The organism is Streptomyces sp. NPDC086519 (genome assembly GCF_040686075.1).
Taxonomy (GTDB): domain Bacteria; phylum Actinomycetota; class Actinomycetes; order Streptomycetales; family Streptomycetaceae; genus Streptomyces; species Streptomyces shenzhenensis.
In genome coordinates, this window is record NZ_JBFBJL010000001.1 from 113,379 (window position 1) to 489,020 (window position 375,642).

Consider the following 375,642-nt stretch of genomic DNA (forward strand, 5'->3'; position numbering starts at 1 on the left):
CGTCACCCGACGGACTCAACAACGCCGTCTGGGGCAACGTGGTGCGCTTCTACATCCGGGATGACCTCTACGTGGACGGCCGGATCGACTTCGGCGCCATCGCACCGGTGGGGCGACTCGCCGCCGAATACACCCTGGTGAACAACGCGTTCGAGACGCCGCTCGACCCCGAGGTGCTCAAGGAGCACTCAGGACACCGGATGGAGCGCCTGGACCGGAAGGACACGTACTACTCGCCGATCGACACGCCCCACTGGTCGCCGTCCGGCTCCACCACCACCCTCGACTGACAGTGGGGGTGGGACGCGGTGCCCCTGCCCGCGGGGACCGGCTCGCCGATTGACCGACGTCTCGTGATCACCGTGGGGTCGGGCTTCGGCGGTCCCGTCACCACCCTTCGGCTCGCCGAAAGGGGCTACCGAGTCGGCGTGATGGAGGCGGGCCGCCGTTTCACGCCCGGCTCGCTGCCCAAGAACTTCTGGGACATCAAGAACTACTCCGGCACCCAGCCTCGGCATGTACGGCATCCAGCACATCCATTCGCTGGCAACGTCGTGGTGCTGGCCGGAGCGGGCGTGGGCGGCGCCGTTCGCAGCGCGCGGTGGACGCCGGGATGGTGATGACGCTCCAGCGACAGCAAACGCGGCATCCCGTCACATGAGGACCTCTCACGTGGCCCATGACAACATGCACAGGCTTGTAAAGGGCCGCCCACCCACCTGCGGGTGTGCCTTCTTGGCGGCCCTTCCACCGACCTCCCGCCGACCTCTCGCCGGCGCGCGATCATGCCAGATCCCGCAACGCTGTCCAGGGCGCAAGCCCTGGCAGGCTGGGCGCGCCGGCAGTCTCCGCAGCACGTCGCGCCCAGGGGCGTGCGCATCACGAGGTGCAGCGCTCGACCTGCCCGTACAGGCACCGGCTCCAGCCCAGGCCCGCCCCCAGACGACAGCACGACAACACGGCGACGCGGCACAGCGTCGCCGTGACCCGACACCCGAACTCGTACCGCGATCTCAACAAGACCGCCCCGTGCGTCGTGGAATCGGAACAGACACTGCTCAGCCGATCAGACGGCGACGACGACTTCCTCTGCGCCCGCGATGCCGAACCACGGCACCGCCTGTCTCCGGGACGACCCGATGCCCTCACCCATGCCCTCCCACGCCCATTGGCTCACCGGCGGTTCCTGGATCACGGTGCGCGGCCGCGCGGGCCGACACCGCCTGTTCGTCCGGCAGGACGGCCCCGAAGACGGCCGGCCCGTCACGCTCATACACGGCTTCCCCACCTCCTCACACGACTGGTCGCTCATCCTGCCCCACCTCACCGACCTGGGACTCCGCGTCACGACCTTCGACCTGCTCGGGTTCGGCGCGAGCGACAAGCCGCCCCGCCACACCTACTCGGTGATGGAGCAGGCCGACCTGACCGAAGGCGTATGGACCCACCTCGACATCGGCGACACCGCCATGGTCGCTCACGACTACGGCGTCACCGTGGCCCAAGAGCTCCTGGCCCGAAACTCCCGCCGCGTCACCCGCATGGTGTGGCTCAACGGCGGCCTTTACCCCGATCTGCACCGCCCACTGCGCATTCAGCGTCTCCTGCACGGCCCCTTCGGCCCCCTGCTCAGCCACGGCATCAACCAAAAGACATTCGCCAGATCGATGCGCCGTCTCATGGCACGTCCCGCTTCCGACCAGAACCTGCACGAGATGTGGAATGGCATCGCCCTGCACCAGGGACACCTGCTGGCGCCACGTCTGCTGCGCTACATCGACGAACGCCGCGCCCACGAAACACGATGGGTCACGGCCCTCGAGGACTTCAACGCCCCGACCCTCTTCGTCTGGGGACCCCGTGACCCCATCAGCGGTGCCCACGTCGCCCGGAGAATCCGTCAGCGCTTCCCTCACGCACACCTACAGGAACTCAACGACCCCTTCCCAGTCGGCCACTACCCACAGATCGAGGCCCCTGACGAAGTCGGTTCTCTGACCGGGAAATTCCTCAGCTCGCCTCCCGGGCTCGCGCGTGACTAGCCTGCCGGCTGGACCTGGCCACCCGTGAGGTGTTCGGTCACGCGACGTCCGACCACCAGCGCGTGCGTCTGGTCGTCGGCGCGCTGAAGACGGCCCACGGCCGCGGCCGGTCCGCAACCCGGCCGCCTCGCGCATGGGGAGCGCTGAAGCGAGCACACATCCGCTGAATTCCCGGATGAAATAGTCGAGTTGGATTCGGCACTCCCGCCGCCTTGCACAGCGCGTCGACGCCGATACCGACGCCGTCTCGGTAGGTGAGCCTGGCCGCCGCCTCCAGCAGGCGCTCTCTGGAACTTGGCTTCGCTTCGGTGGTCATATCGCGAGGTCGACTCGAATCGGACGTGCTGAAACCCGATCGGTTTCCAGGGTGTTGGGAGCCGATCGGCGCCGCCCGCTGCGCTGAAGTCCGCTCAGAGGCTCGGCGACGGTCTCGGGGGAGAAAGACCGTCGCCGAGCCCTGCTGGGTGCACGCCCCTCGTCCCCACGGGGGCGGCACACACGGGGCCACTCCGCACAACGGCCCCGTCCTGGGGATGCGGAAAGAGTTCCGCTACACCGGGGTGGCGTTCTTCTCGGGCTCCGTCTCGACCGGGATGCGGTGCAGCCCCTTGCGGTCGTACCACCCCAGCACGCCGAAGCCGAACAGCACGGCCACCACGAGGCCGACGGCCATCATGACCCAGCCCCGGGTCAGACCCGCGTCGCCCTGCGCGTCGTAGTAGAGGATCGAGCGGACACCGCCCGCGATCTGCCGCAGGGGCTCGAACTCCGCAAGGAATCGGTAGAAGCCGGGCAGCGCCTGGATCGGCGTGGTGGCGTTGGCCGTCGGCACCGCCATCCCGATGAAGACCAGCGTGGCCACCAGCATGCCGGGCGTGCCGAACACCGCGAGGAGGGCGAGCGCGCCGATCCCGGACACCGCGACGGCGCACACCGAGAACAGCCACAGCAGCGGCAGGTGAGAGGCGTCCATGCCCATGATGCCGATCGCGCCCACCATGACCAGCGTGCCCATCAGGAGGGACAGTACGGCCATGACGGTGCTGCTGATGGCGAGGGTCTGCACCCGGGTCGCCCGAATCAGGGGACGGTGCAGGCGCAGCGGGCCCATGTCGTTATGGGTGTAGCCGAGGGCGTGGTCGACCTGGCCGCTGATGACGTTGGCGGAGAGCATGCCGCAGACCACGAGGGCGAGTGCGTAGTAGAACGCGGTGAGGCCCAGGCCGCTGTGCGAGTCGAGCGGATGGCCGTCCTCGACCGTGACGGCGGCCGGGTCGGCGAGCAGGACGCGCGCCGCGGCGGGCAGCTTCGCCTGCCGGGCGCCGGTCCGTGCGGTCAGTTCCTTGCCTATGTGGAGCGAGGCGCTCTCGGCCGCCCGCGTCGTCGCGACCCGCGCCAGACTGGAGCCCAAGCTGCCGGCGGACTGGTTCGTCAGCACTGTCAGCGCCGGTCGGACCGGGGTTTCGGCGGTCGCAGTGCCGGTCAGGGCGGCGACCGAGGACGTGAAGTCGGCGGGCACGACGAGCGCACCGTACAGCTTGCCCTTGCCGAGCTCTTCCTTCACCTCCCTCTCGCTCATCACCTTCCAGTCGATCTTGTCCCCTCCCGCGGTGGACTTCCTGATCGAGTCGGTGATCTGGGCTCCCATGTTGACCTGCTTGCCGCCGACGGCGGCTCCCTTGTCTGCGTTGACCAGACCGACGGGCAGCTTCTTCATGTGGCCGGCCGGGTCGATGTTGGCGCCGACGTACAGCACGGCGAACAGCAGCGCGAGAACGCCGGTGATGACGCCGCCTGCGATCCACAGGGGTTTCGCGCGCAGCACGCGGAAGGGGTGCATTCCATTCATGACTTACTCCGGCCTGGACAACACAGCTACATCGGGAGAGGACCGGACGGCACCGTCGCCGGACCGGGAACTTGGTGACTCAAAATCCTTCAGCACGGCTCGCGGCGACCGTTGAGGGTGAGCCCTCCCGACGCCCCGACCGCCGTCGGCGAAGCGGCGACGGCACCCGTGAATCACGGCCCGACCGCCCATCAAAAGGAAACCGGTCGGTTTCACAACCATGGTAAACCGATCGGTTTTTGGATCCAAATCGCTCGGGCTCCGTCGCGGCCGCGTGGAGCACCGCCGCCGTCCCCAGGAAGGCCCCATCGCGGTGGCGGGCTGTCGGCGCCGAGGTGGTCCCGAGGACCGAGGCTGACGGTTCGGCCGTCAGGCGGTTGAGGTGATCGTTCATGCCACGCCGACCCGAACCGGGCTCAGGGTGTTCTGGTGGTCCTGACGGTCGGCTCGCGGTCGCGTCGCACGGTCACTCGCGCCGATCGCCCCCGGCCGGTGCCCTTCGGTGTCGTGGTGGATCGGTGTGACCGAGTCGCTCAGGGGCAGGCCTGTTCCGCCGTGGCGTGCGGCGACGATCTCGGCCGCGATGGACAGGGCCGTCTCCTCGGGCGTGCGGGCACCGAGATCGAGGCCGATCGGTGAGTGCAGGCGGGTCAGTTCGGCTTCGGTGAGGCCGATTTCGCGGAGTCTGCGGTCGCGGTCCTCGTGGGTGCGGCGGGAGCCCATCGCGCCGATGTAGGCGGCCGGCAGCCGCAGGGCCGTCTCCAGGAGGGGTACATCGAACTTGGCGTCGTGGGTGAGGACGCACACCACCGTGCGGTCGTCGGTCCGGGTACGGCGTAGGTAGCGGTGCGGCCAGTCGACCACGATGTCGTCGGCCTCGGGAAAGCGTGATCGGGTGGCGAAGACGGGTCGGGCGTCGCACACAGTGACGTGGTAGCCGAGGAACTTGCCCATGCGCACCAGCGCCGCGGCGAAGTCGATGGCGCCGAAGACGAGCATGCGGGGCGGCGGCACGCTCGACTCGACCAACACGGTCAGGTCCGGCTCGCAGCGGGATCCGTCCTCCGCCACGTCGAAGGTGCCGGTGCGGCCGGCGTTCAGCAGAGAGCGGGTTTCGTTGACGACGGCGCGGTCCAGGTCTGGCTGTCCGCCGAGTCCACCTTCGCAGGATCCGTCGGGACGGACCGCCAGCGCCCGTCCGAGGAGCTCTGCCGGGCCGCGGACCACGCGGGCGAGTGCCACCGGCTCGCCCCGGGCGGCGGCCGACAGCGCCCTCTGGAATGTCTCCCTGCCGGGCGCGTCGGCCGGCAGGGGCGTGACCAGGATGTCGAGGACACCACCGCAGGTCAGCCCGACGGCGAAGGCGTCCTCGTCGCTGTAGCCGAACCGCTCGCGCACCGCCTCGCCGTCGGCGAGCGCCTGAGTGCACAGGTCGTAGACCGCGCCCTCCACACAGCCGCCGGAGACCGAGCCGACGGCCGCTCCGTCGGCGTCCACGGCAAGTGCGGCGCCCGGCCCGCGCGGGGCGCTGCCGCTGACGGCCACGACGGTGGCGACGGCGAAGTCCCGGCCTTCCGCAAGCCACCGCTCCAGCTCGTCCGCGATGTCCAGCATGGGTGTTTCTCTCTTGTCGTGGTGCGCAGATCGGGCCGTCGTCTCAGAGCAGTCTGTCCAGCGTGATCGGCAGGTCCCGGATTCGCTTGCCGGTCGCGTGATGGACGGCGTTCGCGATCGCGGCCGCCACGCCGGTCATGCCGACCTCGCCCAGGCCGATGATGCCCAGGGGCATCGTCTTGTCCGGTTCGTCGAGCCAGGCGACGTCGATCGGGGGGATGTCGGCGTGCACGGGCACGTAGTAGGAGTCGAGCCCGGCGCTCATGGTGCGGCCGTTGCGGGGATCGACCAGACTCTGCTCCGACAGCGCCATGCCGATACCCATGACCACGGCCCCGCGCAGCTGGCTCGCCGCGGTCTTGGGGTTGATGACGCGGCCGACGTCGAACATGCCGAGCCAGCGCGCGATCCGCAGTTCGCCGGTGTCGGCGTTCACCCGCACCTCGCAGAACTGCGCGCCGCGGGCGGCCTTGGACCAGCGCTGGTCCTTCAGGAAGGTGGACAGGAAGCGGCCCTGACTGCCCAGCGCACCCCACCGGGTGGCCGACCCGACCGACGCCTCGACGAACGGGCGCCGCGCCGCGCGCAGGGCGGCCGCCGGTTCCTGGCCGGCCGTGCCCGTACGCCGGGCCAGGGCATTCACCTTCCGGGTCAGCTCGGCGCATGCGGCGAGGACGCTGGTGGCCACCGTCGCCGTCTGGTTCGAGTTGCCGGCCATCGGTCCGGACGGCAGGGCCGAATCGCCGTACTCGACCCGGACCTTCTCGTAGGCGATGCCGAGCGCGTCCGCGGCGATCTGTGCCTGTACGGTCGCGGCGCCCATGCCCATCTCGTGGAAACCGCACTGCACGAGCGCGCTGCCGTCGTCGCTCAGCCGTACCTTGACGTCGGCGACCAGGCGCACGGTCGGGTGGTAGGCGGCGGCCGTGCCCATCCCGACGAGCCACTCGCCGTCCCGCATGGAGCGAGGTTCGGGGTTGCGGTCCGCCCAGCCGAAGCGTTCGGCGCCGGTCTCGAAGGCTTCACGCTGCATCCGCTGGGAGAACTTCTTGCCACCCGTCGGATCCGTTGCGGGCTCGTTGCGCAGCCGCAGGGCGATCGGGTCCATGGACAGCTCATAGGCGAGTTCGTCCATCGCCGATTCCAGCACGAAGCTGCCGATCGCCTCGCCGGGGGCGCGCAGCCAGGTGTTGGGCATCAGATCCATCGCGACGAGGTGCTGACGGGTCAGCATGTTCTGGGCGCCGTAGAGGTGCCGGGCCGGCGAGCTGGTCGCCTCGAGCAGGCCCCCGACCGAGCCGGTGCGGGTGATGCTGTCCTGGATCAGCGAGGTGAGCCAGCCGTCGCGGGTCGCACCGAGCGCGATCCGGTTGGTCGAGGCGGTACGCCCACCGGTGGCGCGGCTGACGGCCCTGCGGCTCAGCGCCAGGCGCACGGGCCGTCCGGCAGCCTTGGCCGCCATCGCCGCGATGACCGTGCCGGGCCAGACGGCGAACTTCGCGCCGAAGGCGCCCCCCACGAACTCGGCGTGGACGCGGACGTGGGACGCCGGCACACCGAACCGCCAGGCCAGGTAGCGGCCGGTCTGGTTGATGGCCTGGGCGGTGTCGTGCACGGTGAGGTGGTCACCGTCCCAGACGGCGACCGTCGCGTGCGGCTCGATCGCGTTGTGCTGCAGGCCGGGCGTGGTGTAGCGCAGGTCGACCGAAACGTCCGCAGCGGCCAGCGCCGCCTCGGCGTCCCCCTTCTTCGTCTGGCCGGCGAAGGTGAGGTCGCCCTTTGCCGGGGTGGCGTTTTTCTGCTCGGCGGCGAAGTCCACCCGTGCGGGCAGCAGGTCGTAGGTCACTTCGACGAGCGGGGCGGCCTCGTTCGCCGCGGCCGAGGTCTCCGCTACCACGACGGCGATCGGCTGACCGTCCCAGAAGACCTGATCGGTGTTGAGGTAGTCGAGGCTGGTCCCCGACACGCTCGGTCCCAGGTCCCGCACGATGTTGGCTTTGCGTACCGGGCGGATCCTCGGTGCGTTGAGGTGGGTGAGGACGGCCACGACGCCGGGCACCGCGGCCGCCGCGGCCGTGTCGATGCCGGTGATCGTGCCACGGGCGACGGTGGCATGTACCAGCGTCGCGTACGTGAGGTTCGGGTAGTGATGCTCGGCGGAGAACCGCACCGCCCCGGTCACCTTCGCGTGGCCGTCCCTGCGGTCGACCGGCCGGCCGACCGCGCCCCCGAGGGGCACGGAAGCGTCCGCGCCGGGCTCGGAGCCTGTTCTGGTGTGTGTGGTCACGATGCGCTCCGCTCAGCGTTGAGTTTCCGCAGCACGGCCACGACCGTCCGCTGGGCCAGGTCGGTCTTGAAGGCGTTGTCGGGCAGGGGCAGGGCGGGGGCGAGTTCGGCGGCGGCGGCCCCGGCGAAGCTCTCGTCGGTGGCTTCGGCGCCGAGCAGCAGCTCTTCCGCGATGTGTGCCCGCCACGGCTTGGTCGCGACGCCGCCGAGTGCGAGGCGGACCTCGGCGATGCGGCCGTCGTCGGCGACCTTGAGTGCCGCGGCGACCGAGACCAGGGCAAAGGCGTACGAGGCACGGTCGCGGACCTTGCGGTAGCGCGAGTGCACCGCCACCGGCACCGGCGGCAACTCGACGGCTGTGATCAGTTCGTCGGCGGCCAGCACCGTCTCGATGTGGGGCGTGTCGCCGGGCAGCCGGTGGAACTCGGCGACCGGGACACGCCGCAGGCCGCGCACGCTCTCCACCTCGACGACCGCATCGAGCATCACCAGCGCCACCGCCATGTCCGAGGGATGCGTCGCGACGCAGTGCTCGCTCGCCCCCAGCACCGCACTGCCGCGGGAGAACCCGCCGATCGCGTCACAGCCGCTGCCGGGTGCGCGTTTGTTGCACGCGGAGGCCTCGTCGTAGAAATACATGCAGCGGGTGCGCTGCAACAGGTTCCCGCCCACGGTCGCCATGTTCCGCAGCTGGGCGGAGGCCCCCAGCAGGATCGCCTGCGCCAGCACCGGATAGCGGGTCCTGATGAGGGGGTCCGCCGCGAGCCGGCTGTTGCTCACCAGTGCGCCGACGCGGATGGTGCCGTCCGGCAGTTCCTCGATCCCGGTCAGCGGCAGGCGGGTGATGTCCACGACCGTCGCCGGGTGCTCGATGCCCTCGCGCATGAGGTCGACGAGGTTCGTCCCGCCCGCGAGGAACTTCACGTCACCACTGTCCGCGATCGTGCGCAGCGCCGTGCCCACGTCCGGTGCGCTGAGGTAGGAGAACGACTTCACTTCGCGACCTCCTTGATCGCCGAGACGATGCCGTTGTAGGCGCCGCAGCGGCACAGGTTGCCGCTCATCCGCTCCCGGATCTCCGTCTCGTCCAGCTCCCCACCGGTGTCGGCGAGATGCTCGGTCGCCGCACTGGGCGCGCCTTCCTTGTGCTCGGCGAGCATCCCGATCGCCGAACAGATCTGCCCCGGCGTGCAGTAGCCGCACTGGAATCCGTCCGTACGGACGAACGCCGCCTGCAACGGGTGGTCGACCCCCTCGATGGTCGTGATCTCACGGCCCTGGTACTGCACCGCCAGCGCGAGGCACGCGTTGATCCGCCGCCCGTCGGCCAGCACCGTGCAGGCGCCGCACGCGCCCTGATCGCATCCCTTCTTGGTGCCGGTCAGGCCCAGGTACTCGCGCAATGCGTCGAGCAGGCTCACCTGTGGCGAGACGGTCAGCCTCTGGGCGGACCCGTTGATCCGCAGCTCGATCTCCACCGTGTCATTCCTCCGGTTCGCCCGTGGGCTCGTTCTCATGGGGGCCATCAGGCACATAGGCCAGGACCAGAGGGACTCCGCTCCGCGGACTTGAGACACCGCCGGCCGGGAACCGAATCATGAGAGTAGGTCCATGATCTAAAACAACAACGTAGCAGTTCGACCAATTACTCGCATCACCATTGTCGCAACTTTACATTCCCACGCAACAGCAATGATGCAAATCGGCACAAACCCGCAGGCCAGGCGTATGGTCTTCGATGCATTACGAATCAACAACGGGAGTGGATAAGTCATGGGTCGACCCCTGCGGGCCGATGTCGCGCGCACTATGCGCGCGATCCTGGACGCGGCCGAGCAGGTGCTGGCCGAAGACCCCGGCGCCTCCATGGAGCAGATCGCCGAGCAGGCGGGCGTGGCCAGGACGACGGTGCACCGGCGGTTCGCCAACCGCCAGGCCCTCATCGAAGCCCTCGCCGCCTCGGCGAAGCGGCAGCTCATGGAGGCCGTAGAGGACGCCCACATGGACACCGCCCCACCGCTCGTGGCACTGCACCGCGTCACGGCGAACATCCTGCGGATCAAGAGCGTCTGGCGGTTCACCCTCGGCCACCCCCTCGCCGACACCCCCCTCACCGCGGTGATCTGGTCCGAGATCAACGCCGGCGCCCTCGAGTTTTTCGCCCGGGCCCAGCACGAAGGGCTGCTCGCCCCGGACACGGACCTCATGTGGGCGCGGCGGGTCTACTACGCCCTCGTCGACGAGGCCCAGCACGGAGGCGGCGCGGATCTCGACCCGGACCAGGTCCGGCAGAACGCGGACGCACTGGCCACGCTCGTCGTCGACACGTTTCTGCGCGGCACGGGACCCCACGGCTGAACCGTCGTGAGCCGGAATACACCGAGCTGTTCGTCGCACTCCCGCGTGAACCCAGGACACATGCCTGGGCCGTGGACGTCTTCCCGCTCAAGGACGCGCACGGCCGGGTGCACGCGGTGGGCCTGGTGGCCAACGACTACTCCGAGCAGCACCACGGCCGCGAACGCATGGCCCTGCTCAGCGAGGCCAGGACTCGCATCGGCGCGAGCCTGGACGTGGCGGGAACCGCCCAGGAACTCGTCGACGTGACCGTGACGGTCGCCCGCTTCGCCTACTTCGTCAGCGTCGATCTGCTGGAGGACGTCTTCCGTGGCGCGCTGCCCGGCCCCGGTGCCCGTACGGGCCCCCTCTCGCTGCGACGGGCGGCGCAGGGCGGCACTCGTCCCCTCCCGCCCGACGCCGCCCCTGGCGTCGGCCAGACAGGGGCCAACTGGAATGAGAATTGGTCACTCACTTTGAGAACCTACGTTCTCTCCGCCGTCAGCCGGTCCGGCGGATCAGTGCCAGATACATCGCGTCGGTGCCGTGCAGATGCGGCCACAACTGCACATCCGGCCCCTCCCCCAGCTCCGGCATCCCGGGCAGCAACGGACGCGCGTCCACGAGCTCCGTCTCCGGCCGCTGCTTCAACACGTCCTGGACCACCGCCCGCGTCTCCGCCAGATGCGGGGAACAGGTCGCGTAACCGACCACCCCGCCCACCCGCACCGAGTCGATGGCGGTACGCAGCAGCGCACGCTGCAACGGACCGAAGTTGTCGAGATCCTCGGGCCGACGCCGCCACCGCGCCTCCGGCCGGCGCCGCAGCGCGCCCAGGCCCGTGCACGGGACGTCCATCAGAACCCGGTCGAAGCTGCCGGGACGCCACGGCGGCCGGGTGCCGTCGGCGGCGATCACCTGGTACGGCCCCGGGTTGCCGTGCAGCGCCTTCGCGACCAGCCCGGCCCGGTGCGGCTGCTTCTCGGAGGCGAGCAGCACCGCCCCCCGCTCGGCGGCGAGCGCGGCGAGCAGCGCGGCCTTGCCGCCGGGTCCGGCACAGCCGTCCAGCCACTTCTGGTCGGGGCCCTCGACCGGCACGCCCGCGAGCGCGAGGGCGACCAGCTGGCTGCCCTCGTCCTGCACACCCGCCCGGCCCTCCTGCACGGCCGTGATGGCGCCGGGCTCCCCGCCCTCGGCGAGCCGCACGGCGTACGGCGACCAGCGCCCGGGTACGGCAGCCTCCTCACGGAGGAGTTCCTCGGTGGTGGACCGCCCCGGCCGGGCGACCAGCGTCACCTCGGGCCGCTCGTTGTCGGCGGCCAGCAGTTCCTCGATCCCCGCACGGCCGCCGCCCAGAGAGTCCCAGAGCGCGGAGACGACCCACCGCGGATGCGAGTGCACCACGGCCAGATGGTCCTCGGGGTCCTCTTCGTAGGGCGGCGCGACCTTGGCGATCCAACCGTCGAGATCGTCCTGCGCGATCTTGCGGAGCACGGCGTTGACGAACTTGGCCCGCCCGTCGCCCAGTACCACCCGGGCCAGTTCGACGGAGGCGGAGACGGCGGCGTGGCTGGGAATGCGGGTCCCGAGCAATTGATGCGCACCCAGGCTCAGCACGTCCAGGACCGGCGGGTCCACCTCGCGCAGCGGCCGGTCGACGCACTCGGCGATGATCGCGTCGTACGTCCCCTGCCGGCGCAGCGTCCCGTACACCAGCTCGGTCGCGAGCGCGGCGTCCCGCCCGTCGAAGTCGCCGTTCTCGCGGGCCTTGCGCAGCAGCGGCGGCAGCACGAGGTTGGCGTACGCGTCCCGCTCGTCCACGGCGCGCAGCGCCTCGAAGGCGAGGATGCGGACGGGGTCCTTCTGGGGACGGCGGTAGGGCTTGGCGGGCCTGCGCGGCCGCCGGGACTGCTCGCTCACGAAAAAGGTGCTCCGGTCATGGGAATGAGGCGACTCCCAGCGTACGCCGGGTACGCCGCGAAGCCGCTGCTGGGGAAGGGGGCTCAGCCGCCGAGCGTCTCCCCGGCTGCGATGCGCACACCGCGCGCCCAGTCGGCGGCCCGCATCGGCTTCTTGCCCTGGGCCTGCACCCAGAGCAGTTCCACGGCGTACGACCCCGTCCCCACGTGCACGCTGTTCTTCCCGACGGCGACCTGCGCCGGGGCGAGATCGGTCCGCTCGGGCACCGGCGTGACCTGGATGAGTTTGAGTCGCTCACCGCGGAAGGTGGTCCAGGCACCGGGGGCCGGAGTGCAGCCGCGCACCACCCGGTCCACCCGCAGCGCCGGCGCCGCCCAGTCGACCCTCGCGTCCTCGACGGTGATCTTCGGCGCGAGGGTGATGCCCTCGCCCGGCTGCGGTACGGCCTTGAGCGTGCCGTCCTCGATACCGTCCATGGTCGCGGCGAGCAGCCCGGCCCCGGCGAAGGCAAGCCGGGTCAGCAGGTCACCGCTGGTGTCGGTGGGCCGGATCTCCTCGGTGACGGTCCCGTAGACGGGCCCGGAGTCGAGGCCCTCCTCGATGAGGAAGGTGGAGGCCCCGGTGATCTCGTCCCCCGCCATGAGGGAGTGCTGCACGGGAGCCGCCCCGCGCCAGGCGGGCAGCAGCGAGAAGTGCAGGTTGACCCACCCGTGGGCCGGCACGTCGAGTGCGACCCGCGGCAGCAGCGCGCCGTACGCCACCACCGGACAGCAGTCCGGCCCGATCTCCGTCAGCCGCTCCAGGAACTCCGGATCGCGGGGCTTGACCGGCCTCAGCACCTCGATCCCGGCCTCCATCGCCCGCTCGGCCACAGGCGAAGCGACCAGCCTGCGCCCCCGCCCGGCCGGCGCATCGGGCCGCGTGACGACGGCGACCACCTCGTGCCGTCCGGAGGAGACAAGAGCGTCCAGAGCAGGAACAGCGACTTCGGGAGTACCGGCGAAGACAAGCTTCATGGGCGACTGCGACCCTCTCCAACGACATCAGCACGGGCAGCAAACAAGTCTATGCCGCACCCATCAACACCCCTTACAGCCCACGACCGCTGACAGGTGACATGCACAGGATCTCCGAGGGGTGCGATGGGCCCTGGCGGTCCTGCGAGTGTGCCCTCGGGAATGGTTTGCTCGCATGGTGAGGTGTCGTGTGTACGTAGCTGGCGTTGACAGCCCTATGACGCTCAGTGAGCCGTCAGCAGCGGTCGATCGCGGTGGGATGATCGCGCGGTGAGTGATGCGAGCGTGTTGGCCGCGGAGGCCGTTGAGTCGCATGTCCGGGCGTTCTTCGAAGGGCACTCAGTGGAGGTCGTCGACTACGACCTCGGGCCGGAACGGCGAGAGGTGGCGCCCGATCTGCGAGTTCTCGTTGTGGGGCCCGGTCCCCGCAGCGACAGCTGGGCCTATGTGACCGCCGGGTGCTGGGCCGCGACGGAGAAGGACGGTCACGGCCTTGAGTTCGTCCTGACCGCCCACGTCCGCGACCAGCGGTTCATCGAGCTCATGGCGATGATCGCCTATTACCACTGCGGAGGACATCAGCTCGACCTGGAGCACAGCATGCCGATCGGTGAACCGTGGGTGCCGGGGTCAGCCTGCGATCACCTGCTGATCAGCCTGCCCTATCTCCACGGACCAGACCTTGAACACTGTCCCGTTCCCGAGGGCCACGCCCGCATCCTGTGGACCCTGCCCGTGACGACAGCCGAGATCGAGTTCCGCAGGCGTCACGGACACGAGGCGTTGGAGCAGCTCTTCGACGAGGTAGAGATCATCCCCACCGATCCTTTCAGGGCGTCGGTTGCCTGAGCTTCCGTCCTCTGGCGGTCAGCGATGGTGGTCGCCAGGGGCGTATCGCGGCCAAGCGCCGTCCGCCTGCGGCCCGGTCGGTGCGCGACGCTGAGCCGAGGTCCGCACCACCGTGCCCGGCAAGGGCGGCCGACGCGCGGGCGACCTGGTCAACCGCGACTTCCATGCGGCGGGTCCGGGCCCGGCCGTGGGTGACGGACTTCACCTGTGTGCTCTGCTGGGCCGGCACCATCCGCGCCGCGTCCTGCGTCGATGGGGCATTCAGTGTCAGGACGCTGCGGGACCAAGGGCGAGGAGGGCCCGCAGCGGCCGGGTGGGCTGCGGGGTGCCCCGCCAGATCAGTGCCTTGCGGTAAGCGAGGGAGGGACTGACCGGGACGGCACTGACTCGGGGGTTACCAACGAGAGCGCGGTCGGTACTCACCGTCAGGGAGACGCCGACACCCCCCTCCACCAGAGCGACGTGGAGGGCCCCGTCGTTGGTCGCGTACCGGGTACTGAAGTCGATGCCGGCGGCATCGAACGCGGACTTCAGCCATGGCCTCAGTCCGCTGTTCTGGCCGTAACTGATCAGGGTCTTTCCGGACAGCAGCTCGATGGGGATTGCCTTCCGACCTGCCAGCGGGGAGTCCGCCGGGACGACGGCCACGATCTCGTCTTCGAGCATGACCACACTGCGCATGCCCTGGGGCAGGGAATGCTCTGGCAGGGCCACCACGGCCGCGTCCAACTCGCCGTTCCCGACGCGCGAGATGAGCTCGGCGCTGCGCCCCTCGACGAGTTGCACGGCGACGCCCGGGTACTGGCGGTGGAAGGCGCCCAGGAGCGCGGGCAGACGGGTGTGTTCGACCCCGTCCACGGCGCCCAGGAGGAGCGTGCCGGTGACCAGAGCGGTGCGGGAGGCGAACTCGGCGATCACCCTGTCCGCGTCGGCGAGAGTCCGGCCGGCCATGGGCAGCAGCACCCGGCCGGCCTCGGTCAGCCGGACACTGCGTGCGTTGCGTTCGAAGAGCGCTTCGCCGAGTTCCTTCTCCAGGGAGCGGATCTGGTGACTGACGGCGGGCTGTGCGACCGACAGCCGCTCGGCGGCGCGGGTGAAGCTCTGTTCCTCAGCCACGGCGACGAAGAACCGCAAGGTTCTCAATTCCACGATCATTCACCTCATTTATTACTGGAATCAAAAATTGGTCTTTGACCTCTGTGCGACTTATCTTCAATGTTGAGGCATGGCAGAAGCGATACAGGCGTCGAAGCGCGACGTGAATGGCGGTCGCGGCCGGAGCGAGCGTCGCCATGGTCTTCACAGCAGACTCGTGACCTGCAACTTCGGATGCGCGGCGCTCAATGCGCTGTGGGTACATCGGCGGTGCACTGACGGGCATGCGCTCCGGCCCACCGGTTTTTAGGGTGATGGCATCCGAAGAAGGCGAGCAGGTGCCGTGTCCGACGCCGTGGCGCCGGTGATCCCGGTGCTGGAACCCGCGGCGGCGGCCGTCCCGTACCACCTCCTCGCCCTGCCCCCCGTCGAAGGCCACAAGGCGGTCGACGGATTAACCGAGGGCGGTCGAACCGGCAGTGTCCGGTGGGCCTTCCCCTGCACAAGCCGGCCCGGCTCCAGCCGTGGCCCTCGCTGAAGGAAGCAAGCAATGAGTGATCCGAAGAAGGTCCTGTCCGATCTGGTCCTGTCCACCTCGACGGAACACGCCCCGCTCGACGCGCCCTGGGACGCGATCGACATCGCCGACTGGCTGCTGAACCTCCCGGACAAGGAATACCAGCGCTGCGCTCCGCCCGACCACAAGGCGGCCGGCTACACCACGACCGACGACGGCCGGCCGATGTCGATCAACGTGGAGATGATCGGCACCGGGCTGGTGATCCAGCACTACGTCGCCGAGATCGCCGAGAAGCACCACTGTCACATGGTGTCCCTCTCCGACGTGTTCACCCCGCACGGCTGGACGACGGTCCAGGTGATCTGGGACCTGTCGGCCAAGGACAACGGCGACGGCACCGTCACCTACACCAACCAGGTCACCAGCCACCCCACCCAGGAATTCATGGAGTTCAACGAGAAGAACGGCGGCACCTTCGAGGAGGCCGCGGCCGCACGGCAGGCCGCCTCCGGTGATCACAACCGGCGGGAAACGCCACTGTTCGCCGCGAGCATCGCGCGCCACGCCCTGGCACGGAGCTCACGATGACCACGCAGGCCGACCCGCGTTCCACGCCTCCGTCGCCCCGCGAAATGGCCCGTGCCTTCACCCCGGCCCTCACCGAGTTGGTGGAGGACCCCCTGTACAGCCAGGTGTGGGCAGATCCCGCCCTCAGTCCCCGGGACCGCAGCATCGCCACCGTCGCCGCGGTCGTGGCGCTCTACCGCCCCGAAGAACTGCCTGCGCAACTGCGGCGCGCCGTCGACAACGGTGTGACACAGGCCGAACTCGGAGCGATCATCACGCACATCGCGTTCTACGCGGGCTTTCCCGCAGCCATCAGCGCCTCGGCCGTCGCGGCCCGCACGCTCCTGGACTGAGAACGCGTACCCCGCGTCCCACGGGCCGCCGCCCGTTCCCGTCCTTCCACGTACGTCGAGGGCCGCATCCGCGCGTCCCGCGCAGCAGGAGTCCCGATGACGACAGAGGAGGGCCGGGCGGTTGGCCCGTGGTCCCGGCGGCTGGCTCCCTGGCAGGCGTTCTGCCTCCAAGCCTCGGTGGTGGTCTTCTTCCTCGCCGGGGCAAGCGCGCCCACTCCGCTCTACGCCACCTACCAGCGGGAGTGGCACTTCTCGCCGATCACCACCACGGTGATCTTCGGCGTGTACGCGGTGGCCGTCCTGCTCGCCCTGCTCATCGTCGGCTCCCTCTCCGACCATGTCGGACGCCGACCGGTGATCTTCGGCTCCATCGTGGTCCAGGCGGCAGCGGTCGTCGTCTTCGCCGGCGCCGACGGAGTGCCCACGCTGCTCTGCGGCAGGGTTCTCCAGGGCCTCGCGACCGGCACCGTGGTGGGTGCGGTGGGCGCCGGCATGATCGACGTCAACCGCTCGGCGGGAACGCTCGCCAACGCGGTGGCACCGGCCGCGGGTACCGCCGTGGGCGCCTTGGGATCCGGGCTCCTGGTGACCTACGCGCCGCAGCCCACGCACCTCGTCTACTACGTCCTTCTGGTCATCTATGTACTACAGGCCGTCGGCGTGCTCTTGATGGCCGAGACCGCTGCCCGCACCCCAGGTGCGCTGCGCTCACTGCGTGTGAGCTGGACCGTGCCCGCCCAGGCGCACGGTCCGCTGGTGAGGGCCGCCGCGGTGGTGCTGGCCGTCTGGGCGCTGGCCGGATTCTACGGCTCCCTGGGCCCAGCGCTGGTCCGTCGTGTCGTCCCCGGTCAAGGCGCGCTGCTGGGCGGACTCGCCCTGTTCACCCTGACGGCTTGCGGTGCCCTGACGGTCCTCGTGCTACGGAACACCGCTCCCGGCACCACCATGCAGGTGGGAGCCCTGGCTCTCATCGGGGGTGTGGCCGTCACCTTGGTGTCTGTCGCGCTCGGCTCCGCCGGGCTGTTCTTCGTGGGCACGGCGATGGCCGGTGTCGGGTTCGGAGCCGGTTTCCAGGGCGGCGTCCGCACGGTCGTACCGCTCGCCGAACCACATCAGCGGTCGGGGTTGCTGTCAGTCATGTACCTGATTTCCTATCTCGGTTTCGGTCTGCCGACGATCGTCGCCGGAGTGATCGTCGTGTACAGCGGCGTGGCAAGGGCCGCCTGCGAGTACGGCACAGCAGTGATGCTGCTCGCCGCACTGGCTTTCGCCGGCACGCTCAGACGCCCAACCGCCCGGATCCCGGCCACCCCCGCGGCGCCCGCTTCCAGCCTGGGCGGCCCCGCGGTAGACGTGTGCGCCGACGCGTGCCGCACCGGTGCCGCGTCCGGGCACCCTTCCTCCTCGCACGGCAGCGTTCTGGCGCACAAGGGAGACGAACACCGATGAACCAGCCGACACCAGGCACGGCCCCGCGGATCGTCGTGGGTGTCGACGGCTCCCCGTCCTCCAAGCGGGCCCTGGCCTGGGGCAGTTACATGGCCTCGGCGATGGAAGGGGTGCTGGAGGTGGTGACAGCGTGGCAGAGCCCCCCTTCCTGGACCGGCGTGGCGGATGACTGGGACCCCGCCACCGAGGCCGGCACCATGCTGTCCAACTGCTGCGACGAGGTGTTCGGCGCTGCCCCGCCCAAGGACCTGCGGACCATAGTTCGTGCGGGCGCCGCCACGGCCGTCCTGCTCACCGAGAGCGTCGGGGCCCGGATGCTCGTGCTCGGCAGCAGGGGGCACGGCGGTTTCACGGGTCTCCTGCTGGGATCGGTCAGCGCCGCATGCGCCGAGCACGCCCTGTGTCCCACTTTGATCATCCACGGCGATGACCTTCCCCCGGCTGTCGAGCCCGATGCGGGCCGGAACTCCCGTGCACTGTTGACGGAGGGAACACGATGACCGCAGACGGAGAAGCCCGGAGCGGGAGGAAGGCTCCGGAGTCCAGCCCCTACCGGCATCCCGCAGCCGGATGGGGCGCGGCGAAGAGTGTCGGACAGTTCCTCGCGCGGGAGCGCAGCCTGGTGTCCGGCACACGCGCCATCCAGCGCATGAACCATGAGGACGGCGGGTTCGACTGCCCGGGATGTGCCTGGCCCGACGACCGCAAGGGTCTGCACCTCGACATCTGCGAGAACGGCATCAAACACGTCACCTGGGAGATGACGCGCAAGCGGGTCGACCGCGACTTCTTCGCGGCGCACACCGTGACGGAGCTCGAGGAGTGGTCCGACTTCGACCTTGAGAACCAGGGTCGGCTCACCGAGCCGATGGTCTACGACCAGGCGAGCGACAGGTACGTCCCCATCGCGTGGGACGACGCCTTCGCCGTCGTCGGGCAGGCGCTGCGCTCGCTGGACGACCCCGATCAGGCATCCTTCTACACCTCGGGACGACTGAGCAACGAGGGCACGTTCCTCTACCAGTTGCTGGCCCGGGAGCTGGGCACCAACAACCTGCCGGACTGCTCCAACATGTGTCACGAGGCCAGCGGCAGGGCGCTTCAGGCGTCCATCGGGACCGGTAAGGGCACCGTGGACATCAACGACTGGCAGGCGACCGACGCCCTGTTCGTCTTCGGGGTGAACGCAGCCTCCAACGCTCCGCGCATGTTGACCGCCCTGGCCGAGGCGTACCGGCGCGGAACACAGATCGTGCACGTCAATCCGATGGTCGAGGCCGCAGCCCGCGACACCATCGTTCCGCACGAGTTCGTCGAGATGGCCCGCTTCCACGCCACCCCGACCAGCACGTTGAACCTGCAGCCACGTATCGGCGGGGACATGGCTCTGCTGCGCGGCATGGCGAAGGCCCTGCTGGAAGCCTCACGGACGGACCCTGAGGCCCTGGACAGCGACTTCATAGAGCGGTACACGCACGGCGGTGCGGCCTACCGTGCGCTGTGCGAGGAGACCTCCTGGGAGACGATCGAACAGCAGTCAGGCGTGGCGCAGCAGGACATCCTCAAGGCGGCCGGCATCTACCGGGCGGCGGACCGCTGCATCATCAGCTGGTGTCTCGGCCTCACCCAGCACGAACACGGTGTGGACACTGTTCGGGAGATCGTCAACCTGCTCCTGCTCCGCGGGAACATCGGCCGCGAGGGTGCCGGCCCGTCCCCGGTGCGCGGGCACAGCAATGTGCAGGGCAACCGCACCTGCGGCATCGACCACCGCCCCGCTCCCGCCTTCCTCGACCGTCTGGAGGAAGTGTGCAACTTCGCTCCGCCTCGTGCCCACGGGCTGGACACCGTGGGCACGATCGAAGCCATGAACAGCGGGCGGGTGAAGGTCTTCGTCGGGATGGGCGGCAACTTCGCCCTGGCCGCTCCCGATACTCCGTACACCTACGCCGGACTGCGCAACTGCGACCTGACGGTCCAGGTGAGCACCAAACTCAATCGCAGCCACCTTGTCCACGGGCGACAGGCGCTCATCCTGCCCTGTCTCGGACGTACCGAGAAGGATCACCAGCGCGGCGGTCTGCAGTCCGTGTCCGTCGAGGACGCCATGAGCATGGTGCACCTTTCCGTGGGCATGAAGCGGCCCGCCTCACCCGAGTTGAAGTCCGAACCCGCGATCATCGCTGGCATGGCCCAGGCGGCGCTCCCGGACAGTGCCACCCCCTGGGGGGCCTACGTGGACGACTACGACCGTATCCGGGACACCATGGCACAGGTCCTGGACGGCTTTGATGACTTCAATCGCCGGGTGCGCCGACCACTGGGGTTCCGCATCCACCAGCCCGCCCGGGAGCGGATATTCCTCACCCGGTCGGGCCGGGCCGAGTTCTCCCACGCCGGGTTGCCCGACGTCCTCAACGTCAACGGCACACTGACCCTCGCCACGATCCGGTCGCACGACCAGTGGAACACCACCATCTACTCCGACAACGATCGTTACCGAGGCATCAAGAACCTGCGCACTCTCGTCTTCATGAACGCCGAGGACATGCGGGAGCGTGGCATCGGGAAGTTCGATCCGGTCGACATCGTCAGCACCGCGAAGGACGGCAGCAACCGCCGCCTGGACGGCTTCCTGGCGGTTCCCTACGACATTCCACGGGGCTGCGCGGCCGGTTACATGCCGGAGATGAACGTGCTGTGCGCGATCAGCGACTACAGCACGCAGAGTGATCAGCCTCTTATGAAGCACGTGAAGGTGACCGTGGCACCGGCCTCGCCGGCACTGTGATCACCACTCGGCCCGCCGGACGTGTCATGCAGCGGCCCCTCGGGAGGAGGCCGTGAACCGGGTGGGCGGCGGCTTCGGCTTCGCGACTGCCGTCCTCGCCTGCTGCATCTCGTCCGCAGGCCTGATCACCGACAACACCCGGGGCCTGTGCCGGTCACCTCGTCCACCGGCGCATGCGGGACACAGGACGAACGCGCCGTGTGAACGGTCATCGGTCAGCAAGCAAATCAGTGAGGTGAGGGAAATGAACCGGATGATGAAGGCCGTGGTGGTGCGCACCCCGGGGCCTCCGGACGTTCTGGAGTGGGTCACCGTCGAGGCGCCGCAACCCGGACCCGGCGAGGTCGTCGTCGACGTCAGGGCCAGCGGCGTCAACAACGCCGATCTCCTACAGCGCCAAGGGATGTACCCGGTACCGGCGGACGACTCACCGCTCCTGGGACTGGAATGCTCGGGCTCCGTCAGCGCGGTCGGTGAGGGCGTCGGCGACTGGGCCGTGGGGGATGAGGTCTGCGCCCTGCTCAACGGCGGAGGCTACGCACAGGCCGTTGCCGTCCCTGCGGCCCAGGTGCTGCCCAAACCGGCGAACCTCTCCTTCGAGGAGGCCGCGTCCCTTCCCGAAGCGGCCTGTACGGTCTACTCGAACATCGCCATGCTGGCCCGACTGAAGCCGGGTGAGACGTTTCTCGTCCACGGCGGCACCAGCGGCATCGGCAGTCTGGCCATCCAGTGGGCCAAGGCACTGGGTGCCCGGGTTCTGGTCACGGCCGGAACACCACACAAAGTGGCCAGAAGCGTCGAACTCGGAGCCGACGTCGCGATCAATTACCGCGAGGAGGACTTCGCCACCGCGGTCTGGGAGGGCACGCACGGGCACGGCGCGGACGTCATTCTCGACATCGTCGGAGCGCCCTACCTCACCCGCAACGTCCGCGCCCTGGCTCCCGACGGACGCCTCGTGATGATCGGGGGCGATGTCTCCCCCACGCCCCTCGGCATCGGCGAACTGATGGCGAAGCGCGGGTCCGTGGCGGCCACGACCCTTCGGTCACGCAGTCACCGCCAGAAAGCGGAGATCGTCGACGCGGTCCGCGCGAACCTGTGGCCCATGGTGGCCGACGGCCGCGTCCGGCCGGTCGTGGACAGCGTCGTCCCCATGGACAGCGCGGCACGGGCCCATCAACTCCTGGCGGACGGCAAGGTGGTCGGCAAGGTGGTGCTGACCGTATGAGTCTCCTGAGGGGCTTCGCGTTCTTCGCCGCGATGGCGGAGACCGAGCGGGAGAACATCCGCCAGTCGACGCTCGAAGGGCTCGGCACCGCGGCCCCCACGGCCCCCACGGCAAGCCGGCGACGGCGAGCACCCCCGCCGGTCGCTCAACCTCTCTGCCGACTGGGACTGGTGGTGCGCGGGTGGGTGAACTCCCGGGTGGTGCAACCCGCGCCGCACGGCGTACGAATATGCCCACACGCCCCCACACCGTGACCAGCGGAGCGCCCACGCGTTGTCAAGGAAGAGTTGACCACAACGGGCCGCTTACGCGGCCCATTCCTTTCAACGCCGGTTCGAGAGGCTTGTTCATGGCCGACCACGCAACCCACGACGCCCAGGCCCGGGCCAGCCTGCACTTGCTGGTGCGGGACATCGAGCGGGTCCGCCGCCAGGTGGACGCACTACGCACGCTCACCGCCCAGTTGGGCAACGTCTACCGCCCGCGCCGCTCCGGCCCGTCCACGGGCTTCGTCGTCTACGGACGCGCCCCCGCCCCGACGGTCCGTCTCGCCCAGGAACTCCGGGACAGTGTCGAAACCCTGGTCACGGCCGCCGTCGACTTCGACCGTTCACTCGGCTTCTCGTGGGACGCGGTGGGCTCCGCGCTGGGAGTCACCAAGCAGGCGGTGCACCGCCGTTACGGCGCCCGTCGCGCCGCGGCCCAGACGGCGGCCACGGCCGAGCCCGACCGGTCCGCGGAACAGTCGGGCACCCGCACGATCAACGTGGGCGGCGGCCTCCCCACCGTGCCGACGGTCCCGGCCGCCCGCTCCATGCCGACCCAGCCGACCGCCGGCAGCCCCACCCTCCGCGACGAGGCCAGGCCAACCGCCTTCCCCGGCCCCCGCAACGGCTGACGTCCCGAACAGCCGGCGTCCCCGCGTCCCTGAAAGCTGACGTCCTGACGGCTGACGTCCTGGCAGCTGACGCACGCCACGGCTGACCTACGACGGCCGACGCACAGCACGGCTGACCCACGACGGCCGACGCACGCCACGGCCGACTCACGCCACGGCTGACCGCAAGGGCTGCCCCGTCCGCCCCTGCCCTCCCGGCAAGCATCCGGGAGGGCAGCCGCCGGCCAGGTCACCCGATGTCCGGCGGGTCGATCCGCACCCGGACCGCCTCCCCGCCGCCACCCGCGCCGCCGCTCCCACTCCCCCGCGCCATCCGCGCGGCCTGAGCCGACTTCAGCGCGGCGGCGAGCGCCGCCCCACTCCCCGGCGGCACCCGTACCAGCGCCCGCTCCCAGTGCTCCCCCGGCGGCGGCGCCCCCGCCCGCCGAGGCGCCCCGGCCCGCACCACGGGGACCGGCACCGGCCCCAACACCTCCGCGTCCGGAGGAAGTTCGGCCGTACCGAGGAACTCGGCGAGCGCCTCCGCCGTCCCCGAGACCGCCGCCATCCGCGACACCGGCGGAAACCCGAGCTCCGCCCGCTCGGCCAGCTCCCGCACCGCGTGCCCGACGGGGTCCCACCGAACCAGCGCCTGCACGGGCCGCAGGGTGGGCTCCGCGACGACGACCACGGTCCCGCCGTCCGCCTGCGGCCGCACCAGCGCCCCGGCCGCGATCCACCGGCGCAGCGCGTCCTCACCGGCCCGCAGATCCGGCCGCCCGAGCATGGCCCACCCGTCCAGCAGCAGGGCCGCCGCGTACCCCCCCTCGGCAACCGGCTCCGCACCCGGTGTACTCACGACCAGCGCGGGCGTCCCCGGCACGGTGTCCAGCACCTGCTCACGACCCGAGGTCCGAACGGGTACGGCGGGAAACGCCCGCCCCAGCTCCTCGGCGGTCCGCCGGGCCCCGACCACCTGGGCGCGCAGCCGGAAGCCACCGCACTCGGGGCAGCGCCAGTCGCCCTCCTCGCGCCCGCACCACCCGCACCCCAGCGCCCCGGCGCCCCGCGCCTCCAGGGGACCGGCGCAGTGCCGGCAACGCGCCGGCGCCCGGCACTGGGCGCAGGCCATCCGGGGCACATACCCCCGCCGAGGCACCTGCACCAGCACGGGCCCGTGCCGGAGTCCGTCCCGGACCGCCTGCCAGGCGAGCGTCGGCAGCCGCGCGGCCCGCGCCGCCTCGTCCCGCGCCAGGTCTCCGTCTCCCACCGTCCGCACCAGGGGCGCGGCCCGCCGCACCTCTTCCCGACCCGCCGCCAACGGCCGTGCCCAGCCGTTCGCCACGAGCTGCGCGGCCTCCACCGTGCAGCTCCAACTCCCCAGCAGAAAACCGCACTTGTCCAGCGCGGCGCGCAACAGCAGCACGTCCCGCGCATGCGGCTGCGGCGCGTGCTGCTCGCTGTGGCTGTCGTCGCCGTCGTCCCAGATCGCGACGAGCCCGAGATCCCGCACGGGCGCGAACATGGCCGCCCGGGTCCCCACCACCGCCCGCACCGAACCGCGGCTGACGGCGAGCCACTGCGCGTACCGCTTCTCGGGCCCGGCGTCGGCCGTGAGCAGCGCATGCCGTCCTTCGCCCAGCACCTCGGTCAGCGCGGCATCGACCCGCGCGGCGGCCCGCCCGTCCGGTACGACGACGAGCGCGCCGCGTCCCGAGGCGAGCGTGGCGGCGACGGCCCGGGCGATCTCCTCGCTCCACCCGGGGCCGGGCAGGGCGTTCCACACCGCACGCGGCGCGCCGCCGGAGGCCAGCGCCTCGACGAAGGCGGCCCCGTGCTCGTACCGCGACCAGCTTCCGGCGCCCGGGACGGGCGGGGGCGGCAGCGGCTCGGGAGACGGCCGTTTCTCGGCCCGCGCGCTGCGCGGCGGCACGGCCAGCTGCAACACATCCGCGAGGCTCCCCGCGTACCGGTCGGCGACCGCCCGTGCGAGCCGCAGCAGCTCCTCGCTCAGCACCGGCTCGGGCGACACGACCTGGGCCAGCGCGGCCAGCGGCCCCGAGTAGTCGGACTCGGCGAGCCGCTCGATGAGGAACCCGTCGATGAGCCCCCCGCCCTCCCGGCGCCCGTCCCGCACCCGGTGCCGGCCGGCCCCGAACCGCACCCGCACCCGCACCCCCGGCTGCGCGTCGGCGTCCAGCTCGGCGGGGACCGCGTAGTCGAAATAGCGGTCGAGATGGAGCACGCCCTTGTCCACGAGCACCCGCGCGACCGGCAACCGCTCGGCCAGCGCGGCCCCCCGCCAGGTCCGCGGCTTGGCACGGGGCACCTTGGCCCCCCGCACGCTCTCCCGAATGAGCGCGAGCTGCTCCGGCGGCGCCCCTCCGGCGCCCCCGCCCCCCTGCCCGTTCTCGCTGCTCACCCTTGCATTCTTACCAAACGCCTCTGACAACCGGCGCCGCCCGAGTTCACTCCGGCACGGAACACCGCACGGCGTTCTTCTGCCTCGGCCACTCGGCCATACCGGTCCTGCACACCGGACGGCACCGATCATCCGCAGCCACCGCACCGGGAGGCCCCACGGCAGCGATCACCCCCTCCGGCGGCCGACCGATTCCCGCGGGCCCGGGACGCGACCAGGGCCCGGCTCCCCCGCGGGGAGACCGGGCCCTGGTCGAGGTGGCTTCGGGGTTACAGGCCCGCGGCCGTGCGCAGCGCGTCCACGCGGTCCGTGCGCTCCCAGGTGAAGTCGGGCAGCTCGCGGCCGAAGTGGCCGTACGCGGCGGTCTGGGCGTAGATCGGGCGGAGCAGGTCGAGGTCGCGGATGATGGCGGCCGGGCGCAGGTCGAAGACCTCGTCGATGGCCTTCTCGATCTTCTCGTGGTCGATCTTGGCGGTGCCGAAGGTCTCGACGAAGAGGCCGACGGGCTCGGCCTTGCCGATCGCGTAGGCGACCTGGACCTCGCAGCGGGCGGCCAGGCCGGCCGCGACGACGTTCTTGGCGACCCAGCGCATGGCGTAGGCGGCCGAGCGGTCGACCTTGGACGGGTCCTTGCCGGAGAAGGCACCGCCGCCGTGGCGGGCCATGCCGCCGTAGGTGTCGATGATGATCTTGCGGCCGGTCAGGCCGGCGTCGCCCATCGGGCCGCCGATCTCGAAACGGCCGGTCGGGTTGACCAGGAGGCGGTAGTTCTCGGTGTCCAGCTTGATGCCGTCGTCCAGGAGGGCCTTCAGCTCGGGCTCCACGACGAACTCGCGGATGTCGGGGGCGAGCAGCGACTCCAGGTCGATGTCGGAGGCGTGCTGGCTGGAGACCACGACCGTGTCGAGGCGGACGGCCTTGTCGCCGTCGTACTCGATGGTGACCTGCGTCTTGCCGTCGGGGCGCAGGTAGGGGATGGTGCCGTTCTTGCGGACCTCGGAGAGGCGCTTGGAGAGGCGGTGCGCCAGGAAGATCGGGAGCGGCATCAGCGTCGGCGTCTCGTCCGTCGCGTAGCCGAACATCAGGCCCTGGTCGCCGGCGCCCTGCTTGTCGAGCTCGTCGGATTCCCCACCCGCGGCGCCCTCGACCCGCTTCTCGTACGCCGTGTCCACGCCCTGGGCGATGTCCGGGGACTGCGCGCCGATCGACACCGAGACGCCGCAGGAGGCGCCGTCGAAGCCCTTCTTCGAGGAGTCGTAGCCGATCTCAAGGATCTTGTTGCGGACCAGCGTCGCGATGTCCGCGTACGTCTTGGTCGTGACCTCGCCGGCCACGTGCACCAGGCCGGTGGTGATCAGCGTCTCGACAGCGACCCGGGAGGTCGGGTCCTCACGCAGAAGCGCGTCGAGAATGGTGTCGCTGATCTGGTCAGCGATCTTGTCGGGGTGGCCCTCGGTCACGGACTCCGAGGTGAACAGGCGACGGGACACAACGCTCCCTGGGGTTGCAGCGGCTGCTGGCTGATCATTGGCGGACGACACGGTGGCTGCACCCGGGCATCGTCCGAGGACAGTTTATCGGTCGCACTCGGCCGCCGGCCCACGTGTCTCGACACTCGGGAGTGCTGTGACCTGCGGCACGGGCATTCTGCCCAATGGCCGGCGGCCTTGACCAGAGTCACCGCACCGGAATGTCGCACCCGGGAGAGTTGACATATGGCTGAAACGAGTCAACCCAAACGGGCTGTCACAAGATCCCACACGGTGTCGGCGAGAGCCTCCTTCGGCCCGTGCGGCACCGGTGTCTCGCTGCCGTCGGCGCCGAGCACCACGGCCTCGTTCTCCTCGGAGCCGAAGGTCTTGCGCTCTCCCACCTCGTTCACCACGAGCAGGTCGCAGCCCTTGCGGGCCAGCTTGGTCCGGCCGTTGGCGAGGACGTCGTCGGTCTCGGCGGCGAAGCCGACGATCACCTGTCCGGACCGCGCCCGGTCGGCCGAGATCTCCGCGAGGATGTCCGGATTTCGCACCAGGACGATCGGCTCCGGGTCCTGCCCGTCCTTCTTCTTGATCTTCCCGGCCGCGTAGACGGCGGGACGGAAGTCGGCGACGGCGGCGGCCATCACCACGGCGTCGGCGTCGGCGGCCGCCTTCAGCACCGCCTCGCGCAGCTGTACGGCCGTACCGACCGGGACGACGTCCACACCGGCCGGGTCCGGCAGGCCTGCGGTGTTCGCTGCGACCAGCGTCACCCGGGCGCCCCGGGCGGCGGCCGTGCGGGCGAGGGCGTAGCCCTGCTTGCCGGAGGAGCGGTTGCCCAGGAAGCGGACGGGGTCGAGGGGCTCGCGGGTGCCGCCGGCGGAGACGACGACATGGCGGCCGGCCAGGTCGGGCTCCCGCACTCCCCGGGCGAGGACGCGGCGGCAGGCCTCGAAGATCTCCGCGGGGTCGGGCAGCCGGCCCTTGCCGGTGTCGACGCCGGTGAGGCGGCCGACCGCCGGTTCGATCACGACGGCGCCGCGGCGGCGCAGCGTGGCCACGTTCTCCTGGGTGGCCGGGTGCTCCCACATCTCGGTGTGCATCGCGGGGGCGAAGACGACCGGGCAGCGGGCCGTGAGGAGGGTGTTGGTGAGCAGGTCGTCGGCGAGGCCGTGGGCCGCCTTGGCGAGCATGTCGGCAGTGGCGGGGGCGACGACGACCAGGTCGGCGTGCTGTCCGATCCGGACGTGCGGGACCTCTTCGACGTGGTCCCAGACCTCGGTGGAGACGGGGTTGCCGGAGAGGGCGGACCAGGTCGCGGCGCCGACGAAGTGCAGCGCGGAGGCGGTGGGGACCACCCGGACGTCATGGCCCGACTCCGTGAACCTTCTCAGCAGCTCACAGGCCTTGTACGCGGCGATGCCGCCGCTGACCCCCAGTACGACCTTCGGCTTGTCCACCGGGCCTCCACTCGTCGATTCCATGACGCCATCACACACCACAGGCCCGACAGTCGGCTGCCGGGCCTGTGGATAAGTCAACTGCAGTGCGAAAGTACTACTGCGCCGGGCCTTCGACGGCCTCGGAGGTCAGCAGACCCGCGTTGATCTCGCGCAGGGCGATGGAGAGCGGCTTCTCGTGGACATGGGTGTCGACGAGCGGACCGACGTACTCAAGGAGGCCCTCGCCGAGCTGCGAGTAGTACGCGTTGATCTGGCGGGCTCGCTTGGCCGCGTAGATCACCAGGCTGTACTTCGAGTCGGTGGCTTCGAGGAGCTCGTCGATCGGCGGGTTGATGATGCCCTCGGGCGTGGTGATGGAAGAGGACACGCTCTACCTTCCGATGGATGGGAAAGATTCAGTGTGCATGGTCATTGACGATCACACAACGTCCATCAAGGCTAGCAGCTCCCGCGCCACGTCCTCGACAGAGGTGTTGACCAGCGTCTCGTCGAACTCCGGCTCCGCCGCGAGTTCGATCTTGGCCGCGTCCAGTCGGCGCTCGATGACCTCGGGCGCCTCGGTGCCGCGTCCGGTGAGCCTGCGCACCAGTTCCTCCCAGGAGGGCGGGGCCAGGAACACCAGCCGGCCCTCCGGCATGGTCTCGCGGACCTGCCGGGCTCCCTGGAGGTCGATCTCCAGGAGGACCGGCACGCCGCCTTCGAGGTGCTCCAGCACCGCGGCGCGCGGGGTGCCGTAGCGGTTGCCGGCGAATTCGGCCCACTCCAGGAGCTCACCGTTGGCGATCAGCTTGTCCATCTCCTCGTCGGAGACGAAGAAGTAGTGCACTCCGTGCTTCTCGCCCGGGCGGGGCCTGCGGGTGGTCGCCGACACCGAGAGCCAGACCTCGGGGTGCTCCTTGCGCATATGGGCGACGACCGTGCTCTTGCCGACCCCGGAGGGGCCGGAGAGCACGGTCAGCCGCGGACGTGCGTCCGGGGGCTCGGGGGTCGTCCCCCGGAATGTTGCAGCCATGCAGCGATTATTCCAGCAATCGCGGGCTGCCCGGGACGGGTGTCCCGGGCAGCCCGGCGATCAGGAGCCGGTGCTGCCGAACTCGCGCTCCAGGGAGGCGATCTGGTTGGACCCGAGGCCACGCACGCGGCGGCTCTCGGAGATCCCGAGTCGCTCCATGATCTGCTTGGCGCGGACCTTGCCCACGCCCGGCAGGGACTCGAGCAGGGCGGAGACCTTCATCTTGCCGATGACGTCGTTTTCCTGGCCCTGCTTGATGACCTCGTGAAGAGAGGCGCCGGAGTGCTTGAGTCGATTCTTGACCTCGGCCCGCTCCCGGCGAGCCGCGGCGGCCTTTTCGAGCGCGGCTGCGCGCTGTTCAGGGGTAAGGGGCGGAAGAGCCACGCCTACGTCACCTCGGATGTCGAACTGTCGGATACGGACCGGTGAGGAACCTAGTCGCCCCACACCTGGGGAGCTACGAGCAACACGCTTGCCCGTTGACTCTGCTCGGAGACTAGCGGGCAAGTCCGCCGGAGTCAGCGAGAACAGCGGAAAAGTCCTGGTCAGCCTCCGTCAGGCCGGACATTTCAGACATACTGCCCCGGATTTGAGGATGTATTCACACTCGGGCCGCCGCCGAAGTGCTCCTCGCAGCAGCCGTCAAGGTCTCGTCGGAGCCCTCACCGACCTGCGACGACATCCCGGATCTCGCCCGCGAACCGCTCCGCGGCCGCCCGCAGGGCCGTCACATCCGGACCGTGACGCAAAACACCTCGGCTCACGTTTGGAACCACGTTGCGCACCGCGGACCCGAAGACCGTGGGGAGGTCGGCCGCCGTCGCCCCCTGCGCGCCCACGCCCGGCGCGAGGAGCGGGCCGTTGATGGCGAGGTCGTACGACGACAGGTCGCCGACCGTGGCGCCGACGACGGCGCCGAAGGAACCCAGCGGCTCCTCCCCCGCGTTCTCCGCGGCCAGGTGGGCCAGCATGGTGGCGCCGACCGTACGGCCGTCGGCGCGCACCGCGTGCTGCACCTCGGGGCCCTCCGGGTTGGAGGTCAGCGCCAGCACGAACAGGCCGGCCCCGCTCTCCCGGGCCAGCGCGACGGCCGGGCTGAGCGAGCCGTAGCCCAGGTACGGGGAGACGGTCAGGGCGTCCGAGAACAGCGGGGCGTCCTTGTGCAGATAGGCCTCCGCGTACCCGGCCATGGTCGAGCCGATGTCACCGCGCTTGGCGTCCATCACGACCAGCGTCCCGGCCGCCCGCGCCTCCCGCACCACCCGCTCGAGGACGGCGACCCCGCGCGAGCCGAACCGCTCGAAGAACGCGCTCTGCGGCTTCATCACGGCGACCCGGTCGGCCACCGCCTCGACAACGCCACGGCTGAACCGCTCCAGGCCCGCCACGTCGTCGTTCAGACCCCACTCGGAGAGCAGCGAGGCGTGCGGGTCGATACCGACGCACAGCGGGCCGCGCTCGTCCATCGCGCGGCGCAGCCGCGCGCCGAAGGGCTCCAAGGGGCTCATGCGCTGGCTCATACGGGCTTCCTCACATCGGCGCCGACCGCGTCGGCGAGGGTGGAGTACGGGCTGGTGCGCAGGCGCGCCGCGAGGCCCTTGTGGACGGCGCGGCCCCAGAAGGGCCCCTCGTAGACGAAGGCGCTGTAGCCCTGGACCAGCGTGGCACCGGCCAGGATGCGCTGCCAGGCGTCCTCGGCGTTCTCGACGCCCCCGACGCCCACCAGGGTGATCCGGTCGCCCACGCGCGCGTACAGCCGCCGCAGCACCTCGAGGGAGCGCGCCTTGAGCGGCGCCCCGGACAGCCCGCCGGCCTCCTTCACCAGCGCGGGGTCCGACCGCAGCCCGAGCCCGTCGCGCGCGATGGTGGTGTTGGTCGCGATGATCCCGTCGAGACCGAGTTCGACGGCCAGATCCGCGACGGCGTCCACGTCCTCGTCGGCGAGGTCCGGCGCGATCTTCACCAGCAGCGGCACCCGGCGGTTCGCCGCCACGCGGTCGGCGGCCTCGCGCACGGCGGTCAGGAGCGGGCGCAGCTGGTCGACGGCCTGGAGACTGCGCAGCCCCGGGGTGTTCGGGGACGACACGTTGACGACCAGGTAGTCGGCGTACGGGGCGAGCCGCTCCGCGGACTTCACGTAGTCGGCGACGGCCTCGGCCTCCGGTACGGCCTTGGTCTTGCCGATGTTGACGCCCACGACCGTCCGGAACACGGGCTCACGGGTCGCGAGCCGGGCGGCGACGGTGAGCGAGCCGTCGTTGTTGAAACCCATGCGGTTGATCAGCGCACGGTCGGCGACCAGCCGGAACAGCCGCTTCTTGGGGTTGCCGGGCTGTGCCTCCCCGGTCACGGTCCCGATCTCGACGTGATCGAACCCGAGCATCGACATCCCGTCGATCGCCACCGCGTTCTTGTCGAACCCGGCGGCGAGCCCGAAGGGCCCGTGCATCCGCAGCCCGAAGGCCTCGGTGCGCAGTTCCCTGTAGCGGGGGGCGAGCGCGGCGGCGACGAACGTGCGCAGCACGGGAATCCGGGCGGCGAGCCGGATCCAGCGGAAGGCGAGGTGGTGGGCCCGCTCCGGATCCATCCGCTTGAAAACGAGGTTGAAGAAGATCTTGTACATCGTGTCCTCATGAAGAGGGGGACACCGTTTTCCGGTGCCCCCTCATAGACGGCTGGGCAACGCGCCTCGTCAGGGGCGCGGGGCAGTTGTCAAGGTGCGGCTCCGCCGCGTGGGCGCGACCAGCCACGGCCGGCCCGCGGCCGAAGTACGGCCTGTCAGTCCCGCAAGGCCGTCAACCGCTCCGCATGCTCCTGGAGCGACCGCACCCCCACGTCCCCGTGGTTCAGCGCGTCGATCCCCTGCACGGCCGCCGCCAGCGCCTGCACGGTCGTCAGACACGGCACCGACCGCGCCACCGCGGCCGTCCGGATCTCGTACCCGTCCAGACGACCCCCGGTCCCGTACGGCGTGTTGACGATGAGGTCCACCTCGCCGTCGTGGACGAGCTGCACGATCGTCTTCTCGCCGTTGGGGCCGGTCCCCTCCGACTGCTTGCGCACCACGGTCGCGTTGATGCCGTTGCGCTTGAGCACCTCGGCCGTGCCGGAGGTGGCCAGCAGCTCGAAGCCGTGGGCGACCAGCTCGCGCGCCGGGAAGATCATCGAGCGCTTGTCGCGGTTGGCGACGGAGATGAACGCGCGTCCCTTGGTGGGCAGCGGCCCGTACGCCCCGGCCTGCGACTTGGCGTACGCCGTGCCGAAGACGGAGTCGATGCCCATGACCTCGCCGGTGGAGCGCATCTCCGGGCCGAGGACCGTGTCCACGCCGCGGCCCTGGATGTCACGGAACCGCGACCACGGCATGACCGCTTCCTTGACGGAGATCGGCGCGTCGAACGGCAGCTCGCCGCCGTCGCCGTGGGCCGGCAGCAGCCCTTCGGCGCGCAGTTCGGCGACGGTCGCGCCCAACGAGATCCGGGCGGCGGCCTTGGCCAGCGGCACCGCGGTCGCCTTCGAGGTGAAGGGAACCGTGCGGGACGCGCGCGGGTTGGCCTCGAGGACGTACAGGATGTCCCCGGCCATCGCGAACTGGATGTTGATCAGACCGCGTACGCCGACCCCGCGCGCGATGGCCTCGGTGGAGGCGCGCAGCCGCTTGATGTCGAAGCCGCCGAGCGTGATCGGGGGCAGGGCGCACGCCGAGTCGCCGGAGTGGATGCCGGCCTCCTCGATGTGCTCCATGACGCCGCCGAGGTACAGCTCCTCGCCGTCGTAGAGGGCGTCGACGTCGATCTCGATGGCGTCGTCCAGGAACCGGTCGACCAGGACCGGCCGGGAGGGGCTGATCTCGGTGGACTCGGCGATGTAGGTGGCGAGGCGGGTCTCGTCGTAGACGATCTCCATGCCGCGGCCGCCGAGGACGTACGAGGGCCGCACGAGCACCGGGTAGCCGATCTCGTCGGCGATGGCCTTGGCCTCGGCGAAGGTGGTCGCCGTGCCGTGCTTGGGGGCCGGCAGGCCCGCCTCGGCCAGCACGCGCCCGAAGGCGCCCCGGTCCTCGGCCGCGTGGATGGCCTCCGGGGAGGTGCCGACGATCGGCACGCCGTTGTCCTTCAGCGCCTGCGACAGGCCCAGCGGGGTCTGGCCGCCCAGCTGGACCACCACACCGGCGACCGGACCCGCCTGCCGCTCGGCGTGCACGATCTCCAGCACGTCCTCCAGCGTCAGCGGCTCGAAGTAGAGCCGGTCGGAGGTGTCGTAGTCGGTGGAGACGGTCTCCGGGTTGCAGTTGACCATCACCGTCTCGTAGCCCGCGTCGCTCAGCGCGAAGGACGCGTGCACGCACGAGTAGTCGAACTCGATGCCCTGGCCGATGCGGTTGGGACCGGAGCCCAGGATGATGACGGCCGGCTTCTCGCGCGGCGCGACCTCGGTCTCCTCGTCGTAGGAGGAGTAGAAGTACGGCGTCCTGGCGGCGAACTCGGCGGCGCAGGTGTCGACCGTCTTGTAGACCGGGCGCACGCCCAGCGCGTGCCGGACCTCGCGCACCACGTCCTCGCGCAGCCCGCGGATCTCGCCGATCTGCTGGTCGGAGAAACCGTGCCGCTTGGCGTCGGCGAGCAGGCCGGCAGTCAGCTCCGGCGCCTCGGCCAGCTCGTCGGCGATCTCCTTGATCAGGAAGAGCTGGTCCACGAACCACGGGTCGATCTTCGTGAACTCGAAGACCTCCTCGGGGGTGGCGCCCGCGCGGATGGCCTGCATGACGGTGTTGATCCGGCCGTCGGTGGGCCGTACCGCCTCGTGCAGCAGCGCCTGCTTGTCGCCGGGCTCGCCGACGAAGGTGAACTGGCTGCCCTTCTTCTCCAGCGAGCGCAGCGCCTTCTGGAAGGCCTCGGGGAAGTTGCGGCCGATGGCCATCGCCTCGCCGACCGACTTCATGGTGGTGGTCAGCGTGGAGTCGGCCTGCGGGAACTTCTCGAACGCGAAACGCGGAGCCTTGACGACCACGTAGTCGAGCGTGGGCTCGAAGGAGGCCGGGGTCTCCTGCGTGATGTCGTTGGGGATTTCGTCGAGGGTGTAGCCGACGGCCAGCTTCGCCGCGATCTTCGCGATCGGGAAGCCGGTCGCCTTGGAGGCGAGCGCCGAGGACCGCGACACGCGCGGGTTCATCTCGATGACGATGACCCGGCCGTCCTCGGGGTTGACCGCGAACTGGATGTTGCAGCCGCCGGTGTCCACGCCCACCTCGCGGATGACGGCGATGCCGATGTCGCGCAGGATCTGGTACTCGCGGTCGGTCAGCGTCATCGCGGGCGCGACGGTGATCGAGTCGCCGGTGTGCACGCCCATGGGGTCGAAGTTCTCGATGGAGCAGACGACCACGACGTTGTCGTGCTTGTCGCGCATCAGCTCCAGCTCGTACTCCTTCCAGCCGAGGATGGACTCCTCCAGGAGCACCTCGGTGGTCGGGGAGAGGGTCAGGCCCTGGCCGGCGATGCGGCGCAGCTCCGCCTCGTCGTGGGCGAAACCGGAGCCGGCGCCGCCCATGGTGAAGGAGGGGCGGACGACGACCGGGTAGCCGCCGAGCTCCTCCACACCGGCGAGGACCTCGTCCATGGAGTGGCAGATGACCGAGCGGGCGGACTCGCCGTACCCGATCTTCTTGCGGACCTCTTCCACGACCCCCTTGAAGAGGTCGCGGTCCTCGCCCTTGTTGATGGCTTCGACGTTGGCGCCGATCAGCTCGACGCCGTACTTGGCCAGGACACCGTTCTCGTCGAGCGAGATCGCGGTGTTCAGGGCCGTCTGGCCGCCCAGGGTGGGCAGCAGGGCGTCGGGGCGCTCCTTGGCGATGATCTTCTCGACGAACTCCGGGGTGATCGGCTCGACGTAGGTCGCGTCGGCGATCTCCGGGTCGGTCATGATCGTCGCCGGGTTGGAGTTGACCAGGACGACCCTGAGGCCCTCGGCGCGCAGCACGCGGCAGGCCTGGGTGCCGGAGTAGTCGAACTCGGCGGCCTGGCCGATGACGATCGGGCCGGAGCCGATGACCAGGACGGACTGGATATCGGTGCGCTTAGGCACGCTGGCCCTCCATCAGGGAAACGAAGCGGTCGAACAGGTAGGCGGCGTCGTGCGGGCCGGCTGCCGCTTCGGGGTGGTACTGGACGGAGAAGGCCGGCTGGTCGAGCAGGTGCAGCCCCTCCACGACGTCGTCGTTCAGGCAGACGTGCGAGACCTCGGCGCGGCCGAACCTCGTCTCGCTGACCTTGTCGAGCGGCGCGTCCACGGCGAAGCCGTGGTTGTGGGCGGTGACCTCGACCTTGCCGGTCGTACGGTCCTGCACCGGCTGGTTGATGCCCCGGTGGCCGTACTTCAGCTTGTAGGTGCCGAAGCCGAGCGCGCGGCCGAGGATCTGGTTGCCGAAGCAGATGCCGAAGAGCGGGGTCTTCCGCTCCAGGACGGCGCTCATCAGGGCCACCGGGCCGTCGGCCGTGGCCGGGTCGCCGGGGCCGTTGGAGAAGAACACACCGTCCGGGGAGACGGCGTACACGTCGTCCTCGGTGGCGGTCGCGGGCAGCACGTGCACCTCGATGCCGCGCTCGGCCATCCGCTGCGGGGTCATGCCCTTGATGCCGAGGTCGACGGCGGCGACGGTGAACCGCTTCACGCCGACCGCGGGGACGACGTAGGCCTCCTTGGTGGCGACCTCCTCGTACAGCGAGGCGCCCTTCATGTGCGGCTGGGCCTGCACGCGCGCGAGGAGCTCGGGGTCGGAGGCGATCGCCTCGCCCGAGAAGACGCCTGCGCGCATGGAGCCGCGCTCGCGCAGGTGGCGGGTGAGGGCGCGGGTGTCGATCCCGGAGATGCCGACCACGCCCTGCGCGACCAGTTCCTCGTCCAGCGAACGCTTGGCGCGCCAGTTGGAGGGCACGCGCGCGGGGTCGCGCACCACGTAGCCGGAGACCCAGATGCGGCTGGACTCGTCGTCCTCGTCGTTCCACCCCGTGTTGCCGATCTGCGGGGCGGTGGCGACCACGATCTGGCGGTCGTAGGACGGGTCGGTGAGGGTCTCCTGGTAGCCGGTCATGCCGGTGGAGAACACGGCCTCGCCGAAGGTCTCCCCCACGGCCCCGTAGGCGCGGCCGCGGAAGACCCGGCCGTCCTCCAGGACGAGTACCGCGGGAACCTTGCCGGCTCCCCTTGTGGAGGTCGTCATCGTTCGGCGCCTTCCGTGCTGGGTGTCTTGATCATGGAGTTGATGGCGTCGACCCACTCGGTGTGCTCGGCCGCGTGGTCCGAGCGGAAACCGGAGTCGATCAGTTTGCCGCCGTGCGCCCAGGTCACCACGAGGAGTCCGCCCTCGGTGAGGACCTTGCCCGCGATGCCCTTGCCGAGCAGGGCCTCGCGGAGCGCGTCGGCGGGGATGAAGAAGTCGGTCGCGCCGGGGCGTACGACCTGCAGTCCCGCGTCGGTCAGCGTGAGCTCGGCCCGGCTGCGGGAGCCGAGGCCGCGGGCCACGATGCGGTCCAGCCACTGCCCGGCGGTGGTGGAGCCGTGGTAGCGGCCGCTCATCGTCAGTCTCACGGCACCGGGGTCGTCCGGCGCGCTGGGCAGCTCCGGGAGGTCGCCCTGGAGGGTGCCGCGCCACTTCCAGCCCTCGCGCATCAGCCAGTAGACGAGCGCGACGAAGAGGGCGAGGCCCACGAGCCAGCCGATGCGGGCGGACCAGTCGGTGACCGCGGCCGACTTCTTCTCGTCGGCCAGCAGGATCAGAGGTGTCACGTCAGCTTCCCGTCCACGAGCGTCGCCTTGCCCCGCAGCCACGTGTGGGTGACACGGCCCGGCAGCTCGCGTCCCTCGTACGGGGTGTTGCGGCTGCGCGAGGCGAAGCCCGCGGGGTCCACCAGGCCACGGTATTCCGTGTCGACGAGGGTGAGGTTGGCGGGCTCACCAGCCGAGACGGGACGGCCGTGACCGGCGGCCTGTCCGATCCGCGCGGGCTTGAAGGACATGCGGTCGGCGACGCCGGCCCAGGTCAGCAGGCCCGTGTCCACCATGGTCTCCTGGACCACCGACAACGCGGTCTCCAGGCCCACCATCCCCATCGCGGCGGCGGCCCACTCGCAGTCCTTGTCCTCGTGCGGGTGCGGGGCGTGGTCGGTGGCGACGATGTCGATCGTGCCGTCCGCGAGGGCCTCGCGCAGGGCGAGGACGTCCCGCTCGGTGCGCAGCGGCGGGTTGACCTTGTAGACCGGGTTGTACGACCGCACCAGTTCGTCGGTGAGGAGCAGGTGGTGCGGGGTGACCTCGGCGGTGACGTCGATGCCCCGGGACTTGGCCCAGCGGACGATCTCGACGGAGCCGGCGGTGGAGAGGTGGCAGATGTGGACCCGGGAGCCGACGTGCTCGGCGAGCAGGACGTCCCGGGCGATGATCGATTCCTCGGCCACCGCGGGCCAGCCCCCGAGCCCCAGCTCGGCGGAGACCACGCCCTCGTTCATCTGGGCGCCCTCGGTCAGCCGGGGCTCCTGCGCGTGCTGGGCGACGACCCCGCCGAAGGCCTTCACGTACTCCAGGGCACGGCGCATGATCACGGCGTCGTCCACGCACTTGCCGTCGTCGGAGAAGACGGTGACCCCGGCGGCCGACTCGTGCATCGCGCCCAGCTCGGCGAGCTTCTTGCCCTCCAGGCCGACGGTGACGGCGCCGATCGGCTGGACGTCGCAGTAGCCGTGCTCCTGGCCGAGCCGGTAGACCTGCTCGACGACGCCGGCGGTGTCGGCGACCGGGAAGGTGTTGGCCATGGCGAACACGGCCGTGTAGCCGCCGCCGGCCGCCGCGCGGGTGCCGGTGAGGACCGTCTCGGAGTCCTCGCGGCCGGGTTCGCGCAGGTGGGTGTGCAGGTCGACCAGGCCCGGCAGCAGCACCTTGCCGGCGGCCTCGACGACGTCCGCGCCCTCCGCGGACAGCCCGGAGCCGACCGCCTCGATCGTCTCGCCGTCGATCAGGACGTCCTGCGGCTCACCGCCGAGCACCTTCGCACCACGGATAAGGATCTTGCTCATGGGTCTTACTTCTCCTCGGTGGTGCGGGCGTGGCTGACGGCGGGTTCGTTGCCGCCGAGCAGGAGGTACAGAACGGCCATCCGGATGGAGACTCCGTTCGCCACCTGCTCGACTACGGTGCAGCGCTCGGAGTCGGCGACCTCGGCGGTGATCTCCATGCCGCGGACCATCGGGCCGGGGTGCATCACGATGGCGTGCTCGGGCGTCTTCGCCATGCGCTCGCCGTCGAGGCCGTAGCGGCGCGAGTACTCGCGCTCGGTCGGGAAGAACGCGGCGTTCATGCGCTCGCGCTGGACGCGGAGCATCATCACGGCGTCGGACTTGGGGAGGACCGCGTCGAGGTCGTACGACACCTCGCAGGGCCAGTTCTCGACGCCGACCGGCACCAGGGTGGGCGGGGCGACCAGGGTGACCTCGGCGCCGAGGGTGTGCAGCAGGTCGACGTTGGAGCGGGCGACGCGGCTGTGCAGGACGTCGCCGACGATGGTGATGCGCTTGCCGGCCAGGTCCTGCCCTATCCCGGCGTCCCGGCCGACCAGGCGGCGGCGCATGGTGAAGGCGTCCAGGAGGGCCTGGGTGGGGTGCTGGTGGGTGCCGTCGCCGGCGTTGATGACGGCCGCGTCGATCCAGCCGGAGTTGGCGAGCCGGTAGGGCGCTCCGGAGGCGCCGTGCCGGATGACGACGGCGTCGACGCCCATCGCCTCCAGGGTCTGGGCGGTGTCCTTCAGGGACTCGCCCTTGGAGACGCTGGACCCCTTGGCGGTGAAGTTGATGACGTCGGCGGAGAGGCGCTTCTCGGCGGCCTCGAAGGAGATCCGGGTCCGGGTCGAGTCCTCGAAGAAGAGGTTGACGACGGTGCGGCCGCGCAGGGTCGGCAGCTTCTTGATCGGCCGGTCGGCGACCCGGGCCATCTCCTCGGCGGTGTCGAGGATCAGGACGGCGTCGTCGCGGGTGAGGTCGGCGGCCGAGATGAGATGACGCTGCATCTGTCAGGCTCCGTAAGGCAGTTCACATATGGGGAGATTGCGGGCAGGCGTGGGCGCACCGCGGCGGCGCGGCCCCTCGGCCGGCTAGGAGGTCTGCTTCGCGCCGAGCAGCACGGTGTCGCGACCGTCCTCCTCGGCGAGCAGGACCTTGACCGTCTCCCGCAGCGACGTGGGGAGGTTCTTGCCGACGTAGTCGGCGCGGATGGGCAGTTCGCGGTGGCCGCGGTCGACGAGGACCGCGAGCTGGACCGCGCGGGGGCGCCCGATGTCGTTCAGGGCGTCGAGGGCGGCGCGGATGGTGCGGCCGGAGAAGAGCACGTCGTCGACGAGGATCACCAGTCTGCCGTCGATGCCGTCACCGGGGATCTCGGTGCGGGCCAGCGCACGCGGCGGGTGCATGCGCAGGTCGTCGCGGTACATGGTGATGTCGAGCGAACCGACGGGCATCTTGCGGTCGGTGATCTGCTCCAGCTTGGCCGCGAGCCGCTGGGCGAGGAAGACGCCCCGGGTCGGGATCCCGAGGAGGACCACGTCGTCGGCGCCCTTGGCGCGCTCGACGATCTCGTGGGCGATGCGGGTCAGCACCCGCACGATGTCGGGGCCTTCGAGAACGGGCCGCGCATCGGAAGCCTGCGCCGCGGCGTCGGGCTGTTCCCGCTGATCGAACTTTTCCTGCTTGTCCATACGAAACGGACCCCCTTCTCCGCCTCACGGGACGGACTTTAAAGGACGTCGGATTTGCGCCATCCACGGTAGCAGGTGACCGAGAGGCCCTATTCACCCCCCTGGAGTAATCGGTCATCGCCGGTACGGAAGAGTCGGTGCGGACCATTCGGCTTGACGCAGCAGTGTAACGCTGCGTAACCTCACAGTGAGTTACCAGCCGCGCGGCGGGAACCAAGGCCGGCCGCGTCGACACAGTGTCCGGGGAGCCATATGTCCAGCGAATACGCCAAACAGCTCGGGGCCAAGCTCCGGGCCATCCGCACCCAGCAGGGCCTTTCCCTCCACGGTGTCGAGGAGAAGTCACAGGGCCGCTGGAAGGCCGTGGTGGTCGGTTCGTACGAGCGCGGCGACCGTGCCGTGACCGTGCAGCGCCTTGCAGAGTTGGCGGATTTCTACGGGGTCCCGGTGCAGGAGCTGCTGCCTGGCACCACCCCCGGCGGTGCCGCCGAGCCGCCGCCGAAGCTGGTCCTCGACCTGGAGCGGCTGGCCACCGTGCCGGCCGAGAAGGCGGGCCCGCTGCAGCGCTACGCGGCGACGATCCAGTCCCAGCGCGGTGACTACAACGGCAAGGTGCTGTCGATCCGCCAGGACGACCTGCGCACACTGGCCGTCATCTACGACCAGTCCCCCTCGGTCCTCACCGAGCAGCTGATCAGCTGGGGCGTCCTGGACGCCGACGCCCGCCGCGCGGTGGCCACCCACGAAGAGGCCTGACCCGCACACCGACTGAGCAGAAACGTGCCGCCGGGGTGGCTGGAACTTGACGGTTCCGGCCACCCCGGCGGCTTTTCAGCGCTCCGCAGGGGCGCGGGGCTGTATTGATGTGCGGCTCCGCCGCGTGGGCGCGACAAGCCCTGCGCGGCCCGCGACCGCGCCGCCCCGCACCACCTGCCCCCCTTGGGCACACGAACGCCGGAGGGCCCGCAGCAAGGCACGCTGCAAGCCCTCCGGCGTTCGTGTCGTCGTCGCCTCACACCTCGCGGCGCAGCGACGGCTTCAGCTCCTTCAGACGCCCCAGAAGCCCGTTCACGAACGCGGGCGACTCGTCCGTCGAGAACTCCTTGGCGAGTTGCACCATCTCGTCGAGGACGACGGCGTCCGGCGTCTCGTCCACCCAGATCAGCTCGTAGGCGCCGAGGCGCAGAAGGTTCCGGTCGACGACCGGCATCCGGTCCAGCGTCCAGCCGACCGCGTACTGGGCGATCAGCTCGTCGATACGCTTGGTGTGCCCGGCGTACCCCTCGACCAGCTGCATGGTGTACTCGCTCACCGGGGGCTGCCGGGTGTCGTCCCTGGACAGCCGGATCCAGTCCGCGAGGACGGTCAGGACATCGGCCCCGCGCTGGTCGCCCTCGAAGAGGATCTGGAAGGCGCGCTTGCGGGCCGTGTTGCGGGCAGCCACGGTTAGCTGTTCACCCGGCCGAGGTAGTCGCTCGTGCGGGTGTCGACCTTGATCTTCTCACCGGTGGTGATGAAGAGCGGGACCTGGATCTGGTGGCCGGTCTCCAGGGTGGCCGGCTTGGTGCCGCCGGTGGAGCGGTCGCCCTGGACGCCCGGCTCGGTCTCCTGGATGGTCAGCTCGACGGCGGCCGGGAGCTCGACGAAGAGCACCTCGCCCTCATGCTGGGCGACGACGGCCGTGAAGCCCTCGATCAGGAAGTTCGCGGCGTCGCCGACGGTCTTCCGGTCGATGTGCAGCTGGTCGTACGTGTCCATGTCCATGAACACGAAGTACTCGCCGTCCATGTACGAGAACTGCATGTCGCGCTTGTCGACAGTGGCCGTCTCGACCTTGACGCCGGCGTTGAAGGTCTTGTCGACGACCTTGCCGGACAGCACGTTCTTGAGCTTGGTGCGCACGAAAGCGGGGCCCTTGCCGGGCTTGACGTGCTGGAACTCGACGACGGACCAGAGCTGGCCGCCTTCGAGCTTGAGCACCAGGCCGTTCTTGAGGTCGTTCGTGGAAGCCACGGTTGCGGAATCTCCTGGACTGACGTGGACGACCCTGGGGCACGCACCTTGCCTAGAGTGCGAGCAGCTCCTTGGTCGTGATGGTGAGTAGCTCGGGTCCGCCGTCCGCCTCGGGGCGCACGACGAGCGTGTCATCGATCCGGACGCCGCCCCGGCCCGGGAGGTGGACCCCCGGTTCGACGGTGACCGGCACGCAAGCGTCCAGTTTACCCATGGCCGCGGGGGCGAGCTGCGGGTCCTCGTCGATTTCGAGTCCGACGCCGTGTCCGGTGAGGGGCTGCAGGCCCGAGGCGTAGCCCGCGGAGTCCAGGACCTGGCGGGCGGCGCGGTCGACGTCGCGGCAGGCGGCGCCGGGCACGAGGCTCTCCCGGCCGGCTCGCTGGGCGCCGAAGACGAGGTCGTAGAGCTCGATCTGCCAGTCGGCGGGCGTGGTGCCGATGACGAAGGTACGGCCGATCTCGCAGCGGTAGCCGCGGTAGGTGGCGCCGAGACAGACCGTCAGGAAGTCGCCCTCCTCGACCCGCCGGTCGGTGGGGCGGTGGCCGCGGCGGCCGGAGTTCGGACCGGTGGCCACGGAGGTGGGGAAGGCCGCGCCGTCGGCGCCGTGGTCGACCAGGCGGCGCTCCAGTTCCAGGGCGAGGTGCCGTTCGGTACGGCCGACGAGGATCGACTCCAGGAGCTCGCCGAGGGCCTGGTCGGCGATCTCGGCGCCGACGCGGAGGCAGGAGATCTCCTCCTCGTCCTTGACGACCCTGAGCTGCTCGACGGCGCTGCCCAGGTCGGTCAGGCGCAGGCGGGGCGCGACCGAGGCGAGGGCGCGGTGCCGGGCCACGGTGAGGTGGTGCTCCTCGACGGCGAGGGCGTCGGTGTCCTGGGCGGCGGCGAGGTCGGCGGCGGCGACGGCGGGGTCGCCGCCGGGAGCTGCCAGGAGGTGGGGCCGCAGGGACTCGTCGGGGCGGGCCTCGGCGGCGCGGTCGTCCAGCGGGCCGGGGCAGACGAGGACGTCCTCGCGCTCGCCGAGGAGCAGGACGGAGCCGTGGGGTGCGGCGCCGGCGAGGTATCTCACGTTGGCCGGGTGTGAGATGACGGCGGACTGGCTGCCGACCGCGTGGCAGCGTTCCCTCAGCCTGGTTCGGCGGGCCGCGTACACGTCTGACATGAGTCGAGCGTAGGAGGGTTGGGCGTTTTGTGCCGGTTGAGGGGGCCGAGTGGGGTGGTGGGGCGCCGTTGCGGGGTGCGGGTCCGTGGATGTGTGCGCAGTTCCCCGCGCCCCTGACACCGCGAGCCGTCCCCCGGCTGCGGGCCGGTGGGGGTACTCGCGCAGTTCCCCGCGCCCCCGATACCGCGAGCCGTCCCCCGGCTGCGGGCCGGTGGGGGTACTCGCGCAGTTTCCCCCCGCCCCTGACAACGCAGGCGGGTGCGGTCTCCCCCGTCTACCAGCTCGGCGGGCTCGCTATCGCCCGTGCCAGGACCTCGTCCAGGACCCTCGCCGTTCCCGGCACATCCAGCTGCGAATTGTCGATGATGGGGAGACCGGAGCCGTACCAGCCCGCCATGCGGCCGTGGATGCGGGCCACCTCCTCGTCGGTGAGGCGACGGTTGCCGGTGCGTTCCGCGTTGCGCTCCAGGACTATGTCGAGGCCGGGCAGGAGAACGACCGGCAGCAGGCCGGGGCCGACGTGCCGCTTCCAGCCGCCGAGGCCGACGACCGGGCGGTCCGGGAAGACCGCGTCGTCGAGGATGCACGAGATGCCGTTGGCCAGGAAGTTGCGCGCGGCGAAGCCGCAGGTGCGGCGGGCGAGGCGGTACTGGGCCTCGGAGTGGTCGTTCCACCCGGACTGGGGGTCGGCGAAGCCGGAGCGGACCCATTCGCGGACGTCGTCGAGGCTGATGTGGGCGGTGGGGACCCGGCGGTGGTCGGCCCAGTACTTGGCCACGCTGGTCTTGCCCGCACCGGCCGGCCCGATCAGGAGGACGGCCAGCGTGGTGGTCGTCGGATCGGGGACCGTCACGGCGGGAGGCGGACTCGGCATGCCCACCGGTGCGCCCGCCGGCAGCGGGACGTGGCCCGTGGTGTCGGGCGGCGGTGGAACCGAGGGAAGCGGGGGGAGCGGAGGCTGCGGAGGCGCGGGCGGCGGGGGCGGCACGGGCGCGGGGCCCTGCGGCGGTCCCGGGTGGTGTGCGGCCGGCTGCCAGCCGGTCGGTCCCTGCCCCGGCTGATGGGGCGGCGGCAGCGGAGATCCCACTGCGTGCTGCATCCGGTGCCACTCCGTCTCGTCATGTTCGGCCACGCTCGTTACCGAACGGTACCGCCCCCGGTCGTCGTTTGGTGAAACGGCCGGGGGCGGTCCGAAGTGCCCGTCCCGCAGGGTGAATCGGGCGGAAGGAACAGCGTCGGACTTACTGCCCGACCTCGCCGTAAGCGGCGAGGAGGACGGCCGGGTCGGGGCCCTCCAGAACGGTCGGCTTGGCGAGACCGTCGAGGACGATGAAGCGGAGCAGGTTGCCGCGGGACTTCTTGTCGACCTTCATCGTCTCGACCAGCTTGGGCCACTGGTCGTAGCGGTAGTGCAGCGGGAGGCCGACGGACTCCAGGACCGTGCGGTGGCGGTCGGCCGTCGCGTCGTCCAGGCGTCCGGCCAGCCGGCCCAGCTCGGCGGCGAAGTGCATGCCGACGGCGACCGCGGCGCCGTGCCGCCACTTGTAGCGCTCGTTCTTCTCGATGGCGTGGCCGAGGGTGTGGCCGTAGTTCAGGATCTCACGCAGGCCCGATTCCTTGAGATCGGAGGAGACGACCTCGGCCTTGACCCGGATGGAGCGCTCGATCAGCTCGGCGGTGTGCGGGCCTGCCGGGGTGCGCGCGGCCTCGGGGTCGGACTCGATGAGCTCCAGGATCACCGGGTCGGCGATGAAGCCCGCCTTGACGATCTCGGCGAGCCCGGAGACGTAGTCGTTGACGGGCAGCGAGTCCAGGGCGGCGAGGTCGCAGAGGACACCCGCCGGGGGGTGGAAGGCGCCCACCAGGTTCTTGCCCTCGGCCGTGTTGATGCCGGTCTTTCCGCCCACCGCCGCGTCGACCATGGCCAGCACCGTCGTGGGAACGGCGATCCAGCGCACCCCGCGCAGCCAGGTGGCGGCCACGAAACCGGCCAGGTCCGTGGTGGAGCCGCCGCCCACGCCGACGACGGCGTCGGAGCGGGTGAAGCCGGACTGGCCGAGCGCCTTCCAGCAGTAGGCGGCGACCTCGGCGGTCTTGGCCTCCTCCGCGTTCGGCACCTGGATGGCGACGGCCTCGTAGCCCTGTCCGGCCAGGTCGGCGCGGAGCGCGTCCCCGGTCTCGGCGAGCGCCTCGGGGTGGATCACGGCGACCCGCTGGGCCTTGTCCCCGATCAGTCCGCCCAGCTCACCGAGGAGCTGACGGCCCACCAGGACCTCGTACGGCTCGGTGCCCGCCGTGCCGCCGACCTGGATCCGGGTGACTGCCTCGCTCATGCTTCCTTCAACTCCAGTGCGTCCAGGGCTGCTTGGGTGACCTCTTCGGGCGTACGGCCGTCGGTCGCGACGACGGCGGTGGCGACCTCCTCGTACAGGTGCCGCCGGGCTTCCATCAGCTCGCGCCACTGCTTGCGCGGGTTGATGGCGAGCAGCGGCCGGGCCGCGTTCAGGCCGGTGCGCCTGACGGCCTCCTCGACGTCCATCGAGAGGTAGACCACCCGGCGCCCGGCGAGCAGGCCGCGGGTCTCCGCGTCGAGGATCGCGCCGCCGCCGAGCGCGAGGACACCCTCGTGCTCGGCCAGCGCCGCCCGCACGGCCCGCTTCTCGATCTCCCGGAACACCGGCTCGCCCTCGGCCACGAAGATGTCGGCGACGGTGCGGCCCTCGGCGGCCACGATGTCCTCGTCGGTGTCCCGGTAGCCGACGCCGAGCCGCTCGGCGAGCAGCTGCCCGACCGTGGACTTGCCGACACCCATCGGCCCGACCAGCACCACTCTCGGCGTGCCGGTCACCGGATGGCCAGGTGGTCGAGGTAGGACCGCACGTTGCGCCGGGTCTCGGTCACCGAGTCGCCGCCGAACTTCTCGGCGACGGCGTCCGCGAGGACGAGCGCGACCATGGCCTCGGCGACGATGCCGGCGGCCGGCACGGCGGAGACGTCGGAGCGCTGGTGGTGGGCCTGGGTGGCCTCGCCGGTCGTCACGTCGACGGTCCGCAGGGCGCGCGGCACGGTCGCGATGGGCTTCATCGCGGCCCGGACCCGGAGCAGCTCACCGGTGGACAGGCCGCCCTCGGTACCGCCGGCCCGGCCGGAGACGCGGCGGATGCCCTCCGGGGTGCCGACGATCTCGTCGTGGGCCTTGGAGCCGGGCACCCGGGCCAGCTCGAAGCCGTCACCGATCTCGACGCCCTTGATCGCCTGGATGCCCATGAGGGCACCGGCGAGGCGGGCGTCCAGTTTGCGGTCCCAGTGGACGTGCGAGCCGAGGCCGACGGGGACGCCGTAGGCCAGCACCTCGACCACACCGCCGAGGGTGTCGCCGTCCTTGTGGGCCTGGTCGACCTCCGCGACCATCGCCTTCGACGTGTCGGCGTCCAGGCAGCGCAGCGGGTCGGCGTCCAGCTTCTCGACGTCGGCCGGGGTGGGGTAGACGCCGCCCGGGGCCTTCACCGAGCACAGTTCGACGACGTGCGAGACGATCTCGATGCCGGCCGTCTCCTTCAGGTACGACCGGGCGACGGCGCCGAGCGCCACGCGGGCCGCGGTCTCCCGGGCGGAAGCGCGCTCCAGGACCGGACGGGCCTCGTCGAAGCCGTACTTCTGCATGCCGGCGAGGTCGGCGTGGCCGGGACGGGGCCGGGTCAGCGGGGCGTTGCGGGCGAGTCCGGCGAGGATCTCCGGGTCGACCGGGTCGGCCGCCATGACCTGCTCCCACTTGGGCCACTCGCTGTTGCCCACCATGATCGCGACCGGTGAGCCGAGGGTCAGGCCGTGCCGGACACCGCCGAGGAAGGTGACGTCGTCACGCTCGAACTTCATCCGCGCACCGCGGCCATAGCCGAGCCGCCGTCGCGCCAGGTGGTCGGCGACCATCTCGGTCGTGATCGGCACGCCGGCGGGAAGGCCCTCCAGCGTCGCGACAAGGGCGGGACCGTGGGACTCCCCCGCGGTCAGCCAACGCAGCCTGCTCAACGATGCTCCTCAGTGCTCGCGCCCTGGTACTGCCCTGCGTACGCGTGTCCTCGCGTACGGCGACGGCCGACCGGGTGCGCGGGCCCTGGTCCGCCACCTCCGATCCTCCCACGTCCGGGCGCCCGACCCGGCTGCCGGTCCAGCAGTCGGACGCGGATCTGCCGAGTCCGCGCCCGGGCGGGCGCGACCAGCCATGAGGGCGCCGCGGGCGAACGGGGCCCGCGCCGCACCCTCAGCGGAATCCTCAGCTCTCGGCGAGCGCCTTCTCCCCGGCCAGGCGCATGGCGTCCAATGGCGCGGGGGTGCGGCCGGTCATCTGCTCGACCTGGAGCACGGCCTGGTGCACCAGCAGGTCGAGGCCGCTGACCACGGCGCCCCCGAACATGGACCAGCGGGCGGCCAGGGCGGTGGGCCAGGGGTGGTAGAGGACGTCGAAGAGGGTGGTGGGGCGTTCGGGTACGGCGGCGGCGAGGGCGTCGGTGGCGCCGACGGGGGTGGTGGCGATCACCAGGGGGGCGCGCAGGGCCTGTTCGGCGTCGGCCCAGTCGGCGATGCGGACCTCGACGTCGAGCCGTTCACCCCAGTGCCTCATCTCGGCGGCGCGCTCCGCGCTGCGGACGTGGACGACGACCTCGCCGGTGCAGATCCGGGCCAGCGCGGCCAGTGCCGAGGAGGCGGTGGCCCCGGCGCCGAGGATCGCGGCGGAGTCGACCTGTTCGATGCCGTGCTCGCGGAGCGCGGCAACCATGCCCGGGATGTCGGTGTTGTCCCCGAGCCGACGGCCGTCCTCGGTGAAGACGACGGTGTTGACCGCGTCGACGGAGGCGGCCGTCTCGCTGATCTCGTCGACCAGCGGGATGACCGCCCGCTTCAGCGGCATGGTCAGCGACAGCCCCGCCCACTCCGGCCCCAGCTCCTCGAAGAAGCCGGGCAGTGCGGCCTCGTCGATCTCGAAGCGCTCGTACGACCAGTCGGTGAGTCCGAGTGCGTCGTACGCGGCCCGGTGCAGCACCGGAGAGAGGGAGTGGGCGATGGGCTTACCGAGCACAGCGGCCCGGCGGGCATCAGTTGCCCGAGTTGGCATTGAACTTTTCCTTGAGCTTCTCGAATTCGGCGTTGGTCTTGGCGAATTCGGTGTTGTTCACGCCGTCGGTCGCCACGAAATACATCCAGCCGTCGTCGGTCGGATTCAGTGCCGCCTTCAGCGCGTCCTCGCCGGGGTTGCCGATCGGACCGGGCGGAAGCCCCTTTTGGGTGTAGGTGTTGTACGGGTCCCTGTTGCTGTTGATCTCCGACTCGCTGATGTGGATGTTGCTGGTGCCCTTCAAGTAGTTGAAGGTCGAGTCGAATTGCAGCAACTGGTTGGTCTCGGTGTTCGTGGACTTGAGACGGTTGTAGACCACCTCCGCCATCTTGCGGAAGTCGTCGTGCGTCTTGCCTTCGGCCTGGACGAGGCTCGCGACCGTGATGACCTGCAGCGGGTTGTCCAGGTTGTACTTCTTGGCCTCCGCCGCGAGGTCGTAGGTGGCGTACTCCTCCTTGGCCGCGGCGACCATCTGTTTCAGGATCGCGTCGGGCTTCATGCCCTTGGCCGCGGGATAGGTGCCCGGGTAGAGGAAGCCCTCCAGCGGGTCCATGATCTTGCTGTTGGTGTTCGCGTAACTCGGCAGACCGAGGTTCTTGTATTCGGCCCTGGCGACCTTCTTGGAGGTACCGGCGGAAAGGCCGAGTTTCTTGTCGAGGGCCACATAGACTCGCGCGGCACGCTCACCCGGGGTGACCACCACATTGGCCTGGCTCTTCGGGTCGAGCATCAGCAGCACGCAACTGGCGGCGGACATCTCCTTCTTGAGGGTGTAGGCACCCGCCTGGATCGTGTTGCCCTTCGGATTCTGCGTCTGCGCGTGGACGAACGCGTCGACGCTCTTGACGACGCCGGCCTCCTTCAGCCGACGGCCGATCTCGTATCCGCCCGCGCCCTTGGGAATCTGGACGGTCACGGTCTCGGAGCTGCCGCTGCCCGCGTAGTCCGGGGCCGCGCCGAAACGATTTTGGTAGAAGTGCCAGCCGAAGTAGGCGACGGTGGCCGCGCCGCCGCCGAAGACCAGGCAGACCACCAGGCAGGCGCAGCCGCTGCGGCGCTTCTTGGCGCCCTTGCCGCCTTTGGCGTCCTTGCCGCGGCCACCACCGCGGCGTCCTTTCGAGTCGTCGTCGCCGTCGTCGTCATCGCCGTCGTCGTCGTCGGCGCCCGTGAAGAAGGGGTGCTGCCCTTCCTCCTCCTCGACGGCGGGCTCCGGTTCCGGCTCGGGGCGCCGGCGGCCGGGCGGCTCGGGGGGCGGGTAGGCGTCCTCGGTGCCGTAGAAGTCGGGCTGCTCGCTGCCGTAGGCCACGGGCTGCTGGCCGTAGGGGTCGCCGGGGTCGGCGGCGTAAGGAACGTGGCCATGGGTGCCGGTCGCGTCCCAGGTGCCCTGGTGGTACTGCTGCGGAGCATGTCCGACGTACTGCTGGTCGTACTGCTGGTCGTACTGCTGCTGCCCGTTCCCGTCGGTGTACTGGAGCTGGCCCTGTTCGTCGTAGTACGCGTACTGCTGCTGGTCGTACCCGCCCTGCGGGTGCTGGCTCCAGTCGCCGTACTGCTGCTGCGGCTGCTGCGGGTAGTACTGCGGCTGGCCGCCGTAGGGGGACTGCTGGCCCACGTGGGCCTGCTGTCCCCATCCGTCGTCCCCGTACAACGGGTCCTCCGGATGCCACGGTTCGGAGCCTGGGCCCCGGCCATACTCAGTCATCGATCCCCTAGAGCCGCGAGGCGGCGCGTCACGCGGCTGGTGGGCCGCCTGACCGTTCCGCCTCTTGCTGTGCGGTGGCTGTTCGAAAACCATCGCATCGCGCGGAACGTTACCGTATCGCGATCAGATGACCACTTCGACGCCCTCGCCGGGTGGTTTACCTGACACCCGTTCGGATTCCAGCGCCTGCTGGAGGATGATCACTGCGGCGGCCTGGTCGATGACCGAGCGGCCCTTCTTGGACTTCACCCCTGAGGCGCGCAGGCCCTGACTGGCCGTCACGGTCGTCATCCGCTCGTCGACCAGCCGGACCGGCACCGGCTTGATGCCCTTGGCCAGCTCCTGGGCGAAGGCCCGCACCTTGACGGCGGCCGGGCCCTCGCCCCCCTTGAGGGAGCGCGGGAGTCCGACGACGACCTCGATCGGCTCGTACTCCTCGACCAGTTGCCGCAGCCTGCGGTGGGCCGCCGGGACGTCCCGGCCGGGAACCGTCTCGACCGGGGTGGCGAGGATCCCGTCGGGGTCGCACGAGGCGACCCCGATCCGGGCGTCCCCGACGTCGATCGCGAGTCGACGTCCTCTGCGCATTTCCGACCGTTTCCTTACTTGGCGGTCTCGTCGACGAGGCGCTCGACGGCGTCGATGGCCTCGCCGACCGCGGCCGGGTTCTGACCGCCGCCCTGGGCGACGTCCGGCTTGCCGCCACCGCCGCCGCCGAGGGTCTTGGCGGCGGCGCGGACCAGGTCACCGGCCTTGAGGCCGCGGTCACGGGCGGCGTCGTTGGTGGCGATGACCGTGAGCGGCTTGCCGTTGTTGACCGTGAAGAGGGCGACCACGGCGGCGCGCCCGCCCTGGATGCGGCCGCGCACGTCGAGGACCAGCTTGCGCAGGTCGTCCGGGGTGGTGCCGTCCGGTACCTGCCCGGTGACGACGGCGATCCCGCGCACGTCCCTGGCGGACTCGACGAGACCGGCGGCGGCCTGCAGCACCTTCTCCGCGCGGAACTTCTCGATCTCCTTCTCGGCGTCCTTCAGCTTGCCGAGCATGACGGAGACCTTCTCCGGCAGTTCCTCCGGGCGCCCCTTGATCAGCTCCTGGAGCTGGGCGACGACCGTGTGCTCACGGGCCAGGAAGTTGTAGGCGTCGACACCGACGAGGGCCTCGATACGGCGCACGCCCGAGCCGATCGACGACTCGCCGAGCAGCTTGACCAGGCCCAGCTGGGAGGTGTTGTGGACGTGGGTGCCGCCGCACAGCTCCTTGGAGAAGTCGCCGATGGTCACCACGCGGACCCGCTCGCCGTACTTCTCGCCGAACTCGGCGATGGCGCCCTGCTTCTTGGCCTCGTCGATGCCCATGATGTCGGCGCGCACGTCGAGGTCGCGGGCGAGCACCTCGTTGATCTTCTGCTCGACGTCGGTCATCACGGCCGTCGGCACGGCGGACGGCGAGCCGAAGTCGAAGCGGAAGCGGCCGGGCTGGTTCTCGGAACCGGCCTGGGCGGCCGTCGGGCCGAGGGCGTCGCGCAGCGCCTGGTGGGTGAGGTGGGTGGCCGAGTGGGCGCGGGCGATGGCGGTCCGGCGGCGGGAGTCGATCGAGGCATGGGCCTTGGCGCCGACCGTGACCTCGCCGACCTGGACGACGCCCTTGTGGACGTAGACGCCCGGGACCGGCTTCTGGGTGTCGCGGACCTCGATCACGGCACCGGTGTCGACCTTGATCCGGCCGGTGTCGCCGATCTGGCCGCCGCCCTCGGCGTAGAAGGGGGTGCGGTCCAGGACGATCTCGACCTCGTCGCCCTCGGTGGCGGCCGGCGAGGAGACGCCGTCGACGAGGATGCCGACGATCGTGGTCTCGCCCTCGGTGTCGGAGTAGCCGATGAAGTCGGTCGCACCGGTCTTGTCGGCGATCTCGCGGTAGGCGCCGGCGCCGGCGTGCCCGGTCTTCTTGGCCTGGGCGTCGGCCTTGGCGCGCTCCCGCTGCTCCTTCATCAGGCGGCGGAAGCCCTCCTCGTCCACGGAAAGGCCCTGTTCGGCGGCCATTTCGAGGGTGAGGTCGATCGGGAAGCCCCAGGTGTCGTGGAGCAGGAACGCCTTGTCACCGGCGAGGACCTTGCCGCCGGCCTCCTTGGTCTCGGTGACGGCGGTGTCGAGGATGTTGGTGCCGGCCTTCAGAGTCTTGAGGAAGGCGTTCTCCTCGGCGACGGCGACCTTCTCGATGCGCTCGCGGTCGGTGACCAGCTCCGGGTACTGCTGGCCCATCATCGCGATCACGGTGTCGATGAGGTCGAGGACGACCGGGCCGGTGGCACCGAGCAGGCGCATGTTGCGGATGGCGCGGCGCATGATGCGGCGCAGGACGTAACCGCGGCCCTCGTTGCCGGGGGTGACACCGTCGCCGATGAGCATCACCGACGTGCGCATGTGGTCGGTGACCACGCGCAGCGAGACGTCCGAGGCGTGGGCGTCGCCGTAGTGGACGCCGGTCAGCTCGGTGGCCTTCTTGATGACGGCCATGGAGGTGTCGATCTCGTACATGTTCTGCACGCCCTGCAGAATCATGGCGAGACGCTCCAGGCCGAGGCCCGTGTCGATGTTCTTGCTGGGCAGCTCGCCGAGGATCTCGAAGTTGTCCTTGCCGATGCCCTCGCCGCGCTCGTACTGCATGAAGACCAGGTTCCAGATCTCCACGTACCGCTCGTCGTTGACGGCGGGGCCGCCCTCGACGCCGAACTCGGGGCCGCGGTCGTAGTTGATCTCGGAGCACGGGCCGCAGGGGCCGGGGACGCCCATGGACCAGTAGTTGTCCTTCATGCCGAGGCGCTGGATGCGCTCCTTCGGCACGCCGACGACGTCGTGCCAGATGCGCTCGGCCTCGTCGTCGTCCTTGTAGACGGTGATCCACAGCCGGTCGGGCTCCAGGCCGTAACCGCCCTTGTCCTGGGGGCTGGTGAGCAGCTCCCAGGCGTACTTGATGGCGCCTTCCTTGAAGTAGTCGCCGAAGGAGAAGTTGCCGCACATCTGGAAGAAGGTGCCGTGCCGGGTGGTCTTGCCGACCTCTTCGATGTCCGGGGTGCGCACGCACTTCTGCACGCTGGTGGCGCGGTCGAAGGGCGGCTTGACCTCACCCAGGAAGTAGGGCTTGAAGGGCACCATGCCGGCCGGGACGAGGAGCAGAGTCGGGTCGTCCGCGATGAGCGACGCCGAAGGGACGACGGTGTGCCCGCGCTCCTCGAAGAAGCTCAGCCAGCGGCGGCGAATCTCAGCCGACTCCATCAGTGGTCCTCATTCCGGTTGTACGAGTACGTCGTCCTGTCATCGGCGTACTTCGGGTTGCTGCGGTTCTCGATGGCGGCGAGCCGCCGGGGCGCCGGGAGTTCGGGGTTCGCGTTGATGCCCAGCGCCTCGCCCAGCTCGTCCTCCCGCTGGGCCATGTTCTCGCGGACGTCGAGTGCGAAGCCGACGGCCCGCTCCTTGATCCGGTGGCCCGTCTCCAGCGCCTTGTTCGCGGCGGTCGCGGCGAGACTCTCGGGAGTCAGCTGCTTCAGCTTGCGGTTGACCTTGGTGGTGGCCCACACTCCGGCGGCGACACCGGTGGTGAACCAGAACGTACGGCGGAACATATGGCCTGGCTCCTACTTTCCCCGGTTCTTCCGCCGTGCGGCGGGGACGGTCCGGCCCACGATCACCGTACGCCTGGGCTCCTTCACGGGCACGTCCGCCTTGCGGCCGGCCAGCGCCCGGCGCACGCCGTATCCGAAGGCCGCGACCTTGACCAGCGGGCCGCCGAAGGTGGAGGCGACGGTGGTGGAGAGCGCCGAGGCGTTGGACGTGACCTCCTGGACGTCGGAGGCGATCGCGTCGACCCGGTCGATCTGCGTCTGCGCGGAGCGTACGGCCGCGGAGGCGTCGGCGAGCAGCGGGACGGCCTGGTCGGTCACGTCCGCCACGAGCTTGGTGGTCGCCTTGAGCGTCTGGGCCAGCCTCACGAGTGCCACCGCGAGGAAGGAGACCAGGATCGCCCAGAAGACGGCCACCAGCATCCCGGCCACCTCTCCACCGGACACCGCGTGCACCCGCTCCCTGTCTCGTGCCTGGACCACGTGGATCAACTACAACGTGGATCACTACAACGTGGATCAACATCGAAAAGTCTGCACCCGAGCCTATCGCGCCGGGGATGCGACTCCGTACCGGATTACCGCGCGCGGAAGCCGGAGTTACGGGAGGCGGTCGCACGGACCGGAGGCGCTCGCGTACGTTCCGTGTCCAGCGGGGGCCATGCAAAAGCCCGCCGCCTCGTCCGCCCGGAAGGGCGGGGAGACGACGGGCTGACGCTGAGGTGCTACACCCGGCTGATGATCAGCGGGCGTAGTACTCGACGACGAGCTGCTCGTCGCAGATGACCGGAACTTCCTTGCGGTTCGGCTCGCGGTCCAGGCGGAAGGCCAGGGCGCGGAGGTTCACCTGCAGGTAGCGGGGGGTCTCGCCGTCGGGGGCGAAGCCGCCCTCACGGGCGATCTGGAAGAGCGTCTTGTCCTTCGAGCGGTCGCGGACCTGGATGACGTCGTCCGGACGCACGCGGTAGGACGGCTTGTCGACCTTCTGGCCGTTGACCTGGATGTGGCCGTGGACGACCATCTGGCGGGCCTGGTAGATCGTGCGGGCGATGCCCGAACGCAGGACCAGCGCGTCGAGGCGGCGCTCCAGCTCGACGATCAGGGCCTCACCGGTCTTGCCCTGCACCTTGGAGGCACGCTCGTAGGCGCGGACCAGCTGACGCTCGGAGATGTCGTACTGCGCGCGCAGACGCTGCTTCTCCAGCAGACGGACCTTGTAGTCCGAGTTCTGCTTGCGGCCGCGGCCGTGCTCACCCGGCGGGTAGGGGCGGGCCTCGAAGTACTTGACGGCCTTCGGGGTCAGCGCGATGCCGAGGGCACGCGACTTCTTGACCTTGGGGCGGGACTGGTTCGCCACTGTCTCTTTCTTCCTTCTGGGTTTTCGGCTTGTCAGGGTTGAGGGAGGTCGCAATCCGCAGCCGGGGAAACCCGCCGGGCCCCGTTGCCGGGTCTGGTGGGCAGCCGCTCCCCTGGTCTGGGCACATACGTGCAGCACGCGAGTGGCCCACCGACCGGTCCCGCCGTGCGGCGGATGGTGGTGGGCTGCCCGCGACACCGTTCGACGGTGCGCGACGCTCCTGGATCCCCCTTGCGGGGGTTCCGGCTGACTGTCCCGCTCTGACAGCGCGGGACTCAGCGCTTCGAGGCAGTCTACAGGCTGCTCAGGACCGCCTGCGACCGAGGTGCTTCCTGGTCCACTCGACCGCGTCGGCGTACCGCGCCTCCGCGCCGTGCCGGGTCGGGGTGTAGTACTCGCGGTCCTTGACGGTGTCCGGGGCGTACTGCTGCTCGGCGATGCCCTCGGGCAGGTCGTGCGGGTAGACGTAGCCCTGCGCGTGGCCGAGCTTGGCGGCGCCCTTGTAGTGCCCGTCGCGCAGGTGCGGGGGCACCTGGCCGGCCAGGCCCTTGCGGACGTCCTCCAGGGCGGCGCCGATCGCGGTGGTCGCGGAGTTGGACTTGGGGGCGAGGGCGAGGGCGATGGTGGCGTGGCTGAGGGTGAGGGCGGCCTCGGGGAAGCCGATCATGGCGACGGCCTGGGCGGCGGCCACGGCTATGGGCAGGGCGCTCGGATCCGCGAGTCCGATGTCCTCGCTCGCCGAGATCATCAGGCGGCGGGCGATGAAACGGGGGTCCTCGCCGGCCTCGATCATGCGGGCCAGGTAGTGCAGGGCCGCGTCGACGTCCGAGCCCCTGATGGACTTGATGAGGGCGCTGGCGACGTCGTAGTGCTGGTCGCCGTCGCGGTCGTACTTGACCGCGGCGCGGTCGACGACCTCTTCCAGGGTGCCGAGGCCGATCTCCGTCTCGTCCTTGTCGAGGGCGGCGCCGGCGGCTGCCTCCAGGGCGGTCAGGGCGCGGCGGGCGTCGCCGCCGGCGATGCGCAGCAGGTGCTGCTCGGTGTCCTCGGGAAGGGCGACGGCGTTCTTGAGGCCGCGCTCGTCGCTGAGGGCCCGGCGCAGCAGCCCGCGGACGTCGTCGTCGGTGAGCGGTTCGAGGGTGAGCAGGAGGGAGCGGGAGAGGAGCGGGGAGATCACCGAGAAGTACGGGTTCTCGGTGGTCGCGGCGATCAGGGTGACCCAGCGGTTCTCGACGGCCGGGAGCAGCGAGTCCTGCTGGGCCTTGCTGAAGCGGTGGATCTCGTCGAGGAAGAGGACGGTCTCCTTGCCGTAGCCCCCGGTGGCGCGGCGGGCGCCGTCGATGACCGCGCGGACCTCCTTGACGCCGGCGGTGATGGCGGAGAGTTCCACGAACCGCTTGTCGGTCGCTTTGGAGACGACGTACGCGAGGGTCGTCTTGCCGGTGCCGGGCGGCCCCCAGAGGATCACGGACGACGGTCCGGCCGGGCCGCCGGAACCCTCGCCGACCAGTCTGCGCAGCGGGGACCCCGGCTTCAGCAGGTGCTGCTGGCCCACCACCTCGTCGAGGGTGCGCGGGCGCATCCGTACCGCCAGGGGGCTGCCGGTCGGGTCCTTCTCCTGGCGTTCTTCTGCGGCGGCGGTGAACAGGTCGGGTTCCACGTTGAAACCCTAAGTCACACCACTGACAATCCCCGCCGGACGGGTCGCCGGGCCGTCAGCTGGTCCAGAAGTCCCACCACCGGGTCAGGATCAGCATGCCGATGATGCCGACGTGCAGGACCGGCAGCACCCAGGTGAACTCGCCGAAGAACGACTTCAGCCAGTTCGGGGCCGGCAGGAAACCCTTGCGGATGTTGAACGAGGTCACGTACCAGAACATGGTGATCGTGGCGACCCAGGCCAGCGAGCACCACAGGCACAGCGCGTTGATCCGGTACAGGGACTGGAACTGCAGCCAGGTGCAGAAGCCCACGCCGAACAGCGTGCCGAAGTTGAAGGTCAGCCAGTACCAGCGCGGGAAGCGGACGCGGGTCAGCAGGCTCACGCCGACGCAGATGACGATGCCGTAGCAGACCAGGCCGAGCATCGGGTTCGGGAAGCCGAAGGCGGCGGCCTGCTTGGACTCCATGACGCTGCCGCAGGAGACGACCGGGTTGAGGCTGCACCCGGGGGTGAACGTCTTGCCCTCGACCTTGGCCTCGAGCAGCTTGAACTTGTCGATCGTGATGACCCACGCGGCCAGCAGGCCGGCGGCGCCCGTGATGATCAGCAGCAGCGCGAAGGCCCGGCTGCCGCCCTCCGTACGGGATGCCGCGGAGGTGTGCTCGGGCTCGGGCTCGGTGGAGACGTCCTTGACTGTCGTCTTGCTCATCACGCCGATTCCGTCTGTTGGAGAGTGGGAACTTCTTCGGGCAGGGGCCATCAGGGGCCATTGTGCCGCACGAGGCGCCCCGTCCACCGTTCGGCGGACATAAGGAAGTACGCACGGTCGTCTCGGAGCGCTCGGTTCCGGCCGATACCCGGGGCCATGACAGCACAGGGGTACGAACTCGCGGCGGACGTCCGCGGGCCGCGCAAGCGATACGGCGGCGTGACCGCGGTGGACGGCGTCGGTCTGGGCATCCGGCGGGCGAGGTGTTCGGCCTGCTCGGACCCGACGGGGCGGGCAGGACCACGACGGTGGAGATCCTCCAGGGCCACCGCGCCCGGGACGCGGGCGCGGTCTCGGTCCTGGGCGCGGACCCGGCGGCGGGTACGCGCGCGTGGAGATCCCGTGCGGGCATCGTCCGGCAGGATGAATCGGCGCCCGCCGAGTTGACGGTCCGGGGGACGGTACGGGCAGGAGCGGCGGGGGCGTGGAACACCCCGGCGCCGCCCCCGACCGTCAGCCCAGCCTCGACTCCAGTTCGGCCACGATCTCGTTGACCCCGATCGCCGACTGCTCGCCGGACTCCATGTCCTTGAGCTGGACGACGCCCTCGGCGAGGTCCCGCTCGCCGGCGACGATCGTGTAGCGGGCGCCGCTGCGGTTGGCGTTCTTCATGGCGCCCTTGAGCCCCTTGGCGCCGTAGGAGAAGTCCGCCGCGATGCCGACCCGGCGCAGCTCCGTGACCTTCGCGAAGAGCACGCGGCGCGCCTCCTCGCCGAGCGGCACCGCGAAGACGCTGGTCGCGGACGGGATGTCGAGCTCGACGCCCTCCGCCTCCAGCGCCAGCACCGTGCGGTCGACGCCCAGCGCCCAGCCGACGGACGGGAGCGCGGGGCCGCCGATCATCTCGGACAGCCCGTCGTAGCGGCCGCCGCCGCCCACCGCGGACTGGGAGCCCAGGCCGTCGTGGACGAACTCGAAGGTGGTGCGGGTGTAGTAGTCGAGGCCGCGGACCAGCTTCGGGTCGTCCTCGAAGGAGACGCCCGCGGCCGTGATCAGATCACGGACCTCCTCGTGGTACGCCTTGCAGGCGTCACAGAGGTAGTCGCGCAGGAGAGGCGCGTCGCCCAGTTGCTTCTGGACCGACTCGCGCTTGTCGTCCAGGACGCGGAGGGGGTTGATCTCGGCCCGGCGCAGGGTGTCCTCGTCCAGGTCCAGGCCGCGCAGGAAGTCCTGGAGCGCCGCGCGGTACACCGGGCGGCACTCCTTGTCGCCCAGGCTGTTGAGCAGGATGCGGAAGTCGCTAAGGCCCAGCGAGCGGTACGCCTGGTCGGCCAGGATGATCAGCTCGGCGTCCAGGGCCGGGTCCTCGGCGCCGATCGCCTCCGCACCGACCTGCGAGAAGTGGCGGTAACGGCCCTTCTGCGGGCGCTCGTAGCGGTAGTACGAGCCGGAGTACCAGAGCTTGACGGGGAGGTTCCCGGCCTTGTGGAGGTTGGCTTCCAGGGCCGCGCGCAGGACGGAGGCGGTGCCCTCGGGGCGCAGCGCCAGCCGGTCGCCGCCCTTGGTCTCGAAGGCGTACATCTCCTTGGTGACGATGTCGGTGGACTCGCCGACACCACGCGCGAAGAGCTCGACGTTCTCGAAGCCCGGGGTCTCGATGTAGCCGTACCCGGAGTTGCGCAGCGGCGCGGCGATCGCCTCGCGGACGGCAAGGTACTTGGCGCTGTCCGGCGGGATCAGGTCGTACGTGCCCTTGGGGGCCTTGAAGGTGCTCACGGAAGTTCTCGTCACATTCCTCGTCGGGGAGCGTCGGCGTGCGCTCCCGGGCCGGCGGCCACCTGCCGCAGATAGGGGTTGGTGGCGCGCTCCTGGCCGATGGTCGTCTGGGGGCCGTGGCCGGACAGCACCACGGTGGAGTCGTCGAGCGGCAGGCAGACACGGGCCAGCGAGGCCAGCATGTCGTCCATGGAGCCGCCCGGCAGGTCCGTGCGTCCGATGGAGCCGGCGAAGAGCAGATCACCCGAGAAGAAGACCGAGGGGATCTCGGTCGTCTCCGGCATCCGGAACGTCACCGACCCCCTGGTATGGCCCGGCGCGTGCGCGACGGAGAATTCGAGTCCGGCCAGCTCCAGCCGCACGCCTTCGGCCAGTTCGAAGACGTCGTCCGGCTCCCCCACGGTCAGCTCGCCGAGCAGCGGCATGCCGATGGACCGGCCGATGCCCTTTGCGGGGTCGCTCAGCATGTACCGGTCCTCGGGGTGGATCCAGGCCGGTACGTCGTGCGCTCCGCAGACGGGAACGACCGAGGCCACATGGTCGATGTGGCCATGGGTGAGGACGACGGCGACGGGCTTGAGCCGATGCTTCTTCAGTGCTTCCTCGACGCCTTCGGCGGCCTGATGGCCGGGGTCGATGATCACGCACTCCTCACCGGCGGCGGGGGCGACGAGATAACAGTTCGTCCCCCAGGCCCCGGCGGGGAACCCGGCAATGAGCACGATCGTCCTTCGTTGTGTCGGTTCGGGTGGCTACAAGCTGTGGTCCAGAGCCTACCGGCGCTGCCTTTTCCTCAGCGAACCCATATACGGTACGGGGCTACACGCAGCAGTCGGCTCACACAGCGCACAGGACGCACGCGTACCGGTCGACACACGACACGCATGAGGAGAGAACCCGGTGGTCAGCCAGGAGCAGCGGCGGCGTCAGCTCGCCCGGGAGAAGTTCTTGCGGCAGCAGCAGCGGCGTACCAGCGCGCGGCGCAAGGCACGCATGCGCAACTCCGTGATCGCGTCCGTGCTCGGCGTGATCGTGATCGGCAGTGTCGCGCTGTACACGACCGGCGTGCTGAAGAACAACGACGACAAGGCGAACGCCAGCTCGGAGACGACCCCCAGCGCCTCCGCCACCAGCAAGGCGCCCGATCCGTGCGAGAAGGCCGCCGCCGGCTCGGTGAAGAAGATGAGCTGGAAGAAGGAGCCGGCGATGACGATCGACACGTCGGCGAAGTACACGATGACGCTGTCGACGACCTGCGGCGACATCGGCGTCGCGCTCAAGACGTCGGCGGCCCCGCACACCGTGAACTCGTTCAACTTCCTCGCGTCGAAGGGCTACTTCGACCACAGCAAGTGCCACCGGCTCACCACCAACGGCATCTACGTGCTGCAGTGCGGCGACCCGACGGGTACCGGAAGCGGCGGTCCGGGGTACACGATCCCTGACGAGAACCTGAAGGACAAAAGCCTGAAGGGCGGTGTGTACCCGGCGGGTACGGTCGCGATGGCCAACACGGGCCAGAAGCACACCGGCGGCAGCCAGTTCTTCCTGGTCTACCAGGGCAGTCAGTTGCCGGCCAGCTACACCCCGTTCGGCACGGTCGACGCGGCCGGACTGAAGATCCTGAAGAAGATCGCCGCCGCGGGTGAGAGCACCGGCCAGGGTGACGGAGCCCCCAACGCGACGGTTGTGATCAACAAGGCCACGGTCACGAAATCCTGACCACCAACTGCGTAACTTCGGTCGCGCGGGATGCGGACAGGCAACCCGCCGGTCGCCTATGTTGGCCGTGACGAAACTGTGGACGATGCCCGGGGGCGCTGAGGCCCCTCGCAGGCATCATGTGGAGGAGGCGCTGTGAGCAGCGACCCGTGGGGCCGCGTCGACGAGACGGGGACCGTGTACGTGCGTACGGCCGACGGCGAGCAGGTCGTCGGTTCCTGGCAGGCCGGCTCCCCTGAGGAGGCGCTGGCCTACTTCGAGCGCAAGTACGAGGGCCTGGTTGTCGAGATCGGCCTCCTCGAAAAGCGAGTAAAGACCACCGACCTCTCCGCGAAGGACGCTCAGGCCGCCATCGACCACCTGCGCGAACAGGTGGAGGCGCACCACGCGGTCGGTGATCTGGAGGCCCTGCGCACCCGGCTCGGCGATCTGGTGAAGACCGTGGAGTCGCGCCGCGAGGAGCGCCGGGCGCAGCGTGCCAAGCAGTCCGACGAGGCCCGTCAGGCCAAGGAGGACCTGGTCGTCGAGGCGGAGCAGCTGGCCCAGTCCGACCAGTGGCGGGCGGCCGGTGAGCGGCTGCGGTCCCTGGTGGACACCTGGAAGGGCCTGCCGCGCCTCGACCGCAAGTCGGACGACGAGCTGTGGCACCGCTTCTCGCACGCCCGGTCGGCGTTCTCCAAGCGCCGCAAGGCGCACTTCGCGCAGCTCGACGCCCAGCGCGAGGACGCCCGCAAGGCCAAGGAGAAGCTGGTCGCCGAGGCCGAGTCGCTGTCGGACTCGACGGACTGGGGTCCGACGGCCGCGCGCTACCGCGAGCTGATGGCCGAGTGGAAGGCCGCCGGCCGTGCCCAGCGCGAGCACGAGGACGACCTGTGGAACCGCTTCCGCGGCGCCCAGGACGTGTTCTTCGCGGCGCGTGGTTCGGCCTTCGCCGAGCGGGACGCGGAGCAGACGGAGAACCTGAAGCTGAAGGAGGAGCTGGCCGCCGAGGCCGAGAAGCTCCTGCCGATCACGGACCTGAAGGCCGCGCGGTCCGCCTTCCGCTCGATCAACGAGCGGTGGGAGGCCATCGGCCATGTGCCGCGCGACGCACGTCCGAAGGTCGAGGGCCGGATGCACACGGTCGACCGGGCCATCCAGGAGGCCGAGGAGGCCGAGTGGCGCCGGACCAACCCGGAGGCACGCGCGCGTGCCGCGGGTCTGACCGGCCAGCTGCAGGCCGCCGTGGACAAGCTGAAGACGCAGATCGAGCAGGCCCGCGCCCAGGGCAACACGTCGAAGGCGGAGAAGCTGGAGCGTGAGCTGGAGGGCCGCCAGGCGCTGCTGGACCAGGCTCTGAAGGGCCTGCAGGAGTTCGGCGGCTGAGGTTCGCGCGCAGTTCCGCCAGGAACACCGGGAGGGGCCCCGTAAACGGCGTACGGGGCCCCTCTCGTCGTGTCTCGCCGCCTCTGCGGTCTCGCGCCGCCTCCGCGGTCTCGCTTGCCCCGCTGCCTCGCTACGAGCGGCTGCGCGCCGAGGTGACCCGGTAGACGTCGTACACGCCCTCCACGCCGCGTACGGCCTTCAGGACGTGGCCCAGGTGCTTGGGGTCGCCCATCTCGAAGGTGAAGCGGGAGGTGGCCACCCGGTCGCGGGAGGTCTGGACGGCCGCGGAGAGGATGTTGACGTGCTGGTCGGACAGGACGCGGGTGACGTCCGAGAGCAGCCGGGACCGGTCCAGGGCCTCGACCTGGATGGCGACCAGGAAGACCGAGGACTGGGTGGGCGCCCACTCGACGTCGAGGATGCGCTCGGGTTCCCGGGACAGTGACTCGACGTTGACGCAGTCGCTGCGGTGCACCGATACACCGCTGCCACGCGTGACGAAGCCGATGATCGGGTCGCCGGGGACGGGTGTGCAGCAGCGGGCCAGCTTGACCCAGACGTCGTCGACGCCCTTCACGACCACGCCGGGGTCCTGGCTGCTGCGCCGCTTGCTGCGGCGGCCGCGGCTCGGCGGGACCGCCTCGTCGATCTCCTCGGTGGCCGCCTCCTCGCCGCCGAGCGCCTGCACCAGCTTCTGCACGACGTTCTGCGCGGCCACATGGCCCTCGCCGATCGCCGCGTACAGCGAGGAGATGTCCGGGTAGCGCATCTCGTGGGCGAGGGTGACCAGCGAGTCGCCGGTGAGGATGCGCTGGATGGGCAGGTTCTGCTTGCGCATCGCGCGGACGATGGCGTCCTTGCCCTGCTCGATCGCCTCTTCCCGGCGCTCCTTGGAGAACCAGCCCCGGATCTTGTTGCGGGCGCGCGGGGACTTGACGAAGCCGAGCCAGTCGCGGGACGGTCCGGCGCCGGTCGCCTTGGAGGTGAAGACCTCGACGAGGTCGCCGTTGTCCAGGGTCGATTCGAGCGGGACGAGACGGCCGTTGACCCGGGCTCCTATCGTCCGGTGACCGACCTCGGTGTGGACCGCGTACGCGAAGTCGACAGGGGTGGCTCCGGCCGGGAGCGCTATGACGTCGCCCTTGGGTGTGAAGACGAAGACCTCGTTGCGGGAGAGATCGAAGCGCAGGGACTCCAGGAACTCGCTGGGGTCCTCGGTCTCCTTCTGCCAGTCCAGCAACTGCCGCAGCCACGCCATGTCGTTGAGGTGGTCGTCCTTGCCCTTGCCGGACGACTTCGGCACGTCGGTGCGGACCTTGGAGGCGCCGGCGACGGCCTCCTGCTTGTACTTCCAGTGCGCGGCGATGCCGTACTCGGCGCGGCGGTGCATGTCGAACGTGCGGATCTGGAGTTCGACCGGCTTGCCGTTGGGGCCGATGACCGTCGTGTGCAGCGACTGGTACATGTTGAACTTGGGCATCGCGATGTAGTCCTTGAACCGCCCCGGAACCGGGTTCCAGCGGGCGTGCACGGTGCCCAGGGCCGCGTAGCAGTCCCGGACGGTGTCCACCAGGACGCGGATGCCCACCAGGTCGTAGATCTCCGCAAAGTCCCGGCCGCGGACGATCATCTTCTGGTAGACGCTGTAGTAGTGCTTCGGGCGGCCGGTGACGGTCGCCTTGATGCGGGCGGCGCGCAGGTCGGACTGGACCTCGTCGGTCACTATGGCCAGGTACTCGTCGCGTTTGGGGGCGCGCTCGGCGACGAGCCGGACGATTTCGTCGTACATCTTGGGGTAGAGGATCGCGAAGGCGAGGTCCTCCAGCTCCCACTTGATGGTGTTCATGCCCAGCCGGTGGGCGAGCGGCGCGTAGATCTCGAGCGTCTCGCGCGCCTTCTTCTCCTGCTTCTCGCGCTTGAGGTAGCGCATGGTGCGCATGTTGTGCAGGCGGTCGGCGAGCTTGATGACCAGGACGCGTGGGTCCTTGGCCATGGCGACGACCATCTTGCGCACGGTCTCGGCCTGGGCGGCCTCGCCGAACTTGACCTTGTCCAGCTTGGTCACGCCGTCGACGAGCAGCGCGACGACGTCACCGAAGTCGCGGCGCAGGTCCTCCAGGCCGTACTCGGTGTCCTCGACCGTGTCGTGCAGCAGGCCGGCCATCAGGGTCGCCGGGTCCATGCCCAGCTCGGCGAGGATCGTGGTCACCGCGAGCGGGTGCGTGATGTACGGGTCGCCGCTCTTGCGCTTCTGGCCGCGGTGCCAGCGCTCGGCGACCTGGTAGGCGCGCTCGATCTGGCGCAGGGTGGCGTTCTCGATCTTGGGGTCGTTGCTGCGGACTATGCGCAGCAGCGGCTCCAGGACCGGGTTGTACGGGTTGGCGCGCTGCACGCCGAGGCGGGCGAGGCGGGCACGGACGCGGTTGGAGGAGCCCGAGCGGGCGGGCTGGCCGGCGTTGGGGCGGACCCCGGGGGCCGTCTTGGCTCGCTCGGGCGGGGCCGGCTTGGGACGCGACTGCTCGGCCGACTTGTCGACAGGCGCGGACTGGGCGTGCTCGACCGGCCCGCGGGCGTCGTTCTTCGCGTGCGGCGCGCTGGGCGCGGGCTTGGCCGCGGCCGCCGAGGCGGGCTCGGGCTTGGCGGCGGTCAGGTGCTGGGCCTCGTCTGGCAAGAGGACTCCTCGTGCGCGATCCGGGTCCCCCAGTCAGGCCCCGGACAACCATGGTAGCGATCCAGCCGCCGCCGAACGTGCGGAGCCCGTCCGAACGGCCGCCCGGACGGAAATCCACGGAACCCGACCCACCGCATGTGAAATTCTCTCCCCCGAGTGCGCGATACCGCGCACTCGGGGCTTCGCTGTTCTCGAAACTCTGGTCAGACTACGAGCAGAGCCTCCAAGGGCGCGCCCTTGAGGGCCGGTTCCAGGCGAGCGCGGCCGCCCAGGAAGCCCAGTTCCATGAGGACGGCGAGACCCGCGGCCTCGGCGCCCGCCCGGCGGATGAGCTGGAGGGAGGCCTCCGCGGTGCCGCCGGTGGCGAGGACGTCGTCGACGACCAGGACGCGGTCGCCCGCGGACAGGTCCTCGGCGTGCACCTCGATCTCGGCGGAGCCGTACTCCAGCTCGTAGGCCTGGCGGAGGGTGGCTCCGGGGAGCTTGCCCGCCTTGCGGACCGGGATGAAGCCGAGGCCGGCGCGGACGGCGACCGGGGCGCCCAGGATGAAGCCCCGGGCCTCCAGGCCGACCACCTTGGTCGCGCCGGTGCCGACGGCGATCTCCGCGAGAGCGTCGGTGAGCGCGGCGAACGCGACCGGGTCCGCCAGGAGCGGCGTGATGTCCTTGAACATCACGCCCTGCTCCGGATAGTCCTCGACGTCCCGTATACGGCTGAGCAGCAGTTCCTTGATGTCGGTCACCGGCGCTTCCCCGACGGCCGGCCGCGGCCGCCCCGGTTACGGGGCGCGGGCTGGTTGCGCGGGCCGACGACGGCCGGAGCGGCGTCCTCGGATCCCTCGGGCCCGCCGACCCGGGCCTCGGCCATCCCCTCCTCGGCGGCGGCCTGGGCGCGCTTGGCGAGGACGCGCTTGCGCAGCGCCTTCATCTGCGGCTCGGCTTCCTTGAGGTCGGCGACGAGCGGCGTGGCGATGAAGATCGAGGAGTAGGCGCCGGCGGCGAGACCGACGAACAGCGACAGCGAGATGTCGTTGAGCGTGCCCGCGCCGAGGAAGCCGCCACCGATGAACAGCAGGCCCGCGACCGGCAGCAGCGCGACGATCGTGGTGTTGATCGAACGGACCAGAGTGCCGTTGATCGAGTGGTTGGCGATGTCGCTGTAGGTGAAGCGGGTCTGCTTGGTGATGTCCTTCGTCTGCTCCTTGAGGCTGTCGAAGACGACGACCGTGTCATAGAGCGAGTAACCGAGGATCGTCAGCAGACCGATGACCGTGCCGGGCGTGACCTCGAAGCCGACCAGGGCGTAGATACCGGTCGTGATGGTGATGTCGTGGATCAGCGCGACCAGGGCCGCGAGCGCCATCCGCCACTCGAAGGCGATCGCCAGGTAGATCACCACGAGGACCATGAAGATGCCGAGGCCCTCCCAGGCCTTGTTGGCGATCTCGTCACCCCAGCTCGGGCCGACCAGGTCGGAGTTGATGGACTCGGGGTCCACCTTCATGTCCGTGGCCAGCTTGGCCTTGGTCGCGTCCGACTTCGCGGTGTCCATGCCGGCGATCTGGATGCGCAGACCGCCCGTGCCGAGCTTCTGCACGACCGCTTCGTGGCCGGAGGCCTCCTTCGCGTAGGTCTCCGCCTGGGCCACCGAGACACTGGTCTTCGAGGTGGTGAAGACGGCGCCGCCCTGGAAGTCGATGCCCATGTTCAGGCCGCGCACCGCCAGGCCGACGATGGCCGTGATGGTGATCAGGATGGAGACGCCGTACCAGATCTTGCGCTTGCCGACGAAGTCGTAGCTGATCTCGCCGCGGTGGAGTCGGGCGCCGAGGTTGCCGAGTTTCGACATCGCTCACGCTTCCTTCGGGTCGACAGGGCCGGCGGCAGGGCCGGCGGGACGGCGGGTGCGGCGCAGCGGGGCCTTGGCGCCCAGGCCCTTCGGGTCGAGCCCGGACCACTTGTGGCCGCTCGCGAAGAACTTACGCCGGGCGAGGACCGTCATCAGCGGCTTGGTGAAGAAGAAGACGACGACCACGTCGAGCACGGTGGTCAGACCGAGGGTGAACGCGAAGCCCTGGACCTTGCCGACGGTCACGATGAACAGCACGGCGGCGGCCAGGAACGACACGAAGTCGGAGACCAGGATGGTGCGCCGGGCGCGCGGCCAGGCCCGCTCGACGGCGGGGCGCAGCGTGCGGCCCTCGCGGATCTCGTCCCTGATGCGTTCGAAGAACACGATGAACGAGTCCGCCGTGATGCCGATCGCGACGATCGCACCGCAGACGGCCGGCAGGTTCAGCGCGAAGTGGATCGTGGGGCCGAGCAGCGACATGATCGCGTAGGTGAGGACCGCGGACACCAGCAGCGAGGGGATCGCGACGAGCGACAGACCGCGGTAGAAGGCGACCAGGTAGATGATGACGAGCGCGAGGCCGATGGCACCGGCCAGCAGGCCGGCGTGCAGCTGCTCGCCGCCGAGGGCTGCGGTGACGGTGGTGACGCTCTCCGTCCTGAAGGAGAGCGGGAGCGCGCCGTAGGACAGCACGTTGGCGAGGCTCTGGGCCTCCTCCTGGGTGAAGCTGCCGGAGATCTCCGCCTGGCCGCCGGTGATCGACTGGCTCACGGTCGGGCTGGAGACGACCTCGCCGTCGAGGACGATGCCGAACTCGTTCGTCGGCTGGGAGGTGTTCTTGGCGAGCTCGGCGGTGACGTCCGCGAACTTCTTGGCCCCGCTGCCGGTGAAGGTCATCTGGACCTGCCAGCCCGCGGCGCTCTGCGTGTCGTAGACGGCCTGGGCCTTCTTGACATCGGTGCCGTCGACCCGGGCCGGGCCGAGCACGTACTTGTACCAGGCGCCGCCGATCTTGCCGCAGGCCACGGTGGTGTCGCTCGGCTTGGCGGTCTTGCCGGCCTTGGCGCGCTGCGTGGCCTTGGAGCAGTCCAGCGCGGTGTACTCGGCCTCCAGCTTCGAGGCCGCGGCGGAGGCGCTCGCGTCGGCCGAGGAGGTGGCGGAGGGGCTCGCCGACGAGGAGGCGGACGCCGAGGACGACGGCGTGGAACCGGCCTTCAGGGCGTCGGTGACGGCGCGGCCCTGCGAGGTGGCCGAGGACGACGGCGAGGCGGAGGACGAGCCGGTCGCCTTCTGGGACGCCGACGCGCTGCTCGACGGGGAGGTGCTCGGTGAAGCGCTGGAGCTGCCGCCTGCGGACGCGCTCGGGGAGGCGCTCGGGGTGGCGCCGACGCTGGCCTGCTGGGCCAGGACCGGGCGGAAGTACAGCTTCGCGGTGGTGCCGACCTGCTGGCGGGCCTCTGCGGAGTTGGTGCCCTTGGGGATGTTGACGATGATGTTGCTGGTGCCCTGGGTCTGAACCTCCGCTTCGGAAACGCCCAGACCGTTGACACGGCGGTTCATGATCTCGACCGCGGTGTTCATGTTGGTCTTGTTGATCGCGTTGGGCTGGCCCGGCTCGTTGTGCGCCTGCAGCGTGATGCTCGTACCACCGGCCAGGTCGATACCGAGACGCGGAGTGGTGTTTCCGGAGGCGAACATTCCGCCGGTGAGCGCCACGATGGCGATCAGGATGAGGGCCAGCGAGCGCCCTGGCTTGCTCTGGGCGCTCGCGCTCCGGCCCCTCTTAGGTGCTGCCACCTTCTTGTACTCCCTCTCGGGCCGCCGTGCCCCTGGTCGGCGCGGTCGGCCATGACATGGTGTCGGGATCCCGTGCGGGAAACAGACGCGCCCGGGGTGCGAGGTGCGCGTGTCATGCGCGCACCGCCTCCCGGGGCACGGCTACTTCGTGTCGGAGTCGCCGTCGGTCTTCTTCGGCTCTTCGTCAGCCTTCGCCTCGGCGGTCGCGGACTCGGCCGGCCCGTCGGTCGTGTTCTCCGCTTCCTCGGCATCCTCCTCGGCTGCGTCCTTCTTCCCGAGGTCGACGGCCTTGTCGTCGGAGGCGGCGGCAGCGTCGGCGGACTCGTCGTCGGTCTCGGTGAGAGAGGAGGCGTCGTCCGGGACGACGTCGGCGTCGGACTTCAGGTCGTGCTCGATGCCGTGCACGATGCGGTTGTACTCGTCGTCCGTGAGGATGGCGCCGATCGAGTTCTTCGCGAAGAGGAGCTCGACGCCCGGGCCGGCGTCGAGGAGGACCGTGTCCTCGTTGACTTCCTTGACCGTCGCGTACATGCCCCCGATGGTGCGGACACCGTTGCCGGGCTGGATCTCGTTCCGCATCTGCGTGGCCTGCTGCTGGCGCTTTTTGGTGGAGCGCGTCATCAGGACCATGGCCGCGATGAGGACGATGAACACGAGAAGAGGCAAGCTATTCACGGGACGGAATTTCCTTCGCGCAGCCGCGGCGGTGAGCGGCCTGGATGATGGGGGTGTGGTCGGCGCCGCCCGCAAAGGCGGCATCGGCGGAGTCTAAGCGAGTCCGCGCGCATGGAACAACGTTCAGCATGGCACCTGGGTTCCTGGGGCCGCCAATGCCCCGCCGTCACGAAGCGATCACGTCTACGGCCGAAGCCTGGCTCAGCGGGCGCCGGCCGTCCGTGCCGGGGGCGAGGACGCGTCCACGCCCGCTCCCGGCGCACGGCGGCCCGTCGCGTTCTCACCGGCAACGGCTCGGACACCGGACGCGCAGGGATTCCAGGGGGCCGCCGCTGCGAGGCGGGAGGGAACGGCCCGTTCGCCCACCGGACCGGGGCCGCTCGGCACGGGACGGGCGCGGCGGTGCACCCGTCGGCCTGGACCCCGTGGCCGGTCGGGCGCGGTGCCACCGGGGCGTCGGCGGCCCGGGGTCAGGTGCCGAAGAGGTCCTGCTGGCCGGCTCCGCCCGCCGTGCCGCGCGGAGCGCTCAGGCCCAGGTGGGCCCAGGCGGCGGGGGTGGCGACGCGGCCGCGCGGGGTGCGGGCCAGCAGACCCTCGCGGACCAGGAAGGGCTCGGCGACCTCCTCGACCGTCTCGCGCTCCTCCCCCACCGCGACGGCGAGGGTGGACAGGCCGACCGGCCCGCCGCCGAAGAGTTTGAGCAGCGCCTCCAGGACGGCGCGGTCCAGCCGGTCCAGGCCGCGTTCGTCCACCTCGTAGACGGCGAGCGCCGCGTGCGCGATCTCGCGCGTGATCAGCCCGTCCGCCTTGACCTGCGCGTAGTCACGGACCCGGCGCAGCAGCCGGTTGGCGATACGGGGCGTGCCGCGCGACCGGCCGGCGATCTCGGCCGCGCCGGCCGGCTCGATCGCGACGTCCAGCAGATGCGCCGAGCGGTGCACGACCCGCTCCAGCTCGCGCGGCTCGTAGAACTCCATGTGCGCGGTGAAGCCGAAGCGGTCGCGCAGCGGGGGCGGCAGCAGGCCCGCGCGGGTGGTGGCGCCGACCAGCGTGAACGGCGGCAGTTCGAGGGGGATGGCGGTGGCACCCGGACCCTTGCCGACGATGACGTCGACCCGGAAGTCCTCCATCGCCATGTACAGCATCTCCTCGGCGGGCCGCGACATGCGGTGGATCTCGTCGAGGAAGAGGACCTCGCCCTCCTGGAGAGAGGAGAGGATCGCGGCCAGGTCGCCGGCGTGCTGGATGGCGGGGCCCGAGGTGATGCGGATCGGGGCCTCCATCTCGGCCGCGATGATCATCGAGAGGGTCGTCTTGCCCAGGCCGGGGGCACCGGAGAGCAGCACGTGGTCGGCGGTCGCGCCCCGCGCGCGTGCGGCGCGCAGCACCAGGTCGAGCTGCTCGCGGACCTTCTCCTGGCCGATGAACTCGCCCAGGTCCTTGGGGCGCAGCGCGGCCTCGACGGCCTGGTCCTCACGGTCGGCGACGGCGCCCACCAGCCGCTCCGCGTCGGCCCCGGTGTCGGTCGTGTCGTCCCAGTTCATAAGTGATGTGCCTCAGCGGTGGTGGGGTCAGCGGGCGCGGTTGAGGGTTTGCAGGGCCGCCTTGAGCAGCTGGCCGACCTGGGGCGTGCCCCCGGCGGCCTCGGCCTGCGGGGCGACGGCGGTGACGGCCTCGTCGGCCTCCCGGGTCGCGTACCCGAGGCCGATCAGGGCGGCGTGCAGCTGGTCGCGCCAGCCCTGGCTGACCGGGGCGCCGATCACGGGAGCGCCGACGGGGGCGCCGAGGCGGTCCTTCAGCTCCAGCAGCAGTTTCTGCGCGCCCTTCTTGCCGATGCCGGGGACGGCGATCAGCGCCTTCTCGTCACCGGTGGCGACCGCGCGGCGCAGCGCGTCGGGGCTGTGCACGGCGAGCATCGCCTGGGCGAGCCGCGGGCCGACACCGCTCGCCGTCTGCAGCAGCTCGAAGACCTGGCGCTCGTCGTCGTCCACGAAACCGTACAAGGTGAGCGAGTCCTCCCTCACGACCAGCGACGTGGCGAGCCTGGCCGGCTGGCCCATGCGCAGTCCGGAGAGGGTGTTGGGGGTGCACTGGACGGCGATGCCGATCCCGCCCACCTCGACGACCGCGGAGTCCGGGGCGAGGGCGGCGACCGGGCCGCTGACGAAGGCGATCATGCCGTACGGCCTTTCGTTGCGTTGGCTGCGTGCAGGGCGACGGCCTGCTGGAGTCGGTTCTGCGCGGGGGCGCGCCAGATGTGGCAGATGGCGAGCGCGAGGGCGTCGGCGGCGTCGGCGGGCTTGGGCGGGGCGTTGAGTCTGAGCAGCCGGGTGATCATGGCGCCGACCTGGGCCTTGTCGGCGCGTCCGGAGCCGGTGACGGCGGCCTTGACCTCGCTCGGGGTGTGCAGGGCGACGGGGATGCCCCGGCGGGCGGCGCACAGCATGGCGACGGCGCTGGCCTGGGCGGTGCCCATCACGGTCCGTACGTTGTGCTGGCTGAACACCCGCTCCACGGCGACGAATTCGGGCCGGTGCTCGTCCAGCCACTGCTCGATGCCCTGCTCGATGGCGACCAGGCGACGGCCGAGTTCAGCGTCCGCGGGCGTGCGGACGACTCCCACGCCGACCATGGTGAGCGGCCGCCCGGCGACGCCCTCGACGACACCGACACCGCACCGGGTCAGCCCGGGGTCCACCCCCAGTACGCGCACCGCGCCCCCTCCCCTCTTCGCGGCTGAACCGCCGCCGCTCTCGCGGACCTGGCTGAGCACCGCCGTGGTTCCTCGATTGATGGTTGCGGCCCGTGGACGGCCATCTGCGGATGGCGCCAGGCTAGCCGCTACCACTGACAACGGCGGCGGGCTGGTGGGACGTGTCCCACCAGCCCGCCGAATCCGCTCAGCTCGCGGCGTGCCTTACGCGTCGACCTTCTCCATGACCTCGTCGCTGACGTCGAAGTTGGCGAAGACGTTCTGCACGTCGTCGCTGTCCTCAAGGGCGTCGATCAGCTTGAAGATCTTCTTGGCGCCCTCCTCGTCCAGCTCGACCTGCATGGTCGGGACGAAGTTGGCCTCGGCGGAGTCGTAGTCGATCCCGGCGTCCTGGAGGGCGGTGCGGACGGCGACCAGGTCGGTGGCCTCGCTGAGCACCTCGAAGGACTCGCCGAGGTCGTTGACCTCCTCGGCGCCCGCGTCCAGGACCGCGCCGAGCACGTCGTCCTCGGTCAGCTCGCCCTTGGGGACGATCACGACGCCCTTGCGGTTGAAGAGGTACGACACCGAGCCGGGGTCGGCCATCGAACCGCCGTTGCGGGTCATGGCGACGCGGACGTCGGAGGCCGCGCGGTTGCGGTTGTCGGTGAGGCACTCGATGAGCACCGCGACGCCGTTCGGGCCGTAGCCCTCGTACATGATCGTCTCGTAGTCGGCGCCACCGGCCTCAAGGCCACCGCCGCGCTTGACCGCGGAGTCGATGTTCTTGTTCGGGACCGACTGCTTCTTCGCCTTCTGGATGGCGTCGTAGAGAGTCGGGTTGCCCTCGATGTCGACCCCGCCCATGCGGGCCGCGACCTCGATGTTCTTGATCAGCTTCGCGAAGAGCTTGCCGCGTTTGGCGTCGATCACGGCCTTCTTGTGCTTCGTCGTAGCCCATTTAGAGTGGCCGGACATCTGCCTGTCTCCTTCGCGTAACCCATCCACACAACGAACGCCAGAGATCCTACTAGGACTGGGCCGCCCGGTTCGCGTGCACCATGTCGACGAACAGGGCGTGCACGCGGTGGTCGCCGGTCAGTTCCGGGTGGAACGACGTGGCGAGCGCGTTGCCCTGGCGGACCGCGACGATGTGGCCGCCGTGCTCGGCGAGCACCTCGGCCCCGGCGCCGACCGACTCGACCCAGGGGGCGCGGATGAACACGCCCTCCACAGGATCGCCGTCGATCCCGCGTACGTCGACCGCCGCCTCGAACGACTCGTTCTGCCGCCCGAAGGCGTTGCGGCGCACGATCATGTCGATGCCGCCGACGGTCTCCTGGCCCGAGCGCGGGTCGAGGATCTTGTCGGCGAGCATGATCATGCCCGCGCAGGTGCCGTAGACGGGCATTCCGTCGCGCACGCGCGCACGCAGCGGCTCCATCACGCCGAACAGGACGGCCAGCTTGGAGATGGTGGTGGACTCGCCGCCCGGGATGACGAGGCCGTCCACCTCGGCGAGTTCCTCGGGGCGCCTGACCGGCCTGGCCACGGCGTCGGCCGCGGCCAGGGCGATGAGGTGCTCCCGTACGTCGCCCTGGAGAGCCAGGACGCCTATGACAGGTGCGTCGGTCATGTGTGCGAAACCCTCTGGCCTTACCAGCCGCGGTTGGCGTAGCGCTCGGTCTCGGGGAGGGTGTCGCAGTTGATGCCGACCATGGCCTCGCCGAGGTTGCGGGACGCGTCCGCGATGATCTTCGGGTCGTCGTAGAAGGTGGTCGCCTTGACGATGGCGGCGGCGCGCTTGGCCGGGTCGCCGGACTTGAAGATGCCGGAGCCGACGAAGACGCCCTCGGCGCCGAGCTGGCGCATCAGCGCCGCGTCGGCCGGGGTGGCGACGCCACCGGCGGAGAACAGCACCACCGGGAGCTTGCCGAGCTCGGCGACCTCCTTGACCAGCTCGTAGGGGGCGCGCAGCTCCTTGGCGGCGGCGTACAGCTCGTTGTTGTCGCAGCCGCGCAGCTTGGCGATCTCACCCTTGATCTGGCGCAGGTGGCGCACGGCCTCGACGACGTTGCCGGTGCCGGCCTCGCCCTTGGAGCGGATCATGGCCGCGCCCTCGGCGATCCGGCGCAGGGCCTCACCGAGGTTGGTGGCACCGCAGACGAAGGGGGTGGTGAAGGCCCACTTGTCGGAGTGGTTGACCTCGTCGGCCGGGGTGAGGACCTCGGACTCGTCGATGTAGTCGACGCCGAGTGACTGCAGGACCTGGGCCTCGACGAAGTGGCCGATACGGGACTTGGCCATCACCGGGATCGAGACCGCCTCGATGATGCCCTCGATCATGTCCGGGTCGGACATCCGGGCCACCCCGCCGTCCTTGCGGATGTCGGCCGGGACGCGCTCCAGGGCCATGACGGCGACGGCGCCCGCGTCTTCGGCGATCTTCGCCTGCTCCGGCGTGACGACGTCCATGATCACGCCGCCCTTGAGCTGCTCGGCCATGCCGCGCTTCACACGGGCGGTGCCGGTCTCGGGGGTCTGGTTCTCACTGGTGGACACGGGTGACCTCACTCGCTGAAAAAGGGTTTCTGCGAACACCGAGCAAACGCGAGTGGACCAGTCCACAGCAAGGGCCAATGGGAAGCCGGTGGATCCTTTTGCGGTCAGGCCGGGCGCTCGACCAGCGCGGGGGGCGGCTCGTCGTCCATCTCGAAGGCCAGCGGGAAGGGGGCGTGTCCGGCCAGCCGGAACCAGCGGACCTTGCGGTGTTCGCGCAGCCGGCGGGCCGCGCCGACGGCGTCGTTGTGGAAGCGGCGGGCCATCGGGACCCTGCGCACCGCCTCGGCCAGCTCCCGCGCGGCCGCCTCGCCGCCGGGGGCCTCCCGGACCTCCTCGACCTGCTGCGGGTGCTCGAAGACGGCACGCAGGGCCTGGCTCAGCTCGCTCTCCGCGACCTCCCGCTGCTCCTCCTCGGCCTGCCGGGCGGCGTGCGCGGCCTCGTACAGCACGATCGACGAGGCGGGGTCCAGCACGCCCGAGGTCGCCAGTTCCTGGGCCACGGAGGCGCGCCGCAGCAACTGGGCGTCGAGGGCGGCACGGGCGGCGTCGATGCGCGAGTGCAGCCGGTCGAGACGGCCTGCGGTCCAGCTCAGGTACAGGCCGATCACCGCGAGGGCGGCGAGAATCGAGAGCGTCCAGACGAGCGTTGCGGTCACGGGCGGAACGCTATCGGACGCACCGCATGCCCGGTCACCGTCACCGTAGGACGCCTCGCATCAGCGCCCGGTGGGGGCGCGGGGCCGTATCCGACACGCGGCCACCGCCGCGTGGGCACGACCAGCCACAACAGCGCCGCACACGCCAGACGGCACACGGCACACGGCACACGGCACACGGCAGATCGCGGCGCCCCCGGCGGAGCGCCTAGTCCCGCGCCAGCCCGAACCGCGCCCGCAGTCCCGAGCGCTCGTCGGTCGCCACCGCTGCCGCGCCCGCCGTCACCGTCTCGTAGACGGACATGATGTCCGCGCCCACGGTGGACCAGTCGAAGCGCCGAACGTGCACGCTGCCGCGGGCGCTCAGCTCGGCCCGGCGCTCCGGGTCCTTCAGGAGCCGCACCGCCGCTTCCGCCAGCGCGTCCGCGTCCTCGTTGGCGAAGAGCTCGCCCGCCGTGCCCTGGTCCAGGACCTGGGTGAAGGCGTCGAGATCGGAGGCGAGGACCGGGGCACCCGCGGACAGGGCTTCCACCAGGATTATCCCGAAGCTCTCGCCGCCCGTGTTGGGTGCGATGTACAGGTCGAGGCTGCGCAGGAAACGGGCCTTGTCCTCGTCGCTGATCATGCCCAGGAACTCCACCCGGGAGCGCAGCTCGGCGGGGAGGGACTCGACCGCGGCCTCCTCGTCGCCCCGGCCGGCCACCAGGAGCCGGGTCTGCGGGCACTCGGCGATGATCCTGGGCAGGGCCTTCATCAGCACCGGGAGACCCTTGCGGGGTTCGTCGATGCGGCCGATGAACCCGATCGTCCCGCCCGCCCTTGCGTCGCCGCCCTCGACCGGGCTTCGCACCCCTCCCGACTGCCACTCGGGGCGCGGCTCCGCCTTGGCGAAGAAGTCGACGTCGACGCCGTTGGGGATCACGACCGCGTCCCCGCCGAGGTGCTCGACCAGCGTGCGGCGGGCGTACTCGCTCACCGCGATCCGGGCGCTGATCTTCTCCAGGGCGGCCTGGAGGATCGAGTACGCAGCGATCATCGCTCGGGAGCGGGGGTTGGAGGTGTGGAAGGTCGCCACCATCGGGCCCTGCGCCGCCCAGCAGGTCAGCAGGCCGAGGGAGGGCGAGGCCGGCTCGTGGACGTGGACCACGTCGAACGCGCCGTCGTGCAGCCAGCGGCGCACCCGCGCGGCGGACAGGAAGCCGAAGTTGAGCCGGGCCACCGAGCCGTTGTACGGCACCGGGACCGCGCGGCCCGCCGAGACGACGTAGGGCGGCAGCGGGGTGTCGTCGTCGGCGGGGGCGAGGACGGAGACGTCGTGGCCGAGACCGATGAAGTACTGGGCGAGGTCGCGGATGTGGAACTGGACGCCGCCTGGGACGTCCCAGGAGTAGGGGCAGACGATGCCGATCCTCACGACGGTCCCTTCGCGGGGTCGAGGTCGGCGAGCCACAAGCGCTGGAGCATGTGCCAGTCCTCCGGATGGTCGGCGATCCCGGTGGCGAAGGCGTCGGCCAGCGCCTGTGTCATGACAGACGTCTTCGCGGCCTTGTCACCTGTCTCGGGTACCTCGATCGGGGCGTGCACCCGGCCCTTCATGACGGGGGTGTCGTCGTACCAGAGCGTCACGGGGAGCAGATGGGCGCCGGTCTGCTGGGCCAGCAGGGCCGGACCGGCGGGCATCCGCGCGGTGTCGCCGAAGAAGCCGACCTCGATGCCGGAGGCGGACAGGTCGCGGTCGGCGACCAGGCAGACCAGGCCGCCGTCGCGCAGCCTGCGGGCCAGGGTGCCGAAGGCGGTGCCGCCGCTGTGCGGCAGGACCTCCATGCCGAGGCCCTCGCGGTAGGCGACGAAACGGTCGTAGAGGGTCTCGGGCTTGAGCCGCTCGGCGACCGTGGTGAACGGGGTCCGCAGCTCGGTGGTGACCCAGGCGCCGGCCAGGTCCCAGTTGGCCAGGTGCGGCAGCGCGAGGATCACCCCGCGCCCGGAGGCGAGGCCGTCGGTCAGGTGGTGGACGTCCTTGACCTCGAAACCGGTCCGGATCCGCTCCTCGCTCCAGGACGGCAGCCGGAAGGACTCCATCCAGTAGCGCAGGTACGAGCGCATGCCCGCGCGGGAGAGCTCGCGCAGCCGCTCCGGACTCGCGTCGGGCAGCACGCGCGCGTAGTTGGATTCGAGCCGCTGGACACCCTTGCCGCGCTGCCTCCAGGCGAGGTCCGCGATGGAGGTGCCGAGGCGCGCGGCGACCGGCTCGGGGAGCTTCTTGACGGTGCTCCAGCCGAGACCGTACAGAGCGTCGGTGAGTCGGTCGGCGGCGGTCACTGCGCGGCCTCGCTCCCGTGGGAGGCCTTCTCGCGCTCGGCCGCGGCCTCCGCCTCGGCGGACTCCCGGCGGACCGTGACGACCCGCTGGACGAGGGTGACCAGGCTGCCCACGGCGACGACCCACAGGGCGATCGGCAGCAGGATCTGGATGCCCGGGACACCGAACTTGTGGAAGCCGGCCAGACCCGCGGCCACCAGCGAGATCACCAGGCGCTCGGCGCGCTCCACCAGACCGTTGACGGCCACCGGCAGCCCGATCGACTCGCCGCGCGCCTTGGTGTACGACACCACCTGGCCGCTGGCCAGGCAGAAGATGGAGACCGCGCACAGGACATCGTTGTTCCCGTTGCCCGCGTACCAGAGGGCGAAGCCGCCGAAGACGGCGCCGTCGGCGACCCGGTCCAGGGTGGAGTCCAGGAAGGCACCCCAGCGGCTGGTGCGGCCCAGCTGGCGGGCCATGTTGCCGTCCACCAGGTCCGAGAACACGAACAGCGTGATCACGATCGTGCCCCAGAAGAACTCGCCCCGGGGGAAGAAGACCAGCGCGCCCGCGACCACTCCGGCCGTGCCGAGGAGCGTGACCGTGTCCGGGCTCACGCCCCGGCGGATGAGAAACGCGGCGAACGGTGTGAGGACACGCGTGAAGAATGCACGCGCGTACTTGTTCAGCATGGCCTTCCCGACGGTCGTTGCGCCGTGCGGCCCCTGCTGGCCACCCCGGCTGGCCCATCGTAGCCACGCGCGTGTGTGTGCGACGGGCGGGCGCTCACAGTCGGGACCGGCGGCCGGGCCGGAAGCGTCCCGCGGGCGCGATCGCGTCCTTCGTATGGACGCGCCGTGACGGGAGTGGAAAGCTCGAATAACCGCGGGCGTCATCGGAGCCGCCACCGCACGCGGCCCGCCATGCTCGCCCGCGCCCACAGAGACCTCACCGTGCACGGGAGGCAGGACCATGGGCGACAAGGTCAAGGAACACCCCGGAGCCGCCGGCAGGGCAAGGGCGGCCGACCACCCCGCGTCCGTACGGAATGTGGTGCTGGTCGGCCACTCCGGATCGGGCAAGACCACCTTGGTGGAAGCTCTCGCGCTGACCGCGGGAGCGGTGAACCGGGCGGGCCGGGTGGAGGACGGCGGAACCGTCTCGGACTACGACGACATCGAGCACCGGCAGCAGCGCTCCGTACAGCTGTCGCTGGTACCGGTCGACTGGAACGGAATCAAGATCAACATCCTGGACACCCCGGGATACGCCGACTTCGTCGGAGAGCTCAGGGCCGGTCTGCGCGCCGCGGACGCGGCCCTCTTCGTCGTCTCGGCCTCGGACGGGGTGGACGGCTCGACCCGTATGGTCTGGGAGGAGTGCGCGGCGGTCGGGATGCCGCGGGCGATCGTCGTCACGCACCTGGAGGCCGCCCGCGCGGACTTCCAGGAGATGACCCGGGTGTGCGCCGAGGCGTTCGGCGCCGACGACCCCGACGCCGTACTCCCCCTCTACCTGCCGCTGCACGGCCCGCAGGGTCCGGACGGGCACGCGCCCGTGACCGGGCTGGTCGGCCTGCTGACGCGGAAACTGTTCGACTACTCGACGGGGGAGCGCAAGGAGTCCGAGCCGGGACCCGACCAGCTGCCGGACATCGAGGAGGCCCGCAACCGGCTCATCGAGGGGATCATCTCGGAGAGCGAGGACGAGACGCTCATGGACCGCTATCTGGGCGGCGAGCAGATCGACCTCAAGACGCTGATCGAGGACCTGGAGCGGGCCGTGGCACGCGGAGCCTTCTTCCCGGTCCTGGCGGCCGCCCCGGCCGCCGACGGCGCCCGCCAGGGCCTTGGCACGGTCGAGCTCCTGGAGCTGGTCACCGGCGGCTTCCCGACTCCCTTCGAGCACCCCACGCCCGGGGTCACCACCATCGACGGCACACCGCGCGACATCAAGCCGTGCGACACCGGCGGCCCGCTGGTGGCCGAGGTGGTCAAGACCGCCTCCGACCCGTACGTCGGCCGGGTCTCGCTGGTCCGGGTCTTCTCCGGCACCCTGCGCCCCGACGAGACGGTCCATGTCTCCGGGCACGGCCTCGCCGACCGCGGCCACGAGGACCACGACGTCGACGAGAAGATCGGCGCCCTGTCCACACCGTTCGGCAAACAGCAGCGCCCGGTCACCCATGTCATCGCCGGCGACCTGGCCTGCGTGGCCAAGCTCGGCCGGGCGGAGACCGGCGACACCCTCTCCGGCAAGGACGACCCGCTGCTCATGGAGCCGTGGGAGATGCCCGACCCGCTGCTGCCGCTCGCCATCGAGGCGCACAGCAAGGCCGACGAGGACAAGCTCTCGCAGGGCCTCGCCCGGCTGGTCGCCGAAGACCCCACCATGCGGCTCGAACAGAACCAGGACACCCACCAGGTGGTGCTGTGGTGCCTCGGCGAGGCGCACGCGGACGTCGCCCTGGAGCGGCTGCGCAGCCGCTACGGCGTCCAGGTCGACGTCGTACCGCACAAGGTGTCCCTCCGGGAGACGTTCGCCGAGAAGTCCGCCGGACGCGGCCGGCACGTCAAACAGTCCGGCGGGCACGGGCAGTTCGCGATCTGCGAGATCGAGGTGGAACCCCTGCCGGGCGGCTCCGGCATCGAGTTCGTCGACAAGGTGGTCGGCGGCGCGGTGCCCCGGCAGTTCATCCCGTCGGTCGAGAAGGGCATCCGGGCCCAGGCCGTCAGGGGGGTCGCCGCCGGCTACCAGCTGGTCGACGTGCGGGTCACGCTGCTCGACGGCAAGGCGCACTCGGTGGACTCCTCCGACGCCGCCTTCCAGACGGCCGGCGCGCTGGCGCTGCGGGAGGCCGCGGCGGACGCGAAGATCCATCTCCTCGAACCGGTGGCCGAGGTGTCCGTGCTGGTCGGCGACGACTACGTGGGCGCCGTGATGAGCGACCTGTCCGGGCGGCGCGGCCGGGTGCTGGGCACCGAACAGACCAGCGGCGGACGCACCCTCGTCAGGGCCGAGGTACCGGAGTTCGAGATCGGCCGGTACGCGGTCGACCTGCGCTCCCTCTCGCACGGCACCGCGCGGTTCAGCCGCTCGTACGCGCGGCACGAACCGATGCCGCCGCAGATCGCCGAGAAGATTCGCGAACAGGCCAAAGAGGCCTCCTAGTTGGTCCGGCAGTGGACAGCGGTGCGGATCAGGGGGGCGCCGACAGCCGGCAACGGGGGCGTTCGGCGGGCGGCTTCGGCCGTCCGTCGAACGCCTGTCGGTGGCTGGGGATACTCTGACTACTTGATCAACAGGTGTGCGGAGTACGGAAGTCGGGAAGGCCGCAGAAGCGGGACGGCGGCAAGTGGGGGCGGAAATGAGCTTCGAGGACTTCTTCGGGCCACAGGTGCCCAGGCCGGGCGGCGAGGCGCAGGCACCGACCTACGCCCTGGCGTCGGCGGCCTACCGGGACACGCCGATGGAGGAGATCAAGAAAGCCGACAACGAGTGGCACCAGTCCACGGTCACCGAGGGCCGCAAGTGGGCGAAGATATTCCGGCCCAACTTCGGTGAGGCGTACTCCCAGGCGGTCATCGACCGCATGCTGGGGGTCGGCCGCAAACCCCTGATCCAGTCCTTCGGCAGCGAACCCCAGGTGGTCGTCGAGCACTGCCTCGCGGCCAACCGCATCCGCCGGGAACGCGATCTGCGGCTCACCGCCGTCATGCTCCTGTGCGGCGTGCTGTTCCTGCCCGGTCTGCTGGTCTGGCTGGGGGTCTTCCAGCTCCGGGCCACCATGCTGAAGGCCGACAACAAGCGGGTCTCCGGGCTCGGCAGCGCCCTGCTGGCCGCCGTCGGCGTCCTCGCGGTCATCTTCCTGATCCGGATGCCGCTCACCGGCTTCTGGGGGTGGTACGCGCGCGGCTGCATCGTGCTCCCGGTCGTCGGCTGGTACCTGGCCAAGCGGCTGTGCGAGCGCACCGCGAGGGACCTGCGCGCGGCCTGGGACGGCCTGCTCTCCGGCGGCAGCGTCGGCGCCAAGGTCCCGGAGGCGGTGCCGACCAGCCCCGACCAGGCCGCGGCCGAGCAACTGCGCCAGTCCCTGGCCCGGCTCAGCGCCGAGCAGCAGTCCAACTCGGTCTTCTACGCCGGTCCCAAGGGCATACTCGGCATGGGCACCCGGTGGGGCTCCTGGCACCTCGCCGAGGAACTGGTCCCGCTCGATCCGGTCAAGGGCGTCCACGAGTTCCGTGCCTGGACCGTCGTCCGGGAGATCGAGAAGGAGCTGAGCGTGCTGCACCGGCAGCACCTGAAGACCGGCGGCTTCCCGCCACCGCAGGTCAAGCACTGGATCGTCACCCATGTCGGAGAGGGCGCCAAGGCGGTGCCCAGGCCCGAGGGGGCCGACTACCAGGTGGGGCCCTCCGACGTGGAGCGGATCTGCAACAACAACCACTTCGACAAGGGCGAACGGCACTACCTGGGCGTGCAGTGGCCGCACCTGTGGAACGGCGACCTGATCATCACGATGATGACCACCGTCACCGTGCTGAAGGAGACCTTGCGGATCGAGGTCACCGGACACGCCCTCGGTCCGGTCAACGGCCTGTTCAGCGGCAAGCCCGAGGCCCCCACCAAGACAGTCGCCAAGACCGTGAGGTTCTGGGAGACCCGGACCGTCAAGCTGCCCCTGGTCACCCCGGACGAGGTGGTCCGGCTGGGCGCGCGGGCGGTGATCAGCTGGTATCCGCCGCTGCTGAAGTGGCTGGGCGGTTCCATAGGCCTGCCCGAGCCGTTCGGCCTCCGGCACGCCTGGGCGGACCAGCCCTGGAAGCACCGTTTCATGGCCGACGACGCGCTGCGCGCGGCCACGCCGGTGCTCCGGGCGGTGCACCGGGCCGCGTTCACCGTGCTCAAGGAGCACGACGTCAACATGGACAAGTTCAACGCGCGGGCGGGAGCGCTCAGCGGGTCGGTCCAGGACGTGGCACCGAAGAAGGCCGACACCTACGACGCGTGAGAGCGGCGGTTCCCCTCCCCGTGTTCCGGGGAGGGGAACCGGGGGACCTACACCGCCGGCCAGGCCTCGGCCAGCATCTTGCGGGTGTCCGCCAGCAGCTGCGGCAGCACCCGCGTGTGGCCCACCACCGGCATGAAGTTGGTGTCGCCGCCCCAGCGCGGGACGATGTGCTGGTGCAGGTGGGCCGCGATACCGGCACCCGCCACCGAGCCCTGGTTCATGCCGATGTTGAAGCCGTGGGCACCCGAGGCCGTGCGCAGCGCGGTCATCGCCTGCTTGGTCAGCTCGGCCAGTTCGACCGTCTCCGGGCCGGTCAGGTCCGTGTAGTCGGCGACATGGCGGTAGGGGACGGTCATCAGGTGGCCGCCGTTGTAGGGGTAGAGGTTGAGCACGGCGTAGACGTGCTCGCCGCGCCTGACGACGAGCCCGTCCTCGTCGGACTTGGCCGGGATCGAGCAGAAGGGGCAGCCGTCGTCGGCCCCCGGACCGGTCGGCTTGTTCTCACCCTGGATGTAGGCCATCCGGTGGGGTGTCCACAGGCGCTGGAACGCGTCCTGCGTCCCCACTCCGATCTGCTGCTCCGGCTCACTCGTCATGCTGAGCAGCATATGGCTTCGCCCGTTCGCGGCGTGTCGCCGGGGCCGGGGCAAAGCGGTCGGCGGCGAAGCTGGGCGGATGGACGACGACAGCCGGCTGACTCGCTGGGAGCGAGCGGCCGACATCCCGCTCGGCACCGCGTCACTCGTCTTCCTGGGCGCGTACGCGGTGCACGTACTGGTGCCCGGCCTGTCGCAGGCTGTTCACGCCCTCCTCCTGTCACTGACCTACACCGCGTGGGCGCTGTTCGCCCTCGACTTCGCGGTGCGCTGGCGGCTGAGCCATGAAGGACCGGGGTTCGTACGACGGCACTGGCTGGACGCCGTCGTCCTGCTGCTGCCCCTGCTGCGGCCGTTGCAGATCGTGCGGACCTACGAGGCGCTGCAGCGCCGGAAGAGCACCGAGCCCCGGCTCGCGCTGCACGCGCGCGTGGCGCTCTACTCGGGGTTGTCGATCGCACTGCTGGGATTCGCGGGCGCGCTCGTCGTCTACCAGGCCGAACACGCGGCCCCCCACGCCACGATCCGCACCTTCGGCGAATCCGTCTGGTGGACCTGCGAAACCCTCGCCACCGTCGGTTACGGCGACTTCGTCCCGGTGACCACCGAGGGCCGTATCGTCGCCGTGGGGCTGATGGCCTGCAGTCTGGCACTGCTGGGGACGGTCACAGGGTCGTTCTCGAGCCTGCTGCTACAGCGGTTCGCACTGGGCGAGGACGAGAGGAAGCCCCCGGAGAAGTGACAGTGATCTCCGAGGGCTCCTTCGAAGCCGGCGGGGTCAGACCTGGGCCCGCTCCTCGACCACCTTCACGATCTTGGCGATGGCCTCGTCGAACGGGATGCCGTTCTCCTGCGAGCCGTCGCGGTAGCGGAAGGAGACCGAGCCGGCCGTCATGTCCTCGTCGCCCGCGATGACCATGAAGGGCACCTTCTGCTTCTGGGCGTTGCGGATCTTCTTCTGCATGCGGTCGGAGGACGCGTCCACCTCGACCCGCAGGCCCTTCTTCTTCGCCTCGGCGGCGAACTTCCGCAGGTACTCGACGTGCCCGTCACCGATCGGGATGCCCACCGCCTGGACCGGGGCCAGCCAGGCCGGGAAGGCACCCGCGTAGTGCTCCAGGAGCACCGCGAAGAACCGCTCGATGGAGCCGAACAGGGCGCGGTGGATCATCACCGGGCGCTGCTTGGAGCCGTCGGCGGCGGTGTACTCCAGGTCGAAGCGCTCGGGCAGGTTGAAGTCGAGCTGGACGGTCGACATCTGCCAGGTGCGGCCGATGGCGTCCTTGGTCTGCACGGAGATCTTCGGGCCGTAGAAGGCGGCGCCGCCCGGGTCGGGGACCAGCGGGAGGCCCTGCTTCTCGGCGACCGCGCGAAGGGTGTCGGTCGCCTCCTCCCAGACCTCGTCGGAGCCGACGAATTTCTCCGGGTCCTTGGTGGACAGCTCCAGGTAGAAGTCGGTGAGGCCGTAGTCGCGCAGCAGGTTCAGGACGAAGGTGAGCGTCTTGTCGAGCTCGTCCGCCATCTGCTCCTTGGTGCAGTAGATGTGCGCGTCGTCCTGGGTGAAGCCGCGGGCCCGGGTGAGGCCGTGCACGACGCCCGACTTCTCGTACCGGTACACGGTCCCGAACTCGAAGAGCCGCAGCGGCAGTTCACGGTAGGAGCGGCCGCGCGCGTCGAAGATCAGGTTGTGCATCGGGCAGTTCATGGGCTTGAGGTAGTAGTCCACGCCCTCGTCGAGCTGCATGGGCGGGTACATGCCGTCGGCGTACCAGTCCAGGTGGCCGGACGTCTCGAAGAGCTTCCCCTTCGTGGCGTGCGGGGTGTAGACGAACTCGTAGCCCTCCTCCTCGTGCCGGCGGCGCGAGTAGTCCTCCATCACGCGGCGGACGATGCCGCCCTTGGGGTGGAAGACGGCGAGGCCGGAGCCGATCTGCTCCGGGATGGAGAACAGGTCCAGCTCGCTGCCCAGCTTGCGGTGGTCGCGCTTCTCGGCCTCGGCGAGGAAGTCCAGGTACTCCTTCAGCTCGTCCTTGGACGGCCAGGCGGTGCCGTAGATGCGCTGGAGCATCGGGTTCTTCTCGCTGCCGCGCCAGTAGGCGGCCGCGTTGCGCATCAGCTTGAACGCCGGGATGAGACGGGTCGACGGCAGGTGGGGACCGCGGCAGAGGTCCTTCCAGCACAGCTCGCCGGTCTTGGCGTCCAGGTTGTCGTAGATCGTCAGCTCACCGGCGCCGACCTCGACGTCCGCGCCGTCGTCGCTCGACGCCGAGCCCTTGAGGCCGATCAGCTCCAGCTTGTACGGCTCGGAGGCCAGCTCCTCGCGGGCCGCGTCGTCGGTCACCACGCGGCGCGAGAACCGCTGGCCGCGCTTCTGGATCTCCTGCATCTTCTTCTCGATGGCCCTGAGATCCTCGGGCGTGAACGGCTTCGCCACGTCGAAGTCGTAGTAGAAGCCGTCCTTGACCGGCGGGCCGATGCCCAGCTTGGCCTCGGGGAAGATCTCCTGGACGGCCTGGGCCATGACGTGCGCGGTGGAGTGGCGCAGGATGTTGAGGCCGTCCTGCGAGGAGATCTCGACGCCCTCGACGGTCTCGCCGTCCTTCACCTCGTACGCGAGGTCCTTGAGCTCACCGGCCACCCGGGCGGCGATGATCGAGCGCTCGCCGGCGAAGAGCTCGGCGGCCGTAGTGCCCGTCGTCACCACGCGCTCTTCCCGCTCGGAATCGCGTTGGATGATCACACGGACGTCTGACACCGGTCTCTCCTGACTGAAGGTGGATGCGGCGCCATACCAGGAGCGCGCGCAATACCGGATCGTACCGACCCGGCCCCACCGACCGCGAAACGGTTACCGACAGTGGCCCGTCAGTCGCAGTCGTCCCCTCCGCACGCCTCCTCGAAGAAGTCGAGGTTCTCCTGGAGGGACTTCAGCAGCCGGTCCCGGTCGGACTCGTCCACCTGCACCGGTACGACCCCGGAGGCGCCGGACAGCCGCCGGAAGCCGCCCCGGCTCTCCAGCCGCCCGTGCACCCGCACCGGGAGCCCCACGAGGTGGGCCTGCCCGGCGATCCGGTAGTCCTCCTCGTCGAGCGTGACCCGGAGGTACGGCACCTCGGCGCCGGCGATCACCCGCAGCCGTACCGCGCCCTCGCCGCGCGGCTCCGAGCGGCGCATCCGCACCACGGCGCCGGTGACCCGGACCGCGACCGAGGGTTCGTCGCGCAGATAACGGGCGCCTGCCTCGCGCAGCACGGGCAGGTCCCCGGGTGAGAACTCGACGGGCTCGCTGGTGGCCGCGCAGTCGTCGGGGGCGCCGGCGCCCGGCGCCCACTCGACGGAGATCCGGGCGCCTTCGGTGCCGCGCACGAGCATGACGAGGGCGTCGGTCAGTTCCCGGCTGACGCCCGCCTCGACGGCTCCGTCGAAGGCGTCCATGCCGCCGGTGGCCCGCTGGTAGTCGATGGCCTCGCGGGCGGCGTACAGGGCCTGGTGGAGGCGTATGGCCAGGGGCCGGCCGGTGCCGACGGGCACGAAGGCGGTCAGACCGCGCCCGCCCTCCGCGGAGCCGACGAGGACGGACTCCAGCAGGGCGGCGGCCGCGCGCTTGTGCCGGGCGCCGTAGTAACCCGCACGCGCGCGGGTGGCGAGCGCGCCCGCCAGCAGGGTCCCGCGGGCGGCGGCGCGCAGCTGCTCCTCGGCCGTCCAGGACGCGGCGTCCGCCGGCCCGCTGGGCACGTCCCGCCACCAGCGGATCTCGTCACTGGGCACGGCGAGCCCCACCAGCACCGCGCGCGCGGCGGGCGTACCGCTGCGTACGAGAGCCGTCAGCGCCTCCCCGAGCAGATCGTCACTGTCCGGGAAGGCGCGGCTCTCGGGTACCAGCAGGCTGGTGCCGGTGCTGCCCGGCCCGGGTGGGGTCCAGCGGCCGTAGCGTCCCGGGGCTCCCCCGCGCCGCTGCCAGCCGTGCCGGCGCAGCAGTGCGCCGAGCACGACGGGGTCCACGTCGGCGGGCTCGGGCGGACGGCTCCAGTGCGGGTCGTCGGGATGCGGCCGGACCTCCCGCAGCTGCTCCTCGTACGGACGGTGCCTCATGGTCTGCCTCCCGTCCCGACCCGCGTCATGATCTCGCACAGCGCCCGGTCGTCGAAGATGCGCGAGGTCGGCACCCGCACGGTGGTCCGGTGCCGGCCGGTGACCGGATGCCCTGCCAGGTTGACCCAGTAGCAGCAGTGGCGCAGATCGAGCCGGTCGTGGCTGGCGCGCAGCCAGTCGTCCTGGGAGCGCGGTACCAGCATCACCACCAGGATCTTGTGCACCGACACCGGCGAGCGGGCGAGCTTGCGCAGGTGGTCGTTGTCCAGCGTGAAGGAGAAGAAACGTCCCGGCGGGTTCGGTGCGATCTGGTAGGTGCACTTGAGCTGCACCTTTATCGTCACCTCGTCGTCGACGGTGTGACCGGGCGAGCCGTGGCTGACGTGCCAGTCGATGCCGTTGTCCGGGAACGGCTGCGACAGCGAGCAGCCGGCCGCCGCCGCGACGGCGTGCAGATAGCCCACCTGCAGTGTCTCCATGCAGGCGGTGGTGGCGAGTGTGCCGCGATGGGGGCCCGTGCGTTCGGGCAGCAGCCCGCCCCGCTCGGGCTGCGCTATCGCCATGACCAACAGCCTTCCCAGCCAGGAGTTTCCCCGTGGCGGGCCGCTGAACTGCAAAGACCCGCACTCCTGTTGTGTCCTTCCGGCGTACGCCGCAAACGGCCCGGGTATCACCAAACAGGCAGAAGACGGAACGTCACCTGCCGTGGGTGAACAAGGAGTTGTATTGGCATGACGTGCTGGTACGAGGGGCCCTTGGCGGCCTTCGACACGGAGACCACGGGCGTGGACGTGGAGACCGACCGCATCGTGTCCGCCGCGGTCGTCGTCCAGGACGCCCCGGGCACCCGGCCCCGGGTGACCCGCTGGCTGGTCAACCCGGGCGTGCCGGTGCCGGAAGCGGCGACGGCGGTGCACGGGCTGACGGAAGAACACCTGCAGCGCAACGGCCGCTGGCCGGCGCCGGTGATGTACGAGATAGCCGAGGAACTGGCCGAGCACGCGGCGCTGTACCGCCCGCTGGTGGTGATGAACGCGCCGTTCGATCTGACCCTGCTGGACCGCGAGTTGCGCCGACATCGGGCGTCCTCGCTGGACCGCTGGTTCGAGGCGAGCCCCCTGCTCGTCCTCGATCCCCGGGTCCTGGACAAGCATCTGGACCGCTACCGCAAGGGCCGCCGCACCCTGACCGACCTGTGCGCGCACTACGAGGTCACTCTCGACGGCGCGCACGACGCGGGCGCGGACGCGCTCGCCTCCCTGGAGGTGGTACGGGCGCTGGGCCGCCGTTTCGCGCCCCGCCTGGAGCGCCTGACCCCGGCCGAGCTGCACAGCCTGCAGACGACCTGGCACGCGGCACAGGCGCGTGGCCTCCAGGCGTGGTTCACCCGCAGCGGCACAGCGGAGACGGTGAACACGTACTGGCCGCTGCGGCCGGAACTGCCGACGGCGGCGTGAGGGGCGGGGCGCCGACACCGGTGCCCCGCCTGTCACTTCACCAGGAACCGCCGCCTCCGCCACCGGCGCCGCCCCCGACACCGCCGAAGGAGGAACCGCCGCCGGAACCGCCCGACCTTCCGGAACCGCCTGAGCTGGAGGGCGGACTGGAGCTGGAGACGATCATGGCGGCGAGCAGCAGGTCGGCGCGGTCGAGGGGGCGCGGCGCGGTGCGCCGGCCCGGTGCCGCCGCCGAGGCGCCGACGGCCTCCTCCCAGGCGGACTCGACGCCGAGGGCCACGGCCCAGGCCGTGTACAGGTCCGCCTGCCGTCCGGTGGGCAGTTCGCCGGGGACGGTGCCGGGATCGGCCAGATAGCGCCGGAAGGCCTCCACTCGAAGCCACAGAGCGGTGCCGCGCGCGGTGCGCCGGTCCAGTTCCCATCCGCAGGCGGCGAGCGTGAGGCCGATGCCCGAGACGACGGCCGCCGCCACCACGACGGGCCACCCGGCGGCGATGCGGCGGCCGGTGAGGACGCCACCGGTGATCACGAGCACGAAGCCGGCCAGCGCCGAGAACGCACCGGCTTTCCCCGCCGTCTCCGCACGGCACGCGGCGTCGAAGTCCCACAGGTCGCTGCCCGTACACCAGTTGTGCAGCCGGGTCGCCAGGCTCTGCCAGCCCGACCTGAACAGGGCGTCCCGCATGCCGAGGGTGAGGCTGTCGCGGCCGCCGAACATCGTGCCGAGGATGTCCTTGACCTCCCGGTCGACCGGCTCTCCCGCGCGCTCGCGCCGTCTCAGGACCGGGCGCCTGTGGTCGCCCCCGATGCTCAGATGGCCGTCCGCCGCGGCGGTGAGCAGCCACGCCACCCGGTGCCGGTCCTCGACGGTCTCGGTGAGCAGGATGCCGCCCTGCGCCGGGGTCAGCTCGTCGGGCGGGGCGGCGGACGGGGCGACCGTGCGGCGGAGCCGCTCGACCGCGACGCCGCGCTCCCGGCCGCCGTCCTCCGCCAGCCGGTCCCGCCCGAGGAACCGCAGGACGAGGACGGTCAGCGCGACGGCGGCGAGCGCGGCGGCGAGGAAGAGTCCGCCGGTGCGCATCGGGTGCGGGAGGGTCGTGCCGACGGCCGGGCCGGAGGGCGCCGCGGGCAGGACCGGCTTGCCGGCCGCCTTGGTCTTCCCCGCGGTGGCGTACAGGGTGACGCCCTCGTGGCCGGTCAGCCTGTCGAGCCTGATGACGAGGTGCCCCGGTTCGCTCTGGCCGGCCGTGCAGGGCTTCCCGGCGTCCCAGCTGCCGTGCTCGCAGCGCACGCCGGTGAACCCGTACGCGTCCACGACGTGGATCTCCACGTCGGCCCGGTCGACTTTCCACCCGGTGCCGACGGCGTCCCAGGCGAGCTTGTGGCCCTTCACCACGTCGGGGAGCGTGTACTGGATCAGGTACCGGTGGATGCCGCCGACCGTGTGGCCGGGGTCGCCCACCTTGAGGCGCTCGGCGTAGGAGGACCTGCCGCTCTCGTCGCGGTAGGCGTCGCCGATGCCGCTCTCGTAGGGGACCTTGTGGCCGTCCATGGTGGCGCGGACGTTGTCGTAGAAGTCCGCGTCCGGCACGTCGCGGTAGATGCCGTGGGTGTCTCCCGAGTGCCCGAAGTCGTAGTCGACGACCTCGGTGATCCGGGCGCTCCCGTCCGCCCGGATCACGGCGCCCACCCACATCGAGGTGACGCGCTCCTTGTTCGCCAGAGCCTGGGTACCGGCGGCGATCCCGCCGAGCACCACCAGCACACCGACGACGACGCCGAGCGCCCACACCCTGCGCCGGCTCACGGAAGCCCTTCTCCGCCGCCGTGGCCTGTCCTTCTCCTTGCTCACTGAGCCCCCCTCAGACGCAAAGAAGCCGGTCTGCACAGGCAGACCGGCCTTCCCGGTGGTGGGCGATACTGGGTTCGAACCAGTGACCTCTTCGGTGTGAACGAAGCGCTCTCCCACTGAGCTAATCGCCCGGGAACGCAGAGAACGATACAGGTACCGGCGGGTCTCGTTCAAACCGCTCGGAGGTGCCTGAGCAGTCCGCGCCGCCCCGCCCGCATCATCAGCCGGTGATTGACACGGAAGAACGGCCGTCCGGGGACGGCGAGTCGGCGCAGCAGCGGTTTGTGCACGTCGACGACCTGGTCGTAGCGGGCGAGGGTGCCGGTGCCGGTGGTGGTGACCGTCCAGCGGGACCAGCCCTCGATGTCACCGGTCATCGCGACCTCCAGGACCCCCGCGTCCGGGTCGCGTCGTGTCTCACGCGCGGTGAACGTGAGGTCGTACGGCAGGGCCGAGCGGATGGTGAGGACGCCGGTGGTGTCGCTCAGCCGGCTCACCGAGCGCACCTGCGGCCACCAGCGCGGATAGTCCTCGACCCGCTCCAGCGCGGCGTAGACGACGGTGCGGGGCACCGGCAGGGGCCACAGGCTGCGGAAACGGTAGTGGGTCCAGTCCATGGGCGGAGTCTTCCCGGGCGGGCGGTCTGAGTACGCGTACTCATGGCCGCCGCACGTGACCTGGACCACACTCGACGGTACGAGCGCCGCCGCCCGTGTGACGGCGCTCCCCCGGTTTTCCGTCAGGGCATCTTGTCGCCGAGCAGCGCCAGGTTCTCGATGGCCGCGAGCCCGTACAGCGCGGTGTCGTTGGAGGACACCCAGCTCGCCTCGCTGCCCGCGACCAGCGTGACCGGGCCGGAGAGCGGCTCGGTCTTCCACGGTGAGGACTCCGTGTAGCCGTCGGAGCCGTAGAACTTCGTCCACGCGCGCTGGGCGAGCGTCGCGTCGCCGGTCTGCACGGCGGCGTACGCGTCGAGGCGCGAGTGGCCCTGGAAGAGCAGCAGGGTGCCGAAGTTCGAGCCGTAGCGGGCCGCCTGCTCCGCCTTGGTGGCGTTGAAGTAGCGGCAGTAGTCGAAGTACGCCTCGTTGAACTTCGGCATGTCGATCAGGTAGATGAGTTCGGCGCAGAGTTCGTTGAGGCCGAAGACCGCCGAGAGGTGGGAGACGGAGACCACCGCGGTGGTGGCGGTCGCGAACCTGCCGGTGTCGAGGTCGTAGAGGCCGCTGCCCTGGACGAAGCCGTTGGGCTGGGCGGCGATGCCCTCCATGGTCGACAGGACGCGGGCCTTGGCCTTCTCCCACTTCGGGCCCTTGCGCTCCCACTCGGTCAGCCAGGCCGAGACCAGGCCGCTCCAGTCGGTGCCGAAGCCGATGGAGAGGGCGTGCCGGTCAGGGGTGTAGGGATCGGTGCGGACCTTGCGCTGCGGGTCCAGGACGAGGAAGGTCTCGTCGGAGTCGACGTTGGCGGCCATGAGGTCGCCGACGCGTTCGTCGGCGGTGAGGAAGTAGTAGAAGCGCCGGTAGGTGGTGTTGGAGATGCGCTGTTGTTTGGCGCTGTCCGCGTAGTGCTGGACGCCGTGCCGGGTGCCTAGGCCGGCCCACTGGCCGAGGTGGTAGACGTCGACCTCGCCGGTGTGCCGGGTGAGCGCCTCGGCGAACCGGAAGATGTCCGCGCGGCCGCTTCTCAGGTACGCGTACCAGAGCCACAGGTCGGGCGAGAGCTCGGAGTTGTCCCAGGCGTAGCCGCCGATGTCGTACCGCCACTGGTGGCGCACGGCGTCATAGGTGTGCATGAAGTCGCCGTAGTCCCAGAAGCCGTACCAACGGCGTTGCTCCACCTGGTCCTTGTAGTAGGTGAAGAGGAAGTCGAGGTGGTCCTCGATCTTCGCCTTGGCGGCGGTGGAGCGGTCGGGCTCGGAGTAGAGGCCGGGGCCGAAGACCTTGGCCTTGATGAGCTGTCCGGGCGGGGCGGTGAGCTGCGGCAGCGTCCGTACGGCCGCGACCTGTTCGGCCAGCGCCTGAGCCGAAGGGGTCGACTCGTTGGCCCAGAAGAGGAGTTCGGAGGTACGGGCGATGCCGTACGGCGTGCCGAACTCGGGCTCGTAGTCCTCGTAGGTGATGTTGAGGCCTTCGAGCTGCTCGGCGTAGGTGTCCTGGCCCATGCCGTCGTGGTAGAAGCGCAGGTCCATCGGCTGGGCCTCGGGCGACCAGAGCCAGAGGGTGACCTCGGCCGCGTCGGTGTGGGCGTCGCGGATGTCGAGCTGTGCCGGGAACTTCTCCCAGAAGTCGCGCAGGCCGAAGGAGAATCCGCCGCTCGCCCCGCCGACGTAACCGAACCCGGAGGCCCGCTTGCCGCCGCCGGCCGCGATCCAGCCGTACCCCTTCTTGGTGCGCTTGCGCAGGGTGAAGCCGTCGGCGGAGAGCTGGGCGAGGGTGTAGTCGCCCCAGTGCGGGATGTACTGGAGGCGGGTGGTGACGCGCTGGTCCCAGGTGGCGGGGTCGGGGAGCTTCTGCCCCGCGTACTGGGCCGCCTGGACGGCCGCGCCCGGGTCGCGGCGCAGGCCCGTGATGCCCTGAACGGCCTCTCGCAGCAGGCCCGTTCCCTCGCCGCCGATCCGCACATGCCGGTCGTACGCCTCGTCGCGCATCGGCACGGTGAAGCGCACGCCCAGCCCGCGGACGAAGTCGCCGCTCGCCTTGCCCGGTTCCTGGGTGCCGTCGTAGGTGATGGTGTGGACCATCCGGAAGGAGTCGGCGCCCGCGTAGAAGTAGAGGCGGATCGAGAACGGCAGCCAACTTCGGCTGCCCCTGCGGTGCTTGCCGTCGACGCGGACGACGGCCCGGACGGGGCCGTCCTGCTCCACGGTGACGGAGTCGATCGCGCCGTCGAAGCACTCGGTCCTGACCGTGCCCTGGTCCTCGTCCTCGATCTCGGGCTGGCGGACGAGGACCAGCCGCCCGTTCCTGGCGATCTCGGTGGAGCCCCGGGTGACGGACCTGACGATCGTCGAGCCGTTCTTGCCGATCCTCACGGTGATCACACCGGTGGACACGTCGATCGTGCCGCCGCTCCTGTCGACGGTGACCTGCTGAGCGGGGGCGGCCGGTTCGCCTGCCGCGAGGGTGAGCTTGCCGTTGCCGGAACTGACCGCGTGGGCGGTCCACTTGAGGGAGCCGTCGGGCCAGTAGGCGATCGGCCAGGACTGGACGGCCACGGCCTTGCCGTCCGCGTCGGTCAGCGCGAAGGGCTGGTCCTCCTGGAACGCGCCCATCGGCCAGGGCACGCCGACGGTCGAGCCGGGCGCGGCGCCCAGGCCGCCGTCCTCCAGCCAGTCCAGGGTCACCGGGTCCGCGTCGGCGGCCTCGGCCCCGGGCGCGGCCTGCGCGTCCTTGGCGCCCAGCGCCCAGCTGAACTGGGCGGCGGCGCCGGCGGCGGCGGCCGCCTTGAGGAGGGACCTGCGGGGAATGGGAGACATGTCCGCCTTTCCTTTCCGTGCGAGTGCGGGGACGGTCATGGACGGGATAGTCAGGGGCATGACAGAGAGAGGCGCGGCGCCGGGGCGCCGACCCTGATGCCGGGCCGGTCAGCCGTGGCGGCGCCGGTGACGCTCCTCCACGGCGACGGCCGCCGCCGCGAGGGCGCCCAGCACGGGCACCGCCAGCGGCGCGATGAGCAGAGCGGAACAGACGACGAGAACCGCTCCCCCGACCAGCAGGAAGGATCCACCGGGGTCGAGGACGGTACGCCGGCCGGCCGCCGCGAGCAGGGTGCGCCAGCGGTCGCCGGGCGCCCAGACGGCCGCCGCCCGCAGTCCCGCGACCGCGAGACCGATCACCGCGAACAGCCCCACGGCCCCGACGAACGGTCCCCCGGGCAGCCCGGCCCGCACGGCCTGGACGTCCACCCAGGCGGCGGCGACCGCGCCCCAGCCGGCGAGCCCGACGGCCCACCCGCCGGGCAGAGCGGCCCAGAAGTCGCTCACGAACTCCCGCCAGCCGCCGCCCACCTGACCGGTACGGCGGCGCAGGTGCCGGGCGCCGGCGGCGAAGGCGGCCGGACAGGTGACGACTCCCAGGGAGGCGACGGCGATCCACACGCCGGTGAGCAGACACTCGGCGAAGACGCCGAACCTCTCGGAGAAGACGGAAGGCTTTGCGCGCAGGTCGGCCACGACGTCATCAGCCCTTCAGTCCGGAGGTCGCCATTCCGTCGATCAGATAGCGCTGGAAGGCGAGGAAGAACAGCAGCACGGGCAGCAGCGCGACCAGCGACATGGCGATCATCCCGCCGTAGTTGGCCGCCACGCCGTCGGAGTCACGGAACATCATCAGGCCCAGCGAGACCGTGTACTTGCCGGGCTCGTTGAGGTAGATCAGCGGGCCCATGAAGTCGTTCCAGGCGTTGATGAAGGTGAAGATCGCGCTGGTGATCAGGGCCGGCCGGCACAGCGGCAGCACGATCGACCAGTAGATGCGGAAGTGCCCGCAGCCGTCGAGCCGGGCCGCCTCGTCGAGCTCCCGGGGCAGGTTCCGCATGAACTGCACCATCAGGAAGACGAAGAACGCCTCGGTGGCGAGGTACTTCCCGATCAGCAGCGGGGTGTAGGTGTTGATCCAGCCCAGCTTCTGGAACATCACGTACTGCGGGATCAGCAGCACGTGGTAGGGCAGCAGCAGGGTGCCGATCATCAGGGAGAAGAGCAGGTTGCGGCCGGCGAACCGGATGCGGGCGAAGGCGTAGGCGGTGAGCGAACAGGAGATCAGCACGCCGACGACGGCGCCGACGGCGTAGAAGAGGGAGTTCTGGAAGAACGTCCAGATGCTGATGTCCGCTATGCCGTCGGCGAGGCCCTTGAAGTTGGAAAGGATCGGGTGGGACGGCAACAGCTGGAGGCTGTTGATGATGTCCTTGCTGGGCTTGAACGAGGCGCCGATCACCCAGACCACCGGGTAGAGGATGACCGCGAGGATCAGCAGGGCGCCCAGATGCCAGCCGAGGGATCCGGTCCGGCGGCGGCTCAGCAAGGGCTGCTCGGCCCTGGTCGCGGGCGTCGGCTCGGTGGTGGTCGCGCTCATCGGGCGTCCTCCTCGTAGTGCACCCACTTCTTCTGGGACCAGAAGAGGACGGCCGTCACCAGGGCCACGGCCAGCAGCAGCATCCAGGCCATCGCGGCGGCGAAGCCCATCTGGGCGTTCTTGAAGCCCTGCTCGTACAGGTAGCAGGTGTAGACGAGGGTGGCGTCGGCCGGTCCGCAGGTGCTGTTGGAGACGACGTAGGCCGAGCCGAAGATCTGGAAGGAGTGGATGGTCTCCAGCAGCACGTTGAAGAACAGCACCGGGGAGATCATCGGCAGGGTGATGTTCCAGAACCTGCGCAGCGGCCCGGCGCCGTCCATCTCGGCCGCCTCGTAGAGCTCCCTCGGCACCTGCTTCAATCCCGCCAGGAAGATGACCATGGGCGCGCCGAACTGCCAGACGGTCAGTGCGACCAGGCAGTACAGCACCCAGTCGGCGTTGCCGACCCAGCCGCCGACGTGCCAGCCGAAGAGGGTCTGGGTGCGGTCCACGATCGCGCCGTCGGAGAACAGCGACCGCCAGACGAAGCCGACCGAGACGCTCGCACCGATGAGCGAGGGGGCGTAGAAGGCGGCCCGGTAGAAGGCCTGGCCACGCCGGCTCTGGGCGAGGAGCATCGCCACCCCGAGGGCGAGCAGCAGCTTCAGCGGAGTGCCGATGACCACGTACTTCGCGGTCACCTCCACCGACTTCTGCCAGCGGGGGTCGTCGAACATCTTGGTGAAGTTGTCGAACCCGACCCACCTCGGGGTGTTGAAGAGGTTGTAGTCGGTGAACGCGAAGTAGAGCGAGGCGGCCATCGGGCCCGCGGTCAGCAGCAGGAAGCCCGCGATCCACGGGGACATGAAGAGGTAGCCGGCGAGGTTCTCGCGCCGGCGGCCCGGCCGCCGCCCCGTGGTGGCGGAGGCGGCCGAGCGCGGCTTGCGGGCAGCGGGCGGGGAGTCCTTGACGAGCGTCACGGCGGGTCCCATCAGGCCTGGAAGGCGGCCTCGGACTCGGTGAAGAACTGCTTCACCGCGTCCGCGACCTTGGTCTTGCCCTGGCCGAGGTCGCCGCCGATGCGCAGGAAGGCGGCCTCGATGGTGTCGGCACCGGAGGGGTGCGGGGTGATCGTGCCCAGGACACCGGCCTTGGCGGTGTCGTCCTCGTACTGCGCGATCTCCTTGTTCACCGCGTCCGTCGGCTGGTACGCCGAGTACTGCTCGGTGCTCGCGAGGATGCCCCGGTCGTAGCCCATGATCTTGCCGACCTCGGGGTCGTGGACCATGAAGTCGATGAACTGGGCGACTTCCTTGGGGTGGGCGGTGCGGGCGGAGGCGCTCAGCATCAGGGAGGCGAGGTACTGCCCGGTGTGCTTGCCGTCCATGGTCGGGATCGGGGCGAGTCCGTAGGTGCTGTTGCCCTCGGCGGAGTAGCGGACGGTGAAGTTGTCCCAGGTGAACTCCGAGGCGCCGTGGCCCGCGGAGAGGGAGGACTTGGGGAAGTCCTGGGCCACGACCTTCGGGTCGGTGACGATGCCGGCCTTGACCCGGTTGTAGCCGTCGGCCCACCACTCCGTCAGGTCGGCCTTGTCGAAACCGAGTCCGTCGTCGGTGTAGAACGCCTTGCCGTTCTGGCGGAGGTAGAGGTCGTACAGGTACATGATGCTGAAGTAGCCGGTGTCCCCGGCGACCTTCGTCCTGTCGTGGATGGTCTTCAGGGCCTTGAAGTAGTCGTCCCAGGTCCAGCCCGCGTGCGGCTCGACGCCGGCTTTCTCGAAGACCTTCTTGTCGATGACCAGCGCCATGGTGTTGGAGCCGACGGGGATTCCCAGCTGCTTCCCGTCGACCTGGCCGACCTTCGTCACCCCGGCCCGGAAGTGATCCAGGCTCAGATTTCCCGCCTGAACCTGAGACGTGAGGTCGAGGAGAATTCCTCGCTTGTCGTACTTCCGGAGAAAGGTGACGGCGTTTTGGAAAACGTCCGGGGGATTTCCGCCGGCGGCCTGCGTCTGGAACTTCTCCCAGAAGGACGCATACGTCTGAAAGTCGGTCTTGACCTTGATCTTCGGGTACTTCTTCTCGAAGAGCGCGATGGTCTTGTTGATCTTCTGCGCGCGTTCCTCCGCACCCCACCACGAGTAACGGATCGTCACCGTTCCGTCCCCGGAACCACTGCCGCCGCCGCACCCGGCCGTCGCGGCGAGCCCGAGCGCGGCCGCCGATGCGCCGGCCGCCTTCAGGATGGTGCGCCTCTCCACATTCCTGCCGGTTCCCACAGTCAGGCCCCTCCCCGCAGCGTCGCCGACGCCTGCATGAATCGTTTCAAGTAAGCGCTTGCTGGCACAAGTTACGGAGGGGCCGGTGGGGCGTCAATGATTCGGACAGGAATTTCTTGTGGGCGAGGCGGGCGGGGCAGGGCGGGGCGGTGAGGGTGCGGAGGCACGGGGTGGGCGACGCCGCAGGTGAGGGGCGCGCGGTCGGGGGGTCGAACGTGAAGTGGCTTGCGGGAGGCGGGTGTTACGGGTTGGCTTCGACGAGTCGGCGGGGCGGGCGGGGCACTGGGCGCTGGGCGCTTCGAGTGAGCGCTCCGGCCGACGGAGGGAGGAGAGCGGTCGGGGGCCGTCCGAGGTGCGGCCGCCGCGACTCCCCGGGGCGCGGAGCGTGAGGCTCGCGGGGGTGCAGAGCCGTGGGGCTCGCGGGGTGCAGAGCCGTGGGCTCGCAGGGTGCAGAGCCGTGGGCTCGCGGGGCATACCTCCGACCACTGCGGCGGGGTGCTGCCCGGCGAGCGAGGCCGGTTCCGGGGCACGGTTCCCGGTCCGGAAACGTCCGTCTCCGGGGAACACCGCAGGCCGTGCCACCTGCCGGCCGAAGGTGATCACGCGTCTGCGGGCCCCGCGCCCGTCGCGTTCAGGTACCGGCGCCCCCGCCAAGGAGCCGCGTCGCCGCCTTGCCTCCGCCTGGCCGCCCCCTCCGGCCCTCCACGCAACCGCAGCGCCGCGCGAGGGGGCCGTGGTCGCCGTGGCTCCGCCCAAGGGCCGGGAACGACCACGGCCCACCTGCTCTCTCGCAGGTGGGCCGTGGTTCCGGGTGGGCGATACTGGGTTCGAACCAGTGACCTCTTCGGTGTGAACGAAGCGCTCTCCCACTGAGCTAATCGCCCGGGCACAGGAAGAACATTACCCCATGTCAGGGGGTGCCCCCGACCAGTCGCCGGGGGCCTGTGACCGGCGGCCGGATCACTCCTCGATCTTCCAGGGCATCACGATCCCGAACCTGGAGAGGTAGATCCCGGCCCCGGCACCCACGACCACCAGGCCGATCGTCGTGAGCGCGACGTTACGGCGGCGCACCTCGGGGTCGAGCGCCTTCTGGGCCGCCTCCGTGACCTTGCGCTTCGTCCAGCGCAGCACCAGCTGGGCCCAGACGAACTCGGTCGCCCAGACCGCCATGCCGGCGAAGATGATCACCCAGCCCGGTCCGGGCAACGGCAGCAGGACGATGCCCACGGCCACGATCGCCAGACCGATCGCGAAAACCCCGGCCTGCCAGCTCAGGTGCAGCATCCGGCGTGCCTTGATGAACTCGGGCGCCCGTGATCCGAGCCCCCGCTCGTCACGTGCCCGGTCCGTCGTCGTCCCGTCCACCTCGCTCCCGTCCGAGGCCACGGCGACCTCGCCCGGTTCGTTACTCCCCGTATTCATACGACCAAACCCTACCTGAGCGATTCCGGTCACCGGAATGGTCGTAGATCGCGTCCAGGTTCTCCGCCGGAAGAGTTACGTAAACACACGCAAAACACTCAGAGGGGTTTACAACGGCACCGTAGGTGGCATGTCGATTTCGCCGACGTGCGAATCCCCGAGCGCACACTGAGCGAAAGGCCCTGGCGCTTATGAACACCACGGTCAGCTGCGAGCTGCACCTGCGCCTCGTTGTGTCGAGCGAGTCCTCCCTGCCTGTCCCCGCAGGCCTGCGGTACGACACGGCCGACCCCTACGCCGTGCACGCCACCTTCCACACCGGAGCCGAGGAGACCGTCGAGTGGGTGTTCGCCCGCGACCTACTCGCCGAGGGGCTGCACCGCCCCACGGGCACCGGCGACGTCCGCGTCTGGCCGTCCCGCAGTCACGGTCAGGGCGTCGTGTGCATCGCCCTGAGCTCTCCGGAAGGGGAAGCCCTGCTCGAAGCCCCCGCGCGGGCCCTGGAATCCTTCCTGAAGCGCACAGACGCCGCCGTGCCGCCCGGCACGGAACACCGGCACTTCGATCTCGATCAGGAGCTCTCCCACATTCTGGCGGAGAGCTAGGGCGCAGCCCCTGAAAGCCGCCCGGCGCCGTCCACTCGGGGAGACGGCTCGGGCCAAGACAACCGCATACGGCAGCACCGGCGCCGCCACCGTGTTCGGTCACGGGGCGGCACCGCTGTGTCCGCGCGCCCGGGGAACCGCCGGGGGGCGGTGAGCGTTCTACCGGACAGTCCCGAGTGGGACAGGGGACGGTGCGGGGCCGCCGTATGTCGCTACCATCGGCCACCATCGGCGGGCGCCCGCCCGACCCTCAGGCCAGGGAGCGAAACGTGCTGATCACCCACGACACCCGGTGTTCTCTCGACGCCGTGGTGGATCTGGTGAACACCGCACCGGAGGACGACACGGCGGCGGACGGGCTGGCCGATGTCGCGGCTCTCCAGGATTTCGTACGAAACCACGACATCAGCGATGTGGGTGTGCTGTCGGAGTTCGATCTTTCGGCGGTGCGCAAGATCCGCGGACGGTTCGCGGGGATCTTCGCCGCTCCCGACGCCCGGACCGCGGCCGGGATGATCAACGAGCTGGTCGCCGCGGCGGGCACCACGCCCCGGCTCACGGATCACGACGGCTACGACTGGCATGTGCACTACTTCGCGCCCGGCGCCTCGGTGGCCGACCATCTCGCCGCCGACTGCGGGATGGCGCTCGCGTTCTTCGTCGTCGCCGGGGAGCAGGAGCGACTGCGGCGCTGCGAGGCGCCGGACTGCCGGCGCGCCTTCGTCGACCTCTCCCGTAACCGTTCGCGTCGGTACTGTGACAGCAGGACCTGCGGAAACCGCCTGCATGTCGCCGCGTACCGGGCGCGCCGCAAGGAGGCGGCGGGCTGATCCCGGGAGTACCGGGGCGTCGATGCCGACGCCGGTCCCGGCGGGTGGCGCCGGGACTGGCGGGTACGGCTCACAGCCACAGCAGGTCGTGCAGCGCAGCCATGAGGAGCAGACACCCGATCACCGCTAGGAAGATCATCAGCGGTGGCTGGGAAAGGGCGAAGAGGCACCCGCGGGGCTCGTCCTTCGGCGGCGCGGCCTCGCTCTGTTTCGTGTCCAGCATCTCGCGGCGATGATGTCCCAGCAGACACCCGCCGCGCGATCAACACGCCCGGAATGGGCGGGAGTTCGCCGAATTCCGTGATGTCCGTTTCGCTTCCGCTCACCCCTTGAACACTTCGGCGCACGCCACGGACGCACTGTGTCGTTTCAATGCCTCATGTGACTGTCATATGCATGCGGTCGCGACTCGGCTGAGCAGCGCCGCCCCCACCGCCGGCGAGTGTCATATCCCGTGCTTCTTGAGGATGGCCTCGATGTCACTGAAGTCGTCGCCCGAGCCGGTGCTCCTGGGGGCCCCCGCGGGCCCGGCCGCCGGGCGGGTGGCGGGGCTCAGGGACGGTGCCGAGGCGGCGGGGGCGACGGCGTCGCGCTGTGCGCCCCGGGCGGCCGCCTTACGCTCGGCCCGGGTGCCACGGGTGCCGCCGCGCCGACGCTCCACGGCGCGGGTGGCCGAGAAGAGGGCCCAGGCCGCACCGAGCACGCCGAAGCCCGCCCAGGCGGTGGGGCTGAGGGCGGTGTCGGCGAGCCAGCCGACCACGCCCGTCATGACCAGGCCGATGGGGACGAGAGAGTAGGCGGCGATCCGGACCGCCGCCAGGTACCGCTTGCGATAGGCGGTGACCACGGCGATGCCCAGGCCTGCCGCGGACACGGCGGAGCAGACTGTCTCGGCGATCATCCGGTCCTCCTGCGGGCTGGGTCGGGCGGGCGGGGCGAGGGCGGGTGCGCACGCTGCTCCGCCCTTCCATCCTGCACCGCCCAGCCCGTGCGATCCATGCCCAGGTCCGACAATCAGGGGCATCTCGGGGTCCTCTCCGGGTCACCTCCACCCCAGGTACGAGCTACGACCGCACCCGCCTCGACTCGGCCGGTGCCGGCTGCCGGCCACCACCCTCCCCATCAGCCGGGCACCGGCCGTGTCCGGTGCCGTCCGTCGGCCGTCGTCGGTCGGCCGTCGTCGGTCGGACGTCGCCGGTCGGCCGACGACGGTCGGACGTCGGCTCGATTGGGTTGACACAGCGTGGGCTGGAAGACTGGGCGGCATGAACGACTCCTCCGTGCGCACCGGCGCCCTGGTTCTCGACGTCTGGTGTGAACTGCAGTGTCCTGACTGCCGCAGTGCGCTGGACGATCTCCGTGCCCTGCGTGCCCGGTACGGCGACCGGCTGGAGCTGCGGCTGCGGCACTTCCCGCTGGAGAAGCACAAGCACGCGTTCGCCGCCGCGCAGGCCGCCGAGGAGGCCCTGGAGCAGGGGAAGGGCTGGGAGTACGTCGAAGCGGTCCTCGGGCGGGTCGAGGAGCTGGACCGCGGGGGCGAGCCGTTCCTGGTCGAGGTGGCCGGTGAACTGGGCCTGGACGCCGAAGAGTTCGACACCGCGCTGATCGACGGCCGGCACATCCTGATCGTGGACGCCGACCAGGCCGAGGGCAAGGCCATCGGCGTGACCGGCACCCCGACCTATGTCATCGGCGGCGAGCGCCTCGACGGCGGCAAGAGCCAGGAGGGCCTGCGCGAACGCGTGGCGGAGATCGCCGACCGGTTGCTGGCCGAGCAGGAGTGACCGGGCGGGAGTGACCGGAGTTCAGATCAAGTTCTTGTAGAGGACGTACGACACGGTGACGTACCCCAGCGACTCGTAGAGCCGTTCCGCCGGGCTGGTGCCGGCGAACACGTTGAGGCCGAGGACGCGCCGGCCGACGGCGATCGTCTGGTCCTCCGCCAGCAGCATGAGGCCACGGCCGTGCCCCTGGCCGCGGTGGGCGGCGTCGACCTCGACGTCGTACACCCAGGCGCCGTCCTCCCGGAAGGCCACCCACAGGGTGCCGACGCGGGCCCCTTCGTGTTCGAGGACGCTCAACCGCATGTCCTCCGTGGCGAGCCCGCGCGGCAGCAGCCGCTCGTGGTCGCGCCGTGACTTCTCGTGCGCCTCGGTTTCGGGCACGCCCCGCTCGGTCCACCTGCGCGCGTACGCCTCGGACTCGTGCGCGAGCCACTCCGGGTACTCGGCCTCGGTCATGGCACGGCCGCGGCTGCCCGGCGGCAGGGCGGGCGCGGTGTCGCCGAGCCGTTTCTCCATGCCCCGGTTGCGCGGAACGTAGCCGAGCGCCTTGACGAGCCGCAGCGCCGGCTCCGCGGTGGCCGGGACACCCAGCTCGATCTGCCGGCAGCCCCAGCCGCGCGCCACCTCCTCCGCGGCGAGCGCGGCCACCGTGCCCCGGCCCCGGCGGCGGTCGGGCTCCTCGATGTGCAGGTCGACGATCCGGGCCACCCGGGGACCGAGGTTCTGCGAGGTGCCGAGGTGGAGGGTGCCGACGGGTCTGCTGTTCACGCACACCTGGAAGCGGCGGGACAGCGCTCCGTCGGCGCCGTGCTGGAGCGGCTCGGTCGGCCGCAGGGTCGTGGTCATCAGGGGTGTTCTACCCGCCCGAGACCACGGCGTCAGCCCGATAAAGCCCGGATGTCAGCCCACTGAGGCCCGGACGTCGGGCGAACAAGGCCGGACGTCAGCCCGACGAAGCCGGACGAAGCCGGACGTGGCGAAGCCGGACGACAACCCGACCAAGGCCCCGGCCAAGGCCCCGGCCAGGGCCCGGCCGATGCAGCCGGCCGGGCAGGGCTCTCAGGGGTCCAGGTCCTCGCCCGAGCGCTCGTCGAAGATGCGCATGGCCTTGGCGGTCACCGGGCCGGGAGCGCCGGGGAGTTCACGGTCGTCGACGCGGTGCACGGCCTGGATGTCGCGCAGGGTGGAGGTGAGAAAGATCTCGTCGGCCCGCTCCAGGACGTCCAGGGGCAGGTCGGACTCCCGGGCGCCGGTCCACTCGACGGTCAGGGCGCGGGTGATGCCGGCCAGGCAGCCGGAGGCGACCGGCGGGGTGTGGATCTCGCCGTCGAGGACGACGAAGACGTTGGAACCGGTGCCCTCGCAGAGCTGCCCGACGGTGTTGGCGAACAGGGCCTCGGAGGCGCCGTGTTGGTGGGCGCGCGCCAGGGCGACGACGTTCTCGGCGTACGAGGTGGTCTTCAGGCCGGTGAGCGCGCCGCGCTCGTTGCGGGTCCAGGGGACCGTGATCACGGCCGTGGAGTCGGCGCGGCGGCTGGTCTCGCCCAGGGCGACCACGAGGGTGGGGCCGCGGTCTCCGCGGTCCGAGCCGAGGGGGCCGTGGCCGCCGGTGTAGGTGATGCGCAGCCGGCCGAGCGGCATCGGGTTGGCCGCGAGGACCGCCCCACAGGCCCGGCGGACCTCGTCGTGGTCGGGGTCGGGCAGGCCGAGGCCCCGGGCCGAACGGGTCAACCGGTCGAGGTGGCGGGTGAGCGCGAAGGGCCGGCCCTCGGTCGCCTTCACCGTCTCGAAAATGCCGTCCCCCACGGTCAGCCCGTGGTCGAAGACGGAGACACGCGCGGACTCCACGTCCTGCAGTCCGCCGTCCAGCCAGATCTTCAACTCAGACCCCTCCGTTCACGTCGTACCCACCCGACGCTACCGCGAGCAGCCGGGCGGCCTTCAGCTCGGTCTCCCGCCATTCGCCCTCGGGGTCGGAACCCCAGGTGATCCCGGCCCCGGTACCGAACCGGAGCGCACCCGCGTCCCGGTCGATCCAGAAGGTACGGATGCCCACGGCCAGCTCGCCGGTCCCCCGGTCCGCGTCCACCCAGCCGATGCCGCCGCAGTAGGGGCCGCGCGGCACGGGCTCCAGTGCCTCGATGATCCGCAGGGCGCTGGACTTCGGCGCACCGGTGACGGAACCGGGCGGGAAGGCCGCGGCGAGCAGTTCGGGCCAGCCGGCGTCCGCACCCAGCTCACCGCGGACCGTGGAGACGAGATGGACCAGCCCCGGGTGCTTCTCCACGGCGCACAGGTCGGGGACGGTCACGGTGCCGGTGGCGCAGACCCGCCCGATGTCGTTGCGGACCAGGTCCACGATCATCACGTTCTCGGCGTAGTCCTTCTCCAGGAGGTCCGCCTCGGTGCGGCCGGTGCCCTTGATGGGCCCGCTCTCGACGGTCCGCCCGGTCCGGCGCAGGAACAGTTCGGGCGAGGCGGTGGCTATCTCCACCCTGTGCTCCGGCAGGCGAATCGTTCCGGCGTACGGCGCCGGGTTGCCGCGGGCCAGCAGGGCGGTCAGGGCGTCCACGTCGGCGTCCGGGGCGACCGGCGCGGACAGCACCCGGCAGAGGTTGGCCTGGTAGACCTCACCGGCCGCGATGTGCGTGCGGATCCGCCGCACCGCCGACGTGTACGCGGCGCGGTCGAGGGACGACTTCCAGTCAGCGGCCGCCGGCCCGCGCCACTGCCCCGGCACCGGCGCGGGCACCGGCTCCTCCCTTACGTCACCGAAGCGGGCGCAGGTCAGCCGGCCCTCGAAATCCGCGCAGACGGCCCAGAAACCGGAGGAGTCGAGGGCCGCCGGATCGCTGGTGACGTCGAGCAGGCCGGTGGCGACGCGGCCGCCGAACCGGGCGAGAGGAGGGTGATGGAGCACGTCGTCGAGTCTATGGCTGGTGTCCTGGGGGTGACCCGGGCATGTCGTCAAGGGTGCCCTGACCACGTCATCCGCCGGGTCCGGCGCAGCACGCTGCGCAAACGCGTTTTTGTGCTGGCCCGGGAATCCGCTAGAGTTCAACACGTCGCCGGGACGCGAGAGCGGACCGAAACGACAGGCGGACGTAGCTCAGTTGGTAGAGCGCAACCTTGCCAAGGTTGAGGTCGCGAGTTCGAGCCTCGTCGTCCGCTCGAAGGAACCTAGGGGTCGTCCCGATCCCCTACACTCCTGGTGGAGTGGCCGAGAGGCGAGGCAACGGCCTGCAAAGCCGTCTACACGGGTTCAAATCCCGTCTCCACCTCCAAGGACGATTAGCTCAGCGGGAGAGCGCTTCCCTGACACGGAAGAGGTCACTGGTTCAATCCCAGTATCGTCCACTGGATCTTGGTCAGCAGACCGGAGATCTGCCCCGCGCGATTAGCTCAGCGGGAGAGCGCTTCCCTGACACGGAAGAGGTCACTGGTTCAATCCCAGTATCGCGCACGCAGTGCCCGTGATCCGCGGATCCCGGTCCCGAGGACGATTAGCTCAGCGGGAGAGCGCTTCCCTGACACGGAAGAGGTCACTGGTTCAATCCCAGTATCGTCCACACAGCAAAGAGCCCCGGCCGTTCCGTACGGCCGGGGTTTCTTCGTGCGGTCAGCTGGAGAAGAGCATGTGCGCCCAGCTCTTGTGGCCGTGGCCATGACCGTGGCCGCCATAGTGCCCACCGTGGCCCCCGCCGTGCTGACCGCCACCATGCGGGGCGCCCCAGGCCGGCGCGGGCGGGGCCGGGTACGCCTGCGGAGCCGGCGGCGGGACGGGCTTGGACCACTGCGCCTCCAGCTGGGTCAGCGCCTCCAGCTCGCCGTAGTCGAGGAAGATGCCCCGGCAGCCGCTGCACTGCTCGATCTGGACGCCGTTGCGGTTGTAGGTGTGCATCGGCGCATGACACTTCGGACACTGCATGGTCGGCTCAACTCCTCGCCGGTAAAAACTGCTTCGCGTTTCCCCAGGACAGACTCCGTCCGTTCCCGGTCGGTTGCACCTTACTTCGGGAAATCGTGGGTCAACCGCCCGGGGACCAATGTCGTTCGGGAGCGGCGCGGGAATCATTCCGGGTTCGATGCCGCTTGGGCTCCGCGCTTGGGCTCCGCGCTTGGTCCGGGATCAGTCCTGGATCATTCCGGAGCCATCCGGGCACACGCGTCGATCAGGGACTGCTCGACCTCGTCCAGCGGGCGGTCCGCCGCGATCGCCTTCGCGAGGTAGCGGGCGCCGGTCTGGACGGTGAGGGCACGAGCCGGGACGTCCAGGGCGGACCACGGGTCGCCGTCCTCCGGCACGGCCGGACCGCCGGCCGCCCGGTAGGCGGTGAGGAAACGGGTCCACGCGTCGGGCGGGAGCAGGCCGCAGGCATACCAGGACGCGGGGCGGGCCAGGTCCCAGGCAGGGGCGCCGACGCCGAGATCGTCGACGTCGATGAGCCGCCAGGGGCCGTCCGGCGCCGGGTGCCGGACCAGCTGGCCGAGGTGCAGGTCGCCGTGGCAGAGGGTGCCGGGGTGGTGGCCTGGCACGGGTGCCTCGGCGCGGGCCCAGGCGGGCAGGGCGGACCAGGCACGGAAGACGGGCGGCGCGGCGGGGTGGAAGCCCGCGCCGGTCAGGGCTTTCCGGAGGCGGGCCATCGCGTGCGCCGCCTTGGCGGGGCCGCGCATCGGGGGTGTGGCCGCGGCGGGTGGGGTCCGGTGGAGCCGGGCGAGGAGGGTGGCGGCGGCTTCCCAGGGGGCGGCGTCCGGGGCGTCGGGGTCCACGGGGGCGCCGTACGGCCAGAGGGTGACCGGGCGGTCGTCGACGAAGGCGGCGGGGGCCGGGGCGAGGGGCGGGAGGAAGACGTCGGGGAGGCGGGCGGCGGTGGCCAGGCGGAGGGTGAGGGCGGCGGGGTCGGTGTCGGGGGCGTGGACCTTGGCGACGGTCTCCGCGTGCCGGAGGACCGCGGTGTCGGGACGGTGGGCAAGGGTGGTGGTGGCGCAGGCGCAGGGGGCCGCGTCGGAGTGTGCGGCGGCTCTGATCTTGGCGGTCAGCTGGGGTATCAGGTCTGCGGTCATGGGGTCCCCCGGAAGGTGCGGCTGTGCTGCGGTGAGGGTACGGGGGTGGGGTGGGCCGGGGTGCACAGCGGGTGGGGGGTGGGGGGGTGGGAGCCTGGGTACCGGGGTGTCGCTCGCCCGCGCTCGCCGGGTGTCTCCCCAGAGGGGGTACCCCCTGCGCCCACGCTCGGCTTCGCTCGCACGGGGCCCCAGCTCCCCAGCGTCACGACTGCCCGCAGCTGAGTAGCCGACACGACTGCCGACCGCTGAGGAGTGCCCGTAAAGGGGCGCGGGGCTGAGTCGATGCGCGGCTCCGCCGCGTGGGCGCGACCAGCCCCAGCGGGCCGCGGCCGAACAGCGAACGCAGCGGGCCCACGGAAAAAGCAATGCCGGCGCAGCTCCCCAGCTGCGCCGGCATTTTGCCGTCCGCCGCACCCCCGTCCCCACGGGGTTTCATGGGTGGATGTCCCCGCCCGGACCGCTCTTCCGGGCCTGGGGTCGCCGCTCAGCGCCCCAGCATCACTCCCACGGACGACGCCTGTGTGGCCACCGTCTCCCAGCCGTCGAAGACGAGGAGGAGCAGGGCCGCCAGGGGAAGGGCCATCAGCGTCGCCACCAGCGGGTGGCGACGGCCCTGTCGGCGGGGGCGGGTGGTGTGTGTCCGCTGTGCCGTAAGGGCCATGGTCCCTCTCCTGACCGTTCTCAGTTGTCGTTGGCAGCGGCGGGTGTCTGACCTCGGGGGACGAGTGCTGCACCCGCCGCTTGACCTCAAATCTAGGCGCGTGGCGTCTTGCGGACGTCATGCCCTCGTATCGAATCGCGGGCCTCCGAGAGGATGAGCCGTGACCTGCGGTCTACTCCTCTGGGTGGAGACCGGGTACCGCGTCTCGTCCTACCCCTCGGGGTCTTCCCGGAGGGGGTGCCCGGTCCTTCCCGGTATTTCCGAGCTGTCCTCGCGGAGCACCGGTTGCTCGACGAGAGCCAGGACCCTGGTCGCCATGAAGCGGGCGGTCCTGACGACCGCTCCGTTTCGCGTGACTTCGCTCACTTCCACCACCCCCCGCCGCACCGCTGTCTCCACCCTGCGGCCCGCCCTGGTGGCCACCACCTCGTATGTGCGGGTCGTGTCGCCGGCGTCCACGACTATCTCCACGCGGTCACCCTTCACAGCATCAATCCCCCTTCTGTGACGGCTTGTTGGAGCAGACGGGTGCACAAAGGAGCCGATAACGGCGCCTTCCTGACCACTCCTCAAGTCTCGCACCCGACACTGACAATCCATCGGGCCGAGAGGGCGCGGCCTCTGCGCACGGGCGGCCCGGTAAACGTAAGCTGTGCCACGTCAAACGGACCGGGCAGCGGGGATGAACATGGCGATGATGCGCCTGAGGCGCGAGGACCCGCGCGTCGTCGGCTCGTTCAGGCTTCACAGAAGGCTCGGCGCCGGCGGCATGGGCGTGGTCTACCTCGGTTCCGACAAGAAGGGGCAGCGGGTCGCGCTGAAGGTGATCCGGCCCGATCTGGCCGAGGACCAGGAGTTCCGCTCCCGTTTCGCCCGTGAGGTCTCGGCGGCCCGGCGGATCAGGGGCGGTTGCACGGCACGGCTGGTCGCGGCGGATCTCGACGCCGAGCGGCCCTGGTTCGCCACCCAGTACGTGCCCGGCCCCTCGCTGCACGACAAGGTGGCCGACGACGGCCCGCTGGGCGCGGCGGACGCGGCGGCGGTCGGCGCCGCGCTCTCCGAGGGCCTGGTCGCCGTGCACGAGGCCGGGGTCGTGCACCGGGATCTCAAGCCGTCCAACATCCTGCTGTCCCCGAAGGGGCCGCGGATCATCGACTTCGGCATCGCCTGGGCCACCGGCGCCTCCACCCTCACCCACGTCGGTACGGCGGTCGGCTCCCCCGGGTTCCTCGCGCCCGAGCAGGTGCGCGGAGCGGCCGTCACCCCCGCCACGGACGTCTTCTCGCTCGGCGCGACCCTCGCCTACGCCTCGACCGGTGACTCGCCCTTCGGGCACGGCAGTTCCGAGGTGATGCTCTACCGGGTCGTCCACGAGGAGCCGCAGCTGCACGGGGTGCCGGACGCGCTCGCGCCACTGGTGCGGGCCTGCCTGGCCAAGCACCCGGAGGAGCGGCCGAGCACGTTGCAGCTGTCGCTCCGGCTGAAGGAGATCGCCGCGCGCGAGGCGCAGGGGCTGGCCGACGCACGCCCGCCCGCGCCGCGTGCCGCCGAGGCGGACCGGCCCACCGGGCCGCTCAGCGACACCTACCCGGATCCGCAGCGCACCCAGCGCCGTCCGCGGTCCTCGTCGGGCGCGGCGGGCGCGCCGATGCGGGGCAACGCCCCCTCGCGCGGCGGCGGTCCGCGCCCGACCGGGGGGCTGCCGTCACGGCCGAACGGCTCGCGCCCCACACCCGCCCCGCGCGGCAACGGCACCCGGCCGGGGAACGGAACCGGGAGCCGGCCCGCGTCGCGCGGCGGCGCCGGGCGTCCGGCGCCGCGTCCCACGGGTACCGGACGGCGGCCGGCCAATCCGCGGTTGCTCCGCCAGCGGCTCTTCGTGTTCGTCGTGGTGACCCTGCTGGTGGCGCTCGGGATCGCGCTGGCCCAGGGCTGTTCCGGGCCGGCGCACGGGATGGGCGTGCCCGGTTCCGGTGTCGTACCGGCGAAGGCCGCGGCCCTCAGGGAGTAGCGAGTCCTACGCCTCGGGCCGGCCGGTGGTCACCGCGTAGAAGGCGACCGCGGCCGCCGCGCCCACGTTGAGGGAGTCGACGCCGTGGGACATCGGGATGCGCACCCATTCGTCGGCGGCGACCAGGGCCTGGGTGGACAGGCCGTCGCCCTCGGCGCCGAGCATCAGGGCGACCCTGTCCATCCGGTGCGGGGCGGCCTCGTCGAGGCTGCGGGCCTTCTCGTCCGGGGTGAGGGCGAGCAGCGTGAACCCGGCCTCGCGGACCGAGTCCAGCCCCTTGGGCCAGGTGTCGAGACGGGCGTACGGCACCGAGAAGACCGCGCCCATCGAGACCTTCACGCTGCGCCGGTAGAGCGGGTCCGCGCAGTCCGGTGACAGCAGCACCGCGTCCATGCCGAGGGCGGCCGCCGAGCGGAAGATCGCGCCGATGTTGGTGTGGTCGTTGACCGACTCCATGACGACGACCCGGCGGGTGGTGCGCAGCAGCTCGGTCGCCGTCGGCAGCGGTTTGCGCTGCATGGAGGCGAGCGCGCCGCGATGCACGTGGTAGCCGGTGACCTTCTCGGCGAGCTCCGGGCTGACCGCGTAGACGGGGGCCGGGAGTTCGTCTATGACGTCGCGCATGACGTCGACCCACTTGGCGGACAGCAGCATGGAACGCATCTCGTAGCCCGCGTCCTTCGCCCTGCGGATGACCTTCTCGCCCTCGGCGATGAACAGGCCCTCGGCCGGTTCGCGCTTGCGGCGCAACTCGACGTCGGTCAGGCCCGTGTAGTCGCGCAGGCGCGGGTCGTCGGGATCCTCAACGGTGATGAGATCGGCCACAGGGTGATACTGCCTTGTCCTGGGTGCGGTGCCAACGGGCTGGAACGGGTTGTGTTACCCGGGGTTACGTCAGTGCTCTTCAGGACGCCGTCCGCGGGCCTACGGTCACGACGTCCGCGGGCCCACGGTCACGACCTCGCCGATCACGATGACCGCCGGGGGCTTCACTTCCTCCGTGCGGACGACCTCGGCGACCGTGGCGAGGGTCGCGTCGACCCGGCGTTGAGCGGCCGTCGTGCCTTCCTGGACCAGGGCGACGGGCGTGTCCGGGGACTTCCCGTGCGCGACCAGGGTCTCGGCGATCTTCCCGATCTTGTCGACGCCCATGAGGACGACGAGGGTCCCGGTGAGCTTGGCGAGGGACGGCCAGTCGGCCAGCGACCGCTCGTCGTCCGGCGCGACGTGACCGCTGACCACCGTGAACTCGTGTGCGACGCCCCGGTGGGTGACCGGGATGCCCGCGGCGGACGGTACGGAGATCGAGCTGGAGATGCCGGGGACGACCGTGCAGGGGATCCCGGCCTCGGCGAGCGCCTGGACCTCCTCCATGCCCCGGCCGAAGACGTAGGGGTCGCCCCCCTTCAGCCGTACGACCGACTTGCCCTGTTTGGCGTGCTCGATCAGGGCGTTGTTGATGGCCTCCTGGGCCATGTAGCGGCCGTACGGGATCTTCGCCGCGTCGATCACCTCGACGTGCGGCGGAAGTTCGGCGAGGAGGTCGCGGGGGCCGAGGCGGTCGGCGATGACGACGTCGGCGGCCGCGAGCAGGCGACGGCCGCGGACCGTGATGAGGTCGGGGTCGCCGGGGCCGCCGCCGACCAGGGCGACGCCGGGGGTGCGGGTGCGGTGGTGGGGGGCGACGAGGGTGCCGTCGCGCAGGCCCTCGACGACCGCGTCCCTGATGGCTGCGGTGCGCCGGGGGTCGCGGCCGCGCGCGTCGGTGGTGAGGACGGCGACGGTGACGCCCTCGCTGTGGCCGGTCGCCGGGGTCCAGGCAGTGGCCTGGTCGGCGTCGTCGGAGCGGACGCACCAGACACGGTGGCGCTCCGCTTCGGCGGAGGCGGCGGTGTTGGCGGCGGGGTCGCTGGTGGCGATCAGCGCGTACCAGGCTTCGCCGAGGTCGCCGTCCTGGTAAGGGCGCCTGGCCCAGGTGATCTCGCCGGCGTCCGCCATCGCCTCGACGGAAGGGGTGGCTTCCGGGGATACGAGGGTGATGTCGGCGCCTGCCGCTATGAGCGCGGGGAGGCGGCGCTGGGCCACCTGGCCGCCGCCGAGGACGACCACCTTGCGACCGGTGAGGCGGAGGCCTACGGGGTAGGCGGGATGTTCGGCCATGAGGTGCGGCTCCTCTTTCGGCGGCGATGCGGTAGCCCTGACGTGCAGATTTTACGGGGCGGGGGTTTTGGACGGCTCCGGTGTCCAGTGGCTGGGCTGCGTGACCGGGTGCGCGGCTGTGGGTGGTTGTGTCCACCCGTTCCGTCATGGGGGTCCCCCAGGTCCTTGAGGCACTGGGGGAGGAACGACTCTGCCCACAACCACCCGGCGGCCGACAAGGAACCCGGCCCGGCGGCTGTCCCGCAGCCGACGGCCGCCGGGGCCGCCGGGCCGCAGCCGCAGCCACAGCCACAGCCACAGCCACAGCCACAGCCACAGCCACAGCCACAGCCACAGCCACCAACGACCGGCCAGCGGCCAGCGGCCGCAGGAACCCGGGACCGCAGTCCCCTATTTCTCCGTGACGCCCGCCGAGTCGAAGGTCGCCACCTCGTGCATGGCCCTCGCCGTGCTCTGCACCAGGGGCAGCGCGAGCAGGGCGCCCGTGCCCTCGCCCAGGCGGAGGTCGAGGTCGACGAGGGGGCGCAGGCCCAGTTTGTTCAGGGCTGCCACGTGGCCCGGTTCCGCGCTGCGGTGGCCGGCGATGCAGGCCGCGAGGACCTCCGGTGCGATCGCGCGGGCCACGAGGGCGGCGGCGCCCGCGCTGACGCCGTCCAGGATCACCGGCGTACGCAGGGACGCGCCGCCCAGCAACAGGCCCACCATCGCCGCGTGTTCGAACCCGCCGACCGCGGCGAGGACCCCGATCGGGTCGGCCGGGTCCGGCTGGTGGAGTTCCAGGGCACGGCGGACCACCTCGGTCTTGCGGGCGAGGGTCTCGTCGTTGATGCCGGTGCCGCGGCCGGTGACCTCGGCGGGGTCGGCGCCCGTGAAGACGGAGATCAGGGCCGCGGACGCGGTGGTGTTCGCGATGCCCATCTCGCCGGTGAGAAGCGCCTTGTTGCCGGCCGCCACCAGGTCGCGGGCCGTCTCGATGCCCACCTCGATGGCCTGCTTGGCCTCCTCGCGGGTCATCGCCGGGCCGGTCGTCATGTCGGAGGTGCCCGCGCGCACCTTGCGGGGCAGCAGGCCCGGTGTGGCGGGCAGCTCGGACGCGACACCGACGTCCACCACGCACACCTCGGCGCCCACCTGACTCGCGAACGCGTTGCAGACCGCTCCCCCGCCGAGGAAGTTGGCCACCATCTGGGCGGTGACCTCCTGCGGCCACGGCGTGACGCCCTGGGCGTGCACCCCGTGGTCACCGGCGAAGATCGCGACGGCCGCGGGCTCCGGGATCGGCGGCGGGCACTGCCGGGACAGGCCGGACAGCTGGGCGGAGATGATCTCCAGCATGCCGAGCGCACCGGCCGGCTTGGTCATCCGCTTCTGGCGTTCCCAGGCCTCGCCGAGCGCCTTGGCGTCCAGCGGGCGGACACTCGCGACGGTCTCGGCGAGCAGGTCGTGCGGGTCCTCACCGGGCAGCGCGCGGCGGCCGTACGTCTCCTCGTGCACCACCCAGGACAGCGGGCGGCGCTTGGACCAGCCGGCCTGCATCAGCTCGGGCTCGTCCGGGAACTCGTCGACGTACCCGACGCACAGGTAGGCGATGACCTCCAGGTGCTCGGGCAGACCGAGAACGCGGACCATCTCGCGCTCGTCGAAGAAGCTGACCCAGCCGACACCGAGCCCCTCGGCACGCGCGGCGAGCCAGAGGTTCTCGACGGCGAGGGCGGCGGAGTAGGGCGCCATCTGCGGCTGGGTGTGCCGGCCGAGGGTGTGACGGCCGCCGCGGGTCGGGTCGGCGGTGACGACGATGTTGACCGGGGTGTCGAGGATGGCCTCGATCTTCAGTTCCTTGAACTGCTTCGCACGGCCCTTGGGGAGGGACTTGGCGTAGGCCTCGCGCTGGCGCATGGCCAGTTCGTGCATCGTGCGGCGGGTGTCGGCCGAGCGGATGACGACGAAGTCCCAGGGCTGGGAGTGGCCGACGGAGGGCGCGGTGTGGGCGGCCTCCAGGACGCGCAGCAGCACCTCGTGCGGGATGGGGTCGCTGCGGAAGCCGTTGCGGATGTCACGGCGTTCGCGCATGACCTTGAGAACGGCCTCGCGCTCGGCGTCGTCGTAGGCGGGCGCGGCCGGCCCGGTGGACTGACGTGCTTCTGCCACGGGGGCCGTGCTTTCTTCCTGGTCGGCGGCCCTGGTGTCCAGGTCCTCCGCCTGCTGTACGACATCGGGGTGCTGCGGCGGCGAAGCGGGTTCGGCCTCGCGGGGCGCGGGGACCGTCGCGGCCTGCTCGGGCAGCGACTCGCCGCCCTGGTCCTGCGCGGGGAGGACCAGCGGGTGGGGCGGGGTCGGGGCGAGATGCGGGGAGGTCGGCACCTGGCCGTCGACGGGGACGAACTCGCCGAGCGGCTGCTCCGGCGACGGTTGCGCCGGGACGGCGACGGCCAGGGACTCCGGGGCCGCCGGGGTCTCCTCGGGGGCGGGCGCGGTGCCCTGGATCTGCGGGCCCGCGAGGTGGACGGGTGCATCCACCGGCTGGGCGGGCTGCGCCTCGGGGGTCTCGGCCGGAGGTACGGCAGCCGCTCCGGGGACCTGGGACGGGGCGGGCGGGGCGACCTGCTCGGCCTCCTGGACGGCCGGCGCGAGGGCTTCCGACGACTGGGGCGGCTGCGGGGCCTCGGCGGCGACGGCTGCGGGGGCTGCCGGGGCGGGTACCTCGGCGGCGGCCTCCTCCGGCTGCACCAGCGCGGGCGGCGCGGCGGGCACCGGCTGGGCGGGCTCGGCGGCGACGGCCTCCGGGGCCGCAAGGGACTCCGGCGCGACGGCTTCCGGCGCGACGGCTTCCGGCACGGCGGCTTCCGGCACGACGGCTTCCGGCACGACGGCCGCCGGTACGACGGCTTCCGGCGCCGGGCCCGGCTCGGGGGCCTCGGTCTGCGTGACCTGCTCGGCCCCGGCCGGCGCCACGACCTGCGGCTCCGGATCGGTCACCACGGCCTCGGCGCCCGGCTCCGCGAGCTGCTGCGCGGTCTCCGCCGCCACCGGCGCGGCCTCGGTCACGGCAGATCCGCCTGATGCCGTGTCGGCGCCGGGAGCCCGCACCGCTTCCGGAGCCTCCGGGCTCACCGCCTCCACGGGAGCCGCCTGCGTCGGCCCCCCGTCCGGCCCCTGCGGAACCTCGGCGGCCCCCGAGACCTCCGGGACCTGCGGAGCCTGCGGGACCTGAGCAGCGTCCGGTACCTGCGCGACCTGAGCAGCGTCCGGTACCTGCGCGACCTGCGGCGCGACCGGCTCGGCCACCGGCACCGGGGCGCCCCCGTCGACCGGCCCGGCCACGCCCTGCGGACCGTGCGCGTTCTCGGGCTGCGCGGCGCCGGTGGCCACGGCCGCCGTGGCAAGCCGGGCGACGGCCGCCTGCGCGGCGCCGGACGGGTCGGCCGCGTGCTGCTCGTACGCGACCGCGGGCTGCGACTGCGGCTCCGCGACGGCGGGAGCAGCGGCGGGAGCAGCAACGACGGCGGGAGCAGCGACAGCAACAGGCTCGGCAACCGCGGCGACCGTTTCGGCAGCCGGGGCCTGTGCGGCCGGCTGAGCCACCGGAGCGGCCTGCGGCGCCGGCTGCGGGACGCTCTGCGGCGCCGGCTGCGGCGCACCCCAGGGCGCGGCGGACTGCGGCACGGCCTCGTGTGACGGCTGGACGTCGAGGTACTCGGGACCGGCCGCCGGGGCGCCCGGCTGCCGTACCGGCGCGCCGGCCGGCCCGCGGTCGGCGAGGGAGCGGACCGGACTGGCGGAGGCGTCGGGGATCGGCGGGCCGAGGTGCAGCGGACGGCGCGGAGCCGGGGCGGCCGCCGGGTCGTGCGGTACGGAGAGGATCGGGGACGCCGGTACCGAGTTGGGCAGCCGGACGGCGGAGAGGTCCACCGAGCCACTGTCCCGGCCGCCCATCTCGTGCGGGCCGGGCTCGTGGACGGCCTCGACGACCGGCTCCGGGGCCGGCGGCGGCACCTCGTTGCCCCAGGCGCCCTGGGCGCCGGGGAGCAGCAGGTCTTCGTCCTCGGCGGGCGACTCGGAGAGGTAGGTGTACGCGCCGTGCGCCGGAACGCCTGGCTGTTCCACCATGCCTGCGCTCTCCGGCAGTCCCTCGCCCGGGACCTGGCCGGTGTCCGTCATGCGTACCCCTCGCCCATCGGTTAGTGCCTTCTACGACCAGCTCGCCCGGGGCGGCGCACCGACCGCCCCACTGTCAAGAACGAGCGTGCGTGCCCAGCGGCACGAACGACCCGCCAGAAAAGGCGACAAAGCCATTCAGTGGCATTGTCCCGGCCGTTCGACCGTCGCGACAGCGTGATCCGCGACAGCCTGCTGTGGGCTGCGCCACGTTGCGCGTCCCCGGTTCTGCCGTACCCCACCCACCCCAAAAGGAGCGTGTTTTCCGGACATTGGCGAACGAATTTCCGGGCCACCGGTGTAGTGCAGCGATCGGCCAGCCTACCGCGCGCAGTATGACAACAGGATCACGGGGCGCGCTCGGGTAGCACGCCGCTGAGCAGGAACGCGACGTTCCGCTCGGTCTCCGTCCAGGCCCTGGTGTCGAGTTCGAGAGACTGCAGCAGGGCGCACTCGACCTGGTATCCGTGCTCGGTCAGGCCACGGCCGACGAGTTCGGCGGCGTCGCGGGTGGCGGCATGGGTGACGATGCGCTGCGGGCGGCGGTCGGCGACCGCGTTCACCACGGCCGCTCCCCCGCCGCCGACCCGGACGACGTCGGGTTCGGGCAGGTTCTCCAGCACGTGCGGGGCGCTGCCGTGCACGATCTGCAACTGGACCCCGAACCTGCGGGCGGCCGACTCGCTGCGGACGCAGGCCGCGAGGTCCCGGTCGACCGCGATGACGGCGGCGCCGGCGCGTGCGGCCTCGGTGGCGAACGCGCCGCTGCCGCAGCCGATGTCCCAGACCAGGTCCCCCACCCGGGGGCCCAGCCGGGCGAGTTGGGCGGCCCGCAGCAGATCCGTTTCCCCTTCGCCGAGCGCGGCCCCCTCGCCGTACTCCGCGTCGGGCTGCACCCAGCCGCGCGGGCCGGCCGCCGGGTCCCGGCCGGCGATCCAGCCGCCGCCCTCGGGCACCGTCACCGGTCCGGTCGTGCCGCCGATGACGATGACGACGTTGGGGTCGCGCCAGGCGTGGTCGGCGGCCTTGTCGGAGGTGACGACGCTGACCTGTTCGCGGTCGGTGCCGAGTTCCTCGCAGATGACGAAGGTGCGGTGAACGCCCTCCATCAGCAGGCCGAGTTCGGCGGGTCCGGCGCCGGGTGAGGTCAGGACGGCGACCTTGGTGTGGGCGCGGCACACATTCACCGCGCGCCGCAGGGTGCGTCGGTGTGCGACGACCACCTGTGCGTCGTCCCAGGGCATGCCGGCGCGGGCGAAGGCGGCGGCCACCGCGGAGACGGCGGGGACGACCTCGACCTCCAGGCCGAACTCGGGGGCGCGCAGGGTCCGTACGACGCCGAAGAAGCCGGGGTCGCCGTCGGCGAGCACCACGGCAGTGCCGCGGTGGCCTGCGATGCGGCGGGCGGCGAGGGCGACGCTGCCGAGGCGGATGCGTTCGGCGCCGGGGGGCACCTCGGGGAGGTCCAGATGGTGGGCCGCGCCCGCGACGAGCGTGGCGGCGCCCAGCGCCCCGCGCCCCGCGGCGGTCAGGGGCGAGCCGTCCCAGCCGATCACCGTGACCCGGTCGGCCATCGTCGTCAGTCTCCAGGGTTTTCGCAGGTCGTCAGGGTCGGGCCCAGAGGGCGGGCTCCGTGAGAGTACCTGGTGGAGGGGCAGGGGGCGCGACGGGGCGGGTCCCGTCGCCGTCAGTTCCAGGAGGTGAAGCCGTCGCTGCCGGCGAGTTCCCCGCCCGCGCCCTCCAGGTCCTCCGGGAGCAGGCTCCACACGATGTAGTCGCTGCGCACGTCCGCCCAGGTGCCGTCCTCGGTGCGGACGTGGACTATGCAGGCACTGCGCAGCACGCCCTCGCTGATGCAGCCGATCTTCTGCGCCACCTGCTGCGCGGCGGCGTTGTCGGCGGCGGTGCGCAGTTCGATGCGCTCGAACTTCTGATCGCCCAACAGCCATTGGGCGGTGGCGAGCGCGGCCTCGGAGGCGTAGCCCTCGCCCCGGGCCCAGGGGGCGATGATGTACGACAACTCGGTCGAGCGGATGTGCCAGTTGGTCTTGGTGAGCCGGACGACGCCGACCAGGCGCTGGGTGAGGAACTCGGTGACGGCGAGGTCGAGGCCCCGGCCGGCGAGCCGCTCGGCCTGAGCGTCCTCGGCGATCCAGCGCCGGGCGGCGTCCTCGCTGTACGGCTGGGGCACGCTCGTCCAGGCCCCCACCTGCTCGTCGTTCATCATTTCGGCCAGGGCGGGCACGTCGTCCTCATCGAGGGGACGCAGCACCAACCGCTCCGTGCTGATGGAGATGTTGGGGAAGGTGCTTGTCATGCGCCGCTCCGTAACCTTCGGAAATCCTTCAGGGCCAAACCGTCAGGGCCTGCGAACTGCCCAGCATGCAGCATGAAACCACTGAACCGCACGACGGGGCCCACCCGCGGTGACCGAGTGGACCCCGTGCGTGGCGATACGCCGTATACGTGCCGCCGTGAGGACGGCACGGCTCAGAAGGACGGGATGACCGAGCCCTGGTACTTGTCCTCGATGAACTTCTTCACCTCGGGCGAGGTGAGGAGCTTGGCGAGCTTCTGCACCCGGGGGTCCTTCTCGTTACCCTTCTTCACCGCGAGGAAGTTGCCGTACGGGCTGTTCTTCGCGGACTCCAGGACGAGGGCGTCCTTGGCGGGCTTGATGCCGGCCGAGATGGCGTAGTTGCCGTTGATCACGGCGGCGTCCACGTCGTCCAGGGAGCGCGCGGTCTGGGCCGCCTCGACCTCCTTGAACTTGAGGTTCTTCGGGTTCTTCGCGATGTCCTGCGGGGTCGCCTCGCTGCCGGCGCCGTCCTTGAGGGTGATGAGTCCGTTGGCGGCGAGCAGTTTGAGGGCTCGTGCCTCGTTCACGGAGTCGTTGGGGACCGCGACGGTCGCACCGCTCTTCAGCGCGTCGACGCTCTTCACCTTGTGGGAGTAGAGGCCGAGCGGCTCCAGGTGCACCGTGACGACGGGCACGATGTGGGTGCCGCGCTTCTTGTTGAAGTCGTCGAGGTACGGCTTGTTCTGGAAGTAGTTGGCGTCCACCGAGCCGTCCTCGGTCGCCGTGTTCGGCGTGATGTAGTCGGTGAACTCCTTGACGTCCAGGTCGAGTCCGGCCTTCTTCGCCAGGTTGTCCTTAATGTAGTCGAGGATCTCGGCGTGCGGGGTCGGGCTCGCGGCGACGACCAGTGGACCGCTGTAGTCGGCGGAGCCGGCGGCGGAGTCCTTGTCCGAGCCGCAGGCGGTGAGCCCGAAGGTGAGGGCTCCGGCGGCGAGGACGGCGGCGGTGAGCTTTGCGGTGGTACGCACGAAAAGTGCCTTTCCTTGAGGATGGAGCGGCCCCGCGGTGGGTGGTGCGGGGAAATCAGAGGGGGGTGCCGGGGGCTCAGACGGTCTTGCTGGTGGCGGTCGAGGCCTTCAGCAGGCGCAGCCTCGGCACGGGGCCGGTCTGACCGCCCCGGCGGTGCAGCGAGCGGGCCGCGTAGTCGCCGGCGAACTGGATGACCGAGATGACGACGGCGAGGATGGCGACCGTGATCCACATCAGCTCGGTCTCGAACCGCTGGTAGCCGTAGCGGATGGCGATGTCGCCGAGCCCGCCGGCGCCGACCGTGCCGGCCATGGCGGAGTAGCCGATGAGCGCGACGATCGTGGTCGTGGTGGAGGAGATGAGCGAGGGCAGCGACTCGGGTACGAGGACCTTGCGTACCACGGTCCAGGTGTTGCCGCCCATCGCCTGCACGGCCTCGACCAGGCCGCCGTCCACTTCGCGGACAGCCGTCTCGACCAGGCGGGCGAAGAACGGGATGGCGCCGATCGCGAGCGGCACGATGGCGGCCTCACGCCCGATGGTCGTGCCGGTGATCCAGCGGGTGAAGTTCATCAGCGCGACCATCAGGATGATGAAGGGCATCGAACGGGCGACGTTCACGATCTGCCCGATGACCTTGTTGGCCGGCATGTTCTGGAGCAGGCCGCCCCGGTCGGTGAGGACGAGCAGGACGCCGAGCGGCAGGCCGCCGACGACCGCGATCAGCGTGGACCAGCCGACCATGTAGAGCGTGTCCCCACACGCCTGGGACAGCAGCGGCCGCATCGCGGACCAGTCGGTCCAGGTCACCGGGCACCGTCCTTCGCCAGCAGGGCCTCCCGGCCCAGTACGTCGATCTGCAGGCCCTGCTCGCGCAGGAAGCCGATGGGCACCACGTTGTCCTCGTAGCGGCCGGGCAGTTCGATGCGCATCCGGCCGATCTGGAGGCCGCCGACGGTGTCGACGGCGGCGCCGAGGATCGATATGTCGATGTTGTAGGTGCGGGAGAGCTGGGAGATGACCGGCTGGGTGGCGGCCTCGCCGTGGAAGGTGACGTCGAGGACGGTGCGGTCGTCGCCGGAGGCCTCGCCGCCGACCGGGAAGAGCGCGGCGGCGAGTTCGGAGCCAGGGGTCGCGAGCAGCTCGCTGACGGTGCCGTGTTCGACGATCCGTCCCTTCTCCATGAGGGCGGCCGAGTCGCAGATCGTCTTCACGACGTCCATTTCGTGCGTGATGAGCAGGACGGTCAGGCCGAGCTGCCGGTTCAGGTCGCGCAGCAGCTGGAGGATGGAGCGGGTGGTCTCCGGGTCGAGGGCGCTGGTGGCCTCGTCGGAGAGCAGCACCCTGGGGTCGCCGGCGAGCGCGCGGGCGATGCCGACGCGCTGCTTCTGACCGCCGGAGAGCTGGGCCGGGTAGGCCTTCGCCTTGTCGGCGAGCCCGACGAGGTCGAGCAGCTCCAACGCTTTGGAGGAACGTTCCTTCCCCGACTTCCCGAGGATTTCGAGCGGCAGCTCGACGTTGTCCTGGACGGTCCGGGAGGACAGCAGGTTGAAGTGCTGGAAGACCATGCCGATCCGGCTGCGCGCCCGCCGCAGCTCCTTTCCGGCCCGGGGACCGCGCCCGGCGAGGGCGGTGAGGTCCCGCCCGTCCACCGTCACGGTGCCGGAGGTGGGGCGCTCCAGCAGGTTGACACAGCGGATCAGCGAGGACTTGCCGGCGCCGGACTGGCCGATGACGCCGTACACCTCGCCTTCGCGGACATGGAGATCGACGCCGTCGAGGGCGGTGATCTCGCGGCCGGGCGAGCTGTGGGACCGATAGATTTTCGTCAGGCCCGTTGTGGTGATCACGTGGGTTTCCGTCACTGTCGAGTGCGCGGGCATGGCTGTGCCCTGGCGCACGGGTGCGTTCGTTCAGGGACGCGGCACGGTTCTCGCAGGGGCGCTGAACCGGGGAGAACATGTGCGCGGGGGGGGCGGCGTGGGTCACATACGGGCGTCATGGCGTCGTACGGACATGCCACCGGTCTCGCTTCGGGGCGCGAGCTCTGGGGTGGTGCGGGGGCCCTCTAGAAGGCGCACATTCGACACGTACAACGAGCACCGGGCGTCATGGTCGCCTCGGTCGCAGGGGTGCGGTCGCTCGTCGTGGTCATGCGATCAGTAAACCAGACCTACGGTCCTGACAGGCCGCCGCTGTCCGCATACTGGACAGCGGCGGACGCCTGTCAGCCGCGGGCCGATATCTCGACGGCGCGGTCGGTGACCAGTGCGGACAAGGCCGAGAGGTCCCGCACCACGAGGTCCGCGTCCAGCTCGTGCGCCTCATGGGTTGTGGCCAACGCCACGGTGGTCATGCCGGCCGCGCGGCCCGCCTGGAGTCCGGCGGGGGCGTCCTCGAAGACCACGCAGTGCGCCGGGTCGACGTCGAGCCGGCGGGCGGCGAGGAGGTAGGGCTCGGGGTCGGGCTTGCCACGGGTGATGTCGTCGGCGCAGATCAGCGTCTTCGGCCGGATCCCGACCGCTTCCAGGCGGGCCTCGGCCAGCCGGCGGGTGGCGGACGTGACGACGGCCCAGCGGTCGGCGGGCAGGGAGTCGAGGAGGGCGGCGGTGCCGGGAAGCAGGCGGACACCGCCGTTGGGGACGTCCTCCACCTCCAGTTGTTCGATGCGGGCGACCGCCTCCGTCACGAGGGCCGCCGGGAGCAGGTCGGCGACGATGTCCGCGGCGGGCCGTCCGTGCAGTTCGACTCGGGCGAACTCCTCGGTGACGCCGTACTCCGCGGCCCAGAGGGTCCAGCAGCGCTCGACCGATTCGAGGGAGGAGACCAGGGTGCCGTCGTTGTCGAAAAGCAGGGCTTGTGCGTGGAGCGTCATGGTCCAGACCCTACGGTCCACGGCAGGGGCCGACGGCGTCGGGCCGTTTCGGCCGTAATAAGGTCACCGCATGCTCAATGCCCTGCTGCTGGTGACCGGAGTCGCCGCGCTGCTGCTCGCCGCGTGGTGCGGCTGGGCGGCGTACCGGGACCAGCCGACGAAGGACTGGCACTTCATCGGGATGGCCGTGGTGTCGGTGCTGGCGCTGATCCAACTGATCGCCGGGATCGTGCTGCTGGGGCGGGGCGAGAAGCCGGAGCAGGGGACGGTGATCTTCGTCGCCTATCTGCTGGGCGCGTTCGCGTGCGTCCCGGCCGCGGGGTTCATGTCGCTCGCCGAGCGGACGCGGTGGGGTTCCGTGACGGTCGCCGCGGGCGGTGTGGTGCTGGCCGTGCTGGAGGTGCGACTCTATGACATCTGGGGAGGGTGAGATGACGACTGTGGAAGAGAGGTCGAAGCGGCGGCGGCTGACCAGCGGGCCGGGGACGCTGCTGGTGTGGTTCTACGGCGTGATGGTCGTCGGCGCGGTGTCGCGGTCCGCGTACCAGATCGCGGCGGAGTTCGACCGGGCGCCGCTCGCGTACTCGCTGTCCGCCGTCGCCGGGGTGGTGTACGGGTTCATCACGTACACGTTGGTGAGGGGCGGCGAGACGGCCCGCAGGGTGGCGCAGGTGTGCTGCGCCGCCGAGCTCGCGGGGGTGTTGATCGTGGGTACGTGGACCCTCGTCGATCCTTCCGCGTTCCCGGATGCGACCGTGTGGTCGGACTACGGGATGGGATACGTGTTCATTCCCGTGCTGCTGCCGGTCTCCGCGTTGTACTGGTTGCGGAAGGGCGCCGAGGGGGCGGGAACCTGAGGAACCTGCGCGACTACCGGTGCGTTGTGGCTTGTCGCGCCCACGCGGCGGTAGTCGCACATCGGACGCAGCCCCGCGCCCCTGACGGGGCGCTTCGGCGAGGGGCGTCGAGAAGCTAGGCCGTTGTCGCGTATGTGCCGGCCGGCTTCTCCAGGACGATCATCGGGACGCCGTCCGCGCCCTTCGACGTGCCCACGGTTTCGTAGCCGACCCGGCGGTACAGGCGGAGGTTGCCCTCGCTGCGGTGGCCGGTGAACAGGCGGAACTTCTTGGCGCCCCGCTCCTCCTCCAGCGCCGCCTCGGCCGCGCGCAGCAGCCTCGCTCCGATTCCGTGGCCCTGGAGGCGGGGGTGGACGCAGAGTTTGCCGATGGCGGCGGCGCCGTCCTCGGTGACCGAGCCACGAACCGAGCCGACGACCTCCTCGCCGAGCCGGGCGACGAAGACGCAGTCGGTGGCGAGTTCCTGGCGGACCGAGTCGAGGCTCTGGACGAGCGGGTCGATGCGATAGTTGCCGTACAGCGCCGCCTCACTCTGGAAGCACAGGTACTGGAGCCTGAAGATCTGCTCTGCATCCTGCTCGGTCGCCACCGAGATGGTCACGCTCATGCCCATGTGCGCACGCCTCCCGCTCACCTGATCACCTGTCGTCCTCACTCCTATCCCCGCGCTTCGCGGGGTGCAACCTCCGGCGTCAACAATCGGCGCAGACATCCCAGACATCTGGAACGTTCCGGGCCAATACTGCCCTGTGAGATACCCAACTCCCCCGCGATCTCCGGGTATGTCAGGTCCTTCGGGGAGAGCAGGGCCTCGAGGAGACGGGGGCAGCGGCCGGGCAGGCGGGCCACCGCCTCGCGCAGGGCGCGGTGGCGGGCGGTGGTGAGGACGCGTTGTTCGGGGGTGGGGGTGGCCGGGTCGGCGGGGTCGGTGGCATAGGGGCGTTCCCGGCGGGAGGTACGGCGGGTGCGGCGGGACTCGGCGCGGACCGCCCGGCGCAGCCAGTCCTCGGGGGCGCGGGGTGGGCCGTGGGTCGCCAGGCGTTCCAGGAGGCGCAGCCAGACGGTCTGTTCCAGGTCGCGGGGGTCGCATCCGGACGCATGTGCCTCGGCCGAGGCTTCGGCGGTGAGCAGCGGGCGCAGGGCGGTGACCAGGTCGTGCGTCATGTGCGAAACGACGCGGCCGCCCCGGGGCGGGTTGCCGGGGCGGCCGGGAGAGACCCCGAACGGGGTGCGGGGGCTCAGCCGTTGACGAAGTCGGCGCGGGCCAGCAGCGCGGTGTCGGCGTTGTCGGTGAAGACGCCGTCGATGCCGGTCTCGAAGTACTTCCGGAAGACGGGGAACACGTCGCCATAGGCGTCCGCGGCGCTGCCCTTGCGGTAGGCCGGGGGCAGGAAGGGGTTCTCGTTGCGCATGGTGTACGGGTGGAGGATCAGGCCCACCTTGTGGGCGTCCGCGACCAGCGTGCTCGGCGTGGTGAGGTCGCCGCCCGCGTCCTTGGGGATGACCAGGTCGAGGGTCGGGCCGATGCCCTGCGCGTAACCGGCGATCTCCCGCAGGCCCTTCGGCGTGATCAGGTCGGCGACCGTGCGCGGGTCGCCCGTCGCGACGAAGTCGTAGGGCCGTGTGCCGGCGGCGGAGAGCAGCACCACCAGCGGGTTGTCGAGCAGCGTGTTCAGGCGCTGGATGCTGGACGGCTCGAAGGACTGCAGGATGACCGGCGAGTTCCGCTTGTCCTTGCCGTACTTGCGCAGCAGCTTGGCGACCCGCTCCTCAAGACCGAGGCCGAGGCCGCGGAAGTAGGTGGGGTGCTTGGTCTCGGGGTAGATCCAGACCTGCTTGCCGCGCTTGCGGGTCTGCTCGTCCTGCCACTTGAGGACTTCCTCGAAGGTGGGGATCTCCCAGCGGCCGTTGTAGAGCGTGTTGTGCGGGCGGTTGGCCGGGATGCGCTCGATCGCGCGCAGCGTCTTCAGTTCGGCGAGCGTGAAGTCCTCGGTGAACCAGCCGGTGGTGGGCACGCCGTCCAGCGTCTTGGTGGTCTTGCGGTCGGCGAACTCCTTGTGGTCGGCCACGTCCGTGGTGCCGCCGATCTCCGGCTCGTGGCGGCAGACCAGGTGGCCGTCCTTGGTGGGGACGAGGTCGCCGGCCTCGACGACGTCGGTGCCGAGGTCCAGGGCGAGGTTGTAGGAGCCGAAGGTGTGCTCCGGGCGGTAGCCGCTGGAGCCCCGGTGGCCGATGATCGTCGGCTTGGGAAGGCTCTTCAGGCCGCTGTTGCCGTGGCCGGCCGGGCCGGCCTCGGCCGCCCTGGCCGCACCGGGCAGCCCGAGGACCGCGCCGCCGGCCCCGAGCACCGCGGCGCCGAGCAGCGCCCGCCGTCCGGTCGTACCGTTCACCTGCGTCCGCTTGTCCGAGTCGTGCGTGTTCATGAGCGCTCTCCTGACCTTCGCCCTTCGATGCCGGCTGATCGTAGGGCGGCGCATGTGGCCGAAGGGAGACCGCCGACCCAACGGCCGGATGACGCCGTATGGCTGATGGGCGGCGAGTGGTGACGGCCCGTCGGCGACTTCCGTCACATCGCCGGGCGGCCGCCGCGACCCGACTGCGGGGCGTCACCGCAGGTAAACCAGCGTCAACAGTATGTAAGACCTCGGTGAACCCGCCGTTCCCGATGTGCGCTTCCCATGGAGCCGCGAGTAATGTCCTCACCTGCAAAGACTCATACCGCCCCTCGACATCGGAGGACCCGTTGTCCCGCTTCGCGCTCATCAAGGCAGTGCTCGGACCGATCATGCGCCTGATGTTCCGCCCCCAGGTGGAGGGCGTGGAGCACATCCCGGGGGACGGCCCGGTCATCCTCGCCGGAAACCACCTCACGTTCATCGATTCGATGATCCTTCCGCTCGTGAGCAAGCGGCAGGTGTTCTTCATCGGCAAGGACGAGTACGTCACCGGGAAGGGCTTCAAGGGCCGGCTGATGGCCTGGTTCTTCACCGGTGTCGGCATGATCCCGGTGGACCGGGACGGCGCGAGCGGCGGGGTCGCGGCGCTGATGACCGGCAAGCGGATCCTGGACGAGGGCAAGATCTTCGGGATCTACCCGGAGGGCACCCGTTCCCCCGACGGCCGGCTCTACCGGGGCCGTACCGGCATCGCGCGGCTGACGCTGATGACCGGCGCGCCGGTGGTGCCGTTCGCGATGATCGGCACGGACAAGCTTCAGCCGGGCGGCGCGGGCATCCCGCGGCCCGGCAAGGTCACCGTCCGGTTCGGTGCGGCCATGGAGTTCTCGCGGTACGAGGGGATGGACCGGGACCGCTACGTGCTGCGGGCCGTGACCGACTCGGTGATGGCCGAGGTGATGCGGCTGTCCGGCCAGGAGTACGTGGACATGTACGCCACGAAGGCGAAGGCCGCCTGACGGCACGGTACGGCCGGCACTCTTTCGGCCCAGGGGCACGGACCGGTGGTCCGTGCCCTTCTGTCTGCCATCTGTCTGCCATCTGCCTGACGCCCGTCCGGGGTCCGCCTGCTGGTGGAATCTGCCCCGACACATCAGTCATTCATTCGCATTTACCGGCCATATGGGCACACAGCATGTCTTATTCAGATATGCAGAAACCTTCTCGGCGTACCCTGCTCCGTGCTCCGTTCGCTGCCGCCGGCGCGGGGCTTCTCGCGGCGTGTAGCGACTTCGGCCCCGAATCCCGTTCGGGCCCGCAACACACGGCCGGCACCGCGGCGTTCGTCCCGCAGGGACCCAAGGGGTACGTCAACCCGTCGGACCCAGAGGTGCTCGCGACCGAGCGGAAGCGAGGATCCGGCCCCGTCCGCATGATCCGGTTCACGGCCGCCAGGAGCATGCTGGACCTGGGCGGCCGGTCGGTTCACAGCTGGGCGTACAACGAGTCGATCCCGGGGCCGCTGGTCCGCGTCACCGCCGGTGACGTGCTCAGCCTGACCCTCTCCAACCAACTCACCGAGAAGACCACACTGCACGCCCACGGGGTGCGGCTGCGCTGCGACATGGACGGTGTTCCGGACCTGACCCAGTCCCCCATCGCGCCGGGGACGGACTTCATCTACCGGTTCGTCGCCGCCCACCCGGGTACGTATCTGCTGCACTCGCACGTCGGCATGCAGCCCGACCGGGCCCTCTACGCGCCGCTGATCGTCGACGACCCGAAGGAGCCGCTCGCCTACGACCAGGAGTGGGTCGTCGTCCTGGACGACTGGGTCGACGACATCGAGGGCTCCAGCCCCGAGCTGGTGCTCGATCAGCTCAAGCCGGGCGGGGCCATGGCGATGAAGATGGGCATGGGCATGGGCCCCGGCCCCGGCAGCCCGAGCCCCCACGGATCGGCGCACGCGTCCGCCTCGCCGTCCAAGTCCAAGTCCAGGTCCAAGACGCCGTCGGGCCCCGACCGGGTGCTGCACAACTCCCACAGCGCTCTGCTCCACGGCGAGGGCGGCAACGTCGCCTACCCGCACTACCTGGCCAACGGGCGCCTGCGCACCGACCCCTCCGTCTTCCGCTGCCGCCCCGGCGACCGGGTCCGGATCCGCCTCATCAACGCGGGCTCCGAGACGGCCTTCCGGGTCGCGCTCGGCGGCCACGCCATGACCGTCACCCACACCGACGGCTATCCCGTGCAGCACAGGAAGACCGACGCGCTGCTCATCGGCATGGCCGAGCGGTACGACGTCCTCGTCACCGCCAAGGACGGCGTCTTCCCGCTCGTCGCACTCGCCGAGGGCAAGAAGGGCAAGGCGCTCGCGATCCTCCGCACCGACAAGGGGAGAAGCCTTCCGGCGCCGGATGTCCGCCCGGCCGAACTGGACCGCGAGATCGTACCGGCGCGCCGCCTGCTGCCGGCCGAGTCCGTCGCCATGGACGACCGGGTCCCCGACCGCGACCTGCTCATCAGGATCACGGGGACGATGGAGAGGTACGACTGGGGGTTCGACCACAAGCAGTACGACGTGCGGGAACGGCATGCGGTGCGGGCCGGGGAGCGGGTGCGGCTGACGCTCGTCAACGCGACCGACATGTGGCATCCGATGCATCTGCACGGGCATACGTTCTCGGTCACCGGGATCAGCTCGGCGGGAGCGCGCAAGGACACCACGATCGTGCTGCCGCATCGCAAGCTGGTGCTCGACTTCGATGCCGACAACCCGGGGTTGTGGATGCTGCACTGTCACAACCAGTACCACTCGGAGAGCGGGATGATGACGGTGTTGGGTTACAAGAAGTGAGGAATGCTCGGCTTCGATGGTGTTTCGGGCGCGGGTGCGTGGGGGCTGTATCGCGCCCGCGCGGCGGTAGCCGCACATCGGATACAGCCCCGCGCCCCTTACGGGGCGCTGCCTCATAGGGGCGTTCAAAGTTTCTGGTTCTTCAGGAGGAACCAGGCCGCCGCTGCCGTTGCCAGCAGGACTGCGGCGCCCGCGCCCGAGGCCAGGTGGAGGCCGTGGGTGAAGGAGTCGCGGGCAGCGGTCAGCATCGTGGTCGCGGCGGGGGCGGGCATGGTCGTCGATGCCTCCACCGCCGCGCCCAGCGATTCGTGGGCGGCGGCCGGGGTGCCCGGCGGGGCCGTGAACCCGCGGTAGACGCCCGTCACGATCGAGCCGAGCAGGGCGATGCCCAGCGCCGCGCCCAGTTCGTACGCCGTCTCGGAGACCGCCGAGGCGGCGCCGGCCTGGTCCTTGGGGACGCTGGAGAGGATGACGTCCGCCGTGACCGTGAAGGAGAAGCCCGCGCCGACGCCGACCACCAGGAGAGCGGCGCCGAGGACCGGGTAACCGGTGGACCGCGAGAGGGTGGTCAGGGCCGCCAGCGCCACGCCCACGGCCGCCAGGCCGCCGGAGACCACCGCCCGGACCGAGTAACGGCGGGCCGCGCGGCCGGCCACCAGGCCCGCCGTCACCGCGCCGACGGCGGCCGGGAGTTCGGCGAGGCCCGCCTCGAACGGGTGCCTGCCCTGGACCAGTTGCAGGTACTGGGAGAGGAAGAACACCAGGCCCGACATGCCGAGCACGGTCAGCAGGTCGGCCAGGACCGCGCCGCTGAAGCCGCGGTTGCGGAACAGCCGCATGTCCAGCAGGGGCCTGGGCATCGTGAGCTGGCGGCGGACGAAGCCGTGGAGGGCCGCGCTGCCGAGGAGGGCGGCGGCCGCGGTCACGCCGGTGAGGCCGTGGGCCGCGGCCTCCTTCACCGCGTACACGACGGCGATCATGCCGACCAGCGACAGCACGACGCTGAGCAGGTCCCAGGGGCCGGGGTCGGGGTTACGGGACTCGGGGAGCGTCCTGACGCCGACGAGGACCAGGACCACCATCACCGGCAGGTTGATCAGGAAGACCGAGCCCCACCAGAAGTGTTCGAGCAGGAAGCCGCCCGCGATCGGGCCGACGGCCGTACCGGCCGAGGCCACCGCGCCCCAGATGCCGACGGCGAGACTGCGCTCGCGCGGGTCGTGGAAGAGGTTGCGGATCAGGGCGAGGGTGGCGGGCATCAGGGTCGCGCCCGCGACGCCGAGCAGGGCGCGGGCCGCGATCAGCATCCCGGGGGTCGTCGCGTAGGCGTTCAGGACGGATACCGCGCCGAACGCCGTGGCGCCGACGAGCAGGATCCGCTTGCGGCCGATGCGGTCGCCGAGGCTGCCCATCGAGACCAGCAGACCGGCGATGACGAACGAGTACACGTCGCCGATCCAGAGCAGCTGGGTGCCGGAGGGATTGAGGTCTTCACTGATGTAGGGGGTCGCGAGACCGAGGACGGTCGCGTCGACGGCCACCAGCAGCACGGCGAGCACGAGGGCGGAGAGCGCGAGCCAGCGGCCCGGCCGCTTCTCCTCCGTCTCCGTCACGCGCGCCGGCTGCAGGGTGCTGGTCATGATTCCTCTCTTCGTAGTGCGCCGCCGAGCAACAACTCGACGATCATGTGGGTGAAGTCCTTGCGGGCGACCCGGCCTTCGGAGACCGCCCAGGCGGCGGAGGCCAGCAGGCCGTACAGCGCCTCGGTGAGCCAGGCGGGCGTGAGGTCGATACGGAACTCGCCGCTCTGCTGACCGCGTCTGAAGAGGGCCGCGACACGGTCGTCGATCCGCGTCCAGCCCTGGTTCTGTTCCTCGCCCTCGAACAGCTGGTTCTCGGTGTAGAGGAAGGCGAGCAGGCCGGCGGCCGGTTCGATCTCGCGGACCAGGCGGTGTACGGCGTCGGTCGCGGGGCCCTCGTCCAGGCGGGCCGCGTCCAGGGCCGCCTCGCACTCCTCGATGCCGAGCGCCTCCAGCGCGCGCACGAGCGCGTCGCGTCCCGCGAAGTGCCGGTGCAGGGTGGCCCGGCTGATGCCGGCGGCCCTGGCGACCTCGTCCATGGTCGCGGTGGATTTGCGGGTCAGCAGGGCGGCTGCGCTGCGCAGGACGTGGTCACGGTCGAGGGCCATGAGACAAGAATAACCCAGGTGAGACATTCATGTCTCACCTGGGCCGTGCATGACTCTTGAAAGGCTGGTCGGAGGTGGTTCCGCGTCAGTGCCAGGGCAGGCTGCCGCGTCGCTCCCAGTAGGCGCGCGGCTCCTCGACCAGGGTGGCGAGGCGGCTCAGCTGGTCCGCGTCGAGGTCGACCACGGCCGCGTGCAGGTTGGAGGCGAGCTGGGCGATCGTCGCCGCGCCGGAGAGGACGACGCCGGCCCAGGGCTGGCGGAGTACGACCGCGAGGGCGACGGCGTCACAGCCCAGGCCGGTCTCCTCGGCCACCGCCCGCACGACGTCGGGGGCGTGCGGGGCGGCCAGGCGGCCGTTGGCCATGCCCTCCTTCACGATCACCGTCAGTCCGGCGTCGTGCGCCTCGGCGAGCGCGGGGCCCGCCGAGGTCTCCAGCGCGTTGTACGTCGACTGGACGGTACGGAAGAGGGGCTCGCCGTCGACCGTGACGGCGAGGGCGGCGCGGATGGCGTCGGCCTGCGCGGGGCCGCTGGTGGAGAAGCCGATGGTGATACCGGTGGCGGCCGCCTCGGCGAGGCGGGCGTGGAGTTCCTTGTCGGTGAGCGCGGGGCTGTCCGGGGTCACCGAGTGGATCTGGTAGAGGTCGAGGCGGTCGCCGAGCAGCTCGGCGGTCTCGGCCCGCTGCCGGTCGTAGGTCTGGACGCTGTGGTCCTTGACCTCGTGGGTCTCGGCGTCCGCGGACCAGCCGGCCGTGTAGGTGTAGCCCCACTTGCTGCCGATGACCACGTCGTCGATGCCGGGGCGAGCGGTCAGCCAGTCGGCCAGGAACTCCTCGCTGCGGCCGTAGGAGCGGGCCACGTCGAAGTAGCGGACGCCCTGGGCGTAGGCGGCGTCGAGGAGTTCGTGGGTCCGGGTGCGGAGCGCGGCTACGCTGCGATCAGTGCCGAGGTCCTCTTCACGGCCGAGGTTGATGTAGCCGGGGCGGCCGACCGCGGCGAGGCCGAGGCCGATGTGGCAGGTGGGAGTTGTTGCTGTCGCCAGTCGGGCGAAGGGCATCGCGGGCTCCGTCGGGTCGGCTCCGGTTCGGCTCCTGACCAACGTAACCCGCGACGGCCTTCGCCCCGGAACGCGGGCGGCGCGGTGTGTTGGCGGGTGCGCACGCGTGGTGGCTGGTCGCGCCCACGCGGCGGAGCCGCATGTCGACTACGCCCCGCGGCCCTTGCGGGGCGCGGCCCCAGGGGTGCTTGGTCAGATCTGCTTCTTGGCCTGCGCCCACTCGCGCTGGACCGTCACATTCGCCTTGACCTCCGCCAGTTGTACCGCCACCGCGCTCGGTGCCGTGCCGCCGCGGCCGTCGCGGGAGGCGAGGGCACCCGGGACGTTGAGGACCGTGCGCACCTCGGGGGTCAGGTGGGCGGAGATCTTGGCGAACTGGTCGTCGGTCAGCTCGTCGAGTTCCTTGTTCTCGGCCTCCGCCGCCTTGACGCACTCGCCGGCCACCTCGTGCGCGACACGGAACGGCACACCCTGCTTGACCAGCCACTCCGCGATGTCGGTGGCGAGGGAGAAGCCGGCCGGGGCCAGTTCCTCCATGCGCTCGCGGTTGACGGTGAGGGTGGCCATCATGCCGGTGAAGGCCGGGAGCAGGACCTCCAGCTGGTCGCAGGAGTCGAAGACCGGCTCCTTGTCCTCCTGGAGGTCCCGGTTGTAGGCGAGGGGCAGCGCCTTGAGGGTGGCCATGAGACCGGTCAGGTTGCCGATCAGGCGGCCGGACTTGCCGCGGGCCAGCTCCGCGATGTCGGGGTTCTTCTTCTGGGGCATGATCGACGAGCCGGTGGAGAACGCGTCGTGCAGGGTCACGAAGGAGAACTCCTTCGTGTTCCAGATGATGACCTCCTCCGCGATGCGGGAGAGGTTCACGCCGATCATCGCGGTGATGAAGGCGAACTCCGCCACGAAGTCGCGGGAGGCCGTGCCGTCGATGGAGTTGCCGACGCTGCCGTGCTCGAAGCCGAGGTCGGCGGCGACCGCCTCCGGGTCCAGGCCGAGGGAGGAGCCCGCGAGGGCGCCGGAGCCGTACGGGGAGACCGCCGTGCGCTCGTCCCACTGGCGCAGCCGCTCGGCGTCCCGGGACAGGGACTGGACGTGGGCCAGGACATGGTGGGCGAAGAGGACCGGCTGGGCGTGCTGGAGATGGGTGCGGCCGGGCATCGCCACGTCCGGGTGGGCCTCGGCGAGGCCGATCAGGGCGTCCTGGAGGTCGGCGATCAGGCCGCCGATGGTGCGGGCGTGGTCCCGCAGGTACATCCGGAAGAGGGTCGCCACCTGGTCGTTGCGGGACCGGCCGGCGCGCAGCTTGCCGCCGAGGTCGGGGCCGAGACGCTCCAGGAGACCGCGCTCCAGAGCGGTGTGGACGTCCTCGTCGGCGATCGTGCCCACGAAGGATCCGTCGGCGACGTCGGCTTCGAGCTGGTCGAGACCGGCGATCATGCGCTGGAGCTCGTCCTCGGTGAGCAGGCCCGCCTTGTGCAGCACGCGCGCGTGGGCACGCGAACCGGCGATGTCGTAGGGCGCGAGCCGCCAGTCGAAGTGGACGGACGCGGACAGTTTCGCCAGGGCCTCGGCGGGACCGTCGGCGAAACGTCCGCCCCAGAGCCGTACGTCACCGCTGTTGCTGCTCACTTGCGTTGCTCCTAGAGAGGGTTGACGGGTAGCCGGGATCCTTGCACATCCAGGCGAGGTCTACGTCGGGCTATGCCCGCAGCTGACGCTGCGCCGCGATCTTCGACGAGAGGCTGTAGATGTCGATGAAGCCCTTGGCCGCGGCCTGGTCGAAGGTGTCGCCGGTGTCGTAGGTGGCGAGGTTGAAGTCGTAGAGGGAGGCCTCGGAGCGGCGGCCGGTGACCACCGCGCGGCCGCCGTGCAGGGTCATCCGGATGTCTCCGGTGACGTGCTGGTTCGCCTCGTTGACGAAGCCGTCCAGGGCGCGCTTGAGCGGGGAGAACCACTGGCCGTCGTAGACGAGTTCGCCCCAGCGCTGCTCCACCTGCCGCTTGTAGCGGGCGAGTTCACGCTCGACGGTGACGTTCTCCAGCTCCTGGTGGGCGGTGATGAGCGCGATCGCGCCAGGGGCCTCGTACACCTCGCGGGACTTGATGCCGACGAGACGGTCCTCGACCATGTCGATACGGCCGATGCCCTGGGCACCCGCGCGCTCGTTCAGTTCCTGGACGGCCTGGAGCACGGTGACCGGCCTGCCGTCGATCGCGACCGGGGCGCCCGCCTCGAAGGTGACGACCACCTCGTCGGCCTCGCGCGGGGTGGCGGGGTTCTGTGTGTACTCGTAGATGTCCTCGATGGGGCCGTTCCAGATGTCTTCCAGGAAGCCGGTCTCGACGGCGCGGCCGAAGACGTTCTGGTCGATGGAGTACGGGGACTTCTTGGTGGTCGCGACCGGGAGGCGCTTCGCCTCGCAGAAGGCGATGGCCTTGTCGCGGGTCATCGCGAAGTCACGGACCGGGGCGATGCAGGTCAGGTCGGGGGCGAGGGCGGCGATGCCGGCCTCGAAGCGGACCTGGTCGTTGCCCTTGCCGGTGCAGCCGTGGGCGACCGTGGTGGCGCCGTGCTTGCGGGCCGCGGCGACCAGGTGCCTGACGATGGCCGGCCGGGAGAGGGCGGAGACCAGCGGGTAGCGGTCCATGTAGAGGGCGTTGGCCTTGATCGCCGGGAGGCAGTACTCGTCGGCGAACTCGTCCCTGGCGTCGGCGACCTCCGCCTCGACCGCGCCGCAGGCCAGCGCGCGCTTGCGGATGACGTCCAGGTCCTCGCCCCCCTGGCCGACGTCCACCGCGACGGCGACGACCTCGGCGCCCGTCTCCTCGGCGATCCAGCCGATGGCGACGGAGGTGTCCAGCCCGCCGGAGTAGGCGAGTACGACGCGCTCGGTCATGGGTCCCTCCTCACGTACGTCCGCTATGCATGAGTATGCAGAGCACTGCATGATTCGTCAATCCGGGGGGGTTCCTCGGACGGATGCGAAAAAGGTTTGAACAAACGAAACCGCTTGCCCGTACCCATCCCTGAACGCTGGCGCCGCGTTGGTAAACCCACCCTGACCCAAGTGAGGCATCCGCATGTCCAGGGCTCTTCCGAAGTACAACAAGCGTCGCGTCGTGCTCATCGGCGGTGCCGCCGCCGTGGCCCTGTCCGGCGCGGTCATCGCCGGTTCGGCCCTCGCCGGTACGCCCGGCCAGAGCAGTGGCACGAGCAACGCGCGCACCCTCGCCGCCTCGCCCGGCACCATCACCTGCCCGGACGTCGCCTCCCGGCTCCCGGCGATCCCCGCCTCCGCGCAGGCGGAGGTCGCCCGCAACCTCACCCTGCTCCAGACGCAGATCCAGGAGGCCAACAAGCGGCTGGTCGACACGGTGGGCCAGGGTGGCCCCAACTTCGTGAACAACGCGATCCTCGGTCCCCTCAAGGACAAGCGTGTGGCCACCATCAACCGGATCGCGACCGCGATCGGCCGTACGGCCGCCAAGCCGACCGGCCTGGACTCGCTGGCGCCGTGCACTCTGAACGCGAGCGGAACCGGCACGAACACGGGCAGCGGTACGGCGACGGGCACCGCCACCGCCACGCCGAGCACGGCCGCGACCCAGCAGCAGTCCACGGGCAGCACCGGCAGCACGAACAACAGCGCCGTGGGCACCATCACCTGCCCGGACGTCGCCTCCCGGCTCCCGGCGATCCCCGCCTCCGCGCAGGCGGAGGTCGCCCGCAACCTCACCCTGCTCCAGACGCAGATCCAGGAGGCCAACAACCGGCTCCAGAGCACGGTCGGCCAGGGCGGGCCCAACTTCGTGCAGAATGCGATCCTCGGCCCGCTGGCGGACAAGCGGAAGTCGACCATCGACCGCATCGCCATCGCGATCGGCCGGACGTCGGCCAAGCCGACCGGCCTCGACTCCCTGGCCGCCTGCACGCTCACCAAGTGACGTGACAGGCAGCTGTGGCCGCCCCGTGTACAGCGCCGGCCGGGGCGGCCGCAGTGGGGCGTGTCCGGATCGCGGAACTCCTCAGCCGTGCGAAGTAAGTGCGCCGATAATTTCCAGGTATGGGAAAGACCTATGAGCGCATCGACGGCAGGCTCCGCACGTTCATCGAGGAACAGCCCCTGTTCTTCACCGCCACCGCCCCGCTCGCGGGCGACGGCACGGTCAACCTCTCCCCCAAGGGCCTCAAGGGCTCCTTCGCGGTGCTCGACGAACTGACGCTGGCCTACCTGGACTTCGCGGGCTCCAACGCCGAGACCGTCGCCCATCTGCGGGAGAACGGCCGCATCACCCTGATGTGGTGCGCGTTCCAGGGCCCGCCGAACATCGTGCGGGTGCACGGCCGCGGCGAGGCGGTCTTCCGCGACGACCCGCGCTTCCCGGAACTCCTCACCCGTTTCCCGGACATCGACCCGACCCGGCACGGCCTGCGCGCGATCATCGTCGTGCACGCCGAACTCGTCCGGGACAGCTGCGGTTACGCGGTCCCCTACATGGCGTACGAGGCCGACCGTGAGCTGCACGAGAAGCGCTTCGCACGCGAGGACGACGCCTCACTGAGCGCGTACTTCGAGAAGAAGGACCACATCGCGGTGAGCCTGGACGGCCTACCCGGGCTGCCGCTGCCGCTGCCTCCGTCTACCGTCTGAGCCATGCGTCCAGGCGTCGTCACCCTTGTCTCCGCTTCCTTGCTGCTGCTCGGTGCGGCACCGGGGGCCGGGGATCCGCTCCCGCTGCCCGCCCGGATGGCCGACACCGGCGGCGGCAGCCAGCTGATCACCGCGGAGGCCCCCGCGCTGAGCTCGGCCTCGGGGACCTTGACCTGGTGGGAGCGGCGGGACGGGGCATGGGCGCAGGTGGGATCGGCCGCCGCGCGGTTCGGCGCGAAGGGGCTGGTCGAGGGGGCCGAGCGGAAACAGGGTACGAACACGACGCCGACGGGGCTGTACGACCTTCCGTTCGGCTTCGGCATCCAGGCGGCGCCGGCCGGGACCGCCGTCGAGTACCGGCCGGTGACGGCGGACTCGTGGTGGTGCCAGGACAACGACTCGGCCTCCTACAACCGCTGGACCGAGCCGTTGCCCTCCGACTGCCGGGCCGCCGAGTCGGAGAAGCTGTCGTCGTACCCGACGCAGTACGGGTACGCGCTGGTGATCGGGTTCAACTACCGGCAGCCGGTGCGGGGGCGGGGGGCCGGAATCTTCCTGCACGTCAACGGGGCGGGGGCCACGGCGGGGTGCGTGTCCGTGCCCGAGGACGCGATGCGGCGGATTCTGCAGTGGGCGGATCCGAGGAAGGCGCCGCATATCGCTGTCGGGACTGTGGGCGGGGATACGGGGCTCACCCGGTATTGAGGTTGCGGTTGCGCCGCGGGGGTACGCGATGTGGTGGCGGGTGCGGGCCGTCTTGGGCTGATCGCGCAGTTCCCCGCGCCCCTAGGGAGTAGCAGTTGCTGCCAGCCTCACGGTGAACGTCGTTGATCCTGGAGTGCTCTCCAGAACCACCTTCCCACCATGCGCCTCCACCACCGCCGCCACGATCGACAGGCCCAGGCCCGCGCCGCCGCCGGGAGCATCCGCGCGGCGGCGGTGTTCGGCTCGGGTGAAGCGTTCGAAGACGCCGGGCTGGATGTCCTTCGGGACGCCGGGGCCGTCGTCGTGGACCCGGAGGACCGCTGTACGGTCCTCCTTTTCCAGGGTCACCGTCACCTTCGTGCCGGCCGGTGTGTGCAGACGGGCGTTGGCCAGCAGGTTGGCCAGGACCTGGTGCAGACGGTGGGTGTCGCCGGTCACCGTCACCGGTTCCTCGGGGAGGTCCAGGGTCCAGCGGTGGTCGGGGCCCGCGGCGCGGGCGTCCGTGACCACGTCCAGGATCAGGTGGGTCAGGTCGACCGGCTGGCTCTCCAGGGGGCGGCCGGCGTCCAGGCGGGCCAGCAGGAGGAGGTCGTCGACCATCTCGCCCATGCGGGAGGACTCGGCGGCGATGCGCTGCAGGGCCCGGGTGATCTCGGGGGGTACCGGACCCGGGTGCAGCAGCGCCAGTTCCGCGTGGCCGCGGACCGAGGCGACCGGGGTGCGCAGCTCGTGGCTGGCGTCGGCCGCGAAGGTGCGCAGGCGCTCCTCGCTGGCGTGGCGTTTGGTGAGCGCGTCCTCGACGTGGCGCAGCATGCGGTTGAAGGCGGTGGCCATCCGGCCCACCTCGCTGCGGGGGTCGGACTCCGGGGCGCGGGGCGGCAGGGCCACCTCGCCGCTGGCGAGCGGGAGCTCGCTGACCCGGGTGGCCGTGTCCGCGACACGGCTCAGCGGGCGCAGGGACCAGCGGACCCAGAGGGCGCCGGCCACCCCGGCCACGGCGAGGGCCAGGCCGAAGACGACGGCGGCGACCAGTTCCAGGCGGTGCACGGCGGCCCGTACCGGTTCCAGGGGCAGTCCGATGATCAGGACGTCGCCGTCTCGGCCCGCCCAGGCCAGCAACCGGTAGCCGCCGATCGAGGCGAGGTGGACCGAGTGGCCACGGCCGTCCACCGGCAGTTCGGCGAGGGCCGCGCGGTCGCGGGCCGTGAGGCCGACGGTCAGGTCCGGGTCGTCGTCGGCGGGGATGAGGGCCGCGTTGGTGACGTGCCCCTTCACCAGGCGGGCGCCGAAGGTGCCGGCGGCCTGGCGGCGGGTGTCCCCGTGCTCGTCGCCGTCCCGGTCGCTGGGCCTGAACTGCCCGTGTTCGAGGGACTGCGGGAAGCTCGCGCCGGTCTGCTGGAGCTGCTGGTCGATGCGGCCGGTGAGAAAGCCGTTGAGCTCGATCACGGCCGCGACGCCCACCGCCGCGCAGCTCACCGCGAGCAGCACGACCAGGCCCGTGGTGAGGCGGGCGCGGAGGGTGCGGGGGCGGGGCAGGTGCCGGAGCCGTCGTAGCAGGTTCATTTGGTCACCGGTTTGAGGACGTACCCGGCGCCGCGGACCGTGTGGATCATGGGCTCACGGCCCGCGTCCACCTTCTTGCGCAGGTAGGAGATGTACAGCTCGACGACGTGGGCGCGGCCGCCGAAGTCGTAGGACCAGACGCGGTCGAGGATCTGCGCCTTGCTGAGGACGCGGCGCGGGTTGCGCATCAGGAAGCGGAGGAGTTCGAACTCGGTCGGGGAGAGCTCGATCAGCTCGCCGGCCCGGGTCACCTCGCGGGCCTCCTCGTCCATGGTCAGATCGCCGACGATCAGCCGGGGGCCGTCCTCCTCCTGCTGGCGTGCCATGCCGGCCCGGCGCAGCAGTCCGCGCAGCCGGGCGACCACCTCCTCCAGACTGAAGGGCTTGGTGACGTAGTCGTCGCCGCCCGCGGTGATGCCGGCGATGCGGTCCTCGACGGCGTCCCGGGCGGTGAGAAAGAGCACACAGACGTCCGGCTTGACCCCGTGCAGCGAGCGGAGCACGGCGAAGCCGTCGGTGTCCGGGAGCATCACGTCCAGGACCACCGCGTCCGGCATCAGCTCCCGGGCCGCGGCCAGCGCACCGGCACCGTCGCCGGCCGCGCGGACCTCCCAGCCCTCGTAGCGCAGGGCACCGGTGAGGACCTCCGCGAGGTCGGGGTCGTCGTCGACGACGAGAACGCGGAGCGGGGTGCCGTCGGGGCGGGTGAGGGCGGGTCGGCCGGAGCGGGTCGTGTTCATCGCGTCTACCAGCATCCCTCCTCCCAGGAGCAAGGAGAGGCCCCGGGCGCTCTGAGTTTCCTCTGAGCCGGTTCAGACGGTGCCGGTTCAGAAGGTGCTCAGAAGTTCGGGCGGCACAGTGGCGGCCTGACCGGAGAAAGGACACGACTCATGACGACCGTGGACGAACGGAGCACGGCACGTGCCGTGCCCGTGGCCACGCGCCGCTCCCCCGCGCGTGCCGTGCTCGCCCTGCTGTGGGCCGGCGCGGCGGCCGTGGTCCTGCTGTGGTGGTCGGACACCGGCTCCGTCGTGGGTTCGGCGGGCTGGCTGACCGGGGCCGGGCGGATCGCCGGCCTGCTGTGCGGATACTCCTGCGCGGTGCTCGTCGGCCTGATGGCCCGGGTGCCGCTGCTGGAGGTGCGGGTCGGCTCGGACCGGGTCGCCCGCTGGCACGCGATGGCCGGCCGGTACACGGTGTGCCTGCTGGTCGCCCACATCGTGCTGATCCTGACGGGGTACGCGGCCCAGGACCGCGCCTCGATCGTGCACGAGACGCTGACCGTGGTCCTGGACTACCCCGACATGCTCAAGGCGACCGCCGGCACGGTGATCCTCTTCGCCGTCGGCATCACCTCGATGCGCGCGGCACGCCGCCGTACCAGCTACGAGTTCTGGTACTACGTCCACCTGCTCACCTACGCGGCCGTCTTCCTCGCCTTCTTCCACCAGCTGACGCTGGGCAACGACTTCAACGGCAAGCCGGTCGCCACCGCCTTCTGGTACGCGCTGTACCTGGGGGTCGCCGCGCTGGTGCTGTGGTTCCGGATCCTGGCGCCCGTGCGGCTCAACCTGCGGCACCGGCTGCGGGTGCACTCGGTGCAGAAGGAGGCGCCCGGCGTGTACTCGGTCGTCGTCCAGGGCCGGCGGATCGAAGAACTGGGCGCGCAGGCCGGGCAGTTCTTCCGCTGGCGGTTCTTCGGCGGCGACGGCATGGGCCGGACGTCGACTCCGTACTCCCTGTCGGCGCCGCCGCGCGGCGACCTGCTGCGCATCACGGTCAAGGCGCTCGGCGACCACAGCACGGCGGTGGCGCTGCTGCGCCCGGGCACCCGGGTGTGGGCCGAGGGCCCGTACGGCGCCCTCACCGCGGACCGGGCGAGCAGCCACCGGACCCTGCTGATCGCGGCCGGCGTCGGCGTCACCCCGCTGCGGGCGCTCTTCGAGACCCTGCCCGGCGACGTCACGCTGCTCTACCGGGCACGGACCGCCGAGGACCTGGCGCTGGGCAGCGAACTGGAGGCGATCGCGCGCTGGCGCGGGGCCCAGGTGCTGTACGCGCTCAACGGGCCGCGGGGCGAGCGCCCCGCCCTGACCGCGGAGTCGCTGCGGGCGACGTTCCCGGGCCTCGCCGGCTACGACGTGTTCATCTGCGGTCCGCACGGCTTCGCCCAGGAGCTGTACGGGGCGCTTCGCGCCGCCGGGGTGCCCGACCGCCGTATCCACCACGAGTCCTTCGAACTGTGAGGCCGCTGCCGTGCACGCACTGAACAAGAACCGTCCCCTGCGCCGCGTCATGCTGGCGAGCGCCGCGACCGTCTCCGGGATAGTGATGCTGCTGGCGCTGAAGCCGCACACCGCCCCGACGGTGATCACCGGTTCGGCGGCCCCCGCCCCGTCGGTCAGTTCCAGCGCCTCGCCGGGCGCGAGCAGCGGCTCCGGCAGCTCCAGCTCGTCCAGCGGGTCCAGCAAGTCCAGCGGGTCCAGCAAGTCCGGGAGCAGCAGCACCGGCACCAAGACCGTCACCGGGAACACCGTCCAGACCCGCTGGGGCCCCGTGCAGGTGAAGGTGACCATCAAGAACGGCAAGATCACCGACGTCACGGCGGTGCAGTACCCGTCGGACAACCCGCGGGACCAGCAGATCAACGACTACGCCCTCCCGCAGCTGCGCAGCGAGGCGCTGGCGGCACAGAGCGCGAGCATCGACACGGTCTCCGGGGCCACCTACACCAGCGGGGGGTACCAGCAGTCACTCCAGTCGGCACTGGACTCCGCGGGGCTCTGAACACTCGGGCAGTACGGCACGTATCTGTGGGCCAAGGGTCAATTCCCTACGGAGGAACCGTGACCACCACGCTCGCAGGCGGACGTGCCGCCCGCCGACAGACGATGCGCCGCATCCGCCCGCGCCGCTCCCCGGCAGTTCCGCTGCTGCTCGCCGTATGGGCGGGCGCGGCGGCCGTGCTGTGGCTGTGGTGGCACAACACACCGTCCATCGCCGACCAGAACGGCAAGATCCTCAACGCGGGCCGGATCACCGGCCTGCTGGCCGGCTATCTGATGGCTCTCGTGGTGCTCCAGATGGCCCGGGTGCCCGCGCTGGAGCGGCGGGTCGGCTCCGACCGCGTCGCCCGCTGGCACGCGATGAGCGGCCGCTACACGCTCTGCCTGGTCTTCGCGCACGTCTTCCTCATCATGTGGGGTTACGCGCTTCAGGCCGGCAAGACGCTGAACGACATCGTCCAGCAGACCGTCGACTCCGTGAACCAGCTCCCCGACATGGGCAAGGCCGCCATCGGGACCGGCCTGTTCGTCGTCATCGGCCTGACCTCGATCGGCCCGGTGCGGCGCAGGATGCCGTACGACACCTGGTACCACGTGCACCTGCTCACGTACGCGGCGGTGTTCCTGACCTTCTGGCACCAGATCACCACCGGCAACGACTTCGCCCTCACCCCGATGGCCAAGACGTTCTGGTACGGGCTGTACGGCGCGGTCACCGCGCTGGTGATCTGGTACCGGATCCTCACCCCGATCCGGCTCAACCTGCGGCACCGGATGCGGGTCGAGGCGGTCATCGAGGAGACGCCGGGCATCGTGTCGGTGCTGATCGGCGGGCGCAAGCTGCACCGGATGGGCGCGGAGGCCGGCCAGTTCTTCCGCTGGCGGTTCATGGCGCCCGGGATGCGGTTCAGCTCGCACCCCTACTCGCTGTCGGCGGCGCCTCGCCCCGACATGCTGCGGATCACCGTCAAGGCGATCGGCGACCACAGCGCGCGGCTGCGCGAACTACGGCCCGGGACCAGGGTGTGGGCCGAAGGGCCGTACGGGGCGATGACCGCGTCCCGGCGCAGCCGCGGCAAGGTCCTGCTGGTGGCGGGCGGCGTCGGGATCACGCCCATGCGGGCGCTGTTCGAGACACTGCCCGGCGCCGCCGGCGACCTGACCCTGCTCTACCGGGCCAACACCACCCAGGACCTCGCCCTGTGGGACGAGCTGTCCAAGATCGCCAAGGAGCGCGGGGCCCGGCTGATGTACGCGGTCAACAGCCCGGAGGGCGAGCGGCCGGACATCTCCGCGGAGAACCTCCAGCGGAAGATCCCGGACATCGACGACCACGACGTCTTCATGTGCGGCCCGCCCGGGTTCGCCCAGGGCGTGTACGAAGCACTGCGCGGCGCGGGGGTGCCCGCCCGCCGCATCCATCACGAGTCGTTCGAGATGTGAGCGACGGGACCACACGGGAATCCAGGGAATCGGGAGTTCGGGAACGATGAGGAAGACTCACCCCATCAGGCGTGTGGTGCTGGCCACCGCGGCGACCGTGTCCGGTGTCGTGCTGCTGCTGTCGCTGAAGCCGTCGTCGGACCCGACGTCCGCGTCGGCGGCCGGCGCGGCACCGTCGGCCGCGGCGGCCGGGCAGGCGTCGCCGCAGGGCGGCACCGGGACCGCCGGCGCCACCACGGTGGACGGGGACGCGACCCAGACGCAGTACGGGGTCGTCCAGGTCCGGCTGACCGTCGCGGGCGGGAAGATCACCCAGGCCCAGGCGATCCAGGCGCCCAAGGGCGGCACCAGCGACCAGAAGACCGCGCTGTCGGTGCCGCAGCTCAACAAGGAGACGGTTGCGGCGCAGAGCGCGAACATCGACTCGGTCTCCGGGGCGACGTACACGAGCACCGGCTACAAGCAGTCCCTCCAGTCGGCGCTGGACAAGCTGAAGAAGGCGAGCGCGTCTTCTTCGTCCGGTTCTTCGTCCGGTTCTTCGTCCGGTTCTTCTTCGGGCTCTTCTTCGTCGGGATCTTCTTCTTCGAACTCGTCGTCGGGCTCGTCCTCGTCGTCGGGGTCCGCGCAGGCGCAGGCCAAGACGGTGACCGGGCAGGTCGCGCAGACCCAGTACGGGCCGGTCCAGGTCCGGATCACCGTCTCCGGCGGGAAGATCACCAAGGCGGAGGCGGTACAGGCGCCCAGCGGCGGCCTCAGCGACCAGAAGACGGCGCTCTCCATCCCGAAGCTCAACCAGGAGGCGGTGGCGGCCGGCAACGCCACCATCGACTCCGTCTCCGGGGCCACCTACACCAGCACCGGCTACAAGCAGTCCCTCCAGTCGGCGCTGGACCAGGCCGGTGGCTGAGGCGGTGGCGGAGTCCGCGCAGGCTCCCGCCGCGGTACGTCATGCGGAAGAGGTCATGGGAACCGTCTTCTCCTTCGACGTCCGCGGCGAGGATCCGGCCGCCGTGCGGGCGGCCCTCGACGAGGCGGTCGCCGCGCTGCACCGGGTCGACGAGGTGTTCAGCACCTACCGCGAGGACAGCCAGGTGTCCCGGCTGGCGCGGGAGGAGATCGGCGTCGCCGAGTGCGATCCCGAGGTGGCCGAGGTGCTGGAGCTGGCGGCCGAGGCGGAACGGGTGAGCGACGGCTGGTTCAGCACGCGCTACCGGGGGCGGCTCGATCCCACCGGGATCGTCAAGGGCTGGTCCGTCGAGCGGGCGGCGCTCTCGCTCCGGCGGGTGGCCGGGGTGAGCGGGGTGAGCGTGAACGGCGGCGGTGACGTCCAGATGTTCGGCGCGCCCGAGCCGGCGCGCGCCTGGCGGGTGGGGATCGCCGATCCGCTGCGGCCGGGTGGGCTGGCGGCGGTGATCTCGGCGGCGGGGGTCGACGAACTGGCGGTCGCGACGTCGGGGACGGCGGAGCGGGGCGCCCATATCGTCGATCCGCGGACCGGGAAGTCGGCGGTGACGGATCTGGTGGCGGTGACGGTGGTCGGGCCGCGGCTGACGTGGGTGGACTGCTGGGCCACGGCGGCGTTCGCGATGGGGTCGCGGGCCGGGTTGGCGTGGCTGGAGTCGCTGCCCGACGTGGAGGGGCTGCTGATCACCGCGGGGGACGAGGTGCGGTGCACCGGGGGGCTGGCCGCGCGTCTGGGCTGAGGTGGGAGGCGGGGGACGCTCACCGGCACTAGCCGGGTGCCGCCCGCGCCCACCCGTGCCGCCCTGGGGGCACCTCTCAGGCCTTTAATGCACGGGGGGAGGCACGACGGCCCGCGGCTGGATGCGGTTGGATGTCCGCGGCTGGGGAGAAGCGCCGACTACAGCGCCCCTTTAGGGGCGCGGGGAACTGCGCGACCAGCCCCCACCCACCCGCAGCCGGACAACCACCAGGACACTTACGCGAAGTTTTTCGGATTCCTCCCGTAAAACGCCATCCGAACTCCCTCCCCGGCCGTACCCCCTGTGAAGCAAGTTTCGGGAGGAACACCATGGCCGTCTTCAGCCACCTGATGCCGTTCAGGCATCGGGACCACGACCACCACTCGTCCGACCACGGTCACGACCACGGCGACCGCCACGGTCACGGTCACGACCGCAACGACGACCGCCACGGTCACGGTCACCGGCACGACCACGGCGACCGGGACAACCACGACCGCTACTGACCACATCCGAAGGCTGAGCGGGCCGGCGGCCGAGGCGGCCGGCCCGTCCGGACGGTCGTTTCCGAGGAACCCCTCATGGCGCATGTGCTGCGGCGTCTGCTGTCGGCCGGCGACCCCTCAGACACCGTCGTCGCGGCCGCTCCCCCGGTCCCGCTGCGCGAGGTCTTCCGGCGGTTCTGGCCGTACACCCGAGGCGGCCGCCGCTGGCTCGTGCCGCTCGTCCTGCTGAGCCTGACCGCCCCGGCGGTCGACGCCGCGGAGCTCTGGCTCTTCAAGCTCGTCGTCGACGACGTGCTGGTCGCGCGGGAACTGCGGCCCTTTCTGTGGATCGCCCCCGCCTACCTCGGCCTCGTCCTCTGCTCCGGCGCCCTCGGCTTCGCCGACGAGGTGACGTCCACCTGGGTCGGCGAACGCTTCCTGCTCACGCTGCGCTCCGAGGTGTTCCGGCACGTCCAGGGGCTCTCGCTCAACTTCTTCGAACGCCGGCGGCTCGGGGACGTGCTGTCCAGGGTCACGGGCGACGTCGACGCGGTGGAGGCGTTCCTGCTCTCCGGCGTCGCGGACGCCCTGTACTACGTGATCCGGCTGGGCGTGTTCCTCGGTCTGCTGTTCTACCTCCGCTGGGACCTCACCCTGCTCGCCCTGGTCGTCGTACCGCTGTTCTGGGGCGCGGCCCGGCACTTCTCGCGGCTGATCAAGGACGCCTCCCGGGAGCGCAGGCGGCGCGGCGGGGCGCTCGGCGCGATCGCCGAGGAGACGCTGGGCAACGTCGTACTCGTACAGGCCTACAACCGGCAGGCATGGGAGGCGCACCGGTTCGAGCGGGAGAACGTCGGCAGGTTCCGGGCGGCGATGGCCTCGGCGCGGATCCACGCCGTGTACGAGCCCGCGGTCGAGTTCGTGGAGGTGACCGGCGGCCTCGCGGTGCTGGCCCTGGGCACCTGGAAGCTGGCCCAGGGCCAGCTCACGCTCGGCGGCCTGCTGGTCTTCCTGGCGCTGATCGGCAAGCTGTACAGCCCGGTCCACGGGCTGTCCGGGCTCGGCACCACCTTCTACTCGGCCTCGGCCGCCGCGGAACGGATCATCGAGCTGCTCGACGAGCGGCCCCAGGTGACCGAGGCGGCCGGGGCGCGGCGGATCCGCCGGGCGCGGGGTGCGGTGGAGTTCGACGGGGTGTGGTTCCGCTACCCCGGTACGACGGCCTGGGCGCTGTCGGACGTGTCGTTCCGGGTGGCTCCCGGCCAGACGCTGGCGCTGGTCGGGGCGAGCGGGGCGGGCAAGTCCACGGTCGCGAAGCTTCAGTTGCGGTTCTACGACCCCGACCGGGGCGCGGTCCGTCTCGACGGGACCGATCTGCGCGAGCTCAGCCTGTCCGACGTCCGGGAGAACGTCGCGGTGGTGCTGCAGGAGACGCTCGTCTTCCATGGCACGGTGCGGGACAACATCGCCTACGGCCGGCCGACGGCCACCGAGGCGGAGATCGTCGCGGCGGCGCGGGCCGCGGACGCCCATGAGTTCGTCGAGCGGCTGCCGGACGGCTATGACACCCTCGTCGGGCAGCGCGGCCGGACGCTCTCCGGTGGGCAGTGCCAGCGGCTGGCGATCGCCCGGGCGATGATCCGGGACGCGCCGGTGCTCCTCCTGGACGAGCCGACCGCCGGGCTCGACGCCGGCTCGGCGCGCCGGATCATGGAGCCGTTGCGCCGGCTCATGGCCGGGCGGACCACCGTGGTCATCTCGCACCAGATGCTGACCGTCCGGGACGCCACCCGGATCGTGGTGCTCGACCACGGCCGGGTGGTCGAGGACGGCGCGCACGCGGATCTGCTCGGGCACGAGGGACCGTACGCCCGGCTGCACCGGCTCAGCTCGGGAGCGGTGCTGTCCTGATCCCCCCGTCGAACAGGGACAGAGACGGGGACAGGAACGGGGACAGGAACGGGCGCCGCGGCCCGTGGGTCACACCTGCGGGGCCTCCACCTTGCCCTTCTGGAACTGGGCGGTGGCGAGGACGGTGCCGTCCGCGGAGGTGAGGCGGGCGGCGGAGTACTTGGTGAGGTCGACGGGGACCGCCACGCCCCAGTTGCCGTGTCCGTCGCGCACGGGGAAGTCGCCGAGCCGCGTGGTCGTGCCGTCGGCGCGGGCGAGGAGGCAGGTGGCCCTGCCGTTGTGGAGGGTGCCGCCGAGGGCGACGGAGACGAAGATCCAGGCGGGGCTGCCGGGGTGGGCGTAGACCTCGCCGACGGACTGCCCGCCGCCGGCCGGGATCATGTCCCCGACCAGTACGGGCTCGGACTCGACGGCCGGCGACGAGGAGGCGGTGACGGCCCCCTCGACGGCGCTGCCGACCGCCCAGCCGGCGAAGCCGACCGCGACGGCGAGGGTGGCGGCCGCCGCCGCGAGCCGCAGCCGGACGCGCCGGACACGGCTGCGCCGGCCCTGGGCGGCACGGGCGGGCCGGGCCGCCTGAGGCCCCGCCGCCTGCTCGGCCAGGCTGCGCGCCACCCGGGCCCCGAAGCCGGGCGGTGGCTCCCTCTCCGGCAGCAGGCCGATCAACCGGTCGCCGATCATGGTGAGTTGGCGTACGTACTCCCGGCAGTCCGCGCACCCGTCCAGGTGGGCGACCGCCTCGGCCCGCTCGCGGCCGGGCAGCACGCCCAGCGCCAGTTCGGCGCCGGCTGCGCGCAGCTTCTCGCAGTAGGCGTCACCGGACATGGCCGCCTCCCTTCGGGGACGCGAGCGCGGTGCGGAGCTTCGCCATCGCCGCTCTGATCCGCGTCTTGGCCGTGCCCAGCGGGATCCGCTCCACGTCGGCGATCTGCTGGGCCGTCATGCCGTAGACGCCGGCCATCATCAGGGCCCGGGCCTGTTCCCGGGGCAGCCGGGCCAGGGCGGCCCGGAGCTGGGTGGAGGCCTCGTCGGCCAGCGCCCACCGCTCGGGGGTCTCGGTGACGGCGTCGAGGAGGGGGGCGAGGTCCTCGGGTGCCATCGGTTCCGTCCGCCGGGCGCGGACGGCGTCGACGGCCAGGTTGTGCGCGATGGTCGTCAGCCAGGTCCCGACCGAGCCGCGGCGCGAGTCGTAGATCTGGGCATGCCGCCAGGCGCGCTCGAACGTCTGCTGGGCGACGTCCTCGGCGAGTTGCTGGTCCCCGGTGACGGCCATGGCGACCCCGAAGACCCGGTGCTGGAATCTCCGTACGAAGATCTCGGCAAGCTCCGGATCTCCGGTGGCCAGCCCGGACAGCAGAGCCTCGTCCGGGAGGCGGCCGACGGGGAACCGGAATCCCGACACACCTCTGTATACGTTCGACGGCCGCCAGGGGATTGCCCGCCCGCCTGACCGCTCGCCGCGGAAGATCACACCGCCATTGTCCGCCGCCGGGCCGGGCCCCGCACGCGGGTCGCGGGCCGCCCGCCGGCCCTGTCAGTGGCCGTTCTGGGCGAGCCGCAGCAGGTGGTCCGCGAGGGCCTGGCCACCGGTCGGCTCACGGCTGATGAGCAGCAGCGTGTCGTCCCCGGCGATGGTCCCCAGGATGTCGTGCAGCTCCGCCTGGTCGATCGCCGAGGCGAGGAACTGGGCCGCGCCGGGCGGGGTGCGCAGGACGACCAGGTTCGCCGAGGCCTCCGCCGAGATCAGGAGTTCCTGGGAGAGGCGGCGCATCCGCTCCTCCTTCGCCGACTCCCCCAGCGGGGCGCGGGGCGTGCGGAAGCCGCCCTCGCTCGGCACCGCGTAGATCAGCTCGCCGTCGGTGTTGCGGATCTTCACCGCGTTCAGCTCGTCGAGGTCCCGGGAGAGCGTCGCCTGGGTGACCGTGAGCCCGTCGTCGGACAGCAGCTTCGCGAGCTGGCTCTGCGAGCGCACCGGCTGCCGGTTGAGGATGTCCACGATCCGGCGGTGCCGGGCGGTCCGGGTCTGCGGCACCGCGGGCCCCGCCCCGCCCGACTGGTCGTACTCCTGCGCCTGGCTCATCGTCGTCTCATTCTCCGGATCGTCCGTCCCCGCTCGCTGCGTCGAGGATGCCGGGCAGGGCCCCGAGCAGCGCGTCCGCCTCGGCGTCGCGGAGGTTCAGCGGCGGCATCAGCCGTACGACGTCCGGGGCGGGCACGTTCACCAGGAACCCGGCCTCCTGAGCCGCCTGCTGCACCTGCGCTGCCAGCGGCTCGGTGAGCACGATACCCAGGAGGAGACCCGCGCCCCGGACATAGTCGATCAACCCGTGGCCCAGACCCTCGATTCCGTCCCGCAGCCTCTCGCTCTGCCGCTTGACGTTCTCCAGCAACCCCTCGTTCTCGATGGTGTCGAGGACGGCGAGGCCGGCGGCGCAGGCGACCGGGTTGCCGCCGAAGGTGGTGCCGTGGTGGCCGGGCCTGAGCAGGTCGGCGGCGCGGCCGAAGGCCACGGTCGCGCCGAGCGGCAGCCCGCCGCCGAGCTGCTTGGCGAGGGTGACGACATCGGGCAGCACGCCCTCGTGGGCCTGGTACTCGAACCAGGTGCCGGTGCGGCCGACGCCGGTCTGCACCTCGTCGAGGACGAGCAGCGCGCCGGTGGCTGCGGTGATCGCGCGGGCCGCCTTGAGGTAGCCGGCCGGGGGCACGACCACGCCGTTCTCGCCCTGGATCGGCTCGATGACGACCAGGGCGGTGTCCTCCGTGACGGCGGCGGCCAGCGCCTGCGCGTCGCCGTAGGGCACGTGCGTGACATCGGCGGGCAGCGGACGGAACGGGTCCTGCTTGGCAGGCTGTCCGGTGAGCGCGAGGGCGCCCATGGTCCGGCCGTGGAAGCCGCCGTCGGTGGCGACCATGTGGGTCCGCCCGGTCAGCCGGCCGATCTTGAAGGCGGCCTCGTTGGCCTCGGCACCGGAGTTGCAGAAGAAGACCCTGCCCTCCCTCCCGAAGAGCTGGATCAGCCGCTCGGCGAGGGCGACGGTGGGCTCGGCCATGAAGAAGTTGGAGATGTGGCCGAGGGACGCGATCTGGCTGCTGACGGCTTCGACGATCGCGGGGTGGGCGTGGCCGAGCGCGTTGGTGGCGATGCCGCCGACGAAGTCGAGGTACTCGTGGCCCTCGGTGTCCCAGACCTTGACGCCCTCGCCGCGGACGAGGGGCAGCCGCGGGGTGCCGTAGTTGTTCATGAGCGCGCCCTGCCAGCGCGCGGTCAGTTCCTGGTTGCTCACGGCTGCTCCCCCTGTTGCTCGTCGGGCACGACCATCGTGCCGATGCCTTCGTCGGTGAAGATCTCCAGCAGGATCGAGTGCTGGACCCGGCCGTCGATGACGCGGGCGGTGGTGACGCCGTTGCGCACGGCGTGCAGACAGCCCTCCATCTTCGGCACCATGCCGGAGCTCAGCTCCGGCAGCAGCTTCTCCAGTTGGGAAGCGGTGAGGCGGCTGATCACCTCGTCGGAGTTCGGCCAGTCCTCGTAGAGGCCTTCGACGTCGGTGAGGACCATGAGGGTTTCGGCGCCCAGAGCAGCAGCGAGTGCCGCAGCCGCCGTATCAGCATTGACGTTGTAGACATGTCCGTCGTCCTCGGAGCGGGCGATCGAGGAGACGACCGGGATCCGGCCGTCGGCGAGCAGGGCCTCGATCGCGCCCGTGTCGATCGCGGTGATCTCGCCGACCCGCCCGATGTCGACGAGTTCGCCGTCGATCTCGGGCCGGTGCTTGGTCGCGGTGATGGTGTGCGCGTCCTCGCCGGTCAGGCCGACGGCCAGCGGGCCGTGCTGGTTGAGCAGGTTGACCAGCTCGCGCTGGACCTGGCCGGCGAGCACCATCCGTACGACGTCCATGGCGTCCTCGGTGGTGACCCGCAGCCCGGCCTTGAACTCGCTGACGATGCCGTGCCGGTCGAGGGCGGCGCTGATCTGCGGGCCGCCGCCGTGCACGACGACCGGCTTGAGGCCGGCGTGGTGCAGGAAGACGACGTCCTGGGCGAAGGCGGCCTTCAGGTCCTCGTCGATCATGGCGTTGCCGCCGAACTTGATCACGACGGTCCTGCCGTTGTGACGGACCAGCCAGGGCAGCGCCTCGATGAGGATCTGGGCCTTGGGCAAGGCTGTGTGCTTGCGCGTCGAAGACTTTCGCTCTTCTGAGTGATTGACCGTCATAGCCGACTTTCGAAAGATCTCGGATCAGCCGCCGGGCGGGCGGTGTTGGCCCGCGGAGGCGGTGTAAGGCTCGTCCCGGACTCGCCAAGCGGGCGCGTCAGGAGGAGTAGGCGCTGTTCTCGTGGACGTAGTCGGCCGTCAGGTCGTTGGTCCAGATCGTCGCGGACTCGTTGCCTGCCGCGAGGTCCGCCACGATGTGGACCTCGCGGTAGCGCATGTCCACCCGCTCGCGGTCCTCGCCGACGCCGCCGTTCTTGCACACCCAGACGCCGTTGATGGCGACGTTGAGCCGGTCGGGCTCGAAGGCGGCCCTGGTGGTGCCGATGGCGGCGAGGACGCGGCCCCAGTTGGGGTCCTCGCCGTGGATGGCGCACTTGAGGAGGTTGTTGCGGGCGATCGCGCGGCCCACCTCGACGGCGTCGTCCTCGGAGGCGGCGTTGACCACCTCCACCCTGATGTCCTTGCTGGCGCCCTCGGCGTCCCGGATCAGCTGCTGGCCGAGGTCGTCACAGACGGCGCGGACCGCCTCGGCGAACTCCGCGTACTCCGGGGTGACGCCGGAGGCACCGGAGGCGAGCAGCAGCACGGTGTCGTTGGTGGACATGCAGCCGTCGGAGTCGACCCGGTCGAAGGTCGTCCGGGTGGCGGCGCGCAGCGCCTTGTCCAGGGACTCGCTCTCGACTGCCGCGTCCGTGGTGAGGACGACCAGCATGGTGGCGAGGCCGGGGGCGAGCATGCCGGCGCCCTTGGCCATGCCGCCGACCGTCCAGCCGTCCTTCGTCACGACGGACGTCTTGTGCACGGTGTCGGTGGTCTTGATGGCGATGGCGGCCTTCTCGCCGCCGTGCTCGGAGAGCTGGGCGGCGGCGGTCTCGATGCCGGGCAGAAGCTTGTCCATGGGCAGGAGCACGCCGATCAGACCGGTCGAGCAGACGGCCACCTCGATGGCGCCGCGCCCCAGCACCTCGGCGGCCTTCTCGGCCGTCGCGTGGGTGTCCTGGAAGCCCTTGGGACCGGTACAGGCGTTGGCGCCGCCGGAGTTGAGGACGACGACCGAGACCTGGCCGCTCTTCATGACCTGCTCGGACCACAGGACCGGCGCGGCTTTCACGCGGTTGGAGGTGAAGACGCCCGCGGCGGCGCGGCGCGGCCCGTCGTTGACCACGAGGGCCAGGTCCGGGTTGCCGCTCTCCTTGATCCCGGCGGCGATGCCCGCGGCCGTGAATCCCTTCGCTGCCGTCACGCTCACGGCGCAACTCCGATCGTGGTCAGTCCGGTGGTCTCGTCGAGTCCCAGGGCGAGGTTCATGCTCTGGACGGCACCGCCCGCGGTGCCCTTGGTCAGGTTGTCGATGGCGCTGATCGCGATGATGCGGTGCACGGACTCGTCGTACGCGACCTGCACCTGAACGGCGTTGGAACCGTGGACGGACGCCGTGGCGGGCCACTGGCCCTCGGGGAGCAGGTGGACGAAGGGCTCGTCGGCGTAGGCCTTCTCGTAGGCGGCGCGGACGGACTCGGCCGTCACTCCGGCCGTGGCCCCTGCCGTGCAGGTGGCGAGGATCCCGCGTGGCATCGGCGCGAGCGTCGGCGTGAAGGAGACGGCGATCCGCTCCCCGGCCACCGCGCTGAGGTTCTGGATCATCTCGGGGGTGTGGCGGTGGCCGCCGCCGACCCCGTACGGCGTCATGGAGCCCATCACCTCGCTGCCCAGCAGGTGCGGCTTGGGCGCCTTGCCGGCGCCGGAGGTGCCGGACGCGGCGACGATCACCGCCTCGGACCCCGCGAGGCCGGCGGCGTAGGCCGGGTACAGGGCGAGGGAGACGGCGGTGGGGTAGCAACCGGGTACCGCGATGCGCTTGGACCCCTCCAGCGCGGCGCGGGCACCCGGCAGTTCGGGAAGGCCGTAGGGCCAGGTGCCGGCGTGCGGGGAGCCGTAGAAGCGCTCCCAGTCGGCCGGGTCCCGCAGACGGAAGTCGGCGCCCATGTCGACGACGAGGACGTCCGGGCCGAGCTGCTCGGCGACGGCCGCGGACTGGCCGTGGGGCAGGGCGAGGAAGACGACGTCGTGCCCGGCGAGGGCCTCGGGCGTGGTCTCCGCCAGCACCCGGTCGGCCAGCGGCAGCAGGTGGGGCTGGAGCGCGCCCAGGCGCTGGCCCGCGTTGGAGTTGCCGGTCAGGGTGCCGATCTCGATCTCGGGGTGGGCGAGGAGCAGGCGCAGGAGCTCTCCGCCCGCGTATCCGCTCGCTCCGGCAACCGCCGCACGTACCGCCATGTCCATCCTCCTCTAGATGGCATGACTATACGGTTCACCGCAGTTTTATGCAACGCCGTCGCGGGCGGACGCATGGGATCGCCAGCATGCCACTGCGACCCGTTCAGGTGAACATCAAGGCCGTCGACGCGCCTGCGGTCGGCCGGTTCCGGGCTCGGGCGCCCGGCCGCAGGGCGCTGAGCGGGAGTCCGGCGTGACCGCCGTGCATCCCCCCGGATTCGACCGGCTGGACCCGGTCACCGTCGGCATCGACGTCGTTCCCGTCCCGGAGACGACGGCCGTCAGGCCGGTGGGTCGTACGGCCGGGGCGGTACCGCGCGGTTGTTGAGGTCCACCGAGAGGAAGATGTCCCGCGCGACCGGTTCGCGCAGCTCCTCGGCGAGCTGGCCGATCAGTCCGGCGGTGCGGGCGAGCAGGGCGAAGGCGCGCAGCAGCTCCAGCGGGAGGCCGAGGTCGGCGAGCGCGGCGCCGCACGTCCCCGCGCCGTTGAGCGGCAGGGTCCGGCCCAGGATCCCGGGGTGGACCCGGCCGATCGCGGCGAACAGCGACAGGTGCGGGCCGACGAGCCCCTCCTCGGCGGCGACGGTGAACAGTCTCGGGGTGCGCGGGTCGCCCTGTTTGTGGACGTGGTGCCCGAGGCCTGGAATCAGCTGACGGGTCTCGCGCGCGGCGCGGACGGCGGTGCGGGCGAGCTCGTCCCAGCCGGCGTCGTCGGCCGGGTGGCCGCCCTCGGCCGTGGCCAGGACGTCGTGCAGATATCTGCCGCAGTCCTCGGTGACGCCCAGGAAGCGCGAGCCGCCGCCCAGCAGCCCGGCGGCGATCGCGCCCTGGACCGAGTCGGGGGCGGAGAGGTACGTCAGCCGGGCCGTGATCGCGGTCGGCGTGAAGCCGTGGTCGGCGAGTGCGGCGAGCACCGCCTCGAAGACGCGGGTCTCGCCGGGCGCGGGACGGCGCTGCGTGGCGAGCCAGAAGGCGAGTTCGCCGAAGCCGACCTCGCCCATCACGTCGGCAGCGAGGTCCCGGCCCAGCAGGGTGATCCGGTCGACGGAGGAGGCGCCCAGCGCCGTCGGGTACTGGGGCCCGGCCCCCGGGTGCTCAGACATGGTCGTCCTCCGGTCCGCTCGCGAGCCATGTACGCAGTTCGGTGCCGTGTTCGTCGAGTTCCGGCGGGGGCAGCCGATAGGTCGGGGGCGTCTCGGAGAAGCGGATCGGATGCCGGGTGGTGGGCACCGCCCGCGCTCCCTCGCCGACCTCGACGACGGGGTCCAGGCCGAAGCGCTCGGCCATGGCGAACCCGCCGTCGATGGTGTTGATCGGCCCGCACGGGACCCCGGCGGCCACGAGCAGGTCGAACCACTCCAGGGCGGTGCGGGTGCTCAGCCGTTCCACCAGGATCGGGCGCAGTTCCGCACGGTGGGCCGTGCGGTCGGCGTTGTGCCGGAAGCGGGGGTCGTCGGCCGTCCCCGGGATGCCCAGCACCTCGCACAGCTTGCGGAACTGGCCGTCGTTGGCGGCCGTCACGATCAGTTCCCGGTCGGCCGCCGGCAGCGGTTCGTAGGGGAAGACGCTGGGGTGGGCGTTGCCCATGCGGTAGGGCACGCTGCCGCCGGCGGCGTACGCCGAGCTGTGGTTGACCAGTCCGGTCAGCGCCGAGGAGAGCAGGTTCACCTCGACGAGCTGGCCGCGCCCGGTGCGGTCGCGGTGCCGCAGCGCGGCCAGGATGCCGATGGCCGCGTGGTTGCCGGCCATCACGTCGAACACCGAGATGCCCGCACGGTAGGCGGGACCCTCCGGGTCTCCGGTGAGGCTCATCAGCCCGGAGATGGCCTGCACCATCAGGTCGTAGCCGGGTACCTCGCGCCCGGCACCGGTGCCGAAACCGCTGATGGAGGCGTACACCAGGCCCGGGTTGCCGGCGCTGACCGAGTCGTAGTCCAGGCCGTACCTGGCCATTCCGCCCGGTTTGAAGTTCTCGATGACCACGTCCGCGCGCCGGGCCAGCTCCCTGGCCAGGCCCGCGTCCTCGGCGTCCCGGAGGTCGAGCGCGATCGACCGCTTGCCGCGGTTGATCCCGAGGTAATAGGTCGACACCCCGTCGCGGACCGGCGGCATCCAGGTGCGGGTGTCGTCCCCCGCGGGGGACTCGACCTTCACCACCTCGGCTCCGAGGTCCGCGAGCAGCATGGTCGCGTACGGGCCCGCCAGGATGCGCGAGAAGTCGGCCACCAGCAGCCCGTCGAGCGGTCCGGTACCTCGGTCGCTCTCCCCGCGGTCGTCGCCGTCCCGGGTGCCGTCGTTCCGGTCCGTCATGGCTTACGCGTCCTCCGTCCGCTGCACGGCGACGCCCTCGCCGCGGTAGTCGCTGTAGGTGTACGGGTTCGCTATCGGCTCGGACTCCGGGATCTCCGGCGCCATGGCCTCCCGCCAGGCCTCCTCGCCCAGCGTGCGGCGGGTGTGCTCGACGGTGGCGGCGACGGCGTCGCGGGCCCTGCCGAGGTCGACGCCGACGAGCCGGTGCTGGTGCTTGACCACCCTGCCGTTGACGAGGACGGTGTCCACGTCGGCGCGTCCGGCCTGGTAGACCACGTGCCCGTAGGGGTTGAGGAGCGGGAACATGGCCGGGTTCCGGTCGTTCCTGAGCAGCACCAGGTCGGCCTGCTTGCCCGGGGTCAGGGAGCCGATCCGGTCGTCGAGGCCGAGGACGCGGGCGCCGCCGATGGTGGCCCACTCCACGACGTCCCGGGCGCGCAGCCGGTGGTGGGCGACGGTCTCCCCGGCCGTGTGGGCCTCCAGGTGCTCGCGGGCGCGGTCGGCGGAGAGCGTGGCGCGCATGGCGGAGAACAGGTCGGCGCTGAACCAGACGCTGGTGTCCATGGACAGCGACACGGGGATGCCGTGGCGGCGCAGCCGCCAGGTGGGCGGGTAGCCCTGGCCGGCGTTCTGCTCGCTCTCCGCCGACACCGACACCGTGCCGCCGGAGGCGGCGATCCGCTGGTAGGAGTCCTCGGCGAGGGTGGCGGAGTGCACGTAGGTGACGTCGGGGGTCATGAACCCGTGTTCCCACATCAGCCGGATGCCGTCGTCGTTGGTGGCGCCCCACACCCCGGCGTGGGTGGTGACCGGCAGGCCGAGCTCGCGGGCCGCCTCGAACGCGGCCTTCTCGGGGAAGGCCTGGTCGCCCGTGACGTCGAAGGCGAGCTGGAGGCCGAGCAGGTCGTCGCGGGCCGAGAAGTGGCGGTCCACGAAGGCCCGGAACTCGGGGGCGTTGGCCCACTCCCAGGGGGCGCCGAGCAGGTTGCCGTAGGCGAGGACGAAGCGGCCGGGGACGGCGCGCAGGGCCTCGACCGCCGCGTCACCGTGCTCGGGGGTCTGAAGGCCGTGGGACCAGTCGACGGTGGTCGTGACACCGGTGTCGAGCGCCTCGACCGCGGAGAGCAGGTTGCCCGCGTGGATGTCCTCTGGGCGGAAGATCCCGCCCCAGTTGAGGTAGTAGAAGACGAAGTACTGCGACAGCGTCCAGTCGGCGCCGAAGCCGCGCAGCGCGGTCTGCCACATGTGCCGGTGGGTGTCGACCATGCCGGGCATCAGGATGCCGCCCGTGGCGTCGACCACGACGGCGTCCTCGGGGGCCGGCAGGTCCCGCCCGACGCTCTCGATCCGCTCGCCCCGCACCAGGACGTCGCCACGGTCGAGCAGACCGATGGCCGGGTCCATGGACAGCACGGTCGCGCCGCGGAAGAGGATCGGACGGCCGGCGGGGAAGTCGCCGGGGCGGGTCACGTCCGGGTCGCCGGGGCGTGGGGTGTCGGTGTTCATCAGGTCACCTCGTCGTGATCTGCGTCCCGGGCGCGCAGCACCCGGGAACGGGATGTCAGCGGTACGGCGGCGGTGGCGAGCCCCAGCGCCAGCGCGCCGGTGCCCCATCCGTAGCCGTCGAGTCCGTCGAGCCCGGCGGCGTGGTCGAGCGACCAGGCGCCGGGCCCGGTGAAGGCGAGGACCGCGGCCACGGCGCCGTACCAGAACGGGACCTCGCAGCCGCCCTGCTGGGCCCAGAAGCCGCTCGGCGCGGTCGCCGCCGCGGCTACGGTCATGGTGCCGACGACGACCGCGCTGCCGCCGGGGGTGAGCAGCCCGGCCGCGAGGGACGCCGCTCCGGCCAGTTCGGCCGTTCCGGCGAGCAGCACCAGAGGGCGGCCGGGGACGAAGCCCCAGCGTTCGAAGACGGCGGCGGTGCCGTCGGGTCCGGCGCCGCCGAACCGGCCGAACAGCTTCTGGGCGCCGTGGCCGCACAGCAGCGCGGCGAGCAGCAGCCGCAGCAGGAGCAGCCCGAGGTTCACGGCCGGGCCCGGTCGGCGGGGGCGTTGAGGACGAAGTCGTACTCGGCGTGCAGCCAGTGTCCGGTGAGGGTGCCGCCGTCGGGGGTGGGGCCGGCCGGCCGCTCGGTGAAGCTCACGACGAGCCGGTCCTTGGTGCCGAAGACGACGTCGCTGTCCAGGTAGTCGGAGCCCTCCTGGAACAGGTGGGTGATGAGCCGGTCGTGGCCGGGGTGGTCGATGAGGAAGTGGATGTGCGCGGGACGGAAGTGGCTGATCCCGGTCCGGGCGATCAGGTCGCCGACCGGGCCGTCCATCGGGATGGCGTAGCCGCGCGGGGCGATGGTGCGGACGCAGTAGGTGCCGTCGGCGCGGGTGCGGTACTTCGCCCGCAGCCGGGCCTCGTCGACCTCCGGGAGCTGGGCTTCGTAGGCGCCGTCGGCGTCGGCCTGCCACACGTCGAGGACGACGTCCGGCAGCGGGGTGCCGTCCGGGCCGAGGACCCTTCCGGTGACGAACAGCGGGACGCCGGGGATGCCGTCGGACATGTCGGCGCCGAAGGGCGCGGCCGGGGAGCCGTCGATGTGGAACGGGCCGAGGACGGTGGCCGGGGTGGCCTCGGGCGCGAACCGGTTGTTGAGCTGGACGACGAGGGTGCTCAGGCCGAGCACGTCGGAGGCGAGGATGAACTCCTGGCGCTTGTCGTCGCAGATCCGGCCGGTCGCGGCGAGCCAGCCGACGGCGGCGGCCCACTCGTCCTCGGTGAGGTTCACCTCGCGGGCGTAGGCGTGCAGGTGCCGCACCAGCGCCGTCATCAGCTCGGCGAGCCGGGGCGAGTGTGCTGTGGCCCAGCGTTTCTCCGCGAGGTCGGTGAGATTCTCCTCCGTCACGAAGGCCATGGGAATCCTCCTTGATTCGGCCCCTCCGCCGCTGTGCGGACACTCGTCCGCACAGCGGTCATCATGCAGCGGTCCGGGGCCCAGGGCAAGCTCTCCGCACCGACGACCCAGATGAGGACAGCACGGGGCAGCCGGACCGATGTCCGTTCCGCTAGCCTGGCGTCATGCGTCGAGACGGAAATCCCGAGTTCATCGAGGCCCTGGCCCGGGGGCTGGACGTGCTGCGCTGCTTCCCGCCCGGCACCTCCTCGTTGACGCTCAGCGAGATCGCGGCCGTCACCGGCCTGGCCCGGCCCACCGCCCGGCGGATCCTCATCACGCTCACGGAGCTCGGCTATGTCCGCTCCGAGGAGCGCGGCTTCTCGCTCACGCCCCGGGTGCTGGATCTGGGGATGGCCTATATCGGTTCGACGAACCTGTGGGAGCTGGCCCGGCCCCACCTGCGGGAGCTGGTCGCGCAGACCGGCGAGTCCTGCTCGATCGCGCAGCTGGACGGCTCCGACATCGTCTACGTCGCCCGGGTCGCGGTGCCGAAACTGGTGACGCTGGCCGTCACGATCGGCACCCGGTTCCCGGCGCTGCAGACCTCGCTCGGCAAGGTCCTGCTGGCCGCGCTCTCCCCCGGCGAACTGGACAGGACGCTGGCCGAGCCGAGCCGTTCGGGCATCACCCCGCGCTGGACGCCGGGGCGGGACGAGATCGACACCGCGCTGCGCGACGTTCGGGCCAAGGGCTGGGCGGTCACCGACGAGGATCTGGCGCTGGGCATCCGCTCGGTCGCCGCGCCCCTGCGGGACGGGGACGGGAAGGTGGTCGCCGCCGTCAACGTCAACGCGCACGCCGCCGAGACCTCGGTGGACACCCTCGTCGGGCATCACCTGCCGCTGCTGCTGCGGGCCGCGAGCGCCATCAGCGCCGACCGGGCCGCCTGGCAGGACCGCCCGCTGGAGACCGTCGAGATCGCGCGCTGAGCCGCGCGCGAACGGTCAGCCGCGCACCGCGTCCGGGCGGGGCAGCATCACCCAGCGGGAGACGACGAACGTCACCGGAATCGCCGTCGCCGACGCCAGCAGCGGGGCGAAGTGGCTGCCCACGTGCAGCACGTCGACGATCACGTACACACCCACCGTGGTGATCACGAAATTGGTCGCGTTGGTCAGCGGAAACAGCAGGAATTTCCGCCAGGTGGGACGCGTCCGGTAAGTGAAACGCGCATTGAGGAAGAACGAACCGATCATGCTCAGCAGAAACGCGAGAACATGCGCGGCGAGGTACGGCAAATACCTCAGAAAAAGCAGGTAAAGGCCGTAGTACGTCGCCGTGTTGACGACGCCCACCAGTGCGAAGGTGATGATCTGCCCCGATATCGGACGGGTGGCGGGTTCGGTGGCGGTCGACAGGGCGTTCGGCATCAGGGAATGAGGTCCTTCGTCGTGCCGCGGGTGCGGCTGTCCGCTCGATCCACGTTCGTCGCCTTCACCAGGAAGTGCGGGCGCCCCTTGACCTCGTAGTAGATCCGGCCGGTGTACTCGCCGATGACCCCGAGCATGATCATCTGCACCCCGGCCAGGGCGGTGACGGCTGTAATGATGGTGACATAGCCGGGCGTCTGCACACCGTTGATCATCGCCGCGCCCACGATCCACGCCGTGTAGACACCGGCCAGCGCCAGCAGGGTCATGCCGAGATAGAGCGCGGCGCGCAGCGGGCGGTTGTTGAAGGAGAGCAGGCCGTCGAGGCCGTAGTTGAGCAGGCTGCGGAACGACCAGGAGCTGGTGCCGTGCTCGCGCACCGCGTTCTCGTACTCGAAGGTGGTGGAGGGGAAGCCGACCCAGGCGAACAGGCCCTTGGAGAACCGGTTGTACTCGGTGAGGTCCACGACCGCGTCCACCACCCGGCGCGACATCAGCCGGAAGTCGCCCACGCCGTCGACGAGTTCGACGTCGACCATCCGGTTGATGAGCCGGTAGTAGAGGCGGGCGGTGAGCGTGCGGGTGAAGCGGTCGCCCTGCCGGGTGCGCCTGGCGATGACCTGGTCGTAGCCCTCGCCGCGCAGTTCGACCATGCGCTTGATGAGTTCCGGCGGATGCTGGAGGTCGGCGTCCATGACGACCACGGCGTCGCCGGTGGCGTGCTTCAGCCCGGCCAGCAGGGCCGCCTCCTTGCCGAAGTTGCGGCTGAAGGAGACGTACCGGACGCGTGAGTCGCGGTCGGCGATCCGGCTGAGGAGGGTCAGCGTGCGGTCGCGGCTGCCGTCGTCGACGTACACGAACTCCATGTCGTGGCCGAGCGGGAGGAGTTGGTTGGCGATCTTCTGGACCTGCTCGTGGAAGCGCTCTATGACGTCTTCCTCGTTGTAACAGGGCGCGACGATCGATATCAGCATGGGTTCTTCCCCCTGGGGACGGGTCAGTGAGCGGTGGTCGTGCGCTCGCCGGGGCGGGTGGCGGATCTGCGGCGTACGGCCGAGACGGCGCCGACGGCGATCAGGGCCAGCAGCGAGGCGCCGCCGACCGCGGTGCCCAGGCGCAGTCCGGGCGGGTGGAAGGTGCAGGTGAGGCTGGCTGCGGAGCCGTTCAGCGGGACGGCGATCAGGCCGTGGAACTCGCCCGCCGCGGCCTCGGCGCCGTCGGCGGAGCAGCGCCAGCCGGCGATCCGCGGGGCGGCCACGACGGCGGTTCCCCTGCTGCCGGCGGGCAGTTGGGCGTGCACGGTGCCGTCGGAGACGGTCACCCTGGTCGCGCCGGTGGACTTCAGGTGCTGTACGGCGGTGCGCAGTCGCGCGGTGTCGAGGCAGCCGACCGCGCCCTGCGCCGGGACCCGGCTGAGCCGGTTGGGTTCGAGGCGGATCCGGACCTGCCCAGCGGCGCGTACCGTGCCGAGCGGCTGCATCGCGGCGATCTTCGTGCCCGCGGCGTCGGACCGGAACAGCTTCCGCTCGCCGCCGTCGGCGAGTTGTGCGGTACCGGAGTAGTGCGGCGCCCAGAGGAAGACCGAACTCCCGGGCCGGCACCGGGCGGTGATCCGCCCCGCTCCGTCGACCAGCAGGCCCCGGGCCGCGTCCCCCTTGCGCGCACCGCTGAGGGTGGTGCGGGGCAGGGTGTAGACGCGGGCGCCGAGCAGGAGTTCCTGGTTGCGGTACGGCGAGGGGCCGAAGGAGGCGGGCGTGGAGTGCGCGGCGGTGGGCCGCACCGTCACCAGCGGTGGTACGTCCTCGCGGGTGACGGTGGACGGGCCGCCGCCCTGGGGCAGCCATTTCTGGTGCGGGTCCGGCGGGTTGTGCACCCGGGCGCCCACCGAGAAGACCGCGTCGGTGACCGGGTTGTCGAGGGACTGCAGGCTGCGGCCGCGCGAGGTCCAGCCGTCACCGAGCGCGGTGAGGGTGCGGCTGAGGACGTCGGCGGTGAGACTGCTGTAGTACTGGGAGCCCTGGCCGCCGACCGTCATCGGGTCGTTCGCGACGGTCTGCTCGCGGCCGGGTTCGGTGCGGTACGCGGGCCAGGCGTCGGCGCTCGCGACCGCGTCCGCCTCCTTCTGCTGGCGCTCCCCCCAGGGCGCGTAGTCGTCCATCTGGCCGAGCCGCGTCCCGGTGGCCACGGCCGCGGTGGCGGCGGACTCGCCGAACTGCGCGCCGATCAGCAGCGCCACCGCCAGGCCTGCCAGCGCGGGCCTGGCGTTCCTGAGGCGGAGCAGCGCGAGTCCGCCGAGCGTGCCCGCGACCGCGAGCAGCACCACCGGCCAGGTGTGGTGGCTGTGGTGCCGGGTCAGGGAGCTGCGGCTCGCGACGGCGGCGATCAGGGCCAGCAGGACGGCGGCCGCGCCGAGTGCCCGCCGGTCCGGCAGCCCGTAGGCCAGGGCGTGCCAGGCGGCGATGACCAGCAGGCCGCAGAGCACGAAGGCCTGCCGGTAGAAGCTGCCGTTCGGGACGGCGAAGGCGTGCCAGGCCAGGCTGGTGGGCGCCCACTGGAGCGACAGGGCCACCGCGAGCACCAGCACCGTCCAGCCGGCCCGCACCCGGACCGGGACCCTCCGGTGGAAGGGCAGGGCGAGGGCGAGCACCAGCGCGGTGATGCCGACGTAGAGGGCCGGCGAGCCGTAGCCGTAGGTCGTCGGCAGCAGCCGGGCCAGCAGGTCCTCGGTGCCGACCGGGGCGAAGTGGCCCTCGCGGCCCGGGTATGCGTGCTGGGTGCCGGAGTACACGACGATCACCAGCGGCGCGGCCAGCCCGATGCCGAGCGCGAAGGTCACCGCGGCCCGGCCCGCCACCGCCAGGGCGCGCCGCCACGGCAGCTCGGCGAGCACCAGCCGGAGCAGCAGCACCAGGGCGGCGCCGAGGGTCGCCATGTAGGCGGTGTAGAAGTTGGCGATCCAGGCAAGCGCCACGATCAGGGCCCCGGGCACCAGGCGCCGGCCGGCCGTCGCCCACTCGCCGACCAGGCAGAGCAGCGGCAGTGCGATCAGGCCGTCGAGCCACATCGGGTTGAACGCGGCGAGGGCGAGGCTCCAGCCGCACAGGGCGTAGGAGGCGCCCAGCACGCCGGCCGCCCACCAGCGGCCCCGGCGCAGGCTCATCAGCAGCCAGGCCATGGCGGCGCCGGCGACCGCGGTCTTCAGCACGGTGATCACGTACACCGCGAGGTCGATCTCGTCACGCGGGAAGACCGCGACCAGCGGCGCGAACGGGCTGCTGACGTAGGTGCCGAGGTCCGGCAGGAAACTGGAGCCGTAGCCGGACTGCCAGTTGACGAGGAGCCCGCCGTCCGCCCTGCCGTGCAGCAGGTCCCACAGGTGGGCGTGGAAGGGCACGTACTGGTTGCCGAGGTCGTTGACGCTGCGGGTGCGGGGCCCGAACGGGTAGCTGCGGGCGATCACGTCGGCGGCGCAGAACGCCAGGGTGGCGAGAAGTGCCGCGAGCAGCGCGGCGACCGCTCGCGGATCAGCGCTCCCCCATTTCACCGGGCCGGTTTCCCGTTCTTCCTCGCCCCCTGCCGGTCTCGCCCCCTGTTCGCGCCCGGCCGGCGTGGTGCTATTCATTCCGTGCGGCCCCCAGATAAAAACGGGGTCGTCACTCCCCGAAAGTCGGTGTTTCGCCGACTTAGACGGGGAGAGGTTCCTGATGGTTGTGCCATGCCCGTGAAGTGGTCAATCGAATTCCGAATCCGCGCGCATTACGGAAAGAATTCGCGACCTCAGAGGAAACAAAAGATTTCCGGGAAATGATTCGCAGGTTAACGCGCCCGTGAGACGCCTGTACCGGCACTCCGGGGTACGCCCTCGCCCGCCGTCACCGGCGCGAGCCGGCGATGGGCGCGTTCGACGGACTGACCCCAGTACGTCCCCGTGACGACGAGTGCGGCCCCCAGGACGGAGAGAGCGGTGAGCCGCTCGCCGCCGAGGCCGGTGCCGACCAGCAGGGCCCACACCGGTTCGGTGCCCAGCAGCAGTCCGGCCCGGGTCGCGGAGGTGCGCTGGACCGCCCAGGTCTGGGCGAGGAAGGCGAACAGGCCGCAGAAGAGGGCCAGATAGAGGAGCTGGGCCCAGGTGGCGGCGCCGGTCCGGGCGAGCGCCGGCAGCCCGGGGGCCGCGGGCGGCAGGAAGAGGACGGCGCCGACGGCGCACTGCACGGCGGTCAGTTGCAGCGGGCGCAGGGCCCGGCCCGCGGTCACCCGGCCGACCAGCACCACATGACCGGCGCGGACCACGGCCGCCGCGAGCATCAGCAGATCACCGGTTCCGGGAGCGCGCAGCCCGTTGCCGGAGACGAGCAGTCCGACGCCCGCCATGCAGACCCCGGCGGCGAGGAAGAACCTGCCCGGCAGGGCGACCCGGTCCAGGACAGGGGTGAGGACCAGGGTGAGGCTGATGATCAGGCCCGCGTTCCCGGCGCTGGTGTGGGCGACGCCGTACGTCTCCAGGACGAGGACGGCGGCCTGGGTGAGCCCGAGCAGGCAGCCGTACACCTTCTCGTCCCGGGTCAGGCCCCCAAGGCCAGCGGCCGGGCCGCCGCGCCGGCGCGGTACGGCCGCGCAGGCGAGTGCGGCGACGGCGTAGCGCACGAAGAGGACGGTCGGGACGGGAAGGGCGTCCGTGGCGGTCTTCGCCGTCAGGTAGCTGGAGCCCCAGACGACGGCGACGGCCAGGAGCACCACGTCGATACGGCGGCTGGTCGGCATGCCGTTCACGATTCACGACCTGCCCGTTGAAGTAAACGACGACCTTCTCAACCAATCCTTTAGCGGAGCTACACTCACACCGTGGACGAACGGCAGCTGCGGGTCCTGCGGGAGCTGGGCGAACTGGGCAGCGTCACGGCGGTCGCCGAGGCGCTGCGGGTGACCCCCTCGGCGATCTCGCAGCAACTGCGCCTGCTCCAGCGCTCGGTCCCGGTCCCCCTCACCGAGCGGGCCGGCCGCCGGCTGGTCCTCACGCCGGCCGGACAGGCCCTGGCGGACGCGGCGATCGGCGTCGAGACGGCGCTGGCCCGGGCCCGCCACACCATCGACGCGTACGTCGACGAACCCGACGGCGCGGTGTCGGTCGCGGCCTTCCACAGCGGGGCCGCCGCGTTCTACCCCTTGCTGCTACGACGGCTGAGCGGGCCGGGATCCCCTCGGCTCGCCCTGCACGACGAGGACGTGGCCCAGGCCGGGTTCCCGCCCCTGACCCGCACCTACGACCTGGTCCTGGCGCACCGCCTGGACCACGCCCCGCCCTGGCCCCGGACCGCCACGGCCACCCCGCTGCTGCGCGAACCGCTCGACATCGCCCTGCCCGTCGGCCATCCGCTGGCCGCACGGCCCGCCCTGACCGCGCACGACGTCGCCGAGCAGCCCTGGATCACCGTGCACGACGGTTTCCCGCTGCTGGCCACGGTCGAGGCCATCGCGGCGGCGGCCGGGCGCAGCGTCGACATCGTCCATCGCGTCAACGAGATCGCCGTGGTCGCCGAGGTGGTCGCCGCGGGCGGCGGAGTCGCCCTGATGCCCCGCTGGACGTCCCGACCGCACCAGGGCGTCGTCCTCAGGCCGCTCGACGGCATCGGGGCCCACCGCCACATCGACGTGCTCCACCGCCCCGAGCGCACGGCCCGCAGGGCTGTGCGCACCGTTCTGCGCGCACTCCTCGAAGCCGCGGAGGTCATCCGGAGCCGGGGCCACGGCTGACCCGGATCCCGTATCTTCGCAAGCGCTCCCACGCACCGCAGCTCGACGCACCACAGCTCAACGCACCGCAGCTCAAAGCACCGCAGCCCGCCGCAACGCACCGCCCCGCCGGACGAGAGCGAGTCGCCGCATGCAGAGCCTGACCAAGCGCCGGTTGTCCGCCACCGAACTCGACACGCTCCTCCGCGAGTCGGCGGGCGTCGGATGCCGGCTGGAGGAGGAACTCACCGACGGCTGGTTCAACACCGCCTACCGGGTCCGCTTCGACGACGGACGTCCGGCCGTGGTGAAGCTCGCGCCGCCCGCCGAGGCTCCCGTGCTGCGGTACGAACACGGGATCATGGCCACCGAGGCCATGGTCTACCGGCGTCTGGCCGACCTCGCCGAGGGAGCGGTACCGGCCCCCGAACTGCTGTACCAGGGAGACGACTTCCTCGCCGTCTCCGTGCTGGAGGGCGCACCCTGGGACAAGGCCGCCGAGCAGCTTCCGCCGGCCACCGCCTCGGCGCTGCGTCACGAGCTGGGCGTGGTCACCGCCCGGCTGCACACCCTGACCTCCGAGGACGGCCGCTACGGCTATCCGGCACCCGGGGCCGAGCTGTCCGCGGCCGACTGGCGCACCGCCTTCACGGCCATGGTGGAGGCCCTGCTGGAGGACGCGGCCCGCTGGGACTCCGACCTCGGGGTGCCGGCCGCCGGGATACGGGCCCTGGTGGCCGAGGGCGGGCAGGCGCTCGACCAGGTCACCGAGCCCAGGCTCGTCCATTTCGACCTCTGGCCGGGCAACATCTTCGTCGACGGCCGGGCGGACGCTCCCAGGATCACGGGCCTCATCGACCACGAGCGGGCCTTCTGGGGCGACCCTGCCGCCGAACTGGTCTCCCTGGGGTTCGGCGGGGACGTCGGCCCGGACAGCGACCTGGTGGCCGGGTACCGTGCGGCGGGCGGCCGCCTCGACTTCTCCCCCGCCCTGCGCCACCGCCTCGCCCTCTACGGCCTCTATCTGGGCCTGATCCTCGTCGTGGAGTGCGGCCCCCGGGGCTACGTCGGGGATCACGCACGCTGGAGCCGGGACTTCCTCGGTGAACAGGTCGCCGCACTGCGGGCGTTGGGGTGACGGCACTGCCGGCTTGACCTGGAGCGCGCTCCAGCTCCTAGCGTTCGTGTCCTGACCGTTTCCGAAGGGACCGGTTCCGAAGAGACCGCTTCCGAACCGACCGCTTCCGAACCGACTGTTTGCGAACCGACCGTTTGCCAAGAGAACGGAAGAGCCGACATGAGCGAGAGCACCACCCGTGACGAGCGTTTCGCCCGCGGCCTTGAGGTCCTGGGCCAGGTGGACGGCGGCACCGGGCCACGGGTCCTCGACGCCCTGGCCGACATCAGCCCCGAACTGGGTCACCAGGTGGTCGCCTGGGGCTTCGGCGAGATCTACTCCCGGCCCCAGCTGCCGCCCCGCGACCGGCAGTTGGTGACGCTGGGCATGCTCACCGCACTGGGCGGCTGCGAGCCCCAGCTGGAGGTGCACGTCAACTTCTCCCTCAACGCGGGGCTCACGCCCGAGGAGATCGTCGAGGCGCTGCTGCACTCCGCCGGGTACTGCGGTTTCCCCAAGGCGCTCAACGCCACCCTGGTCGCCAGGAAGGTCTTCGCCGAGCGCGGGCTGCTGCCGGTCGGCCAGCAGCCCGCGCCGGACACTACTTCTGCCTGATGCGCAGGAAGGTGATCGAGTTCGCCGGGAAGGTGTAGGTGAACCTGTCGGAGACCCCGGTGAAGGTGGACGTGACCGGGGCGACCACGGTGGACGTCTCGGTGTTCACCGCGCCGGGCGCCGCCGCCGGCGTGGACACCCTGGCCTTCCTGGCGACCTCGGCGCCACCGAGGTCGAGGGTGGTACGGGCCGCCGCGGACTGGGCGTTGACGACCTTGACGATCAGGTCGCCGGTCTTCCTTCTCGGCGAGGTCCTTGCACAGGCCGTTGGGCTCGTGCTTGTAGGTGTCGCGCGGGAAGAGGGAGACCATGTCGAGCGCGGCGGCGTCCGCCGTGGCCACGGTGAGGCGGCCGGCGGAACTGGTCCGGGTGGCGGTGAAGGTCGCCCTGTAGCGGGCCCAGCCGTGCTTCTTCACGGTCACCTGGCGGGCGGTGGCGAGGGTGCCGCCGGAGTCCGCGAGGCCGACGGTGAGGGTCGTGCCGCCGGCGGCACGGGCCCAGACGGAGAAGTCGTACCTCTTGCCGTCCTCGACACGGATGCCGGTGTTGCAGCCGGAGTTGGTGACAGCGCTTGCCCCCAGGCCGAGTCTCAGCCGGGTGCGCGTGGTGCGTGACATGGATACTCCGCGGCTCGTGAGGAGAATTGCGTCATTCGAAATTTCGGACAACGGTCAGCACTTCGAACGGCAAGATAAGGAAGGGGCATGAGCGCATCAATGGGGCGGGGGATCCAGGGTGCCTCGGCCGAGCGTCCGGGCGGGCGTAGGGTCGGGGGCATGCGGACGCTGCTGCCCTGACTGATCGTGTTCGGCGGACTCGCCGTGGCCCCGGAGGCCTTCGCCCAGCCGGCACGGTACATCCCGCGTCGCGGCACGGCGGGCGGCGGCCTGGGCGGCGCGCCGACCGGCTCTCCGTGGCCGGAGAAGGGGTGATCGTGGGCGGCTTCCGGCCGGTACCCGATGTGCTGGCCTATCTCGGCGGACGGTGGAGAGTGGACCGGACCGTGCGAGATCTGGCGAGCGGGGCCGAGGGCCGCTTCGAGGGTGCCACCGTGTTCCGGCCGCTGGACGGCGGCGGCCTGCTGCACGAGGAATCGGGGATCTTCACCTGGCAGGGCGTGGCCCGGCCCGCCGAGCGGACCCTGCGGTTCCTGCCCGGTGCGCGGCCGGGGACGGCGGACGTCCGGTTCGCCGACGGTCGTCCCTTCCACGACCTGGACCTGACGTCGGGTCGGTACGTCGCCGACCATCCCTGCGCGGCCGACCTCTACCGCGGCGAGTTCACCGTCCGGGACGCCGACCACTGGCGCACGGTCTGGCGGGTGGGCGGCCCGGCGAAGGACCTGGTGTTGTCGACCGAGTACGTGCGCGAGGGGCGCCCCGAAGGGGCGCGGGGCCGTAGGGAAGGTGCGGCTGCCGCCGCGTGGGCGCGACCAGCCACGACGGCGCGGCGGACGGTCGACGGCCCGACACGGCACTTTCTGCGAACCACGTAGGTACACCAGCGTCCCCGCAGGGGCGCGAGGCTGTAGGGGATCCGCGGTCATCGCCGCGTGGGCACGAGCAGCCCGCAACGGCGCCGCGGCCGACGACGGCACGGCCCTCCGAGCGGAGCGGCTACGCGCGGGATGTCTGAGCCGAAGCCGGATCGAAGCGCAGGTTCCAGCGGCCGCCCCGCCCCGTCACCGTGGTCGTCGACAGGGGGCGTACGTCGATGTTCCAGTAGGTCGAGGGGGGCGCCTTGAGGGCGTAGACGAGGGCGGCCCGGATCACCGAGGGCTCGGCGACGGCGACGATCCGGTCGCCGTCGCCCACAGGGCGGGTGTCGAGCCAGCCGCCGACCCGGGAGATGAACGCGAGCAGCGACTCACCGCCGTGCGGGGTGGCGCGCGGGTCGGTGAGCCAGGCGTCCACCTGGTCCGGCTCCCTGGCCATCGCCTCGCCCAGCGTCAGCCCGCGCCAGCGGCCCATGTCGCAGTCACGCAGGGCGAGCTGGACCAGCGGTGCGTAGCCCAGGGCGTCGCCGGTCGCGCGGCTGCGCGGGGTCGGCGAGCAGTAGCGCAGCTCGGCCGCCGCGAGGGGCACCAGCTCATGGGCGACATGCTGCACCTCGTCCCAGCCCGCCGTGTCCAGCGGGCGATCGTCCTCGAAGCGCTCCGCGAGCAGCGGCGAGCTGCGCGCGGCCGCGACGAACGTGACCCGAAGCGCCATGCGGCGATGGTGTGACGCGCATGTGCGCAGGTCAAGGGCGATCGGGTGGCGAGTTGCCGGACGTGGAGGAAATGTTACTCAAAGGTCAGGAGGTGTCCGACAAGTCGGCCGGAATCTCACTCGGGCGACGACGTGTAGTAGAGCGCCATCCACTGGTCCGGGTGTTCGAGCGGGGCGAATCCGAGCTTCGCGTAGACCCCGTGGGCGTCGTGGGTGGCCAGCAGCACGCGCCGCACGCCGTGGGGCCGCAGGTGTTCGCGGACCGCGCCGACCATGGCCGTGCCGACGCCCTTGCCGCGCACCGCCGGGTCGACGTAGACGTCGCAGAGCCAGGCGAACAGCGCCTGGTCGGTCACCACGCGCGCGTACGCCACCTGCTCGCCGGTGAGGGTCTCGTAGACGCCGAAGTTGAGCGAGCCCGCCATCGCGCGCCTGTGCTGTTCCAGCGGGCGGCCGGTCGCCCAGTAGGCGTCGGTCGCCAGCCAGCGGTGGACGCGCTCGACGTCCACGCGGTCGGTGTCGGCGGAGAACTCGTAGCCCTCGGGGAGGCCGGGTGCGTCGCTCATGCCGGGATCCTCGCCGGTCGGGCGCGTCGGCGTCGATCGGATTTCAGGGTCTGGGACGCAGCACCTCGTGGCAGGCGGCCCGCAGGCGTCGTACCCCCTCCAGGAGCTCGCCCGTGCCCGCGACCGCGGCGAAGCTCAGGCGGACGTGGGCAGCCGGGGCCTCGGCGCTGAAGTACGGGCGGCCGGGGGTGACGGCGACCCCGGCGCGGAGGGCGGCGGCGGTCAGGGTGGTGTCGTCGGTGCCGTCGGGCAGGCGCGGCCAGAGGTGGTAGCCGCCGGAGGGGATGTGCGGGAGCGCGAGTTCGGGGATGTGGTGGGCGAGGGCACCGGTGAGGGTGTCGCGGCGGGTCTTCAGCTCGGCCGCGAGGTTGCGCAGGTGGCGGGGCCAGGCCGGGGAGCCGACGAGTTCGAGGGCGGCCTCCTGGAGGGGGCGCGGGACGAAGAAGGTGTCGACGATCTGGATGGCGCGGAGGCGTTCCAGCACCGGGCCGCGGGCGGCCAGAGCGGCCACCCGGAAGCTCGGCGAGGTGGCCTTGGTGAGCGAGCCGACATGCACGACGACTCCCTCGGGGTCGTCGGCGGCGAGCGGACGGGGCAGCGGGCCCGCGTCCGCGTGCACCAGCCGTCGCACGTAGTCGTCCTCGATCACGAACGCGCCGGCCTGGCGGGCGATGCGCAGCACCTCGGCGCGGCGGTCCGGGGCGAGGACGGCGCCGGTCGGGTTCTGGAAGAGGGGCTGGCAGACGAACACCCGGGCTCCGGTGGCCCGGAAGGCGTCGGCGAGCAGAGCGGGGCGCACCCCGTCGGGGTCGACCGGGACCGGGACCGGACGCAGGCCGGCGGCGCGGGCGATGGCGAGCATGCCGGGATAGGTGGGCGACTCGACCAGGACCGGGGCGCCGGGCGGGGCGAGCGCGCGCAGGGCGGTGGCCAGGGCGGACTGGCCACCGGAGGCGATCAGCACCTCGGCCGCGGTGACGGTGCCGCCGATGTCGCGGGCGAACCACTCGCGCAGCTCCGGCAGTCCGTCGAGCGGCGGCCGGCCCCAGGCCCCGGGGCGGCGGCCGGCCCGCGCCAGTGCCGCCGCCATCGCGCGCTCGGGCTCCAGGGAGGCGTGCAGGTAACCGCCGCTGAGTTCCAGCACACCGGGCGGCGGGGCGGCCAGGCACACCGTGACCCCGGAGGCGTCGACGGTGCGCGGGACGACGTCCAGGGCGCCGTCGGCGCTGAGCGCCACCTCCTGCCAGGAGGTGTCCCCGACCGGCTCGGCCGCGGTGCGCGGCGCGGCCTTGAAGGCGCCGGCGCCGGGCCGGGTGACCACCAGGCCCTCCGCGACCAGCTGGGCCAGCGCCCGGGAGACGGTCACCGGACTCACCCGGAACCGCTCGACGAGGGCCCGGCTCGACGGGAGCTTTCCACCCGGCGAGTAGCGGTCGAGGTCCCGTCGCAGCCGTTCCGCCAGTTCCACGACGCTGCTACGCTCTTGCATGAGAGCAGAGAGTAGCGCTACCAGCCCGACCTCGATAGCGGTCAGCACTCCCCCGGCCGCCGCCCCGGCCCCGCCCGCGGCCGCCCGCTCCTCCCAGCGGCTCGGCACCCTGCAGGCCGCGCTCGGTGTCGTCGCCTTCTCCCTCACCTTCCCGGCCACGGCCTGGGGCCTGGAGGGCTTCGGGCCGTGGGCGCTGGTGGCGGTGCGGAGTGTGCTGGCGGCGGCCATGGCGGGCGGCTGCCTGCTGTTCCTGCGGGTACGACTGCCCGAGCGCCGGCACTGGGCGGGGCTGGCGGTCGTCGCGGCCGGGGTCGTGCTCGGTTTCCCGATGCTGACCACGCTCGCCCTGGAGACCTCCACCACCTCGCACGCGGCCGTCGTGGTGGGCCTGCTCCCGCTGACCACCGCCCTCTTTTCGGCCCTGCGCACGGGCGTCCGCCCGTCCCGCACCTTCTGGGCGGCGGCCCTGGCGGGCGCGGCGGCCGTGCTGGCGTTCACCATCACGCAGAGCGGTGGGGGGCTCACGACGGCCGACACCTACCTGTTCGCGGCCCTTGTGGTGTGCGCGGCCGGTTACACCGAGGGCGGCCGGCTGGCCCGGATCATGCCGGGCTGGCAGGTCATCGGCTGGGCGCTGGTGTGCTGCCTGCCGCTGACCGTGCCGGCCGCGGTGGTCGCGCTGTCGTACGAGCCGGTCGTCTGGACCGCGCACGGGGTGGCCGGTGTGCTGTGGGTGGCGGCGGGCTCGCAGTTCCTCGGTCTGGTGGTCTGGTACCGGGGCATGGCGGCCGTCGGCATTCCGAAGGCCAGCCAGTTGCAGTTGGCCCAGCCCCTGCTCACACTGGTGTGGTCGGTGCTGCTGCTGGGCGAGCACCTCAGCGCGGCCGCTCCACTCACGGCCGCCGCCGTGCTCGTGTGCATCGCCGTCACCCAACGATCGCGATCGTGAGGAGGCCCTGCAGATGCGTGCATCCGAGGGCGACCAGCTTGTCCAGCACGGCAGGGTGGTCGGACAGCACGACCAGGTCTCGACCGTCGTCAAGGTACTGGGCCCCGAGGGCACCCCGCCCTACCGGGTCCGCTTCGAGGACGGCCGCGAGGCCATCATGTCCCCCGGTCCCGACTGCCAGGTCAGGCACCGGGAGATCCACGAACAACGCTAGGTCCGGGCGAACGCCCGCAGGTCAGCTCGGCGGGGTCGCCGGCTGTCGGTAGTGGTCGGCGACCACCCGGGACAGCGCCCCGATCGGATCGGTGGCCACGTCCTTGGCCGCGAAGTAGACATGCCCGCCGACCTGCGGATAGCGGTCGGCCAGGGTGAGATGCCGGGACAGCTCGGCCGGGTCCTGCCAGGCCGCGGGGGCGCCCGCGGCGCCCGCCTGGTAGAGCGCCTCGCCGATGTACAGCCGGGTTCCGGACCCCTTGGCCACGCCCGCCCACCAGTCGACGACCTTGGCGTAGTCGGCGGCGGCGTTGCCGATCTGCCAGTACACCTGCGGCACGATGTAGTCGATCCAGTTCTCCCGCACCCATTTCCGGGTGTCCGCGTAGAGATCGTCGTACGTCTCGACGCCCGCCCTGGTGTCCGAACCCCGGGAGTCGGTGGCGGCGTTGCGCCACACCGCGAACGGGCTGATCCCGAACTGGGTGCCGGGCCGCAGCTTCTTCACCCCGTCGGCGATCTCGGTCACCAGCTTGTCGACGTTGTCCCGCCGCCAGGCCGCCCGCGACGAGAAGTCGCCGCCGTGGGCGTCGTACGCGTCGTCGTCGTCGAAGGTCTGGCCGGCCACCGGGTACGGGTAGAAGTAGTCGTCGAAGTGGACCGCGTCCACGGGGTACTTGGCGACCGCGTCGAGGACCGCCCGCTCCACGAAGGTGCGGACGGCCGGGATGCCCGGGTTGTAGTAGAGCCTGCCGCCGTAGGGCACCACCCAGTCCGGGTGGCTGCGGGCCGGGTGCGAGGCGACCAGCCTGCCCGGGTCGGTGTGGTTGGCGATGCGGTAGGGGTTGAACCAGGCGTGCAGGCTGAGGCCCCGGGCGTGCGCCTCCGCGACGGCGGTGCCCAGCGGATCCCAGCCCGGGTCCTTGCCCTGGGTGCCCGTGAGGTACTGCGACCACGGCTCGTACGGCGAGGGCCAGAACGCGTCGGCGGTGGGCCGCACCTGGAACATCACGGTGTTCAGCCGGTGCTCGACCGCCTTGTCGAGGAACGCGGTCAGCTCCTCGCGCTGGTCGGAGGCCGCCAGCCCGGTGCGGGAGGGCCAGTCACGGTTGGAGACGGTCGCCAGCCACATGCCGCGCATCTCGGTGGCCGCCCCGCGGGGCTGTCGCGACGGCGCGGCCGTGCCCGGTGCCGCCGACGCCGCCAGGGACAGTGCCGCCAACGCGAACGCCCTGCGAGACACTCGTGCCATCGTGAGACCCCTTCACTGTGCGGATCCGCGTGGTCACGGATCGCCTCCGCGGCACAGGATGCCCGCACCCGGACGATCGATCATCGATACTTACGGGTAACGTGCTCGAACGGAGCAGGCGCCGGATCCGGAGGTCTGCCGGCCGCTCGTAGATCAGCGAAGGGGACGATGTGACCGACATCGAGAAGGTCGGAGTCGTGGGCTGCGGCCAGATGGGAGCGGGCATCGCCGAGGTCGCCGCCCGCGCCGGTCTGGACGTGCGGGTCGCCGAGACCACCGGCGAGGCACTGGAGATCGGCCGTACCCGGCTGTACAACTCCCTGGCCAAGGCCGCCGAGCGCGGCAAGATCTCCGAGGAGGAACGGGACGCCACCCTGGCCCGGCTGAGCTTCACCACGGACCTCGGCGAGTTCGCCGAACGTGACCTGGTGATCGAGGCCGTCGTCGAGAACGAGCAGGTGAAGACGGAGATCTTCCAGGTGCTCGACCAGGTGGTGACCCGCCCGGACGCGATCCTGGCCTCCAACACCTCCTCGATCCCGCTGGTGAAGCTGGCGGTCGCCACCTCCCGTCCCGACCACGTCATCGGCATCCACTTCTTCAACCCGGCCCCGGTGCAGAAGCTGGTCGAGCTGATCCCGGCGCTCACCACCTCCGAGGGCACCCTCAGCCGCGCCCAGACGTTCGCCGAGAAGGTGCTCGGCAAACACGCGATCCGCGCCCAGGACCGCTCCGGCTTCGTGGTCAACGCGCTGCTGGTGCCGTACCTGCTCTCGTCCATCCGGATGTTCGAGTCGGGCATCGCGAGCCGCGAGGACATCGACAACGGCATGGAGATGGGCTGCGCCCACCCGATGGGCCCGCTGAGGCTGTCCGACCTGATCGGCCTGGACACCGTCGTCTCCATCGCGAACAGCATGTACGCCGAGTACAAGGAGCCGCTGTACGCCGCTCCCCCGCTGCTCCAGCGCATGGTCGAGGCGGGGCGGCTGGGCCGGAAGACCGGCTCGGGCTTCTACACGTACGACTGAGCACTCCCTGGTTACAGGGAGCGATGCTCCGTGGGCCCGGCACCTGCTTCGGTGCCGGGCCCACGTGTTTCACACACCGTGTGCACCCCGGGCACGCATATGCCTCTCGCACACTCTCCCCACGCGCTCACCAGGCGAGTTCACTCTTCATGCGCATGCAAAGGGATGCGGAACGACACCCTCGATCACGCAAAGGAGTGGACCCGTGACCACCGAACCCGAGCATCCCGTGGTCCAAGGAGAACTCGCAGAGTTACGCCGTCGCCTCGATGTGGCCTACGCCCAGGTCGAGGGAGGACTGAACCTGCTCAGCCATCGCACCAAGGAGACCGCCAAGGAGCTGGACGAGCTCAACGCCCGCCTGGCCTCGCTGGAACACGCCCGCTGGCCGCTGTCCTCCCTCGCCGCGCTCACCGCACTGGGCGCCCTCGTCGTCACGGTCTGGCAGGCGCTGGCCCACTAGTCGTCGGTGAGCCTCATGTGATGCAGCAGGAGTAACGCGGCCGCCATGTTGGCGGCCGGGACCTCCCCACGGGCGATCATGTCCGGGACGAGCTTGAGAGGGACCCACTCCCGGCGGTCCGACTCGAAGTCGTCCACGGGGTGTCCGACGTACTCGCCCTCGTCGGACCAGTAGATGTGGTGCCGGGCGTCGGTGAGGCCGTTGGACGGCTCCACGGTCATGAGATGGCGCAGGGTCCCCGGCCGCCAGCCGGTCTCCTCCTCCAGTTCCCTGGCGGCCGCGACGGCGATGTCCTCGCCGTCCTCGACGACTCCCGCCGCGAGTTCCCAGCCCCAGCTGTCGGTGATGAAGCGGTGGCGCCACAGGAGGAGGACCTCGCCCGCCTCGTTGACCACCGTCGCCACGGCCACCGGCCGCAGCCGTATCAGGAAGTGGTCGAGGTGCCGGCCGTCCGGCAGCTCGACATCTGCGAGGTTGACGCTGAACCAGCGGTTTTCATACACAGTTTGTTCGTTCTGTTTCGTCCACTGCACGGTTCTGCCACCTTCCGCCGAGTAAGTGGCAATATCGCAGCAGCGGCTCTGTAGGCCTACCGCGCCTAGAGCGGCACGCGCAGTGCGCCGTCGATCAACTCGGCGGCCTCGGCGGTTCCGGCACCGCCGCTGCGCACCAGATGCTCGCGTACCACGCGGAGTCTGTCGCGCAGGCGCTGGGACTCCATTCCGCGGACCTGCTCGGCCATCTGCACCGCCGTGGCCACCGCGTTCTCCGCGTTCCCCTGGCGCAGTTCGATGGTGCTCAGCATGGCGAGCCGGTGCACCCGCCCCCGGTCGTGGGCGGGGTTGTCGACGGCGGCCGCGGCATGCTCCCGGGCGGCGGCGAGCTCGCCCAGGCTGAGCAGCGCCTCGGCCACCTGCACATTGACCAGGCCGGGCTGGACATAGCCCGTCTCGTCGGGTTCGTGGCCCCGCCGGATGCGTTCGGCGGCCGTCTCGGCCCGCCGGATGCAGGACAGCGCGCTCGTGCCGTCACCGAGGTGGGCGTACGCCTTGGCCTGCATCGCGTAGAGGTCGGAGGCGAGGGCGGGGGTGATGTGCTTGCCCGCGGTGCGCAGCGCGGCCTCGGCGAAGGCGACGGCCTGCCGGAACTCCCGCATGAACAGCGCCTGGTTGACAAGGAGCGCGATGACGTAGGCGCCGAGTCCACGGTCCCCGCTCGCCTTCGCCAGGCGCAGCGCCTGGTGGAAGTAGCGCTGGGCGAGGCCGTGGGCGTCGGAGTCGTAGGCGCAGATACCGGCGATCGCCACCAACCCGCCGGTCGCGCGGTGCAGTTGACGGCCCGTGGCATCCGTGTAGCTGCCGCGCAGCAGCGGCGCCGCCTCGGCGTTGAGGAATCCGACGATACGGGTGCGGGTGACCATGCCGCCGGCCTTGCGGTACATCTGCTCGTAGTGCGCCCGGGCCGCGCGCAGCATCTCCAGGTCGGCCTGCGTGACCCGGTGGCGCCCGCCGCGCGAGACGTCGACGTCCTCCGGAGGGTTCTCCCACTCCCACACCGGCATCACGGCGGGTGTGCCGGTGACCGCGGGGGCGCCCAGTACGTGCGGGCGCTGCTGTTCGTCGGAGCGCCACAGGGCGGTGGCCCGTTCGACGAAGCCGGAGAGCGAGGCGGCGTGCGGGACGCTGGGCTCGCCGGGTACGCCGAGGCCGATGTCGTCGAGGGTGACCTGGCGGTGCAGCCGGACGGCGAGCACCTCGCAGATCAGGTCCGGCACCTGGCCGCGCGGCCGCTGGCCCTTCAACCACCGGGCGACGGCGGTGTGTTCGTAGCGTAGCGAGAGTCCACGGGCCCGGCCCGCCTGGTTGACGTGGGCGGCGAGACCGGCGTGCGAGATTCCCGCCTCGTCCAGGATCGCGTCGAGCAGAGAGTTGGGCTGCATGAATGCCCCCCGGGTGGCCTGGTGCGGCCAGCGTAGTGCGGTCGCGTTCACACGGGGTGTGAACGGAGTACGCGAATCCGTAGCGTGCGCGCGCTGTCGCGGAGAGTGCCGGACCGGTTGACTGAACTGCCTCGCAAGAGGCCGGCCGGGCCGCCGGCTCCCCCCTCGTACAGTGCGGTGGCCTGGCCGCCCGCTTGGCCGCCGTTCGGGAGCCGGCGGTGCGTTGTCGGCTGCGGGTGGGTGGGGGCTGGTCGCGCCCGCGCGGCGGAGCCGCTGATGTCATCGCCCCGCGCCCCCGAACAGGCGTGCCGGTGCGCACGTTCGTTGCTCAGCACCAGGAGGGCGACGTCATCGGTGGGGTGGCCCGCGGTGTGGTGGAGGAGGGCGGTGAAGACCGTACGGAGGATGGCCTGGGGGGAGACCGGGCGGTCTCGTACCGCTTCTGCCAGGGCCTCCGGCAGGGGGAAGAAGCGTCCCCTCGCGTCTCTCGCGTCCTCCGCGCCGTCCGTGTACAGGACCAGGGACTCGTCGGCGTGGAGGCGGCCGCAGTCAGTGCCGGCCAGGTCCGCCGGCAGCGGGAAGGGTCCGAGCGGCGGCAGCGGATCTGCCCGCGACAGCGGCTCGATCCCGGACCCGCTGATCAGATACGGCCATGGATGGCCGCAGTTGAGGGCCCGCAGTGCTCCGTCCGCCGCGATCTCCAGGAGCAGTACGGTGACGAACTCCTCGGCCACCGGGCTGTCCGGGTCCTGGCCGCCGGACGGATGCTCCGTCCCGGCGCGCTCGCGTAGGTGTCTGGCGAGGGCGTGGTCCAACCGGCCGAGCACCCGGCCCAGTTCGGGTTCGTCGTGGGCGGCCTCGCGGAAGCTGCCGAGGACGGCGGCGGCCGTACCGATCGCCGACAGTCCGTGCCCTCGTACGTCGCCCATCACGACCCGTACGCCGTGTTCGGTGGCGACGGCCTCGTAGAGATCGCCGCCGATGCTCGCGCCCCGGTCGGCGGAGAGCTGGGCCGCGGCGACGTCCAGGCCGGCGAGCCGGGGCGGCAGCGGCCGCAGCAGCACGCTCTGCGCGGCGCCGGCGACCATGCGGGCCTGCCGCAATTCCCGGAGCAGAGCCCGGTGGACGTGCAGTATCAGCCCGGTGCCGACCGCGAAGAACACGGCGCTGGTGACGACCCGCGCGCCGAGCCCGTGGTGTTCGGCCAGCGGGCATCCGAATTTGTAGCCGACCGCGACAGCGCCCCACACCGTGGGCAACCCCAGGGCGAGGGCACGGCGCCTGGGCCGTGAGATGGTCCGGGGCCGCCTGCCGCGGGGAACCCCAGCCTTGATGCGGATCATGCCGATGGCCCCCATGTAGGCCCTGACAGAACAGACGGACCGACCCCGAAAGGCCGGTCCGATTCTGTCGACGGCATGCCCTGGTGGGGCCAGATCCGGGATGGATCTCACCCGGATGAGTGACCACCACCAAGACACCCGCATTTATGCAGGTGGCAGTACATGTAACCACTGTCGCGGACGCGCCCCGTCAGGAGCACGGGGAACTGCGCGATCAGCCACGCCGAACCCGCAGCCGACCGAGGACAGTTCCCCGCGGCGCCCAGGGCCGGTTGCGAAAGTGGCGTCGCCGCCCGAAGGGCGGCCGCGCGACGTCCGGCGCGTGCTCTGGGGGTCCCCCGGCCGAAGGCTGGGGGAGTGCCGCCCGGAAGCCCTCGTACCGGGCGTACTCGGGCTTTCGGGCGGTGCGGCGAGCGGGGACACCCCCTCAGGGGGAGCGTGCCGGGCGTCGCGCGGCAGACGGCACTTTCGCAACAGGCCCTAGCCCCGCAGCACCGCTCCCGTACGCTCCCCGGCGAGGGCGACAGCCGCATCGCGAGCAGCCGACGCCTCCTCGACGGTCAACGTCCGGTCACCCGCCCGGAACCGCAACGCGTACGCCAGCGACTTCTTCCCCTCGCCGAGCTGAGCGGCGTTCTCGTACACGTCGAACAGCCGGATCGCCTCCAGGAGTTCACCCGCGCCCGCGCGCAGCGCCGCCTCGACCTCCGCCGCCGGCACCGGCTTGTCCACCACAAGGGCGACATCCTGCGTGGCCACCGGGAACGTGGAGATGCTCGGCGCCTGCGGGGCGCCGTCGCCGACCTGCTCCAGCGCGTCCAGGTTCAGCTCCATCGCGCAGGTGCGCGCCGGCAGCCCCAGCGCCTTGACCACCCGCGGGTGCAGCTCACCGGCGTGGCCCACGACCCGCTCGGCGCCGTCGGCGAGGACGGCCAGCTCGGCGCACCGGCCCGGGTGCCACGGCCCGTACTGGCCGGACCGCACGATCAGCTCGGCGCCCGCCTCGGCGGCGACGGTCCGCGCGGCCTGGACCGCGTCGGCCCAGTCGGCCGGACGGCCCTTGCCCCACCAGCCGACCTGCTCGCGGGCGCCGGCGAGGACGACGGCGACATGCCGCGGCTGCTCGGGCAGCACGGCGTTCAGCGCGGCGAGCTCCTCGTCGGTCGGGCGGCGGTCGACCGGCAGGTGCCCGGCGCTGCCCTGCTCCTCGCGCGGCAGGAAGACCAGGCCGGTCTCGAACAGCGCCAGGTCGTGCGTACCGCGGCCGTCGTTGCGCCGCAGCGCACCGAGCAGGCCCGGCAGCAGCGAGGTGCGGAGCGCGGGCTCCTCGTCGTTGAGCGGGTTGGTGAGCCTGACGACGCGGCGGGCCGGGTCGTCGGCGGCCAGGCCGAGCTGGTCGAAGACCTGCTCGCCGACGAACGGGTAGTTCGGCGCCTCGACATAGCCCGCCCCGGCCAGCGCGCGGCCCACCCGGCGGTGCAGGCGCTGGCGGTGGGTCAGGCCACGGCCGGACGGCGGCTTGGGCAGTGTGGAGGGCAGGTTCTCGTAGCCCTCCAGCCGGATGACCTCTTCGGCCAGGTCGTTCTGCTCGAGGAGGTCGGGCCGCCAGGACGGGACGGTGACGAGCAGTTCGTCCTGCCCGTAGACGTCGCAGCCGACCTCCTGGAGGCGGCGGACGACGGTCTCCCGGCCGTACTCGACACCCGCGACCTTGTCGGGGTGGTCCGCGGCGACCGTGATGGTGTGCGGCGCGGACGGTGCGACGACCTCGGTGACACCGGCCTCGGCGGTGCCGCCGGCGAGCAGCACCAGCAGGTCGACGGTGCGCTGCGCGGCGGCGGCCGCGGCCTGCGGGTCGACGCCGCGCTCGAAGCGGCGGGAGGCCTCGGAGGACAGCTTGTGGCGACGGGCGGTGCGCGCGATGGCGACGGCGTCGAAGTGGGCCGCCTCGATCACCACGTCGGTCGTGGCGTTCTCCAGGTCCATGGAGGTCCCCCCGGTCGAGTCTGTTCGAGACTGGGGGAGGTCGGCGATCTCGGTGTTGGCGCCGCCCATGACGCCCGCGAGGCCGATCGGGCCGCGGTCGTCGGTGATGACCAGGTCCTCGGCGTGCAGCTTCCGCTCCACACCGTCGAGGGTGACGATCTTCTCGCCCTCGGCGGCGCGGCGGACGCCGATGGTGCCCTGGACCAGGTTGCGGTCGTAGGCGTGCAGCGGCTGGCCGAGTTCCATCATCACGTAGTTGGTGACGTCGACCGCAAGGGAGATCGGGCGCATGCCGACCTTCTGCAGGCGGCGCTGGAGCCAGATCGGGGAGCGGGCCTCGGGGCTCAGACCGGTGACGGTGCGCGCGGTGAAGCGGTCGCAGCCGAGCGGGTCCAGGACCTGGACCGGGTAGCCGAAGGCGTTCGGTCCCGGCACGTCGAGGAGGGCCGGGTCGCGCAGCGGCAGACCGTAGGCGATGGCGGTCTCGCGGGCCACGCCGCGGATGGACAGGCAGTCGCCGCGGTTGGCGGTGACGGCGATGTCCAGGACCTCGTCGACCAGCTCCAGGAGCTCGATGGCGTCCTTGCCGACCTCGGTCTCCGGCGGCAGCACGATGATGCCGTGGCTGCCGTCGTCGCCCATGCCCAGCTCGTCGCTGGAGCAGATCATGCCGTGGGAGGTCTTGCCGTACGTCTTGCGCGCGGCGATGGCGAACCCGCCGGGCAGCACCGCGCCCGGGAGCACGACCACGACCTTGTCGCCGACGGCGAAGTTGCGGGCGCCGCAGACGATCTCCTGGGGCTCGCCGGTGCCGTTGGCCTGGCCGACGTCCACGGTGCAGAAGCGGATCGGCTTCTTGAAGCCCTCCAGCTCCTCGATGGTCAGCACCTGTCCGACGACCAGGGGGCCCTTGAGGCCGTCGCCGAGCTGCTCGACCGTCTCGACCTCGAGACCGGCCGAAATGAGCTTGGCCTGTACATCGCGGCCGGTCTCGGTGGCCGGCAGGTCGACGTACTCCCGCAGCCAAGAAAGCGGGACCCGCATCAGATCTCCATCCCGAACGGCCGGGTGAACCGGACGTCACCCTCGACCATGTCTCGCATGTCCTCGACGTTGTGGCGGAACATCAGCATCCGCTCGATGCCGAACCCGAAGGCGAAGCCGCTGTACTTCTCCGGGTCGACGCCGCAGGCGGTGAGCACCCGCGGGTTGACCATGCCGCAGCCGCCCAGCTCGATCCAGCCCTCGGAGGAGCAGGTGCGGCAGGGGCGGTCGGGGTTGCCGACGGACTCGCCCTTGCAGACGTAGCACAGCATGTCCATCTCGGCGCTGGGCTCGGTGAAGGGGAAGAAGTTCGGCCGCAGCCGGGTCTTCATGCCCTCGCCGAACAGGGACTGGACCATGTGGTCCAGGGTGCCCTTGAGGTCGGACATGGTCAGGCCCTCGTCGACGGCGAGCAGCTCGACCTGGTGGAAGACCGGGGTGTGCGTGGCGTCCAGCTCGTCGGTGCGGTACACGCGGCCGGGGCAGATCACGTAGACGGGCAGCTCACGGTCGAGCAGCGAGCGGATCTGGACCGGCGAGGTGTGGGTGCGCAGCACGACACCGGACTCGGTGCCGCCCTCGGGGCCCTGCACGAAGAAGGTGTCCGCCTCGCCGCGCGCCGGGTGGTCCGGGCCGATGTTGAGGGCGTCGAAGTTGAACCACTCGGCCTCGACCTGCGGGCCCTCGGCGACCTCGTAGCCCATGGCCACGAAGATGTCCTCGATGCGGTCGGACAGGGTGGTCAGCGGGTGGCGGGCGCCGGCCGGGACACGCTCGTAGGGCAGTGTGACGTCCACCGCCTCCTCGACCAGCACCCTGGCGTCGCGCTCGGCCTCCAGCTCTTCCTGGCGGCCGGCGAGCGCCTTGTTCACGGCGCCGCGGGCCTGGCCGACCAGCTTGCCGGCGGCGGCCTTGGCGTGCGGGGGCAGGGCGCCGATCTCGCGGTTGGCGAGGGCCAGCGGGGAGGCGCCGCCGGTGTGGGCGACCTTGGCCTCCTGGAGCGCGTCGAGGGAGTCCGCGGCGGCGAAGGCGGCGAGCGCCTCGTCCCGCATGCGCTCGATCTCTTCCGGTTTCAACGCCTCGACCTCGACAGGGTCGTACGACTTATTGGGTGCCGACATCTCTTCCCGTGCTTCCAATTGTCCCCCAGCTGACGCTGGGAGGTGCCCCCAGGCGGTTGGTCCCCAAGACCGTTGGTCGGCCGTGAGAAGGACACAAAGGTGCCAAAGGCCGAGTCTAACGGGGTGGAGGTGTACGAAGAGCCCGTGGGCCGTCAGGCGAGATACGCCGGCGCGGCCACGGGCAACGTAAATCGGAACTCGGCGCCGCCCCCGGGGGCGCGTCCGACGGTGATGGTGCCGCCGTGGGCCTCGACGATGCCCTTGACGATGTACAGCCCGAGACCGGTGCCGCCGCGCTTGCTGCCCCGCCAGAAGCGGGTGAAGACGCGGTTCATGGACTCCTCCGGGATGCCGGGCCCTTCGTCGCTCACCGTGACCGACGTGGCTGCGTGCTCATGGCCCTCCCCTTCGCGCGGGGACGCCGTGGCCGTGATGTCAATGGTGACGGTTCCCTCGCCGTGCCGCACGGCATTTTCGATGAGGTTGCTGAGTACCTGGTCGACCTTGTCGGGGTCGGCCCACAGCGCGGGCAGCGGCTGCTCGACGCGGAGCAGGAAGCGGTCGGCGGGCTGCCCGGCGGCGACGTACGCCTGGATGTGCCGTCCGACGGCCGCGCCTATGTCGACGGGCTGCCGGCGCACCTCGAGGCGTCCGCTGTCGATCCTCGAGATGTCGAGCAGCTCGGCGATGAGCCGGGTGACCCGGTCGGCGTCGGCGTCGACCGTCTCCAGCATCAGCCGCTTCTGGTCGTCGGTGAACCGTTCCCACTTGGCGAGCAGGGTGGCCGTGAACCCCTTGACGGAGGTCAGCGGCGACCGCAGCTCGTGCGCGACGGTGGCGATCAGCTCGGCGTGACTGCGTTCGGTACGCCGCCGGGCCTCGGTGTCCCGCAGCGACACGACGACCCGGCGCACGGGCCCGGCCGGCTCGGCCCGCACGTACCTGGCCGACACCAGCACCTCCCGGCCACCGGGCAGCAGCAGGTTCCGCTCGGGCTGGCCGACCCGGATGGCGAGGCCGCCGTAGGGGTCGGTGAGCTGCCACCAGCGCCGGCCTTCCAGGTCCTCTAACGGCAGCGCCTTGTCCAGGCGCTGTCCGAGGGCGTCGGCGGCGGCGGTGGCGGTGATGCGGGCGGCGGCGGCGTTGAAGCAGACGACGAGACCGTCCTCGTCGGCGACCACCAGGCCGTCGGGCAGCTCGTCGGGGTCGATGCCGAGCCCGCTGAGGTCGCCGTGCCGGGGTGCGGGTACGCGGCCGGTGCCGCGGCGGCCGCCCGGCGCGTTGCTGGTGCCGACACTCATACCCCGTACTCCATCTCTCAGACGGCGCAGCAGGCCCCCGAGCAGGCCACCCTACTAGCCCCTGCCGCCGGATTCCCGCCGTCCGCCCGAAGGGCGGGCCGCGCGGCGTCCGGTGCGTGCCAGGCGTCGCGCGGCAGGGCCTTAGCTCTCGGTGGCGGAACGGCACCCTCCGGAGGCGCGCTGTGCACGGGCCGATGCGTAGAGACATACGGCGGCGGCGGTGGCGAGGTTCAGGCTTTCGGCCTTCCCGTGGATCGGGACGCGCACGACGGCGTCCGCGAGCGCGCGGGTCTCCTCCGGGAGCCCCCAGGCCTCGTTGCCGAACACCCACGCCGTGGGTCCGCCCATGGTGCCCTTGTCGAGCTCGTCGTCGAGGTCGTCGGTCCCCGCCCCGTCCGCGGCGAGAATCCGCACGCCAGCGCCCTTGAGCCCGGCCACGGCCTGCTCGACGGGCACGCCGACGGCGACGGGAAGGTGGAAGTGCGATCCGACGGACGCCCGGACCGCCTTCGGGTTGTACAGGTCCACGGACGCGTCGGTGAGGACGACCGCTTCCGCGCCGGCGGCGTCGGCGCACCGCAGCACGGTGCCGGCGTTGCCGGGGTCGCGGACGTTGGCGAGGACGGCGACCAGCCGGGGGCGGGCGGCGAGGACGTCCTCGAACGGGACGTCGAGGAACCGGCACACCCCGACGAGCCCCTGGGGGGTCACGGTCGTGGAGATGTCGGCGATGACATCCTCGGACGCGAGGTGGATACGGGCGCCGGCCGCCCTGGCCTCCCCCACGATGTCGGCGTACCGCTCCGCGGCGTCGAGGGTCGCGAACAGTTCGACGAGCGTCGGCACGTCACCGACCCGATGCCCGGCCGCCTCCCGCACGGCCTGCGGCCCCTCGGCGAGAAACAGCCGGTCCTTGCCCCGGAAGTTCCGCCGCCCCAGCCGCCGAGCAGCGGCGACACGGGCGGAGCGGGGGGAGATCAGCTCGGGGGTGGGCATCTTCGTTCTTCACCTTCAGCGAAAGATTTCCCGCCGCGACGGCGAGCAACCACGACGTACGTCTTCGGCGGTGCCGAGCCCGGGCTGACGCGACTGCAGACGGCTGAGGAGCGCCCCCGAAGGGGCGCGGGGCCGAGTCGGTTCGCGGCTCCGCCGCGTGGGCGCGATCGGCCCCCACCGGCCCGCAGGCCGAAGGGCAGGCCCCCGCAGCCCGAAGGGCAGACCGCGGCTCCGGCAACAACAGGACCCGCAAGCCATTCAGCCTGCGGGTCCTTCAGTCGGTCACGTCGGCCGGAGCCGGCGCAGCGTCACGCCGCCTTGGGGGCGTTGACATCCGCCGGCAGCGCCTTCTGGGCCACCTCGACAAGCGCGGCGAAGGCGCCCGCGTCGTTGACGGCCAGCTCCGCCAGGATCTTGCGGTCGACCTCGACGTTCGCGGCCTTCAGACCCTGGATGAAGCGGTTGTAGGTGATGCCGTTGGCGCGGGCAGCGGCGTTGATGCGCTGGATCCACAGCTGACGGAAGTCGCCCTTGCGCTTCTTGCGGTCGTTGTAGTTGTAGACCAGCGAGTGGGTGACCTGCTCCTTGGCCTTGCGGTAGAGGCGCGAACGCTGACCGCGGTAGCCGGAGGCCTGCTCGAGGATCGCCCGGCGCTTCTTGTGGGCGTTGACTGCCCGCTTGACGCGTGCCACTTGTTAACTCCTTGTAGCGGGGCCGCGGTTGGACTCACGCGGCCCGGAAACGACTGGGTCCCGGTTGGTCTGACTCAGGGCGCGGAGGACGCCCGCGTGTCACTTGCCGAGAAGCTTCTTGATCTTCGCGGTGTCACCCGGGGCCATCTCGGCGTTGCCGGTGAGGCGACGCGTCACACGGGACGACTTGTGCTCGAGCAGGTGGCGCTTGCCGGCGCGCTCACGCAGGACCTTGCCGGAGCCGGTGACCTTGAAGCGCTTGCTGGCACCGCTGTGCGTCTTGTTCTTCGGCATAGCGCCGTTATCTCCTCGTCGGTGGCGCTCCGGTGCCCGGTCGTGAAACCGGGCACGGTGGAACGTCGCTCTTGTATCGAATACCACCTGGGGCTCGCGCCCCGGGTGCTGACCTGGGGCGTTGGCCCCGGGGGGTCACGCCTCGGCGTGCTCCTCGGCGGGCACCTCGGCCTCGGCTTCCTCGGCCTCGGCAGGGTTCTGCGAGCGGCCGGGGTTGGCCTTGGCGTCTGCCTTGCGGGCTTCCTGCGCCTGCCGGGCCTCGGCCATGGCCTCGGTCTTCTTCTTGTGCGGACCGAGAACCATGATCATGTTCCGGCCGTCCTGCTTCGGGTTCGACTCCACGAAACCGAGGTCCTGGACGTCCTCCGCGAGACGCTGCAGCAGTCGGTAGCCCAGCTCGGGCCGGGACTGCTCGCGACCACGGAACATGATCGTGATCTTGACCTTGTCGCCCTGCTTGAGGAACCGGACGACGTGACCCTTCTTGGTGTCATAGTCGTGCGGGTCGATCTTCGGCCGGAGCTTCATCTCCTTGATGACCGTGTGCGCCTGGTTCTTGCGCGCCTCACGGGCCTTCATGGCCGACTCGTACTTGAACTTCCCGTAGTCCATGAGCTTGCACACGGGCGGACGGGCGTTCGCCGCGACCTCGACCAGGTCCAGGTCGTACTCCTGCGCAAGCTCCAGGGCCTTAGCGAGCGGGACGATGCCCACCTGCTCGCCACTGGGACCGACAAGTCGCACCTCGGGAACGCGAATCCGGTCGTTGATGCGGGGCTCGGCGCTGATGGATCCTCCTCGGTAGCACCACGCGACGGCCTGGCGGGCAGCCGCGTAACGTCTGTTTTCGTAAGACCTAACCGCGCCGAAGCACAAAAAATGCCCCGGACGATCACAGGCGGGGCTCCTCGAACTACCGGAACACCGCCGCGGGGATCGCGGGGCGCACAATCGGACGGAACGCTGTCGCCGTGAGCGGCGAAGCGGCCGTCTGACCGGTGACCCGCCGCCCGGGGGGCGGTCGGGTGGGAGTTCGAAGCCTCCACTTGTGGGCCGGTTCAGCTAGCCGCGTGGCATACCTGTCCGGCCGGTCGTCACACCAGGCTAGCAGCAAAGCCGGGGCAGGGCTAATTGAGACGGCCTGGGGCTAGGTGAGAGCCCCCTGCCTCCTGCGCCTATCGTGTGGGGCATGAGTGAGACGCCCCTTCCCGGCCCCGGTGACACCGGACAGCCCGACTTCGACGAGATGACCCGCGACATCGCCGAGGTCCCCGCCGTCGAGGTGATCGTGACGGTCGCCGTCAACCTGATGAGCGCCGCGGCCGTGAAGCTCGGTCTGGCCCCCCACGAAGGGGACGGCGAGAAGTACAAGGACCTGGACGAGGCCCGCAAGCTGGTCACCGCCCTCGCCGGGCTGCTCGACGCATCCGCGACCGAGATCAGCTCCTTCCACGCGGCCCCGCTGCGGGACGGCCTGAAATCGCTCCAGCTGGCCTTCCGCGAGGCCTCGCTCGTCCCCGACGAGCCCGGCCAGGGCCCCGGCGAGAAGTACACCGGCCCGGTCTACGGCTGACCGCCTGTCAGTCCCTGACGTACAAGGGCTCGCCCGGAGGCGTGGTCCCGGCCGGCAGCAGTGCCAGGTCGAGGCCGCGCACCAGGCGGGCCCGCAGTGTCTCGTCGGCCGCGAGCCGCTCGGCGACGGCCCGGGCGGTCTCCGCGGGGGACGCCGCGGCCGGGTCGAGGACCAGCGCCAGCGTCCCGTCGGCCGATCCGGGTCCGAGGTGGGCACGGAGCACGGCGGGCTCGGCGGCCACCGCGGCCCGGACCGCACCGGCCACGGCCGGGTCGGCGAGCGGGTCGGTGGTCGTACGCCCCTCGGCGAGGGCGAGCAGCGCGGAGCCGGTCAGCTCGAACGGCACCGGCCCCGACATGTCGAGCACCACCGTGTCGGCCTTCTCGTGCGCGGCGGCCTGGAGCGCCTGGTGCAGGGGTACGGCGACGGGCCGGGCCGCCGGGTCCCAGCGGGCCAGCGACTCGGTGGAGGTGAAGGCCGGCAGAGCGGTGCGGGGGCCCGCCTTCAGGGTGGGGACGGCCATGTCGCTGGTCTTCTCACGGCGCAGCCCGTTCTCGTCCTCCTCGACCTCGCCGAGCACGGCGACCACGGGGACCAGGAGCCGGGCGCCCTTCAGCGCCTCGAGGACCGGTCCGACGGCGCCGCGGTCCTCGGACCAGGCGGCCAGCGCGGCGGCCAGCCGGGGGTCGGCGGAGCCGTCGTCGTCGGAGTAGCCGGAGTCGGGAATGTTCTTCTTCGCCACGGTCCCCGACCCTATCGGTGGGATGCTGCTGCGGTTGTGCGGCCCCCGAAACCGGATCGACACGGCTTTCACGGGAATCTCAGATTTCCCTGACCTGGTTCTAACTTCCAGCAAACGGCTCGCACAGTCCCCGCCCCGAGCATCGCGGGCATGGAGTCCTCCAGAGCCACCTCAGGTTCCCGTCGGGCCCGCCGCCGTACCACGCCCCGGCGCCGGGGCCTTCTTCACGTCTGCCTCGCCACCGTCGCCGTCGTCGGCGCCACCGCGGCGGGGACCGTGTACGTGAAGGCACACGCGCGCGGCGGCGCCGTATCCTCGGCGGCGTCGCCGGCGCCGTCCTCCTCGGCCTCGGCCGCGGCGAGTGGGGAGGCGTCGGTGGAACCCGTGACGGAGCCGGCCGTGGACCGGGACGCGCTGCTGGGTTCGGTGCTGGCGAAGGTGACGGTGCCGTCCGGGGCGAAGGTCTCGGCGGCCGTCCTCGACCTGGACTCCGGCGACGGCGCGGCCTACGGGGACTCGGCCTTCGACACCGCGAGCATCGTCAAGGTCGACATCCTGGCGACACTGCTGCTGAAGGCGCAGGACGCCGGCCGGCATCTGACGGCGACGGAGAAGGCGTACGCCACGAAGATGATCGAGAACAGCGACAACGCGTCGGCGTCCCAGTTGTGGGACGCCATCGGCGGGGCGGCGGGGCTGGACGCGGCGAACAAGCGGTTCGGGCTGACGTCGACCGAGGGGGGCGACGGGGAGCTGTGGGGGCTGACGCAGACCACCGCCGCCGATCAGCTCGCCCTGCTTCAGCAGGTGTTCGGGGACGACTCGAAGCTGAGTGCGGCCTCGCGGGCGTACGTCCAGGGGCTGATGAAGACGGTCGAGTCGGACCAGCGGTGGGGGGTCTCGGCCGCCGCCGACGGTTCGCGGTACGCGCTGAAGAACGGGTGGCTGGCGCGGAGCACCACGGGGCTGTGGGACGTCAACAGCATCGGGCGGGTGACGGTGGGCGGGACGGACTACCTGGTCGCCGTGCTGTCGAAGGGGACCGTGAGCCAGGCCAGGGGGATCGCCCTGGTGGAGGCGGCGGCGAAGGCGGCGGTGAGTTCCTTCACCGGAGCTGATTCGTCGGCCTCCGTCCCGGCTTCACGGTAGGGGAGGCGACGGCAGGTTCGGAGGCGGCTGCGGCCGCCTGGAGGCAGGTCGCGCCCGCGCGGCGGCAGCCGCACGTCGGACACCGCCCCACGCCCCTTGCGGGGCGCTCCGGTTCAGGGCGTTTCGGAGACGGGCGGGTCAGACCGTCCTGCGGCGCGCGCGCCACAGGACCACCGCCGCCACCAGCAGGACCCCGCCGGTGCCTCCTGCCAGGGGGGCCGCCCAGTCCGTCGCGTTTGTCGCCTTTTCCTCCGGGTCGGGGCCGGAGCCGAAGTACTTCCTGCCGTACGACGCCGATGTCAGGTTCTGGGTCCTCAGGCTCGCCGCGGACTTGATCGCCGCCGCCGGGTCGATCATGCCGAAGCCCCGCGAGTCGTCGCGGCCGCCGCTCGGGGCGTTGCCGGCGGTGTCCTCCACGAGCTTCTTGATCTGGGCTGGGGTGAGGCCGGGACGGGCGGCCTTGATCAGGGCCACGGCGCCGGAGACGAAGGCGGAGGCGGCGCTGGTGCCCCAGCCTTCGTAGTACTTGTGGTCCGGGTCGGCGATGACGATGTCGTCGCCGGGCGCGCTGACCGTGGCGTACCAGCGGCGGGTGGAGAAGGAGGCGCGGACGCCGAACCTGTCCACCGCGGTGGCGGCGATGACGCCCGGGTACGCGGCCGGATAGGAGATGTGGTCGCCCTTCTTGCCGCCGTTGCCGGCCGAGGCGACGACCACGACGTCCTTCTTCAGGGCGTACTGGATGGCCTCGTCCTCGCTGGGCTCGGGGTGCGCGGAGTCGGAGTCGTCGCCGAGGGAGAGGTTGATGACGTCGGCGCCGTGGTCGGCGGCCCAGCGGATGCCCTCGGCCAGGGCGTTGCCGCGGGTGGTGCGGGCCCTGGTGCGGGCGCTGTCGCCGTCTTCGAGGATGACCCGGACCGGGAGGATCCTGGCCTCGGGCGCGACGCCCATCACTCCGTCGCCGTCGCCGGCCCCGTGGCCGTGACCGGCGATGATGCCGGCCATGGCGGTGCCGTGCCGGGCCCAGTCGCGGTCGCCGGGCCCGGCGCCGAAGCCGATCATGTCCTTGGCGGTCAGGACGTTGCCCACGAGGTCCGGGTGGTCGGCCTCGACGCCGGTGTCCAGGACGGCGACGGTGACGCCCTTGCCCTTGGTGGTCCGCCAGGCCTCGTCGAGGTGCAGGGCGGCCAGGCCCCACTGCTGGGCGCGGATGCTGTCCGCGTACGCGGTCGTGGAGGGCAGCAGGGCGAGCGAGCCGGCGAGCAGCAGGCTCACCGCGGCCCCGGTGGCGCGGCGCTTCATGAGGGCTTCTCCGTTGCCGAGCCGGCGATGTCGTGGCGCAGTCGCCGTTCGATGCGGTCCGCCAGGCCCTGTGCCTCGTTGCCGAGGCCGGCCTGGGCCGCGGCCGTGGTGGCGCCGGACGCCTCGGCGTCGGCGGCGGGCTGCGGGGCGTCGACGGTACGGCCGTCTGCCCAGCCGGAGACGGCGTAGGCGACGACCGGGGCGTCGGTGAGCACGGAGATGGTCCACGAGGCGCGCTGGTGCGGTCCGAACCGCTCGGCGGCGGTGCCCTTCGCGGCGTACGGGCGGGGCAGCAGGTCGGTACGGCGGTCCAGGCGCTCGGCCGCGAACCGCCTGGCGAGCGCGGTCATCCCGGCCGAGTCGGCCTTGGTGAACAGCAGGCCGACGGTCGTCACGTAGCTCTGGGTGGCGTCGGTGTAGGTGGCGCGGATCAGGCGCCGGCAGCCGACGGGGGCGAGCGCCTTGCGCAGCAGCGGGTCGAAGGCGTCGGCACAGCCCGTGGCCGGGGCGACGGCGATGCGGGTCCAGGTGCGGTCGGCTCCGCCGGGGCCGGCGCCGATGCCCTGCACGGTGGGCGGGAACAGCTCGTCGACGGGCACGTCGTGCCACAGGCCGGCGGCGGAGCTGAAGCTGGTCGCGGCGCCGGTGCCGCCGCCGTCGTCGACGATCCAGCCGCCGGTCACCGCGCCGCCGATGAGGCCGAGGCCGAGGACCATGCAGGCGGCGGCAGCGGCGGTACGGGGCGCCACGCGACCGGCCAGGGACAGCCCCCGCCCACGCTCGTCGTACCCCTCGGGCTCACCGAACGTCACAACGGGCCGCTCCCGGCCGGGAGTTGCCGTGGCGTCGTTCCAGGACATGGAGGGGTCGGGGGTGAGGCCGAGGGGGTGGGGCGGCGGCGGGACGGCCGGCCGCTGCGGAACGTCGGTCTGCGGGGCCGTGCCCGGCCGCGCCGGGGCACCGGCGGCCGGGGGCTTTGCCGGACGCGGTGGTGCGGGGGGCGCCGGGGGGCTCGTCGGCCGCGCGGGAACGCCGGTCGCGGCAGCCCCCGCGGGACGCGGTGCGGGATCCGTGGCACGCGGGGGCGTACCGGCTGCCGAGGCGCCCGTCGGAGGGCCGGCCGGAGGCGGCGGGGTGCCGACCGTCGGGGTGCCCGTGGGGCGCGGTGGGGTGGCGACGGCCGGGGGCTGGGGCGGGCGGGGCGGCGGGGCGGCCTTCGGGGGTGCCGTGGGGCGGGGCGGGGCCGTGGGTACGGGGAACGTCCGCATGTGCGGGCTCCACGCACTCCCCGACTCCGGCGCGCCGATGGTGGCGGCCGGGAAGTCGCCGCGCTGTCGTTCGAGCCGTCTGGGTACGGCTGTGCCGGACGGGCCCTTGGCCGTGTCGCTCGACGGCTCGGCGGGGTTGCCCGGGCGCGTTTTCCGCGGCCCGGCGGCGGCACGCCGTTCGTCCGACGACGGGTCCGGTTCCCCGGCCGGACGCTCAGGGCGCGGCGAGCCGCCCGGTTCCGAGCCGGAACCCGTGCGCCGGGGCGAGGGGCCCGGACCGTAGGACAGCCGGAACGGCGCGCCCCGCCCGGTCTCCCGCCCAGCCTCCGGCGGCACCGCTCGGCCGGACTCCCGGCCCGAGGACGGCGACGGCCCCTCCCGGCCGGCCTGCCCACCGGAGAACACCGACGGCACCGGCGGTACCGCTCGGCCGGACTCCCGGCCCGAGGACGGCGACGGCCCCTCCCGGCCGGTCTGCCCACCGGAGAACGCCGACGGCACCGGCGGTACCGCTCGGCCGGACTCCCGGCCGGAAGACGCCGGGGGTGTGTCCGGGAAGCGGGCCGAGGCCGGCGGGGGCGGCGCGGACGCGACGGGCCGGCCCTCAGGCGGCCGGAGGTTGGGGTAGCGGGGCCGGGTGATGCGTTCGGCGGACGCCGAGCGGCCTGCGCCCCGGTCCCCCGCACCTTGTTCGCCCTGGCCCACCACACCGCCCCGACTCGTCCGGTCATCACGACTCTGCTGCCCGCCAGGCGCTCCCGGCAGCTGGTCCTGCCCGGTGATCCCGGTCCCGCCCGTGGATACGTCCGGCCGCTGCGGTCGGTTCACCCGGCTGGGCCGGTCGAAGAACCCCGGACGGTCCGCCCGGCGGGACGCGTCGGCCGTGCCGGGGGCATCGCCTCGGCCGGTCCGCTCGTCTTCCGGCCGGGACCCGTCGGCCGCCCGCGCGGACTCCCCGGTGGGCTCTGCCGGGACGGGGCCGGGCGAGGGGCGTCGCGGTATCGGGGCGTGCTGCGCTTCAGTGCTCATGCGCCCCCCGTTTCCTCCTGCCCGGGCCAACTCCTCGTACGGGCCGTCGTGCTCCCCGGCGCGGAGACGTCCACCCCCGGGCACAAATACCCGCACAGGCGGATCCGCATCCCGGTGCGGGTCGGACGGCCGGGTCCGTTCCGCCGTACGTGCGCGTCACTCTACGGGTTGTGCGAGGGCGAACGGGAACCAGTCCGCGCCCCCGGGGCATCTGCCCGGATCGTCCCCCTACCCTGCGGTAATCCTGTCTGGCAGGCTTCGTTCATGACTGCGCGCGCCGCCGACCGGGCCCGATACGACCGGGCCACCGCCCACCTGGACGCCCCTGTCGCGATCGTTGATCTGGAGGCCTTCGACGCCAACGCGGACGACCTCGTACGCCGGGCCGGCGGCAAGCCGATCCGGGTCGCGAGCAAGTCCGTGCGCTGCCGCCACCTGCTGGAACGGGTCCTCGCGAAGGAGGGCTTCGCGGGGATCATGTCGTTCACGCTCGCGGAGTCGCTGTGGCTCGCGCGCTCGGGGTTCGACGACATCCTGCTGGCGTATCCGTCGGCGGACCGGGCCCGGTTCGCGGAACTGGCCGCCGATCCGAAGCTGGCCGCCGCCGTGACCGTGATGATCGACGACCCGGCGCACCTCGACCTGATCGACGCCGCCCGTGACGGCGGCGGTGAAGTGGTCCGGGTCTGCCTGGAGTTGGACACGTCGCTGAAGCTGTTCGGGGGGCGGGTGCGGGTCGGGGCCCGGCGGTCGCCGCTGTACTCCCCCGCCCAGCTGGCCGACCTCGCCCGGACGGTGGCCCGGCGCCCGGGGTTCCGGCTCGTCGGGATCATGGGGTACGAGGGGCACATCGCCGGGGTCGGGGACGATGTCGCCGGGCGGCCGCTGCGCTCCCGCGCGGTGCGTCTGATGCAGGCCACCGCCCGTCGTGAGCTGGCCGAGCGGCGCGCCGCGGTGGTGCGGGCGGTCCGGGCGGTGGCGTCGGACCTGGAGTTCGTCAACGGCGGCGGCACGGGCAGTGTGCAGAGCACGGCGGCGGAGGACGCGGTCACCGAGATAGCGGCCGGGTCGGGCCTGTACGTGCCGCGCCTCTTCGACAACTACACGTCGTTCACCGGCCGTCCGGCCGCGCTGTTCGCCATGCCGGTGGTGCGGCGGCCCGGTGTCGGGGTCGTCACGGTCCTCGGCGGCGGTTACCCGGCCTCGGGTGTCGCGGGTCCGGACCGGCTGCCGGTGCCGTACCTGCCGGAGGGGCTGTCGTACGACGCGCAGGAGGGCCCCGGTGAGGTGCAGACGCCGCTGCTCGGCTCGGCGGCGGACGATCTGCTGATCGGCGACAAGGTGTGGTTCCGGCACGCCAAGGCCGGCGAGCTGTGCGAGCGGTTCGCCGAGTTGCACCTGGTCGAGGGCGACCGGGTGACGGCGACCGTGCCGACGTACCGGGGTGAGGGTCACACCTTCCTCTAACCGACGGGCTTGTCACCGACCGGGCGGATGCCGCTGGTGATGGCGTCCATGTCGGACAGCGGCGGTCCGTCCGGGCCCGCGTCGAAGACGAGCCGGACGACGACCGGGGCCGGGACGCCGGTGGCGGACGGGAAGGCCACGGACTGGACGTAGCCGCCCGGTCCGTCGGCGGTCCGTACCCGCCAGCGCACCAGGTAGCCGTCGCGGCCGGCCACCGCGACCCGCCCGGCCTTGACGACCCGGTGGGAGCGGATGCCCCCGAAGGGACGCCGGCCGCCGGGATCGTGGCCGTAGGCCGCCTCGGCCGCGTCGGGTACGTCGCGTTCGGCGGCGGTGCGCGGGGAGGCTCCGTCGGCGCCGCCCGCCGTACGGCTGATGACCTGGCCGTGGCGGCACCGGCCGGTGTGGGCCGGGCAGGCGTAGGTGCCGGCGGTGGTCATCACGACGTCGTCCTGGGCGAGGTACGAGGAGCCGGTCCAGCCGGCCGGCACCGGCAGGCTGATGCCGTTGAGCTGGTCGACGACGAGGGCCGGGGGCGCCGCCGGGCCGGGGGCGGCGCGGACCGTGGTGTCGGCCCGGCCGCTCGCCTCGTCGGTGCGGAGCACGGTCGCGCCGCAGACGATCGCCGTGGCCAGTACGGCCGCGGCGGATGTCAGCGCGACCGCCCTGGCCCGGCCGGACGCCCCGGCCGCCGGGGGCGGCGGCGCGGGGAGGCCGGACGGGGTGCGCCGGTGCTCGGTCCAGGCCCGGCCGTCCCACCAGCGCTCCAGGTGCGGGGCGTGCGGGTCGGCGTACCAGCGCTCCAGGTGCGGGGCGTGCGGGTCGGCGTACCAGCCGGGCGGCGGCGTCATGCTCACTCCCGCACTGTAGGACGGGCGTCGGGGTCCGTACACGGACTCCTAGAGGGGCGTGACGTACGCCCCGGAGATCCCGCCGTCCACCAGGAAGTCGCTGGCGTTGACGAAGGAGGAGTCGTCGCTGGCCAGGAAGGCGACGGCGGCGGCGATCTCCTCGGCCTCGGCGAACCGGCCCAGCGGGATGTGCACCAGGCGGCGGGCGGCCCGCTCGGGGTCCTTGGCGAACAGCTCCTGGAGGAGAGGGGTGTTGACCGGTCCGGGGCAGAGCGCGTTGACCCGGATGCCCTCCCGGGCGAACTGCACGCCCAGTTCACGGGACATGGCAAGGACGCCGCCCTTGGAGGCGGTGTACGAGATCTGCGAGGTGGCCGCGCCCATCCGGGCCACGAAGGACGCCGTGTTGATGATGGAGCCCTTGCCCTGCCGCCGCATGTAGGGGATGGCGGCCTTGCAGCACAGGTAGACGGAGGTCAGGTTGACCTCCTGGACGCGTTTCCAGGCCTCCAGTCCCGTCTCCAGGATGGAGTCGTCGTCGGGCGGCGAGATCCCGGCGTTGTTGAAGGCGATGTCGACGCTGCCGTAGGTGTCGTAGGCGGTCTTGAACAGCGCCTCGACCTGTTCGGCGTCGGTGACGTCGACCTTCACGAAGAGGCCGCCGACCTCCTCGGCGGCGGCCTTGCCCCGGGTCTCGTCGACGTCGCCGCAGACGACGTGGGCGCCCTCGGAGGCAAGCCGCCGCGCGGTGGCGAGGCCGATGCCGCTGCCGGCTCCGGTGATGACGGCGGTACGGCCGACGAGCCGGCGGCAGACGATGTCAGGGGTCTGAGCGGTCACTGTGCGGGGCCTTCCGTGCTGATGAAGACGTTCTTGGTTTCGGTGAAGGCGGTGAGCGCGTCCGGGCCGAGTTCACGGCCGATCCCCGACTGCTTGTAGCCGCCGAAGGGGGTCCAGTAGCGGACGCTGGAGTGCGAGTTGACGGACAGGTTGCCGGCCTTGACGGCCTGGGAGACGCGCAGGGCGCGGCCCACGTCCCGGGTCCAGATGGAGCCGGAGAGGCCGTAGTCGGTGCCGTTGGCCAGCCGGATCGCGTCGGCCTCGTCCTCGAACGGGATGACGGCGGCGACCGGTCCGAAGACCTCCTCGACGGCCACCCGCGCGTGCGGGTCGACGCCGGTGAGGACGGTCGGCGGGAACCAGAAGCCGGGGCCCTCGGGGGCCTTGCCCCGGATGCCGGGCGCCTCCGCGTCGACGTAGGAACGGACCCGATCCAGCTGGGCCCGGGAGATCAGCGGGCCCATGTCCGTCCGCTCGTCGGCCGGGTCGCCGACGGTGACGGACTCGATCGCGGGGGCGAGGAGTTCCAGGAAGTGGTCGTAGACCGGCCGTTGGACGAGGATGCGGGTACGGGCGCAGCAGTCCTGGCCGGAGTTGTCCAGGAAGGACATGGGGGCGGCGGCCGCGGCGGCCTCGATGTCCGCGTCGGCGAAGACCAGGTTGGGGCTCTTGCCGCCGAGTTCGAGGGTGACGCGCTTCACCTGGTCGGCGCAGAGCGCCATGATGCGCTTGCCGGTCCGGGTGGAGCCGGTGAACACGATCTTGGCGACGCCGGGGTGGCGGACCAGGGCCTCGCCTGCGATGTCGCCCCGGCCGGGCAGGACTTGGAACAAGCCTTCCGGAAGCCCCGCCTCCAGGGCGAGTTCGGCCAGCCGCAGGGCGGTGAGCGGGGTCGTCTCGGCGGGCTTGAGGATCACTGCGTTTCCTGCGGCGAGGGCGGGGGCGGTGCCCCAGGCCGCGATGGGCATGGGGAAGTTCCAGGGGGCGATGACGCCGACGACCCCGAGGGGTTCGAGAAGGGTGACGTCGAGGCCGCCGGGTACCGGGATCTGACGTCCGGTCAGCCGCTCCACTCCCCCGGCCGCGTAGTCGAGCAGGTCGCGGACGTTGCCGGCCTCCCAGCGGGCGTTGCCGACGGTGTGCCCGGCTTCCCGGACCTCCGACCGGGCGAGTTCCTCGCGGTGTTCGTCGACGGCGACGGCGAACCGGCGCAGCAGCCTGGCCCGGTCGCCGGGCGCGAGCGCGGCCCAGCGCTCCTGGGCCCGCGCGGCCCGTCGTACGGCGGTGTCGATGTCCTGCTCCGCGGCCCCCGGGACGGTCGCGATCACCTCCTCCGTGGCCGGGTTGAGGACGTCGAGTTCGTACTGTTGCGACAAGTGATGCCTCACATGCGTTCGAAGGAGCGGCGCAGCTCCCAGTCGGTCACCGCGGCGTCGAAGGCCTCCAGCTCGACGCGGGCCATGTTGCGGTAGTGCGCGACGACCTCGTCGCCGAAGGCCGCTTTCGCCACGGGGCTGTTCTCCCAGAGTTCGGCGGCCTCGCGGAGGGTGGTCGGGACGTGGGCGAAGTCGGCGGTGTAGGCGTTGCCGGGGCAGGGCTCGGGGAGTTCCAGTTTCTGTTCGATGCCGTGGAGGCCGGCCGCGACCAGACCGGCGACGGCGAGGTGCGGGTTGACGTCGCCGCCGGGCAGCCGGTTCTCGAAGCGCAGCGAACGGCCGTGGCCGACGACCCTCAGTGCACAGGTGCGGTTGTCCTGGCCCCAGGCGACGGCGGTCGGGGCGAAGGAGCCCGGCTGGAACCGCTTGTAGCTGTTGATGTTGGGGGCGTAGAGGAGCGAGAAGTCGCGGAGGGCGGCGAGCTGTCCGGCGAGGAAGTGCCGCATCACGTCGGACATGTGGCCCTGGGAGGCGAAGGCGTTGTTGCCCTCCGCGTCCGCCAGCGACAGGTGGATGTGGCAGGAGTTGCCCTCCCGCTCGTTGTACTTGGCCATGAAGGTCAGGGAGACGCCCTCCTGGGCGGCGATCTCCTTGGCGCCGGTCTTGTAGATGGCGTGCTGGTCGCAGGTGACCAGGGCCTCGTCGTAGCGGAAGGCGATCTCGTGCTGGCCCGGGTTGCACTCGCCCTTCGCGGACTCGACGGTCAGGCCCGCGCCCGCCATCTCGTTGCGGATCCGGCGGAGCAGGGGCTCGATCCGTCCGGTGCCCAGCACCGAATAGTCGATGTTGTACTGGTTGGCCGGCGTCAGTCCCCGGTAGTTCGCGTCCCAGGCCGCCTCGTAGGTGTCCTTGAACACGATGAACTCCAGCTCCGTACCGACCTGTGCGGTGTAGCCGAGTTCGGCGAGGCGCTCCAGCTGGCGGCGGAGGATCTGCCGGGGCGCGGCGACGACCGGGGAGCCGTCGTTCCAGGCGAGGTCGGCGATGAGCATCGCCGTGCCCGCGTTCCAGGGCACGCGGCGGAGGGTGGCGAGGTCGGGGTGCATGGCGAAGTCGCCGTAGCCGCGGTCCCAGGAGGACATGGCATAGCCGTCGACGGTGTTCATCTCGGTGTCGACGGCGAGGAGGTAGTTGCAGCCCTCCGTGCCGTGGCGCAGGACCTCGTCGAGGAAGAAACGGGCGGCGAACCGCTTGCCCTGCAACCGCCCTTGCATGTCGGGGAAGGCCAGGACGACAGTGTCGATCTCACCGCTCGCGACGAGGGTGTGCAGCTCCTCGACGCTCAGCGGGGGTGTGCGGTCTGCCACGGGAGCTCCTTCGGCTTCTTTCACGCTGGTACCGCTGGGACTGCTGGGACTGCTGGGACTGCTGCTACCGCGGGTCTGCTGCGGCTACTGCTGGCGATGCGCTTCTGCGGCCGGACAGGGAGCCCTAAGGTATTGAAGAGAACCATTGCTTGGGAAGGGGGTACGGCCATATGTCGCTGGACGCGGACGGCGCCCTCGACGACCCGTTGACTCCGGTGCTGCGACCGGTGCGGGCGGGCAACGGCTTCGAGGAGGCGCTGGAGCAGATCCTGCAGGTCGTCCGGCTGGGCCTGGTTCCGGGCGGCGAGCGGCTGCCCGCCGAGCGGGTTCTGGCGGAGCGGCTCGGGATCAGCCGGGTGACGCTGCGCGAGGTCCTGAAGGTGCTTCAGGACCAGGGCCTGGTGGAGTCCCGGCGCGGACGGTACGGCGGGACGTTCGTGCTGCCGCGCACGGACGCGGGCGGCGAGGACGAGCTGCGGCGCCGGATCACCGAGATCGACATCGAGGACGTACTCCGGTTCCGGGAGGTCCTGGAGGTGGGCGCGGCGGGCCTGTGCGCGGCGCACGGGCTCACCGGCGAGCAGGCGCTCAGGCTGCGGGAGGCACTGGCCCGCACGCACGAGGCGCCGCTGGCGGACTACCGCCGCCTGGACACCCTGCTGCATCTGACGATCGCCGAGCTGTGCGGCTCCCCGTCCCTCACCGCCCAGTACGCGGCGGTGCGGGCGACGGTGAACGACCTCCTCGACTGCATCCCGCTGCTGGTCCGCAACCTGGAGCACTCGCAGCGCCAGCACATCGCCCTGGTGGAGGCGGTGCTGGACGGGGACGCCGACGGCGCGCGGGAGATGATGCGGGAGCACTGCGCGGGGACGGCGGCGCTGCTGCGGGGCTTCCTGGCGTGACGGCCGGCCGACGCGTCATCGAGGTGTGCGATAAAGGTACGCACGTACACCTTATGACCGGGGAGGGTCCATGACCGGGCGGCCGCTGATCGGCGTGAGCACATACCTGGAGGCCGGAGCACGCTGGGGAGTCTGGGAGCTGGAGGCGGCCCTGCTGCCGGCCGGTTACCCACGCCTCGTCCAGCGGGCCGGCGGCCTGGCCGCACTGCTGCCGCCGGACGCCCCCGAGCACGCGGCGGCGACGGTGGCCCGCCTGGACGGCCTGGTGATCGCGGGCGGCCCGGACGTGGAGCCCGTCCGCTACGGCGCCGAGCCCGACCCGCGCACGGGGCGTCCCGCCCGCGCCCGGGACGCCTGGGAACTGGCCCTCATCGACGCCGCGCTGGCCGCCGGGGTACCGCTGCTCGGGATCTGCCGGGGCATGCAGCTCCTGAACGTCGCCCTCGGCGGCACCCTCGTCCAGCACATCGACGGCCATGCGGAGGTGCCCGGGGTGTTCGGCCGCCACGAGGTGAAGCCGGTCCCCGGCACCATGTACGCCGGGATGGTGCCGGAGGAGACGCCGGTCCCGACCTTCCACCACCAGGCGGTGGACCGCCTCGGCGCGGGGTTGCTGGTGTCGGCGTACGCGGCCGACGGAACGGTCGAGGCGATCGAACTGCCCGCCGGAGACGGCTGGGTCCTCGGGGTGCAGTGGCATCCGGAGATGGGCGAGGACCTGCGGGTGATGGGGGCACTGGTCGCCGCCGCGTCCGCGCGCTGAGCAGCGGTTTTCGCCCCCGCCGCCCCTACCCGTCCCGTCCTCCAGGGGGCGCCCCCCCTTCGACCTCCCGCTCCGGGGGCCGCCGCCCCCCGACCCCCCCCGCATCGGCCTGAACGGCCTCGTCCTCAAACGCCGGACAGGCTGGTGGGTGAGGCGCGCGGACCGGCCCTCGCCCTCCCGCGCCGGGTGGGCTGGTGGTGGGGCGCGGGTCGGTCTTCGTCCTCAAGCGCCGGACGGGCTGGAGGCGGGTACGGACCGGCCTTCGCCCTCGGGCGCCGCACAGGCTGGAGGCGGGTACAGACCGGCCCTCGCCCTCAAGCGCCGCACAGGCAGGACGCGGGCACAGACCGGCCCTCATCCTCAAGCGCCGCACAGGCAGGACGCGGGCACAGACCAGCCCTCATCCTCAAGCGCCGCACAGGCTGGAGGCGGGCACGGACCGGCCCTCGCCCTCAAGCGCCGCGCACAGGCTGTCTTTCAGACCGGTCCTCTTTGAGTGACCGAGTCGGGTGGTGGGTGGGCGAAAGGGCTCTCAACCCCGGGTCAGGGAAAGCAGCTCGCGGGCGGGGCCGGTCGGGCGGTGGCCTGTCGGCCATACGGCCCGTAGGTCGCGGCGGAGGGCGATGCCCTCCAGCGGGATGGCGACCAGCCGCCGCATCGCCAGTTCCTCCCCCACCGCCAGTTCGCTGAGGACCGCCGGCCCCGCTCCGCCGACCGCCGACGCCTTCACCGCCGTGGTCGACGACAGTTCGATCAGCGGGCGGGCCAGGCCGCCCAGCGCCGTGTCGAGGACCTGGCGGGTGCCGGAGCCGCGTTCGCGGAGGATCAGCGGGGTCGCCGCCAGCTCCGCCGCCGCGAGCGGGCGCCGGCGGCGGGCCCAGGGGTGGGCGGGGGCGACCACGACGATCAGGCGGTCGTGGGCTATCACCGCCGAGTCCAGGCCGTGCGGGACCGTCAGGCCCTCCACGAAGCCCAGGTCCGCCTCGTCCGCGAGCAGCCGCTCGGCCACCGCCGCCGAGTTGCCGGCGAGCAGGGACACCGCCGTGTCGGGACGCTGGGCTCGCAGCGCGAGCAGCCAGCCGGGCAGGAGGTACTCGGCGATAGTCATGCTCGCCGCCACTCGCAGCCGCGAGTCCCGCCGGTCCCGGAGCGCCTGGGTGCCCGCGTCGAAGGCCTCCGCCGCCTCCACCACCCGCCGCGCCCAGTCGGTCACCAGCGCCCCCGCGTCGGTGAGCCGGGAGCCGCGCGGCGAGCGGTCGACCAGGGCCACGCCCAGCTGCCGTTCCATGGAACGGATCCGGCTGCTGGCCGCCGGCTGGGTGATGCCGACCTCCCGCGCCGCCGCCCCGAGGCTGCCCAGCCGCGCCACCGCCAGCAGCAGCTCCAGCGCGCCGAGGTCCGGCACCCGGTGCGCGAGCGTGCCCCCTGCCGCCCGTTCCTCCGTCTCGCTCATAAGACCAGCTTATGCCCCCATAGAGAAGAGCTCCCTGGTCGGCGGCGCGGCACAGCGGAACCGTTGGATTCATGGTCACCGCAGTCCGTCATCTCGGCCCCAACTGGTACGCGTCCGTCATGGGCACCGCCGCCCTCGCCCTCGGCGGCGGCGCACTCGGCGCCAACGGCTTGCGCGAGCTCTTCGTGAGCGTCTGGGCGCTGTCCCTGGTGCAGCTCGTGGTCCTGCTGGCGGCCCGGGCCCTGCACTGGGCCCACCACCGCGACCAGGCCCGCGCGCATCTCCTCGACCCCGCCGTGGCACCCTTCTACGGCTGTCTCGCCATGGCCCTGCTCGCCGTCGGCGGCGGTGCCCTGGCCCTCGGGCGGGACTGGATCGGGGAGCCCGCCGCCGTCACGCTCGGCTCCGTGCTCTTCGTCGCCGGTACCGCCGTGGGACTCGCGGCGGCCGTCACCGTGCCGTACCTGATGGCCGTACGGCATCGGGTCGAACCCGGTCAGGCCTCCCCGGTGTGGCTGCTGCCGCTGGTCGCGCCCATGGTGTCGGCCGCGCTCGGGCCGCAGCTGGTCCCGCACCTGCCGTCCGGGCAGCCGCGCGAGACCCTGCTCTACGGCTGCTTCGCGCTCTTCGGGCTGAGTCTGCTCAGCACGCTGCTCATGCTGGCCCTCGTCTTCGGCCGACTGGTCGCCGGCGGTCCGCTGCCGCTCGCGCTGACCCCCACGGCCTTCCTGGTGCTGGGCCCGCTCGGGCAGTCCACGACGGCGGTGGGCGCCTTCGCGGACCTCGCCCCCGGCGTGGTACCGGCGCCGTACGCCGCTGGTTTCGGCCTCCTCGCGGTGCTGTACGGCGTTCCGGTCATGGGGTTCGCGCTGCTGTGGCTGGCGCTGGCGGCCGTCCATGTGGCGCGGGCGCGGCGGCAGGGGATGCGGTTCACCATGGCATGGTGGGCGTTCACCTTCCCCGTGGGGACGTGTGTCACGGGCGCCGCCGCGCTCGGGCGGCACACCAGGCTCGCCGCGTACCACTGGCTGGCGGCGGCCCTGTACGCCGTCCTCGTCGCCGGGTGGCTGGCGGCCGCCTCCGGCACCGTGCGCGGGCTGCTCAGCGGTGAGCTGCTCGCAGGGCCTCGGCCAGCACCCGGGGCGCCTCGGCCAGTGAGGGTCCGTACCACGTCAGGTGCCGTCCGCTGACCAGCGCGCAGGGCGGTCCGGGGAACGCCTCGGGGCCGTCGGCGGCGGTGAAGCGGTAGGGCTCGTCCGGGAGGACGACCAGGTCGGGGGCCGCGTCGCGCAGTTCCCCGAGCGGGATGCGGGGGTAGCGCTCGGGGTGTCCCCCGAAGAGGTTGCGCACACCCAGCCGGGCCAGCACGTCGCCCGCGAACGTGTCCCGGCCCAGGACCGTCCAGGGCCGCCGCCAGATCGGTACGACCGCCGTCGTCACGGGGTCGGCGGGCACCGGCGCGGACCACGCCTGCTCCGCCTCGTCCAGCCAGCGGGGACGGCCGCTCGCCCCGCACGCGGTCAGCACCCTCTCCAGTTCGCGGAAGGCCTGCGGCAGGTCCCGCACCTCCGTGACCAGGACCTCCAGGCCCGCCGTGCGCAGCGCGTCCAGGTCGGGGGCGCGGTTCTCCTCCTCGTTGGCGATCACCAGGTCGGGGGTGAGGGCGAGGATCCGGTCGAGGGCGGGGTTCTTGGTGCCGCCGACGCGCGGGACGTCGAGAGGGGCCGGGTGGGTGCACCAGTCCGTGGCGCCGACGAGGACCCCCGGGTGCGTCTCGGCGATCGCCTCGGTGAGCGACGGTACGAGGGAGACGACGCGCGGCGGTGCGCCGCGGGTGCGTTGTGGCTGGTCGCGCCCGCGCGGCGACAGCCGCTTATCAGATGCGGCCCCGCGCCCCTCGCGGGGCGCTTCGGAGCCGGGCGTTCCAGGGCGGGGAACGTCAGCGCTGGCGATCGTGGACTGCCTCGATGTGTTCGGCCACCGCCACCACGATCACCCGGGTGTCCGGGACCGTCGCGCGCCAGCGGTGGCGGACTCCGCCGGTGAGGTAGAGGGTGTCGCCGCGGCCGAGGCGGTAGGCGCGGCCCTCGGCCTCGATCTCCACGGCGCCGTCGGCGACATACATCAACTCGTCGTTGCGGTGCTGGAATTCGCGGCCGGCGTCGTGGTCGCCGGTGAACTCCGAGGCGTGCAGCTGGTGGTGACCGCGGACCAGGGAACGCACCTGGGGTGCGAAGTCCGGCTCGGTGGCGTCCTCGGCCCGTACGACGTCGACGCTGCACGCCGGGTCGGCGGCGGCGAGGAGTTCGACGGCCGTGGTGCGCAGGGCGTCGGCGAGCTTCTCCAGGGAGGTGCGGCTGGGGCGGGCCCTGTCGTTCTCGACCTGGCTCAGGAAGGGCACCGACAGGCCGCTGCGCTCGGCCACGACGGCGAGGGTGAGCTCCAGCGCGCGGCGGCGCCGCCGGACTGCCGCGCCCACCCGCACGGGCTGCTGGTCTTTGTGGTCGCCCATCGCTCCGGCTCCCTCCTTCGCTCGTCGTTCCGTCCTCCGGGTGCCCCGCCTCGGCCGGGTCCCTCCTGATGGGTTCTCTGCACCCTACGCATGTTCGGCAAACCGTTTCAGGCGGCCGTCACATCCCTGTCACGTCCGGTGAGTCCGACCCCCACAGTTCGCGCCAGTACGCCGGCCGGCCGCACTCGCCGGGCGCCGGCTCCTCCTTCGGGATGAACGCGCTGACCAGGAGGGCCGGCCGGCAGTCGGGGCCGGTGACCGGCCCGGCCGGGGGACGGGCGAAGGCGCCGCTGCCGCCGGGGGCGCGGGTGGTACCGGTCGGCCCGGCCGGAGGCGGGGTCGCGGGTGTACGCCGGCCGGCTCCCGCCGTCGTCTCGCGGGCGCCGCCCCCCGGTCGGCAGGAGGAGCACCCCCTGAGTTCAATGCGCGGGCGGCCGCCGATGTTCCCGGCGCCGCCCCGGGCGCGGAGTGCCTGGTCGAGGCGGTGCTCCGGGCGGGCCCGCCGGACGGTGGAGTACCCCAGGCCTGGCTCGGAGTTGGCGGCGGGTGGCGCGGTCGGCACGGCAGGGGCCGGTCGCTTTCCCGGGGTCGCCCTGGACCGCGGTGCCGTCGGGGGCGCGTTCGGCGCAGCGGGGGCAGGGCGCGGCTCGCGTCGAACGTGCGGTCGGCCGTTGCGGCCGACGGGGCGGAACGGCTCGGGCTGCGCCGTAGCGCCATGTGGTTGGCCGGATCCTTTTCGTAGGCGCGGCCCCGTCCGCAGGCGCCGCCGGCGGGCCGGGAGGGGCGGCCGGTGCCGGGGTGTCGGCCCGCGGCTCCCGGCACAGCGCCCGGTCGCCGTCAGTGCCGTACGGCATGATGCGGGGCGTGACCGCACGACTGATGCTTCTCGACACCGCCTCGCTGTACTTCCGCGCCTACTTCGGCGTCCCGGACTCCGTGAGGGCTCCGGACGGCACGCCGGTGAACGCCGTGCGCGGACTGCTGGACTTCATCGACCGGCTGGTCAGGGACCACCGTCCGGACCTGCTGGTGGCCTGCATGGACGCCGACTGGCGGCCGCGGTGGCGGGTCGACCTCATCCCCTCCTACAAGGCGCACCGGGTCGCCGAGGAGCACGAGAGCGGACCGGACGAGGAGGAGGTGCCGGACACTCTCTCCCCGCAGGTGCCGGTCATCGAGGAGGTCCTGGACGCGCTCGGCATCGCCCGGGTCGGCGTCGCCGGGTACGAGGCCGACGACGTGATCGGCACCTTCACCGCGCGCGCCGAGGGTCCGGTGGACATCGTCACCGGCGACCGCGACCTCTACCAGCTGGTGGACGACGCGCGCGGGGTGCGGGTGCTGTACCCGCTGAAGGGTGTCGGCACGCTGCAGACGACCGACGAGGCGTGGCTGCGCGAGAAGTACGGGGTCGACGGGCGCGGGTACGCGGACCTGGCGCTGCTGCGCGGCGACCCGAGCGACGGCCTGCCGGGGGTGCCGGGCATCGGGGAGAAGACGGCCGCCAAGCTTCTCGCCGAGTTCGGCGACCTGGCCGGGATCATGGCCGCGGTCGACGACCCGAAGGCGAAACTCACGCCGTCGCAGCGCAAGCGGCTGGACGAGGCCCGGCCGTACGTCGCCGTGGCCCCGCGGGTGGTCCGGGTCGCCGGTGACGTCCCGCTGCCGGGCGTCGACACCGCGCTGCCGAAGGCCCCCCGCGACCCGGCGGGGCTGAACGCGCTGGCCGCCCGCTGGGGCCTGGGCGGCTCGCTGACCCGCCTGCTGGCGACGCTGGAAGCCTGACCCGTCGAAGGAATGCTTCCGGCAAAACCCGCTCATCAAGTGTTCATGGAAGAGGTGTTAACTGGAAGGGAAGTGCTAACTTAGGCAAACCTAACCAATTGAGCAGGGAGGCCGGTCATGGCAGAACGCTCGGGACGTAAGCCGCGCAAGCCCCATTCCGCTCAGGTGGTGCGCACCGAACGGTTGAGCCCGCACATGCAGCGCGTGGTCCTCGGCGGTGACGGACTGGCCGGCTTCGCCGCGGACACCTGCACCGATCATTACGTGAAACTCCTCTTCGGACCGGAGGGCGTCACCTATCCGGAGCCTTTCGACCTGGAGCGGATCCGCGCCGAGTTCCCCCGCGAGCACTGGCCGGTGACCCGGACCTACACCGTGCGCTCCTGGGACCCCGAACACCGGGAGCTGACCCTGGACTTCGTGGTGCACGGCGACGAGGGCCTGGCCGGGCCGTGGGCCTGCCGGGTCCAGCCCGGCGAGACCGTGCGCTTCCTGGGTCCCGGCGGTGCCTACGCCCCCGACCCGAACGCCGACTGGCATCTGCTCGCCGGTGACGAGAGCGCGCTGCCCGCGATCGCCCGCGCCCTGGAGTCCCTGCCGGCCGAAGCGAAGGTGTTCGCCTTCGTCGAGGTCTCCGGCCCCAAGGAGGAGCAGAAGATCGACTCCGACGTCGAGGTCGTCTGGCTGCACCGCGGCTCCCGGCCGGTCGGCGAAGCCCTGGTCGCGGCCGTACGGGCGCTGGAGTTCCCGGAGGGCCGGGTGCACGCCTTCGTGCACGGCGAGGCGAGCTTCGTGAAGGAGTTGCGGGCGCTGCTGCGCGTGGAGAACGGGATCCCGCGCGAGGCCCTGTCGATCTCCGGTTACTGGCGGCTCGGCCACAACGAGGACGGCTGGCAGGCCTCCAAGCGCGAGTGGAACGCCCGGATCGAGGCGGAGCAGGAGAGCGACGCGGCCGCGGCCTGAGACATGCGGCCCGGCCGCACCCGAGGGTGCCGCCGGGCCCGCGCCGGCCGGTCTAGACAGAGCGCTGGTACGACCTGAAGGTCCTGATCGACAGCCACACGGCCGCGACCGCCAGCGCCAGCAGCGCTCCGCCGCGGCCGAGCACCGCCCCCCAGTCGGGATCCGCCGACATCGCCGAACGGCCCGCCACCATCGCCCAGTTGAGCGGGTTGCAGTCGGCTATGTGCCGCATCCAGCCGGGCATCTGGGACGGCGCCATGAAGGCGCTGGACAGGAAGGTCAGCGGGAGCAGCAGGAAGGTGTTGATCCCGATGATCGACTCGCGCTCCCGGACCAGCATGCCGAGCGCGTTGGACAGCGCGCCGAAGATCGTGCCGAGCAGTACGGCTGCCACCACCAGGACGGCCGTGCCGCCGATCCCGCCCGGGTAGTCGGCGCCGCCCAGCAGGCCGAGCAGCACGATGATCAGTGACTGGCCCGCGGTGACCAGGCCGTTGTTCACCACATTGCCGTTCATCAGCGCGGCCCGGCTGACCGGGGTGGTCAGGAAGCGGTTGAGGGTGCCGCGCTGGATCTCCTCCAACGTGCCCATGCCCGCCCACATGTTGGAGCTGAGGGCGCTCATCACCACCACGCCCGGCACCAGGTAGTCGAGGTAGGAGGTGGTCCCGAAGCCGCCCAGCTCGACGACCTTCTTGAAGAGGTTGCCGAACAGGAACAGCCAGAACACCGGCTGGATCAGGGTGATGATCGCGTAGGCGGGCTGGCGGGCGAACACCAGCAGCTGGCGCTGGGTCATGTACCAGGTCTGGGATACGGCGTTGCTCATCGCGCACCTCCGGCCAGGGCGAGGGTGCCGGAGCCGTCGGCGGCGTCGGCCTCGGCGTAACGGCGGCCGGCGTAGCGCAGATAGACGTCGTCGAGGGAGGGCCGGGCGACGGTCGCCGACACCACGGTCACCCCGGCCCGCTCAAGGGCGGCGAGCAGCGCGGGCATCGCGGCGGCCCCGTCGTCGGCGCGGGCGCTGACCCGGCGCCCGTCGAACAGCACCTCGTGCACGCCCGGCAGCCCGGTCAGGGCGCCGGTGAGCAGGGTGCGGCCGGCTTCCCCGGGCGCCTCGCGGAGCTCCACGTGGACGGCGTCGCCACGCAGTTCGCCCTTGAGGGAGTCGGGGGTGCCCTCGACCACGACCCGGCCGCGGTCGACGATCGCGATCCGCTCGGCGAGCCGGTCGGCCTCCTCCAGGTAGTGGGTGGTGAGCAGGATGGTCAGGCCCTCCTCCCCGGCCAGCCGGCCGATCTCCTCCCACATCGCGGTGCGGGCCTCCGGATCCAGGCCGGTGGTGGGCTCGTCCAGGAAGAGCACCTCGGGGCGGTGGACCAGCCCGAGGGCCACGTCGAGCCGGCGCCGCATCCCGCCGGAGTACCCCTTGACCTGGCGGCCGGCCGCCTCGGTGAGGGTGAAGCGGTCCAGCAACTCGTCGACGCGGCGGTCGAGAGGGGCGCCGCGCAGGCCGTAGAGCCTGCCCTGGAGCCGGAGGTTCTCGCGGCCGGTGGCGACGGGATCGGCGCCGGAGTTCTGGGCGACCACGCCGATCGCGCGGCGCACCCGGTCGGGGTGGCGCAGCACGTCGTGGCCGGCCACGGTGGCGGTGCCCGAGTCGGGGCGGGCCAGAGTGGTGAGGATCTTGACGGTGGTGGACTTGCCGGCGCCGTTGGGCCCGAGGAGCCCGAAGACGGTGCCGGGTTCGACGGTGACGTCCATGCCGTTGAGCGCGGTGACGTCACCGGGATAGGTCTTGATCAGCTGGCGCGCCTGCACTGCGGGCGCACGGGTGTTCATGACAGGGCTCTCCTGAGTGAGCGGATGACAGATGACAGGGGATGACAGCTGATCCGCTTGAGGAGCACCGGGCTATCCTGGGTGTGCCGCACCTCGATCGCCCGGATCTGCCTCACGGCGGGTTCAGCTCGGGGTTCGAGACCCTGGCGGAGCTGCTGCAACAGCTCTGCCGGGGTCTGTTTCTCTCTCGGCTTCCTCTACTGCTGGTCCACCTCCGTGAACTCCGGGGGCAGTTCGCCGGTCTCGTGGAACCGGCGCCAGCCCTCGACGCCCGGCAGCGAACCGTCCCGCATCTCCCGCACGAAGCCGCGGACCCATTCGGTCTGCGCCTCCAGCATGTGCAGGTGGTACTCGACCTCGACGACGAACAGCCGGGGCAGCGTCTCGTGCAGCTTCTCCAGCACGGCCCTGCCCCCGGCGACCTCCACCTCCAGGGAGCTCAGCCGCTCCTCCAGCAGGCGCTCGACCTCGTCCGGCGGCAGAGCACCCATCAGCGAGAGCGCCGTCTCGAAGATCGGGTACTCCTTCGCCGGGACGGCCATCAGGTCGGACAGCCAGTGGATCATCTCCTCGCGCCCGGCGTCGGTGATGCCGTAGACCGTGCGCTCCGGGCGGTTGCCCCGCCGCTCCACGTCGGCCACCTCGACGAAGCCGTGCTTCTCCAGGTTCTGCATGACCGTGTAGAGCGAGCCGTAGTTGATCCGGGTGCTGGTGTCCTTGCCCTGTCGGCGCAGGGTCTGGGCGATCTCGTACGGATGCATCGGCTTCTGCCAGAGGGTCGTCAGCACGACGAGCGCCAGGGGATTGCTGAGCTTGCGCCGCTTCGCCGCCACGCCGACCACCTCGCCTCCGAATATCCGTGGCCGAACATATCGCGAGTCGACCGAAGACGTCAATACACACGATGTATCGCGTCTGGGGCGGGTCCGCAAGGGAGTGAGGACTTGGGCCCGCCCCGGACACGCCGGCGTGACGCGTCCGAAACAGCGCGTCCCTAATTTCTGTCGCCCGACAGGAAATCCGCGATTCCCGTCCCAGACAGGAAGTCCGCCTGACAGGCAGGTGCCGCCGTGACGACACTCGACGACCGCTCCCTGGAGGAGTTCGGCTACCGCCAGGAGCTGCACCGCAGCCTCGGCCGGTACGCCTCGTTCGCCGCCGGGTTCTCTTTCATCTCCGTACTGACGACCGTCTTCCAGTTCTTCGCCTTCGGGTACGCCTTCGGCGGCCCGGTCTTCTTCTGGGCCTGGCCGGCCGTGCTGATCGGCCAGTTGCTGGTGGCCGCGTGCTTCGCCGAACTGGCCGGGCGCTATCCGATCTCCGGCGCCATCTACCAGTGGTCCTCCCGCCTGTCCAACCCGTCCTTCGGCTGGTTCGCCGGCTGGATCATGGTGATCGGGCAGATCGTGGTGGTCGCGGCGGCCGCGCTCGCGCTCCAGATGGTGCTGCCCGCCCTCTGGTCCGGCTTCCAGCTCATCGGCACGGATCCCTCGCCGGCTTCGGCCGACGGGGCTGCCAACGCCGCTGTGCTGGGCGTCGTACTGCTGGTGCTGACCACCCTCGCCAACATCGTGGACAACCGCGTGATGTCCGTGATCAACCGGGTCGGGGTGACCGCCGAGATCATCGGCGCGGTCCTGATCATCGTGCTCCTGCTCACCCACTCCAAGCGCTCCCCCGGCATCACGTTCCACACCGGTACGGCCGCCGAGGGCGGCCTGCTGGGCGCGCTGCTGGTCGGCTCGTTCACGGCGGCGTACGTGATGATCGGCTTCGACAGCGCGGGGGAGATGAGCGAGGAGACGCACCACCCGCGGCGTACGGCGCCGCGCACGATCCTCACGGCGCTGACCGCCGCGGGCCTGCTCGGCGGCCTGGTCATCCTGGGCGGCCTGCTGGCCGCGCCCAGCCTGACCGACGGGCACCTGGGGGTCGACGGGCTCAGCTACGTGCTGACCAGCAGCCTCGGGGACGGGGTGGGTCGGGTGTTGCTGGCCGACGTGGTGGTGGCGATCGCGGTGGCGACGCTGGCGATCCAGACGGCGGCGTCCCGGATGCTGTTCTCCATGGCGCGGGACGGGCAGCTGCCGTTCGCCGACCGGCTGGCGCGGGTGAATCCGCGGACCGGGATGCCGGCGGCGCCGGCCGTGGTGGTGGGGGTGCTGGCCGGTGCGCTGCTGCTGCTCGACTTCGGGTCACCGGACGCGTTCCTGGCGATCGGGACCACCTGCATCGTGATGCTGTATCTCGCCTACGCGATGGTGACCGGACCGTTGCTGGTGCGGCGGCTGCGGGGTGAGTTCCGGGTCGAGGGGACGGACGAGACCGGGGCTCCGCTGTTCTCGCTGGGGCGGTGGGGGGTGCCGGTGAACGCGGTCGCGCTGCTGTACGGGCTGGTGATGACCGTGAATCTGGCGTGGCCTCGGGGAGCGGTGTACGACCCTGCGGGGGGTCACTGGTACTTCCGTTGGTTCACCGTGCTGTTCCTGGTCGGGACCGTGGTGGCGGGCGGCGCTTGGCGGCTCACCCGGACGGAGTCGCACAGTGCGGTTGCCGTGCCGGAGCCCGTGGCGTAGCCGGTCGGGTGCGGGTGCGCGGGGCTGGTCGCGCCCACGCGGCGGAGCCGCATGCCGATACGGCCCCGCGCCTCCGAGGGGGCGTTCCCCGTAGCCTTGGCTGCAAATGAGACGCAAGACCGCGGCCCCGCCCTCTCCCCTCCCCCAGCGCCAGGGGGTCGACCCCGTCCGGGTGCGGTTGCCCTTCTGCGACGGCTGGGCCACCGTCGGCGAATACCTCGTCGCACGGCTCTCCGGAGCAGGTCCCGGTGTCGTCGCGGAGATGCTGGGCTCAGGGCTCGTCGTGGGCGCCGACGGAAACCCCGTCGCCGCCCACACGCCCTACTCCCCCGGCCGCTACCTCTGGTTCCACCGCGACCTGCCCCCCGAGGTCCCCGTCCCCTTCCCCCTCGACGTCGTCCACCGCGACGACCACCTCGTCGTCGTCGACAAACCGCACTTCCTCGCCACCACCCCCCGGGGCAGTCATGTCACCGAGACCGTCCTCGCCCGGCTGCGGCGGGAGCTCGGGATTCCCGGGCTCGGGGCCGCGCACCGGCTGGACCGGCTCACGGCCGGGCTCGTGCTGCTGGTCGTGCGGCCCGAGGAGCGCGGGACCTACCAGACGCTGTTCAGCGAGCGGCGGGTGCGCAAGGAGTACGAGGCGATCGCGCCGTACGATCCCTCGCTCGCCGTTCCCCGGACCGTGCGCAGTCGCATCCTCAAGGAGCGCGGGGTGCCCGCGGCCCGGGAGATCGACGGGGAACCCAACGCGGAGACCCTCGTCGAGCTGGTCGAACGCCGGGCAGACCTGGGCCGCTACCGGCTCACCCCGCACACCGGACAGACCCATCAGCTGCGCGTCCACATGAGCGCCTTGGGTGTGCCGATCCTCGGCGATCCGCTGTATCCGGTCGTGACCGGCCCCGTGCCGGACGGTGACTTCCGTCGTCCGCTGCAACTGCTGGCGCGGAGGCTGGAGTTCACCGACCCGGTCACGGGGGTGGAGCACCGGCTGCGCAGCGGGCGGACGCTGCGGGCCTGGGAGTCGTACGAGGACTGGGCAGCGCCCTGAAGGGGCCCGGGGCTGTAGGAAGCTGTGCGGCTGCCGCCGCGTGGGCGCGACCGGCCACGAGGCTGCCGCAGCCGGCCGCCGGCCCATCGCGGCGCTTCCCGCGGAGCGCTCAGCGGCCCAGCCACCAGCGGCGCAGCCTGGGCCAGATACCGCGTGGCCCGACCGGTTCGGAGGCGGTCACGGCCACGGGCGCCGCCGGCCGGGGCACGGGGGCCGGCTCCGGTGCTGCCGGGCGGGTCGTGCCGACCTGCCAGTCGGTGCGCTGCGGGGGGACGAGGGCCGGGCTCGGCATCAGGGTGACGTCCTGCTTCGGCTTGGGGTCGAAGCGCACCGGCAGGTCCACCAGGTGCCGGGAGGCGATCGAGGCACGCCAGCGCAGCTCCTCCTCGTCACAGTCGAGCTGGATGTCGGAGAGCCGGGTCAGCAGCTGGTCGACCCCGACGTCGGCGATGGCGCGGCCGATGTCCTGGCCGGGGCATTCGTGCGGGCCGCCGCCGAAGGCGAGGTGGGAGCGGTTGCCCTGCATGTTGGCGCTCAGGTCGGGGCGGACGCGGGGGTCGACGTTGCCCGGCGCGGGCGCGTAGAGGAGTCCGTCGCCCTTGCGGATGCGCTGGCCGCCGAGTTCCGTGTCCTGCTTGGCGAAGTAGGCGAAGACGGTGCTGAACGGCGGCTCGTCCCACAGCGACTGCTCGATCGCCTCGGGCACGGTCATCTGGCCGCCGTTGAGCTGGGCGCGGAAGCCGGGCTCGGTGAGGACCATGCGCAGTGCGTTGGCGAGGAGGTTGGCGGTGGTCTCGTAGGCGGCGATGAGGACGACCCGCAGGTGCTGGGCGACCTCGTCGTCGTTGAGCCCGGCCGGGTGGTTGATGAGGTGACTGGCGAAGTCGTCCTCGGAGCGGGCCCGGCGCCGGGCGGTGAGCCGCGTCAGGCAGCCCATGACGTACTGGTTGCTGGCGATCGCGGTCTCGGTGCCCTTGAGCATGTCCCGGGCGGCCTCCACGATCCGGTCGTTGTACTCCTCGGGCATGCCGAGGAGTTCGCACATGACCGCCATCGGCAGGTGCTCGGAGTACTGGGAGACCAGTTCGGCGCGGCCCTTCTCGCAGAACTCGTTGACCAGCAGCTGGGTGTAGCGGCCGATGAGGCGGCGGATGCTGCGGTGGTCGATGGTGGTCATGGCGCCCATGACGGCCGCGCGCAGCCGCATGTGCTCCTCGCCCTCGGCGTGCGAGCAGATGGGCTGCCAGGCGATGTGCGGCATGAGGGGGTGGTCCGGCTTGACCATGCCCTCGCGCAGCGGGGTCCAGATCCTGCTGTCCCGGGTGAAGACGGCGGGGGTGCGGACCATCTGGAGGTTCTCGGTGAGCCCGAGGACCACCCAGATCGGTACGTCGTCGTGGAGCAGGACGGGCGCCACGGGGCCGTGTTCCTCGCGCAGCTTCTCGTACAGCTCGCCCAGGTGGTCCGCGTCGGCGCCGTAGAGCCGCTGGAGTCCGCCGGGGCCGCGGTCGTGCGCCGGACAGCCGGGGGGCGGGACCGGGACCGGATTCGAGGCCGGGTCCGTGCTGGTACCGGCCGGGAAGGGGGATTCAGGCGTCACAGTGATCGCTCCGAGGAGATCCGAAAGAGTTCGAGAGAACCCGGAAGAGGTGTCAGGTGAGGGCGCCGGACATGGCGAGCGAGTGCAGGAAGCGCATCAGGGTCATCAGGACGTCCCGGCTGGAGGCCCGGCGGCGGGCGTCACACTCCACGATGGGGACGTCGGGGGGCAGGTCCAGCGCGGTGCGCAGTTCCTCGATGGGGTAACGGGGCGCGTCCGGGAAGGAGTTGACGGCGACGACGAAGGGCACGCCGCGTTCTTCCAGGCGTCCCATGACGTCGAAGCTGACCTCAAGGCGCCGGGTGTCGATGAGGACGACCGCGCCGAGGGCGCCCTCGAACAGGCCGTTCCACAGGAACCAGAAGCGTTCCTGGCCGGGGGTGCCGAAGAGGTAGAGGACCAGTTGGTCGGTGATGCTGATGCGGCCGAAGTCCATGGCCACGGTGGTGGCGGTCTTGGAGTCGGAACCGTAGTTGTCGTCGACGCCGATGCCCGCCTGGGTCATGGTCTCCTCGGTGGTCAGCGGTCTGATCTCGCTGACGGAACCGACCATGGTGGTCTTGCCGACCCCGAAGCCGCCCACGATCACGATCTTCACCGCGGCCTGGGCGGTGTGCGGCAGATGGTCCTCGCTGCGGGGGCCGGGAATCGTGTCAGAGCTTTTGAAGTCCATGCATCACCGCTTCGAGAAGTGAACGGTCGGGGAGCGCCTGGCGGACGATCGGGGCGCGTGCCTGGACCAGTTCGGCCGTGATCAGCTCGGTGATCAGCGCCGTCATCGCGCTGAACGGCAGGTTGAGGTAGGCCGAGAGTTCGGCCACGGACAGGGGGGCCGGACAGAGCCGGAGCAGCGCCGCCTGCTCGGGGGTGACGGACGGCGGCGGGGCGGCGCGCGCCACGATCAGGGTGACCAGGTCGAGTTCGGCCCGGGCGCCGTCGGCACCGCTGATGACGTAGAGCCGTTCGGGGTTCTTGTTGTCGCCGTCCTCGCCGCCGCTCTCGGGGGCCGGCGGCGTGGACGGGAGCGGGGGCGGACCGTCCGGCCTGGGCCGGCGCCGTTTGCGCTGCGGAGGAGTCATACGGTCTGCCCGTTCCGCCGGGGCGGACTGGTGAGGTGGGCGCCGATGCGGACGACGAGGTCGCGCATCATCTCGCTCATCCGGCCCGGTTCGCAGGTGACGTCGGCCAGCACGGCCAGGTAGGCGTTGGCGCCGGCGGACATGAGGTAGAAGTAGCCTCTGTCGATCTCGATCAGGACGAGGTTCATGTCGCCGTTGCTGATGGGGAGTTCCTGGGCGACGGCACCGGCCAGGCTCTGCACGCCCGCGCAGGCGGCGGCGAGCCGGTCGGCGGCGTCGGGGTCGCCGCCGTGCCGGGCGATGCGCAGGCCGTCGGCGGAGAGCACGACGATCATCTCGACGCCCGGTACTCCGTCGGCGAGTTGCTTGAGCATCCAGTCGAAGTTGCCTCGCTGCTGGATCACTTGAGGTCCCCCTCGTCGTCGGCTTCGGTGCCGGCCGGATCGTTGATCAGATGCAGGTACTTGGTGGGGTTCCGGGTGAAGTCGGTGGGGTGGACACCCGGGTTGTTCTTCTTGAGCCCCTCCCAGAAGGCATCGACCCAGAGGCCGGGTTCGCGGCGCTCCGGCTCCGGCTTCTCGGGCTCGGGTTCCTTGTGCTGCGACCAGATGGTCGGGTTGCCCTCGCGTTCGGCGCGCTCGATCGCGGCCTGCTCGGCGATCCGCTGGCTGAGCGGAGTCTTCATCCGGCTGCGCCGCTGCGGCAGCCCGCCCGCCGTCCATTCGGTGACCTCGGGGACGTCGTCCTCCATGGAGATCCCGGCGGGGATGCGGGGGCTGGTGGGGCGGCGCCGCTTGGGCGGGCGCTTGGGGCCTTCGAGGGCGCCGAGTTCGGGCTGGGGGATGCCGGTGGCGCCGATGCCGTGGGCGATGCCGGGGGCGGGGTCGGTGGTCATCATGTCGCTGGGCACGATGAGGACGGCCCGGACGCCGCCGTACGCGGAGGCGCGCAGCGAGACGTCCATGTTGTACGTCTTGCACAGGCGGCCCACGACCGAGAGGCCGAGGCGCGGGTTCTCGCCGAGGACCTGGATGTCCTTGCCCTGCTTGGCCTTCTCCAGCAGGCCCTCCAGACGGTCGCGGGCCTCCTCGTTGAGGGTGACGCCGGCGTCCTCGATCTCGATGCAGACGCCGGACTGCACCTCGACGGCGGTGACGTGCACCTTGGTGGAGGGCGGCGAGTAGCGGGTGGCGTTGTCGAGGAGTTCGGCGGCCGCGTGGATGACCGGCTCGACGGAGGTGCCCTTGATGTTGACCTGGCAGATGGAGTGCAGCTCGATGCGCCGGTACTCCAGGATCCGGGACATGGCGCCGCGCAGCACGCTGTAGAGGGCGACGGGGTTGGGCCACTGGCGGCCGGGGCGGCCGCCGCCGAGCACGGAGACCGAGTCGGCGAGGCGTCCGATCAGCGCGGTGCCGTGGTCGATGCGCAGCAGGTCGTCGAAGACCTCGGGGTTGCGGCCGTGGTCCTCCTCCATCTCCCGCAGTTCGTGGGCCTGCTGGTGGACGATGGCCTGGACGCGCCGGGCGACGCTGACGAACGAGCGCTCCAGGGAGTCGCGCTGGAGGTCTTCCTCGTCGACGATGTCGAGCATGATGCGGATCAGCCGGCGCTGCGACTCGGGGGCGTGGCGCATCCGCGGGTCGACGTCGAAGAGCTGGCGGACCACCTCCTTGGGCGACTCGCCGGCCTTCAGCCGGTAGAGCGCGGTCGGGAAGACCTCCCGGCCGAGGCGGTCGATCTCCGCCTCGCTCACGGTGAGGCACTGTTCCAGATACGCACGGTGACGGTCGTGCTCGGCCTGGGCGTCCCGGAGCCTGCGGCCGCGGCGCACCGCTTCCGCCGCCGTCGCGAGCACCAGCAGCATGCCGACGGACCCGCACGCGCCGACGGCGAGCCGGGCGGACCCCGCCACCAGGACGACGGCGGCGGCGGTCGCCGCGGCCATCAGTGCGGCGGGCAGCAACAGCACGCGCGCCAGGGGGAGTTCACGGCCATTGGGAGGCGATTGCACACTCACCATGTATGCCTTCTGAGACGAATCGGCTGGGTGTCGGGGAAGTTCGCATGGGGAAGGTTCATGGAGCAGTCTGGATCTTCCGTACGATTGGGAACAGGCGCACGAATTCACCTCAACTCGGTGCGCCGCGGGCGAGCTTAGTCCGACCGGATCAACGCCATGTCATATTCGGCGAGCACCTGAAAACGCCCACAGGACCGGAGTAGCCTCAGTCGTTTTGCACGCAGGGCATTCATTCGAACGCAGCCTGTCATGGCGTACAGGTGTGCGGGGTCACTCGCCGTGATGGGTGAAAGGAGCCTCCGGAGCGAGACCCCCGCCGGCCCGGACGGGGCCCCTCAGACCCCGACGATCCGCAGCGCCGCCTCGGCCGTGGCGCGGGCGAACTCGTCGGCGGGGCGCTCCGGTTCGGACCGGTGGACCAGGATGACGCCCTCGATCAGCCCGAAGACGAGATCGGTCCGCAGCTCCAGCTCCCTCTTGGCCAGCGCCCCGCCGGCCACCGTGGCGGCGATCAACTGCCGGTAGGCGTCCTTGAGTTCGGCGCGCACGGCGCGGAAGCCCGCGAACCGGTCGGTATGCACCTCGGGCAGCAGGTAGAGCGCGCCCAGGTTGTGCGGTCCGGCGCACAACAGCTCCACGTCGGCCCGGCACAGGATCCTCAGCCGCTCCTCGGCCGGGGTCAGGTCGTCCGCGAGCAGCTCCCGCGCACAGGCCAGGGACGGCGTGACGGTGGACTCCAGCAGCTCGGCGAGGAGTTCCTCCTTGCCGGAGACGTAGTGGTACATCGACGCCTGCCGCATGCCCGCCCGCTCGGCGACGGCCCGGGTGGTGGTGGCCGCGTAACCGCGGGTGGTGAACAACTCGGCCGCCGCGGCGAGCAGTTCGGCCCGCGGCTCAAGACCGCTGTCCGGTCGCTGCGCGGCCCGCGGCCGACCGACCCGGCGGCCACTGCTCGTCCCCATGCGTTCGATCCTCGCACACGACGCCGTACGGCGGTCACGCCGACGCCCCGGCCGACGGGCCACCGCCCCCGGTGAGCCCTCGGTAACCGGGCCGGAACGCCACGGCAACGCCACCGACCCCACCCGACCCTAATTTCTGTCGAGCGACAGAAATAACCCTCTCAGCTGAAGGAGCCGGAGGTCAGCGATGGCGACAGCGACCACGTACGGGGCCCGGGCGCACGCCCGCGCCCAGGAGGGCACCCGCGCCGAGGCCATGCCCGTGGTACCGGCCGCCGACTGGCCGGACCCGCCCTGCGAGGCCGGCCACCTGGTGTGGGCCGAGACGGTGGCCGGCGGCAACTACACGCACCGCGTCCTCGCGCGCGGCACCGAGCTGCGCCTGACCGACCTGAACGGCGACGCCTGCGCCCACCTCCTGCTGTACGCCGCCGACCGCCCCTGGGAGCGGCTGAACGTCGCCGACACGGTCAAGGTCCAGTGGAACGCCTACCTCGGCGAGGGCGTGCTGCTCCTCTCCGACCAGGGCCGCGTGCTGGCCTCCGTGGTGGCCGACTCCTCCGGACGCCACGACGCCCTCTGCGGCACCTCCACCCTCCTGCGCAACACCGAGCGGTACGGCGACGGCGCCCCGCAGTCGCCCTCCCCCGCCGGCCGCGAGCTGTTCAAGCTGGCCGCGGCCAAGAACGGCCTGGAACCGCGCGACCTGCCGCCGTCCCTGTCGTTCTTCCAGGGCGTGGAGGTGCGCGACGACGGCACGCTGGACTTCACCGGCTCGGCCGGCCCCGGCGGCAGCGTCACGCTCCGCGCCGAGCAGGACGTGACCGTCCTCATCGCGAACGTCCCGCACCCGGCCGACTCGCGCCCCGACTACGTCAGCACCCCGCTGGAGGTCCTGGCCTGGCGCGCCGCGCCCACGCCGCCCGGCGCCCCGCTCTGGGACGCCACCCCCGAGGGCCGCCGCGCCTTCCTCAACACCGCCGAATTCCTCGCCGCGAGGGGGCTCGCATGAGCACGCAGACCGTTGTCCCGGCCCGCGCCGCCTGGTCCGCCGTGATCCGCGCGGGCGAGTCCCTCACCATCACCGACCTGCACGGCAACCAGGCCGTCGACTTCCTCGTCTACGACGCCCACGACACGTCGGTCCGCTACAGCGCGCCCGACACCATCCACGCCCAGGGCTCCATCTTCCTGACCACCGGCAGCGTGCTGCTCTCCAACGAGCACACGCCGCTGATGACGGTGACCGCCGACGAGGTCGGCCGCCACGACACGGTCGGCGGCGCCTGCTCCAAGGAGTCCAACACCCTGCGCTACGGCCACCACACCTGGTCCCAGCACGCCTGTGTGGACAACTTCCTCGCGGAGGGCGCCCGGCACGGCCTCGGCAAGCGCGACCTGGTCTCCAACATCAACTGGTACATGAACGTGCCCGTCGAGAAGGACGGCACCCTCGGCATCGTCGACGGCCTCTCGGCCCCGGGCCGGAAGCTGACCCTGCGCGCCGAACGCGACGTCCTCGTCCTGGTCTCCAACTGCCCCCAGATCAACAACCCCTGCAACGGCTTCGACCCCACGGCCGTGGAGATGACGATCACCGGAGCCGCGGGATGACCTCCTTCGAGAAGCTGCTGGTCGCCAACCGTGGCGAGATCGCCGTCCGCGTCATCCGCACCGCCCGCGCCCTCGGCCTGCGCACGGTCGCCGTCTACTCCGACCCCGACCGCTCGGCACCGCACGTACGCCTCGCCGACGAGGCGGTCCGGCTCGGCCCGGCCCCGGCGAAGGAGTCGTACCTCGACGCCGACCTGGTCCTGAAGGCCGCCAAGGACACCGGCGCGGGCGCCATCCACCCCGGCTACGGCTTCCTGTCCGAGGACGCCGCCTTCGCCCGCCGGTGCGAGGAAGCCGGCATCGTCTTCGTCGGCCCGACCCCGGAGCAACTCGAACTGTTCGGTGCGAAGCACACCGCGCGGGCGGCCGCGGAGGCCGCCGGGGTGCCCCTGGCACCGGGCACCGGGCTGCTGACCGACCTGGCCGAAGCCCTCCGCGAAGCGGACGCGATCGGCTATCCCGTGATGCTCAAGGCGACCGGCGGTGGCGGCGGTATCGGTATGTCGGCCTGTCGATCGGCCGATGAACTGACCGACGCCTGGGAGCGGGTGCAGCGGGTCGCCGCCGCCTCCTTCTCCTTGGCCGGCGTCTTCCTGGAACGCCTCGTCGAACACGCCCGCCATGTCGAGGTCCAGGTCTTCGGCGACGGCCACGGCCGGGTCGTCACCTTCGGCGACCGGGACTGCTCCCTCCAGCGCCGCAACCAGAAGGTGGTCGAGGAGGCCCCGGCCCCCGGCCTGCCCCCGCGGGTCCGCGCCCAACTCGCCACCGCCGCCCGCGACCTGTGCGCCTCGGTCGGCTACCGCTCGGCCGGCACGGTCGAGTTCGTGTACGACGCGGCCCGCGAGGAGGCCTACTTCCTGGAGGTCAACACCCGCCTCCAGGTGGAACATCCGGTCACCGAGGAGATCTACGGCGTCGACCTGGTCGCCTGGATGCTGCGCCTCGCGGGCGGCGAGACCGACGTGGTCCGCGACCCGGGCGAACCGCGCGGCCACGCCGTCGAGGCCCGCGTCTACGCCGAGGACCCCTCCCGCGAACACCGGCCCAGCGCGGGGCTGTTGACCCGGGTGGAGTTCCCCGTGGGGGTGCGCGTCGACAGCTGGGTGGAGACCGGCACCGAGGTGACCACGTCGTACGACCCGATGCTCGCGAAGGTGATCGCGTACGGCCCCGACCGCGCCGAGGCGCTGCGCCGGCTGGACGAGGCGCTGACCGCCGCCCGCGTCGACGGCATCGAGACGAACCTCGGCCTGGTGCGCGCGGCGCTCGCCGACCCCGCGTTCCGCGCCGCCGCCCACTCCACGGCGACCCTCGCCGAGGTCACCGACCCCACCCCCCGGATCGAGGTCGTCGCGGGCGGCACGCTCACCACGGTCCAGGACTGGCCGGGCCGCACCGGCTACTGGCAGGTCGGCGTCCCCCCGAGCGGTCCGATGGACGACCGCTCCTTCCGCCTCGGCAACCTCGCCCTCGGCAACCCGGAGGGCGCGCCCGGCCTCGAGTGCACCCTGCGGGGCCCGTCCCTGCGCTTCACCCACCCCACCACCGTCTGCGTGACCGGCGCCCCGGCCCCGGTGACGGTCGACGACGCGCCGGTCGCGCAATGGGAGCCGGTGACCGTCCCGGCTGGGGCGCTGCTGCGGATCGGTGCCCCCACCGAGCACGGCCTGCGCACCTACGTCCTCGTCGCCGGCGGCGGCCTGGACGTCCCCGCCTTCCTCGGCAGCGCGAGCACCTTCACCCTGGGCCGGTTCGGCGGCCACGGCGGCCGGGCGCTGCGCACGGGTGACGTCCTGCACGGCGGGGCCGTGACCGACGGCGAGCCCGTCGCCGACCGTCCGCGCTTCACCGCCGACTGGCACCTCGCGGCCGTCGAAGGCCCGCACGCGGCCCCGGAGTTCTTCACCGAGGACGACATCCGGGACTTCTACGCGGCCCGGTGGAAGGTGCACTTCAACTCGGCGCGCACCGGCGTCCGGCTGGTCGGCCCCAAGCCGCGCTGGGCGCGCACCGACGGCGGTGAGGCGGGTCTGCACCCCTCCAACATCCACGACACCCCGTACTCGGTCGGCGCGGTCGACTACACCGGTGACATGCCGGTCCTGCTCGGTCCGGACGGTCCCTCCCTGGGCGGGTTCGTGTGCCCGGCGACGGTCCTGAGCGGCGAACGCTGGAAGCTCGGCCAGCTCCGCCCCGGCGACACGGTCCGCTTCACCCCGGTCGACGTGACGGGCGCGCCCCGCCCCGAGATCCTCGACGGCGGTGTCCTCGCCCGGGACGGCGACGTGACCTACCGGCGCAGCGGCGACGACAACCTGCTGGTCGAGTTCGGCCCCATGCAACTCGACCTGGCCCTGCGGATGCGCGTCCACGCGCTGATGGAGGCGGTGACGGCGGCGGACCTGACCGGCGTCACGGACCTGACTCCGGGCATCCGTTCGCTTCAGATCCAGACCGACCCGAGCGTCCTCGCCCAGGCCGGACTCCTGAGCGCGGTAAGGGAGATCGTCGTGGGACTGCCGCCCAGCGACGAACTGGTGGTGCCCTCCCGCACGGTCCATCTCCCGCTCTCCTGGGACGACCCGGCGACCCGCGAGGCGATCGCCCGCTACATGGCGGGGGTGCGCGACGACGCCCCCTGGTGCCCGTGGAACATCGAGTTCATCCGCCGGATCAACGGCCTGGACTCGGTCGAGGACGTCTACCGCACGGTCTTCGACGCGGAGTACCTGGTCCTCGGCCTCGGCGACGTGTACCTGGGCGCCCCGGTCGCCACCCCGCTCGACCCGCGCCACCGCCTGGTCACGACGAAGTACAACCCGGCCCGCACCTGGACCGCCGAGAACTCCGTCGGCATCGGCGGCGCCTACCTGTGCGTCTACGGCATGGAGGGCCCGGGCGGCTACCAGTTCGTGGGCCGTACGACCCAGGTCTGGTCGGGCTGGCAGCAGCGCGGCGCGTTCGAGCCGGGCAGGCCGTGGCTGCTGCGCTTCTTCGACCGGATCAGGTGGTACCCGGTGGACGCGGACGAACTCCTCGAACTGCGCGCCGACATCGTCTCCGGCCGGTTCGTGCCGCGCATCGAGGAGGGGACCTTCTCCCTCGCGGCCTACCAGGAGTTCCTCGCCACGCATGCCGGCTCGATCGGGGAGTTCAGGGCACGCCAGCAGAAGGCCTTCGCCGCGGAGCGGGACGCCTGGGAAGCGGCGGGCGAGTTCGCGCGGGCCGAGGCGGCCACGGCGCCCGCCGCCCAGCCCGCCGAGGTGGCGGTGCCGCCGGGCGGCCGTCTGATAGAGGCCGAGTTCGCGGCCTCCGTATGGCAGCTGAACGTGGCGCCGGGGGACGCGGTGACCACCGGGCAGCCGCTGCTCGCCCTGGAGGCGATGAAGATGGAGTCCAGGGTGCACGCGCCGATGACCGGTGTCGTCACGGAGATCCTGGCACGGCCCGGCGACCAGGTGGAGGCGGGCACGGCCCTGCTCGTCCTGGCACCGGCCCGGAACTGACCCCGAGGAGCAAGACCATGTCCAGCACCGTCTCCCGTGTCCGTGCCGCCTACGCACGCATCGAGGCCGTCGACCGGCCCGAGATCTGGATCGGCCTGCGCCCGCAGGAGGAAACCGAGGCGGAGGCCCGCGCGATCGACGAGCGGGTGGCCCGCGGTGAGCACCTCCCGCTCGCCGGCCGGCTGTTCGCCGCCAAGGGCAACATCGACGTGCACGGGCTGCCCACGACGGCCGGCTGCCCGGCGTACGCGTACGAACCGCGGGCCGACGCCCCCGTGGTGGCCCGCCTGCGCGCGGCCGGCGCGCTCGTCCTCGGCACCACCAACCTCGACCAGTTCGCGACCGGCCTGGTGGGGACCCGTTCCCCCTACGGCGCGGTACGCAACGCGATCGACCCGGCCAGGATCAGCGGCGGCTCCAGTTCCGGCTCGGCCGTCGCCGTGGCCCTGGGGATCGTCGACTTCGCCCTCGGCACGGACACGGCGGGCTCGGGCCGGATCCCGGCGGCCTTCAACGGCATCGTCGGCCTGAAGCCGACCCGGGGCCTGGTGCCGACGGCCGGCGTCGTCCCGGCGTGCGCGTCGATCGACTGCGTGACGGTGTTCGCCCGCACGGTCCCCGAGGCGGAGCAGGCACTGTCCCATGTCACATACCCCCCGGACCGCCCCCTCCCGCCGCTCCCCCAACGCGCTCCGGGCCCTTGGCGGATCGCCGTACCCCCGCGCGAGCAGCTCGGCGAGATGGACGAAGGCTGGGCGGAGGCCTACGAGGAGGCGGTGGGCCGTCTGGTCGCCGCGGGCGCCTCGATCCAGCCGCTCGCCCTCACCCCCTTCACCGAGGCGGCGGCGATGCTCTACGAGGGCGCGTTCGTGGCCGAGCGCTACACGGCGGTCGGGGACTTCGTCGACAAGCTGCTCATGTCCGGCGGCGCGGGTCTGGACCCCACGGTCACCGGAATCATCACCCGGGCCCGTGACATCCCGGCCCACCGGCTCTTCGCGGACCAGGACCGGCTGGCGGACCTGCGCAGCCGCGCCCTGGCCGCACTGGGAGACGCGGACGCCCTGCTGCTGCCCACGGCCCCCGGCCACCCCACCCTGGCCGAGGTGGCGGCGGACCCCCTGGGCGCCAACGCCCGCCTGGGCCGCTTCACCAACTCCACGAACCTCTTCGACCTGGCGGCGGTGGCGGTCCCGGCGGCCGAGGTGAACGGCCTGCCGTTCGGCGTGATGCTGATCGGCCCGGCGTTCACGGACGACCGACTGGCCGGCATCGCCCGCGCCCTGGAACCGAGGGTGCGCCTGGCGGTGGTCGGCGCCCACCTGACCGGCCAGCCGCTCAATCCCCAACTCCTGGCGCTGGGGGCGGTACGGGAACGCACGACGACGACGGCCCCCGCGTACCGCCTCTACGCCCTGCCGACCACTGTGCCCAAGCCCGGCCTGGTGCACGTGGGCGCGGGCGGCGCGGCGATCGAGACGGAGATCTGGAGCCTGCCGGCCGAGGGCCTGGGCCGCCTGCTGGCCGCGCTCCCCCGTCCCATGGCCCTGGGCAGCGTGGAACTGGCCGACGGCACCGCCGTCCCCGGCTTCCTGTGCGAGCCCGGCGCGCTGGCGGACGCCGAGGACATCACCCACCACGGCGGCTGGCGAGCCTTCCTGGCGTCGCGCTGACGACCTCGCCGCGCCCGGAAACCAGTGGAGCGGCGCCGCCGGGCGCCGCTGCCGTGCGGCCCGCCCCGGTCGTCTGATCAGGGACGTGCCGTTGTACATCGTGTGAGACCTACCAAGCGCTGACCGGTCGCGCGCCGCACCTGTGCGCCGCGCCCCTTCTTACCGCTGAGCCCGCACGGCCTTACCGCTGATCCCGCACGGCGAACGGGGCCTGCCCGGCGGGATCCGCCGGGCAGGCGCCACGCGCTCACGGCCGTCAGCCCACCGACGAGTAGGCCACGACTCCTCGCAGCACCAGGTCGACCGCCTTGCGCGCGGCCTTGGCCACCGTCGACCCCTCCACCGGGGCCGCGGCCGAGATCTGCCCCAGCACGTCGATGACCTGCTTGCACCACCGGACGAAGTCCCCGGCGGGCATCTCCGCCTCCCGCAGCACCTCGTCCAGCCCCGTTCCCGAGGCCCACATGTACACGGCCCAGGCGAACCCGAGATCCGGTTCCCGCTGCCCGACGCCCTCGGTCTGACTGATCCGGAACTCCTCCTCAAGGGCGTCCAGCCGACCCCAGATCCGCACCATCTCGCCGAGCGCGGCCTTGGCCTTCCCGGAGGGCAGCTTGGGGGCCATCGCGTCGTCACCGACCCGGGCCTCGTACACCAGCGCCGAGACGCAGGCGGCGAGTTCGGCGGGGCCGAGGCCCTCCCAGACACCCGCCCGCAGGCATTCGCTGGCGAGCAGGTCGAGTTCGCCGTACAGCCGGGCCAGCCGCTTGCCGTGTTCGGTGACCTCGTCCCCGCGCAGGTAGTCCAGCTCGGTCAGCAGCGCCACGATCCGGTCGAAGGTCCGGGCGATGGTGTTGGTCCGCCCCTCGATCCGCCGCTCCAGCTGTGAGGTGTCCCGGATCAGCCGGTGGTAGCGCTCGGCCCAACGGGCGTGGTCCTCGCGGTCGTTGCACCCGTGGCAGGGGTGTGCGCGGATCGCGGTCCGCAGTCGCGCGATCTCGCGGTCGTCGGCCGCCTGCGACCGCTTCTTGCGGGCCCGCTCCGGGGGGATGTGCCCGGCCTTGGTGCGCAGCGCGGAGGCGAGGTCCCGACGGGACTGCGGGGAGCGGGGGTTGAAGGACTTGGGGATCCGCATCCGCTCCAGCGCCTCGACGGGCACCGGGAAGTCGATGGCGGCCAGCCGCTTGACCTGCCGCTCGGCGGTCAGCACCAACGGCCTGGGCCCGTCGTGCTGTTCGAAGCCGCGGTGACCGTTGGACCGGCCGGCGGGCAACCCCGGGTCCAGCACCAGGGCGAGCCCGGCGTACTTGCCGGTCGGCACATGGATGACGTCGCCGGGCCTGAGCTTCTCCAGCGCGACCGCCGCCTCGGCCCGCCGCTGGGCCGCGCCCTGCCGGGACAGTTCGGTCTCCCGGTCCTTCAGCTCGCGCCGCAGGCGCGCGTACTCCTCGAAGTCGCCGAGGTGGCAGGTCATGGACTCCTTGTAGCCGGCGAGCCCCTCCTCGTTGCGCTGCACCTGACGGGAGATGCCGACGACCGACTTGTCGGCCTGGAACTGCGCGAACGACGTCTCCAGCAGCTCCCGCGAGCGATGCCGCCCGAACTGCTCGACCAGGTTGACCGCCATGTTGTACGACGGCTTGAAGCTGGACCGCAGCGGATACGTGCGGGTGCCGGCGAGCCCGGCGAGGTGCTCGGGGCTCATGCCGCGCTGCCACAGCACCACCGCGTGGCCCTCGACATCGATGCCGCGCCGGCCCGCACGGCCCGTCAGCTGGGTGTACTCGCCCGGGGTGATGTCGGCGTGCTGCTCGCCGTTCCACTTGACGAGCTTCTCCAGCACCACGGAGCGGGCGGGCATGTTGATGCCGAGCGCGAGGGTCTCGGTGGCGAACACGGCCTTGACCAGGCCGCGGACGAACAGCTCCTCGACGACCTCCTTGAAGGTCGGCAGCATGCCGGCGTGGTGGGCGGCGATGCCGCGCTCCAGGCCCTCCAGCCACTCGTAGTAGCCGAGGACGTGCAGGTCCTCCGGCGGGATGGAGGAGGTGCGCTCCTCGACCAGGGCGCGCACTCTGTCCCGCGCCTCCTCGTCGTTGAGCCTGAGTCCCGCGTGCAGGCACTGCTGGACGGCGGCTTCGCAGGCGGCGCGGCTGAAGATGAAGGTGATGGCCGGCAGCAGGCCCTCGTTGTCGAGCCGTTCGATGACCTCGGGGCGGCCCGGTGTCCACACCCGGGAACGCTGCCGGCGCTCCCGCTCCCGGTCCGCCTCGCGCATGGCACGGCCGCGTCTGCGGTCCTGGTACGAGGGCCGGGTGGCCTCCATCCGGGCCAGCCGGACGAGGTCGGGGTTGACGGCCTTCTTGTGGCCCTCGCCCTCCTCGAACAGGTCGTACATCCGGCGTCCGGCGAGCACGTGCTGGAACAGCGGGACGGGCCGGTGTTCGGAGACGATGACGTCGGTGTCGCCGCGGACGGTGTCCAGCCAGTCGCCGAACTCCTCCGCGTTGGAGACGGTCGCCGACAGGGAGACCAGGGTCACGGACTCCGGGAGGTGGATGATCACCTCTTCCCAGACGGCGCCGCGGAAGCGGTCGGAGAGGTAGTGCACCTCGTCCATGACCACGTAGCCGAGGCCGATGAGGGTCTGGGAGCCCGCGTACAGCATGTTCCGCAGGACCTCGGTGGTCATGACGACCACGGCGGCGTCCGGGTTGATGCTGTTGTCGCCGGTGAGCAGGCCGACCATGCCGTCGCCGTAGCGGCGGCAGAGGTCGGTGTACTTCTGGTTCGACAGTGCCTTGATGGGTGTCGTGTAGAAGCACTTCCTGCCCTGCATGAGGGCGAGGTGGACGGCGAACTCGCCCACGATCGTCTTGCCGGAGCCGGTGGGGGCGGCCACCAGTACGCCCTTTCCGGCTTCGAGCGCCCGGCAGGCCTCGATCTGGAAGGGGTCGAGGCCGAAGTCGTACATCTCGCGGAAAGACGCGAGCGCGGTGGCCTGCTCGGCGGCCCGCCTGCGGGCCGCCGCATACCGCTCGGCCGGTGAGAGGTCCTCTGTCATCGTGCTTTCGAGCGTACCGGTCCCCACTGACAACAGGACGATCATTATCCGGAACATGGGACGACGGACGACGAAGAGGTGCCCGCGTCGTGGGACGCGGGCACCTCTCGGTGGTTGTGGGAGCCCTGTCAGGTCACGTCGTCGTAGCCGTTGACCCGGTCCGGGGCCTCGGGCAGCGCGCGGCTGGCGGAGACGGTCTCGATCTCGCCGACGTCCTCGGGGGTGAGGTCGAGGTGGGAGGCCTCGTCGTCGTCGAGGCCGTCGTCGTCGCGGCGGCGCCTGCGCCGGTCGTTGAGGAGGGAGAACATGACCGCGCCGAAGTACAGCACCCAGATCGGTCCGGCGAGCGCCAGCATGGAGAGCGGGTCGGTGCTCGGGGTGGCCACGGCGGCGAAGACCGTGATGCCGAGGATCATCCCCCGCCACCAGCCGAGCATCCGCTTGCCGGAGATGATGCCGGTGAGATTGAGCATCACCAGGAGCAGCGGCAGCTCGAAGGAGAGGCCGAAGACGACCACCATGCGCGTGACCAGCTGGAGCAGGTCGTCGAGCGGCAGCAGGTTGCTCACCCCGTGCGGGGTGAAGCCGATGAGCACCTTCGCGGTGGTCGGCAGCACCTTGTACGCGAAGAACGCGCCGGCGAAGAAGAGCGGAACGCCGGTGCCGACGAACGCGTAGGCGTACTTCTTCTCGTGCCGGTGCAGACCGGGGGCGACGAACGCCCACAGCTGGTACAGCCAGACCGGCGAGGCGAACACCACACCGGCCATCAGGGAGACCTGGAGGGCGAGCGTGAAGGGCGCGAGCAGACCGTTGATGGTGATCTGGGCGCACTGCTCGTCACCGCTCGTCTTGTTCATCTCCGAGAAGGTGTGGGCGCAACCGACCGAGTTGAGGATCGGCTTGGTGAGGAAGTCGATGATGTTGTTGTAGAAGAAGGCGGCGATCACCGTGATGACGATGATGGCCAGCATGGCCTTCGCGAGTCGGTTGCGGAGCTCACGAAGGTGATCCGCGAGAGGCATCCGCCCCTCGGGATCCTTCTCCTGTTTGCGGGCAGACTTTGGCAACCCACGTCCTCATCTCGTGCGGCGGGCCGGGGGCTACCGGCCCTGCGTCAGCGCTGGGTGGTGTCCGACGGCTCGTTGACCGGGCGCGAGCTGGTCACGTCGCCGGGGGCCGCCTGGATGGTGCGCTGGGCCTGGGACTGCTCGCCGGAGGCGGGCGCCTGGGCGGAGGTGGTGGTGTTGCCGTCTTCCTTCATCGCCTTGGCCTCGCTCTTGAGGATGCGCGCGGACTTGCCGAGCGAGCGGGCCATGTCCGGAAGCTTCTTCGCGCCGAACAGCAGGATGACGACCACAAGGATGAGAATGATCTCGGGGGCTCCGAGCCTTCCGAACATAAGTCTTTACCTTCTCACCGAGGCGGCTGGATGGGGTGCTGTCCGATCCGTCGGACATGCGTCCGAGTGATCGTGCTGTCAGCGATCGTAACGCTCAGGGGTAAACGTGAGGCAATCCCCGTGCGTACTCCCGGTCCGCGGAACGGGCCTCGTTCTCCGTGCCGCGTGCAGCAGCGTACCTGCCCCTGCGGGCGCCGTGACAGGCCGAAGTGACGCAAACCGCTTATGGCCCGTTCCTCACACCGCTTGCACAGCGTGGGTCACAGCGTGTCCACAGTGCGGGCGGTGCTGACGGCGGCCCGCTCCAGGTCCTCCGCGGCCCGGTTGATCCGCCGTGCCGAGTCCGCGACCTGCGCTCCCAGCCGGCGTGCCTCCAGGAAGACCCGGACGGCGAGCACGCCGAGCACGGCGAGACCCACGAAACCCACAGCTACCGCGACCATCGCCCAGAACATGGGGCCGAGCCTAGACGGTGGGGTGCAGCCGCAGTGTCCTGACCCCGCCGCCGGTGAGCAGTTCGACGATCCGCTCGCCTGCGGGCTTGCGGACGGCGGCCCCGCAGTCGGGGCAGGTGAAGGAGTAGAACGTGGTCTGGCTGGTGGCCCCGATGGCCAGGCGCAGGGCGCTCGCGGTCAGCTCGAAGCTGCCCCGGCAGTCCGGACAGCCGGCCCTGAAGACCACGGGGACCACCCTTCTCATCCCGGCGAAGGCGGCCGCGACCGTCATCTCCCGCGCGCCCGCGCCACCGGAACCCGAAGACTCGTTCAAAACCCTCGCCCCTCCTTCTCGGTGGTTCGCCTTCGGAGCGCGCTCCTCGGGCTCACTCATGCCCTTCCTCATCGACGTGCCCCATGCGGTCGTACGCCGTCAGTGCCTCCCGGGCCGCCCGGCGGGCGCTGTCGGCCAGCTCGGGCGGTGACACGATCCGGCCGTCGCCGCCGAGCCTGAGCGCCAGCCGGCGCAGGGAGGCCGGATCGGGGGTGCGCAGACTGATACGCAGCCCGCCGTCGGGAAGCTCATCCGCGCTGTCGTGCGGGTAGTACTCGGCGACCCAGCGGCCGGCCGGGCCGACCTCGACGACCACCTCGGGGTCCTCGGCGGCCGGCTGCACCAGGGCCTCAGACAGGTCGCGCAGCTCGATCTCGGGGGGTGCGGACGGCTCGTCGAGGATCTTGATCTCGGCGACCCGGTCGAGCCGGAAGGTGCGCCGCGCCTCGGAGCGGCGGCACCAGGCCTCCACGTAGGTGTGGCCGACGCTGACCAGGCGGATGGGGTCGATCTCGCGCTCGGTGACCTCGTCGCGGGCCGGTGAGTAGTAGCGGATCCACAGCCGGCGGCGCTCGGCGATCGCCCGGTCGACGTCGGCGAAGACACCGCCCTCGGACTCGAAGGTCACCGACAGGCGGGCGCTGGCGTCGCCCGCGTCGCCGGCCGCGGTCTCCACCTTGGCGGTGGCCCGCAGCAGCGCCTGCCGGTCGCCCTCGCGCAGCCCGGGCAGGGTGGCCACCGCGCGGGCGGCGACCAGCAGCGCAGTCGCCTCGTCGGCGGCGAGCCTGAGGGGTTCGGCGGCCTCCTCACCGAGGGCGGCCGCGTTGTGCCACCAGATCCGCTCGCCGTCGGTGTCGATGTCCAGCAGGTCGCCGCCCCGGAAGCTGGTGCCGCACATGGGCAGCACGTCCAGGTCGGAGACCAGCTCGTCCTCGGTGATGCCGAAGGCGCGCGCCACGTCCGCGATCCGGGCGCCGGGGCGCTCGCGCAGGTAGGTCACCAGGGAGAGCATCCGCCGGGTCTGGTCGATGGCGTTCACGGGCCTGACCGGTTTTCCTGCCACTGCCTTGCTCCGCTCCCCCTCAGCCCTTGGCCACGGCACGCAGCCGGTCCACGACGTCCGCCCGCAGCTCGGCCGGCTCCAGGACCACCACGTCCGGCCCGAACTCCACCAGCCACGCGTCCAGCCCGTGCCCGTACGGAATCTCCAACTCGTCCCACCCGTCGCCGAGTTCCCGCACCGCCGTGGCCTTCGCCCGAAGGGGGTACCCGGACCCCGAACGCAGCCGGATCAGCGCGGAGCGGTCGGCGATCTCCCCGGCCCAGCTCGCCACGGTCTCGCGGACGGTGACGACGTCCGGGACCGGCGCGGTGAAGGCGGTGCCCCGGGAGCGGACCTTCCCGGTGATCCGGGACAGCCGGAACACCCGCTCGGCGCCCCGGTCACGGTCCCAGCCGGCCAGGTACCAGTGGCCGCGCCAGCACTCCAGGGCCCAGGGCTCCACGTTCCGGGTCTCGGGGCGGGCGGCGGTGGCCTTGCGGTAGTCGAAGAGGACCGGGCGGCGGTCCCGGCAGGCCAGCATCAGCGGCTCGAACGCGGCCTCGTGCACGGGGATCCGCGGCTCCAGGGCGCCATGGGCCTCGTACGGGTCGACGTCCTCGGGGAGGCCTGCCGCGCGCAGCTTCTGCAGGGCGCCGCTGGCGGCGCCGGCGAGCCGGGCCTGCTGCCAGACCTTGGCGGCAAGACCGAGGGCGGCTGCCTCCTCGGCGTCCAGCGTGATGGGCGGCAGACGGTTGCTGTCGCGGCGGGCGAGGTAGCCGACCTCGCCGTCCAGGTTCTCGACGGTCTCGATCACCAGTCCGAGTTCACGGAGATCGTCCTTGTCCCGCTCGAACATCCGGTTGAAGGAGTCGTCGCTGCCCGCTGCACCTTTTCCCGGCCCGGAGGCCGCACCCCTGCCCGGCCCGGAGGCCTCGACGTATGCCTCGATGGAGTCCCGCAGCTCACGCTTGCTGAGCGGCCGCCGCGTCCCCAGCAGGCACAGCGCCAGGTTCATCAGCCGCTCGGCCTTGGCAATGGCCATCGACGCCCTTCGCCTTCCCTATGGTGCTTCTGACCGATGACCGTACCGCTCCGGAGTGTCACGGCAAAAGCCACTACGAACAACGAGGACCGAAACGGACACAACCCCGCAAACACCGAGGGCCCGCACGCACCGCACGGGCCCTCGTCCAGCCGGTTCACGGCCGGGACCGGTCGGCGCGTGACGGCGCCGGCCCGGGGCGGGGATCAGACCGCGATCAGGTCCACGACGAAGATCAGCGTCTCGCCGGGCTGGATCGCCGGCGTCGGGCTCTGGTTGCCGTAGGCGAGGTGCGCCGGGATGGTCAGCTGCCGCCGGCCACCGACCTTCATGCCCTGCACGCCCTGGTCCCAGCCCTTGATGACCCGGCCCCCGCCCAGCGGGAAGCGGAACGGCGTGCCCCGGTTCCAGCTGGCGTCAAACTCCTCGCCGGTGCTGAACGCGACACCCACGTAGTGCACGGTGACGGTCTGGCCCGCCTGAGCCACCTCGCCGTCGCCCTCCCAGATGTCCTTGATCTCCAGGTCGGCCGGGGGCTCGCCCTCGGGGAAGTCGATCTCGGGCTTGTCGATGCTCACGTCTTAAGCTCCTGCTTGTGTAACGACACGGAACCCGGACAGTCTTTCATCCCCGCCCCGGTACCGCCCGCGCCACTACATCGCCGCGAGAATGTCCACCGAGAACACCAGCGTCGAACCCTTCTGCACCACTCCACCGCTCGGCGGGTTGTCCCCGTAGGCCAGGTCCGGCGGCGTGACGACCATGATCCGGCTGCCCACCTTCTTGCCGGTGATCCCCTGCGCCAGCCCCTTGACGACCTGCTGCATCTGCGTGACCGAGAACTGGGCCAGCCGCCCGCTCTCATACGTCTGCTCGAAAACCTTGCCGCTGTCCCAGACCTCGCCCTTGAACTGGCACAGAATGGTCTGCGCCGCCTTCACCTCCGGGCCGTCGCCCTCCAGCACGTAGTTCGACACCAGCTTCTTCGGCGGGTCCGCCTTGGGAATGTCGACCGACGGAGCCTTGCCGTCCGTGTTCGTGCCGACCTTCGGCAGCGCGGCGTCGCTCTGCGCGACCTCCTTGCCCGTACTGGAGCTCTTCGAGTTGTACGAGTTCAGCACGTCCACCACGAACACCAGCGTGTCCGTGCCCTTGATCCCGGCCTGCGCGTTGCCCGAGCTGCCGTACCCCCAGGTCGGCGGCACGGCCATCAGCACCCGGCTGCCGGCCTTCTTCCCGGCCAGCCCGTACCGCCAGCCGTCGATGATGCTGCCCGCGGCGAGCTGCATGAGCAGCGGCGTACGGTCGTACGACTGGTCGAAGACCTTCCCCGTGGACCAGATCTGCCCCAGGTAGTTCGCCTGGATGAAGTCGTTCTCCGCGACCGTCTTCCCGCTCCCCGCGATCACCGTCTTGACCGCCAGGTTCTTCGACGGATCCCCGCTGCCCTTGGCGACCGTCGGCTTCTCGTCGAACTTCGTGCCCGCCGTGATCGCCGGCAACGGCCCGTCCACGATCTTCGGCGGCGGCACCGAAGCCGAGGCCGACGGCGAGGCGCTGGCCTTGCTGGAGGAGGACGACTTGTCACCACACCCGGCGAGCGTGACCAGTCCTGCGGGAACAGCGGCAAGGAGAAGAGAGCGTCGGCGCACGGAAGAGCCTCGTAATCGGTCGATCTTGCGGATGGCGTGCGCGCAACTCTACGGCGTGCGAAGGGCGCCGTACGGAAAACGTACGGCGCCCGTGTGGCGATCGCTCACATACCGGCGATGAGCTTCTCCACCCGGTCGTCGACCGAACGGAACGGGTCCTTGCACAACACCGTGCGCTGCGCCTGGTCGTTGAGCTTCAGATGCACCCAGTCGACCGTGAAGTCCCGGCGCTGCTCCTGAGCCCGCCGGATGAAGTCACCGCGCAACCGCGCCCGAGTCGTCTGCGGCGGCACCGACTTGCCTTCGAAGATCTTCAAGTCATTGCAGATCCGAGCGGTTTGCCCCTTCTTCTCCAGCAGGTAATACAGACCCCGACGACGGTGGATGTCGTGATAAGCGAGGTCTATCTGCGCCACCCGCGGATGCGACATGGTCATGTTGTGCTTGGCCCGGTACCGCTCGATGAGCTTGTACTTCATCACCCAGTCGATCTCGGTGCCGATCCGGTCCAGGTCCTCGGCCTCGATCGCGTCAAGCGTCCGGCCCCACAGCTCCAGCACCTGCTCGACCGTGCCGGTGCGGATACCGCGGCGCTCGCAGAAGTCCACGGCCTTCTCGTAGTACTCCCGCTGCACCTCCAGGGCGGAGGCCTCCCGGCCGCTGGCCAGGCGCACCTTGCGCCGGCCCGTGATGTCATGGCTGACCTCCCGGATCGCCCGGATCGGGTTCTCCAGGGTCAGGTCCCGCATCACCGTGCCCGCCTCGATCATGCGCAGCACCAGGTCGGTGGCACCGACCTTCAGCAGCATCGTGGTCTCGGACATGTTCGAGTCGCCGACGATGACATGCAGCCGGCGGTAGCGCTCGGCGTCCGCGTGCGGCTCGTCGCGCGTGTTGATGATCGGCCGGGAACGCGTCGTCGCCGAGGAGACGCCCTCCCAGATGTGCTCCGCCCGCTGGCTCACGCAGTACACCGCACCGCGCGGCGTCTGAAGCACCTTGCCCGCGCCGCACAGCAGCTGCCGGGTCACCAGGAACGGGATGAGAATGTCCGCGAGCCGGGAGAACTCCCCGTGCCGCGCCACCAGATAGTTCTCGTGGCAACCATACGAGTTGCCCGCCGAGTCGGTGTTGTTCTTGAAAAGGTAGACATCGCCCGCGATTCCTTCCTCATGCAGGCGTCGTTCGGCGTCCACCAACAGTCCTTCGAGAATGCGCTCGCCGGCCTTGTCGTGGGTGACCAGTTCGATCACATTGTCACACTCGGGTGTCGCGTATTCCGGATGTGAGCCCACGTCGAGATAGAGCCGGGCGCCGTTGCGCAGAAAGACATTGCTGCTACGGCCCCATGACACGACACGGCGGAAGAGGTACCGCGCCACCTCGTCAGGCGACAGGCGGCGCTGTCCCCTGAACGTGCACGTGACGCCGTACTCGTTCTCCAGCCCGAAAATGCGGCGGTCCATGACTGAACATTACGCCCGATCCCCTGAGCTGAAACGGGGTTCGGCAGCACGATTTGGATCATTTTCCGAACCGGCCGCAATCACCGTGGCCCCACCGGGAGCTGCGAGGACCCGCCCGGTGACCGCCAGGACCAGCAGCGACACGGCCCCCGCCGCACCCGGCACAGCGAACCCCCACAAGGCCCCGCCCGCCTCGACGACCGGGCCCGCCAGGCCCGTTCCCACCGACGCGCCCACTGTGAACGTCGTCACAAGCCAGGAGAACGCCTCGGTGACCGTACCGCTCGGCGCATGCCGGTCCACCAGCACAAACGCACACGCGATCACCGGCGCCAGGAACACCCCGGCCAGCACGGTGAGCAGCACCATGGCCACCGCACCCGGCATCAGCATCAGCGGCAGATAACACACCGCCAGAAAAGCCACCAGCACGCGCAGTCGCCGCGCCGGCTCCCCTGTCCACCGCCGCGCCCCGTAGACCGTGCCCCCCAGCAGCGCACCGAGCCCCAGAGCGGCCATCAGCCAGCCGTACACCACGTCACCGCCATGGCCGTCCGCGTACGGCACCGACGCGACCGTGATGGAACCCAGCGCGATCCCCACGAACAGGAACGCCGCCAGCATGACCAGCAGACCGGGCGACCGCAGCGCGCCCAGCCAGTGCGCCTCGCGCGGCGCCGAACGCCACGCCCGCGACGGCGGCGAGACCACGACCGAGAGCGCCCCGAGGACACCCACCGCGTTCACGACGAGCAGCGCCGCCTGCGCCGACCACAGCGACACGCACAACGTCACCAGCAACGGTCCCACGGTGAACATGACTTCCTGCGCCACCGCGTCCATCGCGTACGCCGTGTGCACCCGCTCCCCCGCACCGAGCACACTCGACCACAAGGCCCGCAGACCGCCCTCCAGCGGAGGCGTGAACAACCCGGCGGCCGCCACGCACACATAGGCCGACGGCAGCGGATCGGTTCCGGCGAAGGCGAAAGCGGCCATCGCGACGGCCGACGCCACAGCGGCCGGCAACTGCACGCGCGGCTGGCCGTACAGATCGACCAGCCGCCCGAGCACCGGCTGCCCCACGGCGTTCGCCACCCCGTACACCGCCGCGAGCGCCGCCGCGAGGCTGTACGTACCGCCCTGCGCCCGCACGAACAGCACGATCACGAGAGCGGCCGTCGCGTTCGGCAACCGGCCCACCAGCGTCCCCGCCAGCAGCCGGGCCGCGTGCCTCGCCCTGAGGATCTCCAGGTACCCCGCGGCCATGCCCCGCCTCCAAGTTTTACGTATAACCCCGCCTCCCATACGTACCATGTGCGCTGTTACACGTCCAGACGAAGGAGCCCACCCCCGGTGCCACCCAGCAGCACGCGCCCGACGAGCCGCGACGTCGCCCAGGCCGCCGGCGTCTCCCAGGCAGCCGTCTCGCTCGTGCTCGGCGACAAATGGCGCGGCCGCGTCTCCGCAACCACCGCCGAACGCGTCCGCGAAGCCGCCCGCGACCTCGGCTACCGCCCCAACCTCGCCGCCCGCAACCTCCGCCTCGGCCGCACCCGCACCGTCCTCCTCGTCGTCCCCGCCCTCACCACCGAATTCTTCGCGGGCGTCTACACCGGAGCCGCCCGCGTCGCCTCCGCACACGGCTTCGGCGTCGTCCTCTACCCCTCCCCCCAAGGCATCGGCCCAGCCCGCGACCCCTTCGCCTCCGCCCAGGCCGCCCTCGACGGCGTCATCGCCTCCTCCATGGCCGCCGACGCCCTCACCGACATCCGCGGCGACCAGCTCCCCCTCGTCATGCTCGACAGCGACCCCGACGGCAGCCTCGGCGCCGCCACCGTCAACCTCGACATCGCCGACGGCGTACGCCAGATCGCCGGCCACCTCCTGGACCTCGGCCACCGCCACTTCCTGCACCTGGCCGCCGACATCCCGTCCTGGACCTTCGAGGTACGCGCGCACGAACTGGCGACCCGCACCGCACGCGTGCCCGGCACCTCGGTACGCACCGTCCACGCCCCCATCTCGATCGAGGGCGCCCTGGCCGCCACCGAGGCCGCCCTCACCACCCCCGGCCCCCGCCCCACCGCCCTCGTCTGCGACGACGACAAACTCGCCGCCGGCGCCTACAAAGCCCTGCGCCGCCAAGGCCTGCGCATCCCCGACGACATCTCCGTCACCGGCCTCGACGACCTCGCCCTCGCCACCGCCATCGACCCCGAACTCACCACCGTCCGCCTCGACGCCGAACTCTTCGGCGAACGCGGCATGCAAGCCCTCCTCGCCGTCCTGGACGGCCGGGAACCCGAACACGGAGACATCCCCGTCGAACTCGTCGTACGAGGCTCCACAGCCCCGCCACCGGCGCCCTGACCACCACAGCCACCCCAACCCCCACAAACGCCCGCGCCCCGTCCGGAAACCACCGGACGGGGCGCGCAGAGCAGGGCCCGCACCAACTGCTACTCGACGTCTCCGCCGGACTCCTCGGCCCCTTCGGCCTCGGCAGCCCCTTCGGCCTCGGCAGCCGTGGCCGCACCCTCCGCCTCCAGCAACCGGGCCAGCTGCGGACCGACGATCCGCTTGAACTTACGCGCCTGCGGCCGCGTACGATCCAGCACCGCCACCTCCAGACGCTCCGCCGGAATCTCCCGCTGCGTACCGTTCGGCTCCCGCGACAGCGCCGTCACAGCCAGCTTCAGAGCCTCCGCGAGAGTCATCCCCTCCCGGTGCTCACGGTCCAGATACGTACTGATCTGCTCCGCGTTACCACCGACCGCCACCGAACCGTGCTCATCCACGATCGAACCATCGTGCGGCAACCGATAGATCTGATCACCCTCCGGGATCTCCCCCACCTCGGCGACGACCAACTCCACCTCGTACGGCTTCTCCGCCGCCGACGAGAAGATCGTGCCCAGCGTCTGCGCGTACACGTTCGCCAGACCACGCGCCGTCACATCGTCACGGTCATAGGTGTAACCACGCAGATCGGCGTAGCGCACCCCACCGATCCGCAGATTCTCGTACTCGTTGTACTTACCGGCGGCCGCGAAACCGATCCGGTCATAGATCTCGCTGAACTTGTGCAGCGCACGGGACGGGTTCTCACCGACGAACACGATGCCGTCGGCGTACTGGAGCACAACCAGACTGCGGCCACGCGCGATGCCCTTCCGGGCGTACTCGGCACGGTCCGCCATCGCCTGCTGAGGTGAGACATAAAACGGCGTCGACACCGGTATCCGTCCCCTTCCCTAGGGTTCCGTCGAAGTCACTGGGATCACCTTGATAAGAACGCCGACGCCTACAGCAGCGCCGCGCGCGGACCGTCCGGCTGCTCCAGACGGCGCGCCAGCACCGCACGGGCGAGCTCGGAGGACTCGTCGTCGGTGAGCCGGCGGAAACCGCCCTCGGTGATCACGGTGATGATCGGGTAGATCCGGCGGGCGACATCGGGACCACCCGTCGCCGAGTCGTCGTCAGCCGCGTCGTACAGAGCCTGCACCACCAGTGTGGTCGCCTGCTCCTCGGACAGGTCGTCACGGAACAGCTTCTTCATCGCACCGCGCGCGAAGATCGAGCCCGACCCGGTGGCGGCGAAGTGGTGCTCCTCGGAACGGCCGCCCGTCACGTCGTACGAGAAGATCCGCCCCTTCGCCCGGTCCACGTCGAACCCGGCGAACAGCGGCACGACCGCGAGCCCCTGCATCGCCATGCCCAGGTTGGACCGGATCATCGTCGACAGCCGGTTCGCCTTGCCCTCCAGCGACAGCTGAGCACCCTCCACCTTCTCGAAGTGCTCCAGCTCCAACTGGAAGAGCTTCACCATCTCCACGGCGAGACCGGCGGTGCCGGCGATACCGACGGCCGAGTACTCGTCCGCCGGGAACACCTTCTCGATGTCCCGCTGCGCGATCACGTTCCCCATCGTGGCCCGGCGGTCACCGGCCAGCACGACCCCGCCGGGGAAGGTCACCGCCACGATCGTCGTCCCGTGCGGCGCCTCGATCACCCCCTGCGTGGGCGGCAACTGCCGCCTGCCGGGCAGCAGCTCGGGCTGGTGCTCACCGAGAAAGTCCATGAACGAGGACGACCCAGGCGTCAGGAAGGCAGCTGGTAGACGCCCGGTGCTACGAGTGTTGGCTTCCACGCGTTTCCTTCCAGGTAGTCGGCGGCTCGGTTGAGCGTCTCGGGATCGTCCCTCAACAGACCGATGGCCGAGTTGCAGTTGAAGCACAGTACGCCTCGGACCCTACCCGTCTTGTGGCAGTGATCCACATGCACGGCGGGAGCGGATAGGCAGATACAGCAGACACCTCGCTGCGAGGCGATCAGCGCGGCACGCTCGGCTTCGGTGAGGCCGTACTTGCGCTTGAAGTAGCTGACCCTGTTCCGCTCCGCACGGCACGCGCGGCAGTAGCTCGCCCAGCCGTCCGAAGTCGACGTGTTGCGCTCCCGTTCGGAGTGCGGCTTGACCACTTCGCACTGCGGACACCGCTTGTGACCCTCGGGAACGAAAACCTTTTCACGCACCTTCTTGCCCTTGGCCTCCTGGCGCTGCCGGTAGTACTCGGCCGAACATTCCCGGCAGTATGCCTGGAGGCCACCAGGCATGGACTTGTTACTTGCGAACGCTGCTCGCGGCTTGTGTTCCCCACACCGCGAGCAGCGCTTCACACCGCCACCGTCCATCAACCCCGACTCCCCCGCGCCTTCGATTCGAAGGAAAAATGGGCCTACTGCCCACCCTTCTGAACGAAGGACCTCACGAAATCCTCTGCGTTCTCCTCAAGGACATCGTCAATTTCGTCAAGAACAGAGTCCACGTCGTCGCTCAGCTTCTCGTGCCGCTCCTTGAGGTCCTCCGAGGACTGCGACTCCGCCGCCTGCTCCTCGACCTCCTCGGTGGAGTGCGTCGCCTTCTGCTGTCCGCCGCCGGTGTCCTTGGTTGCCATGACACTCACCCCGCTCAGTTCGCCCGACATGGGTCGACAGGTCGGCTTTCCTGCCGATCGGTGATGATCAGACCCTACAAGCCGGGTCCGACATCGGCCCCGCAGTTTCTCCAACGTACGGGGGCCACCTCGATGATTCCCGGGCGGCGGGGTTTTGACCCCGGCCGCCCGGTGTGGTCCGAGCGCCCGCTCAGCCGCCGGAGAGGACCCTGACCAGGTCTTCTGCGGTGCGGCAGCGGTCCAGGAGCTCCTTGACGTGATTTCGCGTTCCGCGTAGTGGTTCCAGGGTTGGGACGCGCTGGAGGCTGTCGCGGCCGGGAAGGTCGAAGATGACCGAGTCCCAGCTGGCCGCGGCGACGTCGTCGGCGTACTGCTCCAGGCAGCGGCCGCGGAAGTAGGCCCGGGTGTCCTCAGGAGGGGTGGTGCGGGCCCGTTCCACCTCGGCCTCGTCCAGGAGCCGCTTCATGCGTCCGCGGGCCGCGAGGCGGTTGTAGAGGCCCTTCTCGGCCCGTACGTCGGCGTACTGGAGGTCGAGGAGGTGCAGCTTGGCGGCGTCCCAGTCGAGGTCGTCGCGGCGCCGGTAGCCCTCCATGAGTTCCAGTTTGGCGACCCAGTCGAGTTCTCCGGCCAGGCTCATGGGGTCGTGTTCCAGGCGGTTGAGGGTGTCCTCCCAGCGGGTGAGGACGTCCCTGGTCTGGTCGTCGGCGTCGGCGCCGTAGCGCTCCTCCACGTATTTGCGCGAGAGCTCGTAGTACTCCATCTGGAGCTGGACGGCGGTGAGCGTGCGTCCGCTGCGGAGGGTGACGAGGCGCTTGAGGGTGGGGTCGTGGGAGACCTGGTGGAGGGTGCGTACGGGCTGGTCGACGGCGAGGTCGACGGCGATGAAGCCGTCCTCGATCATGGAGAGGACGAGGGCGGTGGTGCCGAGCTTGAGGTAGGTCGAGGTCTCCGAGAGGTTGGCGTCGCCGATGATGACGTGGAGGCGGCGGTATTTCTCGGCGTCGGCGTGGGGCTCGTCGCGGGTGTTGATGATGGGCCGTTTGAGTGTCGTCTCCAGGCCGACCTCGACCTCGAAGTAGTCGGCGCGCTGGCTGAGCTGGAAGCCGTGTTCGTGGCCGTCCTGGCCGATGCCGACGCGGCCGGCGCCGGTGACGACCTGGCGGGAGACGAAGAAGGGGGTGAGGTGGCGCACGATGTCCGAGAAGGGGGTTTCCCGCTTCATCAGGTAGTTCTCGTGGGTGCCGTAGGAGGCGCCTTTGTTGTCGGTGTTGTTCTTGTAGAGGTGGATGGGCTGGGCGCCGGGGAGTGCGGCGGCTCGTTCGGCGGCTTCGGCCATGATGCGTTCGCCGGCCTTGTCCCAGAGGACGGCGTCGCGGGGGTTGGTGACCTCGGGGGAGCTGTATTCGGGGTGCGCGTGGTCGACGTAGAGGCGGGCGCCGTTGGTGAGGATCACGTTGGCGAGGCCGATGTCCTCGTCGGTGAGCTGGCTGGCGTCGGCGGCCTCGCGTGCGAGGTCGAAGCCTCGGGCGTCCCGTAGCGGGTTCTCCTCCTCGAAGTCCCAGCGGGCCCGGCGGGCCCGGTGCATCGCCGCCGCGTAGGCGTTGACGATCTGGGACGAGGTGAGCATGGCATTGGCGTTGGGGTGACCGGGGACGGAGATCCCGTACTCCGTCTCGATGCCCATTACTCGCCGTACGGTCATGCGGCCCTCCTTGCCCGGCGGAGCCCTCGGTCGTGGGCTTCGCTCGCGTACCGCTGGCGCTCCGGTGCGTGTGCGGTGCCCGTCCCCGCACTGCGCGACTCGGCGGTAGGAAAGAGCCTAGAACGCCTTTGCACTGGTGGGGAGATCATTTGCGTCATTGCCTTGCTCGCCTCGGTTCCGGTCTTGGCCGGAAAAACAGTCGGCTGCGGGTACCCGGTGAGGGCACCCGCAGCCGCCCTGTGTTTTACAGGTACTGTCCGGTGTTCGCCACCGTGTCGATGGAGCGTCCGGTGTCGGCGCCCTGCTTTCCGGTGATGAGGGTACGGATGTAGACGATCCGTTCGCCCTTCTTTCCGGAGATTCGGGCCCAGTCGTCGGGGTTGGTGGTGTTGGGCAGGTCCTCGTTCTCCTTGAACTCGTCCACGCAGGCCTGGAGGAGGTGGGAGACGCGGAGGCCCTTCTGGTTGTGTTCGAGGAAGTCCTTGATCGCCATTTTCTTGGCGCGTCCGACGATGTTCTCGATCATGGCGCCGGAGTTGAAGTCCTTGAAGTAGAGGACTTCCTTGTCGCCGTTGGCGTAGGTGACTTCCAGGAAGCGGTTTTCCTCGGATTCGGCGTACATGTGTTCCACTGCCGTCTGGATCATGCTTTCGACGGTGGTGGCCTTGCTGCCGCCGTGCTCTCCGAGGTCGTCGGAGTGCAGCGGGAGGCGCTCGGTGAGGTACTTGCCGAAGATGTCCTTGGCCGCTTCGGCGTCGGGACGCTCGATCTTGATCTTCACGTCGAGCCGGCCGGGGCGGAGGATGGCGGGGTCGATCATGTCCTCGCGGTTGGAGGCGCCGATGACGACCACGTTCTGGAGGCCTTCAACACCGTCGATCTCGGCGAGCAGCTGGGGGACGATGGTGTTCTCGACGTCCGAGCTGACGCCCGAGCCGCGGGTGCGGAAGAGGGACTCCATCTCGTCGAAGAAGACGATGACGGGGGTGCCCTCGCTGGCCTTCTCCCTTGCGCGCTGGAAGACGAGGCGGATCTGCCGCTCGGTCTCGCCGACGTACTTGTTCAGGAGCTCGGGGCCCTTGATGTTGAGGAAGAAGCTCTTGCCGGCGGCCTGGCCGGTGACTTCGGCGACCTTTTTGGCCAGCGAGTTGGCGACGGCCTTGGCGATGAGCGTCTTGCCGCATCCGGGGGGTCCGTAGAGCAGGACGCCCTTGGGCGGGCGCAGTTCGTGCTCCTTGAACAGGTCCGGGTAGAGGTAGGGGAGCTCGACGGCGTCGCGGATGGCCTCGATCTGGCCGCCGAGACCGCCGATCTGCTCGTAGCCGATGTCGGGGACCTCTTCGAGGACGAGTTCCTCGACCTCGCTCTTGGGGACGATCTCGTAGACGTATCCGGAGCGGGGTTCGAGCAGCAGGGCGTCGCCGGGGCGGATGTTCACGTCCAGCAGTGGCTCGGCGAGCCGTACCACCCGTTCCTCGTCGGTGTGCCCCAGTACGAGGGCGCGCTCGCCGTCCTCAAGGATCTCCTTGAGGGTGACGATGTCGCCGACGCGCTCGAACTGCATGGCCTCGACCACGTTGAGCGCTTCGTTGAGCATGACTTCCTGGCCGCGCCTGAGGTCGTCCAGGTCGACGCTTGGGCTGACGTTCACCCGCAGTTTGCGGCCGCCGGTGAAGATGTCGGCGGTGCCGTCCTCGTTCGCCGTGAGGAAGACGCCGAAGCCGGCCGGCGGCTGTGCGAGTCGGTCGACCTCTTCCTTGAGGGCCACGATCTGGTCGCGGGCCTCGCGGAGGGTGTTCGCGAGTCGTTCGTTCTGGGCGGACACGCCGGCCAGGTTCGTCTGTAGCTCGACGATCCGCTCTTCGAGAATCCTCGTGTGTCGCGGAGAGTCGGCGAGCTTGCGTCGCAGGACGGCGATCTCCTGCTCAAGATAGGCGATCTGCTCGGACGGGTCGTCGGACCCCCGTCCCGGGCGGATGCCGCGGTTCATGTCGTCGTCGTGGGCTGCCACGGTCCTCACCTCCTCCAAGGGGAGCTGGACGCTTCCAGACCCTACCTGGGTGGGTGTCGATTGAAACCCCTAGATCACAAAGACTGTCAAGGTGTGTCGTCGGTCACCCGCTGCGTTCTCCCTCGTGCCGGGTGGATACCCACTCAACGCGTTTCAGAAGCGGCGTGTTCCGGGCCGGGAGTGGTCAAAACCCTTCGTCACTGACCGGAGTTGTCCGCTCCAGTGCCGGTTCAGGGGTTGTGCCCCGGTGGCGGATTTCTTACACAGAGCGACTGGTCGGATGTGATGGGTGATCATGGAGGTGGGCCGCGGGTTGGCTCAAGTCGATCGATCCGGTGGCCGAGCGCCGCCGTACCGCGCGGTGGGACGCGCCGTGCGCACGGGTCCGGAGCGCGCGCGGGGGTGCGCCGGGAAGGTGCGCGGGCGGCCGTGGGCCGGAGGTAGGGTCGAAGTCGTTCAACACCCGCCGGGGCGGGACCGGGTGATCCCCGTCTCCTGTCGGCCGGCGCTTTCGACGGCAGGAGAGATGACCGTGCAGCAGGAGGCCCTGGCCGGCGGCGAGGCGCTTGAGGTCTGGATCGACCAGGATCTGTGTACGGGTGACGGGATCTGTGCCCAGTACGCCCCGGAGGTGTTCGAGCTGGACATCGACGGCCTGGCCTATGTGAAGGGCGCGGACGACGAGCTGCTTCAGGCGAAGGGAGCGACGGTGCCGGTGCCGTTGCCGCTGCTGACGGATGTGGTGGACTCGGCGCGGGAGTGTCCGGGCGAGTGCATCCATGTGCGCCGGGTCGCGGACCGGGTCGAGGTGTACGGGCCGGACGCGGAGTGATTTTCCGGCCACCGAGTGTGGCGGCCGTGCCGGCCTGTCGGCGGTGCGGTCGTCAGACGCTGTGGGCGGCCGCCGGGGTGGAGCGGACGAACGCGTGGCCGTTCCACTGCCACTTGGCGCTGGACTTCAGGTCCGGGCAGCAACTGGGCACATTGTCCGAGGAATAGCCGAGCAGGGTGGCGGTGACCGCTTGGCCGGCGACGGCGAAGTCGGTCACGGTGAGCCGGTCCTTGGGGTCGACCAGGGTGGCGACGACGCGGGGGCTGGTGGCGTCGGCGGCCTGGGTGAGGACGTAGACGCCGTCGGGCGGGGTGCCCATGGCCGAGTCGCAGTGCACCACCACCACGGTTTCCGGTCTGCCGTCGCCGTCGAGGTCGCCGGTGGCCTTCTTGACGACCAGTTCCTTCACGGGGCCGCAGTCGAGGGGGAAGTCCACGCCGGTGGTGCTGGGCGGCGCGGCGGCCGCGGGGGCGGGCTTCGGCTTGGCCGCGGCGGCGGGCTGGGCGGCTTTGGCCGAGCCCGGCTGGAAGAGGGACGACAGAGCGACGACGCCGGCCACGGCAGCGGCGGTGGCGAGCCAGTGCATGGGGCGGGTGTCGGTGTGAGCGAGCTCCGGGACCACGGATTGCTGCACTAGGAGTGTCTCCTGTGAGGCCTGTGCCGGTGGGGGTGGCCTGCATCGTGCCACACGTCACAGCGGGTGGGAACGGCGGGGTGGGCTTTCGTGGCCGGTGGGGTCCGCGGTCCGGTGCGGGTGTCCGCGACGGCGCCTGTGGCGGGGAATGCGCCGGTGTCTGCGGCGGGCCGTGCCATGGCACCTGTGACGGCACCTGTGACGGCGTCAACGTCGGAGCGCCGCGGCCGAGTTCCGGTGGGGTCCGGGGAACTCGGCCGCGGCGCTCGTGCGTTGTCGCGGCAGCGGGGACGGGCTCAGCGGCCGGCGCCGCCGTCGGCGTTGGGGCCGTCGTAGTCCTCGCCGTAGGCGCCCTTGGCGGGGCGGCGGCGGCGCATGGGCGGCTCGACGCCGTCGGCGAGCCGGCGGGCGGTGAGCAGGAAGCCGGTGTGGCCGATCATCCGGTGGTCGGGGCGGACGGCGAGGCCTTCCACGTGCCAGTTGCGGATCATCGTCTCCCAGGAGGTCGGCTCGTTGAAGCAGCCGATCTCGCGGATGGACTCGACGGTCCGGGCGAGCTGGGTGGTGGTGGCGACGTAGCAGCAGAGGATGCCGCCGGGGACGAGTGCCTTGGAGACGGCCTCCAGGCATTCCCAGGGGGCGAGCATGTCGAGGATGACCCGGTCGACGTCGGTGTCCGAGAGGTTGTCCTGGAGATCGCCGACGGTGAGCTGCCAGGCGGGGTGCGGGCCGCCGAAGTAGCGCTCGACGTTCTGCTGGGCGATCTCGGCGAAGTCAGCGCGGCGCTCGTAGCTGTGCAGCATGCCCTGGTCGCCGATGGCGCGCAGCAGGAAGCTGCTGAGCGAGCCGGAGCCGACGCCGGCTTCGACGACGCGGGCGCCGGGGAAGATGTCGGCGAAGGAGAGGATCTGCCCCGCGTCCTTGGGGTAGACGACGGCTGCCCCGCGGGGCATGGACAGGACGTAGTCGGGGAGCAGGGGGCGCAGCGCGAGGTAGGCGACGTTGCCGGTGGTTCGGACAACGCTGCCCTCGGGAGCGCCGATCAGTTCGTCGTGCGGGAAGGAGCCCTTGTGGGTGTGGAAGTTCTTCCCGGCTTCGAGCGTGAACGTGTAGTGGCGACCCTTGGGGTCGGTCAGCTGTACCTGGTCCCCGACCTTGAAGGGCCCGCGCCTGCGGGCGGCACCGGTCGGTTCGGACATGTGAACAGCCTACCGGTTCCCCGCGGGGGGCTGGACCGACAGGGGGCGAGGGCGGGTGCGTCGGATGCGGGCCGTGGGCGGCTGGTCGCGCCCACGCGGCGGAGCCGCACACCGGCTGTGCCCCGCGCCCCTGCGGGGCGCCTCCGGGTCCGGGCGTTTCAGGACGGCCTTGCCATCGCCCTGACGAAGGCCCGCTCGACGTCCGCGGCCGACAGGACGCCGTAGATCTCGCCGGTCTCCTCGACCACCAGGTACTCGGTGGCGGGGGTGGCGCGCAGGACGTCGAGGAGGTCCTCGCCCGCGAGTTCCGCGGAGACGCGCATGCCGTCGGTGAGGTCCTGGGCGAGGCCGCTGACGGCGACCCAGGGGCGGCGGTGTTCGGGTACGCCGACGATCGCGGCCTCGCGGACGAGGGAGAGGGGCGTGCCGTCGGCGTCGACGACGACCAGGGCGCGGGCGCCGGCGGCGTTGGCACGGCGCAGGGCCTCGGAGAGCGGGGTGTCGGTCTCGACCGGGACGGCGCGGCGGGTGAGGGTGCGGGCGCGCAGTTCCGGGAGGTGTTCGCGGAGCCGGGCCATGCGCAGGCTGTTGCCGGCGCCGGTCCAGATGATCGCGGCGAGGATGGCGGCGAGCAGGGCGTCGGTGACGGCGTCCATGCCGCTGCTGTCCGCGGTGTTGCCGCCGAAGGCGCCCCAGTGGTTGAGCAGCGGGAGGCCGATGAGGACGGAGACGGCGAGGGCGCGGCCGACCCAGGCGGCGGCGATGGTGCCGCTCATGGGCCTGCCGGTGATCTTCCAGACGACGGCGCGGAGCATTCGGCCGCCGTCGAGGGGCAGGCCGGGCAGGAGGTTGAAGGCGGCGACGATGAGGTTGGAGACCATCAGGCCGGCCAGCAGGACACCGGGGACGGTGCCGGGCTCGACGGGCTGCATGGCGAGGTAGAAAAGGCCGGACAGGACGAGGGAGAGCAGCGGGCCGACGAAGGCCAGCACGAACTCCCGTCCGGGGGTCTCGGCCTCTTTCTCGATCTCGGAGACGCCGCCGAAGAACTGGAGCTGGATGCGGCGGACGGGGAGTTTGAAGCGGATCGCGGCGACCGTGTGGGCGAGTTCGTGGACCAGCACGGAGGCGTAGAAGGCGATGGCGAAGAAGAGGGAGACGAGGTAGCGGGCGGCGCCGAGTTCGGGCAGCACCCGGTCGAGCTGGCCGCCGAAGACCCAGGTGATCAGGGCGGCGACGAGGAACCAGCTGGGGGCGACGTACACCGGGACGCCGAAGGGGCGCCCCATGAGCAGCCCGCCGCCGGGTTCCTTGGGCCGCTGCGGCGGCTGTCCCTTGGCCATACCGGACTGTGCGGGGCCCGGCCGGTCGCCTTCACGGGGTGCGTCGAGGCGTGGCACGGGCACTGGTTCCGGCGCTTGCGCGGTGCCGGGCGTCACCGCTGTCTGCGGCGTCTCCTCCGAGTTCGGCGTCTTCGGCGTCTCCCTCGGCTTCGTCGTCTCCGGCTTCTCCGTCGCCTCCGGCCTCTCCGGCTTCTCCGTCGCCTCCGGCTTCTCCGTCGTCGGTTCGGCCTGGTCGGTGGGGGTGGTGGCACCGGGATCGGCCGGGTCCCGGCCCGCGTCGGTGGGCCCTGGGCGGTGCTCGGTCGGGTCGGGGCTGTCCGACCGGGGCTGTCCGCTGCCGCCGCTCACGTCCACGGTGTCCCCTCGTTAGATACGTCGTCTCTGGTCGATGGTATGCGGCCGTCGTGGCGTGTTCCGCCCCGGCACCCCCTGTGTTGGCCGGGCCGTCGTGCGGGTTGGGTGACTGTCAGTGGCGGGCCGTATGGTCTGTGGTCATGGACAGCAGCATCGAGGACGCCTCGCAGGATCGGGACGCGGTCGTCGCGCAGGGGGAAGGGCCGGTCACGGCGGGGGCGGTGAGGGCGGCCGGGCCGCCCGCCTCGCTGTCGCCGTCGCGGGCCAGTGACTTCATGCAGTGTCCGCTGCTGTACCGGTTCCGGGTGATCGACCGGCTGCCGGAGAAGCCGAGCGAGGCGGCGACGCGGGGGACCCTGGTGCACGCGGTCCTGGAGCGGCTCTTCGACGCGCCCGCGACGGAGCGGACGGCGCCGCGGGCCAAGTCGTTGATCCCGGGGCAGTGGGACCGGTTGCGGGAGTCCCGGCCGGAGCTCGGGGAGCTGTTCGCGCAGGATCCGCAGGGTGAGCGGCTGGCGCGCTGGCTGGGTGAGGCGGAGCAGCTCGTCGAGCGCTGGTTCACGCTGGAGGATCCGGTCCGGCTGGAGCCCGTGGAGCGGGAGCTGTTCGTGGAGACCGAGCTGGAGTCGGGGCTGCGGCTGCGCGGGATCATCGACCGGGTCGACGTGGCGCCGACGGGTGAGGTGCGGATCGTCGACTACAAGACGGGCAAGGCGCCGCGGCCGGAGTACGCCGAGGGCGCGCTGTTCCAGATGAAGTTCTACGCGCTGGTGGTGTGGCGGCTGAAGAACGTGGTGCCGAGGCGGCTGCAGCTGGTCTATCTGGGCAGCGGTGATGTGCTGACGTACGACCCGGTCCTCGCCGATCTCCAGCGGGTGGAGCGCAAGCTGCTCGCGCTGTGGGAGGCGATCCGGCAGGCGACGGAGTCGGGCGAGTGGCGGCCGCGCCCGACGAAGCTGTGCGGCTGGTGCGACCACCAGGCGCACTGCCCCGAGTTCGGCGGTACTCCCCCGCCGTACCCCCTGCCGGTGAGGTCGGCCGGGTCCGAGGACGTGACGCAGGGCAGAATGGGCGCGGACTAGCAGAAGGAGACTCACCGTGGCCATCCGCGTCCTACTGGTCGACGACCAGCCGCTGCTGCGTACCGGGTTCCGGATGATTCTGGAGGCCGAGCAGGACATCGCGGTCGTGGGCGAGGCAGGCGACGGCCTGCAGGCCCTCGACCAGGTGCGCGCTCTCCAGCCCGATGTCGTGCTGATGGACATCCGGATGCCTCGGATGGACGGCGTGGAGGCGACCCGGCAGATCACCGGTCCCGGCCGGGACGGTCCGGCGAAGGTGCTGGTGCTGACCACGTTCGATCTCGACGAGTACGTGGTGGAGGCGCTGCGCGCGGGGGCCAGCGGCTTCCTGCTGAAGGACGCTCCGGCCAATGAGCTGGTGCAGGCGATCCGGGTGGTGGCGAACGGCGAGGCGATGCTGGCGCCGAGCATCACGCGTCGGCTGCTGGACAAGTACGCGACGCATCTGCCGTCCGGCGAGGAGCCGGTGCCGAACACCCTGCACACGCTCACCGACCGTGAGGTGGAGGTGCTGAAGCTGGTGGCGCGGGGGCTGTCGAACGCGGAGATCGCCGCGGACCTGTTCGTCAGCGAGACCACGGTGAAGACGCATGTGGGGCATGTGCTGACCAAGCTGGGGCTGCGGGACCGGGTGCAGGCCGCGGTGTACGCGTACGAGAGCGGCCTGGTGCGGCCCGGCGCGCAGTAGGGCGGGCGAGGACGACGCGAAGGGCGCCCCTCTCGGTGGAGAGGGGCGCCCTTCGCGTCGTCTGACCGGGCGTCAGCTGCTGGAGCCGCGGCCGAGCTCCCACAGCTGGAGGCTGGCGGAGGAGTTGAGGGCGTAGGCGACGCCCGTGATGTCGGTGCGGGCGGCGACGTACTGCTTGCCCTGCCACAGCGGCAGCACCGGGACGTCGTTGGCGACGGTGTTCTGGATCTCGGTCAGGGGGCCGGTGGCGGTGGCCCGGTCGGCCTCGCGGCGGGACTCCGGGATCAGGGTGTTGATGATCTTGCTGTTGAGGTAGGGCGACTTGAGGAAGTTGTCCTTGTCGAGGAACGGCGCGAGGAAGTTGTCGGGGTCCGGGAAGTCGGGGAACCAGCCCATGCCGTAGACGTCGTAGTTGCCCTTGCGTTCGGCCGTCTGGTAGGTCGACCAGGCGGTGCCCTGGATGCTGACGTCGAACAGGCCGCTGTCGTCGAGCTGCTGCTTGAGGACCTCGAACTCCTGCTTGGTGGCCGGACCGTAGTGGTCGGTCGTGTAGTGCAGGGTGAGCTTCACCGGGGTGGTGATGTTCGCCGCGGCCAGCAGGTTCCTGGCCTTGGAGACGCTGGGGTCGCCGTACTTGTTGAAGAAGGAGTTGGAGTGGCCGGTCACGGAGGCCGGGACCAGCGAGTACAGCGGCTCGGCCTGGGAGCCGTACACCTTGGCGACGAGTTCGTCGCGGTTGATGACCTGGGCCATGGCCTGGCGGACGGCCTTGGACTTGACCGACGGCGCGTTGGTGTTGAAGCCGAGGTAGCGGATCTCCAGGCCGGATATCTCGACGAGGTCGACGTTGGAGTCGTCGCCGGCGTCGAGCTTGTTGATCTGGGACGGCGACATGGTGCGGGTCATGACGTCGATGTCGCCCTTGTCGATCGCCTCGCCCATGGAGTCGGCGTCCTTGAAGGAGCGCATGACGACCTGCTCGTTCTTCACCTTCACGCTGCCCTTGTAGTTCGGGTTCTTGGTGAAGGTGCCGGAGACGAACTCGTTGTCCTTGACGTCGGCCTTGAAGGTGTACGGGCCGGAGCCGTCGATGTCGAAGCCGTCGCGGAGCTTGTCCTTCTCGTAGTCCTTCGGGTTCACGATGCCCGCGACCGGAGTGGACAGCTTGTACGGGAAGGTGGCGTCGGCGCTCTTGAGGTGGAAGACGACCTCGCGGTCGCCCTGGGTCTCGATGGTGTCGATGTTCGAGAGGAGGGCGAAGACACCGCTGTCCGACTTGATGCGCAGGGCACGCTCGATGGACCACTTGACGTCCGCGGCGGTGACGGCGTTGCCGTCGGAGAACTTCAGGCCCTCGCGCAGCTTGCAGGCGTAGCGCTCGCTGCCGCTGTCGGTGAAGGAGCAGCTCTCGGCCGCGTCGGGGACCGGGTCGCCCTCGCCCTTGGGCTGGGACATGAGGGTCTGCACGGTCTGACGCAGGATGTTCCAGCCGCCGACGTCGTAGGAGTAGGCGGGGTCGAGCGGAGCCGGGGCGTCCTTCGTGGCGGTGAACCCGTCGGTGGTACCGACGACGATCGCGTCGCTACTGCTGCTCCCGCTGCCGGATCCACCGCACGCGGCGAGCACGGGAGTGAGCAGGCCGACCACGGCCGGCAGCACCAAAGTCTTGCGGTTCATGCTCGAAGTTCTCCAGAGCTGTTCGAATCCGTGTATCCCGCATGCAGGGGGTGTCGAAGCGGATCACGGGGGTTACGGTGATGTTCTCGCGACGAGATTAGTCCGCGCCCGCAGGAGGGTTGGCAGCGGCGTGAGTTGAGGCGCCATCACGCAGGGGAGCCGGTTGCGGACAGACCGAACACCAGACGGCGTCAGGATTAGTGCAGCCTCTCCCCAATCGGGACACATGGTCACCCTGATTCCCCCCGAACGGGGGTGGTCTGCACACTCGGGCAACGTTGTCGAGCTTCCGTACACGTGGGGAACGTCACACGGGCATTTCGGTGATGATGTATCGGAATTCAGCCCGTTGAACAGTTGCGAATTCCGTTGAATGACCGCCCTGGGGATTTCGCCCAATGGACATTGCACGCTGGGTGAACGGCTAGCGCATTTCCGTCATCAGACCGTGCAGAAAAGCCAGGTCGACGTCTTCCAGCGAGGTCACCACGGTACGCCGCTCGGCCGGGGCGATCGGCGCGACCGACGGGACGGCGACCACGTGGCAGCCGGCGGCCTCGGCGGCGGCGACTCCGGTCGCGGTGTCCTCGACGACCGCGCATCGGGCCGGATCCACCTCCAGCCCGGCGGCGGCGAGCAGATACGGGTCCGGGAAGGGCTTGGTGCGCGAGACCTCGTCGCCGGCGACGGACAGGGTGAAGTGGTGGGGGCCCAGCGAGGTCAGGACACGGTCGATGATGCGCCGGTGCGAGGCGGAGACCAGGGCGGTGGGGATCTGCTGCTCGTACAGCTCGGCGAGCAGCCGCTGTGCGCCCGGCATCAGCGGCAGGGCGGCGCCGATGCGCTCCTCGAAGCCCTCGTTGAGCAGCACGCTGAGCTCGGCGAGCGTAATGGCGGCGCCGGTGGCCTCGATGAGGAAGCCGGCGCTGCGGGTCATGGGGCCGCCGACCACGACATGGCGCCAGGACTCGTCGAGGGCGTGGCCGAGGCGGGCGAAGATCTCGACCTCGACGTCCCACCAGAAGCCCTCGGTGTCCACCAGGGTGCCGTCCATGTCCAGGAGCACCGCCTGGAGTGCCGAGCCTTCCGCCGTACGGGTTCCGAGCGCGGGGACCGTGCTGGTCATCCGGTCGCACCTCCTTGAGGGACGATCAGGCCGGTTCCCGCGCGGGGAACCGGCCTGCTGTGGACCGACCAGTGTACGACGTGTCCGATCAGTGCGCTGTGCGGCGCGCGTCTCGGCGCGCCGCACACCGCATCGGACGCCTCACCGTGCGTTGAAGTACTTCGCCTCCGGGTGGTGGATCACGATCGCGTCCGTGGACTGCTCGGGATGCAGCTGGAACTCCTCGGAGAGGCGGACGCCGATCCGCTCCGGCTGGAGCAGGTCGGCGATCTTGGCGCGGTCCTCCAGGTTCGGGCAGGCGCCGTAGCCGAGGGAGAAGCGGGCACCCCGGTACTTCAGGGCGAACATGTCCTGGATGTCGCCCGGGTCCTCGCCGGCGAAGCCCAGTTCGGAGCGCACGCGCGCGTGCCAGTACTCGGCGAGGGCCTCGGCGAGCTGGACGGACAGGCCGTGCAGTTCGAGGTAGTCGCGGTAGGAGTTGGCCTCGAACAGCTTGGCGGTCCGCTCGCCGATGCGGGAGCCGACGGTGACGACCTGCATGCCGACCACGTCCGTCTCCCCCGACTCCTCCGGCCGGAAGAAGTCGGCGAGGCAGAGCCGGCGGCCGCGGCGCTGGCGCGGGAAGGTGAAGCGGGTGCGCTCGTTGCCCTGTTCGTCGAGGATGATCAGGTCGTCGTCCTTGGAGACGCAGCGGAAGTAGCCGTAGACCACGGCCGCTTCCAGCAGGTTCTCCGTCTGGAGCTGGTCGAGGAGGCCGCGCAGCCGGGGGCGGCCCTCGGTCTCGACGAGTTCCTCGTAGGAGGGTCCCTCGCCGGTGCGGGCCTGCTTGAGGCCCCACTGGCCCTTGAAGAGGGCGCCCTCGTCGAGCCAGCTCGCGTACTCCTTGAGCTGGATGCCCTTGATGACGCGGGTGTCCCAGAACGGCGGGGTGGGCACCGGGTTGTCGACGGCGACGTCGGAGCGGACGTGACCCTCCTCGGGCCGCTCCTCGGCCTCGACGACGGCGGTGGGCCGGACCCTGCGCTGCTTGAGCTCCGGGAGGACGGCGCCGGGCATGCCGCGCTTGACACCGATGAGGGCGTCCATCAGGCGCAGGCCCTCGAAGGCGTCGCGGGCGTAGCGGACCTCGCCCTCGTAGAGTTCGTACAGGTCCTGCTCGACGTAGGCGCGGGTGAGGGCGGCGCCGCCGAGGATGACCGGGTAGGCGGCCGCCAGGCCGCGCTGGTTGAGCTCCTCCAGGTTCTCCTTCATGATCACCGTGGACTTGACGAGCAGACCGGACATGCCGATGACGTCGGCCCTGTGCTCTTCGGCGGCCTCCAGGATCGCGGAGACGGGCTGCTTGATGCCGAGGTTGACCACGTTGTAGCCGTTGTTGGACAGGATGATGTCGACGAGGTTCTTGCCGATGTCGTGGACGTCGCCGCGCACGGTGGCCAGCACGATGGTGCCCTTGCCCTCGGCGTCCGACTTCTCCATGTGCGGTTCGAGGTGCGCGACCGCGGCCTTCATGACCTCGGCGGACTGCAGGACGAAGGGCAGTTGCATCTGGCCGGAGCCGAACAGCTCGCCGACGACCTTCATGCCGTCCAGCAGGGTCTCGTTGACGATGTCGAGCGCCGGGCGGGTCCGCAGGGCCTCGTCGAGGTCGGCTTCCAGGCCGTTGCGCTCGCCGTCGATGATGCGGCGCTTGAGCCGCTCCTCCAACGGGAGGGCGGCCAGTTCCTCGGCCCTGCCGGCCTTCAGCGACTTGGCGGTGGCGCCCTCGAAGAGCTGCATGAGCTTCTGGAGCGGGTCGTAGCCCTCGGCGCGGCGGTCGTGGATGAGGTCGAGGGCGGTCTGCACCTCCTCCTCGCTGAAGCGGGCGATCGGCAGGATCTTGCTGGCGTGCACGATCGCCGAGTCCAGGCCGGCCTTGACGCATTCGTCGAGGAAGACGGAGTTCAGCAGGATGCGGGCGGCCGGGTTGAGGCCGAAGGAGATGTTGGACAGGCCGAGGGTGGTCTGGACGTCCGGGTGGCGGCGCTTGAGCTCGCGGATCGCCTCGATGGTGGCGATGCCGTCCTTGCGGGACTCCTCCTGACCGGTACAGATGGTGAAGGTCAGGGTGTCGATGAGGATGTCCGACTCGTGGATGCCCCAGTTCCCGGTCAGGTCGTCGATCAGCCGTTCGGCGATCTCGACCTTCTTCTCCGGGGTGCGGGCCTGGCCCTCCTCGTCGATGGTGAGCGCGATCAGCGCGGCGCCGTGCTCGCGGGCGAGCGCGGTGACCTTCGCGAACCGGGACTCGGGGCCGTCGCCGTCCTCGTAGTTGACGGAGTTGATGACCGCGCGGCCGCCGAGCTTCTCCAGGCCGGCCCGGATGACGTCGACCTCGGTGGAGTCGAGGACGATCGGCAGCGTGGAGGCAGTCGCGAAGCGGCCGGCCAGTTCCTCCATGTCGGCGACGCCGTCCCGGCCGACGTAGTCCACGCACAGGTCCAGCATGTGGGCGCCCTCGCGGATCTGCTCGCGGGCCATCTCCACACAGTCGTCCCAGCGGGCCGCCAGCATGGCCTCGCGGAACTTCTTGGAGCCGTTGGCGTTGGTGCGCTCGCCGATGGCCAGGTAGGAGGTGTCCTGGCGGAACGGCACGGTCTGGTAGAGGGAGGCGGCGCCGGGCTCGGGGCGCGGGCTGCGCTCGGGCGGGGTGACGCCCCGGACCCGGTCGACGACCTGGCGCAGGTGCTCGGGGGTGGTGCCGCAGCAGCCGCCGATGAGGGAGAGACCGTAGTCGCGGACGAAGTTGCCCTGTGCGTCGGCCAGCCCCTCGGGGCCGAGCGGGAAGTGGGCGCCGTCCTTGGTGAGGACCGGCAGACCGGCGTTGGGCATGCACAGCAGCGGAATGCGCGAGTGCCGGGTGAGGTAGCGCAGGTGCTCGCTCATCTCGGCGGGGCCGGTCGAGCAGTTCAGGCCGATCATGTCGATGCCGAGCGGCTCCAGCGCGGTCAGCGCGGCCCCGATCTCGGAGCCCAGCAGCATGGTGCCGGTGGTCTCGAAGGCCATGGAGACGAAGAGGGGGACCTCGGTGCCGAGGGCCGCCATGGCGCGGCGGGCGCCGAGCACGGAGGCCTTGGTCTGGAGCAGGTCCTGGGTGGTCTCGACGATCAGGGCGTCGGCGCCCCCGGCGAGCAGGCCCTCGGCGTTCCGCTGGAAGCCGTCGCGGATGGTGACGTACGGCACATGGCCGAGGGTCGGCAGCTTGGTGCCGGGGCCGATGGAGCCCAGGACCCAGCGCTGGCGGCCGTCGCGGGCGGTGAAGTCGTCGGCGACCTCGCGGGCGATGCGGGCACCGGCCTCGGACAGTTCGTGGACGCGGTCGGCGATGTCGTACTCCGCCATGGCCGCGTGGTTGGCCCCGAAGGTGTTGGTCTCGACGCAGTCGACGCCCACGGAGAAGTAGGCCTCGTGGACCGAACGCACGATGTCCGGGCGGGTGAGGTTGAGGATCTCGTTGCAGCCTTCGAGATTCTCGAAGTCCTCCAGGGTCGGGTCCTGCGCCTGGAGCATGGTGCCCATGGCTCCGTCGGCGACCACCACACGTGTGGCGAGCGCCTCCCGGAGCGCGGACACCCGGGTCCGGCTGTCGGCGGAGGGGGACGGCGGCAACGAGGCCATGAAGGGCTCCCTTGGATGCGACGGCTGTCGGCTATGCGGTTTCCCCGGGCGGACCCGGCTGTGGACGCACCGCGCCAGCCTAGCCGGGAGTGGGCTTGGATGGGCAGGGCGTCCACGTGGCGGACGAGTGAGCCGCGGGGCGGGCAGTATGACGCCCACCATGGCGTTTCGGCCGCTCACAGGCCATCGTGCGGGGCGGACCTGTGCGGCCGGGCACCCAAGACCGGCCACACGCGAAGTAACGGATGTCGACCGACCATTAGCGGAGAGTCGACATGGACCGGTAGTGTTCGACATTGCCGAACGACGGTTACGGCGTCGTGACGGTGAGGGTCACCGGGAACGGAGGCAGAACGGCGATGGCACGGAACATCCAGTCGCTCGAACGGGCGGCCGCGATGCTGCGGCTGCTCGCGGGCGGCGAGCGACGGCTCGGGCTGTCGGACATCGCCTCGTCACTGGGTCTCGCCAAGGGCACCGCCCACGGCATCCTGCGCACCCTCCAGCAGGAGGGGTTCGTCGAGCAGGACGACGCCTCGGGGCGCTATCAGCTGGGCGCCGAGCTGCTCCGGCTGGGCACCACCTACCTGGACATCCACGAGCTGCGGGCGCGGGCCCTGGTGTGGACGGACGACCTGGCCCGCTCCAGCGGGGAGAGCGTCTACCTGGGCGTGCTGCACCAGCAGGGCGTGCTGATCGTGCACCACGTCTTCCGGCCCGACGACAGCCGGCAGGTGCTGGAGATCGGCGCCATGCAGCCGCTGCACTCCACGGCGCTGGGCAAGGTGCTGTCGGCGTACGACCCGGTGGCGCACAGCGAGGCCCTGGAGGCCGACCGCAAACCCTTCACCGACCGCACCACCTGCGACCTGGACGCCTTCGAACACATCCTTGACATCACGCGGGCGCGCGGGTACGCGGCCGACGTGGAGGAGACCTGGGAGGGCGTGGCCTCGGTCGCGGCCCCGATCCACGACCGCCGCCGCATGCCGGTGGGCGCGGTGGGCATCACGGGCGCGGTGGAGCGGCTCTGCAAGGACGGGGAGGTGCGGCCCGACCTGATCGCGGCGGTGCGGGACTGCGCCCGTGCGGTGTCGCGGGACCTGGGCGCGGGCCGGTTCTGACCGCGCGCCACTGATCGACGGCCGAGGCCGGTTCGCGTGTCGGCGGACCGGCCTCAGTCGTACCCTGATATGGACATAACAGGGCAAAAGTGCAGATCAGTGCAGTTACCGCAGGACACCCGGCGGACGACCCGTCTCACCGACAAGCCACAGCAATCAATAACGATCGCGCTTTCGATAACAGAACTCTTGACGCACATGTAACGCCGGAGCGAGACTCCCGTCCATCGGTCGGCATTGTCGAACACCTACCGGCAATACGCGCTAGAGTGTGACAACGCCAAAGGCCGACATCGCTCTCACCCCTGAGGGCGCCAACACCCCGAAGGGACTCGGGGTTCGGCTTCCCTGGACGAAGGACAAAGGAGTCGCGGGTGTCCAGCTCCGACATCTTCATCGGCGAGACCATCGGTACCGCCGTTCTCATCCTGCTCGGCGGTGGCGTCTGCGCCGCCGTCACGCTCAAGGCCTCCAAGGCCCGTAACGCCGGCTGGCTCGCCATCGCCTTCGGTTGGGGCTTCGCCGTCATGACGGCCGTCTACATCTCCGGACCCCTGTCCGGTGCCCACCTCAACCCGGCCGTAACCGTCGCTCTCGCCATCAAGAACAGCGACTGGAGCAACGTCCCGGTCTACTTCGCCGGACAGCTGCTCGGCGCGATGATCGGCGCGGCCCTGGTGTGGGTCGCCTACTACGGCCAGTTCCACGCCCACCTGACCGACAAGGAGATCGTCGGCGGTCCGGGCGCGCAGGCCACCGAGGCCAAGGCCGTCGAGGCCCAGGAGACGGGCGCCGGCCCGGTGCTCGGCATCTTCTCCACCGGCCCGGAGATCCGCAACGCGGTGCAGAACCTCGCCACGGAGATCATCGGCACCGTCGTGCTGATCCTCGCCGTCCTCACCCAGGGCCTCAACGACAAGGGCAACGGACTCGGCGTGCTGGGCGGCCTGATCACCGCGCTCGTGGTCGTCTCGATCGGTCTCTCGCTCGGCGGCCCGACGGGCTACGCCATCAACCCGGCCCGTGACCTCGGCCCGCGCATCGTGCACGCGCTCCTCCCCCTGCCCAACAAGGGTGGTTCCGACTGGAGCTACGCCTGGATCCCGGTGGTCGGCCCGCTGATCGGCGGAGCCATAGCCGCGGGCCTCTACAACGTCGCCTTCGCCTAGAGCGTCAGGCCCCGCCGAAGAAGCAGACGTAGACAGACGTACCGCCACACACCACGGATCTTTGAGGAGCACACAGTGACCGACGCCCACACCGCAGGACCCTTCATCGCCGCGATCGACCAGGGCACGACCTCCAGCCGCTGCATCGTCTTCGACCGGGACGGCCGGATCGTCTCGGTCGACCAGAAGGAGCACGAGCAGATCTTCCCGAAGCCGGGCTGGGTCGAGCACAACGCCAACGAGATCTGGACCAACGTCCAGGAAGTCGTCGCCGGGGCCATCCAGAAGGCCGGCATCACCCGCGACGACATCAAGGCCATCGGCATCACCAACCAGCGCGAGACCACCGTGCTGTGGGACAAGAACACCGGTGAGCCCGTCCACAACGCCATCGTCTGGCAGGACACCCGCACCGACGCCCTCTGCCGCGAGCTCGGCCGCAACGTCGGTCAGGACCGCTTCCGCCGCGAGACCGGCCTGCCGCTGGCCTCCTACTTCGCCGGCCCCAAGGCCCGCTGGCTGCTCGACCACGTCGACGGCCTCAAGGAGCGCGCCGAGGCGGGCGACATCCTCTTCGGCACCATGGACACCTGGGTCATCTGGAACCTGACCGGCGGTGTCAACGGCGGCAAGCACGTCACCGACGTGACCAACGCCTCCCGCACCCTTCTCATGAACCTGCACACCACGCAGTGGGACGAGAAGATCGCCGAGTCCATCGGCGTGCCGCTGCGGATCCTCCCCGAGATCCGCTCCTCCGCCGAGGTCTACGGCGAGGTCACCGGCGGACCGCTCGGCGAGCTGCTCGGCGGCATCCCGGTCGCCTCCGCGCTCGGCGACCAGCAGGCGGCCCTGTTCGGCCAGACCTGCTTCTCCGAGGGCGAGACCAAGTCGACCTACGGCACCGGCACCTTCATGGTGATGAACACCGGCGACAAGATCATCAACTCCTACGCGGGCCTGCTGACCACGGTCGGCTACAAGATCGGCGACCAGCCGACCGTGTACGCGCTGGAGGGTTCGATCGCCGTCACCGGCTCGCTGGTGCAGTGGATGCGCGACCAGATGGGCCTGATCTCCACCGCGGCCGAGATCGAGACCCTCGCGCTCTCGGTCGAGGACAACGGCGGCGCCTACTTCGTGCCGGCCTTCTCCGGACTCTTCGCCCCGCACTGGCGCTCCGACGCCCGCGGTGTCATCGCCGGCCTGACCCGGTACGTCACCAAGGCGCACCTGGCCCGCGCGGTCCTGGAGGCCACCGCCTGGCAGACCCGCGAGATCGCGGACGCCATGGTGAAGGACTCCGGCGACGAACTGGTGGCCCTCAAGGTCGACGGCGGCATGACCGCCAACAACCTGCTGATGCAGACCCTCGCCGACGTCCTCGACGCACCCGTGGTGCGCCCGATGGTCGCCGAGACCACCTGCCTCGGCGCCGCCTACGCCGCCGGCCTCGCCGTCGGCTTCTGGTCCAGCACCGACGAGCTGCGCGCGAACTGGCGCCGGGCCGCGGAGTGGACCCCCCGCATGGACGCGGAGACCCGCGACCGTGAGTACAAGAACTGGCTCAAGGCCGTCGACCGGACCATGGGCTGGATCGACGACGAGAGCTGACGAGGGCGCGCACGCTCTCACGATCGAGCTCTGACGAGGAGTAAGAACCCCACATGACCAGTCAGTCCACCCTGCAGTCCGTGCCTGCCCTCGGTACCCACCCGGCCTCCGGCTCCAACCCGAGCCGGGCCGAGACCAGGGAGCAGCTCTCCAAGGCGTCGTACGACCTTCTCGTGATCGGCGGCGGCATCCTGGGCATCTCCACCGCCTGGCACGCCGCGCAGTCCGGGCTCAGGGTGGCACTGGTCGACGCCGGCGACTTCGCCGGCGCCACCTCCTCCGCCTCGTCCAAGCTCCTCCACGGCGGTCTGCGCTACCTTCAGACCGGCGCGGTGAAGCTGGTGGCGGAGAACCACTTCGAGCGCCGTGCGGTCTCCCGCCAGGTGGCCCCCCACCTGGCGAACCCGCTCACGTTCTACCTCCCCGTGTACAGGGGCGGGCCGCACGGCGCGGCGAAGCTCGGGGCGGGCGTGTTCGCCTACTCCGCGCTCTCCGCGTTCGGTGACGGCGTCGGTCACCTGCTCTCGCCCGCCCGGGCGCAGCGGGACGTCCCGGAGCTGCGTACCGAGAACCTCAAGGCCGTCGCGGTGTACGGCGACGACCAGATGAACGACGCGCGCATGGCGCTGATGACGGTCCGCGCGGCCGTCGAGGCGGGCGCGGTCGTCCTCAACCACGCCCAGGTCACCGGGCTGCGCTTCACCAGGGGCCGGGTGACCGGCGCCGACCTGAAGGACGCGGTCTCCGGCGAGGAGTTCGGCGTCAACGCCCGCCTGGTGCTCAACGCGACCGGCCCCTGGGTCGACCACCTGCGCCGGATGGAGGACCCGAACGCGGCCCCGTCCATCCGCCTCTCCAAGGGCGCGCACCTGGTGCTGAAGCGGACCTCCCCCTGGAAGGCCGCGCTGGCCACCCCGATCGACAAGTACCGGATCACCTTCGCCCTCCCCTGGGAGGACATGCTGCTGCTCGGCACCACCGACGAGGAGTACGAGGGCGACCCGGCGGACGTCTCCGTCACCGATCAGGACATAGCCCAGATCCTGGACGAGGCCGCGTTCTCCGTCCGGGACCAGCAACTCAGGCGCGACCTGATCACCTACGCCTTCGCCGGCCTGCGGGTGCTGCCGGGCGGCCCCGGTGACACCGCCAAGGCCAAGCGGGAGACCGTGGTCACCGAGGGCAGGGGCGGCATGCTGTCCGTCGCGGGCGGCAAGTGGACCACCTTCCGGCACATCGGCCGTACGGTCATGGAGAAGCTGGAGGCGCTGCCGGGCCACCCGCTGGGCGACGACTTCGAGCCGATCTCCGCGCTGCCGAAGAAGCTGCCGCTGCCCGGCGTCGCCAACCCCCGTGCCGTCGCCCACCGACTGCTGGTGGACAACCCGGCCCCGGGCCCGCGGATGGCCGCCGACACCGCCAAGCACCTGGCCACCCACTACGGCTCGCTGGCCTTCGACATCGCCCGTATCGCCAACGAGGACCCGCGGCTCGCCGAGCGCGTCCACCCGGACGCCCCGGAGATCTGGGCGCAGGTCGTCTGGGCCCGCGACCACGAGTGGGCCGAGACCGCGGACGACGTGCTGCGCCGCCGTACCACCCTGACGATCCGCGGCCTGGCCACGGACGACGTCCGGGCCAAGGTCCAGGACCTGCTCGACAGGAAGTAGCCCGCCGGGCTCGCCGAAGGACCACGCGATACGGGCGGTGTGCCGGGTCCTCCCCGACCACCCGGCACCCGCTGAGGCCCCGGCCCCGCCGTACCGGGGACGGGTCTGCGAAGGGGGCGGCTCCCCTCCCCTGGGGAGCCGCCCCCCACGCGTGCCGCGGACGCCTGGCCGGGCCGCATAATGTGACTGAGACATCGGATGTCTGAGTGACAGGGAGACCGGTATGGCAGTCACCGATGAGGCGATCGAGAAGATCAAGGACATGATCGTCTCCGGTGCGCTGCGCCCCGGGGACCGGCTGCCCAAGGAGAGCGAGCTCGCCGCCGAACTGGGCCTGTCCCGCAACTCGCTGCGGGAGGCGGTACGGGCCCTGTCGCTGATCCGGATCCTGGACGTCCGGCAGGGCGACGGCACGTATGTCACCAGCCTGGACCCGCAGTTGCTGCTGGAGGCGATGAGCTTCGTCGTCGACTTCCACCGTGACGACACGGTCCTGGAGTTCCTCGCGGTGCGCCGGATCCTGGAGCCGGCCGCGACCGCGATGGCCGCCTCCCGGATCAGCGAACAGCAACTGGACGCGCTGGACGCCCAGCTGGACGCGCTCGGCGCCGCGCCCTCGGTGGAGGAACTGGTCGCCTGTGACCTGGAGTTCCACCGGGGCATCGTGCAGAGCTCGGGAAACTCGGTGCTGTGCTCCCTGCTTGACGGGCTGTCGGGGCCGACCACCCGGGCCCGGATCTGGCGCGGCCTGACCCAGGAGGACGCGGTCGCCCGGACCCTGCGGGAGCACCGGGCGATCCTGGCCGCGCTGCGCGACCGGGACGCGGAGGCGGCCCGGTCCTGGGCGACCGTGCACATCGCGAGCGTGGAGCAGTGGCTGCGCAGCAGTCTGTGAGGCGCTTCGGCTTCCCTGGATCAAGGGTGTTCGAGGGCGGCGAACGGGGCAGTGATCCGTTCACTCCCCCGTGCAAGGGGGCTGCGGTCGCCCCCGCCTCACGCCGTAAGGTTGGGGCGTACGCGAGGGCACGTCGGAAGGAGGCGCTGGGTGATCGAGCTGGAGGGGGTTCCCGAGCTGATCGACCCAGTCATGGTGGCCGCGTTCGAAGGGTGGAACGATGCCGGCGACGCCGCCTCCACCGCGGTCGCGCATCTGGAGCGGGAGTGGAAGGGCGAGGTGTTCGCGGCGCTCGACGCCGAGGACTACTACGACTTCCAGGTGAACCGCCCCACGGTGTGGATGGACGGCGGTGTGCGCAAGATCACCTGGCCGACGACACGGCTGTCGGTGGTCCGGGTCGGCGGCGACAAGCCGCGCGACCTGGTGCTGGTCAGAGGCATCGAGCCGTCCATGCGCTGGCGCTCGTTCTGCAACGAACTGCTCGGCTTCGCCCACGAGCTGGGCGTCGAGCTGGTGGTCGTGCTGGGCGCGCTGCTCGGCGACACCCCGCACACGCGTCCGGTGCCGGTCAGCGGCGTCACCTCGGACTCGGACCTGGCGCAGCGGATGGACCTGGAGGAGACCAAGTACGAGGGCCCGACGGGCATCGTCGGCGTCCTCCAGGAGGCGTGCACGCACGCGGGCGTCCCGGCGGTCTCGCTCTGGGCCGCGGTCCCGCACTACGTCTCCCAGCCGCCCAACCCGAAGGCCACGCTGGCGCTGCTGAACCGGCTGGAGGACCTGCTCGACCTGCGGATCCCGCTCGGCGAGCTGCCCGAGGACGCGCGTGCCTGGCAGGTCGGGGTGGACCAGCTGGCCGCGGAGGACAGCGAGGTCGCCGAGTACGTGCAGACGCTGGAGGAGGCCCGGGACACCGCCGAGCTGCCGGAGGCGTCGGGTGAGGCGATCGCCCGTGAGTTCGAGCGCTACCTGCGGCGCCGGGACGTGAGCCCGCCCGGCGGTCACGCCACGGCGGACGGCGGCGACACCCCGTCGTACCTGCGGGACAACCCCGGCGGCCGGACCCGGCCGCCGAGGCCGCCGAAGCCCGACACGCCCGGGAGCGCCGAGAACTCCGGGGGGACCGGCGACGCCGGGGACCAGGGGTCGGACGGCGAGGACACCTCCGAGGACTGAACAGGGGCGGTATGCGCGGTGCGTACCGCCCCTTCGTCGTGCCGTGCCTCAGACGTCGACCGCCGTGACGGTCGGCGGTGCGCGTCGCGTGCCGGCCTTGTGCCGGTGGAAGGGCTGATCGCGCCCACGCGGCGCAGCCGCACGTCGACACGGCCCCGCGCCCCTCGGGGCGCGGGGGTGCCGGCGTCGGCCTTACAGGGCCACGCCCAGCAGGGCGTCCACCGCTCGCGACACGACCCCGGGCGCGCCCGTGTCCGTGCCGCCCTGTTCCTCCTGCACGGCCGCCCAGCGGTCCACCGCCGCCAGTGCCGCCGGGGCGTCCAGGTCGTTGCTCAGGGCCTCGCGGATCTCCTCCACCAGGGAGTCGGCGGGCGGGCCGTCCGGGCGGGAGACCGCCGTGCGCCAGCGGGTGAGGCGTTCCTCGGCGTCCCGCAGGACCTGGTCGGTCCACTCCCAGTCGGCGCGGTAGTGGTGGGCGAGGAGGGCGAGGCGGATGGCGGCCGGGTCGACGCCGTCCCGGCGGAGCTGGGAGACGAAGACCAGGTTGCCCCTGGACTTGGACATCTTCTCGCCGTCGAGGGCGACCATGCCGGCGTGGACGTACGCCTTGGCCATCGGGAACTCGCCGGTGAGCACCTGGGCGTGCGAGGCGCCCATCTCGTGGTGCGGGAAGGCCAGGTCGGAGCCGCCGCCCTGGACGTCGAAGGTCATGCCGAGGTGGTCGAGGGCGATCGCCACGCACTCGATGTGCCAGCCGGGGCGGCCGCGGCCGAGGGAGCCGCCGTCCCAGCTCGGTTCGCCCTCGCGGGCGGCCATCCACAGGATCGGGTCGAGGGGGTTCTTCTTGCCGGGGCGGTCGGGGTCGCCGCCGCGTTCGGCCGAGAGCAGCCGCATGGCGGCCGCGTCGAGGTTCGAGACCTTGCCGAAGTTCGGGTCGGCCTCGACGGAGAAGTAGATGTCGCCTTCGAGTTCGTAGGCCGCGCCGAGTTCGCGCAGCCGCTCGACCAGCGGCACGATGCCGGGTATGGCCTCGACCGCGCCTATGTAGTGCCGCGGCGGCAGCATCCGGAGAGCGGTCATGTCCTCGCGGAAGAGGGCCGTCTCCTTCTCGGCGAGGGCGACCCAGTCGACGCCGTCCCGCTCCGCGCGCTCCAGGAGCGGGTCGTCGACGTCCGTCACGTTCTGGACGTAGTGCACCTGCCGCTTGGTGTCGAGCCACACGCGCTGAACCAGGTCGAACGCGTTGTAGGTCGCCGCGTGCCCCATGTGGGTCGCGTCGTACGGCGTGATGCCGCAGACGTAGATACGGGCGACGGGACCGGGGTCGAGGGTGACGGGACCGCCGGTCGCGGTGTCGTGGATCCTCAGGTCGCGGCCCTGACCAGGCAGGGCGGGGACCTCGGAAGCGGGCCAGGCATGCATGTACATGAGCGTAACCGGACCCGAGTTCGGTATACGAACCGGACGACCGGGAAGGCGCTCTTGATCTCGGGGCCGGAGTGTGCTGGTGAGGGCTATACGGGCGGCCAGGGGATGGCCGGCCACTCGCCGCTCGGTTCCGGGTGCTTCCCGGTGGTGAGCAACGTCTCGACACGCGCGCGTGTGGCGTCCAGTTCGGCCGCGGTGATCAGCTCGGCCAGCCGGGTCCCCAGCGGCCCGCCGAGGGCCTCGCGCAGCTTCCTGAGGACTTCGACGGCGTCGCCGGTCAGGTCCTCCCCCGCCCAGCCCCACAGCAGGGTGCGCAGCTTGTTGTCGACGTTGAAGGTGACGCCGTGGTCGATGCCGTACAGGCGGCCGTCGGCGGTGGGCAGCAGGTGGCCGCCCTTGCGGTCGGCGTTGTTGACGACGGCGTCGAGGACGGCGAGCCGGCGCAGCCGTTCGTCGTCGGCGTGCACCAGCAGGGCCGTCCTGCCGTCGCCGACGTCGGCGAACCCGATGGCCTTCCAGCCGGGCTCCGGTTCCTCCGCGTCGACCAGGGCGAGCAGGTCGGCGGCGTCGGGGGACACGTCGATCCACAGCTGGACCATGCCCTCGCCGTACGGGCCGTCGCGCAGCACGGTGGGCGGGACCAGGTCCCAGCCGGTGGCCGCGGCGACCTCGTAGGCGGCCACCTCGCGCTGCGCGAGGGTGCCGTCGGGGAAGTCCCACAGCGGGCGCTCCCCGGCGACCGGCTTGTAGACACAGGACGCCTCCTGGCCGTCGTGCGCGACCGTGCAGAACAGCGCCGCGTTGGAGGCGTCGCGGATGCGGCCGCGCACCTTCAGCTCACCGTGGGCGAGCAGTTCGGCGGCGGTCACGCTCCGCGGCGGTATCCGTTCTGGCGCGGACATACGTGTCCTTCCGGGTCGAGCGGGAGGCTGCACAGCGGGCACGGCGGCCGCCCGGCGTTGACGACGTCGAGGGCGCGCTTGGCGAAGGCCCTGGCCTGCGCGCCGGTCAGCCGGACCCGCAGCATCGGGGGCCCGTTCTCCTCGTCCTGGAGGAGCCGCTCCTCGGCCTCGGCGAGGTCCTCCTCGGAGTCGGCCTCCAGTTCCACCAGGGCCTGCGCCTCGACGATCATGCGCTCTTCCTCGCCGTCCCAGGCGAGCGCCATGGTGCCGACGCGGAACTCCTCCTCGATGGGGGTGTCCAGCGGGGCGGTGTCGGCGACCTCGTTGGGTACCACGGCCGGCACGGCCGCGTTGCCGCCGCTGCGGCGCACGACCTCGTCGAGGAGTTCGTCCATGCGTTCGGCGAGTGCGGCGACCTGGGTCTTCTCCAGGGCCACGCTGGTCGTCCGGGGGCCGGCCGTGGCCTGGAGGAAGAACGTACGGCGTCCGGGCATTCCGACCGTGCCTGCGACGAAGCGGTCCGGCGGATCGTAGAGGAACACCTGACGGGACACGTCCTGTCTCCATGGGAATCGAGAGTGCGTGGGTTTCGGGGGGGGCGACGACACGGCCGGGGGCCGCTTACGTGGACCGCTTCACCCTACTGCGGCTGACGATCACGGCGCGCCGGCGCCGCCACCGACCGGGGCGTCTTCCCCGGGAGGCTCCTCGCGGGGGGCAAGGGAGGCGAAATCCCCGGTGTCCCCGAGACGAACGAGAAACGGCCTGAGGCGGGTGTAACGGATCGCTGTGATGGAACACGGTTCGACGGAGATCCGCTGGAAGAGGTCGAGATGCAGGCCGAGCGCGTCCGCGACAAGGGATTTGATGATGTCACCGTGCGAACACATGAGATAGACGGCGTCCGAACCGTGGTCGCGCGCCACGCGCGCGTTCCACTCGCGTACCGCCTCGGCGGCACGGGTCTGCATGGCCCGCATGGACTCGCCGCCGGGGAACGCGGCCGCCGAGGGATGGGCCTGGACGACCTCCATCAGCGGTTCGTCGTTGAGTTCGGCGAGCTTGCGGCCGGACCAGTCGCCGTAGTGGGCCTCCCCGATCCGCTCGTCGGTGTGGGCGGTGAGTTCGGGGCGGGCGTCGAGCAGGGGGCGGACCGTCTCCTGACAGCGCTGCAGCGGGCTGGTGACGATCTCGGAGATCGGCAGCCCGGCGAGCCGGCCGGGCAGCGCGGCGGCCTGGGCGGCTCCCCGCTCGTCGAGGGCGACGCCCGGCGTCCAGCCGGCCAGCACACCCGAGGTGTTGGCCGTGGAGCGTCCGTGCCTTACGAGGATCAGCGTGGGCATGCGGCCCAGGGTAGGCGCACGCCGAAGTGCGCAGGTGGGCGGGCGACAGGAGAATACGCTCCGTGATCGTCGATTGCGCCATCTACCGGGACGGGGGACGGACCGAGACACCGCAGGACTTCTCCGACGCCCTCGCGGAGGCACGCGCGCGTGGCGACAGCTTTCTGTGGATCGGCCTGTACGAGCCGACGGAGCGCGAGTTCGACCTGGTCACCGACGAGTTCGGGCTGCATCCGCTGGCCGTCGAGGACGCACTGAGCGCCCACCAGCGGCCCAAGCTGGAGGTGTACGACGACTCGCTGTTCGTCGTCCTGAAGCCGGTCACCTACGAGCCGAAGAGCGACACGGTGACCTCCGGCGAGCTGATGATCTTCATCGGGGACTCCTTCGTGGTGACCGTGCGCCACGGGACGCCGTCGCCGCTCGGCGACATCCGGCGGCATCTGGAGGAGCAGCACGAGATGCTCAGGCACGGGCCGACGGGGGTGCTGTACTCGATCTCCGACGCGATCGTGGACCACTACCTGGAGGTCGCGACCGAACTGCAGAACGACCTGGAGGAGCTGGAGACCGAGGTGTTCTCGCCCAGCGCCGGCGGCTCCCGGCACACCGCGTCGCGGATCTACACCTTCAAGCGGCAGATCCTGGAGTTCCGGCGGGCGACGGTGCCGCTGGCCGTGCCGATGACCAAGCTGGCCGGGGTGGGCTCGTACAGCAGCGGTATGCCCGTGCCCTTCGTGCAGGAGTCGGCCCGCCCGTTCTTCCGGGACGTCAACGACCATCTGATGCGGGTGAACGAGAGCGTGGAGGGCCTGGACCGGCTGGTGTCGGACGTCCTGAGCGCCCATCTCGCGCAGATGAGCGTGCGGCAGAACGACGACATGCGGAAGATCTCGGCGTGGGCGGCCATGGCCGCGGTCCCGACGATGATCGCGGGAATCTACGGCATGAACTTCGACCACATGCCCGAGCTGCACTGGATCTGGTCGTACCCGGCGGTGATCATGATCATGGCGTTCCTGGAGACGGTGCTGTACCGGCTCTTCAAGCGCCGCGGGTGGATGTGAGGGACGGTCACGGCCGCCGGGGACGTGCGCGGCCGCCGGGCTCAGGCGAACTCGGGGACGGCGGTCGCGGGGCCGCCCAGGGCGTCGCGGCGCTCCGGCATCCGCAGGCAGACCATGCGGCGCCAGCCGACGGCGCGTTCGTAGGCGTAGACGGCGTGGATGCCGGACGCCAGGAGCGCGGACTTGGCCTTCGGCCAGCCGAGGATGCGGCCCATGTGGGCCATGACGGCGAGGCTGACGTCCCGGTAGACGCGGATCTCGGCGAGGGCACACGTGCGGAGCGTGCGCTGGATGGCGTGGCCGTGCCCGGCGGCGGCCAGGCGCAGCAGTTCCTCGTGGCAGTAGGCGAGGTGGTTGTCCTCGTCGCCGGAGATCATGCGCACCGCGCGGCCCACGTCCGGGTGGTCGGCGAAGTGCCGGCGCAACAGCGCCATCTGCTCGGAGGCGCGCTGCTCGGTGACCCGGCTGTGGGCGAGGTAGGTGACGATGTCCGGCACGGTGAGCGGCCGGTCGGCCCGGAGCCGGTGGTGGGCGAGCCCGATGCCGTGCCGTTCCAGGATCATCGTGTAGTCCGTGTCGGCCGGCACCGCGACGGGCGTCAGCCCGCGCTTCCCGAGCAGGGCGTGGAAGATGCGCCCGTGCTTGTCCTCGTCGGCGCCGTGGCGGGTGATCTTGGCGGCCAGGTCGCGTTCGCTCTTCGGTACCAGCGCGGCGATCCGCCCGTTCTCCCAGCCGCCCTGGGACTCCCCGTCGGCCGCGATGGAGCAGAAGAGCCGGAAGGACTCGTCGTGGTCGAGGATCTCCTGGAACAGACTCCTGGCCGACAGCAACGTGGGCACCTCTCTGGAGGACTCACCAAACCCGCAAAAACGAGTCAAATGCCGCATCTAAGTCACTGCAACAGGGGGTGCGGGAACGCTCGGCCGAAAGGAGGAGCACCGAGGCCCCCGCGGGCGTAACCGCATGGGATCCCGGCGCGTTGTTCCGCGTGGCGGCCGTGGCGGGGAAGACCCCCCGAGCCCCCACCACGGCCGCGGACTTCTCCTCAGGCGCTCACGCGAGCCCGGCGCGCTCCAGGGCCTCGGCGCCGGCCCGCAGCGAGGCGAGCCGCTCGTCCAGGGCGAAGCCGGCGGGCGCGAGGGAGAGCGTGGTGACCCCGGCGGCCGCGTAGGCCTTCATCCGGTCGGCGATCCGGTCCACGGACCCGAGCAGCGTGGTCTGGTCGATCAGCTCCTGCGGTACGGCCGCGGCGGCCCCGTTCTTGTCCCCGGACAGGTACTTGTCCTGGATCTCGGCGGCCTCCTGCTCGTAGCCCATGCGCCGGGCGAGCTGGTTGTAGAAGTTCTGCTTGCGGCTGCCCATGCCGCCGACGTACAGCGCGGTGTAGGGCCGGAAGGTGTCGGCGAGGGTGGCCAGGTCCTTGTCGTCGCCGACGGCGAGCGGCAGCGTCGGGCAGATGTCGAACCCGTCGAGGGTCGCGCCCGCCTTCTCCCGCCCCGCGCGCAGGTACTTGACCGCCGTCTCCTCCAGGTGCTCGGCGGAGGGGAAGATCAGCAGCGCGCCGTCGGCGATCTCGCCGGTCTGCTCCAGGTTCTTCGGGCCGATGGCGGCGATGTAGACCGGGATGTGCTCGCGCTCCGGGTGCACGGTCAGCTTGATCGGCTTGCCGGGACCGCCGGGCAGCGGCAGCGTCCAGTGCTCGCCCTCGTACGACAGCCGTTCCCGGCTCATCGCCCTGCGCACGATCTCCACGTACTCGCGGGTGCGGGAGAGCGGCTTGTCGAACTTGACGCCGTACCAGCCCTCGGAGACCTGCGGCCCCGAGACGCCGAGGCCGAGCCGGAAACGGCCGCCGGAGAGGGAGTCGAGGGTCGCCGCGGTCATCGCGGTCATAGCCGGCTGCCGGGCCGGGATCTGGAAGATGGCCGAGCCGACGTCGATGCACTCGGTCTGGGCGGCGACCCAGCTCAGCACGGTGGCGGCGTCGGAGCCGTAGGCCTCGGCGGCCCAGCACACGGCGTACCCGAGCCGCTCGGCCTCCTGCGCCACGGCCAGATTGTCCCCGTCCATCCCGGCACCCCAGTAGCCGAGGTTGATCCCGAGCTGCATGGCCGTTCCCCTTACCGATCAGTAACGTCGCTGTCGCGAGAGACCTTAGCGCGGAGGCTTTCGGCACGGGGGGATCGGTTCGCGTCCGGCCGCGGGTGGCGGGGCCGGCCGGGCCCACCCGGCGGAGCCGCACATCGATACTGTCCCGCGCCCCTGGGCGGGTCGGCTCCGGCCTCCCGCAACGCTCCGCTGCCTTGTGAAATCGGTTGTCCACAGGCAACCCAACGCACCAGCTCTGGCCAGTAATGTCGGCTGACATGGAGCAGAGGCATCTCGGCCGTACCGGCCTGCGCGTGTCCCGGATCGGGCTCGGCACCCTCACCTGGGGCCGGGACGTCGACGAGCACGACGCCGCGGACATGCTGAAGGCGTTCTGGGAGGCCGGCGGGACCCTCGTGGACACCGCGGACGTGTACGGCGACGGCGAGGCCGAGTACCTGCTCGGGCAGCTGATGGAAGGGCTGGTGCCGCGCCGGGACCTGATCATCTCGACGAAGGCGGGCAGCGTCCCCGACCCCGACCGGCGTTTCAACGGCTCGCGCGGCCATCTGCTCGCCGCGCTGGACGCCTCTCTCGCCCGCCTCGGCACCGACTACGTCGACGTCTGGCACGTGCACGCCTACGACCCGGACACCCCGCTGGAGGAGACCCTCCAGGCCCTCGACCTGGCGGTCGGCAGCGGTCGCGCCCGGTACGCCGGGGTCTCCAACTTCTGCGGCTGGCAGCTGGCGAAGGCGGCGACCTGGCAGCTCGCGGCGCCGGGCACGCGCACCCGGCTGGCCAGCACGCAGCTGGAGTACTCGCTGCTCCAGCGCGGCATCGAGCGCGAGGTGCTGCCCGCCGCCCTCGACCTGGGCGTCGGCCTGCTGCCGTCCTCCCCGCTGGGCCGGGGCGTGCTGACCGCGAAGTACCGCCGCTCCACTCCCCCGGACTCGCGCGGCGCCTCCGAGCATCTGGCGCCGTTCGTCGAGCCGTACCTCGACGACACCGCCACCCGCATCGTGGACGCGGTGCAGACGGCGGCGGACGGCCTCGCGGTCACCCCGCTCCAGGTGGCGCTCGCGTGGGTGCGGGACCGGCCGGGCGTGGCCGCGCCGATCGTCGGCGCGCGCACCGCGCAGCAGCTCGCGGGGGCGTTGTCAGTGGAGGCGCTTAGTCTTCCTGACGAGATCTGCCGGGCGCTCGACGACGTGTCGGCGCCTGTGCACCGCTATCCCGATCACGACTGGAGCACGCTGTGAGCACGGAGCCGGGGCTGGGCGCCGAGCCCGAGGCCGACGAGGGCACGACGGCCGGGGGGACGACAGAGGCCGCACACCTCACCGCCGGCCCGGTCGCGGCCGCCGACACGGACACCGCCGGGTCCGGCGCGACCGGCTCCGGCGGCGCGGACCGGGGCGAAGGCGCGGCTCAGGTGTCCGAGGCCGAGGCCGAGTTGGCCGCTCAGCGGGTGGAGCGGGAGCGGATCGCGCGGCGGAAGGCCGAGAAGGCCGGTCCGATCGAGAGCGGGACCAAGCTCAGCGGGACGGCGGCGGATCTGCTCGCGGCGATCCGGGCGGTGGAGAGCGGCGAGAGGCCGGCGGCCACCGTCTTCGCGGCACCGGAACCGGAGCCGCGCCGGGCTCCCGAGCCCGAGGCCGTCCCTCGGCCGCAGCCGACGCCTGCCGCCGCGGTGCCCGCCGTGGCCGCCGGACCCGGCGGGCCCGCGGCGGAGGCGGTCACCGCGGTGCGCGGGGTGCTGGCCGACGGCGGCGCGCCCGAGTCGCTCGCCCTCCAGGTCGCCGCCGCCCTCGGCGAGGACGCGGACACGCTGCTGCGGGAGGACCCCTGGCAGCTGCTCCGGGTCACCGGCGTACGGCCGGACCAGGCCGACGGGTTCGCGCGGGCGCTGCTCGGCGGCCAGTGCGCTCCGGACGACGAGCGGCGCGGCCGGGCGGTGACCGGCTGGCTCCTCGAACAGGCCGCCGTGGCTGGGCACACCGCTCTGGAGATGCCGGCGCTCACCGCCGCGCTGGCCCAGCGGGCGGTGCCCGACCCGGAGGCCGCCGTGCAGAGCGCGCTCGCGGAGGGCGAGGCGCTGGTCTTCCAGGACGCCCTGGATCCGGGCGCCCCGGAGCCCGAGGACGACGAGGAGGAGCGGCCGGTCCGGGTCCTGGCCGCCCTGGAGCGCTACGCGCTGGCCGAGGAGAGCCTCGCCGACGGTCTTGCCCGGCTCGTCGGCGCACTCGCCAAGGACGACTCCCGGCCCTGGGAGGCGGCCGCGGCGGCGGCCTCCGGCGGCGCGGCCGAGCTGGCGCGGGCGGTCGCCGGGCACGGCCTGGTGCTGCACACCGGCGGCGAGGCGGCCCGCGCCGAACCCGCGGCCCTGCTGACCGCAGCCCGCGCTGCCGGACTGCGCGCCTTCGCGGCCACCCACACCCCCGACGGCGGCCGGCGCCTCACCGGCGCCGAAGGAGCCGTCGGCACCGTGGCCGACCTGCTGTCCGGCGCCGTGGGCCCCGGCCGGGACGCGGACGGCGCCCTGGACCTCGACCTGCTGATCGTGCTGGACGCGCCCCAGCTGGACGTGGAGGGCGCCGCGATGCTCGTGGAGGCGCTGCCCGACGGGGCCCGGCTGGTGCTGAGCGGGGACCCGGCGGTGCTGTGGTCCGCAGGGCCCGGGCGGGTCTTCGCCGACCTGCTGGCGGCCCGCGTGTGCCCGCAGATCGCCTCCCGCACGCCCGACCCCGGCCCGCTCGGCGAGCTGGTCTCCGGGATCGGCGTCGGCGAGCTCACCCAGGTCGAGGCGCCCGGCAAGGAGGTCGTGATCGTGCCGGTGCGGGACGCGGGCGAGGCGGTGCACCGGACGGTGCAGCTGGTCGCCGACTCCGTCCCGCGCGCGATCGGCGTCCCCGCCGAGCAGACCGTGGTGATCACCCCGGGCCACGGCGGGGCGGCGGGCACCCGCGCCCTCAACGCGGCCCTCAAGGAACGGCTCAATCCCGGCCCCGGCCGCTTCGGCGGCTTCGACCCCGGTGACCGGATCGCCTACTCCCCCCTACCGGGCCGTACGGTGCCGGGTCAGGTGGTGAAGGCCGACGCCGACGGGCTGCACCTGTCGTGTGCGGGCGCGCCCGTGGTCGTACCCAAGGAGCGGGTGGAGCAGTCCGTCCGTCACGGCTGGGCCCTGACCGCTCACCAGGCGGCGGGCAGCCGCTGGCCGGCGGCGGTCGTGGTGCTGCCCGGCGACGCGGTCCAGTCCCTGAGCCGCCCCTGGGTGTACACGGCGTTCAGCCGGGCGGAGCGCCATCTGTCGGTGGTCCACGGCGTGGAGCAGGCCCTGCCGAAGGCGGTGGCCGAGACCTTGCCGAAGCCCCGGACGACCCGCCTGCCGCTGCTGCTGAGGACGCAGGTGCCCGCGGCGAACTGACCGGTTCCGCCGGCGGCTCCCCGCGGGCACGAGCCGACCGCGCCGCGCGATCCCCGTCCGCCGCCGGACTGTTCCCGCCGCGACGGCGATCAGCCACGACCGCGCCGACCGGCGGTGCCCGTCCGGCCTCGACCCCCGGAAGGCACCGCCGGCCGTCGGCTCAGCGCTCGGCGTCCAACGGCTCCAGGTCCTCGTCCTCGTCCAGGTCGAGGTCGTCGTCCAGTTCGTCGGCGTCCCCGGCGTCCGCACCGTCCACGCCGTCTGTGTCTTCGTCGTCCTCGTCGTCCTCGTCGTCGAAGACCGCGCTGACGTCGAAGCGGCACACCACCCGCTGCGGCTCGACCCCCTCGAAGGGCGCCTCCAGCCACTCGCCGGGCTCGGCCTGCTCGTCCGCCGCGGTCACCCACAGCGTCGAGTCGCCCTCCTCCAGGCCGAACTCCTTGTGCCGGGAGGCGATCTCGTCCGGCTCGAACTCGCCGAACAGGACCCCCAGCGCCCCGTGGATCGTGCCGGCGGCGCCCTCGTCCGCGCCGGGACCGTCGTCGTACTCCGCCGCCTCGACCCGCTGGGCCTGCGCCAGCAGCCGCTGCGGCTCGGCCACGGCGTAGTCGCGGCGGATCAGCACACTGATCGCGTTCGGCTCCTCGGGGCCCGCGTACGGCGGCAGCGAGTCGTCCGTACCGGGGATCTCGAAGGGCGTGACCTCGTCGTAGCGGTCGTAGAGAAGCTCGTCGTAGACCTCGGCGGCCGCGGCAAGCTGGTTGAACGCCTCGTAGACAGCCGGGTCGTCCTCCCCCGACCTGCGTTCGACCGCGGCCAGATGGCGGTCGAGCGCGGTCTTGACCGCCTCGGCGGCGGCGCGTACCTCGGCAGCGGTGGGCTGCGCAGCATCAGACATAGTGCAGACGCTATCCGTACCGGGCACCAGCCCGCACAATAGATGCGATGCCGGAATACGAATTTGTCGACGTGTACGTGCCTCGCGGGGTGTCCCGCAAGGAGGCGACACGTCTGCTGACGGACCATGCCGAGTACGGACACTGGGAGTTGGACCGACTGAGCCTCATGCGCGACGGCAGCCGCAGGGTGCGGTTGCGCCGGCGGATCATCCGCCAGGTGCGTGCCACATGGTGAGACTGGCCGACTGACGGGAGGGGGCCCCGCGTCGCGGGGCCCGTCCCGTTCGACGCACCGCCGCCGGTGCGTCACCGTCCGTGCGCTACGCCGCGGCGCGCGCCCTGCGGTACAGCACCGCGCCCGCGATCAGCGAGCCCGCGCCCGCCGGGATCGCGAGGCCCAGCGGAAGGTCGCCGCCGGTGTGCGCGAGCTGCGCGGCGGCGACCGGCGCACTCACCGAGGTGCCGCCCAGCGGGCCGGAGCCGTGGGTACCGGTCGGGACGGTCTTGTTCCCGGAGTGAGCGGGAGGGGTGCCCGGGTGCTGCCCCGGGTGGCCCGGTGTCCCCGGGTGGCCCGGCTGTCCCGGCGTGCCGGGGTTCCCCGGCTTTCCGGGCGGCGTGCCGTGGCCGTGACATCCGTGCCCGCCGTGGCCGCCGTGATCTCCGTGCCCGGGCGGCTGCGTGGGGTGACCGCCACCGGGCTGCCCGGGGTGGCCCGGGTGTCCGGAACCCCCGTTGTCGGCGCACTCGTTGCCCACGGCGGTGTTGCCGACGCCGATGACGTTGACGCTGTTGCCGCAGACGTTGACCGGGACGTCGATCGGCGCCTGCACGGTGTTGCCCGAACCGACACCGGGCGAGTCCGCGGTGTGGCCCCCGGCGTGCGAGCCGCCGGCGCCGCCGTGGCCCGTCGAAGCACCACCCCCGCCGCCGTGGTCGGCGCACCGGTTGCCCATCGACGGGTTGAGGGCGCCGACGACGTTCACGGTGTTGCCGCAGATGTTCAACGGCACGTGCAACGGCGCCTGCACCGTGTTGCCGGAGAGCACGCCGGCCGAGCCGGCGGCGGAGCCGACCGCCCCCGAGTCGGCGTGGGCGTAGCCGCTTGCCGCGGCGATCACGCCGGTCGCCGCGGCCACTGTCATAAGGCCCTTACGGGTACCCTGTCGCATTTCTGAATTCCCCTGCCTCGGATCCTGACCTTGCATTCCGCGCGGACATCCGTTCGAAAAAAGCCCGCGGGAAAAGCGGAAAACCGGTCGGCCCCGGAGCGCGTGGCGCGCGCTCCGGGGCCGACGGAAAGACGCCCCTCAGGGAGCCGGCGTCACTTGTTGATGCAGGTGTTGCCGAAGGCGGGGTTCAGCAGCCCGATCACGGAGATCGTGTTGCCGCAGACGTTCACCGGGACGTGCACGGGAAGCTGGATCACGTTGCCGGAGACGACACCCGGGGAGTGCACGGCACCGCCCTGGGCACCCGAGTCGGCGACGGCCAGGCCCGCACCCGCGAGAACCAGACCACCAGTGGCAGCCGCAGCAGCGACGACCTTCTTGAGCATTATTCCTCCTTGTTGGCAATGCGATTCGCAGGAGCGGATCACGCCTGGAGTAACGAGGAGGGAGTAATGGAGCTACGAGCTTATCGTCGCATTCACTCTTCTCATTCGGCCTCGTACAGCCGCCCGATTATATGAAGCCAGGACTTTACGACGCGTCGATGAAACGGTCGAGCACGCGCACGCCGAACCGCAGCCCGTCCACCGGCACCCGCTCGTCCACGCCGTGGAACATGCCCGCGAAGTCCAGCTCCGGCGGCAGCCTGAGCGGCGCGAAACCGAAGCCGCGGATACCGAGGTCGTCGAAGGACTTGGCGTCGGTGCCGCCGGAGAGCATGTAGGGGATCGCCTTGGCGGTCGGGTCCTCGGCGAGCAGCGAGGACTGCATGGCCTCCACCAGGGCTCCGTCGAAGCTGGTCTCCAGCGCCTTGTCGGAGTGCACGTCCGAGCGGACCACGTTCGGGCCGAGGATCCGGTCCAGGTCGGCGAGGAACTCCTCCTCGTGACCGGGCAGGAAGCGGCCGTCCACGTGTGCGGTGGCCTCGCCGGGGATGACGTTGACCTTGTACCCGGCGTTCAGCTGGGTGGGGTTGGCGGTGTTGCTGAGGGTCGCGCCGATCAGCTTGGCGATGCCGCCGAGCCGGGCCAGCGTCGACTCCATGTCCTCCGGGTCCAGTTCGGTGCCGAGCGCGTCGCCGAGTTCGTCAAGGAAGGCCCGGGTGGTCTTGGTGACCCGCACCGGGAACCTGTGCCGGCCGAGCCGGGCCACGGCCTCGGACAGCTCGGTGATCGCGTTGTCGCGGTGGATCATCGAGCCGTGCCCCGCGGTCCCGGCCACCTTCAGCTTCATCCAGTGCATGCCCTTCTCGGCCGTCTGGATGAGGTAGAGCCGGCGCTGCTCGTTCACCGTGAAGGAGAAGCCGCCGACCTCGCTGATCGCCTCGGTGACGCCGTCGAAGAGGTCCGGGTGGTTGTCGACCAGGTGCCGGGCGCCCCAGGTGCCGCCGGCCTCCTCGTCGGCGAGGAAGGCCAGCACGATGTCCCGGGGCGGATTCCGGCCGCTGCGCAGCCGGTCCCTCACGACCGCCAGGGTCATGGCGTCCATGTCCTTCATGTCGACGGCGCCCCGGCCCCACACGCACCCGTCCGCGACCTCGCCGGAGAAGGGGTGGTGGGTCCAGTCGTCGGCGTTGGCCGGTACGACGTCGAGGTGGCCGTGGATCAGCAGGGCGGGCCGGGAGGGGTCCGCGCCCTCGATGCGGGCCACCGTGGAGGCGCGGCCCGGGTGGGACTCGAAGATCCTGGGCTCCAGGCCGACCTCGGCGAGCTTCTCCGCGACCCACTCGGCGGCCTTGCGTTCGCCGGGACCGGAGTGGTCGCCGTAGTTGCTGGTGTCGAACCGGATCAGCTCGCGGCAGAGGTCCACGACCTCGTCCTCACCGGTGACGCCCTTGGCCGTGTCCGTCTCGCTCACGCTGCTTCCTCCTGCTGTCACTGCCGGCCGGTCCCTGCCATCCTCCCTCCCTCCCCGCTCCGGGCCCAAGGCCGGTCCCGGCCCGTCACACGCCGTTCACGCCCGCGGGCCCCGGAACGGGGTGTGATCGGCCGCCCCCGAAAGCCTGGTAGTGTTTCCTTCGTCGCCGCGAGGGAAACCCGCACGGAAGACCTCGCACGACAGACACCTTGTCCGGGTGGCGGAATGGCAGACGCGCTAGCTTGAGGTGCTAGTGCCCTTTATCGGGCGTGGGGGTTCAAGTCCCCCCTCGGACACCACGAAGAAACCCCTGCTGAGCAGGGGTTTCTTGGTTTTCCGGGCTTTTTGGGCAGAGTGCGGGCGACCACCTCGCGGTGGGCGCCGCGCTGTCTCAGCCGAGGCCGTCCACGAGGCCGTCCACGAGGCCGCCTATTCGGCCGTCGCGGAGGGCGAGGGTGGAGGTGAACGCACGGAGCGTGGTGCGGCCCAGCAGGAGCGCGGGGCCGTCGGGACACTTGCTGTCACGGACGGCGACCGTCGCCTCGTCGACGATCCCGCATTCCACGCAGTCGGACTGTGATGCGGACGCCGAGGACTTCCACCAGATCACCGGCAGAGTCGACGCGTCGTCAGCGTGCTTCATTCCTTATTCGTTCTTCCTTATCTGGGTGATCAGTTCCACCGACGCCTCGACGGACTCGGCGGCAGACGTGAGGCGTTGCCACGCGGCCCGGTGCGTGGAGACCCGATCACGTTCCTCGATGTACAGGGCGGAGGTCAGCCCTTCCTGGTGGACGACGTCCAGGTCCGTGTGCGGACCGAAGCCCAGGATGCTGAAGGTGCCGGTGAGTCCGGCGTGCAGGGGAGCGTCCGAGCGCAACACCTGGATGTTGATGTTCGGGCGCCGCCCCATCGTAAGCAGGCGCCCCAACTGCTCGTACATCAGGGCGGGATCCTCGGTGGTGGAACGCAGGGCCTGTTCGGAGATGATCGCCCAGAGCGCCAGCGGGTCGCTGTCCCGGGTGAGGACGGCCTGGCGTGCCAGCCGTACCTCGACGAGCGCGTCGACCCGTGCCTCGACCGCCTCGGACATGGCGGTCGCCCGGATGATCTCGCGGGCGTACTCGGCGGTCTGGAGCAGTCCGGGGATCATGCCCAGCTGCCAGGTGGAGACCGTCTCGGCCTCCGCCTCCAGGCTGATGAGGTCCTCGTAGACCGGGGTGAGGACACCCCGGTACGAGTGCCACCAGCCGCGCCGGCCGCCTTCCTTGGTGAGCGTGATCAGGGCCGCGCGCAGTTCGTCGCTGACGTCGCGGCCGAGTTCGCCGTAGAGGTGGAGCAGGGCCTCGATGTCCGCTGCCTTGGGGGCCGTCTTGCCGGTCTCCATCCGGGAGAGCTTGGAGGAGACGAACGTGCCTGCGGAGCGCTCGGCGACCTCGTCGAGGGTGAGTTCGCCGCGCAGTTCGCGCAACTTCGCACCTAGCCGTCGCCGGCGCACCGTGGGCGTGCTCACGGATTCCCCCTTCTCTCCGGTGAACTGCCCGACAGTCTGCCCGTGCCGCCCCGACCCCCGCCACCGGCCGACGACTTGTCTCGCAACTCTCTCGACTCGATGCGCAATATTTCACATCCCGTGGGACGTATTGCGATCGACTGTGCCGTGACGGCACCATGAATCCGGGAAATACGACAGTGACCGCACTCGCATGGCGAACCACCGTGCCTGCGTTGGGACATGCCCGTGAGGGGATGCACATGATCGAACGCCAGCGGAGCACCACGACCGAACCCCGCGCCCTGCAAGTCGCCCCGCCGCCGGTTCTGTTACTGGCCAGCGAGCCTCAGTCGGCCAAGGCCGCCCGGCTGTTCGTGAGCGACTTCATCGCGCACCACACCCCTGACGCCTCCCGTGACCACATCGACGCGGTCGCCCTGGTCACCTGCGAGCTGGTCACCAACTCCCTGCGCTACGAGACCGATCCGGACGACCCGGTCCGCCTCGTCATCGACACCGACGGCTCCCGGACCCGGGTCGAGGTGCACGACCCGCTGGGCCGCCGCCCCCGGCTGCGCCCCATCTCGGTCGAACGGGACCGCGGGCGCGGTCTGCTCATCCTCGACGCGCTCTGCTCGGGCCGCTGGGGAGTGGGCAATCTGCCCTGGGGCAAGTCCATCTGGGCCGAGGTCAGCGCCGCGTGACGTCCGGCGCCCCGTGACGTTTCCTCCACCCCCCACGGTGACGGCCGGTTCCGCGGCGCTCTCCCCTCCGCGCCGCGGGGCCGGCCGTTGCCGTAGGTGCCGCCGGACACATGGAGTTGGCCTGTCTCACGCTGTGTGGCCCATCTCTCCCCGTGGACGGATAATCCCTGGTCAGGGCCTGCTCAAGAGTCAAGGGCGTGCTCCGAACGGCCGCCTTCGGGTGGCTGTCGGCGGAGCGGGAGCCTAGCGTCGTACTAATATTTCCGGCTTGTTACCCAGCCGGAGCCGGACAATCCCAGGCAGACCTGCGGACCCGCCGGCGCCCGGAGGGTTCCGGGAACGAGACGCGAGGACCGGATGGCAGCCATTGACGGGAGCAGTGCTCTCGGCCTGCTCGACGAGGAGATCCGCGAGGAGTTCGGGAACACGGCACGGTTCTCGGCCGGACCGGCGGCCTCGCCGCGCACGCTCGTGGACGTGTTCGAAGCCACGGTGCGGGCCCACCCCGACGAGCCCGCGCTGGACGACGGCACCGCCCAGCTCACCTACCGCGCGCTCGCCGTCGAGGTGGCGCGACTGCGCCGGCGGCTCACCGAGGCCGGGATCGGGCTCGGGGACCGGGTGGGCGTCCGGGTTCCCTCCGGGACCAACGACCTGTACGTCGCCGTGCTCGGTGTCCTCGCCGCCGGTGCCGCCTACGTGCCCGTCGACGCCGAGGACCCGGACGAGCGGGCGGCACTGGTGTTCGGTGAGGCGGAGGTGGCGGCCGTCCTCGGCGCCGGTCTGCACATCGACGTCCGCCGCGAGTCCGCACAGCCCGCCGGCCGGCCCGGGGCCGAGCACGACGCCTGGATCATCTTCACCTCCGGATCCACCGGCAAGCCCAAGGGCGTCGCCGTCACCCACCGCAGCGCCGCCGCCTTCGTGGACGCCGAGGCCGCGCTGTTCCTGGCCGAGGAGCCGATCGGCCCGGGCGACCGGGTCATGGCGGGCCTCTCCGTGGCCTTCGACGCCTCCTGCGAGGAGATGTGGCTGGCCTGGCGCCACGGCGCCTGCCTGGTGCCCGTGCCGCGCTCCCAGGTGCGCAGCGGGGCCGACCTCGGCTCCTGGCTGGTCGAGCAGGAGATCACCGTCGTCTCTACCGTGCCCACCCTGGCCGCCCTCTGGGAGCCCGAGACCCTCAACGACGTCCGCCTCCTCATCTTCGGCGGCGAGGCCTGCCCGCCCGAGCTGGCGCAGCGCCTGGTGACCGAGGGCCGCGAGGTCTGGAACACCTACGGGCCCACCGAGGCCACCGTGGTCGCCTGTGCGGCCCTGATGACCGGCGAGGAGCCGATCCGCATCGGGCTGCCGCTGAACGGCTGGGAGCTGGCCGTGGTGGACGACGCGGGCGTGCCCGTGGCCATGGGCGAGAGCGGCCAGCTGGTGATCGGCGGGGTCGGCCTCGCCCGGTACCTCGACGCCGAGAAGGACGCGGAGAAGTACGCGCCCCTCGAGTCGCTGGGCTGGCAGCGGGCGTACCGCAGCGGTGACCTGGTGCGGGCCGACCGCGAGGGGCTGGTCTTCCTCGGGCGCGCCGACGAGCAGATCAAGCTCGGCGGGCGCCGGATCGAGCTGGGCGAGGTCGACGCGGCCCTCCAGGCGCTCCCCGGCGTCGCGGGCGCGGCGGCGGCCGTACGGACCGCGCGCGGCGGCAACCAGCTCCTGGTCGGCTATGTCGTCACCCAGGACGGCTGGGACCACGCGGCGGCCGTCGGGAAGCTGCGCACCGAGCTGCCGGCCGCCCTCGTGCCGCTGCTGGCGCCGGTCGCCGAGCTGCCCACCCGCACCTCCGGCAAGGTCGACCGCGACGCCCTCCCCTGGCCGCTGGAGGGCCTGGCGACCGGCGGTCCGGCCGAACAGTTGTACGGCACCGAGGCCTGGCTCGCCGAACAGTGGACCGAGGTCCTCGGCATCCCGGTGAGCGGCGCCTTCGACGACTTCTTCGCGATCGGCGGCGGCAGCCTGTCCGCCGCCCAGCTCACCACCCGGCTGCGCACCCGCTACCCGAGCGCGGCCGTCCTCGACGTCTACCAGCAGCCGGTGCTGCGCAAGCTGGCCCGGCGGCTGGAAGAGTCCGTGCAGGACGACGGCACCGAGCGCACGATCGTGCCCGTGCCGCGCGCCGCCCAGGTGGTGCAGCTGCTGCTCCTGCTCCCGCTGTTCACCCTTCTCGGTCTGCGCTGGACGGTGGTCCTCGCCGCGCTCGGCAATGTGCTGGACGGCTACGGCTGGCTGCCCAGCGCGCCCTGGTGGCTGGTGGCTCTGGGGGCCGTGGTGCTGTTCACGCCGCCCGGCCGGATCGCGATCTCGGCCGGTGGCGCGCGGCTGCTGCTGGGGGGCGTGGAGCCCGGCACGTATCCGCGCGGTGGCTCGGTCCATCTGCGGCTGTGGGCGGCGGAGCGGCTGGCCGAGTCCGCCGGGGCGACCACGCTGACCGGGTCCTGGCTGGAGCGGTACGCGCGGGCGCTGGGCGCCCGGATCGGCCCCGAGGTGGACCTGCACTCGCTGCCGCCGGTCACCGGCCTGCTCAGGATCGGGCGGGGCGCGGCCGTGGAGTCCGAGGTGGACCTGTCCGGCTCCTGGCTGGACGGCGACCGGCTGGTCATCGGCCCGGTCCGGATCGGCGCCCACGCGGTCGTCGGGACGCGCAGCATGCTCTTCCCGGGCGCCCGGGTCGGCAAGCGCGCCGAGGTGGCCCCCGGCTCCGCGGTCACCGGGCAGATCCCGACCGGCCAGCGCTGGGCCGGCGCCCCGGCGGTCAAGCTGGGCAAGGCCAAGCGGAACTGGCCCGAGCAGCGGCCGCAGCGCGGCACCTACTGGCGGGTGATGTACGGCCTGACGGGCTTCGCGCTCAGCGCGCTGCCGGTGCTGGCGGGTGGCGCCGCGCTGCTGGCCGCCGGGCGTTTCGTGGCCCCCGGGGACGGCCTGGCCGAGGCCCTGCGGGGCGCGGCGGCCGCGCTGGTCCCGGCCACGCTGGCGTTCGGGCTGGCGTACGCGCTGCTGATCCTGGTCTCGGTCCGGCTGCTGAGCCTGGGGCTGCGCGCCGGCACCTACCCGACGCACAGCCGGATCGGCTGGCAGGCGTGGACGGTGTCCCAGCTGATGGACCGCTCCCGCGAGACGCTCTTCCCGCTGTACGCCGGCCTGGTCACGCCGGTGTGGCTGCGGCTGCTCGGGATGCGGATCGGCAAGGGCGCCGAGGTGTCGACCGTGCTCGCGCTGCCGAGTCTGACGACGGTCGGCGAGGGCGCGTTCCTGGCCGACGACACGCTGACCGCGCCGTACGAGCTGGGCGGCGGGTACGTGCGGATCGGGCGCGCGGAGATCGGGCGGCGGGCGTTCCTCGGGAACTCCGGGATGACCGCGCCGGGGCGCAGTGTGCCGGACGGCGGACTTGTCGGCGTGCTCTCGGCGACGCCGAAGAAGGCCAAGAAGGGCACGTCGTACCTGGGGCTGCCGCCGGTGAAGCTGCCGCGCAGCGCGGCCGACGGTGACCAGAGCCGTACCTACGAGCCGCCCGCGCGGCTGCTGTGGGCGCGGGCCCTGGTGGAGACGTGCAGGATCGTGCCGGTGCTGTGCTCGGTGGCGCTGGCCGGCCTGACGGTGGCCGCGCTGTGCGCGCTCGGTGTCTGGGCGCCGCTGCTGTCGGGGCTGGTGCTGCTCGGTGCCGGTGCGCTCGCGGGCCTGGTCTCGGTGCTGGCCAAGTGGGTGCTGGTCGGGCGGCACCGCAGCGCGGAGCACCCGCTGTGGAGCTCGTTCGTGTGGCGCAACGAGCTGGCGGACACGTTCGTCGAGGTGCTGGCGGTGCCATGGCTGGCCGGCTCGGTTCCGGGTACCCCCGTGATGACGGCGTGGCTGCGCGGCCTCGGTGCGCGCATCGGCAGGGGCGTCTGGGTGGAGAGCTACTGGCTTCCGGAGACGGATCTGGTGACCCTGGAGGACGCGGCCACGGTGAACCGCGGCTGCGTGCTGCAGACTCACCTCTTCCACGACCGGATCTTGCGGACGGATACTGTGGTCCTCCGTGAGGGCGCCACACTGGGTCCTGGCGGGATCGTGCTGCCCGGCAGCACGGTCGGGGCCCGTACCACCCTGGGGCCCGCGTCCCTCGTCATGGCGGCGGAGTCGGTTCCCGACGACACCCGCTGGCTCGGCAATCCGATCGAGGCATGGCGTCCCTGAGCGCGGGCCGTCCGGTGACCGCGGGTGTCGGTGCGCCGAGAGACGGTTCGAGCACAGCGCAGGGAGCGAACGCGGAAGTGGCAGTGCAGCAGTCAGCGGGTCCGGACCCGTACTTCCCGGACAACGGCGATCCCCGGTACCGGGTGCATCGTTATGAGCTCACGCTGGACTACCGGCCGGGACCCAATCGCCTGGCCGGCACGGCCCGGATCAACGCGATCGCGGGCCGGGCCGCCCTGTCCGAGTTCCAGCTGAACCTGGCCGACTTCAAGATCGGCCGGATCCGGGTGGACGGCCGCCAGCCGCACTGGACGCACCGGGGCGGCAGGCTGCGGATCAAGCCGGCGAAGCCGCCGCGCGCCGGGGCCGCCTTCACCGTGGAGATCCACTGGTCCGGCAACCCGAAGCCGGTGAACAGCCCGTGGGGCGGGATCGGCTGGGAGGAGCTGGCGGACGGCGCGCTGGTGGCCAGCCAGCCGGTCGGCGCGCCCTCCTGGTTCCCGTGCAACGACCGGCCGGCCGACAAGGCGTCGTACCTGCTCTCGGTCACCTGCCCGTCGGCGTACTCGGTGGTGGCCGGCGGCCGGCTGCTCACCCGTACCGCGAAGGCGTCCACGACGACCTGGGTGTACGAGCAGGCGGCACCGACGTCGAGCTATCTGCTGAGCCTCGCGATCGGCAAGTTCCAGACCGTGCTGCTGGGCGACCCCGGCATCGGCGGGGTGCCGATGCACGGGCACATACCGGCGCATCTGCTGCCGGAGTTCTCACGGGACTTCGCGCGGCAGCCCGCGATGATGGACCTGTTCCAGCGGCTGTTCGGGCCGTACCCCTTCGGTGAGTACGCCGTGGTCGTCGCCGACGAGGAGTTCGATGTCCCCGTCGAGGCCCAGGGGTTGTCGCTGTTCGGCGTCAACCACGTGGACGGGGCCCGGGGTTCGGAGCGGCTGGTGGCGCATGAACTCGCTCATCAGTGGTTCGGCAACAGCGTGTCCATCGCCGACTGGCGGCACATCTGGCTGAACGAGGGGCTCGCCAAGTACGCGGAGTGGCTGTGGTCGGAGCGCTCGGGCGGCCGCAGCGCCCAGCAACTGGCGGCCGCCGCCCACCGGTTGCTGTCCGGGCTGCCGCAGGACATCCGGATCGCCGCCCCCGGCAGGAAGTCGATGTTCGACGACCGCCTCTACGAGCGGGGCGGTGTGACGGTCCACGCGATCCGTTGCGCGCTCGGCGACGACCGGTTCTTCCACATGCTGCGCGCGTGGGCGGGCCTGCACCGGGGCGGGTCCGTGACGACCGCGATGTTCACGGCCCACGTCAACCGGTTCGCGGAGGAGCCGCTGGACGGCCTTCTCGACGCCTGGGTGCACCGCGCGGCGCTGCCCGCACTGCCCGCACTGCCCGCCCCGGTCGTCCCGGCCCGCCCGGCCCAGCCGCCCACCAACGCCGAGTCGGCGTAGGGGGGCGGGCGGATGACACCGAAACGCTCCCGGCAGCAGCCGCCCGCCGCCTGCCCGTGCGGTCTGGCGGAGACGTACGAGAGGTGCTGCGGCCGGTTCCACCGGGGCGAGGCGGCGGCGCCCACGGCGGAGACGCTGATGCGCTCGCGCTACAGCGCCTTCGTGAAACGTGACGAGCCGTACCTGCTGCGCACCTGGCATCCCCGGACCCGTCCGGCCCGGCTCGACCTGGACCCCGGCATGCGCTGGACCGGCCTGGAGATCCTGGCGACGACCGACGGCTCCCCCTTCCACTCCACCGGCACGGTGACCTTCCGGGCCTCCTACAGGGGCGGCTCGCTTCAGGAGCGCAGCCGGTTCGAGCGGGTCGGCGGAGCCTGGGTGTATCTGGACGGGGTGTTCCCGCAGCAGTAGCGCTACGGCGCCAGGACGTCCAGTTCCTGGAGGGCGCCCGTCGTGATGGCGCGGGTCAGTTGTTCGGCGCGGGGGGCGTCGCCCTCGCGTACCGCCTCCGCGACCTGGACGTGGAGGGTGACGGCGGCCGGGTCGGGGTCCTCGAACATCACCTCGTGGTGCGTGCGGCCGGCGAGGACCTCGGCCACGACGTCGCCGAGCCGGGCGAACATCTCGTTGCCCGAGGCCGTCAGGATCACGCGGTGGAAGGCCACGTCGTGGACCAGGTACTCCTCCAGCTCGTGGCCGCGGGAGTGGGCCACCATGCCGAGGGCGCACTCGGTGAGCTCGGCGCACTGCGCGGCCGTGGCGTGCCGCGCCGCCAGGCCGGCCGCCACCGGCTCGATCGCCGAGCGCAGCACGGTGAGCGAGCGCAGCTGGTGCGGGCGGTCGGCGCCGGCCAGGCGCCAGCGGATCACCTGCGGGTCGTAGACGTTCCACTCGGCCTTGGGGCGGACGGTGACGCCCACCCGGCGGCGGGACTCGACCAGGTGCATGGATTCGAGGACCCGGACCGCCTCGCGCATCACGGAGCGTGACACCTCGAAGTGCTGGGACAGCTCGTCCGTACGCAGGACGCTCCCCGGCGGGTACTCACCCGCGGTGATGGCCGGGCCGAGGGCGTCCAGTACTCGGCCGTGCAGGCCCCGGCCAGGTGTGCTCATGCACTCAGCGTACCGAGTGGATCACGGGGACAAAAAGTCAGACTTATATGTCACAGACTCTTGAATTCGTCGTACCTAATGGGTTTCAGTGAGGCCGACGCCGGATGCCGTACGCCGGTGTCAGTCGTCCGGATCTCCCGAGGAAGACAGCGAGGCAGTGATGCGGACCCCACACGTCGTCGCGGTGATGGGCGTCGCCGGCACGGGCAAGACCACGATCGGTCCCCTGCTCGCCGCCCGGCTCGGCGTCCCGTACGCCGAGGGCGACGACTTCCACCCGCCGGCCAACATCGCCAAGATGTCGGCCGGGCACCCGCTCGACGACGCCGACCGGTGGCCGTGGCTGGACGCCATCGGCGCCTGGGCGCACGGCCGGGAGGGGCGCGGCGTGGTCAGCTGCTCCGCGCTGAAGCGGGCGTACCGCGACCGGCTCCGGGCCGCGGCCCCGGGCCTCGTCTTCGTGCACCTCACCGGCGACCGGCAGCTGATCGAGGACCGGATGTCGCACCGGCGGGGTCACTTCATGCCGACCGCGCTGCTGGACTCCCAGTTCGCCACGCTCCAGCCGCTGGAGGCGGACGAGGCCGGCGTCGCCGTCGACATCTCGGGCAGCCCCGAGGAGATCACCGCACGGGCCGTGCGGGCGCTGGACGCGCTGCCCGGCCTCACCCCGCAGTGACACACCCCCCTTTTCTTGTCCCCATAACTGGCCCATGACCACAAGGAACACCCCGTGACCAGACTCAGCGTCGAGGTGCTGGCAGCGGACGTCGTCGCGCCCATCACGTCGGCCGGACACGCCCGACTCGGCATCGCCGTCCTGTTGGGCATCGCCGTCATCGTCCTGCTCATCACCAAGTTCAAGCTCCACGCCTTCCTGGCGCTCACCATCGGCTCGCTCGCGCTCGGCGCGTTCGCCGGGGCGCCGCTCGACAAGGTCATCACCAGCTTCACCACCGGGCTCGGCGCCACCGTCGCCGGCGTGGGTGTCCTGATCGCGCTCGGGGCGATCCTGGGCAGGCTGCTGGCCGACTCCGGCGGCGCCGACCAGATCGTCGACACGATCCTCGCCAAGGCCGGCGGGCGGGCGATGCCCTGGGCGATGGTGCTGATCGCCTCCGTGATCGGGCTGCCGCTCTTCTTCGAAGTCGGCATCGTGCTCCTCATCCCGGTGGTGCTGATGGTCGCCAAGCGCGGCCACTACTCCCTGATGCGCATCGGCATCCCGGCCCTCGCCGGTCTGTCGGTGATGCACGGCCTGGTGCCTCCGCACCCGGGTCCGCTGGTCGCGATCGACGCGGTCCACGCGAACCTGGGCCTGACCCTGGCCCTCGGCGTCCTGGTCGCGATACCGACCGTGATCATCGCCGGTCCGCTGTTCTCGAAGGTCGCGGCCCGCTGGGTGGACGTGCAGGCTCCCGACCGGATGCTCCCGCAGCGCCCGTCCGAGGACCTGGAGAACCGCCCCGGCTTCGGCGCCACCCTCGCCACCATCCTGCTGCCGGTCGTCCTGATGCTGGCCAAGGCGCTGGTCGACGTGGTCGTCGACGACCCGGCGCACACCGTCCAGCGCGTCTTCGACGTCATCGGCTCCCCGTTGATCGCGCTGCTCGCGGCCGTGATCGTCGGTATGTTCACGCTGGGCAGGCAGGCCGGATTCTCCAGGGAGCGCCTCTCGGAGACCGTCGAGAAGGGGCTCGTGCCCATCGCGGGCATCCTGCTGATCGTCGGTGCGGGCGGCGGCTTCAAGCAGACGCTGATCGACTGCGGTGTCGGCCAGATGATCCTGGAGATCTCCAAGGACTGGTCGATCCCGGCGCTGCTGCTGGCCTGGCTGATCGCGGTGGCGATCCGGCTGGCGACCGGCTCGGCGACGGTGGCCACGGTGTCGGCGGCGGGCCTGGTGGCTCCCCTGGCGGCCGACATGTCGACCGCCCACACCGCCCTCCTCGTGCTGGCCATCGGCGCGGGCTCGCTGTTCTTCAGCCATGTCAACGACGCCGGGTTCTGGCTGGTGAAGGAGTACTTCGGCCTGAGCGTCGGCCAGACACTCAAGACCTGGTCCGTGATGGAGACGATCATCTCGGTGGTCGGGGGCGGCCTCGTCCTGCTGCTGTCCTTGGTGATCTAGGAGCGGGCGGAGTCCGACGGTGCGGCAGACGGTGCCCCGCCGGACTCCGCCGTCCCGGCTGATCGCCGTCGCGGCGGGACGAGAGGAGCGGCGGCTTCCGCGGTTCTCCCCGCCGCGACGGCGATCAGCCACAGCGGTCGTGCTCCGCGGTGCCCGAGGTGCCGCCGGAGTGCTGTGCGCAAGCCCCGCAGGGCTAGGGCCGCCACAGGGGGTGTTCGCGTTTGGCCCACTCCCGGCTCACCGTGCCCGTGCGCAGGCCCCGTCGGGCCTCCGGGTCGCCCAGGGCCATGCCGATGTGGCCGGCCAGGACGATGCCGATCGTCAGGGCCAGCCAGTCGTGGACGAAGGTGGCCGAGGTCCGCCACATCAGCGGGGTGAGGTGGGTGAACCACATGAGCAGGCCCGTGCCGAGCATGACGAGGGTGGCGCCGGCGATCCAGTTCGCGTAGATCTTCTGGCCGGCGTTGAACTTGCCCGCCGGGCGGGAGGAGCGGCGCTTGTCACGGCTCAGGGCGGCGTGCAGCCAGAGCCTGTCGTGGGGGCCGAAGCGGTTCAGGAAGCCGAGGTCCCTGCGGAAGGCACGGGAGGCGAGGCCCAGGAGGACCGGGACGGGCAGGGCGAGGCCCGCGCACTCGTGGATGCGGACGACCAGTTCGCGGCGGCCGACGAGGACCGCCAGCTGCGGGATGTAGAGGCAGGCGGCCGTCGCGACGCACAGGCCCATCAGCAGCGCCGTGGTGCGGTGCACCCAGCGTTCGGCGGCGGTGAAGCGGTGCAGCCGGTCCGTGGCGGCCGGGGCCTCAGCTCGTAGGCTCATCGTCACGTCCGTTCGAGCGGCCGACCCAGGCGTCGACGTCGTAGCCCAGCCTCTCCCAGTAACCCGGTTCGACCTTGTCGGTGACCGTGATGCCGGAGAGCCACTTGGCCGACTTGTAGAAGTACATGGGGGCGACGTAGAGGCGGACCGGGCCGCCGTGGTCGTGGGTGATCACCTTGTTCTGCATGCGCAGCGCGACCAGGACGTCCGGGCGGCGCGCCTGGTCGAGGGTGAGGCTCTCGGTGTACGCGCCGTCGAAGCAGGTGAAGTGGATCGCCTTCGCGGAGTCCCGGACGCCCGCCAGGTCCAGCAGACGGGAGAGACGGACGCCTTCGAAGGGCGTGTCCGGCACCCGCCAGCCGGTCACGCACTGGACGTCCTTGACCAGCCTGGTCTGCGGCAGGGCCCGCAGGTCGGCCAGGGTGTACGTGCGCGGCTTGTCGACCAGCCCGTCGATCTTCAGCTGGTAGTCGGCGGCGGTCCGGTCCGGCACCGACCCGGTCACCGAGTAGTAGCGGAAACCGCCGCCGTTCGGGAGGAGGCCGGTCAGGCCCGTGGGGTCCTTGCCGGAGAAGGCACCGAGGACCGACTCGGTGACGCGTTGCAGCACCGGGGCGGTGACCAGGCCGAGCGCGCCGAGGCCGATGGTGCCCAGGAACACCCGGCGCCCGACCGGGCTGCCCTCCTCGGTACGCCGCGGCTCCTCGGACTGTTCAGAGTTCACGCACTCATTCGAACACCTTCGGGGCGGGCCCGGCCACGGATTCCGGCGGCCGTAAGGAATCCACAATGTCTTCTCATGAATCTCCCCTCAGCCTCCCAGCACCCGCTCCCGGGCCGCCCGGAACGCCTCGCACGGGTCACGGTCCGGGTACGACCAGGGTGCCGCGGTGGCATGGCGGCCGACGCGCTGGAACAGGGCCGCGGCCTCGGCGTACCGGCCGGCGCCGAAGGTGGCGTGGGCGAGGTGGTTGAGATCGACGTGGCGGCGCGGGTGCTCCTCGTTCCCCCACTCCAGCCACCAGTCGAAGGCGGCGCCCAGGGCGCGCAGCGCGGACGGCTCGGTCCAGTGCCCGGCGGCGGCCGGGTCGGCGGGGGCCCGGCCGGTGGCGGCGAGCACCCGGTGGCGTTCGGTGTACGCGACGACCGGCAGGACGGCGAGCGGGGAGTCGGCCGGGGCCTCGGCCGCCGCGCGTTCGGCGAAGGCGCGCAGTTCGTCCGCCCCCCGGCTCTCGGTCTCCGCGATCCGGGCCGCCATCAGGTGGTGGGCGTGGTGGTGCTCGGGATGGCGGCGGCGCACCTCGGTGAAGGCCCGGCGCGTCTCCTCGTCGGTGCCCAGGTGGCGGGCCACCAGGAGGAGGCCGAGCCACGGGGTGGGGTCGGCGGGGGCGAGCGCGGCGGCGCCGGCGCAGGCCTCGCGGGCGCGCTCCGGATCCTCCTTGCCGCGCAGGGCGCGCCGGACCAGGGTCAGGGCGTGCAGGGTGGCGGCGCCGGCGGAGTCGGGCTCGGCGAGCAGCCACTCGCGGGTCCAGGCGATGGCGTAGGGCTCGTGGGCGAGGACGGTGGCCCGGTGGCCGCGACGGTCCCAGTCGTCACCCGTGTGGAGCAACAGGGAGCGGGCGGACTGCCAGCGGCCCTGCGCCAACGCGGCCCTGGCCGAGATGAGTTCGTCGTCGCCGAGGGCGTCGTCGGGACAGTACTCGCACCCGGGGTGCGTGGCCGCGCGGAGGCCTTCGGCGAGGGCCGGGCGGTGGTCTGACACGGCCGGGCCTGGGCCTAAGAGGGGCGGGGTTGGGGGCACCGCGGAACTTCCTGATTGTCGGGCTGCCATCGGCCGATCACGCACAGCAAACCCCCAGCTAAGACTTTGCGTCAAGCTGAACGGGTCCGGTACTCCGTTCAACTACGTTGCGCCTGGGCGAACTTGACGCGCGCCGGGAGCCGATGGGCGTACCGTGGCGGTGGGGCACCGGGTGCCGGCTGTGGCGTACGCCATGGCGCGGGCCGCCCGGGCGTCGGACCATGGCCATACGGTCCCGCACCGCCCCGGCCCGCCCATCGTGGTCGACACGGGCAGCGTGACCGAGTCAACCGCCCGGTTCCGGGTAGCCCCGGAGCAATCCCCATCCGGGAGCGCTACAGTCGGCCACTACGCACTCCGTAGCCCGGCCGCAGATCGAGGTACGAAGCGTGTCCGTTCTGGTTCTGATTCTCGCCGTGAGCGCGGCCTGTTGCCTGGGCTTCGGGTTCGTGCTCCAGCAGAACGTCGCCCAGAAGGCACCGCTCAGCGACTTCCTGTCGCCGCGGCTGCTGCTCGACCTGATGCGGGTGCCGCGCTGGCTCGGCGGCATCGGCCTGATGGTGGCCGGCATGATCCTCGGCGCGGTCGCCCTCGGCAAGGGCGAGATCTCCCTCGTCGAGCCGCTGCTCGCGACGAACCTCCTGTTCGCCCTCGCGCTCTCCCGGCACCAGACCAAGCATCCCCTCAGCCACCAGGGCTGGGCCGGCCTCGTCCTGCTCGCGGGCGGGGTGACCACGTTCATCCTGGCGGGCCAGCCACGCGGCGGCGACGCCGTCACCGACCCGGCGCGCCACTGGCTCATCATCGGCGTGATGGTCGGCACCGCCCTGCTGCTCACGACCTACGCCAAACGGTCCCGCCTCAGCGCCGGCCCCACCCTGCTCGCCCTCGCCGCCGGCCTGCTCTACGGCGTCCAGGACGCGCTGACCCGGGTCACCGGCACCCGCTTCTCCGAGGGCGGCGTCATGGAGGTGCTGACCGGTTGGCAGCCGTACGGCGTGCTGGTCCTCGGGGTCACCGGGCTGATCCTCGTCCAGAGCGCGTTCGAGACGGCGGAGCTGCGCAACTCGCTGCCCGCGCTCACCGCGGCCCAGCCGCTCGCCGGGATCCTGTGCGGGGTCGGATTCCTCGGGGACCGGCTGCGCACCGACACCGGGGCGCTGGCCTGGGAGGCGGCGGGGCTCGCGGCGATCGTGGCGGGCATCGTGCTGCTCGGGCTGCATCCCGCGATGCCGCGCGGTACGGCGCCGAGGGAGCCGTCGCTCGACCTTCAGCCGCGCTGACGGGCGGGCCGTCCGCCTGCTTGGATGGCGGCATGAGCGCTGCTGACGAGATCCTCGACATCGTCGACGAGCACGACCAGGTCATCGGGCAGTCCCCGCGCGGCGAGGCGTACGCCCGGGGTCTGCGCCACCGCTGCGTCTTCATCGAGGCCCGCGACACCGCCGGCCGCGTCTTCGTGCACCGCCGCACCGCGACCAAGCTGGTCTTCCCCTCCCTGTACGACATGTTCGTCGGGGGCGTGGTGGGGGCGGGCGAGTCCTACGACGACGCGGCGCTGCGGGAGGCCGAGGAGGAACTCGGCGTCTGCGGGCTGCCGCGGCCGACGTTCCTCTTCAAGTTCCTGTACCACGACGGGGCCGGGCAGAGCTGGTGGTCGGCGGTGTACGAGGTGCGCTGCGAGCTGCCGGTGCGGCCGCAGGTGGAGGAGGTGGCGTGGCACGACTTCCTGACGGACGAGGAGGTGGTGTCGCGGCTCGGGGAGTGGGAGTGGGTGCCGGACGGGTTGGCGGCCTGGGAGAAGCTGCGGCTGCATCGGGGCTGAGGTGGGGACGCTTACCGGCGCCAGCAGGGTGCTGCCCGCGGCTGGACGGATGGCGCCCCTTCAGGGGCGCGGGGCTGTAGTCGATATGCGGCTCCGCCGCGTGGGCGCGACCAGCCCCCGCGCACCCGCGGCCGAAACATCGGCCCTCCCACCCCCAGGTAGGCTTCCGGCACGTGATCGAATTCGCGCGGAACGTCCGTTTGTGGTTCGCCCCCGAAGAGGTGCGCCAGGAAGGGACGACCCCCGACTACCGTTTCTCCCTCGCCAACGAGCGGACCTTCCTGGCCTGGCTGCGCACCGCCCTCGCCCTCATCGGCGGCGGATTCGCGGTGGACCAGTTCCTGCCCGACCTCGGCCGGGGCTGGCGCCTCGGCCTCGCCCTGGCACTCCTCGGCGCCGGCGTGCTCTGCTCGCTGCGTGCCGTCAACCACTGGATGCGCTGCGAGCGGGCGATGCGGCGCGGTGAGGATCTGCCGGTCTCCCGGTTCCCGGCGCTGCTGAGCGTGGTCATCGCCGTGGTCGCCGTCGCGATGGTCGTCGTCGTACTCGTCGGGTGGGAGGGATGACGCAGCCGGCCCGCGACCCCGGGCTGCAGCCGGAGCGGACCCGGCTGGCCTGGCGCCGTACGACGCTGTCGGCGACCGTCGCCGCCATCCTCGCGGCGAAGACCGCCCTGCACGGCGGCGCCTCGGCCGCCGGCGTGGTCGCCTGCGCCGCCTGCTGCGTCCTGTGGCTGGGCTTCCTCCTGGTCGCCCACCGCCGTATCCGCGCCCTCTCGGTCGCCGGCCGCCCCGCGGCACTGGCCCCCCGGTGGGCTACCGGGGCGGTGCTGTGCACGGTCGCCATCGCCCTGTGCGCCGCCGCACTGGTCGTCTGAGATCAGCCGCGGCTCAGCCCTCCTCCGGCCAGTCCACGGTGACCACCAGTTTGCCCCGGGTGTGCCCCTCCTGGCTGCGGCGCTGCGCGTCGGCCGCCGCCTTCAGCGGAAACGTCTCGGCGACGTGGACGGTGATCACGCCCTGTTCCGCGAGCGCGGTGAGCCGGGTCAGGTCCTCGGCGTCGGGCCGTACGAAGCAGTACCGGCCGCCGAAGTCGACGACGTCCGGGTCGGCGATCGAGGCCATCCGGCCCTCGGGGGCGAGCAGGTTCGCCGAGACGATCAGGGTCTCCCCGCCCACGGTGTCGAAGACGGCGGCCACCCCCTCCGGGGCCAGTCCCCGCACGCGTTCGGCGAGGCCCGGGCCGTAACTGACCGGCTCGCCGCCGAGACCGCGGACGAAGTCGTGGTTGCGCTCGCTCGCCGTACCGATGACCCGGGCACCGAGATGGGCCGCGATCTGCACGGCGAGGGAGCCGACCCCGCCGGCGGCGGCGTGCACGAGGATCGTCTCGCCGCGCTTGGCCTCCAGGGCGTGCACCAGCACCTGGTAGGCGGTGAGGCCGGCCAGCGGCAGCCCGGCGGCCTGTTCGAAGGTGAGGTTGCGCGGCTTGCGGGCGAGGGTGCGCACCGGGGCGGCGACGTACTCGGCGAAGGTACCCCGGGAGAGGAAGTCCTCGCGGACGTAGCCGATCACCTCGTCGCCGACCGCGAACTCCGTGACGGCGGAGCCCGGCTGCACGACGACCCCGGAGACGTCCCAGCCGGGGATCACCGGGAAGACGGCGTCCAGGACGCCGTGCAGATGACCCTCGCGGCACTTCCAGTCGACGGGGTTGACGGCCGCCGCGCGGACCTTCACCAGCACCGAGTCGGGGCCGACCTTCGGGTCCTTGACCTCGCCGTACTCCAGCACCTCGGGGCCGCCGTACCGGCTGTAGCTGATGCCTTTCATGCACACGACCCTCCGGGGTACCGGGACGCCACGCAACCGGGATGCCGGTACGTGCGCCGTTCGCGTGGCGGTCCGCGGGCCGGCATCAGGCCAGGCTCCTGAGCCCCGTACCGGTCCTTTCCGACGACCGAGGCGGCCCCTCACCCGGCCCCTCACCCGGCCCCTCGCCCGTGGCGGCTCCCCCGCCCCGGCGCGCGGGGAGGGCCGTCGCGCGCTGTCCGGGCCGTAGGGTGGTCCCGGTCACGTTTGGTGCACGCGCTGGACGACATACCGACTGGTCGGCATCATAAGTCGGGTCCTGTTCATTCATTCGTAGGAGCGATGCATGAGCCCCGACCACCCGCCCGGACTCGATCTCGACCGGCTGCGCGGCCTGCTCGACCGCGAGCGCCCCGGCCTGGTGACCGGTCCGCTGACCGCAAGGCTGATCGAGGGCGGCCGGTCGAACCTCACCTACGCGCTCTCCGACTCCACCTCGAAGTGGGTCGTACGACGGCCGCCGCTGGGTCACGTCCTGGCCACCGCGCACGACATGAAGCGCGAGCACCGGGTGATCAGCGCGCTGTACCCGACCGAGGTGCCGGTGCCGCGGCCGGTGCTGCTGTGCGAGGACGAGGAGGTCCTCGGCGCGCCGTTCTACGTGATGGAGTTCGTGGCGGGCACCCCGTACCGCACCTCCGACCAGCTCGTCCCGCTCGGCCCCGAGCGCACCCGTGACGCCGTGCTCTCCCTGGTGGACACGCTCGTCGAGTTGCACGCCGTGGACCCCGCGGAGGTCGGCCTCGGCGACTTCGGCCGCCCCGAGGGCTTCCTGGACCGGCAGCTGCGCCGCTGGGGCAAGCAGCTGGACGCCTCCCGCAACCGCGAGCTGGCCGGCATCGACGAGTTGCACGCGACCCTGGGCCGCCGGCTGCCCGAGTCGCCCGCGCCCACGGTGATCCACGGCGACTACCGTCTCGACAACGTCCTGATCGGCGACGACGACCGGATCAAGGCGATTCTCGACTGGGAGATGTCGACGCTCGGCGACCCGCTGACCGACCTGGGTCTGCTGGTGATGTACAGCCTGCCGCTGGGCGCGCCGGACTCCCCGGTGTCCACGACCGCCGAGGCGCCGGGCCACCCGGAGCCCCGGGAGCTGGTCGAACGGTACGCCGCCCGCTCGGGGCGGGACGTCTCGCACATCTCCTGGTACACGGCGTTCGCCTGGTTCAAGCTCGCCGTGATCCTGGAGGGCATCCACTACCGGTACACGCTGGGCCAGACGCTCGGGCAGGGCTTCGACCGCATCGGCGATCTCGTCCCCGTCTTCATCGACCACGGACTGACCACTCTTCAGGAAGGCTGACCAGTCATGGACTTCGCGTTCGACGCGCGCACCGAGGAGCTGCGCGCCCAACTCCTGGCCTTCATGGACGAGTTCGTCTATCCGGCCGAGACGGTGGCCGAGGAGCAGCGGGCCGCGCTGGCCTCGCCGTGGGACACCCCGGCCGTGGTGGAGGAGCTGAAGGCCGAGGCGCGCAGGCAGGGCCTGTGGAACCTCTTCCTCCCGGACGCCGAGTACGGCGCCGGCCTCACCAACCTCCAGTACGCGCCGCTCGCCGAGATCACCGGCCGTTCCCCGCACCTGGCGCCCACCGCGCTGAACTGCGCGGCGCCGGACACCGGCAACATGGAGGTGCTGGCCCAGTTCGGTGACGACGCGCAGAAGAAGCAGTGGCTGGAGCCGCTGCTGGCCGGTGAGATCCGCTCCGCGTTCGCCATGACCGAGCCGGAGGTGGCCTCCTCCGACGCCACCAACATCACCACCCGCATCGAGCGGGACGGCGACGACTACGTCATCACCGGCCGCAAGTGGTACATCTCCGGGGCGATGAACCCGGACTGCAAGATCTTCATCGTGATGGGCAAGACCGACCCGGACGGCACCGACATCCGGCGCCAGCAGTCCATGGTCCTGGTCCCCCGCGACACCCCGGGCGTCACCGTCAAGCGCGCGATGAAGGTCTTCGGCTACGAGGACCACTACCACGGCGGCCACGCCGAGGTGTTCTTCGACCACGCGCGCGTGCCGGTGTCGAACCTGGTCGGCGAGGAGGGCGGCGGCTTCGCCATCGCCCAGGCCCGGCTCGGTCCCGGCCGGATCCACCACTGCATGCGGCTGATCGGCATGGCCGAGCGGGCGATCGAGCTGATGTGCAGGCGGGCGGTGTCCCGGACGGCCTTCGGGAAGGCGCTGGCCCAGCAGGGCGTGGTGCACAACTGGATCGCCGACGCCCGGGTGACGGTGGAGCAGCTGCGGCTGCTGGTGCTCAAGACCGCCTGGTTGATGGACACCGTCGGCAACCGGGGCGCGCACGCCGAGATCCAGGCCATCAAGATCGCGACGCCGCGTGCGGTCGTCGACATCATCGACCGCGCGATCCAGCTGCACGGTGCGGGCGGTGTCAGCCAGGACTTCCCGCTGGCCGACCTGTACGCCGGGGCCCGCACGCTGATGATCGCCGACGGGCCGGACGAGGTGCACCAGCGCTCGCTGGCGCGGCGGGAGCTGAAGAAGTACCTGTAGGCGCCGCGCCGTCGGGGCCGGTGCGGGCACCCGCCATGCCCGCGCCGGCCCCTCGCCGTCCGCCTCGTCCCGTCCGCCTCATCCCGTCCGTTTTCGCCACCGGCCGGCCGAAGACCGGCTCGCCGGTGGTCGTCGACCGGTGCCTGAGCCGGGTCCGTTCCAGCGGTGCGAGACGGCTCTCGGCCACCAGCCGCTCGACGGCGGCGCCGGACCCGTCCGGATCCGATGCGTCCGTCCGCCGCTCGTCGGTCGTGACGGCCGCGGGCGCGCCGGGCGGCAGCGCCCCGAGCGCGTTGCCCGGCGCCCGTGGTGCGGCGTGGGTGCCGCCGAACGCGTACCTCTCCGTGCGCCACCGGTGACGGCGGCGGGCCGGTCAGCGGCCGTCCGGTCCCGGTCGCCGGTCGTGAGCCGGTGCCTCGGCACGGTCGACGGGGTCGGGGGTGCGCTGGGTGCCGAGCATGTCAGGGAGGACCATGGCGTCGTGGTCGGGGGTCTCGGGGTCGGCGTAGTAGGCGACGAGGCGGTGGCCGGGGGTGCCTTCGAGCGTCATGGACTGGTAGCCGAGGGTGAGGTCGCCGACCTGCGGGTGCCGGAAGCGCTTGGTGCCGGGGCGATGGGCGCGCACGTCGTAGCGCTCCCACAGGCGGGCGAAGTCCTCGCTCTTGAGGAGGAGTTCACCGACGAGCTGGGCCAGGTCGGGGGCGTCGGGGTCGGTGCCGGCCAGGGCGCGCAGGCGGGCGACGCAGCCACGGATCTGGCTGTCCCAGTCGGGGAACAGGTCGCGGGCGGCGGGGTGCAGGAAGTAGTAGCGCGCGAGGTTGCGCTGCTTGGCCGGCCAGCTGTCGATACCCGCGTAGAGGTGCAGGCCGCCCGGGTTGGCGGCGAGGACGTCCAGGGTGCGGCTCAGGACGTAGGCGGGGCCCGGCCGCAGGTTCTCCAGCAGCAGCCTGACCCCGGGGCGCACCGTGCGGCTGGGCGCGGTGGGCGGCTCGGGGGCGGTTCGGGCGGCCCGGGCGGCCAGACTGCGCAGATGCTCGTGCTCGTCCCCCGCCAGGCGCAGGGCGCGGGCGAGGGAGTCGACGACCGCGGGGCTGGGCCGGGTCTCCTTGCCGCGTTCGAGGCGGGTGTAGTAGTCGATGCTGACTCCGGCGAGGGTGGCCAGCTCCTCGCGGCGCAGTCCCGGGGTGCGGCGCAGCCCCGGGCCGGTGGGAAGGCCGACCTGCTCTGGGGTGATCTGGGTACGGCGGGCGCGCAGGAACCGTGCCAGCTCGTTGCTGTGCTGGTCAGAGCTCATGGGAAACAGTGTCGCAGCCCGGTGACCGGAACACGGTGGCCGTGGGGGGCCGTACCGCTCCCCGGCACGCCGCTCCCCGGCACCGCTCGGCCTGCCACGGGATGCCGGGCGGCGCGAGGGTGGTGAAGCCGCGAGGGGCTGTCGCCCCGGCGGCTTCCCGTTCCCGTTCGGAAGGCAGAACGCAGCATGCGTACCACCACCCTGGGCACCCACGGACCGCGGGTCGGCGTCATCGGCCTGGGCGCCATGGGGATGAGCTTCGCCTACGACATGGCCTCCCCGCGTGACGAGGCCACCTCGGTCTCCGTCATCCACCAGGCCCTCGACCTGGGCGTGACCCTGATCGACACCGCCGACGTGTACGGCCCCTACACCAACGAGGAACTCGTCGGCCGGGCCCTGGCCGGCCACCGCGACCGCGCGGTGATCGCCACCAAGGTCGGCATGGAGTGCCTCGACCCCACCGGCGGCCCCGGCGGTTCCCCGCTGGTGAGGCCCAACGGCCGGCCCGAGCACGTGCGGGCCGCCATCGACGCGAGCCTGCGCCGCCTGGGCACCGACCATGTCGACCTCTACCAGCTGCACCGGGTCGACCCCGAGGTCCCGGTCGAGGAGACCTGGGGTGCCCTCGCCGAGGCCGTCACCGCCGGCAAGGCCCGCCATCTGGGCCTGTCCGAGGTCGGCGTCGACGTCATCCGGCGCGCCGAGGCGATCCACCCGGTGACCACCGTGCAGTCCGAGTTCTCCCTGTGGACCCGCGACGTCCAGGCCGAGGTGCTGCCCTACTGCGCGCGGCACGGCATCGGGCTGCTGCCGTACTCGCCGCTGGGCCGTGGCTTCCTCGCCGGCCGTTTCGCGTCCTTCGACGACCTGCCGGACCAGGACCAGCGGCGCCGTCTGCCGCGCTTCCAGCAGGAGAACCTGCGCGCCAACCTGGGCATCGCGGCCGCGGTCCGCGACGTCGCCGACCGGATCGGCGCCACCCCCGCCCAGGTCGCCCTCGCCTGGCTCGTCGCCCAGGGCCCGCACGTCGTCCCCATCCCCGGTACCAAGACGCCGAAGTACCTCGCCGACAACGCGGGCGCCGCGGACGTCCGGCTGTCCCCGGAGGACCTCGCCGACCTGGACGCCGTCCCGGCGCCGACCGGCGCCCGGTACTGAGGCCGTCGCCGGTTGGGGCGGCGTCGGCTGCTCGGGCCCGTCGTCTGCTTGGGCCCGTCGGCTGCCTGGGCCCGTCGCCTGCTTGAGGCCGTCGGCTGCTTGAGGCCGTCGGCTGCTTGAGGCCGTCGGCTGCTCGAAGATGCCGCCTACTTGAGGATCTCAAGCAGCCGGTCCGCCAGAATCGCCGCCGAACGGGGATTCTGGCCGGTGATGAGATTGCGGTCCTCGACCATGTACGGCTCCCAGACCGGGCCGCGGCTGAAGTCGATGCCGACCTTTTCCTTCAGCTCCGTCTCCAGCAGCCACGGTGCCCGGGGGGCCAGGCCGACGCCCTCTTCCTCCTCGTCGGTGAAGCACGTGACCCGGTATCCCGCGAAGGGCGACCTGCCGTGGATCCTGGTGGCGAGGATCGAGGCCGGAGCGTGGCACACGATCGCGAGCGGTCTGCCCGAGGCGAGCTGCGCGGTCAGCAGGCGGCCGGCATCGGCGTCGAACGCCAGGTCCGCCATGGGGCCGTGGCCGCCGGGCAGGTACACCGCGTCGTAGTCCTCCAGGCGGACGTGCGAGAGATGGAGGGGCCGCCGCATCACCTCGGCGGAGCGGATGATCTCCTCCAGTTCGAGGGCCATCTCCTCGCCGCCCGCCATCGACGGACGCAGGCTCATCATGTCGACGTTCGGGGTCACGCCGCCGGGCGTCGCGACCACGACGTCGTGACCGGACTCCGTGATCTTCTTGTACGGCACCGCGAACTCTTCGGCCCAGTAACCGGTCGCGTACCTGGTGCCGTCCTTGAGCACCCAGTAGGTCGCCCCGCTGACGATGAAGAGGACTTTCGCCATCGCACTCGGTCTCCTTCCCCCCGAGTCGGCTCGTAGAGGAATTCAGCCGTTCCAGCCTAGACACCTCAGGGACGCAGTGCCCTCAGCAGCATGTCGGCCAGGTGGTCCGCGACCTCCTGGGGGGTCATGGGGCCCTCGGGGCGGTACCAGGTCGACAGGTGGTGGACCGAGCCGAAGTGGTAGTCGACCACGAGGTCGGCCGGGGTCGCGGTGGAGAAGACGCCCTCGCGCTGGCCCTCCTCCACGAGCGCGCGGAACCGTTCGTGGTAGCGCCGGCGCTCGGCGCGCACCTGCTTGTTCTTCTCCGGACTCAGGTGGTGCATGGACCGGAAGAAGATCATGGCGTCGTCGAGGTTCTCGATGGTCGTGACGACCACGTCCGCCGCCGCGCCCCGCAACCGCTTCTCGATCGGCTCGTCCGCGTTCGCGAAGGCGTCGAGCCGCTCCTGCTGGACGCGCAGCACGCGCGCGTACACCTCGTGCAGGAGGTCGTCCTTGGAACCGAAGTAGTGGTACAGCGCCCCCTTGGTGACGCCGGCCGCCTCCACGATCTCCTGCACGGAGGTCCGGTCGTACCCCTGCTCCGCGAAGAGCCGGGTGGCGGCGGCAAGAAGCCGCTGCGGAACAGGAGCCCCGTCTCCGTCCGTCGTCCTGGGCACTGCCGCCACCTGCCTCTCTCGTAAATCTGCTAACTCTGCTGCGGTCGGGAACGCAGTTCCCGCCGCAGGATCTTCCCACTTGCCGTTTTCGGCAGGTCGGGCAGGATCTCCACCTGGCGCGGATACTTGTAGGCGGCCAGTCTCTCCTTGCAATAGAGGGCGAGATCGTCCGGATCGGTTGCAGCACCGGGGCGAAGACTGATGTAAGCCTTGACGGTCTCCCCGCGGTACCCGTCCGGCACGCCGACCACGGCCGCCTCGCGCACCGCCGGGTGGGTGTACAGCACGTCCTCGACCTCACGCGGCCAGACCTTGAAGCCGGACGCGTTGATCATGTCCTTCTTGCGGTCGACGACGTACAGCCAGCCCTGCGGGTCCATGAACCCGATGTCGCCGGTGCGCAGTTCGCCGTCCGGGAAGGTCTCGGCGGTGGCCTCGGGCCGCCGCCAGTACCCGGGCACCACCTGCGGCCCGCGTACGGCGATCTCGCCCTGCTCGCCGAAGGGCACCTCCCGGCCCTGGTCGTCGATGACGCGGACGACGGTGTCCGGGCCGGGCACCCCGACCGCGAGGGTCCCGGAGACGGGGTCGACGGGTGCCTCCAGCTTCGGCGGCACCGAGGCGCAGGGCGCGGTGCACTCGGTCAGCCCGTAGCCGTTGCGGATGTACGGCCCGAACCCGGCGCGGAACCTCTCCACCAGGGCCGGCGGCAGCGGCGCGCCACCGGAGGAGATGTTGACGAAGGAGGCGAAGTGCTCCGGGGTGACGTCCGGGTGGGCGGCCAGGGCCATGAATGCGGTGGAGGGGCCCACCGTGTACTGCGGGCGGTGCTCGGCGAACGCCTCCAGCACCAGGCCCGGCTCGAAGCGGTACGTCAGCACGAGCGTGCCCGTACTCGTGAGGCAGGCGCAGAGCTGGCAGACCATGCCGGTGATGTGGAAGAGGGGCGCGAGGGCGTAGTAGACCGGCGCGTCGGGCAGCGCGAGCCCGGTCCGCTGCCGCTCCGCGTTGTACATGATGTTGCTGTGCAGGTTGGTGGCGCCCTTGGGGGCACCGCTGGTCCCCGAGGTGTAGCTGATCAGCGCGATGCCGGAGGGCTCCGGATCCCGCCCCTCGGGCGCCTTGCCGCCCTGCCGCGCGACGGCGACCAGGTCCTCGGCGTCGGCGGCCTGCGGCAGCCGCTCGAAGTTCAGCACGCGCGCGTCGTCACGGGTCTGGAAGTCCAGCTCGCTCGCGGTGAGCACGATCCGCACCGGCGAGCCGGCGGCCGTCTCGCGCAGATACGACTCCCAGGCCCGCTGCGAGCAGACCAGCGCGGCCACCTCCGCGTCCCGCAGGACGTGGGCGACCTCCCCCGACTTGTACATCGGGTTGACCGGCACGACGGTCGCGCCCGCCTTCCAGGCGCCGAGCAGCGCGAGCACGAAGTGCGGCGAGTTCTGCAGAACGACGGCGACCCGGTCGCCGCGCTCCAGGCCGCGCCCGGCGAGATACCCGGCGACCGAGTCGCTCAGCTCGTCGACCTCGCGGAAGCTGAGGCGGGCGTCGAAGTAGGCGAGGCAGGTGCGGTCGGGCGCCTCGGCGACGGCGGTGCGCAGCGCGTGCACCAGCGAGGCGGGCGGCTCCACCGGCCCGCGCTGGGCGTCGTCGAGCAGGGCCAGCCAGGGCTGGGCGGCATAGCCGGACTCGGTCTGCGACTGGGTCACCGGGTGGCCTCCCACTTCTGCTGGAGGTGGTTCATGTTCGTCAGCCAGCGGTCCGGGTCGGTGGCCCGCGCCTGGTAGAAGTCGGCGACCTCGGGGTGCGGCAGGATCAGGAACCGGTCCTCGGCCATCCCCTTGAACAGCGCGTCCGCGACGGCGTCCGGCTCGATCGCGGTCGGCCTCAGCACCAGGTCGCCCGCGCTGCCGGTGGCGGCGAGCATGTCGGTACGGACGCCCTGCGGACAGATGGCGTGCACCTTGAGCCCGCGGTGCCGGTAGGTCAGCGACAGCCACTCGGCGAAGGCGTACGCGGCGTGCTTGGTCACGCTGTACGGCGCCGCCCCGATCATGGTGAGCAGTCCGGCGGCGGACACCGTGGACACGAACCGCCCGCTCCCCCGCTCCAGCCAGTCCGGCACCAGCTCCTGCGCGGCCCGCACATGGGCCATGACGTTGACGTCCCAGGCCGACTCCCACACGGCCGCGTCGGCCGCCTCGGACCCGCCGGAGCCGAGCCCGGCGTTGGCGCAGTAGACGTCGACACCCCCGCCGAGCGCGTCCCGGGCGGCGCCGACGATGCCGGACGCGTCCCCCGGAAGGGCGATCCCGCCGATCTCCGCGGCGACCGCGGCCGCCTTCTCCCCGTCCAGGTCGTTCACGACCACGCGGGCGCCTTCGGCGGCGAACCGACGGGCAAGAGCGGCCCCGATGCCACCCCCCGCCCCGGTGACCACGACTCGGGCATCTTGCACGGCTCCCACCATCGGTCTCCTTCGACACGACGCGACCAGACTCGGCTCAGCAACGACACACTAACCGGTCGGTATGTTTCAGGGAAGGGTGACCGATACACCCTCAAGGGGCGTGGGGCCCTGTTCTGGCAGGGGCGCTGCAACGTGCGCCCAAGGGGCGCGGGGAACTGCGCGACCAGCCCCATGCGGCCCGCACCCGGACGACCACGGAGGCCACCCCCATGCGCCCGTCCAGACGAACTCTGCTCACCGCGGCCACGGCCACGGCAGCGGCCGTGACTGCCCTGCCCCCGGCACCCACGGCCGACGCCCACGACCACCTCAGGACCGGTTTCGACCACCTCGCCGCCGACGGCTACGCCCTCCTCGCCGCCCAGAAGGTCGGCATCGTCACCAACCCCACCGGCATCACCCCCGACGCCCGCCACATCGTCGACGTCATGCACGCCGACGCCCGCGTGAACCTCACCGCCGTCTTCGGCCCGGAACACGGATTCCGCGGCACCGCCCAGGCCGGCGGCTCCGAGGGCCGCTACGACGACCCGGCGACCGGCCTGCCCGTCTACGACACCTACCTCAAGAGCGGGCAGCCCCTCGCCGACGTCTTCACCGCCTCCGGCGTGGACACCGTCGTCTTCGACATCCAGGACGTCGGCGCCCGTTTCTACACGTACATCTGGACGCTGTACGACTGCATGGAGGCCGCGCAGCTGGCGGGCAAGCGCTTCGTCGTCCTCGACCGCCCGAACCCGGTGACCGGCCGCACGGCCCAGGGCCCGGTCCTGCACCGGGAGTTCGCCAGTTTCGTCGGCCGGCAGCCGATCGCACAGGCGCACGGGATGACGGTCGCCGAGCTCGCACGGCTGTTCAACACGGAGTTCCTGGGCACCCCGGCCGCCCTGGACGTCGTACCGATGACGGGCTGGCGGCGCTCGCGCTTCTACGACGCCTACGGCCTGCCGTGGGTGCCACCGAGCCCCAACATGCCCACCCCGGACACCGCCCTGGTCTACTCGGGGACGTGTCTCTTCGAGGGCACGAACCTGTCGGAGGGACGCGGGACCACCCGCCCCTTCGAACTGCTCGGCGCGGAGGGCATCGACGCGCGCTGGGCGGCCGCCGCCGGCGAACTGGCGCTGCCGGGCGTGCGGTTCCGGGAGGCGTACTTCGCGCCCACCTTCTCCAAGTTCCAGGGCAGAACCGTCGGCGGGGTGCAGATCCATGTGCACGACCGGGCCGCCTACGACCCCGTACGCACCGGAATCGGCCTCCTGGTCACCGCGAAGAAGGTGTGGAGCGGCTTCGCCTGGCGCTCGGACGACTGGATCGACAAGCTCACCGGATCCGCGCGCGTGCGCACGATGATCGACGCCGGCGCGGGCCCGGACGAGGTCGTCGGTGCCTGGCAGGACGAACTCGCCGCTTTCCGCCGGGTCCGAAAGGAATTTCTCCTCTACAGGTGAGGCGCGTCGTATGGCCAATCTTGCCCCGCGGCAGGACGATGCGCGCACATCGCACCGGTTCGGGGACGAGGAGCCCGGCATGGCGGATCCTGGGATGAGTGTGGCTCCCTACTGGGAGCTGACCTTCGACGCGGACGGGGACCCGGACGGCGCCGAACGCGACCGGCTGCTGGGCGAGATCGGCGGCCATGGCCTTCATGACCTGATCGTCTTCGCGCACGGCTGGAACAACGACCGTTCGGGGGCGACCGCCCTGTACCGGCGGTTCTTCGCACCGATCCCGAAACTCGCGCCGCGGGCGCGGATCGGGTACGCCGGGGTGATCTGGCCGTCGATGCGGTTCTGTGACGAGCCGATCCCCGACTTCCCGAAGTCCGTGGTGGCCACGGAGGCGGAGGAGGCGGCGGCGCCCGTCCTTGACAAGGACACCCGGCGCGCGCTCCTGGAGGCCTTTCCGGGGCGGGCCACCGTGGTCGACCAGATCGCGCGGATGCTGGACCAGCGGCCGGCGAACGAACTGGCGGAGTTCGGGCGCCTGGTACGGCTGCTGGTCGAGGTCCTCCCCGGCGGCCCCCAGCCGCTGTTCGCGGCGGACACGCTCGCGGAGGGCGTCCCGCAGAGCGAACCGGTGCTGTTCTGCGGGGACACGACGGCCCTGTGCGAGGAGTTCGCGGCGGCGCTGGAAGGTCTCCAAGGGGGCGGCGACCCGGCCGGGTTCACGGTGCCGAACCCCTGGGACGGCGCGAAGGAGTTGCTGCGGCAGGCGGCCTACTACGCGATGAAGCGGCGCGCGGGGGCCGTCGGGGAGCGCGGGCTCGGGCCGGTGATCGGCCGGCTGGCCGAGGCGGCACCGGACGTGCGGGTGCATCTGGTGGGGCACAGCTTCGGTGGCCGGCTGGTGTCGTTCGCGCTGCGCGGGCTGCCGGACGGGGTGCGCACGGTGAAGTCCGTGACCCTGCTGCAAGGGGCTTTCTCGCACTACGCGTTCGCCGCCCGGCTGCCGCACGATCCGCGCGCGAGCGGGGTGCTCCAGGGGCGGCAGAACCGGATCGACGGCCCGCTGGTGTGCTGTTACTCCCACTTCGACGAGGCGCTCGGCACGCTGTATCCGCTGGCCTCGCGGATGGCGGACGACGCCGAGTCGGCGCTGGGCGAGGACGTGGGGCGGGTGCTGGGCGCCCAGTGGGGTGCGATGGGCCACGACGGCGTCCAGGAGGTGCCGGGCACCCGGTCGGTGGACCTGGCGGCGGCGCTGCGCGGCCCGCTCGCCGCGCCGGGCTGTGTGAACGTCGACGCGGCGGCGGTGGTGAAGCGGGGCGGGCCGCCGTCCGGGGCGCACAGCGACATCGTGCACCCCGAACTGGCGCGGGTGGTGCTGGCGGCGGGGCGCATCGGGTGACCCCGCCGCCGTGAGGCATCAGCTCACCGGTGTGACGTGAACTCCACGACCTGCTGGAAGGTCGGCCGGTTCTGCCAGCTGATGTTGTAGTGCTTGATGCCGCCCAGGGTGCGCTGGACGATCGAGTCGGCGCACCACTGGTCGCCCGCCGAGCACAGCGAGTCCCCGGGGTAGACGGTGGACGCGCTGGTGCCGGCCGCCGTCTTCAGGGTGCTGATGAGGATGTCCCGGCAGGCGCTGAGGCTGCCGCCGCCGCAGTACTGCTCGGCGAGCGGCCCCGACACGGTCTGCCCGAGCACCGAACGGATGTCCTTGTCGACATAACTCCACCAGCCGTACTGGAAGGAGCTTCCGGCGTGCGCGCCGGTCGGTCCGTGGGCGGCCGACGGGGTCTCGTCGATGTACAGGTTGTTGGTGAACGCGGTGTACAGGTCGGCACCGAGGCCGGGCTGGAACTCGGCCTTCACCAGCAGCGGCCACCAGGCGTCCAGGATCCGGACGGCGTCGGAGTTGGCGTACGCCTTCGAACCCGCCGAGGTCTCCGTGCGCTTGCCGCCCGCGGTCAGCCAGGTCTGGAGCTTGGTGACGGCCGCGGCGGCCGTGGAGTCGGTGACGGTACTGCTGTTGACCACCTTCAGGAGGTCGGGCAGGACGTCCTCGGCCCGCAGGTCCGTGAGCGACGCGTCTGCCATGGCCTTGACAAGCGAAGAGCGGGTGACACCACCGGCGGCGACGAGTTTCTTGACCCGGTCGTCGAGCAGGTTGCCACGGTGCACCGAGCCGTCACCCCAGCTCGCGGTCGTGTAGTTCAGGGCCTGCTTGTTGTTCCAGGAGACGTAGTAGTCCTGGTCGATCGACTGGGGGTGCTGGGAGGCCGGGGTGTAGTCGGCCGTGTTGGTGGCCGGGTTCCAGTTCTGCCACTCGTAGGCGGCCTGCCCCCAGACCGGGAACTCGGAGTCGACCCCGCTCGCCCGCACCGGGTTGTTGCCGCTGTTGTAGTACGCGGTGTGCGAGGAGTCGGCGTAGAACCAGTTGAAGGTGAAGTTGATGTGCTGCACCGCGCTCTGGAAGGTCTGCGGGCTCTTCACGTAGTCGGGATCGTTGAGCATCTGGAAGCCGATGATCGAGTCGGCCTCGTGCATGTAGGAGGATCTCAGGGTGGTGTAGGCGACCTTCTTCCCGCCGACCGTGGCCCGGTATTCGACCGGGCCGTACTTGGTCCTCCAGACCTTCATGGTGTACGACCCGGCGGCCGTGCCGTCGGCCGTGGTGGGCTTCCAGGAGTTGGTCTGCTGGACCTCGTCCATGGCCGTGCAGGTGCCGTGGAAGAGGTAGTGGTAGTCGTCCTGGCAGAGTTCGACCGCGTAGGAGTCGATGATGTCCTGCCCGGAGGTGGTCGCGGACCACGCGTAGTCCTGGCCGCGGCCCAGTTCGACGTACATGCTCAGGCCGGCGAAGGAGGCCCCGCGGGCACTGATGCCCGGGCCCTGGATCTCCTGGAGCATGAGCAGCTGCGGGGCGAAGTAGCCGGTCTGCGGTCCGAAGACGGCGATCGGGTGGCCGCTCGCGGTGTACTTGCCGCTGACGACGAGGGCGTTGGACATGCCGCGCCTGGCCGAGCTGAGCGCGGTCTTGGTCGCCGCCGCGGAGGCGGCGCTGGCGCTCTGGTCGGCGCCGGTTCCGGTGGCGTCGTAGACCAGCGGCTCGGTCGTCACCGACCCGGCGTCCGGCAGCGCCTCGCCCTGCGGGTCGGCGGGCTTGGTGCCGTAGGGGTAGCTCTCGCCGTTGTGGACGGTGAGCACGGCCTCGGGGTCGTTGCGCTCGCGGAACGACTCCCAGACCTTGGTGCCCTCCGTCACGCCGTACTTCTCCTGGGCGGCGAGCAGCGATATGGCGTTGTTGACCTCGCCGCCGCCACCGGACCCGAACAGCGCGCCGATCACGGAGGCCAGCGCCACCAGGTCGGTGATCTTGAAGTGGTCGATCGTGCCGGCGTTGGTGATCGAGTCCTTGTGCCCGGTCAGGACGTACTCGCCGGGGAAGTAACGGCCGCTGTCGGAGGCGTCGATGTAGGAGTTGATGCCGTCGAGGTAGGCGTTGGCGTCCGTGAGGGCCTGCTGGCCGCGGGCGCCGTTGTTGGCGACGGCGTTGTCGATCTGCGCCTGGAGGTCGGCCTCGGAGTAGGGGGCGTTGCGGTAGAACTCCTGCTCCAGGCCCTGGTTGGAGGCGACGCCACCGGCGAAGGTGGTGAGCTGGCCGCGGCCGACGTGCCGGAACACGTCCATGAGCCACAGCCGGTCCTCAGCGGCGGCATACCCCGCGCCGAACTCCGTGCCGTATCTGGTGGTACCGGTGATATGAGGCACTCCGGTCGCCTTGTCGCGGACGATGGTGACGTCGCCGCGGCCGGCCGGGTTCTCCGTGGAGGCGACTTGACTGGAGGAGACCCCGAACGACGAGTCGTTGAAGAACGTGTTGATCTTCGCGTCGGTGAGGGTGGAGTACCCCGTGGCCAGGTTGTTGTAGAGGCCGAGCTGGTCCTCGGCATGGCTGGGCTGGGTTCCGAAGGCCTGGTTGAGCAGGATCTGGGCAAGGGTGGCGTTGCCGTTCTCGCCGGGCGGCAGGATGTCGGAACACTGGCCGCCGCAGTAGTCGTTCGAGGCCGCGGCCGCCGCCGGAGTCGCCTGGACCAGCGGGGAGAGCAGGCCGGCGACGAGGACGCATACGGATGCGGCTTTCAGGAACCCGGGGAGCTTGCGGGGAGTTCTCAGTTTGTCGAACAACGCGTGGTGTCTGGTGCGCCGGGGCATGGCGGCTCCTCACAACGGGGGTGGTGCCGGACGTTACCGCCGGTATCCCCGGGATTGAAGATGAACATGCGTCAAGTTTTGGAGTGGTCGCCCGCGTCGGCGCTGCCACCGGCCGTCGGTCAAGGCGGGCGGCCTTATGGACGGCATCGGAAATCGGATGGAGCCGATTCGAGTGTCGATACGTCTATACGGCAACGCCGCGCGAAGCCCGTGCGGGCGACGCCGAAGTGACCGAAGTACAGCAGCAGGTGTGACGGAGGTGCAGGGCGATGGCCGGTTTCCGGAGTCTGGCGAGACAGGTGCGAGACCCACGGTGCGATCTGGCGCTACGGCGTTACTCGCTGCGCAAGTGCCTGGAGCGGTTCGCTCCTTACGGGCACCGCGCGACCTGGGACCATCTCTGCTCGCGGGCCGGGTTCGGTCCCGAGGACCGCTCCCCCGATCCGGTGCGTCTCGTGGGCGCGCTGGATGAGCTGGAGGAGGCACGGACGGTATGGCTCGGCTATGAGAGCGAGTTCGCCGAGCGCCGCAAGAAGGAGAAGCACGACGGGCTGCGCCGCCCGGGCAGCGTGGACGACTGGCACCGGCTGACCTGGGGCGGATTCGGAGTGGCCTGGTGCGACGACCCACGGGTCCATCCCGACGGACCACTCGCCGAGGTGCTGCGACGGCTGATCGCCGCCCTGGAGCGCGCGCCGGGCACGGCCTGCCCGGTGTGCGAAGGGGAGCGCCTCATCTGGAAGTACGACCTGGACCACGAGCCCTCCGCCGGTCCGGTCTGCGCGGACTGCGGGATCCTGGTGCCGCGTCCGGTGCTCACCGCCGAGGCCCTGGCCTACGCCAGGCGCGGGCGGCTTCTCATGTCGGCCTGACCACGTGGGGGTGCGCCGGGGACGCCGCACCCCCCAACTGCCGGTGACCTGGCCGTTGTCAGTGGCGACCGGCACCATCGGAGCATGGAGCTACAGGTCTGCCTGAACGGACGCCGCGGCGGCGCCGACGGCGTGGGGGTGCCGCTGTCACCGGTGGCGCTGGCGGAATCCGCCGCCGAGGCGGTCGCGGCCGGGGCCACGGAGGTCCATGTGCACCCGAGGACCCCGTGCGGACGGGAGAGCCTGTCCCCACGCGTGGTCGAACCGACGGTGGACGCGCTCCGCGCACGGCTGCGCGTACCGATAGGAGTGACCACCGGCGCCTGGGCCGCCCCGGAGCCGGGGCTGCGCCTGAAGCGGGTGAGCACCTGGTCCGTCCTGCCCGACTTCGCCTCGGTCAACTGGCACGAGCCGGGCGCCGAGGAGGTCGCGGAGCAGTTGCTGGCCATGGGGATCGGTGTGGAGGCGGGCATCTGGTCCGGCACGGACGGGGCGGCGCGGTTCGCGGCCTCGCCGCTGGGGCCCCGTGTGCTCCGGGTGCTGGCCGAGGTGACGGACCCCGACCCGGCCACCGCCGAGGAGTCGGCACGGGCCCTGCTCACCGAGCTGGGCCCGGCCCACGGCCGGCCGGTCCTGCTGCACGGCGAGGAGGGCGGCACCTGGCCGGTGCTGCGGCTGGCGGGCCGGCTGGGCCTCGCGACCCGGATCGGGCTGGAGGACACCCTGCTGCTGCCGGACGGCGAACGGGCCCTGTCCAACGCCCGGTTGGTGACCGAGGGGCTGCACCAGTACGGACGGTGACCGACGCGGGCCTACTGCGCGCGCTCCGTGCGTTCCGGCAGCAGACGGGACCCCGCCCGTCGTTCGCCGAACGCGTCGTCCGGGTTGGACAGCACGCACGTGTCCAGCGACAGACAGCCGCAGCCGATGCAGTCGGTCAGATGATCCCGCAGGCGGTTGAGCTGCTTGATGCGCTCGTCGAGTTCCGCACGCCAGGCCGCCGAGAGACGGGCCCAGTCCTCGCGGGTCGGCGTGCGCTCCTCGGGGAGTCGGGAGAGGGCCTCGCGGATCGTCGCGAGCGGGATGCCGACCCGCTGCGCCGCCCGGACGAAGGCGACCCGCCGCAGTGTGTCGCGGGTGTAGCGACGCTGGTTGCCGGAGGTCCGCCGACTGCTGATGAGGCCCTTGGACTCGTAGAAGTGCAGCGCGGAGACGGCGGCGCCGCTGCGCGCGGCCAACTGGCCCACGGTCAGCTCGTGGATCTTCTCGGGAATCTGCGGCACCCGTCAGAGACTACCCAGCGGGTGTGGGTCGCGGTCCGTTGACAGGGAGCCCGCACCCGACCATGCTAAGCAGTTGCTTAGACATGGCAGTGCGTGATCCCGCGAGTGCGAGAGGGCCGGCAACATGGCAGAACCGAGGATCTTCACCTCCCCCGACGAGCTGAAGGCGGCCGTGGGCGAGCAGCTGGGCCACACCGACTGGCTGGAGGTCGACCAGAAGCGGATCGACCTGTTCGCGGAGGCGACCGGCGACCACCAGTGGATCCACGTCGATCCGGAGAAGGCGGCCGCCGGCCCGTTCGGCACGACCATCGCGCACGGCTATCTCACCCTGTCGCTCCTCCCGCTCTTCGGTCCCCAGCTGATCAAGGTCGAGGGCGTGAAGATGGGCGTGAACTACGGCACCAACAAGGTCCGTTTCCCCGCTCCCGTCCCGGTCGGCTCGCGGCTGCGCGCCACCGCGACCATCACCGACGTGGCGGACGTCACGGGAGGTGTCCAGGTGACGGTCGCCTTCACCGTGGAGCGCGAGGGCGGCGACAAGCCGGTCTGCGTCGCGGAGTCGGTCTCCCGCTACTACCTCTGAGCGGCCCCGCGGCTACTTGGCACCGACCATCCGCAGCACGAGGTCGGCGTAGAGCGCGCCGACCTCCTCGGGGGTCCGGGGGCCGTTGACGTTGAACCAGCGGGCGACGTCGATGCAGAGCGACAGCACCGCGAGGGTGGTGCCGTGCACGTCGATGACGTCGAACTCGCCGGCGGCGACGCCCTCCTGGATGATTCCGCGCACCTCGGCGTCGACCTGGCGGCGCAGGTCGAGGATCTCGGCGCGGGCGTCGGGGCCGAGTGCCTCGAGTTCGTACTGCACGACCCGGGCGGTGGTGCGCCGCCCGGCGTGCCAGCGGACGAAGGAGCTGACCGCGTCGGCGAGCCGCTCGGTGGCGGTGCCCTCGCGCCGGGCGGCCGTCCGGAGAATGTCCAGGGCCTTGTCGTGACCGATGCGGCTGATCCGGTGGAGCAGCTCTTCCTTGGTCTTGTAGTGGATGTAGAGCGCGGCGGGGCTCATGCCGGCCCGGCCCGCGATGTCGCGGGTGGTGGTGGCGTGGTAGCCGCGTTCGGCGAAGGCCTCCACAGCGGCGACCAGCAGGCGCCGGGCCGCGTCAGGGGTGACCTCTTCCCACGGCTCGACCTCGCCGCCGGCCGTCTCCTCCGCCGTACTCATCGCTCGCTCGCCCCTCTCGATACCGGAGCTCCACCATACCGCCCAAGCTGAGCGAGCGCTTAGTGTGCCCGCTCAGAGCTTTCCCGGGCGGCGTGGCCTCAGAGCTTCTCGAAGGGGTCGTGCTCGGCGAGCAGCTTCTCCAGCCTGGCCTGGTCGACGCGGCTGACGAGCTGCCCGGCCTCCTGGCGGTCACGGACCACCTTGGCGAGCGTGAAGGCGGAGGTGACGAGGTAGAGCACGGCGATGCCGAGGAAGCCGCGTACCCAGGCGTCGGCGTGCAGCCGGAAGATGCCGATGACGGTGGCCGTCATGGCGAGGGCGAAGGAGGCGACGGCCTGACCGTAGAAGGCCGCCGTGTTCTGGTGTCTGACCGGTGTCTCACTCATGGTCCGAGCATCGGCGTGCGTGGCCCCCGCCACATCCGTCGGGATACTCAGGGACGTACTCAGAACGCCGAAACACCCGTGAGCGCCCGCCCGATGAGCAGCTTCTGGATCTGACTGGTGCCCTCGTACAGGGTCATCACGCGGGCGTCGCGCAGGAGTTTGCCGACCGGGTACTCGTCGATGTAGCCGTAGCCGCCGAAGACCTGGAGGGCGTTGTTGGCGGCGCGCACCGCGGCCTCGGAGGCGAAGAGCTTGGCCTTGGAGGACTCGGTGGCGAACGGCAGCCCCCGGTCGATCAGATCGGCGACCCGCCAGGTCAGCAGCCGGGCCGCGTCCACGTCGACGGCGATGTCGCTGATCAGCTCCTGGACCAGCTGGTGTCCGGCGATCGGCGTGCCGAACTGCTCGCGCTCACCCGCGTACCTGACGGCCGCGTCCAGTGCGGCCTGCGCTATCCCGACACAGCCGGCGGCGACCGACATCCGCCCCTTGGCCAGCGCCGACATGGCGACCGAGAAACCCTTGCCCTCCGGGCCGAGCATCGCCGAGGCGGGGACCCGGACGTTCTCCAGGACGAGCTCGGCGGTGGCCTGGCCGCGCAGGCCCAGCTTGCCGTGGAGGGGACGGCGGGTGAGGCCGGGGGTGCCGGCCGGCACGAGGAAGGCGGAGACGCCCTTGTGGCCGGGGGCGTCGGTGGAGCGGGCGAAGAGGAGGACGACGTCGGCCCAAGTGCCGTTGGTGATGAACATCTTGGTGCCGTTGACGACGTAGTCGTCACCGTCGCGCACGGCCCGCGTGGTGAGGTTGCCCGCGTCGGAGCCGGTGCCCGGTTCGGTGAGACCGAAGCAGCCGACGTACGCGCCGGAGGTGAGCCCGGGCAGCCAGCGCCGCTTCTGCTCCTCGGTCCCCCAGGCGGCGACGGTCTTGGCGACGAGGCCGAGGGAGACCGACACGATGCCGCGCACCGAGGAGTCCCCGCGGCCCAGTTCCTCCGTGACCAGGCAGTACGCGAGATGGTCGCCGCCGGAGCCGCCGTACTCCTCGTCGATGGTCAGCCCCAGGAAACCGATCTCGCCGAGCTTCTTGACGATGCCCCGGTCGACCTCCTCGGCGCGGTCCCAGGCGGTCGCGTTCGGGGCGATCTCGCGGTCGACGAAGTCCCGGGCGAGCCGGCGTACGGCGGTCTGCTCCTCGCTGAGCCCCAGGTTCACCATGCGATCACCCTTTAATTAGCACTGCTAGTTTATTCCCCCGGGCCTACTATGTGCGCCATGGCCCGACCGCGCAAGCCCCTCCTCAGCACCGACCGGATCGTCCAGGCGGCCCGGGAACTCGTGGACGCGGAGGGCCTCGCGGCCCTCTCCACGCGGCGGCTCGCGGCCGAGCTGGGGGTGAGCGGGCCCTCGCTCTACAACCACTTCCGCACCAAGGACGAGATCCTGGAGGCGGTCGCGGACTCGGTCAGCGCGCAGGTCGACCTGTCGATGTTCGAGAATCTCGGGCAGGACGCCGACCGGGACTGGCGGACCGCGCTGCACGACTGGGCGGTGTCGTACCGCACCGCGCTGCGCGACCACCCGAACATCGTCCCGGTCCTCGCCCGGGGCCCCGGCCGCCGGCCGGCCGGACTCCGGCTCGCCGACGCGGTCTACGGCGCGATGGTGGGCGCGGGGTGGCCGCCGGCGCAGGCGACGTCCATCGGGGCGCTGATGCGGTACTTCATCATGGGGTCGGCGCTGGGGTCGTTCGCCGGGGGCTTCGTGGACGACGTGAGCGCGTACGACCCGGCCGACTATCCGCATCTCGGACAGGCGCATCTCCTCTCGGAACGCCAGGAGAAGATCGACGCGCGGGCGTTCGAGACGGGGTTGCGGGCGTTGCTGGACGGGTTGAGTGAACAGTTCGCGCGGGTGAAGGAGACGACGGCGTAGGGGCGACGTCGGCACGTGGTCGGCCGCGGGCCGGCGGGGGCCGGACCCGCCCACGCGGCGGAGCCGCAGATCGACACGGCCCCGCGCCCCTTGCGGCGCGCTGCCCGGCCGCGTCTCTCATCCAGCCGCGGGCAGCGTGTCAGCTGATTCAGCCGCGGGCAGCGTGTCAGCTGATTCAGCCGCGGGCAGTATGTCAGCTGATTCAGCCGCGGGCAGTCGTGCCGCTGGGGCGGCACGGGTGGGCGCGGGCGGCACCCTGCCGGCGCCGGTAAGCGTCCCCACCCCCGGCCCCAGCCCCGCCCCACCGATCACCCGTCCGAAATCCGCCAGCGCCCGGTCGGCCGCGTCCATACCCTCGGGGCTATGACGAACCAAGCCACCCCGGCTCGACCGCGCCTTCTCCCGACCGTCGCCGCCTGTGTCACCGTCGTGCTCTGGGCCTCCGCCTTCGTGTCGATCCGCAGTGCCGGGGCGGCCTACTCGCCGGGCGCGCTCGCGTTCGGGCGGATGTCGGCCGGGGCGCTCGCGCTCGGGCTGATCTGTGCCGTACGGCGGGTACCGCCGCCGCCCAGGTCCGCCTGGCGCGGGATCGGGGTGTCCGGCGTGCTGTGGTTCGGCTTCTACATGGTCGCCCTCAACTGGGGCGAGCAGCAGGTGGACGCGGGGACGGCCGCCCTCGTGGTGAACGTCGGCCCCCTGCTGATCGCCCTGCTCGGCGCCCGGCTGCTCGGTGATCCCATGCCGCCGCGGCTGCTCGCGGGGATGGCGGTGTCGTTCGCGGGCGCCGTGACCGTGGGGCTGTCGATGGCAGGCGGGGGCGGCTCCTCGGTGCTGGGTGTGGTGCTGTGCCTGCTCGCGGCGGTGGCCTACGCGGCCGGTGTCGTCTCCCAGAAGCCCGCGCTCGCCACGGCGAGCGCGCTCCAGGCGACGACGTACGGGTGTCTCGTCGGCGCCGTCGCGTGTCTGCCGTTCGCCGGGCAGCTGGTGCACCAGGCCGCCGACGCGCCCCTGTCCGCCACCCTGAACATGGTGTACCTGGGCGTCTTCCCGACCGCGCTCGCCTTCACGACCTGGGCGTACGCCCTGGCCAGGACCACCGCCAGCCGGATGGGCGCGACGACGTACGCCGTGCCGGCGCTGGTGGTGCTGATGTCGTGGCTGGCCCTCGGCGAGGTGCCCGGGCCGGTCACCCTGGCGGGCGGCGTGCTGTGCCTGGCCGGTGTGGCGGTGTCCCGGTCCCGGGCGCGGACGCGCGCTCCCCGGACCGTGACCAGGGCCGGGGAGCCCCGCTCCGAACAGGTGCCGTGACGGCCGGTCAGAAGACGACCAGCGCCCGGCCGCCCTTGCCCGCGGTCATGTTCTCGAAGGCCGCCGGGATGCCCTCCAGGGCGATGCGTTCGGTCACCATCGCGCCGAGGTCCAGGCGGCCGGCCCGGACGTGTCCGGCGAGCACCGGCAGGTCGCGGGCCGGGTCCGAGTTGCCGTAGACGCAGCCGGACAGAGTGCGGCCCCAGTGGAAGAGCTCCAGGGCGTTGAAGGTGACCTGTTCGGTCTTGGCGCCGATGCCGACCACCGTCGTACGGCCGCCCCGCCGGGTGGACTCCCAGGCCGCGCGGATGCTGACCGCGCGGCCCGCGCACTCCACGGCGACGTCGACGCCCTGTCTGCCGGTCAGGGCGCGGATCTCGCGGGGCGTGGTGTCGGAGGCGAGGACGTAGTCCGTGGCGCCGGCCGCGCGGGCCAGCCCCTCCTTCTCCGCGGAGACGTCCACGGCGATGATCGTGGACGCGCCCGCGATCCGGGCCGCCTGGACGGCGGCCAGACCCACCCCGCCGGCACCGAACACCGCCACCGTCTCGCCCGGCCGGACCCGCGCCGAGTGGTGGACGGCGCCGTACCCGGTGAGGACCGCGCAGCCGAGGAGGGCCGCGTCGGTGAGCGGGATGCCGGCGGGGAGCGGGAGGACGCAGGACTCGGCGACCACGGTCTCCTCGGCGAAGGCCGCCACGTTCAGGCCGGGGTGCAGGTCGGTGCCGTCCGCCGTGCGGGCGTGGACGTCGGCGGAGCCGTTCAGCGCGTTGGCGCACAGCCAGACCTCGCCGAGCGCGCAGGCGTGGCAGCTTCCGCAGGAGGGCGCCCAGTTGAGGACGACGGGGTCGCCCGGCGAGAGCCGGGTGACCCCCTCCCCCACGGCCACCACGGTGCCCGCGCCCTCGTGGCCGAGGACCGCCGGGACCGGCACCCGCATGGTGCCGTCGGAGAGGGAGAGGTCGGAGTGGCAGACGCCGGCGGCGGCGAGCCGGACCCGGACCTGGCCCGGGCCGGGGTCCGGGAGTTCGATCGCGGTGACCGACAGCGGGGCGCCCACGGCGGGCAGTACGGCGGCTCGGACCGTGAAAGTCATCGCAGCGGCCTCCTCAGAACTGCAGGGACTTGGTCTGGAGGTACTCGGCGAGCCCGTGCGCGCCCAGCTCCCGCCCGACGCCCGACTGCTTGTAACCGCCGAACGGGGCAAGGGGGTTGAAGCGTCCGCCGTTGATGTCGACCTGTCCGGTGTCCATGCGCCGGGCGAAGGCCACCGCCTCCGCCTCGTCCCCGGCCCAGACGGCCCCCGCGAGCCCGTAGACCGTGCCGTTGGCGATGCGCAGGGCGTCCTCCTCGTCCTCGTAGCGCAGGATCGACAGAACCGGGCCGAAGATCTCCTCCTGCGCGATCGTCATCTCGGGGGTGACATCGGCGAAGACGGTCGGGCTGACGAAGTACCCCCGCTCACGCGGGCATTCGGGGCCGCCGGCAACCAGCCGGGCCCCCTCCGCGACGCCCTTCTCGATGTAACCGCGCACCCGCTCCTGCTGTTTGGCGCTGACGACCGGCCCGATCCGCTCGCCGTACTTGGCGGCGGCCGCCGCCGCCAGCTCCACCGCCTCCTCGTACCGGTCGGCGTGGACCAGCATCCGGGTCCAGGCACTGCACGTCTGCCCTGAGTTGGACATCACGTTGGCCACGCCGACGTTGACGGCCCTGGCGAGGTCGGCGCTCGGCAGGATGACGTTGGCGGACTTGCCACCCAGTTCGAGGGCGACCTTCTTCACGGCGGCCCCGGCCACCGCGCCGATCTGCCTGCCGACGGCCGTGGAGCCGGTGAAGGAGACCAGGTCGACGCCCGGGTGCTCGGCGAGGGCCTGCCCCGCGACCGGGCCGAGGCCGGTGACCAGGTTGAACACACCTGCCGGGAAGCCCGCTTCGTGCACCGCCTCCGCGAACAGCTGGGCGGTCAGCGGGGTGTCCTCGGCGGGCTTGAGCACGACCGTGCAGCCGGCGGCGAGCGCCGGGGCGGCCTTGGCGACGATCTGGTGCAGCGGGTAGTTCCAGGGCGTGATCGCGCCGACCACACCCACCGGCTCCTGGTAGACGGTGGAGTTGCCGACCTGCTCCTCGAAGGAGTGGGTGGCCGCCAGTTCGGCGTAGGAGCCCGCGACCGCGATGGGCACGCCGGCGTGGACCGCCTGGGAGAGCTGGGGCGGTGCGCCCAGTTCGGCGGTGACCGTCTCGGCGATCTCGTCCTTCCGGGCCACGAGCACGTCGCGCAGGGCGGCGAGCCGGGCGGCCCGCTCGGCGGGCGGGGTCGCGGCCCACGCCGGGAGGGCGGCACGGGCGGCACGTACGGCGGTGTCGACGTCCAGCGCGCCACCCGCCGGGACCCGCCCGACGACCTGCTCGTCGACCGGGTTCACCACCTCGATCACGTCCCTGCTCTCGGCGGCGCGCCAGTCGCCGTCGATGTACAGGCCGTCATGTGCCTTCATGCTGGTTCCTCCCGGCAGGGCTGCGTCGTCCGAGTCACAAACTAGCGGCGATAGTTTTAGTGCGCCAGACATGCCCGGGGACCATCAGAAGCCGACCCGGGCGCGTTCGTCGACCCTGCCCACGCTCTCCTGCGCGAAGGCCTTCTCGTAGGCCCGCCGGATCTCCTCGATCTTCCGGTCACTGCCCCGCGCCCCCGACTCCGGATACAGCAGGATCAGCACGTACGACCGCTCCTTCTCGATCGACCCGTGCGCGTCCCGCCACTGCCCGCGCCCGTCCTGCACGGTGAGCCCGCCGGGGAACTCCGGGGTGACCTCCTTGTCGACGAACGCCGTGAACTGCCGGTCGGTGACAGCGGGTCCGCCGTCCGGTCGGGCGGTGCCGAAGAGCAGCCGGGTCTCGACGTACGGCTCGCCTCGCGCCGACGCGGCCCCGGAATGGCCGCCGGCCAGCGCGGTGTACGCGCCCGGAGTACCGGCCAGCAGGATCCCGGCCACCGCGAGGGCCGAGCGATGACGACGAGAATGTACAGGCATGCCCCATTTCTAGAGGGCCTGCCCATCCCAGGTCCCGGCTTCCCACCGGAGTTCACCCGTCCAGGCCGGTCGGCACGGCTGGACCGCGGCGCCCCGTCAGGAGCACGGGGCCGTATCGGATCTGCGGCCCCGCCGCGCGCGGGCGCGACAGGCCACGACGGCGCGGCAGCCGCTCACGGCACAGCCACCCCCACCCCCTGCGCACCCCCGGTGGAGATCGCACCGCCCTCACGACCGCTCCGCCCGCTCACCGCGTCGCGGTCAGGTGGGCGAAGACCACCACGTTGCTGGTGTAGCCGGTCCTCCGGCTGAAGAGACCTCCGCAGGTGATCACCCGGAGTTCGGGACGCGGGGTCGGGCCGTACACCTCCTTGTCGGGGAAGTCGGCCTTGTCGTAGACCTTCACCCGGTCCACGGTGTACTCGGCGGTACGGCCGTCCGCACGCCCGGCCTCGATCCGTTTGCCCGGCTTCACCTGGGCGAGTGCCGCGAAGACGGCGGGCCCCGTGGTGGTGTCACGGTGGCCGACGGCGACCGCGAGGCCGGACTCGCCCGGCGTGGCGCCGCCCTGGAACCAGCCGACCAGATTCTGCTTGTCGACCGGCGGTGTCTCCAACTGCCGGTCCCGGTCGAGCCGGACGCCGACGACCGGCGCGTCGACACCCAGGAACGGGATGCGCAGCGACGTCGGCCGGGACCGGGGCAGCGGGCGGGGCGGGGGCCCCGGGCGGGCCCCCGCGCCCGGGCCGGCCGCCAAGGCGTCCGGCCCGTCCGGTACGGTCGGCCCGCCGTCCCCCCACCACCGGACCACGGTCACCAGGACGATCGCCAGCACGGCCGTCCTGGCGAGGCGGTAGGCGCGGGTCCGGTACCAGGGCCTGCGTCTGCGCCTACGCGGCGCCATGGGGGCGACGGCGGATCAGCCGGACGTACACCACGCCACTGGCCGCGACCAGACTCACGGCCGTGGCCGCGGCCAGCGGCGAGAACGCGGCCGCCGGGTCGGCGAGACCGCCGCCGCCCGCGTGCACCCCGCCCTGCGGGCCGTCGCGGTCGCCGCCCTGCACCCAGGCCGTGTCGTTGCGCTGGCTGTCCTCGATCCGGCCGTTCGAACCGTTCTGTTCGCCCGGACCGATCTGCCCGTTCACACCGTTCTGGCCGTTCTGGCCGTTCTGCTCGCCCTGCCCGTTCGCACCGTTCTGGCCCTGCGCCCCGTCCTGCCTGCCGTCATGGCAGTTGACCCGGAAGATCTTCTCCTTGCGCGCGCCGTTCGCGCCGTCCACGGTCCACGCGATCTTGTACTGCCCGTCCGCCAGCCCCAGCGGATCGGTGTGGCCGGCTCCTCCGGCGAGCTGGATGCTGCCGGTGACGCTGGCGGCGGTGGGCAGCGGGGGCTGCGGCGTGATGGTGTAGTCGATCACGGTGAGCGTGTCGAAGTTGACGGCGTCGAGGTAGAACTTGCAGACGACCGGGTCGTCCTTCGAGACACCGAAGGGCACGCCCACGCGGTGGACCCTGATGTCACCGTTCTCCCCCTGGGCCGCCGCGTTCGGCGCGGCCACCCACGACGCGCCCGCCGCGGCGAGGGCGGTGAGGACGACGGTGGCGCCCGCGCGGGAACCGGTGGTGCGCGGATGTGTGAGCGTGGGCATGCAAGCTCCTCCGATTAGATGATTTTCATACAAATCGACCTTTCGTCTGGACTGTCACCCACGCACTCCGAGGACCGCGGCAGCCACGTGCGACGCGCCGTCAGATATCGCTCGTGCGGCGCAACGGCCGGGCCCCTGGGCAGCGTTTGCGGCCGTGCCGGCCGGGACGGGGACGGCGGGCACCGGCGAGCACCGGCGGGCTGGACCTGTGCGGCGGCCGGGCGAGGACCGAGGCACGGGCGATCTCCACGGCGCGGACGCGGTGGGCCTGACCGGCCTCGGCGGGCACCGGGGGCGCTCCGGTCGGGGCGTTCGGGCCGGCCGTCAGTCCAGAACCCGGGCCAGGTACGCCTGCAGGAGTTCCCGCATCTCCGCGATGATCTTCTCGTCGCCCTCCGGGTCCATCCGGAAGGACAGGTGGACCAAGGTGTCGGCCGTCTCCACGGCGACGAGGAACGTGCGGCGCAGGGCCTCGTCGGAAGCACGGCCGATATAGCCGGAGAGAAGATCCGTCAGGCGGTCGGCGACCCTGCGGTTGGGTTCGGAGTGCCGGGCGCCGACCGGGATCTGGTTGCCGAAGTCGACGAGGGAGAAGCCGGGGGCGGTGCGCTTCATGGCCAGGTACTCGTCGAGCACCGCGTCCATCGCGGCCCGCCAGCCCCCCCTCGGCGCGTCCTTCAGCCGCTCGGTGACCCGCTCGGAGAACAGCTCCAGGTTGCGCTGGGCGAGGGCGTCGGCCATCTGCCGCTTGTTGCCGAAGAAGCGGTAGACCGAGCCGATGGGCACCCCGGCGCGCACCGCCACGGCCCGGGTGCTCAGCTCGTCGTAGCCCACCTCGTCGAGGAGGTCGGCACAGGCGTCGAGGATCCTGGTCAGCCGTTCGGCGCTGCGGCGCTGCACGGGCGCTTTGCGAAGCGATGTCGCTTGGGGCACGGGCTTCATGATGCCTTTCCGCCGGGACCGCGGGAACCTCGCCCCCCAGTACGCAGACGGATGGCCCATGCACTCATCCGGCGTCCTGGCTGCTCGCGACGGTGCCGGTGGCCGAAGGAGCGGCGGCTTTGGCCGCCGATGCCGACGGTGTGGCCGTCTCCGCGCCCGACGCGGTGACGTCCGCGGTGCTCTCCACCGGCTTGCCCCGCACGGCCCAGACCGTGCCGTCGTCCGCGTAGAGCCGGGCGGTGATGTGGTGGGTGCCGTGCGGGACCAGGCCGACGGGCAGGTGGTACGCGGCGGTGCGCAGCCGCGCCACCAGGCCGCCGTCGACGAAGAGACAGGCCAGGCCCCGGCCGACGACCGCCTTCGCCGCGGTGCCCGCCGGCGAGAACCGGAAGCGGTGCACGTCGAGCCGGACGTCCCAGCCGCCGGCGGCGTCGGGGGTGACCACCGTGTCCACCTCGGGCGCCCGCTTCCTGTCCAGCTCGCGGTAGTGGCGCCCGCTCGCGTCCGTCTCGTCGAGGATCTTGCCCACCGGCGAGGGGGACGCCGTGCCCCGCCGCCCGTGCGCGTCCCCGCTCGCGCAGCCCGCCGCCGCGACCAGCAGCAGCACGCAGACCGCGAGCGCCCCCGGCAGTCCACGCGTCCACGACATGACCGGGAGCGTAGAACAGCGCGCCGAAGACCGGATCCCCCTCAAGTCGGGTTCTCGCCGTCCCCCGCCGGGATGATCCGGGCCCTCTTGCACCCGGCCCCGCTCAATCCTACGGTGTTGCATAGGAATCGATGGCGTGCCGACAGGTTCAGGGAGCGAACATGAGCGATGGGGGCACCTCCCGCGCGAGCGTGTACGAGCGCGAGCGAGAGCGCGGGGAAGCGCGGAAGACCGCCGAGGGGCTGTCGTACCTCTCCGGGTTCGGCAACGAGCACTCCTCCCAGGCGGTGCCGGGCGCCCTGCCCGAGGGCCGCAACTCCCCGCAGCGCGCCCCGCTCGGCCTGTACGCGGAGCAGCTCAGCGGCAGCGCCTTCACCGAGCCGCGGGCCCACAACCGCCGCTCCTGGCTGTACCGGATCCGCCCCTCGGCCGCCCATCCGGCGTTCACCCGCGCCGCCGGCAACGGGGCGCTGCGCACCGCCCCCTTCACGGACCTCGCCCCGGACCCGAACCGACTGCGCTGGAACCCGGCGCCGGAGCCGCCGCCGGGCACGGACTTCCTGGCCGGCCTGTGGACCCTGGGCGGCAACGGCGACGCCACCCAGCGCACCGGCATGGCCGTGCACCTCTATCACGCCGACGCCTCCATGACGCGGGTCTTCTCCGACGCGGACGGCGAGCTGCTCGTCGTCCCGGAGCACGGCGGACTGCTGCTGCACACGGAGTTCGGTCTGCTGCATGTGGAACCAGGACACGTGGCGCTGATCCCCCGTGGGGTCCGCTTCCGTGTGGAGCTGCTGGAGGACACGGCCCGGGGTTATGTGTGCGAGAACTACGGCTTGCCCTTCCGCCTTCCCGACCTCGGCCCGATCGGCGCCAACGGCCTCGCCAACGCCCGGGACTTCCTGGCCCCCGTCGCCGCCTACGAGGACGTGGCGGGTCCGGTGGAGGTGGTCAACAAGTTCTGCGGCAACCTGTGGACCGCCACATATGACCACTCCCCACTGGACGTGGTCGCCTGGCACGGCACACATGTGCCGTACATCTACGATCTCCGCCGTTTCAATGTGATCGGCACCATCTCGTACGACCACCCCGACCCGTCGATCTTCACGGTGCTGACGTCGCCCTCCGACACCCCCGGCCTCGCCGGCGTCGACTTCGTGGTCTTCGCGCCGCGCTGGCTGGTGGGCGAGGACACCTTCCGGCCGCCGTACTTCCACCGCAACGTGATGAGCGAGTACATGGGTCTGATCGAGGGCGCGTACGACGCGAAGACCGCCGGAAAGGGGGGCTTCGTGCCGGGCGGCGGGTCCCTGCACAACATGATGTCCGCGCACGGCCCGGACCGGGAGACGTTCGACCGGGCGAGCGCGGCCGAGCTGCGGCCGCAGAAGGTGGACGACGGTCTGGCATTCATGTTCGAGACCCGCTGGCCGGTCACCCTCACCCCGCAGGCGGCGGCCGCCGAACATCTCCAGCCGCGCTACGACGACGTGTGGCAGGGCCTGGAACGGCACTTCCGCCCCTTGCACTGAAGATCCCCCACCGGTACGGATGGCCCGTGACCTCCTTCGCCCCGGACTCGATCGTCCTGAACCGCAAGCTGCCGCTCTGGTACCAGGTGTCGCAGTCGCTGCGCGCCTCGATACTCGGCCGCTCGCCCCGGGACCCGCTCCGGCTGCCCACCGAGGAACAGCTCGCGGAGCACTACGGCGTGAGCGTGCTGACCATGCGGCAGGCGCTGAAGGAACTGGAGGACGAGGGCCTGATCAGCCGGCACCGCCGCCGCGGCACCTTCATCGAACCGGACGCCCGGCGGGGCACCCCGGTACGGCTGCTCGGCTCGGTGGACGCGATCGTGGCCCAGCAGTCCGGCATGACGGCGCGACTGCTGGACCACGGCACGGTGCCCGTCACCGGCGAACTCACCGAGTACTTCCCGGACCTCGCCCAGGTGGCGGCGTACCACCGGCTGCGCAGTGACGAGCAGACCGGCGAGCCCACCAACCACGCCCGCAACCACGTCCGCCCCGAACTGGCCGAGCGCATCGACCCGGAGGACCTCGCCCGCTGGCCGATGACCAAGGTGCTCCGGGACGTCGTCCGCGCGGACATCAGCCGCATCACGGACACGGTCGAGGCCCGCCTGGCCGACCCGGAGACCGCCCGGCTGCTCCAGGTCCCGCTCCTCAGCCCGATCCTGCACTACACGGGCGTCACCTACGACACCGCCGGCCGGGTCCTGGATCTGGCCGTCATCCACTACCGGGGCGACCGTTTCTCCTTCACGGTCACCCTCGACGCCACCTGAACTCGTCGTACGATGCCGGGCGTGACGCACGACGACGCTCCGCTGCTGGCGGACCTCATGCCGTGGTCCGTCGCACCACTACGGCTCGGCCGGGGGTGGCCGACGGCTCCCGTCCCGGCGACCCTGAAGGCCCGCTGGGACGCCCTTCTCAAGGCCGAGGGCACCGACCGGGAGACGTTGTTCGAGCCGACACGATCCCGGTCGGTGCATTCAGCGGTGGCCCAGCTACCGGGCCGGCCGACCGGCACGGAGAGACTGGAGCAGGCCTCGTCCCCCTGCCCGGAGCCGGTCCGCGTCCTGGCGGCCCCCTTCGACGAACAGTGGCTGCTCCCGGACCACCGCCTGATCGACGCGGCCCGCCCGGAGTTGTGGCGGGTGGCGGACGACCACCAGATCTTCGCGGTGGAATCGGCGGAGGGGATGCCTGTGCTGGCGACCTCCCTCCTGCCCACCCTGCGCACCGGCCGCATCCGCCCGCTGTACCGCCGGCCGGGGGGCGAGGAACCGAACCTGGCACCGGGGCTGCCGGCCTACCTGGCCGACCGGCTGGGCGGACACCCCACTCCTGTGGACGTCCTGGCCTGGATCCTGGCGACGGTGCGCGCCGACCACACCGTGCCGCTGACCGGGGACCCCGACCTCTGGTCGAGAGGCGTGGCACTGGGCCGCCGGGCCCTGTGGCTGCTGCGCCGCGACGGCGAACGCCCCCGGCTCCCGGGCGGCCGCCGCCCGTACGTCCGGGCCCCGCTCCCCGCCCGCCCCGGCACGATCCTCTACGACCCCGAGGAGGAGGCCCTCCACCTCGACGAGGGCCGCATCTCCCCGGTGCCGCGGGAGGCTTGGGACTTCAGGACGGGCGAGGTACGGGTCCTGGAGGCGTGGTTCACCACCCGCGTACACCAGGGGGAACCGGGCACCCTGTCGGCGATCGGCCCCACGACGTGGCCGCAGCAGCAGACCTCGGAGCTGCTGGAACTGATCACGGTCCTGACCCTGCTGGCAGACGTCCGCGCGCAGCGGGCCGCCCTGGAGATCACGACACGGATCACGGCGGCCGACCTGACGGTGGCGGGCGTTCTCCCGCCGCCGGAGGCGGCCCGCAAACCGGCGTCGATCCTGGAGCACACGGAAGAAGGCCCGGCAGGTCAACTGACGCTGCTTTGACATCCTCCCCTCCCTGGCGGGGAGGGGATTCCTGGCTCAGGCTGCCTCCGGGAGCAGCGCTCCCGGAGGTCTTACGCCCTCGACACCAGCCGGGTTGAGACCAGCCCGGACCAGCATCACGCGGGCGGAGTTCTTGTCCCTGGGAGACACGGCTCCGCACGCGGTGCAGGTGTAGGTACGTTCCGAAAGAGGAAGTGCGTGCTTGGTTCTCGCTCCGCACGACGCGCAGTCCATGCTGGTGTGCGCGGGATGCACGAGGCGGATGTCCCGCCCGTGCTTGCGGCCCATCTCGATCAGGGCCGTCTTGGTGGCACCGATCGCCGCGTCTGCGGCTTTACGGGCCATAGTGGTCCTGGCCAGGAACTTCGGGCGGAAGTCCTCGACGGCGATGGCATCATGGTCGCGGACCACACGCTTGGCCCACTTGCGGGCGGTGTCCTGCCGCTGCCGGGCCACCTTCTTGTGCAGTTTCGCGGCCTGCCGCTGGGCTGCGCGGTATCCCTTGGACGCGGTCTGCCCCTTGGCGGGGCGGCGGCGGGCCATCATCCGTTGGTAGCGAGCGAGTTTCTGTGCGGCGTTCTTCCCATGCCGGGCATGTGGGAGGTCGTGGGTGTCGGAGGTGGTGGTGGCGGTTTCCTTGACGCCCCAGTCCACGCCGAGCACGCGGCCCGTGGCGGGAAGCGGCTGCGTTTCGGTGGCAACGACGAACGAGGCGTACCAATGCCCGACCGCGTCGCGGTGCACGCGCACCGACGACGGGACGGCCGGTAGGTCACGGGACCACACCACGGTCAGGACGATGCCCCCGGCCAGGTGCAGGCGGCCGTCCTTCAACCGGAAGCCCCGGGTGGTGTAGTTCAGCGTAGGCAGCGCCTCACGCTTCTTCTTCACCCTCGGCATCCCGGCGCGCTGCCGCATCGGCAGTCCGGCCCTGATGTCCTTGACGGCCTTGGTGCGGGATTTGGCGAAGTCGCGGATGGTCTGCTGCTGCGGCACCGAGGCACCCTCACGCAGCCACGCCATCGCGGCGCGGGCCTCGGTCAGTATCTTGTCGAGCTGGGCCGGGCCACACGTCGTCTTCTCGGCCGCGTCCCGGTTCAGGGCGTGGACCTTGTGGGACATGGCCACACACTCGTTCCACACCCACCGGCAGCGCGCCCACTCGGCCATGAGGCCCGTGTGGGCGGTCGACGAGACGCGGAGTCGGTAGGTGTACCGGGTGCGCCCGGCATCCTCCCGCCGCTCCTGCGGTGTCGCCATGGCATCATTTTAGCATGGAAGACGAGAAGCGGATCTCTCTCCGCCTGCCAACGGAACTGCACACGCGCCTCGTTGAGGAAGCCCGCACTGACCGGCGGTCCCTCAACTCTGAGATCGTCCACCTGCTTGAGGTCGCACTCGGCCCGGCGAGTGGAGACGACCAATCGCCCTGACGGCAATTGCTCTTTCCTTGCCCTGCTCCGCAGGGGGCCGATCCCTCCCCCGTCTGAAGGCCGGGGCGCCCTCGGCGGCATCAGGTGACGACGGCCCTGCGCGACCTCTTCGGCAACGCTCCCGTCCCCGACGGCGCGGCCTGGCCGGTGGTGCACCCCGTCCTGGGCTCGCTCGTCTGGAGCGTGGTCCTCATCGCCGTCTTCCTGCCCCTCGCCGTCCGCCGGTACGGGCGCTGCTGACAAACCCGGCGGTCACCGGACATGATCCGGTCCATGGACCGTCTCCCCCTGCCTCTCGAAGGCATCACCGTCGTCGCCGTCGAACAGGCCGTGGCCGCCCCCTTCGCCACCCGGCAGCTCGCCGACCTCGGGGCCCGGGTCATCAAGGTGGAGCGGACCGACGGCGGGGACTTCGCGCGTGGCTACGACACCGCCGCCCGGGGGCTCGCCTCGCACTTCGTGTGGTGCAACCGGGGCAAGGAGTCCATCGCGCTGGACCTCAAGGACCCACGCGGCCTGGACGTCGTACGGCGGCTGATCGCGGACGCGGACGTCTTCGTGCAGAACCTGGCCCACGGTGCCGCGTCCCGGCTCGGGCTCGACGCGGCCACGCTGTGCGCCGCGCACCCCCGGCTGGTCGCGGTGGACATCTCCGGGTACGGGGCGTCGGGGCCGTACGCCGGCAAACGCGCGTACGACATGCTCGTGCAGTGCGAGGCGGGGCTGGTGTCGGTCACCGGGACGCCGGAGCAGCCCGTGAAGGCCGGGATCCCGGCCGCGGACATCGCGGCGGCCATGTACGCCTTCTCGGGGGTCCTCGCGGCGCTGGTGCGGCGCGGGACCACCGGGAGGGGCGGGCCGGTGGAGGTGTCGATGCTGGAGGCACTGGCCGAGTGGCTCGGGCATCCGCTGCATCACACGATGCACGGCGGGACGCCGCCCGAGCGCACGGGTCTGGCGCATGCCGTGATCGCGCCGTACGACGCCTATCCGACCGCGGACGGCGGGCGGGTGCTGCTGTCCGTGCAGAACGACCGGGAGTGGCGGCGGCTGGCCGAACAGGTGATCGGCCAGCCCGAGTTGGGCGCGGATCCGGCGTTCGCGACGAACGCGGCGCGGGTGGCGAACCGGGCACGGACCGACGCAGTCGTCGGCACCGCGCTCAAGGCGCTCGGTGCCGACGAGGCGCTGGCACGGCTGGAGGCCGCGGGCATCGCGTGCGCACGGCTGCGGGATCTGCGGGAACTGGCCGGGCATCCGCAGCTGGCGGCGCGGCAGCGGTGGCGGGAGGTGGGGTCGCCGGCCGGGCCACTGCGTGCGCTGCTGCCCCCCATCACACTGCCGGGCGGGGACGAGCCGCGGATGGGGGACGTGCCCGCGCTCGGGCAGCACACCGGAGCGCTGCTGCGTGCCGTGGGGATGACGGACGCCGAGATCGCAGCGTTGCGCCGGGACGGTGTGGCGGCCTGAGCGCGGGCGTGACGGTCAGGCGGTCAGTGCTTGTTGCCGCCGAACAGCGATCGGCGCAGCCGGCGCAGCGGCGCGAAGAGGGAGACACGGCCGACCCGCGTCACCCGGTCGCTGCGCTGCGCGGGTTCACGCGATGTCAGCTCACGCATCAGCGACGTCGCCTCGACCGCCTGCTGCTGCGGTATGGCGGGACCCGCCAGCACCGACAGATGGCGGTCGAGGCGCGAACTGGTCGCGCCGCTCCCGCAGGTGATCGCAGGAACCCTCGCCCTGCTGCGTGTTATCTGATCCATGTCACTCCCCACCCGTACGAGTCCACCCGGCCCGGGCAGGGTAACCCTATCGCCCCGAGGGGGCACTCGTGTATCGCGGTCACAGGATTCACCTTCCCCGCAAGGGTGTTGACGACCCCTCTTGAACTACGCTTCGATTACTTTCCGAATCCAACCGATTTCAGGGCGAGTTGGACAACTGGCTGGCTGGTGGGCTGTGCTGACCCTCCGGCGGGCTCGACGGTCACGGCGAGTGACGTCGCGGACCTGCTCAGCCCCGTCGCGACCAGGGGTGTGCCGGCCTTGAAGAGCCCGAGGGAGCGCGGTTGCACACGGGGGCGCATGAGCCAGAGCTGGTGCACCCGGCCGTTCGCCGGGGTGCCGTATCCGCTGAGGGTGACGACGGCCCGCCCCTCCGAAACGGAGGCCACCGCTCCGATACTCCGGCCCTGGGCGTCCTGGTAGCTGGTCGCGCGGGCGTCGGTCGCGGCCAGAACGTGGGCGATCTCACGTGACTGGGAGCGCGCGGCGTCGAGCTGCTCCCGGGTCCGGTCGGCCTGCACCGCGAACAGCGAGGCGACGACCAGCGCGGCGGCCGCGGTGGCGGTGGCGAACGGCACGAACAGCGGACGCGGCCGCCGGCGCGGCGGCGGGGGCTGTACGCCCCAGACGTGCGGCGGCAGATTGGGCACGCGCTCCTGGCCCAGGGCCGGCTCCTGCGGGGTGGCGCGCACGGCGGCCAGCACCCGGTCGCGCATCGCGAGCGGCGGCGGGGCCGCCGTCGACCAGGCGAGCCGTACCGCGTCCTCGGTCAGCGCCCGGACCTCGTCGGCACACCGGCCGCAGTCCTTGAGATGCCTCTCGAAGCGCCGCCGTTCACCGGCGTCCAGGGCGTCAAGGGCGTAGGGCGCGGCCAGCGAGTGCAGGTCCTCGCGGTGCAGCAGGCGGCCGACGAGACTCATGCGGCGCCTCCCAGACAGTCGCGCATCCGGGTGAGTCCGTCACGCATTCGGGTCTTGACCGTGCCCAGCGGCAGCTTGAGCCGCTCGGCGACCTCACGGTAGGTGTAGCCGTCGTAGTAGGCGAGCGTGACGGACTGGCGCTGCAGGGCGGTGAGACGGTCCAGGCAGCGGCGCACCCACTCACGCTCCAGGCCGGCCTCCACCGTTTCGGCGACCTGGTCGAAGGCGGGTTCGCCGGCGCGCAGGGCCTCGCGCTGTTCGCGTTCGCCGGCCGCGCGGGCGCTGCGCACCCGGTCGACGGCGCGGCGGTGGGCGAGAGTGAGGATCCAGGACAGGGCACTGCCCCGGGCGGGGTCGAACCTGGCCGCGGAGCGCCAGAGTTCGAGCAGCACCTCCTGGGCCACCTCCTCGGACTGGGCGGGGTCGCGGACCACGCGTCGCACGAGCCCGAACACCGGACCGGACACAAGTCCGTAGAGGTCCTCGAACGCCTTCTGGTCGCCAGCGGCGACGAGCACCAGCAGTTCGTCCGCCTCCACCCCGTCCCCCCTCCTGTGGCCGCACCCGGCCCGTCCTCCCACACCAGGCATTCGCAACTGACACACCTCCGGCAGAAGTACGTACGCGAGCGCCCGAAACGCGGGTTGACCACGAAAAAAGATTTTCTTTCTGCGGACCAATCCAAACGGCCTCGCCGCTCCGTATACCCGTCCGTCAAGCAAGTTGGGACCGAGGGACGGACGGCATGACACCTCTAAACTCCAGGAGCGGCGCACGGCGCAAAGGCCTCGTCACGCTCATCTGTGGGGCACTGGCCACCGGCGGGATCACAGCCGCCAGCGTCGCCGCGCTGGAACCGGGGGCGGCCTCCGCCTCCTCCCACCGGGAGGCCCCGCTCATCTCGGGCACCCCGCAGTACGACAACACCGACCTGTACGCGTTCGTCAGCCCGGACAAGTCCGACACCACGACGATCGTGTCGGACTACATCCCCTTCGAGGAGCCGGCCGGCGGCCCGAACTTCTACCAGTTCGCCGACGACGCCCAGTACGACATCCACATCGACAACAACGGTGACGCACTGGACGACCTGATCTTCCGTTACACGTTCCGCACCAAGATCAAGAACAAGAACACGTTCCTTTACAACACGGGCGTGGTCGACAGCCTCAACGACCCCGACCTGAACGTCACGCAGTCGTACGACCTCGACCTCATCAAGCTGAAGAACGGCAAGCAGCAGTACCGGACGAGGATCGCCGACAACATCCCGGCGGCTCCCTCGGACGTCGGCAAGGCGTCGATGCCCGACTACGCGAAGCTGCGCTCCCAGGCCATCTACAAGACGGCGAACGGCGGCGCGACCTTCGCCGGCCAGGCCGACGACCCGTTCTTCGCCGACCTGCGCGTCTTCGACCTGCTGTACGGCGGCAACCTCTCCGAGGTCGGGCGGGACACCCTCAAGGGCTACAACGTCAACACGATCGCCCTCCAGGTGCCGAACTCCCTGATCCGGCAGTCGGCGTCGCGTCCGACCGTCGGCATCTACGCGACGACCCAGCGCAGGAACGCGCAGGGCTACTACGCGCAGGTCTCGCGCCTGGGCAACCCGCTGGTCAACGAGGTCGTCAACCCGCAGAAGGACAAGGACAGGTTCAACGCGTCCCAGCCGAAGGACGACGCGCAGTTCCTGAAGAACGTCACCAACCCGGAACTGCCGAAGCTGATCCAGCAGATCTACAACATCAAGGCGCCGTCCGAGCCCCGCAACGACCTCGTCAGCGTGTTCCTCACGGGCGTCAAGGGCCTCAACACGGAGCAGCCGCAGGCGAAGCCGTCGGAGATGCTCCGCCTGAACACGTCCATCAAGCCCACCGCCAAGCCCAAGCGGCTCGGTGTCCTGGACGGCGACAACGCGGGCTTCCCGAACGGGCGCCGGCTCACCGACGACGTGATCGACGAGGCGCTCCAGGTCATGGAGGGCGAACTGGTCGGTTCCAAGAACGACCTGGGCGACGCGGTCGACAAGAACGACAAGGGCTTCGAGAAGTACTTCCCGTACGTGGCCGAGCCGACGTCCGGCTCGCGCGGTGCGCTCGCCAAGAGCGCGGCCCAGAGCAGCACGAAGAGCGCGCTGGGCGACGCCCTGACCGGTTCCGGTGACAGCAACACGACACTGATCGCCGGGTCGGCGGCCGCGGGTGCGGCGGGCGTGCTGCTGATCGGCACCGGGTTCGGCTGGTGGCGGCGTCGGATGCGGCGGCCGTACTAGTCGCCGTTCCGGCAAGGGCGGTTGGGTGACTGCGGGTCGGCGGTGGCCGGTCGCGCCCGCGCGACGGTGGTCGCACATCCATCACAGCCCCGCACCCCTTCGGGGCGCTCGACACGCCCCTCATTTACTGGCGCGGCCCGCACCCACCCAATCCCCCACGGCGCGGGCCGCGCCGCCCCGCACGAACAGCTACTAGGAGAGGGCATGGCCCCGGGTACGAACGACAAGCAGCCCGCCGAGACCAAGGACGACGAGCGCGTCGCCGCCCTGCGCCGGTTCGCCGCCGCGGGGCGGAACTGGCGGCGGGCCCGACTCGCCGGTTCCGCCCTGCTGATGGCGATCGCGCTGACCGGCGGGGCGATCGCCTTCGGGTCCGACGGGGACAGCGGTACGGCGGCGGTGGCCACGTCGAGCGCGGTGGACCCGGCGCTGCTGGCGAGCGGGGACCTCGACACCACGATCGCCTCTCTCCAGGCCCATCTCCGCACCCAGCCGAAGGACTCCGACAGCTGGGCCACCCTCGGCCTCGCCTACGTCGAGCAGGCGCGCACCAAGGGCGACCCGTCCCGCTACCCGCAGGCCGAGAAGGCCCTCAGGCGCGCGCTCCGGATCACCCCGGACAACGACCAGGCGCTGGCCGCCGAGGCCGCGCTCGCCGCCGCCCGGCACGAGTTCGCGCCGGCGCTCACCTACGCCGACCAGGCCCTGAAGCAGAACGCGTACAACGCGAACGCCCTGTCCTCGCGTATCGACGCCCTGGTCGAGCTCGGCCGCTACGACGAGGCGAGCAAGGCGGCCGACCTCGCCGACCGGCGCAAGCCGGGCGTACCGGTCTTCACGCGGTACGCGTATGTCCGGGAGCTGCGCGGTGACGTGCGGGGCGCCCGGCGGGTGCTGGCGCAGGCCCTGTCCACGGCCACGTCGAAGGGCGACATCTCCTACGTGGCCGCCCAGCTCGGTCTGCTCGCCTGGAACCAGGGCGACTACAAGAGCGCGCTGAACTACTACGCCCGCGCCCTGGCCGCCGACGAGAACTACCTTCCGGCGCTGGAGGGCCGGGCCCGCGCCCAGGCGGCGACCGGCGACCGGGCCGACGCCATCAAGGGCATGGAACTGGTCGTCTCCCGCTACCCCCTGCCCCAGCCCCTGGTCGAACTCGGCGAGTTGTACGAGGACCGGGGCGCCAAGGGCGACAAGGTGAAGGCCGAGAACCAGTACGCCCTCGTCGAGGCCTGGATCGCGCTCGCCCGCGCCAACGGCGTCAACGCCGACCTCGACACCGCCCTCGCCGCCGCCGATCACGGCGACAAGGCCGAGGCGCTGAAGGCCGCGCGCACCGAGTGGGCCCGCCGTCACACCGTGCACACCGCGGACGCGCTGGCCTGGGCCCTGCATGTCAACGGCAAGGACAAGGAGGCGCTGCCCTACGCCCGGCAGTCCACCGCCACCGGCTACCACAACGCCTCCTTCCTCTACCACCTGGGCATGATCGAGCTGGCGGCCGGCCAGAAGGCGGCCGGCCGGGCCGCCCTCGCCAAGGCCCTCAAGCTCAACCCGGGCTTCTCCCCGCTGGGCGCCCGTGCGGCCCGCAAGGCGCTGGAGGCCGCGAAGTGAACCTGCGCCGGATCGCCGCCCTCTTCACCACGGCCTGCGCCCTCGCTCTCCTCCCCGCCACGGCCGCGAGCGCCCACCCGCTCGGCAACTTCACCGTCAACAAGTACGACGGTCTCGTCGCCGCCCCCGGACAGCTCCGCGTCGACCACTTCGAGGACCTCGCCGAGATCCCGGCGACCCAGGCCAAGCCCGACCTGAAGCGGCTGGGCACCGCCAAGTGGGCCGAGCAGCGCTGCACGACGGCGGCGGACGGCAGCAGGCTCACCGTCGACGGCACGGCCACGGCCCTGGCCGTCACCACCAGCCACGCCGAACTGCGCCCCGGTCAGGCGGGGCTGAACACTCTGCGGGTGTCGTGCCGGTTCACCGCGCCGCTCCCGAAGGGCGCCGCCGTCACCCTGGCCTTCCACAGCGCGGGCACCGACTCCGGCCCCGGCTGGCGGGAGATCACGGCGCGCGTCGACCGGATGACGCTGACGAAGACGGACGTACCGAAGACGTCCGTCTCCCACGAACTCACCAGCTACCCCAAGGACCTGCTCTCCTCCCCCGCCGACATCACCAGCGCCGCCCTCCGGGTACGGCCGGGCGGCCCCGCCCTCGCCGAGGACCGGCAGGCCACCCCGGGTGCCGAGATCCTCCCCCGGGGCATCGACCGCTGGACCCAGGCCCTGACCGACCTGGTCGCCCGCCACCACCTCACCGTCGGCTTCGCGGTGCTGGCCCTGTTCATCGCGATCGGCCTCGGCGCGATGCACGCCCTCGCACCGGGCCACGGCAAGACCCTGATGGCGGCGACCGCGGCGGCCCGGGGCGGCCGCGCCCGCCTCCGTGACGTCCTCCCGCTGGCCGCGTCGGTCACGGTCACCCACACCCTGGGCGTGGTCGCCCTCGGCGTCCTGGTGACGGCGGGCTCGGCGGCCACGCCCTCGGTGATCGCCTGGCTCGGCATCGCGAGCGGCCTCATGGTCCTCGCCGCGGGCGCGAACCTGACCCGCAGGGCCTGGCGGAACAGGGCCCACGAACAGGCGCATGCCCACGGCCACCACCATCACCACGAGCATGCTCACGACCCGGCCGAGAAGCGAGAACCGGCCCTGGTCGGCGCCCACCAGCACACCCGCGCCCACACGCACGACCACGCCCACGACCACCCTCACGACCACGCTCATGGCCACGCTCATGGCCATGACCACGGCGCTCAGCCACATTCCTCAGCCCGTCCGGCGTTTGAGGACGAGGCCGTTCAGGCCGAAGGGGGGTCCGGAGGCGCGGCCCCCGCTGGCGGCCACACCGACCTGCCGCACACGCACGGCGGCCACACCCACACCCACCCCACGGCCCCCACCCTCCGCGGCACCGTACTCCTCGGCTTCGCCGGCGGCCTCGTCCCCAGCCCCTCCGCCGTCGTCGTGCTCGTCGGCGCCGCTGCCCTCGGCCAGGCCTGGTTCGGGCTGCTTCTCGTCGTCGCCTACGGCGTCGGTCTCGCACTGACGCTGACCGCCGCCGGGTTCGCCGTCGTCAAGCTGGGTACGGGAATGACTCAGGTGATGGACAAGCGCCCTCGCTGGACCGCCCACCCCATCGCCACGCTGGTCCGCAGGACCACCCCGCTCGCCTCGGCGCTCGTGGTCGTGGCCCTGGGCGCCGGACTGGTGCTCAAGGGGGCCGCATCCGCATTCCTCTGAGTTACGTTTGTGATGAATTCGCGCGAGCTGCCGTGGGGGGCACCCGTGACCGAACAGCCGGGTCGTGAGCGAGTGATCGCGGGCCGCTACCGACTGCTGTCCCCGCTGGGCGAGGGCGGCATGGGCACCGTGTGGCGGGCCCGCGACGAGGTGCTGGGCCGTGACGTCGCCGTCAAGGAGGTGCGGGCGCCCGCCGGGCTGCCCGGCTCCGACGTCGAGCGGATGTACGCCCGTCTGGAACGCGAGGCCTGGGCCGCGGCCCGGGTCGCGAACCGCAATGTCGTCACGGTGTACGACGTGGCGATGGAGGGCGGACGGCCCTGGATCGTCATGGAGTTGGTCCCGGGCGTGTCCCTGGCCGACGTGCTGGAGGCGGAGGGGCCGATGTCGCCGCAGCGGGCGGCGGGCGTCGGCGCCGAGGTGCTGTCCGCGCTGCGCTCCGCGCATGCCGCCGGGGTGCTGCACCGGGACGTGAAGCCCGGCAACGTGCTGCTGTCGAACGACGGCCGGGTGGTGCTCACCGACTTCGGGATCGCCACGGTCGAGGGCAGTTCGGCGCTGACCATGACCGGCGAGGTGATCGGTTCACCGGAGTTCCTCGCCCCGGAGCGGGCGCTCGGACGGGCGTTCGGCCCCGAGTCCGACCTGTGGTCGCTCGGCGTGCTGCTGTACGCGGCGGTGGAGGGCGCCTCGCCGTTCCGGCAGGACACCCCGCTGAACACCCTGCGGGCCGTGGTGGACGAGGAGTTGCCGCCGCCGTACCGGGCCGGGCCGCTCGCCCCCGTCATCGAGGGACTGCTCCGCAAGGACCCGGCGCAGCGGCTGTCGGCCGAACAAGCCGAGCATGACCTGCGGTTGATCGCGGCCGGGGGCACCCTGAGCACAGCCCTCACCGTCCCGGTCCCGGCACCGTACGAGGCCCCGACCCTCGTCGCCCGGCAGCCTCGGCCCTCCTCGCCCACGCCCCCGATGCCCCTCCCGACGGACACCCGGCCGCCGGCCTCGGACCACGACGGCAACCGCAGGGCCGGTACCGTGCTGCTCATCGGACTTGTACTGGTCGTCCTCGCGCTCGGCGGGCTGACGTACGTCCTTCTCAACCGGAACAACGGCGACAGCGGCGGCGGCAACGCCGGTGCCAGTCAGTCGGCCAGCAGCCTCAGCTCCCCGGCGCCCAGCCGGAGCAGCACGACCGGGTCCGGGTCCCCGTCGGCGTCCGCGAGCAGCAGCGCGCCCGCGCAGAGTGTGAAGGTCAGTGTGGCCGGGTCCCGTACGGACTACTCGGGGGCCTGTCCGCCGTCGTCCGCGCAGGCGCCGACGTTCACGGCGACGTTCACGGTGGGGAGCGTGCCCGCGGACGTGCAGTACCGGTGGGTGCTGAAGAACGGGACGCTCAACGACCAGGGCTGGAAGACGCTGTCCTTCCCGGACGGCGGCGGGAAGACCCGGCAGACGAGGGTGACGGTGACGACCTGGTCCGACAGCGGGACGCTGAGCGACGCGATCGCCGTTGAGGTGCGCAGCCCGGTGGAGACGACGTCCGACTCGGTGCCGTTCTCGGTGACCTGCACCAGCACGACGGAGACCCCGACCGGCGGGGCCTCCCCTTCGGCTTCGCCTTCGCCTTCGAGTTCGAACTAGAACTCAGGAAGCGTTGGCGGTCAGGACCGGCAGATAGCCGCCGGAGTGGCCGTCCGCGGTGGGGTGGTACGACTCGGTGATGTCCAGCCAGTTGACGCTGTGCAGCCAGGAGCTGCCGGAGCAGATCTCGTGGCTGGAGAACGCGGAGCGGACGTCGCCGAAGGTGAACCCGTGGTCGGCCGCGCGCTTGGCGATCGCGGTGTCGATGTAGTCGGCGGCGTTGTTGATGGCGGTGCGCTTGGCCGTGGAGAGACCGAGACAGGTGGTGCCCAGCAGATAGAAGCGGGGGTAACCGAGCACGACGACCTTGGCGTTGGGGGCCTTGGCGCTGATCGCGTCGTAGACGTTGTCGAGTTTGCCGGGGAGGGTGGAGTCGACGTAGGCCTCCGCGGTGCTGATGCGGGACAGGCAGGTGCTGTCGGAGCTGAGCACACAGGTCGTCATGATGTCGGCGAAGCCTGCGTCGTTGCCGCCGATGCTGATGGAGACCAGGGCGGTCGAGGAGCTGAGCGTGCCGAGCTGACTGGAGAGCACATCGTCGGTGGTGGCGCCCGAACAGGCGAGGAACGAGAACGCGGACGGGCTGTGGGCGGCGTTCCACAGGTAGGGGTAGGCCTTGGTGCTGCGGTCGCAGCTGCCACTTGAGCTGATGTAGCTGCCGGCGCCGACGCCGGAGGAGTACGAGTCGCCGAGTGCCACATAGCCCCCGGTCGCGGCCTGCGCTTCCGTCGCGGCCGCCCCGGTGAGGGCGAGGCCGGTGGCGAGGAGGAGTGAAGTCACGTATGCCGTAATTCGGGAACGTCTCATGGAACCTCCCTTTAGCAGGATCTCTGCAACAACCGTCTTAGCAACTACGCGCGTTGACGGGAAGTGTCCATGCCAAAACCGTTCCGGACCTCAACTAGCCCTGACCTGACCGAAAGTGTGCGTTCCAGGCCCAAAGGCCCGCTTGACGCCTCGCGTTCAGCGCGAACCGGCACGACCAGGACCGGTGAGGGATCTGGGGCCCCTGCCCACGGGGGCCACGACGGCCGTCGCCGGGACCGGTGCGGCGCTCTGGTAGCGGTCGGGGGTGGGCGCGGTCTCCAGGGCGGCCTGGCTCGCCGTCACCGGTGGTGCCCGCGGTGCCGGCGCCGCCTCCGGGAAGTGTGCTGATCGGTGTCACGATCAGGACGAGTGCGGCCACGCCCACCCCGAGCAGGGCGGTGAGCCGCCACCGCCGAGCTCCTGAATTCCGCCCATGACGTCCCGTCAAGGACAACAGTGGTCGCGGACATCGCCCCGGAGGCGGGTGCCGGCGATCACCTGCCGTGCCACAGGATCGGGGGCGCGCCGGGCTGTGCGCCTGGCCTCCTCGGGGTACTCCGGAAGCTCGGCGCGCGCCCGACACTCCCCTCCCGCTTCGGAAAACGGGTGCGCGGCGGGCCCCGGTGACGGATCATGGCCGCATGTCTGCCAAGCCGCACGAGACGCTGCCGATCCGGCTGAACGTCGACGACTCCGACTCCCCGTCCGATGTCGTCGACGCGCTGTTCCTCGGCCGCTTCGCGACGGGCGAGCAGCCGTACTCGCACGCGGCGAACATCGACCGGGTGCGCTCCGGGGCGACCCTGCTGCCGAAGGAGGCGCGGGTGCTGCGGGTGGCCCGCGACGACGACCGCAGCGCGACCCTGGCGGAGGGCGACGGCTGGACCCTGCTGGTCTCCCGCTGGAACCGGGGCGCGGACGTCACGGTCACCGCGACCACCGCGGAGCTGGCCTCGAAGGTGCTGAACGAGGCGACGGACGGCGCGGCGGACGAGCCGGAACCGCAGCCGGAGAACGTGACCATGGGTTTCTGGTACGTCTCCCCGCGCCGTGGCCCGCACCGCACCACCCGGCAGATCTCCGCGGGCACCTGGGACGAGGTCCGCGCCAACTACACGGCGCCGGTAGCGGACGCGATGGACCGCCTGATGAAGACGACCCCGGAGGACATCGCCGGCCGGCTCCTGCTGCTGCACGGCCCGCCGGGCACCGGCAAGACCTCCGCCCTGCGCACCCTCGCCCGGTCCTGGCGGGACTGGTGCCAGGTGGACTGCGTCCTCGACCCGGAGCGGCTCTTCTCCGACGTCGGCTACCTGATGGACATCGCGATCGGCGAGGAGGACGGCGCCGGCAAGGGCCGTTGGCGGCTCCTGCTGCTGGAGGACTGCGACGAACTGATCCGCGGCGAGGCCAAGCACACGGCGGGCCAGGCGCTGTCCCGGCTGCTGAACCTCACCGACGGCCTGCTCGGCCAGGGCCGCAACGTGCTGGTCGGCGTCACCACCAACGAGGACCTGGAGCGGCTGCACCCCGCCGTGGTCCGCCCCGGCCGCTGCCTGGCCCGTATCGAGGTGGGCCCGCTGAGCCGTCCCGAGGCGGTGAACTGGCTCGGCACCGAGGAGGGTGTGGGCCGGGACGGAGCGACCCTGGCGGAGCTGTACGCGCTGCGCCGGGGCACCGCGCCGACCTCGGTACCGGGGGCGCGGGAGGACGCGGACGCGGGGCTGTATCTGTAGTGCTTTGATGGGGGTATGCCCCTGTTCATCGGAACGTCGGGCTGGCAGTACAAGGACTGGCGGGACGTCCTGTACCCGGCCGACGTACCCGTGCGCTCGTGGCTGGAGACCTACGCGGAGCACTTCACCACGGTCGAACTGAACAACGCCTTCTACCGCCTCCCGTCCCGCGAGAACTTCGAGTCCTGGCGGGACCGGGTCCCGCCGGACTTCGTGATCGCGGTCAAGGCGAGCCGCTTCCTGACGCACATCAAACGCCTCAAGGACCCCGCGGAGCCGGTCGACCGCCTGATGACCCATGCCGCGGGCCTCGGCGACCGGCTGGGCCCGGTCCTCCTCCAACTCCCACCGACACTCAGGGCGGACCCGGCACTGCTGGACGCCTGCCTGGCGTGTTTTCCCCGCGGTACGAGGGTGGCGGTGGAGCCCCGCCATGACTCGTGGTGGACGCGGGAGACCCGCGAGGTCCTGGAGTCCCGGGGCGCGGCCCTGTGCTGGGCCGACATCCAGGCCCGCCCCATGAACCCCCTGTGGCGCACCACCGACTGGGCCTACGTCCGCTTCCACCAGGGCCGGGCCCACCCCTGGCCCCGCTACGGCCGCCGCTGCCTGGAAACGTGGGCCGACCGCATCGCCACGGCGTACCCGAAGAAGACCGACGTCTACACGTACTTCAACAACGACCCGGGCGGGGCGGCGGTGCGGGACGCGGTGGCGTTCGGGAGAGCGGCGGAACGGGCTGGGCTGACGGTGACCCGCACCCCGCAGCTGAGCACGAGCGGCTGACGCCGCGCTGCCCGAGTCGGGCCGAGCGGAGTACGGCACCGCCGGACACCGTCGCGGCGGCGGAAAGGAAGCGATGGCAGAGGCGAAACGACCGGAGCGGCGGCCTCAGGACTCCCCCCGACCCACGGCTTCACACGGCTTCTCACGGCCTCACTCTCCCGGCCACCTCACCCCTTCCCCGACCACACCTCCCCACCAGCTCACCCCTCCCCCCGAACTGGCCTCTCCCCGCCGGTCGCTTGGTGCCGTCGGTCTTCTCTTCCGCCGCCACGGCCATCAGCCACGACGACGGAATCCGGGCGGTGCCGGGCCGCCCTCAGCCCTCCCCGTAGGCCGCCCGCAGGGCATCGCGCGCCGCGGACAGCGCCTCCTCCTCGCCCAACCCCAGCCGCCGCACCCGCTCGGCGTAGGCCTGGGCGGCCAGCGACGCCTCGCGTTCGGCGGCGGAGCCCGCCGCGGCGACGAACGTGCCGTTGCGGCCCCGCGTCTCGATCACCCCGTCCGTCTCCAGCGCCCGGTACGCCTTGGCCACCGTGTTCACCGCCAGGCCCAGCGACTCGGCCAGCCCCCTGACCGTCGGCAGCCGGTACCCCACCGGCAGCACCCCGCCCCGCGCCTGCTCGGAGATCTGCGCCCGCACCTGCTCGTACGGCGGCGCGCTGTCATCGATGTGGATCTTCAAGGTCACGGCCCGATTCTCCCGCACCCGCCGGAAAATGAGAGGCATCCCGCACACGTCCCCGCATAGCGTGCGCCCCATGACAGTGATCGTGCGTGACCTGCGCCCCGATGTCCGGTCCGACGCCGAGGACTTCGCCCGGGTCCGGCGGCTCGCCCTGCCCTACATGCTGTGCACCCCCGAGTCCCTGGTCCACGATCTCACGCACGCCCACCCCGACGCCCGCTTCCGTCTGCTGATCGCGGAGGACGACGGCGAGGTCATCGGCACCGCCCAGGTCGGCCTCGCCCACGAGAGCACGGAACCGGGCCAGGGCTTCGCCAACGTGTACGTGCATCCGGAGCGCACCGGCCGGGGCGCCGGCGCCCTCCTCGTCCGTACCGCGGAGGCGCACCTGTCGGCGGTGGGCGGGAGCACGTCGTACGCCTGGGTCCTGGACGCCCCGTCCAACCGCGCCTTCGCCGAGCGCCGCGGCTACACCGCGAGCCGCTCCGCCCACTTCCTCCGTCTCGACCTGGCGCACGGCACGCTCCCCCCGCTGCGGACTCCCCCGCCCGGCGTGGAGCTGCGCACCGCCGCCGACTTCGCCGACGACCCGCGCCCTCTCTTCGACCTCGACGCGGAGACGATACGGGACGAACCGGGTGACATCGACTTCGAGTTCGCCGACTACGAGGCCTGGCTGGACGAGACCTGGCGGCACCCGCTTTTCAGCCGGGAGCTGACCTCGGTCGTCCTGGTCGACGGGCGCCCCGCGGCCTTCAGCGCGGCCCGCACCGACGGCGGCACACGGTACGGCACCATCATGACCGGCACCGCCCGCGCCTTCCGCGGCCGGGGCCTGGCCAAGCTCGCCAAGAACGACTCCCTGCACCGCGCCCGCGCCACCGGCCGCACGGAGGCGTTCACGGGCAACGACAGCGGCAACGGCCCGATGCTGGCGATCAACAAGTGGTTCGGGTACGAGATCTGCGCGACGGAGGTCAGGTATGTCCGGGAACTCGGCTGAGCCGACGGGCACGGTGGACGTCGTGCTGGTCAAGGCGGGCCGCACGAAGATCAGTTATCCCGCCGTGCTGCTGCACGACGACGGCAACCGGATCGCCGTGCGCGCCCCCTGGGCCGGCGACACGCCCCGCGACTTCGGCTTCGTCCGCTTCGAACAGGGCGACGTCTTCACCGAGGTCTACTGGCGGGACCGCTGGTACGCGGTGAAGGAGGTCCGGGCCGCCGACGGCACACTGAAGGGCTGGTACTGCGACGTCACGCGCCCCGCCACGCTGGCGGGCGGCCGGCTGGTCGTCGAGGACCTCGACCTGGACCTGTGGCGCTCCGCCGACGGCGGGGACGTACGGCGCCTGGACGAGGACGAGTTCGCCGAGAGCGGGCTGGCGGAGCGGGACCCGGAGGCCGCCGCGGCGGCGGTGACCGCGCTCGACACGCTGGAGGCCCTGGCCCACGAACCGGATTTCACCGATCGGCTGTCCCTGCCGGCCTGAAACCCCTCACACCGTCGCCACCACCGCGTACCGCTCGTCGTCCACTTCCTTCCCCCACAGCACCGCCTGCGCGGACAGCGGCTCCACGCGCAGGTCCGCGGCGAGCGGCGCGAGGAGGGCGGTGAGCCGGCCGGAGGGTATTCCGACAGGCGCACCGGGGGGAGTCACGGTCCCCCAGACCCCCTCCACCAGCACGAACCGCCCGCCAGGGCGCAGCAGGCCCCGCCAGTGCCGCAGCACGCGCGCGGGATCGGGCAGCGTCCACAGCACATGCCGCACCAGCACGGTGTCGAACAGCCGCTCGCCCACGGGCGGCGCCGCGGCGTCGCCGAGCAGGAACACCGCGTCACGGCCGGCGAGCTTGGCGCGGGCCCGCGCCACCATCGCCGGGGAGCTGTCCACCCCGGTGACGCGGTGGCCCTGCTCGGCAGCGAGGAGGGCGAGGCTGCCGGTGCCGCAGCCGAGGTCGAGGACATCGGCGGGGCGGCCGGGCAGCCACGCCCGGAGCCGCTCAGCCCAGGCCGCGCGCACCTCGGGCGTGCCCAGCCCATGATCAGGCTCCGCGTCGAAGGTGGCGGCCTCCGCATCCCAGTCGACACACACCGCAACTGTCTGATCACTGTCGTTCGTCATGCCCCCAGCGTGACACCCACCACTGACACTCGATCCGTGTGACAGCGACCACTGACAGACCGGCATCGATGAGGAACTCTCGCCACAAGGGTCTACCTCCGTGACAACGCGGAACTCGGTAGGCGCTGAAGGAGGCAGGCATGCGCCGCACAACCGTGCACAAGCCCCTGAAGAGGACGGACAGCCGTCGGATCCGCGAGGAGGCCGACGAGCGCCCCGCGGGACGCCCGGAGGTGCGGAAGGACATCGCACGCACCTGGTGGCCGGACGGCTGACCGTGCCGGTCTTCCCCGCGCCCTTTCAGCTCAGCCGCTTGCGGTAGTGGATGCGGTCGTAGGGCCCGTCCACACGCCGTTCGACGACTTCGTAGCCGTACCTCGGATACAGCTTCCGGTTCTCCCACATCAGCGCGTTGGTGTAGAGCCTGACCTCGGGCAGGCCCAGCGCACGCGCGCGTGCGTCCACGAAGGCCAGCAACCGCCGCCCCACCCCCGTGCCGTGCGCGTCGGGGTGGACGGCGACGCTGTCGAGGAACAGGTGGTCCTCGTGTGCCTCGATGACGACGAGCCCGATCACCGGCTCCCCGACGACGAACACCCGGCCCGCGGACACATTCGCCATGTGGTCCGCCTCCATGGGCTGCGGCACCACCCCGATCCGCGCGACGTAGGGGTGGTACGCCATGTCGGTCACGGCCTTCACGGCCGGCACGTCGGCGGCCCGGGCGGGCCGGATCTCGTCGTCCGTCATGGTGTGAACGCTAACTACCTCAGCGCAGTCTGAGCACTCCCTTAAGACGACCATAAGGATCTCCTTCGCCCGCTCCCAGCAGGCGATTCCACGGTTTCTTGGGGCTAGCTTTCTGATCGCCCCCACGGGATCCAGCCCGGCGGGACCGAGCCCGCCCCGAGGACCGTTCCGAGGAGTCCCGCATGCGCGCATCCCGCCGTCAGGTCGCCGCCGCGCCCGCGCCCGCCGGAAATCCGGCGACGACGCTCGCCGCGATCGGCGGCGACGGCTCCGCGCCGTACCTCGCGATCGGCGGGGCGGCCACCCTGGCACTGGGCTCCAGCGCGGTCTTCCTGTCGGTGCGGCGGCGGGCGCCCCGGCGCTGACCCTCATGGCTCCGGGGCCTGACCGGCGGCTCAGGCCGGACAGGCCCCGGCGGCGTTCAGTTGGGCCGTGGCTCAGCTGAACGCCGACGCGCAGGTGGTGGCGGTGGCGTGTGCCGGGTCGAGCGCGTTGGCCACCTCGTGGAAGGCGATGCGGTCGAAGAGCGCGATCGCCACGTGTTCGGAGAGGTCGAGCGAGCACAGGTCCTGGAGCAGGACGTTGTGGACGTCGGAGCCGGTCAGGTACTGGCTCTGCCAGGGCGTGGCCACCTCGTCGTACTTGGTGGCGACGACCGTGTAGTGCACTCCGGGGACGGTGTCGCCGCCCGCGTTGAGCTTGGTGAGGAAGGCGGAGCCGGGGATCTGGTCGGCGAGGCCGGGGGTGGTGGCCTTGATCAGGTCCGTGGCGCCGGGGAAGTACGGCAGCAGGTTGGTGAGGCCGCTGATGGTGGCGCCGTGGTTGTCGGGGGCGAGGCCGACGAGGGCGTTCACCTTGGCGGCGCCGCCGAGGAACTTCAGGTAGTAGCGGGGCATCATGCCGCCCTGGGAGTGGCCGACGAGATCGGCCTTGGCGGCGCCGGTCGCGGCGAGCACTTTGTCCACGAAGGCGGAGAGTTGCTCTGCCGACTTGTCGATGGGGCCGAGGCCGTAGAAGACGGGGACGCCGTCGAGCTGGCCGTAGTCGAGGGAGAAGACGCAGTAGCCGCGGTCCTCCAGATACGGGGCGAGGGAGAGCCAGTTGTCGACGGAGTTGCCAAGGGTGCCGTGGACCAGGATCACGGGGCGGGGGTGGGCGGCGGAGGGGCGGCAGGAGTAGTCGTTCCAGCCGGTGCTGGGGGCGCTCGACGCGTGGGCGGTGGCGGCGGGAACGGTGGCGACGGCGGCGGCCAGGAGTAGCGCGGTCAGGGGTCTGAGCACTCGTTTCCAGGGCAGCATCGAGTGATCTCCTTGCGGCTCAAGGGAGGTGCGACGGCCTTACGCCCTGTGATCCGGATCACGAGGATGCTGTTCACTCATCAAGTTACGGACGAGTAGTGGAAGCGTGAAGTTACGCGTCAGTAAAAACTTCCAGTGATAACCAGTGGCTCACCCGCGACCCTGACGAACCATCACCAGGCAGGGCTGATCGCAGCATAGGGAGCGATCCGCGCCAAATACCCACCCAACACCCGCACATCACCCTCGCCCAGCAGTTCGCCCCGCCCCCCACCACCCCTGCGGCCGGCGTCGGCCCGATGGCCGCGGCCCCGCGCGGGCGGCCGGCGTTCGGCTTGCCGCGCGGCAAGTAGCGCCGCTGTTCGCTCGCGGTGACCCGGCCGTCGCGTGATTCCCCGGGCGGAATTCAGCCCCGACGGGCACGGGCGGGTCGTACCGGGACGTGCATCAGGTCCGCGCCCAGGGGCACGCGGCCGCCGTAACCGGAACGGCGCGCGCCGTCCGAGAGCAGGCGCCGCCGCCAGGTCGCGTCCGGTACGGCGGCGGGGCCGCCCGGGCCCAGACGGGTTGCCACCAGGGCACCGGCGTCGGCCTCGGCGATCCGGCCGAGTTCAACGACGTCGGTGTGCGTGGCCAGGATGCGGTCGACCAGGGCTTGCGACGCCCCCAGGGCGGCCAGACCCGCGGGATACACGGCCTCGTGGACCAGGACGTCCGTGTGCCTGGCGAGGGTGACGAGGTTCGCGGTCACGGTCGTGTCGCCGGAGAACACGACGCTCACGGCGAGCCGTCGAACAGGACGATCAGTTCCGGCACAGCACCACGCCGAAGACGGTACGGAAGAACGCGTCCACGGCCGAAGCCGACTTGTCGGCGCGTGCGGCAATCAGCGTGCCCTCCCACGCACTGAGGATGAACAGCGCCGTGGCCTCGATGTCGAGATCACCGTCGAGGTCACCCGCTTCCTGGGCCTCGGCGAGCACCTGCCGGATCCGCGCCGCCCACCGGTCGAACCCCCGCTTGACCGCGGCCCGGATCTCCTCGTTGTGGTCGGCGACCTCCGCACCGAAGTTGCCTACCAGGCATCCACGGACGAACCCGTTGTCCACCGTGTCCTTGCTCAGGTACTCGAAGTGCGCCCGGAGCCTGTCCAGCGGGGGGCTGTCCGGCGCCATGAGCATGTCGAAACGCAAAGAGGCCCCGTACCGGTCCAGCGCCTCCAGGGCGCTCTCCTCCTTGCTGGAGAAGTGGTTGTAGAACGAGCCCTTGGGAACACCCGCGTCCTTGACGATGTCGCTGATACCCGTGGCGTTGAAGCCCTGCGCGTGGAACTGCCGGAAGGCCGCCTGCGCGATCTCCTCCCGCTTGGACGCTCGTCCCATCATTCCTACCTTCTGATGACGCGTCAGGCACCTCGTACGGCACCGGAGGTGTCTCCGCAGGTACGCGCGCGGCGAGAGGTCGTCGACGCGCGAGTCGTGGAAAGCGGCGCCGCCAATCAAGATGACCGACCATATTGTAGCCGGGAAGCCGCGCAACGGTCTTGAGTTCCTTTCCCCACCCGGCGCCACGAAGGCCGCACACTCCCGCCGGGACCATGATCCCGACGCGCCGAGCCCGCAGACGGGAACCACGCGGCACCGTATTGGCCGCCCCGCCGCGGGAGGAGGCACCTCACCCCTCGCGGCATCCACCGCGGGGCAGGGGTGCACCCGAGGACGGAGATGGGGTAGCGTTTTAAGACGACCGGTCATTTTGATAACTTCGCCGCCGAGCCGAGGCCGCGCCCGCCGCGGTGCGCCCTAAGCCGTCGGCCGCGGCACCCACCCCCTGCCCTCCCGGGCAGCACCACACTCAGGAGCAGTCGTGCCCACATACCGGGCCTTCGAGGCCACCGGCGTCCACAACCTCCAGTTGGTCGAGCGAGAGCTGACCGACCCCGCACCAGGCCAGGTACGCCTGCGTGTGGAGGCCTGCGGTGTCTGCCACACCGACGTGCTGGCCGTGGAGGGGTGGCGCGGCGACCCCTCACGCCCCGTCGTTCCCGGCCATGAGCTCGTCGGCGTCATCGACGCCGTCGGGGCAGGCGTCACCGCCTGGCAGCCCGGTGACCGTGTCGGCGTCGGCTTCCTGAACGGCCAGTGCTGGGAGTGCGAGCCGTGCCGCCGCGGTGACTTCGTGAACTGCACCAACCAGGAGCAGACCGGAACCACCGTCGACGGGGGGTACGCGGAGGTGGCCTATGCCCGGGCCAGCGGGCTGGTGCGGGTCCCCGACGGCATGTCCGCGATCGACGCCGCTCCGCTGCTGTGCGCCGGACTGACCAGCTTCAGCGCCCTCCAGCAGGGACCGACCAGAGCCGGCGCGCTGGTCGCCGTGCAGGGCATCGGCGGGCTGGGGCACCTGGCCCTGCAGTACGCACGCAGCCTCGGCTACCGGGTCGCCGCCGTGGCACGCGGGAAGGAGAAGGAGGCGTACGCACGGCAGCTCGGCGCCCACGAGTACATCGACAGCACCGCCACCGATCCCGGAACCGCACTCGGCGCCCTGGGCGGTGCTTCCCTCATCGTGGCCACGGCGTCCAGCGGCGCGTCGATGAATCCGCTGGTCCGCGGCCTCGCACCGAACGGCAGGCTCGTCGTGCTCGGTGCAGCGCCCGACCCGCTGACCGTCGCCACTCCTGACCTGATCTTCGGCACGCGCTCCCTGGTCGGCAGCCTGACCGGGTCGGCCATCGAGAACGAGGACAACCTCGCCTTCACGCTCGCCCACGGGATCCGCGCCAGCATCGAGGTCGTGCCCTTCACCCGGGCGCCGGAAGCCTACGAGCGCATGCTGTCAGGCGAGGCGCGCTTCCGCGTCGTGCTCGACGCGGCGGCCTGATCCCTGATGGCGCCGGGCGGAACGCCCCACCCCCTGCCGCCCCGCGGGCCGGCAGGGGCCCGGCGCCCCCGGCCGTCTCCGGCGGCCCGAAACGCCAAGGCGCTCGTCACGCCGCCGCCTTCGCCGTGGACAAGGGCGAGAAGAGCGCTGGAGCTGCCCACCGGTTTCCCCGGCGGCACGCTCGGCCCTGACTGCTCCAGCACTCGGCATCACCGCGGTTTCGGCGGTGCCGAGTCTCTTCAGGGACCAGCGGCGGTCGGCGCCCGGCACGCCCTGTACGTGCCCGTGTCAGCGCGCCTGCGCCGTGGGGGCCTCACTCCTGCGCTTGCGCGCTCGATAGGCGGCCGCCTTCACCCTGTTTCCGCACGGATCCATAGCGCACCACTCGCGGCGGCTTCCATGCGACCGGTCGACGTAGACCTGGGTGCACTCCGGCCTGCTGCACTCCTTGAGCAGCGCCGCGTCCGGTCCGCCGAGGAGCTGTATGGTCTGCCGGGCAATCGACGACAGAGCCTGCTGCGCCGTGGCTTCGATCCGTCGCCCCGTGTGGGTCAGCTGCGGGATGGCGGACGGGGTACGGGCCCTGTTGTTGACGAGCATGAGCGCGTCGGCGTCGTAGACGTCACCCGCCAGCCTGGCGACGATGAGCAGGTAGACCGCCTCGCGCAGTGCCACCGCCTCCTCCAGGTCGGCCGGCTTGCACGGCGTGTCCCCGTCCGCGATGCCGGACTCACGGAACCAGGCGTTGAGGCTTTCCGGCGAAGTGAGTACTTCGACGGGCTCGGCAGTGCGCCGCGCCCGCAGGGTTCCGACGAAGTCCAGCACCGGGTGACCACACTTGAAGACATGCATCATGTCACCAGTTTGACCAGTGATGGGCAAAAGGACAAAGAAGGCCCACAGCCGTGGGTATTCGGTTCGTCACGGCGCCCCCTACGCCGGGAGCCGTGCGGCCCGTGGCGTCAGCACCACTGGTGGCTACCGGTTGTGGTGTCCGAGGAGCACCCCCGGTGCGCGCGGGCTCCGCGGCCGTGCCCGCTGTGGCGGTCCGGCCCCGGCTCGACCGGGCCACCGGGGGCAGTGGAGGCATGAGGCCCGTGAGGCCAGGAGCCTCGACGCACTCCGCACCGTGCGGAACCCCACCCCGCACGTGTCCCGCAGGACCCGGTTCGACAGCCGCGCACAGGAACCCGCGCAGGCCCCCAGGCGGTGTCAGAACTCGACGAGGGCTGGCACCGCCGCCGTCACCGGCCGACAGGCACTGTCACTATGCACGCAGCCACCGGCCGGCACTCACAGGCCCAGGTCCAGGGCAAGGCACGAGAAGTGGTTCCAGGCGCCTTCGGGGTTGTAGGAGTCGGCCGCCGCACCGCTCGGCACCGCTTTCTTCTCCTCGACCATCTGATGGAAGCGGATACGCTCCGGCAGCCGGCCGAACCGCGCATGCCGCGCTGCCGCTGCCGCGTCCCTCACACCTTCGGCTTCCATGGTGCTTCCTCTCCGCCGTAGCGACCTGTCTTACCAGGGCTCGATGACACCAAGGCTGCACCGGCCGATCGTCACCTGTCAAGGCAGTGACGCACATGTTCGCCACCGCATCCGGCCCCAGCCGGACGGGGGTCGTCCCGCCTCGGTGCCGCCGCGCGCGGGCGCTCCGCGAGGCGGCGCCCCCAGCGGCAACCGCCTCGTCCCAGGCGAGTCCTCCGTTCGCCGAACGCGGCTACGGGCGGGTGACCGTCACCTGCATCGCCCGCGGCGGCCGGCGTGGCCTCCAAGGCCGCCTTCCGGCGAGCCGACCAGTCAGTCAGCCAGAGTCGCTGGCCGTACAGCCTTCAGCCCGAAGCGACAGCGGGCGCGGTCGGCGGCCGCCTCGGCTGCTCGGGCGCGATCGTCGCCGGGATCCAGGGAGAGCTGGCGGTAGGCATCGCCCTCAGGCAGCAGGGCGTCTGCGCGGACCGCGAAAGCGCGGACCCTTGCGCGCTGCAGCCCCAGCGCGTTCAGCAGACCCAAAGCACTTGCCGCGAGGGCGGGCGAGTGGCTGGTCGGCTCCGGCAGTGTGCGGGTGCGCGTGGTGGAGCTGCGGTCGGCATACCGCACCGTGAGGGTGAGCCGACCGGCGATCCGGTGTTCGCCGCGCAGACGTTGTCCGATCTGGTCGGCGAGTTCCAGGACGGCTCGGTGATGCCGCGCCGGGTCGAGGCAGTCCCGTTCCAGCACGAGGTCGGCGGCCAGGTGCGCCGCCGGTTCCGAGGGGGTGACCGGGCGGGGGTCGTGGCCGCGGGCGCGTTCGGCCAGCAGCCGGGCGGGGCCCGCGCCGAGGAGCCGTTGCAGGGTCCCCGCGGGCAGGTCGGCGATCTGGCCGATGGTGTGCAGACCGTACCTGCGAAGCGTTTCCGCCGTGCCGCGGCCGACCCCGGGCAACGCGGTGACCGGCCGCGGATACAGCCAGTCAGCCGCTTGCCCGACGGGAACCCAGGTGGTGTCCCCGGGCCCGGACGCGTCGGCAGCCATGGCCGCCAGCATGCGGTTGCCCGCGAGCCCGGCGCTGCTGTCGATGCCGTAGAGGGCCTTCAGTCTCATCTTCGCCAACTGCACTACGTCGTAAGGGGACAGTCCGAAGTACCGGAGCGCCGACGTCAGGTCGAGCTGGACGGCGTCGGGCGGAACGGCCTGGACGTGCGGCGTGATTCCAGACATCAGTTCGATTACATCGCCGTACTGGGCCTCGGTCAGTGCCGCGTGCAGGTGGAGGTGGGCGATGTGCCGCCGCCGCGCGCTCGTCCCCGTCTTCCCGCTCATCCCGCTCATCCCGCTCATCCCGCGCTCCCGGGGCTTCGGTGGCCGAACTTCTTCAGGTCGGCCGAGCGGGTGCCGGCGGGCTGGAGGTCGGCGTACGGGTGCAGGCGGGCGCCCGCCGTGCCGTCGGCCAGGGTGCGCCGCGGCTGGGCGGGGGTCGGGTGCGGGCGGCGGGCGCCGAGCAGGGCGAGGGCGGCCTCGGGGCCGTTGTCGCGGCGGGCGGCGGCGATCTCGTCCAGGTCCCAGGCCATCGCGCCGACGACGGTACGACGGCTGCCGCGGACCTGGACCGTGCCGCGGACGAGGAGCAGCCCGCTGTGGAAGACGGTGTGTGCGCACGCCGGGTGCGAGTCCTCGAAGAAGGCCAGGTCGACCAGGCCGGACCCGTCCTCCAGCGTGACGAAGATGATCCGCCTGCCGCTCGCGATCGGCGGGGTCTGGGTGGAAGCCCGTACACCCGCGACCAGGACCTGCTGACCGGCACGCATACCGGCCAGGTGCGCCGCGTCGGTCGCGCCGATCTCGCGCAGCAGCCGGTGGTGATGCTCCATCAGGTGCCGGGAGACGTCGATGCCGAGCGTGCTCAGCTCGGCGCTCAGGGCCTCGCGACCGGTCATCTCCGGCAGCCCGCTCGGCTCGGCCCCGCCGACGGCGTCCGCGGTGAGGGGCAGCTGACCCTCGTGCGCGGACCGGTTGCGGGACTGGCGATGGAGTTCGGCGATCTGGAGCAGCAGGTCACGCCGGGTGAGGCGGCCGTCGTGCAGACCGTTCAGGGCGCCGATCTCGGCGAGGCGCTCGGCGACCGGCCTGCTGGGGCGGGCCCGCTGCCAGAAGTCCGACAGCGAACCGTACGGCTGCCCCTCCTCGATCCGGGCGCACTCCGCCTCGCTGATGCCGTGCACCGCGGACAGTGCCAGCCGCACGCCCCACCGGTCTCCGTCGGTTTTCTCCACGGTGTGCCGCACCCGGGAGTTGTTGATGTCGACGGGCAGGACGGGGACATCGCGGCGGCGGGCGTCGGAGACGAGGACCCGCTTGGGCCACATCCCGGGGTCGTGTTCGAGGAGCCCGGCCAGCAGGAACGCCGGGTAGTGCGCCTTGAGCCAGGCGCTCTGCAGGGCGGGTACGGCGAAGGCGACCGCGTGGGCGCGGCAGAAGCCGTACGCCCCGAAGGCCTCGACGGTCTTCCACACCTCGTCCCGCACGGCCGCGCTGTAGCCACGCGCGCCGGCCCGCTGGTGGAACCAGTCCCTGATCCTGGGCAGCTGCTCCTTGTCGCCGAGCGCCCGCCGGGTGACCTCGCCGAAGGCCCGGTCACAGCCGGTCAGCACCCGCAGGGTCTCGATGATCTGCTCGTGCCAGATGGTCACGCCGTAGGTGTCCGCGAGCACCGGCTCCAGGTCGGGGTGCGCATACCCGGGTGAACCGCCATGACGGGCGGCGATGTACCGCTCGGGCATGCCGCCGGCGACCGGGCCGGGACGGAAGAGGCTGATGTCGGCGATGACGTCCTGCACGTCGCGGGGCTGGAGCCGGGACAGCAGGTCCTGCTGACCGGGCGACTCCAGCTGGAACAGGCCCAGGGTCTGGCTGGACTGGATGAGCTTGAAGGCGAAGACGTCGTCGAGCGGTACCTGTTCGGGGTCGTCCAGGTCGATACGGCTGCCGGTGGTCCGTTCGATCTCGGTGACGGCGTGCGCCATCGCGGACTGCATCCGGACGCCCAGGACGTCGAGTTTGATGTTGCCGAGCGCTTCGATCTCCTCCTTCGCGGCCATGGCCATCGGGTAGTCGCCCTGCGGTGTGGGCTGCACCGGCAGCCGGTCCAGGAGGGTGGCGTCGCTGATGACCACGCCGCAGGGATGCATGGCCATGCCGTGGACCAGCGAGTCGAGGCCCTCGGCGAGCTCCCACAGGGGGCCGTACCGGTGGGCCTCGGCGGCCAGTTGCCGCAGTTCGGGCAGTTCGGCGAGGGCGCCGGTGATGTCGCAGGCGCGCAGGTGCGGGAAGCTCTTGGCGATCCGGTCGACGTCGGCGGGCGCGATGCCGAGGGCGAGGCCGGTGTCGCGCAGGGCGCGGCGGGCGCGGTAGGTCTCGGGCATCGCGGTGACCGCCACCCGCTCCTTGCCGAAGCGTTCGAAGATCGTGTCGTAGCACTCCAGGCGCCGGGCGGACTCCACGTCGATGTCGATGTCGGGCAGCGACTCCCGGCGCCTGCTCAGGAAGCGTTCGAACAGCAGGCTGTGGTCGAGCGGGTTGGCGGTGGCGATGTCCAGGGCGTGGCAGACCAGGGAGCCGGCGCCGGAGCCGCGGGCGGCGACCCGGATGCCCTTGGCCCGGATGTCGGCGACGACCTGCCCGACGGCGAGGAAGTACGCGGCGTAGTTCCAGTGGGAGATGACGGCGAGCTCCTCGTCCATTCGGGCGAGTGCCTCCCGGTCGCGGTCGAGGCCGCGGCGGACCAGGCCGGCCTCGCAGCGCAGGCGGAGCAGCCGGGCCGCGCCGCCGGCTTCCGGCTCGGCGCCGAAGAGTGCCGGTTCGGGGAGGTGGGGGGTGCCGAGACCGAGGTCGGCCGCCGGGTCGACGGTGCACGCGGTCGCGGTGGCCGCGGTGTCCGCCATCAGCCGGCGGGCCCGGCGGTCGTCCGCTCCGGCGCATTCGGCGACCATGCGGGCGACGGCCGCCATTCCCCTCTCGTCCCTGAGCCAGCGCTGTCCGCTGTCCAGCCGGCGCCGGTCGATCGGCCGTAGCAGGCGTGCGGCGTCCAGGACGTCGGCGAGGCGGTGCTGGTCGGGGTCGGCGTAGCGGACGGCGTTGGAGAGCACCGCGGTGGTGCGGGTGCGGTCGGCCAGCGCGAGGGTGCGGGCGGCCAGGCGCAGGGATCCAGGACCGGTGCCGGAACGTTTCTGCGCGACGGCTTCCAATCGAACATCCTTCCCGAAGATCTCCTGCCAGGACGCCAGCAGCCGCACCGCGACGTCCTCCCGGCCCGCCGACAGCGCCCGCACCGGCTCCGAGAGCGGCCCGAGCAGCACGGTCAGGCCGGGGCCGCCGTGCTCGCGCAGCGCCTCCCACGGCACCACCGGCGGCGTACCGGACACGGCGCCGACGTGGGCGGCCGACGTGATCCGGCACAGCCGGGCCCAGCCCGCCCGGTCCTGGGCGAGCAGCACGAACCGCAGCGGCGGCTCGACCACGTGCGCGCCGCCGCGCGCCGGGGTGCGCCGGGGGACGGGCGGCGCGGGCGCCAGCGCCGCCACCGCCAGATCGATGCCGAAGACCGGCCGGACCCCGTCCTTCGCACAGGCCTGTGCGAATCGAACAGCCCCGGTGACCGTGTCCCGGTCGGTGAGCGCGAGCGCGGACATGCCCCGCTCGGCCGCCCGCCGGACGAGCTGCTCGGGGTGGGAGGCGCCGTAGCGGGCGGAGTAACCGGACGCGACGTGCAGATGGGCGAAGCCCGTCATGCCGCACCTCCATCACTCCACCCCTTTTCTGAACATACGCCCTATATGTTCATCGCACTCGCGTTCGATTACTCTAACCCCATCAGCCCCGGTCAGCGACCCGCAAGCGACTTATATTCGAACGCATCAGCGATTTATTGAAGGACGGGCGTCGCCCGAAACAGGCACCGCCCCGTCAGCCCTCCGGCCGGGCACCGCAGTTGAGGAGGACCGCCCCCGCGCCGCACACCTCGCCGTGGCCACTCGGCATTCCAGGGAACGCATCGACGACTATCTGCGACACGAGCAGCACTCGCCGTAGTCGATGGTGGCCGGCTCCCAGGCGATCGCCGTCGGCCCTCAGGGGCGCCACCGCCACACGCGATCGGCGGACCCGGCTGCGCTCCGGGATCGCGGGAGCCCCCCGGCCGGGGCACACCCGGCGCCGGAGCATGGCGAAGGCCTCGCCCCCCTCGGAAGCCGGAAGGGGCGAGGCCGCACGGGGATACGACGCGTCCGGCCGGCCCGGGCGCCGACGGCTGTCAGCCGATCCGGGCCCCCGTCGCCGTCAGCGCCTCTGTCACCGGCTGGAAGAACGTCTCCCCGCCAAGGGTGCAGTCGCCGCTGCCGCCGGAGGTCAGGCCGATGGCGTTGCCCCCGGAGAAGAGGGGGCCGCCGCTGTCGCCGGGTTCGGCGCACACGTCGGTCTGGATGAGGCCGCTCACCGTGCCCTCGGAGTAGTTCACGGTGGCGTCGAGGCCGGTGACCGTCCCGTCGTGGACCTGGGTGGTGGAGCCGCTGCGGGTCACCTTCATGCCGACGGTCGCCTCGGCCGCGCCGGTGATCTGCCGGACGGAGCCGTCGTAGAGGTCGACCGCGCTCGGGCGGGCCGCGTCCGAGGTGTACTTGACCAGGCCGAAGTCGTTGCCCGGGAAACTGGACCGGGCGTTCCGGCCGATCACGTTCCCGGCGGGGTCCGACCAGGTGGAGACGGCCTCGGTGCAGTGCCCGGCGGTCAGGAAGTACGGCTCGCCGTCCTTGACCACGTTGAAGCCGAGGGAGCAGCGCCCGCCCGAGCCGGTGATGGCGTCGCCGCCGGCGATGGAGGGCTTGAACTCCCCGTGTGAGCGGCGCAGTTCGGCCTTGCCGCCGAGTCCGTCGACGACCTTGGTGAGCTTGGCCAGGTCGGTCCCGGTGACCGTCCGGTCGGCGGTGACGACGACCTTGTCGCCGACCGGGTCGGTCGCCCACGAGGTGCCCGGGATGGTCGCGCCCCGCCTGAGCGTGGTGCGCGCGCCGTCGAGTTCGGCGAGGGAGTTGGCGACGAGTCTCGCCCTGGCCCCGGCCGCCTCGACGGCCTTGGCGGCGGTGCCGTCGAGCACGTTGACGACCAGGTTCTTCGACCGGGCGTCGTAGTAGGTGCCCGCCGTGTCGGTGCCGAGGTCGGCGGTGAGCGTCGAGGCGAGCTTTCCGGCCGCCGGGACGGACAGGACCTGCGGTACGCCGGCCATGGCGGGCTCGCTCGCGTTAGCACTCTGGAAGGTCGCTCCGGCGGCGACGAGCGCGGCGACACCCGCGCCGGTGAGCGCCGCCCGGCGCCGGGGCATGCGTCGGTGCTTCACCTCACGTCCTCCTGTGGGGGGCGGCCCGCAAGGCGGTGGGGACCTCAAGGGCCGGAAGGCTGGTTGACGGCCGCCTACTATTCCGAGCCCCGCAGGAAGCGCACAAGGTCGACTCCAGGTCTCGCGTGCGCGGAGGTTGTGCGCCCCCGGTGCGCGGACCGCTCACAGTTCACCGTCGCCCGCGGAGAGTTCGCGGTGCAAACACCACGGGCCGCCCGCGGACGGCGGGCAGCGACGTCCGCCCCCCGGCTACCCCTGGCCGCCCTGGCCGGAACTCGCCCCTGCCGACCCGCCGGCCCCATCGCCCCCTGCCGTCGGGGGCAGTTGCTGCTGTGCCCGCTCCAGGAACCGCAGCAGCTCCACCGGGAACGGCAGCACCAGCGTCGAGTTCTTCTCGGCGGCGACCGCCACCACCGTCTGCAGCAGCCGCAGTTGGAGTGCGGCGGGCTGCTCCGACATCTCCTTGGCGGCCTCGGCGAGCTTCTTGGATGCCTGCAGTTCGGCGTCGGCGTTGATGACGCGGGCCCGGCGCTCCCGGTCGGCCTCGGCCTGCCGGGCCATGGACCGCTTCATGGTCTCGGGCAGCGAGACGTCCTTGATCTCGACGCGGTCGATGGTGACCCCCCACTCCACGGCCGGGCTGTCGATCATCAACTCCAGGCCCTGGTTGAGCTTTTCGCGGTTGGACAGCAGGTCGTCCAGCTCGCTCTTGCCGATGATGGACCTGAGCGAGGTCTGCGCCATCTGCGAGACCGCGAACCGGTAGTCCTCCACCCGGACCACCGCCTCGGCGGGCGAGGTCACCCTGAAGTAGACGACGGCGTCGACGCGCACGGTCACGTTGTCCCGGGTGATGCCCTCCTGCGCGGGCACGGGCATCGTGACGATCTGCATGTTGACCTTCTGGAGCCGGTCCACGAACGGGAGGATCATGGTGAACCCGGGTCCACGCACCTCCGGTCGGAGCCGGCCGAGCCGGAAGACCACGCCCCGCTCGTACTGTTTGACGACCCGTGCCGCGGACATCGCGTAGACCGCTCCGACGGACACGAGAGCGGCTGCGGCCGCCGCCAGCGCCTCGACCATGCCGGCCCCCAGGGGGTGACTGACTTCAACGGTCCTTCGACCGTAACTCCCGGTTCGGACAAGAGCGAGCCCCCGTACGCCGGTTGCGTACGGGGGCCCGCCGGGAGCCGATCCGAAGGATCGTCAGCCGACGCTCACGCCGTAGTAGCTCAGCGCCTCGGTGACCGGCTGGAAGAAGGTCGTACCGCCGGAGGTGCAGTCGCCGCTGCCGCCGGAGGTCAGACCGTACGCCACGGAACCCGCGTAGAGCGGGCCGCCGCTGTCGCCGCCCTCGGCGCAGACCGTGGTCTGGATCATGCCGTAGACGATGTCACCGCTGCCGTAGTTGACGGTGGCGTTGAGCGCGGTGACCCGGCCGCTGTGGGTGCCGGTGGTCGAACCGCGGCGGTACACCGTCGTCCCGACGCTGGGCGTGGCCGCGCTGGAGATGGTCTGGCTGCCGACCGCGCTCGGGTGCGCGATCGAGCTGTTGGTGTACTTCACCAGCGCGAAGTCGTTCGTCGGGAAGCTGTAGCTGACGTTCGTGCCCAGGACGGTGGTGTGCCCGGAGTTGCTGTACCAGGTCGAGGCCACCTGACCGCAGTGCCCGGCGGTCAGGAAGTAGTACGTGCTCCCGCTGTGCACGTTGAAGCCGAGCGAGCAGCGGTAGGCGCCGCCGTAGATGGCGTCCCCGCCGGTGATCAGCTTCCGGAACGTGCCGTTGGTGTGCTTGATGGTGAGCGCGCCGGCGTCGGCGCCCGCCTGCCGCTTGATCTTGGCGATCTCGGCGTTGGAGACCGTGTTGTCGACGGTGACGACGACACGGTTGGTCTTGCTGTCGACGGACCAGGCGGTGCCGGGGACGTCCGCCTTCAGAACGGAGCTGTTCACTGCCTTCAGCTCGGTGGCGCTGAAGGTGTGGGTGGTGCTCGCGCTCGCGGTGGGGACGGCGAACGCGACCGCGGCCAGGAAGCCGGTGCCCACGGCGGTCAGCCGGGTCCGTCTCGTGACACCGCTGCGGGGGGTCGTGCGCTTGATCCTCACTTTTCGTTCCCTCCCAGGGGAAGTCGGGGGCCCGCGTGGGGTCGGGGCCCGTGAGGCGCAGCCAGGGGATGGCGCCCGGATTTCGGACGCGCATGTCCCTGACAAGCGCTGAGGGGGAGTATTCGGGCGAACGACCGGTACCCGCAAGGGTGCCTTTCGGCCGCCCGGCCGGGTGCGAACCACGCCGACTTTGGGTGATCTCGTCGCGGTCCGGACCAGTTGACGCCCCGTCGAATATCCGTCGCAGGCCTCAGACGAGGCGGCGCTCCCCCGCCTCGACCGCGAGGTCCAGCGTGTTGCCCGGCGGCGGGAAAGGGCAGATGAAGTGGTCCGCGAAGGCGCACTGCGGCAGTTGTGCCCGGTTGAAGTCGACGGTGGTGGAGCCGTCGGCGGCCGGGGCGGCCGAATAGAGGAACCTGAACCGGAAGCTGGTGACCCCGCTGGTGGTGTCGGCGAAGACCGCCCACAGCCGGCCGTCGGCCTGCTCGGCGACCTGGAGCGTCAGCTCCCGCCCGGCCACGGTGAAGCCGAGTTCCCCGGCGAGCACGAGCGCGCGCTCCACCCCGTCCGCGGTGCCGACGCGAACGGTGCGCGGGTCGTCGTCGTACGGCGTGAAGTGTCCCGGCACCGACCAGCGCGGGTCGTACGGGGTGGCGTCGATGCCCCGGAAGGCGCGACGGGTCCCGGCGGCCGGGTCGTACTCCCGTACCCCCCAGACGCCCTCGCGGACCAGCACGACCAGCCGGCGCCCGCCCCACGTGACCCGGGCCGAGGGTTCGGGGTCGGCGGCGAGCCGGATCTCACCGGCGAAGGGCTCGCCGTCCAGGGCCAGGCCGTCGGCCGCCGTCGCGGTGAGCACCACGCCGTCGTCGTCGGCGGTCCAGACTCCGGGGACGGCCGGGAGCCGGCCGTCCGGGTGGTCCTCGATCCAGTGGCTGCCGACCAGCGCGAGCGGCCCGTACGGCGCCGCCACCGTCTCCTCGCGGTGTTCGTGCCAGCGCTTCCAGTCGCCGGACGCGTCCGCGTTCATATGATCAGTCCTTCCATCGCTTTCGTCACGACTCACGTCATGTCTCTCAGGTGCGCAAGGGGCTTCAGGGCGCCGCGAGCTGCCCGGCGGGCCGGGCGAGGCCGAGGTGCTCGCGCAGGGTGCTGCCCGGGTAGAAGGTGCGGAACAGGCCGCGGTGCTGGAGGAGCGCCACGGTGCCGTTGACCAGCCGCTCCAGGTCGCGGCGCGGTTCGGCGGGGACCAGGTGGAAGCCGTCGGCGGCACCGTCACCGTGCCAGCCGGCGACCAGTTCCGCCAGATCCACCGGGCCGCCCCGGTAGAGCGGCCCCTGCGCGGTCTGCCGGGGCCCGCCGCCACCGTGCCCCGGCTCGGCCGCGCGCTCCCCGTCGCCCAGATCCACCACCAGGCTCACCAATACCCGCAGCACTTCCGGATCCCGTCCGAACTCCCGTGCGTGGGAGCGCAGTTCGGCCCGCACGGCGGCGGCCTGCGCGGAGCTCGCGGCCCGTACCAGGGCGACATCGGCGTACCGGGCGGTGGCCTGCCGGGCGGCGGGCTCGGTGGCGTCGGCCATGCGGACCGGCTGCTCCGGGGCGGGTCCCGGGACGGGCCCCGGTGCCTCGCTCCACCGGCCGGCCCGGCCCCGGCTGACCCGGTCGAGGTGGGCGACGGCGGCCTCGGGGGCGGTCGTGACCGGCACCAGCCCGATCCGCCGGGTGGCCGGGGCCACCTGCGCCAGCACGGTGAGCGCGTCGGTCTCCGGCCACCCGAACCGGTCGTCGAGCGTCACGAAGTCCAGGCCCCCGCTCTCGGCGAGCCGGACCAGCTCGACGTGACGCCCCGCGTCGTACACGCCGGCCTGGTCCACGGCGGCGGCCAGATGCAGCAGCCCCCGGCCGTACGAGCCGCTCATCACCACGAACCTCCCGGTAGGACACCTGTTGCCCGACGCCGCCGCGATCGCTTCCCAGCGCCACCGCGGCCTCTCTTCGCCGTCGGAACCCCTCTTCGCCGCATCGGCGTCGAGCCGAGGCAGCGGTGTCCGTCCTGTCGGCCACCGCGCTCATGAGACGGATCCCGCCAGGTCGGCCAGGAAGGCCAGCGCCGCGCGTGCCGTGGCGTCGTTCTGCCGGAACGCGGGCCCTCCGGTGCGCGGCCGGGTGAAGGCCCCGGGCGTACGGCTGTTCGTGAACGGCCCGAGCGCGAACCGCCGGGGATGCGGCCGCCCGCCCCGGTCGAGGACCCGCCCGTCGGCGGGGTCCACCCTGAGCAGCCCGTCGGCCGTCTCGGCGGCCTCGCCGGCGTGCAGTTCGCGCAGCAGCGGGTCCCGGGCGCGTCCCATGGTCGGTTCGGGCAGCCGCGCCTCGACCAGGGCCCGCGCCTCCACGGCAAACCCGGGCACGGTCTCGGCGGAGGCCCGGAAGACCCCGTCCTCGGCCGTCACCGTCATCCCGGCACCGACGAACCGCAGTACCCCGGCCCGGGACAGCGCGAGCATCTGCCGCAGCCGGGGGCCGGGCGGCCCGGAGGCGAGGTAGCTGAAGAACCCGTGCCACCACGAACCGATGTCGCCGAGCCGAACCAACTGTCCGTAGACGGAGAGCAGCCCGAGGAACACCGCCAGGTCGGGGCTGTACCCGGGATCGTGCCGGCGGCTGAGGTCCGCCTCGATGTAGCCGCGCAGCCCGTCCTGGAACTCCTCGTGCGACCCGTAGCGCACCCCGTCCAGCGGGTGGTCCAGCGCCGCGAGATCGAGCCGGTCGGCCGGATCCGGTACCGCGGCCGCCACCAGGGCCCGCACGTCGGCGCCGCCCCCGGCGGCGGCGTACTTCTCCTCGAAGTCCCGCCAGGCCATGGCCGTCCGCTCGGGATGGACGGTGAACAGCCGGTGGTAGTGGGCGAACCCCAGCTCCTTCTCCACCAGCGGCCACACGTCCCGCCGGAAGTCGAAGCCCCCGGGCCGGGCGAGCAGTTCGTCGGTCTCGCCGGGTCCGAGGAAGCGGGGCAGCGGCGGGCGTTCGCCGGTCCAGTCGTACCCGATCTTCGAGTGGTACGGCACTCCGCGCCGCGACCCGACGTACAGCAGCGGCTCCTGCCCGGACGGCACATAGGTGTCGCCGTCGTACCGGCCGCCCCGCCCCTCGGTGAGCAGCACCATCAGGTCGACGAAGGCGAGCCCGAACCCCCGGACCAGCACAGGTTCGCCGGGCCGCAGTGCGGACAGGTCGCTGTCGGCGGTGAAGTCGGGCGGCAGGTGGAGCAGGCCGTGCGCGTCGGCGTACGCGGCCAGCGCCTGCTGTTCCGGGTCGAGTTCGGCGTCCAGGTGGCCGAGGGCGAGGACCACGAGGTCGGCGAGGAGCGGGCGCGGCCGGCCCTCCAGCCAGACCTGCTGACGGCCCTCGCGCGGCCCGCTCACCCGCAGGGCACGGCGCGGGTGGTGGTGGACGGTGACGCCCTCGGGGAGGTCGGCGACGGCGCGGTCGTAGACGTGGCGCAGATAGCGGCCCTGGATCTGCCGGTCGGCGAAGGTACGGCCGTCCAGGCCCGCCCACTCGTGCAGGGTGGGGCCCTCCCGCACCGGCCCGGCCATCCGCACCGTCTCGTCCGTGAACATGGTGACGTCCTCGGCGTGCGAGTTCATCCACAGCAGCGGCGACTGGGCGGCCCGCCAGATGCGTCCGGCGCCCGGCGGATGCGGGTCGACCAGATGGATGTCGAGGCCCGAACCGGCGTACAGCTCGGGGGCGTTGGCGGCGACGCGCTCCAGGAGCCCGGTTCCCCGCGGCCCGGCTCCCACGATCACCAGCTGGGGCCTCATCGGGCGGCCTTCGAGGTGAGGCGGTCGGCCGCGGGTCCGGGTATGCCGGGGGCGGTGGCGGGGGTGGCTCTGGCAAGGGTCTCGGAAGACATGCGAAGGCTCCGTGGCGGATCAATCGAACACGGTGGACGCGCACGCGGTGGTGCGAGTGCCTTCACACGGAGCGCCGGAGTACGGCGCTCTTACGGCCGAGCCCCTCAGCAGGGCCGTCCGTCGACTGTACGGTGCCGTTTCCCCTCACTGTCAAGGGTGTCCAGAGTGTGGGCAGCGCGTCTCAGGTCGGTTGACGGAAAACCGGAGACCTGTTCCACTTGGCCCATGCATCCGCAGCAGTGGCTGGTCACCCGCTCCCACATCGACTTCGGTCGCGTGTGGTCCTGTTCCTGTTGAGCTGACCCCCTGCGCGCCCCGCGGACAGCGGGGACTCTTCGCGTTCTCCCCCGCGTTCCATCCTTCGCCTTCACACGCGCACACCCCTCCCCTCGCGCTACGCACCCGAAGAACAACGCCGGCTTCACGCGCCCCAAAGGGGCGCGGAGCTGCGAAGCAGCTGCCCGATCACCCGGTCCACCAACGCCCCCGGCCCCCGCACCTCCTCCGGTTCGAACCGCTCGGCGCCGTCGAAGCGGTTCCCGGCGAGGACGAAAGGGGTCCCCTGGGCGTCGAATCGCGGAGACCGGCAGGAAGCCGCGGCCCGACGCCGGGCAGCGTCGGCAGGGCGGCGAGGGCGGCCAGGACCAGAATCCTCGGGAGCCTGGTGGGAATGGCGCCTGCTTGCACGGAAGCGCCTTAACCACGGGACGAGTTGCCGGATGGGCAGATCCGGCGCAGAAATGGTTCTGCGCTCCGGCCGGCGAACATCTCCGGGCAACGTTCACCCGATCATGTTTTTATTTTACGTCACAGAAACAGGATCAAGGTGAATGCCGAGGCGACCACCTCGCACCGCGCACCCGTATCCGGTGACGGATCCGCACGCCGGTTGACGCCGCCCACCGCACCCGAGCCGACCGCGCCCCCTGATCCGCCGTCAGAGCCGGGCACAGGAGCCCACGATGGGCCGGGTCGCCCCGCGCGGACCATCCGCGATCACCGCGGCGGACCCGGAGCGACCGTGCCCGGACCCACAAGTACGCCGCCCACCAGGCCTTTTCCCGACACCATCGCCGCGGGCGACCGCACGGACCAACCGCCTGGCGGCCCGCCGAAAACGCTCCGGGGACACCCCGAACCGCCTCCGCCCGTTCACCCGGACGCACCGTTCATCACCCGGACGCCGGAGACAATCATATTTCACTCACAGTCAGCAGCCGTGTGAGCCAACGCCCTTGGGGTACCTGGGCTCTCGACGTTTTGGCTCTGCACCAGTACCGTCACAAACCCCCCGTGCGGCGTCTATCCACTTGGCGCGACATCCGCATCATGGACGACGATAGGGATGCGGAAGCAGAAAAGACCGCTGTGAGAGGAGGCGTCCATGGGATCGGTACGCAAAGCGAGTGCCTGGCTTGGCCTCGTCGACGACAACGATGACGAGCGCTACTACGACGACGACTACTCCGAAGGGACCGAGCAGCCCGGGGATGCCTGGGTCACCGACCCCCGGGTCAAGGTGGCCTCGGACACCGCCGAGGAGAAGGGCCGCCGGATCGGCACGGTCACCCCGGACAGCTTCCGGGACGCCCGCGCGCTCGGCGAGCTCTTCCGCGAGGGCGTGCCGGTCATCGTGAACCTCACGGCCATGGAGCCGGCCGACGCCAAGCGTGTGGTCGACTTCGCGGCCGGGCTGACCTTCGGCCTGCGCGGCACGATCGAGCGGGTCGCCAACCGGGTCTTCCTGCTGACCCCCGCGAACACCGAGATCGTCACCGGTGAGCCGGCCTCGCGCCGGGAGGCCGGCTTCTTCAACCAGAGCTGAGGCAGGGCCGCTCACCGGCCCTGCCCTCGCGCGGGGTCACCGGAAGGCGTCGAGTCCGGTGAGTGCCTTGCCCAGCACCAGCTGGTGCATCTCGACGGTGCCCTCGTAGGTGAGCACCGATTCAAGGTTGGTCGCGTGCCGCATCACGGGGTACTCCAGCGAGATCCCGTTCGCCCCGAGGATCGTCCGCGCCGTACGGCAGATCTCGATGGCCTCGCGTACGTTGTTGAGCTTGCCGAAACTGACCTGCTCGGGACGCAGGCGGCCGGCATCCATCCGCCGCCCCAGATGATGGGCGAGCAGGATTCCCTTGTGCAGTTCGACCGCCATGTCGGCGAGTTTGGCCTGGGTGAGCTGGAAGCCGCCGATGGGCCGACCGAACTGCTCCCGCGACTTCGCGTAGTCCACGGCGGTCTCGAAGCAGGTGCGTGCCGCGCCCATGGCGCCCCACACGATCCCGTACCGGGCGTGCGACAGACAGCTGAGCGGCCCCTTGAGCCCGGTGACCTCCGGCAGTACGGCGTCGGCGGGCAGCCGGACGTCGTCCAGCACCAGCTCACTGGTGACACTGGCCCGCAGCGACCACTTGTGCTTGATCTCCGGCGCGGAGAAGCCAGGAGTGTCCGTGGGCACGACAAAGCCGCGGATCCCGCTCTCCGTCTGCGCCCACACGACGGCGACGCCCGCCACCGACCCGTTGGTGATCCACATCTTCCGCCCGTCCAGCACCCAGTCGCCGCCGGCGTCGCGCTTGGCGTACGTCCGCATGGCGGCCGGGTCGGACCCGTGATCCGGTTCGGTGAGCCCGAAGCACCCGATGACGTCGCCGGCGGCCATGTCCGGCAGCCAGCGGGTCTTCTGCTCCTCACTCCCGAACCGGTGGATCGCGTACATGGCGAGCGACCCCTGCACGGACACGAGCGAGCGGATACCCGAGTCGGCGGCCTCCAGCTCCAGGCAGGCGAGCCCGTACTGCACGGCGGAGGCCCCGGCACAGCCGTACCCGTCGAGCGACATACCGAGCGCCCCGATCGACCCGAGCTCCTTGGCGAGCTCCCGGATACGGGGCAGCTCCCCGCTCTCGTACCACTCGGCGACGAACGGCAGCACCCGGTCGGCCGCCCAGCTCCGCACGGTCTCCCGTACGGCGAGATCCTCCGGCTCCAGAAGATCGTCGATCCCGAGCGGATCGCCGGCGTCGAACGGAGGCAACTTCACGGACGCGGACATCAGAACCCTCCCAAAACTAGCACCGCTAGTTAGGCCAGACTACGCGCTGTCTCCCCGCCGGCCCACCCGCACACCACCCGTGCACACCCGCCAAACAGCGAAAACACCCCCGCGGGTCAGCCCCTGCCCGCAGGGGCTACGCCGAGACGCGGGAGCGCTGGGGTTCCCGGGGAGCGGGAAGTTCCACCGGAACCTCCCCGCAGTGCATGGTGCGCGGCAACCGCAGCGCCATCACCGCCCCCAGCAGCAACAGCCCCGCACTCACCAGCAACGTCACATGCAGCCCGTGCACGAAGGAGTCCCGCGCCGTCCGCCGCAGCGCCGCCCCCGCCGCCCCGCCCAGCCGCCCGGCGACCGCGTACGCCTCCCCCAGCGAGTGCCCCGCCGCGGCCGACGCCGACGCCGGCACCCCCGGCACGGCCGCCAGCCCGGGCGCGTACGCCGCGTTCATCACGCTGCCGAGCAGCGCGATCCCGATCCCGGCCCCCAGCTGGTACGACGTCTCCCCGATCGCCGCCGCCCCACCGGCCTGCGCCGCCGGCGCCTCGCTCAGCATCGACTCGTACGCCCCGAAGAGGGTGGTCTCCAGACCGAAACCGAGCAGCAGGAAACCGGCGAGCAGCAGGCCCGCGTTGTCCACCCCGCCCATCGCCGTCAGCGTGAGGACCGCCGCCGCGGTGAGGCAGAAGCCGAAGCACACCATCCGGCGCGGCCCGAACCGGCGCAGCAGCCGCGCCCCGGCCAGCCCCGCCGCCATCGCGGCGAGCGTCAGCGGCAGCAGCCGCAGCCCCGTCTGCAGCGGCGAGAGCCCCAGCACCAGTTGCAGGTACTGCGCGGCGATCAGCTCAAGGCCCACCAGCGCCAGCATCGCCAGCACGATGCAGCCCACCGCCGTACTGAACGCCGGCCGCGCGAACATCGCCAGGTCCACCAGCGGGAACGTCCGCCGCCGTTGCCGTCGTACGAAGAGGATCAGCAACAGCGCGCCCAGCACGAGCGGCGCCACCGTCAGCGCGCCGGCGGCCGGTTCGCCGCCGCCGAGGCGCTTCACGGCGAACACCACGCCGAACAGCCCGGCCGCCGCCATCAGCGCGCCGACCACGTCCCAGGGGCCGTCGCGGTCGCCGCGGGACTCGGGGAGGAAGAGGCGTCCCACCGGGAGGCTGACCAGCATCAGCGGGATGTTGACCAGGAAGACCGAGCCCCACCAGAAGTGTTCGAGCAGGAAGCCGCCGAGGAGGGGTCCGACGGCCGCGCCGACCGCCGCCACCGCGCTCCAGATGCCGATGGCGAGGGCCCGCTCCCGGCGGTCGGGGAAGACCTGCCGGAGGATGGAGAGGGTGGCCGGCATGATCATCGCTCCGCCGACCCCGAGCAGCGCGCGGGCCCCGATCAGCGCCGCGGCGCTCGGTGCGAGGGCGGCCGCCGCGGAGGCGATGCCGAACAGGGCGTAGCCGAGCAGCAGGACGCGCCGCCGGCCCACCCGGTCGCCGAGCGTGCCGAAGAGAATCAGCAGCGAGGCGCAGACCAGCGGGTAGACGTCGACGATCCAGAGCAGTTCCATGGCGCCGGGCTTGAGGTCCTCGGTGACGGCGGGCACCGCGACATGCAGCACGGTCGCGTCGAGGGCGACCAGCAGCAGGCTGACGCAGAGGACGACGAGGACGACCCAGCGGTTGGCACGGGCACCGGCCCTGGACGCCGCCCGACGGCGCGGCCGTACGGCGGCCGTGGTCGTCCCGGACATGTACGTACCTCCCAGATGATCCCTCGCGTGCGGCGGACCGGCGGGGTGGGGACGCCCCGTCGTGCGGCCGGAGAGGAGCGGGGTCTCCGGCCCGCGCATACGAACGCGAGTGACACGTCAGCGTACGCGAGTTCGTTCCGGGGGCACGTGGCGGACCTCTCACACGCTCCGGAGAACTCGTGTGGCGTACACCACTGCCCCGTTCTGCACCACGCCCGCGCGAACCCGGCGGTTCCGGCTCCCGTCGATAATCGAGCCCGTGACCGATCTTGAAACGCCCGTGGCGGCCCCGCGCGCCCCCGCCCTGCGCCGGGCGGCGCCGGCCCTGCTCGGGTACGCGGCCGTACGCGCCCTCGGCCTGGCCGTGCTGGCCGGGTGGAGCGCGGCACGCGGCAAGAGCGCGTACACCTTGCTGACGGCACGCTGGGACTCGCTCTGGTACACGCGGGTCGCCGGCCCGGGCTACGGCTACGAGGTGCGGCTGCCGAACGGAGATGTCCACTCCGACCTGGCCTTCTTCCCGCTGCTGCCCTGGCTGGAGCGCCTGCTGCACGCGCTCACGCCCCTGTCGTACGCCGACGCCGGCTTCACCGTGAGCCTGCTCGCCTCGCTCGCCGCGGCCTGGGGGATCTTCGCGGTCACGGACGTCGTGTACGGCCGGCGGGTGGGGGTCTGCGCGGTGCTGCTGTGGGCCGTACTGCCCGTCGGGATCGTGCAGTCCATGGCGTACAGCGAGTCGCTGTTCACGGCGCTGGCCGCGTGGTCGCTGTACGCCGTGCTGACCGGCCGCTGGGTGAGCGCCGGGGCGCTGGCCGCGCTGGCGGGGCTGACCCGGCCGGTGGGGCTCGCCGTGGTGGCGGCGGTGTGGACGGCGGGCGTGGTCTCGTTCGTGCGGGATCGGAGCGCGGGCGCGCGCGACCGTGGTGCGGACCAGGCGGGCGGCGCACACCTTGGCGGACGCGCCCCTGAGGCGCCCGGCGCCCCCGCCCGGCACCGCGGCCTCGGCATGGCCCTCGCCCCCGTCGGCGCCGCCGCCTACGTGCTGTGGGTCGGCCACCGCACCGGCCGGGGCCCGCTCGGCTACCTGGACGTCCAGGCGGGCTGGCGCAACGGCTTCGACGGCGGCTACGCGTTCGCCCGCTTCGTCGCCGACAAGTTCACGTCATTTCCGTCCGCTCCGGCCGGAGTGGGTTTGGTCCTCGGCGTCGGCCTGCTGCTGTGGCTCTACGTGACCGGCATCCGTCAGCGGCAACCGCTTCCCCTGCTGGTCTACACGGGTGTCGTCCTCGCGCTCGCGCTCTGCGCGTCGAGCTACTTCGGGTCCAAGCCGCGACTGCTGATGCCGGCGTTCCCGGTGCTGCTGCCCCTCGCCCGGGCCCTCGCCCGGCTGCGCACCAGCAGATCAGTACTGGTCGCGGCCGGTGTGGCGGTGGCCTCGGCGGTCTATGGCGCGTTCTGGCTGAACGGCTCCGGGCCTCCGTGATCATTTCGATGGCCTCGATGAGCGGTGGGAGAATTCCACCCCATGCTTTGGTTAACGAATACATAAGTGCCATAAAACAGCGACCCGGCATGATCAAAGGAATTGAAGGGCGGACTCGCCGAGGATTACGGAATCCTTAGAATTCGAGGCCTCCTGAGAGGTTTCCCACATCACATCGTCATCACAAAGCGGCAGTTCCGACCGGGAACAGAGCTCACTCGCTGTAACGTCGATTGGGTGCGTACCGAACGAAACCTCACCCGTCTGGACCGGGTGTTCGCCAGGCTGGACCGTGAGCCGGAACGGCCGGCCCACATTGATGTGCCGAAGATGAGCCGGCACCGGGTCGTGTTGTTCACCGCGACCCTCGCCTTCTATCTGGCGATCGTGTGGGCCGTCGTGATCACGTCGTGGCTGGTCCGGCTCGACTGGCAGGTCATGTTCTTCCGGCCGTACCAGCAGTGGGCGGGAATCCACTGGTTCGTCGACTACTACGTGGTCCTCGGCCAGCGCGGCCCGACCGCCGTGATGGTCGCGGCCTGGCTGGGCTGGCGATCGTGGCGGCAGCACACCGTGCGCCCGCTGCTGACGCTCGGTGCCTCACTGCTGCTGCTCAACATCACGGTCGGTGCCGCCAAGCTCGGCATGGGGCGCCTCGGACCGCACTACGCGACCGTCATCGGCTCGAACGAGATGGGCCTGGGCGGCGATATATTCCCCAGCGGACACACCGCCAACGCGGTGGTGACCTGGGGAATTCTGGCTTATCTGGCCTCCACCCCGAGAGCCCGCCGCTGGCTCTCCGCCGCCTCGGCGGTCACCTCCCTCGGCGTCGGCATGTCCACCGTCTACCTCGGTACGCACTGGCTGAGCGACGTGTTGCTGGGCTGGGCCGCGGGACTGCTGATCCTGCTGGCGCTGCCGTGGTGCGAGCCGTTCATCGCCCGCGCCGAGACCTGGCTCTTCGACCTGCGCGACCGCTGGCGCGCCCGCGGCAGCATGGCGCCCGTCCCGGTGCCCGTGGTCCTCAAGCCGCGCCCGGCGCCCGTCGAGCAGCTGGCGCCGGAGCCCGAGCCGGCCTCCCTGGCCCGCGCCCCCAGGGCCCCGGTCCACCTGCATCTGGCACCCGGCCCGCACACCGCCCGCTCGGAGCGCACCCCGGTGACCCCGGCGGGCAGCCGCCGCCCGCAACACCCCGAGCGGCAGCCGCGCGGCACCGCCGCCCAGGCCGCCCGCCCGCTGACGGGCGGCTGACGGCCGTACGACGGTGACAGCGGGGTCAGGTACGCACAGCCGGCCCCGGCACGCGAAGGCCCCGGTTCCCCACTGCGGGAACCGGGGCCTTCGCCGTCGTACGGTCAGCCCTTCCAGGAGCGCGCCACGACGCCGTCGCGCACCTCGAAGTTGAGCCGCCCCACCCGGTATTCCATGGTGATGATCGCGCCCGGCGGCAGCGAACGCACCGTGGTCCACCCCCGCCGCCGGGCGAGCCGTTCCGCGTCGCCCGCGTCGAGGCCTACGTACCCTTGCGGGCTGTCCTGGGGCTCCGTCGGCGGAGCGGTGTCCGGTGCCATGCGGCCCACGCTAGGCCGCTCGCGGCGGAGACGGAAGCCGGGATCGGGGACCGCAGTCCCGTGCCCGCACCCGGTCACGCTTCTGTCACAGAATCACGACACGCGTTTCGATCGAACTCTGTCACACGTACGAGCGGTTCCCTACGTCTTCCTGGCGCATTCGAGCGCAATTTCCCGATGCCGGCAGGGGCTCCCGAAAATCCGCCGGAAAGAACCCGTAGCCGCGATCGAAGGCCCTCCGGCGCGCGCATTCCATTCCGATTCCGGCGTCCCGCGCCGAAGCTGACCGCACATAAGAGATTCACCGCTTCGGCACACAACCCCCCGCAGCGCGGGCCGGGAGGGGGTGCGACAGGGTGAACTCGGAGCCCGCCGTCCGCACATGAATCACCCTCACGTCCTGCTGCCCGCTCTCATTCAAAGCATGTACATGCCCCAAAACGCACCGGGCTCCGCCCGGGTCGGACCGGGCGGAGCAGGGCGGTGCGGGGCGGTGCCGATCAGGCGGTCGCGTCAGAGCGCGAGGCGCTGCCCGGGCACGATGAGGTTCGGGTCGTCGCCGATGACGGCCTTGTTGGCGGCGTAGAGGCGCTGCCAGGTGGTGCCGTGCCGCTCGGCGATCTGACTCAGGGTGTCACCCTCGCGGACGGTGTAGTCACCGCTGGAAGAGAGGGACGAGGGGGACGAGGTGCGGCCGGCGCCCGCCGTCGAACGCTGCGGCGCCTTCGCCGCGGGGGCCGACTTCCTGGCGCCCGACGTGGTCGACGACTTCGTCGCCGACTCCGTGGTGCTCTTCGTGGTCGCCGAGGTGCTCTCGGGCGCCGAGCCGGTCGCCCCGGCCCGCCCCGAGCAGACCGGCCACGCGCCCCAGCCCTGGGCGTGCTGGACCTTGGTGGCGACGGCGATCTGGGCTTCCCTGGAGGCCTGGTCGGCCGTCGCCGCGTAGGCGGTGCCGCCGTACGCGCGCCAGGTGGAGGCGGAGAACTGGAGTCCGCCGTAGTAGCCGTTGCCGGTGTTGATGTGCCAGTTGCCGCCGCTCTCGCACTGGGCGATGCGGTCCCACACTCCGTTGTCCGCCGCCGCGGCGTTGCCGGTGGCCGCCAGCAGGCCCAGCGGGGCGAGCAGCGCCGCCCCGGCCAGGGCGGCCGTCGTACGGCCCTTGCGGGAGCCGCTCTTGTCCGCGGCGGTCTCACGGGTGGTATCGGCACACTCGGACATGTATTTCCCTCTCCACGTACCCGGGGTCCCCCAGGCGGGACGCGGTCCCCGCGCGATGGACGCGGTTCCTCGCGCTCGCCCCGTCCGCCGCGGCCGGTACTGCGGTGGTGCTCTGCCTGGTTGGCCGGCGGACGTACCCGAGCGGTGCTCGTTGCACACGGCGGAGGAATCTAGAGATCTGGAACGCCCGAAATCAACCAACTCTCTGTCGGGCCAGGCCAGTTCGGTGTTACCGTAGGTAGCGGCGATTTTCGGCCACCCACTACATTCCCTGATTTCAGCATTTGTCGACCACGGGTTCGACGAATCTGTGATTCACTTCACCGCGTCAAACTCCTGTGGCTAGCGAAGAGTTGACAGGGAGTGCCGGATTCCGCGCGTGGAGTGACCCTGCGCAGTGGATGGTTCGATCCCTATCCCCCCCATGCGTGACCCCCACCACAGATCGCCCGTTGTCTTCTTCATGAGCCCGCGACCCCGGGGGCTCACGGACCGGGAGCCACCCGGGCCTTCACGCACCGCATCCCGAGGGAGCCACCGTGCCGCGCATGCTCGACGTCAGCGACGAGGTACGAGCCGAGATCGGCGACGAAGAAGCCGACCGGCTGCTCGCCGGAGACAACGCCCCCGGCAGCTACGACTGCACGTCCTGCCGCACCCCCGGCGACTCCGAACAGGAGCGCACCAGCACCGTCCTGTTCGTCGGCGACGAGACCGCCGTCCTCGCCTTCGCCCACGCCACCTGCCTGCCCTCGCAGGTCGTCCAGGTGACCGAGGAGCAGTTGCAGGGGGCGGTCCGCTCCATCAACGGCGACAGCGCGCCCGGCGGCGGACCGCAGAAGTCCGCGCCCGAGCAGGCGGTGCTCGGGGTGACCAGCGGACTCGTGCTGATCGCCGGGGAGTTGCACCCCGCGCTGGTCGTGGAGCCGACCTCGCCGATCGTGCGGCCCGGCACGAACGGGGTGGGCGACGACTTCCTGCCGCTCCTCATCGAGCAGGGCTTCATGCCGGCGACGGACCTGTCCGTGGTGCCACCGGTGCTGCACGGGTGGTCGGTGCTGCTGGCGGTGGGTCAGCTGCACGCGGTGCTGCAGCCCGGGGCGCCGGGTGGGCAGCCGGTGGCGTGGTGGCAGGCGCATCAGCCGCTGCAGGTGACCGACGGGTGGCGGGCGGCGGCCAACAAGCACCAGCAGGTGCTGATGTTCGCGGCGCCGGTGGGGTCGATCGGGCGGCAGCCGCGGGAGGACCTGCTGCGGGACGCGATCGACAAGGCGGCGGCGAACGGGAAGCTGGTGGCGGCTGCGCTTCCGCTTGCCGGGGTCTGATGGCCGGGGTCCGAGGGCCGCCCACCGGGGGGTGGGGGGCCGCGGTCCGGACGGCGCGTGCGACAGCGGCGTGGTTGCTCACTCCCGCGCGGCGGTAGCCGCGGATTCACCACAGCCGCGCGCCCCTGACGGGTGCCAGCGCCCTAAAAGGGGACTACGGCCGCATCTCTTCAAGAACCCGGTCGTTTGGACATACGTGCACGCATACGACCTTTCTCGCCACCGGCCGTCCTTCTCCGCCGTCCCGGCCCCTCGGGCGGCTCAGGAGGCCCCGGGCGGGCTCTCGGCCACGCCGATCTACGACTCGCTCTGCGCGGAATGGGGGAAGGCCTTCCGTACGCTGCCGGGTGACCGCAGCGGTGAGGAGTCGCTGGGGTTCGTCGCCTTCGGGAACGCCCCGTTCAGCACCGGCACGCACGGTCTGGGGTCGTACGGAGGGAACTCGTACAGCGCGTACAGCGCGGGTGCCTACAGCGCCCGGAACGGCGGCGGGCAGCCGCAGCCGCCGCAGTGGCAGCGGGTCGGGACGCTCGGGCGGAACCAGGAGTCCGGGATGACGCCGATCCCCGCGGCGCTTCCGCCGGGTCCGCGCCGGTGGAAGTGCTCTCGTCGTTCTTACGGCCGAAGATGCCCATGACGTGCTCCTTGGGGGACGGGGTCGCGGCTTCGAAGCGGGTGGATG

General features: G+C 71.5%; 340 protein-coding genes, 8 tRNA genes and 7 pseudogenes (1 of these 355 cut by a window edge). 123 read left to right on the plus strand and 232 right to left on the minus strand.

What is annotated here, in order from left to right; genetic code table 11:
* From AB0P24_RS00500 to AB0P24_RS00510, 3 genes and pseudogenes are all read left to right on the plus strand, one after another.
* Nucleotides 1–290 carry the end of a flavin reductase family protein gene (locus AB0P24_RS00500; protein ID WP_365789536.1) on the plus strand. 427 nt of this gene lie to the left of the window's left edge, so 290 of the gene's 717 nt are visible here — the last part of the coding sequence; its start codon lies beyond the left edge, outside the window; the stop codon is at nucleotides 288–290.
* A gap of 18 nt (nucleotides 291–308) precedes the next feature.
* Nucleotides 309–584 (plus strand): annotated as a pseudogene (locus AB0P24_RS00505) (cholesterol oxidase); the annotation flags it as partial.
* Between the two features lie 555 nt (nucleotides 585–1,139).
* The gene (locus AB0P24_RS00510; RefSeq protein ID WP_365789538.1) at nucleotides 1,140–2,042 is read left to right on the plus strand and encodes an alpha/beta hydrolase; all 903 of its coding nucleotides are present in this window, start codon (nucleotides 1,140–1,142) and stop codon (nucleotides 2,040–2,042) included.
* Nucleotides 2,043–2,241: 199 nt separating this feature from the next.
* Here the strand turns inward: AB0P24_RS00510 and AB0P24_RS00515 are convergent.
* The 6 genes and pseudogenes from AB0P24_RS00515 to AB0P24_RS00540 all read right to left on the minus strand — a co-directional run.
* Nucleotides 2,242–2,358: pseudogene (locus AB0P24_RS00515) on the minus strand (TetR/AcrR family transcriptional regulator); the annotation flags it as partial.
* A 234-nt stretch (nucleotides 2,359–2,592) separates the two neighbouring features.
* A complete protein-coding gene (locus tag AB0P24_RS00520) occupies nucleotides 2,593–3,891 on the minus strand; it encodes an SNG1 family protein (protein ID WP_365789540.1) in 1,299 nt (432 codons plus the stop codon).
* Between the two features lie 390 nt (nucleotides 3,892–4,281).
* Entirely contained in the window at nucleotides 4,282–5,505 is a 1,224-nt protein-coding gene (locus AB0P24_RS00525) for an XdhC/CoxI family protein (protein WP_365789542.1), read from the minus strand.
* Between the two features lie 43 nt (nucleotides 5,506–5,548).
* Nucleotides 5,549–7,792, minus strand: a complete 2,244-nt coding sequence (locus AB0P24_RS00530; protein WP_365789543.1) for a xanthine dehydrogenase family protein molybdopterin-binding subunit — start codon at nucleotides 7,790–7,792, stop codon at nucleotides 5,549–5,551.
* Nucleotides 7,789–8,787 carry a xanthine dehydrogenase family protein subunit M gene (locus tag AB0P24_RS00535; protein ID WP_365789545.1) on the minus strand — a complete coding sequence of 333 codons (999 nt, stop codon included), beginning with the start codon at nucleotides 8,785–8,787 and terminating at the stop codon, nucleotides 7,789–7,791. The genes AB0P24_RS00530 and AB0P24_RS00535 overlap by 4 nt, the downstream gene beginning before the upstream one ends.
* Entirely contained in the window at nucleotides 8,784–9,308 is a 525-nt protein-coding gene (locus tag AB0P24_RS00540) for a 2Fe-2S iron-sulfur cluster-binding protein (RefSeq protein ID WP_365789547.1), read from the minus strand. The genes AB0P24_RS00535 and AB0P24_RS00540 overlap by 4 nt, the downstream gene beginning before the upstream one ends.
* A gap of 256 nt (nucleotides 9,309–9,564) precedes the next feature.
* Here AB0P24_RS00540 and AB0P24_RS00545 point away from each other — a divergent pair, with 256 nt between their 5' ends.
* Complete coding sequence (locus AB0P24_RS00545; protein ID WP_365789549.1) at nucleotides 9,565–10,149, plus strand: helix-turn-helix domain-containing protein; 585 nt, start codon at nucleotides 9,565–9,567, stop codon at nucleotides 10,147–10,149.
* Between the two features lie 480 nt (nucleotides 10,150–10,629).
* Here the strand turns inward: AB0P24_RS00545 and AB0P24_RS00550 are convergent, their stop codons facing one another.
* Together AB0P24_RS00550 and fmt are read right to left on the minus strand one after the other, a co-directional pair.
* Nucleotides 10,630–12,048, minus strand: coding sequence for a transcription antitermination factor NusB (locus AB0P24_RS00550; RefSeq protein WP_365789551.1), 1,419 nt, complete (start codon nucleotides 12,046–12,048; stop codon nucleotides 10,630–10,632).
* An 83-nt stretch (nucleotides 12,049–12,131) separates the two neighbouring features.
* Nucleotides 12,132–13,064, minus strand: coding sequence for a methionyl-tRNA formyltransferase (gene fmt, locus AB0P24_RS00555; protein ID WP_365789553.1), 933 nt, complete (start codon nucleotides 13,062–13,064; stop codon nucleotides 12,132–12,134).
* A 270-nt stretch (nucleotides 13,065–13,334) separates the two neighbouring features.
* On the opposite strand from fmt, the gene AB0P24_RS00560 reads away from it, so the two are divergent.
* Nucleotides 13,335–13,913, plus strand: coding sequence for a suppressor of fused domain protein (locus AB0P24_RS00560; RefSeq protein ID WP_365789555.1), 579 nt, complete (start codon nucleotides 13,335–13,337; stop codon nucleotides 13,911–13,913).
* 267 nt (nucleotides 13,914–14,180) lie between these two features.
* On the opposite strand, the gene AB0P24_RS00565 is transcribed toward AB0P24_RS00560, so the two are convergent.
* Nucleotides 14,181–15,062: a LysR family transcriptional regulator gene (locus AB0P24_RS00565; protein WP_365789557.1), complete on the minus strand. Its 882-nt coding sequence runs from the start codon at nucleotides 15,060–15,062 to the stop codon at nucleotides 14,181–14,183.
* Nucleotides 15,063–15,558: 496 nt separating this feature from the next.
* On the opposite strand from AB0P24_RS00565, the gene AB0P24_RS00570 reads away from it, so the two are divergent.
* The 7 genes from AB0P24_RS00570 (at nucleotide 15,559) to AB0P24_RS00600 (ending at nucleotide 22,817) form a co-directional block, all read left to right on the plus strand.
* On the plus strand, nucleotides 15,559–16,116 hold the full coding sequence (locus AB0P24_RS00570; protein WP_365789559.1) for a hypothetical protein: 558 nt from the start codon (nucleotides 15,559–15,561) through the stop codon (nucleotides 16,114–16,116).
* On the plus strand, nucleotides 16,113–16,448 hold the full coding sequence (locus AB0P24_RS00575) for a carboxymuconolactone decarboxylase family protein (RefSeq protein ID WP_365789560.1): 336 nt from the start codon (nucleotides 16,113–16,115) through the stop codon (nucleotides 16,446–16,448). Before AB0P24_RS00570 ends, AB0P24_RS00575 begins: the two co-directional genes overlap by 4 nt.
* 96 nt (nucleotides 16,449–16,544) lie before the next feature.
* On the plus strand, nucleotides 16,545–17,897 hold the full coding sequence (locus AB0P24_RS00580) for an MFS transporter (RefSeq protein WP_365789562.1): 1,353 nt from the start codon (nucleotides 16,545–16,547) through the stop codon (nucleotides 17,895–17,897).
* Complete coding sequence (locus AB0P24_RS00585; RefSeq protein WP_365789564.1) at nucleotides 17,894–18,397, plus strand: universal stress protein; 504 nt, start codon at nucleotides 17,894–17,896, stop codon at nucleotides 18,395–18,397. The genes AB0P24_RS00580 and AB0P24_RS00585 overlap by 4 nt, the downstream gene beginning before the upstream one ends.
* Nucleotides 18,394–20,688, plus strand: coding sequence for an FdhF/YdeP family oxidoreductase (locus AB0P24_RS00590; protein WP_365789566.1), 2,295 nt, complete (start codon nucleotides 18,394–18,396; stop codon nucleotides 20,686–20,688). The genes AB0P24_RS00585 and AB0P24_RS00590 overlap by 4 nt, the downstream gene beginning before the upstream one ends.
* A 256-nt stretch (nucleotides 20,689–20,944) precedes the next feature.
* Nucleotides 20,945–21,919, plus strand: a complete 975-nt coding sequence (locus AB0P24_RS00595) for an NAD(P)H-quinone oxidoreductase (RefSeq protein ID WP_365790140.1) — start codon at nucleotides 20,945–20,947, stop codon at nucleotides 21,917–21,919.
* 349 nt (nucleotides 21,920–22,268) lie between these two features.
* Entirely contained in the window at nucleotides 22,269–22,817 is a 549-nt protein-coding gene (locus tag AB0P24_RS00600) for a hypothetical protein (protein WP_365789568.1), read from the plus strand.
* 229 nt (nucleotides 22,818–23,046) lie between these two features.
* On the opposite strand, the gene AB0P24_RS00605 is transcribed toward AB0P24_RS00600, so the two are convergent.
* The 14 genes from AB0P24_RS00605 to pyrR all read right to left on the minus strand — a co-directional run bounded on the left by AB0P24_RS00605 (nucleotide 23,047) and on the right by pyrR (nucleotide 39,909).
* A complete protein-coding gene (locus tag AB0P24_RS00605; protein WP_365789570.1) occupies nucleotides 23,047–25,218 on the minus strand; it encodes a primosomal protein N' in 2,172 nt (723 codons plus the stop codon).
* A 269-nt stretch (nucleotides 25,219–25,487) separates the two neighbouring features.
* Nucleotides 25,488–26,708 (minus strand): methionine adenosyltransferase, encoded by a 1,221-nt coding sequence (gene metK, locus AB0P24_RS00610; RefSeq protein WP_365789571.1) that lies wholly within the window; start codon nucleotides 26,706–26,708, stop codon nucleotides 25,488–25,490.
* A 239-nt stretch (nucleotides 26,709–26,947) separates the two neighbouring features.
* Complete coding sequence (gene coaBC / locus AB0P24_RS00615) at nucleotides 26,948–28,153, minus strand: bifunctional phosphopantothenoylcysteine decarboxylase/phosphopantothenate--cysteine ligase CoaBC (protein ID WP_365790142.1); 1,206 nt, start codon at nucleotides 28,151–28,153, stop codon at nucleotides 26,948–26,950.
* A 97-nt stretch (nucleotides 28,154–28,250) separates the two neighbouring features.
* Complete coding sequence (gene rpoZ / locus AB0P24_RS00620; protein ID WP_030610454.1) at nucleotides 28,251–28,523, minus strand: DNA-directed RNA polymerase subunit omega; 273 nt, start codon at nucleotides 28,521–28,523, stop codon at nucleotides 28,251–28,253.
* Nucleotides 28,524–28,574: 51 nt separating this feature from the next.
* Nucleotides 28,575–29,168 (minus strand): guanylate kinase, encoded by a 594-nt coding sequence (gmk, locus tag AB0P24_RS00625; protein ID WP_365789573.1) that lies wholly within the window; start codon nucleotides 29,166–29,168, stop codon nucleotides 28,575–28,577.
* A 60-nt stretch (nucleotides 29,169–29,228) separates the two neighbouring features.
* Nucleotides 29,229–29,552 (minus strand): integration host factor, encoded by a 324-nt coding sequence (locus AB0P24_RS00630; protein ID WP_003977346.1) that lies wholly within the window; start codon nucleotides 29,550–29,552, stop codon nucleotides 29,229–29,231.
* A 278-nt stretch (nucleotides 29,553–29,830) separates the two neighbouring features.
* The gene (gene pyrF, locus AB0P24_RS00635) at nucleotides 29,831–30,676 is read right to left on the minus strand and encodes an orotidine-5'-phosphate decarboxylase (protein ID WP_365790144.1); all 846 of its coding nucleotides are present in this window, start codon (nucleotides 30,674–30,676) and stop codon (nucleotides 29,831–29,833) included.
* Nucleotides 30,677–30,684: 8 nt separating this feature from the next.
* A complete protein-coding gene (locus AB0P24_RS00640) occupies nucleotides 30,685–31,791 on the minus strand; it encodes a quinone-dependent dihydroorotate dehydrogenase (protein ID WP_365789575.1) in 1,107 nt (368 codons plus the stop codon).
* Between the two features lie 155 nt (nucleotides 31,792–31,946).
* Nucleotides 31,947–35,255 (minus strand): carbamoyl-phosphate synthase large subunit, encoded by a 3,309-nt coding sequence (carB, locus tag AB0P24_RS00645; protein ID WP_365789577.1) that lies wholly within the window; start codon nucleotides 35,253–35,255, stop codon nucleotides 31,947–31,949.
* Nucleotides 35,248–36,390, minus strand: a complete 1,143-nt coding sequence (gene carA / locus AB0P24_RS00650; RefSeq protein WP_365789579.1) for a glutamine-hydrolyzing carbamoyl-phosphate synthase small subunit — start codon at nucleotides 36,388–36,390, stop codon at nucleotides 35,248–35,250. The genes carB and carA overlap by 8 nt, the downstream gene beginning before the upstream one ends.
* Nucleotides 36,387–36,956 (minus strand): hypothetical protein, encoded by a 570-nt coding sequence (locus tag AB0P24_RS00655; RefSeq protein WP_365789581.1) that lies wholly within the window; start codon nucleotides 36,954–36,956, stop codon nucleotides 36,387–36,389. The genes carA and AB0P24_RS00655 overlap by 4 nt, the downstream gene beginning before the upstream one ends.
* On the minus strand, nucleotides 36,953–38,239 hold the full coding sequence (locus AB0P24_RS00660) for a dihydroorotase (protein WP_365789582.1): 1,287 nt from the start codon (nucleotides 38,237–38,239) through the stop codon (nucleotides 36,953–36,955). The genes AB0P24_RS00655 and AB0P24_RS00660 overlap by 4 nt, the downstream gene beginning before the upstream one ends.
* A gap of 5 nt (nucleotides 38,240–38,244) precedes the next feature.
* Nucleotides 38,245–39,225 (minus strand): aspartate carbamoyltransferase catalytic subunit, encoded by a 981-nt coding sequence (locus tag AB0P24_RS00665; RefSeq protein WP_365789584.1) that lies wholly within the window; start codon nucleotides 39,223–39,225, stop codon nucleotides 38,245–38,247.
* A gap of 84 nt (nucleotides 39,226–39,309) precedes the next feature.
* On the minus strand, nucleotides 39,310–39,909 hold the full coding sequence (gene pyrR, locus AB0P24_RS00670) for a bifunctional pyr operon transcriptional regulator/uracil phosphoribosyltransferase PyrR (RefSeq protein WP_365789586.1): 600 nt from the start codon (nucleotides 39,907–39,909) through the stop codon (nucleotides 39,310–39,312).
* Nucleotides 39,910–40,161: 252 nt separating this feature from the next.
* Here pyrR and bldD point away from each other — a divergent pair, with 252 nt between their 5' ends.
* Nucleotides 40,162–40,665 carry a transcriptional regulator BldD gene (bldD, locus tag AB0P24_RS00675; RefSeq protein WP_014671524.1) on the plus strand — a complete coding sequence of 168 codons (504 nt, stop codon included), beginning with the start codon at nucleotides 40,162–40,164 and terminating at the stop codon, nucleotides 40,663–40,665.
* 256 nt (nucleotides 40,666–40,921) lie between these two features.
* Here bldD and nusB read toward each other — a convergent pair whose 3' ends face one another.
* The 16 genes from nusB to AB0P24_RS00755 all read right to left on the minus strand — a co-directional run bounded on the left by nusB (nucleotide 40,922) and on the right by AB0P24_RS00755 (nucleotide 57,244).
* On the minus strand, nucleotides 40,922–41,353 hold the full coding sequence (gene nusB / locus AB0P24_RS00680; RefSeq protein WP_365789588.1) for a transcription antitermination factor NusB: 432 nt from the start codon (nucleotides 41,351–41,353) through the stop codon (nucleotides 40,922–40,924).
* 2 nt (nucleotides 41,354–41,355) lie between these two features.
* Nucleotides 41,356–41,922, minus strand: a complete 567-nt coding sequence (gene efp / locus AB0P24_RS00685; protein WP_046726575.1) for an elongation factor P — start codon at nucleotides 41,920–41,922, stop codon at nucleotides 41,356–41,358.
* Nucleotides 41,923–41,974: 52 nt separating this feature from the next.
* The gene (locus AB0P24_RS00690; protein WP_365789590.1) at nucleotides 41,975–43,081 is read right to left on the minus strand and encodes an aminopeptidase P family protein; all 1,107 of its coding nucleotides are present in this window, start codon (nucleotides 43,079–43,081) and stop codon (nucleotides 41,975–41,977) included.
* 274 nt (nucleotides 43,082–43,355) lie between these two features.
* Nucleotides 43,356–44,180 (minus strand): Pro-rich N-terminal domain-containing protein, encoded by an 825-nt coding sequence (locus tag AB0P24_RS00695; protein ID WP_365789592.1) that lies wholly within the window; start codon nucleotides 44,178–44,180, stop codon nucleotides 43,356–43,358.
* 142 nt (nucleotides 44,181–44,322) lie between these two features.
* A complete protein-coding gene (gene aroB, locus AB0P24_RS00700; protein ID WP_365789594.1) occupies nucleotides 44,323–45,414 on the minus strand; it encodes a 3-dehydroquinate synthase in 1,092 nt (363 codons plus the stop codon).
* On the minus strand, nucleotides 45,411–45,893 hold the full coding sequence (locus tag AB0P24_RS00705) for a shikimate kinase (protein ID WP_365790146.1): 483 nt from the start codon (nucleotides 45,891–45,893) through the stop codon (nucleotides 45,411–45,413). Before AB0P24_RS00705 ends, aroB begins: the two co-directional genes overlap by 4 nt.
* Nucleotides 45,894–45,925: 32 nt before the next feature.
* On the minus strand, nucleotides 45,926–47,110 hold the full coding sequence (gene aroC / locus AB0P24_RS00710; protein ID WP_365789595.1) for a chorismate synthase: 1,185 nt from the start codon (nucleotides 47,108–47,110) through the stop codon (nucleotides 45,926–45,928).
* Nucleotides 47,111–47,354: 244 nt separating this feature from the next.
* The gene (locus AB0P24_RS00715) at nucleotides 47,355–48,194 is read right to left on the minus strand and encodes a shikimate dehydrogenase (RefSeq protein WP_365789597.1); all 840 of its coding nucleotides are present in this window, start codon (nucleotides 48,192–48,194) and stop codon (nucleotides 47,355–47,357) included.
* Nucleotides 48,175–49,896 carry an endolytic transglycosylase MltG gene (mltG, locus tag AB0P24_RS00720; RefSeq protein WP_365789600.1) on the minus strand — a complete coding sequence of 574 codons (1,722 nt, stop codon included), beginning with the start codon at nucleotides 49,894–49,896 and terminating at the stop codon, nucleotides 48,175–48,177. Before mltG ends, AB0P24_RS00715 begins: the two co-directional genes overlap by 20 nt.
* A gap of 123 nt (nucleotides 49,897–50,019) precedes the next feature.
* Complete coding sequence (gene ruvX / locus AB0P24_RS00725) at nucleotides 50,020–50,484, minus strand: Holliday junction resolvase RuvX (protein WP_365789602.1); 465 nt, start codon at nucleotides 50,482–50,484, stop codon at nucleotides 50,020–50,022.
* A gap of 14 nt (nucleotides 50,485–50,498) precedes the next feature.
* Complete coding sequence (gene alaS / locus AB0P24_RS00730; RefSeq protein WP_365789604.1) at nucleotides 50,499–53,171, minus strand: alanine--tRNA ligase; 2,673 nt, start codon at nucleotides 53,169–53,171, stop codon at nucleotides 50,499–50,501.
* Complete coding sequence (locus tag AB0P24_RS00735; protein WP_365789605.1) at nucleotides 53,171–53,518, minus strand: hypothetical protein; 348 nt, start codon at nucleotides 53,516–53,518, stop codon at nucleotides 53,171–53,173. The genes alaS and AB0P24_RS00735 overlap by 1 nt, the downstream gene beginning before the upstream one ends.
* A 12-nt stretch (nucleotides 53,519–53,530) precedes the next feature.
* The gene (locus tag AB0P24_RS00740) at nucleotides 53,531–53,971 is read right to left on the minus strand and encodes a DUF948 domain-containing protein (protein WP_234531917.1); all 441 of its coding nucleotides are present in this window, start codon (nucleotides 53,969–53,971) and stop codon (nucleotides 53,531–53,533) included.
* A 286-nt stretch (nucleotides 53,972–54,257) separates the two neighbouring features.
* Entirely contained in the window at nucleotides 54,258–54,872 is a 615-nt protein-coding gene (rpsD, locus tag AB0P24_RS00745; protein ID WP_181803162.1) for a 30S ribosomal protein S4, read from the minus strand.
* Nucleotides 54,873–55,176: 304 nt separating this feature from the next.
* Entirely contained in the window at nucleotides 55,177–56,532 is a 1,356-nt protein-coding gene (locus AB0P24_RS00750) for a replication-associated recombination protein A (RefSeq protein ID WP_365789608.1), read from the minus strand.
* Nucleotides 56,533–56,587: 55 nt separating this feature from the next.
* Complete coding sequence (locus AB0P24_RS00755; RefSeq protein WP_365789610.1) at nucleotides 56,588–57,244, minus strand: vitamin K epoxide reductase family protein; 657 nt, start codon at nucleotides 57,242–57,244, stop codon at nucleotides 56,588–56,590.
* A gap of 156 nt (nucleotides 57,245–57,400) precedes the next feature.
* On the opposite strand from AB0P24_RS00755, the pseudogene AB0P24_RS00760 reads away from it, so the two are divergent.
* A pseudogene (locus tag AB0P24_RS00760) lies at nucleotides 57,401–57,711 on the plus strand (ATP-binding cassette domain-containing protein); the annotation flags it as partial.
* Between the two features lie 46 nt (nucleotides 57,712–57,757).
* Here the strand turns inward: AB0P24_RS00760 and hisS are convergent.
* Complete coding sequence (hisS, locus tag AB0P24_RS00765) at nucleotides 57,758–59,020, minus strand: histidine--tRNA ligase (RefSeq protein ID WP_365789611.1); 1,263 nt, start codon at nucleotides 59,018–59,020, stop codon at nucleotides 57,758–57,760.
* 11 nt (nucleotides 59,021–59,031) lie between these two features.
* A complete protein-coding gene (locus AB0P24_RS00770; RefSeq protein ID WP_365789613.1) occupies nucleotides 59,032–59,742 on the minus strand; it encodes an MBL fold metallo-hydrolase in 711 nt (236 codons plus the stop codon).
* A 178-nt stretch (nucleotides 59,743–59,920) separates the two neighbouring features.
* Between AB0P24_RS00770 and AB0P24_RS00775 the strand changes: the two genes are divergently transcribed.
* Together AB0P24_RS00775 and AB0P24_RS00780 are read left to right on the plus strand one after the other, a co-directional pair.
* Nucleotides 59,921–60,742, plus strand: a complete 822-nt coding sequence (locus AB0P24_RS00775) for a peptidylprolyl isomerase (RefSeq protein ID WP_365789615.1) — start codon at nucleotides 59,921–59,923, stop codon at nucleotides 60,740–60,742.
* 135 nt (nucleotides 60,743–60,877) lie between these two features.
* Nucleotides 60,878–62,107 carry a DUF349 domain-containing protein gene (locus AB0P24_RS00780; RefSeq protein WP_365789617.1) on the plus strand — a complete coding sequence of 410 codons (1,230 nt, stop codon included), beginning with the start codon at nucleotides 60,878–60,880 and terminating at the stop codon, nucleotides 62,105–62,107.
* Nucleotides 62,108–62,237: 130 nt separating this feature from the next.
* Here AB0P24_RS00780 and relA read toward each other — a convergent pair whose 3' ends face one another.
* The 15 genes from relA to pgsA form a co-directional block, all read right to left on the minus strand.
* Nucleotides 62,238–64,778 (minus strand): GTP pyrophosphokinase, encoded by a 2,541-nt coding sequence (gene relA, locus AB0P24_RS00785; RefSeq protein WP_365789619.1) that lies wholly within the window; start codon nucleotides 64,776–64,778, stop codon nucleotides 62,238–62,240.
* Nucleotides 64,779–64,981: 203 nt separating this feature from the next.
* Nucleotides 64,982–65,521 (minus strand): adenine phosphoribosyltransferase, encoded by a 540-nt coding sequence (locus AB0P24_RS00790; RefSeq protein ID WP_365789621.1) that lies wholly within the window; start codon nucleotides 65,519–65,521, stop codon nucleotides 64,982–64,984.
* Complete coding sequence (gene secF, locus AB0P24_RS00795; RefSeq protein WP_365789624.1) at nucleotides 65,518–66,627, minus strand: protein translocase subunit SecF; 1,110 nt, start codon at nucleotides 66,625–66,627, stop codon at nucleotides 65,518–65,520. Before secF ends, AB0P24_RS00790 begins: the two co-directional genes overlap by 4 nt.
* A gap of 3 nt (nucleotides 66,628–66,630) precedes the next feature.
* Nucleotides 66,631–68,427: a protein translocase subunit SecD gene (gene secD / locus AB0P24_RS00800; RefSeq protein ID WP_365789626.1), complete on the minus strand. Its 1,797-nt coding sequence runs from the start codon at nucleotides 68,425–68,427 to the stop codon at nucleotides 66,631–66,633.
* Between the two features lie 141 nt (nucleotides 68,428–68,568).
* Nucleotides 68,569–69,102, minus strand: a complete 534-nt coding sequence (yajC, locus tag AB0P24_RS00805; RefSeq protein ID WP_365789628.1) for a preprotein translocase subunit YajC — start codon at nucleotides 69,100–69,102, stop codon at nucleotides 68,569–68,571.
* 470 nt (nucleotides 69,103–69,572) lie between these two features.
* Complete coding sequence (ruvB, locus tag AB0P24_RS00810) at nucleotides 69,573–70,646, minus strand: Holliday junction branch migration DNA helicase RuvB (protein WP_365789630.1); 1,074 nt, start codon at nucleotides 70,644–70,646, stop codon at nucleotides 69,573–69,575.
* 27 nt (nucleotides 70,647–70,673) lie between these two features.
* Entirely contained in the window at nucleotides 70,674–71,279 is a 606-nt protein-coding gene (gene ruvA, locus AB0P24_RS00815) for a Holliday junction branch migration protein RuvA (protein WP_181801791.1), read from the minus strand.
* Nucleotides 71,276–71,815 (minus strand): crossover junction endodeoxyribonuclease RuvC, encoded by a 540-nt coding sequence (gene ruvC, locus AB0P24_RS00820; RefSeq protein ID WP_365790148.1) that lies wholly within the window; start codon nucleotides 71,813–71,815, stop codon nucleotides 71,276–71,278. The genes ruvA and ruvC overlap by 4 nt, the downstream gene beginning before the upstream one ends.
* A gap of 204 nt (nucleotides 71,816–72,019) precedes the next feature.
* The gene (locus AB0P24_RS00825) at nucleotides 72,020–72,772 is read right to left on the minus strand and encodes a YebC/PmpR family DNA-binding transcriptional regulator (protein WP_365789634.1); all 753 of its coding nucleotides are present in this window, start codon (nucleotides 72,770–72,772) and stop codon (nucleotides 72,020–72,022) included.
* Between the two features lie 52 nt (nucleotides 72,773–72,824).
* A complete protein-coding gene (gene pdxT, locus AB0P24_RS00830) occupies nucleotides 72,825–73,430 on the minus strand; it encodes a pyridoxal 5'-phosphate synthase glutaminase subunit PdxT (RefSeq protein ID WP_365789636.1) in 606 nt (201 codons plus the stop codon).
* Between the two features lie 20 nt (nucleotides 73,431–73,450).
* The gene (pdxS, locus tag AB0P24_RS00835; RefSeq protein WP_093505318.1) at nucleotides 73,451–74,356 is read right to left on the minus strand and encodes a pyridoxal 5'-phosphate synthase lyase subunit PdxS; all 906 of its coding nucleotides are present in this window, start codon (nucleotides 74,354–74,356) and stop codon (nucleotides 73,451–73,453) included.
* Nucleotides 74,357–74,460: 104 nt separating this feature from the next.
* Nucleotides 74,461–75,012, minus strand: coding sequence for a hypothetical protein (locus AB0P24_RS00840; protein ID WP_365789638.1), 552 nt, complete (start codon nucleotides 75,010–75,012; stop codon nucleotides 74,461–74,463).
* A gap of 208 nt (nucleotides 75,013–75,220) precedes the next feature.
* Nucleotides 75,221–76,426, minus strand: a complete 1,206-nt coding sequence (locus AB0P24_RS00845; RefSeq protein ID WP_365789640.1) for a glycosyltransferase family 4 protein — start codon at nucleotides 76,424–76,426, stop codon at nucleotides 75,221–75,223.
* Entirely contained in the window at nucleotides 76,423–77,331 is a 909-nt protein-coding gene (locus AB0P24_RS00850) for a phosphatidylinositol mannoside acyltransferase (RefSeq protein ID WP_365789642.1), read from the minus strand. The genes AB0P24_RS00845 and AB0P24_RS00850 overlap by 4 nt, the downstream gene beginning before the upstream one ends.
* Nucleotides 77,328–78,005 carry a phosphatidylinositol phosphate synthase gene (gene pgsA / locus AB0P24_RS00855; protein ID WP_365789644.1) on the minus strand — a complete coding sequence of 226 codons (678 nt, stop codon included), beginning with the start codon at nucleotides 78,003–78,005 and terminating at the stop codon, nucleotides 77,328–77,330. The genes AB0P24_RS00850 and pgsA overlap by 4 nt, the downstream gene beginning before the upstream one ends.
* A gap of 280 nt (nucleotides 78,006–78,285) precedes the next feature.
* Here pgsA and AB0P24_RS00860 point away from each other — a divergent pair, with 280 nt between their 5' ends.
* Nucleotides 78,286–80,484: an elongation factor G-like protein EF-G2 gene (locus AB0P24_RS00860; protein ID WP_365789646.1), complete on the plus strand. Its 2,199-nt coding sequence runs from the start codon at nucleotides 78,286–78,288 to the stop codon at nucleotides 80,482–80,484.
* Between the two features lie 196 nt (nucleotides 80,485–80,680).
* Entirely contained in the window at nucleotides 80,681–82,324 is a 1,644-nt protein-coding gene (locus AB0P24_RS00865; protein WP_365789648.1) for a hypothetical protein, read from the plus strand.
* Between the two features lie 47 nt (nucleotides 82,325–82,371).
* Here AB0P24_RS00865 and AB0P24_RS00870 read toward each other — a convergent pair whose 3' ends face one another.
* Complete coding sequence (locus AB0P24_RS00870; protein WP_365789650.1) at nucleotides 82,372–82,932, minus strand: HIT domain-containing protein; 561 nt, start codon at nucleotides 82,930–82,932, stop codon at nucleotides 82,372–82,374.
* Nucleotides 82,933–82,999: 67 nt separating this feature from the next.
* Here AB0P24_RS00870 and AB0P24_RS00875 point away from each other — a divergent pair, with 67 nt between their 5' ends.
* On the plus strand, nucleotides 83,000–83,662 hold the full coding sequence (locus tag AB0P24_RS00875; RefSeq protein ID WP_365789652.1) for a potassium channel family protein: 663 nt from the start codon (nucleotides 83,000–83,002) through the stop codon (nucleotides 83,660–83,662).
* A 36-nt stretch (nucleotides 83,663–83,698) separates the two neighbouring features.
* Here AB0P24_RS00875 and thrS read toward each other — a convergent pair whose 3' ends face one another.
* From thrS to AB0P24_RS00890, 3 genes are all read right to left on the minus strand, one after another.
* Entirely contained in the window at nucleotides 83,699–85,675 is a 1,977-nt protein-coding gene (gene thrS / locus AB0P24_RS00880; protein ID WP_365789654.1) for a threonine--tRNA ligase, read from the minus strand.
* A gap of 110 nt (nucleotides 85,676–85,785) precedes the next feature.
* Nucleotides 85,786–87,012 carry a hypothetical protein gene (locus tag AB0P24_RS00885; RefSeq protein WP_365789656.1) on the minus strand — a complete coding sequence of 409 codons (1,227 nt, stop codon included), beginning with the start codon at nucleotides 87,010–87,012 and terminating at the stop codon, nucleotides 85,786–85,788.
* Entirely contained in the window at nucleotides 87,009–87,575 is a 567-nt protein-coding gene (locus AB0P24_RS00890; protein ID WP_365789658.1) for a DUF4365 domain-containing protein, read from the minus strand. Before AB0P24_RS00890 ends, AB0P24_RS00885 begins: the two co-directional genes overlap by 4 nt.
* A 168-nt stretch (nucleotides 87,576–87,743) precedes the next feature.
* Here AB0P24_RS00890 and AB0P24_RS00895 point away from each other — a divergent pair, with 168 nt between their 5' ends.
* A complete protein-coding gene (locus AB0P24_RS00895) occupies nucleotides 87,744–88,469 on the plus strand; it encodes a 3'-5' exonuclease (RefSeq protein ID WP_365789661.1) in 726 nt (241 codons plus the stop codon).
* A 37-nt stretch (nucleotides 88,470–88,506) separates the two neighbouring features.
* Here AB0P24_RS00895 and AB0P24_RS00900 read toward each other — a convergent pair whose 3' ends face one another.
* The 10 genes from AB0P24_RS00900 to AB0P24_RS00945 all read right to left on the minus strand — a co-directional run bounded on the left by AB0P24_RS00900 (nucleotide 88,507) and on the right by AB0P24_RS00945 (nucleotide 99,078).
* A complete protein-coding gene (locus AB0P24_RS00900) occupies nucleotides 88,507–90,276 on the minus strand; it encodes a DUF2207 domain-containing protein (RefSeq protein WP_365789663.1) in 1,770 nt (589 codons plus the stop codon).
* Nucleotides 90,277–90,377: 101 nt separating this feature from the next.
* Nucleotides 90,378–90,452: transfer RNA gene (locus tag AB0P24_RS00905), tRNA-Val, on the minus strand.
* A gap of 39 nt (nucleotides 90,453–90,491) precedes the next feature.
* Nucleotides 90,492–90,938, minus strand: coding sequence for an SRPBCC family protein (locus AB0P24_RS00910; protein ID WP_365789665.1), 447 nt, complete (start codon nucleotides 90,936–90,938; stop codon nucleotides 90,492–90,494).
* Nucleotides 90,939–91,060: 122 nt separating this feature from the next.
* Nucleotides 91,061–93,796 (minus strand): Tat pathway signal sequence domain protein, encoded by a 2,736-nt coding sequence (locus tag AB0P24_RS00915; protein ID WP_365789667.1) that lies wholly within the window; start codon nucleotides 93,794–93,796, stop codon nucleotides 91,061–91,063.
* 108 nt (nucleotides 93,797–93,904) lie between these two features.
* Complete coding sequence (locus AB0P24_RS00920; protein WP_365790150.1) at nucleotides 93,905–94,483, minus strand: hypothetical protein; 579 nt, start codon at nucleotides 94,481–94,483, stop codon at nucleotides 93,905–93,907.
* Nucleotides 94,484–94,499: 16 nt separating this feature from the next.
* Nucleotides 94,500–95,396: a carbohydrate ABC transporter permease gene (locus AB0P24_RS00925; protein ID WP_365789669.1), complete on the minus strand. Its 897-nt coding sequence runs from the start codon at nucleotides 95,394–95,396 to the stop codon at nucleotides 94,500–94,502.
* Nucleotides 95,393–96,355 (minus strand): sugar ABC transporter permease, encoded by a 963-nt coding sequence (locus AB0P24_RS00930; RefSeq protein ID WP_365789671.1) that lies wholly within the window; start codon nucleotides 96,353–96,355, stop codon nucleotides 95,393–95,395. The genes AB0P24_RS00925 and AB0P24_RS00930 overlap by 4 nt, the downstream gene beginning before the upstream one ends.
* Nucleotides 96,356–96,366: 11 nt before the next feature.
* Nucleotides 96,367–97,653 carry an extracellular solute-binding protein gene (locus AB0P24_RS00935; protein WP_365789673.1) on the minus strand — a complete coding sequence of 429 codons (1,287 nt, stop codon included), beginning with the start codon at nucleotides 97,651–97,653 and terminating at the stop codon, nucleotides 96,367–96,369.
* Nucleotides 97,654–98,465: 812 nt separating this feature from the next.
* A tRNA-Val gene (locus AB0P24_RS00940) sits at nucleotides 98,466–98,537 on the minus strand.
* Between the two features lie 76 nt (nucleotides 98,538–98,613).
* Nucleotides 98,614–99,078 (minus strand): TIGR02611 family protein, encoded by a 465-nt coding sequence (locus AB0P24_RS00945; protein WP_365789675.1) that lies wholly within the window; start codon nucleotides 99,076–99,078, stop codon nucleotides 98,614–98,616.
* Between the two features lie 191 nt (nucleotides 99,079–99,269).
* On the opposite strand from AB0P24_RS00945, the gene AB0P24_RS00950 reads away from it, so the two are divergent.
* Both AB0P24_RS00950 and AB0P24_RS00955 read left to right on the plus strand, forming a co-directional pair.
* Complete coding sequence (locus AB0P24_RS00950; RefSeq protein WP_004002642.1) at nucleotides 99,270–99,683, plus strand: SsgA family sporulation/cell division regulator; 414 nt, start codon at nucleotides 99,270–99,272, stop codon at nucleotides 99,681–99,683.
* A 269-nt stretch (nucleotides 99,684–99,952) separates the two neighbouring features.
* Nucleotides 99,953–100,513, plus strand: a complete 561-nt coding sequence (locus tag AB0P24_RS00955) for a CGNR zinc finger domain-containing protein (protein ID WP_365789677.1) — start codon at nucleotides 99,953–99,955, stop codon at nucleotides 100,511–100,513.
* A 70-nt stretch (nucleotides 100,514–100,583) separates the two neighbouring features.
* Here the strand turns inward: AB0P24_RS00955 and AB0P24_RS00960 are convergent, their stop codons facing one another.
* Nucleotides 100,584–100,736: a hypothetical protein gene (locus AB0P24_RS00960; RefSeq protein WP_167450005.1), complete on the minus strand. Its 153-nt coding sequence runs from the start codon at nucleotides 100,734–100,736 to the stop codon at nucleotides 100,584–100,586.
* A gap of 222 nt (nucleotides 100,737–100,958) precedes the next feature.
* Nucleotides 100,959–101,414, minus strand: coding sequence for a hypothetical protein (locus AB0P24_RS00965; protein WP_365789679.1), 456 nt, complete (start codon nucleotides 101,412–101,414; stop codon nucleotides 100,959–100,961).
* A 364-nt stretch (nucleotides 101,415–101,778) separates the two neighbouring features.
* Between AB0P24_RS00965 and AB0P24_RS00970 the strand changes: the two genes are divergently transcribed.
* A complete protein-coding gene (locus tag AB0P24_RS00970) occupies nucleotides 101,779–102,297 on the plus strand; it encodes a DsbA family protein (protein ID WP_365789681.1) in 519 nt (172 codons plus the stop codon).
* 21 nt (nucleotides 102,298–102,318) lie between these two features.
* Here the strand turns inward: AB0P24_RS00970 and AB0P24_RS00975 are convergent, their stop codons facing one another.
* From AB0P24_RS00975 to AB0P24_RS00985, 3 genes are all read right to left on the minus strand, one after another.
* Nucleotides 102,319–103,143: a GNAT family N-acetyltransferase gene (locus AB0P24_RS00975; protein WP_365789684.1), complete on the minus strand. Its 825-nt coding sequence runs from the start codon at nucleotides 103,141–103,143 to the stop codon at nucleotides 102,319–102,321.
* Nucleotides 103,144–103,356: 213 nt separating this feature from the next.
* Complete coding sequence (locus AB0P24_RS00980; protein ID WP_365789686.1) at nucleotides 103,357–104,178, minus strand: aminodeoxychorismate lyase; 822 nt, start codon at nucleotides 104,176–104,178, stop codon at nucleotides 103,357–103,359.
* 1 nt (nucleotide 104,179) lies between these two features.
* Complete coding sequence (locus AB0P24_RS00985; RefSeq protein WP_365789688.1) at nucleotides 104,180–105,217, minus strand: chorismate-binding protein; 1,038 nt, start codon at nucleotides 105,215–105,217, stop codon at nucleotides 104,180–104,182.
* Between the two features lie 178 nt (nucleotides 105,218–105,395).
* On the opposite strand from AB0P24_RS00985, the gene AB0P24_RS00990 reads away from it, so the two are divergent.
* The 5 genes from AB0P24_RS00990 to AB0P24_RS01010 all read left to right on the plus strand — a co-directional run bounded on the left by AB0P24_RS00990 (nucleotide 105,396) and on the right by AB0P24_RS01010 (nucleotide 105,866).
* Nucleotides 105,396–105,468 (plus strand) — tRNA-Gly (locus AB0P24_RS00990).
* A 39-nt stretch (nucleotides 105,469–105,507) separates the two neighbouring features.
* Nucleotides 105,508–105,581 (plus strand) — tRNA-Cys (locus AB0P24_RS00995).
* A 1-nt stretch (nucleotide 105,582) separates the two neighbouring features.
* Nucleotides 105,583–105,654: transfer RNA gene (locus tag AB0P24_RS01000), tRNA-Val, on the plus strand.
* Nucleotides 105,655–105,688: 34 nt separating this feature from the next.
* Nucleotides 105,689–105,760, plus strand: a tRNA-Val gene (locus AB0P24_RS01005).
* 34 nt (nucleotides 105,761–105,794) lie between these two features.
* Nucleotides 105,795–105,866 (plus strand) — tRNA-Val (locus AB0P24_RS01010).
* Nucleotides 105,867–105,916: 50 nt separating this feature from the next.
* Here the strand turns inward: AB0P24_RS01010 and AB0P24_RS01015 are convergent.
* The 4 genes from AB0P24_RS01015 to AB0P24_RS01030 form a co-directional block, all read right to left on the minus strand.
* Nucleotides 105,917–106,225 (minus strand): zf-TFIIB domain-containing protein, encoded by a 309-nt coding sequence (locus AB0P24_RS01015; protein WP_365789691.1) that lies wholly within the window; start codon nucleotides 106,223–106,225, stop codon nucleotides 105,917–105,919.
* A 212-nt stretch (nucleotides 106,226–106,437) separates the two neighbouring features.
* Complete coding sequence (locus tag AB0P24_RS01020; RefSeq protein ID WP_365789693.1) at nucleotides 106,438–107,361, minus strand: aminoglycoside phosphotransferase family protein; 924 nt, start codon at nucleotides 107,359–107,361, stop codon at nucleotides 106,438–106,440.
* A gap of 484 nt (nucleotides 107,362–107,845) precedes the next feature.
* Nucleotides 107,846–108,022: a hypothetical protein gene (locus AB0P24_RS01025; RefSeq protein WP_046726640.1), complete on the minus strand. Its 177-nt coding sequence runs from the start codon at nucleotides 108,020–108,022 to the stop codon at nucleotides 107,846–107,848.
* A gap of 210 nt (nucleotides 108,023–108,232) precedes the next feature.
* Nucleotides 108,233–108,508, minus strand: coding sequence for a hypothetical protein (locus AB0P24_RS01030; protein WP_365789695.1), 276 nt, complete (start codon nucleotides 108,506–108,508; stop codon nucleotides 108,233–108,235).
* 196 nt (nucleotides 108,509–108,704) lie between these two features.
* On the opposite strand from AB0P24_RS01030, the gene AB0P24_RS01035 reads away from it, so the two are divergent.
* A complete protein-coding gene (locus AB0P24_RS01035; protein ID WP_365790152.1) occupies nucleotides 108,705–110,033 on the plus strand; it encodes a protein kinase in 1,329 nt (442 codons plus the stop codon).
* A 6-nt stretch (nucleotides 110,034–110,039) separates the two neighbouring features.
* Here the strand turns inward: AB0P24_RS01035 and AB0P24_RS01040 are convergent, their stop codons facing one another.
* From AB0P24_RS01040 to AB0P24_RS01080, 9 genes are all read right to left on the minus strand, one after another.
* Nucleotides 110,040–110,858: an RNA methyltransferase gene (locus AB0P24_RS01040; protein WP_181807761.1), complete on the minus strand. Its 819-nt coding sequence runs from the start codon at nucleotides 110,856–110,858 to the stop codon at nucleotides 110,040–110,042.
* A 105-nt stretch (nucleotides 110,859–110,963) separates the two neighbouring features.
* Complete coding sequence (gene cobA / locus AB0P24_RS01045; protein ID WP_365789697.1) at nucleotides 110,964–112,193, minus strand: uroporphyrinogen-III C-methyltransferase; 1,230 nt, start codon at nucleotides 112,191–112,193, stop codon at nucleotides 110,964–110,966.
* A 390-nt stretch (nucleotides 112,194–112,583) separates the two neighbouring features.
* A complete protein-coding gene (cobT, locus tag AB0P24_RS01050; protein WP_365789699.1) occupies nucleotides 112,584–116,351 on the minus strand; it encodes a nicotinate-nucleotide--dimethylbenzimidazole phosphoribosyltransferase in 3,768 nt (1,255 codons plus the stop codon).
* A 344-nt stretch (nucleotides 116,352–116,695) separates the two neighbouring features.
* Nucleotides 116,696–117,922 carry a precorrin-6y C5,15-methyltransferase (decarboxylating) subunit CbiE gene (cbiE, locus tag AB0P24_RS01055; protein WP_365789701.1) on the minus strand — a complete coding sequence of 409 codons (1,227 nt, stop codon included), beginning with the start codon at nucleotides 117,920–117,922 and terminating at the stop codon, nucleotides 116,696–116,698.
* A gap of 113 nt (nucleotides 117,923–118,035) precedes the next feature.
* Nucleotides 118,036–118,665: a GNAT family N-acetyltransferase gene (locus AB0P24_RS01060; protein ID WP_365789703.1), complete on the minus strand. Its 630-nt coding sequence runs from the start codon at nucleotides 118,663–118,665 to the stop codon at nucleotides 118,036–118,038.
* Between the two features lie 173 nt (nucleotides 118,666–118,838).
* Nucleotides 118,839–119,675: a MetQ/NlpA family ABC transporter substrate-binding protein gene (locus tag AB0P24_RS01065; RefSeq protein ID WP_365789705.1), complete on the minus strand. Its 837-nt coding sequence runs from the start codon at nucleotides 119,673–119,675 to the stop codon at nucleotides 118,839–118,841.
* Between the two features lie 76 nt (nucleotides 119,676–119,751).
* A complete protein-coding gene (locus AB0P24_RS01070) occupies nucleotides 119,752–120,462 on the minus strand; it encodes a methionine ABC transporter permease (RefSeq protein ID WP_365790154.1) in 711 nt (236 codons plus the stop codon).
* A 20-nt stretch (nucleotides 120,463–120,482) separates the two neighbouring features.
* The gene (locus AB0P24_RS01075; RefSeq protein ID WP_365789707.1) at nucleotides 120,483–121,526 is read right to left on the minus strand and encodes an ATP-binding cassette domain-containing protein; all 1,044 of its coding nucleotides are present in this window, start codon (nucleotides 121,524–121,526) and stop codon (nucleotides 120,483–120,485) included.
* A 377-nt stretch (nucleotides 121,527–121,903) separates the two neighbouring features.
* Nucleotides 121,904–122,551 (minus strand): HAD family hydrolase, encoded by a 648-nt coding sequence (locus AB0P24_RS01080; RefSeq protein WP_365789709.1) that lies wholly within the window; start codon nucleotides 122,549–122,551, stop codon nucleotides 121,904–121,906.
* 70 nt (nucleotides 122,552–122,621) lie between these two features.
* On the opposite strand from AB0P24_RS01080, the gene AB0P24_RS01085 reads away from it, so the two are divergent.
* On the plus strand, nucleotides 122,622–122,981 hold the full coding sequence (locus AB0P24_RS01085) for a hypothetical protein (RefSeq protein ID WP_365789711.1): 360 nt from the start codon (nucleotides 122,622–122,624) through the stop codon (nucleotides 122,979–122,981).
* 1 nt (nucleotide 122,982) lies between these two features.
* Nucleotides 122,983–123,408, plus strand: a complete 426-nt coding sequence (locus AB0P24_RS01090) for a hypothetical protein (RefSeq protein WP_365789713.1) — start codon at nucleotides 122,983–122,985, stop codon at nucleotides 123,406–123,408.
* A 115-nt stretch (nucleotides 123,409–123,523) separates the two neighbouring features.
* Here AB0P24_RS01090 and AB0P24_RS01095 read toward each other — a convergent pair whose 3' ends face one another.
* The 3 genes from AB0P24_RS01095 to AB0P24_RS01105 form a co-directional block, all read right to left on the minus strand.
* Complete coding sequence (locus AB0P24_RS01095; RefSeq protein ID WP_365790157.1) at nucleotides 123,524–124,021, minus strand: GNAT family N-acetyltransferase; 498 nt, start codon at nucleotides 124,019–124,021, stop codon at nucleotides 123,524–123,526.
* A 44-nt stretch (nucleotides 124,022–124,065) separates the two neighbouring features.
* Nucleotides 124,066–124,572 carry a sigma-70 family RNA polymerase sigma factor gene (locus tag AB0P24_RS01100; protein WP_365789715.1) on the minus strand — a complete coding sequence of 169 codons (507 nt, stop codon included), beginning with the start codon at nucleotides 124,570–124,572 and terminating at the stop codon, nucleotides 124,066–124,068.
* 74 nt (nucleotides 124,573–124,646) lie between these two features.
* Nucleotides 124,647–125,831 carry a glycerophosphodiester phosphodiesterase gene (locus AB0P24_RS01105; RefSeq protein WP_365789717.1) on the minus strand — a complete coding sequence of 395 codons (1,185 nt, stop codon included), beginning with the start codon at nucleotides 125,829–125,831 and terminating at the stop codon, nucleotides 124,647–124,649.
* Between the two features lie 320 nt (nucleotides 125,832–126,151).
* On the opposite strand from AB0P24_RS01105, the gene AB0P24_RS01110 reads away from it, so the two are divergent.
* Both AB0P24_RS01110 and AB0P24_RS01115 read left to right on the plus strand, forming a co-directional pair.
* Nucleotides 126,152–126,823 carry a lysophospholipid acyltransferase family protein gene (locus AB0P24_RS01110; protein ID WP_181807805.1) on the plus strand — a complete coding sequence of 224 codons (672 nt, stop codon included), beginning with the start codon at nucleotides 126,152–126,154 and terminating at the stop codon, nucleotides 126,821–126,823.
* A gap of 191 nt (nucleotides 126,824–127,014) precedes the next feature.
* Nucleotides 127,015–128,661 (plus strand): multicopper oxidase family protein, encoded by a 1,647-nt coding sequence (locus tag AB0P24_RS01115; RefSeq protein WP_365789719.1) that lies wholly within the window; start codon nucleotides 127,015–127,017, stop codon nucleotides 128,659–128,661.
* A gap of 125 nt (nucleotides 128,662–128,786) precedes the next feature.
* On the opposite strand, the gene AB0P24_RS01120 is transcribed toward AB0P24_RS01115, so the two are convergent.
* The 5 genes from AB0P24_RS01120 to AB0P24_RS01140 form a co-directional block, all read right to left on the minus strand.
* The gene (locus AB0P24_RS01120) at nucleotides 128,787–130,301 is read right to left on the minus strand and encodes an MFS transporter (protein ID WP_365789721.1); all 1,515 of its coding nucleotides are present in this window, start codon (nucleotides 130,299–130,301) and stop codon (nucleotides 128,787–128,789) included.
* On the minus strand, nucleotides 130,298–130,849 hold the full coding sequence (locus AB0P24_RS01125; protein WP_365789723.1) for a helix-turn-helix domain-containing protein: 552 nt from the start codon (nucleotides 130,847–130,849) through the stop codon (nucleotides 130,298–130,300). The genes AB0P24_RS01120 and AB0P24_RS01125 overlap by 4 nt, the downstream gene beginning before the upstream one ends.
* A gap of 85 nt (nucleotides 130,850–130,934) precedes the next feature.
* Entirely contained in the window at nucleotides 130,935–131,906 is a 972-nt protein-coding gene (locus AB0P24_RS01130) for an aldo/keto reductase (protein ID WP_365789726.1), read from the minus strand.
* Nucleotides 131,907–132,098: 192 nt separating this feature from the next.
* Nucleotides 132,099–133,532, minus strand: a complete 1,434-nt coding sequence (gene argH, locus AB0P24_RS01135; RefSeq protein WP_365789728.1) for an argininosuccinate lyase — start codon at nucleotides 133,530–133,532, stop codon at nucleotides 132,099–132,101.
* Nucleotides 133,533–133,602: 70 nt separating this feature from the next.
* Complete coding sequence (locus AB0P24_RS01140) at nucleotides 133,603–134,799, minus strand: argininosuccinate synthase (RefSeq protein WP_365789730.1); 1,197 nt, start codon at nucleotides 134,797–134,799, stop codon at nucleotides 133,603–133,605.
* A 184-nt stretch (nucleotides 134,800–134,983) separates the two neighbouring features.
* On the opposite strand from AB0P24_RS01140, the gene AB0P24_RS01145 reads away from it, so the two are divergent.
* From AB0P24_RS01145 to AB0P24_RS01155, 3 genes are all read left to right on the plus strand, one after another.
* Entirely contained in the window at nucleotides 134,984–135,847 is an 864-nt protein-coding gene (locus AB0P24_RS01145; protein ID WP_365789732.1) for a hypothetical protein, read from the plus strand.
* Nucleotides 135,848–135,966: 119 nt separating this feature from the next.
* Nucleotides 135,967–136,554 (plus strand): pyridoxamine 5'-phosphate oxidase family protein, encoded by a 588-nt coding sequence (locus AB0P24_RS01150; protein ID WP_365789734.1) that lies wholly within the window; start codon nucleotides 135,967–135,969, stop codon nucleotides 136,552–136,554.
* A gap of 3 nt (nucleotides 136,555–136,557) precedes the next feature.
* On the plus strand, nucleotides 136,558–137,259 hold the full coding sequence (locus AB0P24_RS01155; RefSeq protein WP_365789736.1) for a L,D-transpeptidase family protein: 702 nt from the start codon (nucleotides 136,558–136,560) through the stop codon (nucleotides 137,257–137,259).
* Between the two features lie 81 nt (nucleotides 137,260–137,340).
* On the opposite strand, the gene AB0P24_RS01160 is transcribed toward AB0P24_RS01155, so the two are convergent.
* Together AB0P24_RS01160 and AB0P24_RS01165 are read right to left on the minus strand one after the other, a co-directional pair.
* The gene (locus tag AB0P24_RS01160; protein WP_365789738.1) at nucleotides 137,341–138,822 is read right to left on the minus strand and encodes a HAMP domain-containing sensor histidine kinase; all 1,482 of its coding nucleotides are present in this window, start codon (nucleotides 138,820–138,822) and stop codon (nucleotides 137,341–137,343) included.
* Nucleotides 138,819–139,562 (minus strand): response regulator transcription factor, encoded by a 744-nt coding sequence (locus AB0P24_RS01165; protein ID WP_365790159.1) that lies wholly within the window; start codon nucleotides 139,560–139,562, stop codon nucleotides 138,819–138,821. The genes AB0P24_RS01160 and AB0P24_RS01165 overlap by 4 nt, the downstream gene beginning before the upstream one ends.
* A 150-nt stretch (nucleotides 139,563–139,712) precedes the next feature.
* Here AB0P24_RS01165 and AB0P24_RS01170 point away from each other — a divergent pair, with 150 nt between their 5' ends.
* The 7 genes from AB0P24_RS01170 (at nucleotide 139,713) to AB0P24_RS01200 (ending at nucleotide 147,150) form a co-directional block, all read left to right on the plus strand.
* Nucleotides 139,713–141,068, plus strand: a complete 1,356-nt coding sequence (locus tag AB0P24_RS01170) for a ferric reductase-like transmembrane domain-containing protein (RefSeq protein WP_365789739.1) — start codon at nucleotides 139,713–139,715, stop codon at nucleotides 141,066–141,068.
* 10 nt (nucleotides 141,069–141,078) lie between these two features.
* Nucleotides 141,079–141,609: an FMN-binding protein gene (locus AB0P24_RS01175; RefSeq protein WP_365789741.1), complete on the plus strand. Its 531-nt coding sequence runs from the start codon at nucleotides 141,079–141,081 to the stop codon at nucleotides 141,607–141,609.
* Nucleotides 141,610–141,668: 59 nt separating this feature from the next.
* Nucleotides 141,669–143,051, plus strand: a complete 1,383-nt coding sequence (locus AB0P24_RS01180) for a ferredoxin reductase family protein (RefSeq protein ID WP_365789743.1) — start codon at nucleotides 141,669–141,671, stop codon at nucleotides 143,049–143,051.
* Between the two features lie 46 nt (nucleotides 143,052–143,097).
* Entirely contained in the window at nucleotides 143,098–143,958 is an 861-nt protein-coding gene (locus AB0P24_RS01185) for an FMN-binding protein (RefSeq protein ID WP_365789745.1), read from the plus strand.
* Nucleotides 143,951–144,754, plus strand: a complete 804-nt coding sequence (locus AB0P24_RS01190) for an FAD:protein FMN transferase (RefSeq protein ID WP_365789747.1) — start codon at nucleotides 143,951–143,953, stop codon at nucleotides 144,752–144,754. Before AB0P24_RS01185 ends, AB0P24_RS01190 begins: the two co-directional genes overlap by 8 nt.
* 329 nt (nucleotides 144,755–145,083) lie before the next feature.
* Nucleotides 145,084–145,260 (plus strand): hypothetical protein, encoded by a 177-nt coding sequence (locus AB0P24_RS01195; RefSeq protein WP_365789749.1) that lies wholly within the window; start codon nucleotides 145,084–145,086, stop codon nucleotides 145,258–145,260.
* A gap of 75 nt (nucleotides 145,261–145,335) precedes the next feature.
* Nucleotides 145,336–147,150: an ABC transporter ATP-binding protein gene (locus AB0P24_RS01200; RefSeq protein WP_365789751.1), complete on the plus strand. Its 1,815-nt coding sequence runs from the start codon at nucleotides 145,336–145,338 to the stop codon at nucleotides 147,148–147,150.
* 69 nt (nucleotides 147,151–147,219) lie between these two features.
* Here the strand turns inward: AB0P24_RS01200 and AB0P24_RS01205 are convergent, their stop codons facing one another.
* From AB0P24_RS01205 to AB0P24_RS01260, 12 genes are all read right to left on the minus strand, one after another.
* Entirely contained in the window at nucleotides 147,220–147,975 is a 756-nt protein-coding gene (locus AB0P24_RS01205) for a zf-HC2 domain-containing protein (protein WP_365789753.1), read from the minus strand.
* On the minus strand, nucleotides 147,965–148,552 hold the full coding sequence (locus AB0P24_RS01210) for a sigma-70 family RNA polymerase sigma factor (protein ID WP_365789756.1): 588 nt from the start codon (nucleotides 148,550–148,552) through the stop codon (nucleotides 147,965–147,967). The genes AB0P24_RS01205 and AB0P24_RS01210 overlap by 11 nt, the downstream gene beginning before the upstream one ends.
* Before the next feature lie 132 nt (nucleotides 148,553–148,684).
* Nucleotides 148,685–149,230, minus strand: a complete 546-nt coding sequence (locus tag AB0P24_RS01215; protein WP_181804439.1) for an arginine repressor — start codon at nucleotides 149,228–149,230, stop codon at nucleotides 148,685–148,687.
* 7 nt (nucleotides 149,231–149,237) lie between these two features.
* A complete protein-coding gene (locus AB0P24_RS01220; protein WP_365789759.1) occupies nucleotides 149,238–150,434 on the minus strand; it encodes an acetylornithine transaminase in 1,197 nt (398 codons plus the stop codon).
* Nucleotides 150,431–151,366, minus strand: coding sequence for an acetylglutamate kinase (argB, locus tag AB0P24_RS01225; protein WP_365789762.1), 936 nt, complete (start codon nucleotides 151,364–151,366; stop codon nucleotides 150,431–150,433). Before argB ends, AB0P24_RS01220 begins: the two co-directional genes overlap by 4 nt.
* Before the next feature lie 97 nt (nucleotides 151,367–151,463).
* Nucleotides 151,464–152,615, minus strand: coding sequence for a bifunctional glutamate N-acetyltransferase/amino-acid acetyltransferase ArgJ (gene argJ, locus AB0P24_RS01230; protein WP_365789764.1), 1,152 nt, complete (start codon nucleotides 152,613–152,615; stop codon nucleotides 151,464–151,466).
* Nucleotides 152,612–153,640, minus strand: coding sequence for an N-acetyl-gamma-glutamyl-phosphate reductase (argC, locus tag AB0P24_RS01235; RefSeq protein ID WP_365789765.1), 1,029 nt, complete (start codon nucleotides 153,638–153,640; stop codon nucleotides 152,612–152,614). The genes argJ and argC overlap by 4 nt, the downstream gene beginning before the upstream one ends.
* 281 nt (nucleotides 153,641–153,921) lie before the next feature.
* Nucleotides 153,922–154,743: a citryl-CoA lyase gene (locus AB0P24_RS01240; protein WP_365789767.1), complete on the minus strand. Its 822-nt coding sequence runs from the start codon at nucleotides 154,741–154,743 to the stop codon at nucleotides 153,922–153,924.
* Nucleotides 154,736–155,950 (minus strand): CoA transferase, encoded by a 1,215-nt coding sequence (locus tag AB0P24_RS01245; RefSeq protein ID WP_365789769.1) that lies wholly within the window; start codon nucleotides 155,948–155,950, stop codon nucleotides 154,736–154,738. The genes AB0P24_RS01240 and AB0P24_RS01245 overlap by 8 nt, the downstream gene beginning before the upstream one ends.
* Before the next feature lie 3 nt (nucleotides 155,951–155,953).
* Nucleotides 155,954–157,456, minus strand: coding sequence for an amidohydrolase family protein (locus tag AB0P24_RS01250; protein ID WP_365789771.1), 1,503 nt, complete (start codon nucleotides 157,454–157,456; stop codon nucleotides 155,954–155,956).
* Entirely contained in the window at nucleotides 157,456–157,977 is a 522-nt protein-coding gene (locus AB0P24_RS01255) for a DoxX family membrane protein (RefSeq protein ID WP_365789773.1), read from the minus strand. Before AB0P24_RS01255 ends, AB0P24_RS01250 begins: the two co-directional genes overlap by 1 nt.
* Complete coding sequence (locus AB0P24_RS01260; protein ID WP_365789775.1) at nucleotides 157,974–158,852, minus strand: dioxygenase; 879 nt, start codon at nucleotides 158,850–158,852, stop codon at nucleotides 157,974–157,976. Before AB0P24_RS01260 ends, AB0P24_RS01255 begins: the two co-directional genes overlap by 4 nt.
* A gap of 164 nt (nucleotides 158,853–159,016) precedes the next feature.
* Between AB0P24_RS01260 and AB0P24_RS01265 the strand changes: the two genes are divergently transcribed.
* Entirely contained in the window at nucleotides 159,017–159,823 is an 807-nt protein-coding gene (locus AB0P24_RS01265) for an IclR family transcriptional regulator C-terminal domain-containing protein (protein WP_365789777.1), read from the plus strand.
* A gap of 15 nt (nucleotides 159,824–159,838) precedes the next feature.
* Here the strand turns inward: AB0P24_RS01265 and AB0P24_RS01270 are convergent, their stop codons facing one another.
* From AB0P24_RS01270 to AB0P24_RS01285, 4 genes are all read right to left on the minus strand, one after another.
* Entirely contained in the window at nucleotides 159,839–160,264 is a 426-nt protein-coding gene (locus tag AB0P24_RS01270; protein WP_365789779.1) for a GtrA family protein, read from the minus strand.
* Nucleotides 160,264–161,238, minus strand: coding sequence for a glycosyltransferase family 2 protein (locus AB0P24_RS01275; RefSeq protein WP_365789780.1), 975 nt, complete (start codon nucleotides 161,236–161,238; stop codon nucleotides 160,264–160,266). The genes AB0P24_RS01270 and AB0P24_RS01275 overlap by 1 nt, the downstream gene beginning before the upstream one ends.
* A gap of 23 nt (nucleotides 161,239–161,261) precedes the next feature.
* Nucleotides 161,262–163,808, minus strand: a complete 2,547-nt coding sequence (locus AB0P24_RS01280) for a YfhO family protein (protein ID WP_365789782.1) — start codon at nucleotides 163,806–163,808, stop codon at nucleotides 161,262–161,264.
* A gap of 272 nt (nucleotides 163,809–164,080) precedes the next feature.
* A complete protein-coding gene (locus AB0P24_RS01285; protein WP_365789784.1) occupies nucleotides 164,081–165,025 on the minus strand; it encodes a DMT family transporter in 945 nt (314 codons plus the stop codon).
* An 81-nt stretch (nucleotides 165,026–165,106) separates the two neighbouring features.
* Between AB0P24_RS01285 and AB0P24_RS01290 the strand changes: the two genes are divergently transcribed.
* The 3 genes from AB0P24_RS01290 (at nucleotide 165,107) to AB0P24_RS01300 (ending at nucleotide 167,726) form a co-directional block, all read left to right on the plus strand.
* Nucleotides 165,107–166,015: a LysR family transcriptional regulator gene (locus tag AB0P24_RS01290; RefSeq protein WP_365789787.1), complete on the plus strand. Its 909-nt coding sequence runs from the start codon at nucleotides 165,107–165,109 to the stop codon at nucleotides 166,013–166,015.
* 130 nt (nucleotides 166,016–166,145) lie between these two features.
* Nucleotides 166,146–167,132, plus strand: a complete 987-nt coding sequence (locus tag AB0P24_RS01295; RefSeq protein ID WP_365789789.1) for an aminoglycoside phosphotransferase family protein — start codon at nucleotides 166,146–166,148, stop codon at nucleotides 167,130–167,132.
* Nucleotides 167,133–167,291: 159 nt separating this feature from the next.
* Nucleotides 167,292–167,726 carry a carboxymuconolactone decarboxylase family protein gene (locus AB0P24_RS01300; RefSeq protein WP_365789791.1) on the plus strand — a complete coding sequence of 145 codons (435 nt, stop codon included), beginning with the start codon at nucleotides 167,292–167,294 and terminating at the stop codon, nucleotides 167,724–167,726.
* On the opposite strand, the gene AB0P24_RS01305 is transcribed toward AB0P24_RS01300, so the two are convergent.
* On the minus strand, nucleotides 167,713–167,865 hold the full coding sequence (locus AB0P24_RS01305; protein WP_365790178.1) for a hypothetical protein: 153 nt from the start codon (nucleotides 167,863–167,865) through the stop codon (nucleotides 167,713–167,715). The two genes, AB0P24_RS01300 and AB0P24_RS01305, sit on opposite strands and share 14 nt — an antisense overlap.
* 100 nt (nucleotides 167,866–167,965) lie before the next feature.
* Nucleotides 167,966–168,319, minus strand: a pseudogene (locus AB0P24_RS01310) (carbohydrate binding domain-containing protein); the annotation flags it as partial.
* A 341-nt stretch (nucleotides 168,320–168,660) separates the two neighbouring features.
* Between AB0P24_RS01310 and AB0P24_RS01315 the strand changes: the two are divergent.
* Nucleotides 168,661–169,101: pseudogene (locus AB0P24_RS01315) on the plus strand (DUF6314 family protein); the annotation flags it as partial.
* A gap of 241 nt (nucleotides 169,102–169,342) precedes the next feature.
* Here the strand turns inward: AB0P24_RS01315 and AB0P24_RS01320 are convergent.
* The 3 genes from AB0P24_RS01320 to AB0P24_RS01330 all read right to left on the minus strand — a co-directional run bounded on the left by AB0P24_RS01320 (nucleotide 169,343) and on the right by AB0P24_RS01330 (nucleotide 171,991).
* On the minus strand, nucleotides 169,343–169,936 hold the full coding sequence (locus AB0P24_RS01320; RefSeq protein ID WP_365789793.1) for a histidine phosphatase family protein: 594 nt from the start codon (nucleotides 169,934–169,936) through the stop codon (nucleotides 169,343–169,345).
* A gap of 116 nt (nucleotides 169,937–170,052) precedes the next feature.
* Entirely contained in the window at nucleotides 170,053–170,502 is a 450-nt protein-coding gene (locus tag AB0P24_RS01325) for a GNAT family N-acetyltransferase (protein ID WP_365789795.1), read from the minus strand.
* A 43-nt stretch (nucleotides 170,503–170,545) separates the two neighbouring features.
* A complete protein-coding gene (locus AB0P24_RS01330; RefSeq protein ID WP_365789797.1) occupies nucleotides 170,546–171,991 on the minus strand; it encodes a PLP-dependent aminotransferase family protein in 1,446 nt (481 codons plus the stop codon).
* Between AB0P24_RS01330 and AB0P24_RS01335 the strand changes: the two genes are divergently transcribed.
* Both AB0P24_RS01335 and AB0P24_RS01340 read left to right on the plus strand, forming a co-directional pair.
* A complete protein-coding gene (locus AB0P24_RS01335; RefSeq protein ID WP_365789799.1) occupies nucleotides 171,990–172,940 on the plus strand; it encodes a DMT family transporter in 951 nt (316 codons plus the stop codon). The two genes, AB0P24_RS01330 and AB0P24_RS01335, sit on opposite strands and share 2 nt — an antisense overlap.
* Before the next feature lie 13 nt (nucleotides 172,941–172,953).
* The gene (locus tag AB0P24_RS01340) at nucleotides 172,954–173,154 is read left to right on the plus strand and encodes a DUF1918 domain-containing protein (RefSeq protein ID WP_365789801.1); all 201 of its coding nucleotides are present in this window, start codon (nucleotides 172,954–172,956) and stop codon (nucleotides 173,152–173,154) included.
* A 21-nt stretch (nucleotides 173,155–173,175) separates the two neighbouring features.
* On the opposite strand, the gene AB0P24_RS01345 is transcribed toward AB0P24_RS01340, so the two are convergent.
* Nucleotides 173,176–174,405, minus strand: a complete 1,230-nt coding sequence (locus AB0P24_RS01345) for a family 10 glycosylhydrolase (protein WP_365789803.1) — start codon at nucleotides 174,403–174,405, stop codon at nucleotides 173,176–173,178.
* Between the two features lie 170 nt (nucleotides 174,406–174,575).
* On the opposite strand from AB0P24_RS01345, the gene AB0P24_RS01350 reads away from it, so the two are divergent.
* A complete protein-coding gene (locus AB0P24_RS01350) occupies nucleotides 174,576–175,436 on the plus strand; it encodes a 3-hydroxybutyryl-CoA dehydrogenase (protein WP_365789805.1) in 861 nt (286 codons plus the stop codon).
* A 205-nt stretch (nucleotides 175,437–175,641) separates the two neighbouring features.
* Complete coding sequence (locus tag AB0P24_RS01355; protein WP_365789807.1) at nucleotides 175,642–175,899, plus strand: hypothetical protein; 258 nt, start codon at nucleotides 175,642–175,644, stop codon at nucleotides 175,897–175,899.
* Here the strand turns inward: AB0P24_RS01355 and AB0P24_RS01360 are convergent.
* From AB0P24_RS01360 to infC, 10 genes are all read right to left on the minus strand, one after another.
* Nucleotides 175,896–176,432, minus strand: a complete 537-nt coding sequence (locus AB0P24_RS01360; protein ID WP_181805395.1) for an NUDIX hydrolase — start codon at nucleotides 176,430–176,432, stop codon at nucleotides 175,896–175,898. The genes AB0P24_RS01355 and AB0P24_RS01360 overlap by 4 nt on opposite strands.
* A 65-nt stretch (nucleotides 176,433–176,497) precedes the next feature.
* Nucleotides 176,498–177,838: a transcriptional regulator gene (locus tag AB0P24_RS01365; RefSeq protein WP_365789810.1), complete on the minus strand. Its 1,341-nt coding sequence runs from the start codon at nucleotides 177,836–177,838 to the stop codon at nucleotides 176,498–176,500.
* A 47-nt stretch (nucleotides 177,839–177,885) separates the two neighbouring features.
* Nucleotides 177,886–179,181, minus strand: a complete 1,296-nt coding sequence (locus AB0P24_RS01370; RefSeq protein ID WP_365789812.1) for a PP2C family protein-serine/threonine phosphatase — start codon at nucleotides 179,179–179,181, stop codon at nucleotides 177,886–177,888.
* Nucleotides 179,182–179,661: 480 nt separating this feature from the next.
* Nucleotides 179,662–182,211 (minus strand): phenylalanine--tRNA ligase subunit beta, encoded by a 2,550-nt coding sequence (locus AB0P24_RS01375; protein ID WP_365789814.1) that lies wholly within the window; start codon nucleotides 182,209–182,211, stop codon nucleotides 179,662–179,664.
* The gene (pheS, locus tag AB0P24_RS01380) at nucleotides 182,211–183,332 is read right to left on the minus strand and encodes a phenylalanine--tRNA ligase subunit alpha (RefSeq protein WP_365789816.1); all 1,122 of its coding nucleotides are present in this window, start codon (nucleotides 183,330–183,332) and stop codon (nucleotides 182,211–182,213) included. Before pheS ends, AB0P24_RS01375 begins: the two co-directional genes overlap by 1 nt.
* A 152-nt stretch (nucleotides 183,333–183,484) precedes the next feature.
* Nucleotides 183,485–184,633, minus strand: coding sequence for an ATP-binding protein (locus AB0P24_RS01385; RefSeq protein ID WP_365789818.1), 1,149 nt, complete (start codon nucleotides 184,631–184,633; stop codon nucleotides 183,485–183,487).
* Nucleotides 184,634–184,774: 141 nt separating this feature from the next.
* Nucleotides 184,775–185,629: an RNA methyltransferase gene (locus AB0P24_RS01390; RefSeq protein ID WP_365789820.1), complete on the minus strand. Its 855-nt coding sequence runs from the start codon at nucleotides 185,627–185,629 to the stop codon at nucleotides 184,775–184,777.
* 308 nt (nucleotides 185,630–185,937) lie between these two features.
* Nucleotides 185,938–186,321 (minus strand): 50S ribosomal protein L20, encoded by a 384-nt coding sequence (gene rplT / locus AB0P24_RS01395; RefSeq protein ID WP_055492778.1) that lies wholly within the window; start codon nucleotides 186,319–186,321, stop codon nucleotides 185,938–185,940.
* A 99-nt stretch (nucleotides 186,322–186,420) separates the two neighbouring features.
* Complete coding sequence (gene rpmI / locus AB0P24_RS01400; protein ID WP_046726698.1) at nucleotides 186,421–186,615, minus strand: 50S ribosomal protein L35; 195 nt, start codon at nucleotides 186,613–186,615, stop codon at nucleotides 186,421–186,423.
* Between the two features lie 135 nt (nucleotides 186,616–186,750).
* Nucleotides 186,751–187,404: a translation initiation factor IF-3 gene (gene infC / locus AB0P24_RS01405; protein ID WP_365790161.1), complete on the minus strand. Its 654-nt coding sequence runs from the start codon at nucleotides 187,402–187,404 to the stop codon at nucleotides 186,751–186,753.
* A 400-nt stretch (nucleotides 187,405–187,804) separates the two neighbouring features.
* Here infC and AB0P24_RS01410 point away from each other — a divergent pair, with 400 nt between their 5' ends.
* Nucleotides 187,805–188,188: a DUF1844 domain-containing protein gene (locus tag AB0P24_RS01410; RefSeq protein WP_365789822.1), complete on the plus strand. Its 384-nt coding sequence runs from the start codon at nucleotides 187,805–187,807 to the stop codon at nucleotides 188,186–188,188.
* A 7-nt stretch (nucleotides 188,189–188,195) separates the two neighbouring features.
* Here the strand turns inward: AB0P24_RS01410 and AB0P24_RS01415 are convergent, their stop codons facing one another.
* Complete coding sequence (locus tag AB0P24_RS01415) at nucleotides 188,196–188,930, minus strand: SseB family protein (RefSeq protein ID WP_365789824.1); 735 nt, start codon at nucleotides 188,928–188,930, stop codon at nucleotides 188,196–188,198.
* 150 nt (nucleotides 188,931–189,080) lie between these two features.
* On the opposite strand from AB0P24_RS01415, the gene AB0P24_RS01420 reads away from it, so the two are divergent.
* The gene (locus AB0P24_RS01420; RefSeq protein WP_365789826.1) at nucleotides 189,081–190,079 is read left to right on the plus strand and encodes a serine hydrolase; all 999 of its coding nucleotides are present in this window, start codon (nucleotides 189,081–189,083) and stop codon (nucleotides 190,077–190,079) included.
* A gap of 138 nt (nucleotides 190,080–190,217) precedes the next feature.
* On the opposite strand, the gene mycP is transcribed toward AB0P24_RS01420, so the two are convergent.
* Nucleotides 190,218–191,381: a type VII secretion-associated serine protease mycosin gene (gene mycP / locus AB0P24_RS01425; RefSeq protein WP_365789828.1), complete on the minus strand. Its 1,164-nt coding sequence runs from the start codon at nucleotides 191,379–191,381 to the stop codon at nucleotides 190,218–190,220.
* Complete coding sequence (locus AB0P24_RS01430; protein ID WP_365789830.1) at nucleotides 191,378–192,241, minus strand: hypothetical protein; 864 nt, start codon at nucleotides 192,239–192,241, stop codon at nucleotides 191,378–191,380. The genes mycP and AB0P24_RS01430 overlap by 4 nt, the downstream gene beginning before the upstream one ends.
* Before the next feature lie 1,701 nt (nucleotides 192,242–193,942).
* Between AB0P24_RS01430 and AB0P24_RS01435 the strand changes: the two genes are divergently transcribed.
* Nucleotides 193,943–195,145, plus strand: a complete 1,203-nt coding sequence (locus AB0P24_RS01435) for an amino acid deaminase/aldolase (protein WP_365789832.1) — start codon at nucleotides 193,943–193,945, stop codon at nucleotides 195,143–195,145.
* Here AB0P24_RS01435 and AB0P24_RS01440 read toward each other — a convergent pair.
* Genes AB0P24_RS01440 through AB0P24_RS01455 form a run of 4 tightly spaced genes read right to left on the minus strand, consistent with a single transcriptional unit; the run spans nucleotide 195,142 to nucleotide 199,579 of the window.
* Nucleotides 195,142–195,996 carry a DUF2510 domain-containing protein gene (locus tag AB0P24_RS01440; protein ID WP_365790163.1) on the minus strand — a complete coding sequence of 285 codons (855 nt, stop codon included), beginning with the start codon at nucleotides 195,994–195,996 and terminating at the stop codon, nucleotides 195,142–195,144. The genes AB0P24_RS01435 and AB0P24_RS01440 overlap by 4 nt on opposite strands.
* 48 nt (nucleotides 195,997–196,044) lie before the next feature.
* Nucleotides 196,045–196,836 (minus strand): 3-oxoacyl-ACP reductase, encoded by a 792-nt coding sequence (locus tag AB0P24_RS01445; protein ID WP_365789834.1) that lies wholly within the window; start codon nucleotides 196,834–196,836, stop codon nucleotides 196,045–196,047.
* Nucleotides 196,833–198,212 carry an aldehyde dehydrogenase family protein gene (locus tag AB0P24_RS01450; RefSeq protein ID WP_365789836.1) on the minus strand — a complete coding sequence of 460 codons (1,380 nt, stop codon included), beginning with the start codon at nucleotides 198,210–198,212 and terminating at the stop codon, nucleotides 196,833–196,835. Before AB0P24_RS01450 ends, AB0P24_RS01445 begins: the two co-directional genes overlap by 4 nt.
* Nucleotides 198,213–198,220: 8 nt before the next feature.
* Entirely contained in the window at nucleotides 198,221–199,579 is a 1,359-nt protein-coding gene (locus AB0P24_RS01455) for a glutamine synthetase family protein (RefSeq protein ID WP_365789838.1), read from the minus strand.
* A gap of 170 nt (nucleotides 199,580–199,749) precedes the next feature.
* On the opposite strand from AB0P24_RS01455, the gene AB0P24_RS01460 reads away from it, so the two are divergent.
* Both AB0P24_RS01460 and AB0P24_RS01465 read left to right on the plus strand, forming a co-directional pair.
* Nucleotides 199,750–200,484, plus strand: a complete 735-nt coding sequence (locus tag AB0P24_RS01460) for an FCD domain-containing protein (RefSeq protein WP_365789839.1) — start codon at nucleotides 199,750–199,752, stop codon at nucleotides 200,482–200,484.
* A 70-nt stretch (nucleotides 200,485–200,554) separates the two neighbouring features.
* Nucleotides 200,555–201,247, plus strand: coding sequence for a gamma-glutamyl-gamma-aminobutyrate hydrolase family protein (locus AB0P24_RS01465; protein WP_365789841.1), 693 nt, complete (start codon nucleotides 200,555–200,557; stop codon nucleotides 201,245–201,247).
* A 532-nt stretch (nucleotides 201,248–201,779) separates the two neighbouring features.
* Here the strand turns inward: AB0P24_RS01465 and AB0P24_RS01470 are convergent.
* Nucleotides 201,780–202,700, minus strand: coding sequence for a LysR family transcriptional regulator (locus AB0P24_RS01470; protein ID WP_365789844.1), 921 nt, complete (start codon nucleotides 202,698–202,700; stop codon nucleotides 201,780–201,782).
* A 71-nt stretch (nucleotides 202,701–202,771) separates the two neighbouring features.
* Here AB0P24_RS01470 and AB0P24_RS01475 point away from each other — a divergent pair, with 71 nt between their 5' ends.
* Nucleotides 202,772–203,890 (plus strand): TDT family transporter, encoded by a 1,119-nt coding sequence (locus AB0P24_RS01475; RefSeq protein WP_365789846.1) that lies wholly within the window; start codon nucleotides 202,772–202,774, stop codon nucleotides 203,888–203,890.
* On the opposite strand, the gene AB0P24_RS01480 is transcribed toward AB0P24_RS01475, so the two are convergent.
* The 3 genes from AB0P24_RS01480 to AB0P24_RS01490 all read right to left on the minus strand — a co-directional run bounded on the left by AB0P24_RS01480 (nucleotide 203,802) and on the right by AB0P24_RS01490 (nucleotide 205,774).
* The gene (locus AB0P24_RS01480) at nucleotides 203,802–204,569 is read right to left on the minus strand and encodes a helical backbone metal receptor (protein ID WP_365790165.1); all 768 of its coding nucleotides are present in this window, start codon (nucleotides 204,567–204,569) and stop codon (nucleotides 203,802–203,804) included. The two genes, AB0P24_RS01475 and AB0P24_RS01480, sit on opposite strands and share 89 nt — an antisense overlap.
* Before the next feature lie 70 nt (nucleotides 204,570–204,639).
* Entirely contained in the window at nucleotides 204,640–205,212 is a 573-nt protein-coding gene (locus tag AB0P24_RS01485) for a helix-turn-helix domain-containing protein (RefSeq protein WP_234531467.1), read from the minus strand.
* Between the two features lie 118 nt (nucleotides 205,213–205,330).
* The gene (locus AB0P24_RS01490) at nucleotides 205,331–205,774 is read right to left on the minus strand and encodes a hypothetical protein (protein ID WP_365789848.1); all 444 of its coding nucleotides are present in this window, start codon (nucleotides 205,772–205,774) and stop codon (nucleotides 205,331–205,333) included.
* Between the two features lie 293 nt (nucleotides 205,775–206,067).
* On the opposite strand from AB0P24_RS01490, the gene AB0P24_RS01495 reads away from it, so the two are divergent.
* On the plus strand, nucleotides 206,068–206,997 hold the full coding sequence (locus AB0P24_RS01495; RefSeq protein ID WP_365790167.1) for a 5'-3' exonuclease: 930 nt from the start codon (nucleotides 206,068–206,070) through the stop codon (nucleotides 206,995–206,997).
* 117 nt (nucleotides 206,998–207,114) lie between these two features.
* Nucleotides 207,115–207,960: a siderophore-interacting protein gene (locus AB0P24_RS01500; protein ID WP_365789850.1), complete on the plus strand. Its 846-nt coding sequence runs from the start codon at nucleotides 207,115–207,117 to the stop codon at nucleotides 207,958–207,960.
* Nucleotides 207,961–208,012: 52 nt separating this feature from the next.
* On the opposite strand, the gene AB0P24_RS01505 is transcribed toward AB0P24_RS01500, so the two are convergent.
* From AB0P24_RS01505 to AB0P24_RS01515, 3 genes are all read right to left on the minus strand, one after another.
* Complete coding sequence (locus AB0P24_RS01505) at nucleotides 208,013–208,789, minus strand: ABC transporter permease (RefSeq protein WP_365789852.1); 777 nt, start codon at nucleotides 208,787–208,789, stop codon at nucleotides 208,013–208,015.
* Nucleotides 208,786–209,802: an ATP-binding cassette domain-containing protein gene (locus tag AB0P24_RS01510; RefSeq protein WP_365789854.1), complete on the minus strand. Its 1,017-nt coding sequence runs from the start codon at nucleotides 209,800–209,802 to the stop codon at nucleotides 208,786–208,788. The genes AB0P24_RS01505 and AB0P24_RS01510 overlap by 4 nt, the downstream gene beginning before the upstream one ends.
* A 197-nt stretch (nucleotides 209,803–209,999) precedes the next feature.
* Nucleotides 210,000–210,635 (minus strand): PadR family transcriptional regulator, encoded by a 636-nt coding sequence (locus tag AB0P24_RS01515; RefSeq protein WP_365789855.1) that lies wholly within the window; start codon nucleotides 210,633–210,635, stop codon nucleotides 210,000–210,002.
* Nucleotides 210,636–210,872: 237 nt separating this feature from the next.
* Here AB0P24_RS01515 and AB0P24_RS01520 point away from each other — a divergent pair, with 237 nt between their 5' ends.
* Both AB0P24_RS01520 and AB0P24_RS01525 read left to right on the plus strand, forming a co-directional pair.
* The gene (locus AB0P24_RS01520; protein WP_365789857.1) at nucleotides 210,873–212,378 is read left to right on the plus strand and encodes an amino acid permease; all 1,506 of its coding nucleotides are present in this window, start codon (nucleotides 210,873–210,875) and stop codon (nucleotides 212,376–212,378) included.
* Between the two features lie 106 nt (nucleotides 212,379–212,484).
* Nucleotides 212,485–213,432: an RluA family pseudouridine synthase gene (locus tag AB0P24_RS01525; RefSeq protein WP_365789859.1), complete on the plus strand. Its 948-nt coding sequence runs from the start codon at nucleotides 212,485–212,487 to the stop codon at nucleotides 213,430–213,432.
* A gap of 109 nt (nucleotides 213,433–213,541) precedes the next feature.
* Here the strand turns inward: AB0P24_RS01525 and AB0P24_RS01530 are convergent, their stop codons facing one another.
* The 6 genes from AB0P24_RS01530 to AB0P24_RS01555 form a co-directional block, all read right to left on the minus strand.
* Nucleotides 213,542–215,032 (minus strand): cytochrome P450, encoded by a 1,491-nt coding sequence (locus AB0P24_RS01530; protein ID WP_365789862.1) that lies wholly within the window; start codon nucleotides 215,030–215,032, stop codon nucleotides 213,542–213,544.
* Between the two features lie 52 nt (nucleotides 215,033–215,084).
* Complete coding sequence (locus AB0P24_RS01535; protein ID WP_365789864.1) at nucleotides 215,085–215,705, minus strand: ATP/GTP-binding protein; 621 nt, start codon at nucleotides 215,703–215,705, stop codon at nucleotides 215,085–215,087.
* Nucleotides 215,686–216,111 (minus strand): DUF742 domain-containing protein, encoded by a 426-nt coding sequence (locus AB0P24_RS01540; protein ID WP_365789866.1) that lies wholly within the window; start codon nucleotides 216,109–216,111, stop codon nucleotides 215,686–215,688. The genes AB0P24_RS01535 and AB0P24_RS01540 overlap by 20 nt, the downstream gene beginning before the upstream one ends.
* Entirely contained in the window at nucleotides 216,108–216,515 is a 408-nt protein-coding gene (locus AB0P24_RS01545; RefSeq protein WP_046726726.1) for a roadblock/LC7 domain-containing protein, read from the minus strand. The genes AB0P24_RS01540 and AB0P24_RS01545 overlap by 4 nt, the downstream gene beginning before the upstream one ends.
* Nucleotides 216,512–218,134, minus strand: a complete 1,623-nt coding sequence (locus AB0P24_RS01550; protein WP_365789868.1) for an ATP-binding protein — start codon at nucleotides 218,132–218,134, stop codon at nucleotides 216,512–216,514. The genes AB0P24_RS01545 and AB0P24_RS01550 overlap by 4 nt, the downstream gene beginning before the upstream one ends.
* Nucleotides 218,135–218,469: 335 nt before the next feature.
* Complete coding sequence (locus tag AB0P24_RS01555; protein WP_365789870.1) at nucleotides 218,470–219,096, minus strand: TetR/AcrR family transcriptional regulator; 627 nt, start codon at nucleotides 219,094–219,096, stop codon at nucleotides 218,470–218,472.
* Between the two features lie 187 nt (nucleotides 219,097–219,283).
* Here AB0P24_RS01555 and AB0P24_RS01560 point away from each other — a divergent pair, with 187 nt between their 5' ends.
* From AB0P24_RS01560 to atzF, 4 genes are read left to right on the plus strand one after another with little or no spacing between them, the layout of a single operon-like run.
* Nucleotides 219,284–220,108 carry an urea amidolyase associated protein UAAP1 gene (locus AB0P24_RS01560; RefSeq protein ID WP_365789872.1) on the plus strand — a complete coding sequence of 275 codons (825 nt, stop codon included), beginning with the start codon at nucleotides 219,284–219,286 and terminating at the stop codon, nucleotides 220,106–220,108.
* On the plus strand, nucleotides 220,105–220,710 hold the full coding sequence (locus AB0P24_RS01565; RefSeq protein WP_365789874.1) for an urea amidolyase associated protein UAAP2: 606 nt from the start codon (nucleotides 220,105–220,107) through the stop codon (nucleotides 220,708–220,710). Before AB0P24_RS01560 ends, AB0P24_RS01565 begins: the two co-directional genes overlap by 4 nt.
* Complete coding sequence (locus AB0P24_RS01570) at nucleotides 220,707–224,219, plus strand: 5-oxoprolinase/urea amidolyase family protein (RefSeq protein ID WP_365789876.1); 3,513 nt, start codon at nucleotides 220,707–220,709, stop codon at nucleotides 224,217–224,219. The genes AB0P24_RS01565 and AB0P24_RS01570 overlap by 4 nt, the downstream gene beginning before the upstream one ends.
* A 17-nt stretch (nucleotides 224,220–224,236) precedes the next feature.
* Complete coding sequence (atzF, locus tag AB0P24_RS01575) at nucleotides 224,237–225,892, plus strand: allophanate hydrolase (protein ID WP_365789878.1); 1,656 nt, start codon at nucleotides 224,237–224,239, stop codon at nucleotides 225,890–225,892.
* Nucleotides 225,893–226,148: 256 nt separating this feature from the next.
* Here atzF and AB0P24_RS01580 read toward each other — a convergent pair whose 3' ends face one another.
* From AB0P24_RS01580 to AB0P24_RS01630, 11 genes are all read right to left on the minus strand, one after another.
* The gene (locus AB0P24_RS01580) at nucleotides 226,149–229,001 is read right to left on the minus strand and encodes a DEAD/DEAH box helicase (RefSeq protein WP_365789880.1); all 2,853 of its coding nucleotides are present in this window, start codon (nucleotides 228,999–229,001) and stop codon (nucleotides 226,149–226,151) included.
* An 83-nt stretch (nucleotides 229,002–229,084) separates the two neighbouring features.
* Nucleotides 229,085–230,026: a twin-arginine translocase subunit TatC gene (tatC, locus tag AB0P24_RS01585; RefSeq protein ID WP_365789882.1), complete on the minus strand. Its 942-nt coding sequence runs from the start codon at nucleotides 230,024–230,026 to the stop codon at nucleotides 229,085–229,087.
* 47 nt (nucleotides 230,027–230,073) lie between these two features.
* Nucleotides 230,074–230,358 (minus strand): Sec-independent protein translocase subunit TatA, encoded by a 285-nt coding sequence (gene tatA / locus AB0P24_RS01590; RefSeq protein WP_089103088.1) that lies wholly within the window; start codon nucleotides 230,356–230,358, stop codon nucleotides 230,074–230,076.
* A gap of 260 nt (nucleotides 230,359–230,618) precedes the next feature.
* Entirely contained in the window at nucleotides 230,619–230,813 is a 195-nt protein-coding gene (locus tag AB0P24_RS01595; RefSeq protein ID WP_189264791.1) for a hypothetical protein, read from the minus strand.
* A 10-nt stretch (nucleotides 230,814–230,823) separates the two neighbouring features.
* Complete coding sequence (locus tag AB0P24_RS01600) at nucleotides 230,824–231,084, minus strand: hypothetical protein (RefSeq protein ID WP_181806526.1); 261 nt, start codon at nucleotides 231,082–231,084, stop codon at nucleotides 230,824–230,826.
* 94 nt (nucleotides 231,085–231,178) lie between these two features.
* Nucleotides 231,179–232,189, minus strand: a complete 1,011-nt coding sequence (locus AB0P24_RS01605) for a WYL domain-containing protein (protein ID WP_365789885.1) — start codon at nucleotides 232,187–232,189, stop codon at nucleotides 231,179–231,181.
* Nucleotides 232,190–232,208: 19 nt separating this feature from the next.
* Nucleotides 232,209–233,210, minus strand: coding sequence for a WYL domain-containing protein (locus tag AB0P24_RS01610; protein ID WP_365789887.1), 1,002 nt, complete (start codon nucleotides 233,208–233,210; stop codon nucleotides 232,209–232,211).
* A gap of 206 nt (nucleotides 233,211–233,416) precedes the next feature.
* Nucleotides 233,417–233,788 (minus strand): FKBP-type peptidyl-prolyl cis-trans isomerase, encoded by a 372-nt coding sequence (locus AB0P24_RS01615; protein ID WP_234531439.1) that lies wholly within the window; start codon nucleotides 233,786–233,788, stop codon nucleotides 233,417–233,419.
* Between the two features lie 75 nt (nucleotides 233,789–233,863).
* Nucleotides 233,864–234,862, minus strand: coding sequence for an FKBP-type peptidyl-prolyl cis-trans isomerase (locus AB0P24_RS01620; RefSeq protein ID WP_365789890.1), 999 nt, complete (start codon nucleotides 234,860–234,862; stop codon nucleotides 233,864–233,866).
* 104 nt (nucleotides 234,863–234,966) lie between these two features.
* Nucleotides 234,967–236,328: a Pup--protein ligase gene (gene pafA, locus AB0P24_RS01625; protein ID WP_365789892.1), complete on the minus strand. Its 1,362-nt coding sequence runs from the start codon at nucleotides 236,326–236,328 to the stop codon at nucleotides 234,967–234,969.
* Between the two features lie 9 nt (nucleotides 236,329–236,337).
* Nucleotides 236,338–237,597, minus strand: coding sequence for an MFS transporter (locus tag AB0P24_RS01630; RefSeq protein ID WP_365790169.1), 1,260 nt, complete (start codon nucleotides 237,595–237,597; stop codon nucleotides 236,338–236,340).
* A gap of 87 nt (nucleotides 237,598–237,684) precedes the next feature.
* On the opposite strand from AB0P24_RS01630, the gene AB0P24_RS01635 reads away from it, so the two are divergent.
* Complete coding sequence (locus AB0P24_RS01635; RefSeq protein WP_365789894.1) at nucleotides 237,685–238,701, plus strand: LacI family DNA-binding transcriptional regulator; 1,017 nt, start codon at nucleotides 237,685–237,687, stop codon at nucleotides 238,699–238,701.
* An 89-nt stretch (nucleotides 238,702–238,790) separates the two neighbouring features.
* Here the strand turns inward: AB0P24_RS01635 and prcA are convergent, their stop codons facing one another.
* From prcA to arc, 6 genes are all read right to left on the minus strand, one after another.
* Nucleotides 238,791–239,567, minus strand: coding sequence for a proteasome subunit alpha (prcA, locus tag AB0P24_RS01640; RefSeq protein ID WP_365789896.1), 777 nt, complete (start codon nucleotides 239,565–239,567; stop codon nucleotides 238,791–238,793).
* A gap of 68 nt (nucleotides 239,568–239,635) precedes the next feature.
* Entirely contained in the window at nucleotides 239,636–240,481 is an 846-nt protein-coding gene (gene prcB / locus AB0P24_RS01645) for a proteasome subunit beta (RefSeq protein ID WP_365789898.1), read from the minus strand.
* Nucleotides 240,433–241,023 (minus strand): endonuclease VII domain-containing protein, encoded by a 591-nt coding sequence (locus AB0P24_RS01650; protein WP_365789900.1) that lies wholly within the window; start codon nucleotides 241,021–241,023, stop codon nucleotides 240,433–240,435. The genes prcB and AB0P24_RS01650 overlap by 49 nt, the downstream gene beginning before the upstream one ends.
* Nucleotides 241,024–241,067: 44 nt before the next feature.
* On the minus strand, nucleotides 241,068–241,286 hold the full coding sequence (locus AB0P24_RS01655) for a ubiquitin-like protein Pup (RefSeq protein WP_365789902.1): 219 nt from the start codon (nucleotides 241,284–241,286) through the stop codon (nucleotides 241,068–241,070).
* A gap of 190 nt (nucleotides 241,287–241,476) precedes the next feature.
* On the minus strand, nucleotides 241,477–242,988 hold the full coding sequence (dop, locus tag AB0P24_RS01660; RefSeq protein ID WP_365789904.1) for a depupylase/deamidase Dop: 1,512 nt from the start codon (nucleotides 242,986–242,988) through the stop codon (nucleotides 241,477–241,479).
* Between the two features lie 244 nt (nucleotides 242,989–243,232).
* Nucleotides 243,233–244,999 carry a proteasome ATPase gene (gene arc, locus AB0P24_RS01665; RefSeq protein ID WP_365789906.1) on the minus strand — a complete coding sequence of 589 codons (1,767 nt, stop codon included), beginning with the start codon at nucleotides 244,997–244,999 and terminating at the stop codon, nucleotides 243,233–243,235.
* A gap of 526 nt (nucleotides 245,000–245,525) precedes the next feature.
* Here arc and AB0P24_RS01670 point away from each other — a divergent pair.
* Nucleotides 245,526–245,831, plus strand: a complete 306-nt coding sequence (locus tag AB0P24_RS01670) for a ferredoxin (RefSeq protein ID WP_234531428.1) — start codon at nucleotides 245,526–245,528, stop codon at nucleotides 245,829–245,831.
* Nucleotides 245,832–245,883: 52 nt separating this feature from the next.
* Here AB0P24_RS01670 and AB0P24_RS01675 read toward each other — a convergent pair whose 3' ends face one another.
* The 3 genes from AB0P24_RS01675 to AB0P24_RS01685 form a co-directional block, all read right to left on the minus strand.
* The gene (locus tag AB0P24_RS01675; RefSeq protein WP_365789908.1) at nucleotides 245,884–246,465 is read right to left on the minus strand and encodes a hypothetical protein; all 582 of its coding nucleotides are present in this window, start codon (nucleotides 246,463–246,465) and stop codon (nucleotides 245,884–245,886) included.
* A gap of 296 nt (nucleotides 246,466–246,761) precedes the next feature.
* Nucleotides 246,762–247,664 (minus strand): tRNA (adenine-N1)-methyltransferase, encoded by a 903-nt coding sequence (locus AB0P24_RS01680; RefSeq protein ID WP_089103073.1) that lies wholly within the window; start codon nucleotides 247,662–247,664, stop codon nucleotides 246,762–246,764.
* A gap of 158 nt (nucleotides 247,665–247,822) precedes the next feature.
* Nucleotides 247,823–249,361: a site-2 protease family protein gene (locus tag AB0P24_RS01685; protein ID WP_365789910.1), complete on the minus strand. Its 1,539-nt coding sequence runs from the start codon at nucleotides 249,359–249,361 to the stop codon at nucleotides 247,823–247,825.
* A 140-nt stretch (nucleotides 249,362–249,501) separates the two neighbouring features.
* Here AB0P24_RS01685 and AB0P24_RS01690 point away from each other — a divergent pair, with 140 nt between their 5' ends.
* Together AB0P24_RS01690 and AB0P24_RS01695 are read left to right on the plus strand one after the other, a co-directional pair.
* Nucleotides 249,502–250,443, plus strand: coding sequence for a RecB family exonuclease (locus AB0P24_RS01690; protein WP_365789912.1), 942 nt, complete (start codon nucleotides 249,502–249,504; stop codon nucleotides 250,441–250,443).
* Between the two features lie 16 nt (nucleotides 250,444–250,459).
* Nucleotides 250,460–251,131, plus strand: a complete 672-nt coding sequence (locus AB0P24_RS01695) for a response regulator transcription factor (RefSeq protein ID WP_365789914.1) — start codon at nucleotides 250,460–250,462, stop codon at nucleotides 251,129–251,131.
* Nucleotides 251,132–251,203: 72 nt separating this feature from the next.
* Here AB0P24_RS01695 and AB0P24_RS01700 read toward each other — a convergent pair whose 3' ends face one another.
* From AB0P24_RS01700 to metH, 3 genes are all read right to left on the minus strand, one after another.
* Nucleotides 251,204–252,808 (minus strand): ABC transporter substrate-binding protein, encoded by a 1,605-nt coding sequence (locus AB0P24_RS01700; protein ID WP_365789916.1) that lies wholly within the window; start codon nucleotides 252,806–252,808, stop codon nucleotides 251,204–251,206.
* 424 nt (nucleotides 252,809–253,232) lie between these two features.
* Nucleotides 253,233–253,934 carry an HAD family phosphatase gene (locus tag AB0P24_RS01705; protein ID WP_362741140.1) on the minus strand — a complete coding sequence of 234 codons (702 nt, stop codon included), beginning with the start codon at nucleotides 253,932–253,934 and terminating at the stop codon, nucleotides 253,233–253,235.
* A 141-nt stretch (nucleotides 253,935–254,075) separates the two neighbouring features.
* Nucleotides 254,076–257,591, minus strand: a complete 3,516-nt coding sequence (gene metH / locus AB0P24_RS01710) for a methionine synthase (protein ID WP_365789918.1) — start codon at nucleotides 257,589–257,591, stop codon at nucleotides 254,076–254,078.
* Nucleotides 257,592–257,950: 359 nt separating this feature from the next.
* Here metH and AB0P24_RS01715 point away from each other — a divergent pair, with 359 nt between their 5' ends.
* From AB0P24_RS01715 to AB0P24_RS01740, 6 genes are all read left to right on the plus strand, one after another.
* Nucleotides 257,951–258,715: an IclR family transcriptional regulator gene (locus tag AB0P24_RS01715; RefSeq protein ID WP_365789920.1), complete on the plus strand. Its 765-nt coding sequence runs from the start codon at nucleotides 257,951–257,953 to the stop codon at nucleotides 258,713–258,715.
* Between the two features lie 374 nt (nucleotides 258,716–259,089).
* On the plus strand, nucleotides 259,090–259,884 hold the full coding sequence (locus AB0P24_RS01720) for an MIP/aquaporin family protein (protein WP_365789922.1): 795 nt from the start codon (nucleotides 259,090–259,092) through the stop codon (nucleotides 259,882–259,884).
* 75 nt (nucleotides 259,885–259,959) lie between these two features.
* Nucleotides 259,960–261,498, plus strand: a complete 1,539-nt coding sequence (glpK, locus tag AB0P24_RS01725) for a glycerol kinase GlpK (RefSeq protein ID WP_365789924.1) — start codon at nucleotides 259,960–259,962, stop codon at nucleotides 261,496–261,498.
* A 53-nt stretch (nucleotides 261,499–261,551) separates the two neighbouring features.
* Nucleotides 261,552–263,168: a glycerol-3-phosphate dehydrogenase/oxidase gene (locus AB0P24_RS01730; protein WP_365789926.1), complete on the plus strand. Its 1,617-nt coding sequence runs from the start codon at nucleotides 261,552–261,554 to the stop codon at nucleotides 263,166–263,168.
* A 223-nt stretch (nucleotides 263,169–263,391) separates the two neighbouring features.
* Entirely contained in the window at nucleotides 263,392–264,063 is a 672-nt protein-coding gene (locus AB0P24_RS01735; protein ID WP_365789928.1) for a FadR/GntR family transcriptional regulator, read from the plus strand.
* Nucleotides 264,064–264,213: 150 nt separating this feature from the next.
* Nucleotides 264,214–265,242 (plus strand): PAC2 family protein, encoded by a 1,029-nt coding sequence (locus tag AB0P24_RS01740; protein ID WP_365789931.1) that lies wholly within the window; start codon nucleotides 264,214–264,216, stop codon nucleotides 265,240–265,242.
* Nucleotides 265,243–265,434: 192 nt separating this feature from the next.
* Here AB0P24_RS01740 and mshC read toward each other — a convergent pair whose 3' ends face one another.
* From mshC to AB0P24_RS01760, 4 genes are all read right to left on the minus strand, one after another.
* Nucleotides 265,435–266,664, minus strand: a complete 1,230-nt coding sequence (mshC, locus tag AB0P24_RS01745) for a cysteine--1-D-myo-inosityl 2-amino-2-deoxy-alpha-D-glucopyranoside ligase (protein WP_365789933.1) — start codon at nucleotides 266,662–266,664, stop codon at nucleotides 265,435–265,437.
* Between the two features lie 92 nt (nucleotides 266,665–266,756).
* Nucleotides 266,757–267,572, minus strand: a complete 816-nt coding sequence (locus AB0P24_RS01750; protein WP_365789935.1) for an SCO1664 family protein — start codon at nucleotides 267,570–267,572, stop codon at nucleotides 266,757–266,759.
* Complete coding sequence (locus AB0P24_RS01755; RefSeq protein ID WP_365789937.1) at nucleotides 267,536–268,126, minus strand: DUF3090 domain-containing protein; 591 nt, start codon at nucleotides 268,124–268,126, stop codon at nucleotides 267,536–267,538. Before AB0P24_RS01755 ends, AB0P24_RS01750 begins: the two co-directional genes overlap by 37 nt.
* A gap of 102 nt (nucleotides 268,127–268,228) precedes the next feature.
* Nucleotides 268,229–268,915 carry a histidine phosphatase family protein gene (locus AB0P24_RS01760; RefSeq protein WP_365789939.1) on the minus strand — a complete coding sequence of 229 codons (687 nt, stop codon included), beginning with the start codon at nucleotides 268,913–268,915 and terminating at the stop codon, nucleotides 268,229–268,231.
* Nucleotides 268,916–268,977: 62 nt separating this feature from the next.
* Here AB0P24_RS01760 and corA point away from each other — a divergent pair, with 62 nt between their 5' ends.
* Nucleotides 268,978–269,982 carry a magnesium/cobalt transporter CorA gene (gene corA / locus AB0P24_RS01765; RefSeq protein ID WP_365789941.1) on the plus strand — a complete coding sequence of 335 codons (1,005 nt, stop codon included), beginning with the start codon at nucleotides 268,978–268,980 and terminating at the stop codon, nucleotides 269,980–269,982.
* Between the two features lie 41 nt (nucleotides 269,983–270,023).
* On the opposite strand, the gene AB0P24_RS01770 is transcribed toward corA, so the two are convergent.
* Together AB0P24_RS01770 and AB0P24_RS01775 are read right to left on the minus strand one after the other, a co-directional pair.
* Nucleotides 270,024–270,812: a ferritin-like domain-containing protein gene (locus tag AB0P24_RS01770; protein ID WP_365789943.1), complete on the minus strand. Its 789-nt coding sequence runs from the start codon at nucleotides 270,810–270,812 to the stop codon at nucleotides 270,024–270,026.
* Between the two features lie 223 nt (nucleotides 270,813–271,035).
* Entirely contained in the window at nucleotides 271,036–272,091 is a 1,056-nt protein-coding gene (locus AB0P24_RS01775) for an LLM class F420-dependent oxidoreductase (protein ID WP_365789945.1), read from the minus strand.
* A 257-nt stretch (nucleotides 272,092–272,348) separates the two neighbouring features.
* Between AB0P24_RS01775 and AB0P24_RS01780 the strand changes: the two genes are divergently transcribed.
* Both AB0P24_RS01780 and AB0P24_RS01785 read left to right on the plus strand, forming a co-directional pair.
* Nucleotides 272,349–273,332: an aldo/keto reductase gene (locus AB0P24_RS01780; RefSeq protein WP_365789947.1), complete on the plus strand. Its 984-nt coding sequence runs from the start codon at nucleotides 272,349–272,351 to the stop codon at nucleotides 273,330–273,332.
* The gene (locus tag AB0P24_RS01785) at nucleotides 273,329–275,500 is read left to right on the plus strand and encodes a helix-hairpin-helix domain-containing protein (protein ID WP_365789949.1); all 2,172 of its coding nucleotides are present in this window, start codon (nucleotides 273,329–273,331) and stop codon (nucleotides 275,498–275,500) included. Before AB0P24_RS01780 ends, AB0P24_RS01785 begins: the two co-directional genes overlap by 4 nt.
* Nucleotides 275,501–275,660: 160 nt before the next feature.
* Here AB0P24_RS01785 and AB0P24_RS01790 read toward each other — a convergent pair whose 3' ends face one another.
* Nucleotides 275,661–276,398 (minus strand): hypothetical protein, encoded by a 738-nt coding sequence (locus tag AB0P24_RS01790; protein ID WP_365789951.1) that lies wholly within the window; start codon nucleotides 276,396–276,398, stop codon nucleotides 275,661–275,663.
* 47 nt (nucleotides 276,399–276,445) lie between these two features.
* On the opposite strand from AB0P24_RS01790, the gene AB0P24_RS01795 reads away from it, so the two are divergent.
* Nucleotides 276,446–276,634, plus strand: a complete 189-nt coding sequence (locus AB0P24_RS01795; RefSeq protein ID WP_046732800.1) for a DUF5703 family protein — start codon at nucleotides 276,446–276,448, stop codon at nucleotides 276,632–276,634.
* A gap of 85 nt (nucleotides 276,635–276,719) precedes the next feature.
* On the opposite strand, the gene AB0P24_RS01800 is transcribed toward AB0P24_RS01795, so the two are convergent.
* From AB0P24_RS01800 to AB0P24_RS01810, 3 genes are all read right to left on the minus strand, one after another.
* Nucleotides 276,720–277,568, minus strand: a complete 849-nt coding sequence (locus AB0P24_RS01800; RefSeq protein ID WP_365789953.1) for a chaplin — start codon at nucleotides 277,566–277,568, stop codon at nucleotides 276,720–276,722.
* Between the two features lie 152 nt (nucleotides 277,569–277,720).
* Nucleotides 277,721–277,954: a chaplin ChpH gene (gene chpH / locus AB0P24_RS01805; RefSeq protein ID WP_365789955.1), complete on the minus strand. Its 234-nt coding sequence runs from the start codon at nucleotides 277,952–277,954 to the stop codon at nucleotides 277,721–277,723.
* A 145-nt stretch (nucleotides 277,955–278,099) separates the two neighbouring features.
* Nucleotides 278,100–279,425, minus strand: coding sequence for a M20/M25/M40 family metallo-hydrolase (locus AB0P24_RS01810; protein WP_365789957.1), 1,326 nt, complete (start codon nucleotides 279,423–279,425; stop codon nucleotides 278,100–278,102).
* Between the two features lie 211 nt (nucleotides 279,426–279,636).
* Between AB0P24_RS01810 and AB0P24_RS01815 the strand changes: the two genes are divergently transcribed.
* A tRNA-Leu gene (locus AB0P24_RS01815) sits at nucleotides 279,637–279,724 on the plus strand.
* Between the two features lie 92 nt (nucleotides 279,725–279,816).
* Here AB0P24_RS01815 and AB0P24_RS01820 read toward each other — a convergent pair.
* Entirely contained in the window at nucleotides 279,817–280,068 is a 252-nt protein-coding gene (locus AB0P24_RS01820; RefSeq protein ID WP_365789959.1) for a DUF397 domain-containing protein, read from the minus strand.
* Nucleotides 280,069–280,071: 3 nt separating this feature from the next.
* Nucleotides 280,072–280,938, minus strand: a complete 867-nt coding sequence (locus AB0P24_RS01825) for a helix-turn-helix transcriptional regulator (protein ID WP_365789961.1) — start codon at nucleotides 280,936–280,938, stop codon at nucleotides 280,072–280,074.
* A 242-nt stretch (nucleotides 280,939–281,180) separates the two neighbouring features.
* On the opposite strand from AB0P24_RS01825, the gene AB0P24_RS01830 reads away from it, so the two are divergent.
* From AB0P24_RS01830 to AB0P24_RS01845, 4 genes are all read left to right on the plus strand, one after another.
* Nucleotides 281,181–281,624, plus strand: a complete 444-nt coding sequence (locus AB0P24_RS01830) for an ATP-binding protein (protein WP_365789963.1) — start codon at nucleotides 281,181–281,183, stop codon at nucleotides 281,622–281,624.
* Between the two features lie 357 nt (nucleotides 281,625–281,981).
* Complete coding sequence (locus AB0P24_RS01835) at nucleotides 281,982–285,848, plus strand: Pls/PosA family non-ribosomal peptide synthetase (protein ID WP_365789964.1); 3,867 nt, start codon at nucleotides 281,982–281,984, stop codon at nucleotides 285,846–285,848.
* Nucleotides 285,849–285,925: 77 nt separating this feature from the next.
* The gene (locus tag AB0P24_RS01840; protein ID WP_365789966.1) at nucleotides 285,926–287,308 is read left to right on the plus strand and encodes a M1 family metallopeptidase; all 1,383 of its coding nucleotides are present in this window, start codon (nucleotides 285,926–285,928) and stop codon (nucleotides 287,306–287,308) included.
* 12 nt (nucleotides 287,309–287,320) lie between these two features.
* Nucleotides 287,321–287,722, plus strand: a complete 402-nt coding sequence (locus AB0P24_RS01845) for a YchJ family protein (RefSeq protein ID WP_365789969.1) — start codon at nucleotides 287,321–287,323, stop codon at nucleotides 287,720–287,722.
* A gap of 2 nt (nucleotides 287,723–287,724) precedes the next feature.
* Here the strand turns inward: AB0P24_RS01845 and AB0P24_RS01850 are convergent, their stop codons facing one another.
* Entirely contained in the window at nucleotides 287,725–288,426 is a 702-nt protein-coding gene (locus AB0P24_RS01850; RefSeq protein WP_365789971.1) for a FadR/GntR family transcriptional regulator, read from the minus strand.
* A gap of 160 nt (nucleotides 288,427–288,586) precedes the next feature.
* Here AB0P24_RS01850 and AB0P24_RS01855 point away from each other — a divergent pair, with 160 nt between their 5' ends.
* Together AB0P24_RS01855 and AB0P24_RS01860 are read left to right on the plus strand one after the other, a co-directional pair.
* Nucleotides 288,587–289,105, plus strand: coding sequence for a gluconokinase (locus AB0P24_RS01855; protein WP_365789973.1), 519 nt, complete (start codon nucleotides 288,587–288,589; stop codon nucleotides 289,103–289,105).
* 54 nt (nucleotides 289,106–289,159) lie between these two features.
* Nucleotides 289,160–290,557 carry a gluconate:H+ symporter gene (locus AB0P24_RS01860; RefSeq protein WP_365789975.1) on the plus strand — a complete coding sequence of 466 codons (1,398 nt, stop codon included), beginning with the start codon at nucleotides 289,160–289,162 and terminating at the stop codon, nucleotides 290,555–290,557.
* A 193-nt stretch (nucleotides 290,558–290,750) separates the two neighbouring features.
* On the opposite strand, the gene AB0P24_RS01865 is transcribed toward AB0P24_RS01860, so the two are convergent.
* The 3 genes from AB0P24_RS01865 to AB0P24_RS01875 form a co-directional block, all read right to left on the minus strand.
* Complete coding sequence (locus AB0P24_RS01865) at nucleotides 290,751–291,374, minus strand: cytochrome b/b6 domain-containing protein (RefSeq protein WP_365789977.1); 624 nt, start codon at nucleotides 291,372–291,374, stop codon at nucleotides 290,751–290,753.
* Entirely contained in the window at nucleotides 291,358–292,098 is a 741-nt protein-coding gene (locus AB0P24_RS01870) for a molybdopterin-dependent oxidoreductase (protein WP_365789978.1), read from the minus strand. The genes AB0P24_RS01865 and AB0P24_RS01870 overlap by 17 nt, the downstream gene beginning before the upstream one ends.
* Before the next feature lie 87 nt (nucleotides 292,099–292,185).
* The gene (locus AB0P24_RS01875; RefSeq protein WP_365789980.1) at nucleotides 292,186–293,136 is read right to left on the minus strand and encodes a hypothetical protein; all 951 of its coding nucleotides are present in this window, start codon (nucleotides 293,134–293,136) and stop codon (nucleotides 292,186–292,188) included.
* A gap of 428 nt (nucleotides 293,137–293,564) precedes the next feature.
* Between AB0P24_RS01875 and AB0P24_RS01880 the strand changes: the two genes are divergently transcribed.
* The 4 genes from AB0P24_RS01880 to AB0P24_RS01895 all read left to right on the plus strand — a co-directional run bounded on the left by AB0P24_RS01880 (nucleotide 293,565) and on the right by AB0P24_RS01895 (nucleotide 295,877).
* A complete protein-coding gene (locus AB0P24_RS01880; RefSeq protein ID WP_365789982.1) occupies nucleotides 293,565–294,458 on the plus strand; it encodes a DMT family transporter in 894 nt (297 codons plus the stop codon).
* 32 nt (nucleotides 294,459–294,490) lie between these two features.
* Nucleotides 294,491–295,000 (plus strand): NUDIX domain-containing protein, encoded by a 510-nt coding sequence (locus AB0P24_RS01885; RefSeq protein WP_365789984.1) that lies wholly within the window; start codon nucleotides 294,491–294,493, stop codon nucleotides 294,998–295,000.
* 173 nt (nucleotides 295,001–295,173) lie between these two features.
* Entirely contained in the window at nucleotides 295,174–295,566 is a 393-nt protein-coding gene (locus AB0P24_RS01890) for a DUF202 domain-containing protein (RefSeq protein ID WP_365789986.1), read from the plus strand.
* Nucleotides 295,563–295,877, plus strand: a complete 315-nt coding sequence (locus AB0P24_RS01895; protein ID WP_365789987.1) for a DUF202 domain-containing protein — start codon at nucleotides 295,563–295,565, stop codon at nucleotides 295,875–295,877. Before AB0P24_RS01890 ends, AB0P24_RS01895 begins: the two co-directional genes overlap by 4 nt.
* Before the next feature lie 13 nt (nucleotides 295,878–295,890).
* On the opposite strand, the gene AB0P24_RS01900 is transcribed toward AB0P24_RS01895, so the two are convergent.
* Nucleotides 295,891–296,832: an NADP-dependent oxidoreductase gene (locus AB0P24_RS01900; RefSeq protein WP_365789989.1), complete on the minus strand. Its 942-nt coding sequence runs from the start codon at nucleotides 296,830–296,832 to the stop codon at nucleotides 295,891–295,893.
* 325 nt (nucleotides 296,833–297,157) lie between these two features.
* On the opposite strand from AB0P24_RS01900, the gene AB0P24_RS01905 reads away from it, so the two are divergent.
* Together AB0P24_RS01905 and AB0P24_RS01910 are read left to right on the plus strand one after the other, a co-directional pair.
* A complete protein-coding gene (locus AB0P24_RS01905; RefSeq protein ID WP_365789991.1) occupies nucleotides 297,158–298,180 on the plus strand; it encodes a phosphotransferase family protein in 1,023 nt (340 codons plus the stop codon).
* 6 nt (nucleotides 298,181–298,186) lie between these two features.
* Nucleotides 298,187–299,401 carry an acyl-CoA dehydrogenase family protein gene (locus AB0P24_RS01910; protein ID WP_365789993.1) on the plus strand — a complete coding sequence of 405 codons (1,215 nt, stop codon included), beginning with the start codon at nucleotides 298,187–298,189 and terminating at the stop codon, nucleotides 299,399–299,401.
* A gap of 373 nt (nucleotides 299,402–299,774) precedes the next feature.
* On the opposite strand, the gene AB0P24_RS01915 is transcribed toward AB0P24_RS01910, so the two are convergent.
* Nucleotides 299,775–300,695: a helix-turn-helix transcriptional regulator gene (locus tag AB0P24_RS01915; RefSeq protein ID WP_365789995.1), complete on the minus strand. Its 921-nt coding sequence runs from the start codon at nucleotides 300,693–300,695 to the stop codon at nucleotides 299,775–299,777.
* Between the two features lie 186 nt (nucleotides 300,696–300,881).
* Here AB0P24_RS01915 and AB0P24_RS01920 point away from each other — a divergent pair, with 186 nt between their 5' ends.
* Nucleotides 300,882–301,856 carry an aldo/keto reductase gene (locus tag AB0P24_RS01920; protein ID WP_365789997.1) on the plus strand — a complete coding sequence of 325 codons (975 nt, stop codon included), beginning with the start codon at nucleotides 300,882–300,884 and terminating at the stop codon, nucleotides 301,854–301,856.
* Nucleotides 301,857–302,002: 146 nt separating this feature from the next.
* Here the strand turns inward: AB0P24_RS01920 and AB0P24_RS01925 are convergent, their stop codons facing one another.
* The 4 genes from AB0P24_RS01925 to AB0P24_RS01940 form a co-directional block, all read right to left on the minus strand.
* Complete coding sequence (locus AB0P24_RS01925; protein WP_365789999.1) at nucleotides 302,003–302,698, minus strand: type 1 glutamine amidotransferase domain-containing protein; 696 nt, start codon at nucleotides 302,696–302,698, stop codon at nucleotides 302,003–302,005.
* 65 nt (nucleotides 302,699–302,763) lie between these two features.
* A complete protein-coding gene (locus AB0P24_RS01930) occupies nucleotides 302,764–303,357 on the minus strand; it encodes a TetR/AcrR family transcriptional regulator (protein WP_365790001.1) in 594 nt (197 codons plus the stop codon).
* 29 nt (nucleotides 303,358–303,386) lie between these two features.
* On the minus strand, nucleotides 303,387–305,063 hold the full coding sequence (locus AB0P24_RS01935; RefSeq protein WP_365790003.1) for an AMP-binding protein: 1,677 nt from the start codon (nucleotides 305,061–305,063) through the stop codon (nucleotides 303,387–303,389).
* On the minus strand, nucleotides 305,060–305,824 hold the full coding sequence (locus AB0P24_RS01940) for an SDR family NAD(P)-dependent oxidoreductase (protein ID WP_365790005.1): 765 nt from the start codon (nucleotides 305,822–305,824) through the stop codon (nucleotides 305,060–305,062). The genes AB0P24_RS01935 and AB0P24_RS01940 overlap by 4 nt, the downstream gene beginning before the upstream one ends.
* A 209-nt stretch (nucleotides 305,825–306,033) precedes the next feature.
* Between AB0P24_RS01940 and AB0P24_RS01945 the strand changes: the two genes are divergently transcribed.
* On the plus strand, nucleotides 306,034–307,275 hold the full coding sequence (locus AB0P24_RS01945) for a DUF1343 domain-containing protein (RefSeq protein ID WP_365790008.1): 1,242 nt from the start codon (nucleotides 306,034–306,036) through the stop codon (nucleotides 307,273–307,275).
* A 79-nt stretch (nucleotides 307,276–307,354) separates the two neighbouring features.
* Nucleotides 307,355–308,674, plus strand: a complete 1,320-nt coding sequence (locus AB0P24_RS01950; RefSeq protein WP_365790010.1) for a serine-threonine protein kinase — start codon at nucleotides 307,355–307,357, stop codon at nucleotides 308,672–308,674.
* A gap of 23 nt (nucleotides 308,675–308,697) precedes the next feature.
* Here the strand turns inward: AB0P24_RS01950 and AB0P24_RS01955 are convergent, their stop codons facing one another.
* Nucleotides 308,698–311,484, minus strand: a complete 2,787-nt coding sequence (locus AB0P24_RS01955; RefSeq protein WP_365790012.1) for a penicillin acylase family protein — start codon at nucleotides 311,482–311,484, stop codon at nucleotides 308,698–308,700.
* A 269-nt stretch (nucleotides 311,485–311,753) separates the two neighbouring features.
* Here AB0P24_RS01955 and AB0P24_RS01960 point away from each other — a divergent pair, with 269 nt between their 5' ends.
* Both AB0P24_RS01960 and AB0P24_RS01965 read left to right on the plus strand, forming a co-directional pair.
* Nucleotides 311,754–312,356 carry a hypothetical protein gene (locus AB0P24_RS01960; RefSeq protein WP_365790014.1) on the plus strand — a complete coding sequence of 201 codons (603 nt, stop codon included), beginning with the start codon at nucleotides 311,754–311,756 and terminating at the stop codon, nucleotides 312,354–312,356.
* Nucleotides 312,357–312,440: 84 nt separating this feature from the next.
* Nucleotides 312,441–313,157 carry a 3-keto-5-aminohexanoate cleavage protein gene (locus AB0P24_RS01965; protein WP_365790016.1) on the plus strand — a complete coding sequence of 239 codons (717 nt, stop codon included), beginning with the start codon at nucleotides 312,441–312,443 and terminating at the stop codon, nucleotides 313,155–313,157.
* 11 nt (nucleotides 313,158–313,168) lie between these two features.
* Here AB0P24_RS01965 and soxR read toward each other — a convergent pair whose 3' ends face one another.
* Nucleotides 313,169–313,639 (minus strand): redox-sensitive transcriptional activator SoxR, encoded by a 471-nt coding sequence (soxR, locus tag AB0P24_RS01970; RefSeq protein ID WP_365790018.1) that lies wholly within the window; start codon nucleotides 313,637–313,639, stop codon nucleotides 313,169–313,171.
* Between the two features lie 124 nt (nucleotides 313,640–313,763).
* Between soxR and AB0P24_RS01975 the strand changes: the two genes are divergently transcribed.
* The gene (locus AB0P24_RS01975; protein WP_365790020.1) at nucleotides 313,764–314,225 is read left to right on the plus strand and encodes a MaoC family dehydratase; all 462 of its coding nucleotides are present in this window, start codon (nucleotides 313,764–313,766) and stop codon (nucleotides 314,223–314,225) included.
* Between the two features lie 12 nt (nucleotides 314,226–314,237).
* Here AB0P24_RS01975 and AB0P24_RS01980 read toward each other — a convergent pair whose 3' ends face one another.
* The 3 genes from AB0P24_RS01980 to AB0P24_RS01990 form a co-directional block, all read right to left on the minus strand.
* Nucleotides 314,238–314,861 (minus strand): TetR/AcrR family transcriptional regulator, encoded by a 624-nt coding sequence (locus tag AB0P24_RS01980; RefSeq protein WP_181805930.1) that lies wholly within the window; start codon nucleotides 314,859–314,861, stop codon nucleotides 314,238–314,240.
* A 98-nt stretch (nucleotides 314,862–314,959) separates the two neighbouring features.
* Nucleotides 314,960–315,247 carry a YiaA/YiaB family inner membrane protein gene (locus AB0P24_RS01985; protein ID WP_365790022.1) on the minus strand — a complete coding sequence of 96 codons (288 nt, stop codon included), beginning with the start codon at nucleotides 315,245–315,247 and terminating at the stop codon, nucleotides 314,960–314,962.
* A 59-nt stretch (nucleotides 315,248–315,306) separates the two neighbouring features.
* Nucleotides 315,307–316,458: an acyl-CoA dehydrogenase family protein gene (locus AB0P24_RS01990; RefSeq protein ID WP_365790171.1), complete on the minus strand. Its 1,152-nt coding sequence runs from the start codon at nucleotides 316,456–316,458 to the stop codon at nucleotides 315,307–315,309.
* Between the two features lie 60 nt (nucleotides 316,459–316,518).
* Between AB0P24_RS01990 and AB0P24_RS01995 the strand changes: the two genes are divergently transcribed.
* The gene (locus AB0P24_RS01995) at nucleotides 316,519–317,178 is read left to right on the plus strand and encodes a TetR/AcrR family transcriptional regulator (RefSeq protein ID WP_365790024.1); all 660 of its coding nucleotides are present in this window, start codon (nucleotides 316,519–316,521) and stop codon (nucleotides 317,176–317,178) included.
* Between the two features lie 363 nt (nucleotides 317,179–317,541).
* On the plus strand, nucleotides 317,542–318,486 hold the full coding sequence (locus tag AB0P24_RS02000; protein ID WP_365790026.1) for a DMT family transporter: 945 nt from the start codon (nucleotides 317,542–317,544) through the stop codon (nucleotides 318,484–318,486).
* Nucleotides 318,487–318,493: 7 nt separating this feature from the next.
* On the opposite strand, the gene AB0P24_RS02005 is transcribed toward AB0P24_RS02000, so the two are convergent.
* From AB0P24_RS02005 to AB0P24_RS02035, 7 genes are all read right to left on the minus strand, one after another.
* Nucleotides 318,494–319,582 carry a Zn-dependent alcohol dehydrogenase gene (locus AB0P24_RS02005; RefSeq protein WP_365790028.1) on the minus strand — a complete coding sequence of 363 codons (1,089 nt, stop codon included), beginning with the start codon at nucleotides 319,580–319,582 and terminating at the stop codon, nucleotides 318,494–318,496.
* 13 nt (nucleotides 319,583–319,595) lie between these two features.
* Complete coding sequence (locus AB0P24_RS02010; RefSeq protein ID WP_365790029.1) at nucleotides 319,596–320,984, minus strand: aldehyde dehydrogenase family protein; 1,389 nt, start codon at nucleotides 320,982–320,984, stop codon at nucleotides 319,596–319,598.
* 84 nt (nucleotides 320,985–321,068) lie between these two features.
* A complete protein-coding gene (locus AB0P24_RS02015; RefSeq protein WP_365790031.1) occupies nucleotides 321,069–321,521 on the minus strand; it encodes a DUF3574 domain-containing protein in 453 nt (150 codons plus the stop codon).
* A gap of 247 nt (nucleotides 321,522–321,768) precedes the next feature.
* Nucleotides 321,769–322,425 (minus strand): class F sortase, encoded by a 657-nt coding sequence (locus tag AB0P24_RS02020; RefSeq protein WP_365790033.1) that lies wholly within the window; start codon nucleotides 322,423–322,425, stop codon nucleotides 321,769–321,771.
* Nucleotides 322,412–323,173, minus strand: a complete 762-nt coding sequence (locus AB0P24_RS02025; RefSeq protein ID WP_365790035.1) for a hypothetical protein — start codon at nucleotides 323,171–323,173, stop codon at nucleotides 322,412–322,414. Before AB0P24_RS02025 ends, AB0P24_RS02020 begins: the two co-directional genes overlap by 14 nt.
* Nucleotides 323,174–323,497: 324 nt before the next feature.
* Complete coding sequence (locus AB0P24_RS02030; protein ID WP_365790038.1) at nucleotides 323,498–324,115, minus strand: TetR/AcrR family transcriptional regulator; 618 nt, start codon at nucleotides 324,113–324,115, stop codon at nucleotides 323,498–323,500.
* 64 nt (nucleotides 324,116–324,179) lie between these two features.
* Nucleotides 324,180–324,764, minus strand: coding sequence for a hypothetical protein (locus AB0P24_RS02035; RefSeq protein ID WP_365790041.1), 585 nt, complete (start codon nucleotides 324,762–324,764; stop codon nucleotides 324,180–324,182).
* Between the two features lie 161 nt (nucleotides 324,765–324,925).
* Between AB0P24_RS02035 and hmgA the strand changes: the two genes are divergently transcribed.
* The 3 genes from hmgA to AB0P24_RS02050 are packed head-to-tail and all read left to right on the plus strand — an operon-like array spanning nucleotide 324,926 to nucleotide 328,242.
* Entirely contained in the window at nucleotides 324,926–326,302 is a 1,377-nt protein-coding gene (hmgA, locus tag AB0P24_RS02040; protein WP_365790043.1) for a homogentisate 1,2-dioxygenase, read from the plus strand.
* 26 nt (nucleotides 326,303–326,328) lie between these two features.
* Nucleotides 326,329–327,078 carry a GntR family transcriptional regulator gene (locus tag AB0P24_RS02045; protein WP_234531322.1) on the plus strand — a complete coding sequence of 250 codons (750 nt, stop codon included), beginning with the start codon at nucleotides 326,329–326,331 and terminating at the stop codon, nucleotides 327,076–327,078.
* Nucleotides 327,079–327,090: 12 nt separating this feature from the next.
* The gene (locus tag AB0P24_RS02050; RefSeq protein WP_365790045.1) at nucleotides 327,091–328,242 is read left to right on the plus strand and encodes a type ISP restriction/modification enzyme; all 1,152 of its coding nucleotides are present in this window, start codon (nucleotides 327,091–327,093) and stop codon (nucleotides 328,240–328,242) included.
* Between the two features lie 36 nt (nucleotides 328,243–328,278).
* On the opposite strand, the gene AB0P24_RS02055 is transcribed toward AB0P24_RS02050, so the two are convergent.
* Nucleotides 328,279–329,502 carry a transposase gene (locus tag AB0P24_RS02055; RefSeq protein WP_365790047.1) on the minus strand — a complete coding sequence of 408 codons (1,224 nt, stop codon included), beginning with the start codon at nucleotides 329,500–329,502 and terminating at the stop codon, nucleotides 328,279–328,281.
* 14 nt (nucleotides 329,503–329,516) lie between these two features.
* Between AB0P24_RS02055 and AB0P24_RS02060 the strand changes: the two genes are divergently transcribed.
* The 3 genes and pseudogenes from AB0P24_RS02060 to AB0P24_RS02070 all read left to right on the plus strand — a co-directional run bounded on the left by AB0P24_RS02060 (nucleotide 329,517) and on the right by AB0P24_RS02070 (nucleotide 331,145).
* Nucleotides 329,517–329,675: an Arc family DNA-binding protein gene (locus AB0P24_RS02060; protein WP_365790049.1), complete on the plus strand. Its 159-nt coding sequence runs from the start codon at nucleotides 329,517–329,519 to the stop codon at nucleotides 329,673–329,675.
* Between the two features lie 84 nt (nucleotides 329,676–329,759).
* Nucleotides 329,760–329,915 (plus strand): annotated as a pseudogene (locus AB0P24_RS02065) (ABC transporter permease); the annotation flags it as partial.
* 33 nt (nucleotides 329,916–329,948) lie between these two features.
* A complete protein-coding gene (locus AB0P24_RS02070) occupies nucleotides 329,949–331,145 on the plus strand; it encodes a CaiB/BaiF CoA-transferase family protein (protein ID WP_365790051.1) in 1,197 nt (398 codons plus the stop codon).
* 23 nt (nucleotides 331,146–331,168) lie between these two features.
* Here AB0P24_RS02070 and AB0P24_RS02075 read toward each other — a convergent pair whose 3' ends face one another.
* The 3 genes from AB0P24_RS02075 to AB0P24_RS02085 form a co-directional block, all read right to left on the minus strand.
* Nucleotides 331,169–331,438, minus strand: a complete 270-nt coding sequence (locus AB0P24_RS02075) for a hypothetical protein (protein WP_365790053.1) — start codon at nucleotides 331,436–331,438, stop codon at nucleotides 331,169–331,171.
* Nucleotides 331,439–331,575: 137 nt separating this feature from the next.
* Entirely contained in the window at nucleotides 331,576–332,379 is an 804-nt protein-coding gene (locus AB0P24_RS02080) for an anti-sigma factor (RefSeq protein ID WP_365790056.1), read from the minus strand.
* Nucleotides 332,376–332,918, minus strand: a complete 543-nt coding sequence (locus AB0P24_RS02085; RefSeq protein ID WP_365790058.1) for a sigma-70 family RNA polymerase sigma factor — start codon at nucleotides 332,916–332,918, stop codon at nucleotides 332,376–332,378. The genes AB0P24_RS02080 and AB0P24_RS02085 overlap by 4 nt, the downstream gene beginning before the upstream one ends.
* A 206-nt stretch (nucleotides 332,919–333,124) precedes the next feature.
* On the opposite strand from AB0P24_RS02085, the gene AB0P24_RS02090 reads away from it, so the two are divergent.
* The 4 genes from AB0P24_RS02090 (at nucleotide 333,125) to AB0P24_RS02105 (ending at nucleotide 339,594) form a co-directional block, all read left to right on the plus strand.
* Complete coding sequence (locus AB0P24_RS02090; RefSeq protein ID WP_365790060.1) at nucleotides 333,125–334,651, plus strand: DUF4331 domain-containing protein; 1,527 nt, start codon at nucleotides 333,125–333,127, stop codon at nucleotides 334,649–334,651.
* 204 nt (nucleotides 334,652–334,855) lie between these two features.
* Nucleotides 334,856–336,265 (plus strand): tetratricopeptide repeat protein, encoded by a 1,410-nt coding sequence (locus tag AB0P24_RS02095; RefSeq protein WP_365790062.1) that lies wholly within the window; start codon nucleotides 334,856–334,858, stop codon nucleotides 336,263–336,265.
* Nucleotides 336,262–337,953 (plus strand): nickel transporter, encoded by a 1,692-nt coding sequence (locus AB0P24_RS02100; RefSeq protein WP_365790064.1) that lies wholly within the window; start codon nucleotides 336,262–336,264, stop codon nucleotides 337,951–337,953. Before AB0P24_RS02095 ends, AB0P24_RS02100 begins: the two co-directional genes overlap by 4 nt.
* 45 nt (nucleotides 337,954–337,998) lie before the next feature.
* Nucleotides 337,999–339,594, plus strand: a complete 1,596-nt coding sequence (locus AB0P24_RS02105) for a serine/threonine-protein kinase (RefSeq protein WP_365790066.1) — start codon at nucleotides 337,999–338,001, stop codon at nucleotides 339,592–339,594.
* A 3-nt stretch (nucleotides 339,595–339,597) separates the two neighbouring features.
* Here AB0P24_RS02105 and AB0P24_RS02110 read toward each other — a convergent pair whose 3' ends face one another.
* Nucleotides 339,598–340,401 carry an SGNH/GDSL hydrolase family protein gene (locus AB0P24_RS02110; RefSeq protein WP_365790068.1) on the minus strand — a complete coding sequence of 268 codons (804 nt, stop codon included), beginning with the start codon at nucleotides 340,399–340,401 and terminating at the stop codon, nucleotides 339,598–339,600.
* Between the two features lie 623 nt (nucleotides 340,402–341,024).
* On the opposite strand from AB0P24_RS02110, the gene AB0P24_RS02115 reads away from it, so the two are divergent.
* Together AB0P24_RS02115 and AB0P24_RS02120 are read left to right on the plus strand one after the other, a co-directional pair.
* A complete protein-coding gene (locus AB0P24_RS02115) occupies nucleotides 341,025–342,137 on the plus strand; it encodes a DUF5925 domain-containing protein (RefSeq protein ID WP_365790070.1) in 1,113 nt (370 codons plus the stop codon).
* 15 nt (nucleotides 342,138–342,152) lie between these two features.
* A complete protein-coding gene (locus AB0P24_RS02120) occupies nucleotides 342,153–342,923 on the plus strand; it encodes a DUF72 domain-containing protein (RefSeq protein ID WP_365790072.1) in 771 nt (256 codons plus the stop codon).
* A gap of 316 nt (nucleotides 342,924–343,239) precedes the next feature.
* On the opposite strand, the gene AB0P24_RS02125 is transcribed toward AB0P24_RS02120, so the two are convergent.
* Entirely contained in the window at nucleotides 343,240–343,611 is a 372-nt protein-coding gene (locus AB0P24_RS02125; RefSeq protein WP_365790075.1) for a GntR family transcriptional regulator, read from the minus strand.
* Between the two features lie 70 nt (nucleotides 343,612–343,681).
* Between AB0P24_RS02125 and AB0P24_RS02130 the strand changes: the two genes are divergently transcribed.
* Nucleotides 343,682–344,611, plus strand: a complete 930-nt coding sequence (locus AB0P24_RS02130; protein WP_365790077.1) for a GNAT family N-acetyltransferase — start codon at nucleotides 343,682–343,684, stop codon at nucleotides 344,609–344,611.
* Nucleotides 344,592–345,101, plus strand: a complete 510-nt coding sequence (locus tag AB0P24_RS02135; RefSeq protein WP_365790079.1) for a DUF402 domain-containing protein — start codon at nucleotides 344,592–344,594, stop codon at nucleotides 345,099–345,101. The genes AB0P24_RS02130 and AB0P24_RS02135 overlap by 20 nt, the downstream gene beginning before the upstream one ends.
* Before the next feature lie 6 nt (nucleotides 345,102–345,107).
* Here the strand turns inward: AB0P24_RS02135 and AB0P24_RS02140 are convergent, their stop codons facing one another.
* Entirely contained in the window at nucleotides 345,108–345,734 is a 627-nt protein-coding gene (locus AB0P24_RS02140; RefSeq protein ID WP_365790081.1) for a class I SAM-dependent methyltransferase, read from the minus strand.
* 140 nt (nucleotides 345,735–345,874) lie between these two features.
* On the opposite strand from AB0P24_RS02140, the gene AB0P24_RS02145 reads away from it, so the two are divergent.
* Nucleotides 345,875–346,009 carry a hypothetical protein gene (locus AB0P24_RS02145; RefSeq protein ID WP_365790083.1) on the plus strand — a complete coding sequence of 45 codons (135 nt, stop codon included), beginning with the start codon at nucleotides 345,875–345,877 and terminating at the stop codon, nucleotides 346,007–346,009.
* A 25-nt stretch (nucleotides 346,010–346,034) separates the two neighbouring features.
* Here the strand turns inward: AB0P24_RS02145 and AB0P24_RS02150 are convergent, their stop codons facing one another.
* A complete protein-coding gene (locus AB0P24_RS02150) occupies nucleotides 346,035–346,484 on the minus strand; it encodes a GNAT family N-acetyltransferase (protein WP_365790085.1) in 450 nt (149 codons plus the stop codon).
* Nucleotides 346,485–346,729: 245 nt separating this feature from the next.
* On the opposite strand from AB0P24_RS02150, the pseudogene AB0P24_RS02155 reads away from it, so the two are divergent.
* Nucleotides 346,730–346,849 (plus strand): annotated as a pseudogene (locus tag AB0P24_RS02155) (chitin-binding protein); the annotation flags it as partial.
* A 72-nt stretch (nucleotides 346,850–346,921) separates the two neighbouring features.
* Here AB0P24_RS02155 and AB0P24_RS02160 read toward each other — a convergent pair.
* The 3 genes from AB0P24_RS02160 to AB0P24_RS02170 all read right to left on the minus strand — a co-directional run bounded on the left by AB0P24_RS02160 (nucleotide 346,922) and on the right by AB0P24_RS02170 (nucleotide 349,164).
* Complete coding sequence (locus tag AB0P24_RS02160) at nucleotides 346,922–347,782, minus strand: alpha/beta fold hydrolase (protein WP_181806920.1); 861 nt, start codon at nucleotides 347,780–347,782, stop codon at nucleotides 346,922–346,924.
* Nucleotides 347,783–348,188: 406 nt separating this feature from the next.
* Nucleotides 348,189–348,563 (minus strand): hypothetical protein, encoded by a 375-nt coding sequence (locus AB0P24_RS02165; protein WP_365790087.1) that lies wholly within the window; start codon nucleotides 348,561–348,563, stop codon nucleotides 348,189–348,191.
* 22 nt (nucleotides 348,564–348,585) lie between these two features.
* Nucleotides 348,586–349,164, minus strand: a complete 579-nt coding sequence (locus AB0P24_RS02170; protein WP_365790090.1) for a TetR family transcriptional regulator C-terminal domain-containing protein — start codon at nucleotides 349,162–349,164, stop codon at nucleotides 348,586–348,588.
* A 484-nt stretch (nucleotides 349,165–349,648) separates the two neighbouring features.
* Between AB0P24_RS02170 and AB0P24_RS02175 the strand changes: the two genes are divergently transcribed.
* Nucleotides 349,649–350,665, plus strand: a complete 1,017-nt coding sequence (locus AB0P24_RS02175; RefSeq protein ID WP_365790092.1) for an alcohol dehydrogenase catalytic domain-containing protein — start codon at nucleotides 349,649–349,651, stop codon at nucleotides 350,663–350,665.
* Between the two features lie 288 nt (nucleotides 350,666–350,953).
* Here AB0P24_RS02175 and AB0P24_RS02180 read toward each other — a convergent pair whose 3' ends face one another.
* The 10 genes from AB0P24_RS02180 to AB0P24_RS02225 form a co-directional block, all read right to left on the minus strand.
* Entirely contained in the window at nucleotides 350,954–351,517 is a 564-nt protein-coding gene (locus tag AB0P24_RS02180; RefSeq protein ID WP_365790174.1) for a CGNR zinc finger domain-containing protein, read from the minus strand.
* A gap of 441 nt (nucleotides 351,518–351,958) precedes the next feature.
* Nucleotides 351,959–352,153: a hypothetical protein gene (locus tag AB0P24_RS02185; protein ID WP_365790094.1), complete on the minus strand. Its 195-nt coding sequence runs from the start codon at nucleotides 352,151–352,153 to the stop codon at nucleotides 351,959–351,961.
* A 312-nt stretch (nucleotides 352,154–352,465) separates the two neighbouring features.
* Nucleotides 352,466–353,473: an ImpB/MucB/SamB family protein gene (locus tag AB0P24_RS02190; RefSeq protein ID WP_365790176.1), complete on the minus strand. Its 1,008-nt coding sequence runs from the start codon at nucleotides 353,471–353,473 to the stop codon at nucleotides 352,466–352,468.
* Nucleotides 353,474–353,478: 5 nt separating this feature from the next.
* The gene (dnaE, locus tag AB0P24_RS02195) at nucleotides 353,479–356,928 is read right to left on the minus strand and encodes a DNA polymerase III subunit alpha (protein WP_365790096.1); all 3,450 of its coding nucleotides are present in this window, start codon (nucleotides 356,926–356,928) and stop codon (nucleotides 353,479–353,481) included.
* 521 nt (nucleotides 356,929–357,449) lie between these two features.
* The gene (locus tag AB0P24_RS02200) at nucleotides 357,450–358,529 is read right to left on the minus strand and encodes a S1 family peptidase (protein ID WP_365790098.1); all 1,080 of its coding nucleotides are present in this window, start codon (nucleotides 358,527–358,529) and stop codon (nucleotides 357,450–357,452) included.
* A 249-nt stretch (nucleotides 358,530–358,778) separates the two neighbouring features.
* Nucleotides 358,779–359,615 carry a slipin family protein gene (locus tag AB0P24_RS02205; RefSeq protein ID WP_365790100.1) on the minus strand — a complete coding sequence of 279 codons (837 nt, stop codon included), beginning with the start codon at nucleotides 359,613–359,615 and terminating at the stop codon, nucleotides 358,779–358,781.
* A 123-nt stretch (nucleotides 359,616–359,738) separates the two neighbouring features.
* On the minus strand, nucleotides 359,739–360,638 hold the full coding sequence (locus tag AB0P24_RS02210; protein WP_365790102.1) for a S1 family peptidase: 900 nt from the start codon (nucleotides 360,636–360,638) through the stop codon (nucleotides 359,739–359,741).
* A 250-nt stretch (nucleotides 360,639–360,888) separates the two neighbouring features.
* Nucleotides 360,889–361,668, minus strand: coding sequence for a DUF1684 domain-containing protein (locus tag AB0P24_RS02215; protein ID WP_365790105.1), 780 nt, complete (start codon nucleotides 361,666–361,668; stop codon nucleotides 360,889–360,891).
* A 64-nt stretch (nucleotides 361,669–361,732) separates the two neighbouring features.
* Nucleotides 361,733–362,560, minus strand: a complete 828-nt coding sequence (locus AB0P24_RS02220; RefSeq protein WP_365790107.1) for an LLM class flavin-dependent oxidoreductase — start codon at nucleotides 362,558–362,560, stop codon at nucleotides 361,733–361,735.
* Between the two features lie 150 nt (nucleotides 362,561–362,710).
* Nucleotides 362,711–364,465, minus strand: a complete 1,755-nt coding sequence (locus AB0P24_RS02225) for an FAD/NAD(P)-binding protein (RefSeq protein ID WP_365790109.1) — start codon at nucleotides 364,463–364,465, stop codon at nucleotides 362,711–362,713.
* 1,477 nt (nucleotides 364,466–365,942) lie between these two features.
* Between AB0P24_RS02225 and AB0P24_RS02230 the strand changes: the two genes are divergently transcribed.
* Complete coding sequence (locus tag AB0P24_RS02230; protein WP_365790111.1) at nucleotides 365,943–366,383, plus strand: cell division protein SepF; 441 nt, start codon at nucleotides 365,943–365,945, stop codon at nucleotides 366,381–366,383.
* Nucleotides 366,384–366,419: 36 nt separating this feature from the next.
* Here AB0P24_RS02230 and AB0P24_RS02235 read toward each other — a convergent pair whose 3' ends face one another.
* Nucleotides 366,420–367,613, minus strand: a complete 1,194-nt coding sequence (locus AB0P24_RS02235; RefSeq protein ID WP_365790113.1) for an acyl-CoA dehydrogenase family protein — start codon at nucleotides 367,611–367,613, stop codon at nucleotides 366,420–366,422.
* A gap of 136 nt (nucleotides 367,614–367,749) precedes the next feature.
* The gene (locus AB0P24_RS02240; RefSeq protein WP_365790115.1) at nucleotides 367,750–369,360 is read right to left on the minus strand and encodes an MFS transporter; all 1,611 of its coding nucleotides are present in this window, start codon (nucleotides 369,358–369,360) and stop codon (nucleotides 367,750–367,752) included.
* Nucleotides 369,361–369,619: 259 nt separating this feature from the next.
* On the opposite strand from AB0P24_RS02240, the gene AB0P24_RS02245 reads away from it, so the two are divergent.
* Together AB0P24_RS02245 and AB0P24_RS02250 are read left to right on the plus strand one after the other, a co-directional pair.
* On the plus strand, nucleotides 369,620–370,843 hold the full coding sequence (locus tag AB0P24_RS02245) for a mannosyltransferase family protein (protein WP_365790118.1): 1,224 nt from the start codon (nucleotides 369,620–369,622) through the stop codon (nucleotides 370,841–370,843).
* Between the two features lie 237 nt (nucleotides 370,844–371,080).
* A complete protein-coding gene (locus AB0P24_RS02250) occupies nucleotides 371,081–372,097 on the plus strand; it encodes a phosphatase PAP2 family protein (RefSeq protein ID WP_365790120.1) in 1,017 nt (338 codons plus the stop codon).
* A gap of 104 nt (nucleotides 372,098–372,201) precedes the next feature.
* Here the strand turns inward: AB0P24_RS02250 and AB0P24_RS02255 are convergent, their stop codons facing one another.
* Nucleotides 372,202–372,417, minus strand: coding sequence for an I78 family peptidase inhibitor (locus tag AB0P24_RS02255; RefSeq protein ID WP_365790122.1), 216 nt, complete (start codon nucleotides 372,415–372,417; stop codon nucleotides 372,202–372,204).
* A gap of 513 nt (nucleotides 372,418–372,930) precedes the next feature.
* Entirely contained in the window at nucleotides 372,931–373,635 is a 705-nt protein-coding gene (locus AB0P24_RS02260; protein ID WP_365790125.1) for a transglycosylase family protein, read from the minus strand.
* A 539-nt stretch (nucleotides 373,636–374,174) separates the two neighbouring features.
* Between AB0P24_RS02260 and AB0P24_RS02265 the strand changes: the two genes are divergently transcribed.
* Both AB0P24_RS02265 and AB0P24_RS02270 read left to right on the plus strand, forming a co-directional pair.
* Complete coding sequence (locus AB0P24_RS02265) at nucleotides 374,175–374,960, plus strand: hypothetical protein (protein ID WP_365790128.1); 786 nt, start codon at nucleotides 374,175–374,177, stop codon at nucleotides 374,958–374,960.
* A 196-nt stretch (nucleotides 374,961–375,156) separates the two neighbouring features.
* The gene (locus AB0P24_RS02270; protein WP_365790130.1) at nucleotides 375,157–375,597 is read left to right on the plus strand and encodes a hypothetical protein; all 441 of its coding nucleotides are present in this window, start codon (nucleotides 375,157–375,159) and stop codon (nucleotides 375,595–375,597) included.
* The last annotated feature ends 45 nt before the right edge of the window (nucleotides 375,598–375,642 follow it).

Bases quoted from the DNA above. Each gene is read 5' to 3' on its own strand.
- AB0P24_RS00870 (WP_365789650.1), bottom strand. From the start codon at position 82,932: ATGCTGCTCAGCATGACGAGTGAGCCGGAGCAGCAGATCGGAGTGGGG.
- AB0P24_RS01895 (WP_365789987.1), top strand. From the start codon at position 295,563: ATGACGCAGCCGGCCCGCGACCCCGGGCTGCAGCCGGAGCGGACCCGG.
- AB0P24_RS00665 (WP_365789584.1), bottom strand. From the start codon at position 39,225: ATGCAGCGTCATCTCATCTCGGCCGCCGACCTCACCCGCGACGACGCC.
- AB0P24_RS01925 (WP_365789999.1), bottom strand. From the start codon at position 302,698: ATGGCGAAAGTCCTCTTCATCGTCAGCGGGGCGACCTACTGGGTGCTC.
- AB0P24_RS02135 (WP_365790079.1), top strand. From the start codon at position 344,592: ATGTCCGGGAACTCGGCTGAGCCGACGGGCACGGTGGACGTCGTGCTG.
- AB0P24_RS00865 (WP_365789648.1), top strand. From the start codon at position 80,681: ATGAGCTTCGAGGACTTCTTCGGGCCACAGGTGCCCAGGCCGGGCGGC.
- AB0P24_RS01865 (WP_365789977.1), bottom strand. From the start codon at position 291,374: ATGAGCCTACGAGCTGAGGCCCCGGCCGCCACGGACCGGCTGCACCGC.
- AB0P24_RS00965 (WP_365789679.1), bottom strand. From the start codon at position 101,414: ATGATCGCCGAGACAGTCTGCTCCGCCGTGTCCGCGGCAGGCCTGGGC.
- AB0P24_RS01610 (WP_365789887.1), bottom strand. From the start codon at position 233,210: ATGGCCATTGCCAAGGCCGAGCGGCTGATGAACCTGGCGCTGTGCCTG.
- AB0P24_RS01370 (WP_365789812.1), bottom strand. From the start codon at position 179,181: ATGATCCGCATCAAGGCTGGGGTTCCCCGCGGCAGGCGGCCCCGGACC.
- AB0P24_RS01915 (WP_365789995.1), bottom strand. From the start codon at position 300,695: ATGAGCTCTGACCAGCACAGCAACGAGCTGGCACGGTTCCTGCGCGCC.
- ruvA (WP_181801791.1), bottom strand. From the start codon at position 71,279: ATGATCGCCTTCGTCAGCGGCCCGGTCGCCGCCCTCGCCCCGGACTCC.
- mltG (WP_365789600.1), bottom strand. From the start codon at position 49,896: ATGACTGAGTATGGCCGGGGCCCAGGCTCCGAACCGTGGCATCCGGAG.
- fmt (WP_365789553.1), bottom strand. From the start codon at position 13,064: ATGAAGCTTGTCTTCGCCGGTACTCCCGAAGTCGCTGTTCCTGCTCTG.
- AB0P24_RS01965 (WP_365790016.1), top strand. From the start codon at position 312,441: ATGGAGCTACAGGTCTGCCTGAACGGACGCCGCGGCGGCGCCGACGGC.
- AB0P24_RS02050 (WP_365790045.1), top strand. From the start codon at position 327,091: ATGCCGGGCGTGACGCACGACGACGCTCCGCTGCTGGCGGACCTCATG.
- AB0P24_RS00545 (WP_365789549.1), top strand. From the start codon at position 9,565: ATGGGTCGACCCCTGCGGGCCGATGTCGCGCGCACTATGCGCGCGATC.
- AB0P24_RS01420 (WP_365789826.1), top strand. From the start codon at position 189,081: ATGGAGTCCTCCAGAGCCACCTCAGGTTCCCGTCGGGCCCGCCGCCGT.
- AB0P24_RS01095 (WP_365790157.1), bottom strand. From the start codon at position 124,021: ATGGGCATGAGCGTGACCATCTCGGTGGCGACCGAGCAGGATGCAGAG.
- cobT (WP_365789699.1), bottom strand. From the start codon at position 116,351: ATGACGGACACCGGCCAGGTCCCGGGCGAGGGACTGCCGGAGAGCGCA.
- pdxT (WP_365789636.1), bottom strand. From the start codon at position 73,430: ATGACCGACGCACCTGTCATAGGCGTCCTGGCTCTCCAGGGCGACGTA.
- AB0P24_RS01560 (WP_365789872.1), top strand. From the start codon at position 219,284: ATGGCGACAGCGACCACGTACGGGGCCCGGGCGCACGCCCGCGCCCAG.
- AB0P24_RS01655 (WP_365789902.1), bottom strand. From the start codon at position 241,286: ATGGCAACCAAGGACACCGGCGGCGGACAGCAGAAGGCGACGCACTCC.
- AB0P24_RS02075 (WP_365790053.1), bottom strand. From the start codon at position 331,438: ATGGATCAGATAACACGCAGCAGGGCGAGGGTTCCTGCGATCACCTGC.
- AB0P24_RS01955 (WP_365790012.1), bottom strand. From the start codon at position 311,484: ATGCCCCGGCGCACCAGACACCACGCGTTGTTCGACAAACTGAGAACT.
- AB0P24_RS01330 (WP_365789797.1), bottom strand. From the start codon at position 171,991: ATGCAAGAGCGTAGCAGCGTCGTGGAACTGGCGGAACGGCTGCGACGG.
- AB0P24_RS01465 (WP_365789841.1), top strand. From the start codon at position 200,555: ATGACCGGGCGGCCGCTGATCGGCGTGAGCACATACCTGGAGGCCGGA.
- AB0P24_RS01705 (WP_362741140.1), bottom strand. From the start codon at position 253,934: ATGACCAGCACGGTCCCCGCGCTCGGAACCCGTACGGCGGAAGGCTCG.
- AB0P24_RS02120 (WP_365790072.1), top strand. From the start codon at position 342,153: ATGCCCCTGTTCATCGGAACGTCGGGCTGGCAGTACAAGGACTGGCGG.
- AB0P24_RS01525 (WP_365789859.1), top strand. From the start codon at position 212,485: ATGAGACGCAAGACCGCGGCCCCGCCCTCTCCCCTCCCCCAGCGCCAG.
- AB0P24_RS01125 (WP_365789723.1), bottom strand. From the start codon at position 130,849: ATGGCCCTCGACCGTGACCACGTCCTGCGCAGCGCAGCCGCCCTGCTG.
- AB0P24_RS01090 (WP_365789713.1), top strand. From the start codon at position 122,983: ATGACGACTGTGGAAGAGAGGTCGAAGCGGCGGCGGCTGACCAGCGGG.
- AB0P24_RS02090 (WP_365790060.1), top strand. From the start codon at position 333,125: ATGACACCTCTAAACTCCAGGAGCGGCGCACGGCGCAAAGGCCTCGTC.
- AB0P24_RS01910 (WP_365789993.1), top strand. From the start codon at position 298,187: ATGGACTTCGCGTTCGACGCGCGCACCGAGGAGCTGCGCGCCCAACTC.
- AB0P24_RS00580 (WP_365789562.1), top strand. From the start codon at position 16,545: ATGACGACAGAGGAGGGCCGGGCGGTTGGCCCGTGGTCCCGGCGGCTG.
- AB0P24_RS00525 (WP_365789542.1), bottom strand. From the start codon at position 5,505: ATGCTGGACATCGCGGACGAGCTGGAGCGGTGGCTTGCGGAAGGCCGG.
- AB0P24_RS01300 (WP_365789791.1), top strand. From the start codon at position 167,292: ATGAGCGAGAGCACCACCCGTGACGAGCGTTTCGCCCGCGGCCTTGAG.
- AB0P24_RS01995 (WP_365790024.1), top strand. From the start codon at position 316,519: ATGGCCCGACCGCGCAAGCCCCTCCTCAGCACCGACCGGATCGTCCAG.
- AB0P24_RS02095 (WP_365790062.1), top strand. From the start codon at position 334,856: ATGGCCCCGGGTACGAACGACAAGCAGCCCGCCGAGACCAAGGACGAC.
- AB0P24_RS01750 (WP_365789935.1), bottom strand. From the start codon at position 267,572: ATGTCCGCGCCAGAACGGATACCGCCGCGGAGCGTGACCGCCGCCGAA.
- AB0P24_RS01130 (WP_365789726.1), bottom strand. From the start codon at position 131,906: ATGCCCTTCGCCCGACTGGCGACAGCAACAACTCCCACCTGCCACATC.
- AB0P24_RS02060 (WP_365790049.1), top strand. From the start codon at position 329,517: ATGGAAGACGAGAAGCGGATCTCTCTCCGCCTGCCAACGGAACTGCAC.
- AB0P24_RS00895 (WP_365789661.1), top strand. From the start codon at position 87,744: ATGACGTGCTGGTACGAGGGGCCCTTGGCGGCCTTCGACACGGAGACC.
- dnaE (WP_365790096.1), bottom strand. From the start codon at position 356,928: ATGACGGGCTTCGCCCATCTGCACGTCGCGTCCGGTTACTCCGCCCGC.
- AB0P24_RS01795 (WP_046732800.1), top strand. From the start codon at position 276,446: ATGCCGGAATACGAATTTGTCGACGTGTACGTGCCTCGCGGGGTGTCC.
- atzF (WP_365789878.1), top strand. From the start codon at position 224,237: ATGTCCAGCACCGTCTCCCGTGTCCGTGCCGCCTACGCACGCATCGAG.
- AB0P24_RS00915 (WP_365789667.1), bottom strand. From the start codon at position 93,796: ATGTCTCCCATTCCCCGCAGGTCCCTCCTCAAGGCGGCCGCCGCCGCC.
- AB0P24_RS01595 (WP_189264791.1), bottom strand. From the start codon at position 230,813: ATGTTCTGGGCGATGGTCGCGGTAGCTGTGGGTTTCGTGGGTCTCGCC.
- chpH (WP_365789955.1), bottom strand. From the start codon at position 277,954: ATGCTCAAGAAGGTCGTCGCTGCTGCGGCTGCCACTGGTGGTCTGGTT.
- mshC (WP_365789933.1), bottom strand. From the start codon at position 266,664: ATGCATGCCTGGCCCGCTTCCGAGGTCCCCGCCCTGCCTGGTCAGGGC.
- AB0P24_RS01250 (WP_365789771.1), bottom strand. From the start codon at position 157,456: ATGAACACCGACACCCCACGCCCCGGCGACCCGGACGTGACCCGCCCC.
- argC (WP_365789765.1), bottom strand. From the start codon at position 153,640: ATGGCGGTACGTGCGGCGGTTGCCGGAGCGAGCGGATACGCGGGCGGA.
- AB0P24_RS02185 (WP_365790094.1), bottom strand. From the start codon at position 352,153: ATGGAAGCCGAAGGTGTGAGGGACGCGGCAGCGGCAGCGCGGCATGCG.
- AB0P24_RS01510 (WP_365789854.1), bottom strand. From the start codon at position 209,802: ATGAACACCCGTGCGCCCGCAGTGCAGGCGCGCCAGCTGATCAAGACC.
- AB0P24_RS01025 (WP_046726640.1), bottom strand. From the start codon at position 108,022: ATGGCCCTTACGGCACAGCGGACACACACCACCCGCCCCCGCCGACAG.
- AB0P24_RS01205 (WP_365789753.1), bottom strand. From the start codon at position 147,975: ATGTCCGGTGACGCCTACTGCGAGAAGCTGCGCGCAGCCGGCGCCGAA.
- AB0P24_RS01020 (WP_365789693.1), bottom strand. From the start codon at position 107,361: ATGACCGCAGACCTGATACCCCAGCTGACCGCCAAGATCAGAGCCGCC.
- AB0P24_RS01430 (WP_365789830.1), bottom strand. From the start codon at position 192,241: ATGTCCTGGAACGACGCCACGGCAACTCCCGGCCGGGAGCGGCCCGTT.
- AB0P24_RS01200 (WP_365789751.1), top strand. From the start codon at position 145,336: ATGGCGCATGTGCTGCGGCGTCTGCTGTCGGCCGGCGACCCCTCAGAC.
- AB0P24_RS01475 (WP_365789846.1), top strand. From the start codon at position 202,772: ATGGTCACCGCAGTCCGTCATCTCGGCCCCAACTGGTACGCGTCCGTC.
- AB0P24_RS01240 (WP_365789767.1), bottom strand. From the start codon at position 154,743: ATGTCTGAGCACCCGGGGGCCGGGCCCCAGTACCCGACGGCGCTGGGC.
- AB0P24_RS00585 (WP_365789564.1), top strand. From the start codon at position 17,894: ATGAACCAGCCGACACCAGGCACGGCCCCGCGGATCGTCGTGGGTGTC.
- AB0P24_RS02170 (WP_365790090.1), bottom strand. From the start codon at position 349,164: ATGGGACGAGCGTCCAAGCGGGAGGAGATCGCGCAGGCGGCCTTCCGG.
- AB0P24_RS02140 (WP_365790081.1), bottom strand. From the start codon at position 345,734: ATGACGAACGACAGTGATCAGACAGTTGCGGTGTGTGTCGACTGGGAT.
- AB0P24_RS01700 (WP_365789916.1), bottom strand. From the start codon at position 252,808: ATGAACCGCAAGACTTTGGTGCTGCCGGCCGTGGTCGGCCTGCTCACT.
- AB0P24_RS00600 (WP_365789568.1), top strand. From the start codon at position 22,269: ATGGCCGACCACGCAACCCACGACGCCCAGGCCCGGGCCAGCCTGCAC.
- AB0P24_RS02220 (WP_365790107.1), bottom strand. From the start codon at position 362,560: ATGAGCGGCTCGTACGGCCGGGGGCTGCTGCATCTGGCCGCCGCCGTG.
- AB0P24_RS01275 (WP_365789780.1), bottom strand. From the start codon at position 161,238: ATGCTGATATCGATCGTCGCGCCCTGTTACAACGAGGAAGACGTCATA.
- AB0P24_RS02110 (WP_365790068.1), bottom strand. From the start codon at position 340,401: ATGAGACGTTCCCGAATTACGGCATACGTGACTTCACTCCTCCTCGCC.
- AB0P24_RS01270 (WP_365789779.1), bottom strand. From the start codon at position 160,264: ATGCCGAACGCCCTGTCGACCGCCACCGAACCCGCCACCCGTCCGATA.
- AB0P24_RS01260 (WP_365789775.1), bottom strand. From the start codon at position 158,852: ATGGCCTTCGTGACGGAGGAGAATCTCACCGACCTCGCGGAGAAACGC.
- AB0P24_RS02180 (WP_365790174.1), bottom strand. From the start codon at position 351,517: ATGCATGTCTTCAAGTGTGGTCACCCGGTGCTGGACTTCGTCGGAACC.
- AB0P24_RS01215 (WP_181804439.1), bottom strand. From the start codon at position 149,230: ATGAGCCAGGCGCAGGAGTACGACCAGTCGGGCGGGGCGGGGCCCGCG.
- AB0P24_RS01500 (WP_365789850.1), top strand. From the start codon at position 207,115: ATGGCAGAACGCTCGGGACGTAAGCCGCGCAAGCCCCATTCCGCTCAG.
- AB0P24_RS01985 (WP_365790022.1), bottom strand. From the start codon at position 315,247: ATGAGTGAGACACCGGTCAGACACCAGAACACGGCGGCCTTCTACGGT.
- AB0P24_RS00660 (WP_365789582.1), bottom strand. From the start codon at position 38,239: ATGAGCAAGATCCTTATCCGTGGTGCGAAGGTGCTCGGCGGTGAGCCG.
- AB0P24_RS01410 (WP_365789822.1), top strand. From the start codon at position 187,805: ATGAGTGAGACGCCCCTTCCCGGCCCCGGTGACACCGGACAGCCCGAC.
- AB0P24_RS01800 (WP_365789953.1), bottom strand. From the start codon at position 277,568: ATGCGACAGGGTACCCGTAAGGGCCTTATGACAGTGGCCGCGGCGACC.
- AB0P24_RS01340 (WP_365789801.1), top strand. From the start codon at position 172,954: ATGCGTGCATCCGAGGGCGACCAGCTTGTCCAGCACGGCAGGGTGGTC.
- AB0P24_RS02230 (WP_365790111.1), top strand. From the start codon at position 365,943: ATGGGATCGGTACGCAAAGCGAGTGCCTGGCTTGGCCTCGTCGACGAC.
- ruvB (WP_365789630.1), bottom strand. From the start codon at position 70,646: ATGAACTGGGACGACACGACCGACACCGGGGCCGACGCGGAGCGGCTG.
- AB0P24_RS01140 (WP_365789730.1), bottom strand. From the start codon at position 134,799: ATGACCGAGCGCGTCGTACTCGCCTACTCCGGCGGGCTGGACACCTCC.
- AB0P24_RS02235 (WP_365790113.1), bottom strand. From the start codon at position 367,613: ATGTCCGCGTCCGTGAAGTTGCCTCCGTTCGACGCCGGCGATCCGCTC.
- AB0P24_RS01170 (WP_365789739.1), top strand. From the start codon at position 139,713: ATGACGACCGTGGACGAACGGAGCACGGCACGTGCCGTGCCCGTGGCC.
- AB0P24_RS01565 (WP_365789874.1), top strand. From the start codon at position 220,105: ATGAGCACGCAGACCGTTGTCCCGGCCCGCGCCGCCTGGTCCGCCGTG.
- AB0P24_RS01540 (WP_365789866.1), bottom strand. From the start codon at position 216,111: ATGACTCCTCCGCAGCGCAAACGGCGCCGGCCCAGGCCGGACGGTCCG.
- AB0P24_RS02020 (WP_365790033.1), bottom strand. From the start codon at position 322,425: ATGGCGCCGCGTAGGCGCAGACGCAGGCCCTGGTACCGGACCCGCGCC.
- AB0P24_RS01470 (WP_365789844.1), bottom strand. From the start codon at position 202,700: ATGAGCGAGACGGAGGAACGGGCGGCAGGGGGCACGCTCGCGCACCGG.
- AB0P24_RS01155 (WP_365789736.1), top strand. From the start codon at position 136,558: ATGCGTCCAGGCGTCGTCACCCTTGTCTCCGCTTCCTTGCTGCTGCTC.
- AB0P24_RS01600 (WP_181806526.1), bottom strand. From the start codon at position 231,084: ATGACGGTCGCGGCCGCCTTCGCCGGGATGAGAAGGGTGGTCCCCGTG.
- AB0P24_RS01905 (WP_365789991.1), top strand. From the start codon at position 297,158: ATGAGCCCCGACCACCCGCCCGGACTCGATCTCGACCGGCTGCGCGGC.
- AB0P24_RS01015 (WP_365789691.1), bottom strand. From the start codon at position 106,225: ATGCAGTGTCCGAAGTGTCATGCGCCGATGCACACCTACAACCGCAAC.
- pafA (WP_365789892.1), bottom strand. From the start codon at position 236,328: ATGGACCGCCGCATTTTCGGGCTGGAGAACGAGTACGGCGTCACGTGC.
- AB0P24_RS01245 (WP_365789769.1), bottom strand. From the start codon at position 155,950: ATGACGGACCGGAACGACGGCACCCGGGACGGCGACGACCGCGGGGAG.
- AB0P24_RS00970 (WP_365789681.1), top strand. From the start codon at position 101,779: ATGAACGACTCCTCCGTGCGCACCGGCGCCCTGGTTCTCGACGTCTGG.
- AB0P24_RS01060 (WP_365789703.1), bottom strand. From the start codon at position 118,665: ATGACAAGCACCTTCCCCAACATCTCCATCAGCACGGAGCGGTTGGTG.
- pyrF (WP_365790144.1), bottom strand. From the start codon at position 30,676: ATGAGCCCCTTGGAGCCCTTCGGCGCGCGGCTGCGCCGCGCGATGGAC.
- AB0P24_RS01980 (WP_181805930.1), bottom strand. From the start codon at position 314,861: ATGAGTACGGCGGAGGAGACGGCCGGCGGCGAGGTCGAGCCGTGGGAA.
- AB0P24_RS01345 (WP_365789803.1), bottom strand. From the start codon at position 174,405: ATGGCACGAGTGTCTCGCAGGGCGTTCGCGTTGGCGGCACTGTCCCTG.
- AB0P24_RS02130 (WP_365790077.1), top strand. From the start codon at position 343,682: ATGACAGTGATCGTGCGTGACCTGCGCCCCGATGTCCGGTCCGACGCC.
- AB0P24_RS01830 (WP_365789963.1), top strand. From the start codon at position 281,181: ATGATCGAACGCCAGCGGAGCACCACGACCGAACCCCGCGCCCTGCAA.
- AB0P24_RS02015 (WP_365790031.1), bottom strand. From the start codon at position 321,521: ATGCCTGTACATTCTCGTCGTCATCGCTCGGCCCTCGCGGTGGCCGGG.
- AB0P24_RS01365 (WP_365789810.1), bottom strand. From the start codon at position 177,838: ATGCAGCCCAACTCTCTGCTCGACGCGATCCTGGACGAGGCGGGAATC.
- AB0P24_RS01920 (WP_365789997.1), top strand. From the start codon at position 300,882: ATGCGTACCACCACCCTGGGCACCCACGGACCGCGGGTCGGCGTCATC.
- AB0P24_RS02000 (WP_365790026.1), top strand. From the start codon at position 317,542: ATGACGAACCAAGCCACCCCGGCTCGACCGCGCCTTCTCCCGACCGTC.
- AB0P24_RS02225 (WP_365790109.1), bottom strand. From the start codon at position 364,465: ATGAGGCCCCAGCTGGTGATCGTGGGAGCCGGGCCGCGGGGAACCGGG.
- AB0P24_RS01265 (WP_365789777.1), top strand. From the start codon at position 159,017: ATGCGTCGAGACGGAAATCCCGAGTTCATCGAGGCCCTGGCCCGGGGG.
- AB0P24_RS00715 (WP_365789597.1), bottom strand. From the start codon at position 48,194: ATGCCAACTCGGGCAACTGATGCCCGCCGGGCCGCTGTGCTCGGTAAG.
- AB0P24_RS00960 (WP_167450005.1), bottom strand. From the start codon at position 100,736: ATGCTGGACACGAAACAGAGCGAGGCCGCGCCGCCGAAGGACGAGCCC.
- AB0P24_RS01390 (WP_365789820.1), bottom strand. From the start codon at position 185,629: ATGCCCACCCCCGAGCTGATCTCCCCCCGCTCCGCCCGTGTCGCCGCT.
- AB0P24_RS01160 (WP_365789738.1), bottom strand. From the start codon at position 138,822: ATGAACCTGCTACGACGGCTCCGGCACCTGCCCCGCCCCCGCACCCTC.
- AB0P24_RS01115 (WP_365789719.1), top strand. From the start codon at position 127,015: ATGCAGAAACCTTCTCGGCGTACCCTGCTCCGTGCTCCGTTCGCTGCC.
- AB0P24_RS02055 (WP_365790047.1), bottom strand. From the start codon at position 329,502: ATGGCGACACCGCAGGAGCGGCGGGAGGATGCCGGGCGCACCCGGTAC.
- AB0P24_RS01295 (WP_365789789.1), top strand. From the start codon at position 166,146: ATGCAGAGCCTGACCAAGCGCCGGTTGTCCGCCACCGAACTCGACACG.
- AB0P24_RS01555 (WP_365789870.1), bottom strand. From the start codon at position 219,096: ATGGGGACGAGCAGTGGCCGCCGGGTCGGTCGGCCGCGGGCCGCGCAG.
- AB0P24_RS00945 (WP_365789675.1), bottom strand. From the start codon at position 99,078: ATGAATACGGGGAGTAACGAACCGGGCGAGGTCGCCGTGGCCTCGGAC.
- secF (WP_365789624.1), bottom strand. From the start codon at position 66,627: ATGTCGAAACTCGGCAACCTCGGCGCCCGACTCCACCGCGGCGAGATC.
- AB0P24_RS01150 (WP_365789734.1), top strand. From the start codon at position 135,967: ATGGGAAAGACCTATGAGCGCATCGACGGCAGGCTCCGCACGTTCATC.
- tatA (WP_089103088.1), bottom strand. From the start codon at position 230,358: ATGTTCGGAAGGCTCGGAGCCCCCGAGATCATTCTCATCCTTGTGGTC.
- AB0P24_RS01670 (WP_234531428.1), top strand. From the start codon at position 245,526: ATGACCGTGCAGCAGGAGGCCCTGGCCGGCGGCGAGGCGCTTGAGGTC.
- cbiE (WP_365789701.1), bottom strand. From the start codon at position 117,922: ATGGCCGACCGGGTCACGGTGATCGGCTGGGACGGCTCGCCCCTGACC.
- AB0P24_RS01775 (WP_365789945.1), bottom strand. From the start codon at position 272,091: ATGCAGCTCGGGATCAACCTCGGCTACTGGGGTGCCGGGATGGACGGG.
- pyrR (WP_365789586.1), bottom strand. From the start codon at position 39,909: ATGGACAAGCAGGAAAAGTTCGATCAGCGGGAACAGCCCGACGCCGCG.
- AB0P24_RS02240 (WP_365790115.1), bottom strand. From the start codon at position 369,360: ATGTCCGGGACGACCACGGCCGCCGTACGGCCGCGCCGTCGGGCGGCG.
- AB0P24_RS01715 (WP_365789920.1), top strand. From the start codon at position 257,951: ATGGCACGGAACATCCAGTCGCTCGAACGGGCGGCCGCGATGCTGCGG.
- AB0P24_RS01105 (WP_365789717.1), bottom strand. From the start codon at position 125,831: ATGAACACGCACGACTCGGACAAGCGGACGCAGGTGAACGGTACGACC.
- pgsA (WP_365789644.1), bottom strand. From the start codon at position 78,005: ATGCTGAACAAGTACGCGCGTGCATTCTTCACGCGTGTCCTCACACCG.
- AB0P24_RS01070 (WP_365790154.1), bottom strand. From the start codon at position 120,462: ATGCGGCCGCTGCTGTCCCAGGCGTGTGGGGACACGCTCTACATGGTC.
- AB0P24_RS01320 (WP_365789793.1), bottom strand. From the start codon at position 169,936: ATGGCGCTTCGGGTCACGTTCGTCGCGGCCGCGCGCAGCTCGCCGCTG.
- AB0P24_RS01900 (WP_365789989.1), bottom strand. From the start codon at position 296,832: ATGAAAGGCATCAGCTACAGCCGGTACGGCGGCCCCGAGGTGCTGGAG.
- cobA (WP_365789697.1), bottom strand. From the start codon at position 112,193: ATGGCCGAACATCCCGCCTACCCCGTAGGCCTCCGCCTCACCGGTCGC.
- AB0P24_RS00925 (WP_365789669.1), bottom strand. From the start codon at position 95,396: ATGAGCGCGACCACCACCGAGCCGACGCCCGCGACCAGGGCCGAGCAG.
- AB0P24_RS02010 (WP_365790029.1), bottom strand. From the start codon at position 320,984: ATGAAGGCACATGACGGCCTGTACATCGACGGCGACTGGCGCGCCGCC.
- AB0P24_RS01820 (WP_365789959.1), bottom strand. From the start codon at position 280,068: ATGAAGCACGCTGACGACGCGTCGACTCTGCCGGTGATCTGGTGGAAG.
- pheS (WP_365789816.1), bottom strand. From the start codon at position 183,332: ATGTCGGCACCCAATAAGTCGTACGACCCTGTCGAGGTCGAGGCGTTG.
- AB0P24_RS01285 (WP_365789784.1), bottom strand. From the start codon at position 165,025: ATGCCGACCAGCCGCCGTATCGACGTGGTGCTCCTGGCCGTCGCCGTC.
- AB0P24_RS02035 (WP_365790041.1), bottom strand. From the start codon at position 324,764: ATGTCGTGGACGCGTGGACTGCCGGGGGCGCTCGCGGTCTGCGTGCTG.
- AB0P24_RS01790 (WP_365789951.1), bottom strand. From the start codon at position 276,398: ATGTCTGATGCTGCGCAGCCCACCGCTGCCGAGGTACGCGCCGCCGCC.
- AB0P24_RS00520 (WP_365789540.1), bottom strand. From the start codon at position 3,891: ATGAATGGAATGCACCCCTTCCGCGTGCTGCGCGCGAAACCCCTGTGG.
- AB0P24_RS00890 (WP_365789658.1), bottom strand. From the start codon at position 87,575: ATGGCGATAGCGCAGCCCGAGCGGGGCGGGCTGCTGCCCGAACGCACG.
- carA (WP_365789579.1), bottom strand. From the start codon at position 36,390: ATGACGACCTCCACAAGGGGAGCCGGCAAGGTTCCCGCGGTACTCGTC.
- AB0P24_RS02150 (WP_365790085.1), bottom strand. From the start codon at position 346,484: ATGACGGACGACGAGATCCGGCCCGCCCGGGCCGCCGACGTGCCGGCC.
- AB0P24_RS01080 (WP_365789709.1), bottom strand. From the start codon at position 122,551: ATGACGCTCCACGCACAAGCCCTGCTTTTCGACAACGACGGCACCCTG.
- AB0P24_RS01460 (WP_365789839.1), top strand. From the start codon at position 199,750: ATGTCGCTGGACGCGGACGGCGCCCTCGACGACCCGTTGACTCCGGTG.
- AB0P24_RS01650 (WP_365789900.1), bottom strand. From the start codon at position 241,023: ATGGACGGTGGCGGTGTGAAGCGCTGCTCGCGGTGTGGGGAACACAAG.
- aroB (WP_365789594.1), bottom strand. From the start codon at position 45,414: ATGAGCGAGGCAGTCACCCGGATCCAGGTCGGCGGCACGGCGGGCACC.
- AB0P24_RS02145 (WP_365790083.1), top strand. From the start codon at position 345,875: ATGCGCCGCACAACCGTGCACAAGCCCCTGAAGAGGACGGACAGCCGT.
- rpmI (WP_046726698.1), bottom strand. From the start codon at position 186,615: ATGCCGAAGAACAAGACGCACAGCGGTGCCAGCAAGCGCTTCAAGGTC.
- AB0P24_RS01085 (WP_365789711.1), top strand. From the start codon at position 122,622: ATGCTCAATGCCCTGCTGCTGGTGACCGGAGTCGCCGCGCTGCTGCTC.
- AB0P24_RS02215 (WP_365790105.1), bottom strand. From the start codon at position 361,668: ATGAACGCGGACGCGTCCGGCGACTGGAAGCGCTGGCACGAACACCGC.
- AB0P24_RS01145 (WP_365789732.1), top strand. From the start codon at position 134,984: ATGTCCAGGGCTCTTCCGAAGTACAACAAGCGTCGCGTCGTGCTCATC.
- AB0P24_RS00910 (WP_365789665.1), bottom strand. From the start codon at position 90,938: ATGGACTGGACCCACTACCGTTTCCGCAGCCTGTGGCCCCTGCCGGTG.
- AB0P24_RS00975 (WP_365789684.1), bottom strand. From the start codon at position 103,143: ATGACCACGACCCTGCGGCCGACCGAGCCGCTCCAGCACGGCGCCGAC.
- AB0P24_RS00690 (WP_365789590.1), bottom strand. From the start codon at position 43,081: ATGTCAGACGTGTACGCGGCCCGCCGAACCAGGCTGAGGGAACGCTGC.
- AB0P24_RS01165 (WP_365790159.1), bottom strand. From the start codon at position 139,562: ATGAACACGACCCGCTCCGGCCGACCCGCCCTCACCCGCCCCGACGGC.
- AB0P24_RS01185 (WP_365789745.1), top strand. From the start codon at position 143,098: ATGAGGAAGACTCACCCCATCAGGCGTGTGGTGCTGGCCACCGCGGCG.
- AB0P24_RS01780 (WP_365789947.1), top strand. From the start codon at position 272,349: ATGGAGCAGAGGCATCTCGGCCGTACCGGCCTGCGCGTGTCCCGGATC.
- AB0P24_RS01550 (WP_365789868.1), bottom strand. From the start codon at position 218,134: ATGGTGAGTGTGCAATCGCCTCCCAATGGCCGTGAACTCCCCCTGGCG.
- alaS (WP_365789604.1), bottom strand. From the start codon at position 53,171: ATGGAGTCGGCTGAGATTCGCCGCCGCTGGCTGAGCTTCTTCGAGGAG.
- AB0P24_RS01735 (WP_365789928.1), top strand. From the start codon at position 263,392: ATGGCAGTCACCGATGAGGCGATCGAGAAGATCAAGGACATGATCGTC.
- AB0P24_RS00575 (WP_365789560.1), top strand. From the start codon at position 16,113: ATGACCACGCAGGCCGACCCGCGTTCCACGCCTCCGTCGCCCCGCGAA.
- AB0P24_RS00885 (WP_365789656.1), bottom strand. From the start codon at position 87,012: ATGAGGCACCGTCCGTACGAGGAGCAGCTGCGGGAGGTCCGGCCGCAT.
- mycP (WP_365789828.1), bottom strand. From the start codon at position 191,381: ATGAAGCGCCGCGCCACCGGGGCCGCGGTGAGCCTGCTGCTCGCCGGC.
- AB0P24_RS01035 (WP_365790152.1), top strand. From the start codon at position 108,705: ATGAACATGGCGATGATGCGCCTGAGGCGCGAGGACCCGCGCGTCGTC.
- AB0P24_RS01960 (WP_365790014.1), top strand. From the start codon at position 311,754: ATGGCCGGTTTCCGGAGTCTGGCGAGACAGGTGCGAGACCCACGGTGC.
- AB0P24_RS01730 (WP_365789926.1), top strand. From the start codon at position 261,552: ATGACCAGTCAGTCCACCCTGCAGTCCGTGCCTGCCCTCGGTACCCAC.
- AB0P24_RS01100 (WP_365789715.1), bottom strand. From the start codon at position 124,572: ATGACGCACGACCTGGTCACCGCCCTGCGCCCGCTGCTCACCGCCGAA.
- AB0P24_RS01440 (WP_365790163.1), bottom strand. From the start codon at position 195,996: ATGACGCCGCCGCCCGGCTGGTACGCCGACCCGCACGCCCCGCACCTG.
- bldD (WP_014671524.1), top strand. From the start codon at position 40,162: ATGTCCAGCGAATACGCCAAACAGCTCGGGGCCAAGCTCCGGGCCATC.
- AB0P24_RS02260 (WP_365790125.1), bottom strand. From the start codon at position 373,635: ATGTCCGAGTGTGCCGATACCACCCGTGAGACCGCCGCGGACAAGAGC.
- AB0P24_RS00695 (WP_365789592.1), bottom strand. From the start codon at position 44,180: ATGCAGCACGCAGTGGGATCTCCGCTGCCGCCGCCCCATCAGCCGGGG.
- AB0P24_RS02070 (WP_365790051.1), top strand. From the start codon at position 329,949: ATGGACCGTCTCCCCCTGCCTCTCGAAGGCATCACCGTCGTCGCCGTC.
- AB0P24_RS01535 (WP_365789864.1), bottom strand. From the start codon at position 215,705: ATGGACTTCAAAAGCTCTGACACGATTCCCGGCCCCCGCAGCGAGGAC.
- AB0P24_RS01495 (WP_365790167.1), top strand. From the start codon at position 206,068: ATGCGGGGCGTGACCGCACGACTGATGCTTCTCGACACCGCCTCGCTG.
- AB0P24_RS00860 (WP_365789646.1), top strand. From the start codon at position 78,286: ATGGGCGACAAGGTCAAGGAACACCCCGGAGCCGCCGGCAGGGCAAGG.
- AB0P24_RS01950 (WP_365790010.1), top strand. From the start codon at position 307,355: ATGGCGGATCCTGGGATGAGTGTGGCTCCCTACTGGGAGCTGACCTTC.
- AB0P24_RS01120 (WP_365789721.1), bottom strand. From the start codon at position 130,301: ATGACCAGCACCCTGCAGCCGGCGCGCGTGACGGAGACGGAGGAGAAG.
- AB0P24_RS02030 (WP_365790038.1), bottom strand. From the start codon at position 324,115: ATGAAGCCCGTGCCCCAAGCGACATCGCTTCGCAAAGCGCCCGTGCAG.
- AB0P24_RS01855 (WP_365789973.1), top strand. From the start codon at position 288,587: ATGCGGACCCCACACGTCGTCGCGGTGATGGGCGTCGCCGGCACGGGC.
- AB0P24_RS01335 (WP_365789799.1), top strand. From the start codon at position 171,990: ATGAGAGCAGAGAGTAGCGCTACCAGCCCGACCTCGATAGCGGTCAGC.
- AB0P24_RS02205 (WP_365790100.1), bottom strand. From the start codon at position 359,615: ATGGTCGAGGCGCTGGCGGCGGCCGCAGCCGCTCTCGTGTCCGTCGGA.
- AB0P24_RS01690 (WP_365789912.1), top strand. From the start codon at position 249,502: ATGGACAGCAGCATCGAGGACGCCTCGCAGGATCGGGACGCGGTCGTC.
- AB0P24_RS00590 (WP_365789566.1), top strand. From the start codon at position 18,394: ATGACCGCAGACGGAGAAGCCCGGAGCGGGAGGAAGGCTCCGGAGTCC.
- AB0P24_RS02160 (WP_181806920.1), bottom strand. From the start codon at position 347,782: ATGCTGCCCTGGAAACGAGTGCTCAGACCCCTGACCGCGCTACTCCTG.
- AB0P24_RS00735 (WP_365789605.1), bottom strand. From the start codon at position 53,518: ATGTTCCGCCGTACGTTCTGGTTCACCACCGGTGTCGCCGCCGGAGTG.
- AB0P24_RS01505 (WP_365789852.1), bottom strand. From the start codon at position 208,789: ATGAGCAACGCCGTATCCCAGACCTGGTACATGACCCAGCGCCAGCTG.
- AB0P24_RS01375 (WP_365789814.1), bottom strand. From the start codon at position 182,211: ATGCGGGTCCCGCTTTCTTGGCTGCGGGAGTACGTCGACCTGCCGGCC.
- AB0P24_RS01580 (WP_365789880.1), bottom strand. From the start codon at position 229,001: ATGATCGTCCTGTTGTCAGTGGGGACCGGTACGCTCGAAAGCACGATG.
- AB0P24_RS02005 (WP_365790028.1), bottom strand. From the start codon at position 319,582: ATGACTTTCACGGTCCGAGCCGCCGTACTGCCCGCCGTGGGCGCCCCG.
- AB0P24_RS00540 (WP_365789547.1), bottom strand. From the start codon at position 9,308: ATGAGAACGAGCCCACGGGCGAACCGGAGGAATGACACGGTGGAGATC.
- AB0P24_RS01940 (WP_365790005.1), bottom strand. From the start codon at position 305,824: ATGGTGGGAGCCGTGCAAGATGCCCGAGTCGTGGTCACCGGGGCGGGG.
- AB0P24_RS00595 (WP_365790140.1), top strand. From the start codon at position 20,945: ATGAAGGCCGTGGTGGTGCGCACCCCGGGGCCTCCGGACGTTCTGGAG.
- AB0P24_RS01325 (WP_365789795.1), bottom strand. From the start codon at position 170,502: ATGAGCGACGCACCCGGCCTCCCCGAGGGCTACGAGTTCTCCGCCGAC.
- AB0P24_RS00950 (WP_004002642.1), top strand. From the start codon at position 99,270: ATGAACACCACGGTCAGCTGCGAGCTGCACCTGCGCCTCGTTGTGTCG.
- AB0P24_RS01760 (WP_365789939.1), bottom strand. From the start codon at position 268,915: ATGCCCACGCTGATCCTCGTAAGGCACGGACGCTCCACGGCCAACACC.
- AB0P24_RS01435 (WP_365789832.1), top strand. From the start codon at position 193,943: ATGACTGCGCGCGCCGCCGACCGGGCCCGATACGACCGGGCCACCGCC.
- AB0P24_RS02025 (WP_365790035.1), bottom strand. From the start codon at position 323,173: ATGCCCACGCTCACACATCCGCGCACCACCGGTTCCCGCGCGGGCGCC.
- AB0P24_RS01195 (WP_365789749.1), top strand. From the start codon at position 145,084: ATGGCCGTCTTCAGCCACCTGATGCCGTTCAGGCATCGGGACCACGAC.
- AB0P24_RS01975 (WP_365790020.1), top strand. From the start codon at position 313,764: ATGGCAGAACCGAGGATCTTCACCTCCCCCGACGAGCTGAAGGCGGCC.
- AB0P24_RS02255 (WP_365790122.1), bottom strand. From the start codon at position 372,417: ATGGCACCGGACACCGCTCCGCCGACGGAGCCCCAGGACAGCCCGCAA.
- argB (WP_365789762.1), bottom strand. From the start codon at position 151,366: ATGACGGTCAATCACTCAGAAGAGCGAAAGTCTTCGACGCGCAAGCAC.
- AB0P24_RS01835 (WP_365789964.1), top strand. From the start codon at position 281,982: ATGGCAGCCATTGACGGGAGCAGTGCTCTCGGCCTGCTCGACGAGGAG.
- AB0P24_RS00570 (WP_365789559.1), top strand. From the start codon at position 15,559: ATGAGTGATCCGAAGAAGGTCCTGTCCGATCTGGTCCTGTCCACCTCG.
- AB0P24_RS00825 (WP_365789634.1), bottom strand. From the start codon at position 72,772: ATGTCCGGCCACTCTAAATGGGCTACGACGAAGCACAAGAAGGCCGTG.
- AB0P24_RS01845 (WP_365789969.1), top strand. From the start codon at position 287,321: ATGACACCGAAACGCTCCCGGCAGCAGCCGCCCGCCGCCTGCCCGTGC.
- AB0P24_RS01850 (WP_365789971.1), bottom strand. From the start codon at position 288,426: ATGAGCACACCTGGCCGGGGCCTGCACGGCCGAGTACTGGACGCCCTC.
- AB0P24_RS01680 (WP_089103073.1), bottom strand. From the start codon at position 247,664: ATGTCCGAACCGACCGGTGCCGCCCGCAGGCGCGGGCCCTTCAAGGTC.
- AB0P24_RS01630 (WP_365790169.1), bottom strand. From the start codon at position 237,597: ATGGCCGCGGGGTACCTGGAGATCCTCAGGGCGAGGCACGCGGCCCGG.
- AB0P24_RS01885 (WP_365789984.1), top strand. From the start codon at position 294,491: ATGAGCGCTGCTGACGAGATCCTCGACATCGTCGACGAGCACGACCAG.
- AB0P24_RS00875 (WP_365789652.1), top strand. From the start codon at position 83,000: ATGGACGACGACAGCCGGCTGACTCGCTGGGAGCGAGCGGCCGACATC.
- AB0P24_RS01570 (WP_365789876.1), top strand. From the start codon at position 220,707: ATGACCTCCTTCGAGAAGCTGCTGGTCGCCAACCGTGGCGAGATCGCC.
- AB0P24_RS00705 (WP_365790146.1), bottom strand. From the start codon at position 45,893: ATGGGTGTCGGCAAGTCCACGGTCGGGCAGCTGCTCGCCGAGCGGCTC.
- gmk (WP_365789573.1), bottom strand. From the start codon at position 29,168: ATGGCTGCAACATTCCGGGGGACGACCCCCGAGCCCCCGGACGCACGT.
- AB0P24_RS00640 (WP_365789575.1), bottom strand. From the start codon at position 31,791: ATGTACAAGATCTTCTTCAACCTCGTTTTCAAGCGGATGGATCCGGAG.
- dop (WP_365789904.1), bottom strand. From the start codon at position 242,988: ATGACCGTACGGCGAGTAATGGGCATCGAGACGGAGTACGGGATCTCC.
- AB0P24_RS01945 (WP_365790008.1), top strand. From the start codon at position 306,034: ATGCGCCCGTCCAGACGAACTCTGCTCACCGCGGCCACGGCCACGGCA.
- hmgA (WP_365790043.1), top strand. From the start codon at position 324,926: ATGAGCGATGGGGGCACCTCCCGCGCGAGCGTGTACGAGCGCGAGCGA.
- AB0P24_RS02080 (WP_365790056.1), bottom strand. From the start codon at position 332,379: ATGAGTCTCGTCGGCCGCCTGCTGCACCGCGAGGACCTGCACTCGCTG.
- AB0P24_RS00510 (WP_365789538.1), top strand. From the start codon at position 1,140: ATGCCCTCACCCATGCCCTCCCACGCCCATTGGCTCACCGGCGGTTCC.
- AB0P24_RS01485 (WP_234531467.1), bottom strand. From the start codon at position 205,212: ATGGGCGACCACAAAGACCAGCAGCCCGTGCGGGTGGGCGCGGCAGTC.
- AB0P24_RS01385 (WP_365789818.1), bottom strand. From the start codon at position 184,633: ATGAGTGTCGGCACCAGCAACGCGCCGGGCGGCCGCCGCGGCACCGGC.
- AB0P24_RS00755 (WP_365789610.1), bottom strand. From the start codon at position 57,244: ATGAGCAAGACGACAGTCAAGGACGTCTCCACCGAGCCCGAGCCCGAG.
- metH (WP_365789918.1), bottom strand. From the start codon at position 257,591: ATGGCCTCGTTGCCGCCGTCCCCCTCCGCCGACAGCCGGACCCGGGTG.
- ruvX (WP_365789602.1), bottom strand. From the start codon at position 50,484: ATGCGCAGAGGACGTCGACTCGCGATCGACGTCGGGGACGCCCGGATC.
- AB0P24_RS02190 (WP_365790176.1), bottom strand. From the start codon at position 353,473: ATGAGCGGGATGAGCGGGAAGACGGGGACGAGCGCGCGGCGGCGGCAC.